The sequence below is a fragment of the Gilliamella sp. B3127 genome (genome assembly GCF_026536935.1).
Classification (GTDB): Bacteria; Pseudomonadota; Gammaproteobacteria; order Enterobacterales; family Orbaceae; genus Gilliamella; species Gilliamella apicola_E.
Map to the genome: position 1 here is coordinate 1 of NZ_JAFNNI010000003.1, position 323,241 is coordinate 323,241.

295 protein-coding genes, 9 tRNA genes, 1 other RNA gene, 4 pseudogenes and 1 other annotated feature are annotated in these 323,241 nt (G+C 33.6%); of the genes and pseudogenes, 140 read left to right on the forward strand and 169 right to left on the reverse strand.

Going from position 1 to position 323,241, the window contains the following annotated elements; genetic code table 11:
- Together J3U00_RS05805 and J3U00_RS05810 are read right to left on the reverse strand one after the other, a co-directional pair.
- Positions 1–619: site-specific integrase (locus tag J3U00_RS05805; protein WP_324169895.1), on the reverse strand; the 619-nt coding region annotated here is incomplete at its 3' end.
- Positions 620–1,694: 1,075 nt separating this feature from the next.
- Complete coding sequence (locus tag J3U00_RS05810; protein ID WP_065563035.1) at positions 1,695–2,309, reverse strand: type VI secretion system-associated protein TagO; 615 nt, start codon at positions 2,307–2,309, stop codon at positions 1,695–1,697.
- Between the two features lie 216 nt (positions 2,310–2,525).
- Between J3U00_RS05810 and J3U00_RS05815 the strand changes: the two genes are divergently transcribed.
- The gene (locus J3U00_RS05815; RefSeq protein WP_267331854.1) at positions 2,526–2,879 is read left to right on the forward strand and encodes a hypothetical protein; all 354 of its coding nucleotides are present in this window, start codon (positions 2,526–2,528) and stop codon (positions 2,877–2,879) included.
- Positions 2,880–2,975: 96 nt separating this feature from the next.
- Positions 2,976–3,140 carry a hypothetical protein gene (locus J3U00_RS05820; RefSeq protein ID WP_267331855.1) on the forward strand — a complete coding sequence of 55 codons (165 nt, stop codon included), beginning with the start codon at positions 2,976–2,978 and terminating at the stop codon, positions 3,138–3,140.
- A 628-nt stretch (positions 3,141–3,768) separates the two neighbouring features.
- Here the strand turns inward: J3U00_RS05820 and J3U00_RS05825 are convergent.
- Positions 3,769–3,845 (reverse strand) — tRNA-Val (locus tag J3U00_RS05825).
- Positions 3,846–4,145: 300 nt separating this feature from the next.
- Between J3U00_RS05825 and recQ the strand changes: the two genes are divergently transcribed.
- The 5 genes from recQ to ruvB all read left to right on the forward strand — a co-directional run bounded on the left by recQ (position 4,146) and on the right by ruvB (position 10,541).
- Positions 4,146–5,975 carry a DNA helicase RecQ gene (gene recQ / locus J3U00_RS05830; protein WP_065734028.1) on the forward strand — a complete coding sequence of 610 codons (1,830 nt, stop codon included), beginning with the start codon at positions 4,146–4,148 and terminating at the stop codon, positions 5,973–5,975.
- 249 nt (positions 5,976–6,224) lie between these two features.
- Entirely contained in the window at positions 6,225–8,291 is a 2,067-nt protein-coding gene (dnaX, locus tag J3U00_RS05835; protein ID WP_267331856.1) for a DNA polymerase III subunit gamma/tau, read from the forward strand.
- 33 nt (positions 8,292–8,324) lie between these two features.
- Positions 8,325–8,663, forward strand: coding sequence for a YbaB/EbfC family nucleoid-associated protein (locus J3U00_RS05840; protein WP_065563043.1), 339 nt, complete (start codon positions 8,325–8,327; stop codon positions 8,661–8,663).
- A gap of 246 nt (positions 8,664–8,909) precedes the next feature.
- Entirely contained in the window at positions 8,910–9,518 is a 609-nt protein-coding gene (ruvA, locus tag J3U00_RS05845) for a Holliday junction branch migration protein RuvA (RefSeq protein ID WP_220225976.1), read from the forward strand.
- An 18-nt stretch (positions 9,519–9,536) separates the two neighbouring features.
- A complete protein-coding gene (ruvB, locus tag J3U00_RS05850) occupies positions 9,537–10,541 on the forward strand; it encodes a Holliday junction branch migration DNA helicase RuvB (RefSeq protein WP_267331857.1) in 1,005 nt (334 codons plus the stop codon).
- A 78-nt stretch (positions 10,542–10,619) separates the two neighbouring features.
- On the opposite strand, the gene cysK is transcribed toward ruvB, so the two are convergent.
- The 3 genes from cysK to yfbV form a co-directional block, all read right to left on the reverse strand.
- On the reverse strand, positions 10,620–11,585 hold the full coding sequence (cysK, locus tag J3U00_RS05855; RefSeq protein ID WP_267331858.1) for a cysteine synthase A: 966 nt from the start codon (positions 11,583–11,585) through the stop codon (positions 10,620–10,622).
- Between the two features lie 306 nt (positions 11,586–11,891).
- A complete protein-coding gene (gene priC / locus J3U00_RS05860; protein ID WP_220225978.1) occupies positions 11,892–12,398 on the reverse strand; it encodes a primosomal replication protein PriC in 507 nt (168 codons plus the stop codon).
- 10 nt (positions 12,399–12,408) lie between these two features.
- Positions 12,409–12,858: a terminus macrodomain insulation protein YfbV gene (gene yfbV, locus J3U00_RS05865; protein WP_220225979.1), complete on the reverse strand. Its 450-nt coding sequence runs from the start codon at positions 12,856–12,858 to the stop codon at positions 12,409–12,411.
- 185 nt (positions 12,859–13,043) lie between these two features.
- Here yfbV and J3U00_RS05870 point away from each other — a divergent pair, with 185 nt between their 5' ends.
- The 4 genes from J3U00_RS05870 to J3U00_RS05885 all read left to right on the forward strand — a co-directional run bounded on the left by J3U00_RS05870 (position 13,044) and on the right by J3U00_RS05885 (position 20,512).
- Positions 13,044–14,249 carry an acetate kinase gene (locus J3U00_RS05870; RefSeq protein ID WP_065563049.1) on the forward strand — a complete coding sequence of 402 codons (1,206 nt, stop codon included), beginning with the start codon at positions 13,044–13,046 and terminating at the stop codon, positions 14,247–14,249.
- A gap of 67 nt (positions 14,250–14,316) precedes the next feature.
- Positions 14,317–16,461, forward strand: a complete 2,145-nt coding sequence (gene pta / locus J3U00_RS05875) for a phosphate acetyltransferase (RefSeq protein WP_267331859.1) — start codon at positions 14,317–14,319, stop codon at positions 16,459–16,461.
- A gap of 366 nt (positions 16,462–16,827) precedes the next feature.
- Positions 16,828–17,304, forward strand: coding sequence for a toxin-activating lysine-acyltransferase (locus tag J3U00_RS05880; protein WP_267331860.1), 477 nt, complete (start codon positions 16,828–16,830; stop codon positions 17,302–17,304).
- Between the two features lie 19 nt (positions 17,305–17,323).
- Positions 17,324–20,512 carry an autotransporter outer membrane beta-barrel domain-containing protein gene (locus J3U00_RS05885; protein ID WP_267331861.1) on the forward strand — a complete coding sequence of 1,063 codons (3,189 nt, stop codon included), beginning with the start codon at positions 17,324–17,326 and terminating at the stop codon, positions 20,510–20,512.
- A gap of 315 nt (positions 20,513–20,827) precedes the next feature.
- Here the strand turns inward: J3U00_RS05885 and J3U00_RS05890 are convergent, their stop codons facing one another.
- Together J3U00_RS05890 and J3U00_RS05895 are read right to left on the reverse strand one after the other, a co-directional pair.
- Positions 20,828–21,292, reverse strand: coding sequence for a MarR family winged helix-turn-helix transcriptional regulator (locus J3U00_RS05890; RefSeq protein ID WP_267331862.1), 465 nt, complete (start codon positions 21,290–21,292; stop codon positions 20,828–20,830).
- A gap of 3 nt (positions 21,293–21,295) precedes the next feature.
- The gene (locus tag J3U00_RS05895) at positions 21,296–21,727 is read right to left on the reverse strand and encodes a hypothetical protein (protein ID WP_065563054.1); all 432 of its coding nucleotides are present in this window, start codon (positions 21,725–21,727) and stop codon (positions 21,296–21,298) included.
- 327 nt (positions 21,728–22,054) lie between these two features.
- Here J3U00_RS05895 and guaA point away from each other — a divergent pair, with 327 nt between their 5' ends.
- Complete coding sequence (guaA, locus tag J3U00_RS05900) at positions 22,055–23,638, forward strand: glutamine-hydrolyzing GMP synthase (RefSeq protein ID WP_065563541.1); 1,584 nt, start codon at positions 22,055–22,057, stop codon at positions 23,636–23,638.
- Between the two features lie 236 nt (positions 23,639–23,874).
- Here the strand turns inward: guaA and J3U00_RS05905 are convergent, their stop codons facing one another.
- Positions 23,875–24,624, reverse strand: coding sequence for a glycosyltransferase family 25 protein (locus J3U00_RS05905; protein ID WP_267331863.1), 750 nt, complete (start codon positions 24,622–24,624; stop codon positions 23,875–23,877).
- A 202-nt stretch (positions 24,625–24,826) separates the two neighbouring features.
- Between J3U00_RS05905 and J3U00_RS05910 the strand changes: the two genes are divergently transcribed.
- Both J3U00_RS05910 and J3U00_RS05915 read left to right on the forward strand, forming a co-directional pair.
- Positions 24,827–25,297 carry a YhcH/YjgK/YiaL family protein gene (locus tag J3U00_RS05910; RefSeq protein ID WP_065734038.1) on the forward strand — a complete coding sequence of 157 codons (471 nt, stop codon included), beginning with the start codon at positions 24,827–24,829 and terminating at the stop codon, positions 25,295–25,297.
- A gap of 27 nt (positions 25,298–25,324) precedes the next feature.
- Complete coding sequence (locus J3U00_RS05915; protein WP_267331864.1) at positions 25,325–26,263, forward strand: sugar kinase; 939 nt, start codon at positions 25,325–25,327, stop codon at positions 26,261–26,263.
- An 87-nt stretch (positions 26,264–26,350) separates the two neighbouring features.
- On the opposite strand, the gene J3U00_RS05920 is transcribed toward J3U00_RS05915, so the two are convergent.
- On the reverse strand, positions 26,351–27,088 hold the full coding sequence (locus tag J3U00_RS05920) for a cyclase family protein (RefSeq protein ID WP_065563537.1): 738 nt from the start codon (positions 27,086–27,088) through the stop codon (positions 26,351–26,353).
- A gap of 315 nt (positions 27,089–27,403) precedes the next feature.
- Between J3U00_RS05920 and uvrA the strand changes: the two genes are divergently transcribed.
- From uvrA to truC, 5 genes are all read left to right on the forward strand, one after another.
- Positions 27,404–30,238, forward strand: coding sequence for an excinuclease ABC subunit UvrA (uvrA, locus tag J3U00_RS05925; RefSeq protein WP_141673968.1), 2,835 nt, complete (start codon positions 27,404–27,406; stop codon positions 30,236–30,238).
- A gap of 43 nt (positions 30,239–30,281) precedes the next feature.
- Positions 30,282–30,881, forward strand: coding sequence for a glycerol-3-phosphate 1-O-acyltransferase PlsY (gene plsY, locus J3U00_RS05930; protein WP_141673967.1), 600 nt, complete (start codon positions 30,282–30,284; stop codon positions 30,879–30,881).
- Between the two features lie 156 nt (positions 30,882–31,037).
- Entirely contained in the window at positions 31,038–31,643 is a 606-nt protein-coding gene (recR, locus tag J3U00_RS05935) for a recombination mediator RecR (protein ID WP_267331865.1), read from the forward strand.
- Positions 31,644–31,716: 73 nt separating this feature from the next.
- A complete protein-coding gene (locus J3U00_RS05940) occupies positions 31,717–32,538 on the forward strand; it encodes a pyridoxal phosphatase (protein WP_065563533.1) in 822 nt (273 codons plus the stop codon).
- A gap of 16 nt (positions 32,539–32,554) precedes the next feature.
- Positions 32,555–33,265, forward strand: coding sequence for a tRNA pseudouridine(65) synthase TruC (gene truC / locus J3U00_RS05945; RefSeq protein ID WP_220225989.1), 711 nt, complete (start codon positions 32,555–32,557; stop codon positions 33,263–33,265).
- Positions 33,266–33,743: 478 nt separating this feature from the next.
- Here truC and J3U00_RS05950 read toward each other — a convergent pair whose 3' ends face one another.
- From J3U00_RS05950 to J3U00_RS05980, 7 genes are all read right to left on the reverse strand, one after another.
- Positions 33,744–34,802, reverse strand: coding sequence for a tyrosine-protein phosphatase (locus tag J3U00_RS05950; RefSeq protein ID WP_267331866.1), 1,059 nt, complete (start codon positions 34,800–34,802; stop codon positions 33,744–33,746).
- A 14-nt stretch (positions 34,803–34,816) separates the two neighbouring features.
- Positions 34,817–35,632, reverse strand: a complete 816-nt coding sequence (locus J3U00_RS05955; RefSeq protein WP_065563530.1) for a PTS system mannose/fructose/sorbose family transporter subunit IID — start codon at positions 35,630–35,632, stop codon at positions 34,817–34,819.
- Positions 35,629–36,420, reverse strand: a complete 792-nt coding sequence (locus J3U00_RS05960) for a PTS mannose/fructose/sorbose/N-acetylgalactosamine transporter subunit IIC (RefSeq protein WP_065563529.1) — start codon at positions 36,418–36,420, stop codon at positions 35,629–35,631. The genes J3U00_RS05955 and J3U00_RS05960 overlap by 4 nt, the downstream gene beginning before the upstream one ends.
- Before the next feature lie 45 nt (positions 36,421–36,465).
- Entirely contained in the window at positions 36,466–36,939 is a 474-nt protein-coding gene (locus tag J3U00_RS05965) for a PTS system mannose/fructose/N-acetylgalactosamine-transporter subunit IIB (protein WP_065563528.1), read from the reverse strand.
- Positions 36,940–36,950: 11 nt separating this feature from the next.
- On the reverse strand, positions 36,951–37,382 hold the full coding sequence (locus tag J3U00_RS05970) for a PTS sugar transporter subunit IIA (protein WP_267331867.1): 432 nt from the start codon (positions 37,380–37,382) through the stop codon (positions 36,951–36,953).
- 197 nt (positions 37,383–37,579) lie between these two features.
- Positions 37,580–38,431, reverse strand: a complete 852-nt coding sequence (locus tag J3U00_RS05975) for a MurR/RpiR family transcriptional regulator (RefSeq protein ID WP_065734047.1) — start codon at positions 38,429–38,431, stop codon at positions 37,580–37,582.
- Positions 38,432–38,631: 200 nt separating this feature from the next.
- Positions 38,632–38,928: a DUF6694 family lipoprotein gene (locus J3U00_RS05980; RefSeq protein ID WP_220225993.1), complete on the reverse strand. Its 297-nt coding sequence runs from the start codon at positions 38,926–38,928 to the stop codon at positions 38,632–38,634.
- A 388-nt stretch (positions 38,929–39,316) separates the two neighbouring features.
- Between J3U00_RS05980 and J3U00_RS05985 the strand changes: the two genes are divergently transcribed.
- Positions 39,317–39,390, forward strand: a tRNA-Cys gene (locus tag J3U00_RS05985).
- Positions 39,391–40,041: 651 nt separating this feature from the next.
- On the forward strand, positions 40,042–40,491 hold the full coding sequence (locus J3U00_RS05990; RefSeq protein ID WP_267331868.1) for a hypothetical protein: 450 nt from the start codon (positions 40,042–40,044) through the stop codon (positions 40,489–40,491).
- 211 nt (positions 40,492–40,702) lie between these two features.
- Here J3U00_RS05990 and J3U00_RS05995 read toward each other — a convergent pair whose 3' ends face one another.
- Positions 40,703–40,849, reverse strand: a complete 147-nt coding sequence (locus tag J3U00_RS05995; protein ID WP_267331869.1) for a hypothetical protein — start codon at positions 40,847–40,849, stop codon at positions 40,703–40,705.
- Positions 40,850–41,181: 332 nt separating this feature from the next.
- On the opposite strand from J3U00_RS05995, the gene J3U00_RS06000 reads away from it, so the two are divergent.
- The 6 genes and pseudogenes from J3U00_RS06000 to J3U00_RS06020 all read left to right on the forward strand — a co-directional run bounded on the left by J3U00_RS06000 (position 41,182) and on the right by J3U00_RS06020 (position 44,134).
- Positions 41,182–42,009 carry a hypothetical protein gene (locus tag J3U00_RS06000; RefSeq protein ID WP_267331870.1) on the forward strand — a complete coding sequence of 276 codons (828 nt, stop codon included), beginning with the start codon at positions 41,182–41,184 and terminating at the stop codon, positions 42,007–42,009.
- Positions 42,010–42,070: 61 nt separating this feature from the next.
- A pseudogene (locus J3U00_RS11655) lies at positions 42,071–42,229 on the forward strand (endonuclease); the annotation flags it as partial.
- A gap of 204 nt (positions 42,230–42,433) precedes the next feature.
- Positions 42,434–42,742 (forward strand): phage holin family protein, encoded by a 309-nt coding sequence (locus tag J3U00_RS06005; RefSeq protein WP_065563004.1) that lies wholly within the window; start codon positions 42,434–42,436, stop codon positions 42,740–42,742.
- Positions 42,742–43,182, forward strand: coding sequence for a D-Ala-D-Ala carboxypeptidase family metallohydrolase (locus J3U00_RS06010; RefSeq protein WP_267331871.1), 441 nt, complete (start codon positions 42,742–42,744; stop codon positions 43,180–43,182). The genes J3U00_RS06005 and J3U00_RS06010 overlap by 1 nt, the downstream gene beginning before the upstream one ends.
- Positions 43,179–43,538 (forward strand): hypothetical protein, encoded by a 360-nt coding sequence (locus J3U00_RS06015; protein ID WP_267331872.1) that lies wholly within the window; start codon positions 43,179–43,181, stop codon positions 43,536–43,538. Before J3U00_RS06010 ends, J3U00_RS06015 begins: the two co-directional genes overlap by 4 nt.
- Before the next feature lie 320 nt (positions 43,539–43,858).
- Positions 43,859–44,134, forward strand: a complete 276-nt coding sequence (locus J3U00_RS06020) for a hypothetical protein (protein ID WP_267331873.1) — start codon at positions 43,859–43,861, stop codon at positions 44,132–44,134.
- Between the two features lie 48 nt (positions 44,135–44,182).
- Here J3U00_RS06020 and J3U00_RS06025 read toward each other — a convergent pair whose 3' ends face one another.
- Complete coding sequence (locus tag J3U00_RS06025) at positions 44,183–44,473, reverse strand: hypothetical protein (protein ID WP_267331874.1); 291 nt, start codon at positions 44,471–44,473, stop codon at positions 44,183–44,185.
- 15 nt (positions 44,474–44,488) lie between these two features.
- Positions 44,489–44,692 carry a hypothetical protein gene (locus tag J3U00_RS06030; RefSeq protein WP_267331875.1) on the reverse strand — a complete coding sequence of 68 codons (204 nt, stop codon included), beginning with the start codon at positions 44,690–44,692 and terminating at the stop codon, positions 44,489–44,491.
- Positions 44,693–45,003: 311 nt separating this feature from the next.
- Between J3U00_RS06030 and J3U00_RS06035 the strand changes: the two genes are divergently transcribed.
- The 3 genes from J3U00_RS06035 (at position 45,004) to J3U00_RS06045 (ending at position 46,004) form a co-directional block, all read left to right on the forward strand.
- Positions 45,004–45,588, forward strand: coding sequence for a phage antirepressor N-terminal domain-containing protein (locus tag J3U00_RS06035; RefSeq protein ID WP_267331876.1), 585 nt, complete (start codon positions 45,004–45,006; stop codon positions 45,586–45,588).
- A gap of 9 nt (positions 45,589–45,597) precedes the next feature.
- Positions 45,598–45,732: a hypothetical protein gene (locus tag J3U00_RS06040; protein WP_267331877.1), complete on the forward strand. Its 135-nt coding sequence runs from the start codon at positions 45,598–45,600 to the stop codon at positions 45,730–45,732.
- Between the two features lie 77 nt (positions 45,733–45,809).
- Positions 45,810–46,004: a hypothetical protein gene (locus J3U00_RS06045; protein WP_267331878.1), complete on the forward strand. Its 195-nt coding sequence runs from the start codon at positions 45,810–45,812 to the stop codon at positions 46,002–46,004.
- 24 nt (positions 46,005–46,028) lie between these two features.
- On the opposite strand, the gene J3U00_RS06050 is transcribed toward J3U00_RS06045, so the two are convergent.
- From J3U00_RS06050 to J3U00_RS06060, 3 genes are all read right to left on the reverse strand, one after another.
- On the reverse strand, positions 46,029–47,177 hold the full coding sequence (locus J3U00_RS06050; RefSeq protein WP_267331879.1) for a sugar diacid recognition domain-containing protein: 1,149 nt from the start codon (positions 47,175–47,177) through the stop codon (positions 46,029–46,031).
- A gap of 231 nt (positions 47,178–47,408) precedes the next feature.
- Entirely contained in the window at positions 47,409–48,548 is a 1,140-nt protein-coding gene (locus J3U00_RS06055) for a glycerate kinase (RefSeq protein ID WP_267331880.1), read from the reverse strand.
- A 17-nt stretch (positions 48,549–48,565) separates the two neighbouring features.
- Entirely contained in the window at positions 48,566–49,870 is a 1,305-nt protein-coding gene (locus J3U00_RS06060) for a GntP family permease (protein ID WP_220225997.1), read from the reverse strand.
- Between the two features lie 389 nt (positions 49,871–50,259).
- On the opposite strand from J3U00_RS06060, the gene yegQ reads away from it, so the two are divergent.
- Positions 50,260–51,603, forward strand: coding sequence for a tRNA 5-hydroxyuridine modification protein YegQ (gene yegQ / locus J3U00_RS06065; protein ID WP_267331881.1), 1,344 nt, complete (start codon positions 50,260–50,262; stop codon positions 51,601–51,603).
- 52 nt (positions 51,604–51,655) lie between these two features.
- Here the strand turns inward: yegQ and proA are convergent, their stop codons facing one another.
- The 4 genes from proA to gpt form a co-directional block, all read right to left on the reverse strand.
- The gene (gene proA, locus J3U00_RS06070) at positions 51,656–52,909 is read right to left on the reverse strand and encodes a glutamate-5-semialdehyde dehydrogenase (RefSeq protein WP_267331882.1); all 1,254 of its coding nucleotides are present in this window, start codon (positions 52,907–52,909) and stop codon (positions 51,656–51,658) included.
- Positions 52,910–53,262: 353 nt separating this feature from the next.
- Positions 53,263–54,372: a glutamate 5-kinase gene (gene proB / locus J3U00_RS06075; protein WP_065563543.1), complete on the reverse strand. Its 1,110-nt coding sequence runs from the start codon at positions 54,370–54,372 to the stop codon at positions 53,263–53,265.
- 26 nt (positions 54,373–54,398) lie between these two features.
- Complete coding sequence (gene frsA / locus J3U00_RS06080) at positions 54,399–55,652, reverse strand: esterase FrsA (RefSeq protein WP_267331883.1); 1,254 nt, start codon at positions 55,650–55,652, stop codon at positions 54,399–54,401.
- A gap of 22 nt (positions 55,653–55,674) precedes the next feature.
- Complete coding sequence (gene gpt, locus J3U00_RS06085; RefSeq protein WP_081299561.1) at positions 55,675–56,205, reverse strand: xanthine phosphoribosyltransferase; 531 nt, start codon at positions 56,203–56,205, stop codon at positions 55,675–55,677.
- Positions 56,206–56,355: 150 nt separating this feature from the next.
- Here gpt and J3U00_RS06090 point away from each other — a divergent pair, with 150 nt between their 5' ends.
- From J3U00_RS06090 to serC, 6 genes and pseudogenes are all read left to right on the forward strand, one after another.
- Positions 56,356–57,819, forward strand: coding sequence for an aminoacyl-histidine dipeptidase (locus tag J3U00_RS06090; RefSeq protein ID WP_267331884.1), 1,464 nt, complete (start codon positions 56,356–56,358; stop codon positions 57,817–57,819).
- 187 nt (positions 57,820–58,006) lie between these two features.
- A complete protein-coding gene (gene argC, locus J3U00_RS06095; protein ID WP_065563515.1) occupies positions 58,007–59,017 on the forward strand; it encodes an N-acetyl-gamma-glutamyl-phosphate reductase in 1,011 nt (336 codons plus the stop codon).
- 59 nt (positions 59,018–59,076) lie between these two features.
- Entirely contained in the window at positions 59,077–59,856 is a 780-nt protein-coding gene (argB, locus tag J3U00_RS06100; RefSeq protein WP_267331885.1) for an acetylglutamate kinase, read from the forward strand.
- A gap of 107 nt (positions 59,857–59,963) precedes the next feature.
- Positions 59,964–61,181, forward strand: a pseudogene (locus J3U00_RS06105) (argininosuccinate synthase); the annotation flags it as partial.
- A 300-nt stretch (positions 61,182–61,481) separates the two neighbouring features.
- Entirely contained in the window at positions 61,482–62,858 is a 1,377-nt protein-coding gene (gene argH, locus J3U00_RS06110) for an argininosuccinate lyase (protein ID WP_267331887.1), read from the forward strand.
- A gap of 151 nt (positions 62,859–63,009) precedes the next feature.
- Positions 63,010–64,089 (forward strand): 3-phosphoserine/phosphohydroxythreonine transaminase, encoded by a 1,080-nt coding sequence (gene serC / locus J3U00_RS06115; RefSeq protein ID WP_267331888.1) that lies wholly within the window; start codon positions 63,010–63,012, stop codon positions 64,087–64,089.
- Between the two features lie 58 nt (positions 64,090–64,147).
- Here the strand turns inward: serC and J3U00_RS06120 are convergent, their stop codons facing one another.
- Positions 64,148–64,507, reverse strand: a complete 360-nt coding sequence (locus J3U00_RS06120; RefSeq protein ID WP_065734066.1) for a DUF4156 domain-containing protein — start codon at positions 64,505–64,507, stop codon at positions 64,148–64,150.
- Between the two features lie 213 nt (positions 64,508–64,720).
- Here J3U00_RS06120 and J3U00_RS06125 point away from each other — a divergent pair.
- Positions 64,721–64,797 (forward strand) — tRNA-Ile (locus J3U00_RS06125).
- Between the two features lie 270 nt (positions 64,798–65,067).
- Here the strand turns inward: J3U00_RS06125 and J3U00_RS06130 are convergent.
- Entirely contained in the window at positions 65,068–65,391 is a 324-nt protein-coding gene (locus J3U00_RS06130) for a YnfA family protein (RefSeq protein ID WP_267331889.1), read from the reverse strand.
- A 221-nt stretch (positions 65,392–65,612) separates the two neighbouring features.
- Here J3U00_RS06130 and J3U00_RS06135 point away from each other — a divergent pair, with 221 nt between their 5' ends.
- Positions 65,613–65,975: a hypothetical protein gene (locus J3U00_RS06135; protein ID WP_065562095.1), complete on the forward strand. Its 363-nt coding sequence runs from the start codon at positions 65,613–65,615 to the stop codon at positions 65,973–65,975.
- A gap of 353 nt (positions 65,976–66,328) precedes the next feature.
- Positions 66,329–66,937: a hypothetical protein gene (locus J3U00_RS06140; protein WP_267331890.1), complete on the forward strand. Its 609-nt coding sequence runs from the start codon at positions 66,329–66,331 to the stop codon at positions 66,935–66,937.
- A gap of 465 nt (positions 66,938–67,402) precedes the next feature.
- Here the strand turns inward: J3U00_RS06140 and J3U00_RS06145 are convergent, their stop codons facing one another.
- Complete coding sequence (locus J3U00_RS06145; RefSeq protein WP_267331891.1) at positions 67,403–68,305, reverse strand: AraC family transcriptional regulator; 903 nt, start codon at positions 68,303–68,305, stop codon at positions 67,403–67,405.
- Positions 68,306–68,552: 247 nt separating this feature from the next.
- Here J3U00_RS06145 and J3U00_RS06150 point away from each other — a divergent pair, with 247 nt between their 5' ends.
- From J3U00_RS06150 to J3U00_RS06170, 5 genes are all read left to right on the forward strand, one after another.
- Positions 68,553–69,173, forward strand: coding sequence for a carboxymuconolactone decarboxylase family protein (locus tag J3U00_RS06150; RefSeq protein WP_267331892.1), 621 nt, complete (start codon positions 68,553–68,555; stop codon positions 69,171–69,173).
- Positions 69,174–69,274: 101 nt separating this feature from the next.
- Entirely contained in the window at positions 69,275–69,706 is a 432-nt protein-coding gene (locus J3U00_RS06155; protein ID WP_267331893.1) for a cupin domain-containing protein, read from the forward strand.
- Between the two features lie 42 nt (positions 69,707–69,748).
- Positions 69,749–70,768 carry an alpha/beta hydrolase gene (locus J3U00_RS06160; RefSeq protein WP_267331894.1) on the forward strand — a complete coding sequence of 340 codons (1,020 nt, stop codon included), beginning with the start codon at positions 69,749–69,751 and terminating at the stop codon, positions 70,766–70,768.
- Positions 70,769–71,038: 270 nt separating this feature from the next.
- Entirely contained in the window at positions 71,039–71,245 is a 207-nt protein-coding gene (locus J3U00_RS06165; protein WP_065562090.1) for a hypothetical protein, read from the forward strand.
- 195 nt (positions 71,246–71,440) lie between these two features.
- Complete coding sequence (locus J3U00_RS06170) at positions 71,441–71,863, forward strand: hypothetical protein (RefSeq protein ID WP_267331895.1); 423 nt, start codon at positions 71,441–71,443, stop codon at positions 71,861–71,863.
- A gap of 91 nt (positions 71,864–71,954) precedes the next feature.
- On the opposite strand, the gene J3U00_RS06175 is transcribed toward J3U00_RS06170, so the two are convergent.
- Genes J3U00_RS06175 through nikA form a run of 6 tightly spaced genes read right to left on the reverse strand, consistent with a single transcriptional unit; the run spans position 71,955 to position 78,244 of the window.
- Positions 71,955–73,268, reverse strand: coding sequence for an MATE family efflux transporter (locus J3U00_RS06175; protein ID WP_267331896.1), 1,314 nt, complete (start codon positions 73,266–73,268; stop codon positions 71,955–71,957).
- Positions 73,269–73,271: 3 nt separating this feature from the next.
- The gene (locus J3U00_RS06180) at positions 73,272–74,045 is read right to left on the reverse strand and encodes an ABC transporter ATP-binding protein (protein ID WP_267331897.1); all 774 of its coding nucleotides are present in this window, start codon (positions 74,043–74,045) and stop codon (positions 73,272–73,274) included.
- A complete protein-coding gene (locus tag J3U00_RS06185) occupies positions 74,045–74,887 on the reverse strand; it encodes an ABC transporter ATP-binding protein (RefSeq protein ID WP_267331898.1) in 843 nt (280 codons plus the stop codon). Before J3U00_RS06185 ends, J3U00_RS06180 begins: the two co-directional genes overlap by 1 nt.
- Complete coding sequence (gene opp1C / locus J3U00_RS06190; protein ID WP_267331899.1) at positions 74,884–75,714, reverse strand: nickel/cobalt ABC transporter permease; 831 nt, start codon at positions 75,712–75,714, stop codon at positions 74,884–74,886. The genes J3U00_RS06185 and opp1C overlap by 4 nt, the downstream gene beginning before the upstream one ends.
- On the reverse strand, positions 75,711–76,655 hold the full coding sequence (gene opp1B / locus J3U00_RS06195; RefSeq protein WP_267331900.1) for a nickel/cobalt ABC transporter permease: 945 nt from the start codon (positions 76,653–76,655) through the stop codon (positions 75,711–75,713). Before opp1B ends, opp1C begins: the two co-directional genes overlap by 4 nt.
- Positions 76,656–76,678: 23 nt before the next feature.
- The gene (gene nikA / locus J3U00_RS06200) at positions 76,679–78,244 is read right to left on the reverse strand and encodes a nickel ABC transporter substrate-binding protein (protein WP_267331901.1); all 1,566 of its coding nucleotides are present in this window, start codon (positions 78,242–78,244) and stop codon (positions 76,679–76,681) included.
- A gap of 452 nt (positions 78,245–78,696) precedes the next feature.
- Here nikA and rhlE point away from each other — a divergent pair, with 452 nt between their 5' ends.
- Together rhlE and J3U00_RS06210 are read left to right on the forward strand one after the other, a co-directional pair.
- Complete coding sequence (rhlE, locus tag J3U00_RS06205) at positions 78,697–79,983, forward strand: ATP-dependent RNA helicase RhlE (protein WP_267331902.1); 1,287 nt, start codon at positions 78,697–78,699, stop codon at positions 79,981–79,983.
- A 26-nt stretch (positions 79,984–80,009) separates the two neighbouring features.
- Positions 80,010–80,351 carry a YggL family protein gene (locus J3U00_RS06210; RefSeq protein ID WP_065562082.1) on the forward strand — a complete coding sequence of 114 codons (342 nt, stop codon included), beginning with the start codon at positions 80,010–80,012 and terminating at the stop codon, positions 80,349–80,351.
- A gap of 61 nt (positions 80,352–80,412) precedes the next feature.
- On the opposite strand, the gene J3U00_RS06215 is transcribed toward J3U00_RS06210, so the two are convergent.
- Complete coding sequence (locus J3U00_RS06215) at positions 80,413–82,005, reverse strand: ABC-F family ATPase (protein ID WP_220226014.1); 1,593 nt, start codon at positions 82,003–82,005, stop codon at positions 80,413–80,415.
- Between the two features lie 261 nt (positions 82,006–82,266).
- Here J3U00_RS06215 and J3U00_RS06220 point away from each other — a divergent pair, with 261 nt between their 5' ends.
- Positions 82,267–83,124: a carboxylate/amino acid/amine transporter gene (locus tag J3U00_RS06220; protein WP_267331903.1), complete on the forward strand. Its 858-nt coding sequence runs from the start codon at positions 82,267–82,269 to the stop codon at positions 83,122–83,124.
- Positions 83,125–83,129: 5 nt separating this feature from the next.
- On the opposite strand, the gene J3U00_RS06225 is transcribed toward J3U00_RS06220, so the two are convergent.
- Both J3U00_RS06225 and yaaA read right to left on the reverse strand, forming a co-directional pair.
- Positions 83,130–84,083, reverse strand: a complete 954-nt coding sequence (locus tag J3U00_RS06225; protein WP_065562079.1) for an AEC family transporter — start codon at positions 84,081–84,083, stop codon at positions 83,130–83,132.
- Positions 84,084–84,090: 7 nt separating this feature from the next.
- Complete coding sequence (gene yaaA, locus J3U00_RS06230; RefSeq protein ID WP_220226016.1) at positions 84,091–84,858, reverse strand: peroxide stress protein YaaA; 768 nt, start codon at positions 84,856–84,858, stop codon at positions 84,091–84,093.
- 76 nt (positions 84,859–84,934) lie between these two features.
- Between yaaA and J3U00_RS06235 the strand changes: the two genes are divergently transcribed.
- Together J3U00_RS06235 and rnz are read left to right on the forward strand one after the other, a co-directional pair.
- Positions 84,935–85,162 carry a YccJ family protein gene (locus J3U00_RS06235; protein ID WP_065562077.1) on the forward strand — a complete coding sequence of 76 codons (228 nt, stop codon included), beginning with the start codon at positions 84,935–84,937 and terminating at the stop codon, positions 85,160–85,162.
- 6 nt (positions 85,163–85,168) lie between these two features.
- The gene (rnz, locus tag J3U00_RS06240) at positions 85,169–86,086 is read left to right on the forward strand and encodes a ribonuclease Z (protein WP_267331904.1); all 918 of its coding nucleotides are present in this window, start codon (positions 85,169–85,171) and stop codon (positions 86,084–86,086) included.
- A gap of 360 nt (positions 86,087–86,446) precedes the next feature.
- On the opposite strand, the gene argE is transcribed toward rnz, so the two are convergent.
- Positions 86,447–87,604 (reverse strand): acetylornithine deacetylase, encoded by a 1,158-nt coding sequence (gene argE / locus J3U00_RS06245; protein WP_267331905.1) that lies wholly within the window; start codon positions 87,602–87,604, stop codon positions 86,447–86,449.
- Between the two features lie 523 nt (positions 87,605–88,127).
- On the opposite strand from argE, the gene J3U00_RS06250 reads away from it, so the two are divergent.
- From J3U00_RS06250 to J3U00_RS06260, 3 genes are read left to right on the forward strand one after another with little or no spacing between them, the layout of a single operon-like run.
- Positions 88,128–89,201 carry an HlyD family secretion protein gene (locus J3U00_RS06250; RefSeq protein ID WP_267331058.1) on the forward strand — a complete coding sequence of 358 codons (1,074 nt, stop codon included), beginning with the start codon at positions 88,128–88,130 and terminating at the stop codon, positions 89,199–89,201.
- Positions 89,202–89,214: 13 nt separating this feature from the next.
- Positions 89,215–92,013, forward strand: a complete 2,799-nt coding sequence (rbbA, locus tag J3U00_RS06255) for a ribosome-associated ATPase/putative transporter RbbA (protein WP_267331906.1) — start codon at positions 89,215–89,217, stop codon at positions 92,011–92,013.
- 5 nt (positions 92,014–92,018) lie between these two features.
- Complete coding sequence (locus J3U00_RS06260) at positions 92,019–93,149, forward strand: ABC transporter permease (protein ID WP_065734089.1); 1,131 nt, start codon at positions 92,019–92,021, stop codon at positions 93,147–93,149.
- Between the two features lie 111 nt (positions 93,150–93,260).
- Here the strand turns inward: J3U00_RS06260 and J3U00_RS06265 are convergent, their stop codons facing one another.
- On the reverse strand, positions 93,261–94,520 hold the full coding sequence (locus J3U00_RS06265) for a Y-family DNA polymerase (protein ID WP_267331907.1): 1,260 nt from the start codon (positions 94,518–94,520) through the stop codon (positions 93,261–93,263).
- Positions 94,517–94,963 carry a LexA family protein gene (locus tag J3U00_RS06270; RefSeq protein ID WP_267331908.1) on the reverse strand — a complete coding sequence of 149 codons (447 nt, stop codon included), beginning with the start codon at positions 94,961–94,963 and terminating at the stop codon, positions 94,517–94,519. Before J3U00_RS06270 ends, J3U00_RS06265 begins: the two co-directional genes overlap by 4 nt.
- 365 nt (positions 94,964–95,328) lie before the next feature.
- On the opposite strand from J3U00_RS06270, the gene J3U00_RS06275 reads away from it, so the two are divergent.
- Together J3U00_RS06275 and J3U00_RS06280 are read left to right on the forward strand one after the other, a co-directional pair.
- Positions 95,329–97,659 carry a TonB-dependent hemoglobin/transferrin/lactoferrin family receptor gene (locus J3U00_RS06275; RefSeq protein ID WP_267331909.1) on the forward strand — a complete coding sequence of 777 codons (2,331 nt, stop codon included), beginning with the start codon at positions 95,329–95,331 and terminating at the stop codon, positions 97,657–97,659.
- Between the two features lie 460 nt (positions 97,660–98,119).
- Complete coding sequence (locus J3U00_RS06280) at positions 98,120–98,974, forward strand: aldo/keto reductase (RefSeq protein ID WP_267331910.1); 855 nt, start codon at positions 98,120–98,122, stop codon at positions 98,972–98,974.
- A gap of 17 nt (positions 98,975–98,991) precedes the next feature.
- On the opposite strand, the gene J3U00_RS06285 is transcribed toward J3U00_RS06280, so the two are convergent.
- The gene (locus J3U00_RS06285) at positions 98,992–99,951 is read right to left on the reverse strand and encodes a helix-turn-helix transcriptional regulator (protein ID WP_267331911.1); all 960 of its coding nucleotides are present in this window, start codon (positions 99,949–99,951) and stop codon (positions 98,992–98,994) included.
- A gap of 126 nt (positions 99,952–100,077) precedes the next feature.
- On the opposite strand from J3U00_RS06285, the gene J3U00_RS06290 reads away from it, so the two are divergent.
- The 7 genes from J3U00_RS06290 to J3U00_RS06320 all read left to right on the forward strand — a co-directional run bounded on the left by J3U00_RS06290 (position 100,078) and on the right by J3U00_RS06320 (position 105,539).
- A complete protein-coding gene (locus tag J3U00_RS06290) occupies positions 100,078–100,458 on the forward strand; it encodes a VOC family protein (RefSeq protein WP_267331912.1) in 381 nt (126 codons plus the stop codon).
- A 403-nt stretch (positions 100,459–100,861) separates the two neighbouring features.
- Entirely contained in the window at positions 100,862–101,728 is an 867-nt protein-coding gene (locus J3U00_RS06295) for a hypothetical protein (RefSeq protein WP_267331913.1), read from the forward strand.
- 575 nt (positions 101,729–102,303) lie between these two features.
- On the forward strand, positions 102,304–102,954 hold the full coding sequence (locus J3U00_RS06300; protein WP_267331914.1) for a hypothetical protein: 651 nt from the start codon (positions 102,304–102,306) through the stop codon (positions 102,952–102,954).
- 157 nt (positions 102,955–103,111) lie between these two features.
- Positions 103,112–103,774 (forward strand): DKNYY domain-containing protein, encoded by a 663-nt coding sequence (locus J3U00_RS06305; RefSeq protein WP_267331915.1) that lies wholly within the window; start codon positions 103,112–103,114, stop codon positions 103,772–103,774.
- Positions 103,775–104,028: 254 nt separating this feature from the next.
- On the forward strand, positions 104,029–104,250 hold the full coding sequence (locus J3U00_RS06310; protein ID WP_267331916.1) for a hypothetical protein: 222 nt from the start codon (positions 104,029–104,031) through the stop codon (positions 104,248–104,250).
- Between the two features lie 58 nt (positions 104,251–104,308).
- Positions 104,309–104,836 carry a hypothetical protein gene (locus J3U00_RS06315; protein ID WP_141673902.1) on the forward strand — a complete coding sequence of 176 codons (528 nt, stop codon included), beginning with the start codon at positions 104,309–104,311 and terminating at the stop codon, positions 104,834–104,836.
- A 241-nt stretch (positions 104,837–105,077) separates the two neighbouring features.
- Positions 105,078–105,539, forward strand: a complete 462-nt coding sequence (locus J3U00_RS06320) for a hypothetical protein (RefSeq protein ID WP_267331067.1) — start codon at positions 105,078–105,080, stop codon at positions 105,537–105,539.
- A 222-nt stretch (positions 105,540–105,761) separates the two neighbouring features.
- Here the strand turns inward: J3U00_RS06320 and J3U00_RS06325 are convergent.
- The 15 genes from J3U00_RS06325 to J3U00_RS06395 form a co-directional block, all read right to left on the reverse strand.
- Positions 105,762–105,837: transfer RNA gene (locus J3U00_RS06325), tRNA-Gly, on the reverse strand.
- 19 nt (positions 105,838–105,856) lie between these two features.
- A tRNA-Leu gene (locus tag J3U00_RS06330) sits at positions 105,857–105,944 on the reverse strand.
- Positions 105,945–106,165: 221 nt separating this feature from the next.
- Entirely contained in the window at positions 106,166–106,720 is a 555-nt protein-coding gene (pgsA, locus tag J3U00_RS06335) for a CDP-diacylglycerol--glycerol-3-phosphate 3-phosphatidyltransferase (protein ID WP_065562116.1), read from the reverse strand.
- A gap of 107 nt (positions 106,721–106,827) precedes the next feature.
- Positions 106,828–108,663: an excinuclease ABC subunit UvrC gene (gene uvrC / locus J3U00_RS06340; RefSeq protein ID WP_267331917.1), complete on the reverse strand. Its 1,836-nt coding sequence runs from the start codon at positions 108,661–108,663 to the stop codon at positions 106,828–106,830.
- Position 108,664: 1 nt separating this feature from the next.
- A complete protein-coding gene (artM, locus tag J3U00_RS06345; protein ID WP_065562114.1) occupies positions 108,665–109,342 on the reverse strand; it encodes an arginine ABC transporter permease ArtM in 678 nt (225 codons plus the stop codon).
- Positions 109,343–109,351: 9 nt separating this feature from the next.
- The gene (gene artQ / locus J3U00_RS06350; RefSeq protein WP_218059990.1) at positions 109,352–110,122 is read right to left on the reverse strand and encodes an arginine ABC transporter permease ArtQ; all 771 of its coding nucleotides are present in this window, start codon (positions 110,120–110,122) and stop codon (positions 109,352–109,354) included.
- A gap of 84 nt (positions 110,123–110,206) precedes the next feature.
- Complete coding sequence (locus J3U00_RS06355; protein ID WP_267331918.1) at positions 110,207–110,941, reverse strand: transporter substrate-binding domain-containing protein; 735 nt, start codon at positions 110,939–110,941, stop codon at positions 110,207–110,209.
- A 29-nt stretch (positions 110,942–110,970) separates the two neighbouring features.
- Entirely contained in the window at positions 110,971–111,699 is a 729-nt protein-coding gene (gene artP / locus J3U00_RS06360; RefSeq protein WP_065562112.1) for an arginine ABC transporter ATP-binding protein ArtP, read from the reverse strand.
- 292 nt (positions 111,700–111,991) lie between these two features.
- Positions 111,992–112,639, reverse strand: coding sequence for an ElyC/SanA/YdcF family protein (locus J3U00_RS06365; RefSeq protein ID WP_267331919.1), 648 nt, complete (start codon positions 112,637–112,639; stop codon positions 111,992–111,994).
- Position 112,640: 1 nt separating this feature from the next.
- Positions 112,641–113,330 carry a CidB/LrgB family autolysis modulator gene (locus J3U00_RS06370; protein WP_267331068.1) on the reverse strand — a complete coding sequence of 230 codons (690 nt, stop codon included), beginning with the start codon at positions 113,328–113,330 and terminating at the stop codon, positions 112,641–112,643.
- A complete protein-coding gene (locus tag J3U00_RS06375; protein ID WP_267331920.1) occupies positions 113,327–113,770 on the reverse strand; it encodes a CidA/LrgA family protein in 444 nt (147 codons plus the stop codon). The genes J3U00_RS06370 and J3U00_RS06375 overlap by 4 nt, the downstream gene beginning before the upstream one ends.
- A 106-nt stretch (positions 113,771–113,876) precedes the next feature.
- Complete coding sequence (sbcB, locus tag J3U00_RS06380) at positions 113,877–115,313, reverse strand: exodeoxyribonuclease I (RefSeq protein ID WP_267331921.1); 1,437 nt, start codon at positions 115,311–115,313, stop codon at positions 113,877–113,879.
- 232 nt (positions 115,314–115,545) lie between these two features.
- Complete coding sequence (locus tag J3U00_RS06385; RefSeq protein WP_267331922.1) at positions 115,546–116,607, reverse strand: alpha/beta fold hydrolase; 1,062 nt, start codon at positions 116,605–116,607, stop codon at positions 115,546–115,548.
- 260 nt (positions 116,608–116,867) lie between these two features.
- Positions 116,868–117,374 carry a ubiquinone anaerobic biosynthesis accessory factor UbiT gene (gene ubiT, locus J3U00_RS06390; RefSeq protein ID WP_267331923.1) on the reverse strand — a complete coding sequence of 169 codons (507 nt, stop codon included), beginning with the start codon at positions 117,372–117,374 and terminating at the stop codon, positions 116,868–116,870.
- Complete coding sequence (locus J3U00_RS06395; protein WP_065562106.1) at positions 117,375–119,003, reverse strand: Na+/H+ antiporter; 1,629 nt, start codon at positions 119,001–119,003, stop codon at positions 117,375–117,377.
- Positions 119,004–119,153: 150 nt separating this feature from the next.
- On the opposite strand from J3U00_RS06395, the gene recO reads away from it, so the two are divergent.
- Positions 119,154–119,846, forward strand: a complete 693-nt coding sequence (gene recO, locus J3U00_RS06400) for a DNA repair protein RecO (RefSeq protein WP_267331924.1) — start codon at positions 119,154–119,156, stop codon at positions 119,844–119,846.
- 93 nt (positions 119,847–119,939) lie between these two features.
- On the opposite strand, the gene J3U00_RS06405 is transcribed toward recO, so the two are convergent.
- Entirely contained in the window at positions 119,940–120,671 is a 732-nt protein-coding gene (locus tag J3U00_RS06405) for a hypothetical protein (protein WP_267331925.1), read from the reverse strand.
- Between the two features lie 274 nt (positions 120,672–120,945).
- Here J3U00_RS06405 and thrS point away from each other — a divergent pair, with 274 nt between their 5' ends.
- The 10 genes from thrS to J3U00_RS06455 all read left to right on the forward strand — a co-directional run bounded on the left by thrS (position 120,946) and on the right by J3U00_RS06455 (position 131,346).
- Positions 120,946–122,871, forward strand: a complete 1,926-nt coding sequence (gene thrS, locus J3U00_RS06410) for a threonine--tRNA ligase (RefSeq protein ID WP_065562103.1) — start codon at positions 120,946–120,948, stop codon at positions 122,869–122,871.
- Between the two features lie 27 nt (positions 122,872–122,898).
- Complete coding sequence (gene infC, locus J3U00_RS06415; protein WP_065562102.1) at positions 122,899–123,438, forward strand: translation initiation factor IF-3; 540 nt, start codon at positions 122,899–122,901, stop codon at positions 123,436–123,438.
- A gap of 83 nt (positions 123,439–123,521) precedes the next feature.
- Positions 123,522–123,719, forward strand: a complete 198-nt coding sequence (rpmI, locus tag J3U00_RS06420) for a 50S ribosomal protein L35 (protein WP_034882133.1) — start codon at positions 123,522–123,524, stop codon at positions 123,717–123,719.
- 31 nt (positions 123,720–123,750) lie between these two features.
- Positions 123,751–124,104 (forward strand): 50S ribosomal protein L20, encoded by a 354-nt coding sequence (gene rplT, locus J3U00_RS06425; protein ID WP_024496189.1) that lies wholly within the window; start codon positions 123,751–123,753, stop codon positions 124,102–124,104.
- A gap of 204 nt (positions 124,105–124,308) precedes the next feature.
- Positions 124,309–125,292 (forward strand): phenylalanine--tRNA ligase subunit alpha, encoded by a 984-nt coding sequence (gene pheS / locus J3U00_RS06430; RefSeq protein ID WP_065734108.1) that lies wholly within the window; start codon positions 124,309–124,311, stop codon positions 125,290–125,292.
- Between the two features lie 16 nt (positions 125,293–125,308).
- Entirely contained in the window at positions 125,309–127,696 is a 2,388-nt protein-coding gene (gene pheT / locus J3U00_RS06435) for a phenylalanine--tRNA ligase subunit beta (protein WP_267331926.1), read from the forward strand.
- A 5-nt stretch (positions 127,697–127,701) separates the two neighbouring features.
- Positions 127,702–127,995: an integration host factor subunit alpha gene (locus J3U00_RS06440; RefSeq protein ID WP_034882129.1), complete on the forward strand. Its 294-nt coding sequence runs from the start codon at positions 127,702–127,704 to the stop codon at positions 127,993–127,995.
- Between the two features lie 139 nt (positions 127,996–128,134).
- Positions 128,135–128,230: signal recognition particle sRNA small type (gene ffs, locus J3U00_RS06445), an RNA gene on the forward strand.
- Between the two features lie 205 nt (positions 128,231–128,435).
- Positions 128,436–129,305 (forward strand): protease HtpX, encoded by an 870-nt coding sequence (gene htpX / locus J3U00_RS06450; protein WP_065734110.1) that lies wholly within the window; start codon positions 128,436–128,438, stop codon positions 129,303–129,305.
- Positions 129,306–129,405: 100 nt separating this feature from the next.
- On the forward strand, positions 129,406–131,346 hold the full coding sequence (locus J3U00_RS06455) for a peptidase U32 family protein (protein ID WP_267331927.1): 1,941 nt from the start codon (positions 129,406–129,408) through the stop codon (positions 131,344–131,346).
- 152 nt (positions 131,347–131,498) lie between these two features.
- Here J3U00_RS06455 and J3U00_RS06460 read toward each other — a convergent pair whose 3' ends face one another.
- Positions 131,499–132,614, reverse strand: a complete 1,116-nt coding sequence (locus J3U00_RS06460) for a phage/plasmid replication domain-containing protein (RefSeq protein WP_267331928.1) — start codon at positions 132,612–132,614, stop codon at positions 131,499–131,501.
- Between the two features lie 133 nt (positions 132,615–132,747).
- Between J3U00_RS06460 and J3U00_RS06465 the strand changes: the two genes are divergently transcribed.
- Positions 132,748–132,927 carry a hypothetical protein gene (locus J3U00_RS06465; protein ID WP_065606978.1) on the forward strand — a complete coding sequence of 60 codons (180 nt, stop codon included), beginning with the start codon at positions 132,748–132,750 and terminating at the stop codon, positions 132,925–132,927.
- A 705-nt stretch (positions 132,928–133,632) separates the two neighbouring features.
- Positions 133,633–134,145 (forward strand): hypothetical protein, encoded by a 513-nt coding sequence (locus tag J3U00_RS06470; RefSeq protein ID WP_267331929.1) that lies wholly within the window; start codon positions 133,633–133,635, stop codon positions 134,143–134,145.
- 629 nt (positions 134,146–134,774) lie between these two features.
- Here J3U00_RS06470 and J3U00_RS06475 read toward each other — a convergent pair.
- The 8 genes from J3U00_RS06475 to J3U00_RS06510 form a co-directional block, all read right to left on the reverse strand.
- Complete coding sequence (locus J3U00_RS06475) at positions 134,775–135,998, reverse strand: type II secretion system protein GspD (RefSeq protein ID WP_267331930.1); 1,224 nt, start codon at positions 135,996–135,998, stop codon at positions 134,775–134,777.
- Position 135,999: 1 nt separating this feature from the next.
- Complete coding sequence (locus tag J3U00_RS06480) at positions 136,000–137,154, reverse strand: zonular occludens toxin domain-containing protein (protein WP_267331931.1); 1,155 nt, start codon at positions 137,152–137,154, stop codon at positions 136,000–136,002.
- A 13-nt stretch (positions 137,155–137,167) separates the two neighbouring features.
- Positions 137,168–137,530 carry a hypothetical protein gene (locus J3U00_RS06485; RefSeq protein ID WP_267331932.1) on the reverse strand — a complete coding sequence of 121 codons (363 nt, stop codon included), beginning with the start codon at positions 137,528–137,530 and terminating at the stop codon, positions 137,168–137,170.
- A 50-nt stretch (positions 137,531–137,580) separates the two neighbouring features.
- Positions 137,581–139,086: a hypothetical protein gene (locus J3U00_RS06490; RefSeq protein WP_267331933.1), complete on the reverse strand. Its 1,506-nt coding sequence runs from the start codon at positions 139,084–139,086 to the stop codon at positions 137,581–137,583.
- A 48-nt stretch (positions 139,087–139,134) separates the two neighbouring features.
- Positions 139,135–139,386 (reverse strand): hypothetical protein, encoded by a 252-nt coding sequence (locus J3U00_RS06495; protein WP_267331934.1) that lies wholly within the window; start codon positions 139,384–139,386, stop codon positions 139,135–139,137.
- Between the two features lie 24 nt (positions 139,387–139,410).
- Positions 139,411–139,575, reverse strand: coding sequence for a hypothetical protein (locus tag J3U00_RS06500; protein ID WP_267331935.1), 165 nt, complete (start codon positions 139,573–139,575; stop codon positions 139,411–139,413).
- A gap of 88 nt (positions 139,576–139,663) precedes the next feature.
- Entirely contained in the window at positions 139,664–139,939 is a 276-nt protein-coding gene (locus J3U00_RS06505; protein ID WP_267331936.1) for a single-stranded DNA-binding protein, read from the reverse strand.
- Positions 139,940–140,063: 124 nt separating this feature from the next.
- The gene (locus J3U00_RS06510; RefSeq protein WP_267331928.1) at positions 140,064–141,179 is read right to left on the reverse strand and encodes a phage/plasmid replication domain-containing protein; all 1,116 of its coding nucleotides are present in this window, start codon (positions 141,177–141,179) and stop codon (positions 140,064–140,066) included.
- A 133-nt stretch (positions 141,180–141,312) separates the two neighbouring features.
- On the opposite strand from J3U00_RS06510, the gene J3U00_RS06515 reads away from it, so the two are divergent.
- The 4 genes from J3U00_RS06515 to J3U00_RS06530 all read left to right on the forward strand — a co-directional run bounded on the left by J3U00_RS06515 (position 141,313) and on the right by J3U00_RS06530 (position 145,250).
- On the forward strand, positions 141,313–141,492 hold the full coding sequence (locus J3U00_RS06515; RefSeq protein WP_065606978.1) for a hypothetical protein: 180 nt from the start codon (positions 141,313–141,315) through the stop codon (positions 141,490–141,492).
- 866 nt (positions 141,493–142,358) lie between these two features.
- Positions 142,359–142,658, forward strand: a complete 300-nt coding sequence (locus tag J3U00_RS06520; protein ID WP_267331937.1) for a hypothetical protein — start codon at positions 142,359–142,361, stop codon at positions 142,656–142,658.
- Positions 142,659–143,445: 787 nt separating this feature from the next.
- Positions 143,446–144,159, forward strand: a complete 714-nt coding sequence (locus tag J3U00_RS06525) for a helix-turn-helix domain-containing protein (protein WP_065562825.1) — start codon at positions 143,446–143,448, stop codon at positions 144,157–144,159.
- Positions 144,160–144,206: 47 nt separating this feature from the next.
- Positions 144,207–145,250 (forward strand): YdgH/BhsA/McbA-like domain containing protein, encoded by a 1,044-nt coding sequence (locus tag J3U00_RS06530; protein ID WP_267330365.1) that lies wholly within the window; start codon positions 144,207–144,209, stop codon positions 145,248–145,250.
- A gap of 49 nt (positions 145,251–145,299) precedes the next feature.
- Here J3U00_RS06530 and hrpA read toward each other — a convergent pair whose 3' ends face one another.
- Positions 145,300–149,169 (reverse strand): ATP-dependent RNA helicase HrpA, encoded by a 3,870-nt coding sequence (gene hrpA / locus J3U00_RS06535; protein ID WP_267331938.1) that lies wholly within the window; start codon positions 149,167–149,169, stop codon positions 145,300–145,302.
- Positions 149,170–149,242: 73 nt separating this feature from the next.
- Here hrpA and J3U00_RS06540 point away from each other — a divergent pair, with 73 nt between their 5' ends.
- The 4 genes from J3U00_RS06540 (at position 149,243) to J3U00_RS06555 (ending at position 155,110) form a co-directional block, all read left to right on the forward strand.
- The gene (locus J3U00_RS06540; protein ID WP_220226044.1) at positions 149,243–149,662 is read left to right on the forward strand and encodes an META domain-containing protein; all 420 of its coding nucleotides are present in this window, start codon (positions 149,243–149,245) and stop codon (positions 149,660–149,662) included.
- Positions 149,663–149,993: 331 nt separating this feature from the next.
- Positions 149,994–151,406 (forward strand): pyruvate kinase PykF, encoded by a 1,413-nt coding sequence (gene pykF, locus J3U00_RS06545; protein WP_065562828.1) that lies wholly within the window; start codon positions 149,994–149,996, stop codon positions 151,404–151,406.
- A gap of 112 nt (positions 151,407–151,518) precedes the next feature.
- Positions 151,519–153,576 (forward strand): polyphosphate kinase 1, encoded by a 2,058-nt coding sequence (ppk1, locus tag J3U00_RS06550; RefSeq protein ID WP_065562829.1) that lies wholly within the window; start codon positions 151,519–151,521, stop codon positions 153,574–153,576.
- 10 nt (positions 153,577–153,586) lie between these two features.
- Positions 153,587–155,110: an exopolyphosphatase gene (locus J3U00_RS06555; protein WP_267331939.1), complete on the forward strand. Its 1,524-nt coding sequence runs from the start codon at positions 153,587–153,589 to the stop codon at positions 155,108–155,110.
- Between the two features lie 47 nt (positions 155,111–155,157).
- Here the strand turns inward: J3U00_RS06555 and J3U00_RS06560 are convergent, their stop codons facing one another.
- From J3U00_RS06560 to J3U00_RS06570, 3 genes are all read right to left on the reverse strand, one after another.
- Positions 155,158–156,624 carry a DASS family sodium-coupled anion symporter gene (locus J3U00_RS06560; RefSeq protein ID WP_267331940.1) on the reverse strand — a complete coding sequence of 489 codons (1,467 nt, stop codon included), beginning with the start codon at positions 156,622–156,624 and terminating at the stop codon, positions 155,158–155,160.
- A gap of 90 nt (positions 156,625–156,714) precedes the next feature.
- Complete coding sequence (locus tag J3U00_RS06565) at positions 156,715–157,674, reverse strand: FAD:protein FMN transferase (RefSeq protein WP_065562832.1); 960 nt, start codon at positions 157,672–157,674, stop codon at positions 156,715–156,717.
- Between the two features lie 29 nt (positions 157,675–157,703).
- Positions 157,704–160,475, reverse strand: a complete 2,772-nt coding sequence (locus J3U00_RS06570; protein ID WP_267331941.1) for a flavocytochrome c — start codon at positions 160,473–160,475, stop codon at positions 157,704–157,706.
- Positions 160,476–160,989: 514 nt separating this feature from the next.
- On the opposite strand from J3U00_RS06570, the gene J3U00_RS06575 reads away from it, so the two are divergent.
- Positions 160,990–162,042 carry a hypothetical protein gene (locus tag J3U00_RS06575; protein WP_220226048.1) on the forward strand — a complete coding sequence of 351 codons (1,053 nt, stop codon included), beginning with the start codon at positions 160,990–160,992 and terminating at the stop codon, positions 162,040–162,042.
- 95 nt (positions 162,043–162,137) lie between these two features.
- On the opposite strand, the gene J3U00_RS06580 is transcribed toward J3U00_RS06575, so the two are convergent.
- From J3U00_RS06580 to dnaQ, 3 genes are all read right to left on the reverse strand, one after another.
- Positions 162,138–162,500 (reverse strand): YbaN family protein, encoded by a 363-nt coding sequence (locus tag J3U00_RS06580; protein ID WP_065562835.1) that lies wholly within the window; start codon positions 162,498–162,500, stop codon positions 162,138–162,140.
- A gap of 86 nt (positions 162,501–162,586) precedes the next feature.
- A tRNA-Asp gene (locus J3U00_RS06585) sits at positions 162,587–162,663 on the reverse strand.
- A gap of 133 nt (positions 162,664–162,796) precedes the next feature.
- A complete protein-coding gene (dnaQ, locus tag J3U00_RS06590) occupies positions 162,797–163,528 on the reverse strand; it encodes a DNA polymerase III subunit epsilon (protein ID WP_267331942.1) in 732 nt (243 codons plus the stop codon).
- Between the two features lie 158 nt (positions 163,529–163,686).
- Here dnaQ and rnhA point away from each other — a divergent pair, with 158 nt between their 5' ends.
- From rnhA to J3U00_RS06605, 3 genes are all read left to right on the forward strand, one after another.
- The gene (rnhA, locus tag J3U00_RS06595; protein ID WP_267331943.1) at positions 163,687–164,160 is read left to right on the forward strand and encodes a ribonuclease HI; all 474 of its coding nucleotides are present in this window, start codon (positions 163,687–163,689) and stop codon (positions 164,158–164,160) included.
- 40 nt (positions 164,161–164,200) lie between these two features.
- Positions 164,201–164,929 carry a hydroxyacylglutathione hydrolase gene (gloB, locus tag J3U00_RS06600; RefSeq protein WP_267331944.1) on the forward strand — a complete coding sequence of 243 codons (729 nt, stop codon included), beginning with the start codon at positions 164,201–164,203 and terminating at the stop codon, positions 164,927–164,929.
- Positions 164,930–165,145: 216 nt separating this feature from the next.
- Positions 165,146–166,222 carry a transglycosylase SLT domain-containing protein gene (locus tag J3U00_RS06605; protein WP_267331945.1) on the forward strand — a complete coding sequence of 359 codons (1,077 nt, stop codon included), beginning with the start codon at positions 165,146–165,148 and terminating at the stop codon, positions 166,220–166,222.
- Here J3U00_RS06605 and J3U00_RS06610 read toward each other — a convergent pair.
- The 4 genes from J3U00_RS06610 to rlmC form a co-directional block, all read right to left on the reverse strand.
- Entirely contained in the window at positions 166,203–166,982 is a 780-nt protein-coding gene (locus J3U00_RS06610; protein WP_267330354.1) for an endonuclease/exonuclease/phosphatase family protein, read from the reverse strand. The two genes, J3U00_RS06605 and J3U00_RS06610, sit on opposite strands and share 20 nt — an antisense overlap.
- A gap of 1 nt (position 166,983) precedes the next feature.
- Positions 166,984–168,546 carry a glutamate--cysteine ligase gene (gene gshA / locus J3U00_RS06615; RefSeq protein WP_267331946.1) on the reverse strand — a complete coding sequence of 521 codons (1,563 nt, stop codon included), beginning with the start codon at positions 168,544–168,546 and terminating at the stop codon, positions 166,984–166,986.
- A 157-nt stretch (positions 168,547–168,703) separates the two neighbouring features.
- Positions 168,704–168,844 (reverse strand): hypothetical protein, encoded by a 141-nt coding sequence (locus J3U00_RS06620; protein WP_267331947.1) that lies wholly within the window; start codon positions 168,842–168,844, stop codon positions 168,704–168,706.
- Positions 168,845–168,938: 94 nt separating this feature from the next.
- Entirely contained in the window at positions 168,939–170,081 is a 1,143-nt protein-coding gene (rlmC, locus tag J3U00_RS06625; protein ID WP_416379891.1) for a 23S rRNA (uracil(747)-C(5))-methyltransferase RlmC, read from the reverse strand.
- Between the two features lie 208 nt (positions 170,082–170,289).
- Between rlmC and map the strand changes: the two genes are divergently transcribed.
- The gene (map, locus tag J3U00_RS06630) at positions 170,290–171,078 is read left to right on the forward strand and encodes a type I methionyl aminopeptidase (RefSeq protein ID WP_220226051.1); all 789 of its coding nucleotides are present in this window, start codon (positions 170,290–170,292) and stop codon (positions 171,076–171,078) included.
- A 169-nt stretch (positions 171,079–171,247) separates the two neighbouring features.
- On the opposite strand, the gene J3U00_RS06635 is transcribed toward map, so the two are convergent.
- Both J3U00_RS06635 and J3U00_RS06640 read right to left on the reverse strand, forming a co-directional pair.
- The gene (locus J3U00_RS06635; RefSeq protein ID WP_267331949.1) at positions 171,248–172,117 is read right to left on the reverse strand and encodes a co-chaperone YbbN; all 870 of its coding nucleotides are present in this window, start codon (positions 172,115–172,117) and stop codon (positions 171,248–171,250) included.
- 27 nt (positions 172,118–172,144) lie between these two features.
- Positions 172,145–172,915: an SDR family oxidoreductase gene (locus J3U00_RS06640; protein ID WP_267331950.1), complete on the reverse strand. Its 771-nt coding sequence runs from the start codon at positions 172,913–172,915 to the stop codon at positions 172,145–172,147.
- Positions 172,916–173,017: 102 nt separating this feature from the next.
- On the opposite strand from J3U00_RS06640, the gene J3U00_RS06645 reads away from it, so the two are divergent.
- The gene (locus J3U00_RS06645) at positions 173,018–173,710 is read left to right on the forward strand and encodes a 5'-methylthioadenosine/adenosylhomocysteine nucleosidase (protein ID WP_267331951.1); all 693 of its coding nucleotides are present in this window, start codon (positions 173,018–173,020) and stop codon (positions 173,708–173,710) included.
- A 40-nt stretch (positions 173,711–173,750) separates the two neighbouring features.
- Here J3U00_RS06645 and rnd read toward each other — a convergent pair whose 3' ends face one another.
- Both rnd and J3U00_RS06655 read right to left on the reverse strand, forming a co-directional pair.
- A complete protein-coding gene (gene rnd / locus J3U00_RS06650) occupies positions 173,751–174,839 on the reverse strand; it encodes a ribonuclease D (RefSeq protein ID WP_267331952.1) in 1,089 nt (362 codons plus the stop codon).
- Between the two features lie 14 nt (positions 174,840–174,853).
- The gene (locus tag J3U00_RS06655; RefSeq protein WP_267331953.1) at positions 174,854–176,005 is read right to left on the reverse strand and encodes a metallophosphoesterase; all 1,152 of its coding nucleotides are present in this window, start codon (positions 176,003–176,005) and stop codon (positions 174,854–174,856) included.
- Positions 176,006–176,037: 32 nt separating this feature from the next.
- On the opposite strand from J3U00_RS06655, the gene cmoA reads away from it, so the two are divergent.
- A complete protein-coding gene (gene cmoA, locus J3U00_RS06660) occupies positions 176,038–176,808 on the forward strand; it encodes a carboxy-S-adenosyl-L-methionine synthase CmoA (RefSeq protein WP_267331954.1) in 771 nt (256 codons plus the stop codon).
- A 34-nt stretch (positions 176,809–176,842) separates the two neighbouring features.
- A complete protein-coding gene (gene cmoB / locus J3U00_RS06665; protein ID WP_220226056.1) occupies positions 176,843–177,811 on the forward strand; it encodes a tRNA 5-methoxyuridine(34)/uridine 5-oxyacetic acid(34) synthase CmoB in 969 nt (322 codons plus the stop codon).
- Positions 177,812–177,886: 75 nt separating this feature from the next.
- Here cmoB and J3U00_RS06670 read toward each other — a convergent pair whose 3' ends face one another.
- The 3 genes from J3U00_RS06670 to J3U00_RS06680 form a co-directional block, all read right to left on the reverse strand.
- A complete protein-coding gene (locus J3U00_RS06670; protein WP_081299517.1) occupies positions 177,887–178,786 on the reverse strand; it encodes an endonuclease/exonuclease/phosphatase family protein in 900 nt (299 codons plus the stop codon).
- 332 nt (positions 178,787–179,118) lie between these two features.
- On the reverse strand, positions 179,119–180,081 hold the full coding sequence (locus J3U00_RS06675; protein WP_267331955.1) for a hypothetical protein: 963 nt from the start codon (positions 180,079–180,081) through the stop codon (positions 179,119–179,121).
- 172 nt (positions 180,082–180,253) lie between these two features.
- Positions 180,254–181,078 (reverse strand): MetQ/NlpA family ABC transporter substrate-binding protein, encoded by an 825-nt coding sequence (locus J3U00_RS06680; protein WP_220226059.1) that lies wholly within the window; start codon positions 181,076–181,078, stop codon positions 180,254–180,256.
- A 284-nt stretch (positions 181,079–181,362) separates the two neighbouring features.
- Here J3U00_RS06680 and J3U00_RS06685 point away from each other — a divergent pair, with 284 nt between their 5' ends.
- Positions 181,363–182,127 (forward strand): hypothetical protein, encoded by a 765-nt coding sequence (locus J3U00_RS06685; protein ID WP_267331956.1) that lies wholly within the window; start codon positions 181,363–181,365, stop codon positions 182,125–182,127.
- Positions 182,128–182,156: 29 nt separating this feature from the next.
- Positions 182,157–182,909 carry a hypothetical protein gene (locus J3U00_RS06690; RefSeq protein ID WP_267331957.1) on the forward strand — a complete coding sequence of 251 codons (753 nt, stop codon included), beginning with the start codon at positions 182,157–182,159 and terminating at the stop codon, positions 182,907–182,909.
- Between the two features lie 126 nt (positions 182,910–183,035).
- Here the strand turns inward: J3U00_RS06690 and J3U00_RS06695 are convergent, their stop codons facing one another.
- A complete protein-coding gene (locus tag J3U00_RS06695) occupies positions 183,036–183,998 on the reverse strand; it encodes an aldo/keto reductase (protein WP_267331958.1) in 963 nt (320 codons plus the stop codon).
- Between the two features lie 154 nt (positions 183,999–184,152).
- Here J3U00_RS06695 and J3U00_RS06700 point away from each other — a divergent pair, with 154 nt between their 5' ends.
- Positions 184,153–185,034, forward strand: coding sequence for a LysR family transcriptional regulator (locus J3U00_RS06700; protein WP_065734148.1), 882 nt, complete (start codon positions 184,153–184,155; stop codon positions 185,032–185,034).
- A 65-nt stretch (positions 185,035–185,099) separates the two neighbouring features.
- Here J3U00_RS06700 and J3U00_RS06705 read toward each other — a convergent pair whose 3' ends face one another.
- From J3U00_RS06705 to hemA, 5 genes are all read right to left on the reverse strand, one after another.
- Complete coding sequence (locus J3U00_RS06705; protein WP_267331959.1) at positions 185,100–185,894, reverse strand: acid phosphatase; 795 nt, start codon at positions 185,892–185,894, stop codon at positions 185,100–185,102.
- Positions 185,895–186,029: 135 nt separating this feature from the next.
- A tRNA-Leu gene (locus J3U00_RS06710) sits at positions 186,030–186,116 on the reverse strand.
- A 99-nt stretch (positions 186,117–186,215) separates the two neighbouring features.
- Positions 186,216–186,458 carry a zinc ribbon domain-containing protein gene (locus tag J3U00_RS06715; protein ID WP_065563429.1) on the reverse strand — a complete coding sequence of 81 codons (243 nt, stop codon included), beginning with the start codon at positions 186,456–186,458 and terminating at the stop codon, positions 186,216–186,218.
- A 113-nt stretch (positions 186,459–186,571) separates the two neighbouring features.
- Positions 186,572–186,820, reverse strand: a complete 249-nt coding sequence (locus J3U00_RS11660) for a DUF1289 domain-containing protein (protein ID WP_065563430.1) — start codon at positions 186,818–186,820, stop codon at positions 186,572–186,574.
- Between the two features lie 30 nt (positions 186,821–186,850).
- Positions 186,851–188,122, reverse strand: coding sequence for a glutamyl-tRNA reductase (gene hemA / locus J3U00_RS06720; protein WP_267331960.1), 1,272 nt, complete (start codon positions 188,120–188,122; stop codon positions 186,851–186,853).
- A 156-nt stretch (positions 188,123–188,278) separates the two neighbouring features.
- Between hemA and lolB the strand changes: the two genes are divergently transcribed.
- Entirely contained in the window at positions 188,279–188,899 is a 621-nt protein-coding gene (lolB, locus tag J3U00_RS06725) for a lipoprotein insertase outer membrane protein LolB (RefSeq protein ID WP_267331961.1), read from the forward strand.
- Positions 188,900–188,910: 11 nt separating this feature from the next.
- Positions 188,911–189,750, forward strand: a complete 840-nt coding sequence (gene ispE / locus J3U00_RS06730; protein ID WP_267331962.1) for a 4-(cytidine 5'-diphospho)-2-C-methyl-D-erythritol kinase — start codon at positions 188,911–188,913, stop codon at positions 189,748–189,750.
- Between the two features lie 75 nt (positions 189,751–189,825).
- Here the strand turns inward: ispE and J3U00_RS06735 are convergent, their stop codons facing one another.
- From J3U00_RS06735 to J3U00_RS06765, 9 genes and pseudogenes are all read right to left on the reverse strand, one after another.
- Positions 189,826–190,476, reverse strand: coding sequence for a DUF421 domain-containing protein (locus J3U00_RS06735; RefSeq protein ID WP_081299555.1), 651 nt, complete (start codon positions 190,474–190,476; stop codon positions 189,826–189,828).
- A 439-nt stretch (positions 190,477–190,915) separates the two neighbouring features.
- A complete protein-coding gene (locus J3U00_RS06740; protein ID WP_267331963.1) occupies positions 190,916–191,476 on the reverse strand; it encodes an imm11 family protein in 561 nt (186 codons plus the stop codon).
- 179 nt (positions 191,477–191,655) lie between these two features.
- Positions 191,656–191,796, reverse strand: a complete 141-nt coding sequence (locus J3U00_RS06745) for an AHH domain-containing protein (RefSeq protein ID WP_267332038.1) — start codon at positions 191,794–191,796, stop codon at positions 191,656–191,658.
- A 116-nt stretch (positions 191,797–191,912) separates the two neighbouring features.
- Positions 191,913–192,089: pseudogene (locus J3U00_RS11665) on the reverse strand (RHS family protein); the annotation flags it as partial.
- A gap of 379 nt (positions 192,090–192,468) precedes the next feature.
- Positions 192,469–193,023, reverse strand: coding sequence for a hypothetical protein (locus tag J3U00_RS06750; RefSeq protein ID WP_267331964.1), 555 nt, complete (start codon positions 193,021–193,023; stop codon positions 192,469–192,471).
- Between the two features lie 233 nt (positions 193,024–193,256).
- On the reverse strand, positions 193,257–193,694 hold the full coding sequence (locus tag J3U00_RS11670; RefSeq protein WP_416379892.1) for an RHS repeat domain-containing protein: 438 nt from the start codon (positions 193,692–193,694) through the stop codon (positions 193,257–193,259).
- 149 nt (positions 193,695–193,843) lie between these two features.
- Complete coding sequence (locus J3U00_RS06755; RefSeq protein ID WP_267331965.1) at positions 193,844–194,527, reverse strand: response regulator transcription factor; 684 nt, start codon at positions 194,525–194,527, stop codon at positions 193,844–193,846.
- A complete protein-coding gene (locus tag J3U00_RS06760) occupies positions 194,508–195,974 on the reverse strand; it encodes a sensor histidine kinase (protein ID WP_267331966.1) in 1,467 nt (488 codons plus the stop codon). The genes J3U00_RS06755 and J3U00_RS06760 overlap by 20 nt, the downstream gene beginning before the upstream one ends.
- 2 nt (positions 195,975–195,976) lie before the next feature.
- On the reverse strand, positions 195,977–197,329 hold the full coding sequence (locus J3U00_RS06765) for a vWA domain-containing protein (RefSeq protein ID WP_267331967.1): 1,353 nt from the start codon (positions 197,327–197,329) through the stop codon (positions 195,977–195,979).
- A 250-nt stretch (positions 197,330–197,579) separates the two neighbouring features.
- On the opposite strand from J3U00_RS06765, the gene apt reads away from it, so the two are divergent.
- The 3 genes from apt to J3U00_RS06780 all read left to right on the forward strand — a co-directional run bounded on the left by apt (position 197,580) and on the right by J3U00_RS06780 (position 200,586).
- Complete coding sequence (apt, locus tag J3U00_RS06770) at positions 197,580–198,125, forward strand: adenine phosphoribosyltransferase (RefSeq protein WP_267331968.1); 546 nt, start codon at positions 197,580–197,582, stop codon at positions 198,123–198,125.
- Between the two features lie 243 nt (positions 198,126–198,368).
- Positions 198,369–199,139 (forward strand): dimethylargininase, encoded by a 771-nt coding sequence (gene ddaH / locus J3U00_RS06775; protein ID WP_220226083.1) that lies wholly within the window; start codon positions 198,369–198,371, stop codon positions 199,137–199,139.
- A gap of 37 nt (positions 199,140–199,176) precedes the next feature.
- On the forward strand, positions 199,177–200,586 hold the full coding sequence (locus tag J3U00_RS06780) for a basic amino acid/polyamine antiporter (RefSeq protein WP_267331969.1): 1,410 nt from the start codon (positions 199,177–199,179) through the stop codon (positions 200,584–200,586).
- Between the two features lie 11 nt (positions 200,587–200,597).
- Here J3U00_RS06780 and J3U00_RS06785 read toward each other — a convergent pair whose 3' ends face one another.
- Both J3U00_RS06785 and nfi read right to left on the reverse strand, forming a co-directional pair.
- Positions 200,598–201,344 carry a tRNA1(Val) (adenine(37)-N6)-methyltransferase gene (locus J3U00_RS06785; RefSeq protein ID WP_267331970.1) on the reverse strand — a complete coding sequence of 249 codons (747 nt, stop codon included), beginning with the start codon at positions 201,342–201,344 and terminating at the stop codon, positions 200,598–200,600.
- A complete protein-coding gene (nfi, locus tag J3U00_RS06790) occupies positions 201,334–201,999 on the reverse strand; it encodes a deoxyribonuclease V (RefSeq protein ID WP_416379895.1) in 666 nt (221 codons plus the stop codon). Before nfi ends, J3U00_RS06785 begins: the two co-directional genes overlap by 11 nt.
- A gap of 60 nt (positions 202,000–202,059) precedes the next feature.
- On the opposite strand from nfi, the gene J3U00_RS06795 reads away from it, so the two are divergent.
- Entirely contained in the window at positions 202,060–202,641 is a 582-nt protein-coding gene (locus J3U00_RS06795; RefSeq protein ID WP_065563442.1) for an IMPACT family protein, read from the forward strand.
- A gap of 274 nt (positions 202,642–202,915) precedes the next feature.
- Here J3U00_RS06795 and J3U00_RS06800 read toward each other — a convergent pair whose 3' ends face one another.
- Positions 202,916–203,641, reverse strand: coding sequence for a serine/threonine protein kinase (locus J3U00_RS06800; RefSeq protein WP_267331972.1), 726 nt, complete (start codon positions 203,639–203,641; stop codon positions 202,916–202,918).
- An 88-nt stretch (positions 203,642–203,729) separates the two neighbouring features.
- A complete protein-coding gene (locus J3U00_RS06805; RefSeq protein WP_267331973.1) occupies positions 203,730–204,923 on the reverse strand; it encodes an MFS transporter in 1,194 nt (397 codons plus the stop codon).
- 216 nt (positions 204,924–205,139) lie between these two features.
- On the opposite strand from J3U00_RS06805, the gene J3U00_RS06810 reads away from it, so the two are divergent.
- The 3 genes from J3U00_RS06810 (at position 205,140) to J3U00_RS06820 (ending at position 207,526) form a co-directional block, all read left to right on the forward strand.
- Complete coding sequence (locus J3U00_RS06810; RefSeq protein WP_267331974.1) at positions 205,140–206,048, forward strand: LysR family transcriptional regulator; 909 nt, start codon at positions 205,140–205,142, stop codon at positions 206,046–206,048.
- Between the two features lie 203 nt (positions 206,049–206,251).
- Positions 206,252–206,746 carry a GNAT family N-acetyltransferase gene (locus J3U00_RS06815; protein ID WP_267331975.1) on the forward strand — a complete coding sequence of 165 codons (495 nt, stop codon included), beginning with the start codon at positions 206,252–206,254 and terminating at the stop codon, positions 206,744–206,746.
- Between the two features lie 54 nt (positions 206,747–206,800).
- A complete protein-coding gene (locus J3U00_RS06820) occupies positions 206,801–207,526 on the forward strand; it encodes a rhomboid family intramembrane serine protease (protein ID WP_267331976.1) in 726 nt (241 codons plus the stop codon).
- 50 nt (positions 207,527–207,576) lie between these two features.
- Here J3U00_RS06820 and lolE read toward each other — a convergent pair whose 3' ends face one another.
- The 3 genes from lolE to lolC are packed head-to-tail and all read right to left on the reverse strand — an operon-like array spanning position 207,577 to position 210,716.
- On the reverse strand, positions 207,577–208,815 hold the full coding sequence (gene lolE, locus J3U00_RS06825; RefSeq protein ID WP_065734855.1) for a lipoprotein-releasing ABC transporter permease subunit LolE: 1,239 nt from the start codon (positions 208,813–208,815) through the stop codon (positions 207,577–207,579).
- A 13-nt stretch (positions 208,816–208,828) separates the two neighbouring features.
- Positions 208,829–209,521 (reverse strand): lipoprotein-releasing ABC transporter ATP-binding protein LolD, encoded by a 693-nt coding sequence (gene lolD, locus J3U00_RS06830; protein ID WP_065563449.1) that lies wholly within the window; start codon positions 209,519–209,521, stop codon positions 208,829–208,831.
- A complete protein-coding gene (gene lolC / locus J3U00_RS06835) occupies positions 209,514–210,716 on the reverse strand; it encodes a lipoprotein-releasing ABC transporter permease subunit LolC (protein ID WP_065734904.1) in 1,203 nt (400 codons plus the stop codon). Before lolC ends, lolD begins: the two co-directional genes overlap by 8 nt.
- Before the next feature lie 153 nt (positions 210,717–210,869).
- On the opposite strand from lolC, the gene mfd reads away from it, so the two are divergent.
- The 5 genes from mfd (at position 210,870) to mmuM (ending at position 219,898) form a co-directional block, all read left to right on the forward strand.
- On the forward strand, positions 210,870–214,319 hold the full coding sequence (gene mfd, locus J3U00_RS06840) for a transcription-repair coupling factor (protein WP_267331977.1): 3,450 nt from the start codon (positions 210,870–210,872) through the stop codon (positions 214,317–214,319).
- Positions 214,320–214,344: 25 nt separating this feature from the next.
- Positions 214,345–215,877 carry a DUF945 family protein gene (locus J3U00_RS06845; protein ID WP_267331978.1) on the forward strand — a complete coding sequence of 511 codons (1,533 nt, stop codon included), beginning with the start codon at positions 214,345–214,347 and terminating at the stop codon, positions 215,875–215,877.
- Positions 215,878–215,981: 104 nt separating this feature from the next.
- On the forward strand, positions 215,982–217,367 hold the full coding sequence (locus J3U00_RS06850) for a DUF945 family protein (RefSeq protein WP_267331979.1): 1,386 nt from the start codon (positions 215,982–215,984) through the stop codon (positions 217,365–217,367).
- A gap of 213 nt (positions 217,368–217,580) precedes the next feature.
- Positions 217,581–218,972, forward strand: a complete 1,392-nt coding sequence (mmuP, locus tag J3U00_RS06855; RefSeq protein ID WP_267331980.1) for an S-methylmethionine permease — start codon at positions 217,581–217,583, stop codon at positions 218,970–218,972.
- On the forward strand, positions 218,972–219,898 hold the full coding sequence (gene mmuM / locus J3U00_RS06860) for a homocysteine S-methyltransferase (RefSeq protein ID WP_267331981.1): 927 nt from the start codon (positions 218,972–218,974) through the stop codon (positions 219,896–219,898). The genes mmuP and mmuM overlap by 1 nt, the downstream gene beginning before the upstream one ends.
- A gap of 270 nt (positions 219,899–220,168) precedes the next feature.
- Here mmuM and hxlB read toward each other — a convergent pair whose 3' ends face one another.
- The 4 genes from hxlB to J3U00_RS06880 form a co-directional block, all read right to left on the reverse strand.
- Complete coding sequence (gene hxlB / locus J3U00_RS06865) at positions 220,169–220,705, reverse strand: 6-phospho-3-hexuloisomerase (RefSeq protein ID WP_267331982.1); 537 nt, start codon at positions 220,703–220,705, stop codon at positions 220,169–220,171.
- Positions 220,706–220,715: 10 nt separating this feature from the next.
- The gene (rpe, locus tag J3U00_RS06870; RefSeq protein WP_267331983.1) at positions 220,716–221,366 is read right to left on the reverse strand and encodes a ribulose-phosphate 3-epimerase; all 651 of its coding nucleotides are present in this window, start codon (positions 221,364–221,366) and stop codon (positions 220,716–220,718) included.
- Positions 221,367–221,381: 15 nt separating this feature from the next.
- The gene (locus J3U00_RS06875; RefSeq protein ID WP_267331984.1) at positions 221,382–221,876 is read right to left on the reverse strand and encodes a YjbQ family protein; all 495 of its coding nucleotides are present in this window, start codon (positions 221,874–221,876) and stop codon (positions 221,382–221,384) included.
- A gap of 504 nt (positions 221,877–222,380) precedes the next feature.
- Complete coding sequence (locus J3U00_RS06880) at positions 222,381–222,983, reverse strand: riboflavin synthase subunit alpha (RefSeq protein WP_267331985.1); 603 nt, start codon at positions 222,981–222,983, stop codon at positions 222,381–222,383.
- A gap of 186 nt (positions 222,984–223,169) precedes the next feature.
- On the opposite strand from J3U00_RS06880, the gene crcB reads away from it, so the two are divergent.
- Positions 223,170–223,547, forward strand: coding sequence for a fluoride efflux transporter CrcB (gene crcB / locus J3U00_RS06885; RefSeq protein ID WP_065563463.1), 378 nt, complete (start codon positions 223,170–223,172; stop codon positions 223,545–223,547).
- Between the two features lie 106 nt (positions 223,548–223,653).
- The gene (locus J3U00_RS06890; protein WP_267331986.1) at positions 223,654–224,052 is read left to right on the forward strand and encodes a cell division inhibitor SulA; all 399 of its coding nucleotides are present in this window, start codon (positions 223,654–223,656) and stop codon (positions 224,050–224,052) included.
- A 114-nt stretch (positions 224,053–224,166) separates the two neighbouring features.
- On the opposite strand, the gene J3U00_RS06895 is transcribed toward J3U00_RS06890, so the two are convergent.
- The gene (locus J3U00_RS06895) at positions 224,167–224,790 is read right to left on the reverse strand and encodes a TetR/AcrR family transcriptional regulator (RefSeq protein ID WP_065563465.1); all 624 of its coding nucleotides are present in this window, start codon (positions 224,788–224,790) and stop codon (positions 224,167–224,169) included.
- A gap of 415 nt (positions 224,791–225,205) precedes the next feature.
- Here J3U00_RS06895 and J3U00_RS06900 point away from each other — a divergent pair, with 415 nt between their 5' ends.
- Positions 225,206–225,622 (forward strand): DoxX family protein, encoded by a 417-nt coding sequence (locus J3U00_RS06900; RefSeq protein ID WP_065734870.1) that lies wholly within the window; start codon positions 225,206–225,208, stop codon positions 225,620–225,622.
- Between the two features lie 366 nt (positions 225,623–225,988).
- Here the strand turns inward: J3U00_RS06900 and J3U00_RS06905 are convergent, their stop codons facing one another.
- Both J3U00_RS06905 and J3U00_RS06910 read right to left on the reverse strand, forming a co-directional pair.
- On the reverse strand, positions 225,989–227,143 hold the full coding sequence (locus tag J3U00_RS06905) for a hypothetical protein (RefSeq protein WP_267331987.1): 1,155 nt from the start codon (positions 227,141–227,143) through the stop codon (positions 225,989–225,991).
- 141 nt (positions 227,144–227,284) lie between these two features.
- Complete coding sequence (locus tag J3U00_RS06910) at positions 227,285–227,836, reverse strand: cysteine hydrolase family protein (protein WP_267331988.1); 552 nt, start codon at positions 227,834–227,836, stop codon at positions 227,285–227,287.
- Between the two features lie 106 nt (positions 227,837–227,942).
- On the opposite strand from J3U00_RS06910, the gene J3U00_RS06915 reads away from it, so the two are divergent.
- From J3U00_RS06915 to hisIE, 9 genes are all read left to right on the forward strand, one after another.
- Entirely contained in the window at positions 227,943–228,335 is a 393-nt protein-coding gene (locus tag J3U00_RS06915) for an Lrp/AsnC family transcriptional regulator (RefSeq protein ID WP_065563469.1), read from the forward strand.
- 191 nt (positions 228,336–228,526) lie between these two features.
- Positions 228,527–228,652: a sequence feature (His leader region), on the forward strand.
- Between the two features lie 32 nt (positions 228,653–228,684).
- Positions 228,685–229,584, forward strand: a complete 900-nt coding sequence (gene hisG / locus J3U00_RS06920) for an ATP phosphoribosyltransferase (protein ID WP_065563470.1) — start codon at positions 228,685–228,687, stop codon at positions 229,582–229,584.
- Between the two features lie 4 nt (positions 229,585–229,588).
- Positions 229,589–230,887, forward strand: coding sequence for a histidinol dehydrogenase (gene hisD / locus J3U00_RS06925; RefSeq protein WP_267331989.1), 1,299 nt, complete (start codon positions 229,589–229,591; stop codon positions 230,885–230,887).
- Between the two features lie 12 nt (positions 230,888–230,899).
- Positions 230,900–231,958 carry a histidinol-phosphate transaminase gene (gene hisC / locus J3U00_RS06930; RefSeq protein ID WP_267331990.1) on the forward strand — a complete coding sequence of 353 codons (1,059 nt, stop codon included), beginning with the start codon at positions 230,900–230,902 and terminating at the stop codon, positions 231,956–231,958.
- A gap of 8 nt (positions 231,959–231,966) precedes the next feature.
- Entirely contained in the window at positions 231,967–233,034 is a 1,068-nt protein-coding gene (hisB, locus tag J3U00_RS06935) for a bifunctional histidinol-phosphatase/imidazoleglycerol-phosphate dehydratase HisB (protein ID WP_267331991.1), read from the forward strand.
- Complete coding sequence (gene hisH, locus J3U00_RS06940; RefSeq protein ID WP_065563474.1) at positions 233,035–233,622, forward strand: imidazole glycerol phosphate synthase subunit HisH; 588 nt, start codon at positions 233,035–233,037, stop codon at positions 233,620–233,622.
- A 17-nt stretch (positions 233,623–233,639) separates the two neighbouring features.
- Entirely contained in the window at positions 233,640–234,377 is a 738-nt protein-coding gene (gene hisA / locus J3U00_RS06945) for a 1-(5-phosphoribosyl)-5-[(5-phosphoribosylamino)methylideneamino]imidazole-4-carboxamide isomerase (RefSeq protein ID WP_416379896.1), read from the forward strand.
- Entirely contained in the window at positions 234,359–235,135 is a 777-nt protein-coding gene (hisF, locus tag J3U00_RS06950; RefSeq protein ID WP_065734876.1) for an imidazole glycerol phosphate synthase subunit HisF, read from the forward strand. The genes hisA and hisF overlap by 19 nt, the downstream gene beginning before the upstream one ends.
- Positions 235,129–235,755 (forward strand): bifunctional phosphoribosyl-AMP cyclohydrolase/phosphoribosyl-ATP diphosphatase HisIE, encoded by a 627-nt coding sequence (hisIE, locus tag J3U00_RS06955; protein ID WP_267331993.1) that lies wholly within the window; start codon positions 235,129–235,131, stop codon positions 235,753–235,755. Before hisF ends, hisIE begins: the two co-directional genes overlap by 7 nt.
- 75 nt (positions 235,756–235,830) lie before the next feature.
- On the opposite strand, the gene cysB is transcribed toward hisIE, so the two are convergent.
- The 3 genes from cysB to matP all read right to left on the reverse strand — a co-directional run bounded on the left by cysB (position 235,831) and on the right by matP (position 240,062).
- Entirely contained in the window at positions 235,831–236,802 is a 972-nt protein-coding gene (gene cysB / locus J3U00_RS06960) for an HTH-type transcriptional regulator CysB (protein WP_267331994.1), read from the reverse strand.
- A gap of 165 nt (positions 236,803–236,967) precedes the next feature.
- A complete protein-coding gene (gene topA / locus J3U00_RS06965) occupies positions 236,968–239,568 on the reverse strand; it encodes a type I DNA topoisomerase (protein ID WP_267331995.1) in 2,601 nt (866 codons plus the stop codon).
- 29 nt (positions 239,569–239,597) lie between these two features.
- Positions 239,598–240,062, reverse strand: coding sequence for a macrodomain Ter protein MatP (gene matP / locus J3U00_RS06970; RefSeq protein WP_065563479.1), 465 nt, complete (start codon positions 240,060–240,062; stop codon positions 239,598–239,600).
- 149 nt (positions 240,063–240,211) lie between these two features.
- On the opposite strand from matP, the gene J3U00_RS06975 reads away from it, so the two are divergent.
- Positions 240,212–241,894, forward strand: coding sequence for an amidohydrolase (locus J3U00_RS06975; RefSeq protein WP_267331996.1), 1,683 nt, complete (start codon positions 240,212–240,214; stop codon positions 241,892–241,894).
- 54 nt (positions 241,895–241,948) lie between these two features.
- Here J3U00_RS06975 and J3U00_RS06980 read toward each other — a convergent pair whose 3' ends face one another.
- From J3U00_RS06980 to J3U00_RS07020, 10 genes and pseudogenes are all read right to left on the reverse strand, one after another.
- On the reverse strand, positions 241,949–243,355 hold the full coding sequence (locus tag J3U00_RS06980; RefSeq protein WP_065563481.1) for a PTS fructose transporter subunit IIC: 1,407 nt from the start codon (positions 243,353–243,355) through the stop codon (positions 241,949–241,951).
- On the reverse strand, positions 243,348–243,782 hold the full coding sequence (locus J3U00_RS06985) for a PTS sugar transporter subunit IIA (RefSeq protein WP_267331997.1): 435 nt from the start codon (positions 243,780–243,782) through the stop codon (positions 243,348–243,350). The genes J3U00_RS06980 and J3U00_RS06985 overlap by 8 nt, the downstream gene beginning before the upstream one ends.
- Positions 243,783–244,597: 815 nt before the next feature.
- Complete coding sequence (locus J3U00_RS06990) at positions 244,598–244,789, reverse strand: tetratricopeptide repeat protein (RefSeq protein WP_416379897.1); 192 nt, start codon at positions 244,787–244,789, stop codon at positions 244,598–244,600.
- Positions 244,790–244,801: 12 nt separating this feature from the next.
- Positions 244,802–244,858: pseudogene (locus tag J3U00_RS11675) on the reverse strand (hypothetical protein); the annotation flags it as partial.
- A gap of 6 nt (positions 244,859–244,864) precedes the next feature.
- Positions 244,865–245,029, reverse strand: coding sequence for a hypothetical protein (locus tag J3U00_RS06995; RefSeq protein ID WP_176701545.1), 165 nt, complete (start codon positions 245,027–245,029; stop codon positions 244,865–244,867).
- Complete coding sequence (locus J3U00_RS07000) at positions 245,011–245,622, reverse strand: tetratricopeptide repeat protein (RefSeq protein WP_065563485.1); 612 nt, start codon at positions 245,620–245,622, stop codon at positions 245,011–245,013. The genes J3U00_RS06995 and J3U00_RS07000 overlap by 19 nt, the downstream gene beginning before the upstream one ends.
- Positions 245,623–245,948: 326 nt before the next feature.
- A complete protein-coding gene (locus J3U00_RS07005) occupies positions 245,949–247,148 on the reverse strand; it encodes a tetratricopeptide repeat protein (RefSeq protein WP_267331999.1) in 1,200 nt (399 codons plus the stop codon).
- A 324-nt stretch (positions 247,149–247,472) separates the two neighbouring features.
- Positions 247,473–248,666, reverse strand: coding sequence for a tetratricopeptide repeat protein (locus J3U00_RS07010; protein ID WP_267332000.1), 1,194 nt, complete (start codon positions 248,664–248,666; stop codon positions 247,473–247,475).
- Between the two features lie 324 nt (positions 248,667–248,990).
- On the reverse strand, positions 248,991–250,619 hold the full coding sequence (locus tag J3U00_RS07015; RefSeq protein WP_267332001.1) for a tetratricopeptide repeat protein: 1,629 nt from the start codon (positions 250,617–250,619) through the stop codon (positions 248,991–248,993).
- 311 nt (positions 250,620–250,930) lie between these two features.
- On the reverse strand, positions 250,931–252,424 hold the full coding sequence (locus tag J3U00_RS07020) for an SEL1-like repeat protein (protein ID WP_267332002.1): 1,494 nt from the start codon (positions 252,422–252,424) through the stop codon (positions 250,931–250,933).
- A 585-nt stretch (positions 252,425–253,009) separates the two neighbouring features.
- Here J3U00_RS07020 and J3U00_RS07025 point away from each other — a divergent pair.
- On the forward strand, positions 253,010–254,392 hold the full coding sequence (locus J3U00_RS07025; protein ID WP_267332003.1) for an APC family permease: 1,383 nt from the start codon (positions 253,010–253,012) through the stop codon (positions 254,390–254,392).
- Between the two features lie 120 nt (positions 254,393–254,512).
- On the opposite strand, the gene J3U00_RS07030 is transcribed toward J3U00_RS07025, so the two are convergent.
- The 8 genes from J3U00_RS07030 to J3U00_RS07065 all read right to left on the reverse strand — a co-directional run bounded on the left by J3U00_RS07030 (position 254,513) and on the right by J3U00_RS07065 (position 265,202).
- Complete coding sequence (locus tag J3U00_RS07030) at positions 254,513–254,776, reverse strand: HPr family phosphocarrier protein (RefSeq protein ID WP_065734887.1); 264 nt, start codon at positions 254,774–254,776, stop codon at positions 254,513–254,515.
- A gap of 147 nt (positions 254,777–254,923) precedes the next feature.
- Positions 254,924–255,859: a phosphatidate cytidylyltransferase gene (locus tag J3U00_RS07035; RefSeq protein WP_220226125.1), complete on the reverse strand. Its 936-nt coding sequence runs from the start codon at positions 255,857–255,859 to the stop codon at positions 254,924–254,926.
- A 38-nt stretch (positions 255,860–255,897) separates the two neighbouring features.
- Positions 255,898–256,356: a hypothetical protein gene (locus J3U00_RS07040; RefSeq protein ID WP_267332004.1), complete on the reverse strand. Its 459-nt coding sequence runs from the start codon at positions 256,354–256,356 to the stop codon at positions 255,898–255,900.
- Positions 256,350–257,654: a phosphatase PAP2/dual specificity phosphatase family protein gene (locus J3U00_RS07045; protein WP_267332005.1), complete on the reverse strand. Its 1,305-nt coding sequence runs from the start codon at positions 257,652–257,654 to the stop codon at positions 256,350–256,352. Before J3U00_RS07045 ends, J3U00_RS07040 begins: the two co-directional genes overlap by 7 nt.
- 2 nt (positions 257,655–257,656) lie before the next feature.
- Entirely contained in the window at positions 257,657–259,408 is a 1,752-nt protein-coding gene (locus tag J3U00_RS07050) for a bifunctional alpha/beta hydrolase/class I SAM-dependent methyltransferase (protein WP_267332006.1), read from the reverse strand.
- 3 nt (positions 259,409–259,411) lie between these two features.
- Complete coding sequence (locus J3U00_RS07055; protein ID WP_267332007.1) at positions 259,412–260,029, reverse strand: CDP-alcohol phosphatidyltransferase family protein; 618 nt, start codon at positions 260,027–260,029, stop codon at positions 259,412–259,414.
- Between the two features lie 20 nt (positions 260,030–260,049).
- Entirely contained in the window at positions 260,050–264,324 is a 4,275-nt protein-coding gene (locus J3U00_RS07060) for an acyl-CoA dehydratase activase-related protein (protein ID WP_267332008.1), read from the reverse strand.
- 161 nt (positions 264,325–264,485) lie between these two features.
- On the reverse strand, positions 264,486–265,202 hold the full coding sequence (locus J3U00_RS07065) for an epoxyqueuosine reductase QueH (RefSeq protein ID WP_065734181.1): 717 nt from the start codon (positions 265,200–265,202) through the stop codon (positions 264,486–264,488).
- A 633-nt stretch (positions 265,203–265,835) separates the two neighbouring features.
- Between J3U00_RS07065 and J3U00_RS07070 the strand changes: the two genes are divergently transcribed.
- Both J3U00_RS07070 and J3U00_RS07075 read left to right on the forward strand, forming a co-directional pair.
- Positions 265,836–267,242, forward strand: coding sequence for an EmmdR/YeeO family multidrug/toxin efflux MATE transporter (locus tag J3U00_RS07070; protein ID WP_065563498.1), 1,407 nt, complete (start codon positions 265,836–265,838; stop codon positions 267,240–267,242).
- Positions 267,243–267,466: 224 nt separating this feature from the next.
- Positions 267,467–268,138: an OmpW/AlkL family protein gene (locus tag J3U00_RS07075; RefSeq protein ID WP_220226131.1), complete on the forward strand. Its 672-nt coding sequence runs from the start codon at positions 267,467–267,469 to the stop codon at positions 268,136–268,138.
- A gap of 43 nt (positions 268,139–268,181) precedes the next feature.
- On the opposite strand, the gene J3U00_RS07080 is transcribed toward J3U00_RS07075, so the two are convergent.
- The 12 genes from J3U00_RS07080 to J3U00_RS07135 all read right to left on the reverse strand — a co-directional run bounded on the left by J3U00_RS07080 (position 268,182) and on the right by J3U00_RS07135 (position 280,179).
- A complete protein-coding gene (locus J3U00_RS07080) occupies positions 268,182–271,040 on the reverse strand; it encodes a valine--tRNA ligase (RefSeq protein WP_267332009.1) in 2,859 nt (952 codons plus the stop codon).
- A 182-nt stretch (positions 271,041–271,222) separates the two neighbouring features.
- Positions 271,223–272,068 carry a pantoate--beta-alanine ligase gene (panC, locus tag J3U00_RS07085; protein ID WP_267332010.1) on the reverse strand — a complete coding sequence of 282 codons (846 nt, stop codon included), beginning with the start codon at positions 272,066–272,068 and terminating at the stop codon, positions 271,223–271,225.
- Positions 272,069–272,086: 18 nt separating this feature from the next.
- Positions 272,087–272,929: a 3-methyl-2-oxobutanoate hydroxymethyltransferase gene (gene panB / locus J3U00_RS07090; RefSeq protein WP_267332011.1), complete on the reverse strand. Its 843-nt coding sequence runs from the start codon at positions 272,927–272,929 to the stop codon at positions 272,087–272,089.
- Positions 272,926–273,768 carry a Rossmann-like and DUF2520 domain-containing protein gene (locus J3U00_RS07095; RefSeq protein ID WP_267332012.1) on the reverse strand — a complete coding sequence of 281 codons (843 nt, stop codon included), beginning with the start codon at positions 273,766–273,768 and terminating at the stop codon, positions 272,926–272,928. The genes panB and J3U00_RS07095 overlap by 4 nt, the downstream gene beginning before the upstream one ends.
- A gap of 181 nt (positions 273,769–273,949) precedes the next feature.
- Positions 273,950–274,183 carry a hypothetical protein gene (locus tag J3U00_RS07100; RefSeq protein ID WP_267332013.1) on the reverse strand — a complete coding sequence of 78 codons (234 nt, stop codon included), beginning with the start codon at positions 274,181–274,183 and terminating at the stop codon, positions 273,950–273,952.
- A 238-nt stretch (positions 274,184–274,421) separates the two neighbouring features.
- On the reverse strand, positions 274,422–274,718 hold the full coding sequence (locus J3U00_RS07105; protein WP_267332014.1) for a hypothetical protein: 297 nt from the start codon (positions 274,716–274,718) through the stop codon (positions 274,422–274,424).
- A 302-nt stretch (positions 274,719–275,020) separates the two neighbouring features.
- On the reverse strand, positions 275,021–275,710 hold the full coding sequence (locus J3U00_RS07110) for a hypothetical protein (protein ID WP_267332015.1): 690 nt from the start codon (positions 275,708–275,710) through the stop codon (positions 275,021–275,023).
- A gap of 124 nt (positions 275,711–275,834) precedes the next feature.
- The gene (locus J3U00_RS07115) at positions 275,835–276,140 is read right to left on the reverse strand and encodes a hypothetical protein (RefSeq protein WP_267332016.1); all 306 of its coding nucleotides are present in this window, start codon (positions 276,138–276,140) and stop codon (positions 275,835–275,837) included.
- A gap of 385 nt (positions 276,141–276,525) precedes the next feature.
- Positions 276,526–277,272 (reverse strand): hypothetical protein, encoded by a 747-nt coding sequence (locus J3U00_RS07120; RefSeq protein ID WP_267332017.1) that lies wholly within the window; start codon positions 277,270–277,272, stop codon positions 276,526–276,528.
- A gap of 169 nt (positions 277,273–277,441) precedes the next feature.
- Positions 277,442–277,960: a hypothetical protein gene (locus J3U00_RS07125; protein WP_267332018.1), complete on the reverse strand. Its 519-nt coding sequence runs from the start codon at positions 277,958–277,960 to the stop codon at positions 277,442–277,444.
- A gap of 273 nt (positions 277,961–278,233) precedes the next feature.
- On the reverse strand, positions 278,234–278,692 hold the full coding sequence (locus tag J3U00_RS07130; protein ID WP_267332019.1) for a DNA polymerase III subunit chi: 459 nt from the start codon (positions 278,690–278,692) through the stop codon (positions 278,234–278,236).
- Between the two features lie 8 nt (positions 278,693–278,700).
- Entirely contained in the window at positions 278,701–280,179 is a 1,479-nt protein-coding gene (locus tag J3U00_RS07135; RefSeq protein WP_267332020.1) for a leucyl aminopeptidase, read from the reverse strand.
- 138 nt (positions 280,180–280,317) lie between these two features.
- Here J3U00_RS07135 and lptF point away from each other — a divergent pair, with 138 nt between their 5' ends.
- Both lptF and lptG read left to right on the forward strand, forming a co-directional pair.
- The gene (lptF, locus tag J3U00_RS07140; RefSeq protein WP_065734190.1) at positions 280,318–281,421 is read left to right on the forward strand and encodes an LPS export ABC transporter permease LptF; all 1,104 of its coding nucleotides are present in this window, start codon (positions 280,318–280,320) and stop codon (positions 281,419–281,421) included.
- Between the two features lie 10 nt (positions 281,422–281,431).
- Positions 281,432–282,496, forward strand: a complete 1,065-nt coding sequence (gene lptG / locus J3U00_RS07145) for an LPS export ABC transporter permease LptG (protein WP_267332021.1) — start codon at positions 281,432–281,434, stop codon at positions 282,494–282,496.
- Positions 282,497–282,687: 191 nt separating this feature from the next.
- Here the strand turns inward: lptG and msrB are convergent, their stop codons facing one another.
- From msrB to msrA, 3 genes are read right to left on the reverse strand one after another with little or no spacing between them, the layout of a single operon-like run.
- Complete coding sequence (gene msrB, locus J3U00_RS07150; RefSeq protein WP_065734192.1) at positions 282,688–283,125, reverse strand: peptide-methionine (R)-S-oxide reductase MsrB; 438 nt, start codon at positions 283,123–283,125, stop codon at positions 282,688–282,690.
- 53 nt (positions 283,126–283,178) lie between these two features.
- Entirely contained in the window at positions 283,179–283,703 is a 525-nt protein-coding gene (locus tag J3U00_RS07155) for a cytochrome b (RefSeq protein WP_267332022.1), read from the reverse strand.
- Positions 283,704–283,705: 2 nt separating this feature from the next.
- Positions 283,706–284,254, reverse strand: a complete 549-nt coding sequence (gene msrA, locus J3U00_RS07160; RefSeq protein WP_220226141.1) for a peptide-methionine (S)-S-oxide reductase MsrA — start codon at positions 284,252–284,254, stop codon at positions 283,706–283,708.
- Positions 284,255–284,406: 152 nt separating this feature from the next.
- Here msrA and J3U00_RS07165 point away from each other — a divergent pair, with 152 nt between their 5' ends.
- The gene (locus J3U00_RS07165) at positions 284,407–284,679 is read left to right on the forward strand and encodes a DksA/TraR family C4-type zinc finger protein (RefSeq protein ID WP_220226142.1); all 273 of its coding nucleotides are present in this window, start codon (positions 284,407–284,409) and stop codon (positions 284,677–284,679) included.
- Positions 284,680–284,740: 61 nt separating this feature from the next.
- On the opposite strand, the gene J3U00_RS07170 is transcribed toward J3U00_RS07165, so the two are convergent.
- A complete protein-coding gene (locus tag J3U00_RS07170; RefSeq protein ID WP_065562497.1) occupies positions 284,741–285,397 on the reverse strand; it encodes a DUF421 domain-containing protein in 657 nt (218 codons plus the stop codon).
- A 194-nt stretch (positions 285,398–285,591) separates the two neighbouring features.
- Here J3U00_RS07170 and J3U00_RS07175 point away from each other — a divergent pair, with 194 nt between their 5' ends.
- The gene (locus J3U00_RS07175; protein ID WP_267332023.1) at positions 285,592–286,107 is read left to right on the forward strand and encodes an endonuclease V; all 516 of its coding nucleotides are present in this window, start codon (positions 285,592–285,594) and stop codon (positions 286,105–286,107) included.
- 182 nt (positions 286,108–286,289) lie between these two features.
- Here the strand turns inward: J3U00_RS07175 and aroD are convergent, their stop codons facing one another.
- The 6 genes from aroD to erpA form a co-directional block, all read right to left on the reverse strand.
- The gene (gene aroD / locus J3U00_RS07180; protein WP_267330280.1) at positions 286,290–287,054 is read right to left on the reverse strand and encodes a type I 3-dehydroquinate dehydratase; all 765 of its coding nucleotides are present in this window, start codon (positions 287,052–287,054) and stop codon (positions 286,290–286,292) included.
- 89 nt (positions 287,055–287,143) lie between these two features.
- Entirely contained in the window at positions 287,144–288,016 is an 873-nt protein-coding gene (locus J3U00_RS07185) for a shikimate dehydrogenase (protein ID WP_220226146.1), read from the reverse strand.
- Positions 288,017–288,516: 500 nt separating this feature from the next.
- Positions 288,517–289,713 (reverse strand): MFS transporter, encoded by a 1,197-nt coding sequence (locus tag J3U00_RS07190; protein ID WP_267332024.1) that lies wholly within the window; start codon positions 289,711–289,713, stop codon positions 288,517–288,519.
- Positions 289,714–290,018: 305 nt separating this feature from the next.
- Positions 290,019–290,094: transfer RNA gene (locus J3U00_RS07195), tRNA-Gly, on the reverse strand.
- Between the two features lie 22 nt (positions 290,095–290,116).
- Positions 290,117–290,204: transfer RNA gene (locus tag J3U00_RS07200), tRNA-Leu, on the reverse strand.
- 194 nt (positions 290,205–290,398) lie between these two features.
- Positions 290,399–290,737, reverse strand: a complete 339-nt coding sequence (erpA, locus tag J3U00_RS07205; protein WP_065734199.1) for an iron-sulfur cluster insertion protein ErpA — start codon at positions 290,735–290,737, stop codon at positions 290,399–290,401.
- Positions 290,738–290,895: 158 nt separating this feature from the next.
- Between erpA and hemL the strand changes: the two genes are divergently transcribed.
- Together hemL and bcp are read left to right on the forward strand one after the other, a co-directional pair.
- A complete protein-coding gene (gene hemL / locus J3U00_RS07210; protein ID WP_267330279.1) occupies positions 290,896–292,188 on the forward strand; it encodes a glutamate-1-semialdehyde 2,1-aminomutase in 1,293 nt (430 codons plus the stop codon).
- 69 nt (positions 292,189–292,257) lie between these two features.
- Entirely contained in the window at positions 292,258–292,731 is a 474-nt protein-coding gene (bcp, locus tag J3U00_RS07215; protein WP_065562491.1) for a thioredoxin-dependent thiol peroxidase, read from the forward strand.
- A 30-nt stretch (positions 292,732–292,761) separates the two neighbouring features.
- Here the strand turns inward: bcp and J3U00_RS07220 are convergent, their stop codons facing one another.
- Together J3U00_RS07220 and J3U00_RS07225 are read right to left on the reverse strand one after the other, a co-directional pair.
- Entirely contained in the window at positions 292,762–293,847 is a 1,086-nt protein-coding gene (locus J3U00_RS07220) for an AI-2E family transporter (protein ID WP_267332025.1), read from the reverse strand.
- 39 nt (positions 293,848–293,886) lie between these two features.
- Positions 293,887–295,404, reverse strand: a complete 1,518-nt coding sequence (locus tag J3U00_RS07225; RefSeq protein WP_267332026.1) for a helicase HerA-like C-terminal domain-containing protein — start codon at positions 295,402–295,404, stop codon at positions 293,887–293,889.
- 102 nt (positions 295,405–295,506) lie between these two features.
- On the opposite strand from J3U00_RS07225, the gene J3U00_RS07230 reads away from it, so the two are divergent.
- The gene (locus J3U00_RS07230) at positions 295,507–295,722 is read left to right on the forward strand and encodes a YdcH family protein (protein WP_065562488.1); all 216 of its coding nucleotides are present in this window, start codon (positions 295,507–295,509) and stop codon (positions 295,720–295,722) included.
- A gap of 366 nt (positions 295,723–296,088) precedes the next feature.
- Here J3U00_RS07230 and mgtA read toward each other — a convergent pair whose 3' ends face one another.
- Positions 296,089–298,797, reverse strand: coding sequence for a magnesium-translocating P-type ATPase (gene mgtA, locus J3U00_RS07235; protein ID WP_065734202.1), 2,709 nt, complete (start codon positions 298,795–298,797; stop codon positions 296,089–296,091).
- Between the two features lie 685 nt (positions 298,798–299,482).
- Here mgtA and J3U00_RS07240 point away from each other — a divergent pair.
- Complete coding sequence (locus J3U00_RS07240; RefSeq protein ID WP_267332027.1) at positions 299,483–300,172, forward strand: hypothetical protein; 690 nt, start codon at positions 299,483–299,485, stop codon at positions 300,170–300,172.
- A 74-nt stretch (positions 300,173–300,246) separates the two neighbouring features.
- On the opposite strand, the gene J3U00_RS07245 is transcribed toward J3U00_RS07240, so the two are convergent.
- The 8 genes from J3U00_RS07245 to hutW form a co-directional block, all read right to left on the reverse strand.
- Positions 300,247–302,139: a DNA topoisomerase III gene (locus J3U00_RS07245; protein ID WP_267332028.1), complete on the reverse strand. Its 1,893-nt coding sequence runs from the start codon at positions 302,137–302,139 to the stop codon at positions 300,247–300,249.
- Positions 302,140–302,154: 15 nt separating this feature from the next.
- Positions 302,155–302,922, reverse strand: a complete 768-nt coding sequence (locus J3U00_RS07250; RefSeq protein ID WP_065562484.1) for a GNAT family N-acetyltransferase — start codon at positions 302,920–302,922, stop codon at positions 302,155–302,157.
- Positions 302,923–302,958: 36 nt separating this feature from the next.
- A complete protein-coding gene (zntB, locus tag J3U00_RS07255) occupies positions 302,959–303,960 on the reverse strand; it encodes a zinc transporter ZntB (RefSeq protein WP_267332029.1) in 1,002 nt (333 codons plus the stop codon).
- 80 nt (positions 303,961–304,040) lie between these two features.
- A complete protein-coding gene (locus tag J3U00_RS07260; protein WP_218058400.1) occupies positions 304,041–304,814 on the reverse strand; it encodes a heme ABC transporter ATP-binding protein in 774 nt (257 codons plus the stop codon).
- Between the two features lie 16 nt (positions 304,815–304,830).
- The gene (locus J3U00_RS07265) at positions 304,831–305,817 is read right to left on the reverse strand and encodes a FecCD family ABC transporter permease (RefSeq protein WP_141673919.1); all 987 of its coding nucleotides are present in this window, start codon (positions 305,815–305,817) and stop codon (positions 304,831–304,833) included.
- A 23-nt stretch (positions 305,818–305,840) separates the two neighbouring features.
- On the reverse strand, positions 305,841–306,479 hold the full coding sequence (locus tag J3U00_RS07270; protein WP_267332030.1) for an NAD(P)H-binding protein: 639 nt from the start codon (positions 306,477–306,479) through the stop codon (positions 305,841–305,843).
- A gap of 17 nt (positions 306,480–306,496) precedes the next feature.
- Entirely contained in the window at positions 306,497–306,997 is a 501-nt protein-coding gene (gene hutX, locus J3U00_RS07275; RefSeq protein WP_065562481.1) for a heme utilization cystosolic carrier protein HutX, read from the reverse strand.
- Between the two features lie 11 nt (positions 306,998–307,008).
- Positions 307,009–308,436, reverse strand: a complete 1,428-nt coding sequence (gene hutW, locus J3U00_RS07280; RefSeq protein ID WP_416379893.1) for a heme anaerobic degradation radical SAM methyltransferase ChuW/HutW — start codon at positions 308,434–308,436, stop codon at positions 307,009–307,011.
- Positions 308,437–309,189: 753 nt separating this feature from the next.
- Between hutW and J3U00_RS07285 the strand changes: the two genes are divergently transcribed.
- The 8 genes from J3U00_RS07285 to J3U00_RS07320 all read left to right on the forward strand — a co-directional run.
- Positions 309,190–310,041, forward strand: coding sequence for a heme/hemin ABC transporter substrate-binding protein (locus J3U00_RS07285; RefSeq protein ID WP_267332032.1), 852 nt, complete (start codon positions 309,190–309,192; stop codon positions 310,039–310,041).
- Positions 310,042–310,118: 77 nt separating this feature from the next.
- A complete protein-coding gene (locus J3U00_RS07290; protein WP_065734405.1) occupies positions 310,119–312,419 on the forward strand; it encodes a TonB-dependent receptor domain-containing protein in 2,301 nt (766 codons plus the stop codon).
- A 216-nt stretch (positions 312,420–312,635) separates the two neighbouring features.
- Entirely contained in the window at positions 312,636–313,277 is a 642-nt protein-coding gene (locus tag J3U00_RS07295; protein ID WP_267332033.1) for a YjfI family protein, read from the forward strand.
- Between the two features lie 31 nt (positions 313,278–313,308).
- On the forward strand, positions 313,309–314,001 hold the full coding sequence (locus tag J3U00_RS07300; RefSeq protein WP_267332034.1) for a PspA/IM30 family protein: 693 nt from the start codon (positions 313,309–313,311) through the stop codon (positions 313,999–314,001).
- Positions 314,002–314,097: 96 nt separating this feature from the next.
- Entirely contained in the window at positions 314,098–314,745 is a 648-nt protein-coding gene (locus J3U00_RS07305; protein WP_267332035.1) for a hypothetical protein, read from the forward strand.
- A gap of 28 nt (positions 314,746–314,773) precedes the next feature.
- Entirely contained in the window at positions 314,774–316,876 is a 2,103-nt protein-coding gene (locus J3U00_RS07310) for a hypothetical protein (protein ID WP_065563261.1), read from the forward strand.
- A 106-nt stretch (positions 316,877–316,982) separates the two neighbouring features.
- On the forward strand, positions 316,983–321,968 hold the full coding sequence (locus J3U00_RS07315) for a DNA repair ATPase (protein ID WP_267332036.1): 4,986 nt from the start codon (positions 316,983–316,985) through the stop codon (positions 321,966–321,968).
- A 951-nt stretch (positions 321,969–322,919) separates the two neighbouring features.
- Positions 322,920–323,241, forward strand: a 322-nt coding sequence (locus J3U00_RS07320) for a phage integrase central domain-containing protein (RefSeq protein WP_267332037.1), incomplete at its 3' end; no start/stop codon positions are given.

A 323,241-nucleotide genomic window follows, 5' to 3' on the forward strand; every position in this document is an offset into this window, starting at 1 on the left:
AATCATTATCAGCTGATTCAATAATGTCTCGTAAACTAGTGCCAATTTTTTTACATTCCAGTTTTATCGGTAGCGCGATTTTTGCGCCTGTTTTGTATTGATCAACTAATAAATAATTTCGTTTAACATTTGATTTTTTCATTTCAGCTATATCTGAACGACGTTGACCTGAAACTAACGCTAATGTCATAGCGTCATGCATTATTTTATTTCCTGTTTTTTCTGCCTCATTTAATATTTTTTTGAACTCGCCTAATGTCATGCGTGAACGTTTGACCACAACCTTTGGGCATTTGATTGGCTCGGCTGGGTTTCTGTCATTCCAACCTTGTGCGTAAGCTTCTCGAAAGATATCTTTGATCAAGTGGTACATGCATTTTGCTGACGGTGCTTTATCCTGGTCTGTGTAGATTTTAATAATTTTGGAAATATCAGGAGGGGTTATTTGGGAGAGAGGATTATCTCCAATTTGCTGACGAATAACTTTTATTAAATACGTTTTAATTTCAATTGTTTTTGGTTTTAAATTGCGTCCATCGAGAATTTTTATATATTCATCTAGCCAGTTATTTACTGTTTGAGGTTTTGTTGATTTGAATAGTCTAGATAGAAATAACATAGTGCATCCTAAAATTTATTATTTTGCACTAAAATTTGTATACTTCGCTATATTATTTACAATTTGCTGTAGTTAACTAACTAAATAAATTGTCGGTCTGCAACTTCACATACTCTACTGCATCTTGATACGATTTGAAAATTCCGATTTTGTTTAATCTATCGTTTTTATAAAAACACCACCAATCATTGTGTATATCGCATGACGGAAAAATCAAATACGAATCATTGTCGCAATCGTAAATAGAATCGTTATCAGGGTCGGTTAGTATGTAAATTGTTTTTGTGTAGTTTATTGTTATCATGTTATGAAAGTTTAGTTAGTTTCATTCATCATAAACTAATATTTTTTTTTGAGTGTGAATTGAAGTGAAAAGCTGGGAAGTGGATCGCAAAAAGTGTTAGAATAATTGAAACAAATAAATTCTATTTTCAAAATGCTTTAACGGTATAAGTAACGGTATAAAAATGCAGGATATTTAATAAATCGTTTGAAATCAAGATGTTAATTTGTGTTATTTATTCCTGCTGGGGTCGTATTTGTTAATCATGCCAAATTAATAACACGTCTTTATATAACCTTATCTGAACTGATTTTTTCATTGATAATGTATCTTAAAAACCTCTTCATTTACTCCAAATAGATAACTTTTCTGAACTGTTTGCAGTTATTTGACAATATCTTGAGATAATACATCAAAAATACCGTGATAGGACTAATTCATAGAAGGTATCAAATCAGCAAAGCTTAATGACAGATTGTATAATATGCTAAATGTCGAAAGCTAAATTTCATATATTTAATTTAAATGTACTATGAATTAATAACGTCATCAGTGTATAAAAGGTTATGATCGTTGTTTTATCTGAATGAGTTTTTAATAGAATAATAGATATCACTTTCAATTGTTGGTTAGGAAGGATCTTTTATAAGTTAAAATTTATGATCATAATGATGAAATTGATCTTTTTACTTGAAGCGAAACGGATCAATTTCATCTTTGTTTAACATTTAATGTTGAGATTTGTGTTAATGGTAATGTAAGGTATTTTGAGAAATTTAGTTTTCCAAACCATTACCAACCACATGTTTCCCTTAGTGGTTTTATTGCTTCATCAAGTCCAGTTAATGTAAATGTTGTATTTACTGTTGTTTCACCGTATGGTGTGACTTGAATAAATAATTTATTTTTTCCGATTAAATCCTTAATAAAATCCTTTGTCTTTTTTGATCGGGTGCTTGGATAGAATATTGCTTTATGATCATTTGAAATATCCCATCTTCTATTCGATACCGCTTTTTCAGAGTCAATACGTGTTACAGGCGTTAAACCATTAGAACTTAAAAATGTATCAAAATCGACATATAACTCAGTTTTATTCTCTTTACATCTGATATATAAATGAGGTGTTATTAAATCATATCGCGCATTTATTGGACGATCAGCATTTAGTCTTATGGTTACAGATTTACTATCATCAACTGGTGATACACCTTCTTGGACAAACCATTTGCCCATGGCATTTTTATCTATTGAGCTTTCAGTTTTTGTCTCGAATATCTTATCATAACAAGCGAGTCTTTGTGTTGAGTCTGTCAGCGATTTACAGCTGTCAATTTTTTTCTCAAGTTGATCATCAGCGAGGGTTAAAAAAGGTAAAGCAATTAAGGTAAATAAAATCTTTCTCATAATAAAAATCAATAAGTTAAATGCTCTTTAATAGTATTGTATTTTTTGGGGGAAATCAATGCTTAATTGTTGATTATCCATAGCTGATTTGGTGAATAATCGACATTTGATTACATCATGTTTATCTGCTTGGTTTCATTTTTTTATACTTAATTGCAAATTATCAATGGTACAATAATTGTGCAAATTTGGAAAATTTACTATTGAGGAATAGAGATGAAAAAATTTTTACCATTATTGTTAATTTGTACTGCTTTTATAATATCATCTTGCACCGCGTATAAAGATGAAAGTTATTCTGAGCCTCTTCCTAGTGATAAAGTCGCAAAAGTAACCTTTGCTTATTCCAAAAATTTTAATAATAGTACTGCAATGATTTTTGGTATTTTTTCAATGAGTAAAACAGAAGGTAATTATCTCAATAATACAGAAACTAAAATAAAATTTGATGAAAAAACCAAGGATCGTAACTTTGGCATACCAACTCCAAATAATAGTGAAATTGCATATAATGTCTATATCCCAGCAAATAAGACTTTTAGATTTAATACTAGAATTTGGCATTATTAGTATTCAAACCTCTCTGATACATCAGGAGAAGAAAACAGATCAAGTTTATGTAGCTACGATAATATAGTATTTACACCAGTTGAAGGTGGTGAATATTTGGTTTTTCTTGATAACCTTAATAATAACTATAAAGATGCGCCAAGATGCTCTTTAACAATAAAACAATTTGTTAAAAGCAAATCAGGTAATCAGTGGGTGGATATTCAATACACATTCAAAAATACTAATGGACGTGATGTTATGACTACCTATTCAAGATAAAATTTAATTCATCTATTATCACCGAATATGCTAATAAACCACCTTAGGGTGGTTTTTTATTGTGCAAATTTCATAAATTTCGTATTACTAAGCCAAATTATTTATAGAAAAATGTATGAAAAGGATATGTATCACCATTTTATTGTTTTTATCTCATCGAGTCTTTATACTAATGAAACTAATGACTAAGAGTGGATCGTTAACATAAATATTGCTCCCAGTCAAAGGAGTCTGCCGATTGAACTTTTCAAAAATCATTGGGAATCTTATTCTGTATACCAATCAATTTATAATATTAAAGGAATTGACATAAAGGATAAGAATGTTATCACTCTCGAAAGAAAAATAGATTCTATTTTAGAAAATGAGCTCAAAATAACAGGTGTTTTATCAGTAGTAAACGGTAAAGATACAGAGTTAGTACAAGAAAATGATAATTTTCATACCATTAACGAAAAATAATGGAGATGGTATGAAAAAGATTGTCTTGCTTGGATTGATAAGGTTTATTTTAACTGGTTATGATAAAGTTACTAATGAGTATTTAGTAGGTAACATGGGATCGTAATGGAGAAAAATAGCCGTTATGACAAATTCTCTCTAAACCTTTTCGGATAAGGCTTTGAATTGGTACGCCCGGGTGGACTCGAACCACTGACCCCCACCATGTCAAGGTGATGCTCTAACCAACTGAGCTACGGGCGTATATTTAGAAAACACGCAAATATTAGCGGGCAAATAGTTTTGTTTCAAGTAAAATAATTAAAAATAGCTGTTTTTTTAATCTTTTGAACTAGATTGGTGATAAAATAGGCAAAACCAATATTGAAAATTCAGATATTTGTCACATTTTTGTACTTTTTATTTTCACTAATTCATTTAACAGTTTGATATGGATTCTGTTTTTTATATTGTTTATAGGTAAATGCATGTTCTCGGTGGTTTGTTGGTGCTAAATTAGCTATACTCCACAGCGTCGTTAAGTTATTACTGGTTCAGGTTGTTATGTCGTTTAAAGATCAGATTGAAGATGTTCTACATAATATTTTTGGTTATAAGTCGTTTAGGAATCAACAAAAAGATATTATTGAATCAGTGATTGACGGGCGTGATGTTTTGGCCGTTATCCCTACCGGTGGTGGTAAGTCGCTTTGTTATCAAATTCCAGCGGTCGTATTACCAGGCACAGCTATAGTCATTTCGCCACTTATTTCATTAATGAAAGATCAGGTCGATCAATTGTTGGTGAATGGTATTCCCGCTGCATTTTTAAATGCAACTCAATCAGGCATCGAACAACAAAATGTTATCAACCAGTATTTAAACCATTCAATTAAATTGTTGTATATTTCCCCCGAGCGGTTGACAGTATCATCTTTTGGCGCGTTACTGGATCAGCATCCTCCTTCTTTAATTGCGATCGATGAGGCGCATTGTATTTCACAATGGGGACATGACTTTAGACCTGATTATCGCCAATTAAACCAGTTATCAAAACGTTTTCCTGATGTACCAATTATCGCGCTTACAGCCACTGCCGATGAGATGACACAGAGGGATATTCTTAATCAGCTCAATTTAGTTGATCCGTTGTTTGTGGTTCGTAGTTTTGATAGGCCGAATATTCGCTATACCGTGGTAGAAAAGTTTAATCTTACTGAACAAGTTGTGTCGTTTATTGAAACGCAAAAAGGGAATAGCGGGATTATTTATTGTTCTAGCCGTTCTAAAGTTGAGGACATGACAACAAGGCTTGTGGCAAGAGGGTTTTCGGCTATCGCTTATCATGCTGGATTGTCTACAAGCGAACGGCAAAGCGCTCAGGAGAGTTTTTTAAAGGATAATACACAAATTATTGTGGCAACAGTTGCTTTTGGAATGGGGATTAATAAGCCAAATGTTCGGTTTGTTGTTCATGCAGATTGTCCGCGTTCAATTGAGGCTTATTATCAAGAAACAGGTCGTGCTGGGCGCGATGGTGTTCCTGCAGAAGCGATGCTATTGTTTAAAAGTAATGATTTAAGTTGGTATAAGCAGCAAATCATTGAAAAGTATGATAACGATCAGAAGCAAGTGGAGCTTCATAAGATTCAGGCGATGGAGTCATTTGCGCAATGTATGACGTGTCGTCGTATTGTACTGTTAAATTATTTTGGTGAACATAGAACTGAGCCTTGCAATAACTGTGATATTTGCCTTTATCCACCTAAGCAATATGATGCGTTGATTGATGCGCAAAAAGTTTTGTCTTGTGTTTATCGGGTTGAACAGCGCTATGGTGCCCAATACATAGTGGATATTTTACGTGGTTCGGGGCGTTCACAAATTAAAGATAATCGACATGATAAGCTTTCAGTTTATGGAATTGGTAAAGAGCATAACGCTGATTATTGGCTTAGTGTAATAAGGCAGTTAATTTTTTTAGGTTATTTGCGGCAAAATATTTCCAATTTTAATACTTTGCAATTGACTGAAAACGCACGGGCAATATTGAAAGGTGAGGTGCAATTAAAGTTAGCAAAACCACGATTAGAAATTGTTAAGAAGAGTCGTTTAAATCGTTATGCTCGATCGATTAATTTGACGACTATTCTATCTTATGAAGAGCGAATTTTATTTAATAATCTTAGACGATTACGTAAAGAGATTGCCGATATGGAAGATATCGCTCCTTATATTGTATTTAGTGATGCTACCTTACTTGAAATGGTGCAAACGATGCCTGAAAGTAAGACACAACTTATTAATGTGTCAGGTGTTGGTAAAATTAAATTGGAGAAATACGGCAATCTGTTTTTGGATGAGATTAATGACTTTGTAATTAAAAATATATAACGCTGTAAGTTAAAATTTAAATCAATTTATTCGTTGAAAAAAAAGTTGAGGAACGGGGTTTTTGAGCAAAAAAATCCTGTAATATGACGCTAATTATTATATGTTTTACTTAAAATTGCATTTTTATAATCTAATTTGTTTATAAATTAATTAAGGTCTATTATTAATTCGAAAAGTGGCATCTTAAAGACTAATTTGGCTCTTTATGATATGATTAGCAAAATTTAATCGTAATAAGTAATGGTGATTATGAGTTATCAAGTTTTAGCACGTAAGTGGCGACCAAAGTCGTTTTCTGAGGTAGTAGGGCAACAACATGTGTTGAAAATTTTATCTAATGCCCTCTCTCTTGGTCGGGTGCATCATGCTTATCTGTTTTCTGGTACACGAGGTGTAGGAAAGACGTCGATTGCTCGTTTGTTAGCTAAAGGCTTGAATTGTGAAAGTGGTATCACTGCAACACCTTGTGGTGTTTGTGATAATTGTCGTGAGATTGAGCAAGGTCGTTTTGTTGATTTGTTAGAAATTGATGCTGCATCACGAACTAAAGTCGAAGATACGCGTGAAATTCTAGATAATATCCAATATTTGCCAACTAAAGGGCGTTTTAAAGTTTACTTGATCGATGAAGTGCATATGTTGTCTCGCAACAGTTTTAATGCATTATTAAAAACTTTGGAAGAACCACCTGAACATGTTAAATTTTTGTTAGCGACAACCGATCCTCAAAAATTACCTATTACTATTTTGTCTCGCTGTTTGCATTTACATTTAAATGTGCTTGATACATCTTTAATTGGTGATCAGTTAAATCACATTTTACAATTAGAGCATATTGAAAGTGAACCAAAAGCTATTCATTTATTAGCCAAAGCAGCCAATGGAAGTATGCGAGATGCGTTAAGTTTAACCGATCAGGCTATTGCGCTAGGTAATGGTAAAGTCGATGCCGTATCAGTTGCATCAATGCTTGGAACATTAGATAAGGCTATTCCTTTTGCGTTAGTTAATGCACTTTACCAAGGCGATGGTAATACGTTAATGCAACAAATTGAATTGGCGGCAATGCAAGGAGCTGATTGGGATAATTTATTAGCTGAAAGCATTTCTTTGTTGCATCAAATTGCTTTATTACAAGTAGTACCTACAGCCTTAGGTGATTATGCAGATAGTGAGGAGCAATTGCGTTTTTTAGCTCAATACATTTCGCCAAATGATGTGCAATTGTTTTATCAAATTTTATTGATGGGTCGAAAAGAACTCAGGCTTGTACCTGATAAGAAAATGGGCGTGGAGATGAGCTTTTTACGCGCGTTAGCCTTTATGCCAAAAGATGTTGATTCGATTTCTCAACCGGTTTCAACCACTAATCCTTCAGCTGTAGGACACGCACCTGTCCCAAAGTCTAATCCGCCAAAAGTTGAATCAGCAACATCAGCTTCTGTGCCACCGATTCCAGTAAAGAAGGATGCAGCTAAGTCATCAGTTCAATCAACGGCACAGTCACAATCATCATTAGCTGATAATAATGTTTCTCCTGTGCATCAAGCTAATAATTCGATGCCAGCCCATTCTATATCGCTTCCAGATGATGCTTCGTCTATCACTAAAAATATTTTAGAGATGCGAATGCAGTTAATGGAGGAACAAAGTTCAAAAAAGTCTGAACCGGTTGGTGCCAATCAACCATCAAGCGATTTAGTTAACTCGAGCCGTGTTAAACAGGCTACTAAGACAGAAGTTAATAGTGCCGTGGTGGATGAGGTTGTAGAGGACGACGAAGAGGAAATTACAGCAGAAAATTATCAATGGCAATCGACTGGACTGTTTGAGTCTAAGAATGAGCCGGTGATTGATGCGAAGTCAGTTAGGGAGTCACTTAAGGTTGATAAAACTCCAGAGATGACAAAAAAATTGATTGAAGAGATGGTCGAAAAAGATGCTTGGAGTGCGGAAATTGAAAAATTGGAGATTGCACCGCTAATTAAACAGATTGCGGTTAATTCGTATCCTGAAATAGTCGATGATAATAGTGTAATTTTGCATACGCGTTCGGCTGTTGAGCATTTAACTAAGTCGTCGGCAAATTGTATCAAGCTACGAACTGCGATGTCAGCTTATCGTCAAAAAACACTTAATTTAGAGGTTGTGATTGATGATAGTAAGGATATAAAAACGCCATTAGAATTACGTGAAGATTTATATCAGCAGAAGCTTGAACAAGCTAAACAAACGATACATCAAGATTCTAAAGTTGAGACGATTTGTCAATATTTTGATGCCAAGATTGATGAATCGAGTATTCGTCCTGTATAATTACAGACTAAATGTTTTTAATGAGGAATAATTATGTTTCCAGGTGGAAAAGGTGGTTTGGGCAATTTGATGAAACAAGCCCAACAAATGCAAGCAAAAATGCAGCAAGCTCAGGAAGAGATTGCTAAGTTAGAGGTTACTGGAGAGTCTGGCGCGGGTATCGTTAAAGTTACTGTAAATGGTGCACATAGTTGTAAACGCGTTGATATCGATCCGTCTTTATTAACCGAAGATGATAAGGAGATGTTAGAAGATCTTATCGCTGCAGCCTATAATGATGCTACTCGCCGTTTGGAAGAAGCTCAAAAAGAGCGTATGGCTCAAGTTACTGGTGGAATGCAATTACCACCTGGTTTTAAAATGCCATTCTAATTTGAATCTTTAACTCTATTTTTCTGATATTGCTGACTTTTGTCGGCAATATTTTTGTCTACTGACTGTTTATTTATACAGTTTGTCTTTATTAATTTTCTCCTATCAGGTAAACTAACTCACAATTGTTTTTTTAATTCACATTCAATTTTGATCATAATAATTAGGCTGATGTTGAACGAGAGTTTTTGTTTAATACTGATTGATCAACGTTGTTTAATTGACATTATTTATTAAGGATATATTGTGATAGGTCGTTTACGTGGAATCATTATTGAAAAGCAACCACCCAAAGTGCTAATTGAAGTTGGTGGTGTTGGCTATGAAGTGTTTATGCCAATGACCTGTTTTTATGAATTACCTGATAATGGTAAAGAAGTGATTGTGTTAACTCATTTTGCCGTTCGTGAAGATGCTCAAGTGCTGTATGGCTTTAATCATGAACAAGAGCGTGAATTGTTTCGTGAGTTGATTAAAGTGAATGGTGTTGGTCCCAAATTAGCGTTAGCAATTTTATCAGGAATGTCAGCAGGGCAATTTATTAGTGCAGTTGAGCAAGGTGAAATCAAGACGTTAGTTAAATTACCTGGCGTGGGCACAAAAACGGCAGAACGATTGATTGTCGAAATGAAGGATCGAGTTAAACGGTTTGGTGACGAGTTAGCTAATGTAAACGTAACTGTTGAGACTGGAAGTCTTAAAAAATCCTCAAGTCAGATTGAAGGTGAAGCCGTTTCGGCACTTATCGCTTTGGGTTATAAACCACAAGAAGCAAGTCGTATTATTAGTAAAGTCATTAAGCCAGACATGGATTGTGAAATGCTAATACGTGAAGCATTAAAGTCAGCATTATAAAGAAAATAGGGAACGATGATGATTGAAGCGGATCGTTTAATTGCGCCACAGGCTCAAAAAGAAGAAGAGTCGTTAGATCGGGCTATTCGTCCTAAATATTTGGATGAGTATATTGGTCAACCTCAAGTGCGTGAGCAGATGAAAATCTTTATTCAGGCTGCCAAGCAACGTAGTGATGCGCTTGATCATGTTTTAATTTTTGGTCCTCCTGGTCTTGGTAAAACCACTTTAGCTAATATTGTTGCTAATGAAATGAATGTTAATTTGCGCACTACCTCTGGCCCAGTGTTGGAAAAAGCAGGTGATCTGGCTGCAATGTTAACCAATCTCGAGCCTAATGATGTGCTGTTTATTGATGAAATCCATCGATTATCTCCTGTCGTTGAAGAAATATTATATCCTGCTATGGAAGATTATCAGCTCGATATTATGATTGGTGAAGGTCCAGCCGCACGTTCAATTAAAATCGATCTTCCGCCCTTTACACTTATTGGCGCCACTACTCGAGCGGGTTCGTTAACATCGCCATTACGCGATCGTTTTGGGATTGTGCAACGCCTTGAGTTTTACCGCGTGGAGGATTTGGAGTATATCGTTAGTCGTAGTGCTAAGTTTTTAGGTTTAGATCTTTCCAAAGAGGGTGCATTTTTAATAGCTAAACGTTCACGCGGAACGCCTCGTATTGCTAATCGTTTATTGCGACGTGTGAGAGATTATGCGGATGTTAAATCTAAAGGTGTTATTGACGAGCGTATTGCTACTCAAGCTTTAGATATGTTAGATGTGGATAATGAAGGCTTTGACTATATGGATCGTAAGTTACTTCTTGCCATCATCGAAAAATTTATGGGTGGTCCAGTAGGATTAGATAATATTGCTGCAGCAATTGGTGAGGAACGTGAAACGATTGAAGATGTGTTAGAGCCATTTTTAATTCAGCAAGGTTATATCCAAAGAACACCAAGAGGGCGAATTGCAACACCTCATGCTTATCGACATTTTGGTATTGTTCAAGATGATTAATTTGATTTATTCTAATTTGAATTATCCGATTTTTAATCCAACACCGCCAACAGGCGGTGTTTTGCGTTTATAGGATAATTAACCAAGTTCTTTTTCAGTGAAAATACCACTAAATAAATCAGTACTAAGGTAACGTTCACCTGAAGAGGGTAATATTACCACGATGGTTTTATTCGCATTTTCTGGTAATCGAGCCAAACGATCAGCTGCAAATACCGCAGCACCGGATGAAATTCCTGCTAAGATACCTTCTTTTTCCATTATAATGCGAGCTGTTTCGATTGCTTCTTCGTTAGATACTTTTTCGACCAAATCAATCAAACTCAAATCTAAGTTACCAGGAATAAATCCAGCTCCGATACCTTGTATTTTATGTGGGCCAGGTTTGATAGGCTCGCCGGCAAGTGCTTGCGTAATTACAGGTGAGGTAGTTGGCTCAACTGCGACAGCCGTAATGCTTTTTCCTTGAATTTTTTTGATATATTTTGTTACGCCAGTAAAGGTTCCACCTGTTCCCACACCTGCAACGAAAATGTCGATTTTCCCATCTGTATCAAGCCAAATTTCTGGTCCTGTAGTTTTTTCATGAATTTCTGGATTGGCGGGATTGCTAAATTGTTGGAGCATAATATTGTGTTTTGGATTACTAGCAACGATTTCTTCCGCTTTTTCAATCGCACCTTTCATTCCCTTGGCAGCTTCAGTTAATACAAGGTTTGCACCTAACGCTTTTAGAAGTTTGCGGCGTTCAATACTCATGCTTTCTGGCATGGTTAAGGTTAATTTATAACCACGAGCAGCGGCAACAGCAGCTAATGCGATACCAGTATTACCACTAGTTGGCTCTATAAGTTCGACGTCAGGGTTAAGTAAACCACGTTTTTCTGCATCCCAAATCATATTTGATGCAATTCGGCATTTGACGCTGAAACTTGGATTACGAGATTCGACTTTAGCTAATATATTACCATTCCCAAAATGTTTTAATCGAACTAGGGGAGTATGGCCGATGGTTTGTGAGTTATCATCAAATATCTTACTCATGGAAAAGTCCTTATTAGTTTATTCTTAGATTCAAAAGTGGTGGCAAGTAATTAATGTTGATGACTATATTATAGATTGAACTGAAAAGATGATACTAATTATTAATTATATTCATATGCATTTTTGATATAAGGGCCTTTATTTTGACTAGCTAGTATCCTTTTTAGTGCTAGGATCTTACTATAGTATTGAAATGTGAATTTACATATACGCTATATTCAAGGCGTGTTTTGTTAAGACATTATTTTAAGCTAGGTAATCGTTGCTCATCAAATATTCAGAAATTTATGATTATCTATGAAACTATTATTCAATGAAACTATTTTCCATGTCTAATTCAATCCTTTTAATAGCTTGTTCGCAGCGGTATATTCGATTATCAAGGGCAGCGATTTTGGTGTGTTCTATTGACTCTAAAGAGAGTTCGAGCTCATATTTCATCTCTTGTAATCGTCGTAAATAATCTAAATGTCTTGAATGTTTTTCAGCTAATGTTTCTGTAATAATATGGCCAGTAGTTTGTTTACGTAAATGTACTGTGGCAAGCTCACGTGTTAGGGCGGTAATTTGGTTTATAAGTCTTTCTGATAAAAATTCGATTTGTGTGCGTTTTTCCGAAAGTACTGCATCACAAAGTGCTAGATAGGTTTGCTTTACTTTATCTAAATAGAATTGATTGTCGGTTTCAATTTTACTGGTGTTAAACAGATGCTCATCAAAATAATGCTCTTGATAGCTTTGTTGTTCGGATAAGTTCAACTGCTGTTCAAGCTCGTTTATTTGATTTTTCAATTTTTCCAAAAATTTTTGCATGAATATATCTTTATGGTTGGTTATCGTCATTTTGCCCAAAATAATTCCCTAAATGAATTTTAGATAAGTTTATTAGTTTCATTAACGATTCAAAAGTTAATTTTTCATTTGGATTTTTATTCGGACTTAATATCTTTTTTTCAATTAATTGCAATTTGATTCGGTTATAGCTGTCAATTAAGTTGAGCGGTAATGGCGATTTAGACCGATATCCTAACCACAAGATCCCTTGAATAGGTAAACTTAAGGCAAATAGAATTGTGATTGCTGTTACCGCTAATTGCGCGGGTAAATAATATTGCCAAAGAATTAAGCCGATGATGATTGGCGGTAAAATTTTTTTTGCAACTTTGATGTAGTTAATAATTTTTAATTCAGGAAATGAATAGGATAGGGCTTTATCTTTTGGGCAAATATCCATATATATTTGACCTGCCTTAAAAATTTTAACTAAGTTCATCTGGTTTGGATTCCTCGACATTCACATTTTATTGTCTTAAAATAGTGCCATTCAAATTGGGGGCTCTCTTTATTTTATCTCAAATTTCAAGATATCAGAAGTCGCCTTATATAACACATTGATTAATGTGTAGAGTTGCCAATATTGATTGGTAAAAATCTTTTATTCAATTTATAGGAATTACTATGTCATCAAGTAATAACGCTCTCGTTCTGAATTGTGGAAGTTCATCTTTAAAATTTGCTATTATTAACCCTGAAAATGGTGATGAGTTTTTATCTGGTTTAGCTGAATGTTTTCACCTTCCTGATGCACGTATCAAATGGAAATTAGATGGTGAAAAACAAGAAGCTTCTTTAGGCGCTGGTGCAGCACATAGCGAAGCGATTAAATTCATTGTTAATAACATTTTTCCACAAAAACCAGAATTATTAGACAGCATAAAATCAATTGGGCACCGTATTGTTCATGGTGGTGAGAAGTATACCCAATCAGTTGTGATTGATGATTCCGTTTTAAAAGGTATTGAAGAAGCTTCTGCTTTTGCGCCTTTACATAATCCAGCACATTTAATTGGTATTCGCGAAGCTTTTATTGCATTTCCTCATTTAAAAAATAAAAATGTTGCAGTATTTGATACAGCTTTCCATACTACAATGCCTAAAGAAGCATATTTATATGCAATTCCTAATGAATTATATACTAAGTACGGTGTTCGCCGTTATGGTGCTCATGGTACTAGTCATTATTATGTCAGCCGAGAAGCTGCAAAATTATTAAATAAACCTGTTGATCAAACGAATGTGATTACATGCCACTTAGGTAATGGTGCTTCAATCACTGCTGTGAAAAACGGTAAAAGTATTGAAACTTCTATGGGCTTAACACCACTTGAAGGTTTAGTTATGGGGACACGAAGTGGTGATATCGATCCTGCTATCATGTTCTTTTTACATGACAATTTAAATATGTCAGTTGCTGATATTAATAATTTATTAAATAAAAAATCAGGATTATTAGGTTTAACTGGTGTAAGTAGCGACTGCCGTTATGTAACAGATAATGCAGATAAAGACGAAAATGCTAAAAATGCTTTAGAAGTATTTGTTCACCGTTTAGTCAAATACATTGGTGGTTATGCGATGTTGTTAGACGGCCGTTTAGATGCAATCGTGTTTACTGGTGGTATTGGTGAAAATGCTGAATGTATTCGTCGTAAAACTTTAGAAAAATTAAGTATACTTGGTTTTGAGATTGATAAAGAACGCAATTTAGCTGCACGTTTTGGTAACGGTGGTGTGATCACTAAAGATGGTTCTGCTATTGCAATGGTTATTCCTACCAATGAAGAACTTGTCATCGCACAAGATGCAGCACGCTTAACAGCTTAAGCACTTTAAAACCGCCGTTAAGGCGGTTTGTTTTTGGATTTAATAAAGAATTAAGAGGAAACTTATTATGTCTCGTACCATTATGCTGATTCCAACTGGTACCAATGTTGGATTAACGGGTGTAAGTCTTGGTGTTATTCGAGCAATGGAACGTCAAGGTATTAACTTAAATGTATTTAAACCAGTTGCCCAACCAAGAGCAGGTGGTGATGCGCCTGATAATACAACGACTTTAGTTAGTAATAATACATCGATTCCAACTTTGAAACCTTTAAAAATGAGTTATGTTGAAAACTTATTAGGTTTGAATCAACAAGATGTTTTGATGGAAGAAATCGTTGCACTATATGCAGAAAATACTAAAGGTGCTGATGTTGTTTTAGTTGAAGGTATTGTACCAACTATTGATTATCCATTTGCTAATGAGCTAAATAATAACATCGCGAAGACTTTAGGCGCTGAGATTATTTTTGTGGTTAATATGGGTAAAGATGATCCAGAGCAGTTAAAAGAACGCATTGAGATTGCTCGTTCTAATTTTGGTGGCATCAAAAATGATAAGATTATTGGTGTGATTGTTAACAAAGTCAATGCACCAGTAGAAGAACAAAATCTCGCTCGTCCAGATGTTGTTGAAATTTATCATACACCTAAATTTGATGGTAAGAAAATTACAATTAATGATTTAAGCGAGCATAGCCCATTACCTGTACTTGGCTGTATTCCTTGGAACATCGATTTAAGTTCTTGTCGTACATATGACATTGCTAATCATTTACAAGCTAAAATCATTAATGAAGGCGGTATTAAAAATCGTCGAATTAAACATGTTTCTTTCTGTTCTCGTAGCGTTCCAAATATCATTAATCACCTTCAACCGAACGCGTTATTAGTAACTTCAGCTGATCGTGCTGATGTTTTAGTAACAATCTGTTTAGCTGCAATGAATGGTGTTGCTATTGGTGGTGTATTATTGACTGGTGGCTATGATATTGATGAAAAAATCTATAAATTGTGTCAACCTGCTTTTGATACAGGATTACCAGTATTTACTGTTAAAACCAATACATTCCAAACTTCAATCAATTTACAACAATTCAATTTAGAAATCCCGGTCGATGATAAAGAACGTATGGATAATACTCAGAATTTTGTTGCCGATCACATTGATCCAAGTTGGATTAAATCATTGAATGAAGTGGTTAGTTCTGCTCGTCGATTATCTCCTCCAGCATTCCGTTATCAATTAACTGAGCTTGCACGTAATGCGAAAAAAGTGGTGGTGTTACCAGAAGGGGATGAGCCGAGAACAATTAAAGCAGCTGCAATTTGTGCAGAGCGTCATATTGCTAAGTGTGTGTTAATTGGTAATCCTGATGAAGTCCGTAAAGTGGCTGCGTCGCAAGGTGTTACTTTAGGTGCTGGTGTTGAAATTGTTGACCCAGAACTCATTCGTGATAAATACGTACCTCGTTTAGTTGAATTACGTAAAAACAAAGGTATGACTGAAGTTATTGCGCGTGAGCAATTAGCTGATAATGTTGTGCTTGGTACAATGATGCTTGAAGCAAATGAGGTTGATGGTTTAGTCTCTGGTGCTGTTCATACTACAGCCAATACTATTCGCCCTCCGCTACAATTAATCAAAACTGCTCCAGGTAGTTCGCTTGTTTCATCGGTGTTCTTTATGTTAATGCCTGATCAAGTTTATATCTATGGGGATTGCGCTATTAATCCAGATCCAAATGCGCAAGAACTTGCTGAAATTGCTATTCAATCTGCTGATACTGCTATTGCTTTTGGTATTGAACCTCGCGTGGCTATGATCTCTTACTCAACCGGTAGTTCTGGTCAAGGTGCTGATGTTGAAAAAGTGAAAGAAGCAACACGTATTGCTCAAGAAAAACGTCCAGATTTAATGATTGATGGCCCTTTACAGTATGATGCTGCGGTTATGCCTGATGTTGCGAAATCAAAAGCGCCAAATTCTAAAGTTGCAGGTAAAGCGACGGTGTTTATATTCCCTGATTTAAATACTGGTAATACAACTTACAAAGCTGTACAACGTTCAGCTGATCTTGTTTCAATTGGACCTATGTTACAAGGTATGCGCAAGCCTGTTAATGATTTGTCTCGTGGTGCGTTAGTTGATGATATTGTTTATACTATTGCTTTAACTGCTATTCAATCCGCGCAAGAAAAAAATAGCTAGTAAATTATTAATATTTATGTTTAAATTTATGAGAGGTTTTTCACAGACCTCTCTTTTTTTATCTATCCGATAAGTCCAATCACATAAAGTGACGAAATTAGTTAAGGATGATGTAAGTTATACATTATTTAGCGCTGTTTTTTGTTCCGATTCTATACATTATAAAGTTCTTTTTGATTAATTTATTTAAGCTATATGGCTATACATGGTCTATATCTCCCTAATTTAATCAATTTGTTAATTATTTGTCCATTTCATTACCCGTTTAAAGATTAAGCAAAGCTGTTTTTATATCCCTAAGTTTTAAGAAAGATAAGGTTTGTTTTCAATATTATTTTTAATTAAAAATACTAAAGGTATAACGGAATGAATTGTCTTAATCAGGACTCCATTAGAGTCATTGCACCCAGCATTTATCATGATACTTCATGGAATGAAGCCGAAGTATTAGGCGCTATGGTTTGGTTATGGAACAGGAATTCCAATTATAGAAATGTTGCCATAAGTTCAGCATTGGAAACTTTACTGCCTACTATTCAGTCTAGGAATTTCATTTTACTCATTAAAAATAATCGACCACTCGGTTATCTCAATTGGGCTTATTTAAATAAAGATGAGGAACGGGAATATCTAAACAAAACGAAAAGTTATGTGAGTTTTGTTCAATGTAATAAGAGAGATGAAAGTAAACAGTTATGGCTTTTATCTTTCTTTTGCCCATTTGGACGGAATGAATCTTTCTTATTGAAATCTATTTGTAAAAAAGTTCTAAAAAATAATCTCTGCTTTTATGGTTACCACAAATCAAAAACAAACACCGTTGTAAAAAAAGTTCAATGTTAAAGTCTATAAGGATAGAATTATGAATCAAATATACCAAACAAAATTTAATTTTCTAACTGGTACTAGCATAGTTTGTTCTGAATTGGCACGACGTGTTAGTAAAGTAGTGATAACTGTTTCAATTTTATCAGCTTCAACTTTTTCGTTTGCATTGGATTGTATAGCAAATTCTGATGGATCTTATTTAGTAGGCCAAAATGATCCTAGTTGTAATAATATTAATGCTGCTACTGCAACGCAAAGTGGCAATGCTAGTTTTTATATTTTAACTAGGAGTAAATTACATGAACAACTCAATGTGGGTGATACGACCCTTACTGCAAATGTCAGTGCCGATTATACTGGATTAGGTAACCAATATACTTATGGTGTTTCTGGTGGCTCAATTAAAGCGGGTAATTTAAATTTCACTATAAAGAATGATGGTAATGTGATGGGGCTTACGACTTATCACAATGTCGATATTACTGCTAAAGATGTTGTATTAAATATAACTGATAACTATACACGTGGTCGTAACTCTAGTGGTGGTGTGGCTGCTTATGGGATATTAACGGGTTCAGCTGCAAATGCCGGTGAGAGAAACGCCTATAATGGTAAATATAGCACAGTGACAGTTGATAAACTGACGATCAACCAAACAACGTCAGGTGGTAAAACCTCTCCAATATTAAATAATGGTATTCGTGCTATTCAAGGAGCATATGACAATAATGGTCAAGGTTCTGCAGGGCGAGTTATTGTTAATGATGATTTGGATATGACTTTGACTGGTAATCGCGCCATCGGTATTTATGTATCGGGTAATGCAACCAATCATGGTGGAGCGAATGATACTGGTGCTGATGGTCAATTAACACCAATAGTGATTTTAAAAGGCGCTAAAAATAGCATAGTGTTGAATAAAGGTAGCGATAGTTCATCATTGAACTGGGACAGTGTGGGTGTCAAATTAGGAAAGACGCGTAATACTGGTGAAGGTGCTGGTATTTTAGAATCTCATGGTGAACTTAATATTGATACTACAAATGCTTTAAATGGTTCTGGTATTAAGATGGTTCGCAATTCTTTATTAAAAGCAGATTATGACGATAGTTCGACAATCATCAAAACAAATGGTTATGCACTTGAAATCGGGACTCATGATGATGCTAATTCAAGTGGTGTATTTGAACAGGCTGCATCACATGGTGTAAGTGCAAGCTTTAAAAATGCGATATTTACTACGAATGGTACTAGTGCTGACCCGGTTATCAGTGGTTCTGTTGGTCGCAAAGATTTAATTTTTGTCGATCAAGGTCAAGTCGATACTGTATTATCTTTTACCGGTGATAAAACTGATCTAACAGCAAATGATGCGGGTTATATTCTTAACGTGAGTGGAAATTATACCGCATCTGGTTATCAGTTCTTTTCAAATACCTATGATCAAACTGGCACAGAACAAAGTCATGATGATTATCAAGCGTCATCAGTTACCTTTAATGCTTCTGACAATGGAAGTATGACTGGGCTGGTTTATAAAGGTTTGGTTAAAACTGAAGAGGGTGAAGTTTTAGATACCAATAAAACTCCTACACTCAACTTAAACTTAAATAATGGTTTTACTTGGAATTTGAAAGCAAATGATACCAGTAAAACTACTTTATTTGATAATTTAACTTTATCAAATGGTGCATTACTTAATGCTGCATTTGATGATGCGGGCGCAAATGAGTTTATTTTACAAGGTAATGTTATTAGTGATGGTGGTATTATCAGTTTAGATAATCATTCCCATGGAAAATATAATGATAGTTTAACTATTCAAGGTAATTACTCGGCATCAAATAATGCAATAGTTAAGATGAATACGTTATGGAATAATAATACTTCACAATCAGACTTACTAAAAATTACTGGAGCTGCAAGTGGTGTTACTAAAGTTATTCCTGTTAATGCAAATGGAACTGAAAATTTCATTGATGGTAACATAAAGCAAGTTGCTGCAATATTGAATAGTATTCCTGTTATTGATGTCGGAACTTCAAGCTCAGAAAGCAATTTTACTGGTGAGGCACAAACGACAGGTGCAACAGAAGTTCAGTTGGCAAAACGTCAAACAACTAATGGTGATGAATACTATTGGACTATGAAGGCAAGTAATCCTATTCACCCAATCGACCCATTCGAACCAGTCAAACCCGTTGAACCAGAAAAACCTAAAAAGGTGATCTATTCAAATGCAGTTTCTGGCTATGTATCAATGCCACGAGTAAACCAAGAACAAGGATTATTAAGTATTGGTACTTTGCATGAACGTAGAGGTGAGTATGCTAATTTTAACTTAGCTAATTGTAGTACTTGCGATGAACATTTAAGTGAAACTTGGGGAAGAATATTAGGCAAACATCTTAAATCAGACGGAAAAAAACGGTTGAATTTAGAAACTGACGTTTATGGATTACAACTTGGCCATGATCTGGTAAACAATTTATTCGAAGATGGAAGCCACAATTATACTGGTGCTTATCTTTCATATACTAAAGCTAATACTGATTTTTCCGATAAATATCGTGCTGTTAATGGTTTAATTTCTCATAACAAAAAAACCGGAAAAGGTACTTCGGAAGCATTTAGCCTTGGGTTAACTAATACCTATTTTTCAGCTAATAACAGTTATTTAGATTTAGTTGGACAGTTCTCTTCAATCCGCAATAAATATGATGCACGAAAAGAAGCCCGTTCTATCCATCAAAATGGGTTTGGTGTAGCTGTTTCAGCAGAAGCCGGACATGCCTTCAACTTTAGTCAACTTGATTCAAGCCAATGGCTAATCGAACCTCAAGCTCAACTTGTTTATCAATATCTTAATTTGGATAGTTTTAAAGATAAATATCGTCAAGTCGATCAGAATAATCAGGAGCAATTGCGTGGCAGAATAGGTGTACGAGTAGACCATAATAATCAAGCAGCAGATCGACAATTAATGTCGATTTATGCAATTGGTAATGTTTGGCATGACTTTATTAAGCCAACTCATGTCACAATAGGTAAAGATAGTTTACGTGAAAATTATGCAACTACTTGGGGAGAATTGGGGGTTGGTATAAAAACGGAATTAGGCAAAGATAATTTTCTTTATGGTGATGCTCGTTATGAACATGATTTTGGAAGTACCAAGCATCAAGGCTATAAAGGAAATATTGGAATAGAACATAAATGGTAATTTAGAATTATAAGTTTATTTCTTTGTTCTATACGTAATGGCTAGTCATGCATTACGTATAGACTTTTTTATAAAAAAGTAACTAATAATCAAGTTAAATAAAATAATATGGCTTAATGTTCATCGCGTAAAACTTATTGCAAATGGCAAAAGTGATATTTTTAAGATTGGAATAAATTTAACCCAACAAATCATTTTATAATGAAATTTTTGTTAAATAGAACTCATTTATTAATACTTAACAAATTGATTTTTAGATGAATTAAAGCCATTTGATGTTTTAAACTTGAATAAATATGATAAAGGATAATCACTTTACTCATCTTGACTTTCTAATAGTGTTAATAACATTGACATAAATAGTTTTTTATCATCCTTTAATGTTGAAAAAAACTCTTTATCAATTTGTTCAACTAAAGGTACAGTTTCATTTGCTTTATCAAACCCTTTTTGTGTCAGTTGAATGGATTTTGCTCGACTATCTTTGCTTGAACAGTGGCGCTCAATATAATCTTTTTTCTCTAAATTCTCTAAAATTTGTGAGATTGTCATCACATCGATATTTGTTCGATTGGATAGAGTGACTTGTGTTATTTCATCGTTGTATTGTGATAAATAAGCAAGTGTTGCAAGTACGATAAATTGAGGATGAGTGATAGACTGTTTTTTCAAACAACTTTTGATATTTGTATGCCAGGACGAATAAGTTTTCATAAAAATAAAACCAATGGATTGAGAATCATTTTGAAATTGTGTCAAAAACTTATCGCCCTTTGCCATAATTTATCCTTCAACTAAGCCATTTAATTTGTAAGTTTTATCAATAATATCATCAGAAATCTGTTTTATAAAATCATAGGATGCTTTAGTGTCCATTTTTGTATCTGGTTTTAATGAAATCTCTGATTTCAAAGCATATTGATTTTCTGAAATTTCAACAATTTGATGCGAGAAAAATAGTAAACCTATTTCAGGCATATCAAATTGTTCAGTAAATTCTTGCTCATCAATGATTTTTGATAAAGTCACTTCCATTTCTGGTATATTTTGTAATTTAAAAATACCTTTAGTGCCTGTTTTCAAGTCACCAAAAATACGAAAATCTTCAAGATCAGTTTCCCATAATTTTCTTAAATTAAGATCGGTATAGTATTGCCAAATTTTAGATGGTTTTGCCTTTGTTGGTAATACGAAAGAGATTGAAATTGTGTTCATTATTTTTCCTCTATTTAATAAGTAAACTTATTATAAGTATACTTATTAAATAAGTAAAGAAAATTTTTTGCATAGATTAAAATTGTGGGATTATTCAAAATTCCTCAACTAACGTAATGAATAAATAAGTATTATATAGTCAGGTATTTGATTCTTTAATATAATTAATTATCTAATAAAATTAACAAGATTAAATATTTAACCGATTTAAAATATATTAATGTAAAATATTTACAATTGTTTTTCATTTAATCCGTTCAATTTAATCGGTAAATGATACAATAGCGCCTTGATTTTGTATTAGTCCATAGTTTAGGAATAAATTTGATGAAAAATGACATCCACCAGCAACGTATTTTAATTCTTGATTTTGGTTCGCAAGTTACCCAATTAATTGCTCGACGGGTTCGTGAAATAGGTGTTTATTGTGAACTTTGGCCATGGGATGTTTCGGAAGAAAAAATCAAACAATTTAACCCTAAAGGTATCATTCTATCTGGTGGTCCTGAAAGTACTACTGACCAAAATAGCCCTCGTGCACCAGAATATGTGTTTAATGCTGGCGTGCCCGTGTTAGGTATCTGCTATGGTATGCAAACTATGGCAATTCAAGTAGGTAAGGGGGGACAAGTTACAGCTTCTAATCAACGAGAGTTTGGTTACGCTAAAGTTGATATTGTTGCAAAATCAAAATTAACAGACGGTATTTTAGATAGCACCAATGATGCTGGTATAGAGCAACTTGATGTATGGATGAGTCATGGTGATAAAGTTACTTCATTACCTGACACATTTACCTTAATTGGGCAAACAGAAACTTGTCCATTCGCCATTATGGCCAACGATGAAAAACAGTTTTATGGCGTACAGTTTCATCCAGAGGTCACGCATACGGTTAAAGGATTAGAGTTATTAACGCGTTTTGTTATTGATATTTGTCAGTGTGAAAAGCTATGGACACCGTCTTCTATTATTACTGATGCAATTGCTCGTATAAAAGAAAAAGTCGGTAAAGATAAAGTATTATTAGGTTTATCAGGTGGTGTTGATTCTTCGGTTACTGCATTATTATTACATCAAGCCATTGGTGACCAGTTAACTTGCGTATTTGTTGATCATGGCTTATTACGTTTAAATGAAGCAAAGCAAGTCATGGATATGTTTGGTGATAAATTTGGGTTAAATATTATCGCAATTAATGCCGAAGATCGCTTTATGGCTGCACTGAAGGGAGAGGCAGATCCTGAAGCTAAACGTAAAATTATTGGTCGTGAATTTGTCGCTGTTTTTGATGAAGAGGCGGCAAAATTAAAAGATGTCAAATGGCTTGCTCAAGGTACTATCTATCCAGATGTCATTGAATCTGCTGCTGCTGATACAGGTAAAGCCCACGTGATTAAATCACATCATAATGTTGGTGGTTTACCTGAAGATATGAAAATGGGGCTAGTAGAACCATTAAGAGAATTATTCAAAGATGAAGTACGTAAAGTTGGTTTAGAACTCGGTTTACCTTACGATATGCTTTACCGTCATCCATTCCCAGGTCCAGGTTTAGGAGTGCGTGTTCTCGGTGAAGTGAAAAAAGAGTATTGTGATTTACTGCGTCAAGCCGATGCTATTTTTATCGAAGAACTTTATAAAGCTGACCTATACCACAAAGTCAGTCAAGCATTTACCGTATTCTTACCAGTACGTTCAGTTGGAGTAATGGGAGACGGACGTAAGTATGATTGGGTTGTCTCATTACGTGCTGTTGAAACTATCGACTTCATGACCGCTCACTGGGCACATTTACCTTACGAATTCTTAGGGCGAGTATCAAATCGTATTATCAACGAAGTCAATGGAATATCACGAGTTGTATATGATATAAGTGGAAAACCGCCTGCCACTATTGAGTGGGAATAATTGCAACAAATACCATATAATCTTTTTATCTTAAGCCTTGTTTATCAAGGCTTTTTTATATCATTGGTATTTCATAATAATTGTTTTAAGGCTTATGATATAAACTTAAAAACTTGGTATTCATTGGTTGAGCGTATTCGATTAATAAAAATAAATACCTTAATTGTATTAATTAAGAAAAATATCTTTTCATGAATCTTATATAAATCAAAAATAACAGAAAAGTGATGCTTACTTTAATCGATATAATATTTGTTTTTTTCAAAACGATTGATAAAGTGCTTCCAAAACCATAGTGCGATCCGTCTTTGCTTTTTGTCTTTTTTAAATAATTTTTTTCTGTACTCTGAACGTTGTTTGATTTGGTGTATTCGCTCATTATGGATTGATGAGTTTAGTGAACATACATCATTACTTGTTATTAACGCCGGTAAAGTAGCATACAATTTAATATTGGCACATAATTTAAAAACTTTGAACATATCCGCTTCATAACGAATAGGAAATAAGAATTTTATTAGTTTTTTTGCAGCGTCATTAGTAATGATATAACCGTTGGCTCTCACGGCGCGAGTAATTTCAACAAGTTCGAAATTATCTAATTTATATTTTTTATTAATCAGATAATGGAAGTCGGCGGTTAATAAAAAAATGCCTTTTTTGGTATTTTTCGTTTCAAAGCTGTTTAAAAAATCAGGAAGATTGTTAGATAGGACTGAATCATCTTCAAGAATCAAAGCATAAGGTAGATTTTCATCAACAATTTTTTTATAGATATTAAAATGGCTAAGTGCACAGCCAATCTCACCTTTAGTTAAAAAATTATTTGGATAATCAAGAACATTATTTTTAATGAATGATTCTGTCAGTTTACTTCCATCGACTGCATTATAAATTTCAAAATCAAGCTTTAATTTTTGACACTCTTGTTGTATATATTGTTTTTTTTGGGGTTCTCTTTCTAAATTTATTACAAATGTTTTCATTTTTTCAGTTTTTTATGATTTTTTTGAAGTATAGCATGTCAATTACAACATAAAAACCTTTAAAAACTTATTGCTAAATGATCTACAAAAATGACTAACTTAAGTATATACTTCTTTTTATATAGGTTTCTTCGCTATTGATAAAAGCGGATAAAGCTAATTTAAGTTATTACCTCATTTGAGAAATTAAGGACCGTTAAGTATGATTTTAGGTAATGTTAATCATTTGGATTTAATTCCTTATTTGCCTACCAAGATTAAACAATCAATTGAATATGTAAAAGACAACGTTAATAGCAATACACCAGCTGGTCGTTATGATATTGACAGCGATAATATGTTTTTTATGGTTTCTGACAATTCATTAAGATATATTCATGAAGCAAACCCTGAGTACCATAAAAAGTATATTGATGTGCAGATTGTTTTAGATGGTCAAGAAGGAATGGCTGTTTCCACTCTACCTCCTCATACACAAGTATTAGAAGATAAAATAGCAGAAAATGATATCGCTTTTATCAAAACACCTAACGAAGAAACTATGTTAGTATTACAGAAAGACGATTTTATTGTATTTTTACCTAATGAAGTACATAAACCGCTTTGTGCTGTCGATAATAAGATTGCAACGGTTCGTAAAGTTGTGGTAAAAATCGCATTAGATTATTTATAAATAGAAGTAAGGATTTTAGGTAGCACTATGACAACAAAAATCGCTGTTATTGGCGAATGTATGATTGAACTTTCAATAAAACAAGATTCAACAACCCGTAGCTTTGGGGGAGATACTCTTAACACGTCGGTTTATTTATCTCGTTTATTAAAAAATAAAGATTTTTCGATTCATTATGTGACTGGTTTAGGAACTGATCCTTTCAGTCAAGAGATGCTTGATAGCTGGCAAAAAGAGCATATTTCAACTGATTTGGTACAAAGAATGTCTGATAAAATGCCAGGACTTTATTCTATTGTGACTGATGAACAGGGTGAGCGTTCTTTCTATTATTGGCGTAATGATGCAGCTGCTAAATTTTGGTTAAAAACAGCTGAAACAGCAAAAATTGCTGATCAAATTGCTAAATACGATTATGTCTATCTGAGTGGTATCAGTATTGCAATTTTAGATGCGGAAAGTATTATCAAATTATTAGATCTATTAAAACAAGTTAAAGCCAATGGTGGTAAAGTGATTTTTGATAATAACTTTAGACCACGTTTATGGAGTAGCTTGGATTTGGCTCGAAGTGTCTATTCTGATATTTTATCATTTACTGATATTGCGTTTTTGACTTTAGATGATGAAGACTTATTATGGGGCAAGTTACCGTACGAACAAGTAATTGAACGAACTAAAAAGTTTGGTGTTTCTGAAGTAGTCATTAAACGTGGTAGCGATAGTTGTATTATTGATTCTGTGGAAGGGCGTTTTGACGTTCCAGCAAATAAAATTGCTAAAGATGATGTTATTGATACCACGGCAGCTGGGGATTCATTTAGTGCGGGTTATTTAGCTGCACGTTTAAGTGGCAAAAATCCATCACAATCAGCAAGTCAAGGTCACCTAGTTGCCGGTACCGTGATTCAGTATCGAGGTGCTATTATTCCTTTGGATGCTACGCCAAAACTAATTGAAGATTAGTAAATAAAACGGTCAGTAATGACCGTTTTTTCTATCAGAATAATTTGGCTCTAAAAATATTCAATATCGATTTTTAGGCAAAATAGATTACGGTAGTATTGCAAAAGAGCGTACTGGAAAACCCGAAGCGTTATTTGGTTTGGCTACAATATTAAAGATAACCGCGCCTTTGGTTGGCAATTGATCTAAATTTGTCATTAATTCTACTTGATAAGTATCTTGCTCTAAAACATAGTATTCGCCTTTTAGTGCATTATTTTCTCGAAATGCTTTCGCTGAATCGGTATCAAAAGTTTCGTGGCCAATCGCTTTAATCTTTCGTTCTTCAAATAAAAATTTTAATGCATCAAGTCCCCAGCCAGGAATTTGATTGTTTCCATCCTCATCTTTATTTTCCATTGCAGATTGTGATGGCCATTTCTTACTCCAGTCTGTTCTCAGTGCAACAAAACTACCCGCTTCAATTTGCCCATGTTGCTTTTCAAAAGCTAATACGTCATCTTTAGAAAAAGAAAAATTGGGATCTTCTTTTGCTCGTATAGATTGGTCAATTACGATTAGAGGTAATGCTAATTCCTGTAATTCAAGTTCATGCAAATAACGAGTATTAGGAACAAAATGAATTGGCGCATCTAAATGAGTACCATATTGACCAGCAAAACTAAAGTTTTGCGCTAAAAAGCCATCACTGTGGTCAAATAGTGTTTTTATTTCAGCCGGTTTAAACATAAAAAAATGGGGCGAATTGTGATCAAATGCATGAGTCAAATCTATCCATTTTTTCGATTTTAATAAATTTAATGCTTGTAAAACGTCGTTATTCAAAATTATTCCTTATATCAAAAAAGTGTATCAATGATTTATTGTAAGATGATTAAATTCAAGAAACCAATAATTTAGAGTTATAGAAATATAACTTTTAGTTCTAATCTATTTTGAAAAAAAGTTGAGGAACGGGGTTTTTGAGGGGTAAAAATGCTTAATTTGTGCTATTTAATTGACAATTTTGGCTTATATTATTGAATTTCTGCTAATAGACCCTATTGAGCTATATAGTTGTATATTTAATCACTTGATACTGGTATAATATACAGTTAATTTTATTTATCTAAAAACACACATAAGAAGAGATCTATGTCAATTAAAGATATCGATATTCGTGGTGCAAGAACACACAATTTAAAAAATATAAATGTAGTTATACCAAGAGATAAATTGGTTGTTATCACCGGTCTTTCCGGCTCTGGTAAATCATCATTAGCATTTGATACCTTATATGCTGAAGGCCAAAGGCGATATGTTGAGTCATTATCAGCTTATGCTCGTCAATTTTTATCACTAATGGAAAAGCCTGACGTCGATCATATTGAAGGATTATCTCCTGCCATTTCGATTGAGCAAAAATCAACATCGCATAACCCTCGCTCAACAGTGGGAACAATCACTGAGATTTATGACTATTTGCGACTTTTATTTGCTCGAATCGGTGAGCCACGCTGTCCAAATCATAATTTACCCTTAGCTGCGCAAACTGTGTCGCAAATGGTTGATAGTATTATGGCTCTGCCATCTGAAAACCGCTATATGTTGCTTGCGCCGGTTGTTACTGAGCGTAAAGGTGAGTTCGTTAAATTATTTGAACAACTTGCAGCAAGTGGTTATATTCGAGTTCGAGTTGATGGTGATGTTTATGACCTTTCAGATCCACCAATACTTGAGCTTCAGAAAAAACACACAATTGAAGTCGTTGTTGACCGTTTCCGAATTCGGGATGATTTGAAATTACGTTTAGCCGAATCAATCGAAACAGTGCTTTCCATAACTAATGGTATTGTCAAAGTCGCGAATTTAGATGATCCGAAAGCAGAAGAGCATCTATTTTCTGCCAATTTTGCTTGCCCTATATGTGGTTATAGCATTCCAGAACTTGAGCCGCGATTATTCTCATTCAATAATCCTGCTGGTGCATGTCCGGAATGTGACGGTTTAGGTGTACAACAATATTTTGATCCAAAGCGTATTGTTCAGATGCCTGAAGTTTCTTTAGCTGCTGGAGCGATCAAAGGATGGGATAGACGTAATTTCTACTATTTTCAAATGTTAAAATCGTTAGCAAACCATTATAAATTTGATATCGATAAGCCATATGAAAAATTATCTGACAAAGTAAAAGATATTCTATTAAATGGTTCTGGTGATGAAGAAATACAGTTCGTTTATACCAATGATCGTGGTGATGTCGTTAAACGTAATCACCCTTTTGAAGGGATCATCAATAATCTTAGTCGTCGTTATAAAGAAACTGATTCACAAACTATCCGTGAAGAGTTAGCTAAATATATCAGTAATCGTCCTTGCCCATGTTGTGGCGGTTCACGATTATGTAGAACTGCGCGTCATGTGTTTATTAATGATACTAATTTACCAACAATTAGTGATTTAAGCACACAACAAGCCAAAGATTTTTTTGATAAGCTTAATTTAACTGGACAACGAGCGCAGATAGCCGAAAAGATTTTAAAAGAAATTAATGATCGCCTGCAATTTTTAATTAATGTTGGTTTGAATTATTTAACCCTGTCACGTTCGGCTGAAACCTTATCCGGTGGGGAAGCACAACGAATTCGACTTGCTAGTCAGATTGGTGCGGGGCTTGTTGGTGTTATGTATGTTCTCGATGAACCATCAATTGGTTTGCACCAGCGTGATAATAGTCGCTTGATTGATACATTAACTCACTTACGCGATTTAGGTAATACCGTCATTGTTGTTGAACATGATGAAGAAGCGATAATGGCTGCTGATTATGTGATTGATATTGGACCAGGCGCTGGTGTCCATGGTGGTGAAGTTGTTGCTCAAGGTACGCCAAAACAGATTATGGCAAGTAAGAACTCTTTGACTGGTAAATATCTTTCTGGAAAAGAGAAAATTGAGATCCCAGCTAAACGTCATAAAGTTGATAAGAAAAAGATGTTATCATTGATTGGCGCGACAGGAAATAATCTTAAAGATGTCACATTAAACATTCCTGTAGGGCTATTTACTTGTATTACTGGCGTCTCTGGATCAGGTAAATCAACATTAATTAATGACACCTTATATCCATTAGCTCAAAACGAATTAAATGGCGCTGAAAAAACCGAAATTGCACCATTCAAATCAATTAAAGGATTAAACTTTTTTGATAAAGTTATTGCGATAGATCAGAGCCCGATAGGACGGACGCCACGATCTAATCCAGCAACTTATACTGGCTTTTTTACATCAATTCGTGAGCTTTATGCAGGGGTACCAGAAGCCAGGGCAAGAGGCTATAATCCTGGACGTTTTAGCTTTAATGTTAAAGGTGGACGTTGTGAAGCTTGCCAAGGTGATGGTTTAATTAAAGTTGAAATGCATTTTTTACCTGATATCTATGTACCTTGTGATCAGTGTCATGGCGCACGATATAATCGAGAAACATTAGAAATCAAATACAAAGGTAAGTCGATTAATGAAATCCTCAACATGACTGTTGAAGAAGGTCGAGAATTTTTTGACGCGGTACCGATGATTTCACGCAAATTACAGACTTTAATTGATGTTGGTCTTGCTTATATTACCATTGGTCAATCAGCAACAACATTATCTGGAGGTGAAGCGCAACGAGTAAAACTTGCAAAAGAGTTATCTAAGCGAGATACTGGTAGCACACTTTATATCCTAGATGAACCAACTACGGGCTTACATTTTGCGGATGTAAAACAATTGCTTGCTCAACTACACTCATTGAGAGATAAAGGCAATACTATTGTAGTTATCGAACATAATTTAGATGTTGTCAAAACTGCCGATTGGATTGTCGATTTAGGTCCAGAAGGAGGTAGTGGCGGTGGAGAAATCATCGCCGAAGGAACACCAGAAGACGTTGCTAAATCGAAAAAATCTTATACTGGTAAATACTTAAAACCATTACTGGAAAAGCAAAAGTAGTAAGAATTGTTATATAAATAAAGTTAACCATAGGAGAAGGGTTTTGTCATTACAGATTATACTAATGATCATTATTGCTTATCTCTGTGGTTCACTTTCAGGTGCTATGATAATTTGCCATTTGATGAAGTTACATAATCCTTCTTTATATGGTTCTCATAACCCCGGTGCGACAAATGTATTAAGGATTAATGGGCGATTACCTGCTGTTTTTGTATTAATCTTTGATATGTTAAAAGGTGCTATTCCGGTCTATATTGCTTATCGACTAGGAATATCACCTTTCTTTTTAGGTATTATTGGTATTTCGGCTTGTCTTGGACACATTTTTCCATGCTTTTTTCATTTTCGTGGTGGAAAAGGTGTTGCAACTGCGTTAGGAATGATGGCGCCGATTGGACTTGATTTTACAGGTTGCTTTTTGTTGACTTGGTTTTTTACATTAATTACAACGGGTTATTCTTCTGTGGCGGCAATAGTCGGTTTTCTTTTTGCACCTTTATATGTTTGGTTATTTAAACCAGAATTAACATTACCTGTTACAATGCTTTCATGCTTAATCATTATTCGCCATAGTAGCAACATAATGCGCCTATTAAAAGGCGAAGAGCCCAAAAGCTTTTATCGTCGCAGTAAAAAATAATCTAAAACACAACTAAGCTTAATTTTCAGTTACTAATGGTTATTAGTGATATATGAAAGATTAATTATTTTTAAATTATAGTAATAGAATATTTTTTGTTTTACAGACAATTCAAACAAGGTATTATTATTCATCTTTTAATTATGTGGTTAATTCATGCAAATCAGTCCGTTACTAGAATCACTTATTAGCGCACTTCGCTGCTTACCTGGAGTTGGTCCAAAATCAGCACAACGAATGGCTTATCATCTATTACAACGTAATCGTCAAGCTGGTCTCCATTTAGCTCATGAGTTAAATGAGGCTATGAATAATATTGGTCATTGCAAACAATGTCGAACCTTTACTGAACAGGAGATCTGCAATATCTGTGCGAATGTCCGTCGGCAAAGTAGCGATCAACTCTGTGTGGTTGAATCACCAGCAGATATTTTTGCTATTGAACAAACAGGGCAGTATAGTGGTCGTTATTTCGTTTTACTGGGGCATCTGTCACCACTTGATGGTATTGGTCCGAGTGATATTGGTCTCGACCTTTTAAAAAGTAGGTTAAGTTCAGAATCAATTAGTGAAGTTATTTTAGCTACCAATCCCACGGTTGAAGGTGATGCTACCGCCAATTATATCGCCCAGATGTGTAATGAATTTAATATCGTTGCGACTCGCATTGCGCACGGTGTACCAGTGGGTGGAGAGCTTGAAATGGTTGATGGTACGACATTGTCACATTCCTTTGTTGGGCGACAAAAGATAGATTTTTAGCTTTTGATAATTTACCAACAATCAGATTATTAGCTATTAATGGGTATTAAGAAGAAAGAGGAAGAGAAATCTTATGAAATATAAAGCAGTCGCATTTGATATGGACGGTACGTTACTTGGTAGTAATCGTTTAATCCTTCCTGAAACAGTAGATATGATACAAAGAATTAGTGATAAAGGAATTAAAGTTATTTTGGTATCAGGTCGTCATCATACCGTGATTCACCCTTATTACTACCAACTAAAATTATCTACACCTGCGATTTGCTGTAATGGAACCTATTTATACGATTTCGAAAAGCAGCAAAACTTTGCTGCAAAACCAATGACTAAACAACAAGCAAAGACATTGTTAAATTTAGTTAACCAATATGGCATTCATACTATGATTTATACTGATCAGTTTATGAATTATGAAGTTCTTGATGATCATTTAGAAGGTTTCTTTCAATGGGTGAAGTCTTTACCTGAATTTCTACAACCAGAAGTTAAAAAAGTTGATGACTTCGAGAAACTGATTGATCAAGCAAATTTGATTTTCAAATTTGCGACTAGTAGTCATGATATTTCAGCATTAAAACAATTTTCAAATGCGGTTGATGCGCTTGGAGAGTTTTCTTGTGAATGGTCATGGTCAAATCGTGCTGATGTGGCGGTAAAAGGGAATACTAAAGGAAACGGATTAAAGCATTGGGCTGAACATGAAAATATCAAATTAAGTGAAATTGTAGCTTTTGGTGATAGTTACAATGATATCAGTATGTTATCCATAGCAGGATTAGGCATAGCAATGGGTAATGCGGATAAAGAAGTCAAAGAAAAAGCCAATTATTCAATTGGCGATAATAACAGCCCAAGTATTGCTGCTGAACTTGAAAAAATATTTTTAAATTAGAAATATTAATTTTAAGATGGTCTTTGAAATTCTTTATCAAGATAATGATTTAATCGCAATCAACAAGCCAGAAGGGTGGTTAGTACACCGAAGCTGGCTTGATAAAAATGAAACTGTCGTTGTCATGCAAACGTTGCGCGATCAAATCGGACAGCATGTTTATCCCATCCACCGTCTTGATCGACCAACATCAGGTGTATTAATTTTTGCTTTATCAAGTGAGATTGCAAGATTGTTATCTGAACAATTTGCATCCAAACAAATAGAAAAAGTTTACCATGCTATTGTACGTGGTTATGTTGATGATGAAGCAATCATTGATTATCCCTTAGTTGAAGAGTTGGATAAAATCGCTGATAAGTTTACTCGTAAAGATAAGCCGGCCCAAGATGCTATAACTTTTTATAAAGGTTTGAGTAAAATAGAGTTGCCTATTGAAGTGGGTAAATATAAAACAGCTAGATATAGCTTTGTTGAATTAAAACCACAAACAGGAAGAAAGCACCAATTACGTCGTCATCTTAAACATATTTTTCACCCTATCATAGGTGATAGTAAACATGGTGATCTTCATCAAAATCGAGCTTTTAGTCAATATTTTGATATTAAGCGCCTGATGTTACATGCTAGTACTGTTAAAATGATTCATCCCATTACATCTACCCCTATCACTATTCATGCAAAATTAAGTGATGATTGGTTAACGATATTACAAAATTTTAAATAAGTTTATTTGGGTTAAATGTCTTCTAACAATATTAGTTTTTGTCATTTAGCATGATAAACATTACAGCGTTATGCATTATTAATGATGGGTATATTCTTTGTCTCAATTAATGCTTCAAAAAATAATTAAAAGCATTAGATTAAGAATTTAATCAAATATAGTAATGGATTCATAGCTTTATAATCATCAGTTTTTTAAAATTTTTCTTCATTATTGAATATAAATTCAATTTCACTTCAGCATGGAAATACATCTGACATCTTTTGATAAGTGGTGATTATTGATTTTCTTGTACTTTCGAAAATTATACTTAGATTAATTAGATTTAGTTGAACAGTGGAAAAAGTAGAAAGCTCATTTTAAAGTTTTTCAGCACTTTTTATTTATGCTTCATGTTTTTACAATTAATTTCAATAATTTGTTTAAATTGAAAAAAGCGCAATTTTACAATTACGCTTTTAAATTATTAACTGAATGATTAAGCTTCGAGATAAATAGACGCCATTTTTTCGAAATCTTTATCGGTAAAACCAAGTTCTTGCTTAATGTAATTGCTAGGTGAGCCCGCAATTTTTCTCATAGTATCGAAAACCTCATTAATAAAGATTTCTCGGGTATCAATTAAACTTAGTAGATAACCCAAAACGTCTTCATTATCAGTGATTTCTCGATAAGCTGCCATTTTTATTTTATTGCGTTCCAATCGATTATCATGTGTTAGCATATAATCATATATAATATCTGATTCAGATACACCTAACATAACTTGAATTAACAATACACCATAACCCGTCCGATCTTTACCGCCTCGACAATGTTGAAGGCTAGGGCTGTTATTTGAATCTAAAATTACTCTTAACATTTCTCGATAGGCTTTTTTAGATTTTTCACTTAGTACAAAGTTACGATATTGCTCAAGTACTTGTATACCGTCACCATTAACCAACTCCTTTGGAATATCACGAAGAACACTTTCAATTAATGCCCGATCTTCATTGCTTGGATCAGCTGCAAATTGTGCAGCTAATTCTGCTGTTTGAGCAGAGGCATCCAAATTAAAAGTTTGTCTTTCACCAATTGAACAATTCGGGCTTGTTTTAACCTCATTTTCACAACGATAATCAATGATTGTTTTTATATTCAATGCTTTTATATATTGTTGTGCATCAGGTTTTAGGCCATGAAGATGATTAGAACGATACAACATTCCCCATTTTATACGTTTTCCTTTTGCACCGACATAACCTCCAAAATCACGGAAATTATTTAGTCCATTGATTGGTAATGTTCGTTCGCCAAATAAAAATGGTTTTTGGTCATTTATTTGTAATATGAGATAGATTCGGCTTTTAGCGTTTAATGGATCATCAAATATTACTGGGGATTTTAATGCTTTTCCAATTAGCGTTTTATTATTAGTATTTACATCAGCTTCGGTTGTCCAATATAAATCTGCAGGCTTATCACTATTAAAAGTAACTTCTAATTTTCCTTGCTTATTCCTAATTACTGATATTTCATTATTTTTTTCTAACATAACTTTCTTCCTACCTAGTGTAATATGCCGACTGATGAAAGAACGACTCCAATTACCATTACAGCAATAATGAGCGATACTGTATATTTACCTTGAAATTTCCTAACTAAGAAAAATACAGCTAAGGTAAAAAGAAGCGTTAATAAATTTGGCATTACCTTATCAAACATTTCTTGAACTTTTATTGATTGCTCACCAACTTCAATTAAATAAGGTGTTGATACTTTTACTGTTGAGGCTATTAACGATCCTAGCACCATTACGCCCACGACATTAGCAACGTTACTAATTCGCTGAATAATATTTGAATTTTTAGATTGTTCTATAAGATCAATTCCTTTGTTATATCCATAATGAACAAAGAAATATTTTGTAAAAATGTTGACTAAATTATAGATGAAAAACATTAATATGGGTCCAATGATATTACCTTGTAACGCAAAAGCTGCGCCAATACTTCCACATATCGGCATCCAAGTAAATTTCAGTAGACTATCACCCAAACCTGCAAACGGGCCCATTAATCCAGCTTTTAGCGAAATGACCGCATCTTTTTCTTCTTCCGTTGTTTTCTCCTCGACAGCAGCTGTAACGCCAAGAACTAATGCTCCGGCATTAACTTGCGTATTGAAAAACTCAAAATGGCGTTGCATTGCTCTAACGCGAGTTTCTTTATCGGCGTCCTTATAAAGACGGTCTAGAATTGGAATCATACAGTGAGCAAATCCAATCGTTTGTAATTTTTCATAGTTGAATGAAAAAGGGATTGTTTGTATTTTCCAAAAGACACTATTAAGATCTTTTTTAGTAATTTTCTTTTCATTGTTCATAGGTCATATTCCTCTTCAATACTGTCATTTTGCATAGGTTTTTCTTGATTATTTTGATTATTGTTTTTGCCCGCGGTGAATGCCATGTCATATAAGACAGCAAAGGCAAGTGCAACAAAGGTAACTGGTATGATTGGTAGTTTTAGGTAACTAGTTAAAACAAATCCGAGTAAAAAGAAGAACCACATTGAGCCTTTTAATAACATCAACAATAAAATACAAATACCTACTGCTGGGATTAATTTTGAAGCGACACCCATACCATCAATTATATTCTTTGGAATAGCGTCTAAAATTGTTTTAATCAGATCACTGCCAAAATAAATTGCTAAAAAGCATGGAACAGCTCTAATTAAAAACCATATAGGTGTTGAAAAATAATGTACTTTAACTAGTCCTTTATAATCTCCATTTTGTATGCTTTTTTCTGCCCATGGATTTAAGAAACAAGCAAATGATCGCCATAGAATAAGTAATTGTTGGCAAAGTATTGAAACGGGTAGGGCTAATGCAACTCCAGTGGCAACGCCACCGCCAGTTGAAATACCTAATGAAACGCCAATAATTGCACCAGCAACAATATCTGGCGCTGAGTAAGCTCCAACATTTCCAACGCCCATCCACATAAGTTCAAGTGTTGCACCAATGGCTAATCCTTGAACCATATCACCCATGATGATGCCTGCTACAGTACCGGTTAATAAAGGCCGACGTAACATTTGTGGCCCGACATCATCGAGTGAACAAATTCCCGCCCAAATGGCGACAAGAATAGCTTGTGTTAACATGAGTTAACCTCCAAATTATAGAAATAAATGTTTTAATAAATAGTGTTAGCTGAGTAGGGTTTTTAGATCGACAATGGGATCTTTAGGCACCATCTGAATTTCAACTTCAACATTTTTTGCAATGAGATTTCTAAACGCTTGTTCTTCTTCTGGTGTGACAGACACCGCTCTTGATAATTGATGACGACCATCTTGCATTCTCATTCCACCTACATTGAGTTTTTCCAGTGACAATCCACCGTCCACTAATGCATCAACGTCAATACTATTGGTGAACAGTAACATTGTTCTTTTTTTGATAGGTGTCTTTTTTAAGATTTCGATAAATTGCTGTACTCCAAAGATCAAAACCTTTAATCCTGGCGGTGCAGACATGGTTAATACTGATTGTTGAACTTTGTCATCAGCAACTTTATCGTTGATGACTAATACTTGCTCGATATCATAGTTTTTCACCCAAGTAGTAATAACTTGTCCATGAATTAATCGGTCATCGATTCGTGCTACATTAATTGGCATTGGTGTTCTCCTTACAATTCATTAACTTCTTCATTTTTAATATTTAGCAGTTGTCTAACGTCTTTACAGCTTTGAGGAAATGCTTCTTCAATAGCTTGTTTGGCATCGTTCAATGTTCCTTCTCGATTGTTTAAAACTTCAAGTAGTACGGGAATATTAAAACCACAAAATAGTAAAACATCATCATGGGATATCAGTAATTCGCTAGCAAGATTGCAGGGAGTTCCTCCCATAATATCAACCAAAATAATTACTCCATTGCCTTGATTAAGTTTTTTATAACTACTTTGCATTTCTTCTCGTAAATTATTGATATTGCTATCAACTAAAACTGAAATAATGTGGATACTTTCTTGCTCGCCCATAAGCATCTGTGCACATTCAAGTGCACCCTGAGCAAAAGGGCCATGACTTGCTAAAATGATAGGTAAAGGATTAGACATAAAAATTTCCTTATTTGTAACTTTATTACTAAATATATAAGCATGTTTAGTAATAAAGTTACATCTACATTTAAAAATAGTCATCCATTTTTTAAGAAATTTTTATAATTTTGTGAACAAGATCAAATTTATTAAAGGAAAAGTTTAAGTTAATGACTTTTCAACTTGATGAGATTATTTGATTGGTAAATTTGTTATTACTTCTGGGTATATCGAGGATATTTTCGTTTTTCACGATTTTGAGTTTGCTGTAGTAACCTTTCATCATATTTACGAATAAATAAGTTAGTTAACAACATATTAATGACTGATATTTGTGAAATTTTGGAACGAACAGGAATCAATCTAGAAGCGTGTTCCATAGATGTCGTATGTAAGACAAAAGAGGCTAATGATGAAATTTGACTTTGTCCCATTTTAGTAATAGCAATAGAAGGGACTGATGATTGTCCAGCAAGTTTAAGTAAATCTACACATTCAGGCGTTTCACCAGAATGCGAAATAATAATAACAAGATCATTCTTGTCTAACGTGCTGATCAAACTACGTGAAATATGAGCATCAAAATGACAATTTACATCTTTCTTGATTTTAATTAGTTGATATTCAAACTCTTTACCAACCAAGCCACTGCTTCCTACGCCAAATATCACAATTTTATTACTTTTGATTATTAATTCGATGGCACTGTTTAATGCATGTGTATTAACAATGGAATGCGTTTCGTCTATAGAGGATTTTTCCATAGCTTGAACTTTGCTATTTACTTCCTCAAGAGAGTCATTCAAATTAATATCATCTTGAAGAATTTCAGTACTAAGCTTTTGAGGAATTGAGCCGATAAGATCGACCTTAAAATCACTAAAACCTTTATAACCTAATTTGTTACAAAGTCGTAAAATAGTCGTTGTGCTAACATGATTGTGTTTTGCTAAGGTTTGTATACTCATATTTTTTAGCGCTTGAGTATTTGCAATAATATATTCGGATACTTTTAACTCCTTAGTTGATAAGTCTTTTTTTACTTCTCTGAGTTTTAGTTCAATCATTGCATACCTCAAAAAACTATTTTAGTGAAGCAAGTATATAAAATTCGTTTTAGAAATTAAAAATAATTTTATAATTTATTAATCAAATTTACTTCACATAATCCTATTAGTTGCTATCAATAATAAAAAAGATTCAATAATATTAGACTTTTCCATAAAAAAAACCCGCAAAAGCGGGTTTTTAGTGTAATAAAAGAAAATTATTTATCAAATTCACTGATAATTTCTTTTGCTGTTTTTCCATCAAGTTTATTTTTCATTTCAGTAAAGATTTTATTTTGATCGCCAGCATTAGCTGGGTTAAGTGCAGCAGTAGAAGCTACTTTAGTTACTGCTCGTCCAAAAGCAAGCTTATCAGAGTCACTTAATTTTTCAGTAGCTTTTTGAATAGAAGTTGCATAAGTTTCTTGAGTAGATAAATCAATTTTAGGTCCATCGTCACCACAACCAACTAGGACAAAACTTAATAATGATACAGCTAGTAATTTTTTGAACATTTCCTTTCCTTAAAAATATATTGTTAAATGCAGCGCTATTTTTATACTAAATACGGTCAATTATCAAGTGATAAATCAATTTCTATACAAAAATAAATATTATTTTAAAAAGTTGGAATCTATAACACGAATTATATTCTTTTTATTTCTAGGTATATAAAAAGGTATTTTTTTACGGATAAAGTCGATTTTTAAACTCAAAAACCCCGTTCCTCAACTTTTTTTGCAATAATTTATCTTGACGTAGGTGCTTTTAAATTTTTTATTAATGTCCTAAATATAGGACAATTGAAATAATCGCTACGACTGCTGTATTTATAACCTATTTAACCTTGACGATAGAGTAAGCCAATGCTAATATTTGCCACCTATTCAGATAGACCTCTACGGCGCGTTGGCAGAGTGGCCATGCTGCGGATTGCAAATCCGTCTACCTCGGTTCGACTCCGGGACGCGCCTCCATTAAAATCCCAAGAATTTTATTTTGCTTATAAAACAATATAGGCTAAATTTTTTATTAATAGTATTGGGTTAATGTATCCAATCCACAAGAAGTTTTTTAAAATTCTCTTTTCTTCATGTTTAAAATTATCAAAGATAAAAGTAACGCGACATTAGATGTTCGTGAGCTTACTATAGGCTATGAACTATTAACCAACAAAATATTGCTTGGTACCAACAAAAACCACAAAAACGGGTAGTATACAAAACTCTTTATTAATTTCATTTAACACATTGATAAAATTATAGATTTAACCGGTTGAGGTTTAAGTGTCATCTGATTAAAAAAACATCAAAAAAATTGGTAGAATTTTATGCCTTGCTATTTTAATTAATAAACAATAAGTTATAATAAGGGTTTATCCCTATATACATAGGGATAAACCGAACAATATCAGCCGGCATAGAATTCCGTTGAAGTGTTCCCTATATACATAGGGATAAACCGCAGCGTTTAAATTAGTTACAGAATCTAATCATGTGTTCCCTGTATGCACAGGGATTAACGTTTAACAATGTAAACAATTAAAAATTAACAACCCGCTTCGGCGGGTTTTTTATTGCCCCAACCCTTTAAATAACATACCATTACCTAAAAATTAAGGAGATGGTATGAAAAAAATTGCATTGCTTGGGTTGATAGGATTCATTTTAACCGGCTGTGGTGATGATAAAGTTACTAAAGAGTATTTGGTTGGTAAGTGGGATTGTAGCTTAAAAAAATATGATAGTAATTACGACCCAAAATTTAAAGAATATGATGACTATTCTTTAGAGAGTAGTGAACAATTTAAACACATCTACAAAATTGTTGATGGTGTTTTAATGGTAAAAACGAATAATGAAGAAGCAACTGAGGTTGACTTAGATAAAATTTATAAAAATTTAACCATTCAAGGAAAACAAGGAGATTGTGAATACACTATAAATCGAAACCTGATTAAAAATTCAGGCAATAAATTTACTTGGGAAATGGAGATGTTTTTTGCTTGCCCAGATACGAGTGGAGAGGTAACTAAATCTAAAACAAAAAGAGAAAGAATCTGCACTAGAATAAAATAATTGACTGCCAAAAAAAGTTTACCGCCTAGTAGGTAGTTTAGAAAACAAAGCACTTGACTGTTTAAACATTTAAACGGATAATATGCCTAGATACAGTTCAGAACGAATAAAATATAAGCTCAATAAATAGTTGGGCTTTTTTGTTATTAATAATTAAATTTAAAAGCCTCAATTAAGAGGCTTTTTTGTTATCTCGGTAAAATTTTATTGCCTAAACAAGTTTTGCTTCAGATAAACCTAAGTCTATAGCTGTTTGCTTAATCATTGCAATATCATCTATATTTAACTTAAAAGCATTGTTTTTGATACCACGCTTTTCATTACTGCGTTCGTTTATTTCAGCTCTTGTTAATGCCATGCAATCACCTTGATTTTAAATCGCTAAATTGTTATATTTAAGGTCGTCGGTGGGGGTGCAACCCCACCTTCGATTGATGTTAATAAACTGGTAAAGACACCAGCAGTATTACTAACACCAAGAGAAATAAGATATATCGCATCTTATTCTCTCCTTATTTGCCCTCGTCTTAGGTCGGGGGTTACCTTATCAAGTCCCTTACTTGATGATTATCATTGCAGGGTACCCTACAATAAAAGTCAACATTATTTATTAAAAAAGTTAAATATTTCACATAGTTTTCTACATTATTTTTGTTATCATTAGGTATAATTGTCCTAAAGGTAATGGATATGAAAAAAATATTATTAATCCTCTTAATTATTCCTTGTATTGTTTTTGCTGCGGATAAACAGAAATTACCAGACCAAGAATTAAAAGAAAAAATTATTGGTAAATGGAATATGTATGAAATTGGTTATGAAGCTAATATTGTCACATTTTACGATAATGGCACAGTTACTTTAAAGTCGTATATTTGTGATAACGATGCAAAAAAAGCATTATATAATGGCGAAACTATTAAACAATATAAAATAGAAGATGGAATCATATACATAGGGCAATTATCAATTAAAGATGGATTCGTTAGTAAGCTAAAAGTTGAGAACATAGAAAATTCCGCATTAAAGCTTATCTATGACATGCCAGGTTATTCTTACAATAAAATAGAAATTAATTACCTTAATACTACCAATAAAGATACTTTGCCTTTTTGTAAATATTACAAAGAAAATCCTTTTAGTAATCAGATTGATGTGCAAAAACTTCAAGCCGATTTGAATTTATTACAGGATAATATAATAGAAACCTTTAAAAAAATAATTCCTAAGGATCTAGATGAATATTCTATATTGCAAGATGTTTATAAAAAAAATAATGAATTATTCTTTAAAATAAGCGTGAAAAAATATACAAAAGATAACTTTAGTGATGAAATACTTAAAGCTTTATTAAAAGTATCAGCAGTTGATAAATACTGTAATATAGATGAATCAAAACCTAAAATACTCCAACAATTAAAAATGATATTTCCTAATGGAGTGTCTTATATATATTCTATTGAAGATGAAAAGCCGTTTGTAATTCATATGGATAAGAGCGGTTGCCCAAAACAATAAAATATATTAGTCTGAGTTAAGAAATTAGAATTTTTTACATAAATGGACTTATAAAAAAGATAGAAAATTTCAGCCTCGTAACGAAATCCGTGGCGTTATAGCTCGTACTTATTTCTATATGTCAGATAAATACAATGTGAATTTATCTGATTCTGAACACAAACTAATAGAACAAATTCAGGGTAATGATAACAAATTCGTTACTCAACAATGTAATTAAGCCGACTCTCGTCGGTTTTTTTATGCATGTTTTACAATCAGCATTAACACACATTAAAACACTATATTTACGCTGATTGTATTTTTTATTATCAATATTGAGTATTAACTCATCACTCATCACATAATCGGTAGCAATGCTAGACACACACATAACTAAACATTAGCTAGTACGCTACCTCTCATTTAATAAGAAGATTTAAACATGCCGATAAAAGACCCTAACAACGTCAATTGGACAGTTGTAGTTTATTTATTTTTCGTCACTTTGCTTGGTTCTCTATCAAGTTATTGCTATCAGTTTCTAAATGGCAATAAATTCAATATCTGGGTGTTATTTGCGCAAATATTTATATCGATATTTGCTGGAACGCTTGTTGTATTAGCCGCAAGTTATTTCAACTGGGATTTTGAATTAGCAGGCGGTATTGCTGGTTTAGCTGGCTGGTCTGGAGCAGCTCTAATAAAAGCATTAGAAGAACGGCTAATAAGAAAAGCTAAAGGAGACGATTAATGAAATTAACTGAACATTTCACTCTAGAAGAATTTACACGTTCATCAACTGCTAGTCGTTTAAAAATTGATAATTCAGTACCCCAAAATTTAATGCCAAATGTACAACTGACCGCTATCAAATTAGAGATGGTTAGAAAAGCACCGGGTAAGCCGATAATTATTACCTCTGGTTATCGTTGTACCGCATTAAATGCAAGAGTAGGCGGAGTGTCAACCAGTGCGCATACACAGGGGTTAGCTGTCGATTTTCATTCACCGTATGGTACACCTAAAGAAATATGTCAAAGATTGATTGATGCTGGTGTTCAATTCGACAAACTTATCCAGGAGCACAACCAGTGGGTACATATTGGATTTAGCCAAAATAGTAACCGTCAGATAGTTTTGACTGCTGTTAAGCAAGGCGGTAAGACGATTTATAAGAACGGTTTGTTATGAGTAAAGAAAAGTTATTAAGCATAGCATTGCTTATTGTTGGTTTTGTTTTCTCTATTTATTTTGGCTACAACAATTATCAGGAGAAAAAGAGGTTAAAAGAAGCCAATGCCGAGCTAACTAATCAAATTAACCAGCTAGAGCAAACCATATCTAGAAACAACCAAATCATCGCAGATAACGAATTATTAAAACGTGAACTAGAAAAACAATCACTAGAACGGCAGGAGCAAATTAATGAGCAACTCAAAGATAATGATTGTGCTAAGCAGTTTGTGCCTATGCCTGTTTCTGCAAGCTTGTACAGCCGAGCGAAAGGCATACGTGAATCGACCGATACCAGCCAATCTATTAAGTGACTGTTTGCCAAATTTACCACCTAATCCCATGACTTTTGGTGATAGCTTACGATATAACGAGCATTTATTAAATGTCATTGAGAAGTGTAATGCAGATAAAAAGGCAATAAGGGAAATTAACAATGGAAAATAAATATGGTTGGAATGGTTTATAAATAACTATTCATTTTTACCGCATAAAGTATAAAAATTTACGAGTAGTCATAAATAATAACTGTATATTTAATCATTCTGATGCATTGATATAAAATAGTTTTTTATTCATTAGACGGTAAATTGTGTATAATTACCTTTCATCAACTATTAAAGGGAAATTATAAATGTTTAAACGGTTACTAGCTATATCAATTGTTAGCTTTGTGTTAATTGGTTGTGGTGATAATAAAACAAGCCTAACAGGTAAAGCTTGCTTAGGAGATAATAATGACACACTAATAGAAACTTTAGGTAGTGGTCAATGTAGTGCTGGTGACACTATAGGAACAAAGTATCCAGCATATTATTGCGATTTTTCTTATGCCATTGCTTATAATAATTATAATTCTGCAATATGTGTATATACAGGGAAAATGGCTCAAGAAAGAATTGCTAAGTAAATAATTATAAAATTAGTATAAATGATCAAACCGCTTAATTGCGGTTTTTTAATTAACACCCGGAAAACTAGATACATATTGAATAGTAAAGTCAGGGAAAGATTCGACAATCTGTATTTTGTAATCCGGAAAGCTATCAACAATTTGCCATCTACCCGCACTATTTGCAAAAGCATCGACTTTCTGAACTTTTAAATCAGAGAAAGAATTAACTATTTTGACCTTGTAATCAGGGAATGAGTCAACAATCTTAATTCGCCCATAAACTTTAGACACATCAACTTTAGCAAACGATGCGAATGAAACACAAATCATAACAACAGGAATTATTTTTTTCATAGAGTCACTTTAAATTTAAAACCACTTGAAAGACATTTTCCACAAGCCTCTTTCTTTTATTAGTATAAGGGCTGTTTTTATTTCAGATTTAATTGTATTAAGTAAACTTCCAGCCTCTGATTTTCTATTATTTTTGTCAATATTACTTTGTGCTAGATAAGTTGCATAACCACCAACAATAACAGATATTAGTGTTAAAATTACGCTTGCAATATCCATAATATAATGCTCCACTTAAATTGCCTATATACCATTCGGAAATTTTATAAAGTATAGAAAATGCCGAGCGTTATATCAATAAGTTTAAATTAAGCCGCCTAGTGCGGTTTTTTTATGTTTAAAATTTATTAAAAAATCTTCAAACAGTGCAAAAACGCACCGCCACCTATTTTACAATCAACGTCATTCACACTGATAATTAAAAAAGAGTCTTTTAGGAATGAGTTTTAGAGGGCGCCAGATGGTTTCATGGTTACCTCTCTTGGACTGGTTCCCTGTGTGACTAAAACTCATTTCTAATGGAGAACACCATGAATATTATTAAAGCAGAAGTAAACTTCGATCAATCAAAATTAATTACCGTTAAACAAAATAACATTGAGTACGTAGCAATGCGATCCATTGTTGAAGGTATTGGTTTAGACTGGGCATGGCAACGTAAAAAGCTTAATTCACAAAAAGATAAATTCAGTTGTAGACATATCTCCTCAACTGCCTCGGATGGTAAAGAATACAAGATGTTATGTGTGCCACTTAAAAAGTTAAATGGCTGGTTATTTAGCATTAACCCAGAGAAGGTAAAAGAATCACTTCGAGGTAAATTAATCAAATATCAAGAAGAATGTTTTACCGCTTTATATGATTATTGGGTGTTAGGTCAGGCTACTAGAAATGTTATGCCGTTATCATTAGCCGAGTTAGAAGCCCATAAAATAGCTAAATTAGATTCAGTTACCTTTGTAGTAGCGAGCAAAGGATCTTCGGCAATGAATACTAGGAAAGCAGCTAAAAAGAATATCAAGTCACGAATTCAAGCTTGGAAAGATAAACATCAACTTAAATTTAATTACCAATTGATTAGCACAGGGCTACGAGTTAATCATTTAGCTGCATAAGGAATAAGTATGGTAAAGGGCGAAAAGAAAAAAATAGGTCGCCCAAGTGAAATAGCCGAATGTTTAGTCAAGGCTAAGGAGTATTTGCTTGGGGACTATGAAACATTTTGCGATGTAGTTCCAAGCGTTGCTATCTTCAATTAAGATTTGTCATTTAAAATTCAGAATTGATTAACTTCCATTTTTTTATAACTTTTTTAATAGTTAGGATAATATAAATTATGGGTTATTTTAATTATCATGCTAAAGCCAAAAAATTGATAAAAGAGGGTTTTCTTACTCGATATGAGTTTGTCGATAATTGGAATGGTATCAAACCAGCACTAGTTTTATATTTTGAGAATTCAAATCCAATGCCGATACGAGAATATCGCTGGCAAGAGTATTTGCCGCTTATTGAGGCTGGTGATGAATAATTTAATTATATTTAAAATATAAGGTTATTTATCGAGTTGTAGTGCAATATAAAGCAGTACACGATCATCAAATTTCGATAAATCTAATCCAGTCAGTTTGGCAATATTATTCAATCTATACTCAAGTGTATTGCGATGTATAAATAGATTTTTGGCAGTATTGCTATTGTGCAAGTTATTAAAAAACCAAGTTTCAAGCGTGTTTTGCAATAAACCATTTGTATCAGATGCTTTTAATTTATTTAAAGGGGAAAGTAATTCTTCAGCTTGCCAATCTTGATTTAAACCATCTAATAAAACCGGTAAGATAAGATCTTGATAATAGTAGTTACGGCATTCTGGTAATCTTTTTTTACCGATTTCTAAAGCTGTTTTAGCTGTTTGATAAGATCTTGCTATTGTGTCGTTTCCCTGATGAAAATATTTCCCTAAAGATATTTTTATTGTAAATTGACTAAGCAATTTTGTATGGCTAACTAGCTTTTCTAGTTTTGTTTTATGTTCTGATAAATCCCATCGGTTAAACTTATTTAAAGCAGGAAGTAATATAACAATTTCGGTTAGTGACTTTATGGCCACGAGTTTGGTTAGTGTTTCGAGTTCATTTCGGATTTGCTGTAACTCCTCCATTGCTGTTTGAATTCCCAGCTGACCACTCTCGATTTCAATAATAACAGCAACATAAGCTAACGATAAGTCAATATTTAATTTTCGACTCCATTCATTTATATTTGAAAGCGTTTTATCAGATTGAATTACTGATAATATAAACTCTTCTTTTAATCGATTCTCTTGAGATTGTTGATTGAATGATAATGCTTGTTCCATTATCATCTCTGCTGTCATACTAACAAGTTCAGCAAATTGGATTATTTGTGCTGGTTCACCTGTTACGCCAATAACGCCAACAATTTCTTTTTTTATTTTTAATGGAAAATTAACACCAGGTTTAACACCTTTAAGTTTTTTTGCAGTTGGATTGTCAATGGTAACAACCCTGCCTTGTGATATTGCTAACACTGCACCTTCATGTAATTCGCCAATACGTTGTGTATCACCACTACCTATAATTTCACCATGATTATTCATTATATTGACATTACAGTTGATGATTTTCATAGTTTTATCAACAATATATTGAGCCAGTATTGGTGAGATGCTTTGCGATTTCATAGCGATAAACCTTATATTATTAACAAGTTCTAATTTATAACTTATTGATTCTAATTTTATTACTATAATTCTTGTTGAGATCGTGTTAAAACTTTTTAATTATAGCAGACTTTAGGTCTGTTACTTTAAGATTAAGATTTATTTATGTTTAATTAGATAATAATTGGGGAATAAAGAATAGCCTCTTTATTTCCCCATGCTTTTGTTTGTTAGTGTCTAAAAATGTTAAAGTTAAGTAATACTAATTAAGCGACCAATATTTTCACTGGTTCGTTCAATATTTTTGAATCCATCGGCCAATAAATCTTCAATCTTAGATAGAGATGGGATAATTCCAAAAATGGCATTAATTCCTTCTGGATAAAGTTCTTCGATGTTTTCACCAATCATTCCTGCTAATGCAATAACTGGAATATTGTGTTTTTTGGCAGTTTGTGCAACACCATAAGGCGTTTTTCCAAATTTGGTTTGAAAATCAATTCCACCTTCTCCTGTAAAACAAAAATCGGCACCAATTAATTGGTTTTCTAAATTACTATATTTGATAACAATATCGATGCCTTTTTCCATTTTACTATTGGTAAATGCCATTAATCCTGCCCCTAATCCGCCAGCAGCACCAGCACCAGGAATAGTCGCAACATCTTTATTTAACTGAGATTTTATGATTGATGCATAATGTTGTAAGTTCGCATCCAATTGTTCAACCATCTCAGGGGTTGCTCCTTTTTGTGGTCCAAATACTCTTGAAGCACCTTTTTCACCACAGAGTGGGTTGGTAACATCACTTGCAACAATAAATTCTACTCTATCAAGTTGAGGATTTACTTCAGACATATCAATTCTAGCTAAATTGCCTAATGCTCCTCCACCTTTAGGGAGTAGTTGGTTGTTTTTATCGTAAAGCTTTACGCCTAAGGCTTGTGCCATTCCGGCTCCACCATCATTTGTCGCGCTACCGCCAATACCCAAAATAATTTTTTTAATACCCTGTTTTAAGCAGGCAAGAATCAATTCACCTGTACCAAAGGTTGTAGTAATTAATGGATTACGTTGTTCTTTGGTAACAAGATGGATACCACTTGCTGAGGCCATTTCAATGACTGCAGTGGTGTTATCTCCTAGGATTCCATAATAAGCCATCACTTTGTTACCAAGTGGACCAGTAACTTCACAAGCATGTAAGGTTCCATTAGTCGCATCGACTAGTGATTGTGTTGTACCTTCACCACCATCGGCCATTGGGACATGAATATATTTGGCATCTGGAAATACCTTTTTTAAACCTGACTCCATTGCTTGACACACTTCCTTTGCTGTTAAGCTTTCTTTAAATGAGTCAGGAGCAAGAACAAATGTTTTCTGTTTCATAAAAATTACTCTTAATATTACATAATAAATTGATAGAAAATAATGGCAATAATTGTCATTGTTCCACCAACCATCGCTTCATATGGAATCAATTTCATACGTTGTTTAATTGTCATATTCATACTACCGCCAGTTACATGAAAGTAATTCCCTTGCGGTAATGAATCAATAACTGTTGCACCTGTATGCATCATAACAGCTGCACTAATAGCTGGTATTCCTAAATCTGTGATGGTTGAACCAAATGTACCTGTTGCTAAAATTACACCTGTTGAAGTTGATGCTGTAGCTGCTGCCATTAAGACACCTGAAATTGGTGATAAGTAATAACCAGAAATTCCCATTGAATCAATGATATTGATAACTTGAGCTGCTAGGTTTGATGAACCAATCAAACCTGCAATAGCACCAGCACCGACAAGAATAAGTACTGTTGGTGTCATTTTTTCAATCCCAGATTTGGTATACATTGCAATGTTACGATGTTGTCCCATTGCTAACATGCCGATGATCCCTGCTACAGGAAGTACATATAATGCATCAATCTTTAAATTAGCTAGTGCTTCAATATGGAAAATATTGCCTATAGGGCTAATCATTAATAGAAGGATTGCTGTTACAGGAGCAACGATTGCTTTACCTAATGATGGATTTTTATTTTTCTGTTCAGCATCATTTTTTTGTAATGCAACGACTTCGTCGTTAGCAATTTTATCTCCTTTATTTTTTATCAATGAAGCGATAACGACAGTTGCAATTAAACCAAATAGAGCAGGAATAAAACCTGCTATCATCACATCACTTAAGCTTAAATTGAAACCATTAGCAACAGCGATGGTATTTGGGTTAGGTGATATAATATTCCCAGCTTTACCACCACCAGAAAGCGCTAATAATAAGGCTAATCGAGAAATTCCCATTTTATTACCAACTGATAAAGCAATAGGTGCAACGATTAATACAGCAACTGGAATAAATACGCCTGATGCAGTAATAATACCTGTTGCTAATGCTAAAGCGAGTAATGCTTTTTTCTCACCTAATTTTCTAACAACAGCTTGAGCAATAGTTTCCGCTGCGCCTGATTCCATCATTACCCCTGCTAGAATACCCGCAGCTAATACTCTAATCACCGTGCCCATAATACTTTGCGTGCCAGTAGTTAAAATCGTGACAGTTTGTATTAGATTTGCTCCACCAATGAAAGCACCAATTATCGCCCCAAAAAATAGCGAATAGACTGGGTTTATTCCACGTAATATAAGAAAAATTGCAAGAAAAAGTCCTATTATAGCTCCATACCAACTAATGAGTTCAGTCATTTAAATTTTCCTCATGTTTTTATGACTATTAAAAAATATTGCGCTAATTTTATTATCGAATTAGTTTGCTATCTATGTGGTTTTGCACAAATGTGAGCTATAAAAACAAAAAAATATTGGGCTTTATAATAGCGTTATGTGATCTTCATCACAAATTTAGTGCGTTTTACATATCTAATTTTATAAAAATCTTGGTCAACAGCTTAATTAAAATTAGGCGATAAAATTAGATTTGAGAAATTTTTGTTTCTTATTGTGATTTTTCTGTTTCTTATTGTAAATACAATTAATTTGCCAATCCTATAGCTAAAGCGTAAAATGCCCATCCTATTTTGCTTAACCTATTACCTTATAGGGTAATACTGACTTGAAATCAGAGGCATTTTTTTATGACAAATTTATATTCAAAACCAGAATTACTTTCTCCTGCTGGTTCGCTTAAAAATATGCGATACGCTTTTGCCTATGGGGCAGATGCAGTTTATGCTGGTCAACCACGCTATAGTTTGCGTGTTCGAAATAATGAATTCAATCATGAAAATTTAGCGATTGGAATTAATGAAGCACATGCACAAGGCAAAAAATTTTATGTAGTTGTAAATATAGCTCCCCATAATTCAAAGCTGAAAACCTTTATTCGAGATTTAGAGCCTATAGTAAATATGAAGCCTGATGCTTTTATCATGTCTGATCCTGGCTTAATTATGTTGGTACGTGAGCATTTTCCTGAAATGGAAATTCATTTGTCTGTACAATCAAACGCCGTTAACTGGGCAACGGTAAAGTTTTGGCACAATATTGGATTAACCCGCGTTGTATTATCACGAGAGTTGTCTCTTGATGAAATAAAAGAAATTCGTGAAAAAGTACCCGAGATGGAACTTGAAGTTTTTATTCATGGTGCGCTTTGTATGGCTTATTCCGGACGATGCTTATTATCTGGTTATATTAACAAACGAGACTCTAACCAAGGAACTTGTACCAATGCTTGTCGTTGGGAATATAAAGTGTCCGAAGGTAAGGAGGACGAAGTAGGGCAGATAGTACACAAATATGAACCAATTCCTGTAAAGCAAATTGAACCCACTTTGGGCATTGGCACAACAACAGATCAAGTCTTTATGTTAAAAGAATCAGGTCGTCCTGGCGAATATATGCAAGCTTTTGAAGATGAACATGGAACTTATATCATGAATTCCAAAGATTTAAGAGCGGTTGAATTAGTTGAAGATTTGACGAAAATTGGCGTACATTCATTAAAAATTGAAGGGCGGACAAAATCCTTTTATTACTGCGCTAGAACCGCTCAGGTTTATCGTCAAGCTATTGATGCAGCGAGTGAAGGTAAGCCATTTGATCCTCGTTTATTAACTGAACTTGATTCACTCGCTCATCGAGGATACACCGAAGGCTTTTTGCGTCGTCATAAACATGAAGATATGCAGAACTATGTTCATAGCCATTCAGTGTCAGATAGACAACAGTTTGTTGGTGAGTTTAGTGGTCAACGTTTAAATGGATTAGCTGAAATTATTGTGAAAAATAAATTTTCAGTAGGTGATAGTGTTGAGATGATGACACCAAAAGGTAACACAACGTTCATTATTGAACGAATGGAAAATAAAAAAGGCCAACCTGTTCCTGCTGGACTCGGTGATGGCCATATTGTTTATATTCCGGTAGCTGAAGATATCGATTTAAATTATGCGCTTTTAATGCGTAATTTTGATTAGTCCATCTCTATTTAGCTAACTGTTTGAATTTATAAACAGTTAGCTAATATCATTATTGACGGATTAAATCTTCACCATAACCAATCCATTTATAAGTTGTTAATGCTTCTAGACCCATTGGCCCTCTGGCATGTAATTTTTGAGTACTGACAGCAACTTCGGCACCTAAACCAAATTGTGCGCCATCAGTAAATCGAGTTGATGCATTAACATAAACTGCAGCCGCATCAACTAGCTTAATGAATTGCTCTGCATTAAGTAGACTTCGAGTTAGAATGGCTTCTGAATGGCCACTTCCATATTCCCGAATATGTTCAACTGCTAATTCAAGTGAATCAACAATCACTATGTTCAGATCTTTGGAAAGCCACTCTTGTCTAAGTTCGTCATCTTCTACTGGAAATAGATTTGCTACGCCTGAATTTAAAATTTTATAAGCATCAGGATCAGCATGTAATATGACGTGATTATCAGCCATAATTTGACTAAGTTTAGGCAGAAAAGTATTTGCAATTTCAGTATGTATGAGTAATGTTTCTACAGAGTTACATGTACTTGGTCGTTGAGTTTTCGCATTTAGAATGATTGAAAAAGCTGCGTCAAAATCTGCACTTTCATCGACAAAGATATGGCAAACTCCAATACCGCCAGTTATGACCGGAATGGTTGAATGTTCACGGCAAAGTTTATGTAGAGCCTCACCGCCTCGAGGAATAATCATATCCACATATTTATCAAGTTTGAGTAACTCAGTGATATATTTACGATCAGGATTATCGATTGATTGAATAGCAGTTTCAGGTAAGCCGGCTTGATTTAATGCTTGTTGAATAATGGATATGATAGCCGCATTAGTATTAACCGTTTCTTTTCCACCACGAAGTATTGCTGCATTACCTGTTTTTAAACAAAGAGCAGCAATATCTATAGTAACATTAGGGCGGGCTTCATATATTACACCAATTACACCCAGCGGAACTCGGTGACGTTGTAACTTTAATCCGTTCTCTAAAACTGACCCATCGATAGTTTGCCCAATAGGATCGGTTAAGGAGACAACTTTGCGAACATCATTAGCAATAGAGGATAGTCGCTCTGGAGTTAATAATAAACGATCAAGCATTGCTTCACTCAATCCTTGATTTTTTGCTATAGCAATATCTTTTTGATTCGCCTCTAAAATGCTTTGAGAGCTTTGCTCCAATAAATCAGCAATACTAATTAAAGCCTGATTTTTGATTTTAGTTGGGCATTGTGCTAATTGATATGAGGCTTGTTTTGCTAACTTTCCAATTTGGTTTATCATTGCTTAACCTTAATAGATTTTACTCACAACTGTGTTTGACAGAATACAGATTCTCTAAAAAATAATTTATCTAATGATATTATACATCCCACTCTAATTCTTATTTATAAAACTTATAGAATAAATAATAGAGCTAAAGAGGTATGAGCTGTCACCTTAAACAAATTTTGCTAATAGGAATCAATTTATTCCAACAATAATGTATTTTTCAGGCGATTGTCAATTATGAAGCTTAAAAGCAAGCTGAGATATATTCGATAACTTGAGTTGTATAGTGAATTCTAGTAAACAATTAATACACCTAACCAGTTGACTATTACGCCACCTATAGCTAGTTCCATTTAACCTCCTTATTATTTGATAATCATATCATTCCGATGTACGGCTACAGATCCATATTCATAGCCAATAATTTGACTAATTTCTTGTGAGTGATGTCCTGCTATTTGTTTTAGCGCATCACTATTATAACGGCTTACACCTCGTGCGATTTGTTTTCCTGACTTATCACAGATATTTATTACTTCTCCCCGCGAAAAATCTTTTTCAACCGCTATAATTCCTTTTGGTAAGAGCGAACTACCATTATTCAAAATAGCATTTATAGCACCATCATCAACTAACACCTTTCCTGCATTAGGTGCACCATATAGCCAATGTTTACGATGCTCTAATGGGGTTTTCTGTGGTAAAAAACGCGTGCCTACCGATTGATTATTGACTGCATCAATAATTACATTTTCTTTATTCCCAGCTGCAATTATTACTTCTATTCCTGCACTACCTGCTACTTCAGCTGCTTGAATTTTTGTGCTCATACCACCGGTTCCCAGCCCTGAAACACTATCACCAGCTATGTTTCGTAAACTTTCATCAATATGAGAAACTTCTTTTATTAATTGAGCATTAGTATCAGATCTTGGGTCGGCAGTATATAATCCTTCAATATCTGTCAGTAATATGAGTTTATCTGCTTCTGCTAAAATTGCCGCTAGTGCTGATAGGTTATCATTATCACCCACTTTAATTTCGGCTGTAGCTACGGCGTCATTCTCATTGATGACCGGCACAATATGATTATCTAGCATCGCTTTTAGAACATCTTGTGCATTTAAAAAGCGTTCACGATCTTCTAAGTCAGCTCGTGTCAGTAACATTTGTCCAATAAAAATTTTATATATTGAAAACAGCTGTTCCCAAAGCTGGATAAGTTTACTTTGTCCAACAGAAGCAAGTAATTGTTTTGATGCAACAGTATTTGGAAGGTTAGGGAAGTTTAGATACTCTCGACCAGCAGCAATTGCTCCCGATGTAACTATAATAATTTTGTGACCAATTTGATGTAAATAAGAGCATTGCCGAATCAGTTCAACTATTCGAGCGCGATCTAACTGTTTAGTTCCACCAGTTAAAACACTGGTACCTAACTTAATAACGACAGTTTGCTTTTTTTTATTAGTCATAGCAATAATCTTATTTAAATCATCTCTTACAAAATAGATTCCATCCATTTAACTGATTGAGTTAAGGCATTTTGTAAGCCTTTTTGTAATGGTGTTTTAGGAATAGTCACAATTTTGCATTGCTTTGAAGATTGAATTAATTTTGCTTCAGTTAAATTACTTAACTTATCATCTTCAAAGATGACATTCATAATTGGCACAGGACAAGAATGAGTTAATAATCCCTGGTTTTTTAGAGAAAAGTAATTTAATTCAGCAGCTAACTGCTGATTTGAAACTGATGTTAAACCTAATCGACAAGCTAGCATATCCTTATAACAATTTGGTAGATTTTGTTGTAAGGTTTTATCAACAAATATTTGATGTACAAAAGGTGTAAAGTTGAAAAGTCCTTTTATTTTATTTGGCATTAAATAAGCAAGACGTGTAGCAATGTGTGAACCAAAACGGAATCCTGCCACAATTACACGATTGCTATCAACCCAAGGTACTGTCGCTAGCTGTTCAATTATAGCTTGATGAATTTGGCTACTATTTTGTGTTAATACAAAATTTCGACTAAAGCCCACTGTTGGCAAATCTACTGTTAGCATTGCAAAACCTTGTGGCGCTAGGTATTCACTAAAGTAGCGATAATAGTCGATTTGTAAATTACCTAATGCATTACAGACTAACACGACAGGGCATACGCCATCACAGTTCTTAGGTAAATGTAAAATTGCTTTAACACTGCGATTTTCAACTTTAAATTCTATCTGTTTTGTCGTGTAAGGCGAAAACTCAAGTGCTTTTATATAAGATTGATATGCACAAGTTTGTGCATACATGGCAAGCTCATCATTTTTAAAATGAGGATAGCTAGCAATACTAGCAAATTCACTCGCAATTAAATAATCTTGATGTAAGTTATTTTTTGCTTCTTCAGATAAGTCAGATTGATCTATTGAATCCGCTTTAGCTTGCCATTTTGCAGCTTGATTTAAAAACTCATAAATCCAATTGCCAGGTTGATAACCAATAACCGAATCTAACCACTTTTCATTGGTATGACGTTTAGTCGAAATTGCGATTTGCGATAAAACTTCTTCGATTTCCAATTTCGGTAAGCCACGCCAAAACCATAGGATAGGATTAATGATTCGGTACCATTTTGAATCTACTTCACCATCAAATGGACTAATACTGCTACCATCGCTACTATCTAACCGATTGATTAGCGATGATGTTTCAGGATAATCATATTGTGGTTTAAATATCTTTTCAGAAAGGTTTTCAGTCATAGCAACCTTATTAAATTAATTATTAATGATCACTAAGTGGCTTAACAAACATAACGCCAGTATCCCATGGCTGTTCGATCCAAGTATCTTGAGCGATATCGACAACATAATCATCAACTAATGGTTTGCCAGCAGGTTTAGCAAAAATAGTTACAAAGTGAGCCTTTGGATACATTTCACGAATAGTATGAGCTGTGCTTCCGGTATCAACTAAATCGTCAACAACAATAAAGCCTTCGCCATCACCTTTCGCTTCTTTTAAAATTAGTTTTTCACGTTGATGATCGTGGTCATAACTTGAAATACAAACGGTATCGACATAACGAATGCTAAGTTCACGAGCTAGAATAGCCGCAGGAACTAAGCCTCCACGACTAACGGCAATGATGCCTTTCCATTGTTTGGCGGGTAATAATCTTTCAGAAAGTTGACGACCATAAGCTTGAAGCATTTCCCAAGTAACGTTGAATTTTTTCTTTTCAGCGATGAGCTCTGCTTTATGCTGTTTTTTGGCTTTGATTTCTTCTTCTGTTAAAGTTTGTTCTATTGACATGTGTAACCTGCAATTTTAATCGAATAAACGAATTTAATAAATTAATATTAATGGACTTGAAATAGATGTAAAATTGCACCTTATTATAGAGTGATTAGATAAAAAAAACCACTGATTAATTTGTTACCTAGCTAATACTGAGGATAAATTATGCTATCAACCCTAAATCCAAAATTTGTTTGGCAGATTTTTAATGATATTTGTAACATTCCCCATCCTTCTCATCATGAACAAATGATAACCAAATATATTGTCGATTTTGCAGCAACTCATCACATTGATTGTCAGCTTGATAAAACTGGAAACATTTTATTGAGCAAAACCGCAACTAAAGGTATGGAAAATTGCCCATCTATTGCTTTACAAGCCCATATGGATATGGTTCCTCAAAAAAACGAAGGTACAGAGCATGATTTTCTAATTGATCCAATCCAAACTTATATAGACGATGAATGGGTTAAAGCAAAAGGTACAACATTAGGTGCTGACAATGGTGTAGGGCTTGCATCTGCTCTAGCTGTATTAATTGATCCATCTGTCGAACACGGTCCTCTTGAAGTTTTAGTTACGACTTCTGAAGAGACTGGTATGCATGGTGCTTTTGGTCTTCAACCTAATTGGTTAAAAAGCCGTTATCTCATCAATACTGATTCTGAAGATGAAGGTGAGATATTTACTGGTTGTGCAGGCGGTATAGACTTCTCAATGAATTTTACAATTACATACGCGGTTATGCCGGAGATTCACGATTGCTATGTACAACTTTCTCTAAAAGGTTTGAAAGGTGGACATTCAGGTTGTGATATTCATCTTGGACGAGGGAATGCCATAAAATTAATGGCAAGATTGTTAGCTCAATACGCACAAGATATCTCATTTAGATTAGCTGACATTCGAGGCGGTTCATTACGTAATGCAATCCCTCGTGAAGCTTTTGCTGAATTAACTTTAAGCAAGCAAGATTTGCCTAAGTTAGAAGCAATTGTTAAACAATATCAATCTGTATTACAAAATGAATTTAGACAGATTGAACCAGATATTGAATTAACTTTAAAAGAAGTGAAAACGGATAAAGTTAAAAGAGTTATCGCGATTGATCAACAAAACAAAATCATCAATATTTTAAACACTGCGCCTAATGGTGTTGTCAGCATGAGCAAAGAGATCCATGGTGTGGTCGAAACTTCTTTAAATCTAGGCATTGTCAATATTAGTGACAATCAGTTAAGTGTAAACTTTTTAATTCGTTCTCAAGTTGATAGCGCGAAGGATGCAGTTGTTTCAACCTTAATATCATTAAGCCAATTAGTAAATGCCAATTATGAAATCAGTGGTGGTTATTCAGGTTGGGAACCTAATTTGAATTCTAGACTACTACAATTAGCTAAAGATAAGTACCTAGAGATTTTTTCAAAGCAAGCAAAAATTATGGTGATCCATGCTGGTTTAGAATGTGGTTTATTTAAACAGTCTTATCCATATATGGATATGATTTCAATTGGACCAACTATAGTTTCACCTCATTCACCTGATGAAAAAGTTAATATTCATAGTGTATATCGTTATTGGGAATTATTAATTGCGATCTTAAAATCGGCTTGTTATTTGAAATAAAAATTGCGGTTCCTCCTCCTGATTGATTAGAGAGGAGGAATCATCCGACTTATTTGCTTTACTAAAGATCGACTAACTTGAAAATAAATTCACTAAAAGTGAATAAAAATGCATTTTATGCTTGCTTTGTTTTTTCAGAAAGCCTACTATACTACCAAAAAAAACTTAGTGATAGATAAGGAAAGGTATGTTAAAAGCAATAGTTGTCGGAGCAAGTGGTTATGCAGGCGCAAAACTTGCATATTATTTAACAAAGCATCCAAATATTGAGTTAGTCGCATTAACCGTATCTGAAAATAGTCGTGATGGTGGAAAGTTAATCTCGGACTATGATTTATATCCTCAATTGAAAGGTGTAGTTGATCTCCCCTTAATTGCAACCGCCGACTATTCATCTCTCATTCATGATGTTGATATTGTTTTTTTAGCAACAGAACATTCAGTTAGTCACGATATCGCACCTTATTTTTTAGACAAAGGATGCACAGTATTCGACTTATCTGGCGCATTTCGTGTCAATTCATCCTCTTTTTATACTCAATTTTATGGTTTTGAACATCAACATAAACAGTGGCTTGAGAAGGCCGTTTATGGATTAGCTGAATGGAATTATGAGGCTATAAAACAAGCTCAGTTGATTGCAGTTCCTGGTTGTTATCCAACAGCATCCCAACTGCCATTAAAACCGTTGATTGAAGAAGATTTGTTAGACAAAAGTCAATGGCCTATTATCAATGCTGTAAGTGGTGTAAGTGGCGCTGGACGAAAACCTTCGACTAACAATTTATTTTGTGAAGTGAGTTTACATGCTTATGGCTTATTTACACATCGTCATCAACCTGAAATTGCAACACACTTAGGCCAAGAAGTTATCTTTACGCCTCACCTAGGATGTTTCAAACAAGGCATTCATGCCACTATTACCTGTATGGTAAAGAAAGGCGTAACATCTGATGATATTCGTAACGCATTAAATAAATATTATCAAAATAAACCGTTAATTAGGGTTTACCAAAAACATTGGCCAGCATTAAAATCAGTAATAGATCTGCCATATTGCGATATTGGTTTTGTACTAAAAGGGCAACATTTGATTTTAATTTCAGTCGAAGATAATTTATTAAAAGGTGCAGCAGCACAAGCGGTACAGTGTATGAATATTCGATTTGGCTTTGATGAAACTACAGCCTTATTATAAATACTCATTTGTTAATAATATTAATCAAGTGACTTTGTTTAAATGGATAGGGAATAAAAATGAAACCATTAATTATTAAGTTTGGCGGTGTATTACTCGATAACAAAGATGCGTTAAGTAAATTATTCATTATTATTAGCGAATATAAAAAGAATTATAATAGGCCTTTAATTATTGTTCATGGTGGTGGTAGTGTTGTTGACGCCTTAATGGATCGTCTTTCATTACCGGTAGTACGACGCAATGGTTTACGCGTTACACCCGCAGACCAGATTGATGTGATTGTAGGCAGTCTTGCAGGTAGTGCCAATACTACAATATTGTCAGAGGCAAAAAAATTACAAATATCAAGTATCGGACTCTGCTTAGCAGATGGTGATAGTGTCAAGGTTAAACAAATTTCTGAAGAGTTAGGGTATGTAGGAGAAGCTGAAATAGGTGATCCAACCTTAATCAATTTACTGCTTAATAATGGTTATTTACCAATTGTTAGTTCAATTGGCATTACTGATCAAGGCAAGATGATGAATGTGAATGCCGATCATGCAGCCGTTGCACTCGCAAAAACAATAGATGCAGATTTAATTTTATTATCTGATGTTTCCGGTGTTTTAGATGCTAACAAACAACGAATTGAATCATTAACGCAAGCAGAAGCTGATCACTTGATCGCACAAGGCATTATTACTGATGGCATGATTGTCAAAGTCAATTCGGCATTCGAAGCAGCAAAAACGCTTGGGCGACCAATTGATATAGCTAGTTGGAAAGAATCCGACAAACTTATTGAATTATTTAATGGAAAATCAGGAATAACAGGTACAAGAATTATTGCTTAAATATAAATCAGTTAGTATATTATTTGAGTATATTTTTTATTAAATATACTTAATTTAATCTTTAAATCATTTATTTTTTCGTCAGTAAATTTAAGAAAGGGTATAACATGAAAAAAAGTGCAACAAAAAAGGTGGTTTTAGCCTATTCAGGTGGATTAGATACATCAGCTATTATTCCATGGCTAAAAGAAAATTATGGCGGTTGTGAAGTTTACGCTCTAGTCGCTAACGTTGGTCAAGATCCTAAAGAGCTAAAAGATGTTGAGAAAAAAGCGAAAGCATCTGGAGCAGTAGCTTGTAAAGTTGTCGATTTACGAGAAGAATTTGTTAAAGATTATGTTTACCCTGTTTTAAAAACTGGCGCTTTATATGAAGGAACTTATTATCTTGGAACTTCAATGGCTCGCCCAATTATTGCTAAAGCCCAAGTTGAATATGCATTAGAAGTTGGTGCCGATACCCTTTGTCATGGAGCAACAGGTAAAGGTAATGACCAAGTTCGCTTCGAAACAACTTATACAGCTCTAGCACCACAACTTAAAGTTATTGCACCTTGGCGTGAATGGGATTTACGTTCGCGTGAAGCTTTAATTGATTACTTAAAAGTACGAAAAATTCCAACAACTGCAACCGTTGAAAAAATCTATAGTCGTGATGAAAATGCTTGGCACATCTCTACCGAGGGTGGTGTACTTGAAAGCACTTGGAATCAAGCCAACGCGGATTGTTGGGCATGGACTGTCTCACCAGAAGATGCACCCAATAAACCAGAACTTGTTACCATTGGTATAGAAAAAGGTGAAGTTGTTTCTGTTAATGGTAAAAAACTCTCTCCATATAACTGCGTAGCAACACTCAATAAAATTGGTGCTAAACATGGTGTTGGTCGAGTTGATATCATTGAAAATCGTTTGGTGGGTATCAAATCTCGCGGTTGTTATGAAACCCCAGGTGGTACAATCATGATGACTGCATTACGTGGTTTAGAACAATTAATTTTAGATCGTGATAGCTTCAAATGGCGTGAACAACTTGGTTTAGAAATGGCATACGTTGTTTATGATGGTCGTTGGTTTGCACCATATCGTCGCTCAATTCAAGCCGCTGCTGATGTATTAGCAGAAGATATGACAGGTGAAGTTGTAGTTAAACTCTACAAAGGTAGTGCAACAGCAGTTCAGAAAAAATCACCAAATAGCTTATATAGTGAAGAATTTGCGACTTTTGGTGAGGATGAAGTCTATGACCACAGTCATGCAGGTGGATTTATTCGCTTATTCTCATTATCTTCACGCATTCGAGCTCTAAATGAAGGTAAGAAAAAACAACCAGCTAAAAAAGCTACAGTTAAAAAAGATACAGCTAAAAAAACTGAAAAAACAGTCAAAAAAGTAGCTAAAGCTGATGCTAAAGCGACAACCAAAGTTGCTCCAAAATCTAACGCAAAAGTGAAAGCGAAAGCGAAAGCCAAAGCTAAAAAGTAAGTTTTAATCACTTTTTACTTAGATATAAAACACAATATATACAGACTTTGGTCTGTATATATTTTTTATAGTATTATTGATTTATCATTATTAAAAAAGCGATCAAACTAAAATCGCTTAGGATTAAAAATTGAGGTAATTATGGCATTATGGGGTGGGCGTTTTAGCCAAGCAGCAGATCAACGATTTAAACATTTTAATGATTCTCTACGCTTTGACTATCGGCTTGCGGAGCAAGATATCATTGGATCAATTGCATGGTCTAAAGCTTTGGTCACTGTTGACGTTTTATCTTATGATGAACAAAAAAAATTAGAAAAAGCTTTAAATGAATTATTAGATTCAGTACGGCAAAACCCAGAACAGATTCTACAAAGTGATGCGGAAGATATTCACAGTTGGGTAGAGCAAAAACTTATCGGAAAAATCGGTGATTTAGGTAAAAAATTACATACTGGTCGTAGCCGTAACGATCAATCAACAACCGATCTAAAATTATGGTGTAAAGATGAAATCGCTCATCTTATCACAGCTATCAATGAACTCAGAAAACGCCTAGTGCTTACTGCTGAACAACATCAAGATGCCGTTATGCCTGGCTATACTCATCTACAACGCGCACAACCAGTCACTTTTGCTCATTGGTGTTTAGCGTATTATGAAATGCTAACACGTGATGAAAGCCGTTTACAAGATACACTTAAACGCTTGGATGTAAGCCCTTTAGGTTGTGGCGCTTTAGCTGGAACTGCTTATCCAATGGATCGCGATCAGCTAGCCGATTGGTTAGGTTTTGCAACAGCAACCAATAATAGTTTAGATTCGGTATCTGATAGAGATCATGTACTTGAATTACTCAATAATGCATCTATAGGAATGGTGCATTTATCTCGGTTTGCAGAAGATTTAATTATCTTCAATAGTGGTGAAGCAGATTTTGTTGAACTATCTGATCGTGTCACATCAGGATCATCATTAATGCCACAGAAAAAAAATCCTGATGCATTAGAACTTATTCGAGGAAAAATAGGGCGAGTTGTTGGTGCACTAACTGGCGCCATGATGACTTTTAAAGGTTTACCACTTGCTTACAATAAAGATCTACAGGAAGATAAAGAACATCTATTTGACGCACTTGATACTTGGCAAGAATGTTTAGACATGGCAACGTTAGTTCTTGAAGATATTAAAATCAATTACCAAAGTTGCCAAAATGCAGCTAAACAAGGCTACTCAAATGCAACAGAACTTGCTGATTATCTCGTTGCTAAAGGTATTCCATTTAGACAAGCTCATCACATTGTAGGTGAAGCCGTTGTTGGCGCGATAGCTAAGCAAAAAGCATTAGAAGAGTTAACGTTGGATGAATTAAAAGTCTATAGTGATGTTATTGAAGATGACGTTTATCCAATTTTATCACTCGAATCTTGCCTAGCTAAACGATCTGCTAAAGGAGGCGTATCGCCTAAACAAGTTAAATTGGCAATCGACAATGCTAAAAAACAGCTCTGTTTATAGTACTTTTTATTTTAAATACCGACTTTTGTCGGTATTTTTATGCTTCAAAAACCCCGTTCCTCAACTTTTTTTGATAAAAATCTGTTTGTATATCGCTCAATAGAGTGTAAAAATAGATTTTCAATTTTTAGATGGATGAAAGTGAATTGCAATGAATAAAAGTTATAACTTTAGTGCAGGCCCAGCAAAACTTCCTGCAGATGTTTTAAAACAAGTACAAGCTGAATTATTAAATTGGCACAACACCGGCGTATCAGTAATGGAGTTAAGCCATCGCGGTAAAGATTTTGATGCATGTGCGATTGAAGCAACTAACGATCTTCGTGATATTTTAAATGTCCCTGAAAATTATAAAATTCTATTTTGCCAAGGTGGGGCTAGGGCACAATTTGCTGCTGTGCCAATGAATATTTCGGCAAAAAATGCTGATTACATTAACAGTGGCTATTGGAGTCAATGTGCAGGCAAAGAGGCAACCAAATACTGTAATGTGATTGAACAAAATGTGACAATAGAAAATCAAGGTATAACCTCAATTAAACCCATGTCCGAATGGCAACTAAGTGATAACAGTGATTATATCCATTATTGCCCTAATGAAACCATTGACGGGGTAGAGATATTCGAACAACCTAATTTTGGGGATAAAACCGTAGTTGCTGATTTATCATCTTGCATTTTATCGCAACCGATTGACGTAAGTCGCTATGGCATTATTTACGCAGGTGCGCAGAAAAATATTGGTCCTTCAGGAATCACAATTGTCATCGTTCGTGAAGATCTAATTGGACATGCTCAAAAAGCATTACCTTCCGTGTTAGATTATAAAATCTTAATGGATCATGACTCAATGTTTAACACACCACCTACATTTGCTTGGTACATGTCAGGTTTAGTCTTTAAATGGATTAAAAGCCTGGGTGGATTAAATGCAATGCAGCAACGAAATCAAGCTAAAGCAAAATTACTTTACCAATTTATCGATCAATCCGATTTTTATCGTAATACTGTGGCTATTGCTAATCGATCAATCATGAATGTCACCTTCTTATCACCAAATGAAGATCTCGATAAAAAGTTTGTTAGTGAAGCAACACAAGCAAATATCATTGGAATTAAAGGTCACCGAATTGCAGGTGGAATGAGGGCTTCGATTTATAATGCAATGGATATTGATGGAGTCAACTACTTAATAGACTTCATGAAACAATTTGAAAAACAAAATGGTTAGTTATATCGGCAAATAAAAAAAGGGATACAGTAGTATCCCTTTTCTATTTTACACATTCTTATTTACAACTAAAGACTTCACCAGTCATCACAGCATCTGTCGGAGCAATATCTGAAACATATTGTAACGATGCATCTTGTGCGTTATAAATCACATTACCGCCCATCGCAGCAGCTTTATTCATCAAATCATTAGCTGCATCACGAATCAACTCACTATGAGTTTTTAGACCAGAAAAGAAAGTACTACGGCGACCTTCAGCTTTACCGATAAACTGGCAATTTGCTGCTGGTTTAGTATCAATAAATTGAACTTGTCGACCAGCTGAAGTGGCTTGATAATCTGAGCTACTACAACCATTTAAAAACAATGCAGAAGATAACGCAGCACTAATAAAAAGAATTTTCTTGATAGACATAATATTTCCCCAACCAATATAACGAGTAATAATAATTTAGATCATTGTAGCAGGTTAATTAACTAAAAAATATCGCTTATTACAAATGATGAAATGATAATAGGTTTCAGTTTAATAATTAACCAAATCAACCTATTTAGTTAATTAAATGTAGCAAATTAATTTTAACTCTATTATAATCGCAACCCTACTAAGTCAGTAGCACATCCAAATGGCCCCTTAGCTCAGTTGGTCAGAGCAGTCGACTCATAATCGATTGGTCACTGGTTCAAGTCCAGTAGGGGCCACCAATTCAAAAACTATATAGTTAACAAGTTGTCTATAATCATCTTCTTAAAATAATCTAATTATATAAATTCAACGTAATTTGATTTTTTCAATTTTATATGTTTACTAAAATTTGAATAATAGACTTTGTAATCTTTGTGGATCTTACAATCAAGTATATATATAAAATCTTACAACAATACAAAATTATTACTTATAAAATACGGTATATAATGGACTTAACTTATTTTTTTAAAAGAATAGGGTATATCAATTTAATTAAATAATTAATTTTATGTTTTCCAACCCAAAATAATAACTAGGGTTCCGAGTAGGATAATCATGGAACCGATTAAATCAAAAGTTGATAGTTTGACATGATCGACTAACTTAAGCCAAATAATGGAAGCTACTACATAAATACCACCATATGTTGCATAAATTCGACCACTAGCTTCAGGGTGTAAAGTAAGTAACCAAGCAAATAACATAAGGCATAATGCCGCTGGTATTAGAAACCAGGCAGAAACCACTTTTTTAGCCCAAATATAAACAAAATAACAGCCTGAAATTTCAGCTAAAGCGGTAAATATAAATAACACGATAATTTTTATCATAATTAAAATAAGCTATCATTAATAAGTTTCAGATTAGTATAAACAATACTAGATTGGTTTGAACATTATTTCTGTTTTGTTTTTTATAGATTTTTAAAGTTTAACATGGGCGTTATTTATTAATCTATGTTAATATCGAATTAGTAAATCAAATGTAAGATTGATTTATGGTAGCAAAGAAAATTTTTAATTAAAATTAATTGTCAAAAAAGGAGATTTTTATGTTGAAAAAGACAATATTACTTTCGATATTATTTTCGACAGCTGCGCAAGCTAAATTTATTCATCCAATGGACTTTGATGGTTCAGATGCACAAAAGCAAGAAGTTATCGAATATATTAAGGATAACGTAAAAAAAGATTATTGTGAACAAATTGACATGTGCCAACCTTCCAATTTGAGAATGATGGAGCAAGAGAATTTAGATGCATTTAAAAAAGCGACTAAGGCCACAAATAGAAAAATAATGGATCAAGTAATTAAAGATTATTGTAATAGTGGTATAGATATGTGTAGTTATAGCACCATACTAATGATGTATGAAGAAAACAATAAAGCTGATAAAGAGGAATTAACTTGGTAGATGTTTCATAATAGTACTCACAATAAAAAACATTACATTGATGGTTATATTTGTAACCAATTGACTTTAAGATAGAATACTGTCATTAAATTTCATTTATTGTTATATATAAAAGTGAATCAGAAATTCATGTATGAAAATCAATTTTTAAAAAAGCGGGGCGATTGATTGGATTATCAAGGTTTATGGTTTCAGCATGAAATTAGAACTAAGTGCCGTTTAGACCTTAATGAATCTATTTTCTGATGGAATGTTGAGAAAGTTGGAAGAGGGTTCAACTTGGAAAAAGAATAAAATAGTCGATCAAGCGTTTTATGAATTTAAAGCTAGATTGATTTGATAGGAAATAAATAATGCGAGCATATAAGATCACCGTAAAGAAGGTTTTAATTTTTAGTTTAATAATTTTTGCCATCTATATCATTACTTTTCCTAATGATGATTCGCCTCCAAATCCAACAATGGTTGCTTTAGCCGGTATTTCCGTTATTTCATTTATTGTTTGTTGTTTGATTTTGTTAGTTCGAGGAATATGTGGAATAGGCAAGAAATTTTTAAATTATAAGGCGCACAAAAATTTAAATTTAGAAAAAGCATCGTCTCAAGACACTTCATTCAATTATTCAACCAATTCTGAAGATTCTGTTGATTACGAACAGCAAGAATTAGATACTGATAATTTTAGAAATAACTTGACCACAATATGGAATTCAGACTTGTTTACGATTTCATTTAAACATTCCAACGTCAATAAAGAATTATTATTAGATAGAGTCCAAATAAATTCATCTAACGAGCTTTTTTTCACTGGTTACTGTTTTGAAAGCAAAGATGAACGTACATTTAAAATTGAAAACTTCAAATCTTATATTCAATACGCCGGAAGAGAATACAGCCTACACCAATTTTTTACTAAAGTCCTTGAATTGGATTCAGAGTATGTTGAAAGACTGGGAGTTTAAATTGAAAAGGGGCTCAATTAAAATGGTTGGCTAATGGTTAAGGAGAATTCCTACCTGAATACCAGCAATAACCCCAGCCGATTTTTTGCAGTTTTCGAGCTTCTTGGCATTCAATAAACTAATATTAGTTGACCTTATTTATTATTTTAATATGTATTTTTAAAAAGTACTCAAACCACATTCGAATAGTGGTAACTGCGCCCGATATAATTTACGGGTTTTTATATCCATATCTATGATCGAGAGTCAGCCTAATAAAACATCCTCAGGAAATAAGTTCGCTGTTTCTTGGCAGTTTATAGCCTCTATTTTTCTTATTTAAAATTGGGGGAATATTAGGAAACTAATTAACAATAATTGCCACTGAAGTTACTAAAAGCAAATGAAACAAAATCGATAACAGCTAATATTTCCGCCGTATTTTCAACTAATCCCAAATCAAAAACACCACTCCTCAACTTTAATTTATCTTCGTTGAGAACCTTTGCGTATTTTTAGCACATCTTGCAAGGGTGTTTGGTTGAATAAGTTTTTATATTCTCGATTAAATTGTGTTGCACTTTCGTAACCGACTTTTAAGCTGGCTTGAATCGCAGTCATATTCTCGCTGACCATTAAACGCCGGCCTTCATGTAATCTTAGTTGTTTTTGAAACTGCAATGGGCTTAAACTTGTTACTTTTTTAAAATGACGATAAAAGCTAGAGAGTGACATATTCGCTTGATTGGCTAATTGTTCCATTTTTATCGGCTCTCCAAAATGTTCTTTTAGCCAATCTATCGTATTCGCAATACGATAACTTCTTGTTTCTGGCATACAAATTGATATTAGCGCTTCACCAAATGGACCGATTAAGAGTAGATAATGAATTTCTTTTATGATTAGTGGTGCTAAAACCGAAATTTGTTCAGGTTTATCCAGCAACTTAAGCAATCGATAAAAAGCATTGATTAAATCATCTTCCGCCTTTGAGATAATAATACCATTAAAACTTTGTTGCGAAGGTTTATTTAATTCTGGGTATTCTATTAATAACTCTTTAATTAAATTATTATCAATCAAAAGTGACAATGAAAGGAATGGGGCTTTCGTCGTCGCTTTTTTAATTGTATTTATCGTTGGAATATCAATCGAGGTTATAAGATAATCACCTTCTTTATAATGATAAAGTTTGGTGCCGAGCAGAGAGCTTTTTTCACCTTGTATTATCATTGTAATCATAGGATGATAAAAACAATTTTCTAAACATATATCTTTATTTTTGCCAACTTCACGCCTATAAATGCCAAAGTTTTTAATTTGTGTTGGATAATCCCCCACAGTTGGCATTCTTTTTAGCATTATTTTTTTAATTTCTTTTTTTAACATAGAGATTTCTCTATTTATTTAAATTTCTCTATTAGCATATGATTTCTGATAGGATTAGGCAACTTTTTGGCAGGATCAGCTCTATTGGATATTATTAGCAGATCTTATAATAATAAAAAACGAAGTGAAATACATTCGCATCAGCATCTAATAAATTATCTATCATTTTTAGTCGCACTTAATAGTCAAAATCTAGGGTGGTTAGCAAAAGTTTGCAGTATTAACTAATTGTTTAAGGGCAAAGGCTATGAATATTTTAACACCAAAAAAAGGATCGATTGTTACTATTTCCGCTTTTATGTCTAAAGGCGATATGATTGGCTTAAAGCAAGCTTTCATTGATGGATTGAATCAAGGATTAACCATCAATGAAATTAAAGAAATTTTAGTTCAACTTTATGCCTATGTAGGTTTTCCAAGAAGTTTAAATGGTTTGAGTGCCTTTAAAGCGCTACTAGAAGAACGTCAAAAAGAAGGCATTACTGACACAGTTGGTTCTACTTCGGCACCATTACCGACTAATTTAAGCGCTTTAGAATTGGGTACAAAAATTCAAACAAAAGTTGTAGGCAAACCGGTTACGGGTGGCATTATGGATTTTTCACCTACTATTGATCAATTTTTAAAAGCTCATCTTTTTGGCGATATTTTTGGTCGAGATATTTTAAGTTATGAAGATAGAGAGATAGCGACATTAGCCGCACTATCAACCTTGCAAGGTGCCGATAGTCAGATTAAATCTCATGTTCAAATTGCGCAAAATGTCGGGGTATCTCCCACTCAATTAGATGGCATTGCGAATATTTTAAAATCAAAAATTGGTGAAATCGAATTTGAACGATTCAACCGTGCAGTAAAAGGCCAATAAAAAATTACAACCAAATGGATATAGTAAATATAGCCATGTTTCACAAAATAAGTTTTATTATACAGATAGCTTTAAATTATTTCCTGACGAGGATAGTTATTATGAAAATAATCAGTCAATCTGAATTTGAAAAACATAATTTATTTGGACAGGGGGAGCCGAATGTAAATTATGCTAAATATTTTATTGGTCAATCCTATCTAAATTTATTAACAGCAAAGTCTCCCTTATTAGTTGCAAATGTCACATTTGAACCTGGCTGTCGAAATAATTGGCATATTCATCATGCATCACAAGGTGGGGGGCAAATTTTATTATGTATAGCTGGTAGCGGTTGGTATCAAAAATATGGGGATAAGCCAATAAGTTTAGAACCCGGTATGGTTATCACCATTCCTGCGAATGTAAAACATTGGCATGGCGCTAAGATTGACTCATGGTTTAGCCATATTGCTATCGAAGTGCCGGGTGAGGATACCTATAATGAATGGTGTGAAGCGGTATTTGAAGAAGATTTCCAAAAATTATGCTAATTAACTAGATTTACAACATTAATTTCAATGTGAGAGATTGACATGAATGATATACATTCTCAAATTACAGTTCCACCTCAGACAATTCAGTTAGAACAACGTTGGGATAAGATTTTTCTGCAAAGTGATAAAGTTGAGCATTTTAAAGTCACGTTTAAAAATCGTTATGGCATTACGCTTGCCGCAGATCTATATCGCCCAAAAAACAGCCTAGAAAAATTATCTGCTATTGTTGTCGCAGGACCATTTGGCGCCGTAAAAGAGCAGGTATCAGGTTTTTATGCGCAAACTCTAGCAGAGCGTGGATTTATTGCTTTGGCATTTGATCCTTCTTTTACTGGTGAAAGTAGTGGATTACCGCGTAATCAAGCATCAGTTGAAATCAATACCGAAGATTTTAGTGCCGCTATCGATTATCTTGGATCTTTAGATTGCGTTGAGCGGGAGCACATTGGCATTTTTGGCATTTGTGGTTGGGGTGGTATGGCTTTAAATGCTTCATCAATTGATACGCGAATTAAAGCGGTAGCAACCGTTGTCATGTACGATATGAGTCGAGTTATTTCTAAAGGTTATAATGATAGCATGACAGAAGCGCAACGATTAGCAATGAAACAGTCATTGAATAATAGCCGCTGGGACGATTCACAAAATAGTTATGCCACGTTGAATCCAAGAAACAATATTACCGTTGATCAAATTACAGATGAAACACCACAATTTATTGCGGATTATTCTCGTTTTTATACCACTAAACGTGGTTTTCATATTCGTTCTGTCAATTCAAATCCGAATGGTTCATGGGTGTTAAGTATGCCACTTTCATTTATTAATCAGTCGTTATTGAATCATGCCCATGAAATTGAGTGCCCAACATTAATTATCGCCGGTGAAAAAGCGCATTCTCGTTACTTTTCAGAAGATGCGTTTAAAATGGTTGGTAGTAAAAATAAAGAATTAATGATTATTCCTAATGCAGTGCATACTGATTTATATGATAATACCACCAATAAAATTCCCTTTGATAAATTAGAACATTTTTTTAAAGATAGTTTGATATGAGTTTTTTAACTCTATAGTCAAACACCAAAAACTTTTGGAAGGGAAAAAATCATTGATTATTGAGCATGAGCAAACTTTTTCTTTATCATCAAATATATTAAGTTTTCATATCTATTCCAATTAAAATCAAACAACCAACCATTAAATTACTTAATTAAAAACGATAGTATCGACTATGATTAAAAAACATACTTGCTTTTTTTTTAATCAGAGCTTATAAATATCACTGATAAGCATTCGCTTATCTTAAATATACTGGAGGAGCTTATAATGGTACAAAAATTTGCTGCATACGGTAGTGATGTTTCAGCTGGCACTTATAAATGTGCTGACTGTGGATATATTTATTCCAACCAAAGTAAGAAATCGTTACCCCCTTGTCCGGATCATAATAAAAAACCACATAGTAAAAATGGTTGGTATATAGTTAGTGGGCAAGGAGATTCAGTTAAAGATCCTCATCCAAATAAAAAATAATTTTTGACTTTAAAAGGTAACACAATGTGTTACCTTTTTTGGTTTTAAGGTAAGATTAAAATAGTTGAAAATATACACATTATTAACTTTCAACTTAATAAAAAGTTATATAAAACTATGTTAGAATTTAAATGTGTTATCATTTCTAAAACTATAATAATGGAAATATAGATTTTTTAGATTAAGGTATTGATGATGAAGCAAGTGATTAAATTGGCAATTTTATTTTTGTGTTTTGCAATATTTTCAAATGTACATGCGTCTGAAACAGATAATGCTGCTGAGATTTCCAAAGCATTAGCTGATAGTGCAAAGAAATCTTTATTAGGCGATGAAGGAAAGTTTCCTTTAAAATTCAAATCAGATTATGAAATAACAAATATTTCAGCTAATCACAATAATGTTGTTTTTGAATATAAAATGCCAACTGATAGCAAAAATACCGCACTAAATGAGTTTATAGAAAATGTTAGATTAGGAATAAAAGGTCAGTTTTGTGATAAACCAGACGTATTTAATGTATTAAATACATATGATATCGGCTTTATTTTTCAGTTTGAATTTAGTGATAAACGAAAAATTCCTGTCACATTATCAATAAAAGAAATTTGTCTATGATTGAATCATGAATGCAAATTCCCTCCCTTATTGAAGAGTCTGAAAATATGGCTTAATAGCAGTACGTTTTCTATTTGGTTTTCATTTTTAATTAAATATAGGCTCGTGATTTTTTAATCCAAATAATTAAAAATATCGACCTACCAAAACTAAATAGATTATAAGCTAACCATAAACCCTGGTTTCCCCAGATTGGTACAGCAATGTATTGTGCTACAAACCAAACCAATAACGCCAATAGCATTGAGTCGCGTATTGATGTTGTATAACTGATTCCAGAAAAAACACCATAATAGATTAATCCACCCGATGCAACAATTGGAAAAATGATTAACCAATATTGATATTGAAGTGATAGCGTTATGATATTAGTTTGATTGGTTAATAACTTTATGATGGTTGTATCGAAGGTTAGCCAAATTGCAATTAAGATAATTGGGCAAATAATGCAGGCTTGTAGTGACCACCGTAAAGTTTGATTGTAAAGGTGGATATTTTTATTTCCTTTAGCTCGTCCACTGAAAACGCTGGAAGCATTAGCAAAACCGTCAAATAGATAAGCCATCATATAGTGAACTTGAAATAAAATGGCATTGGCGGCTAAAACTTCAGTATTGAACGTTGAACCAATAGAAATAAAGTGGTTAGTTACAATTAATAAGCAGATAGTCCGAATCATTAAATTAGTGTTTACTAGAATTACACCTTTTAATGATTGCCATGACAAAATAGATCTTAAATCCACTTTTTGTTCACTTTTAGGCAAATAACGGCAGGTAAACCAAATACCGACTAAAGTGCAACATATTTGTGCAACTAATGTTGCTAATGCCACGCCTTTAATGTCCCAATGAAACCACCAAACAAAAATTACTGCCATCAAAATGTTGAGTAAATTAATAAACACTTGTAAAAACAGAACGGCTTTTATTTTGGATATCCCCATTAACCAGCCAACTAGGACATAATTAATCAGAACAAAAGGTGCCCCCCAAATTAATATAGAAAAATAGATATCAGCATAATGTTGAACATCTTGATTCGGTTTGATGATGTGCATTGAAGCAACAAAAATCAATTTTTGAAAAATTATAAATGCCAAACCTAAAAAGATTGCGATAAAAAGCGGCCGTATAAGAGACGATCTTAATAACAAACAATTATCCAACGCTTGCGCGGCAAAACCGGTGGTACTTACTCTTAAAAATCCAAATAACCAATAAATAGTATTAAATATTACTGTTCCTATCGCAATTCCAGCAATAAAAGCTGGATTGGGTAAATGACCGACTAAAGCCGTATCGACCACGCCAAGAAGAGGGGTAGTAATGGTTGATAAAATAAATGGAATAACTAATTTAATATAATCTTTAAACTGATATTGCAAATTTGATGTTGATGACATTGTTTAAAAACCTAAAATTGATTCAAGTAACAGTTTAGAATAAGGATTTTTAACTTGACTGAGTTGTTCTATTTTATCAACGTATTCCACGATTTCACCTTGATAAAAAAATGCAACTTTATCACAAAGATAAGTAATTGTAGTTAAATCATGCGTGATAAAGATACTGGTCAAATTTAGCTGTTTTTGTAGTTCGGCAAGTAATGTTAAAATTTGGCTTTGAACTGAAATATCCAACGAGCTTACCGCTTCATCAAATAAAATAAATTGAGGCGAGCAAGCTATTGCTCTGGCAATGCAGACACGTTGTAATTGACCACCACTCATTTCGTGAGGAAACCGTTCATAAAAAGAATGGTCTAATCCAACTTGTTCTAATAACGCATTGATACGATGCTGACGTTCCTTTTTTGATAGCTTTTCGTAAATATCAAGTGGCTCAGCAATAATTTGGCCGACATTAAAGTATGGATTAACCGAAGAGTTATAATCTTGAAATACCGCACTGATATTTTTGCGTACAGCTGCTTTTTTCCATGTACGTTTGTTAATATCTTGCCCGCTAAAATAGATTTTGCCACTGTCAGGTTTCTCAAGGCCTAAAATCAGCTTTCCTAATGTACTTTTTCCGCTACCACTTTCACCAATAATACCAAGACACTCACCTTGTTTTAAATCGAATGATACATTTTTGATAATTGTATTTTTTTTATGGCTAAATATACCAGGTTTCAAAAACGATTTTTTTACATTTACAACTTGCAATAACGGTGGCATCAAATTGTCTCCGAGATTAAATTTGGATTATTAGCGTAAATAACCGTATTAAATTTATTCAATAATTGCTTGCGAGTATCAATCAGGTAACGAGTATATTCATGTTTGGGATGATAAAATATCTGCTCACGGCTGCCAGATTCAACAATTTTACCTTTATTCATTACGATAATATCATCGGCAATATGATGAATTACACCTAAATCGTGAGAAATAAAAATCATAGTCGTTTTAGATTTTATCTCTTCAAGCATTTTTAAAATATAAAACTGACTAATTGAATCTAATGCGGTTGTTGGTTCATCGGCAATAATAAGCTCAGGTTCAAGTACTAATGCCATACCAATCATTATGCGTTGTAACATACCACCACTTAACTGATGCGGGTATTTTTTATAAATCTCTTTGGCATTATCGAGCCCTATATTTTCAATCATCAATAAGGTTTTAGCAATAGCATCATTTTTATTGATAGTGAGATGAGCTTGAAGGGTTTCAACTACTTGTTTGCCAATACAATAAAGCGGATCAAAAGCAATCATAGGTTGTTGTAATATTATCGAAATAGCACTACCGCGAATTGGTCTTAATGTCTTTTCATTCTGTTTTAGCAGATCTAAAGTTGAATTAGCCTGTTTGAACAGGATTTGCCCTGTCACGCTAAAATAGGATTCTAATAAGCCGATGATTGCTTTGCAGGTTAAACTTTTACCGCTGCCACTTTCTCCAACAATACCTAAACATTTATGATGATTGACGGTAAAAGATATATCATCAAGTAACTTGTTACCATTATTAAGCGTAACGGTCAGTTGCTTTACTGCTAACAATGGGCTACTCATGCTGTTTTTTCCTTAGGATCTAAGATATCTCGTAAACAATCACCTAACATATTAAATGCCGCTACAACAATTAAAATAGCTATACCAGGATAAACCATCTGCATAGGGTGCTGAGTCATTACGTTTTTTGCTTCACTTAACATTAGTCCCCATTCGGCAGTAGGCGCTTGGACGCCTAATCCTATAAAGGATAACGCTGAAATATTCAATATCACCCAGCCAGTGTCTAAGGTAGCCAATATAACTACTTCGGACATGACATTAGGCAATAAATGACGATAAATGATAAAAGAATGTGGTGCACCAATTGCTCGTGAAAAAAGGATATAGTTTTTTCTGCTATATTTAATTACTGAACTTCGGATCATTCGACTATACCAAGCCCATTTGACTACAATATTAGCAATAATAATGTTTTCAATACCCACACCTAAAACACCAACTATAGCTAAAATCATCACTTGGCTCGGAAATGACAACATGATGTCACAAAGACGCATAATACATTCGTCAAGTTTACCTCGTTGATAACCAGAAATAAGACCAATGATACTACCAACAATTATTGTGATAATCATGGTTAACAGAGATAAGAATAGGGTAGAACGGATACCATAAAGTAACCGAGAAAAAATATCACGTCCAAGGTGGTCACAACCAAGCCAATGCTCGCTCGATATAGCGGCATATTTTCGCACTATGCGAACTTTATTTGGATCAAAAGGTGCAATATAAGGGGCTAATATACCTAAAACAATTATTGTAATGATGATTAACAAACAAACTAAAGCGGTTTTATTGCTAATTACTTGCTTAATTAAATTCATACAGAGCCACCATTACTTCGTAATCGTGGATCTAACCATTGATGAATAACATCAACAATAAAGTTACATACTACAAATAAAATGGCCATAATTAATATGTAAGCCTGAATTACTGGATAGTCGCGATTCATAATAGCGGCTATACATAATCTTCCTAAGCCAGGCCAAGAAAATATATATTCGACAACAAAAGACCCTGCAATTAATTGTGGAATGGTCATACCTAATGCGGTAATTGTGGTATGTAGTGAATTGACTAATACATGCTTAAGAATGATGGTTCTCTCTTTCAAACCTCGACTACGGGCATAAAAGATCGAATAATTATGCATATTTTCCAGCATATTATTACGGATAAAACGAATATACGTTGAGATGTAAACAAACGATAAAGTTAAAGTCGGTAAAATAAGGTTCTGCCAAGTTCCATACCCGTTGGTTGGCAATAGATCTAAATAAGTAGCAAACAGCCAAATAAATAGCAAACCTAACCAATAACTAGGCATTGCGGTACCTAAAAAAATAATAATTCGAACAATATGATCGAATGCTGAATTAGCAAAGATTGCACATAACACACCTAAAACTAAACTGACAATAAGTGTAAATAGAAATGACGACATTGCTAAAACTAATGTAGGAATTAAGCTACGGATAACTTCATCCCAAACTAATCTGTCACGATGAATAAACGAACGCCCAAATTCAAGATGTAAAACGTCATATAGCCAAGTAAAATATCGTTCAAAAAAAGGTTTATTTAATCCTAATTCCTGACGCATACTTTCAATAGCATCTGGGGTTGGCATTATCTCATTTAAGCGTAAGGCAACTTCAGCAGGATCGGAAGGGGCTAGATTGATAAGCAAAAAAGCGATAAAAGAGATACCGAATAATATCGGTATCATCATCGTTAAACGTTTAACAATATAATTTAACATTATTGATCAAAAATATTTATGTACTAAAAATGCATTTTCTCAAATGGAATATCAAATTGAGAAGGCGCAAATTCAATTCCTTTTAAAGATTTAACAGCAATAGCCCGATTTCGTTCATAAGTTAATGGTATGTAAACCGCTTCATTATGTAATGTTTCAAGCACGTAACGGAAAAGATCTTGTCGCTCTTTTTCATCTGTTGAAATTAATGCTTTACTAATACTTGCATCGATTTGCGGTTTCTCTTTTAAGCCCTGTTGAGCCATATAGTCACCATAAACAGGTAGTTTCATACCAGATAAAAATGATTGTGGATCATATGGTGTACCCCATGAGATATCAAATACCATATCAAAATCCCCCGCTTTTTGGCGATCACGATAACCTTGCTCTTCTTCACCGTGAATATTAAGCTTTAATCCAACCTGCTCAAACTCATCTTGCATATATTGAGCAATTGTTTTTTGTGAAGCGGTGTTACTATCATAATAAAGTGTGATTTCAAAAGGTTTGCCATCTTTCTGACGATAATTTTGGCCTTTAACTTTTACCCAACCCGCTTTATCAAGTAGCGTTTCGGCTAATTTAGTGTCATATACATAAGGTTTTAACCCAATATTAGCATAAGGAATATTGGTTGCCATTAAAGTATCAGCAGGTGCTTCACTATTATTGAAAATACCTTCTGAAATATCTTTTTTACTAATGATATGTTCAATCGCTTGGCGGACATTAACATCACTTAGTTGGTCACGAGTCGTGTTCATTAATACAATTCGACTAGATACAGGTTTAGACATTAAAGTCTGAAACTTATCCATTGTTGAAAAACGTTCAAATGAATCTGCATCAACCATATTTTTACCATAGATGAGATCGATTTCACCTTTTTCGAGTGCCATTAATCGGCTTTGGTTATCAGCAATAACTTTCATGGTCACTTTATTGAGTAATGGTTTAGTTCCCCAATAAGTTGGATTAGCGTTAAACACTGCATATTGATCTTTCTTATGATCACCTAATACATAAGGGCCGGTACCAATGTAAGATTTAACGCCATTTTTAGTTTCACCATCAATCATAGAATTAGGTGAAATAAAGCGCATCGGTCGGGTTACGGCAATTTCAATCATAAAAGGGTAATAGGGTTCGGAAAGGTTAACTTGTAGGGTATAATCATCTACTGCTTTGATTTCAGTAATTAAGCGAACCATTTCAAGCCAAGTGTGACGAACTTTGTTTGATAACACGGCATCCCAATTCAGTTTTGCACTGTGCGCATCAAATTTTGCGCCATCACTAAATGTCACGTCTTTTCTTAGTTTGAACGTATAAGTTTTACCTTCGTTAGTAATAGTCCAGCTTTCTGCAAGCCAAGGTGAAAAAGTGCCATCCTCGTTATAATGAACCAATGATTCATACAACATATTTTGCGCCCACATTTCACCGGAATAGAGATGAGGGTTTAAGTCACGAATATCACGAAAATTAGCAAAAGTAATATCATCTTTAGCAAAACAGTTAATACTAACGCTAGCTAAAACTAATGCTAAAAGTAGATTTTTTATACGAGTGAAATTAAAAAACATATTTAGTCCATTAATTTATTGGGATTAGGAGCGAGATAGTAACATAAATGAGAATGATAATAAATATCACCTGTATGTTTTTTATAAAAAACATTTTAAAAATCATGGCATTCATTTTATCAAATTCTATTAATTGATTTAAATCTAATTAAGTTTAAATCTAAATAAAGTTAACTTGATTAGTTAAAAATATAGCCTAAGACTTTTTAAAAGTCTTTATGAATAAACAAAAAATATAATTAAGCATTTAATTAGCATTGTTTGGCAGCCCCAAAATTGAGTTTAGATTGATCTATCGAATTTTAATAGAGAAGAAAAAGAGAAAATCATTGCCAATATAAATCGCTAAATTGTGTCTGTTCTATGCCTCGTTAAATATTCAAACATTTATTATTGAATTGCTTTATAATAGCTTTGAATAATTTATTTCACGTTTATTTAGGAATCATTGCATGTCATTTGACTCTCTTGGCTTAGATGCCAAGATTTTAAAAGCTATTGAAGAACAAAACTATACCGATCCAACCCCCATTCAACAACAAGCTATTCCAGTAATTTTGTCAGGTAAAGATTTAATGGCGAGTGCTCAGACTGGTACAGGAAAAACAGCGGGTTTTGGTTTACCTATTTTACAAAAATTGCATGAAAAGCAACTTAATACAGAACCTAAAAGAGGAAAGCGTCCTTTATATGCGCTAATTTTGGCGCCCACTCGTGAATTAGCTGCGCAAATAGTTGAAAATATTCGGGATTATAGCCGATATCTATCTATTCGTTCTTTGGTGGTGTTTGGTGGAGTAAGTATCAATCCTCAAATGATGAAACTTCGAGGTGGGGTGGATATCTTAATTGCAACACCGGGTCGGCTATTAGATTTGGTTCATCAAAATGCGGTGGATCTCTCTACAGTAAAAATATTAGTACTTGATGAAGCGGATCGCATGTTAGACATGGGCTTTATTCATGATATTCGTCGAGTGATCGCTAAATTACCTAAAAAGCGACAAAACTTACTTTTTTCAGCGACATTCTCTGATGAAATAAAGTCATTAGCTAATACAATTTTAAATTCACCCGAATCGATCGCTGTAGCCAAAACCAATAGTGCATCTGAGCAAATTACTCAATATATCCACCGAGTTGATAAACGCCGTAAACGTGAACTTCTTTCTTATTTAATTGGTAAAAACCAATGGCAACAGGTATTAGTTTTTACGCGAACGAAATACGGCGCTAATCATCTTGCCGAACAGCTTACTAAAGATGGCATTAAAGCCTCGGCAATTCATGGTAACAAAAGCCAAGGAGCAAGAACTAAAGCTTTGGCTGATTTTAAGTCAGGACAAATACGCGCCCTCGTTGCTACCGATATCGCTGCCAGAGGCTTAGATATTGAGTTATTGCCTTATGTTATTAATTATGAATTACCTCAAATTGCAGAAGATTATGTTCATCGTATCGGTCGAACAGGACGGGCACAAAATCAAGGGCAGGCAATATCATTAGTTTGTATTGATGAGCTTGCTCAATTAAAATCAATTGAGAAATTGATTAAAAAAACGATTCCAGAAATTTTTACTCAAGGATTTGAAGTCGATCCTCGAATTAAAGCGGAGCCAGCAAAAAAAGCCAAGCCTGCTCCAGCAAAAAGAAGACGTGTTGATAAAACTCGAACTTCTAAAAATAACCAGAATAGTATGAAGCAATCTAGCCATCATACATATTCTAAAACTAACTAAATTTTCTAAAGTAGAAGGATATTATTATGGCTAAGGTTAATCGCAGTCGTCGTTTAAGAAAAAAATTACATATTGAAGAGTTTAAAGAGTTAGGTTTTACCGTAAGTTGGTCATTTGACGAAGGGACGAGTGAAGACACTATTGATAACGTTGTTGATCAATTCATCATTGAAGCAATACAAGCAAACGGTTTGGCTTACGAAGGTAGCGGATATTTAAACTGGAAAGGTATCATTTGTACGCAAAAATTGGGTAATTGTACTGAAGAAAATCGTGACGTTGTCACTAAATGGCTTGAAAGCCATGGCTTAAAAAATGTCAAAACCAGCAATTTAATTGATATTTGGTGGGATGAATTAGAATTTTAATTTCTAAATTGAATAAATACTAAAATAGCCACTAATGTGGCTATTTTTATGGATTTTAACGTTACTCAATTCCTTGGCTACGCAAATAATCCTCATAATTACCGGTATAATCAATGACTTTTTCCGGCGTGATTTCAACAATTCTTGTTGCAAGTGAGCTAACAAATTCACGATCGTGCGACACAAAAAATAGCGTTCCTTGATAAAGCTCTAATGCCATATTTAACGATTCAATTGATTCCATATCCAAATGGTTGGTTGGTTCATCCATGACAATAATGTTTGGACGTTGCATCATTAATTTACCAAATAACATACGTCCTTTTTCACCACCAGATAGGACTTTAACTTGCTTTTTAATGTCATCTTGTGAAAATAATAAGCGACCTAAAATGCTGCGCACTGCTTGTTCATCATCGGTTGGTTGTTTCCATTGACTCATCCAATCAAATACGGTTAGATCCTCGTCAAATTCGTATTCATGATCCTGTGCGTAATAGCCAATATTGGCATTTTCTGACCATTTAATATCACCTTGTTCTGGCACTAGTTCACCCATAAGGGTTTTAAGTAGGGTAGTTTTACCAATACCATTAGTCCCCAAAATAGCCACTTTTTCGCCAACTTCAACCATTAAATTGAGATTTTTAAATAGTGGTCCGTTATCAAATCCTTTGGTGAGATTTTCAACGACCAGAGCATTACGAAACAGTTTTTTATCCTGTTCAAAACGAATAAAGGGATTTTGTCGGCTTGATGCTTTCACTTCTTCTAATTTGATTTTCTCGATTTGTCGTGCACGGGAAGTCGCTTGTTTGGATTTTGCCGCATTAGCACTAAAACGACTAACAAACGATTGTAGTTCACTAATTTGTGCTTTCTTTTTCGCATTATCCGCTAATAGCCGTTCTCTCGCTTGAGTAGAGGCGGTCATATAATCATCATAATTACCTGGATAGATACGTAATTCCCCATAATCCATATCAGCCATATGAGTACAGACCATATTAAGAAAATGGCGATCGTGCGATATGATAATCATCGTGCTTTCACGTTCATTTAAGGTATCTTCTAACCAGCGAATAGTATCGATGTCTAAGTTATTGGTCGGTTCATCGAGTAATAAAATATCTGGATTAGAAAATAGGGCTTGGGCTAGCAATACTCGCAATTTCCAACCCGGAGCGATTTCACTCATTAATCCATAATGTTGCTCAATTGGTATACCCACTCCGAGGAGTAATTCACCCGCGCGTGATTCAGCGCTGTAACCGTCCATTTCAGCATATTGGGTTTCTAAATCTGCAACCTTAAAACCGTCTTCCTCACTCATTTCAGGTAATGAATAGATACGGTCTCGCTCTTGTTTAATTTGCCATAATTCGGTGTGCCCCATAATTACGGTATCAAGTACGCTATATTCTTCAAAAGCAAATTGATCTTGGCGAAGTTTACCTAAGCGTTCATGTGGATCAAGTGAAACATTACCTGAGGTTGGCACAAGATCACCACCAATAATTTTCATAAACGTGGACTTACCACTACCATTTGCGCCGATTAATCCATAACGATTACCATTACCAAATTTTACTGAAATGTTTTCAAATAGTGGCTTACTGCCAAATTGCATTGTGATATTACTTGTTGTTAACACGGATAATTACTCTCGAATTGATTTGTGCAACTCGTACTTGAAGCATTTTTCATAAGCTTAAAGTGAAGTGGCTAAACTGTGATTTGGCGCACATTATGCCATAATAAAGCGATTTTTAGCACTTTTGTTACTAAATTTATGTTTCAAAAACCCCGCTCCTCAACTTTTTTTGATTAGTAAACATATCATCCTTATTACTGTTTACATTAATAAGCCGAATTGATACTATGCCAAACTTTCTTTTATCAATAAGAATTTAATATGTATTATCTTATTTTTGTGACGATAGTTTGGTCGTTTTCATTTAGTTTTATTGCTGTTCATTTAAGTGGGCAAGTTGATACGTGGTTTGCAGTTGTAATGCGCGTCTTGCTGGCTTTTATAACCTTTATTCCTTTTTTACGCTTCAAAGGTATTTCTGTAAAACAGATGGTGTTGTTGATGGGCGTTGGTGCTTGTCAATTAGGTATTATGTACTTTTTTTATTACAACTCTTTCCAATATATTTCAGTACCTGAAGTGTTATTATTTACTATTTCAACGCCAATTTATGTCACGCTAATTTATGATTTCTTGCAAGGACATCGACTCAGACTTGTTTACCTATTAACCGCTGTTATAGCTGTTATTGGCGCAGCCGTTATTCGTTACGATCATATTAGTCGAGATTTTATTATCGGTTTTCTCCTGATTCAGGGCGCTAATATGGTTTTTGCCTTGGGACAGGTTGGATATAAACGTATTATGGAGCTTTATCCATTACCGCAACATCAAGCTTTTGCATGGGTCTATTTAGGCGCAATACTGGTGGCTAGTATTGGCTGGTTTTTATTTGGCAATCCCGAAAAACTACCCACTACCCAATTACAATGGGGGATAATTATTTGGCTTGGGGTTGTGGCATCTGGATTATGCTATTTTTTATGGAATTATGGCGCAACCAAAGTCGATTCGGGTACGCTTGCCATTATGAATAATTTGGTTATTCCAACTGGTATTTTAGTTAATGTTATTATTTGGCACCAATCGATTGATTGGGGCCGATTTGCGCTAGGTAGTGCAATTATTGTTTCTGCTTTGATCTTGCATCATAAATTCAAAAAGCTAGAGGCAAATTAATTTTTCTAAGCAAACTGTAACATTATTGATAGAATTAGCGGTGTTGTCACGGATGATAATGCCGTTGATATCAATAAACTTGAAGCAATAGGACCTTGTAATACCTCAAACTGTCTTGCCATCATATAACAATTTATCGCAATTGATACCGAACTTAGTAATACAATAACTTGCAGTTCTAAAAGTGGTAATCCGACTATTATCGCTAAAATATAGGTCACAATCGGTAAGATAAATAGTTTTAAAACACAAATGGCTATGGTGATCGGTAAATCATCGCGGATCTTATATTCAGCAAGCCCCATTCCTAAAACGATTAATGAGAGAGGCGCTGTCATATCGCTTACCATCTTCGTCGCTTGATTGATGAAGAAAGGTAGTGGAATGTGTACATAATTGACAACTATTCCTGCAAAAATACCAATAATAATCGGATTTTTTGCTACATTTTTAAATGCTTTTATAAATCCTTTAGTCGATAATTTTCCCATCTGGACAAATTCGATGGATACCGTGGCTAATGTCCATAAAATTAACGCATTAAAAATCACAATAATAGCAACAATCGGAATGGCTTTTTCGCCTAATAACATTTTGATAATTGGTATGCCCACAAACACAGTATTGGTATAAATTCCACCCATTGCAAACATGGTACTTTGCGAGCCATTGAGTTTGAAAAATTTAACCGCAATAAAACAGCCCAATGCAAACACAATAAATGAGCCACCAAAAAAGACCAACAAAAGATTGGCATCAATTTCAGAATGCTCTGAAAAATGGCTCATAATCTGAAATAACATAATTGGGAAGGCAATATAAAATGTAAATTTGGTAACACTATCGGTCACCGTTTTTTGCCAACGACCCGCTCTAACTGCTATGTAGCCTAATAAAATCAAAACGAACAGAGGCAATGTAGTTAAAAACTGTTGCCATAATGTGATTAGAAATTCCATGTTACTTTTATGCGTGATTTCGGGTGAAGTACCATTCTAATTCAGTTGAGCGTTTTGAATCAAATTGGTAGCCTTCTAAATTAAAACTTTTAATATCGTCACTGTTATTAATGCTATTTTTTATAATAAATCGACTCATTAAACCTCGTGCTTTTTTAGCATAAAAGCTGATCACTTTATAATCATTTTTACTTTTATCTAAAAAGATGGGTTGAATAACCTTCGCTTTGAGTTGTTTAATTGCTTTGAAATATTCATTAGAAGCTAAATTAATTAACGTTGGATTGGTTGATTTTGCCAACTCGTGATTTAAACACTCTGTTAACTTATCCCCCCAAAATTGATATAGATTAGTATTATTACCATTCTTAAGGCGAATACCCATTTCTAGACGGTATGGTTGAATTAAATCAAGTGGTCGTAACAAGCCATATAATCCTGATAGAATGCGTAAATGAGATTGCGCAAATTTTAGATCGGCATCATTAAAATCTTCAACATGCAACCCCTCATAAACATCACCTTTAAAAGCCAAAATAGCTTGCCTTGCATTATCAAAATTAAAGTCAGTATGCCAGTTCTGAAAACGTTCATAATTGGTAGTGGCAAGTTTTGGGCTGATCGACATTAGTTTAGCCAAGTCATCACTGCTAAGTTTTTTACAAATATCAATAAGTTGTTTAGTCGATTCTAAAAATTCGGGTAAGCTATGTTGTTTGGTAATTAAAGGCGTTTGATAATCAAGCGTTTTGGATGGAGAAATAATTGTTAGCATAAAAAATACCACCTATTGTGTTTTGTACCAATTGGGTTTATTTTACATCTAATCTTAGCAAATAAGGAGAACAAATATGAATAGTACCAAAAAAGAAATACATGAAATTCGATCTTGGGCCAGCATTCGTGAAACTTCTATTGAGATAGCTGAAGCTATTTTTGAATTAGCTAAAAATGATGAAAAACTCGCTGAGCAAATTTGGGAAGAAGGTAGCGATGAAGTCTTAAAACTCGCTTTTTCTAAAACTAAAGCAGACAAACTCTTCTGGGGTGAACAAACCATTGAGCGCAAAAACGTTTAATCTTTTATGAAATTAACTTTTTTAGGAACGAGTGCTGGGTCACCAACAGCTGAACGCAATGTTAGCAGTATTATGCTTGATCTCCGGCAGGAAAGAGGGCGTTTATGGCTTTTTGATTGCGGTGAAGCGACTCAAATGCAAATGCAAAAGGCCAAATTTAGTCTGGCTAAATTAGAGATGATTTTTTTGACACATTTACATGGTGATCATCTGTTTGGTTTACCTGGCGTGTTAACAACTCGTTCTTTGATGCAAAACCAATCGCCATTGACCTTAGTTGGTCCAAAAGGCATTAAGCAATTTATTCAAACTGTTATTGATATTAGTTATTCTTGGCTGACTTATCCTTTAAATATTATTGAACTTGAGCAAGATGGTTTGGTTTTTGAGGATAATAAGTTTCGCGTTGAAGCCAAATTATTAGCGCATCGTGTTCCGTGTTTTGGGTATCGGATTATAGAAAAAGATCTGCCAGCGTCATTGGACATTGATAAGTTAAAAAAGGATAACATTCACATTGGTTCTTTTTATCGTGATTTAAAAGAAGGTCGAACCGTTACGTTAGAAGATGGTAGGATTATTCATGGTAAGGACTATCTAGAAACCATTAGAAAAGGTAAAAAAATTGCCATTTTAGGCGATACCATTCCTTGTCAGGCTTCAATTGATTTAGCTCAGGATGTCGATTTGTTAATCCATGAAGCAACCCAAGAGCAAGCTCTTGAAGAAAAGGCGCTTGAACGAGGACATTCCACAACTGTACACGCGGCAACTATTGCCAAACAAGCTGATGCTAGGCGCCTTATTATTACGCATATTAGTCCTCGCTATAGCTTGAATGACAAAACAAAATTAGTCAATGAGGCTAGGAATATTTTTGCGCCCACTGAAATCGCAACTGACTTTGCTACTTTTGAAGTATAGTAAAATGAGCCGATCTTGTCGGCTAGTTGATTTTGTATAAGTTAGCTTCCTTCGTAAAAAAATAATTCATCTTAAAAAGCCTCAATTTTGTAAAAAATATTGAGGAGTCTATACCGTCTTATTTTTATATACAGAATAAATTAATAAATCCCATTTGGAGATCTTGGATGAAATGGTATATAGGTGTTATGAAAGAATATCCATAAATTCTAATTCTCCCTAAAGTGGAAATTAGACCGAGGTAAATCTTTGGTACCGATTTTAGATATGCTTTGCCAATGGGGAAATAACCATAAAGATGACAAATTATCCTAATTTAAAGCAATTTTATTCGCCGACGATGTCGGCGTTTTTATATGATTAAAGACAGAAATCTTTAATCAAATTTTCTATCATTAATTTTGTTGGTTTTATAAAGTCCATTGAAATAAACTCGTCTGGTTGATGAGCTTGTTCAATAGAGCCAGGACCTAAAACTATGGTTGGCGCAATTTGATTTAAATAAGGCGCTTCAGTACTGTAATTGACAGTTTGTGCTTGATGACCCACTAAATTTTCAATGTGTTGCAATGCGGGGTGATCTTTTTTACATTCGTATCCTGGAATGGGTGATACTTCATATTCTAATGAAATACGATTAGGGTATTTATCCATAACGGGTTTTAATGTTTCACATAATGCGTTATAGATCGAGTCAACATCATTATCAGGCAATACTCTTATATCAATAATTAATTCACAACATCCGCATATTCGGTTTGCAGCATCACCGCCATGAATCACACCTAAATTCAGAGTTGGATAGGGGACACTGAAGCCTTCATTATGATATTGTTCTTTGAATTTTTGTTTAAGGATTAATAGACGTTCAATGACTAAATGCATAATTTCTATAGCATTAATACCTTTGTCTGGATCGCTTGAGTGACCTGATTTTCCTATCACCTTTATTGAATTAGAAATAAATCCTTTATGTGCTCGTATAGGAATTAGTGAAGTAGGCTCACCAATTATGGTGCAATCAGGTTTTAATTGAGTTTGTTTGGCAAAAAATGATGCACCAGCCATTGAGGTTTCTTCATCTGCGGTAGCTAGTACATAAATTGGTTTGGTGAGTTTTTTTAGATCAATATCTCGCAAAGCATCTAGAATAAAAGCAAAAAATCCTTTCATATCAGCCGTGCCTAATCCGTAAAGCTTGTTATTATCTTCTGTTAACTTAAATGGATCTTTGCTCCATTGCCCATCATCAAAAGGAACCGTATCGGTATGGCCACTTAGTAATAGGCCTCCTTGGCTTTTGTTTTCACTATTTGAATAAGTTGCCAGCATATTGAATTTATGACGTGTGTTAGGGACGGCTTGAACATCAACAATAAATCCTAAATCCGCAAACCATGTCGCTAATTTGTCTATTAAAGGTTTATTGGAATAATCCAATTTTTCGTTGGTGACATTACTAATAGTTGGAGTGGATATCAATTCATTATAAATTGTCAAAAAAGAGGGGATTGCCATAAATTCACCTTATTAAATAATAACGTTTAGTTTTCATCATTCTTTGTTCAATGCGCTTTGCGTTAATACTAGAATGTAAAATACTAAGATTCAAAATACGATAATTCAAAATGGTTTACATGATAGCTTATTTTATATCAGCATGAATTAAAAAATTAATTATTAATCACTTATAAAATAATAGGAAGTGAAGATTAAATTATTTTAGGTTGCCATATTAGTGAATGTACATCACTTTCCATTTAAAGTAGAGACCGATATTGATGCGTTATAAAAGAATTTATTAGTTGTGATAACACTTATTTAGATCGAATTAGAGAGATTTATGGTGATGATTTTCTAATGCTAACTTTTCCCAATAGTAATTTACTGATTTTTAGCATTTACTGCGTTTACATTTAGAGTCGATTCTATTTGTAAAAAACATTTGCTATTATGCGTAAATTGAAAATAAATAGATTATAACGTTTAAGTTTTTCGTTAATATTTATTATAAATTGTTACTTTAGAATAGGTGTTATTCATGAAACAAATAAATAAAAAATGGATTATTATCGCAGTTGTAGTTGTTGCTATTGGATTTATCTTATGGCAACAATTTAAGCCTGATGGATATGGTTCAGATTTTACTAGCGGTAATGGACGTATCGAAGCAACTGAAATCAATATCTCAGCCAAGTTAGCCGGTAGAATTGAAAAAATTAATGTTGATGAGGGTGATTTTGTTAAAGCAGGCCAACCTTTAGTTGTTATGCAAACAGATACATTACAAGCTCAGTTAAATGAAGCTCAAGCGCAATATCGACAAGCCTTGAGTAATGAAGCGACATCTAGAGCTCAAGTTGCCTTAAAAATGAGTGATAAAGTGGCTGCTTTAGCTGGCGTTACTCAAAGAGAAAGTGATTTAGATATTGCCAATAAGCATTTAGAACGAACAAAAGCCCTTTATCAAAAAGGGGCAATTTCAGTTCAACAATTTGATGATGATACCGCTAAAGTAAATAGTGCAAAAGCAGCATTAGACTCTGCTAAATCACAAGTTACTGCTGCTGATGCAGCTATTGAAGCTGCACAAGCCGGAGTAGAAAGTGCTAAATCAGCTATAAACGTAGCGCAAGCAAATATTAATCAAATCCAAGCGGATATTGATGACAGTACATTAACTGCGCCTGTTGATGGACGTATTCAATATCGCATTGCTCAACCAGGTGAAGTTTTACCTTCAGGCGGTAAAGTGTTAAATCTGGTTAATCTTTCAGATGTTTATTTAACTTTCTTTTTACCAGAAACAATTGCAGGTAAAGTCGGAATTGGTGACGAAGTAAGATTGGTTCTTGATGCTTTACCCAATAAAGCAATTTCAGCCAAAATTTCATTTGTCTCAAGCGTTGCGCAATTTACGCCTAAAACTGTTGAAACTAAAGATGAACGTCAAAAACTCATGTTTAGAGTAAAAGCACAATTAAGCCCAGAATTGTTAAAATGCTATATAACTCATGTTAAAACCGGCCTTCCTGGTGTGGCTTGGGTAAGACTAGATCCTAATACGGAGTGGCCTTCAGGTTTATCTGATGTTGCAAAATGCCAAACTAAATAATTGGAGATAGCATATGTCAGAGTCAAATAAAAAGGATTTGACGTTACTTGCTGAAGGTAAGGCCATTGATGATGCTGTTGTAAATGTAAGTAATGTATCGTTACATTATAAAAAAACGTGTGCGCTTAATGATGTTAGTATTGCTATCCCGCCTAGATGTATGGTGGGACTAATTGGTCCTGATGGTGTTGGTAAATCTAGCTTATTATCATTAATAGCGGGCGCACATGTCATTCAAGAGGGATTAGTTTACGTTTTAGATGGTGACATGAAAGATAAATCCCATCGTAAAAACGTCTGTACCCGTATTGCTTATATGCCACAAGGGTTAGGGAAAAACCTTTATCCTACACTTTCAGTGGAAGAAAATTTGCAATTTTTTGCTCGTTTATTTGGTAACGATGCTGCTGAAAGGCGACGTCGTATTGATGAGTTAACTAAAAGCACTGGGTTGTATCCTTTTTTATCTAGACCCGCTGGTCGCCTTTCTGGAGGGATGAAACAAAAAGTCAGCTTATGTTCTGCCTTGATTCATGATCCTGATTTACTTATTCTTGATGAACCAACAACAGGGGTCGATCCTCTTTCTCGTGCGCAATTCTGGCAATTAATCAATAAAATTCGTGAACAACGACCACAAATGAGCGTGATTGTTGCAACAGCTTATATGGATGAAGCGCAAAACTTTGATTGGCTGGTTGCAATGTATGGCGGTAAGATTCTTGAAACAGGCACACCTCAAGCATTATTAGCCAAAACAGGTAAAGATAATTTAGATGATGCCTTTATCCAATTAATGCCAGAAGATGCTAGAGAAGGTTATGAATCGGTTGAAATTCCCCCATTAGATTTAAATAAAGATTTACAAGTGGCGATTGAGGCAAAAGGTTTAACCAAGCAATTTGGTGATTTTGTTGCGGTTGACCATGTTAACTTTTCAATTAAACAAGGCGAAATATTTGGTTTTTTAGGATCTAATGGTTGCGGTAAATCCACAACGATGAAGATGTTAACAGGGTTATTACCAATATCCTCAGGTGAAGCTTGGTTATTTGGTAAACCGGTTGATGCAAGTGATATTAATGTTAGACGTCATTTAGGTTATATGTCTCAGGCTTTTTCGCTTTACAGTGAATTAACGGTTGAACAAAACTTAGTTTTACATGCCCGTCTATTTGGTATTGAAGAAAGCAAAATTCCAGCAAGAGTTGAGGAGTTAGTTAAGCGTTTTGGCTTGGAAAATGAATTAAAAAGTTTACCAGATAGTCTACCGTTAGGGGTTAAGCAAAGACTTTCTTTATCTGTTGCGGTGGTTCATAATCCTGAGATTCTTATCCTAGATGAACCGACTTCCGGGGTTGATCCCATTGCTCGGGATGACTTTTGGCGTTTAATTATCGAACTTTCCCGAAAAGATAAAGTTACGGTATTTATTACTACCCATTTTATGAATGAGGCGGCACGCTGTGATAGGATTTCACTCATGCATGCTGGTAAAGTATTAGCCAGTGATACTCCTGATAATATCATCCATTCCAAAAATGCTAAAACACTGGAAGAAGCTTTTATTCGTTATTTAGTTGATGCTGGTGCAGATGATACCAATAGTGATGAAAAGGCAAGTGAAGAGCCTAAAACTTTAACCAATAAACAAGCTAATACAACGCAAGATGCTCACCTACAGGGATTTAGCTTAACTCGGATGATTGGGTGTATGTGGCGTGAAACTTTAGAGCTATCGCGCGATCCATTGCGAGCTTTGTTAGCACTTTTAGGTTCAGCTATCTTAATGTTGGTAATGGGCTATGGTATCACCATGGATGTAGAAGATTTAAATTTTGCGGTGTTAGATCGTGATCAAACTATTACCAGTCAAAATTATATTACCAATCTTTCTGGATCTAAGCGCTATTTTATCGAGAAACCGCCAATCCTTGATTATGATGATATGGATCATAGGATGAGAAGTAATGAGATAGCATTAGCTATTGAGATTCCACCAAATTTTGGTCGAGATATTCAACGTGGTGATCCGGTTAGTATTGGAATATGGATTGATGGTGCAATGCCTTTGCGTGCCGATACGATTAAAGGATATGTACAAGGAATGCATCTTGCTTGGTTAAGTGACAAAATTAAAATGACTACCGGAACAACATCAAGTTCATTGGCAAATATCGAAACTCGATATCGTTATAATCCCGATATCAAAAGTTTACAAGCTATGGTACCCGCGGTTATTCCTATTTTATTATTAATGATTCCATCGATGTTAGCTGCACTATCCGTAGTACGTGAAAAAGAGATGGGGTCGATAATTAACTTATATGTTACGCCTGTTACCAAAACTGAATTTTTATTAGGTAAGCAGGTTCCATATATTGTGATTTCGATGCTTAGCTTTTTATTATTGCTGCTTATGGCGGTGACAATATTTGGCGTACCAATTAAAGGCAGCTTGTTAACTTTGTGTTTGGCTGGATTAGCTTATTGTATTATTGCAACAGGCTTTGGATTACTTGCTTCGACAGTAACACGCAGTCAAATTGCGGTTATCTTTTTAACCTGTGTTGGTACCATGTTACCAGCGATACAATTTTCTGGTTTGCTTAATCCGGTTGCATCTTTAGAAGGTAGTGGACGATATATTGGTGAAGTTTATCCAACAACTCATATGCTTATTATTGCTCGAGGAGTCTTTAATAAGGCATTAGGATTTTTTGATTTACATAACTCAATATTTGCCTTGCTGATCACCATACCGATTATACTTGGTGCAAGTATATTCCTCCTCAAGAAACAAGAAGGATAGATATTATGCAAAGTTTTATTAATATTTATCGCTTAGGCATTAAAGAGTTATGGGGATTGATTCGTGATCCAATTATGTTGCTGTTAATTGCCTACTGTTTTACGCTTGATATCTATACTGCAGCAACAGCAACTTCAGACTCGCTTCATCATGCGTCGATTGCGGTAGTTGATGAAGATGATTCGCCATTATCCAGACAAATTATTGCGGCGTTTTATCCACCCATGTTTAACCAACCGGTAAAACTAAACTCTATGGATGAAGTTGATCGAGGTATGGATACCGATAGTTATACTTTTGCATTGAATATTCCACCTAACTTTCAACGCGATGTGTTAAATAATCAAAGTCCAGAAATTCAACTTAATATTGATGCAACACGAATGGGGCAGGCTTTTGTTGGGAATGGTTATATTACCCAAATTGTGACCAACGAAATAACAAAATATTTCAATCAAATCGATAAACCCACCAGTTTGCCGGTGAATATTGAAGTTCATGCTGCATTTAATCCAAACTTGACCCGTTCTTGGTTTGGTTCCGTTATGGAAATCATCAATATTGTGACTACGTTGTCGATTATTTTAACTGGTGCAGCTTTAATGAAGGAGCGTGAACATGGTACTATCGATCACTTGCTTTCAATGCCAGTTACACCACTTCAAATCATGATATCAAAAGTTTGGTCGATGGGGCTTGTCGTGCTTGTTTCAACATGGGGGGCACTCTTAGTTGTTGTTCATGGTTGGTTAAATGTTCCAATTGAAGGTTCAATTACCTTGTTTTTAATTGGGGCGGCTCTGCATTTATTCGTGACAACGTCACTTGGTATTTTTATGGCTACTGTCGCTAAATCAACAGCACAATTTGCTATGCTATTTATTTTAATTCTTCTACCTTTACAGATGCTTTCTGGTGGTAGTACACCACGTGAAAGTATGCCTGAAGTGGTCCAAAATATCATGTTGTTTGCACCAACAACGCATTTTGTTGAATTAGGGCAAGCAATTTTATATCGTGGAGCGGGTTTAAGTGTTGTTTGGACATCTTATGCTTGGTTATTAGCTATTGGTAGTGTGTTCTTTCTTATTGCGCTTAAACGTTTTCGTAGTTCAATTGTTAATATGGGTTCTTAGAATAAACGTGCTGAACATAAGATTCAATCGGTTTTGTTCAGCACTTAAAAATATGGATATACTTGTTTGAAATGATCAAATATATCCATTGTTTAAATTATTATTAATTATCTATTTAGCAAAAGGTAACTCTTCCCAACGCGTTGTATACCGCTGGCTAAGCATATCTCGCTTGATTTGCCAAGCTGCGGTTTGTCTTATACCGCCTAAGTGAATAGTATTTTTTCCCATCTTTTGATTAATGTAATCCATTGTTTTCATTAGCTGTTCACTTTTTTGCGTTTCTAATATGTCAGGAATAAATAAATCGGATTGGCAATAATCATCTTTAGCTTTTAGATCAAGTAGCATCACACCTGATTTCATAAATAAAAAGCCTTTTTTATAAATGGATTGTAATCCTTTTTGAGCGGCATGAATGATTAATCTCGAATCATCAGTTGTTGACAATAATGGAACAACAATTGATGGATTATATTGAGGTAATTCTGGCCGAAATCGATTAGTCTTTAAAAAGACCAGTACTGCACTAGCAACTGATTTTTGCTTTCTTAGTTTTTCTGCACCACGGCTTGCATGTACTCGAATTGCTTCTTGTATATCAAATAGATCACTCGTTAAATGACCAAAGCTACGCGATGTCATAATATTTTTTTTAGGTGTAGATAAATCATCTAATTCAATGCAGTTAATACCACGTAGTTCAAGTACTGTACGTTCAAGGACAACAGAAAATAACTGTCTAATTTGTTTCAAATTAGCTTGATGTAAGTCCCAAGCGGTATGAATATCTAATACTTTTAACCGTTGAGCAATTCGCCAACCAACGCCCCATATATCTTCAATTGAGAATTGCTTTAATATCGTCTTTATCGCTTCTCGATTAGTCGGTAAACAATAAACACCTTGATGAATAGGCTGTTTTTTGGCGATATGATTAGCTAATTTTGCTAACGTTCGAGTTGGTGCAATACCAATACTCACCGGGATACCTGTATCACGCTTTACTATTGTTTTTAAATTTTGACAATGAGTTAACACATTGTTAAATCCATTTAAATGGATGAATGCTTCATCGATAGAGTAAGGTTCAATATCTGCAGTATAATGACGAACGGTATCAAATACCCGCTGACTCATATCGCCATAAAGCTCATAATTAGAACTCAATAATTTAATTTTTTTTCTAATTTTGGGTTCAATTTTGTAGGCGGGCATTCCCATTGGTACTAAGGGTTTTAATTCATTAGAACGGGCGATTACGCAACCATCATTATTAGATAAGATACCAATAGGTTTTCCTTCTAATTTGGGATTAAAGACTCGTTCACATGATGCATAAAAATTATTACAATCAATTAGCCCAATCATGAATGTCCTCGCTTTCGTAGGGCGTGAATCGTATGTATTACGACGCCCCAAATATGGACTTCTTTCCCTGCTAGTGAAATAGGTGGATAAAGTCTATTGCCTGATACTAAATGATGTTCGCCATTAATAAAACTTAAACACTTACAAGTTAGTTCACCGTCAACAGCTGCGACAACAATATCATCTATTTTCGGCTCTAAAGATCGGTCAACAACAAGCAGATCACCACTGTAAATACCGTAATCAATCATTGAGTCACCAATCGCTTTAATATAATAAGTCGCACTAGGGTGCTTAACTAAATGGCTAGTTAAATCTAGTTTTGTTTCTAAATAATCATCAGCAGGTGAGGGAAATCCGGCTCTTACTGGCGTATTAACTAAAGGCAAATAAGTCGCAAGAGAGCTATTAGCTTGCCCAAGAACAACACAATATTTATTCAAGAATACACTCCTAAAAAACAATAAAAAACGAATAGCGGAGATCTATTCGCATAAAAAAAAGATATATGTATAAATATACAGTATAAAATACTTAATTCAATAAAAACGAGTGTAAAAAATTAAAAATAGATTACTAAAAAAAGATAATCTGTTGTTTTACAAGTAAAGTTGCTAGCTAAACGACTTAGGTGCTTACTTTTCAATTTATCGAGAGATAAATTAAATTTAAATTTTGCTATTTATTTATACCTAAAAAAACTATACTCCCTAACCCTGCATGATAATGATTATCATTACTATTTATGTGGGTAATATTAATTTAGTCGTGTTTATTTAATAACTATGCTTTTTAAAAGGAACTAGGTATGGGATATAAAAAAATAAGTATATTATTGCTCTGTATGAGTTTTTCTCTTCAAGCAGAACCTTCAAGTGGCCAAAATACTTCATCAGAAGATGAACAAGAATCACAAATAAAAAGAAATAAAAATAACGTAAGTAGTGAAGATATTGATGATGTGATTACCGTTATAGCAAGATCACAAGATCAATTGAAAAAAATTAATAGCGTTATTGCCGGACGATCAACACTTACATCTGGTTTGATAGAACAAAAGCAAGCAGATAATGTAGCCGAATTACTCAACACATTACCGGGCGTGAGCGCCGCCGGTTCGGTTAGACCGGGTGGACAGACATTAAATATTTGGGGATTTGGTAAAGTAGAAGATGTAAAAATCATTGTTGATGGTGCGCAAAAAGGTTTCCAAAAATACCAACAAGGTTCGGTTTTTGTTGAGCCGGAATTACTTAAACGGGTTGAAGTGAATAAAGGCCCGCATGATGTCAAATTTGGTAATGGTGGCTTTGGTGGGGTAGTAACAATGGAAACTAAAGATGCGATTGATTTACTCGATCCTGATAAATATGTTGGCGCTTTGGTTAAATATAGTTTCCATTCAAATAATCATCAAAATATGGTAACAAGTGCTGTTTATGGTAGAACAAAAGATGATATGTTTGATGGGCTGTTTTACTACACTAACCGCGATAGTGGCAATTTTAAAAGACCGGATGGTTCTCGATTTGAATTCTCAGAAGATGATATGGACACTTATATGGGGAAATTGAATTTTAGACCCAATGAAGAGCATACCTTCACGATATCCGGTATCCGTTCAAAACGAGACTCATGGCAGCCGTGGGCAGCAAAATATGTTGAAAAGATGACGCCACCAACTGCTGCCCAAATTAAAAAATATGGATATAGAGCAGCTTGGTTACGAAAATTAGTCAAACGTGATCAAACAGATGAATCAGCGCAATTTAAATGGAACTATCAACCAACTTATAATCCATTAGTCGATTTTACCTTACGCACCACGTATTCAAAAACAAAGCAACATGATATGAGACCGGCCAAATATAACCCGGTTGCTTCTTTAGGTACCATGGGCAATGAGAGTTGGGTCAGTTACACTGATAAAACTGTTGAGCTTGAAAATAACAGTATTTTTACTACAGGACCAATTGATAATCTTCTAAAAATTGGTGCGCAAGTGCATTTGCATGATCGTGATACCTTGATGTATTACAAAAATTACGAGAAAAAACCAAATTATAATCATGGTTATTTCCAACCTGCTTATATGCCTTCGGGAAAACAACAAACTTATAGTTTTTATCTACAAGATGAATTATCGATTAGCAATTTTGTCTTAACGCCAAGCCTTCGATACGATTATGTTCGTAATCATGGTAAGAAAAATTATGCATCAGCTTATAATGATCCCGATCCTCGTTATGGACACAATTATGCGCCTGTTACCTATACCGGTTGGACGCCAAGACTCGGTTCATATTGGCAAGCGACAGAAAATATCGGATTTTTCGGTGATATCAGTTATGCATGGCAAGCGCCGACTGTTGATGAAACTTATGAGGTTCAATTCACCCCTAAAAATGGCGGTAGTGGTAAAATCTCTGCAACCAGTCGCAATTTGAAAAAAGAGCGTGATTTATCAATCCGATTGGGAAATATCCTCGATTTCAATAATCTAATGTTAAATGATGATAAATTACAAGTTCGAAGCACATTATTTAGACAGCGTGTTACTAACGAAATTTTTGTTACTCGTGGTTTTAATGGCTCTATTTGTGGACCGGGTAAATTGTGTCCGGTAGGTCAATCTAATTATCGGAATCTGCCCGGTAAGTTAGTGGTAAAAGGATTTGAACTAGAAACCTTTTATGATAGTAAATATTGGTTTGCTAGTGCAACTTATTCCATTCAAAAAGGAGAGCGAGACACCGCGCCACAAGCTCCATGGATGCATAACAAAACTTATGTTGCGACAATTTCACCTCGTACAGCAACTTTAACTACCGGTTTTAAAATTCCTCAATGGAATTTAAGAGCAGGTTGGAATGCTCAATTTGTCAGAAAACAAGATCGCACAGGATCCGAAGATAGAAATCATGATGGGCTTGCTGATCTTGGGGCGTATGGTTTAGGTCGTTCATCAGGTTATTCATTACATAATTTATTTGCAACCTGGCAGCCAACATTTTTACCAAAAGCTGAAGTTAAACTGGCCGTTGATAATATCTTTAACAAAGATTATCGACTATATTTAGGTGAAAATACTTATGGTTTAGCACGCAACTTTAAAGCAAGTTTTTCATATAAATTTTAATACTTATCTAGCGTTAAGTTGATAAATTTAAACAGTTAAAAAGTATTGCAGGTTAAACTATTAAAAAAATAGTATTGATGCCTTATATAAATAAGGCATCAATAAAAATCACTGAGTAGTTAAACACATAATAAGCATTTCAAAAAGATCTAATATGATCCGCCACATGCGATTGAATCTGCATTAAACGATTAAAAGAGGGGTGTGAGTGCTGATTGATATATGAATTATATTAGCTTCATACATATCTCAAATTAAATAATTTTCGATATTGAAATTACTTGTCACTTTTTTTAATGACCTTATCGGGCTTTTCATCAAGCTTGAATATCGTGATATTTTAATAAAAAACCTAAGCTAATTAATGAAAATTTTTCATTAGTGCATGTTGTTTTACCTACTTTATCATTGTAGTAAGCTGTTTAATAATAGGCTAACTACAATAACTGAGGTATGGGCTATGAAAAAAACAATAACATTAAATAATGGTATCGAAATGCCTATCTTAGGGTTTGGTGTTTTTCAAATGACCGATAAGAAAGAGTGTGAAACAGCCGTACATGATGCAATTGATTCTGGCTATCGGTTGATTGATACAGCTGCAAGTTACCAAAATGAAACTGAAGTTGGTAATGCTATTCGTGCACATGGGATTGATCGAGCAGAATTATTTATTACGACTAAGTTATGGTTGCAAGATGCCAATTACAATGGTGCTAAGGCTCAATTTGAACGTTCATTAAATCGTTTGCAATTAGACTATGTTGACTTATATTTAATTCATCAACCTTATGGTGATGTTCATGGTGCTTGGCAAGCAATGCAAGAGCTTTATTCAGCAGGTAAAACTCGTGCTATTGGCGTAAGTAATTTTCAACCTGATAGATTAGCTGATTTAACTGCATTTCATTCCATTATTCCTGCCGTAAATCAGATTGAAGTTAACCCATTCCAACAACAACTTGAAGCCGTGCCTTATATGCAAAAAGAGAGCATAACTCCTCAAGCCTGGGCACCGTTTGCTGAAGGGAAAAATGGTTTATTTACCCATCCGGTGTTAGGTCAAATTGCCGTTAAATATGGTAAAACAATAGGGCAAGTGGTATTACGTTGGTTAGCACAACGAGGTATTGCAAGCTTGGCTAAATCTGTGCGTAAAGAGCGTATAATTGAAAATCAAGATATCTGGGATTTTGAGCTTTCAGATAAAGATATGCAACAAATAGCAGCGCTTGATACAAATACAAGTCAATTTTTTGATCATCGAGACCCGGAAAAAGTAAAATGGTTAACCAGCCGGAGATTAGATGTTTAAATTTTTAGTTATTGAGGCTAATTTGACATAAATGGATTGACAGTTTCTTTGTAAGATTTAACTAATTTTTCCGCTCGTTCAACGAGTTTTTGACGTATATGCTCAGGCTCTAAACAAATACATTTATGACCTAAGCTTAGTAAAATGCCATAACTGTAGTCATCATCAATAAAGTTAAAATCTACAAGATACTGTTGTCCATTTAATTTCTTAATATCTTTTTCATCACAAAAATCTAAAATACGTTCCAAAAGCGATTCATCTATTAGCAATTTTATTTTAAAAATCTTTTTTTTCATCTCCGTTTGGAATAAAGAAAATGCTTCAGGCGTTGTTTGCTTAATAAATTTAGTGTTTGTTTTTCTAATGTTTGACATTTTTGACAATTTAAATACACGAAAGTCATTTTTAGTTAGACAAAAAGCTTGTAAATACCATTCTTTTTCCTTAAAAATAAGTTTATATGGCTCAATTAAACGTGAGGCTTGTTTATTCCTAACACTTAAATAATCAAACGATAAAAGCATTTGCTCTTTCAGTGCCAGTCTTATAATAGATATTTTGTTATCAATATTTTGTTTAGAAAACCAAGGCGATAAATCAACAATAAGTTGATTTAAGTTATTTGTCACTTCATCAAGTTCTTGTTCTGATAAAAAACTCTTTATTTTCTCGAGTGTTCTTAAATTTTCACTTTCTTTTAAAACCGGTGAGGATAATAAGTTGAGGCCTTTTAATAAAACAATGACATCTTCTTTAGTGAATAGACCTTTACTAATTTTATAATTTTTTAAAATACTTATTCCACCGGCACTTCCTTGATAGGTAATAATGGGTATTCCCGCTCCCTCTATAACTTGTATATCTCGGTAAATAGTACGCAATGATACATTTAATTTTTCTGCTAATTCTTTACCAGTTATTTTTTCTCTTTGTAGCAATACCATGATGGTAGTAATTATACGATTAATTTTCATGCTTTATGTTTGCAAAATAATTTAGATTGAATTTTAAATATGACATACAGTTGTCATCAATGCTACATCAAAATAGAGATAACTAAAATTAATTGAACTAATTTTTATCACTAAAAGGAAAGAAAAATGTTTAAACCTAATAGCGTTATTGTTTATGTCAAAGATGTCGATGCTAGCACAGAGTTTTACACAAAAATACTAGGGCGTCCACCAGCTAAAACTTATCCTGGCTTTGCTGTATTTTTATTGAATGATGGTTTTATTTTGGGACTTCAAGAGGCCGATAAAATAACACCAAAGGCACCTAATCATTATGGGGGATTTGAGCTGTCATTTAGTGATGTAACAAAAAATGAAGTAGATGAGATTTATGCGACATGGAAAGAACTAAACGTCAAAACTGAACTTGAACCTCAAATGCTCGATTTCGGATACACATTTGTAGGAAATGATCCTGATGGTCATCGACTCCGTGTTTGTGCTACCGACACTTCAAAATTTGAATAAAAAATTATCTTAAGAAATTAAAACAATTGGTGCTTTAAAAAATTTATTTAAGTCATCTTAAAATGAAGCTACAATTCTAAAAAACTGACTGGCTCCACCACCAAACCTAATGGCGAGACAAGCAGCGAAAAGATTAAATTGATCCTTGAAAGTTGTGGTAATGCCAGTTTTTTAGAATGGATTATTGCGCCTGATCAAAACTGGATTAAAGTGCAGTTTCACTCGCAAAAACTTACCAACAAATTATCCTGTGGATAAGTCTGATACAAGAATATGGTGGCGCGTGATGAAGTCTTAGATATAAAATCAATAGGCCTGAGTGTACCTAAGTGACAGGAGTAAGTATTTATAAATCCATTGACTAATTAAGTACTGATATATCAAAACTAATAAAGGACGCACAATGAAAAAATTAAAAATAATATTTTTACTCTTATTACCTCTATTTGTATTTTCTTGTGATTTAGAATCTAAAGAAAATGATAGTCCTGTTAATACAATTACTTTTAAAGAATCTAATTTTGATGATACTGATATTATTTATAATATTTTATCTGAAAAACAAGGCTCTATAGAAAAGGTACAACTTATTGTAAAAATTGATAGTAGATTAAAAAATCTTAGTAAAATAGCAGATATTAAGCATATAGATCTAACTATAGGTAATACGGCAAAATTAACTCATCTACAGTCTGATGCGGATGAAATAAAAACATTTACCAATATTCGAATGGATAAAGAGCATGAATTATTAATTATTGATATAAATTTACAAACTCCAATTTCAAAAGACATTGATATTATTACCATATTTTTTCTACTAGATAATAGAGAAAAACACGTTTTAGAAAATACTGATCCTTTCTATTATAAAAATAGCGTTAGATTACTGGGAGTAGAAAATACATTTCTAGATCAAACTAGTTTCAAAAACGCAAATGTACTTGTAAAAAAAATAATAAAAAATAAAAATATAAAGGAAGTTGAGTTAACTATCAAAGTTACTGATCAATCTATTGATGATATTAAAGATATCAATGTTAACCTCATATCAAATGGTGAATTATATAATTTAGATTTTATTCATAGTATTTATATAAATAGTGTGGTTGAAAAAAATAAAAGTCATGGTTGTAAGTTACTTGGTTTTAACAGACCTGGCGAGTCATATATTGTCTACTTTATTGATATTTCTAAATTAAAAATACAGAAGATTGACTCGATTGCAATAAAACTTAATGATCACCATTATTATTCAAATAAGTTATAAGTCATAGCCAGTATTGCGTATCATTAGGTCATTAAATCAAATTATTGAATGCGCGATACGCTGTGATAATGGGTCTGAATATTTTAGCCATCAATTAGAGAGCAGGGCTAAAAAGCACAAAATAATATTATGCTTTATCCAAACGGATAATCCTTAGCAAAATGCTTGTATTTAACGTTTTACTCGTACTGTTTGTTATGATTTTCTAAACCAATATATTTACAACAAGATTAGTAAATTACAAGATAAAGCGACTCGTTGATTATGGACATATAATTATGAATGACTTAACATAAAATTGTGGGATCAAACCTATGCAAAAATTTAAATTAATAAAATAGTAAAATTCTACGTCGAACTTCCATTAAAAATGGAGGAATTACCGGAATAATGTGGTGATTTGAAACATATATAACGGCTAAAAAAGGGTAAGCTAATATACAAATAACTGTAGACGGAGAAAAATTAAATACTATTTAACTGACAATTAAACATGTGAGATGGGCTTTTCCTAATGATTTCAATTCTATAGGGGGGGCAGATATTAATAAATACGGACCAATATATATAAAACTATGGAAAATGCAAAAAAAATAATTTTTATATTAATGTTATTAACTATTTCATGTAACAGCCGTTCAAATGATATAAAAACACAAAAAATACATTTAGAACAAGTAAATTCTGAATATATTCATATAAAAGATATCTTATATAAAGATAAACAAGGTAATTACTACTTACAATATAAATATCCTGGATATCCCAGAGGAACAATTGCTTATGGTTATCAAAATAGAGTTTACGATTTACACTTTCCTGAATTGAAAATAAAATTACTTAATGATGTTTTGAATGAAAATAGTTTTCATCGTATAGATTTAACTGAATATTTTTCTGATAATAAAAATATATATGCTATTGCTGATTTTGCTACAGATATTAACGTTTATATCTTACCTCTGCAATTTTCAAACTATAAAGTTGTAGGGCAATATATTAAAGATAGCCAGTCCGTTTTTTGGAATACCAGGCAGTTATTAGATGTTGAAGCTAAATATTTTAATGTTATACCAGCAAATGCGAATCATCCAGAATTAGGTTATGATGAAAAATATCTTTATATAAGGAATGAACGATTATCCTATTCTGAATTTAATTCTTTAGATATTGAAAGTACTATTAAAATTAAGTTAAAACAACAATATTTTCCAGAAGAGAACTAATCTATTAGGAGCCAATCCAAATGATCTTTCATTATCATATTGAAAAGGGAGTTTGGTTTGGTAAAAGTGGAACGAATTACTATTATTAAGGAGAGATATTTAATATCAACCAATTATGAAAAATAAAAAAATAATCATCTATCTACTATCCATTTTTTTGGTAACAGCCTGCGATAATGCGGTTACAAAAACTCGTTCTACATTTCTTGTTAAGAATGGTTACGAATGGAATATTCAAATTCCTAATTCATGGTGTGCAAAAAATTCATTGAGTGCAAACGAAACAACAGATACTCTCGATTATTCAACAATTTATAATCCAAAAACGAAAATGTATCAACCAGTAAGCAAAACAATTGATATAGAAACGTTTGATTTGCTGTTTAATGACATAGAGGATAGAAAAAAGATTAATAATGATTACTGGTTAAGATATAACGAAGGTATGCAAAGTAAGTATTATTTCAAAGATAAACACCATATCTATATTTATACCTGCCATTCTCGAGTCAATAGTGAACTTTTTATAGCTGGCTCATCTTCAGATTATGCGGTGTTAGGAGGAGATTACTTACGTGTTGAAAATGCAATCTACTACGGTGGAAAAAAAATAGACGGTGCCGATGTTAATACGTTTAGAACGAAAAATGAGATCCGACATGATTCAGAATGGGACGAAACGATTGGTTTAGATAAAAATTATATTTATATTAATGATAAGCCTATAAAAAGTCGTGAAGAGTTTGATAAAAAATTTGACGATAATTGTATTTATACAGATCCAATACTGAGAGAACAATATTTTGGTGATGGAAAATAACATTTCTTACATTAATAAAAATATGGATGATAGTGTTTAAAGATAGTTTTTATCCCTCAGGAAAAATTAAGCTTATACCTGTCGGTCTGGAATGTTACCTGAAGGATAATATTCAGATTGGAAAATAACCTTTAGTTACCATACGGTGATTCCCTTAAATATCATCCACATCTTTGATGGAATTTAAGAGTAATTAATGATGAAAAAAATTGTATTAAACTATTTTATGAAGCAAGAAAAATAAAGCGACTTCAGTGAATAATAAACTATGTAATGATAAATACAAATACTTACTGAATCAAAAATGTACTCCTACAGAAAAAAAGAGATGGAAAGAATGGAAAAAAATAGAATTTAATAAAATAAAAATAGATAGTGCCTGGTTTGCTCCCGACGGAGTAAGGCATCCGGTAACAGGTGCTTCAACTCCTGTGGGTGTACATAATGATATGAAAACTTTTAAGCCTCAAATATAACACAATGAAAAATATTTTATTAATATTATTACTAATCACATTAGTAAACAGTTGCAATATGAAAAATATATGGTGCAAAACAGAAGATGGAAGATATGAAATATGGGGAACAACTCCTTATGATATGACTGAAAGAATAGAAAAAGAAGGCTGTGAATGTTTAAGCGAATCGCTTTTATGGAATCCTAAACCCAAAGCTTTTGATCCGCAACAATTACAAGAAATCAGGCAGGAATTACCCAATTGGGCTATGAACAATATCCCTAATTTTACAACCAAAGATAAGCAAGATTTACAACGGGAATTGACAGTTATGTCAGACACAGATTTATTAAAAAAATTAAAATATAGATATTCTTTTTTTAGATATAGTCGTTACCAAGAAATTTATGTTTATACTTTAAAAATAAAGGGTAAAAATGCTTATTGTATAAATTATAAAGAAGTCTATGATCATTATGAAAATAAAGAAGCCTATCCACCTAATGATGAATTTTATGAAAAATTAAAAAAATATTATCCAATAATCGAAAATGAGGGCTGGGCGAGGAATGAATTTGGAAATAGTGGTGTTGTATATTTTTGATCAAAGACACATCATAAAACGATACCATATATAAGACCTATAAAGGCAACAATTACCCACTTGAAGAGTGGGGGAGTTATGAAAAAACAATGGGTTGGCTATTTGTCAAAAGCAAATATAAATGGTGATAGGAAAACATCTATTCAACAACAAGAATGACATGAAAAAAGAGCTATTGGCAGAATGTTTTGGCTTATACAACTCAAAAATGCTGGCTAAATATTGAGGAAATTATAAAAAAATGAAAAAAATATTGTATATCTTATTATTTACTTTATTTGGATGTAAAGATAATTATCCACAGGGAAAAGTTGGTTTATATGCTGTTGATATGCTTTATGCCTGTGAATGCCCACCATATAAAATCTTTAAAATAGATAATTTGTCGATAAAAAGTAATCATTTAAAAGATAGAGAACCTTTAGATTTGGATGGTAAAGATAGCGATCTTTCACAAGAACTATCTTATGCTATTGATAAGCCAGAAGATGATAATTTAATTGGAAGAGACGTAGATCTAATATTTGCAAATAAAACAGATGAGGAAAAATTTAAAAAACAACAGGGTCTAAACTCAATATGTTATATCTATTATTTTGAAGGATATTTCAAATCAAAACAGTTATTTTTAGTTGAAAATTATCATTTATCATTAAAGAGTTCCGACTGCATCAGCCACGAACTTGATGATATGATTCAATAATGAAATAATTATTACTTTAAAATAAATAACATAAACAACCGAGTAATAGATAGAGATTTATTACTGGGTAATAAAGGAACAAAATAGATACTCATACAAGTAACAATTCATTTTATGTTAAATGTATCGATAATAATAAAAATCTCTATAGACAGATAAAACATAAAACATTCGATTTCTTAATGAATTAATTAGGTATAGAGGAGTGTTTAAACGCGATATTGGAGCGGGAAACGAGGTTCGAACTCGCGACCTCAACCTTGGCAAGGTTGCGCTCTACCAACTGAGCTATTCCCGCATAAGAGAAGTGTTTTAAATGGTGCCCGGGGCGAGACTTGAACTCGCACGGCCAAAAAGGCCGAGGGATTTTAAATCCCTTGTGTCTACCGATTTCACCACCCGGGCTCAAAACTTATTACGTAAGGTAATCCGCTTTGAATGCAGTGCATTTTACCTATCTTGAGATTTCAGTCAACATAAATTTTGGATTAATTGTTTAATTGCTCAATGTTTAGCTTATTGTTGGTTTAATATTGAGTTTTTGGGGATTGAGAAGTGTAATTTTGTGAACTTACAGAAGATAACAAAATTACACTAGAAGTAACGATTATCGACTTTTTGATAAATTATTCTTCATCTAATAAGTCACTTTGCGCTATCCATAAATATTGGAACATGGATAATAACGTTAAAATTGTGGCTAAAAAAAGTGCAGCTAGCCCCGCATATATAACAAGATCGCAAGGACGCCAAAGTAACCAAGTTAATGCTGTCATTTGAGCAATTGTTTTAATTTTGCCAATTGAAGATACTGCAACATTACCTCGTTTGCCAATTTCAGCCATCCATTCACGTAATGCAGAGATAATAAGTTCACGAGAGACGATTATTATTGCAGGAATAGAAATCCACCACGCTTGATAATATTGCGTTATAAGTACCAATGCGATTGTTACCATTATTTTGTCGGCAACAGGATCTAAAAAAGCACCAAATTTAGTCGTTTGACCTAATCGGCGGGCAAGGTAACCGTCAAAAACATCTGTAACTGCGGCTATTAGGAAGATTAATGCCGAAAAAAAGCCTGACCATTCATGAGGGATTAAATAAAATGCCAACACAAAAAATGGGATCAGTATTACTCGAAATAATGTTAAGAATGTAGGTAAGTTAATTTTCATGTGACATTAGCTCATATTGTTTTATTAATCAAATGGTTAGCGACAATTAAAAAAACAGGGTTTTCTCATTGATTATGTTGCCTGAAAAATGTTAATTTTTCAATGTGTTATTGCTGTAAATTTAGATAAATTTTTTCAGCTAATGATTTTGAAATACCTTGAACTTGTGCAATTTCGTCTATACTGGCATTTTTCAACTCTCTAAGCCCACCAAAATGCTTGAGTAATGCTTGCCGTCTTTTTCCACCAACGCCTTCAATATGCTCTAAAGCGCTGTCAGTTAACTGCTTAACGCCTTTTTTACGTTGACCAACAATTGCATGATCGTGCGATGCATTTCGAATTTGTTGAATAAGCAGTAAAGCAGGGGAATGATAATCCAGATAATATCCTTTTCCATGAGCTTCAAAGAATAGTGTTTCTAATCCTTCTTTACGTTTAGCACCTTTGGCCACACCAATTAAAATAGGGTGGTTTTTATCCCAGTTTACATCTAAATTATCAAAAACCCTTAACGCTTGGTTAAGTTGACCTTTTCCTCCATCTATAAAGATGATGTCTGGGATCTTATCTTCAGGAAGATCTTTCTTACTATAACGACGGGTTAAGACTTGCTCCATTGCCGCATAATCGTCTCCAGGCGTGATACCATTTATATTGTAGCGACGAAACTCAGATTTAACAGGGCCTTTATCATCAAAAACGACACAAGATGCAATTGTGTTTTTACCCATAAAATGGCTTATATCAAAACATTCCATTCGATTGATTTTATCAATGCCCAAAAACTCTTTTAGTGCATCATATCGTTGTTTAATGGTTGAGTTTTCGAGTAGTTTATTTTTTACTTCAGTTTGAGCATTAACTGTTGCAATATTTAATAGTTTAAGATTATCACCTTTTGGTTCATCAACTATTTTTACTTGATGTTCAGCGACAATAGATAAAGTATCTTCCATTGCTTGCTTATCAGATAATGAAAAATTGAGAAGAATTTTCTTCGGAATATTTCTATTTTGATTTCCTTGTAAATAAAATTGTCCTAAAAATGTCTCGATCACTTCTTCTAGTTCAGTATTAGATGGCACTTTTGGAAAATAAGAACGATGCCCAAATGTTTGACCATTTCGAATAAAGAGTACATAGATACAAGCTAAGCCGAGTTCGTAATGGAAACCAATCACATCTAAATTATCATTATTGTTATAGATAGCTTGTTTTTCATTTATGTGTTTGATCGCTTGTAGCTGATCTCGTAATGCGGCTGCTTTTTCAAAATTAAGTTCACTACTGGCTTTTTGCATATCCGCAGTAATTTTTTGCAATATTTGGTCTGATTGTCCGGAGAGAAATAACCTTACATAATTAACTTGTTCATTATAATCTTCGTCGCTAACTAAGCCTGGTACACAAGGCCCTAAACAGCGTTTGATTTGGTACTGTAAACAAGGACGAGTTCGATTACGATAAGTGCTATTTAAACATTGTCTTATTGGAAATGTTTTTTGTAATAAGGCAAGAATTTGTTTTACCGCATATCCACTCGGATAAGGGCCAAAAAACTCATCTTTTTTTCGATTAATTGCACCACGATACAAAGACAATTGAGGATGTCTTTCTTTACTTAATTTGATAAACGGGTAGCTTTTATCATCTTTAAGCAAAACATTGTATTTGGGTTGATATTTTTTGATATAAGTTTGTTCAAGTAATAATGCTTCAGTCTCTGTATTGGTGATGGTAAATTCAACTCGATGAATATGACTTACCAATCGATCGGTTTTGATCGTTTTTTTACTGCTATTGAAATAGCTTTTTAAGCGATTATTGAGATCTTTCGCTTTTCCCACATAAATAATGGTATCTTTATCATTAAACATTTGATAGATACCTGGTTTATGTGGGACTGTTTTTAGAAAAGATGCTGTATCAAATTGGCTCATATTAGTTTTCAAAGGTGAGGGCTTTTTTCTCTATTATCCTCATAATGGTGCTTAAAATACCATTTATCAAGAGGTAAATGAGCCCTGCAACCATAAAAATTGAGAAGTCATAGTATTCACCATTTAATGCATTACTATATCCCATTAAATCCATAACAGGAATCATTGAAGCTAAGGCTGTACCTTTTACCACAAAAACGACTTCGTTAGAATAAGTAGAAAGAGCACGTTTTAATGCATATGGCATGACAATTTTAAGAGTTTGTCTTTTGTTCATACCTAAAGCGCTACATGCTTGCCACTGTCCTTGTGGAACAGATTTTAATGCACCATAAAATATTTGTGTAGTATAAGCGGCACTATTAAGCGTTAAAGCTAAATAAGCACAAAACCAAGGTGAAGAAATAAAATCATAAAAAGCAGGAAATTTACTTAAATATTCACCAAATTGTGATGGTCCATAATAGATTAAAAACAGCTGTACTAATAATGGTGAACCAGTAAAAATAATGATATAAGCGCGAATTGTTTTCGTTAATAGCTTAGAATTTAACGATAAAAGACATGAAAAAACAATAGCCAAAATACCAGCCGTTAATATACCGAATATACTTAGACTTAATGTATCAGGTAGACCTTGAAGAATGATTTTTAGATAAAAAATAAAATTATCAGACATAAAATAACCTTACTGACTATTGGCTGATGGTTCAAAATGGGTTGCACGTTTTTCAATACGTGAAATAATTTTTTGACTTAAAATTGATATCACTAAATAAATAATCATAGCAACAAAGTACCATAAAAAAGGCTGATTGGTTCGGGCAACTATTGTTTTGGTTTGCATCATCAAGTCATCTATTGCTATTGCCGAAACAAGGGCCGTATCTTTTAATAAGATTAACCATTGGTTGCTTAAACCGGGTAGTGCGTGTCGCCACATTTGTGGCATGATGATACGAAAGAAAGTTCGAGATTTGCTTAATCCTAAAACTTGAGCTGCTTGTTTTTGTCCGCTTGAAATCGCTTTAAATGCACCGCGTAACGTTTGTGAGGCATAAACAGCGTAGAGTAATGATAAAGCAAAAACACCGCATAAAAATGGGTCTGGTTGGGTATTATGAATACTCATTTTTACGGTAAACGATGTAAAGCCGAGAGGAACGGTAAAGCCATCATCTAATGCCATCAATAGCAGTGGTAAACCAGTATAAATCGCAACCACAATTAATAATTCGGGTAAAGCTCGAATGGTTAAATTGAATAGCGACATTAGCCATGCAACGGGTTTGAATGGTACTGATTCTAAAATAGTAAAAATGAACGCAAAAAACATTCCAACGACTAACGATACAAATGCTAATGATAACGTAATCGCGGTAGCTTTCGTAAGCGGCAAAATATACCCATCCATAGAAGAGAGTAACAAGTCTATACCGTGTGCAAAAAATTCTGACATAAAAGAACCGTAGTTAAATTTAAAAAATAAACTCGCCGCAGAATATGCGGCGAGATAAATAAGAACTGATTTTGTTATTAATAATTATTTACTAAACCATTTTTTATAAATAGCATCTAATTCGCCATTTGCTTTTAGTTTATCGATTGCTTGATTGAATTGTTCAAGTAATTGGTCATTGCCTTGACGTACAGCAATACCTAAACCTTCACCAAAAAATTCATGATCGGTAATTTTATCGCCTAAAGCAACGATATCAGCATCTTTACCTAACCATTCACCAGCAACAAAAGAGCTTGAAACAATAGCATCAACACGTTTCGCTTTTAAATCTAAGAAAGCAAATTGATAGCTATCATAGCTTACTGCTTTAACATCAGGATATTTTTCATTTAAATATTTTAAATAAGTTGTACCTTTTTGAATACCAACTTTCTTACCTTTTAGCTGATCAAGACTTGTTAAGGAATCTTTTAAAGTAACAAATTGGATTGAGCTATCATCATAATAGATTTTAGTAAATGCAACTTGCTTTTGACGTTCAGGTGTAACATCTATACCCGCAATAGCCGCATCGATTCGACGAGTTTTTAAACTAGGAATTAATCCATCAAATGATTGATTTACAATGTTACATGTTACTTTCATTTCATCACAAAGTTTATTCATAACGTCAATATCAAAACCGATGATTTCGTTTTTATCATTAGTAAATTCGAAAGGTGCATAAGTCGCTTCGGTACCAATGGTTAACGTTTCAGTTGCTTGAGCTGCAAATGCAGAGCCTGCAAGTATAATAGCTAGTAATGTTTTTTTCATATATCCACCCAATCAGATTTTTATTAATATTAATGCGATAGGTAAGCTTTGAACTCTTCAGTTTTTGGATGAGCAAAACACTCAATTTGACCTTGTTCAACAATCTTACCCTGTTCCATGTAAATCACTTGTGAAGCAACTTTACGAGCAAAATCGACTTCATGCGTAACAATAATCTGTGTAATTCCTGTCTGTGACAGTTCATTAATGATTTCTGCAATTTGAGATGTGATTGCAGGATCTAAAGCTGCTGTTGGCTCATCAAATAGCAAAATTTTAGGCTCCATCATTAAGGCTCTCGCAATAGCCACTCGTTGCTGTTGACCACCTGAAAGGTGAAGAGGGTAACGATGGGCCATTTCATCAATTTGTAAGCGAGCCAATATTGACATGGCTTTTTCACTTGCTTCTTTTTTCGATAGTTTCAAAACTTGGCAAGGGGCTTCAATTAAGTTCTCTAACACAGTTAGATGTGGCCATAAGTTGTAATTTTGAAAAACCATGCCAACATTTTTGCGTAAAGTTCGAATAGTTGATTCACTTATTTTTTTGGAAAAATCAAAATGTGAATCCGCAATTGTCATTTCACCAGACGTTGGTATTTCAAGTAAGTTAAACACTTTCAGTAAAGAACTTTTACCTGCACCGCTCTGACCAAGTAAAACAATTGTTTCACCTAAAGGGTAACATAAAGAGACATCATTTAATGCCTGATGTTTACCATAAAAACAGTTAATATGGTTTAATTCGATATTCATTAGTATTAGATAAACTATTTAAATTTTAATTGACTAAATATTAATTTTTTTTGCATAAAAATGCAATCTAAATTATTAGACAACGATATTTTAGCTTGATTTTTAAGCTAAAAACCCGGCTCCTCAACTTTTTTTACTGTCGTTATTTTAGTGTTGTATCAAGTTGTTTGTATAATTATCAGTACTTAGAATTATAAAAAACATGAAGATTAAATAATAATGTGAGATATATGACCATATACTTAGTTCAAAAACCCCGTTCCTCAACTTTTTTTAGATTTATATAATGTTATTAATTTTGATTATTAATGATTGGAATGGTAGGACCAAGAAATTTAGGTTCTTTGTTTAGGATGTAAAGATCAATAAAAGCACTTACTCGTGCAAACATCTCTCTAATTCGAACTAATTTCATACTTTTAGGCGCAGGGACAGCAAAACATTGAGCTTGAATACCTTGCGCTAAGGCAATAAATATTGCTCGTTCACAATGGAATTCTTGTGTAATAATCGTAAATTCATCTGCATCAAAGACTTTATTTGCACGAACAATTGAATCGAAGGTTCGAAAACCCGCATAATCTAATACAATGGCTTCTTTAGGTATGCCAGCTTTTATAAGATCTTTCTGCATCATAATTGGCTCGTTATAATTTAATTGCGCATTGTCGCCACTTAGCAATAAATAATCAACTTTACCTTGCCAATACAGATCAATCGCACCATCTATTCGGCTGCGATAAAAACCATTGATTCCGCCATTTTTTACATATTTAGATGTTCCTAATACAACACCAATTGTTCGGTAGGGAAGTTTGTTTTCATCGTGATAAATGTAAGGTGCTGTCTTATAGCTTATCCAAAAGTCGAGTCCAATTACTAAGGCAAGTAGTAATGAAAAAAAAGCAATAAAATAAGCAATAAGTTTTTTTAACTTCATACTAAAACCAATCAAAAATAAATACCATTATTGGGAATAAAAATGGTGCTGTTAATGAGGTCATAATACCACATAAAACTAGAGATAGGGAGCTATAAGCCCCTTCGTTATAATTGACTTCAATACAACGAGCTGTACCTACAGCATGAGATACTGCACCAATTGATAATCCTCTTGCTGAAGGAGTTTTTATTCTAGCAACGTTCAATAATTGATGACCAAAAATACCGCCTAGTGTTCCAACAAGTATTACGCATAATGCAGCGATTGATTGAACGCCACCCTCATTACCAGCGATGGTTACCGCGATGGCTGTTGTCACTGATTTAGGTAATACTGATGCAGCAATTTCTTTACTACCACCTAACCATAATGCAATAAACACACCGGTTACCATAGACGCTATGGAGGCAGTGAAGGTGATAATCATGATTGACTTCCAACGGGCTTTTATTTGTGGAATTAGTTCATATAAAGGATAAGCCAAAGCAATGACAGAGTAAGGAAGTAGATCGTTAATAATTTTTACGTTTTTAACATATTCAACATACTCGGTATTTGTTATTAATAAAATAGGGATTAATACAATAACCGAAATGACTAATGGGTTAAATAACGGATTTTTAATTTTAAATGAGATTCTTCTAATAATTAAAAAAACCAAAACGGTTAATGGTAGCATCCATATCATGATTGGTTCTCCCTATTATCGGAGGTTTTAACGACTTTTTTATGCAGATGTTCAGTTAAAAAAGCGGTTAAATATAAGACAATAACTGAACCACCAACACTAGCAAAAATTATCGGTATCCAATTATCTAAGAGTAATGAATAATTATCCATTATCCCCATCGCCGCAGGAATAAAGAGCACCGTCATGTATCGCATGAAAAGATTACAGCTATTTTTTATCCAACACGTTGGTATTAATTGAAAAGTTAATAAAATGAACAAAATCAATAAACCAATAATACTTCCAGGGATCATGATTGGTAAGATTGCAGATATGACATTTCCTGCCCATAAGCAAATGGTCAGGATAATCAAGCCTCGACCGTAGCTAAATAGTGTGTAGTATAAAGAATAAAGTCGATGCTTAATGGTTGCATGTTTGGCTAAAAAGTGTTTCATAAATTAAATGCTAATTGTTTAAAACTTAAATTATGATTACCAATTCTATAGTAAGAGATGGCATTGTACTTTGAACAGGCGTATATGATACGCCCGTAACATTTAATTATCCAACTAAATAATGACAATATTGATATAGTTGTTTTAGTAATGCCAGCTTTTCAGGTTTTTGTATATAAATCTCAGCAAGTTGTTCAAGGGTTTGCATATAATCTTGAACTTTAGTTGCATCTAGTTTATCACGACAATGATCTTGCCAGATTCGTAACTCTTGTTCAGTTAACGTTTCTGGATAGTTTCTAGCTTTATAACGAAACAGTAATTTTGCTAATCTTGGATCATCAAAAGTTAACGATAAACTATCTAATAATTGGTGGGGAGTAGTTCGAATCGTTTCACAATTTAATAAATCATTTCCATTTAAAAAGCCTGCATATATTTGCGCATCGACATCACTATTGTTATTTGAGTATTCATTATCCATACCAAATAGTTCACGCATTTTAGTTTGTAATAAACTTTGATTTTCCAGTAGTTTTTGTTGATTTTCTAAGCATTTTTGTTTATCAAGATCAAAACGCTTTGCATTATCGGGTAATAGTGTACTCAATGGCGCAATGATTGGGCATTTGTTAATATGAATTAGTTTTAATGGGATACGTTGTTCATCAACATCAAGATCTTCAGTTTTAGTGTAGAGTTTCTCTCGAATAGTTTCGACTGGTAAATTAATCAGTGAATCGATATCTCCAGTAAGATCACAAACAATCACTGCATTTTTTTGATTTGCGTGCCATGCAATAGGGCTAACTAATGACATGTTACCGCGATAACTACCTAACATGCCAGAAACGTGAATTATTGGCGTCATGTTGGCAATATCGATAAGCTCGACAACTTTATTTTTATTACGTAGTGTGAAGAAGTAATTGAATAACTTTGGTTGTACTTGCTTAATTAATTTTGCCATCGCAATGGTGGCGTAGACATCAGACATAGCATCATGCGCATGTTCATGTTTAATATTATTAGCTTTAGTGAGATCTTCTAATCGAAAACTAGGGAAACCAGATTCATTTATTGGCCAATTAATCCCTTCCGGTCTTAATGCATAACAAGCTCGGACGACATCTAGTAGGTCCCATCTTGAATTACCGTTTCGCCAACTATAAGCATAAGGGTCATAAAAGTTACGGTATAAGATGTTGCGAGTCACTTCATCATCAAAACGAATATTATTATAGCCTAAGATACACGTGTTAGGTTGGCTAAATGCTTCATGTATTTGTTTGGTGAATTCGGCTTCACATATACCTTGTTGATTTGCTTTTTGTGGTGTTATTCCAGTTATTAGCACAGCTTCAGGATTGGGAAGATAATCTTGGGCTATTTGACAATAGATGACTAAAGGTTCTTCAATAATATTAAAATCACTGTCAGTTCGAACACCAGCAAACTGAGCAGGGCGATCTAAAGCTGGATTTATGCCAAAAGTTTCATAATCGTGAAAATAAAAGGTTATCTGCTGTGAATTATTTTTCATTATTTTATAATTTTTTGTATTTTAATTTATTAAATCAAGCTGTTTTGTTTATCGGTTTTAGGATGATATTTAAGTCTGATATTGAAAAATATTAACTAAATATCGATAGTTATATATTTTATATTATATCAGATTTAATGAGAGTAATGTGGGATAAAATAAAATTATTGGAAGATAAGCTCAAATAAAAAAGTGAATATAATAATATATTCACTTTTCTAATCCTCCTAAATTAGTAATAATTATCGAGTTCTTTTAGAAATATTTTTAACTCTTCTATCCATAATTCAGCATTCATGGTTGTACCATGGCCTCGGGTCTTATCACTTGCTGGAATTAGATAATATTTAGCAGCAACAACATCCTTAAGCGCTTTTTCCATTAAACCTGTGTTTGGTGGGTTTCTTTCATCATCTTCTGAATTGATAACTAACATAAATGCTTTAATTTTTGTTAGCTCTTTTGTTGGATCAAAGTTTCTGGCTGCATCCCATTGATATAAAAAATCATTCGCGTCCATTGTTGTTCGTTCTTTTAACTTATTTGCTAATATTTCTTCTGTTTTCTGGGTGTTATAAGCGTTATTTTGCCAGGCAATATCACCTCCGTTAGTCGCGATATCGTAGTAATTATAAACAGTTTGGAATTTTTCAGGTTGTTTGCTATAAAAGCCATTACTCCAATCAGGATCGTCTTTAATTGAATTAATGATCATCTTTCTCATTATCCAATTTCGACTAGACATTGGCGCAGGGGTTGCTGCCATTGCAATTGCTGCTTTCATGTAATTAGGATACATAGTTACCCATTGCCATGTATTCATTCCACCCATCGAGTTACCAATAATAAGTTCAAGATGATCTATATTTAAACCTTTTTTCAAAAGTATGTATTGAGCATTAACCATGTCGGTATAATCATAATGAGGAAAGTTTCCTTTCAAACCGTCAGAGGGTTTCGAAGATTGACCTGTACCAATAGCGTCAGGCAATATTATGAAATATTTTTCAGCATCCAACGGCATTCCTTTATCGAATAAGGCATGACCAAAACTGTCATTAAGCATTGAATCTCCATTGCCAGTTGTGCCATGTAAAACTAATACTGGCTTTCCTTTAGGGTCGCCGATAGTGACATAATGAATTTTCAAATTTTGAATTGTGTTACCATCATTAAATTTAAATTTTTCAATAATATAATCACCTTCTTTTCGGTTATAGAACTCGGAACAATATCCTTGCGATGCGAAAACAAGAAAAATAAAAAATAGTAGCGCTTTTTTTATATTATTCATATGTGGCTCTCTCCTTCATAATTACGTTATGAATCATATGTGTAAGAGATAGGGTAGGAAGGTAATATTTACGTTGAATGAATTTTTTCCAACGTTAGTTTCTATAATAATTTATTAAATGATAGTCATCCAATAAAAATACGTTTATTTACATTAAATAATTAAATTTGAATATGAATTTTAAGTATAAACGGAAAGTTCTTTAAGTTAGTAAAAAGGGAATTATCAATTCCCTTTCTTGAAGTTATTTAATAGAATTTTTAGTCTTTGGGTGCGCTTTCGATGATATCAGCTAGCTTTTTGAGAGTTAATCTTAAGAACCTTGGCATAGCTTCGATTTCAATCGAGTCCATTAAGTTTTTTACATAGAGACCTAATTCAGTATCGCCTTCAACAATGAGTCGGCGTTGAAAGAATAATGTATCAGGATCTTGCCGTCTAGTTGCTATCATTATTAAGTCATTGGCATTGCCGATGAAGCTTACATCAGGTATTTCTTCACGGCTAACCACAAGTTTGTTATCAATTAAGCTGACAAACCAGACTAATTGAAGATCGATAACTTGGATTTTGAGCCAACGATTTTCTAAAAAATCTAGCTCGCCATCTTCAAGTGAATGTTTGAATTGCAATTGTAATAATTGTTCAATAGCTCTTTTTTTTACGCTAAAGGGTATACATTGTAATGTCATACCCAACATTTGTGGCGCTTTATCGACAAATTGTGAATGAATTCTTCCTAGAAATTGGTGTTTATTGCCAATCATTTACGCATCTCCAGAGATCATCTTCTCATAAATATCTAAATCGGTATTTAGATGCTCGAAAACTTCTTCACTAACTTCATCACGAACTTTCATTTGAAGTAATGCGGTGCGCTCCGCCCCAATTGCGACTAAACGCATACGTCTTTCTAGATTTTCAGCTTCAAGAGCTTTTTGTTCTAAATCTTTTAAGCCAGTTCGACGTCTTAATGAACCTATAACACGTGAACCAACTTCGTGGATAATTTCTTGATCTAGGCCTTCTTCAGACGTTTCTTGTAAAAGGCTAGTTTGCATTTTTTCAAGACTAACGATAGCTTCTTCAGCCATTTGTCCTTTTACGGTTAATATTTCGTTGTCTTGTTCGGAGTTATCCAAGATCACACTACCTCGTAATAAAATTGGTAACATGATAATAGCGGATATTAATGATACTAATATAATACCAGCAGCAATAAATACTAGTTGATATCTGCCCGCAATGGTTATTGGAATAGATAATACACCGGCTAGTGTTATCGCTCCGCGGACACCAGCAAAAGTAGATATCCATAAATCACGTGTGGTATATGAATTAAATGCTAATGGACGCTTTGTGCCAAATGGCATTGTTGGCATTTTTTTCATAGCCCAAAGCCAAGCAAATCGAGTGCCCATTAATACTATAAAAACGAACAATACAATTAAGCATAGTTGCCATAATTCAATTGATGCATCGGTTTGGTTTTCAGCAAATGTATTTTTTAAAATACTTGGAAGCTGAATACCTAATAGAACAAAAACAAATCCATTGAATACGAACGTTAACATTGACCATGCACTATCAGATTGTAAGCGAGTTGTTAAAGGTGCATTACGCATCATTCCTGAGTGGTTAACTGTCATACCAGCACTTACTGCAGCTAAAATACCGGAACAGTGACATTCTTCAGCAATGATATAAGCGGCAAATGGTAGTAAGAATAATAGTACGATTTGGATTGCGGGATCATTGTTTGTTAGTTGGTTTATTTTACGCAAAATACGAGCATATAACCAAGTGAATATCACCCCAACAGCTAATCCACCTAAAGCAACCACGAAGAAGGATATACTGATTTGTAATAAGTTGAATTCAAATGCACCAGCTGCAATTGCAAGTGCAAATTTTAAGGAAACAAGGCCAGAAGCGTCATTCATTAAGGCTTCGCCTTCAATGATTTCCATCTTCTCTTTTTCAATTCGCCCTTTACCGACAATACCACTAAGTGCGACGGCATCGGTAGGTGATAATACTGCTGCTAATGCAAATACGGCTGGCATTGAAATATCTGGTAGCATCCAATGCAGTAAGTATCCCAACGCAACAATTGATATAACCACTAGAACCAACGCTAGCCCAACAATTTCTCGTACATTATGAACAAAATCTTTTACAGAAGTTTTACGTCCATCAGCAAATAGTAAAGGAGGAATGAACAGTACAAGAAATAGGTCTGAGTTAAACTCTAAATAAATACCTAATGCGGCAAGAATACTACCTAGTAGTATTTGCATTAGAGGCAATGGGATCTGTATTGGTAACATTTTTATAATGACACCAGAAAGTGATACAATTAATACTATTAGTAATATTGTTGAAAATAGTTCCATAGCTACTCTTTTAGTTATCCCATATATAGTTATCTATTATATAGGATTTTTAAGAATATTTCAGGTTAAAATTGTATAAAATCACTCAAATTTTAAGCAATCTCTATTATTGATCAAAAAAAGTAATAATTTAATTAATGGGCAGGTTAGATGGAAAATTGGCGAAGAGCATTTGTATTACATACCAGAACATACAGTGAAAGCAGTTTGCTAGTCGATTTATTCGTTGAAAATGTTGGGAAAGTAACCATTTTAGCAAAAGGTGCTAGGCGTAAACGCTCTGCATTAAAAGGTGTTTTACAACCTTTTACTCCACTAATTGTTCAATATTCAGGTCATGGAGAAATAAAAACTTTACGTCAAGTTGAGGCTGTTTCCCTTACTTTACCTCTTGTTTCTGTTTATTTATATAGCGCCTTTTATTTAAATGAACTATTACACCGTGTTTTAGTCGCCGAAACCGAAATAACTACGTTGTTTGATGATTATCTAGCAAGTATACAACAATTAGCCCAACAAGTTCCTGCTGAAAACGTGTTACGAGCATTTGAATTGTCCTTACTTGAAAATTTGGGTTATCACGTTGATTTTTTTCATTGCAGTGCAACAGGTGACGATATTGTTGAATCTATGCATTATCAATATATTTCAGAAAAAGGTTTTATTTGTAGTTTGTTACAAAATAGTACCGCTTTCACTGGTGAAGAAGTCTTAGCTTTAGGGAAAAGGCAATTTCACAATATCGATACACTTAAAGCGGCAAAACGTTTTACAAGGATGGCGTTAAAACCTTATGTTGGTGCAAAACCATTTAAAAGTAGAGAATTATTTTTAAAAATATAATTTGTCTTTTAACTTAATTTAAACGGTACTTTATGTAAAATGTATCAGATCTATTCCGTCAACAATGTTGACGGAAAGATGATTAATCATAAATTAATAAACCGGAGGTTTGGCATAATTACCATTATCAGCAGGAAAAGCATTTGGACTTAATTTTTGATAGTTTCTACTATTATCCTCTAACTGGAATATTGCCGTGCCTATTACACCTATATTTGTTGCTGAACCTTCACTATTATGATTAGCATAAGCACTAGAGCTGTCAGAAAAAGTAAAAGCAGCTACTTCATTATTACTTTTACGGAAGCCTTCAATCACAAGTGTGTCATGTGGTCTTAAAATATAGCCATTGTTTGATAATGAACCAGCTTTACCATTAATAACGTCTAATCCATCAATAGTTGCTACAATTTCATAGGTATTAGAAGAGTAATTACGATAGAATAATCGGTAACTTTGTCCTACTTTACCTTGTAACTTAACGTTGTTATTTTGTTTAGTTAATGGCCATTTTTTGCCACGATCATCAAGGAAAGCCATACCAATTCTGCCATTATTCAACATAACTTCTGAAATTGCTTTTCCATTATATTGATGTGCTGAATAATTGATAGTAATAATATCAATAGGGTAAAAACGGGTACGTTTCATACTTACTTGCTGAACATGCGATTCAATGCCATCTCCCCATTGAGTCCCTAAGCTTTTATTAGCACTTTCTGTAACAGTATTAGATGATGCAATACCACTATTACGATAAGATTGGCATCCAGTTACAATTAAAGTTAATAAAGATAAAATAGCGATAAAATATTTTGTATGCATTACTTTCATATTCCTTTATATATTATGTAGTTAAACATATTTATCTTAATACATTATATTATTATATATAATATTTTTTTGCTGGCTATGTTTCATTTCAGCTATTTATAATTAATTATGACTAATTAAGTGTTATTAAATTATTATAATAAAATCTGTGATAAACCCTCGGTATTCTATTTAAAATCCTTAAGATAAGTGGTAGTATACACAACTATTTTTTATGTACGCATGTGCGCTTTCGTGTGGCGCACCACTGTTATAAGGATTTATTATGCCAATTATTACTCTTCCTGACGGAAGTCAACGTCAATTTGATAAGCCTGTTACTGTTTTAGAAGTTGCTCAAAGTATTGGAGCTGGTCTTGCCAAAGCATGTATTGCTGGGCGAGTAAATGGTGAACGTAAAGATGCTTGTGATTTAATTGAGCAAGATTCAACTTTATCTATTATTACATCAAAAGATGAAGATGGGCTTGAAATAATTCGTCACTCTTGCGCTCATTTGTTGGGGCATGCAATTAAACAACTTTGGCCAAATACGCAAATGGCAATTGGTCCAACGATTGATAACGGCTTTTATTACGATGTCGATTTAGATCACTCTCTAACTCAGGAAGATCTTGATGCTCTAGAAAAGCGTATGCATGAATTGGCTAAGAAAGATTATGAAGTTATAAAAGAAGTAGTAAGTTGGGAACGTGCTAGAGAAGTATTCTGGGAGCGTCATGAACCATATAAAATTGCTATTTTAGATGAAAATATTCCAAAAGATTCTACTCCTGCACTTTATCACCATGAAGAATATATTGACATGTGCCGCGGGCCACATGTGCCGAATATGCGTTTTTGCCATCATTTTAAATTACAAAAAATTGCTGGAGCATATTGGCGGGGTAATAGTGATAATAAAATGTTACAACGTATTTATGGCACAGCATGGGCTGATAAAAAACAACTTGATAGTTACTTACAATTTTTAGAAGAAGCAGCTAAGCGAGACCATCGTAAAATTGGTAAACAGCTAGATTTGTATCATATGCAGGAAGAAGCACCTGGTATGGTGTTTTGGCATAACGATGGTTGGATTATTTTCCGTGAACTTGAGGTTTTTGTTCGCACTAAACTAAAAGAATACGATTATCAAGAAGTGAAAGGTCCATTTATGATGGATCGGGTTTTATGGGAAAAAACAGGTCACTGGGGTAACTATAAAGAGTTGATGTTTGTTACTTCATCTGAAAATCGTGAATACTGTATTAAACCGATGAACTGCCCAGGGCACGTTCAAATTTTCAATCAAGGTTTAAAATCTTATCGCGATTTACCCCTAAGAATGGCTGAGTTTGGTAGTTGTCACCGAAACGAACCGTCAGGCTCATTACACGGTTTAATGCGTGTTCGCGGTTTTACTCAAGATGATGCACATATCTTTTGTACTGAAAACCAAATCCGCAGTGAAGTTAATAACTGTATCAAAATGGTTTATGACATGTATAGCACATTTGGTTTCAAAGACATCACTGTTAAATTATCAACTCGTCCTGAAAAACGTATTGGTAAAGATGAAACTTGGGACTTAGCCGAGAAAGATTTAGCAGAATGTTTAACTGAAAATGGTATTGAATTTGAGTATTTACCTGGCGAAGGTGCATTTTATGGGCCAAAAATTGAATTTACGCTTCATGATTGCTTAGGCCGTGCATGGCAATGTGGTACTGTCCAACTCGACTTTATGTTACCAGAAAGATTAGATGCAACTTATGTAGGTGAAGATAATGAACGTCATGTTCCAGTTATGATTCACCGAGCGATTTTAGGTTCGATGGAACGTTTTATGGGAATTTTGACTGAAGATTGTGCAGGATTCTTCCCAACTTGGTTAGCACCATTACAAGTGGCCGTTATCAATATTACCGATAATCAAGCTGATTATGCGAAACAATTAACCAGCCAATTACAAAAAGTTGGTATTAGAGCAAAAGCAGACTTGAGAAATGAGAAAATAGGGTTTAAAATTCGTGAGCATACTCTAAAACGTGTTCCTTATATGTTTGTTTGTGGAGACAAAGAAATGGAATCAGGAACAATTTCAGTTAGAACACGCCAAGGTAAAGATCTTGGTAGCTTTGAAGTGAAACATGTTATAGAATTATTGCTTAATGAAATTCATAGTCGTTCATTAGAACAGATGAATTAATGATAAATTACTTTGGAGGAATGAGATATTAAAGTCAGTAAGCGAATTCAGTCAACACGCGCGCACAAAATTAACGATGAGATTACAGCTCGCGAGGTGAGGTTAACCGGCGTCGATGGTGAACAGCTCGGTATTGTTAGCTTAGATGAAGCTTTAAAACAAGCTGAAGAAGCAACGTTGGATTTAGTTGAAATAAGTCCTAATGCAGAGCCACCTGTTTGTCGAATTATGGATTATGGCAAATTCCTCTATGAAAAGAGTAAAGCAACAAAAGAACAGAAGAAGAAGCAAAAGGTTGTTCAGGTTAAGGAAATTAAATTCCGACCTGGTACAGACGAAGGCGACTATCAGGTAAAACTCCGCAGCCTGATACGCTTTCTTGAAGATGGCGATAAAGCCAAAGTTACGTTGCGTTTTCGTGGACGTGAAATGGCTCACCAACAGTTAGGTATTGAAATGCTTGACCGCATTAAAGAAGACTTAGCTGATTTGGCGGTTATTGAATCTTATCCAACTAAGATTGAAGGTCGTCAAATGATTATGGTGTTAGCGCCGAAGAAAAAGTAATGGTTTTCCAAGTTAATTTTTAGTTTCTGAAAATTACACCATTATTTTATTTTTATTAACAATGCGAAGTGGAAATTTATAAAATGCCTAAAATTAAAACTGTAAGAGGCGCAGCAAAGCGCTTTAAAAAAACAGCTTCTGGTGGCTTTAAGCATAAACAAGCTAACAAGAGCCATATCCTAACTAAAAAATCAACTAAGCGTAAACGTCATTTACGTGGTTTGACTACTGTGTCAAAAGGCGATTTAGGTTTAGTAGTGGCGTGTGTTCCATACGCTTAATTATTGATTAATTTTTTAGAGGATATAGTTTATGGCTCGTGTTAAACGTGGTGTTATTGCTCGTGCACGTCACAAGAAAATTTTAAAACAAGCAAAAGGGTATTATGGTGCTCGTTCACGTGTATATCGTGTTGCTTTCCAAGCAGTAATTAAAGCAGGACAATATGCTTATCGTGACCGTCGTCAACGTAAACGTCAATTCCGTCAATTATGGATTGTACGTATCAATGCTGCTGCTCGTCAATGTGGTCTTTCTTATAGTCGTTTCATCAACGGTTTAAAGAAAGCTTCAATTGAAATCGATCGTAAGATCCTTGCAGATATTGCAGTATTTGATAAAAATGCATTCGCTGCATTAGTTGAAAAGGCAAAAGCTGCACTTTAATAGCTTTATAAGAGCCGAGTTATCTCGGCTTTTATGTTTTATAAAAAGATTATTTAAGAGTTAATTATGAATTTAGTTATTTTTCGTTTCTTTTTTAGCTTCAATAATGCTATTCGTTCGTGAGGCAAATAAAAAACGAAAAATAATTATAAAAGCCTCAGAAGAGGCTTTTTTTATGTAATAAACAATAAGCAGGAGAACTGTATGTCTCAATTAGTTGAACTGGTAAGCAATGCCAAATCCGCTATTGAAAATGCTAATGATATTAATACCATAGAACAAATTCGAGTGGAATATTTTGGTAAAAAAGGCTATTTTACAATGCAGATGGCTTCTTTACGTGATGTTCCCGCTGATGAACGCCCCGCTGTAGGTCAGAAAATTAATGATGCTAAGCAACAAGTTGTTGAGTTATTAAATCAGAAGCGTAACTTTTTAGAGCGTCAGGCTCTTAATGCAAAATTAGCAAATGAAACAATTGACATTACATTACCAGGTAAGTCGCTAGAATTAGGTGGTTTACATCCAGTTACTAAGACAATTAATCGTTTAGTTGAATTTTTTGGAGAACTGGGCTTTGTTGTTGAGACTGGACCAGAAATCGAGGACGATTATCATAACTTTGATGCATTAAATATTCCTGCTCATCATCCTGCACGTGCTGATCACGATACATTTTGGTTTGATGCAAAACGTTTATTACGCACTCAAACTTCTACAGTTCAAATAAGAACAATGGAAAATCAAAAACCGCCAATCCGAATCATTGCTCCAGGTAGAACTTATCGTAATGATTATGATCAAACGCATACGCCAATGTTTCACCAAATGGAAGGGTTATTGATAGATAAAAATGTAAGTTTTACCCATTTGAAGGGGTTATTGCATGATTTTCTTCATTGTTTTTTTGAGGATAATATGGAAATTAGATTTAGACCTGCATATTTTCCATTTACAGAACCTTCAGCAGAAGTGGATATCAAGGCTAAGAATGGCAAATGGTTAGAAGTTTTAGGATGCGGTATGGTTCATCCTAATGTATTACGTAATGTTGGAATAGATCCTGAAATATATAATGGTTTTGCCTTTGGTATGGGAATTGAAAGGTTAACTATGTTGCGTTACGGCGTCACTGATTTGCGTTCTTTCTTTGAAAATGATTTACGTTTTTTAAAACAATTTAATTAATTCTGGAGATCAAAACATGAAATTTAGTGAAAGTTGGCTACGTGAATGGATCAATCCAGAAATTAGTAGCGAAATGTTAGCCGATCAATTAACCATGGCTGGACTAGAAGTCGATGATGTTGAAAAAGTTGCTGGTGATTTTTCAGGTGTCGTTGTTGGAAGGGTAGTTGAGTGTAAACAACATCCTAATGCTGATAAGCTCCGTGTAACTAAAGTCGATATTGGCAAGCCTGAATTACTGGATATTGTTTGTGGTGCACCAAATTGTCGTCAGGGTTTAACTGTTGCTTGTGCAACAATTGGGGCTGTCCTACCAGGTGATTTTAAAATTAAAGCCGCCAAATTACGTGGCGAACCTTCAGAAGGTATGCTTTGTTCTTACTCTGAATTAGGAATATCTGAAGATCATAGTGGCATTATTGAATTGCCTAATGATGCACCATTAGGGAAAGATATCCGAAAATATCTAAATCTTAATGATGTTATGATTGAGATTAGTGTTACGCCTAATCGGGCTGATTGTTTTGGTATCATTGGTGTTGCCCGAGATATCTCTGCAGTTAACAATATTTCAATGAAACAACTTAATATTGAAAGTGTTCCAGCAACTATTGCTGATACTGTGTCGATTGAAATAAATGAACCTAAAGCTGCGCCACGTTATCTTGGTCGAGTAATAAAAAATATTGATGTTAATGCAACAACACCACTTTGGATGAAAGAGAAATTACGCCGTGGTGGTATTCGCTCAATTGATGCCATTGTCGATATTACTAATTATGTGTTATTAGAATTAGGTCATCCGATGCACGCATTTGATTTGGCGCAAATCGATTCAGGAATCATTGTTCGTTATGCTCATCAAGATGAAAAACTTGTTTTATTAAACGGGAATGAAGTAAAACTAAACGATAAAACACTCGTTATTGCCGATCATCAAAAAGTATTAGCAATGGCTGGTATTATGGGGGGAGAAAAATCTGGCGTAACAACTTCCACAAAAGATATCTTCCTTGAATCAGCTTTTTTTGCACCATTAGCAATAGCTGGTAAAGCTCGTGAATATGGTTTACACACTGATGCTTCTCACCGTTATGAACGTGGTGTTGATCCTTATTTACAATTATCTGCTATGCAAAGAGCAACTCAATTAATTGTTGATATTTGTGGTGGTGATGTAGGTCCTATCTCTGAAATTACAAACGAAAAAGAGCTTCCTTCTCAAGCTACAATTCAACTACGTAGACATAAAGTGGATCAAATTATAGGTTATGTAATTGAAACTCAGAAAATTACAGACATTTTAGTTAGATTGGGCTGTGAAGTTTCTTATAATGAAAATGTTTGGACTGTTAAATCACCAAGTTGGCGATTTGATTTGCAAATCGAAGAGGATTTAATTGAGGAAGTTGCTCGAATTTATGGCTATAACAATATTCCTAATGTGAATCTGAAAATAGAATCTGTAATGAAGCCAAAACCTGAAAATATAGTCCCTTTGTCTAGAGTGAAAAATTTATTAGTAGATAAAGGTTATCAAGAGGCTGTGACTTATAGTTTTGTTGATCCTAAAATTCAACAACTTCTTCACCCAGAGCAGCATCATATTACATTACCTAATCCTATTTCGAGTGAAATGTCAGTTATGCGTTTATCATTATGGTCAGGGTTATTAGATGCTGTAATATATAATCAAAATCGCCAACAATCTCGGATGAGATTATTTGAAACTGGCTTACGTTTTATTCCAGATGATTCATGTGAATTTGGTGTTCGCCAGGAATTGATGCTTGCTGGTGTTCTTACTGGCACTCTTTATGAAGAGCATTGGTCATTACCTAAACAAAATATTGATTTTTATGATTTGAAAGGGGACTTAGAGTTACTATTTTCTCTTTTAGGTTGTAATGAAAAAATTGTATACCAGAAATCAGAGCTTGATGCATTACATCCTGGACAAAGTGCTGCTATTTACTTGAATGGCGAGCTTATTGGTAATTTTGGTGTTTTACATCCAGAAATTGAAAAAAAATTATCTTTAAATAGTAAAACGCTTGTTTTTGAAATAAATTTAGATAAAATTAATGATAAAAGAGTACCAGTTGCTCATGAGTTATCTAAATATCCGTCTAATAAGCGAGATATTGCTGTAGTTGTATCTAACACAATACCAGCAGCAGATATTATTTCTGAGTGTAAACATGCTGGTGGTGAACAACTTGTAAGAGTTAATTTATTTGATGTATATCAAGGTGAAAACATAGATAAAGATCAGAAAAGCCTTGCTATCAGTTTGATTTTACAAGACAAATCACGTACACTAGAAGAAGAAGATATAACAAACATTGTAAGCAAGTGTGTTATTGCTTTACAAAACCGTTTCAATGCCCTATTAAGAGAATAATAATTATGACATTAACTAAAGCTGATATTGCAGATCGTCTTGCCGATAAATTTGATATTGATCGTCAAGAAGCTAAAGTCCTAGTTGAACTTTTTTTCGAAGAAATTCGAGTTGCTTTAGAAAAAGGTGAACCTGTTAAACTGTCTGGATTTGGTAATTTCGCTGTTCGTGATAAAAATTCACGACCAGGTCGCAATCCAAAAACAGGCGAAAGTGTTGATATCTCAGCTCGTCGAGTTGTCACATTTAGACCAGGTATTAAATTTAGAGAACGAATTGAGAAAAATTTAACTCTATAGTTAACACTTTTAAATTTCGTTTGATATGTAATAGCCTTTCTGTTGTTATTACAAGACAGGAAGGTTAGTTCTTTTTTCGTTATAAATATTGTAATAATTTGCTAATTAAAGCATAATAACGCCTCTCCAATGGAGGCTCTATGGGTCCTCTTGCAACATTTTTTTGCTCATCAGGTCAGGTCCGGAAGGAAGCAGCCAAAGTAAAAAATATGTGTGTGGGATGTGGCTGATAGGGTCTCCTCCAAAATTCTCTAAATTAATATTGCTATTAACTTACCATTGTTTTTAATGGCTATTAAATAGTCACTTAATTTATCCTTTCAAAATTTCATATTAAAGAGGTTGTAGAGATGCAACATTTTTGCGATCATATATCAAATTTTATTTATCTTCTTAAGTAAAATTATTCATATTAGAAAAACAGTAATGAGGAATTATTTATGATGCGAGTTGGATTATTTATCCTAACTAACTTAGCTGTTATGTTTGTATTTGGTATTATTTTAAGTATTTGTGGCGTTGATGCTCATAGTACATTAGGATTACTTATATTTGCAGCTATATTTGGTTTTGGTGGGTCTTTTATTTCACTTCTTTTATCTAAAAGAATGGCTTTAAGTTCTGTTGGTGGGAAAATAATTACTAATCCTCGCAACGCTCAAGAGCAATGGCTTTTAGATGTAGTTAATCGTCAAGCAAATGAATTGAAATTAAAAACACCACAAGTTGCGATTTATCAAGCAGAAGATATAAATGCTTTTGCAACCGGAGCAACTAAAAATAATTCTCTCGTAGCTGTTAGCTCGGGTCTTTTAGCCGCTATGACTCAAGATGAAGCTGAAGCTGTAATTGGACATGAAATGAGTCACGTTGCAAATGGTGATATGGTGACAATGGCGCTTTTACAAGGTGTACTTAATACTTTTGTTATTTTCATTTCACGAATTTTTGCTTCAATCGTAACAAAAGCTTTGGAAGATAGAAGTGAAGGATTATCTACTTTTGCTTATTATTTCATCGTAATGATTTTTGAAACTGTATTTGGTATTTTAGCAAGCATCATTGCTATGTGGTTTTCACGTTATCGAGAGTTCCATGCTGATGCAGGCTCAGCGAAATTAGTAGGGTCTACTAAAATGATTGCTGCTTTAGAAAAATTAAAATTGAGTCATGAGCCAAGTGAAGAAGCATCAATTTTGGCATTCTGTATTAATGGTGAGAAGAAAGCTAGATTTTCTCAACTATTCTTATCTCATCCACCTTTAGATAAACGTATTGAAGCATTGCGTAATCAATCTAATATTCTTTAATAAATAATATTTAAAAACTTCAATGGCAAATATTAATCATATTTGCCATTTTTTAATTAAAATTTAATATACCATTCTAATATTTTTCAGAGAATCTCTCATGTATAGGCAACACACTACTAAATTAGAATTACTTAGCCCCGCAAAAAATATAGAAATTGCAAAAGAAGCTATCTTACATGGAGCTGATGCTATTTATATTGGCGGTCCTCAATTTGGTGCTCGTCATAATGCTGGTAATTCAGTAAGTGATATTGCTAAACTAATAGAATTTGCTCATCATTTTTACGCTAAGGTTTTTGTAACTTTAAACACAATTCTTCATGACAATGAGCTTGAAGCTGCAAGACAACTAATTTGGCAATTATATAATGCTGGTGTGGATGCTTTGATAGTTCAAGATATGGGAATATTAGCTATGGATATCCCACCAATCGATTTACATGCTAGTACCCAAATGGATATTAGAATGCCAGAAAAAGCTAAATTTCTTTCCGATGTAGGTTTTTCTCAAATAGTTTTAGCGAGAGAATTAAATTTAACCGAAATAGCAAACATACATCAACAAATTGATGCAAATATTGAATTTTTTATTCATGGCGCATTATGTGTTGCATTTTCTGGTCAATGTTATATTTCTCATGCACAAACGGGTCGAAGCGCTAATCGAGGCGACTGTTCTCAAGCTTGTCGATTGCCATTTACATTAAAAGACGAACAAGGTCGCATCGTCGCTTATGAAAAACATCTTTTATCAATGAAGGATAATAATCAGTCTGATAATTTGATAGAGTTAATACAAGCCGGAGTGAGATCTTTCAAGATTGAAGGCAGATACAAAGATTTGAGTTATGTTAAAAATATAACCGCATTTTATCGTAAAAAATTAGATAATATTTTAGAAAAAAATACAAATTTTGTTGCCGCATCGAGTGGTAAAACTGAACACTTTTTTACCCCAGATCCAAATAGAACATTCCACAGAGGATCTACCGATTATTTTGTTCGAGGTAGACAAGCCAATATTGGTGCATTTGATTCACCCAAATTTATTGGCTTAACAATTGGTGAAATTATAAAAATTACTAAACAATCTATCGTAATAAAATCAGAACAAGCGTTAACTAATGGTGATGGATTAAATGTTTTAATCAAAAGGGAAATTATAGGTTTTAGAGCTGATAAAGTAGAAAAAATTGATAATAATCATTATCAAGTATTTCCTAATGAAATACCTAAAGCATTATATTCTATAAAATTACCTTATCAAATTAATCGCAATTTAGATCATAATTGGCAACAAATTTTATTAAAAGAATCTTGTTGCCGTCGTATCGGTGTAACATTTAGGCTTAAAAATATAGCAAACGGTTTGGAGTTAATTGCATCAAGTGAAGAGGGTAGTAGCGTTAAAATTGAATTGAAAGGCCCATTTGAGCTAGCTAAGCAACAGGATAAAGCTCTCAATAATATAAGAGATAGTTTATCTAAGTTAGGCCAGACAACCTATTATTTAGCGGAGTTAATTATAGATTTAAACCAAGCTTATTTTGTTCCCAACAGTCAATTAAATCAGTTAAGACGAGATATTATTGATAAATTAACTCTAGAGCGATTAAATAATTATCGAAGAAATATTCGTAAACCTCAAGTACATCCAACACCGATATATCCTGAACAACAATTAAGTTTTTTAGCTAATGTTTATAATCACAAAGCTCGTGAATTTTATGCTCAACATGGTGTAAAACTAATCGAGAGTGCATTTGAAGCTCACGAAGTTAAAGATGACGTTCCTTTAATGACTACAAAGCATTGTCTAAGATTTGCATTTAATTTATGTCCAAAACAAGCTAAAGGGATTCAAGGAGTTAAAACTAAAGTAACACCAATGAAATTAATTCAAAATAATAATGAAGAATTAATTTTAAAATTCAACTGTAAAGCTTGTGAAATGCAGGTTTGGGGAAAAATCAAAAAACATATTTTAAAAATCCCAGTACTTGGTAGTGAAGTTATTTTACTGACAAATAATAATTAACATGTTGATTATTGAAAATTTATATCTAATTAATAAAAAATATTAGCGATAAATAGTAATGCAAAAGGTGTTATTTTAGTTCGTAATAATGTTATTGTTTAACATAATATACATTATGCGCACCAATATAGATTCATAAGAAAAGGGCTAAATCATGCCACTAATTTAAAAATTTGTGGCATTTGATACCAATCTGGAATCGGACAATCAGAAACTTCAACTTTTCTAATTTCACGTACAGCAACTGGACTAAATTTAGCTAAGTTGTAACGCTGAGCTATATCAATACCGATTTTTCGTAATCGTGCTCTATGTGTTTGAACTGATTTTTTACTAAAATCAAACGATCCACCACACATCCACTGAATTGCATACATTGCTGTCGTATTTGCTGATCGCATTGTTTCTACAACACCATGCCTTATTAATTGTTCACTGATCGTCTCAAAATCCATCGCATTAACCGCCAGTTTTTTATCTAAATTTAAAAATTCATCATGTAACTTATTTAATCGTGTATAGTCTGATAATCCCCAGTAATGCAAATTTTCTCGTTTTAAAAATCGGGATTTTAGTTTTTGTTCAAATCGTACTACGCCATTCTGTTGACAATATTCTATTACACTACTTAAGTATCTGAATTCACTTGAGTTTTCACCAAATTTATTTTTTATTTTTGTTAAACTATGTAGTTCAAGTTCGTGAGATTTGTTATAAACGGTTGGATAAATCAGGTGAGCATTACCTTGTTTTGATAGCCAATCAACAGATTGTCCATTGCTATGCAAACGAGGAACACTATATCGATAATTTAACGTAGACAAACCAGCTAAATAATCGTTAACATTACCAAACCCTACAATTTTATTTGATGTGATATGAAGTTCTTTTATTATTGCGCCATTTGAAAAATTTTCTATTTTTGAATCAGTTAGCTGTCTAAAAAATAATTTAGAACATTTCGTAAAATGAGGAAGATTAAGATTAGTCAGTATTCTATTGTAGACATCTACACAACTGTCAATAGTACTTAATCCGAATAAATTTTCTATACGCCCCCACCGTGACGGGTTTCCCGACATTTTTAACACAGAGCCACTAATTTTTATCAACACAGAATCACAAAATGAACCAATATGTCTATAAGCAGGTTGCGATAATGCACTAGCTTCGCCAGTTTCAATAAAGATACGTTGATATGCAACATCACCAATAATTGGTAGTTGATATCCGAAATCTTGCTCTATTGATAACCAGTCATAAAACATTTTGAACTCATTAGTTAATTAGTTACTTAAAAATATATTAACACCAATTAACACAATAACACAATAGTTAATGCAATAATGAACTCATTAGTTAATATAATGGTTTTGTGTAAAACAAAATGAGAACGCATAAATGAAAAGAATGACATACAACATAACAGAAAATAGAAAAATTGAATTGGAGAAATTAGCTATAAATATATCTGTTAAAACAGGAAAATTAATAAAATGGTCAGAGCTACTTACGTATATAATAGATGAATATGCAAGAGAAGCAGCAGATGATTTTATAGATAGAGCAACAAAAAAATAATTATTTCACCGTAGGAAAGTACGGTAAAGTTCGGGTGTCACTGAACATCCGAACTCTAACCCTAAAATTAATAAGGTATATATATGAATTATTATAAGGAGGCTTTCTTCTAACTATTTAATAAATTAGGAGAAAGTATGTTAAAACTAAAAAAACAATTTTCAAGACGTAGTATACGTAAAACGCGTGTAGGTGAAATTGAATATTATACTTATGTTCATAGTGAGTCACATAAACATTTCAGCACTAAACAAGAAAAAAGTGCCTATTGCATTCACATGATTGAATATAAACAGTATAAACTAAAAATTAGGCCGTCAAGGGGAAGTAATATAGCCAACCCTTGGGATGATTACCCATCCTACGTATATAAGATGTCAAAAAGCTGGAAATATAATTCAAAAAGGAAGAAACAATATCATAATTAGTATTAGTACGCATAATGGCGTTATGCTAAATTCTTGATTGTTAGCCGACTTTGTCGGCCAACATTTTACAATCTGCGACTTCAACATAACGCATTTTACATTATGCGAACTATTTTTTTATAGAAATTATCTGGTTCTATTAATTTTCTTAAATTATTAAATAGAATCATTCTCCACGTCTATTTTTCTTTAAATAATAATTATACTATGATATAAAACTTCGATCTTTTATAAACGTTCTAAAATTATAAAGTTATATAATAAAAGGAAATTAGGAATGAAAAAAATATTAATCATAATTACTTTAATGTTCAGCTCAATACTTTATGCCAACCCTGCTCCATTTGGACTTGAAATTCATAAAACTACATTAAAAGAAGCACAGGAAAAATATACTTTAATTGACAATGGAATTAATTATTATTCCAAAGGACCAATGTATACGATAAAAAACAGCGAACTACCACTTGATGCCTCAAAAGTAACGCTTATTTTTTCAAAAGATGAAAATATACTACTATATGTTTCAGCAACATTTAAAAAATCTAAATTTGAATCATTGTATGAAAATTTATCAAAAAAATACAAATTAATAGTGGAAGAAAGACCATTCGTAGGCAATCAATATGCTGAATACACAGATGATCAAACTATTATTCATCTATATGCTCCCCATATGTCTTTTGATTCAACTGTTGAATATATTTTTAATGAATTTGATAAATTTATAGAAGAAACAGATAAAAAAGATAATTCCAAAAAAAATGAAAATGAATTGGAATCTTTATAATTTCAAATTGTTGAACAAGTGGAAAGCATCACTTTGTGATCTTTCCACCTTTCCTAGTTTACATTCATTAATGTTGTCAATGGTTCACTTCGTCAAATGCTCACACGGTCGCATTTCATGCGCTGCGTCTTCCGCTTTGCCATTGACAAATTAAACTACTCATTTAGTCTAATCTTATGTCAAGAAGTAAATCATGAATAATTTCAGAGTTATGTACAATATGACTAAATGATTTATCTCTCTTTAATCGATTATAATAATACTTAGATATCTTTCTTATAGGAAGTGTATAGTAATAACCAAACTGCGGATAACATTGAATTAAAAAACCTTTCTCGGATATTTTTTTTAATAGTTCAATAATTTTAATGGGATGTGTTTGGCATTTAAAGGCTAAAAAATTAACAGAAGAACTTTTGAAGAGTAGATTGGGTGAACAATAATTCTCATCGAGAATTGAAATTAAATTAAACATAAATTGTATTTGAAAATAAGTAAGATTTGATAAACTCTTTTTATTATCAACCAAATATTTAAAATAAATATATAAATGCCTTTTTTCCATTTTATAAATTTGTTCGTCTATAACCGACTATAGATTATACTAAATTTCACAGTATAAGCATTAACTAGTATTTTATTCTTGATACTGATAATGCAACTAGAATATCGGTTTTATTTTTTTCATTTGATTTACTATTAAAAATTGGTAAAAAACTTAATCCAGTTTTTGCATTTGAATCTTTACTATCAGTTAAACCACCAAGCACAACAATATCACCGTCATTTAAATTAATATTAGTATTAACTTCTCTTTTTATCAAAGTCGGAGAATTATTTACACCTGTTTCAGTTTTAACAAAATTAGATAACTGTTGATTAATATCTAAAGTGATAATATTTTCTGTAATCAATGGTTTAACAGTAAATATTACACCTGATGAGCGATATTCTATCGATTGAACTGACTTGTTGTTATCTGTATGAGTTACAGAAGCCAAAACAGGAACATCAGAACCAACACTAAATCGAGCTTGATTACCACTAGTCACTCTTAAATGTGGGGAACTAATAACATTAAATCTTGAATCGTTATCAAATAATTCAGCTAAAAATGAAAATGAACTATTTGAAAATTTAATATAATCCCCTGCATTTAAAACATTACCCGCATTTATACCAATATTTAATTTTTCTGAAAACAATTTAGACAAAAACGAAAGACTAGAACCATGCTTTTCAGATGTTTGTAACTCAAAAACATAAGCCATAATTTGCACTTGTTCAGCTTGTTTATCTATATCAACGAGCAAACTTTTTAATTGTTTAATTTCTGATTGAGTACCTCTAAAAAGCAAAGAATCACCTTGATTTGTCAAAATTCTTTGCTGTTGTGATATTGCGACATAAGACTGTGTACCCTGTGAACTAAATTGTGATGTATTTTGAGAAATAGGCATTGTCATTATTTGATTTAACGAACGATACAAATAATCAACTGTTCTAAATTTAGGTTTATAAACAAAATTTTGTAGTTTTTCAACGGGCGGAGCAGGAACAAAAGAATAAATATAATCAACACCATTTTTTTTACTGATTTTAATATTCATATTTAGCAAATAACGCTCTATAAATTCTCGTTCATCAACAGTCGGCAGAATATGCATTGTTAACATGCGTTTATCTGTAGTCAATTCGGGAGCCAACATAAAAGGTGTTTTAAAAACATCACGATATATAAGAGAAATAGCATCTGGTAACGGCATTTTATCAATATCTAATTGAATATTTTTAGCATAGCTTAATCGAATTGATAATAATGAAATAAAAAAAACAAATAAATAGTGTTTCATTCTAGTTTCCTTTTAATAAAAAATTTTCAGATAAATTAGTATTATCAACACCTGAAAAATATGTAACTAATTCCGACTGATAAATAATCGATGTATTTAGCCCGTTATATGCATAATCTGACATTAAATAAATTATTTGATTAGTTTGCATATCTCTAATAACAAAACGTGCAAAAGCTTGTCCTGTGCTCAAATAGCCAACAATTCTATATCTTGTTGAAAGTTGCGGTTGTGCTTCTTTCTGTTGTAACTGAGGAGTTAGCTCAGCTGATCCAGAATGATTTTGTTGCTGAAAAGTTAGTTCTGATGATGTTTTTTTTTCTTTTTTATCTAAAAAAATGAAATGAGACCAACAAAAATAAATGACATAAAAAAGCAATATGCAAAGAAATAATTTAATGAATGCAAGCAATTTTTTAAAACGCGGTTTTTGACTTTCTTTATCTTTATCAATTTGTGATTGACTAACAAAATCAAGATGATGCATTTCTCTAATGTGATCATTAGTTTCATCATTTTCAAAAATAAAATTAGTGTCATGTATACCAAAAAAATCTTTAGCTCTAAAAGAGCCTTTTTCAATCGGTTTGCCTCCAGAATTATGAAAAATTTGATATTTAACAATATGCGGTAAAATGCTCTTACGTTTAGCTGTTCGTCCAAAATTCTGTGGAGAAATTAATTCTAAAAATGATGATAAAAATGGAACTCGCAAACTATCTAAACGTGACAGTTTAACTGTAAACTCTGTCATAGCATCAACGACTTGCTTATCAATCATAAACGCATCTTGAGCTTGCATATAAATATCCCAACCATATTTGCGTGATTGTATAAAATATTCTAAAAGCTTTTGACGTCCGTTATCTTTAAAATTGCGACTATTTAATGATATAGCTAGCTCGTCAAGAATTAACACACCCAATTGCGATAAATCATTTTCATCACAACCACGACCAAGTGCTATTAAATCATCATATGTAAATTTTGGTGGAATAACTGTAATTGATTTTTTTGAATTTTTATCCATTAAATATGTGTTAATTGGATAATTAGAGGCAACACGACGACCAGCTCGATAAGCTTGTGTTGCTATCATGTCACAAAATAGGCCCTTACCTGCACCAAGAGCACCTGTAACTATATAAATCGCCATTTACTATAGCCCCTTAAGTGTTTGTTGATTCATGAAGACGTTTTGACATTCTGTCTTTAAAAACAGCAATCCAATAAACAAGATATGCACTTGTGAGAATAGTTATATAAGTCGGTGAGCGTTCTGGCAACAGACTAACACCAGCTTTCCAAAATTCGGCAGAAAATGAATTATTTGAAACTAACAAAGATTCAATCCAATCATTGAATTTTGATAACATTGTTAAATAAATAGCAACCCAGAACCCAAAAAATAGCAAAAATTTACCGTAATTAACTACCAATTTTTTGAATAAATATGAAAATAATTGACCGATTAATGTACCAACTAAACCAATAATTGCAGGCATAATTAACTCCAAAATAATAACAATCATACTCTATCCAAACCATTCGCTTACGCTGTATGGTTTGGATAGAGTGTGATTTAATGTGATGAATTGTATCGATGATATAGCCGAAATATTGCAAGTGCTGTCATGAAAGCAAACATAAAATCGACAATACCTCTAAAATCTTTATCGTAATGTTGACAAAAATCACTAGTATCAAATTTCAATGTGAATTTCTTAGAATAAAACGGAAAATCAAAATCTAATTTAGATGAAAGTGGTTTACATACGCCTTTGTTACCTCCATAGAAAGATGAAGGTAATTTAAACATTAAAGTCAAATCTGGAATATTATTAGTAAGTTTTGATAACGTAGATTCAACATAAGAAATACTTTTATCTTCATAATCTCTTGCAGAATCATTAAATTTATTATTAAGCAAATTTTCATCAGTATCACTAAAATCACCTAAACCGCCATTATTACTATTATTTAAGCTACTTAATAATTCATTATGATTTTTATTAATATCGCTATGCATTTTTTTTGTTTCTGACAAAAGTGAGTTATTAGTTTTTGAGATATCCGATAATCTATTATTTAATAGTAACTGGCCCTCAACCAATTTATCAGATGATTTGCTAATATCTACTATGTTATTTTCAATATTATTTGTTGTTTGTTCTATATTTTTTATTGAAGATAAAACATCACTAGTATTATTTGAAATAATTATAAGACTTTTATTAATATTAGATAATTCGTTAGTAATTACACTGATATCAACGATATCGTCATCGTCATCGTCATCGCCATCATTATTACCGTTATTATTGTTATTATTCCCTCCATTGTTACCGTTATTATTGTTATTATTCCCTCCATTATTACCGTTATTGTTGTTATTATTCCCTCCATTATTACCGGTATTGTTGTTATTGTTACCTCCATTATTATCGTTATCATCATCTTCTCCGTCATTAGCACCATTATTATTCTTAATGCATACCGGATGATACGGACGTGATGAACATTCCTTTATTAGATTGTCTTCAATATAATATTGTTTATTCAGAAAACAATCTGAATCACCAACACCAGGATAATCAATATCTGTAATATAACATTCATAATAACTATGTATGTTATGTAATTGTTTAGTTTGGAGACGATAACGGGGCGTAAAAGCATTAAGTTCTGCACAAACTGTATTTTTTTGCTCACAAACATATTCACGAGACGATTTATAATAATTAAAAACTATGCTACCGTTGACCATCTCTTCAAGTTTTATCTCGGGAGGGACAGGATAAGGATCATAATCCTCATAAAAATCGATGGATTGCAAGGGTACCCACGTTGAAATCGCTACTAATACCCCCTTAAACTGTTGAAATTTAATATCTCCTGATGCCATGTGCCAACAGCCATTAGTATAAGAAAAAACACCACTACGAACACTGTTCAAATGAACAACTAAAGTACCGTTAACATCAGGTCTAGTTAAACAATTATTAGCCTCAGAAGTATAAATTTTTGCATGTGCTAAACTAGCAAAAATGAATAAAAAAAATGCTACTATAATTTTTCGAATAATCATAATGATATTAATTTTTTAATAAAAAAACAGGGCATTAAGCCCTGTTGATTAACTGGCAGCTTTGCTAAAGAAAGATTTTATAACACCGAAGCCAACACGAGCGGCAACTCCGAAGCCTAAAATCGTAAACGCCGAGGCAATAACTACACCGAGAACCGTTAAAATTGATGTAGCGATCGGTTCAAGAGTGTCTGCTGATATGTAATCATTGATGTTGGGTACGGTCCCAGCTGCAAATGCTGAACTAGACAAAAGTGCAGCAGACAAAGCAACAGCAGAAAATGTAATCTTTTTTAACATAGTATTATCTCCTATAATTGATTTTTAATTATTGCTGGATGCATCAAATAAACGTCTGACGAATCCAAAAATATACCCAATGCCAAAACCAAATAGCATGAGTATTACTAATAGTGAAATAAAAAAATAAGAAATAGCTAAATCATAATTATTAATGTCTGAAAAAATACGATATATAATTTCTTTCATTTTTCACCTCACGATAGTCCAGTAATTAACCCAAAAATCAGGGCTAACAAAAAAATGATAAAACTAAAACCAACTATTAAAATTGCTATCATTTTTTAGTATCAATCGGTAATAGCTGAATATCTCTATTTATCTCTAATTTAAAGAATTGACCAACACGAAGCGAATTTGATCCAAGTTCATAAAAACCCGCAGGGTATGCAGAATGCCCCTGAGGAATAGAGATAGCAAACTCAGTCGGATAATCACCCCCTAAATATATATATGCATGTTGTTCCTGCATTGTGTACTGGCGACCGTCACGAGTTGTTCCTGATCGTGTAATTAATCGTGTCTGGTTTTGAGTAATCTCAACTTTAATCATTTTTTTCTCCTAATTTTTTGTTTCTAATAAATTGCTATAAAATGAAATTTGTTTCTAATAAATTATTGAAAAAACGTAATATACATTATGCGCACCAATATAGATTCATAAGAAAAGGGCTAAATCATGCCACTAATTTAAAAATTTGTGGCATTTGATACCAATCTGGAATCGGACAATCAGAAACTTCAACTTTTCTAATTTCACGTACAGCAACTGGACTAAATTTAGCTAAGTTGTAACGCTGAGCTATATCAATACCGATTTTTCGTAATCGTGCTCTATGTGTTTGAACTGATTTTTTACTAAAATCAAACGATCCACCACACATCCACTGAATTGCATACATTGCTGTCGTATTTGCTGATCGCATTGTTTCTACAACACCATGCCTTATTAATTGTTCACTGATCGTCTCAAAATCCATCGCATTAACCGCCAGTTTTTTATCTAAATTTAAAAATTCATCATGTAACTTATTTAATCGTGTATAGTCTGATAATCCCCAGTAATGCAAATTTTCTCGTTTTAAAAATCGGGATTTTAGTTTTTGTTCAAATCGTACTACGCCATTCTGTTGACAATATTCTATTACACTACTTAAGTATCTGAATTCACTTGAGTTTTCACCAAATTTATTTTTTATTTTTGTTAAACTATGTAGTTCAAGTTCGTGAGATTTGTTATAAACGGTTGGATAAATCAGGTGAGCATTACCTTGTTTTGATAGCCAATCAACAGATTGTCCATTGCTATGCAAACGAGGAACACTATATCGATAATTTAACGTAGACAAACCAGCTAAATAATCGTTAACATTACCAAACCCTACAATTTTATTTGATGTGATATGAAGTTCTTTTATTATTGCGCCATTTGAAAAATTTTCTATTTTTGAATCAGTTAGCTGTCTAAAAAATAATTTAGAACATTTCGTAAAATGAGGAAGATTAAGATTAGTCAGTATTCTATTGTAGACATCTACACAACTGTCAATAGTACTTAATCCGAATAAATTTTCTATACGCCCCCACCGTGACGGGTTTCCCGACATTTTTAACACAGAGCCACTAATTTTTATCAACACAGAATCACAAAATGAACCAATATGTCTATAAGCAGGTTGCGATAATGCACTAGCTTCGCCAGTTTCAATAAAGATACGTTGATATGCAACATCACCAATAATTGGTAGTTGATATCCGAAATCTTGCTCTATTGATAACCAGTCATAAAACATTTTGAACTCATTAGTTAATTAGTTACTTAAAAATATATTAACACCAATTAACACAATAACACAATAGTTAATGCAATAATGAACTCATTAGTTAATATAATGGTTTTGTGTAAAACAAAATGAGAACGCATAAATGAAAAGAATGACATACAACATAACAGAAAATAGAAAAATTGAATTGGAGAAATTAGCTATAAATATATCTGTTAAAACAGGAAAATTAATAAAATGGTCAGAGCTACTTACGTATATAATAGATGAATATGCAAGAGAAGCAGCAGATGATTTTATAGATAGAGCAACAAAAAAATAATTATTTCACCGTAGGAAAGTACGGTAAAGTTCGGGTGTCACTGAACATCCGAACTCTAACCCTAAAATTAATAAGGTATATATATGAATTATTATAAGGAGGCTTTCTTCTAACTATTTAATAAATTAGGAGAAAGTATGTTAAAACTAAAAAAACAATTTTCAAGACGTAGTATACGTAAAACGCGTGTAGGTGAAATTGAATATTATACTTATGTTCATAGTGAGTCACATAAACATTTCAGCACTAAACAAGAAAAAAGTGCCTATTGCATTCACATGATTGAATATAAACAGTATAAACTAAAAATTAGGCCGTCAAGGGGAAGTAATATAGCCAACCCTTGGGATGATTACCCATCCTACGTATATAAGATGTCAAAAAGCTGGAAATATAATTCAAAAAGGAAGAAACAATATCATAATTAGTATTAGTACGCATAATGGCGTTATGCTAAATTCTTGATTGTTAGCCGACTTTGTCGGCCAACATTTTACAATCTGCGACTTCAACATAACGCATTTTACATTATGCGAACAAAAACTAATGATAAATTAAAAACTGATTTTTAACATTGTTTTAAGAAATTTAAATAAGCTAAAATGTTATTAAATTATTTCGATGATAATAAATTAAAAAATAAGAAAATTTTACAATGAAAAAACTGATTTTATTATTGGTATTCTTCTACAGTTCAATACTATATGCTAACCCAGCTCCATTCTGTCTCGAAATTAACAAAACTACTTTAGAAGAAGCCCCAAAAAATACTCTTTAATTGAAGATGGCATAAACGAATATTCACGCGGACCTATGTATACGCTAAAAAACAGCGAACTACCACTTGATGCCTTAAAATAATGCTTATGTTTTCAAAAGATGAAAACATACTACTATACGTTTCAGCTACATTTGATAAATCTAAATTTGACTCCTTGTATAAAAATTTATCAAAAAAATACAAATTAATAGCTAAAAAAAGACCGTTCGTCGGCTATCAATATGCTAAATATACAGATGATCAAAATATAATAGAACTATCTGCTCCTCATATGTCTTTTGAGTCAAGAATTGAATATATTTTTAAAGAATTTGATAAAAAAGCAAAAGAAATGATGAAAAAAGAAAAAGAACAGAAAAATAAAAATGAACTGGATTCTTTATGATTTTCTACTTAAAAAATGCGTACTCGTTTGACTTTGTGGATGGCGTCCTGAGCTTTGCTATTTAAAGTTAACATGAAAATTAGAGCATGTAGAATAAAAAAAGTATTGCAAACATTTGGGATAATTACTTTTCTTAGACATAAGATGTCGATAAGTTGGAAATATAACTCGAAAAAAGCGACAATATCATAAGTGGTATTAGTGTGTATATTAGGAGTTATACATAACACAATTTACGGAATAATTGAATAATGCTTTTTCCGGATATGTGAAGTTGATGCTTTTTATCAGAACGTAATAATTCATTTTAACTTTATTATTCTAAATTATGCTATATGATATACCGTTAACATTTTGAAGAAAAATAAATTAAATTTGGCAGTTGAATAGAAGTTATTTATCGTGTTTTCTTTTAATAAAACGCTAATCTATCCCCTATTTTCCATTATTACGCATTCAAATTATAAAATCTAATAAAATCAATTCATTAAAATTCAAATAATGTATATTATGTTAAATAATGTGCGTTAAATCAATTAAGTTCATTTATTCGCCACTCACCCTCTATTAACAATTCTAAATCTTTATAAGACTATTCTTTTATCAAGAATTCATTTATATTGTTTAGATTAATTACTTAGTGTAGTTATTTAAAAATTTAATAGTGATTTTCTATTTCTTTTCTTTTTATTAAATAGAAATACAAAAAAATTGGTCAATTTTTGTTTTATGACAAAATATGGTAACCTTATCACTTCAAATCAACAGCCCTTGTATTTAGGATATTATGCATAGTATTTATAAGACATTACGTTCCAATAGTTATTCTGTTCCGTGCGAATTATGCAGTCTCGGTGGGCTCTGTATTCCGATGTTACTCAATAATACATTAAGTAGTGTTTTAGAACGCAAAAGATCTTATTCAAAAGGCGAAATAATAGTTAAAGCAAAAACGCCATTTAAAAAATTCTTCATCGTTCATTCCGGTGCACTTAAAACATTTGTCACAACTTCTGAAAATAATGAACAAATTAATGGATTTTATCTACCTGGAGATATTGTTGGTTTAGACGCCATTTCAACCAAAGTTTATAACAACAACATTCAGGCATTAAGTAACACACTAATCTGTGAACTGCATTATGATGAATTAATGACATTAATTGATACTAATAAGAATGTTAGAGATTTAATCTTTAGATTATTAAGTGCTGACATTTATAATTATCAAAAATTGGTTCTTTGCTATTCTCAGAAAAAATCAGATGAGCGCCTGGCCACCTTTATTTATTCTCTTTACCTTCGATATCAGCAAAGAGGACATTCTTCTTTAAATATAAAACTAGCAATGAGCCGTGCTGAAATAGCTAATTATTTAGGATTAACGATTGAAACTGTAAGTCGTAATTTATCAAAATTACAAGAGCAAAATATTTTAATAGCTAAAGGTAAATATATTTATATCAATAATTTGGAAGCTTTAATAGATTTAGGAAATTAAATTTATTTATGCTAAAATAACTAAAAATTCATTGTAAGGTTTTTTATATGTTAAGTTTCAAGAAAACAATTATCGCTACAACTGTTGCGCTTATTCCATTTTGTTCTTTTGCTGCTCAGCAATTAACTGAAGAACAAGCAAACAGCATGCAATCTTTTAAAAGCATTACGATTCGAGGTGCTTTTTATACTGATAGCGATTATGTTATGGCTATGTCAAAAGCTGCAGACAATGAAGGAGCTGCTTCTTTTTACATAACAACAACAAATATCAGCCCTTCTAATGATACTTTGCGTATCGTTTATGCAAAATTATACAAAGCAGACGCACCTAAAGCTTTAGAACAACCAGAAACTTTACGTAAATTTGAAGGTGTTTACGAATATCCAAAATCTAAAGCAATTCGCTTAGAACCATTTAATATTGTGCGTATTCGTGGATACTTTCCGACAGATTATGATGTAAATCAAGCTATTGCTAAAGAAGCATCAGCGCAAGGTGCATATGGCTTTTACATAGATTCACGTTCAGAATTAGGCAGTAATATTCAAGTAGCTGCTTATTTATTTAAAAAAGATGCTCCTGAACGTAAATTACAACCTGAAAATGCTATTCCTTACGATTCTGAAGCGGGTCAATTAGCATTAGCTAAAGGTGGAGAAGCTGCAATGCAGGTTGAAAAACCTGGTTATTACTCCCCTTCTGCATTTAACGAGAAATATTATGCAGATAAATTTAATAATAAAGTAATTGATAAAACCACAACAAATTCTGCTGCAACTAATAAAGTTACAACAACATCAAATACAGAAACAATAAGTACCGTTGCCACTGAACCTCAAAGAGTAACTCGTTACACTGTCACTCTTCCTGATGGGCGAAAAATTCAGGAACTTAACGATGCAACTGCGGCTAAAATGGTTGCCTTTGATACACTGAAATTTAGAGGTTACTACGTCACTGATCAGGAAATTTCATATCAAGCAGGAAAAAGAGCAATAGAAGCTGGGGCTAAATATTATCATATTGCTCGAGTTGCTCATGATTCTAAAGGGCCAAACATCACTGTATTTGTAGATCTTTACAAATAATCAAAACGGGCGCATAAGCGCCCTTCTTTTTTATCCTTATAATTATATTCTATAATTCAGAAGATACAGTTTCTATTTGTTGTTTTATCCTTTTTGCAGAAATTGGATACGGTGTGCCGAGTTGTTGAGCGAATAAGTTAACTCTAAGTTCTTCTATCATCCATTTAATATTCGTAACATCATTCAATGATTTTTGATTTTCTGACAAACTATTAAACCAACTTTGATATTCGTTTTTCACTTCTTCTATTATATTCATCGACTGTCTATCTTTAGCCACATTAGTTCCTAACTTCTCTATCCGTTTTTCTATAGCAGTTAAATAGCGATAAATATCATGGAGTTTGTTATAACCAGTTTTTGCCACAAAACCCTTATAAACTAGCTCATTTAGCTGCGCTTTGATATCAGATAACGCAAATGCTAAAGACAAATCGATACGGCCTTTAAGTTTTTTATTAATATTAAAATGGAGAGTTAAAATTGATTCCACTTGTTTAGCTATATCCACTACAATTTCATTAATATGCTCTTTGGTATAACCTAACAGTTCTTGATATTGTTCTTGATTTTTAACTTTCTGATTGTACTTCTTAATCAAGTAGTCTATTCCACAGGCAATACAGTCATCAATAAGGTTAAGAACTGTACCGAATGAATTAAAATATAAGCCTAATTTAGATTTATTTGGTAACTTTTCGTGCAAATATTTAATTGGAGATGGAATATTTAAAATCAACAATCGTCTAATCCCGAGCTTGGTTAATCTTTTTTGTTCCTCAAGTGAATCAACCAGTTTAATACTGACCGAATTTTGATTATCAATGATGGCTGGATAGGCTTTAACTGTATAATTATTTTGTTTTTCTTCATAAATACTTGGTAAGTGACCAAAATTCCAATCAATAATATTATCTTTCTCTATTTTGACAGATTTTTTTTGAGTCAGCGATGATAATGCTTCTTGAACTTCTGTTTTAAGATGTTCTTTAATCATCATTAGATCTTTGCCAAAAGCTATTTCTCGTCCCTTATCAACGATACTAAAATTCATTTTTAAGTAATCTGGTACTTGTTCTAATTGCCAATCAGTTGGCTGAATTTTTATACCTGTCATTTTCCTAAATTCATTTTCTAATGTTTCAAGTAATGGATGTTCAATTGAATTAACTCTACTTAAAAAAGCCTCAGCATAGTTAGGCGCAGGAACTAAGCTTTTGCGTAAAGACTTTGGTAATGATTTTATTAAAGCAATAACTAAATCATAACGAAATCCAGGTACTTGCCAATCAAATCCTGTATCTTTTATTTGATTTAATATATTAAGCGGAATAGAAATTGTTACACCGTCACGTGCATTACCTAGATCAAATTGATAAGTTAAAGGTAATTTCAAGTTATTCTGATACCAAAAATCTGGATAATCGTTTATTTTTACAGGCTGAGCTGATTGCTTAATCAGCATATTTTTTTCAATATTTAAAAAATCAGGGTCTATTTTTTGTTTGTTTTTCCACCACGTATCAAAGTGTTTTGCGGAAATAACTGATTTGTCTATTCGTTCATCATAAAAATTATAAAGATCATCATCATCAATCAGAATATCCTGACGACGAGATTTATGTTCAAGATCCTCAACTTCATTGATTAATTTCTGATTTTGTTTATAAAACTGGTGATTAGTTTGCCAATCACCTTCAACCAAAGCATTCCGAATAAATAAGGAACGACTTAGTACTGGGTCAATTTTACTATAATTAACTATGCGGTTTGCAACAATTGGTAGACCGAATAAAGTTACTTTTTCATTGGCTAAAGTTGTCCCATTCTTTTTAGACCATCTAGGTTCACTATAACTATATTTAACTAGATGTTTTGCTAATGGTTCAATCCAATCTGCTTCAATTTTAGCAGCCGTTCTACCCCATAGACGGCTTGTCTCAACAAGTTCACTAGCTATACACCATTTTGGTTGATTTTTAAAGATGGCTGAATTAGGGAATATAGCAAATTTAATATTACGAGCACCGATATATTCATGTTTTTCAATTTCTTTCATACCAACATGTGACAATAAGCCGCTTAATAATGCAGTATGCAGTGAACGATAATCTGCTAATTGACTATTAATCGGAAAAGCAAGTTGTTTAATGGTTTGTCTAATTTGTGTATAAACGTCTTGCCATTCTCGAATTCTAAGATAGTTAAGATATTCTTTTTTACACAACCGTCTAAATTGATTACCCGACAGATCGGCTTGTTGATTTGTTACATAATTCCATAAATTGATAAGTGATATAAAATCAGATTCTTTATCAGCAAATCTACGGTGTTTCTCATCAGAAGCTTGCTGTTTATCAAATGGCCTTTCTCGAGGATCTTGTATTGATAGTGCTGCCACAATAATCATAACTTCTTTTATACAACCTAACCGTCTAGCTTCAACTAGCATTCTAGCTAATCTAGGATCAATAGGTAATTGAGATAAAATTCGTCCTATCTCAGTCAAATGATAATGATGATGTTTAGTATAAATTGCACCTAATTCTTCTAATAATCGTATACCATCACGGATATACCTAGAATCAGGTGCTTCAACAAATGGAAAAGCCGCTATATCACCTAAGCCTAATGAAGTCATTTGTAATATAACTGATGCTAAATTGGTTCGAAGAATTTCAGGCTCAGTAAATTCAGGTCTGGATAAAAAATCTTGTTCATCATATAAACGTATACAAATACCATCTGAAGTTCTACCACAACGCCCTTTTCTTTGATTCGCTGATGCTTGAGAAATGGGTTCAATTGGTAATCGTTGAACTTTCGTCCGATAACTATAACGACTAATTCTTGCTAAACCAGGATCGATAACATATTTAATACCAGGAACGGTCAAGGATGTTTCAGCCACATTTGTAGCTAAGATAATTCTGCGAGCACTGTGTGATTGAAAGATACGGTTTTGTTCAGATGCAGATAATCTAGCATATAAGGGCAAAATCTCAGTATGTTTCAGTTCAATTTTCCTTAGCGTATCAGCCAGATCACGTATTTCACGCTCCCCTGTAAGAAAAATCAAAATATCCCCATTACTTTCAAAAGATAATTCATCGATTGCATCTATAATAGGCTGAAAATCATTATTTTTCTCATTTCCATAATCATCATTAAGAATTGTTGGACGATATCTAACTTCGACAGGATAGGTTCGACCTGAAACTTCAATGATTGGGGCATGATTAAAATGATTTGAGAAACGTTCAACATCTATTGTAGCTGAAGTTATGATGACTTTTAAGTCAGGACGTTTAGGTAATAATTGTTTCAAATATCCCAAAATAAAATCGATATTTAAACTACGTTCATGAGCTTCATCTATAATAATAGTATCATATTGAAGTAATAATTTATCTTGCTGAATCTCTGCCAGTAAAATTCCATCAGTCATCAATTTAACCAAACTAGTTTCGCTGACATGATCAGAAAATCTGACTTTATAGCCCACTAAGTTGCCTATTTCTGTTTTTAATTCCTCAGCAATACGATTGGCAACTGAACGAGCTGCTAACCTTCTCGGTTGTGTATGGCCAATAAAACCTTTAACACCTAAGCTTAGTTCCAAACATATTTTAGGTATTTGTGTTGTTTTTCCTGAACCTGTTTCACCGGCAATAATTACAACTTGATTATTTTTAATTGCTTCAGCTATCGCCTCTTTTTTATCAACTACTGGTAGATTATCTGGAAAATCGATATGTCTAGGTAACGATTGTAATCGAACATTATAATGTGCAACAGCTTGAGCAATCGCTTCTTCGATGGTATCTAAATCTTGATTTTTGTTTGAAAGCTTTCTTATTTTGTGTTGATCTAAGAAAGTCATTGATTGAAAAAATTTAATTTGCTGTTGAATTAACATAAAGAGTAAAATGTAATTATTAAATTTTAATTAAACTGATTATATCAAATTTAGCCAACTATTAGGAGTTAAGATGAAAAAGACTTTACTATTAATAATGCTTTTTACTGGAACTTTCGTGATGACTGGTTGTGGAGAATCTAAGAGTGTTAAAGCTGAAGATTTAATGCATCATCGCTTTGTATTGATTAAAGCCAATGGACAAGATATTTCAACAGATAAAAACGCTGAGCTTGAATTTGGTGAAAACATGAATATTTATGGAAAAATGTGTAATCGCTTTGTTGCAAAAGTAGAATTGTCAAACGAAACGATTAAAGGCTCTGGTGTTAGTATGGCAAAAATGGCTTGTGATGATGAGCAATTGAGTAAGTTAGATGATACCATCGCTCAATTAATTCAAGATGGAGCATCAGTCAGTTTGGACAAAGATCAATTGACTTTAAAAAATAAAGATATTGAACTAATTTATCAACTTAAAGATTTAATGTAATTTAAAAAGAGATTTTTTATCACAAACTTGGTAAAAATTTAACCAAAAAAATGTTTTAGTTTTTTTCTATCTCAATTGATGTCTAGTTTTTTGATAAAAAACTTTATTTAAAATGTCGTTAAGACTATAATAAAAAAAGTTTTTAAGAATGGCTTATATTGATGAGATTACTAAATTCTTTAGATATTGTTTTTAATAAGAGTAACTTTTTAAAGTTACTCTTCCCTTTTTATACCAATGCGCTGGCATTGGTTTTTTTTGTTTAAATATTTATATTTAAAACCATTTATTTAAATTTGAACATTAACTTTAACAACTAGTAGATAATATTATGAAAAAGACAAAAATCGTTTGTACCATAGGACCAAAATCAGAATCAAAAGAGATGCTAACTAAATTATTAAATGCAGGCATGAATGTAATGCGTTTAAACTTCTCTCATGGTGATTATGAAGAGCATGGTAATCGAATCAAAAATTTACGTGAAGTAATGCAAGAAACAGGCTTAAAAGCTGCCATCATGTTAGATACTAAAGGCCCAGAAATTCGTACTATTAAGCTTGAAGGTGGTAACGATGTATCACTTGTAGCAGGCCAAACTTTCACTTTTACTACTGATGAAAATGTAGTTGGTAATTCAGAACGTGTAGCCGTTACATATAAAGGATTTGCTCAAGATCTTAAACCAGGTAACCGTGTATTAGTTGATGATGGTTTAATCGCTATGGACGTTCAAGAAATCAAAGGTAACGAAGTTATTTGTAAAGTTTTAAATAACGGTGACCTTGGTGAAAATAAAGGTATTAACTTACCTGGTGTTTCAATCAAATTACCTGCACTAGCTGAAAAAGATAAAAATGACTTAATTTTCGGTTGTGAACAAGGTGTAGATTTTATTGCAGCATCATTTATCCGTAAACGTTCTGATGTTGAAGATATTCGTGCTCATCTTAAAGCTCACGGCGGTGAAGAAATCAAAATCATTTCTAAAATCGAAAATCAAGAAGGTCTAGATAACTTTGATGAAATTTTAGAAGCATCTGATGGTATCATGGTTGCTCGTGGTGATTTAGGTGTGGAAATTGCGGTTGAAGAAGTTATTTTTGCTCAAAAAATGATGATTAAAAAATGTAATAAAGCTTCAAAACCAGTTATTACTGCAACTCAAATGTTAGATTCAATGATCAAAAACCCACGTCCTACTCGTGCTGAAGCTGGTGACGTTGCTAATGCAATTATTGATGGTACAGACGCTGTTATGCTATCTGGCGAAAGTGCTAAAGGTAAATATCCATTTGAAGCAGTTAATGTGATGGCTACTATTTGTAAGCGTACTGATGGTACTATCCCAGCTAAATTAGAGCTAACCACAAAAGAAGAAACATTACGTATTACTGCTGCTGTATGTTGTGGTGCTGTTGAAATAGCGGAACGATTAAATGTACCATTAATTGTTGTTGCTACTCGTAGCGGTAAATCAGCTCGTGAACTTCGTCATTACTTCCCGACAGCTCGTATTTTGGCTCTATCTTCAAGCCAAAAAACTGTCAATCAACTTGCCTTATCTAAAGGTGTTGAACCTATTTTAATTGATGCAATTAATTCAACAGATGATTTCTACCGTCTAGGTAAAGAAATGGCTGTTAAAATTTGTAATGTAAAACAAGGTGATACAATTGTTATGGTATCAGGTGCATTAGTTCCAAGCGGAACAACTAACACAACTTCTGTTCATCGCATCTAATCACCTTTAATTTTGTTTAAATGAATGATAAAAAGCTAGCTATATGCTAGCTTTTTTTTTATCTTACGTTATTCTGTAATAAATCAAATTAGTGGAATGGGCATTACAAAAAATGATAATAGAAAAAGTATATTTACCTAAAGAACTAAGTTGGTTATCATTTAACCAACGGGTGTTACAAGAGGCTGCTGATGAAAGTAATCCTCTCATAGAACGAATCCGTTTTTTAGGTATCTACTCAAGTAATCTTGATGAATTTTATAAAGTCCAATTTGCAAATTTAAAAAAATATGTCCTTATTGAGCAAGAACAAGCTCAAGCAACATCTAATGCTAAACATTTATTGCGTCAGGTTAATCAAAAAGTCATTCAACTTGAATTACAATTTGATCAGCTATATAACGAGCTATTATTAGAAATGGCAAGGAATCAGATTTTCCTAATAAATGAAAGGCAACTTACCACTTATCAAGAAACTTGGATAAAAAATTATTATAAGCAAAATTTAAGACAGTATATTACCCCTATTTTGTTAGATAGCCATACTGAGTTGATTCAATTTTTAAAAGATGATCATGCTTATTTAGCTGTTGAAATTATCTGTAAAGATAGTATTAGCTATGCATTACTTGAGCTTCCTACCGATAATGCGCCTCGGTTTGTTTTATTACCTTCAGAAGTTTCAACTAAAAATAAATCAATTATTTTTTTAGATAACATTTTACGTTACTGTTTAGCGGATATTTTTAAAGTCTTTTTTGATGCGGTAGAATTAAATGCTTATTCAATAAATATTAATCGTGATGCTGAATACGAATTAAATACCGAACTTGATAGTTTACTTGAGTTAATGTCTCAAGGTTTAAAACAGAGGTTAACTGCTCAGCCAGTTCGTTTTACATACCAAAAAGATATGCCAAAGGCATTATTTGAATTATTGATAAATAAACTAAGATTAACTGAACAAGATGCAATGCCTGGTGGACGTTATCCCAATTTCAAAGATTTAGCAAATTTTCCAGATCTTGGTGTCAAAAACTTACTTAATAAACGCTTACCAAGCCTTGCTTATAATCGATTCAAGAAATTCAGAAATGCTTTTGCAACAATAAAAGACCGAGATGTATTGCTCTATTATCCTTACTATTCATTTGGACATGTGCTTGAAATTATGCGACAAGCGTCATTTGATCCTGCTGTTACCCATATTCGAATGAATATTTATCGAGTAGCTAAAGATTCCAGATTTATTCATGCTGCTATAAATGCAGCAAACAACGGTAAAAAAGTCACAGTAGTGGTAGAACTGCAAGCTCGATTTGATGAAGAAGCAAACATAAAATGGGCTAAAAGGTTAATTCGTAGTGGTATAAAAGTTATCTATTCACAACCAAAACTTAAAATTCATGCCAAATTATTCTTAATCGATCGTAAAGAAGACGATCGAATTGTCCGTTATGCTCATATTGGTTCAGGTAATTTTAATGAAAAAACTGCACGTATTTATACAGATTTTTCATTATTAACGGCTGACCCTGCGATTACCGATGAAGTTATCAAAGTATTTAACTTTATTGAAAACCCATTTAAACCGGTAACTTTTCATCATTTATTAGTTTCGCCACAAAATACACGATTACGCTTTCATGAATTTATTGAAAGAGAAATCAATAATGCCAAAGCTGGGAAACCTTCAGGGATCTATCTTAAACTCAATGCAATAACTGATAAAGAGATGATAAATCAACTCTACAAAGCTTCTTGTGCTGGCGTAAAAATACGCATGATTGTGCGAGGCACCTGTATACTTGTTCCTCAAATTCCTAATTTAAGTGAAAATATCTATGTAACCAGTATTGTTGACCAATATCTCGAACATGCTCGAGTTTATATTTTCGAAAATGACGGTAATAAAGATACCTACATATCATCTGCCGATTGGATGCCTAGAAATCTTGATAACCGGATTGAGGTTGGCGTAAAAATATTTGATCTGACATTAAAATCCACTATTCATAATATTTTCAATATTCAGTGTAATGATAATGTCAAAGCTCGAATTATCGATAAAGATAATATGAACAATTACGTCCAAAGAGGTAATAAAAAGAAAGTAAGAGCACAACGTGCAATTTATGATTATCTAAAACAATTAGAATCAGCAAGTTAAGGATTTGAACGTGAATAAATTTGATGAATATGCTGTTATTGATCTAGGCTCGAATAGTTTTCATATGGTCATTGCACGTTGTATTGATGGTGCAACACAAATTATTTACAAAAATAAAAAAAATATTCATTTAGCTACCGGTTTAAATGAATTCTATGAGCTAAGTGAGTCAAGTATTAAACGAGGTATAGAATGCCTTGCACTCTTTGCTGAACGGTTGAATGGATTTCCCCCGGAAAATGTTCGAATTGTTGCAACCTATACGTTACGTATCGCCACCAATCGGCATAAATTTCTAGCCGAAGCGGCTAAGGTTCTACCCTACCCAATTGAAATTATTTCCGGACAAGAGGAAGCCCGTTTAATCTATTTAGGTACCATGACAGCTGAATCAACCGCCGAAGAAGATACCAAATTTGTTATTGATATTGGTGGTGGATCGACTGAAATTGCCATAGGTCGAGGAAACGATCTCAAACCATTTATTGTGGCAAGTCGACCAATGGGCTGTGTTACTTACACTAAGCAATTTTTTCCACAAAAGACCATTGACCGATATTCATTTTTAAGAGCTAAACTGGCAGCCGAACAACAAATTGAAAATCTTATTACCACAATAAAAAGACAAAATATTAGTGTCGCATTTGGTACTTCCGGCACAATCAAAAGTATTTACAAAATATTATTAGATTTAGGTGTCAGCGATGGAATCATTACGCCTAAACGTTTGGATGATTTAATCAGTTATATTTTAGAATTCAAGTCTTTTCATGATATTGACTATCCATCGCTTTCAGAAGAAAGAAAAAACGTTTTCGTCAGCGGGTTAGCCATTTTTAGTGGCGTTTTTAATGCATTAGGGATACAAGAGCTTCAATTTAGCCCATGCGCATTGCGTGAAGGAGTTTTGTATGAACTTATTGATGGTCCAAATTATCGAGATATAAGACAAACAACAGCCGAAACACTCTCTCAGCATTACAACATTGATGAACGCCATGCCAAACAAGTGGTGAAAACGGCAAAGTATCTTTTTTCACAATGGAAAACGCAAACTTCGACTAATATTCCGCAACATTTAGAATCTATCCTCTATTGGGCAGCGCAGCTTCACGAAGTGGGACTGAAAATAAATTTTTCATCAATACACAAACATTCGAGTTATATCCTGTTAAATAGTAACTTACCCGGATTCAATGAAGAACAACAACTTTTATTGTCTACCCTTGTTCGTTATCATCGAAAGTCAATTAACATTGATGAACTGCCCTATTTTAGTTTATTCGAATACAAACATATCATCTCGTTATTGCAGATTTTGCGGCTTGCCGTTTTATTTAATAACCAGCGTAATAACGATCTGGATCTCACTACATTTAGATTAAAATTAAACAGTGATAAATTAAGCAAACTGACGATAGAACTCAACGAAAAGTTTGTTGAAAATAATAAGTTAATCTTGCTTGATTTAGAGCAGGAGCAGAAATATTGGAAATCGGTTAATGATTGGAAATTATCGATTGAAATGTTTTAATCACTCAAAAAAAACCGCCAGTTAAACTGGCGGTGATAGCTAAACTTTTAGCCTAATCCAATGATTTTCCACCATAAAATACCAATAGTGAAAACAATAATTAAATTTACTACGCTACAAATGAAACCGACTTTCCACCATGTTTTAACCGGTACAAAGCCTTCAGCAAACAGTAACGGGTTACGAGCATTAGCAAATTGGGTAAGCGAACCAAAATAGTTAGTACAAATAACTAATGCAAAAATGGCAATCATTGTCGGTACACCGAGTGCTACAGCAACCGTTAAAAATACGGGAAATAAAGCAGCGATATGCGCATTACCACTCGCAAAGAAGTAATGCAGATAAACATAGGCTACACACAATATAACAATGACTAAAATCCAGCTACTGTCCCCTAAGTGACCTTTAACGGCATTACCAATTGTATCGCCCAACCATTTAGTTACGCCAAGTTTACTGACTTGCCCAGCCATCATTAATAATGCAGCAAACCAAATCAAGGTATCCCAAGCGGCTTTTTCACCTTTAATATCCTCCCAACTAAGAACGCCAGTTAAAATTAAAATTGTCAAGCCGATAAATGCAGTAGTGGTTGCATCAATACCAAAATTATTACCAAAAATCCAAAAACCTAACAGTAAAATAACAGTTGTACCCATAATAATTTCTTTACCGGTTAGTGATCCCATTTTTTTAAGTTCAACTTTGGCTAAATTAGGCGCTTCCGGAGTCTTCTTAAGTTCAGGATTAGTAAAAAAATAGATAACTAAAGGAATAACAATAAATGAGACTAAGCAAGGAACGATCGCAGCCAAAAACCATTCTCCCCAACCCAAAGTAATGTTAATTTTTTCAGCATTGGCAACTAATTTGGCTGCCAGCAAGTTGCCGGTAAAAGCGGTTAAAAACATTGCTGATGTAATATCATTTACATGACTAATGTTTAACATTAAGAAAGTGCCAATACGATTTCTTGATTCATCTTTTGGATTTGACTTAAAATTGATCGCTAATGCTTCAGCGATTGGATAAATCACACCGCCAGCACGAGCTGTCGTACTAGGAATAGCTGGAGCTAATGCCATATCCGTTACCGACAGGCCATAGGCTAAACCTAATGTATTTCTACCTAAAAGTTTAACTAGATAATAAGCTATACGCTTACTTAACCCTGTTTTGATAAAACCACGTGCTATCATAAAAGCAATAACGATAAGCCAAATAAGGCTACTGTTTAATTCGCTTAATGAAATTTTAATCGCCTCTGTCGCTGTTGCTGCCCCTGATGGTCTTAGAACCGCAAAAACCGTTATCGCTAATAATCCAATTGCACCAATTGGCATAATTTCAGCGACAATACAGGCAATAGTAGCAACAAAGATGATACTTGTGTGCCAACCTTCAATACTAATTCCTTCTGGCGGAGAAACAAATTGCCATAATATTGCTGAAATAACAGCAATAATTATGAGCGGTAACCATTTGACAGGTGGTTTTTTCACTGTGTTCATAGTATTTTCCTTTTTAATTAAAAATGACTTAATTTAATTCATAATAAAAACGATTCAGTTTGATATAATCTTTTCGTTTCCAATAAAATGTTAATGTAAAACATAATGTTGGCTAATTAGCTGAAAAGCAAAATTATCAGTATTAACTAGTTCGATTGTTTTATTTTTTAAAACAAATATGGCTGATAAACTCGGATGTTCAATCAAATATTTACTAGCTTTTTTAACCCCTAATCCATAGAGAATAGTTGAAAAAATATCTCCTTCAAGCGACGTATCTGAAATTACCGTTACACTTTCTAATTCATTATCTAACGGGTAACCGGTTGAAGGGTTGAATATGTGATGATAACGGTGATTATTTAAGGTAAAGTAACGCTCATAAATCCCTGATGTAACAACAGATTTATTATTAACTTGAATAATCCCGGCCAATTGATTGTTGAGTGAAAATGGCTCTTTCAAACCTATTTGCCAATTGCCATTCCTATCTAAGGGTGATTTGCCTAAAGTTAAGACGTTACCACCTAAATTGATAATAGCTTGATGTATGTTATTTTGCTGTAGGACTACTTTAACTACATCTGCTATGTAGCCTTTGGCTATAGCACCTAAATCAATTTCCATTCCCTTTTTTTTCAAAAAAACTGCACAAGTTTTAGGATCAAGCTCAATTTCGCTAGGATCGGTTAATAATAGTTGATCATAAATTTGCTGTGGGGAGGGAACTTGCTGGCCTTGAAAACCGATTTTCCATAATTTGACTAAAGGACCAATAGCAAAATTGAAACAACTATTGGGCATTAAACTGACTTTATAAGCTTGCTCAATAAGCGAAAACACAGCACGGCTAACGATAACCGGATGTTTACCCGCAGCAGCGTTAATCGACATAACTTCTGAATGACTGCGGTTAACGGTCAATTTATCTTCAAGTAATTTTATGGTGTGAAACACCCTATGAGCTACGGCTTCATTAGGCTCATAAAGCGTTAATGAAACCGTGGTACCCATTAATACTTGAGTATATTCATGGCTTGAATTAAGCATTTTAAACAAGCTTAAGTCATATTAGTCAATTAATGATTAATGTAATCAGTGGCTTTTCTACCTGCCTGCATACCAAATATAATGATATCAGCAACAGCGTTTCCACCGATACGATTGGCACCATGAACACCACCGACCACTTCGCCAGCAGCAAATACGCCTTGTATTACATGTTTATCCGTATCTAAAACTTGAGTATCGGTATTAATCGTTACCCCACCCATAGTATGATGCACACCCGGAGCAATCTTAATCGCATAAAATGGTCCTTTGTTAATAGGATGTCGCATACCAGTTGTTCGACCAAAGTCTTCGTCACGTTTTGTTTCAGCGAACTGATTATAACGCTCAACAGTTCGAGATAAAGTATTGCTGTCAATTGAGAGTTTATCAGCAAGATCTTTAATCGTATCAGCTTGAACGACTAAATCATGTGATACATATTCTTCAACAGCTTTGTTTTCATTACGTACTTGTTGATCAAATAGAATATACGCATAATGCTCAGGTAATTTAATAATTTCTGCTGAAACTTTATCACGAGTATCTAACTCATTGACAAAGCGTAGCCCTTTTTGGGAGACCAGTATCGCCCCTCCTCCACGAATTGATTCGGAAATCAAATACGAAGTTGTTTGCTCAACAGTTGGATGAATCTGAATTTCTTTCATATCCACTGTGCCTGCGCCCAGTTTTTCTAGAATCATAATTCCGGAACCAGTAGCACCTTTATGGTTAGTGGTAACAAATCCTTTCAGATCTGGTCGATATTTTTCAACCATTTCACGATTTGCACTAAATCCACCAGTAGCAATAATAACCGCTTTGGCTTTAATCGTTTGAACGGAGCCGTCTTCTTCATTGACTTTAACTCCGACAACTCTATGATTCTCAGTTAATATTTCAGTTACATTGGTATCAAGCATGACTTCAATACCACGTCGGTTGATATTTTTTTGCAATCCACTAATTAAAAATCCGCCAACAGCAGCGCCACTTGCCGGGCGATGCGTACGGTCAATGCTCATGCCCCCCGTTGTTGTGATACCACTAAGTTCGATACCATTATTATCTAACCAGTCAATGGCATCAGGTGCATTTTCAACAAAATAACGAAGTAACTCAGGATTATTTTTGTTTTTACCACCTGTTAACGTTTCTTTATAGAACAGATCTTTACTGTCCACAATGCCTTTAAGTTTTTGGAATTTGGTTTCGGCTGCATTCATACCGGCAGAAGCTTTATTTGTATTGCCGCCAATAACCGGCATTTTTTCAACCACAACTACACTTGCTCCTAAATCATGTGCTTGAATAGCGGCTGCTAGTCCAGCGCCACCACTACCAACAACCACCACATCATAAGCTTTATCATTAGGATCACCACCCTCAGCAAGGATAGCTTCTTTATTTGATTTCGCCATAGCTTTGGTTACGGCTTTTTTGAACGCCTCACATTGTGATGTCGCGCCAGAAATTGCATCGACGTGAGGGCTATTAGAGTCAATAATACGATGTTTGATCTCAGAAAAGTTGTTGACCACTTCACTATCAAAATCATTAGCATTGAGCAATTGCATGTCTTTAACAAAGTCATTACCTAATTCAACATTAATTAAGTATTCATAAGACTCATCATTAACCTTTTCTTGATAATTGCCCGGCTTGAATTTTTTTACATTAAGATTCACATCACGAATCAAGCTTTCAACCAATGAAAAGTGCCATAGTGGCTCAGGTATATTGAGTTCTTCACGTTTATCACTATTGATGAAGAGTTCAAGTTTCTCCCCTTTTTCGACTCGACTAAGCCAATCAGGATAAGCAATACATGCCCGACCAACTGCAACCAGATCAAAGCCGTTATCCATAGCTGCTTCGACATCACTTATATTAACCACATTACCGACACCAACAACCGGAATTTTAGCTAATGTCTGTGATCGCATTGCTACATATTTATTAATTAAAGGCGTTGGATCATTAGTTTCAACAATAGATGGTCTTAAGATCGCCCCCATAGAGAAGTGAACGTAATCAAGTCCCTTTTCAGCCAATTTTTCAAGTAAGTACATCGAATCATCAAAACGAATTCCAGGTACTTCTAATTCTTCCGGCGAAAAACGATAACCAACAATAAAATCAGGATTGGCATACTCTTTAACCATATTATGAGTAATATCTAGAACAGCCAATGGGAATCGAGCTCGATTATCACGGCTACCACCCCATTTATCAGTTCGTTGATTTGAGTTAGGTGAGTAAAATTGTTGAATTAAGTAGGTATTAGCGCCATGAATTTCGACCCCGTCAAATCCAGCTTGGATCGCTCGACGAACAGCTTGACCAAACTTATCAATCATTTCATCAACTTCATCTGCCGTCAATTCAATTGGGGTCGCCGCGCCCGGGCGTGGTGCAGCTATCGCACTTGGCCCAACTGGGGATTGTCCACCAATAAGTTTAGGCTCAACCATACGGCCACCATGATAAACTTGGATAACCGCTTTGGAGCCCTTCTCTTTAATGGCTTTAGCGATCTTCGTTAACCCTTCTATTTTATCATCATTATCTAAACCAATCGCACCGGGAAACGCTAACCCTTTATTGTCAACAAATCCACATTCAACAATAATAGTGCCAATTTCACCCGCTCTTGCTCGGTAATATTCAATTAAATCATGCGTAACAGAACCTTCGTAAAACCCTGAACAAGTAGTCATTGGTGCCATCATAATACGATTTTTTAGGGAAACACCATTGGGTAAGATTACTGGTTTAAAAATATCTTCGTTTTTCATATTTCATTACCTAATCATTAATATTTAAATGTTAACGTGGATCATAACATCCGAAATTTTTCTTCTCCACTTACATAAGTTTCATTAGTCGGAAAATATCATTTTTTCGACAAAAATTTATTCAAATTTATTAATAATTTATAAAACAATCTATGGATATAACAAAAAGAATTGTCTGTTTTTTATATTATTTTGAAAGTGTTTGCGTACAATACTGCATAAACCTGTCTAAAAAAAAACACTATAACTATTTCATTTACTTATATTTTTTTTAACTTCTATCACTTGTACTTTATTTTTATTCGACTAAAATGCTTACCAATTTTAGAAAAGAGAATTTGATTATGCTTGTGGTCCATACAAATAAACCAATAATAAAATTGAATTGTCTTTTTATTTTGAATATTCATCCTCCTTTATGGAGGATTTTTTATATCTATAAATTCAACCTTCCAATTTTATATCAAATTACTAAACAATACCACTTCCAGAACAGCCATAAACAGGAGATACCATGAAACCTTTGATCCCTTTTTATAACCCAAGTATTAGCTATGAAGATAATTATGCTAAAGGACCTTTTGGACTTTTTGCAGAATTAGATAAAGCAGAAAAAGTTTCAACTAAACCAACCAAATTCTTAAATGTTGATGTTAATTTACCATTTGGCCAACCCGCTGGGCCTTTATTAAATGCAAATTATATTAAAGCAGCATTTGCTTATGGATTCGATTTATGTGTATATAAAACAGTAAGAACAAAATTACACAAATGCCATCCGTTACCTAATGTTTTATCTGTTCATCCGAAAGGTAAACTTACGTGTAATTTAGACACAGTTTTAGCTGATACCAATTATAGCCAACCTCTTTCAATCACTAATTCATTTGGGGTTCCATCATTTGCTCCAGATATATGGCAACCAGATATGGCTGATGCTGTTAAAGCTGCTGGTCCAGGACAATGTGTTATTGGTAGCTTCCAAGGAACTCAAGGTAATGGAGTGATTGAACAAGATTATGCATTAGCCGCTAAATTAGTAAGAGAAACCAATGCACCAATTTTAGAAGCTAATTTAAGTTGCCCGAATGAAGGTGCAAGTAAATTACTTTGCTTTGATGTAGATAGAGTTGAAAGAATTGTTAAAGAAATTAAAAATGCTGTACCTGACCGTCCTCTTATCCTGAAATTAGCTTACTTCCCAGATGATGAAAGAATCGTTTCATTATTAACTCGTATTGGAAATATAGTTGATGGGTTAAGCGCGATTAATACGTTGTCAGCAAAACCTGTTGACGCAAATGGTCATCCAGCTTTAGGTGAAAATCGAAAAGAAGGCGGTATCTGTGGCGATGCAATTCGTTGGGCTGGGTTAGATATGGTTAGTCGACTCGATAAATATCGTAAACAAATGGATTTAAAATTTGCAATTATAGGTGTTGGTGGAGTTAGTAACAGTGAACATTATCATCAATTTATAAAAAATGGTGCTGATGCTGTAATGAGTGCAACAGGTGCGATGTGGAATCCGTTACTTGCTATTGAAATTAAAAAGAGTTTGAAATAATAGTAAAAAATAATACATCGCAATAAAGAGCCAATACTTTTGTTACAGGGTAACTTATTTACCCTGTTTTCTCTTAATTTCAACCTTTATATTGATCATTTTTTATTAAAATAATAGTAGACAAAAATGACATGAGCAAAAAACACAGTGGCTAAGATTATTCTAACATGTAAAGAATTAAAAATAATAAAAGGAATAAGTAGCACAACAAACACCATTGCCAACATCTTAAATAAACTTGACCTGGTTGCCTTCTTTTCAATTAGCAATTTTTGGATATAAGTTTGATAGTAAGTAGTTTGTGTAAAATAGTTATAGAGGCGCTCTGAACTATTTAACCATAGATATGCAGTAAGTAAATAAAAAGGTACTGTAGGTAACAAAGGAATAAAAATACCAATAGTTCCTAAAGCAAAAGAAACTCCACCTAGAACAACAAATATCGATTTTTTTAGCATGTCTAAATCAATTTAATTAATATTCATAGGATATCGAAGATAGCACAATTATAATAAACAAGGAAAGTATAAAGAAAAATAAGAATTGGCGGAACGGACGGGGCTCGAACCCGCGACCCCCTGCGTGACAGGCAGGTATTCTAACCAACTGAACTACCGCTCCGCTTTTTAGATACTTTAATGTGGAACATCAAAGTAGGCGTGATGTTAAAGATTATTTTTATTTTCGTCAATAAAATTTTTAAAAATAAAGTTCAATTGAATAGAAAACAATCATTAATGTACTTTAATGTACTTTAATGTGCTTTCCATAATGCCCCGCCACTTTTTTTATCAATCTTTTCTAAAATAGACTCGTGAGCAGAGAGTTCAGAATCATTTGCTTTAATTATCTTTAAAGGAGTTCCATTACGTTCAATTTTCTTGACGGTATTATTTGACATTGATAATGGATTATCTTCAGCGCTAAATGCTAACGTCGTTTGCCCCCCTGTCATTGCTAAATAAACTTCAGCTAGAATCTCAGCATCAAGTAAAGCGCCATGCAGTGTACGATGTGAATTATCAATCTGATAACGCTCACATAGTGCATCTAGATTATTTCTTTTACCAGGGAAAAGCCGCCGAGCCATAGCTAGTGTATCAGTAACAATACAATGTTCAGCTGTTTTAAAATTTAAACCACAAAGACAAAATTCATAATCCATAAATCCGACATCGAACGATGCGTTATGAATGACTAATTCAGCACCATCAATAAATTTTATAAAATCATGTGCTATATTTTTAAATATTGGTTTATCTTTAACAAATTCATCACTTATACCGTGAACTCTAAAGGCTTCTTCATCAATTAAACGTTCTGGATTGATATAAACATGGAAATGATTGCCAGTTAGTCGCCGATTTAATACCTCAACAGCACCAATTTCAATAATCTTATGCCCTTCATAGTGATTATTACCGTCTTGGTTCATACCTGTTGTTTCAGTATCTAATACAATTTGACGTGTTGAATGTGTTATCACGTTATACTCTTCTTCTAAAATTGGGAAATTTAATAATTAATGGTATAGTCTAACACCAAAATGCGCTAATGTTGATACCTACAGTGTTTTCGCCACTAATTACACAACATCACATTATTTAATTTTAAATTTTATTCAATAGGCAAAGTTTATTTAGTATGTTAAAAAAAATTCAAATTTTCACAGATGGTTCTTGTTTGGGTAACCCTGGTCCCGGTGGATATGCCGCAATTTTAAAATATAAACAAACAGAAAAAGTATTAGCTCTAGGTTATTTTAAAACTACCAATAATCGAATGGAATTATTAGCTGCAATTGTTGCTTTAGAGCTTCTTAAAGAACCGTGTCAAATTCAACTGTATTCTGACAGCCAATATCTACGTAATGGCATTATGAATTGGATTCATGGCTGGAAAAAAAATGGCTGGAAAACATCAAATAAACAACCTGTTAAAAATGTTGATTTGTGGCAACGTTTAGATGAAATAGCTAAATCACATACTATTGAATGGATTTGGGTTAAAGGTCATGCTGGTCATATCGAAAATGAGCGTTGTGATATTATTGCTAAAAATCAAGCCGAATCCCCAACTTTACACGATACTATTTTTGAAGCATCGTTAAAGGACTGAATACAAAAAACAGTTAGATAACTAAGAAGGTATAATAACTATGTATCGATTACATGTTATCCCGGCCCTAAAAGATAATTATATTTGGTTGTTGGAAAACAACGATAAACAAATTGTTATTATCGACCCAGGTGAAGCTGCCCCTGTAATTAGTTATCTAAAAAAACATCACTTGTCACCCCTTGCAATTTTACTAACTCACCACCATATCGATCACACTGGCGGGGTAACAGAGCTAAAAGCATTTTATCCCGATATTGAAGTTTATGGGCCTAGTGAAATTAATTTGCAGATTAACTATCTAGATAATATAGATAAAATATCAATTGCTGATTTTCAATTTGATATTATTTCAGTACCGGGACACACATTAGGACATTTAGCTTATTATTGCCGACCATATCTATTTTGTGGTGATACCTTAATGTCTGCTGGTTGTGGTAGAATTTTTGAGGGTGATTATAAGCAAATGCTAAGCTCGCTTAATAATTTAAAGCGACTACCTGATGATACGCTTATTTGTGCAGGACACGAATATACTAAAGCTAATTTGAACTTTGCACAAATGATGGTTCCACATGATAAAGTTATTCATGAATATTATAATTATATTTGCAAAAAGAAAATTACTTTGCCTTCTATTTTAACCAAAGAAAAACAGATTAACTTATTTTTACGGTGTAATGAAAAATCTTTACAAAGCAAATTCAATTGTAACAATGAGTTAGAACTGTTTGCTTTTTTTAGGAGCCAAAAGGACATTTTTTAGGTATAATAAGTCGTTTAAATTAATGTCCTAACTTATAATCTAATGAAAAAATTATTAATATTTACAGTGTTATGTGCTTTTTTAGTCGGGTGTCAAAACCAAGGGTCGCGATACACTTCTGGCTCAAAACCATACAATTCTAAATCAATAGTTAATTCTAGCTTTAAAAGTGGTGGTGTTAATTACGCTTCAGTCACGCAAAATCCTTGGCATTACATGCTAACTCAAATTAACGTAAATGTTCCGAACAACAGCCGAGTTGTCGCGGAAAGAGAACGTTTACTGCGTAATCCACAGGGATTTGAAAATATTGCATTACGATCTGAACCTTATGTATATTACATCATTAATCAGTTACGAAAAAATAAGCTACCGGTTGAACTTGCTTTAATTCCATTAATTGAGAGTGCTTATGACCCTTTAGCTACCTCGCCTGCTCAAGCGGCTGGTTTATGGCAATTTGTGCCAATTACAGCTAAAGAATATGGTTTAAAACGTAGCAGTAGTTTTGATGGACGTCGCGATCTAATTGCTTCAACCAGCTCAGCTATATCTCTTTTACAAAATCTTAATAACCGCTTTAATGGCGACTGGTTATTAACATTAGCAGCATATAATGCAGGTGAAGGTCGAATTCAACGGGCGATTGATAAAAATAAAGCTAAAGGATTACCTATTGACTATTGGTCTTTAGATTTGCCACAAGAAACAATGCATTATGTGCCAAAAATATTAGCTATTATCGACATTGTTAAAAACAATAAACGTTATGGAATTAAACTACCGGATTGTAATTATCAAAACTCTTTAGTTAGAATTGATATGTCTAAAAACATTTCATTGTCTAAAATAGCGCAATATACTGGATTATCACTAAATGATTTAATGACATACAATGCCGGTTATGTGCAACAAACTGTAAATGGCCCTTTTCATCTATTAGTTCCTTATTCTCATGCTAATAAACTATTCAAAAAGTTGAAAAATGAGAATTTAGTTACTAGTCAAGTAACTGAGCTTTTAGAAGATGTGCCACATAACAATATGCCGTTTGAAATTAAATCAACGACAATTCAATACAGTACAGTAAATGCTAAAGATGCTAAATCTATTTTAAGTAATGGCAAAAAACAGATTACTTACCAAGTTAAAGCTGGTGATAATCTTTATTCCATTGCGAGGAATTACCGAGTGAAAATCACCGATCTTTTACAATGGAATAAATTAAAAAATGGACGAGTAAAAGAAGGTGATGTATTAACAATTAATTTAGTCAATTCGAATTCATTTTAAAATTAACTAATAATGGATTATGATCTGATGCGGCTGTACTAATTATCTTAGCCGCATCAAGCTTTAAACCTCGATAAAAAATGAAATCCAATGGCCTGCCTAAAAACGTTTTCCGAATATCAATAGCAAAATTGACCGGTTTAAGATTTATTGATCGAGTCAAATGATAGAGTAAATTCAGTCGTTGCCGACTCCATGCATTAAAATCACCTGCCAATATAACAGGTCCATCATGCTGCTTAATATAATTTAATAACATATACATCTGTTGACGATATATCTTTACGCCAATACTAAAATTGATGGCATGAATATTGGCAACTAACAGCTGTTTAGTAGAATTTTTAATTGGATAAACAGTAATTAGAGCTGATTTAGGTACTCGAATAAATGGCTCTTTTTCTCTAAACGATAATATTTTAGTCGGTGCTGAATCAGTTATAGTCATAACTCCAGCAAAAATATCATTAAAGCAGTAAGCTGGTACGTGATCGGCAACTTTGTTATTCGCAGATATAAAATTTAATAATTGTGGTGTTGTTTGGGCTTCTTGTAATAGCATTAACTTGGATTGGCTAGCATATTGCTCAAGAATTTTAATACAATCAGCCCTTTTCTGTTTAAAAATATTCCAAACCAAAACCGAGAATGATGATTGATCAATTAGTGGGTCATCATTGACTATCTTATGGTTTGGTAATATCAGTTCAACACTACTATTTCCTTGATATCGTAGTGTATAGTCTCGATGTTTAAACATTTTAACCGTTCATTTTTTCTTTTAAATAATCATCAAATGACAAAGTATCATTCTGTTCTTTCTTTTGTTGCTTTTCAATTGACATAGTTCTTTGCTGAACAAAATCACCATCAGTCAATAATTGCAAAGGTTCTGAACTAAGCTGATTTTTATATTGAGTTGCTAAAACTAAGCCAAATTTAGCAGTACCTAAATCACTGATAGCCTCAAGCGTTCTTGCTGAAAGCGTTAATTCAGGCTGATCAAACATCAGATCTAGCCGTTCGCAAACTTTACGATAATGTTGTTTATCATCTTGATGATCCAATACATCAGCAACACGGAGCAAATCTTTAAATAATTCGTGGCCGACTTTCGATAATGGCTCTCGATAACTATCACAGCCGATACCAATTTCAAGACCAGGTTTACGCCCTTCCATAATAACCCGATTCCAATTTAATTTTGTACACTCAAGTTCAGCACTACTCATTTCAGGGGCTGGCGCTAACGCACACCATATCAAAAATAGATCAATAAAGCGGATCTGTTCCTCAGTAATACCTATTGGTGAAAATGGATTAACATCAAGCGCACGCACTTCAATATACTCTATTCCACCACGTAACAAGGCATCTGAAGGTAACTCCCCTGCTCTAGGAACTCGTTTAGGACGAATTGGTGCATAAAATTCATTTTCAATTTGTAAAACATTATCATTTAGTTGTCGATAATGACCATTAACTTTAATGCCTAATTTACTGAACTCATCTGATTTGACATGGGTGGCACGTTTTAATCCTTCAACATAAGTATCTAGATGATTAAAGGTAATACCTAATTGTTTCTGGGCATTGTTGGTGTAACCAATATCGCTTAATCTTAATGAAGTTGCATAAGGCAAAAAGCAGTTACCATTGGTTTGTTCTATAAATGCTTTAGCTTTTTGCTTATCTTGAATAAATGAAGAGCACATAGAAGGTGATGCGCCAAACAGGTAAGGAATCACCCAACCAAATCGATAATAATTACGTATTAAAGTAAAATAACCTTCAGAAATAACCGCTTTTCCTTCTTCGGCGTTTTTCACCCCAAATCGGGCTTGCCAAAATGCCATAGGCAAAGAGAAGTTATAATGCACGCCGGATATGATTTGCATCATTGCGCCATAACGATTCTTCAATCCTTCTCGATAAACCGTTTTAAAACGCCCTTCATTTGAGGAGCCATATTGTGCCAAAATAATATCGTCTTCATTTGCCACAAAACAAGGCATACTTAATGGCCACATCATCTCATCGCCGATACTGACACTAGCATAACGATGTAAATCACGCAAAAACGTGAGCATATAATCAATATTCGTATTAACTGGCGTGATAAATTCAAGCATCGACTCAGCAAAATCGGTTGTTATCCAAGGATGAGTTAATGCTGAACCAATTTTATTAGGAAAAGGTGTTTTTGCTAAAGAGCCGTCTGGTAAAATTCTGAGCGTTTCACGTTCAACACCCCGTTGAATGCCTTGTAAAATTGTATAGTGTTTTTCCAACCAATTGAGTGCTTTAGAAACATCAGGAATCATAATTTTATATTTCCTAAATTCAGTTTAAATTGGCTTAATTTTAGCATAGTTTAATGGTTTATATAGGCTGTTTTGTGACTATTAAAAAGAAAATAGAAATCTATCAATATACAAAATAATATAAACTAATAGAATGTCACTTTGCTAATGAATCAGCTTATTTATTGGCTTGTTCAATTTTTTGATTAGCGACATAATCCTCATCGACCGGTGTGATAAGATTATTCTGATGATCAACAATATAGGTTTTTCCAAAACCTAAAACTAATCTCCCCAATGTTGGTGTGATTTTAAACAAATTGAAATCTTTCATTTCCGCTAATAAATCTAGACCAATAGTTATTAATAACTAATATAAATATTAGTCATTAATAGCCTAAATCAGTAAATAACTATTTGTATTTTTCTAACAAAACCAAAACTTCCATGTGTGAAGTGTGCGGAAACATGTCGAACAATTGGGCTTTAGTCATTTGATAATCGCTTAAAAGCTGCAAATCTTCTACCATAGATGCTAAGTTACAACTTGAATATAATATATATTTTGGTTTTATATTATCTAAGTATTGAATGAGTGATTTACCAGCCCCGCGCCTTGGAGGATTAAGTAAGACTAAATCAGGGATACCTTTTTCATTGTTTACATATTTAGTGGCATCTAACGATTTAAAATCGAGTTTATCATAACCAAGTTTTTCAGCGGATTTTGTTGCGCACTCAATGGCATCAGAACTAATTTCAATGCCAGTCAATTGGATCTTTTCATTATTAGAATGACCGATACAATGCAAACCAAAACCACCTACTCCACAAAATAGATCCCATATTGAGTTAGCATTTAAGTTTGCAACCCAATCACTAGCCGTTTGATAGAGTTTTTCTGCAATGTGACTATTTGTTTGAAAGAAACTTTTAGATTTAATATATAAAGGTATCTGATTAAATTGGAACGCTAAAAAAGGGTTATCGGTTAAAATCAGTTCTTCTTCCCCCTCTAATATCGCTGCATGGTTAGGTTGGATGTTGATAGTAACAACTTCTAAGTTATTTATTTGCAAGTTGTGGTAACTATTTTTAATTTTTTCTACAAATTTATGTGATTTCAATACAAATCGCAGCATAAAATGGCTGTTATTATCAATAATGCTTTCTGTGATGATAACGAATTTTAACTCCCCTTTTCGCTTGTTGATATTATAGGGAACTAATCCTTGCTTACGAATATAAGTACGAACCAATTTTAGAATATTTTGCATGTTCGAGCTATAAAGCGGGCAATCGCACAAATCAATCGCATCATTACCGTTTTGGATGCCTAAAATTGGTTTTTCAACCGTACCCAGCACTGCCATTTTAGCTTTATTACGAAACCCTGATTCAGGACTCGCATACGGATCGTTAACTTGTTTAGGATTAAAATCAGCTAATTTCTCCAACAAATGACTTTGTTTCTCGGTTAATTGAGAATGATATGGTTGATTAATTTTATGACAAGACAAACATTTTTTTTCTTGATAATAGCTACATTGCATCACATTGAAACCTTTTTTTATAATGTTTTATTATATAATTAAACGGTTTCAAGCTGTATTAGTTTTCATTTTTTATACACAAAAACCCCGTTCCTCAACTTTTTTTTCGTAAAATTTAAACTTTTAATCAAGAGGAATTATCCACCGCTATGCTTTAAAGAAACAACGGTATATGATAGGATATTGCCATTAAAATTACAGGAACACGTTGATGTCTATTAAGTTAAAAACTCCCGCCGAAATTGAAAAAATGCGTATTGCAGGCAAATTAGCTGCTGAAGTTTTAGAGATGATCGAGCCGTATGTTAAACCAGGAATTACTACTGGTGAACTCGATAAAATTTGTTATGAACATATTGTAAATGTACAAAAAGCTATTCCTGCCAATATTGGTTATCATGGATTTAAACATACAAGTTGTATATCTATTAACGACGTAGTGTGTCATGGTATTCCAAGTTTTGATAAAAAATTAAAAGATGGTGATATTCTTAATATAGATGTAACTGTGATCAAAGATGGTTATCACGGGGATACTTCAAAAATGTACATTGCAGGTAAACCCACTGTTGCTGGCGAAAAACTTTGCCAAGTTACTCAAGAGAGCTTATACGAAGCGATTAAAATCATAAAACCAGGAATTCGATTGAGAGAAATCGGTAAAGCTATTCAAAAATATGTTGATAAATTTGGATTCTCTTCAGTTCGTGAATATTGTGGTCATGGTATTGGTGAGGTATATCATGATGAACCTCAAGTATTACATTATGATGCTGATGATGGTGGCGTAATTTTAAAACCTGGTATGACTTTTACGATTGAACCGATGGTGAATACTGGCGATTGGCGTACACGCACAATGAAAGATGGTTGGACCGTTAAAACTAAAGACCATGGACTTTCAGCTCAATATGAGCACACTATTTTAGTAACCGATAACGGGGTTGAGGTTTTAACCCTTCGTAGTAACGAAAACTTTCCTCGTATTATCGAACATTAAATAAAAAAAGAGATTCAACAAAACTGTTGAATCTCTTCATTTCATCCTTCTAATCTATCAACTTTCTTTTGATATCTTTTAACTTTCCAAAGTTTCGATAGAAGTTCATAAAATTTTTTATGAATTAATGCCAAGCTATTACCATCGCCAGAAATCAATTAAGTATTTCTTAATATAACAGCGTATAAAGCTTACGACGATAACTACTAGCTAAAGCGTTATTAGTACCCAATGCAGCTAACAGATCAAGTAATGTCTTCTTAACTTGACCATCTCCCGCATTTAGATCTTTTGTTAACGGTTTGAATAGAAGCTCTAAAGCCTCTTCGTGTCGCCCTACTTGCATCAATTGTGATGAAAGTTGGATCATTAATTCAATATTGTCAGGTTGTTTGGCCAATTCAGCTTGCAACTGCTGTAATTCTGGTGAATTAGCTGCTTGTTCAAGTAACTCAATCTCAGCTTGTAATCCATGAAAAGCGGAATCTTGGTCTTGTAGCGGAATTGTTGCTAAAACTTCTTTAGCATCGTTAAGTTGCTTTTGTTCAATTTGCGCTTTAGCTAACATTAATGCGATATCTGATCTTGGTTTGCCTAAGTGATCAGTTAGCGTCGTCCATGCTTGTTTTAATAAAGGTAAAGCTTGGTCATATAACCCTTCATTAAATAATTTTTGAGCTTCAACAAGTTTTAATTCATCTTCATTAGGTAAGATTTTGGCTAAAAATGCTTTAATTTGATCTTCACTTTGTAGACCTTGAAAACCATCAACTGGCTGCCCATTTTGGAACATATAAACTGTTGGAATTGCTCTTAAACCAAATTGTGCTGCAAGCATTTGTTGCTCATCACAATTTACGCTGGCTAAAATAAATTGTCCTTGATGCTCTGTCGCTAATTTTGTTAGCGTGTTTGTCATCTCTTGATGATTTGGACTTCTTGGTGACCAAAAGTAGAATAACACGGGAGTATTTGTCGATTTTTCGACAATTTCTTGAATATTCTGTTCGTTAACATCAAAAATAAATTGATTTGACATAATTTATCCTATGAATAATTTAATTTATTACTTATTTTCTAAAATTTTATCCATTAATCTGTCGGGAAGCAAACGTTTAGCTATCGCTGCTAACTTCGTTACTTTAGTTACCCTGTAACGTATTTTTGGCTTATCGTGCTCCAATGCATGATAAAGATAGGGTAAAACAGCTTCGGGAGCTAAGGTAAAACGTCTAGCAATTGGTGGATTTTTTACAATATTCCCTTTTTCGGTTTGATTCACATTATTTGAAAAATAGGTTTTTAATGGACCAGGTTCGATTAAACAAACCTTTATATTCGTTTTAGCTAATTCTAACCTTAATACATCAGACCATGCTTCTAAGGCGTATTTACTGGCTGAATAAGCTCCTCTCCCTGGGGTTGCAACAATTCCAACAATAGAGCTTGTTTGAATGATTCTTCCTTCATTTTGCTCAAGCATAGCCGGTAGTAATAATTGTGTTAATTGATGAACACCAAAAAAATTTGTTGAAAACTGTGACTCTAACTGCGCTCGACTGATGGTGTTTAATCGACCATATACCCCAAATCCGGCATTATTAAATAAAGCATATAATTTACCTTCACTTAAAGTTAAAACTTCCTGTGCAGCTTGAGTAACAGAGTCTGGATCATCCAAATCTAAAAGAACGGTTTCAAAACCTTGCTCGACTAATTTTTTTTGGTCTTCAACTTTACGGCAAGAAGCAATAACACGATAACCTCGCTTTTTTAATGCGATTGCTGAAATCAAGCCAATACCGCTTGAGCAACCTGTTATAAAAATTGTATGCAAATTTTATCTCCGTTATGATTCATTTATTGTCAAGTTCACTTATGGCAATTATGATAGCACATTTAAAACAAATATACGGCTAATAAACACCTAGAGGTCCTTATGAAAATTGCTATTATCGCAGCAATGGAAGAAGAAGTTGCAATACTAAAAAGTCAAATTACTGATTATCAATTAGAACATCATTTAGGGTGTGATTTTCACATTGGCAAAATTGCTAATTGCGACATCGTATTATTACAATCAGGTATCGGTAAAGTAGCTGCGGCATCAGGAACTACCCTGCTTTTAAATAATTACCAAGTTGATGCGGTAATTAACACTGGCTCAGCTGGTGGACTTTCAACTAAACTCAGTATTGGTGATATTATTGTATCAAAAGATGTTTTTTATCATGATGTGGATCTAACTGCTTTTGGATATAAGCCGGGCCAAATGTCTGGTTGCCCTGTCTCGTTTCCTGCTGATGAAAAATATCGATCATTAGCCGAAGCTTGTATCAAAAAACATGGTGTCAATGCCGTGGCTGGTTCAATCGGTAGTGGAGACGCTTTTATTAATGGAAAAAGTAATCTAGAACGAATTAAGCAAACTTATCCTGACGCAATTGCCGTTGAAATGGAAGCCGCTGCGATCGGCCATGTTTGTTGGTTATTTAAAGTTCCTTTTGTAGTGGTTAGAGCGATTTCAGACAATGGAGATAATGAATCAGCAATTGATTTTCAATCCTTTTTAAAGTTAGCCGCAGCTCAATCATCTAAAATTGTTGAATCGATGCTAAGTGAACTTGCTTAAATAACGTGGTGTCAATTTCATTTGACACCCTAGATATTGATCAATTTAATAAGCCATATTGTTCAAATAGTGGTTTTCTCCACCCAGATAATATTTCAGGCATACTTTCGTTTTTATCTATTTTCCATTTTATATATTGATTGATTAACCGTTTTGATATAATTAATTCACGGCTAAGTCCAGTATTTGATGAAATATTTTCAGTGATTTGCTTTAATAAATCGGAAGTTTCTTTGTAATTTGGATAACTATTAATTCGTTTAATTAGTGGAATATTCGGTATAGGTTCCTGCAATATTTCCAAAATGGTTGGACCATATAGCCGAACTTCTTTCCCTTTCATTCCTAATTTATCAAGTTCAGCTAACGACGAAGGTTGGAAACGGGCAATCTTAAATAAAACAGCTTCATGTACAACAAAATTTAATGCAATATTTTCAGATTTGGCTAATTGGTATCGCCATAATGCTAACTTAGCCAATTGTCCTAAGCTGTTACCTTTTAATTGCCAGCTATTTCCGATATTTAGGTAAGCATCTTTAGGATCAAACGGCTTGCATTTACGGGCAATCGCACTTTGACATTCTTGATAGGCTGCATCTAAATAATGATTAGTTGTGAGTTTAGCTTTTAGAATTTCCATTAATTGGAAGAGATATAACACATCATTAATCGCATATTCACATTGTTTTTCAGTCAAAGGACGTTTTAACCAATCTGTTCGAGTTTCGCTTTTATCTAATTCAATGCCTAGGTATTTATTAACTAAACTAGCATAGCCACTGCTAACAGGATTATCTAGGAATGATGCCAAAATTTGGCTATCTATAATTGGAGTGGGTACACAGTTAAATGTAGAAAGAAACACATCAATATCCTCACTACAAGAGTGAAAATATTTTTCAATTGTGGGATTGGCTAAAATAGCTAAAAAATCCTGCCAATTGTTGATATTAACTGGATCAATTAATGCTGCATGTTTACCATCAAAAACCTGAATAAGTCCTAATTGAGGATAAAATGTTCGCGTGCGAACAAATTCCGTATCTAATGCGATTGCATTGCTGTTCGCAATTTTTAAACAATAACTAGATAATTCTTCATCAGTAGTAATATATTGATAAATCAAAATATGAATCCTATTTAAGAGGTCGATTTTTTTGCAAATGATACATCTATTACAACAATTTCAGAACGGGTCATTAATCGTATTGGCGGCCCGCCAAACCCATAACCACTACTCACGATACTGGTAAAATGATGATTAGTATCTTGATAAATTCCCTTAGAATTTTTATACATCATGGCGACTAAAATATTAACCGGGAAAATTTGCCCACCATGTGTATGTCCAGATAGCATCAAATCTACATTTTGTTCAGCGGCTTCATCAAGATTTCTTGGTTGATGATCTAACAATATTATAGGTTTCTCGGTATCAGTAAACAGGATTAAATCAGATAATGAAGCACGCTTAATATCATACCGAGATGAAGAAAAATCATCCCGCCCTATCAATGTTATACCAACTTCATCAAGATAGACTATGTCATCTTTTAAGACTTTAAAATTTGCTTGTTTGAAGGCATTAATAATATCATCTTCACGATTATTAGCGTCATTAATTCCTAAATATTCATGATTACCAAAAATAATATAGCTACCATATTTTGGTTTTAATTGTTGAAACTGCTTATCAAAGCCATATTCTAAAAAAGGCTTTAAACTTTTATCCAGTGTATCCCCCGTTATCACAATAAAATCAGGTTCCAAAGCGTTTACCTTTTCGACCATTTCTTGAATCATTTTGGTATACGTATGTTCATTGATATGAATATCTGAAAGTTGAACAATTCTTAAATGCTCAACATGAGCAGGTTTATTAATTTCAACTTTATAATGGACAATTTGAGGATTTATCGCCATTTTATGCCCAAAACTAAACAGCGCTACAACAGCAATAATAAAGCTAACTTTAAGCCATAGATTGGGTTTTAATCTTTTTTTACTAAACCAATAAGTGATATCAAAAATAGTCACTATAAAAACACTACAAATCATCAATGCAGAAATGGTGATTAAAGAAAAATGTATACATGAAGGTATAAAACCATCTAATAATCTGGCAAAAATTAATGATAATCCGGCAAAATAGACAGTGACCCAATAAATAATTCGAAAGTAACCTGTTAAATTCAAATTAAGCCAAAACTGCCAACGTTTACCAAAATAGAATGTAATAAACACACTAATAACAATCGTTGCAAAAATGGCTATAAAATCAACAAATGTCATAATTTCCCGAACAATCGAAAGCAAAAAATGGTATGATAACAGAATTAAATCCTATAGCACCAATAACTTTTATGAATAGCAAAAAAGATCAGTTATTTTCAACACCAATTGATAAATTAGGCGATTGGACTTTTGATGAAAAAGTTGCCGAAGTCTTTCCCGATATGGTGCAACGCTCTGTTCCTGGTTATTCGAATATAATCTCAATGATAGGCATGTTGGCTGAAAGATTTGTTCAACCCAATTCAATGATATATGATTTGGGATGCTCGCTAGGCGCTGCATCACTTGCAATTCGTCGGAATATCAAACAAGAAAATTGCCATATCATTGCCGTTGATAATTCATTACCAATGGTAGAACGATGTAAAAAACACCTTGATGCCTATAAATCAACTACACCTGTTGATGTTATATGTGAAGATATTTGCAATATTAATATGCAAAATGCTTCAATGGTTGTCCTAAATTTTACCTTGCAATTTCTAACGCCAGACAATCGTCAACGTGTTTTAAATAATATCTACCAAGCATTAATCCCTAATGGCATATTAGTGCTATCTGAAAAATTTAGTTTTAATGATAAGAGTGTTGATGAATTATTATTTAACATGCACCATGACTTCAAACGAGCGAATGGTTACAGTGAACTAGAGATTAGCCAAAAACGGAATATGCTTGAAAACGTTATGCTTACCGATACTATTGAAACCCATAAACAGCGTCTTGCTAAAGCAGGATTTAAACATGTCGATACCTGGTTTCAATGTTTTAATTTCGGTTCCATCATTGCTATAAAATAACATCAGATTTAACCCAATTACAAAGGAATAACGAATGATTGATTTTGGTGATTTTTACCAAATTATCGCAAAAAATAAGCTTAAAAATTGGCTTGAAGTATTACCAGCACAACTAGCTAATTGGCAAAAGCAAAATTTAGATAACCGTTTTAGCCAATGGTTAAATAGCATTAAACACTTGCCAGCAATTACCCCTTTTCAAATCGACTTCTTACACAGCGTAACAGCTAAAACTGAGCAACCGTTATCTTCAGGGGAACAGCAAAGAATCACCCAATTATTGAAAACTATGATGCCGTGGCGTAAAGGCCCTTTTCATCTTTATGGTGTGGATATTGATACAGAATGGCGTTCTGATTGGAAATGGGAGCGACTAATTAATCACATTGAAAATTTAGAGGGTAAAACAGTTCTCGATGTTGGTTGTAATAGTGGTTATCACTTATGGCGAATGGTTGGCGCAGGAGCTAAACTTGCCGTTGGTATTGATCCAATGGCGCTTTATTTATGCCAATTTGAAGCAGTAAGAAAACTATTAGGTAATGATCAACGAGCTCACTTACTACCCTTAGGAATTGAGGAACTGCCAAAATTAAATGCATTTGATACGGTTTTTTCAATGGGCGTATTATATCATCGCCGTTCGCCACTTGATCATCTTTACCAATTGAAAGATCAATTAGTTGATGGTGGACAATTAGTGCTTGAAACCCTGGTTATTGAGGGAGTCGAACACCAAGCATTAATGCCAGGTGAACGTTATGCTCAAATGCGAAATGTCTATTTCATCCCATCTGTCCCCACCATGATAAATTGGCTACATAAATGTGGTTTTAAAGAGATAAAAATGGTTGATATATCGAAAACCAGTTTAGATGAACAGCGCAAAACAGACTGGATGGAATCTGACTCATTAGCTGAGTTTCTTGATCCGAACGATTTGAGCAAAACGATTGAAGGTTACCCTGCTCCAATACGAGCGGTATTTGTTGCCCGAAAATAGTGTATTGATCTTATCGAATCAATTAACATAAAAAACGGGCTTATGCCCGTTTTGTTCTTAATTCTATAGATGATATTAATTATTCTTTATAATCATTTGAACTGGGTAGTGATCTGAATACTTATCAGTAAAATCATCTTTGAGTACCTTAACATCAATCACGTTTTCTTTAAGTGGTGGTGAGACATAGATATAATCATAACGTAATGGTACTGATGCTTGATCATAAAAGACTTTAGTTGGTGCGGTTGAGATAAATTCTTTGTGTTTTATCTTTAATGCATCAATATAACCCGCATCAAGTAGATTTTGTTGAACGGTATAGCTTAATTGGCCATTTACCAGATTATCAAGAATTGGTCTTTTCTTCTGTTTTTCTTTTATATCTTCTAAAAGCGTGCTTTTATCATAATCAGGTTTATCTGCTGGAGAGAATGAATTCAAATCCCCCGCGATTATCCATTTTCCATTAGGATCACGACTGTATTTAATTGAATCTATAATCAAATTAATTTCATCGATACGCTTAGCCGTCCAAAACGGGTTCATATGGGTTATCACAAAATGATAATTACCAACATCTGCAAACAGCGCTCCATGCCATAAATTATCAACCACTTTATTCACATTTACGATAGGATATTTTGAGGTAATGGCAACAGGGAAAAATGCAGGATCATCTGGTGACTCTTTTAACAGAACAGCATATTTGTGACCATAACTGGCTGCAAATTTTTCAAGTTTTTCTCGAGTAAAGAAATTCATCTCTTGCCAGGCAATGATATCGGCATCTTGCGCTTTTGCCCAATCAATATATTTCTGCTTGCCTTCGCTCTCATCTAACTTCATCCCGTTATAAACATTATAACTGATGATTTTAAGTTGCTTAACATCATCAATTGATGCGTAAGCACTTGAAGCACTAAAAATAATACCACCAATTAATGCTGCAATTTTCAATCTAGTTTTACTCATAAGATATTCCTTTATTTTATTAACTCACTATAAATATTATATTGATTCGATTTTAATCAAAATTCTTTTTATGATTTATGTGATTTAGGTCAATATTATTATCTACAATTCGTGCGATTCGAATTTTATTCAAGGAAGGAGCATGATCTGTGAATATAAAGATTGGATAATTGCGATTTTGAAACTTCAAAAACCCCGCTCCTCAACTTTTTTTATAATATAAATACAATTCAATAAATTCAGAATAACGGTTATTGATAAAATAAAAGGCATAATAAAAATATTATGCCTTTTATAATTATTGTAGTGATAAATTACACAATGACTAAAATTTATTTGATAATATAGATATTAGTATCTTGGGTAAAATTTAAAAATTTTTCAAATGGGCCATATGCTTGGTAATAAGTCATATTTGGATCTATTTCTTTAGGACAAAGTTCATCAGATTTTCTTAAAGAATTTATGCCTTCCTCTCCACCTAATTTTTTATACTTACTAGCAAAGTCATCACCATTTAAAGTGAAAAGTTGTTTCCAATTATCTAATGTGTCTGCTAAATATTTTTTACCAGCATCACATTCAATTCCCCCCAAATTAATTTTAGGGAATACGTATTGCTCAATCTCAGCAAATTTTACTGGTTTATTAGGAAAACTTACTTCAAATCCTGTCTCTGGATCTTCATTGGATTCAAAAAATTCATTTTTTAATAAGGTGATATAATCTTTTTCACGATAGACTTTAATTCTAGGAAGTTGGATATCTTTTTTGGTTTTAAATTTTTTAGGAAGTTCATTAGGGGCTTCCTGGTTGATTGAATAGTCCCAAGTATTATCTTCCCTTTCGATAAAAACATCGTTTATCACTTTAACTGGTAGTTCAACTTCATCTTCTACACCATTTATAATAATGGAAACTTTACGTAAAGATTTTTCATATAACTTATCATACTCTTCGTCACTGGTATTTTCAGTTGCGTAGATATAGGTATGAAACATATAGTTGCTTTGTGTAGGATTAATAAAACCATCATCAGGAAACCTAGCGGGTTTAACGATAAAGTCGAGTGACTCATTGTTATAAGCTAAATTATGCTTACCATATTCAAAAGTATAGGTAGTGTTAGAGTTAGCCGGAATAGCGAGTTCTTTACCATCAATGGCTACTACAATTTCATTATCAGTGGGATTATCAATCATACGAACAACTGACTTAGGTTCATCGGAACAGCTACAAAGCATAACGCCACAGACAATTAAAATGGGTAATTGAATTTTTTTCATCACATTCATTTATATTCATAATTGGGGAGATAACAATTTTATCATGGTGAAAAATCAAAATAAATGAATTATTTATCTTTAAATTGCTTTACAAAATAGTTTTTGATCTAATCAAAGTTTGAAAGCAGTTATATAAAATATGAAAAATATCCTAATAGTAATTAGGATATCTTGGAAAGATTTACTGCTGTGGCCAAATAAAGCGACCTTTAGCGTCAGGATCTTCATTAATAAATTTTCTAAGCTGATCTGATTGATAAAGTTTTTTTACATCTTGCGCCCACTTGGTATTTAAGTTTTCTTTCTTAACTACGACCATTAATTCAAGATTCGGAGTTAACTTTTCTTGAACTAAAACATTATCTGCCGGAATATGACTTAACCATGCTATTCCCCCAGGCATTATGGCATAATCAACTTCATTAAGCGTTCTAGGAATAATTTCAGATAATATTGCTTTAAATTTTAAATTATACTTATTTTCTGCAATATCATTTAAATCTAACGTTCCTGCTTCACTTTCAGGTTTTAAGGTGATCCAATTCAAACTTTGTAATAATTGTAATGAACGAGCTTTATTTGATGGGTCATTTGGAATAAGAATTGTCTGTCCATCAGCAATTTCATTTATTGAATGATGTTTCTGTGAAAAAAGCGCCGCGGATATTGAAGGAATATGAACTAAAGAAACAAGATCACTCTTAGTTTCTTTATTATATACATCTAAATAAGATTGATGTTGAGCGGCATTGAGATCGATACTTCCTTCAACTAAAGCGGTATTTGAATCCCTTAATGAACTGAAATTTACCATCTTAACTTTGTAACCTTCTTGTTCTAAAGCAGGTTTTACGACTTTTTCCATCATTATATTATGCATACTTGGTGGCAAACCAACTACGATTTCTTTCTTCTCTTGTTGGTTGTTTTTAGCTGAATCTGACTTGTTGTCACACCCAATTAATGTAAATCCTAATAATATAAACAGGTAAATATATTTTTTCATTATCACTCCCTATTAAGATAAATTAGTCGAACATATTCTGATACGACTATTGAGTCATTATAGTCGGTGAATAACTATTGGGATAATACGAAAAAATTATATCTATATTCAAATTGGAAATATGTGAAATAAGATTAAAATATTGCTAAGAAAATAGGATATCAATAAATTAGTTAAACTAGTATCCTTAATATTATTAAGCTTTTAAGTTCAATGTCCTTATTATATTAAAAAAATAATGGTATCCTTAGGATTAGGGCCAGATTTTAAACATAAGGATCATAATGAAAAAAACTATCATTTGCTTTTTATCATTTTTGATAATTGGCTGTAACCCAAAGAGTGATAATGAGCAAGCTATTAATAATAATTACTTATTTTTTCAATCTCCTGAACTTAAACCATTTTCCAAACCAATAAAAAAACAAATATTATCTGGTAGCATAAACCAAGAGTTTACTATAAATCAGCAAGGTTTTATTACCTCTGTTGTTTCACCCGAAATTCAACCTACTTTTAATCAATCATCCGATAAAGCATTTCCAGTCAAAATAGATATTGATTACCAAAAATCCACAATGATTTTCTCGCAACAAGATCAATTTCTTTTAGAATTTTATATAAAATTTGATAATGACAAGAATATGACCGAAATTCATGAAGCAAAACTACCTATTGCTTGGTATGCTAATTATGATGAGCAAAAAAGATTGATTAAGCTTACAAAAAAAACTGATCCTAATCTTATTACCTTCGTATCAACATTTCTTTATGACCAAAATAATTTGAAAAAAATCATTACAGAAACCACACTTAAAGAAAATGATGAAACAAAACTAATGTCAAAAAATGAAGTTGAATATTTTTATAATAATCATCATAAAATTGATAAAAAAATAATTTATTTAGATGATTATATAACAAAAAATAACCAAAAATTAGAATGCCAATTTTATGATTTTAATCAATTTGGTGATTGGACGAAATATTATTGCTTAAAGCCTAATGAAAATTTCAGTTTCTTTGTTTTACGTGAAATTGAATATTAACCTTTAAGTAAATAAATAGGAGTATAATAATGAAAATCAAAATAATTATGCTTATAAGTTTAGCGCTATTTGGGTGTAAAGATAATCATACTCCCAATATAGCCGTTGAAAATAGCTATTTAATCCATGCCGGTATAGATTTAGCTCCCCATTCCATTCCAATTAAAGAACAGTCATTAAAAGGGGGTAATCCTGTAACTTTAACTGCAAATACCGATGGACTTATTGAATCAATGACTTTAGATTTTTATAAATTTATTATTGATTATAAAAATGGGAAATATACTTATGAATCTGAAAATAAGAACCTGAATCTTGATATCAAGTTTGATCAAGAAAAAAATATTCTTTCTTATCAGGATGCTAAAAAAAATAATAAATTATTGGTAGGTTATGATTCTAATGGGCGAGTAATAAAAATTGAAGATTCAATCGATGACTTTGATTTCATTAGTCAAGTTGATTATGAAAACGATTTAGTCTCTAAAAGGGTTGTAGAAATTTTTCAAAAATACGATGAAACTGACAGTTTCATCGTTGTTTTAAGAGAATATAAATATTTTTATAATGATAAAAAACAATTGAGTAAAAGAATTCAATACGACTACAAAATTGAATTAGGCAAAATTGTACTCGATGAAAACAATCAAAGAATAGCTGAGATGAAGGAAGAGTGTTCTTATGGTGATTATAATCAACACGGAGATTGGACTAAAGAATATTGTTTAGGTCCAAATAAAGTGACGACGCATTTTTATTTACGAACTTTGGAATACTTTTGATTAAATTGATAAAAAAGTCATTTAAATATTATTTAAAATCAATTTATTATTTAACCCTCGATATGATATTTCAAATATAATATCGAGGATTAGCGAGCTGTAAAAAACAGTTAAAAAATAATATTTTTAGATTGCTCCCATAATAACATGGGGGATATAAAGTTCCTCAAGATAAGCAATATCATCTTTAGTTAATGAAACTTTTAACGCGCCGACTGCATCATCCAAATATTGCGTTTTGGTTGCACCAATGATAGGTGATGCAACGCCTTTAGCAAATTGCCATGCTAGCGCAACTTGCGTCATGGTTACACCATATTTTTGTGCGATATCATTTACTCTTACAACAATTTCTCTATCTATTTGTTGCGTACTATCATATTTGGCAATAGCGACTTTATCTGTTTTACTTCGCAACGTATCGGTTTTCCATTCTAATCGGGAAAGTCTACCAGCCGCTAATGGGCTATAAGGAGTTAATGAAACATGGAATTGCTTACAGATCGGAATTAACTCTCTTTCATCTTCGCGATACAATAAATTATAGTGATTTTGCATTGAAACAAATTGAGTCCAACCATTTTGCTTAGCTGCCAGCTGCATATTATAAAATTGATAACCATACATTGCCGAAGCACCTAGGGCTCGTACCTTACCCATCTCGACCAAATGATGTAATGCCGCCATGGTCTCTTCAATCGGTGTACTGTAATCAAAACGATGAATTATGTATAAATCGACGTAATCGGTACCCAATCGTTTAAGCGATCCATCAATTTCTTTTTCAATAGCTGTTTTAGACAGGTGTCCTTCGTTAAAATAGACTTTAGTGGCCAAAACGACTTTATCTCTAGCGATATTTCGTTTCAATGCTCTTCCAACATATTCCTCGCTAGTTCCACTTGAATAAGTATTAGCTGTATCAATAAAATTAATACCTAGATCCAAAGCATGTTTAATGATGGCTTCACTTTGGTCGGGATTAAGTGTCCAGTCATGCATTTTACTGGCAGGATCACCAAAACTCATACATCCTAAGCAAAACCTGGAGACCTCAATATCAGAAGTACCTAATTTTATATAATCCATACAATAACTCCTCAGTATGTCAGAATCGTTTAAATAATTTAATAAATTGATAAAAAGTCAATTTTGATAATATTATTTTAGAGATAACTTTTATTGAGATAAACAGGGTATTCATTTATAGTATCATGAATTAAATTCATTAATTTTATATATTATGCATAACTATAATGAACTCAATTACTTTATTACTATCGCTGAAGCAAAAAGCTTTATTGGAGCAGCTAAATCTTTGGGAGTTTCCTCTTCCGCATTAAGCCATAGTATGAGGAATTTAGAAACTCGATTAAATCTCAGGCTATTTAATCGTACAACACGAAGTCTTTCACTAACTGAAGCTGGTGAACAACTTTATAAACAACTAGCGCCTCTATTTAAACAGATAAATGAAGAAGTTAACGCACTTGGCGATTATTTAGATACGCCATCAGGTACAATTAGGATCAACGCATCAAATATTGCGATTGAAAACTTTATATATCCTAAATTAAGTCAATTTTCCTTACGCTATCCACAAATTAAGATTGAAATTGAATGTGACAATAATCTAGTCGATATCGTTAAAGATGGTTTTGATATGGGTTGTAGAATTGGGAATGACCTTGCTAAAGAAATGGTTGCTGTAAAAATATCAGATCCTTTGCGAATGGTCCTAGTTGCTAGTCCTGATTATCTAAAGCAGAGAAAAGAGCCTAAACAGATAAGTGATTTAGATCAACATCTTTTAATTGGCAAAAAAGTTTCAAGCCAACATGGAATGGAAACAATTTGGGAATTTACTAATAGTGGTAATATTATTCAATATCACCCCTCTACTCACTTCTCCATCAATAATCATTTAAGAAAACAGGCGATACTTGATGGCTTAGGTATTTGTTGGATTGGTTATCCTGATGTAAAAAATGAATTAGCAACTGGAAGACTTATAGAATTATTAAGCGACTATTCAATTACCTATGAGCCATTTTATATCTATTATCCAAGCCGTAAAGGCCACTCAAATGTTTTTAAACTTGTTTTAGATGCATTGAAATCTTAATTAGATTAATCTTTATATTTTAAAAAGGCAGTAATACTGCCTTTTTAATTTTCCAAAATGGCCTATCAATTTTTTAATAAACTATATTGATGATTAACTTCGTCAATTGCTTTGCGAAGATCTTCTTGAAACTGTGGGATAGTTTGTAATTTTGAGTATTCCACTGCCCCAACCATTCTACCGGCATTTACGTCAGTCTGCCAATGGGCCCCACAAATCATTCTACTTTGACCAAATTCATAGCCTCGTTTGATTAACGCTTCAGCATGTGAAGGTGAAATTTGAGCTAGAACTAAAGCTAATGTCCAACCATAAGCGGTATGACCTGATGGAAATGAACCATTTTGACGTAATCGTTCTTCTTCATCAACAGGCTGGCAAGAGTGATTACCAAAATAGACAAAAGGACGTTTTCGCATATAAAACTCTTTAGCCGTTTTAGTGGCATTATCAGCAGAATCAACCAATAAATCACCAAACATTTTATATAAAGTGGGTGTTGTTTCGGGTGATATTGTAATACCTAAAGGTTCAGAAAAAATTTCAGCTACATTTGCCGTATTCAAATCAGCATCCTTTGTTGCTTGTTTCCAACGATCAGTATCTTTGAGATTATAACCATGTAAATAGGCAATCTTATCTGCTTCAAATTCAGGCGTACCTTCTTGAGGATAAATAGGCAAGTATTCTTTACTACTAACGGCTTGATCGGCAGTATGATATGTAACCCCAACTTCATGACCAAGAAAGTCTTCTGTTGATCCTTTTTGAAAAGCAAATAATGATGAAGAAAATATTAAAGAACAGTAGAGTGTTGAAATGAAAATTGTCAATTTTCTAACATTTATTTTTTCTGCCATATTTTACTCCTATTACCAGATTAATGATTAAACAGGCTTACTTCGGAGAACTTGGAAAAATTTGATGATAATAATAACTTTATTTAGTATTAATTTTTTAGGATTTGGGTGAGCAGTTGAAATATGATCTATTATTGGTGCCAGTGGTCGGACTCGAACCGACACGCTTTTAAGGGCGGCGGATTTTGAATCCGCTGCGTCTACCAATTTCGCCACACTGGCATCTGAAGTGTAAATAAGTAAACGTTGGCAATTATACTAAGCTTTGTGATATCTGCAACAGATATTATTATAAACGCAGTTAGTTGCCTAAAATTTCTACTACCATTTACGTTTCCAAGCAGGTAATTTTTTTAAAATAGTATAAGCGGTCTCTTTTGCCACTAAATAATCAACATTATGGTTATTTGAATATTTAAGAGTAACTTCTTGCCATTTTTCATCAAAGGTTTTCATTGAACCATCTGAATGAGCGCAATGTTTACAGTAGTTTTTCGACAAATCATGTAAAGGATAATCAGCAATAGCTGTCATTGGCATACCACAAGCAATACACATTTTCATATTTTAAATTCCAATTAATTTGCAGGTAATTAAAATCAATCGACTTAACCTGAATAAAAATGCTACTCCGAGTTTAGATTGAATACAAGATATATAAGAATGGATATTTTTTATTAAAAAGTGAAATCGATTTGTGCAGTATTTATTTGATTATTATTTTGTTGTTGTAATAATTGATAGCGGCGTCTTAATGCCCTTTGCTTACATAATCGCAAAATTTCTTGTTTTTGAACATCTGAAAATTTTAACCAATTGAATCTTTCCTCCCTGGAACGAAAGCATTTGATGCAATAACCTTGCTTATCTGTCTCACATACTCGTCTACATGGGCTTTGTATGTCAAAAAATTCAATTTGATCCAATCTATCTCTTCCTATGAAGATCAACAACTATTAAAGCTCTTTTAAGCCTAATCCTTTACTTAATATTTTAAAACAATCATCACACTCATGTGTTGCCGCTTCAAGCAAAGTTTGTGTTGGTGCATGAATCAATTTATTAGTCAATTTATGTGAAAACTCAAAAAATACATCATCAATATTGGCACCTTGTTTAATTGCTTTTAACGCTTTTAATTCTAATTCACGCTTAATAACTTGTGCATTCTGGCGATATTGCTTTACATATTCAACAGCATGTCTGGTTTTTAGCCAATCGATATACAACTCAGCTTGCTCATGAATAATATATTCAGCTTCATTGGCAGCAATAATCCGTTGTTCTAGATTGTTCTGAACGGTTTGTTGCAGATCATCAACAGTATAAAGATAAACATTTTCGAGTTGACTAATTTCTGACTCAATATCACGAGGAACGGCTAAATCGATAAATAACATTGGATTATTATTTCGTTCATGTAGTGTCCGTTCAACCATCCCTTTGCCAATAATAGGTAAAGGACTAGCAGTTGAACTAATGACAATATCAACCTCTTTGAGTCGATTAGCAATATCGGGTAAAGAGATGATCTCAGCATCAATAATAGATGCTAATTTTAGCGCTTTATCTCTTGTACGATTAGCAACAATAACATGTTTAAATCCATGATGCTTTAAGTAGCGAGAAATAAGTTCAATTGTCTCACCTGCTCCAACTAACATTACACTTAACTCAGACGCATCAGAGAAAAGATCACGCGCAACTAAGCACGCCGCATAAGCTACCGAAGCAGTATTTGCTCCAATATTAGTTTCTGTTCGAACAATTTTGGCTACATGAAAGATAGATTGAAAGAGTTTTTCGAGTTGAACTGACAAACAATTATTTTGCTGAGCAAAATTATAAGCTTGTTTTACTTGACCAAGAATTTGAGGCTCACCAATAATTAACGAATCAATACCACAAGCAACAGACATAAGATGTTCGACAGCTTTCTGGCCTTCATAGCAATATAGTGACTTATTAAAAACATCCAAATCAACGTGATGAAATTGTCCTAACCAATTTTCAACAGATTGCTTTACTCGAAAAAAATCTGCCTCATCCTCATAACTTAAGTAAATTTCTGTGCGATTACAAGTTGATAAAATGACGCACCCAGTAATTAAAGGATGCTGATATAGACTATATAATGCCTTATCAATAATCTCATTAGAAAAAGCAATTTTTTCTCTTAAAGCGACTGACGCACTTTTATGGTTTACACCCAATACTGTAATAGACATTGCATTGATTCTTTTATAATAGTTTATAAAGCGTCTAAATTTAAATATTATAGCTAAAAAAATAATAAAGGTTAATTACAGTTACTTTTTCTTATTCGCAAAATTATCAGCTATAATATGCCCTACTTTTGACTAAAACTACTTAAGAGTTATTTTATGACAAAAATTAAATTTGCGTTACTTTTTATATTGCCATTAATGATTACTGCATGTCAAACAACAAAATACCAATCTAATGCATCAATCGAGCAACAATGGCAAAGCCATAAACAGATACTTGAACAAATTAATTCTTTTAAGGTTAATGGTAGTATTGCTCATACTGGAACAAAAACGAAAAACTATGGTCGTTTCCTTATTATTCAACAATCACAAGATCATTATGAGGTTAAATTAACGACACCTGTAGGAACCAATATTTTAACACTAAAGTCTGAACCAAACTATGCCGAATTAGTGGATAAAAATGGTGGACATTATAATGATGTTAATATTGAAAGATTAATGAAAAAAGTTTCTAACATCAACATTCCTCTTAACTCTTTACATAATTGGTTAAAAGGATTTTCTGATGATAACCAAACCGATAAATTAGATAACTCAGGTAGGCTTGCATCAACATCTTTTATGCAAAATAACAATAAATGGACATTAAAGATTTTGAGCTATGCAACTTATACTTTCAAAAATAAAAAAGTTGATTTACCAGCCATCATTGAACTTTCACATGATGATGAACTTATTCGCTTAAAAATTAGCAACTGGACGTTAAACTAACGGAACAGAATATGAAACATTGGTTATCGCCAGCTAAATTAAATTTATTTTTATACATTACTGGACGTCGTCCAGACAATTATCACAATTTACAGACATTATTCCAGTTTATTGATGTTTGCGATAAACTGACATTTAATGTTCGCAATGATGGTAAAATAAGATTATTAACTCAATTTGAACAAGTCCCTGAAGATAAAAATCTAATCACTATTGCAGCTCAGCGGTTAAAATCCTATGCAAATAATAGTGAACTTGGTGTGGATATTGCTATAGAGAAAATGATCCCAATGGGAGGAGGACTTGGCGGTGCGTCTTCCAATGCTGCAACAGTTCTTGTTGCTTTAAACCAATTATGGAATTTAAATATTGAGCAACAAACTTTAATAACAATAGGCCGTTCAATTGGAGCCGATGTGCCTATTTTCATTTATGGTCACTCAGCATTTGCTGAAGGTATCGGCGATCAGTTTCAACAAGTTGATATTCCTCAATATTGGTATTTAGTTAGTTGTCCTAATATTGAAATTTCAACAGTTAAAGTATTTAACGATCCTAAATTACAGCGTGACACACCTAAACGAACTATTGAACAATTAATGTCAATTCCTTTTGATAAATTTACTAACGATTGTGAACCTATTGTGCGTGAACGTTATCCTCAAGTCGATCAGCTTATATCGTATTTGTCCCAATTTGCTCCAACAAGGCTAACTGGGACAGGAGCATGTGTTTTCACTCGTTGTGATTCTAAAGAACAAGCATTGTCGATACAAAATGAACTGAAATCCCTCTCAGTGAAAAGCTTTATAACTAAATCACTAAACTTATCACCACTGTATGCAGATTAATTAATTTTGCTTAACATGATTAACCATATAACTAATTTGTATGGTTAATCATCTAAAATCGACAAAGTCGCAACCTTAATGTATAGCATCATTTGGTATAACAAAAAGATGATGATCATAATACTCAACGCAATAAAGCCCTTCAAAACTTTTATAACCTTGATCAGCTAACGCGGATTTTAACCATTTTTCATCCTTACCTAGTTGCTCTAAAACATTATCAACGGGTTGTTCGTTTTCTAATACAATGACGGATATGTCCTTATCCCCTTTTTTAACTATTGATAATTGGCCATTAGGCTCCAAAATAGCTTTTTCAACACAATGAATGTTGAAAACATTCTTCATTCTGAGTAATACTGCAAAACTAGCCAAATCTAAATTAATCGAGGTGAAAGCATCTAATTTTAATTTTCCATGATCCATTAATATAATTGGATTACCAACAATAAAGGCTTTAGCATTTTGACTTCGTTTTTTTAAATAATTAGAGGTATACATGATTGCTGTCCACATCAACAAGACAACAATAAAATCATATATGGTCAATTTAGGATTATAGATAATTCCACCTGCAATCCCACCTAATATCATATTCCCTATAAAATCAATGCTCGACATTTGTGATAGTGATGTTTTACCTGTTATTTTTAAGAATAAAACGATACATATAAAAACAACCAATAACTTTAAAGCAATAATAATAAAATCCAGATAGTTAAGCATAGTACTCTCCAAATGTTAAAGACCTAAGCTAGTAAAACAATAAATATTAAAGTTAATACTGAAAACCTATAAAATTTTAGAAGAGATTTTAATAAATTAGAAAATTTGATTATATAAATCGTGAGTAATTGAGTGACGCTTTAATATTAGGTTGCCCTGCCATTGGTATTCCCAGCCACCTTGCTGCCATTGTGGAGGGGCAGAATTTTAAAATATTCAAAATAAATTTTTAATCCAAAAGACCCAATAATCCTCAAGAATTATTTAACTACTTAATCATATCTTAAATTGGTTCCTGATGATAAGAATTTAGGCTCTTCTGTTACACCTCTGTATTTTATTGCACAAACCACTTTACTTGCAGATCTATCGTATCCCAGTTATACCAGTTGACGAGTTGAAACAAAAATATAAAAGCTAACTTATAAGTTTCTTAATACTAAATATCTGTATAAATACTATATCCTTCCGGAATAAAATCAAAACCTTTTAATTTTGCATCTTCACATTGCTTTTTAAATTCTTTTGTTACGATAATATAGGATTTATGTTCTTCCATTCGGATTATAGAAAATTTTTCTAATGAGCCAGTTTTAATATATGCATTTTTAATTTCGTAATAATTATCTTCGTCGATTGTAAACACTGATCTTCTTTTATCTAAACACGGAAATACATTTAAAATATTAATAGAATAAAAATCCTCATTTTTTTGACCTTTCTCATCAATAATTACAGATTCAAAAAATTGAATTTCTCGATTATTTAGTAAATTTTCAAATTCTGTTTTAAACTTTTTACTCACCAAAGGTAATGGATCTGATGGTAGAATATCATAATTATTAATATAATTATCTAACCTATCCACATTATAAATTATCGGTGAAATAAAGTTTAATTCCCTACCATTTCTTAAATCTATCCAATTAATAGGATTCTTATCTTCACTATACCAAAAATAAGTATCTCTTTTATAAAATGCGTCTAATCTATAATACATAATATTTAATACTACCTTTCCTCAAACTTCGACGAGTATTGTTTCGTAATTTATCAATTTCACTAGCATAACGAGCTTGGCCACAAACTTTAACTCTCATTTCCATATTTATAACCATAATAAACCTTATTCTAACCATTATGAATACTTATCGTTGGATGTATATCCACTTCTTTGGGTTAATAAATTAAATTTTTAGGTGCATCTATATTAAAACCTGCTGCTTTCAGTGTTGGATGATTTGCCATAGAACGAGGGATAACATGATGATTCTGATATCGATTAATTTTAGGCATATTAGCACAGTTCCAATTTTCCAGCCCAAACGAATCAACCTATGTATTACTATCATGCACAAAAGCATAAAATTCGAGCTGTTTACTTCAAGATTTATAGGGTCTTGGCTAATGTATGAACCAGTTTCAGAATTATAATATCGGAACCAATTGTAATAAAGCCCGTCTAGTTCCTTATCTTCGTACTGCCCCAGTTGCCTGAACGGAATAAACGGCTTATTGTTAAATAAATTTTCCCGTATTCTGCCATAGATGTCAAATTCTACCTGCCAAACCAGCTTACCTTTATCATCATAGGCCTGAGCGGGTCTGCCCAAATAATCCGATACAATCGAGTAGGACTTGCCCTCACATAGCTTTGCAGTAGAAAGATAGCTTTACACATCCTAATTATTAAAATTGCGAATTAAAAACAGCTCGAAAGATTCTGAAAAAACAAAAAAACGCTAAACCGCCCAAATACAAATTGATAGTGTGTAAAAAGCTCGTACCCAAGAACAGTAATGAGGTTTAGTATAATTGTGAATAACTTTTTATTTTGGGCTGTTTCGACAGCCAAAAACGGACAAGAAACCAAATTTTGCTGAGCAATTTTTATAAATGCGTGGCTTTGCCACACCTTTTTTGCCCCCTTTTTCTTCCGCTTTTGGAGCGGAAAGAGATAAAAAAACCGCTTTGAAGAAAGCGGTTAAAGTCTTAAACTTCTTTTAGTTTGATATTGAAATTATGTTCTATTAGTACCTCTTTCATTTTATCTGTAATTGCATATAGATTTTTTTCTTCACTATCACGAGCTATATAAAAATCGGTATTGACGGAACTACTAAAAACAGGAATATCCATAATTTTTTCGCCCTCTGATAACTCATAATATTCTGATTTTTCTTTGTCTATTAGTTGTATGAAATTTAAAATCCTACCTACATAAAAATCATACGAAATATTATCACAGATAACTTTACAGGGAATAAACTCCATATCCTGCCTTAACTTGTCCTGCAATATTTCAACAAATTGTTGAGAAAAAATAGGAACAGGCGAAGAACATTTTAAATAATCAATCTTCTCTATATTATTAGTGTTATATCCTTGTTGAGCTGTAAAAACAAGTTTTTTATGTTCAAGGAACTTTCTATCATTAAGCCCCTCAATGAAATAATTATAATATTCCTCATAATCTTTTTCTTTGATGCTCGACAAATCAACAATAGCTAACTCATTTAAAATACTTGTTCTTAATTCATATAACATAATCTAATGACATTTTAATTTACCTGAATCTAACTCGGCTCTTGTCCGGTGTTGTAAATTGTGAATCTCCGTTTGTATTCTCGTTGGAATCCATTTTTCTTTTGTTGCAACCCTTTCAAGAGCATCAAGTCTTTTGCCCATTATATCATTATAATCTGCGTGTACGGAATTGAATCCTTTGTGTAAAGATTTGTTTGGATTAGGGTCTATTCCTTCGGCTACTGGGAAATACTTCATATTTGTAGCATTTTAATATCCAATCCCGATTTTTGGAATAGAGTATAATTCCGTAAACTGTACGGTATTATGTGATGTCTTTGATACCCTTGCTTTGTCGGCATCCAAGACGGAAATCTATCAATAGGAATAGTACTTAAACCGAAAGGGTCTATCAAAGTGTTTGTATCGTGTACATAGGCATAAAAATTCGGGTTATTTCCTTGCAGACCGATGGGGTCTTGGCTTATATAAGTTCCCGTATTACTGTCGTAATACCTAAACCGATTGTAATAAAGCCCGTCTAGTTCCTTATCTTCATACTGCCCCAGTTGCCTGAATGGAATAAACGACTTATTGTTAAAGATATCTTCCCGTGTTCTGCCATAGATGTCAAATTCTACCTGCCAAACCAGCTCACCTTTATCATCATAGGCCTGAGCCGGTCTGCCCAAATAATCCGATACAATTGAGTAGGACTTGTCCTAGCATAGCTGACAGACACCTATAAAAAATGGGTAACTGTCAGCTCGGGTTTGAGCTAATACATCTAAGATGTTACTTGCATAAAATAAAATTGAACTTCATCAAATTCATATTAAATTTAATGTTTATAACCAATCCCATGAACAGTTTTAATTAAAGTTGGTGTGGATGGATTAATTTCTATTTGTTTTCTCAATTTTGAAATATGTTGATCGAGCGTTCTGCTATTAGGTAAAAAATCATATCCCCAAACGTAATCAAAAAGCATATCTCGAGTAACAACCTGATTTTTAAATTGATATAAACACTCTAAAATCTTAATTTCTCTTAAGGTTAATTCGATAACCTGATCGTTTCTTTTTGCATACAATTCGGAAGAATACACATTTAAATCACCAAATTGAAAATAGTCTTCTTTAGAGCAATTTGAATATTTTGATTTTAAGTAACGTTTGGCAATTGCCTTGATTCTTGCCCTAAGTTCATGAATACCAAATGGCTTATTCATATAATCATCAGCACCGAGCTCTAATCCAATTACTCGGTCGATCTCTTCATCTTTAGCAGATAAAAATAGAATTGGCACATCCTCATTTAATTTACGAATTTCACAACAAACAGAATAACCGTCAAGTTCAGGCATCATAATATCTAAAATAATAAAATCGGGTTGATGTTGATTAAACATTTCAAGTGCAACTTTACCATCATTTGCTTTGATAATCGTATAACCTTCTTTTTCTAGAAGATCTGACATACCATTAAGAATATGCTTATCGTCTTCAGCAATTAAAATCTTCATTTTCTAACTCCATTAAAATAAGTGAAAACGCAATTCCTGGATTCTGATTCATAACTTTAATTTCACCATTGATCTGATTAGCTAACTGATTGGCAATCGTCAACCCTATTCCAGTACCTGAAACCCCTTCGGTTATGGATGAGCTAACCCGATAAAAAGGATCAAAAATCTGTTTTAATAAATGATTCGCAATGCCCTCACCATAATCTCGAACCGTAATTATCACCTGTTTTCCCGATTTAGTTAAAGATAAATCAACTTGCTTGCCCTTAGAAGCATATTTCTCAGCATTACTTAGAAAATTATTGAGAATTTGCATTACACTGTCTTCATCTGTATTAACAATACAATCACTTGCAATATTAGTGATATTAAGATGTAACGATTTTGCCTCTAAAATAGGACTAAAGGTATGATATATCTGGTTGATTAGCTCGGTTAAATTAACTGGTTTTATATTGATACTAAGTGGTTTATTAAAACTTAAAACATTTTGAACTAGCCTAGTTAATCGCTTACTTTCAGCACTGATTACATGCAAATAATCAGAAATGGGCGCAGGCTCATCTTCTAGATACTCTGATAACATTTCAGAATATAGTGTGATATTGGTTAGGGGGGTTTTAAATTCATGGGAAACTTGTCCAACAAAACTAACCTGCTGCTTTGCTAAGCGCAATGTTCGAGTATATTCTCGATAGCTATAGAAAATCAATCCAAGTATTACGGTAATGAAAAGACCAATAACAACAGAACCTAATAAATACAAATTAACAACATTTGGGGAGGAATAATAATAGGTTAAATGCCAATTTTGTAAAGGATAGTCAAGCGATATCAAAATTTCATTATCAGATATTTCACCATTGGTATAAATCTGCTTATCGCCATCGGATAATTTAAAATTATCATCAAAAGCTTGCTTATCTAATAAATTAATCATATCAAAAGAAAGCTTAATGTTAGAAAGCTCAAAACCAATAATATTATCCGATTGAATTGACCAGTAAATTAAGTGGTTATACATTTGATACCAACCAGAACTTGGTTGAAACTGTTCATTATGATCCTGTTGATTGAATAAAACAGAATTATCTAAAGCGATGGATTCTACTATCTTATGCCATTGCGAATCATACACATCACTTACAAATAAAATTTTATTTTTATTGATGATAAAAATATTTTTAATATCAGTTTCTGATCCTAATAAATCTTCCGCTTTATCGTTGTCGTCATTAATTTGAAGTGACAAACTACTCAAATAAGATAGACGCTGATTTAGCAACGATTCAATCGATAACTTGATATTATTTATACGGCTTTTGGCGAGTAAGATTTGGTTGCTTTCTCGTAATAACACTTCGTGTTCTACACTTCGCCAACCTAAATAGCTTATAAACGCTATTAACATCATTAAAGATAAAATCGTTGCTAATCTTTTCATAATTATTTCTTAATTACATTGCTTTTTGACTCAAACTGCTTTTCAGCTGAAATTTTGTTGAAAACGTCTTTATCAGCTTTAGCAGCATCAGCCATAATATTATTTTTTTCAATTTGGCCTCTTAATCTTTCTTTTGCCTCTTCTGAGGATACTGAATTTGAAATTGAGCTAAGTTTTTTACTATTTTCCATAAGAATATCTTCTGCTTCTTGGAACCTACCTAGATTGTGATACTCTAAGGCTTTTTCATTCTCAATGGTTACCTTCTGGATCTCTGATTCAGCTAAAACTTCTTGAATCATTGAATCCTTGACCAACTTTTTATCATCGGTATACGCTACGCTTACAAATTGAGTTTCGTGTTCAGCTTTATTTCTCAATAAATTGTCATATGATAAATCAATTTGAGCTAACGTTTTACTTTGGCCAACTTTTCCTTCCTCAGGGATGACTTCTAACAGTACATATTTTTCTTGATTTGAAAACAATTGATTCATTTTAATCGTGACTTGATTACCTTTGATTACACCATCTCGACCAAGTAAACGCACCGGTTTAACGCCATCTTTCAATTGGATAGTAATCACAACATTTTGAGCAACCGTGGACATCACGTCAGTAAACTCGTGAACAAACATTTTTTCAAGATCAAAAGTATTATTAACAAATACATGATTACCATCACTATAACTTGCGATAGATGACATTAATATTTCATTATAATCAGAACCGATCCCCATTGTGGTAATAGCAATATTCTTTTTAGCCGCAATAATAGCTAATTGAGAAAGTTCAGCTACTGAACTAGGACCTATATTGGCTTGACCATCAGATAACAAAATAATACGATTAACTTTATCTTTCGTAAGTTGGCTTTCAACTTGTTTTATTCCCTTACTCAATCCTGCAAATAAGGCTGTTCCTCCACCTGCAACTAAATTTTTATTGATTAGTTTAATAATTTGTTCTTTATTCTTTACTTTAGTTGCTGGAACAATAACTTTCGCATCATAATCATAAGTAACAATAGATAAGGTATCTTCTTCATTTAGCATATTAACCGCAAAAATAGCAGCTTCTCTCGCTTTTACTATGCGATCGCCTTGCATTGAACCTGATTTATCAATAACAAGCGCTAAATTGATCGGCACATGTTTATTAGAGTTCGCTTTTTCACCAGTTAATGAAACTTTTAAATAATTGGTTTCTTCACTTCCTGCCATAATAATAGGTGAAGACAATTCTGAACGGACGTTAATTTGTGAAACTTGTGAACTTGGTAGAATTGTCGTGGCATAGCTAAATAAACTAGACAAGACAAAACCTAACATGACAAATATTTTAATAAATTTCATAGTATTTTCCTTCCTATATAAAGTTTATTCAATTATTCATCAATCGCCAAATAAATTGTCTAAATAATGTATTTAATTGTAAAAAGTTGTAAAAAGTAAAACCATGATAAAAAACACCTATTAGTACTTAAACTAACCAATCTCTCTATTTTACGGTGCGTTAACTGTTTGTTTATTGCCAGTCTAAAGTGCAAAGGTATATAATAAAAAATTAGTCGCTCTTGAAGAGAATAGTTAGAGAACATTTAAAATGACTCAATCAAAACTTGAACTTATTAAAAATAGCATTATCACAATACCAAATTATCCTAAACAAGGTATCTTATTTCGTGATATCACCAGTCTACTTGAAAACCCTATTGCATTTAAAACATCTGTCGATCTTTTAATTGAGCATTATAAAGATAAAAAAATCGACAAAGTGGTTGGCACCGAAGCTAGAGGTTTTATCTTTGCAGCGCCACTTGCGTTAGCATTAGGCGTTGGTTTTGTACCGGTAAGAAAACCAAATAAACTACCGCGTAAGGTATTTAAAGAAGAGTATCAACTTGAATACGGTACAGATACCTTAGAAATGCATTGCGATGCGATCAAACCTAACGAACGAGTGTTAATTATTGACGATCTACTTGCAACTGGAGGCACAGTTGCAGCTACCGCAAAATTAATTCAAAAAGCAGGTGGTATTGCTCAAGATGCGGCATTTGTAATTAATTTACCTGATTTACACGGGAAAACAAAATTAACTGATATGGGAATTAACTGTTACACATTAGTCGATTTTGCCGGTGAATAACGCATATTTTTAGGGCGAAATGTCGCCCTATTCGTCTGCAACATCCTCATTTATTAATATCCTCATTTTTGCCATCAAATTCAGGCTTATCTTATCCGCTACTCTAATTTCATTTTAACTAGCCCAAACCACAACAAATATCGCCATACTCAATTTGCATAAAATATCAACTTAATGCTTGAAATAGTTATTATTATGAATTATTATTCAAAAATAATGAATATTTATAACAGGAATTAAACAGTGAAAAAATTTAATCATATTATTGCCAGAACCCCAGCTAAGTCACTTATCAACGGATTAACCTCTGCCAATTTAGGAAAACCAGACTATCAAAAAGCGCTTGATCAACATAACAACTACATTCGAGCATTACAGCAATGCGATGTCGATATCACAATATTACCTGCCGATGAACGATTTCCAGATTCTGTTTTTGTCGAAGATGCCGTGTTATGTACGCCCTGTTGCGCCATTATTACTCGCCCTGGCGCGGTAAGCCGTCGTGCAGAAACAGAAATCATCGTTGATACTATTGAACGATTTTATCCTAATAATGTTGAACACATTACCGCCCCTGGCACTATTGAAGCGGGCGATATTATGATGGTTGAGAATCACTATTACATTGGTTTATCCGCTCGTACCAATCAAGAAGGTGCCAATCAAATGATTGCTATCTTAGAAAAATACGGACTATCCGGTTCAGTGGTGACTTTAGAGAAAGTATTACATCTAAAAACCGGACTTGCTTATTTGGAACACAATAATTTATTAGCTGCGGGTGAATTTATCACTAAGCCAGAATTTCAACATCTCAATATTATTGAAATACCAGAAGAAGAGAGTTATGCCGCTAACTGTATCTGGGTTAATGAGCGAGTCATCATGCCGGCTGGTTATCCAATTACTAAAGCTAAAATTGAAGCGCTTGGCTATCAAGTCATCGAAGTTGATACCTCAGAATATCGCAAAATTGATGGCGGAGTTAGTTGTATGTCATTGCGATTTTAATTAAAACTTAACTGAACAATTAAAATAAGAAAACGATATGAATATGCCAGTAAGAAAAAAGCTTGGCATACTCCCACTTACATTAATGGTAGTGGGCAGTATTGTCGGTAGTGGTATTTTTAGCCTTCCTCAAAACATGGCCGAAGGGGCTGGAGCAGGTGCAATTTTAATTGCATGGGTAATAACCTTATTTGGCATGTTTATGCTTACGCGAATTTTTCAGTATCTTTCAATTCGTTTTTACAAAATCAATGAAGGATTATATGGCTATGTTCGTGAAGGATTTGGTGATTATATTGGTTTTAATGCCGCTTGGGGCTATTGGATATCGGCATGGATGTCATGTGGCAGCTATTTAGTTATCCTATTTAGCGCATTAGGTTCATTTGAGTGCTTCAATTATTTTGGTAATGGCACAACTATTCCCGCTGTGATTGCTGGACTTATATTCTTATGGATTATCCATTTTTTTGTCATAAAAGGCATCTATCAAGCATTCTTACTTAATTGTTTAGTCACATTAGCTAAAATTGTGCCTATTTGTTTATTTATTGTTTGTGTCGTTTTAGCGTTTAAAGTTGATACTTTCAATATGGACTTTTGGGGGACACCTCAATTAGGAACCATCCTCAGTCAAGTAAAACATACCATGCTTTATACCGTATGGGTTTATTTAGGGATTGAAAGTGCAACAGTTTATGCCGCTCGAGCTAAAAATATAATTAGTATAAGTCGAGCTACCTTTTTTGGCTTTGCTATTACCAGTCTATTATTAGTCTGTGTTTCGGTATTATCTTTAGGGATCGTACCACAACACGAACTAGCACAAATGAAAAATCCATCCATGGCCTTAGTGATTGAGCATGTTGTAGGTAGTTGGGGAGCTAAATGTATCAACATTGGTTTGATTGTATCGGTCAGTGGTGGATTATTGTCTTGGTTAATGTTAGCGGCTGAAATGTTGTTTCTAACAGGTCAAGGAAATCAACATACCGTACCTAGTTGCTTCGGTAAACTCAATAAAAATAGCACACCCGCTAATGCATTGTGGTTAACAACGAGTTTAATTAGTGTACTTATGATTTTGGCACATTTTTATCAATCGGGTTACAACACTTTAATTCAGCTATCAACTTCAATGGTACTCATCCCCTATCTACTATCAGCACTATTCGTGTTTAAACTATCTATAAGGCAACGAAAAAAACATCTATTATTCATCGGTACACTAGGTTCAATTTATGGATTCTGGTTAATCTATGCTGGTGGAGTGTCTTATTTATTACTATCCATGATCTTATATAGTGTTGGATTATTATTCTACCTTTATGCAAGAAAACAAAGGCATCTATCATCTTTCAGTTATATGCATGACAAAATTTATGCCATAACCATAGTTATACTAGCTATTATAGCGATAATATACTTCTACATTATTCCGCAATAACCAAAAAGGCATTATTTACGAAACAGATAAAAATCAGCCAATAATTCTCTAAATGGTTGAGAATACCTCCCATGGTCATCACGCATACACAATGATTGACTAAGGAAATTATCATTTTGATGAAATGAAAAGGCCATCAGTGCCAACGAAAAATCCTTATCAGCTGAATATTTTACTTGCATTTCACTGCATAAAAATAACCTATTTAACTCGCATAACTGTTTAAATTTATCTGCAACATGATAAGGTAAGACTAAACAAAATAATCCATTTGGTTTTAATAAACGAATTACCGCATCAATAAGTTGCTGATAGTTTAAACTCTCGGTATAACGAGCCAACTGACGTTCTGTATTTCGACATTCGACTGCTGATTGGAAATAAGGTGGATTAGTTATAATCAAATCATAACAAGCATTATCATCTATTCTAAATTGATTAACATTGATATTTAATGCTTGGATCGTTTGAAAATTAGCATTTAAGCTATTTTGCTGACATTGCATAATCGCTTGCGGATCAATGTCGATCGCATCAATTTGACATGAATGGTTTTCTAAACGCTGGGCAAGCATCAATGCAATAACGCCACACCCAGTACCAATATCTAAAACATTTTTTACATCAGGTTTAATTGGTGCCCATGCACCTAACAAGCAACTATCCGTTGTCACTTTCATGGGACTTTTATCATGAGCAACAAAAAAACGCTTAAAGGTAAATCCACCTTTTTTTAATGGTAGCTGATTATTTGGCATGACTAAACTTTCTAAATAATGGCTTATTGGACGCAATTGCATCAGCCCAACGAGTTGGCTCTGGCAAACGGTAACCGCGTAAACATTGTTTGACCCAATGTAATGCGCTGTCCTGACTGATTCTATGCCCTGCGGAAACAAATAACGGATTACAATTATTTTTACTTTGTAAAACCCAGCCTATCTGTTCTTGCTTATCAAACAGAGGCGTTACATTTCCCACTTTTTTCGATTGAGGCTCGAATTGTCCACATAATTTTCTTTTTGCTACACCAATCGTAGGTATATTGAGCAATAAACCTAAATGACTTGCAATTCCTAATCGTCTGGGATGAGCAACACCCTGCCCATCAACCAACAACAAATCAGGTTTGTGCTTAAGCTGTTGCCATGCTTTAAGCAATGCTGGATACTCCCGAAAAGACAAATATCCTGGAATATAAGGAAAATTTGTTTCCAATCGAGCAATATTATATTCAACCACTTCAAAATCAGGAAATGTCAATATCACAATCGCAGCACAAGTTATCATGCCACCTTGTTCAAAACCGACATCCGTCCCACCAATCAATTTTATTGCTGGGTTAAAATCATCCACCAAGCTAACCTGATTGGCTAATTGCTGTTGTGAAAGTTTTAATTGTGCTAAATTAATAGACATTTCAACTCTGCTGAGTATTATTAGTTACAATAAAATGATTTTACCAGAATAAGTATGCCTTATACATTAGCAAATCCAACCGAATTAACCGAAGAAATAAAAAAAAGTCGCTTTATTGTCAATGCGGCACCCATTATAAATGCGGAGCAGGCTACGCAATTTATTGATAGCATTAGTGATCCAAATGCAACTCACAACTGTTGGGCATGGAAAATAGGACAACAATATCGTTTCAATGATGATGGAGAACCTACCAGTACTGCTGGGCGCCCTATTCTATCGGCTATTGAAGGACAAGATTGCGATCAGGTCGTCGTTGTTGTGACTCGCTACTTTGGCGGAATTAAATTAGGCACAGGTGGATTAATTCGTGCTTATGGTGGTTCAGCAAGCCATTGCTTACAACAAGCTGAATTAATAGAACTTATTGCCAGAACAACCTTAGAATTTCACTGTTACTATAACGAGTGGCCTATCATAGAAAACCGACTGAAGGAACTCGATGCAATTATTGAACAACAAAATTTTGATGCAGAAGGTGTCACAGTCGGCATCGCTATCACACAAGACAATTTACTCACACTTAAAAAGAATATTAGTGATATTACTCGCGGAAGAGTGATTATTGAAGTATAAGAAATCTTTTGAGTATCTTCAATATCGATAAATTTTATCAATAAGCTTAATTAAACTGATGATGAAATAGATAAATGAATAATTCATAAAAGTATAAAGTAAAATACAGCTTCAATCAGAATAGAAAGTTTATTTAACATATTTAGTCGAGGCGGCGTAATAATATAAAGAATTAATGTAAATGATTTTAATCATTTAAATAAAACCTCAAAAACAACGCTCCTCAACTTTTTTTCTTTCCCCTCAAGGATAAATAATTGCTAGTGATAAATAGTTAATTATTAAACTCATATACACTACCGTCACCCCATGTGCCAATGTAATAACGGCTATTATGATAAGCTAATGCAACAGCTTGAGATAAGTTCGAAACTAATGTCGTCACTTTTTTGCTTTGTACATCAATTTTTCGCACCATACCTGCACCATTATCAACCACTGCCACTACATTTGGGGCAATTAGTACAATACCTACACCTGGGCGATTAAATTCGGCGCCGAGTTCCGTTTGAGTACCATTTGGACTGATCATAGTTAGACGTCCACTGTATTGAGAAACAACTAAACTATTATCCGCTAATTGAGTCACGCCAACTGGTGTAGTTAATCCACGAGCAACAATATTTTTTTGTTTTGTTTGAAGATCAAGAGAAACAATTTCACCTGTTGAACGATTAGTGATGAGTAATTGCCCCTGATTAGAAAAAGCGATTCCGGTAGGCGTATGATAACCATCAGAAATTTTTTCTGATTTACCATCACGATTAATTTTTAAAATATAATCATCGCCATAAGATGAAACATACATATTATCTTTTGCATCAAAAACTATTCCAGCTGGTGATGATATACCCGAATAAAAAGTCTCTTTTTTACCATTAGCATTTATTTTCAAAATTGAATTATTTGACCAATCTGTCACATACATCTCACCTTTACTATCAAATGCGATTCCTGTTGGAGCATTGAAGTCTGAGGAAATCTTTGTTAAACCTGCCATAGATGACCCTCCATAAAAACAGCAAAATATAAACATCGATATACGCAGTAAAAATTTTTTCATTATTAATTTCCTTATTTATAACACATTAATTTTTAATACTATTTTTAATTAATCGAATCGCAATTAACGCTAGGATTAAATTAACGATAGACAAAAAGACACAAAGTATTATGGCTCCATTCCAAGCTTTATTTTGATAAACAATACCGAGTAAATAAGTACCAATACTACCGCCAGCCAAACAAGCAAGAAGATATAAAGATGAAATAGCTCCTCTAGAACTAATTGGTACAATTTTATTTAGCATTGCAATCACTAGTGGTTGAATACCAAATACGAATAGAAATAAACAAAAAATGCCTAATCCAATAACATATAATGATGAGCTAAATCCTATAGTGGCAATCGATACACATACCGCTAACAGACAGATGATGAATAAGTATTTTTCATTGATGACTTGAGTTAACTTACCAGTGATCATGCTACCGACTACCGCACTTAGACCTGCAAAATTCAACCAACCTAAAACGGTTGAAGATAAGTAAAAAGGTGCGCCTTTCAAATAAAAAGTGAGTAAAGAAGATATTCCAAGATAAACAAAAAATAGTAAAAAACCGATTACTAAAAAAATAACGACAGTTTTATCTAGAAATAATTTAAGTGCAGAGAAATACGTACCTATCAAACTGGTTGTTGGAGATTGATTTGTTGTTTGCTTTATACCAAAAGGAACAAAAAGACATGCTACAATGATGAATCCCGCATAAATGATAAAAGCAATCTGCCAAGACCAAAAATCAGTTAGCATCGCAATCACACTACGACTAAAAATGATCCCAACAATGGAAGCTGAAATCATAATTCCCATTGCTTGAGATAACTTATGATTTGGCGTGTTTTTAGCGGTATAAGCAAACAAAGCAGCAGGAACAGCAGCTGCAAAAAAGCCTATTAATGACATAACAACCAGATATATATCAAAACAATCAACGATCACCGATAAAATAAGACAGCAAATAGTACCAATACTGCCGATCAGAACTAATAACTTTGTTGAAACGTTATCCGAGAGTGGACCATAAATAAAAAAAGATATGGCATAAAAAAAACAAGATAAACTAAACACATTTCTTGCTTCTAAAATATCAATATGATAACTTTTTGATATTTCTTGAAAGATAAGTTGACTTATATAAACTGAGCCAACTAATAGCACAATTAAAATTGCTGATAAAATTAGACTGGATTTTTTCTGTATTGTTTCTTCTTTTAACATAGATTTCATAATAAAGATTGATTAGTTTTCAAGAAGACTATCTGACAAATAATTAATTTAAAAATACATATTTTGTTATACGAAAATCGTATAGCCAAAAATGATGATTAGCAAAAGATGTAAAACTCATTCATAATAACTAAATGATTATCGTGCTAAAAAACTATACGACGATTTGGACAGCAAACTAATTGATGTATTAAGAACTGTGTAATTATGGACATTTACAGCAAAAGATTACCGACTATTAAGCAATTACAATATTTCATTGCGGTCTGTGAAGAACTTAGTTTTACTGACGCAGCCAAAAAACTTGGTATCAGCCAACCTCCTCTTTCAACTCAAATTAAAAATTTGGAAGAAACCCTACAAAGCACACTATTTTTAAGGAACTCTCACAATATTGTATTAACCAATGAAGGTGAAATACTAAAATCTAAAGTAACACAATTATTAAGTGATCTTTGTTCAATGGTTAAATCAACAAAGCATCTAGAAAAAGTTATTATAGGAACAACTAAAACCTTAAGTTTTGACTATATTCCTTATTTCAAATCGTTTTTATCCAAATTTAGTGATGAAACAGAAATATATAAACATAACTATACCTCTAAAGAGCTAATACTTGAGTTACAAAAAGGCAATATTGATTTTGCCTTTGTTTCCGACTATCCAACTAGAGATTTTAATGAAAACTCAATACTAATCTATCAAGAACCCATGACCTTAGTATTGCCAGCTCATCACCCATGTAGTAAACAAGATAAAGTTAATCTTAATGATGTGATTGATTTACCCCTGTTTTGGTTTAAACAACATTTAAACCCATTTTTTTACGACCAGTGTGAAAAGGTTTTCAATAGCTTAAACCACCCACTACATCGTCGTGCCGAACTCGCTGATAATTTATCTATGCTACTGGAAGTTGCATTGGGTAAAGCAATAATGCTTTTACCACAATCGATGACACAAATGAAAGTCGATGGTGTTATCTATAAAAAGTTGATCAACAGCCAAGATAAAAAATTAAAAATAAATATTTATCTGATATGGCGTAAAAACATTAAAACTTCAACAGTCAATCAAGCAATAATTGATTATTTTAATCAGCATAAAATCAGCTAAATTAAACCTCAAAAACCCCGCTCCTCAACTTTTTTTGCTAATTTATTTATTATTGAAATGGTGTCAAAAATGTTGAGGAAAGGGGTTTTTGGTAAATTCTTTTAAACTATTTTTCTTTTTTTAGTTATTAAATCGCCTTTGGTTGCTTGTACATAACAAAGCCATTACAATTATGCAAAACTAATCACTTTTCTTTTAAACTTATGATTACTTATACAGATGCAACTTTAGATGATTTGCCTTTTATCGTGAATGTATATAATTCAACAATTGCTAGTCGCCAAGTAACAGCTGATTTACAGCCGGTGTCTGTTGAAAGTCGTTTAGCGTGGTTTGAGCAGCATAATCCACAAAAACGCCCACTTTGGTTAATCAAATATCAAAATCAACCTTGTGGTTGGGTGAGCTTATCATCATTTTATGGTCGCCCGGCTTACGATAAAACGGTTGAAATTAGTTTATACATTCATCAAGATTTTAGAGGGAAGAAAATCGGTCAAACCATAGTGACTCAAATTGAATTATTTGCTAAGCAAATTGGTATCGAAGCCATACTTAGCTATGTTTTTGGACACAATACGCCTAGCATAAAACTATTTGAAAAACTTCATTATCAACATTGGGCCCTACTCCCCAAAATTGCCGAACTTGATGGCGTCAAGCGTGATTTAGTTATTTTAGGTAAGCATCTGGATTAACACATCTATCTAACTTAGTTATGATTTATTTTTTTCAAAAGGGATACTCCACACATGGGCAATCTAAGAAATCTTCAATATTTATTTCAACAAGCAAAAATTACGAGTATTTTAGTTCTGCTTAATGTTGCATGGTTTGTTATTTCTCATCTACTTGATTCTCGTGGTTTTTCAACATATATGGAAAACGCCTTCTTGATTGACTGGGGTGCGGATGTTGCTCAGTTAACTTTTTCTGGTGAATATTGGCGTTTATTTACCAATATCTTTGTACATGCAGGATTAGCTCATCTTGCTATGAATATGTTAGCATTATGGAGTGTTGGGATTGTTTTAGAACGATTGATCCCACCATTTTCTTTTATTGGTATCTACTTATTGTCCGGCTTATTTGGTAGCTTAGCGAGTGACGTTTCAACCATTCGTCATAGTGTTATTAGTTGTGGTGCTTCAGGGGCTATCTTAGGTATTATCACTGCACTGCTTGCCTATTCGCTCATCAATCGTACCGATCTGCAAGAGATGCCTATCAAGTCTATTGTAATCAGTTTATTTCTGACTCTGGGATTAGGTTTGTTACCTTCTATTGACAATATGGCGCACATTGGTGGTGCGATTACAGGGTTTATTCTAGGTGGGATAGTTACGGTCTGTTTGAAAAAATTTCGCTATCAAAGCAATATTTACACTCTATTAATCTTAATCCTCTTTACGGCATCGTGTTTGCTGTTATATTCAATTTATCAATATTTTAAAACAACATATGGTTTTAATTATTAAAAATAAAGGCGCAAATTGAACTTTGCGCCTTTATTATTTTATCTGATTTATTAATAACTACTTAGCACTCGAGCCGGATCAATTTTATACGCTCTTCGAGCTGGGTAATAGCTGGCAATCAAACTTAATAACATTGCTGTAATAAATACAATGACAACATCAAATAAATGAATTTCAGATGGTAAAAAATCAACAAAATAGATGTTGCTATTTAAGATTTTATGTCCCATCATCGACTCAAAAACACCCATTATGTTTGAAAGTTGCCATGAAACGATAACGCCAAGCACCACACCAATCACACTACCAATCAAACCTGAAATTACACCATACCAAATAAAAATACGTTTTATAAGATTATTGGTTGCGCCAAGTGTTTTAAGAATAGCGATATCTCGTTGCTTATCTTTAACTGCAATAACTAGCGTCGATACTATATTAAAACAAGCAACGCCAATTACAACAATCATCGCTAAATACATAATTTGTCGAATCATTTGAATATCACGATACATAAATCCAAATGTACGTTCCCAACTATTAAAATCGAGATTTTCTTCAAGATTCAACGTTGCCTGGCCAATAATATCACTAGCTTGATAAACATTATCTACATTGATCATCAATCCTGTGACACTGTCACCAATATTGAGTAACTTTTGTGAATCAGTTAAAGGTAATAAAGCCACATTGTTACTCAATGAACCACTAAGATCTAAAATACCATGTACTTGTAAACGAACTCGACGAGGTGGTTTAAGTTGTTCTGGATTGTTTGAAACAGGAATAAGCAAAGAAACCCACTGCCCTTCTTGAACTGCAAGTGATTTAGCTAAACCGGCACCTAAAATGATTTGTTGATTATCGGCTTTAAAATCTTGCCATTTATTATTAAGTACATAATTAGGTAATGCACTTATCTTCTTTTCTTGTTCTGGGTCAAGCCCTTGTACTTCAACCGCACCAAGCTTGCTACCATTTTCAATCAATCCCGTAAAACTAACAAACGGCATGGCAGATACAATACGTTTATTTTCTTGCAGTTCAGTTTGAATATGCTCCCAATTTTCCAAATTGCCCATATGAGAATAAACTTGTCCATGAGGCACGACCGATAAAACTCGATCATTTAATTCACGCTCAAAACCATTCATGGCACTTAAGCCAATGATCAGCGCAGCAATACCTATAGCAATGCTCAGAGTTGAAATAATTGATATCAACGAAACCATACCGCTTTTACGGCGTCCTTTACGGAATTTTATGGCTGTGATTAATGATAAATTCATAATCCATTTACCTTTATTTCACCGAATGAGACAACTGCCCATCACTCATAATCAATTGATGATCGAGTTGATTTGCTAAAGCGAGATCATGCGTAACCACTAAAAAAGCCGTACCATGTTCACGATTAAGTTTTATCAGTAACTCAAAAATTGAATCAGCTGTTGATTTATCTAAGTTACCCGTTGGTTCATCAGCCATTACGAGTGCCGGATTATTAATCAACGCTCGTCCTATCGCAACGCGTTGACGTTCACCACCTGATAGTTCAGATGGACGATGATTAGCACGTTTAACTAGATTTACCGACTCTAACATCGCCATAGCGCGTTTTTTAGCTTCGCTAGGCGAAGTGCCTCCAATCAACAAAGGCATTGCTACATTTTCAAGCGCAGTAAAATCAGGCAATAGATGGTGGAACTGATATACAAATCCAATTTCTTGGTTACGCAAATGTGCTTTTTCTTGTTCTGATAAGCGATTCAGTTGTTGAGATTTAAATGTGATTTCACCTGAAGTTGGTTTGTCTAATCCACCAAGCAAATGCAACAAAGTACTTTTACCTGAGCCAGAGCTACCAATAATTGCAAGCAATGATTTAGGATAGATATCAAACGAGACATCTTTTAATACCTCAGTTACCATTTTGCCTTCTTTATAGGTTTTATAGAGATTTTTAGCTGAAAGAAGTGGCTGTGAATTATTCATAACGTAAAGCCTCGGCTGGTTGGATATTGGCTGCACGATATGCAGGATAAATAGTTGAAATTAGCGATAACATAAGTAATCCGAAAATAATAAATATAATTTGTGCAGGTTCAACTAGCGTTGGTAATTCAATACCAGCAAAGGATAAACCAAGCACCGACATCAACTCATTTAAATATGAGGCAAGTAACAAACCAATGGCGCTACCTAATAAAGTTCCAATGACACCTGAACTAGCACCTTGAATAATAAAAATCAGCATAATCTTAAAGCGTGATAAACCCTGCGTTTTTAATATGGCCACCTCGCCTTGTTTTTCCATAACTAATAAGCTAAGCGAAGTAATAATGTTAAATGCCGCGACAATTACAATTAAACTAATCAACAGTCCCATCACATTTTTTTCCATCTTAATAGCTTGGAACAGCTCACCACGTTTTGCTCGCCAATCGGTAAACACCAAGTCTTCAGGTAATGGATTTTTTGTTACTGATGAAATTTCAAGTGGATGAGCTAAAAAAAGACGCCAGCCACTAATATTATTAGCAGGATAACGTAATAAATTTCTAGCATCAGTTTGATTGATATAAATTAACGCTTGATTGATATCATGATTAACGGAAAACAACCCGCTCACGGTAAATAAACGTTGGGAAGGAATACGGCCTACAGGTGTAATCTGACTGGCATCGGTGACCATCAAGCGAATCTTATCACCAACTATCACACCTAATTGATCGGCTAACGTCTGCCCTAATATTACATTATAGCTACCCGCCTGTAAGGTATCGATTGAACCAGCATAAACATAATCTTCAATCGGATCGTGGTCGTCAACAGTAATCCCCATTAAGGTGCTAACCGTGATACTTTGTTGGCTTTGTAAAACCACATCACCGGTAATAATCGGCGTTATCCGCTCAACACCTTGGATATTTTCAAATTGCGATGAAGTGATAATACTAGAATCAATTTTACCTGTTTTAGAGGTAATTTGTGCTTGAGGAAAAAACTTTAAGATACTATTTTGCATCTGCTCTTCCAGCCCATTCATTACCGACAATACCACAATTAAACCGATAGAACCAAGCATAATTCCAATCATAGATAGCCAGGAAACAAAGCGGCCAAAACCATCGTTTTTTTGCCCATATACATAGCGTAAACCAATATAAAATACTAATGGACGAAATATCTTTGACATAATAGTTATTAAGTACCTGAAGTTTTCAATCAACTTTTTAAATTTTAGTTGCTTATCATACAGGATTAAACAGTTATAGAAAACAACCATATAATTACGTTATAATATCACGATAACTTTGTCGCAATTATCTATTATTCCAACATGCCTAATAATATTTCTAGCATCATTCCTAAAAAATCAGGTGAAGTTAAACAAGTTGGTCAACTTGTCGGTTCTTCATTATCTCAATTTTGTGCGCAGATCATTGACGCACATGATGGTTTAGTGGTGATTGTTACAGATGATATGCAACAAACAACTCGTCTTCATGAAGAGCTAAAACAATTTTCACACTATCCGTCGATCTTCTTCCCCGATTGGGAAACGCTTCCTTATGATAGCTTTTCCCCGCACCAAGATATCGTGTCAGAACGATTATCTTGCCTCTATAATCTAGGGCATTTGACCAAAGGTGCATTAATCTTACCAATTAATACGCTTATGCAAAAAGTCTGCCCGCAGAACTATTTAGGTGGGCATGTCTTTATGATGAAAAAAGGCTTAGCCATAAGTCGGGAAAATCTACGCTTGCAACTTGAAAATGCCGGTTATCGTTCAGTTAGTCAAGTCATGGAACATGGTGAGTATGCTACTCGCGGAGCATTATTTGATATCTATCCGATGGGCAGTGAAAGCCCTTACCGTATTGATTTCTTTGATGATGAAATAGACAGCATTCGGACCTTTGATGTCGAAACTCAACGGACTCTCGATGAAATTACCGAAATTCAACTACTACCTGCTCATGAGTTTCCTTTTGATAAAACATCAATAGAATTGTTTAGAAGCCAATGGCGAGAGAGATTTGAAGTAAGGTTAGACCCTGAAAGTATCTACCAACAAGTCAGTAAAAATATTTTACCAACCGGTATTGAGTATTGGCAGGCATTATTCTTTAATGAACCACTCACGCCACTATTCAGCTATTTTTTATCTAATACACTGATCATTAACACTGCTAACATCGAACAGTTTGCTAATAAATATTGGCAAGATATTACTCAGCGTTATGAGAGCCGAAAAGTCGATCCCATGCGACCGCTTTTAGAACCAACAATTATTTGGTCAAAAACTGATGAAATCTTTGCACATTTCAAACACTATCCACGAATTACGGTTTCACGCGCTCAAATCACTGAATCGAACAAAAGTATTAATTTACCATTTAGTTTACTGCCTGAAATTGCTATACAGATTCAGCAGAAAAATCCCTATTCACATTTTGAACAATTTACTGAAAATTTTAATGGCAAGATTATTTTTTCAGTCGAATCGGAAGGTCGAAAAGATGCATTGCTAGAAATATTAGGCCGTATAAGAATACATCCAACCACCATCACTCAACTTAGCCAACAATCGGATAACCGTTATTGTTTAATGATTGGTGCTAGCGAACAAGGTTTTATCGATCATCAACAAAATTTGGCCTTTATTACTGAAAACGAATTATTTGGCCGTCGAGTTATTCGCCGTAAGAAAGAGAACAAGCAGGCAATTAATACTGACAGTTTAATCCGTAGTTTAGCAGAATTAACACCAGGTAAGCCTGTTGTGCATCTTGAGCATGGTGTTGGTCGCTACGCTGGTTTAACCACATTAGAAACAGGTGGTATTACTGCTGAATACCTTATTTTACTTTATGCCAATGATACTAAACTCTATGTACCCGTTTCATCACTAAACTTAATTAGCCGTTATTCTGGTGGTGATGAAGAAAATGCTCCACTCAATAAATTAGGAACTGATGCATGGAGTAAAGCTAGACAAAAAGCTGCCGAAAAAGTACGAGATGTTGCAGCTGAATTGTTAGATATTTATGCTGAACGTGAAAGTAAGCCAGGCTTCGAATTCAAACAAGATCGTGAACAATACGAGCTGTTTTGCCAAGCTTTTCCTTACCAAGAAACAGAAGATCAGCAAAATGCCATTGGTGCTGTTATTGGTGACATGTGCTCACCTTATGCTATGGACCGATTAGTTTGTGGTGATGTTGGTTTTGGTAAAACCGAAGTGGCAATTCGTGCTGCATTTTTAGCGGTGATAAATCATAAACAAACCGCAGTCTTAGTCCCGACTACCTTGCTTGCTCAGCAACATTATGAAAGTTTTTGTGATAGATTTGCCAATTGGCCAATTCGCATTGAAAGTTTGTCACGATTTAAAACCGCTAAACAGCAACAAGCTATAATTCAAGAACTCGCTGAAGGTAAAATCGATATTGTTATTGGCACCCATAAACTTTTACAAGAAGATGTAAAATGGAAAGATTTAGGGCTTTTAATTGTTGATGAAGAGCATCGCTTTGGTGTTCGCCAAAAAGAGCGAATTAAAGCGATGCGAGCCAATATCGATATTTTAACCTTAACGGCAACCCCAATTCCTCGAACGCTAAATATGGCAATGAGTGGTATGCGTGATCTCTCAATTATCGCTACACCACCTGCTCGCCGATTAGCGGTAAAAACCTTTGTTCGAGAATATGATAACTTAGTTATTCGTGAAGCCATCTTGCGTGAAATTTTGCGTGGCGGTCAAATTTATTACTTACACAATGACGTATCAGATATTGAAAATGTGGCTGAAAAGTTAGCTGAATTGGTTCCTGAAGCACGAATTGCAGTTGGTCATGGGCAGATGCATGAACGCGATTTAGAGCGCGTAATGAATGACTTTCATCATCAACGATTCAACTTATTGGTGTGTACTACCATTGTCGAAACCGGAATCGACATCCCTAATGCCAACACCATTATTATTGAAAGAGCCGATAAATTTGGTTTAGCACAATTACATCAATTGCGTGGTCGAGTTGGACGCTCATATCACCAAGCTTACGCTTATTTATTAACACCACACCCTAAATTACTAAGTAAAGATGCTAAAAAACGTCTTGATGCTATCGCTACATTAGAGGACTTAGGTGCTGGTTTTGCTTTAGCTACACATGATCTTGAAATCCGTGGTGCAGGCGAATTATTAGGCAGTGATCAAAGTGGGCAGATTGAAACAATTGGTTTTAACCTTTATATCGAATTACTTGATGATGCCGTTAAATCTCTTAAGGAAGGCAAAGAACCGACTCTTGAATCATTACTTAATAATCAACAGACCGAAGTTGAGTTACGATTACCAACGTTGATTCCTGATGATTTCATCCCCGATGTCAATACTCGATTGTCACTATATAAGCGAATTGCAAGCATCGAAAGTTTAGATGAATTAACCGATATTCAAGTCGAAATGCGCGATCGCTTTGGTCAGCTACCTGATCCGGTACTTTTTTTATTAGAAATAACAAAAATCCGTTATCAAGCACAAAAATTAGGTATTACAAAAATTGAATTTGGTGAAAAAGGTGGTTTTATTGAGTTTGGATCTAACAACAAAATTTCAGTTGATTATTTAATTGAAACAATTCAAAAATCACCAAAAAATTATCGCTTGGAAGGAACAAATCGATTAAAATTACTCAAAGCTGATTTAGAGCGCATTGAACGCATTGATTATATTAAAAATTTATTAGCTGATTTTGCTGAACATCAAGAAAAATAGCTCGAAATATACAGGAACATAAGAATTGAAAAAAACAATATTAACTATTATTACTATTGCTATATTAACCATTATTACTATTGCTATATTAGGCTATATTTGTATAGCATGGCATACAGGTATCGTAATAGAAAAGGAACTATACAATACGTTACCCGAAACCGTTGCAAAATTTAACAATGCGCAAAATATCTTTAAGTTAAACATTTCCCATTCTAATCATGAAAGACATCTGTTTTCAACCAAAACACACATCTATATGACGTTAACACCCAAAGATGGAAGTTCAGAGGATGTATTAACGTTAGCTGATAAAGATTTTACTATTCATCATGGACCATTCCCAATTGCAGCTTTAAAACAAGGTATATTTTCACCACAAAAGGCTTGGATTGATTATGAAATCAGCCAAGAAGCTAAACCTGCGTTATGGGAAGCTATGGGAAATCAACCATTTATTACTGGCTACATTAGTTTGGATTATAGTAATAATCTGATCATGAAACTTTTTAGTCGAAAATTTAGTGAAAAAAGGGAGTTCGAAACTAATATTAATCTTGAATACGAATTAGGTAATGGTAGTTTTACATTTATTAGTAATAAGGATTCCCCTATACCTTCGATAACGCTGGATTTAGATAGATTTCACACCAAAAAAGCTAATGTATATTTCACTTTAGATAAGCTTCACATTGAGTTTGCTGGCGAAAAACAATCAACAAATACTCATTATTTATTGAGTTTAGATTCTTTAAATACAAATCTAAGAGATGCTTTTTTCAATCCTGATTATGACTTTACTAAGTCCGATAATGACACTTTCTTAATAAACAATCTAAAAGTAGATAGCACTATTGATTCCAATAATCAAAATATAACCTTACAAGCTAACCTCGATAAGTTTACCTTAATTCCTGAGTCAGACGATAAACGACCTGCTATAAAAGTAAATAAAATTTCAGTCAATCAGAAAGTTAATTTTGGTGATAGCCGTACTCTAAATGGCTTTTTTAGCGGTAGTATTGACTCGATCTTATATGGACAACAAGAGTTAGGAAAAGCAGAAATAAATATTGATTATCAAGGGTTAGATAAGGCGGAATTTGGTGCAGCGTTTATCGATGAAGATACTCAATATAATCAACCTATCAATAGTCGATTTGAGTTAAAAAAATTAAATTTACATAATGATAATGGTGACATCAATATCAAAGGTTTACTTGATGTTACTAATCTTAGTAAAATTTATATAATTAACGATCCGTTTGATAACATCAATAACTTTACATTACACGTGAACGCCCCGCTTAACGTACTAGCGCGTACATTTGCTCAATATCATTCGCCTAATAATAGTGGTATAACAGAGGATCAATTTAATAAATCTAAAAAAATAGTCCAAGACATATTGGCACATATGTCTAATGATTCGCCATTATTTACCTTTAGTAAAGACGGAGAGCAAGGTTTATTTATTGATATACTTCAAGATAGCAATGATGTTAATATTAATGGAAAAATTTATAATAAAAGTGATGTATTGGAACTATTAAAATAATAATGAATTAAAACCCAATTAGTCTTAAACCCGAAGTAAAAAGCAGTAAAAATTATTAATTTTAGAAAAGTAACTAACAAGTAATAGAAATTAAGAGAGTAAAAATGAAGAAAACAAAATTAGCAGTTGGTGTTATTGCAATATTAGGTTTGGGGTATGTTGGTACTGCATGGTATACCGGAAATGTAATTGAAAATGGTCTTGATGGCACATTAAAAAATTTAACCCAAAAAGTTAATAGTTTACAAGATAATTTTAATGTACAAATCACGCATACAAATGACGAAAAAAGCCTTTTCTCAACTAAAACACACATAAAAATAGCTGTAACAAACATTGAAAACTCAAAAACAGTTGTATTATACGATGATGATGTGATTATTCATCATGGGCCTTTTCCGATTGAAGCTTTAAAAAATGGTGTATTCACACCACAACAAGCTTGGGTTGAATTTCAAAATAGTGAACAATTTAATCCTGATTTATGGAAAAAAGCGGGCAATCAGCCATTTATGAAAGGTCATATAAGCCTGTCTTACTCTGACTTCATAGACTATAACATATCAACTCAACCAATTGTACTTGATTTGAAAGATATCGGAGTTGAAGATGCTGATGGTAAACTTGATCTTGGTGAGATAAATTGGCGTGCTTCAGGAAACATTAATTTTGTTGCCCCATCAATTTCGATTGAAGCAAGTAAAATTAATTATCAACATGATGCAGATAATCAATTAAAAATAACCAATTTAAAAGTTGTTAATGATGCAGATTTTCAAAACAAATATACTTTAAATGCTAGCGTTGATGATTTCTATTTTAATTTTGAATCTGTTAACAATACACCTGAAATTTCTCTGAAAAATTTAGCTTGGAATTATGTGTTAGAAGCTAAAGAGAGTGGTTTAAATGGTGATTTTGCATTCAAGATTGATTCATTTAAATATGGTAAACAAGACATTGGTAATGGTTCGTTTGAATTTGATTTTGAAGGATTAGATAAATCTTTTTTAGAAATTTACCCGGAAGCAGCGCCGTTTTTAGCTAAAATTAAACATAGTTCACCTAATACCAAAATAAACATCAAAAAAGTCAATTGGCACAATGCAGCCGGTGATTTTAACTACAGCGCATTTTTTGATGTTTCTGATTTCACTATAATGTCAAGTTTCAGATTGGCTCAAAATATCGATCAACTTAACCAATTTAAAGTAAATCTTGATGCACCATACAAAGTTATAGCACGTATTAAGACTCAATTTGATAATCCAGAAAATGAAAATATTTCTGAACAACAATTTGAGTCTGATGCTAAACAAATGCAATTCATCGTTGAAAGATCTTTTAATAGATCTCCATATCCAGCAATTTTATTTAAAAAAGGAGATGTGGAAGGTATATTCACTGAAATTGAATACACTAAACAAAGTGGTCAATTCAACCTTAATGGCAAAAAAATGAGTTTTCAAGAGCTTCAAAACCATTTTTAAAAGTTAAACTCTTTATCACTAATTTATCCCGCCACCTTTTGGCGGGATAGCTTCAATAAACAATTTATTTGTAAATCCGATACATATTATTTGATTAGTTATATCAAATCACAAAATGAAGTATTTGTTTAAACAATGATAGATGAATATTTAAATCATAATTCAACTTACTTAGAATTATGAATTCTTTTACTTTAACTGAAAATAAATTTTATGAATAAACATTCTTCTGTTAGTAATGAAAATCAATTTAAACGCACCATGAAAACTCGGCATTTAATTATGCTATCTTTAGGTGGTGTAATTGGGACCGGTCTATTTTTTAATACCGGTTATATTATTGCCACTGCTGGCGCAATTGGTGCAATCATTGCCTATTTAATTGGCGCATTAGTCGTTTATCTTGTCATGTTATGTTTAGGTGAACTTGCTGTGGCTATGCCTGAAACGGGTGCCTTTCATACCTATGCATCTCGATTTATCAGCCCGGCTACAGGCTATACGGTAGCCTGGCTTTATTGGTTAACTTGGACTGTCGCATTAGGATCAAGCTTTACCGCTGCCGGATTGTGTATGCAATACTGGTTCCCGCAAGTTTCAGTATGGCAGTGGTGTTTAGTTTTTTGCATAGTCATTTTTATGTTGAATATGATTACCGCTCAATTTTTTGCCGAAAGTGAGTTTTGGTTTTCGATAATAAAAGTCATCACTATCGTAGTATTTATCATTGCCGGAAGCGCAGCTATTTTTGGCATAATTCCGATGAAAAATGATATGCCAGCTCCATTTTTACATAATATTACCGAGCATGGCTGGTTTCCAAATGGTATTACGCCAATAATTATGACCATGGTATCAGTTAATTTTGCTTTTTCTGGAACCGAACTTATTGGTATAGCTGCTGGTGAAACCCATCAGCCTGAAAAATCGATTCCATTAGCGATTAAAACCACTATTTTCAGATTAATCATCTTTTTCGTCGGTACAATTTTTGTATTAGCAGCGCTACTACCAATGGAGCAAGCTGGTGTAATCAAAAGTCCATTTGTTGAAGTGTTCGAAAGTATTGGTATCCCCTATTCGGCTGATATTATGAATTTTGTTATTTTAACCGCTATTCTATCAGCCGCTAATTCTGGTCTATATGCTTCTGGTCGGATGTTATGGTCACTATCCAATCAAGGTACATTACCTAAATATTTTAGTAAACTAAATAAAAAAGGTATTCCAACCACTGCTATTTCCGTTAGTATGATTGGTGGTTTATTAGCGCTGTTTTCTAGTGTCATCGCCCCAGATACGGTATTTGTCGGCCTGACCGCGATTTCTGGCTTCGCTGTGGTGGCAGTTTGGTTAAGTATTTGTGCTTCTCATTACTTTTTTAGAAAACAACTTTCATCTTCTGACATTGAAGGTCTCAAATATAAAGCACCTTTATACCCATTAGTACCAATTTTAGGCTTTATTCTATGCTTAGTTGCTTGTGTCGGTTTGGCATTCGATCCAGAACAGCGCATCGCGCTTTATTGTGGTATTCCATTTGTGGTGTTTTGCTATATCGCCTATCATGTTACCCGAGCTTATCAACAACGAGTAAACCGATAATGTTTAATCCAATATCATTCAACCAAAATATCATAATTGACGGTGCTTTAGCTAGTGAGTTACAGCGCCGTGGCTGTGATCTTAATGATAGTTTATGGTCAGCCAAAGTATTAATAGAACAACCCGATCTGATTAGGCAAGTTCATTATGACTACTTTAAAGCTGGTGCAGATTGTGCAACCACTGCCAGCTATCAGGCATCACCTTTAGGGTTCGCTAAAAAAGGGATATCTTTAGATGAATCTATAAAGCTTATCAAAAAAAGTGTCGAGCTGGCTCAACAAGCAAAAGAGCAATATTTAACTCAGATTGGTAAAAATAAACCACTATTTATAGCTGGTTCAGTTGGTCCTTATGGTGCTTATTTAGCTGATGGTTCAGAATACACAGGCAACTACCAATTAAGTGAAGATAAATTTATCGAATTTCATCAGATCCGAATACAAGCATTAATCGATGGCAAAGCCGATATTCTAGCTTGCGAAACCTTACCCAATTTTGCTGAAATTAAAGCGCTTGTCAAAGTACTGAAACAATATCCATCAATGACAGCATGGTTCTCATTTACCTTAAAAGATGCTAATCACCTTAGCGATGGTACCCCACTAAAAGAAGTGATCGATTATCTAAATAACGTTGATCAAGTGGTTAGCGTTGGTATTAATTGCATTGCCTTAGAAGAAGTAACTGCCGCATTAACCGTATTACAAACCTTAACTAGAAAACCTTTGATTGTTTATCCAAACTCAGGTGAACAGTATGATCCAACCACCAAACAATGGCATAAAAATCACCAACACAACTGTACTTTCAAAAACCAATTACCAACTTGGTTAAAATTAGGTGCTAAATTGATTGGCGGATGCTGCCAAACTACACCTAAAGATATTGCAGAAATTGCTGACTATTTAAAAAGCATTAAATAGTGATTCAATCTGTAAGGAATAAAATCGCTGTTAATTGAATAGATAAATTAATGGCGGTTTAACTTTTTAAGAGCTATTTGCATTCTCATCCCCTCAAAAACCCCGTTCCTCAACTTTTTTTGAATTAAAAAACCCCGTTCCTCAAAATTTTATAAAAATATTAAATGCTATAATGTTAATTATCCCATATAGTGTAGATGCAATGGACTTGCCTCCAAAAGCATCCATCACTAATTTAGGCTTGAGACTTGGAGCTTTTTAGACTCAATGCTATTCAATATTGGCATGTCGGTTTTTCATTGATTCTGGCGTTTGATTCAAATCTTCCATTAGGCTATAAATAATACTGTCATAAGTCAGCAGAGATAGTTGTTCAAAGGTACTGCCCATAGGTTGATTTAATTGAACAACATTGATTGGAATTGCAACAATGTTATCAGCTAGTTTTGCTAAACTTGAGTTGTTGTTGGTGGTAAATAGGATTATTTTAACACCGATTGCTTTTGCTTGATTAGCATAAGCGATGAGGCTTTTAGTTTCCCCAGAATTAGATCCTAAAATCAATAAATCGCCAACATTTGCTTTAGGTTTGCTGATTTCAGTTATTAAACTCACATTTAAACCTAAATGCATTAATCGATTAGCAAATGCACTAATCATTAATCCTGATCGGCCGGTTCCAGCTAAAAAGATGTGTTTTGCGTTAATAATAGCGTTTTTAAATTCCTGAAGTTGATCTTCATTTATATTACTTTCTTGTGCCGATATTTCAGTTAATATTTTGCTAAGTACATTTTTGATAGTCACTTTTTCATTCCTATTTTATTTCCACTTTTAACTTTTCTATATTGTTTTCGATGGCATTATTTTTAAAGATGAATCCACCCGATACAATGCTATTTGCTCCAGCGGCAATGCATGGTGATATAGTTTGGTCGGTAATATTGCCATCAACTTGGATGTCGTAATGATAATTACCTTTTTGCTTTTCACGGGTTAATTGTTCAATTTTTTGTAAGGTAAAAGGTAAAAAGCTTTCATTTTTTTGACCCGGATTAACAGTCATAACTAATACTAAATCGATAAAAGGTAATAATAATTTTAGGTTTTCAACCGGTGTGCTTGGATTTATAGCTATTCCAGCTTTGATATTATTACTTTTTATTTTGTTGATAATGAATGAGTGATGGGCCGTTGCTTCGTAATGAAAGGTGATAATATCAGCTTTAGCATCAATAAAATCTGCTATGGCTAACTCAGGCTTCTCGACCATAAGATGACAATCTAAAATGAAATCAGTATGTGTTTTTAAATTTTTGACAAAGCTTGCATTAAAACCAAGATTTGGTACATAGTGATTATCCATCACGTCAATATGTAATTGACGAATACCCAATGATTTCAATTTTTCCAAGTTTTCTTTAATCTGATAAAGATCAGAATTAAATAGTGATGGGGACAGTATCATAATTATTCCCTCTTATTAACAGCCCATCAACATAAAATTGACATTACGTTTTCGTTCACGTAGCGCATCCCAGTCAACAAAATAGATTTTTCCTAATTGCCCTAATAGTGGCAAACCATCTTTAATGATCAACACCAATGAGAAATGACCAAAAAGTGATGATTTGATATGAGCATCAGTATTTAGCATAACCCATTTTTCTGCTGGATAATTGGGATCACTAAGTCCTAAACCAAATTCAACATGCTTTGGACCTGGGCTGTTGTACTGATTTTCACTGGTCATGCGTGGTACAATTTTTTCTAAGGTATTGTTGATATCGACATGAAGAAACTCATCCCCAAAAAAATTAGTGTCATGCATACACTCTTCAAAAAATAGTGAGCAAGTTGTATGTGTGGTAGCTATGGTTAACTGACCATTTTGGATATTGGATTGCTTAACAAATTGATTTAATTCTTCAGTAATATCATGGTAAAGTAGTTTAAGTAATTTGATCTGTCCTTCCATTACTCAACTCCTTTTTCTATATGTAATACCTTCATGATGATTTAAAGTATAGTTAGATAAATAAATAAGACGATTACATTTTTTTCCAGATTAATCTGGAATCAAATGTGATAATAACCAATGTTGAAAAGTCTGATTGCGTAAATAGCAATCTTAAAATGGAGTATTTTTCTTAATCTAGATGATTATAAAGGTCTTAATAATGAGGTAATACATTTAGTCATTTGACATGAAATTACTATTTTATATCTCTTTTTAATGAATAAATTAAGAATGATGATTATTTGGATGATTCATTTCAGATAGTAAAGCATACCTTTAATATTTTCATCCTATTAAATAGCTGAGTTTATTTTATATAAAGAGATAAATGTTTGTAATAACTTATGTTATAAGTTAATTCAATAATAATGGTTTGATGCTTTTAATAGTTTGCTTTTATTTCAATAAAAAGTCTATTTTTTGCAATAAACCATTATTAAATAATCTTTTGTGCTCAATCATTTATTTTGCTAATACGCGTTCAACCGTATCGACAATAGCTTGAGTTTGTGAATCAATTTCGATATTAACACTATCCCCTACTTTTTTGGTATCAAGAGTAGTAATCGATAAGGTTTCTGGGATCAGGTGAATGTTAAAATGGTTATCTTTAACCTCACCAACGGTTAAACTTGCGCCGTCTATACCAATAAAGCCTTTATATAGCACATATTTCATAAATTTTTCTGGCATAGCTAAGGTCATTTGACAGTTGGTAGCTGTTTTTTGAATATCGCTAATGGTTGCAGTACAAGAGACATGTCCAGACATTACATGCCCACCTATTTCATCACCATATTTAGCACTTCGTTCAATATTAACAAAGTCGTTTTGCTTCTTATTGCCGAGAGTAGTTAAAGCAAGGGTTTCTTGCATAATGTCAAAGGTTACGCAGTCATTTTCAATTCCGGTTACAGTTAAGCAACAGCCATCATTTGCTATTGATGCCCCGATTTCAATATTATTTGTTAAGTTGTGTGGAAGTTTGACTTTATAGGTTCTTAATTTGTCCTGATCTGTGATACAAATAATCTGACCAACACCTTGTACGATTCCTGTAAACATTATCATAACCTTTATATTTAATCATTTAGCTAAATATTTTAGCGCAAACCAGTAAAAAATAATAACGATTGAAATCGAATATTTAATATATTTAATAAATGAATGATTTTATCTTCAAAAAGATATCCAATTGGATGCTCTACTGATATGATCAGGTTTAATTTATGATTTAAAGGTTGCCCATTTATGTTGAAACTTATTTTAGCTATTTCAATCGGTTCAGTTTTCGGAGGATTGCTTCGCTGGTTCTTATCGTTAAAATTAAATGTCATTGCTTTTGCTATTCCTTTAGGTACATTATTTTCTAATTTGATCGCTGGTTATATTATTGGTTTTGCAATTGCTTTTTTTAATCATGCAAATCTTTCTGCTGAGTGGCGATTGCTGATAATTACAGGTTTTTGTGGTGGGTTATCTACTTTTTCAACGTTTTCGGCTGAAATTGTTAACTTTCTTCAAGAAGGTCGTATTGGTTGGGGATTAGCGACCATTGCTGTTCATGTTACTGGCTCAGTTTTAATGACATTTTTAGGCTTTTTTACCTATCAATTTTTTCGTTCATGAAGGTATATTAACCCAAAACAATATAAAAAATGATCACAAATAGTATTTACAACCTCAAATTACTGTATTAATATACACTGTATATATAAACAGCATCGAGGTTTTTATGCTTATTGAACATTCTTCACCACAACTTATGGCTATCAATTTTGAAACACCCTTTCAACAGGTGTTACAACAACAGCGACCTTTATTACGTTCATTTAATAAAGAGAAAAAATGGCAATTATGGCTATCAGATCGTCCGATGTTAAAACGTTCATGGGTGAATACTGCTGGATTAGATAAAGAAAAAGTTGTTCATTTAGCTAATTTGAATAATGAAAATTTAGTATCTACTATTGAGAAAGCATTACAAAGTAAAACCTGTAGTTATGTAGTTGCATGTGTTAATGATCTTAATGAGAAAGATAAACTGCGTTTACAACAAGCCGTTTTAACCAGCAATACCTGTTTGTTTTTAGTTCACGATGAACAAAACCAACAACCAATTCAATACCATTAAAAAAATATCTGTTTCAAAAATTTATAGTTATAAAAGAAAGACACTGTCTAATATGGCAGTGTTTTGAATGATTTTTCATTTTAAAAACTTAGAAAGGAATAGGAAAAAAATACGTTAAGTGTTAGCATCATTTTTCGCTTGATTAATGATAGCGTTAGCTATCCATTGAGAAAGCGATATAATATATGAATCATCTAAATTCCAAACATCTTTTAAAACCGTTATTTGCGAACCACAGATGATTGATATGGTATAAATGACTTTATTATATTGCTCTTCACTAAGCTGTGATTGTAACGGTTGTAATAATTTCGAAATTACCTCTTTACGATTTTCCCGTACTCGTTTTGTTGTATTAGGTGCTGATTTAGAACGCTCATTCGCCCATTGTTGCAAAGATAATCGCATCGTCGCTCTTATAGCACCTTCATGTTTTATCATTTCAGTATAAGCAAACGATATGAATTCATTAACTCTTTGGCTTATATTTTGTTCGTCTGTATGCCATTGTAAAATAGGATCAAGTGAACGATTAACCACTGCCGATATCAGATCATTTTGTGTTGGAAAATAGCGATAAGCAGTCGATCTTGAGATTCCTGATTTATCAGCTAACTCAGTAATCGTAGGTTCAATTCCATTTTCTAATGAGTCCAAAGCAATCTCTAATAGTCGCTCATAATTCTTTTTTTTAAGACTTGTAAAGTTGTTCAAAGAACTAGTTTCAAATTTGTTCATAACAGTGTTTTTTGACTTATATTAATTTTACGCCATTTCTTTCATTTTAAATAATAAATTATTAATTGTGAAATATTTTAAAAAAATGAGACTAAAGTCTCATTTTTGATATATAATGTTACCCAATAAAATTTGAATGTTTAGAAACATAATTTAGGCAAACAAATTCAAATACCAATTCTATTCGACACCAACAATAAGTAAGTAATACCGGTGCGACATTAGTCGCACCGCTATTTTATCGCAATTAATAGTACTAATTCATATTGATAGGAAGAACTTTAATTTTTTTAATGTTCCTTTACTATTGATTGTTAACTGTGAGAAAATCTCACATGCAGTATCCTATGTTTCAAATAAGTAATAGATATATAAGATTTTTATTATTTTGTTAACTTAATATAGGAAACACACAATGAAAGAATATCAAACTGATGTAGCTGCTTTCGTATTACGAATTGCTTTAGGTATGATGTTTTTAGCCCATGGTTTTACTAAATTACTTGTTCTAACACCAGAAGGTACCGCAGAGTATTTTCACACTCTTGGTTTTCCTGGGTTCTTTTCTTATATTGTAATCGTTTTTGAAATTGGTGGCGGTGCATTGTTGCTATTAGGTATTCTAACTCGCGCTGTTGCATTAATTGCCTTTTTTCAACTAGCAATAATAACTATTGTGCATTGGGCTAATGGTTGGTCATTTACTAATCCAGGTGGTGGTTGGGAATATCCAGCATTTATGTCTTTAACTGCTTTTAGTCTTTCATTGCTTGGAACCGGCAGATTTAGTGTTCTATCTGGTAAAAAATATCCACAAATTATCGAGTCATAATATGTTAAATTTCTAGGAAAGGTAAAAATGATTACCTTTCCTCTAATTTTGATTTATCGCTTAAATAAATAGTTCAATCTAGTTTTAATAATGGCTTATTTTTCCTATCGATATTGTTTATTACTCTTCCCTATCTTAATATTCAAATAATTATATTTTATTTAAACCAGTTATGTTTATATGATCTATTTTATTAAACATATTACGCTACAATTTTTTGATTGTTTATTTATTGATAATAAGAAAACTATAATATGTATATTCTGGGTAAATTTATCTAAGCATTGAAAGCTTTATCTGAAATCAATCCTTAAAATATAAACTAACATCAATCGGCAAGTAATTTGAAACTATTTAACTAAAGTCTCAATCCACCATATCTTGCTTGTCACTTAGACTCTCAATAAAATCTTCAACGACTAAAGCGGCTTTTTGAGCACCTTCTAAATATTTATCAATGAACTCTTGGTTGTAAATGGGTTCCTCTCCATAATTGGCTTTATTATCATGACTTATAAATTCATAGTGAAGTGATACTTTAAAATCCCCTTTATATTCATAAATATAATGACATCCTAAATCCTTATCAATTGAACATTGAATTACTAATGGTTCAGATTGAATAGGTAACCAATTTGGTTGGGGAACAATTAGAATATTATTATTTTTAAATCTATACAGAACTATATTATTGTCAAATTGATTACTCTCTATAAATTTATTATAACAATAATCACAGTTTTCTTTACTTTTTGCATACTCTAAGTTTTCTTGAAATATTTTAAATGAACTGTCATCAGAGCTATTCTTATTAGTTCTAAAAAAATCAATATCTAAATTGTTAAATTGTAAATTTTCATTTTTTATATTATTGCAATAAGCAGTTAATGCTTTGGATGTTGGATGAAGGCAAATATCACTCGAGTCAATTCTAATATCACTAATTTTATCAATTTTATGAGCTACATCATTAGAAAACTTCTCGCAAAATTTTCTTTCTGAAACATTAGCACTATTATATCCTTCAATAACCCAAAATGGTGAATATTTAGAATTAGGATAAATACGTAAGATTGTATCTTTTGACAGTTCAACTAAACGGCCATTTTTTTTACACTCGCTACTTGGTCTATTTTCTAAATACTCTGTCACGCTAGGTACTATGATTAAGTAAGCCGGCCAAAAGAAAGTACAAAATAATGGTAATAATATATAACTGAATAAAGAAGCTAATTTATTTCTTGAACCAAAATATTTTTTTGTTTCTGATTGGCAAAAACGAATTATTAGCGGAAAAACAATAGCTGAAAGAAAAAATATAAAAAACTCCAAATTAGCATTGATTGAAATATAAACAGTTAAAGCCAAAATTATAGTTGCTAGAATTGCTCTAATAATTCGATTCATTCTTACAAAGATAGTTATGAATGAAAAAACATAAAAGAAATAAAAGATTGGCAACAAGAATAATAATATAATAACCTCTCTTGCTACATGATGCACATCAATGGATTGAAACATGTAAAACACCTATAAAATACTAATTAATATTAAATTATTTTTAATTAGCCAGTATTATCACAGATAAATATTAATGTCAAAAATAAGAATATTTACTTCAATTATTAAAGTTTAAAATAGTGTTTTATTTATTTCACTTCATTAAATTTTTTGTATAAATGATTCACACTTCTTTACTGTTGCAAATCGCATTAATGCAGACATAAAACTATCATGAACTATTTGTGAAGCAATTATATTGTCATTAAAGTTAAGATCACGAGTAGTACAAGCATCATGAATCAAAATTGGTTGATAATTTAGTTCAAATGCGCAGCGTGTAGTGGAATCAACACACATGTGACTCATCATTCCACAAATCACTAATTGTGATATACCTAATTGCTCTAACTTCTGTTGTAAATGAGTTTGGTAAAAGCTATTTGGATATGCTTTTTGAACAATAAATTCATTATGCTCTTCAAGAGGAAGTAATTTAGAATGTAACTGACTTCCGTAGCTATTTTTTACAAAAAAAGCGGCATTAACATCTTGATTAACGTGCTGTATATAAATAATCGGCAATTGCTTTTGACGGAAATAATTTTGTAACTTTAAAATATATTTCAACGTCTGTTCGGTATTATTTAATGGGTATTTTCCCTCAGGGAAATAATCATTTTGCACATCAATAATTATTAATGCTTGCGTCATTTTGCTCTCCTTTATAATGTTTTATGTTATTATTCTGCAGGTATTAACTTTTAAATAACATAGTAAATTGAAGGAATTAACAGCAGTTCGCTTTCAAAATGAAAATATGGATAAAAAAGATCGCGCTATATTAAATGAGTTAAAAGAGAATAGTCGTCAATCTTGGCGAGAGATTGGAGAGAAGGTATTCTTGTCAAGCCAAGCAGTTGGTCAACGTGTGCAAGAGTTATTAAATAATCATATTATCGAAAAATTCACCATTAAAGAGCAAAAATCTCAATTACAATTTATTACTATTTATATGAATTCAAATCAATTTGAATCGTTTGAAAAGTTAGTAAAATCTTTTGATGAGGTTTCCGAATTTTACAAAATTACTGGTGATGGTTGTTATATGATTGTCTGCCACTTTGAAAATAATAGTCTAGAGAACTTCTTAAATAAAATTGCTGATTATAGTCGTTATAAAGTCAGCCATAAGTTAAAACAAATCTTATAATTAATCGTAAAAATAAATGATTAAATATTTATATTTGATAAGTCATTATGGTTAATAATAATCGCTTGCTTACAATTTATTTCAATAAATTAACAAAAAGCTATTGCTCATTAATCGTTTCTGTTATATTTTGTACAACAGTTAAATTTAAAGGTTTTAATTTTTATGAATTGTTTTTGTATGACTAAACACCATCATCACCATCATTCCTGAATAGTCTTCGGGCGATTGGTGCTGGAAGACAAATGGTCTTCCGGTGATTTCGCAAAAGCAAATAGAGAACCCTCGGAAGATCAAACTTCCGAGGGTTTTTTGTTTGTGGTTAATAATTTTATTTAGGGAGAATAACATGTTGGATAATTCACGTTTACGTATAGCAATGCAAAAATCAGGACGTTTAAGTGATGAGTCAAAAAAATTACTAGCTCAGTGTGGTATCAAAATTAATCTACAAGAGCAACGTCTAATTGCTTTCGCTGAAAATATGCCAATTGATATTTTACGCGTTCGTGATGACGATATACCAGGCCTTGTGATTGATGGCGTAGTTGATATTGGTATTGTAGGCGAAAATGTTTTAGAAGAAGAAGTTCTAGATAGGCAAGCTGAAGGTTATAATCCACAATATAAAAAATTACGTAGACTTGATTTTGGAGGATGTCGTTTATCTATTGCCGCCCCTCGTGACTTTAACTATACAGGTCCCGAGTGCTTAAATAATTTGCGTGTAGCAACAACTTATCCTCACCTACTCCGCCGTTATCTCTCTCAATATAATGTAAGTTTTAAAACTTGTTTGCTTAATGGTTCTGTTGAAGTGGCTCCTCGAGCTGGTTTAGCTGATGTAATTTGTGATTTGGTATCAAGTGGTGCAACTCTTGAGGCCAATGGTTTACAAGAAATAGAAGTCATTTATAAATCTAAAGCATGCTTAATTCAACGTGAAGGTGAAATGTCCTGCACTAAACAAGCCCTAATCGATAAAGTGATGACTCGAATTCAAGGTGTAATTCAAGCTCGTGAATCTAAATATATTATGCTTCACGCTCCAACAGCAGTTTTAGATCAAGTTGTTTCGCTATTACCTGGTGCAGAAAATCCAACTATTTTACCATTAACCGGTGAACAAAATCGGGTAGCATTACACATGGTTAGTACTGAGTCATTATTCTGGGAAACCATGGAAAAACTAAAAGCATTAGGTGCTAGTTCAATCCTTGTATTACCAATTGAAAAAATGATGGAGTAATCAAATGAAGCTTTCTTATTGGCAAAATTGTTCTAAAGAACAGCAAGCAGAATTATTAACTCGCCCGGCAATTGCTGCCTCAGATTCTATTAGCCAAGTGGTTAAAGATATTTTGACACAGGTTAAACAAAATGGTGACCAAGCCCTCAAAGCATTGAGTAGTAAATATGATAAAACTCAAACCAATCAAATTAAATTAACTGAAGATGAGATAAAAACAGCAATTAGTCGTGTCACAACGGATTTAAAACAGGCAATGCAATTAGCTGTGAGCAATATTAAAAAATTCCATCAAGCGCAAGTAAGACCGACCATAACAGTTGAAACTATGCCAGGTATTCAATGCCAATCAGTGACCAGACCTATTGATTCAGTTGGTCTTTATATACCTGGTGGTTCTGCTCCTTTATTATCGACTGTTTTAATGCTCGCTATTCCAGCCAAAATTGCTGGTTGTCGTAAAGTGATTTTATGCTCACCTCCCCCAATTGCAGACGAAATTTTATATGCTGCCGATCTTTGTGGTGTAACAGAAATCTATCAATTAGGGGGAGCACAAGCGATTGCTGCAATGGCATTAGGTACCGAGTCAGTTCCAAAAGTCGATAAAATATTTGGCCCGGGTAATGCTTATGTTACTGAAGCCAAACGTCAAGTAAGCCAACGTCTTGATGGTGCAGCTATTGATATGCCAGCAGGCCCTTCTGAAGTATTGGTCATCGCCGATAGTTCTGCTAATCCATCTTTTATAGCTGCTGATTTACTTTCACAAGCTGAACATGGACCGGATTCACAAGTGGTACTACTTACTCCTGATGAGAAGATTGCACAGGAAGTTTCGATTGAGGTTGATAAACAACTTATGCAACTATCGCGCCAAGATATTGCTGAAAAAGCGTTGAAAGAAAGCCGACTTATAGTAACCAGCGATTTAGAAGAATGTGTAGATATCAGCAATCGTTATGGGCCTGAGCATTTAATTATTCAAACTAAAAATGCGGATCAACTGGTTGATAAAATTAATAGTGCCGGTTCAATATTTATCGGTGATTGGTCACCAGAATCGGCTGGCGATTATGCATCAGGTACAAATCATGTATTACCTACTTATGGTTATACCTCAACTTATTCAAGCCTCGGGTTACCAGATTTTCAAAAACGGATGACTGTACAAAAATTAACGCCTGATGGATTGAAAGCGATAGGTACAGCAGTTGAGCTAATGGCACAAGCTGAGCAACTGACTGCACACAAAAATGCGGTAACGATTCGCTTAGCTAAACTTAATGCTGATAATAAATAATAGGTGGATAAAATGGATATTAATCAATTAGTCAGAAAAAACGTACAAAAGTTGACACCTTATCAATCAGCCAGACGTATTGGTGGTAAAGGTGACGTGTGGTTAAATGCCAATGAATACCCTGTTGCCCCCAATTATCAGTTAACAGAACAAACATTAAACCGTTATCCAGAAGCACAGCCTGAACATGTTATAAATGGTTATGCGCAGTATGCAGGAGTTCGACCTGATCAAGTGATAGTTAGCCGCGGTGCTGATGAAGCGATAGAGCTATTAATGCGTGCTTTTTGTGAGCCTGATACAGATACAATACTTTACTGTCCACCAACTTATGGTATGTATCAAGTCAGTGCTGAAACTTTAGGAATAAAAACTAAAACTGTACCGACCAAATCAGATTGGCAACTTGATCTTGAAGGAATTAAGCAAAATATTGATAGTGTTAAATTAATCTATGTTTGTTCACCAAATAATCCCACTGGTAATTTAATCAATCAAGATGATATTAAAACATTACTTAATATAGCCGAAGATCGAGCGCTAGTTGTGATTGATGAGGCTTATATTGAGTTTTCGCCTAATTCAACGGTAGTCAGTTGGCTTAAAGACTTTCCTCACTTAGTGATTTTACGCACCTTATCAAAAGCATTTGCACTTGCCGGTTTACGTTGTGGATTTACTTTAGCTAATAAGCCAGTAATCGACGCGTTACAAAAAGTGATCGCTCCATATCCATTAGCTACACCTGTAGCTGACATTGCCACTCAGGCATTGAGTAAAGACGGTATTAATACGATGAGATTGCATGTCATCAATCTGAATAATCAAAAAGAAAAGCTGGCTAAGCATCTTTCAGCACTGCCTATAGTCGAAAAAGTTTATCCTAGTGAATCAAATTATTTATGTGTTAAATTTCAGAGTAATAAGGATGTATTTCATAAACTTTGGAATGAAGGCATTATATTGCGTGACCAAAGTAAATCAATTGGTCAAGATGGTTTTGTTCGAATTTCGATTGGTACTCAAGCTGAATGTGAAGCAGTAATAACAGCACTTAAAGCCATATTATAGGAGCAAGTATGTTACAAAAATATTTATTTATCGATCGTGATGGAACATTAATTGTTGAACCTCCTATCGATTTTCAAGTTGATAGTTTCGAAAAGCTTGAATTTGAACCTAATGTGATACCCGCATTACTTAAATTACAAGCTGCTGGTTATAAATTAGTTATGGTGACCAATCAAGATGGTTTAGGCACCAGCAGCTATCCACAAGCCAAATTTGATGGTCCTCATAACTTGATGATGCAAATATTTGAATCACAAGGCGTCAGATTTGAAGAAGTTTTAATTTGTCCTCATTTTCCTGAGGACAATTGTGAGTGCCGCAAACCTAAACTAAAACTGGTTCTTCCTTATTTAATGAATGGCAACTTAGACAAACAAAATAGCTATGTAATTGGTGACAGGGTCACTGATATCCAGCTTGCAGAAAATATGCAAATAAAAGGGTTACGTTATGATCCAGTAAATCTTAATTGGAACGAAATAGCTCAACGTTTAACCACAGCAGATCGTTATGCAAAAGTCGAAAGAAACACCAAAGAGACTAAGATTTTAGTTGAGGTTTGGTTAGATAGACAAGGTGGTAGCCAAATTAATACAGGTATTGGTTTTTTTGATCATATGCTCGATCAAATTGCTACTCATGGTGGCATTAAACTCAATATTCAAGTTGAAGGTGATCTTCATGTTGATGATCATCACACCATTGAAGATACTGGCCTTGCTTTAGGTGAAGCGCTAAAACAAGCTCTTGGAGATAAACGTGGAATCACACGCTATGCATCAGTTATTCCAATGGATGAATGTTTAGCAAAATGTGCAATAGATATTTCTGGTCGGCCTTACCTTGTATTTTCGGCACAATTTAGTGATCTTAAAGTTGGAGATATGAGTACACAAATGGTAGAACATTTCTTCTACTCTTTAACTTATGCTATGGGGATCACCTTACATATTGAAACATCAGGAAATAATGATCATCATAGAATCGAAAGCTTATTTAAAGCGTTTGCTCGAACACTTAAACAAGCAATTAAAATTGAAAGTGATAGATTACCTAGTTCGAAAGGAGTGCTATAGATGAAAATTGTCATTCTCGATACAGGCTGTGCAAATCTTTCATCAGTAAAATACGCAATACAACGACTAGGCTATAATCCAATTATTAGTCTTGAGCCTGATATTGTGCTTGAGTCGGATAAACTCTTTTTACCGGGTGTGGGTTCCGCATCTGCAGCAATGAAAAAGTTAAAAGAACGGAATTTAATCGAGCTGATAAAAGTTTGCACCCAACCTGTATTAGGCATCTGCCTTGGTATGCAACTTTTGGCCGATTATAGTAATGAAGGGCATGTCCATACGTTAGGTATCATTCACGAAAAAGTCTCTGAAATTCCTGATTGTGGACTACCACTACCGCATATGGGGTGGAATCAAGTTAACCCTAAAGCTGGCCACCATTTATTCCGAGATATTCCAAATGGTGCTTATTTTTACTTTGTACATGGATACGCCTTACCATTATGCTCATCAACTATCGCAGAAACCAATTACGGCGAAAGCTTTACAGCTGCCGTACAAAAAGACAACTTTTACGGTGTGCAATTTCATCCAGAGCGTTCTGGCTCAGCCGGTGCAAAATTACTAAAGAACTTTTTGGAGATGTAAAAATGGCAGTTTACCCTATTATTATTCCTGCTCTGGATTTAATTGATGGCACTGTGGTTCGATTACACCAGGGTGATTATGAACAAAAACGTGATTATGGTAATGATCCTTTAGCTCGATTACAAGACTATCAGAGGCAAGGAGCTAAATTACTACATTTAGTTGATTTAACAGGTGCTAAAGATCCAAAAGCTCGGCAAATCACATTAATTAAAACACTGATTAATGGTGTCCAAGTTCCAGTACAAGTTGGAGGAGGAATTCGCAGTGAAGATGATGTTAAAGCCCTTCTCTCTGCTGGTGCAACACGAGTTGTTATCGGTTCAACTGCAATTAAAGATCCCAAATTAGTAAAAAAATGGTTTGAAAATTATGGACCTGAATCTTTGGTATTAGCATTGGATGTTCGTATTGACAAATATGGCAATAAAAATGTCGCTATTCATGGCTGGCAAGAAGATTCTAAGCAAACTTTAGAACAAGTAATTGAGGATTACTTACCTTATGGCTTAAAACATGTCCTTTGTACTGACATTTCAAAAGATGGTACATTAACTGGTTCTAACATAAGCTTATATCAAGAAATTAGCAAAAAATACCCAACTATTGATTTTCAAGCTTCTGGTGGAATCGGACAGTTGAACGATGTAAAGGACTTAAAAGACAGTGGTGTTGCTGGTGTCATTGTGGGTCGGGCATTACTAGAAGGTAAATTTACAGTTCAGGAGGCAATTTCATGTTGGCAAAAAGGATAATACCTTGCTTGGACGTTCGTAATGGTCAAGTTGTTAAAGGCGTGCAATTCCGTAATCACGAAATCATTGGTGATATTGTACCATTAGCTAAACGCTATGCGGAAGAAGGTGCAGATGAACTGGTTTTCTATGATATCACTGCTTCATCTGATGGGCGTGTGGTTGATAAAAGTTGGGTGGCTAAAGTTGCTCAAGTTATTGACATACCCTTTTGTGTTGCTGGTGGTATAAAAACGGTTGAAGATGCTGGGCAGATTTTAACTTATGGGGCAGATAAAATTTCAATCAACTCACCTGCTTTAGCTAACCCAAACTTGATTACTCAATTAGCTGATTGCTTTGGTGTGCAATGTATCGTGGTAGGGATTGATACTTGGTATGATAAAGATTCAGATAGTTATCACGTTTATCAATTTACCGGTGATGAAAAGCGAACTGTAGCCACCAAATGGAATACAATTGATTGGGTTCAAGAGGTCCAAAAGCGAGGTGCCGGTGAAATTGTATTGAATATGATGAACCAAGATGGTGTTCGTAATGGTTATGATCTTAAGCAACTTAAAACGATTAGAGAAGTTTGCCAAGTACCACTGATTGCTTCTGGCGGTGCGGGTACTATGGAGCATTTTTTACAAGCTTTTAAAGAAACTAATGTTGATGGTGCTTTAGCGGCTTCAGTCTTTCATAAACAAATTATTAATATTGGCGAACTTAAACAATATTTAGCTCAACATGGAGTAGAAATACGATTATGTTAACTCAACATTCCCAAATACAGATAGATACAAAATCACTTGATTGGCAAAAAGTCGATAATTTAATGCCAGTTATTATTCAGCATTATATTTCTGGTGAAGTGCTCATGCTGGGTTATATGAATCAGGAAGCTTTAGCTCAAACCCTAAATAGCGGAAAAGTAACGTTTTATTCTCGAACTAAACAACGTTTATGGACCAAAGGCGAAACCTCAGGCAACTTTTTAAACGTGGTTAATATCTCAACCGATTGTGATAACGATACGCTGTTAATTTTAGTCAATCCGATTGGACCAACTTGTCATACTGGAACAAACAGCTGCTTTAAGAATTCTAAAACTGAATGGGGCTTTCTATACGATTTAGAACAATTACTTGGCTCTCGTAAGCAAGCTGATCCTAACACCTCTTATACTGCAAAACTCTATCATGATGGTACTAAGCGTATTGCTCAGAAAGTCGGAGAAGAAGGTGTAGAAACCGCCCTTGCTGCCACTGTACGAGATAAAGAAGAATTGAAAAATGAATCGGCAGATTTGATTTACCATCTATTAGTCTTACTACAGGATCAAAATCTATCACTCCAAGATGTGATTGGCATTTTAAAAGCTAGACATAAATAATATTAAAAAGAAACCAAGCGAGGCACAATCTTTGAGCTTGGTTTCTTAAAATACATTTCAAAATGACCTATCGGTTTATCTAACAGGTAATTTAACTCCATTAAACATAGCTTGCACTGCTACATTGTTTTCACAAAGACTAATTTTATCTATAGTTTGTCTATTTAAATGTGGAGAAAATTGACTAATAAAATCATACATATAATTACGCAAGAACAGAGATCGTGCGAAGACGATATAAGTTGTACTGTAAGGGAATATATGGCCGGCATTTAGCACCACAAATTCACAATCTGAACTTTCATCAACCGCCATTTTAGCCACAATGCCAACACCAACACCTAATTTGACATAGGTTTTAATCAAATCAGCATCAGTAGTGCTAAATACAATATTTGGGACTTGATTAGCTTTAATAAATGCCTGATTAAGATCGGAACCATCATTAGAAAAATCATAACTAACTAATGGATATTTAGATAGCTCATCAATTGTAATTAAACTGCTTTTAGCTAAAGGGTGATCTTTCATGACAATGACAGCTTGGTTCCAATGATAACAAGGTAATGCAATCATATCATCACTAAGATCTGATAAATCGGTCACGATAGCAAAATCAGCTTGTCCAGTTTGTACTTGCATCAGGCATTGAGGAGATGACCCTTGTTCCATATGGAGAGTGATACTCGGGTACTGTTGCATAAATTGTTGGATAACAATAGGTAAAGTATAACGAGCTTGAGTATAAGTGGTTGTTATCGTTAATGAGCCTTGATTTGGTTGACTAAACTCTTTAGCTAAAATTTTAATATCTTGTGCTTTATTTAAAATTTCACGGGCTAAAGCTATAATCTGCTCGCCAACTGGTGTAACTTCTGAAAGATGTTTACCTACACGGGTAAAGATTTGTACATTTAGCTCATCTTCCAATAATTTAATCTGCTTACTTATTCCAGGTTGAGAGGTATAAAGTTTTTCAGAAGTAAGCGATACATTGAGATCATTATTAACAACCTCAACAATATAACGCAGCTGTTGCAACTTCATGACAAAGGCTCCTTTAACTATATACCTTTCCCTTTTCTCAAAAAAAACTTGAGGAAAGGGGTTTTTTAAGGTAATTCCCTTCACACCTTACCACATAAACGGCTTTTTATATTAAACAGCTACTGAACCTGAGCTATTCTTTATAAAATGATTAAGTGTTATTACCTATTTTTTACTATTAACCCATTTACCATGAACATATTGCATGACCCAACCAGTAGATTTGCCGTTAACTTCAGAAGTAACATACTGTTCTTTATTCTTTCGGCTATAACGAACAATACTTGGATTACCATTTGGATCATGGCTTGGTGCTTCAGTTAAATAAATAAATTTTTCTGGTAAACGATATTTAAAGCGTTGTAACTCTTCAACTAATGGTGCACGAGTTTCCCGTGATTTTGGGAAATTATGCGCTGCTAAAAATATACCTGATGCACCATCTCTAAGGACAAAATGTGCATCTGATTTAGTACATTGTAATTCAGGCAAATCAACTGGATCTTCTTTAGGAGGAGCCACATCACCATTTTTCAAGATTTTACGTGTATTTTTACAATCTTGATTAGTACAGCCCATATAGAGTCCAAAACGACCTGATTTAAGGTGCATTTCTGATCCACATTTTTCACATTCGATAATGGGCCCATCATAACTTTTTACTTTAAATGTACCCTTTTCAACCAAAGAACCATCACAAATAGGATTATTACCACAAATATGCAGCTTACGCTCATTATCAAGCAGATAGCTATCCATAGCGGTATGACATTTAGGGCAACGTTTAAGTGCTCTTAAAGCGTTGGTTTCAGCTGTTTCAGCTTCTTCCAAAATGTTTAAGGTTTCATGTTCTGGAATTAAGTTAATTGTCTGCTTACAACGCTCTTTTGGCGGTAATGCATAACCAGAACAAGCTAAAAACACGCCGGTTCCTGCAGTTTTAATCCCCATTTCACGACCACAATTAGGACATTTAATTTCTGGTGTTAAAACTAAAGGATTTAATTGCATTCCACCATGATCTGGATCTTGTTCAGCGATTTCAAGATGCTGGCTAAAATCTTCAAAAAATTGATCTAAAACTTCGCGCCATTCTTGTTTTTTATTAGCGATCTCATCAAGTGCATGTTCCATACGAGCGGTAAAATCATAACTCATAAGATCATTAAAATTTTCACTTAATCTATCGGTAACAATTTCACCAATTTTTTCTGCGTAAAAACGACGATTATCTAATCGTACATATCCACGATCTTGAATAGTTGAAATGATCGTTGCATAAGTAGAAGGACGACCAATTTCTCGTTTTTCCAACTCTTTTACTAAAGAAGCTTCATTGTAACGAGCAGGTGGTTTAGTAAAGTGTTGATCGGGATTTAAGCTAAGTAACTCTAAAATATCTTTGACAGATACAGCAGGTAACATTTTATCTTCATTGTTTTTACTCAACTGAGATTGTACTTTTGTCCAACCATCAAAACGTAAAGTACGACCTTTTGCTTTTAAAGTAAAATCCCCAGCTTTAACAGTAACAGTAATTGAGTTATATTCAGCTGATGTCATTTGACAAGCAACAAATTGACGCCATATTAGTTGATACAACTTAACAGCATCAACTTCAACATCACTCAGACTTGTAGCTTGTATATTAACATCAGAAGGACGAATAGCTTCGTGCGCTTCTTGTGAGTTTTTCTTACTGGTATAAACATTCGGTGATTTTGGTAGATATTTATCACCATAATTTTCACCAATATAATCTCGGACCATCGTTAATGCGTCTTGACTCAAATTTGTAGAGTCGGTACGCATATAAGTAATATAACCCGCTTCGTATAAACGCTGCGCTAACATCATTGTCTTTTTCACCCCGAAGCCAAGGCGAGTACTTGCAGCTTGTTGTAAAGTCGACGTAATAAATGGCGCAGTTGGATTGCTTTTAGTTGGCTTTTCTTCAATATTGGTTACTTGATATTGTTTATTATTTAGCTCTGCTAAAGCAATATCAATAGCAACCCGATCTTTCGGTTCAAACGCATCATCTTTATAATGCGTAACTTGCATAGTTAGTTTTTCTTGATTAGCTGTTTTTAAGTCAGCATAGAGCTCCCAATACTCTTCAGGAATAAAGGCATGGATTTCACGTTCACGTTCAACAACTAATCGTACCGCAACGGATTGGACTCGACCAGCTGACAAACCTCTTGCTACTTTTTTCCAAAGTAATGGCGACACCATAAAACCAACTACGCGGTCCATAAATCGGCGTGCCTGCTGAGCATTAACACGATCCATATCAAGCATAGCAGGATGCTTAAACGCATTTTGAATCGCAGTTTTAGTGATTTCATTAAATACAACACGTCGATATTTACCATCATCACCACCAATAACATCTTTTAGATGCCACGCGATGGCTTCCCCTTCTCTATCCAAGTCGGTTGCGAGATAAATCATATCAGCATCTTTGGCTAATTTTTTAAGCTCATCAACTACCCGCTCTTTACCGGGTAAAATTTCATAATGAGCCTTCCAACCATTATAAGGATCGACACTCATACGATCGACTAAGATCTGCTTTTCAGATCGTTTTACTTTCTTCTCGGCTTTATCTTTACTGGTTTTTTCATTGCGGTGGCTACTACCACTAACTGGAAGATCTCGAATATGCCCTACGCTTGATTTAACCACGAAATCTTTGCCAAGATATTTATTAATTGTTTTTGCTTTTGCTGGTGATTCCACAATAACAAGGGATTTTCCCATAATTAAACCTATTTATCCTGTAGTTTAAGTTATTTACTGTCTAAATTAACATCAAGTAATGACAGTAAATCATCTTTAATTGTCGACACTTTACTTGCATACTGCTCTTTTTGCTCTGCATCTTCAATTAATTGTGTAATTGTTTGTGACAACGTACATCCCCGGCGTTTAGCTAAATTAGCTAATCTTTGCCAGACTAGAAATTCTAAATCAATAGACTTTTTACGTGTATTTTGCTGCTCGGCATTAAAATGTCGTTTTCGTCGCGCCCGAATGGTTTGCTTCATGCGGTTATCTAAATCGGGATTTAAATGCTGCTTAATCCAATCAACGACGGCTGTCGGTTTATGTTCTAATAACAATAGTTCATTTACGGCTTGTTGAGCTGCACTCTTTTCAACATAACGAGTGATAGGCTCCCCTTCTAAATGTCTTTTTACTAAATAGTGCCACTTCCAACCGCATTCAAGGTTTTCTAATTGTTGATATTTCATGAGCTCACCTTGTGACGCTGTAACTAAATATGTTAGTTGTAGCATAATCTTGACACACAATAAAGAAAATTATTGCATTTGACAAATTTTTTATAAATCTGCTATCGTTCGCCTATCATTTTGAACTTCTACTTAAGGAATTACAAATAATGGCAAAAGCCGATGTTATTTATATTAATGGTTACATTTACACTGCTGACGAGCATGATACCGTTTGTGAAGCGCTTGCAATTAAAAATGGCTATATTGTTGCAACTGGTACCACACAAGAGATAAATAACTCCCAATATGTTGATAATTGTACAATAATTCATGATCTACTAGGTAAAACAATGATGCCTGGCATAATTGATGCTCATCTACATACTTTTTGGGGCGGTATGCAATTATCATCATGTAATTTAAATTATCAAAGTTTAACTGTTGATACTACCTTAGCCATTATTCAAGAATATTTAGATAATGATTCCGCAGACAATAGTGAAAATTGGTTACAAGTTCGTGGCTGGTTACGCCAAGAAGTGTTACCAATCGGAACCGACATTACCCGCTTTGATCTTGATAAACTTAATACCTCGCGCCCTGTAATTCTGTTTTCAAATGATTGTCATACGCTTGTTGCAAATAGCATTGCTTTAGAAAAATTTGGACTTGACCGTAATACGCCAGAGCCTTCTGATGGAAAAATTGGACGCACTGAAGATGGCGAATTAAACGGTATATTAGAAGATGCCCCTGCTATGCGCGCATTTGACAGCATCTCTAAAATTACCGATGAACAAGCAGTAAACATAGCTAAATTATCACAAACTGAATTAAATAAGCAAGGTGTAACGTCAGTTATGGATGCACGCATCACTGAAACACAAGCCGATGCATTTCTAAAATTACAACAACAAGATCAGCTCTCAATACGTTTATTTGGTGCACGTGAATTACCACCGGATGATGTCGGTTCTATTGAAGATATTCCTGCTGTTATTGATCGCGTTAAACAATTTGCTAAGCGTTATGATGATAAAAACTGGCAACCTAAACCAGGTATAAAAGTATCGCATACCAAATTATTTGTTGATGGAGTGATGCAAGCACCATTAATGACAGCTCGCTTACTAAAACCTTATCAATTAGAAAATGAAAAAGATCGCCTCGGTGATCTATATTACTCAACAGAGATGTTAGATGCATTGATACTGGAATCATCTAAAGCTGGATTTCATCCTCACATGCATACTGTTGGCGAAGGAGCAATTGAAGTTGTTCTTAACTCGATTGAAAAAATGCGAAAAGCACTACCAGATGCGGATATTCGTCCTAGTACTGCTCATAATGAACTCAGTGCAATGCATCAATTTGCTCGTTATAAACAATTGAAAACCAGTGTAGTATTTTCATTCCAATGGGCTGGCTGTAGCTTAGCAATGGTAGAACAATACGAAACCTTATTTGGTGCCGAACGCTATAATGGTTTAGAAGCCCACGGTCAGTATATAGATGCTGGAGTCACCTGTGCGTTTGGTAGCGATTGGCCAATTGATCCACTTAATGAATGGTATGATTTCCAAATCGCTATGACCAGACAAATTGACGCACAGCACCCTCGTTTAAATAGTGACCGCAATTTAACAGCAACCGAAGTCCTACGCTGTGCAACAATTGGCGCCGCTTATGTGTTAAAACAAGATGATTATATAGGCTCTATCGAAAAAGGAAAATTTGCAGATTTAATTATTTTAGATCGTAATCCATTTACCATTCCAGCAACGGATATTCAAAATGTCAAAGTATTAACGACGATGGTTGGAGGGAAAACAGTTTATCAACACTCCTAATAATCGTTAAAAAATTTATTACCCCGCCTATTAGTCGGGGTAATTTTTCAATGATTAATCAGCATCAACAATAACATCGCCTTCCACTGCTGGTTTTCGAGAAAAATGTAAAATCGCAGCAATAATAAATGCTCCGATAAACATATCAATGACATACCATAATGCACCTTTGGTTACACCACCTAACGCAACTAAACCACCAAATGCAACTAATGAATCAATACCATTAATCATGCCTAGCATTCCCGCAACCGCTGTACCAACAACGATCGCAATAATAACGCGTTTTGGATCTTTAGCCGCAAATGGAATCGCCCCTTCTGTAATACCAGCTAGGGATAAAAAGAACGCAGTAATACCAAACTCTTTTTCTTCCTTAGTATATTTAGAGCGAGACACAATCAAAGAAGAAATAGCCAATCCTAAAGGAGGAATTGCACAGCACATACGAAATACACCATTAGGACCGTAAACACCTTCTGCCATAGCTGCTAATGTAAAGGCTGTAGCTGCTTTACTACATGGTCCGCCCATATCTAGCGCTGCAAGAACACCAATACCTATACCTAAAAATGCTGCGTTAACTTCAGACATGCCTTTTAAAGTTTCGACCATCGCTTTTACAAACCAATCTAGCGGATATGACAAGCCATAAATATAAATAGGAGCCATAACTAATAAGGTCACAGTTGGAATAATCATAACAGGCATAACAGAGGCAATAACTGGATGGACTTTAACTGTTTTAAACCATTTTACAAAATAACCAATTAAAACACCGAAAATCATAGCACCAATAAAGCCTGTACTTACATGATTAGCACCAATTGGATTATTTACTACATATCCCATAATAAATGCTGGAGCTAAGGCGGCATTACCACCAATCGAATAAGCCATATATGCCGCAAGCACAGGTACCATCATTGCAAAGCCATAAAACGCAACTTGCTGTAAATCGGCAAAGAATTGATTACTTGGTAAAATAGTGTCACCAGTTACATGACCCGTCATTAACACTATTGAAAAAAGAATACCTGAAGCAATAATAACTGGTAAAAATTTACTGATACCGGTGTTTAATGACCTAAATATTTCTTTTCCAATACTCTCCTTAACTTCTTTTTTTGATGATAGTGCTTCAGCATTGTTAAAAATATTAACCGTGTTTTTAACCGCTTCACCGGTGCTGACCTTAATCACATTTTTGAAAGGTTCTAACCTTTCAGCATTATCAATAGAAATATCTGTTGCTAACAAAATTACATCAGCACTTTTTAAATCTTGTTCTGTTAATACATTATCAATCCCTGCTGCGCCTTGTGTTTCGACCTTACAATCCCATCCTCGTTTTTTAGCTTCATTTTCAATTTTTTGTTTAGCAATATAAGTATGAGCCATACCCGCTGTACAGGCACATATGGCCACAATTTTTTTATTTTTTAGCGATTCTTTACTCATATAAACCTCGAATTAATTTTGCTACAGTTTGAATATCACTATTTAACAGTTCTTCAATAAAATCATCATCAGCCAAATTAGATGCCAATTTAGCAATTATTGTCAAATGCTCTTTATCCGCATTTTCTGGAGCGCCAATCATTACTACTAACTTAACTTTATTTTCATTATTCCAAATTATTCCTGGATTATACTTACCTACCACAATAAATGGTGTTTTCACTGCGCCACTTTTAGCATGAGGCAAAGCAATATCTGTTAGTACATCTGTATCCATTTCTTCTTCATGATTCATAACATCTTGGAAAAATTTTGTGACATTGTTTAAATACTCGTTACTGTTTTCTGCCATTAATTTGATCACTAATGATTTATCTTGAGCAAGATTATCAGTTAGTTCGACGGGAATAACCGGAATTAAAGCCATAAATAAGTCCTCTTGATAATTATTCAGTATAAAAAGTTTATTAAAATAAAAATATACAAAACAAATATATAACGTTCATTTTTTATTGACACTTAATTTTTTGATTAAATAATTTGATCTTGCTCACAAATATGAAATATTTAAAATTTATTGATGATTAAAGTAATCATTACTTTCAAAAATACATACTTATTAAGATACGGCCTTAATAATGATTTTACTTAATAATAAAATGATCTTTTTCATTGTTTAGCATGAAAATTATGTGGCTGTTTTGTCATACAGGTATTATTAGAAATTAAAATAGAAGATTTAAGAAGAAACAAAAAAAGGATAAAAGTATATTTGCAATATTATATTTTGACTATTTACCTTTATATAAATATTTTGATAAGTTTATAGATCCTTCTATAGATAAATACAATTTTATTTTAATATTTTTTTGATTGAGGATACTCATAACGTAAATGAAACTATGAGTATCCTTAATTTGGCTCTTTGATTCTGAGCCTAGCCAAAAAGTTGATATTTGGTTTCTAAATTGATGGCTAGCGCAAAAAAGACCGATTTATTGATGATACTTTTTATCTTATTTCACTTTGACCACTAAGCAGTCCAAATAAACAATTGAATAAAAATTATCAAGTAGAGAATTCTGCCACTCTATCACATGCTCTTTTACTCATTCCGTCAGTTTAAAAATCATCACTGGCGAGATATCAACACCATATATCTCCTTATATAGAAATAATGTTTATTTCATTCCTTTATGAAGGATATAGCAACTTTCTTTAAATTTTAGCTCACAAGCTTGTTCAAAATACTTTTTTAGCTAAATCACTATTTTTTTCAATTCTATCACTTTTGTAATACATAACACCTAAATTATGCATTGCTTGAGTGTCACCATTATCTGCTGCTTTTGTGTACCAATATAATGCTTTTTTTTTATCAACTTTGACGCCCTCACCTTCGTCATACATGCGTGATAAACCATATTGCGCAATAGAACCCCCTTGTTCCGCTGCCTGAGTAAGCCAATATAGCGTTTTTTCAGTATTTTCTTCGACGCCGTCGCCGTTCTAATACATAAATGCTAAATTAAACTGAGCATCTTTATCTCCCTGCTCAGCCTCAGTGTTACAAGCAATAAAAGCTTTATCAAAAGCTTTTTGTTCGAAATAGGTAGCGCAATTATTAGCGTAAGCCGTGGTCGATAATAATGCTGTTAATACAACATATACCAATATAGCGCTTTTTCTTTATTTCCTTCATGATCAAGCATCCAGGTTAAACCACTGTGCTCCGCATAAACAAACCCTTGTTTAGTAGCTTTAGTGTACCAATAGAGCACTTTTTTTCTATTTTTATCGAAATCGAACGACCGCCCTAATTCATATTGAGCAACAATAAATCCTTGCTCTGCTGCTTTAGTGAGCCATTTTTCACGTTCAAACCTTCTGGATAAATCATATTGTGCTTGAACAGATCCGGCTTCCGCTGCTTGAGTGAGCCAATAGAGTGCTTTTTCTTTGTTTTCCTCGACTCCCTCACCTTCTTCATACATGCGTGATAAACCATATTGCGCAATAGAAACCCCTTGTTCCGCTGCCTGAGTAAGCCAATATAGTGCTTTTTCAGTATTTTCTTCGACACCGTAACCGTTGTAATACATAAATGCTAAATTAAACTGAGCATCTTTATCTCCCTGCTCAGCCTCAGTGTTACAAGCAATAAAAGCTTTATCAAAAGCTTTTTGTTCAAAATAGGTAACGCAATTATTAGCGTAAGCTGTCGTCGATAATAATGCTGTTAATACAACAAATAGTACTTTTTTCATTAGTTTTCCTTAAATTCCTAAAATATAATAATTTTTTTTATTTTGCCTGCTGGCAAGAAAAGAACAAAAATACGCTTACTATCTATTACTTGTTAACAATGTACTTTTAAATCGCTTATCGGTATATGCAGTTGATAAAATGACTAACACGCCAACCCAATATCTTGAGCCGTATTAAAATGTCACTGTTAAGCTAATTTATATCAAAAAAGTGATTGTGTTAACAGAATAAATAACATTTTGAGTCTATATAAAAAAAGAACTGCCTTAATATATGAGGCAGTTCTTTTAACATGTTTCTAATTTGCATGACTTATGAATAATGTTTATTTGATTCCTTTGTGAAGGATATCGCAACTTTCTTTAAATTTTAACTCACAAGCTTGTTCAAAATACTTTTTAGCTAACTCGCTATTTTTTTCAATACCATCACCTTTATAATACATAACGCCCAAATCATGCATTGCTTCAGTGTTACCATTATCTACAGATTTTTTATACCAAAATAGTGCTTTTTCTTTATCGACTTCGATCTCGTATCCTTTGTCATACATATGTGCTAAACGATATTGTGTTTGACTAAGCTCTTTTTTCATTGCGTTACTGAGCCAATATACCGTTTTATCTTTATTAACTTCGAGACCGTCACCTTTGTCATACATTTCTGCTAAATGATATTGCGCTTGAGCAATTCCATATTCTGGTACATCGCTTTTTCTAGGTAACCTCTTACGTAGTTCTGCTATAACATCGTCACTTTCATTATTCAAAACTGCTAAATAATACTGCGCCTCAACAAATCCTTTTTTTACTGCTTTCGTGTACCAATATACTGCTTTCTCTTTATTGACCTCAACACTGTCTCCTTTATCATATCTCTTTGCTAACTCGAATTGCGCCCAACCATCCCCTTGTTCCGCAGCTTTTGTATACCAATACACCGCTTTTTCTTGATTGACTTCGACACCGAGCCCATAGTTATAAATGTTTGCTAATCCAATTTGTGCAGAAATAAGCCCCTGTTGCTCAGCTTTAGTATACCAATATAGCGATTTTTCTTTATTACCATGTTGCCCTAAATCATATTGCGCAACAACAAATCCTTGCTCTGCTGCTTTAGTGAGCCATTTTTCACGTTCAAACCTATTGGATAAATCATATTGCGCTTGAACAGATCCGGCTTCCGCTGCTTGAGTGAGCCAATAGAGTGCTTTTTCTTTGTTTTCCTCGACTCCCTCACCTTCTTCATACATGCGTGATAAACCATATTGCGCAACAGAAACCCCTTGTTTCGCTGCCTGAGTAAGCCAATTTAGTGCTTTTTCTGTATTTTCTTCGACGCCGTCGCCGTTGTAATACATAAATGCTAAATTAAACTGAGCATCTTTATCTCCCTGCTCAGCCTCAGTGTTACAAGCAATTAACGCTTGAGCAAAGTCTTTTTGTTCAAAATAGGTCGCACAATTATTAGCGTAAGCCGTCGTCGATAATAATGCTGTTAATACAACAAATTGTACTTTCTTCATTAGTTTTCCTTAATTTCCTTAAATATAATAATTTTTTTATTTTGTCTGCTGGCAAAAATAGAACAAAAATACGCTTACTATCTATTACTCGTTAACAATGTACTTTTAAATGACTTATGGGATATGGAGTTGATAAAATGGTTAACACGCCAACCAAATATCTTTAGCCGTTTTAAAAAGTCACTGTTAAGCTAATTTATATCAAAAAAGTGATTGTGTTAACAGAAGAAATAACATTTTGAGTCTATATAAAAAAAGAACTGCCTTAATATGTGAGGCAGTTCTTTTAACATGTTTCTAATTTGCATGACTTATGAATAATGTTTATTTGATTCCTTTGTGAAGGATATCGCAACTTTCTTTAAATTTTAGCTCACAAGCTTGTTCAAAATACTTTTTAGCTAACTCGCTATTTTTTTCAATACCATCACCTTTATAATACATAACGCCTAAATTATGCATTGCTTTAGTGTTACCATTATCTACAGATTTTTTATACCAAAATAGTGCTTTTTCTTTATCGACTTCGATCTCTTCACCTTTGTCATACATATGTGCTAAACGATATTGTGTTTGACTTAGCTTTTTTTTCATTGCGTTACTGAGCCAATATACCGTTTTATCTTTATTAACTTCGAGACCGTCACCTTTGTCATACAGTTCTGCTAAATGATATTGCGCTTGAGCAATTCCATATTCTGGTACATCGTTTTTTCTAGGTAACCTCTTACGTAGTTCTGCTATAACATCGTCACTTTCATTATTCAAAACTGCTAAATAATACTGCGCCTCAACAAATCCTTTTTTTACTGCTTTCGTGTACCAATATATTGCTTTTTCTTTATTGACTTCAACACCCTCACCTTTGTCATATCTCTTTGCTAACTCGAATTGCGCCCAACCATCCCCTTGTTCCGCAGCTTTTGTATACCAATATACCGCTTTTTCTCTATTTCCTTCACGATCATACATATAAGCTAAACCATAATACGCTTTAACAAGCCCTTGTTCAGCCGCTTTAGTATACCAATATAGCGCTTTTTCTCTATTTATATCGAAATTGAACCGCCCTAATTCATATTGCGCAAGAACAAATCCTTGCTCTGCTGCTTTAGTGAGCCATTTTTCACGTTCAAACCTTCTGGATAAATCATATTGCGCTTGAACAGATCCAGCTTCCGCTGCTTGAGTGAGCCAATAGAGTGCTTCTTTATCGACTTCGACTCCCTCACCTTCTTCATACATGCGTGATAAACCATATTGCGCAACAGAAACCCCTTGTTCCGCTGCCTGAGTAAGCCAATTTAGTGCTTTTTCTGTATTTTTTTCGACGCCGTCGCCGTTGTAATACATAAATGCTAAATTAAACTGAGCATCTTTATCTCCCTGCTCAGCCTCAGTGTTACAAGCAATAAAAGCTTTATCAAAAGCTTTTTGTTCGAAATAGGTAGCGCAATTATTAGCGTAAGCCGTCGTCGATAATAATGCTGTTAATACAACAAATTGTACTTTTTTCATTAGTTTTCCTTAATTTCCTTAAATATAATAATTTTTTTATTTTGTCTGCTGGCAAAAATAGAACAAAAATACGCTTACTATCTATTACTCGTTAATAGTGTACTTTTAAATGACTTATGGGATATGGAGTTGATAAAATGGTTAACACGCCAACCCAATATCTTTAGCCGTTTTAAAAAGTCACTGTTAAGCTAATTTATATCAAAAAAGTGATTGTGTTAACAGAATAAATGATATTTTGAGGCTGTATAAAAAAAGAACTGCCTTAATATGTGAGGCAGTTCTTTTAACATGTTTCTAATTTGCATGACTTATGAATAATGTTTATTTGATTCCTTTGTGAAGGATATCGCAACTTTCTTTAAATTTTAGCTCACAAGCTTGTTCAAAATACTTTTTAGCTAACTCGCTATTTTTTTCAATACCATCACCTTTATAATACATAACGCCTAACTGATGTATTGCTTGAGTGTTACCATTATCTGCTGCTTTTTTATACCAATATAGTGCTTTTTCTTTATCGGATTCGATACCGTCACCTTGGTCATACATACGTGCTAACTCATATTGCGCAGCAGTATGCTCTTCTTGCGCATCACCATCCCATAGTTCAGCGACTTTTGTGTACCAATATAATGCTTTCCTTTTATCAACTTTGACCCCATCACCTTCAGCATATATACTTGCCAAAGAATATTGCGCCCCAACAAACCCTTCTTCCTCTCCTTGAGCTTGAGAAAACCAATATGACGCTTTTTCCTGATTGACTTCGACACCATCTCCTTGGTCATACATATATGCTAACTCTAATTGCGCAGAAATATCCCCTTCTTCAGCTGCTTTTGTGTACCAATATAATGCTTTACTTTTATTAGGTTTGACCCTATTGCCTTCGGCATACATATGTGCCAAATCAGATTGCGCTTCAACAACCCCATATTCTTGTCTTTCTCCTTGAGCTTTAGCTCGAGAGTACCAATATCGTGCTTTTTCTTTATTGACTTCGATACCCTCACCTTGGTCATACCTATATGCTAACTCTAATTGCGCAGAAATATACTTTCCTTCCGCTAATTTGGTATACCAATATAGCGCTTTTTCTTTATTGATTACGCCATCTATACCTTGGTCATACATAAGAGCTAACTCATATTCTCCATCTGCAAGTCCTTCTTCCACTTCTTCAACTTTAGAGTACCAATATGCTGCTTTTTCTTTATTGATTTCGACACCCTTACCTTGGTCATACATATATGCTAACTCAAATTGCGCAAATTCATACCCCAGTTCCGCTGCTTGAGTGTACAAATAGAGGGCTTTTTCTTTATCGACTTCGACACCATCTCCTATTTCATACATACGTGCTAAATGATATTGCGCCTCACTAAGCCCATGTTCCATTGCTTTAGTAAACCAATAGAGGGCTTTTTCTTTATTTTTTTCGACACCGTCACCTCTATAATAAAGAAGCGCTAAATCATTTTCCGCCTTATCAAACCCATGTTCTGCTGCTTGAGTGAGCCAATATAGCGATTTTTCTTTATTGACTTCAATACCGTTATCGTCAACATACATAAGTGCTAACTGATATTGCGCCTCAAGAAATCCTTGTTCCGCTGCTTTTGTGAACCAATAGAGTGCTTTATCTTTATCAATGCCGACACCATACCCATTGTTATACGTCTGTGCTAAATCATATTGCGCCTTAACATGGCCTTGTTCCCCTGCTTCTGCGTACCAATAGAGTGCTTTTTCTTTATTGTCGGCACCTATACGTTCGTCATATATAAGTGCTAAATTATACTGAGCTTCCCTATCTCCTTGATCAGCCTCAGTGTTACAAGCAATAAAAGCTTTATCAAAAGCTTTTTGTTCGAAATAGGTAGCGCAATTATTAGCGTAAGCCGTCGTCGATAATAATGTTGTTAATACAACAAATTGTACTTTTTTCATTAGTTTTCCTTAATTTCCTTAAATATAATAATTTTTTTATTTTGTCTGCTGGCAAAAATAGAACAAAATACGCTTACTATCTATTACTCGTTAACAATGTACTTTTAAATCGTTTATCGGTATATGGAGTTAATAAAATGTTATCATATCAACCAAATATCTTGGGCCTAATTAAAAAGTCACTGTTAAATCAATGTATATCAAAAAAGATTGGGATAACAGAATCAATGACATTTTGAGTCTGTATAAAAAATTGTCTTAATATATAAGACATTTTTAGCATATATATTTTCAATATGAATTAATCGTGTTTATTTCAGGGAATTATAATCATCACATCCTTTATCAAAACCAAGCGAACAAGCTTGCTTAAAATACCTTTTTGCTAACGCTATATCTTTTTTTACTCCGTCTCCGTAGTGATACATAAGTCCTAAATTATATTGCGCTTCACTATACCCTTGTTCCGCTGCTTTTGTGTACCAATATAATGCTTTCTTTTTATCAACTTTGACCCCATCACCTTCAGCATAAATACTTGCCAAATAATATTGATCTACCATAAACTCATCTTCCTCTTCTTGAGCTAGAGATAGAACTTGAGCTTGAGAATACCAATATAGTACTTTTTCTTTATTAACTTCGACACCAACTCCTTGGTCATACAAATAGGCTAACTCTAATTGCGCAGAGATATCCCCTTGTTCCGCCGCTTTGGTGTACCAATATAGTGCTTTTTCTTTATTGATTTGGACACGATCTCCTTGGTCATACATACGTGCTAAATTATATTGCTCATCACCATTTCCTTGTTTGGTAGCTTTAGTATACCAATCTAGCGATTTTTCTTTATTGACTTCAACACCATCTCCTTGGTCATAGATATATGCTAACTCTAACTGCGCAAAAATATGACCTTGTTCCGCTGCTTGGGTGTACCAACTCCGTACTTTTTCTTTATTGACCTCGACACCATCTCCGACTTCATACATACGTGCTAAATTGTATTGCGCGTCACCATCCCCTTGTTTGGCGGCTTTGGTATACCAATATAGCGCTTTTTCTTTATTGACCTCGACACCATCTCCGACTTCATACAAACGTGCTAAATTAAATTGCGCATAACTAGCGCCTTGCTCAGCGGCTTTAGTATACCAATATAATGTTTTTTCGATATTTCTTTCGAGACCTTCCCCTTTGTAATACATAAGGCCTAAATTATATTGCGCGTCACCATACCCTTGTTTGGCGGCTTTAGTAAACCAATATAGGGCTTTTTCTTTATTGACTTCGACACCGAATCCTCTGTTATACATAGCCCCTAAATTAAATTGTGCATTACTTAGACCTTGTTCAGCGGCTTTAGTATACCAATATAATTCTTTTTCAATATTTTGTACGACGCCTTCCCCATTACCATACATAACCCCTAAATTATATTGCGCTTCACTATGCCCTTGTTCAGCGGCTTTAGTATACCAATAGAGTGCTTTCTCTTTATTGACTTCGATATCCCATCCTATGTAATAATTATATGCTAAATCAAATTGCGCTTGAGCAAATCCAGCTTCCGCTGCTTTTGTTTCCCAATATAGTCCTTTTTCAATATTTTCTTCAACGCCATCGCCGTTGTAAAACATTAGTGCTAAATTATACTGAGCTTCCCTATCTCCCTGCTTAGCCTCAGTATTACAAGCAATAAAAGCTTTATCAAAATCTTTTTGTTCATAATAGGTAGCGCAATGATTAGCGTAAACCGTCGTCGAGAATAATGCAGTTAATGCAACAAGGGGGATGTTTTTCATAAGTTCCCTAAATTTCCTTAAATATAATAATTTTTTTATTTTGCCTACTGACAAGAAAAGAATAGGCTTACTCTCTATTACTCGTTAACAATGTACTTTTAACTGGCTTATGCGTATGTGGAGTTGAAAAAATTGTTAACACGCCAATTATTGGATCACATAAAAATGTCACTATTATTAGAAAAGTATTTAACCATAATATTCCTATAAATATATTTTCTCATTACTTTATATCAAATCCTTAATATTTCCCTTTCTTCAGAAATTAAAAATGCGATTTATTTTTATAGGCAAATAACCTTGGTTTAATCTATTTTTATTCTTATTCATAATAGAGAGCTTAACCTAAATATAAATCACTTTCTTTGAGTCTAAAAAATCTATTTTTATTAAGAATTGTTCAGAAATAATTCATATTAAATGGTTAAATCCAGAATTTACTAAATTAAATGTCAATATAATAAAAATTAGCTTGCATAATTATGATAATGTGGCAGAATTCCCTGCCGCTTCAAGCGGGTAAAAGGCAAAACTATACTTAGTAGTTTTTTATTGTTTTTTGGGACAGAGGAGCAAAAATAAATCATGTCCGCAATAAAAATGAAACGAGTTTTAACCACACCTGCATTAATTGCATTTGGTTTAGCTTATATGGTTCCTTTAGGGATCTTTACCACTTATGGGGAAGTTACCGTTGTCAGTAATGGACACTTACCTATAGCCTACATCATCACCCTTGCCATGATCTTTTTCACAGCATTGAGTTACTGCCGAATGGCAAATAAACTCCCTATTGCTGGTTCGGCGTATACCTATGTACAACGAACTTTTGGTGGAAAAGTTGGTTTCTTAGTTGGTTGGGCACAAATTCTTGATTACCTATTTTTACCAATATTAAATTATTTGGTTTTAGGAATATATCTACATGAGCACTTTGAGAATATTCCAGCCTATGTATTTGTATTAGTATCGATTATGGGTGTCAGTATATTAAATTATCTTGGTATCAAGTTAATCAATTGGGCCAATATCACTTTAAATTTATTTCAAGCGTTATTTATCGTATTGTTTATTATTATAACGTTAATAAATGTTGATTTAACACCCGAAGCGATGCTAAAACCAATATCAGTTACACCAGATGACTTTAGTGGTTTATTTTCCGGAGCCGCCATATTATGCCTTGCATTTTTAGGTTTTGATGCAATAGCGACACTGGCTGAAGAATCAAATGAAGCGAAAAAAACCTTACCAAGAGCTATTATTGGCACCGTACTTATTGCTGGTTGTATATTCCTAGTTGTTTCCTATTGTGCGCATTTAGCGTATCCGCAATGGACTGATTTTGTTGATAATAGAGATACAGCGAGTTTGGATGTAATGCATAGAGTTGACAGCATAAGTCATTTAACCAATATTCTTGGCAATTTTGGTAATGATTTTATATATAATTTCTTCCAAACAGCATATTTAACTGGTGTATTTGCCTCAACAATGACAGCACAAACTAGTGTATCTCGAATTTTTTATGCTATGGGACGTGAAGGTGTATTACCTAAACGAATCTTCTATAGAATTCATCCACGTTTTAGAACACCTTACTTATCAATAATTTTTGTTTCTATTTTTTCATTATTCTCTTTGGTTCTTGATTTAACCTTAGTGATATCGATGATAAGTTTTGGTGCATTAGTCGCTTTTACCTTTGTCAACCTATGCGTTATCAAAAGCTACTTAGGTGGTGAAAGCAAGAAAACAGTGTTGATGCTATTAAAATATGGACTAATGCCTGCAATTGGTTTACTACTTTCGTTGTGGCTATGGACTAGCCTTGAATCGACAGCAATGATGGTTGGATTGATTTGGTTGGCTTTTGGATTCTGTTATTTACTTTATTTAACTCGATTTTTTACAACAACATTACCATCAATTGATCATTCGGAATTGGATTCAATTATCAAAGATTAGATAATTCTATTAGGTCTACTTAAAAGTATTTAGTTCATGCCCTTTAAAAATAATCCCGTCGACCAAGGTCGACGGGATTTTTATTTTTAAGTAATAAAACTTGATTAAAATCGCTTAAAATTATTCACCAAAACCTGTAGCAAATAATTCACGGATTTCATCCATAGCTGCTTTTTCATCTTCACCATCACAGATGATTTCAACAGTTGAACCGCCTTTAACGCCAGCACCAAGTAAACCCATCATACTTTTTAATTTAATAGCTTTATCGTTATAAACAAGTTCAATTGATGATTTATAACGACCAGCTAATTTAACAAGTGTCGTTACTGGGCGGGCATGTAAACCAGTTGAATTTTTTACTACCATTTGCTCTTTTAGCATATTATATGTCCTTACTTATATCTAACGTTAATACGATACCTGTATTTATATCATAAATTCATTTTTTTTGCTCTTTTTTAGCGTTAATTTTTGAAATTTATTCATAACATTCTGATTATTAATAGCTGTTTATTAATAATACTAAAATTACTCTACCCAGAAATATCTCACCACATGGAAAAAAATTGGAGCAGCAAAACAGATTGAATCGAAGCGATCAAGTATTCCTCCATGACCACCTATAAGCCTTCCCCAGTCTTTTACACCCCGATCACGTTTGATAGCAGACATCACTAATCCCCCAAAAAAGCCCAAGAGTGTAATCATTAGCGAAATTAAACCCGATTGCAGAAAAGTAAAAGGCGTGATCCAAAACATACATGCCCCAATAAAACTGGCTGATAAAATACCGCCAACAAACCCTTCTATCGTTTTCGCTGGTGAGACATTTGGGCTAATTTTATGTTTTCCAAATAATTTTCCAAAAACGTATTGCAATACATCTGATAGCTGAACGACGAGTACTAGATAAGCGATTAACAACAGGTTACGACCTTGATAATTTTCGATGTCTAACACTAATAATGCTGGCACACATGAAATACAATAAACCGTAATCATCAATCCCCATTGTACATCCGCTATTCTTTCTAAAAAATTTCGGGTCGATCCTGTAATCGTAGCAAATATTGCCAGAAACAAAAACGCATAAACTGGAATAAAGATACTGAATAGACCATACCAAGCATAAGCGACCAAAATATATTGCACAGGTAAAGCGATACCAAATGCAAAAATTAATGCAAAATAGTCGTAGCGATTAATCGGCGTTAAAATAAGAAATTCACGTAAAGCTAAGCCCGAAACAATAAAAAACAAAAATATCACTGCCAATTGACCTAACCAAAAAGCTCCACCAATAATGGCTACCATCACCCACCATGCATTAATTCGAGCATTTAAATTATCAATACTGGGGGATTTGAAGCGGTATTTTAGAAGCTGACCAATTATCGATGCCACTAACAAAAACAAACCGATGCCCAAAAACAATAAAAATGTATCATATTGATAATGGGACATCTTAATTCTCCTTGTGTGTAATGTTACAAAAAAATCCGTTAATTATTGATAATACCATTAATGACAGCAAAAACGATTAAACAATTTTGTAATAAAAATAAAATTATTTGGAATCTTAACAGCGATAAAACTCCCTTTTGGCGATCATCCACTGTCCTTAATGTTGGAGCATTGATGAGTTTTAAACTGATTAACGCCTTATCCATCGCCAACAACTCATTTTGCAAATGGTCTGAATGATTGGCTAAATATTCAAATAACTTTTTATCAAAAGAGACTCTTATAGCGTAATATTTACTTACTAAACCAAGGAGAAAAATAATCAAACAAAAAATGGTTAAAGCCCCTTCCCCAAAACTTATCAAAGCAACAAAAGCACCCAATACTGATAAAAGCATAGAATAAATATCAATCTGTCTGCTAATTGATAAATAATGACAAAATATCTCCAAATCGGTTTTGCTAATACTATTTTGCAATGGGTCCGAACTTAACATCTCCCTATCCCTTCTTTAATCGTTGAAAACCAATTGGATAAAATCAATTGTTGTTGGTTAGATATAACAATCGAATTCCGACAGGCTTTTACTTTGTTTATTGCTTCTTGTAAATTATTGGCTTTTTTCGTCCATAATAACCACGCAATCACAGCGGTTGCACTTCTAGAATAACCTAAAGCACAACAAACTAATAATTTACCTTGTTGATGATAAAGTTCAATAGTTTTCGCGGCTTGTTGACACTCTTCCTGCGAAAGTGGGGTCATATCTAAAACGGGAATAAGAGTATATTCACCTTTAAAATACCCAATTGGTAACTCGGCGCACAAATCTACCACGGAATTATAATGATTTTGCTTTAAGTTTTGACTGGATGGAATGCGGCCTAAATAAACTTCATCAACGATCAAATCATCAGTTTGATGTCTGATTGTCCATATCCTTGAATTTAGCCACATAATGATAAAATATGGGAAAAAAAGCAAAATAACGGGAAGCTTAAAATGGCCATTTTGTTGTTTTTGAAAGCCTGATGAGAACAAATAATTAGCAGCAACCAATAACAAAGCACCAGCCAACCATATTAGAGCCCATACAGAATAATAGACAACAACGGCCAGTGATAACAAGCTCAAGCCAAAATAAATCAAAGCCCAGCAATAGCTTGACGGTCGATGTTTTATCTGTTTTTCTCTCTTATCCGGCCATAACCAAATACAAAAACACCCAACCCATAATCCAGTTGGAATATCAAAAAAATGATGCTGCCAAGTGGTTAAAACTGAAAGTCCAATTAACAAGCACCAAATATGTAAAAGATAACGACTCAATCCACGAAAATAGTTAGTGTAAAACTGCCATAAAATAACTAATAACGTAATATGTAATGAAGGAGCTTGATTAAATGGCTTATCAAATCCCATCAAAATATCAAACATCAATCCAAAAAATCCGTCCAAAGCCGGACGATCAAAATAGAATTTCAGTGGAAAAAGCAAAAAACAAATAATACAAATGACTTGCGCCGTTAACAGCCGTAAACCAAGAGTCTTAAGAGATTGCCATGAAGATGTTAGTAAAATGGCAAAACCATACATGAGATCGATAGACCAATAAGGAACAATCGTCCATGGCCAAAGTGGAATATTACGCTCCCAACTAAAAAACAGACTCGGTACCCCCTCACGTTGAGACGTAAACCAGTTAGCAAAATTGTAACTAGTAAAAAAGAACACCGATAAACCGACTAACCATATACACTTATAAAAGTTAAGCCGATTAAATACTTTTAGCATAATTAATTCGAATTTCGTTGTGCAAGCGAAACGGTAAAAATACCCCACTGATCTACCAACATGGTAACTTTAGTAAATCCAGCTTCCTCAACTAACTGATCCATCTCAAGCTGAGTCCGTCGTCGCATAATCCATGCTTTCCCTTCTCGATGAGAGGTTAAAGCTCTAGCAATAAATTCAAGTTGAGGATGCCAAGGTTGATTGGTATAAATTAAATATCCCCCTGCTGGAATCACATCGGACAACCCTAACAAAGATTCACGTAATAACTGATTATCATCAAACAATTCATATAAACCTGAAACCACCGCTAAATTAGGTTTTGGAGATAGTTGTGACAGTTCATTACGACTAAATGCATCACCTTTTTCAAAACGGACAATATCACTTAAACCTTGTTGTTCTATGAGTATACGCCCATCACGAATATTGATATCACTATAATCACGTAATAAAACCGAATTTGGTTTATGGGCTATTTGATTAATCGTTTCTAGAATGTAGCGACCATGTCCTGCAGCTATATCAACAATGTTAACTTCATCAGATTGTAGCTTTTCAATAGTTTGCTTTAACAATTGCTCTAAATGGTTTTTGCGTTGTCGAATACCCCTCCAGCCAATAGATTGCAAATAGAGATAATCAAAAAATTGACCTAGTTTAGAGGAACCAGAAGGTTCATTTCGATAAACATAATCTAGTGTACTACCCGAATCAAATCCTGTTTCTAAGCCTAACTTGATACCATCCGACATTTTACCAGCATGTTTTAAGGTCGCTCGAACACACTTCCAATACCATGACTTAATCCATCCAGAAGGCGGTAATGCTAATTTATCGGTTTCCATGCGAGTATAACCAACTCGATCAGCATTTGTTAATACCGGAACATTGGGTTGATTTGCAAAACAGCCTTGTATAAACCGCCTCGCCCTATCGATAGCCATATAACGATCTTTCTCGCCAAACGTATCGTGGTAAAATTTTGGTAAGATATGGAACTCTTTTTGGTTTGTTCCCAAATTATCATAAAAAATTTTCTGCGGTTTACGACGCACCACAAAATCAGAGCCAGAAACGAGTAATTGAGTGGGAACAGTAATGGCGTTGGCATCTTTAACAATTCGATCTGATACCGCATAAAGATCAAGCAATAATCTAACTGAAATAGGTCGAGTAATTAATGAATCTTTATTAAAAGATTCAGCCCGACTAACATCATGCGTTAATAAATTCGGTTTGACATAACTATTTACGAAAAAATTTCCTTTTAGATTATACAGTAATTTAAGTCCTGGCACAGCTAATGGTACATATAACTTAACGCTAAATGCGGGTGATCCTAAAACCAAGGCGCGAATATTTGGCACATAATCATGCACCCAAGCGCTTGCAATTACCGCCCCCACACTTTGGGCGATAACGGCAATATCTTGCATAGTCAAAGAATATTCCTCAATGATATGCTTAATAAAACAATCAGCATCTTTAATTAGCGTGGCAAAATTGGGAGCATCACCACGCTCACCTTCTGATTGACCGTTTCCTCTCGCATCCCAAGCAAAAATATGAAAGTCAGGTAAATCAAGTTCATCAGCCAAATGGGCTACTCGTCCAGAGTGTTCATGACCACGATGAAAAAGTACAATTGCTTTTGAAGCCATTTGATCATTAGTCTCGACAGCTGGCCAATAACGATAGAATAATTGACAACCATCATGACTAATAAATGTTTTTTGCTGCTGTTCACGCATAAGCTAATCCTTGATACTTGTTGATTCTTGCAATCCCTTTCTAACTCTATTAACTACCGTAATTAATAACAAAAAGATAATTAGCCACAATACAGTATTAAGCCAATCAAGTGGTAACAAATAGGTAGAAATGCCTAAACTTATTAGGCTAAAAACAAAAGCCCGATCACTTTTACCCATGGGGCCATCATAGCGTCGTGAGCTACCAATCATCACACCGAGTACTCCAACAAACTCAGTTAAAAAAGATAACAAAACGACTAAAATAACTAAACTGTTATTGACCTGATTCAATTGAGTAAAGATTAATAGTAATACAGAATCAGAAACCACATCACAAATCTCGTTTAAATACGAACCAAGATTTGATTTTTGGTTATATTCTCTTGCTAGCATACCATCAATCGCATTGAGTGCCATCCTAATAAACATCCATAATGGTATTAACGAAAATAACCATAGATGATCTGCAAAATAACCAACAAACATAGCAACTAATATCGACCCAACACAAGCACCTAATGTCACCTGATTGGCAGTTATTTGTGAATCATAGAGCAACTTCACATAAGGACGAAGCAATGCTTGAAAGCGCGATTTTAATTGATAAATAGAAAACATTTTCGTCCCTTTATCCATAATTAAACAATACGTTGTAATTGAGTATACTTTAATGAACTCACCATAAAATGCAAACGGTTAAGCACATTAACTTCACCTGCGCCATCATCAAAATCCAAATAAAGCAAATTAAGTTTTGGATTAAGGTCACGCATACGTTTCTCTACTCCTTTTGAAACAACATGATTAGCTATACAGCCGAACGGTTGTAGACTAATCACATTATTAATACCGTGTTGAGCAAAAGTCATAATACCAGCTGGAATTAACCAACCTTCACCATATTGATTAGCTAAACTAAGAATTTCTTCCGCTTTTGTCGCCATATCGCGAATATTGTGGAATGGTTGATAATATTTAAAGCCCGATAAAATCTGATTAGTTTGATCAATGTACTTCTGCGCTACTTTTTCAAAAAAGTGAACAAAATAAGCAACAAAACTCTTGTTAATAATATAATTATCAACATTACTATCATAGTTAACAAAAGACTGAGCAAAAAACTCGATCATTGGCGGAATAACCGGTTCTATTCCCTGTTCGACTAGCCAATCTATGCTATTTTGATTTCCGAAACCGTTATATTTAACGTAAATCTCCCCAACAATGCCAATTTGAGGGCAATCTTTATTTAAGGTTTCGATTTGATTGAAATGATCGACAGCTTCTTTTAACAGCAAAAAGATCGCCTTTTTGCCTTTATGTTGATTAATAATTTGTTGTAACTTTCTAATATAAAGTTCTTTCAACTGATTAGCTTGTTGTTTATATTTTGCTCTAGGCGCAATCGAATAAAACATCTTTGAAATCGAGTCGGCAAACAGCATAGCAAAAAAAGTTGTTGGTAATGTTTTCAGCCAGTTAAGTTTAAAGCCTGGTTGTTCGATTTCATTAATATTACCGGTACTTAGCGACACAATCGGAATATCTTCATAACCATTACTAATCATTGCTTTCTTAATTAAAGAGAGATAACTACTCGCCCTGCACTGGCCTCCTGTTTGGGTAATACCGATAGCCACTTCATCACGCTGATATTTACCTGAATTTAGCGCTTTAATAATATCTCCAACAATAATAGTTGCTGGATAACAAATCTCATTATTACAATATTTAAGTCCCCACTCGACCGAACTTTTGTCTGGTTTTGGAAGGATTTCAAGCTTATAGCCAGACAAAGCAAAAATTGGAGGTAACAATGGAGAATAAAAATCTGAAATAAATGGCGCCAATATAGTACGGCGCTGTTTGTCTTGCTTAGCAAAAATAGTCGTATTTTTACGCTTAACTATTTTTAATGGTTGTTGATGATTCATACGGATTGATTCAATAATCGAACGCAAACGCAAACGTACTGAGCCAGTTGCAGTGATCTCATCGACACGAATAATCGTACATGTCTTACCTTTGGATTCTAAAATCGCCTTACACTCATCGGTAACAATTGCATCAGGACCACACCCAAAAGAATTAAGTTGCACAAACTGAATATTTTTGGGTTGCTCAGCAACAAAACTTGCTGCTGCATACAATCGATTTGGATAACTCCATTGTGAACAGATTTGTAACTCTGGCGATAATCGACTGATCTCACCCAATACGGAATCCTCGGTTATGACATCACAACCTAACGCATTTAAAATCTCAGGTGTTTTATGATTAATTAAACTATCGCTATGGTAAGGTCTACCCGCTAAAATAAACACATAACGACCAGTCTCTTTAGCATTATTCAACACCTCAACAGCTTTTTTATTCAGTGACTGTTTATATTCAGCTTGAGCAACTAGTGCATCTGCAAAAGCCTGACTCGCCACTTTTTTAGGAATACCGAGCGACATTAAATAATTGATACATCCTTTTTTCAGTAACTTCTGATCACTAAAATTAATTACTGGATAATCCAACGGCACATTATATTTCGTCTTTGGATTGATCGCGCTATTTACCACCTCAGCATAACTACTCACAATCGGACAGTTATAACTATTAATTGCATTATCAAAATGGTCAGACTCAAATACCACCATCGGCATAAAAATGCGATCAACCTTCTGCTCGATCAACTCCAAAATATGGCCATGAACAAGTTTTGCAGGAAAACAGATGCTATCTGACATCACGGTACCTGCCCCTTTCTCATAAAGATCATATGTCGAATAGGGTGAAAGCGTCACATTTATTCCACTTCTAGTTAACAACGTATGCCAGAATGGAAAATTTTCATATTGCCCTAAAACACGAGGGATTCCAATATGGAGTTTAGCGTCAACATTATGCGTATTAGCTCTATCGAATAACAATGCATTCTTATAATCAAACATATTAAATGCATTTTTATTTTGATGCTGATTATTGCTTAAAAAACGCTCGCACTTATTACCGGAATAATAACGTTGACCATTAGCAAAGCGATAAATCATAATATCGCAATTATTCTCACACCCCTTACAACGTGAAGGTTTAGCTTTATTATCTTCAGCTTTTTGTAGATTATCTAAGCCAATAAACTGCGAAGGGGTTTGATTATTTATATAATGATTTTTCGCAACTAGCGCTGCACCATAAGCCCCCATCAATTCAGGAATATTGGACGTAGCGATTTGAGCACCAGTTAACTGCTCTAAAGCACGAAACACAGCAGGATTCTTAAAAGTACCACCTTGAACCACAATATGATCGCCAAGCTTACGCATATCATGAAGCTTAAGCACTTTATGAATCGCATTTTTAATCACCGAAAAAGCAAGTCCAGCTGAAATATCGCCAACAGTCGCATTTTCACGTAGTGCTTGTTTCACTTTAGAGTTCATAAATACCGTACAACGCGTTCCTAAATCACAAGGATTATTGGATTTACACGCTGCATCAGCAAAATCGATAGTATTGGAATTAAGGGATTTAGCAAAAGTCTCAATAAATGAACCACAACCTGACGAACAAGCTTCGTTAAGCTCAATATGATTTACCACGCCATTGGCTATAAAAATGGCCTTCATATCCTGACCGCCAATATCCATGATGAAACTCACCTTAGGATCGATATGTTTAGCCGCGGCAAAATGAGCCATTGTCTCAACCAAACCATCATCGATGGCAAAAGCTGCTTTCAACAACTCCTCACCATAACCAGTAACACCAGTACGAACAATTACAATCTCTTTACCAGATGCCTCAATCTCATCCTTAAGTACCGTTAACCCTTTAATTAATGCCTTAATTGAATGACCATTATTGGGGGCATAATAGGTAAAAAGTAGCTCATCATTCTCACTAATTAGCGTAATCTTAGTCGTTGTTGAACCACTATCGATACCTAAATAAGCGTTTTGCTTTTGATAAGAGGTTAAAGCTAGGCGAGGAATTTCGATATATTTGCGTTTTTGTTGCCAATCATTAAATGATAGCGATTGGTTAAATAACGGTTTTAAGCGAAAAGATTGATTGACTTGAATCTTATTTGACGCACTTAGCCTATCAATGAAATCATTGATAGTAAGTTCACTACGTTCAATAGCATGGATTGCCGCTCCCCAAGCCGACAATAACGTAGGATGCTCTGTAGTAACAATTTGTTCCTCATTTAACTTTAACGTTTCTAATGCGGCTTTGCCTAAAGTTGGAATAAATGAAAACGGCCCGCCAATCAGCATCACTTTTGGCACAATATCATAACCACGCGCTAGCGTATTCACTAACTGAATACAAACTGCATGTAGAACAGAGTATGCAATATTTTCTTTGGAAACATTACGGCTAATTAAATTTTGCACATCGGTTTTCGCAAACACACCGCAACGAGAAGCGATTGGGTAGACTTTATCGTGTTTGGTTGCAAGCAGGTCAAATTCCTGCACAGGGGTATTAAGTAAAGTTGCCATCTGATCGATAAAGGCACCGGTTCCTCCAGCACAGCTCCCATTCATACGAATATCGGGCGGACGATCAGGAAAAAAGAAGATCATCTTACTATCTTCCCCACCGATATCAATTAGAGTTCGCACCTCAGGATATTTTCGTTGTACCACTTCCGATGCTGCTACAACTTCCTGAATAAAAGCGATACCGGCCTTCTCAGAAATCCCCATCCCAGCAGAGCCTGTCACCTTAACCGACACTATAGCATCATCACCAATCTGCTGTTTAATTTCATCTAAAAGGGATAAAGCGGTATTAACAATATGGGTGTTATGACGAACATAATTGGTATAAATAAAATTATCCTGTTCATCGAGTACAACACACTTAGCTGTTGTAGAACCAACATCCAATCCAAGCCTATATATTTTTGGCATAAACAAACTCACATTTTGCAAAATTAGACTTAACCAATAATAGGATTACAAATAATTATTATTCTTCTTTTATAAAATTATTATAGCGAAATCTTTCAGATTTTTAATCATTTTGTTAGGGAAATGACATTTTGGATGTTTTGAAGAGGATCAATATCGAGTTATACTTTCTCTAGCCCTTGCTTAGCGATAGCAATTACATTCTTCAGATCGACACCTTGTGCTTTTGCAGCAAAAATACAACCGCAATAACATTGACGATAAACATCGTACTCCTTACAAAGTTCGATAGAACGCTTATAACCATTATTCTTTTTGAAATCGGAAGGTAAATAATTAACTGAAAAAATTTCCTGAATTTCGAAACCAAGTTGGTTGATTTTTTGACTATTCTTTTTAGGACTCAGCGTTAACGCACTAGCAAAATAATCAAAGCCCAACTCTTGCGCCTTAATCGCCGCCAAATCTAACCGCATCTTATAACAAAGATGACACCGCTCACCACCTTCTGGCGCATCACGCAAATGCTCTACCTGTTTAATAAACTCAGCCGGTTGATAAGGTGCTTCTAAAAACTGCACCTGGTTGCCAGTCTTTTGATTAAAGTCAGCAATAAACTTCTGTTGAACGACACTGCGATACTCATATTCCACGCGGGGATGAATATTTGAATTGGCAAAATAGATCGTGATATCAGCATACTGTGCTAAATATTCCAGCACATAAGTGCTACATGGTGCACAGCAACTATGGATTAACAACTTAGGTCGAGCCGATGCCAACTGCCAATCAGCAATCACTTCTTTTAAAATTGAATCATAATTCACTTTATTATGAGGATTTAATTTTTCGAGAATATCTTTGGCGTTGATTAACATTCGAACTCTTTAACGTTTGCTTACATGATTAATGGAAATTAAGGCAGCTATAATATAGCGAACTGAAAAAGCGTTCAAGTTTAAGGCGAAAAGATCGCTTTTTGGAGAAAATTAAAGCTTCAAAAACCCCGCTCCTCAACTTTTTTTTGTGATTATCTCTTCTTATCTCAACATTACTTTTTAAACACTTAAAAAAGATTTATGCCCTTTACTTAATTATGTATTGAAATTTTACTATAGCTAAATCATATTTTATATGGATCAAGTTTGATCTTCACGCAGTGAAATCATATAAAGATAAGCTATCTTTTTACATAATCACTATAAGTATGTAGTGAAAATTTTATCCTTTTATAATATGGTGAGTAAGATTTAGTTACTTAGAAAAAAGCATCTTCTTCAAGCACCACTTATAACAAGTTCTCTAGAGAAACGGCAATAAGCAGCACTAAAATTACCTAATCATTTAATTTTTAATCTTAAATATCATAGATTAAAGAGACAATGCACTGACAATGTTGAGTATTATATCAATTAAAATTGATAGCCATTTTTTTAAAACATAATTTCATATTTATCACATAAAGGCGTTATAATAGCCACAAATTATCGAATAAAATTTTAGGCCTTAAATTGGATGTTCTAAGTCGATTGAAGAATCTTCAACTTTATAAAAAACGACGTTCAAACAATGTGCTATTCTGGCGCGAAATATATCCTTTAGCAATGCCAATTCTTATTGAGAATTTGTCCGTCATTTTAATGGGTATATTCAGTACATTTTTAGTAAGTTGGATTGGTAAGGCCGAGATGGCTGCCGTCGGTTTGGCCGAAAGTTTTAATATGATTGTGATGTCCTTTTTTATGGCGGTTGCACTCGGAACTTCCGTCGTAGTAGCGTTTAGTTTAGGACGACATAATCGTAAAAAAGCGGTAGTAGCAGCAAGACAATCTATTACGCTATTAGTAATAATCTCAATTTTACTATTTTTGTTTGTTGAGTTTTCAGGGTATTGGATTGTTGAGATTATTGCCGGTAAGGCTGATCCTGAAGTTAAGGAATTAACACTAACCTTTCTAAGATTAACCGTTTTAGGTTACCCCGCCCTTGCCTTTATTTTAGTTGGTTGTGGCGCTTTGCGTGGCGCTGGCAATACTAAAATTCCAATGTATTTAAATATCCTTATGAACATTCTGAATCTATCGATTAGTTATGTACTAATTTATGGTGCTTTCGGTTGGCAAGGACTTGGGTTTATCGGTGCAGGTATTGGTTTAACTACATCTCGTTATTGTGGGATGTTTTTTATTTTGTTGGTGTTGACCATCAAACCAAGCCGAGCATTATTTATCCCACTTCGCAGTTATTTTCATTCATTTAATGGTAAGATACTGATTGATATTTTAGGGATTGGTATTCCGGCTAGTGTTGAGTCGGTGATGTTTAATATTGGAAAATTACTCACGCAGACCTTTGTTGCTGGCATGGGCACATCGACTATTGCGGCAAACTTTATCGCGTTTTCAATTGCTGGATTGCTTAATTTGCCAGGTGGAACACTTGGCGCAACCTCAACCATAATTGTTGGTAAACGCATTGGTATGGGGCAAATCTATCAACCAACACGGCAACTTAAGTATATCTTTCATTTAACCAGTTTATTACTCTGCTTTTTAGCGTTTTTATCCATTCCGTTTGCTGGATTATTAAGTTCGCTCTATACCGATGATCAGGAAGTTATCGAAATTTCCAAACATTTACTTTGGTTTAATGCCTTATTTACCCCATTCTGGGCGTCATCCTTTGTTTTGCCATATGGTTTTAAAGGGGCGAAAGATGCTAGCTATACCATGTGGGTCGCTATCGGCAGTATGTGGATGTGCCGTATTGTAGTAGGCTATATTTTTGGTGTTTATTTCGGCTTTGGTGTGATTGGTGTTTGGTTTGGTATGTTCTTAGATTGGATCATTCGAAGCATCTTCTTTTATCATCGACTTATCAGTGGCAAGTGGCTTTGGCGTCATCAAAAGCGAATTTAAATCAAATTGACCTATTGACTCTGAATCAATTGAACAAAAAGCACTATTAATTAATTCATCTAAAAAATCTACCATATCATTACTCATGTTATGGTGCTAAGATATTCATCAATACCTTTAGGTAATTGTAAATCCTTTAAAGCTTTATATTAAAAAACGGTCTGTTAATGAAGCATATATCACGCTCAGTTAGCAGTTTATATAAATATAATAAGGAGATAAAAATGAGAGTATCGTCAATTGCTATGCTAGTTACTTTCGGATTAGCAAGCTCAGCCGCTCTGGCGCATAGTGCCGACCAAATTATCATCCGTGGTGGTCCTGTCTATGTTCATCCTCAAGATAAAAGTGATCATGTTAAAGTGGGTGGTACAAAGAGTGATCTTAAGGCTAAAGCCGATAATGACACGCAACTAGGCCTGAATTTTCAATATATGATTACTGATAATTTTGCTGTTGAATTATTAGGTGCAACACCTTTTAGTCATCAAGTTAAACTTGGCGGTGGTAATTCTACTGGTTTATCCGGTGCTCATTTAGGAAAAATTAAACATTTACCACCAACATTGAGCGCACTGTGGTATCCGCTTGATAGTAGCTACGAGTTCCAACCTTATGTTGGCCTTGGTGTTAACTATACTTTCTTTTTTGATGAAAAACTTAGTGGTGAAGCTAAGAAAGCAGGCTTTCATGGCTTAGACTTGGATAATTCCTGGGGCTGGGCTGCACAAGTAGGTGCTGATTATTCTTTAGATGATAATTGGCTGATTAACGCGCAAGTCCGTTATATCGATATTGAAACTAAAGCTAAAACTCATTTAGGTAATACTAAAGTCACGGCAAAATACGAACTCGATCCTTGGGTTGTAATGCTCGGTGTCGGTTACAAGTTTTAATCATAAAAAAACCTCTCATATGAGAGGTTTTTTATTGATGTCCTTAAAGACTTTTTATTGCTTCATACTGCTCTTGTAATTTAGCTTTGTCAGCAACATAGCCTTGTTGTTTCTCTTTCTCTTTAGCCACTACAGCTGCTGGTGCTTTATCAACAAAGCTAGCATTGGAAAGCTTGTTATCAATACGTGCAATTTCGCCTTCAATGCGAGCTATTTCTTTTTGAAGTCGAGCTAGCTCATCATCTTTATTGATCAAACCAGCCATTGGAATAAGTAGTTCTGCACCATCAACTAATTTGGTTACCGATAATGGCCCTGCTTCACCTTCATCTAACAAGACAATTTCTGATAATCTTGCTAAAGACTCTATAAAGGTGACGTTGTCACCAATAATGCGATGCACCGTCGGTGATGCTTTTCTGATCAATAATTGTAACGGTTTGCTTGGCGCAATATTCATTTCAGCACGAATATTACGAACAGCGATAACGGCATCTTTAATCCAATTGATATCAGCAACTGCTTCATTATCAACTAATTTGCTATCAAAGGCTGGCATTGGTTGTAACATAATAGTATCTGCTTTGATGGCCATTAATGGTTTAACACTTTGCCAAATAGCTTCAGTTATAAATGGAATGATTGGATGAGCCAAACGCAAGAGTGCTTCAAGGACTGTTACTAACGTATGACGAGCTGCTCGTTGTTGATTTTGCTCGCCATTAGCTAATACTGATTTGGTTAACTCCAAATACCAGTCACAGAACTGATTCCAAGTAAATTCATATAAGATATTAGCCGCTAAATCGAAACGATAAGTATCAAATGCTTCGCGGTATGTTTTCACCGTTTGATTAAACTCCGCTAAGATCCATTTATCCGCTATTGAATACTCTAAATCACCACCTTTAAATCCACAATCGTGATCTTGAGTGTTCATTAATACATAACGGCTAGCATTCCATAGTTTATTACAGAAATTACGATAACCTTCTAAACGTTTTAGATCCCAATTAATATCACGACCAGTGGACGCCAGTGCCGCTAAAGTAAAACGTAATGCATCGGTACCATGGGCTTCAATGCCATTAGGAAACTGTTTTTCAGTACGTTTGGCAATTTTTTCAGCAAGCTGTGGTTGCATCATGTTACCAGTACGTTTTTCTAATAAATCGGCAAGTGATATCCCATCAATCATATCTAAAGGATCAATAACATTCCCTTTAGATTTTGACATTTTTTGCCCTTCTTCATCACGAATCAAGCCAGTTACATAAACTGTTTTGAAAGGTACTTGAGGTTTGCCATGTTCATCTTTGATGAAATGCATCGTCATCATAATCATTCTTGCGACCCAGAAGAAGATGATATCAAAACCAGTTACAAGAACATTAGTTGGATGGAAAGTCGCTAAATCATCGGTCTTTTCTGGCCAACCTAAGGTTGAGAATGTCCACAGCGCTGATGAGAACCAAGTATCAAGTACATCATCATCTTGTGATAACTCGATATCAGCAGATAGCCCGTTTTCACCGCGAACTTCAGCTTCGTCACGACCAACATAGACATTACCTTGATTATCATACCAAGCCGGAATTCGGTGTCCCCACCATAATTGGCGCGAAATACACCAATCTTGGATATCATTCATCCATGAAAAATACATGTTTTCATACTGTTTAGGTACAAATTGAATATCGCCATTTTTTACGGCAGCTATTGCTGGTTCAGCTAAGACTTTAGCGCGAACATACCACTGATCGGTTAACATTGGTTCAATAACCACGCCACCACGATCGCCATAAGGAATGGTGAGATCATGTGGTTCAATTTTTTCTAAAATACCTTGAGCTTCACACTCTGCAACAACTAATTTACGTGCAGCAAAGCGTTCTAAATTTTGGAATTGTGCCGGAATCTCAGTTGAGTAAGCGGTGCTTGGCTCGCCATTAGTATCAAATACTTCTGCTTGCGTACGAATCTCACCATCAAAGGTAAAGATATTAATCATCGGTAATTGATGACGACGCCCTACTTCATAGTCATTAAAGTCATGAGCAGGTGTGATTTTTACGCAACCCGTGCCTTTTGTCATATCCGCATGTTCATCGCCAACAATAGGAATACGACGATTGACGAAAGGTAATATAACAAATTTACCAATGAGATCTTTATAACGAGGATCTTCAGGATTAACCGCCACACCAGTATCACCAAATAGCGTTTCAGGACGAGTCGTTGCGACAACAAGATAATCTTTACCATCTGCCGTTTTTGCACCATCCGCTAATGGGTAGCGCAAATGCCACATTGAACCTTTAACTTCGCGATTTTCCACTTCAAGATCTGAAATTGCCGTGCGTAATTTGGGGTCCCAATTCACTAAGCGTTTACCGCGATAAATCAAATCTTCTTGATAAAGTCTGACAAATACTTCTTTAACTGCATTAGAAAGGCCTTCATCCATCGTAAAACGTTCACGATCCCAATCAACAGAATCCCCTAAACGTCGCATCTGCTTCGTAATACTTCCACCTGATTCAGCTTTCCATTGCCAAATTTTTTCGATAAAGGCTTCTCGACCATAATCATGGCGAGTTTTATTTTCTTCAGCGGCAATTTTACGTTCTACCACCATTTGGGTAGCAATACCTGCATGGTCAGTACCTGATTGCCAAAGCGTGTTATTACCTTGCATACGGTGATAGCGAATTAATGCATCCATAATAGTTTGTTGAAATGCATGTCCCATATGCAAACTACCCGTTACGTTTGGTGGTGGAATAGCAATGCAATAGCTAGGCTGAGATTTGTCACCATTAGGCTTAAAGTAACCACTTTCTTCCCAATGTTGATAGATAGGTTGTTCGATTTCTTGTGGATTATAAGTCGTATTTTTCATAATAAAGGCATCAATCCTAATTCAAGGCATAAAAATGGCTATTATTCTACAGTAAAAAGACATAACAATAAATTGCTAGACGAATAAAGTCGTTGATTAAATCGATTTTCCTAGACGGTAGGAATATGGTAAACAAAAGATCGCTTGTCGATAAGCGATCTTTTATCTCAATAAATGGATTGTTAATGATGATAAATAAAATTATCGATCAATCTAGTTTTACCAATATAAACCGCTAAAGCGCATAGACTATCTTGCTTTAATACATCAACATTGGTTAACGTTGCAAAATCAACAAATTCAATATAGTCAATTTTAGCTAATGGTTCATTATTTATAACGTTTTGCATGGCCTTTAAGATGGTTGCAACTGATTTTTCACCCGCTTTGATCATTTGCTTAGCCTGTTCAATTGAACGATATAAACAAATAGCGGCTAGGCGTTCTTGTTCAGACAAATAGCTATTGCGCGAACTCTTAGCCAATCCATCACTTTCACGCACAATCGGGCAACCAATAATTTCGATGGGAATATTGAGATCTTGTACCATTCGTTGAATGACGGCTAATTGTTGCGCATCTTTTTGTCCAAAATAGGCACGATCAGGTTGAGTAATATTAAATAGTTTGGTGACAACTGTACAAACACCTTTAAAATGTCCTGGTCGCTTTTTTCCACAAAGCGCATCAGTTAAACCATTAACATTGACATAGCTATTGAAATTCGCATCATACATTTCATCGGCGGACGGACAAAAAATCAAATCAACGTCCATTTGCTGACAGGCTTTTTTATCTCTTTCTAAATCACGTGGATAGCTAGCTAGGTCCTCTTTAGGACCAAACTGCATTGGATTAACAAATATTGTAACAATCACTCTTTGATTATCTTTTTTAGCACTAGCCATTAAGCTTTGATGACCTTCATGCAGATAACCCATGGTCGGCACTAAACCAATACTTTCACCATTGTTACGCCATGATTTAACCTGATCGCGAACTTCATCGATAGTGGTTATAACTTTCATGTTTATTATCCTTCCAAGCTAGTTTGAAAATTCAGATTTGAGTTTGGCCATGATCTCATCATCAATAGCAAACTCATGAATAGGTGCAGGGAATTGTTGCTGTTTAACTTCTTGGCAATAATCCGCAAATGCCTGTTTCATTTGATCCCCCATTGGGGCAAAAGATTTAACAAATTTGGACGATACACCATCATACATAGATAACATATCTTGATAGACTAAAACTTGCCCATCACAACCATGACCAGCGCCAATCCCAATAGTAGGCACGCTAACAAGTTCAGTTATAAATTTAGCTAAATCAGCAGGTACACATTCGAGTAAAATTGCCGCAGCGCCTGCCTGTTCAACAGCTAAAGCATCTAAAATAATCGCTTTTGCTGCTTTATAATTTTTACCTTGTACTTTGTAACCACCTAATGCTAATACTGATTGTGGCATTAAGCCAATATGGGCAATGACAGGAATTGAGGCTTGAGCGATCATCTTAATATGCTCACAAAATGCTTGTCCACCTTCAAGCTTCACCGCCTGAGCATTCCCTTCTTGTATCAATCGTCCAGCATTATGCACGGCATCATAAACAGATGCATGGTAAGACATAAACGGTAAATCGGTTACAACCAATGCTTTTTTAGCGCCTTTTGCCACGGCTTTAGAGTGATGAATCATATCGTCCATAGTGACTGATACTGTGCTTTCATAACCCAGCATAACCATACCTAAAGAATCACCTACTAATAGACAGTCGACACCGCTATCATCCATCAATTTTGCTGTCGTATAGTCATACGCGGTTAGCATGGTGATCTTTTCTTGATTTTGTTTGCGTTGTTGTAAAGTCAAAATTGTATTTTTCAAGGTAACAGTTCCATTTCTAATTGATGATAATCCCTATCCGGATGTTTTTGACGACTGATATTAAGCAAAATAGTCGATAATTGTTGATAAATTGGTTTGAGCTCATCTGGCATTGCCATCATATGTTGCTTAATGGTTTCAATATCGTTACGCTCCACAGGTCCAGTTAATGCATCTATGACTCCCGCTTTACAAATGTTGTTGGCATTACCAAGAAATAGCGGATGCCAAGCTTGTTCAATAAACTCTTTATCTAATCCACATTGATTAAGTAAATCTACACCTATTTGTACGAGAGCTAGCACTTGATTACTTAGCATGACACAAGCAGCATGATATAGTGGCTTTTTATTTGCTGAAAGAATTGCTAAGCGATTAGGTAATAGCGCTAAAAAACGTTGTAATTGGTCGATAATAGCTTTATTTGCTTCGAGCGTAAAAGAGACGTCCGACATAGTATTATAGCAATCGAACTTATCATAAATAGCGTATAAAGGGTGTAATGAAAAAGCGAATGGATGCACAACTTTATTTTGCTGAAATATGTGTGATGTCAATAAGCCACTACAATGACCAATCCACTTATTGGTAATAGGTAATTGACATAATTCATGCCAGACAGAAGCAATTTGACCATCAGCTACTGTCACCAATAAACAATCGCAATTATTCACTAAATCAGCTAAAGATGAATAAGCATAAGATTGAGTAAAATCACTAGCTTGTTTAGCGTGTTCATAAGTTCGGCTATAAAAACCTGCAACTTGTAAACCCGATAAACTAAAATATTTCGCTAGTGTGCATCCAACTTTACCAGCTCCAATAAAACCAATATTCATTATTAATAACAAAATTTAAACAAAGCGGCATTATAGCCTAATTTGATTGAGATTCAATTTTTAACCCAAAAACAAGCAAATATTCAAGAATTACCTGCTAATCAAACCTAAAAAACCCCGCTCCTCAACTTTTTCGATAATTTTAAAAAGCAATATAAGCAATTGAGAATGATGAAAATAATTATTTTTCAGGATTGTCAGTCAATTGAAGATTTTGGTATTGTTTAGTATTTTCATTCCATTCTTCCAAACTAAATCGACAAACATAGCCTTTTTCGTTTGATCTTGAATCAATTGCGCCGATAATTATTAAATAATCTTTCCCCTCTTTTGGTGTAAAAACGAATTTCTTTTTATTCCATTCACATGTAGATGGAGGCGTATGAGAAGAACCAATCCCGAGAAAACGAGGCACATAATGTCCATTTCGTTCGAAATCTATATCAAAAATAAAAGGCTTATTGGGAACGATATTAATTTGAGATAAAGATATAAAATATACTTTTAGTAAAAAATAAGATCTTCATTTCCATATTTGAATTTAATTATTTTTCACATTGGTATTTAAATAAAAATTTAACTTTTATTTTATCCATTTTATAAAATATTTTACTTTAATTCATTCGACTGATACGCTTTCTCTTAATAGAATATTATTTAATTTTTTTTCTGATGTTTTTGCTTTTTTTGTTTTTTTTGCTCTTTTTTTGCTCTTTTTTCTTTTTCCCAAAATCATTAGAATAATTACGATAACGAATTGATTCATATAAAGAAATAAAAAAATTTATTATTACCGCCATCACCAAGCAAAAAATAATAGTACCAATTGTGGATTTTAGTGATTCAGCTGAAAGTTTAGGGTCATTGTGTGGAGGTATGCCAATCCTAGTATAACCTAAAGCATATTGGTTTTGCAAAATAGTAACAATAAATACTAACAATAAAGTCATTTTGGTCTTCATTATTTATACATCCTTGTAATGACGAAATTACCTTTATTTTGAGTTAATATTAATTATATTATTATACAATATAATTATACTAACAGTAGACTATCTTTAAATTCCTTTTAATGAAAAAACACTGATTTTTTTACAAAAAATCGCTGAAATAGATTAGGGATTTTTGGCAATGATGGCGTTGGTAAAAATATTCAAGAATTATTTGCTAATTAAATCTCAAAAACCCCGTTCCTCAACTTTTTTTCATCAATTTAAAAAGCAATATATGCGATTGAGAATGATAAAAATAGTTATTTTTCAGGATAGTCATTCAATTGAACATTTTGGTATTGTTTAGTATTTTCATTCCATTCTTCCAAGCTAAATCGACAAACATAGCCTTTTTCGTTTGATCTTGAATCAATTGCGCCAATAATTATTAAATAATCTTTCCCCTCTTTTGGTGTAAAAACGAATTTCTTTTTATTCCATTCACATGTAGATGGGGGAGTATGAGAAGAACCAATCCCGAGAAAACCAGGCACATAATGTCCATTCCGTCCGAAATCTATATCAAAAATAAAAGGCTTATTGGGAACGATATTGATTTGAGATAAAGGTTTGAAATCGACCTTAGGAAGATTATTCTCCAAGATCAGAATTCGATTTAAAAAATCGAAATAATCATTGGGAAGCGGAAATCTAGAAAGTTTATAAGTGGGAGGTACAGTTAGAGCATTACCAAATCGGTAAGGAAGCAGATTTTCATTAGAATCGCTAGTGTCATATACTGACAAACCATAAAAAGAAAAACTAAAAATTCCGATTTGAATAACCGCGAGTCTAGCTTGTTTATCTGTAGGTTCAATTTCTGAATAGAAGTGGCTTTTAGCTAAAAGTTCAGCATACTCTTTGTTTATTTTTTCCCATTCTACAGAAGTTGATTTACACGAAATTATACTAAATGTAAAGATTAATAATAATCTTGAAAAGTTAAACATCGCCATCCCTGAATTATCATAATGCAATCTTATAAATAAAAAGATAACATATAATTTATTAGTTTATTCTTTTTTTCCAAAATTATTTGCACATCTATTTGATGAATTTGTATCTTCTTTTTTCTTAATCTTTTTTATCTTTCCTGCTTTCTGAATTAAGTTGTTTTTTACGTTTATCTTCTTCCAATTTTTTATTTTTCTTTGATTCTTCATAGTTTTTGTAAATATGATATAAAATAATACCAACAGCAATGGCGAATAGTAAAATGATAATTATAGAGGCATCATCTCCGTCGCTCCCCCTTGAATGATGACTAGGAGAATAATGCATATGAACTCGTGGGATATAAGTTCTGTGATATCCAATCCCATACGCATTTTGTATCAGAGTAATAAAAAAAACTAAAGCTACTATTATTTTTGTTTTCATTATTTGTACATCCCTGTAATAACGAAGTGATCTTATTTTAAGTAATCTTAATTATCTTATTATTATACAATAATATAATTATACTAACAGTTAACTATCTTAAAAGTCATTTTAATGAAAAATACACAGATTCTTTTACAAAGAAATCGCTGAAATAAAGGGTTTTAAGGTATGCGTTTATAAGTCGTTTCAATATTAAACTCCACAAACATTTTTTGAGTCTTATCCCCCTTCATTATTAATAAACAATCTTACTTCAATTTGCCTTCTAAAATAAATTTATGCGCCATTTCAGTTATAATGTTATTAAGTTGAACCTTCGATTCACATTCAATTGCATCTTTAAATTTTGAGTAATTATTCTCAGGTAAAATTGGAAAGATAATTATTTTTCAATATAGTAGGTTGATTGTATATTTTGAAATTGTTTTGTATTTTCATACCATTTTTCCAATCTCGATCGACAAACATAATCTTTTTCGTTTGATATTGATTCTATTTTGCCAATAGTTTTTAAATAATATTTATCTTCTTTAGGTATGAAAATGAATTTCTCTTTATTCCATTCACATGTATATGAGTTTATATGAGTAGCACCAATCCAAAGAAAACTAGGCACATAGTCATATTGTCCACCACACTTGGTATCTATATCAAAAATAAATTGTTTATTAAGCGCTGCATAAATTTGAATTAAAGCGCTGAAATCAACTTTTAAAAAATTATAATTTAAAATTGTAATTTGTTTTGTATAATCGGAATAATCATTTAGAAATGGAAATTTAGTGAGTTTATAAGTTGGCGGTATAACTGCATCATCGACAAATCGATAAAAATGTTGAATTCTATAAGAACCTCTATAGATTGCTTCATAACGTTTTTTTTTCTCTTCTTCTACTTTTTTATTTTTTTGATGTTTTAATTCAGAATAAGCATAGTAAATACTAAGTAACATACAAGCCGATACAAACGTTAAAAACATAATTATGATGGCATATGTTGTATCCATATCAACTTTTGTATGCCTTGAATGACCGTGTAAAGCAGGAGTATTATGCATCATAAACCTACCATACGCATTTTGTATTGTAGTCATAAAATAAACTAAAACTACTATTACTTTTGTTTTCACTACTTGTACTTCCCTGTTAAGAGCAAATAATCCTTAATTCGAATCAATCTTAATCTTCTAATTATTTAATATATTATTATTTTACTATCAGTAAACTATTCTAAAAATCCTTTTAATTCAAAATACGATGCATCTTCCTACAACAAAAAAACGCAAAAGGAAGTTAAATTCAAGGTACACGTTTACAAGTAGCTTCAATATTAAATTCCATAAAGGTTCTTCTTGGATCACAATGTTCGTATTTTGTAAATGAACTCTCTTTTAATTCATCTTTTGAAATAAACTTATACTCAATTTCAGTTATAATATTATTGATTTGATCTATCGATTCACATTCAATTGCACCATTGAGTTTTGCGTAGTTATTATCAGGAGAAATAGGCGCAATAAACGCATAATATTTTGTTTGTACTGCGAATCCTTTTTCCTGTTTCTTAACAAGCGCTACATAACCTGTATTATTGAGTGTATAAGATTGTATTCCTTTCAATTTTGAGTCGTAATAATGATAGCTTGTACCGCGACTATCGTCGACTTTACAATCCCAAGTTCCTTCTAGCATTTCAGCAGTAACTTTTTGTCGCTCTTGACAACCAACTAGAGTCAATAATGATATTGAGAGCACCAATAATTTTTTAAACATTTTACTTTCTGTATAGAATTGACTATTGTCTATTATAACAAACAATTTAATAAATTCTTCATTAATTTAATAGGTTACACATGGCGACAATATTATTCATAGGTGTAATTTACATACAATGAAGCTTTGCCAACCATCGACTAAGGTCTTTTTATAATTTGAGATGCTGATAGGATTTTGAAATTTTATTAAGCAGATTTTCCAGCTCGTGATGCTGTCTTTATACAGTATTACTGATGCTAGAACTACCTTGCCACATCAGATATAGCCATTACTTGTAATAATAAATTTATTGATAAAAACCTTATTTTTATAAATTTAAGAGCATAAAACAGGGATGGTTTTTAGGTTAAATCCAGCTTCTTTATAGGTTTTATACCTTCCTCGTGCTAGCGATTTTTGTTGTTCTTCAACAGGAACAAAGTCAATAATATCGCGGTATACGCCAGCAAATTCAGGGTATTGCTCTTGTAGATTGATAAGTAAATGACGTGAACCATTGCTACTGCGCTTTTGTGGCCAACAGATTTCGACAGGTGATCCGCTTTTCAGGCCTTCTCCAGCTAGATTATGGGGAACAAAATTTTCAGTATCGAGTTGCCATAAATATTCATCAATACGTTCAGCTTGAGCTTGATCTTGACAGGCCACTAACACACGTTGCCGGTTTTGCCATGCTTCAACAATTTTTTCACACGCAAGCTTTTCTTTGAATAAAACCCCAGCATCATTGGCTGGGGTTGGGTTTTCAAGTAGATAAAATATCACTTTTTTCATGTATTTACTCATTTTTGGTTAAGTAAGTATTGAATTAACATCGCGACTGGTCTGCCTGTAGCGCCTTTGTTTGCACCCGATTTCCAAGCTGTACCTGCAATATCAAGATGTGCCCATTGGTATTTTTCAGTAAAGCGAGATAGGAAACAAGCGGCTGTAATCGTTCCGCCATCTCGACCACCAGCATTGACAATGTCAGCACAGGTTGATTTGATTTGTTCTTGGAAATCACTATCAATCGGTAATGACCACGCTTTGTCTCCCGCTTGATTTGAGGAATTTACCAATTGTTCAGTAAGCTCTGCGTTATTACCCATCACGCCAGTATAATGATGACCGAGTGCAATGATACAAGCACCAGTAAGTGTAGCAATGTCAATCACAGTCTTGGGTTGGAAACGTTCAACATAAGTTAAAGCATCGCATAATACTAAACGACCTTCTGCATCAGTATTGATAATTTCAACGGTGGTGCCCGACATGGTGGTTAAGATATCACCAGGACGGTATGAATTACCATCTGGCATGTTTTCACAACCAGCCATCACGCCAACTACGTTGATAGGTAGTTTTAATTCAGCCACAGCCTGCATTACACCAAACACAGTGGCAGCACCACACATATCATATTTCATTTCATCCATACCGGCTGAGGGTTTGATGGATATGCCACCTGAATCGAAGGTTAATCCTTTACCAACTAATACATATGGTTTGGCTTTTTTGTCTTTGGCACCATGATATTCTATGACCGTCATAATTGATTCGTTGGCTGAGCCTCGTCCAACCGCTAAATAAGCGTTCATATTGAGTTTAGCAAGCTCTTTTTCACCTAAGCATGTCACTTTCAAGCTTGAATGCTGTTTACCTAAACTTTTGCCCTGCTCTGCTAAGTATTTAGCATTGCCGATGTTAGATGGCATGTTGGCAATGTTTTTGGTACTGACAATAGCATTTGCAATAATTTGTCCTTGCAATAATTGACTTTCTACATGCTTGATTGTTTTTTTATCGCTATAAAGTAGCGTTACTTTTTGTAAGCTTGGTTTTTCTGATTTTGTTGATTTGAATTGGTCAAAACTATAGGTTAATTCGCTAGTAATTTGTGGTAGTTGTTTAGCAATTTCACCACTTATTGCAGGATTTAGAGTCAGAATGTCCCAACTTATATTTTTAACTTGTTTAGTTATTAACTCTTTTGTAGCTGCTTGTATCATTTTTTTTGCAGCGTTAATATCAAAATTTTTTTCTTGGCCACACCCTACAACTAATATTTTCGGAGAATTCGGGCTAGCGTATAAAAAGGTGGTTTTACCTAATTCGCAGTTAATGTCACCTGACTTGATCAGCTGACTAATCATACCCTTGGTTAATTCATCTATATCCTTGATTAAACTAGTTTGTTTCTTGCCTAATTGGACAGTTACCACTAAACATTCTTCTTTTTGTAATGTGATTAATGAGCTGTTTTTGATTGAGTATTTCATAGCGTTCTCTTGTAAGATTTTTATGGTGAATAGTAACATTTTATCGGTTCATTAAACGATAGCAACAAAAAGATAACGAAACAACGCAAATCAGATTATAATAGTGCGATTTGATAAAACGGATAGATAGGTAAAAAAGTGATAATTCGCCGATATTTAATTAAAGAGACGATGAAAACACAAGGTGCAATACTGTTTATTTTATTGCTAATTTTCTTTTCTCAAAAATTAATCAGAATTTTATCCAGCGCTATTGATGGCAGTATTCCACGTGATTTGATTATGCCACTTTTAGTGTTAGGTGTGTCGAATATGGCTGATCTTATTTTGCCACTAAGTCTGTTTTTAGGTGTGCTTGTTACCTTTGGTCGGCTTTATTCGGACAGCGAGATGGTCGCAATGCATGCATGTGGGATTAAGAGAAGACTTAACTATCAGGTTGTGCTATTTCTGTGTGTGATCACCTGTATATTCACAGCACTCAATAGCCTTTGGTTTGGGCCTTGGTCTAGCGTGAGACAAGATCAGCTAGTCGAAAATGCCAAGATTAATCCAAGTTTAGCAGGTTTATTAGCTGGCCAATTTCAACAAACACCTGATGGCAACTCGGTAATTTATATTGGTAATGTTGATCATAATAAGCTAGATAACGTATTTATAGCCCAAATTAATCCGAAAAATGCTCAACGCCCTTCTATTATTATTGCTAATAAAGGGAAAACTGAAGAAGATAAAGATGGTAATCAAATCATCACACTTGAAAATGCAAATCGTTATGAAGGCACGGCACAATTAAAAGATTTTAGAATTTCGAATTTTCATAACTATTTAGGTATTATTAAACCTAAGGAGCTAGAAAGCAATGTTGATGATGATAAAGTGGATGTTCAGCAATTAGGATTGCTTGAGCTTCATGAAAATCCAACACCGAAGGCTAATGCTGAATTTTATTGGCGATTGACGTTGATAATTTCGGTTCCTTTGATGGCTTTTTTAGTGATTCCATTGAGTGTGTCAAATCCAAGACAAGGAAGGCTTGCACAAATTTTACCAGCGTTACTGCTTTATTTAGTCTATTTTTTACTTTCTAGTTCGGTTAAAGCTAATGCTGGTAAAGGTCGCTTAGATCCCGCTTTGTGGTTTTATCTGATTAATCTAGGGTATTTTGTTCTGGCTTTGATTTTAAATTGTTGGGATAACTTATTTATGCGTAAACTTCGTTTAAAATTTATTGCGTCTTAAGGGGAGAACGATGTTTTCGATTTTAGATCGCTATATTGGTAAAACTATTTTAAATACCATTGGCATTTGCTTATTTTTATTAATTAGTTTGTCAGGAATTATTCGTTTTATTGACCAACTTAGAAAAATCAAAGTTGATTATGATGCCTTGTCAGTTGGTTTTTATTCTTTGCTAATGGTACCTAAAGATATAGAAATATTTTTCCCTATGGCAGCACTTTTAGGCGGGTTAATCGGTTTAGGGATTTTAGCTTCAAGAAGCGAGCTTATTGTGATGGAAACTTCAGGCTTTAGCCGTTTTAAAATTGCATTAGCTGTGATGAAAACTGCTCTTCCTTTAGTGCTTATAACAATGGCAATTGGTGAATGGGTTGCACCTATCAGTGAACAAACAGCTCGTAATATGCGCTCAGAAAAACTTTATGGTAATTCTTTATTAGCTCAACAAGGCAGTTTATGGGCGAAAGATGGTAATGATTATATCTATATCGACCATGTCAATAATGATAGTTCTATCTCAAATATTGATATTTATAAAGTTGATAAAAATAAATTACTATCGATTACTCATGCTGATAGCGGAGTGTTTGAAAATGGAAGTTGGACGTTATCACAAATCGAGATGAATGATTTAACCAATCCACAACAAATAACGGGTACGAACTCACTTACTATGCAGTGGAAAACTAATATCACACCTGATAAGTTGAGTATTGTAGCTTTTGACCCTGATTCATTGTCAGCATCAGGACTCTATCAATATTCGCAATATTTGAGAAATTCGGGCCAAGATACAAAATATTATGATTTGTTATTTTGGAAAAAGCTGATTAAACCCGTTTCAGTTGCAGTGATGTTGTTGTTGGCCTTATCTTTTATTTTTGGACCATTACGAAGTGTATCTATGGGTATTAGGGTGATTATAGGTATTACTTTTGGCTTTATCTTTTATATCGCCGATAATCTTTTTGCTCAAGCCAGTATTGTGATGGGCATTTACCCTATCGTTGGATCTATGCTAACTAGCTTTGTGTTTTTGTTAATCAGTTATATTTTATTTAAAAGAAAAAATTAAATTATAGCTTTGATCTCCTACGATATTGGCATATAAACTTGATAAGTTATATGCCAATTTCATCCGCAATATTCTTCAAAATTTCCTTTACGTATACCAATTAAGTTAAACAATGATTTTGTAGGCTTCAGGCTAAGGTTGATTGGTTTAGTTCGCACCCTTTATTTAAATAAAGGATGCGTAAGATTAATTTATTTAAACAATTTTAAGTAGTCACCATAGCCTTGAGCTTCTAATTCTTCTTTTGGTATGAACTTTAGCGCTGCAGAGTTGATACAGTAGCGCAATCCCCCTAAAGCTGCAGGCCCATCATTAAATACATGACCAAGATGTGAATCAGCTTCTAATGAGCGGACTTCTATCCTACGCATTCCATGGCTGTTATCTTCTTTTTCAACAATTTGTTGCTGTTTAATCGGTTTAGAGAAACTTGGCCAACCACAGCCTGAATCAAACTTATCTAGTGAGGTAAACAGTGGTTCACCAGAGACGATATCAACGTAGATCCCATCGCGGTGGTTAGCGTTATATTGATTATCAAATGGAGGTTCTGTACCATTTTGCTGTGTGACGTGATATTGCATTGGTGTTAGTGCTGATATAGCTTTATCTTTCATTGATTTGTTCATGTTGTATCTGCCTCACGTTATAAATGTGATATAAATAAACGTTTAAATTTGTGTTAATCATTGCTACTTAACATTGATTGCAATACTTTATCTTTAACCCAAAAATAGTGGTACAACGCACCTAATACATGAAATATAACTAAAATAGCTAGTACATAAGAACTAATCAAATGTAATGAATGAAACATTTGGTGATATGGCATATCAATAGCAGGGATCGATATTAAACCAAATATATTAAGGTCCCTTCCACTCATTAAATACCCCGATAATGGCGTAATTAGCAGTAAAAGGTAGATCACTCCTTGAGTGGATTTTGACAAAATTCGTTGCAGTTTTTTGTCTTTCGGTAAGACATCAGGCACACCTTGACTGCGGATCACCATAATTCGCCATATTGTTAATAGCAAAACAAGCACTCCAAAGGATTTATGTAATAAATAGACTATTGCCATTCCACCCAATATATGTGACATTGTCACTTTAATTAAAAGGAGCATTGTTACCATTATGACAAGTAAAGCCGATGTCCAATGAATCCATTTTTGTTTACTGCTATATTGCGGGTACTTTTGCATATTTACTCACTTTTGGTTGTTGACTTATCTTGCCAGTTATCTGCAATAAAATTAGCTCGTCCAGATAATTGATAATAACGGTTATAATGTTCTGGCTGTTTTTTATAGTAATCTTGATGATACTCTTCGGCGGGATAAAATATTGTTGCCGGTTCTATAGCGACATCAATCGGATGATTAAATCGTTTGCTTTCTTCAAGCGCTTGTTTAGATGCGATCGCTTGCTGTTGTTGTAATTTGTTATGATAAAATATTACTGGACGATAAGAATCGCCACGATCGGCAAATTGTCCTTGCGAATCTGTCGGGTCAATTTGCTGCCAAAAAATATCAAGTAATTTTTTATAGCTGATCATCGTTGGATCAAAGGTAATTTGCACCGCTTCTGTATGGCCTGTGTTGCCTTGGCAAACTTGTTGATAAGTTGGATTTTCCGTATGACCACCAGTGTAACCTGAGATCACATTAATAACGCCTTCATATTTGTCGAAAGGTTTTACCATACACCAGAAACATCCACCTGCAAATGTTGCTTGTTCATATTGTTGCATAAAAACCTCCAATTAACTTACATTAACAGAAACGATCTTTATAAAAAATACAACACTTACTTTGCTTTTTAAATGATGTGTTCATATTACTTGAAACTGGTCAAATAAGCACCATATTATTCATCTAATATAAATTTTTAGGAGGTGTAATTATGGCTAGTGGCTGGGCATCTGACGATGCCGTTAACCAACAGATCGAAAGTACAATCACAGATGCTATCGAAATCGCCAGACGCCAACTAAAACACGATAAACCCAGTGCCGAGTTTTGTGTTGAATGTGGCGATGCTATTGCAAAAGCCAGACAAATTGCTTTACCAGGTGTGCAATACTGTTTAGCTTGCCAACAAGAAATAGATAAGCAATTGGCAAAATCTGCAATATTATATAATCGACGTGGTAGTAAAGATAGCCAACTAAGATAACAAGCTCTTAATAAGGGGATTGAGTAAAACTCCTTCCCCTTTTATATTTTGCTTTCCTCAATTATTCTTTATTTTTTGAATTACGAACTTCATCATAAGGGTAAACTAATAATTTACCATCAAACCATTCTGCACAAAAAACTTCATCAATATCTTTATAACCTTGTTTTTTGATTTCATTCTTAAGCCATGTTTCACTTTTGTGGAGTTGTTCAAGGTTGTCTTGACTAATAGCGCCATTTTCAATCACCAGTACTGCTATATCTTTATCTCCTTTCTTGATAATGGTTAAAGATCCATTTAATTCGTACCACACTTGTTTTAATTCACTAAATGCGCAAATTCCTTGAATATTGATTAGCGTTTCAAAATCTCTAACAGGTAAATTCGCTTTTTTGAAATTTTCAGAGATTAGATTGCCATTTTTGATTAATTGTATAGGTTCACCATCAATAGCATCTCGGAGTTTTGAATTTTTAGATTTGATAAATCGTACTAAGATAAGAAGACCTGCCCAAATCGCCACAGCTCCAGCGGCTTCCCACGCAGAAACATTAGCATTAAGTAATGTTCCACCTACCAATGCACCAATAACCATGCTACCAACCTGATCCAACTGTGACATCGGTGCGATTTGGCTTTTTCCTGATAATTTGACATAAATAAGTAAAATGATAAGTGCAATTAAAAATTTTGGTGCCATTTCAAGTAAATACATTCCTGCCTCCAAGTGTAGATCCAATCTAAACGACCATTGCTTAGCTATCTGGTCTAATCGGATAAATAAAAGATGTATTACGAATTAACTAAATTTTTATTTATTTGAAATCAATGACTACTTGTTTTTTAATAGAGATTAGAAAGTTTAATACGAGAGCATTGTTATTCTACTCCAAAAAGGATTTTAAAAAAATGATACTTGCAATAGATGTTTACTATTTAAATGATAAGGCAAAAACTGTTGGCATTTTATTTGAGCAATTTACTGATGGTATCAATGAGATAAAATCTGTTATCAATGATTATCAATCGAATGTTCTGCCTTATCAATCAGGCCAATTTTATAAACGTGAATTACCTTGTATATTAGCATTATTGTCTCAGGTTGATCTCAATTCGATTGATGTGATTATAGTCGATGGTTATGTTCATTTGAATGATGGTAATCTTGGTTTAGGTGGTTATCTTTATGAAGCACTGGATAAAAAGATACCTATTATCGGCGTTGCAAAAAAATCTTTTACCGATAATAAACAATATGCCATTGAAGTAATGCGTGGTAAAAGTAATAATCCAATCTATATAACATCATTAGGAATGTTACTTAAAGAGGCGGCAGATCATATTCAATCAATGGCCGGCAAATATCGCATACCAGATTTACTGACCTATTTGGATCAACAAACTAAGTTGTTTAAATTCGAATAATACAATAAAAATGGTTAAACAGGTTTATGTTATTAATTCACCAAAATACTATTGATATAGATTTTAATATAGTCTTCATATTAGTCATTTAATATTAATAATTTGAACCAAAGAGTTTATATATTGACTATCTTTCGTTTATCTTTTTTTAACTTAAGTTGTTTATTAAAACGCTAGAATTTTTAAGCCAAACTTTTATGTAATATATTTAAGATGTTTCTTAGATCTTTTACATCTAGCTGCCCTGGTGCAGATGCATTTTTTGCTGCACCAAAAGTGAGGTCTGACCCAAAAGTTTCACCTGCAATTCGGCTAATCGCACCTGTTCCAGCCATTGCCATAGTAATTAGTGGTTTACGTGCATATTTGTCTTTCATTTCAGCTGTTGCAGCAAGTAAGTTAATTACATCTTCACGCGAACGTGGCATTACGGCAATTTTAGGAATATCTACACCAAGATCCTGCATTTTGCGTAATCTTGCTACAATTTCATCTTTTGGCGGAGTCTTATCAAAGTCATGATTGGAGGCTATCACTAAAACGTTATGCTGATGAGCTAACTGGACAATTTCTTCAACATATTTGTCACCAGTGAAAACTTCGATATCGACAAGATCAATTAAACCACTTTTTATCATCTGTTTATTAAGGTTGATATAAAATTCAATCGTAGCAGGATAAACTCCGCCTTCATTAGCGGTGCGGAATGTAAATAAAATGGGTTTGTAGCCAATGATTGTTTGTAATTTATTTGCTGTTTGTTTTACTTTTTCAACATCATCAACTTTTTGAAAATGGTCTACTCTCCATTCAACCATATCAAAGTCAATTTTTGTCAAAAATTCAGCTTCATTAACTAATTCTTCTTCTGTTTTTCCTACAATTGGAACAATAATTTTAGGCGCTCCAACACCAATATCTAAACCTTTAACTGTAATTTTTGACATCTATCCACCAATTTATCTTTTCTACTCTCTTAATTTACTGAGAGAATAGTCTGTAGTTATAAATAATTTTAATAAGTTAACTAAAATTTTTAATCATTAAAGCCCATTTTTTCTTTAACATAATCAATTGGAGCTTCTTTTCCTGTCCAAATTTTAATTTGTGCATGACCTTGCCATAACATCATACCGATACCGTTTAACGTTTTACAACCTTGCGATTCGGCTATTTCTAATAATTTTGTTTTACGTGGACTGTAAATACAATCGGTTACGACGAGATCTTTTCTTAGCATAGTTGGATCGGTAATTAAGCTTTTTCCTTCTGACGGCTTCATACCAATACCAGTAGCATTGCATAATACTGCACTTTCAGCAATTTCCTGACGTAATTTTGAGTGATCAGCTAAATCATAAACTACTGCTTCACAGTCAGTTTTAGCATTTATTCGGTTGACTATTTCTACAATTTTGTCAAAGCATTCATCTTTTTGATTAAAAATTGAAATCTTTTTAACGCCATCTAATGCGGCTTGTACGGCAATAGCACTTGCAGCACCGCCTCCACCAAGTAATGTCAACTTTTTACCTATAACATCAACACCCGCCTCTTTTAATGAGCGCATATATCCTATTCCATCAGTATTATATCCGGTTAATACTCCATCATCATTTGAAATGGTATTACAGGCTCCAATAAGCTCTACTGCTGGTGTTAATTTATCTAAATATTGGCACACGAGTTGTTTATTCGGCATTGAAACAGCACTACCGCGTAAACCTAATGCACGTAAGCCTTTTATAGCATCAGGCAATTTTTCTTGCGTCACTTCAAAAGCTAAATAGACATAGGGAATATCTAATTTAGAGTAAATTATATTTTGCATTTTTGGTGATAAGCTGTGCCGAATTGGATATGCCATTAATCCAATTAATAAAAAGTGTCCATCAATATTAGCTCTCATGCTTCTCTCCAATTATTAATGATTAAAATTCAGCGAGTTTTTTTAAGTAATCTTTTCGTATTTTATAGATACATTTTTGCTCGTTCAATTGGAGAATGACTCAATGTAAATTCATCATCACTACGCTAAATTGAAATTGGCATTTCATGTAAAGATTTTAGTAATGTTATTACCTCAATACCACCTCGCTCGGTGATAATTGATAATTCTTGCTTAATAAAGTAACTCCTAACTGTTATTAAGCTTTTCTCAAATTATATAATCGCATTTGATAATTCTTAGATGTTTTTTAAACCTAGGATTAATACTAAAAACACCAACATTAAGCCATAAAAAACACGAAAATCAGCGATAAATACTTTCCAGTATTATTTTGATGTTTAAGATAACTTTCTAAAAATTCTAGGTTTACTAATTTACCATTTTTTTTACTTTAAATTACTTATCATCGTAAAGCACCTTATCGTGATAAGGTGCTTTTTTAGTATTGCTGAAAGTCATTAAATTTTATTCATATCAATAACTTTTTTGAAACGTGAATAAACAATTAATCCTAATATTACACTTGATAATGCAACAACTAGATCGACTAAGATAGCATAGCTAACATTGATTAATGCTAACTTAGGGACTATTAGGGGAATGACAATAAATGATAAACCACTGAAAGTATACATTGTTCCAACTGCAAACCCTTTACGATCAGGAAATAGCTGCTGCATAACAACTAAGGTGAGTTGTAATATACCTCCTGCTGCTGTTAATCCCATTCCTATTGCCACAATTAAACTCATTGTAGGATTAAGATTAAATAAAAACATTAATAAAGTTAATGCAGAAAGTAACGGCAATATAATAATGCAATAAATTGGTTTTATGAATTTTTTAACAATATAGGCTGTTGTAAACACAGAAACTATTGATGCAGTACTATAATAACTGATCAATTGTTTGGAAGCGATTGGTTCCATTCCTATACCTTTCTCTGCAATCGCAGGTAGCCATTGTAAAATGATGACAAAGGTTGCAGTGGTGGTGAAGCCCATAATTATTAATAAAATACCTTCAAAGAAAATATTCGGTTTACCAATGAAATAGTCACTATGGCCTTCATTGCCACAAATAACTGTATTTTTGGAAGGAAATGTTCTTGGCGCTAAAAGTAAAAAATTAATAATGATAAAAGTAACAAAACCGATGAAAGCATAGCCATACCATAAATCATAAGCATGAAAGAATGTAACAATGAATGGTAAGACTAACGTTCCTATTGAAATAAATGCTTTAATTAAAACACTTGCAGTACCTGCCGAACGAGGAAAGCATTCGGTTAAAGCAGGCATGGAGCCGGTATCTAAAAATGAGTTTCCAGCACCAATAAACATAGCCAAACAAAATGCAACATGTATATTGTGACAAAAGAGAGTCCCAACGAAAAAGATAATATAACAAGACATGCCCATAAGGATAAATGGTTTGCGTCCAAATTTATCAGATAGTATTCCTCCAATAAACATTAATAATATTTTTCCATATCCTATTCCTGATGCAACGTAACCAATACCTATAACATCATCAGTTTTTAATTGTGCAGAAATTTCGACAGAAAATTGCATAATTACTATTAAAGCAATACTTTGAATAATGTAATTAGCATAGATAGAGCCAGCTATCGAATATGAGCTGTGATTACTCATTAGTTAATACTCCAATACAAATTTAAAAATCTTATAAAATTAACTGGCTCAATATTAGCGGTAAAAGTATCTGAATAAAAGGAAAAATAATCTTTGAAATAGTTTTATTAATTAATTATTGTTAATTTAGATAAATTTTTTAAATAATCATCTCAGAATTGGAAAGTGGAGAAGCATTTTTTAAAAGATTATAAAAAATTGAATATTTCTAGCTATGAAAAAAATCTAGATAGTTTATTTGTAATACGAATTGAGTAATGAATTTCAATGATAAATTTGATTGAGGATAATGATTGAAAAAAAATTGGAGCGGGAAACGAGGTTCGAACTCGCGACCTCAACCTTGGCAAGGTTGCGCTCTACCAACTGAGCTATTCCCGCTTACAAAAAAAAGTGTTTTTAATGGTGCCCGGGGCGAGACTTGAACTCGCACGGCCAAAAAGGCCGAGGGATTTTAAATCCCTTGTGTCTACCGATTTCACCACCCGGGCTCAAAACTTATTACCGAAAGGTAACTGCGTTTTGGATGCTGTGCATTTTACCTATCTTAAAATTTACGTCAATAAAAAAATTAAAATAATTGTCTAACTGCTCAATGTTTGTCACATTTAAGGAAATTTTAATCAATTCCCTTAAAATTTGGATTTAATATAAATAAAAATTTTGGCTAATGTTTTGTTACTAATTAGACGCTGAAAGATGATCCACAACCACAGGTTGTAGTTGCGTTTGGGTTATCAACAACAAAACGAGAACCCTGTAATCCTTCAATATAGTCTATGGTGCCTCCAACAAGATATTGTAAACTCATAGGATCAATAATAAGTGAAACACCATTTTTTTCGATCGCCAGATCATCTTCATTTACTTTTTCATCAAATGTGAAACCATACTGGAATCCACTACAACCACCACCAGTGATATAGACTCTTAATTTAAGATTTGGATTTTCTTCCTCCGTTACTAAAGTTTTTACCTTGTTTGCAGCAGCATCAGTAAAATTAATGGGTAACGCATCGCTCATTTTATTCTCCTACTTTAAGTACTGATATATTATATACTCTTGAAAAAATAAAATACAAAATGAAAACATCAATTAGTTAAATTTGTAATAGCTTGCTTGAATTTAAGTTAATTTTATGAATAAATACGACAACAATTACTATAAAGAAGACCATAATTATGCTTAAAACATTTAAATCTGAAATACTTTACCGCGAAGCAATGGCTTTTATGCCAGGTGGTGTTAATTCACCTGTACGTGCTTTTAATGGAGTTGGTGGTACGCCATTATTTATAGAGAAAGCTAATGGTGCTTATATTTATGATGTTGATGAAAAAGCTTATATTGATTATGTCGGATCATGGGGGCCTATGATTTTAGGTCATAATGACCCTGATGTTGCCAATGCAGTTATTAACGCTGTTCGTAATGGTTTGAGTTATGGTGCGCCAACCGAAATAGAAACAAAAATGGCTAACCTAGTTACACAATTGATTCCATCAATAGAAATGTTACGTATGGTGAATTCAGGCACTGAGGCAACTATGAGTGCAATTCGCCTTGCACGAGGCTATACAGGACGTGACAAAATAATCAAATTTGAAGGTTGTTACCATGGACATGCTGACTATTTGCTTGTTAAAGCCGGTTCTGGTGCGCTCACTTTTGGACACCCTACTTCACCGGGTGTGCCTGAGGATTTTGTTAAGCATACATTAGTTTGTGATTATAACGATTTAGAATCAGTAAAAAAACAATTTGAGCAATATCCTAATGAAATTGCTGCAATTATTATTGAACCTGTGGCAGGCAATATGAATTGTGTCCCAGCTAAAAAATCGTTCTTACAAGGATTAAGAAGCTTGTGTGATACTTACGGGGCTTTATTAATTATTGATGAGGTAATGACTGGGTTTAGAGTTGCACTTGGCGGAGCTCAAGAATATTATGATTTAGTTCCTGATTTGACTTGCTTAGGTAAGATTATAGGTGGCGGTATGCCTGTAGGTGCTTTTGGCGGGCGTGCTGAAATTATGCAACAATTAGCACCAACTGGACCAATTTATCAAGCAGGAACACTTTCAGGGAATCCTGTTGCTATGGCAGCGGGTTATGCCACGTTGACAAAGTTAATGGATGTTGGTATTTATTCAGAGTTAGAAGAAAAAACTGCATCACTAGTTAATGGCCTATATGCAGAAGCAAAACGATATAATATTCCGTTTGTGGTTAATCATGCAGGAGGAATGTTTGGATTTTTCTTTACAAATGCTCTAGAAGTGAGCAGTTATAAGGATGTAATGAATTGTGATGTTGAATTATTCAAAAAATTCTATCATCATATGCTCGCCGAAGGGGTTTACTTTGCGCCTTCAGCTTTCGAAGCAGGTTTCATGTCACTTATGCACACAGATAAAGAAATCGATCATACGATTGATGCAGCAAGTCGTTTTTTTAAAAACATAAGTTAATTTGATAAAATATAGTAAATTATACCCATAGCGATTAAAATTTTAACTATTAACATAGGTAATAAATTTATGGTTAATCCTTTAAAAGAAGGTGAAAAAGCACCTCAATTTTCTCTGCCTGATCAGGATGGTGAGCTAATTAGTTCAAAAGATTTCAAAGGTCAGCGTATTTTGCTCTATTTCTATCCGAAAGCGATGACTCCTGGTTGTACAGTACAAGCTTGCAATTTACGAGACAGTGCTGACGATTTTAAGAAATATAATGTAGTTGTTATTGGTATTAGTACGGATAAACCTGAAAAGCTATCGCGCTTTGTTGATAAAGAATTGTTGAATTTTACGCTACTTTCAGATGAGGATCATAAAACCTCTGAAGCGTTTGGTGTTTGGGGCGAAAAAGAGTTTATGGGAAAAACTTATGACGGTATCCATCGTATAAGCTTTTTGATTGGTAAAGATGGTAAGATCGAGAAAGTCTTTGATGACTTCAAAACGACCAACCATCACACTGTGGTTTTAGATTATCTTAAGAACCATAGTTAACACTTCTAATTAAAGCAGATTATATTTTCATTAATCTGCTTTTTTTTCATTTTTAATATTATTAATTTCTTCAAGATTTGGCCAAGCATTTATAATCGCTTTAACTAAAGTTGCTAACGGTATAGCAAAAAATACGCCCCAAAATCCCCATAACCCGCCAAAAATGATAACAGCTACAATAATCACTAAAGGATGCAAGTTAAGTTTTTCAGAGAAAAGATAAGGAACCAATAAATTGCCATCAAGAGCCTGAATAAGGATATAAAAGAACATTAAATATCCAAATTGTGCAGTAACCCCCCATTGGAAAAGTGCAATTAGGACAATAGGGATACTTGAAATAATAATACCAATGTAAGGAATAAGTACTGAAACACCAACTAACACTGCTAACAATAATCCATAATCTAAACCAAAATACCAAAATGGAATATAGACACAGGCAGTTAAAATAATGATGTGTAAAACATTACCGACTATGTAATTAGATATTTGTTGATCCATCTCTGTAGCTACTTTGTTTAATATTGTTCGATTTTTTGGTAATATTTTCGAACAATATCCCCATATCTTAGATTTATCTTTCAATAAGAAAAACATAATAATCGGAACTAATACCGCATTTATAGCAACAGAGACTAAGCTAAACAGTGAGCTAATTGAAAACTGGAGCAATGAGTTACCTGTTTGCATAACTTTATTAGTTATACCTTGGAGTATTGAGTCAAATAGACCAACATCGATAAGCTCCGGATAATGTTCGGGCAATGATGTGATGAATTTATTTACAAAATTCAACATATTTGGGATATTTGTTATTAAACTAACACCTTGTTGCCAAATCAATGGTAACAAAATCATAATTCCGGTTAAGCCGACAAACATAAATACAAATAGTACAATAACAACAGCTAATGTGTGAGGAACTCTCTTTTGTTGTAAATACTTAACCGGTCTATCTAGTAGATAAGATAAAACAATAGCAATCAAAATAGGCAGTAAAATCTTATTGAAAAAATAGATGATAAAAAATAAAACAATGATAACAATCATTAACGAAACCACATGAGGATCGCTAAAGCGTTTTTTGTACCATTCAATAAACAATTTTAACATCTATAACTCCTTTTTATAGTTTATTGGTTTTAATCTAACCTATTTTTTGAAACCACCCAAGATTCCTCGAGTAATTTGTCTTCCAATTTGATTTACCATCTGTCTGGTCGCACTTTTAGCAACACTTTGAACGATACCGTCATGCTGTCCACCTTTTGGGCCGGTTCTACCAAAAATAAGTGAACTTAAAAAGTCCATTATACCACCATGTTCCTCTTTATCAGATGAATTCTGATTGGAATCAGTTTCTATTGAATTTTGACTATTTTCAGTATCTATACTAAAACCCTGTTTAAGTTTTTCGTAGGCTGATTCGCGATCGATGGTTTTTGAATATTTATCATAAAAGCGAGATTTTTGAATAATCGTCAACTGTTTTTCTATATCCATAGGCCCCATTTTTGATTCTGGCGCTATTATCATTCCGCGTTGAACAATATTAGGGCGCCCCTTTTCATCTAGAAATGAAATTAAAGCCTCTCCTACCCCAAGCTCCATAATAGCTTTTTCAGTGTTAAAATTTGGGTTAGCTCGCATGGTTTGAGCTGCCACTTTGACTGCTTTTTGATCTTTAGGTGTAAATGCTCGTAAAGCGTGCTGCACTCGATTCCCCAATTGACCAAGGATAGTTTCTGGAATATCGGTTGGGCTTTGTGTAGCAAAATAAATCCCCACTCCTTTAGAACGAATAAGGCGAACAACTTGTTCGATTTTTTCTAATAATGCGGGAGAAATATCATTAAAAAGTAAATGTGCTTCGTCAAAGAAAAATACAAGTTTTGGTTTATCAAGGTCACCTACTTCTGGTAAATGCTCGAATAGTTCTGATAATAACCAAAGTAAAAATACTGAATATAATTTTGGTGAATTATATAATTTACTGGCAGATAAAATATTAATAACACCACGACCATCAACATTAGTTTGCATTAAATCATGTATATCAAACATCGGCTCACCGAGAAAGAATTCAGCACCTTGCTGTTCTAAAGTAAGCAATCCACGTTGAATAGCACCAATAGTTGATAAACTTATATTGCCATATTGGGTAGTAAATTTTTTAGCGTTATCACCAATAAATTGGATGAATGTTCTTAAATCCTTAAAGTCTAGTAATAATAATCCATTATCATCGGCAATTTTAAAAACTAATTGTAGAACGCCAGATTGAATGTCATTGAGATTTAATAATCGCCCTAATAATATAGGACCTATATCGGAAACTGTACTGCGAACGGGAATACCATTTTCACCAAATACATCCCATATTTCTAAAGGAGAAGAATTAGGAAGCCAATCTTTTACACCAATACTTTCTAGCCGTGCTTTTAATTTTTCAGATAATAGGCCATTTTCCCCTAAACCGGTCAAATCACCTTTTACATCAGCAAGAAACACGGGTACACCAATCTGCGAGAATTTTTCCGCCATCTTTTGTAGGGTTACGGTTTTACCTGTACCTGTTGCACCAGTAATTAAACCATGGCGATTAGCCAACGATGCAAGGATGTATAAATCATTACCTTCACTTTTTGCAATAACGATCTTTTCATTCATAGACATCTCCCATTCAAAAATTGCTATTAAAACAATTGAGAATATTGTAAGCTGAATTATTGTTAACTGCTATTATTTTAATTAATCTTATAAGGAGGCTGTATGTTTCCAGAATACCGTGATTTAATCTCTAAACTAAAAAACTCAGATTTACATTTCCAAAAATTATTTGATGAGCACAATGAGCTCGATCAAAAAATTAAAAATATCGAGTCTGGTATTGCAATTGATACTTCGGAAACGATTGAAAGTCTAAAAAAACTGAAGCTAAAATTAAAAGATGAACTTTACGAAATTTTGAAAAAAGCTTCTAAATAACTCATCAAATATAAGCTTATAAAGCTTTATTGTGTTATAAAACCCCAAGCTATGGGGTTTAATTTTATAGCAATTTTTTGCAAATCATTTATAGAAAGTTATTTATTAACTTTCTCTTGTTCTTTTTTCAGTTTGCGATGTTTGATTAGTGTAATTAAATTTTTGTGTGGGGTTTTCATTTTTTACTCCTCTTATTGTTATTTATAGGCTCCTTAAAAACATTTCTAAAAAGCTCGATTATTTATACAAATATTATTATCAATTATATTTATCAATATGTGTATTCATCACTACTATAACACATAGTTCAATATTTATACTTCTTTAGTTAATGATGTAAGCATCACTTACATCAATTTTGTTATTTTAGAACCATTGTCCAAAGCGTTTTATGTAAATCCTTTTCATTATTTGAGCAACCACACAGTAACTTAATAATGTTGCAACTAACCATGGAAAATAGGACCATGGTAATGGTTGAAGACCAATTAGGCTACCTATTGGTGAAAAAGGAATATAAATACCCACCGCCATAATTAGCATAGTCATTACTATAACTGGGAATGCCGCGGTACTTTGTATAAATGGTATTTTCTGAGTCCTTAGCATATGTACAACTAAAGTTTGTGATAACAATCCTTCGATAAACCAACCTGAGTGAAACAATGATTCAGCTGCAACACTATTAGCACCAAAAACAAACCACATCAATGCATATGTTGTTATGTCAAAAATAGAGGATGTTGGTCCAATCCAGATCATAAAACGTCCAATATTTTGTGCATCCCATTTACGAGGTTTTTGTAAAAACTCTTCATCCATCTTATCCCAAGGTAATGATAATTGTGAGATATCATATAATAAGTTTTGGATAAGCAAATGAATCGCAAGCATTGGTAAAAATGGTAGAAATGCACTAGCCACTAATACAGAGAAGATGTTACCAAAGTTAGAACTTGCGGTCATATTTAGGTATTTCATAATATTACCGAAAGTTTCGCGTCCGCAAATTACACCTTCTTCTAATACAAGTAAGCTTTTTTCAAGCAAAATGATATCAGCTGATTCTTTAGCGATATCAGTAGCGGTGTCCACTGAAATACCAACATCTGCATCTCTCAACGCTGGCGCATCATTAATACCATCACCTAAAAATCCAACAGTATGACCATTACTTTGTAACAATCTAATGATTCGAGATTTTTGTAATGGAGTCAACTTAGCAAAAATAGTGCGTTGCTCAATTTGCTCTTTTAACTCAGCGTCACTCATTTTTTCAATGTCGTTACCAAGTAAAGGTATACCCGGTTCTAAGCCAACTTCTCGGCATACTTTAATCGTGATGATTTCATTGTCACCAGTTAGAACTTTAACGCCAACACCATGTTCATTCAATGCAGAAATAGCTTCATAAGCACTCTCTTTAGGTGGATCTAAGAAAGTCAAAAAACCACGAATGGCTAATGATTTTTCATCTTGGACACTATATTGAGCTTTAGTTTGTGATGCTGAAATATCTTTTACACCTACTGCTAACACTCTAAATCCATCTTTATTATAATTGTGTGCAAGTTCAATCAATGCTTGTTTACGATTTTCGTCTAACGGTAAATACTCGCCGTTTTCATAAACAAAATCTGAAATAGATAGCATTTCTTCAACTGCGCCTTTACAGATCATTAAATGATTTTCATCATTGCCTTGTACAACAACCGATAAACGACGGCGAACAAAATCAAATGGTAATTCATCAATTTTTTTATAAAGACCTACACCCACTTTTTTAACACTGGTTTTTTCTTCAGCAAAACGGATGATCGCTTTATCCATCAAGTTTTTCATTCCACTTTGATAGTAACTATTGAGCCAGGCCAGTTGTAAAACAGATGGATCAATCTGCCCATTAATGTCTAAGTGATGTTCTAAAATGATTTTATCTTGTGTTAAAGTACCTGTTTTATCAGTACATAAAATGTCCATCGCGCCAAAGTTTTGAATAGCATTCAAACGTTTTACCACAACTTTTCGTTTTGCCATGCCAACAGCACCTTTAGCTAGATTTGCACTAACAATCATCGGTAACATTTCAGGCGTCAAACCAACAGCAACAGCTAATGCAAATAATGTTGCTTCCCCCCAATCGCCTTTGGTAAATCCATTTATTAGTAATACAATCGGAACCATCACTAACATAAAGCGAATTAGTAACCAACTTACGCTATTTACACCGCGATCAAATGAGGTTTCGGCTCTTGAACCCACTATTGATTTTGCTAATGAACCAAAATGTGTATCAGCACCTGTTGCAACAACAATAGCTTTAGCTGTTCCACTCACTACATTGGTGCCCATAAAACAAATATTGTTTACATCAAGTACATTGTCCTTATCAATTTTTGAAGAATCTATCTCTTCTGTCGTTTTTTGCGATACCGCGCCTAAGGTGTCATATTTTTCAACTGGAATTGATTCACCGGTTAACACCGCTTGACTCACAAATAAATCTCGAGATTCGATTAAACGAATATCGGCAGGAATCATGTCCCCAGCTGATAAAAACACAATATCTCCAGGAACGATATCGCTTAAAGGAACTTCAATATGCTCAGTTGGCATATTTTTATTACGACGACGTAGAACTGTGGCTGTAGTTCGGATCATTGACTTTAATGCTTCAGCAGCTTTATTTGAACGAAACTCCTGCCAAAAACGCAATAATCCACTAAGTGTTACCATGGTTAAAATGATAATAATTCCAGTTAGATCTGTCTCTTCACCGTTTTGTAATGGCAACCAGTAATCAGTAAAAAAACTTACCAGTGCTAATATTAATAGTACAAATATAAATGGGTTCTTAAAAGCTAAAAGTAACTGGACAAAAGCTGATGGCACTTTTTCTCGAGCCACTTCATTTTTACCATACTGTTCCAATCGAGATTTTACATTTTCTTGAGTTAACCCCGAAAGACTTGATTGAAATTTAGACAAAATGCTATCTAAGCTATTCTGAGCTTCTTCAAGTGCTTTTATGTTTAAAGTATTATCTGTCTTTACTTGAGATGTTTTTTTAATCATAGTTTGTACCTATCTATTTTTCAGGCAAAAGGAACCCGCTCTTAGTTAACGTTAAACTAGGAGTTATTAAGTTCTTATCGACTAAAATTTAAACGTAAAGCAATAACTAACCATTGCAGTTAAGGCTTAACATGAAATAAAAATATTAAAAATAATATTAATTAAAAGTTAGATACAACTAGGTGGCTCTAAATGCTTATCTGTCAGATATAACACTCGCAAAAGTGCTTTATGAGCACAAAGGTATTTTGAATTTGTGTGATAGCGTGTAGAAAACTGCATATCGTTCACCGTTACCGTTTTTATCAATTTCGGCTTGTGAACTGAAAAAATAACTATTTAGACAGGTTCATTAACCGATAATGATGTGTTTGAATTTATCTCCCCATAGTTTGGGGTGACCCGATTGACTGTCCATATTTCTCCTGTAAATTGAACTCATCACTTTGTATTTCAACTTTTCTTAAACCTCATTTTTAACCATCTCTTATCGTTAAAAAAGTAAGAAAAGCTCAAAGGCGAGCACTTTATACGCTTTTACATTCAAGAAGTCAACCGATTACTTGTAATAAAGTTGCAATTGATTAAAAACACCACTACTAGGATGATGAAATGTAGAATTAATACCCGTTTTACATAATATCAGTTACAATTAACCAATTGTTAACAACACTGGTTAAATTGGATGGATATTACTCAATTGTTGCAAGATAATTGGTTTAATTTATTTATTATCTTCGCTCTATCAATTATTGGCTTTATTTATAAAAGAAACACACCTAATAATTACTTTGACAATATTATTAGATATACAGATATATTAGAAAAAGTACCTCAACCTAGTTATCAAAAAGATTATTTAAACAATATCAAGAAAAAACTGATTTGGGAAAAAGTTTGTTTTTATAAACCAGGCAATATTAACAAAGAAAGAATTGCTATTTCTGTTGTTAATGCAGATATTCATAATGTTATTGAATTGAGTCAATTAAATCAATTAACTCAATATTTCGGTATTGAAAAAAACCGTATTACATTTCTTAGACCTTTTTTAATTAAAGACGTGATTTTAACTGCTGCTGTTAGTCTATTTACCTTTTTTATGGTTATATATAATCTCAATACTATTTTCAAATCAGAATGGATTATTAATGTCATTATTTCTGTATTGACGATTTTTGTTCTAATAATCATTATTGCGCAATTTGCTAAAGGACCATTAAAAAGATTAAATAGTTACCGCATCCTTTTAAAGGATAGACAATTTTTAATTAGAGCAAATAAAGTATTTGCTAAAATCCTCGATGAAAATAGACCAATTGATACACTCTCTAAAGAAATTGACAAAAAAGAGTCTACGGATTTAGAAGAATAATCATTATTTAGATTTTATTATTAGACAGGACAATAAATAATAAAACTATTTAATGTCCTTTTGCTAATAGAAATTTATGATTGAATTTTCAATCTTGAATTTTTTAACTGTTCAACTAATGTAAGCAAAGACGAATTTAATTGATACATAAATTGTTGATAACTGAATTCTTTTTTACTAATTTCCTCTAGCTGTAACTCCCAATGTGCAGTCATATCTGGCATTGAAACACTTTCCGGTAATGATAAAATCAAATTTTGGCCTACTTTCGTTGAACGAATTGATTTACCTTGACGCGTTAAAAATTGACGTTTAAATAAAAGCTCAATAATACCAGCTCTTGTTGCCTCAGTACCTAATCCATCAGTTTCGCGTAATATTTTTTTTATCTCAGGATCTTTAACAAATCTAGCTATACCTGTCATTGCAGAAAGTAAAGTCGCATCCGTAAATGGTCTTGGAGGTTGAGTTTCTTTACTGAGTAATTCGGTATCAATACATAGGACTGATTCGCCTTTTTTAACTAATTTAGTTAATAAACCATTATTCTCACTATTATCGGTATCGTTCTCTGCTTGATAATTTTTACTTCTAAACAGTACTTTCCAGCCTTCGTCCAACATTTGATTGGCTTTAGAGATAAATTTACCACCATTGATATCAACATCAATCTGTAACTCAGCATATTTATAAGCTGGATAAAATTGTGCTAAGTATTGTGTAGCAATCACTTGATAGACGGCTAATTCATTACTAGATAAACTTTCGGCTCTCACTTTACGCAATGTTGGAATAATAGCGTGGTGAGCCTCAACTTTTTTATCATTCCAAGCTTTGGAACGTAAAGTGAAATCAGCATTATTAATTGCAAATTGTAACGCAGAACAATTGTTTTCAATCGCAGATTTTACACCATTAATTTGTGTTAAGTGCTCTTCCGGCAAAAAACGGCAATCTGAACGAGGATAGGTAATTAATTTATGTTTTTCATATAATGATTGGCAAATATCAAGCACATCTTGTGCACTTAGACCATTTCGTTTTGCCATTTCAATTTGTAAAGCAGATAAATTAAATGGCATAGGTGGTGCAAGTTCTTTCTTTTTATTACTTACTTTATCAATAGTACCTGTCTGATCTTTAATTCGTTGACAAACGTTTTCTGCTAAACCTTTAACTAAAACTCTGCCCTCTTCATCTTGATAAGGTTCACATGCCTCGCTTGGTTGCCATTTGGCCTTGAAGGTTTCGTTATCCTTGGTTTGTAATATGGCATAAACTTCATAAAATGGTTTAGGAACAAATTGCGCTATCTCTAAATCTCGTCTAACTACTAATCCTAAAATCGGTGTTTGTACGCGCCCAATAGAAAGTACACCACGATAACCGCTTCGTTGCCCCACAAGAGTACAAACACGACTCATATTCATCCCATATAACCAATCAGCTCTTGCTCTTGCTAAAGCAGAAGTCGATAATGGGATAAAATCTTGATTACTACGTAATTGCTCAAGTGATTTTTCAACAGCACTAGCATTCAAATCGCTGATTAAACAACGTTGAATAGTTTTCCGCTTTTCTGGTGGTAACTGGCAATAGTTAAGTACTTCATCAACTAATAATTGCCCTTCTCTATCTGGGTCACCCGCATGTACAATTTGTTCAGCTGATTTAATCAATTCAACTAAGGTGTTAAATTGTTTTTCGGTACTATTTTTGGGTATCAATATCCATTTTGCAGGAACAATGGGTAGATCGTCTAAAACCCACTTTTTATAGCGTTCATCATATATTTCAGGTGTTGCTTGTTCTAATAAGTGCCCAATACACCAGCTAACAATATCACCATTACTGGCTTTGATAAATCCATTTCCCTTTTGGTGGGGTTTAGGCAAAACATCAGCAATAGCTCTAGCTAAGCTCGGTTTTTCGGCAATAAATAGACGATAAGGTTCTTTAGATTGCATAATAATTAGTGTTAATCATAAATTCCAAACGACATAAGCATTATAGGGTTGATTTAAAATATAACCCAACTCAGTAGCAAGCTTTAAAGAGGGCTTGTTGTGAGCATCCCAGTTAGGTGTTATTTGACGATCTAGGCAAGCTAAAATTAACTTTGCCGAACTAATCAATGCAAGTCCTTTTCGTCTTTCCTCAACTATTGTATCGACTTCAATGTCGATACTATTATTATATGCTAAATAAGATGATGCACCAGAAACAATAACATTATCTTTTAAAATAATAAATCCCAATCCTGATTTTTCAAAATCCAAGTATGAGTTAAAGTTTTTACACAAGTCTTTAGCCCATTCAAGATTGAGAATTTGCTGATAATACTTTTCATCAATAGCTTTTAATTGATAGTTTTCAGGTAATTTTGAGATAATTAATTGTAGTTTCTGAATATCAAATTCTGTAGGAGTATAAAAACTATAACGTGTAATTTTTTCATAATTGTTGCGATATACATTTTCAATTAAATTTTGCCAAGTTTTATCAATAGGGATAAGAATTGCATAATCATCACTATATACTTTTGGAATATAGTGAAGCATTTGCTGGTTTGGTTGACCTGCTAAAAAAAAGAAGCAACCAAGATTAATTGCTACTGATGTAGGCCGCAATAAATCATCAGCATATGCAAAACCGATATTTCCTTCCCAATAAGCTTGAATAATTGTTTGAGTTGTACTTTGAAATAATGATTCAATATCTTTTTTATTAATAATTTTATCAAAATACATCAATATATTTCCTTTTTCATATTTAAGCTTAATTTTTTACCACCATTTTTTTAGCTTAAGCCATACCACTGAAAGTATACTGATCAGAATTAATAGTAATATTAACCCAATAAATGACCACTCTTTTTCATTGAACGGAATGCCGGCCAAATTAACACCAAGCAAACTAGTGATAAAAGTAATTGGTGTAAAAATGATGGTAAACAAGGACATTAAATAAATACGTTTATTGGTCGATTCGGCCAAAATGCTATTAATTTGTTCCATAACGGAACCAATTCTAATCAAACAACTATCAATTTCAGAGACATAGTGATTTTGTTGGCTAGAAATGTCATGCAATCGCTGGCGATCATTGTCATCAATCCAAGATATTCTTTCAGTCGAAATTTTGACAAATATATCGCGCTGTGGGGAAAGTAAACGACGTAATATAAAAAGTTGTTTACGAACTCTTCCAATTTCCTTGTGAGAAAAAATCCGTTGATTTAATAATAGATCTTCCAATTTGATGATTTTATTGTGAACCCCATCAAAAGATAAATTAACTTGATCACAAATTAATTCAGAAAGTTGAATTAGCCAATCAGCAACATCTACAGGGCCAATACCTTTTTCTAAATTTTCTTTTAATTTGATGATGGCATCAATTTTTTGGTGCCTAGTTGATATTATAAAATTATCAGTTATATAAAATCGGAAAGTGACAATAGGATCAGGTAGCTCATTAGGTGTAAAATTAACACCTTTAAGTACGACTAAAATGCCTGTATCAAAGCGAATTTCTTTAGGAAACTGATTGGGTTTAATCAATTCATTTTTGACAAGATCTGGAATTAAATTTGTTTGGTTAATCCAATTGATTGTTTCGCTTTTAGCAAAATCAAGATGTATCCAATAAGGTTGTGAAGTTGAAGCTTCACTTTTATCATTTAAAGGATTGGCTTTTCCCTTCCCATCCAATTGACAACTAAAGACAGGGTGTGCTGCAAGTAGATCTGAAACCAGAATAGAATTATTACTATTTTCGTTAATCATCATCAGCCCCAATTGTTAAGTTTGCTTAATTATATACTCATTTTGAATGAAAATGGAGCGGATGATATTAGATTTATCCTTTAAGGATTTAAATAGATTTGAGGTATTGATGAATGTTTAGGGTGATTATAAACACCTAATTCAACACCATACCATCGATTGATATTTTCAACAGTTAATACTTCGGATGGTACGCCTTGTTCTACAATTTTTCCTTGGTTAACAAGAATAATTTTATCAGCATACAAAGCAGCTAAATTGAGATCATGTAAGATGCAACATACAGCCAATTTCTGTTTAATAGCTAACTGCTTTAATAATCTTAAAGTATGTTGTTGATGATAAAGATCAAGTGCAGAGGTAGGTTCATCTAAAAATAATAATTTTTCATTAGATTGCGGTTGCCACAATTGAGCTAAGACTCTAGCTAATTGAACTCTTTGCTGTTCTCCTCCGGATAAACCTCTATAATCTCGGTCAGCAAATTGTAAACAATCAGTTTGTACCATCACTTCGTGAATTGATTCATCAAAATGTATTTTGCCATAAGGAGCTCGTCCCATTGCTATTACTTCTTTTACTTTAAAAGGAAAAGTAAGTTGGCTTTGTTGAAGCATAACTGTTCTTATTTTTGCTAATTGTTTTTGTGGCCACTGTGATAATGGTTTATCTAATAGATAACATTCACCAGATAATGGTTTTTGATAACCTGTTAGTAAACGCAATAAAGTGGACTTACCTGCGCCATTAGGACCAATGATAATTACAATTTCGCCTGAATTTATTGATAAAGATACATCATTAATTATCATTCGACGACCATAACCAAATGTTAAATTTTTAGCGGTTAACACAATAAATCTCCATCAGTTATTTATGTCTCAGAATAAGCCAAAGAAAATACGGACCACCAATTAGGCTGGTTAAAAGACCGACAGGAATTTCAGTTGGAGCAACTAATGTTCTAGCTAAAGTATCAGCTAATAAAAGTAAACAAGCACCACCTAATGCAGAGCCAGGTATTAGCCATTTATGGTTTGCACCGACTTGTAAACGAATCATGTGAGGTACAACTAATCCAACAAAAGCAATAATGCCACTCACTGCAACAGAAGTACCAATCAGTACAGCACTAAGTAATAATAGATAGCGTTTAGTGCGTTCAACATTGATACCTAAATAATGAGCATCTTCATCCCCCAGCTGTAATATGTTGAGATGATGAGCAAGTTTAATAACACATAATAACGTAGGTAAAATTAAAGAAATGGATACAATGACCAAGTCCCAAGAGCCTTTTCCTAAATGTCCCATTGACCATAACGAAAGTTGACGTAATTGTGATTCATCACTAATGTAACTGAGTCCTCCCAATATTGAGCCAATGATGGCATTAATTGCGACCCCTAACAAAATCATTTTAGCTAAATTACATTGTTCATTAAGACTATAGAGGTATATAAGAATACAGATAGATAAACTACCAGCAAATGCAGCAATCATTTTTCCGTAAAGCATCATAATCGGAGGAAAAACGGCAGGAAATAATATCGTTATACCTACCATTAGGCTTGCACCACTACTAATACCTAATAAACCAGGATCAGCTAAAGGGTTTCTGAATAATCCTTGCATAACAGCGCCAGCACTAGCTAATGCCATACCAACTACTACTGCGAGTATAATTCTAGGTAATCGAATGTTGAACCAAATATTCCATAAAGGATCATTGAATGACATACTCATTAGTTGATTAAAAGAAAGTTTTAATGCTCCAGAGTTTGCCGAATAGACAATTAAAATTAAAAGTAAAGCAAATAATCCCACTAACAATATTTGTTGACTAGATTTTCGCACCGACTACCCTCATATATTTAATACTAATAACTAACCGTTAAGCTTGGGTCAACCACACTATATGCACGATTATCAAATTGTTGATTAGCTATTTTATCGATGATGATTTTGGCTAATTCTTTGCGATATACAAAACCATGAACTTCTTTAGCGAAATAACATTCACCATTATTTGTTATTTCTCCATCTCGTAAACCACCTGGTCTTAAGATCACATAATTTAATGAACTGGTTTGTAACCAAACTTCAGCTAGTGATTTTTCTCGAACTGCATTACCAAATGCTTGCTTAGCTCGTAAGGATAATGTTGACCATGAATCACCACAACCAAGCGAGGTCACTAATATCATTTGTTTAATTCCAACCTGTTCTGCGCAATCAATGATAATGCGCTGAGCAATGTAATTACCCGTTTCTCCACCTAAAGTTGAAATTACTGTCGCGTCACTACCGTTTTGTTGACATATCTGTTTCACTAATTCAACGTCAGTTGCATCGCCAACATGAGTTTCAATACCTTGTTCAGATAATTGTTTTGCAAAATCGGCATCACGAACTAATACAATACAACGCCACTCAGGGTGGCATTGTTTGATTAATTGAGATACTTGATAACCAGTTCCTAGCTTTGAACTTACACCAAAAATAATTACTGTTTTCATTTTATTGTTTCTTAAAATTAATTGATTTTTTTTGCTAAAGCTCTAAATTTTTCAAGTTGTTCTGCTTTTAATTGATGTTTTTCATCACGCCCAACAAAAATTTTAAACATTGATTGACCTAAATGATTAAGGAATATAATAGAAGCAGTCGACATTTTCATAAATTTTCTTTCAATAAATGCAATATATTGGCAATGTTCTGCTTTTATGTGACCACTTAACCCTTTTTGATGGCGTAAGTTAAAGTATTTTTGGCTATGAGTTCCAGGAGGCAATTCACCTGAAATTTCAGCAATAATGTCACCAGTATGAACCAAAAACAATACGTCACCCCAAGTTGTTACTTCTTCCCAAATTGTATCAAAGTTACTTCCATCTACGATTTTTGCATCAGGTATTGCTTGGATCACTTGCGTCATAGTGACTTTATGATCTTGGGCAATTTTCTCTAGTAATTCTTCAGGGTTAGATTGCATATAAGTTGCAAGACTATTTAAAAGGGTTTGTTTATCTGCCATAATAATTTCCTTTAATTTTCTGTTTTTACTTGGATGTTTTGCATATGTGGGTGAGATTTAGGCATACCATTACCTTGTTGCATGGCTTGTCTAGCTTGTGCCATCTTGTTTTGTAATTCGATATGCTCAGGATTATTAAGCTGTAGTAAAAGCTGTTGCAAAGCTTGTACAATATTACTTGACCAAAAACGTCCCGATAAAGTCAATCGTAAACAACGATCTTCATTTTGTAGTAATCCTACTTCATGCCATTGCTTGATTAATGGATCAAATAATTCAGCTTGATTGGTAAGTTGCGTTAGATCAACACGCCCTTTTTCTATACCTGCTTGTAATTTATGCAGCCAGTCACCGAGTAATGGTTTACCGGTTAACATCATTAGGGGCTTTTTACCTTGATCTAATAAGGCATAATATTGATTTAAATCACGATGGATCATATATGATTGCCCGTCTAGCTTTCCACCAGCACAAGAACCAAATCCAAAAAAGTGTGAGCCTTGTTTGATTAAAAAATTGTATAAATTCCGTTCGCGACTCGTTTTTGCCCAATGAGCATTGGTTAAATGAGTCCAACCCTGTCTATCTAAATATTTAGCTCCTTGATGATAAAAATCGCACTTATCAGTTACTGTTGGAATCTCTATTCTTTTATTTTCAACACCTTTAGCTAATGGAGTTGTTGGTAAAAGATTTAAGGAGTAAAGATCAACCCCATCGAGAGGCAATTGATCAGCAATTTCTAAATCTCTTTGCCAAGTAACTGGAGTTTGATTAGGTAATCCAAACATAAGGTCACAAACTAAAGCAACACTATCTCGTGCAGCAATACGTTCAAAACTTTTAATAATTTCTTTTTCAGAAGACTGGCGTCCTAATCGCTGTCTAATTTCAGTATTAAAGGTCTGAATACCTATCGAAAAACGGTTTGCCCCAGCCTCAATGTAACTATCAATTTTATCCTCATCGAAATCAGAAATTCGCCCTTCTACAGTAATTTCGCAGTCAGGTGCTAGAGGAGCATGTTTTTTTAGATAATTTATTACACGAGCTAATTGTCCTGCAGCTAAAGCTGAAGGTGTTCCACCGCCAAAATAAATAGCATGAATTGGCGCAGACTGCATCGCTTTATTGTTAATTTCTAGGGATATTTCTTGTAATAAGTAATCAATATAAGTTTTGGTATCAAACTTACGCAATGGATTTTGATAAAATCCGCAAAATTGACAATGAATATCACAAAAAGGAATATGTATATAAATTAGACGTTTTCGTCCAGATAGATCTGAATTTTGAACAATACTCCATTGTTGTTCCAATTCTTGAGGTGATACTGGTAAACTTGCTTGTAAAGGCATTACTGCCCAACGATCTTTAAAAGGTAAAACTGAGTTTGAAGCGTAAAACGCACTTACATCAAATGATTTCATAACATCCATTCATAAAAATAATCTCGGTGAATTAAATAATAATTATTATCATTTATCAATATTTTTTTAATTATTTTCTTATTTATCTATTTAAATCTGATTATTTTTTAAAATTTATGCTCAGTTTTCATACTAAACGCTAGTATTTTCATAAAAAATTAGCAAATAAAAACTTTTTTTTAATGCTGATCGATTTATTGTATTGATTAGTAACTGGTGGAACCTTTATACAAATTGTATTTACATATTTTGCTAAAGATGAAATTACTATGGATAACATTATTGTTTCCCAAATAAACGCTTATCTTGTATTGATATTTCGGTAATTTTAAGTCAATTTTATTTCTTAATTCCTTATAATATTTAGCATAATCGATAATTTTCTTAAGTTATTTAATCAATCAAAACTTGATGATTAAGTGCAAAATGTGAAGCTGGTAAAATAGAATTACTCTATGAAAATATGAGTAAAATTATATTTAAGTTAAATAAACTAAAACAGAAATAAAAAGTACCAAAATTTCCCTACAAGATATCATTCTAATTTTCATATCCCCCAAAATATCAATATATTATTTTTGTAATAATTTGTTATAACATCATTATTTATTTAAATAAATTTTAATTTATCATTTATGCTTGATCAGTTTCTAATGCTTTACTATTAAATCCCCCAATATTTTATGTTGATAATGGTTATCATTTTCACTATATTATTCTTCCAAAAATAAAAATTGAAAACCATGGTAGGTAAATTAAATCATGAAGAAAAATTTTATAAAAAGGATTAGCCTATTTTTACTAATATTTAGTATCAACAGCCTTCTCAATTATAGTTCAGCAAATGAAAGAATTGTTATTGCTGGAGGATCTCTTACTGAAATTGTATTCGCACTAGGTGCTGGAGATGATGTCGTAGGTGTTGATAAAACAAGCAGTTATCCTGAGAAAGTTAAACAATTGCCACAAATCGGTTATTGGAAATTATTAAATATTGAAGGTGTTTTATCGCTTAGACCAACCTTGTTTATAACATTAAATGATGTAGAACCTGATAATGTTATCGAAAAAGTGTCTGAGTCAAAAGTAGATGTATTAGCATTAAGGCGTGTACCTGGTACAATTGAACTGTTATACGAAAATATCAATAAAATTGCATCTAAATTAAATAAACAAGAAGAAGGCGAAAAATTAATCAATAGAATTAAAACCAATCTTGCCGACATTCAAGCCAAAATCGCAACTCACCCACAAAAAATAAAAGTTTTATCCCTAATGAGTATGAGTGGTTCCAATTCTGTAGCAGGTAAAAATACTACAATTGATGCATTAATTACTATCGCTGGTGGTGAAAATTTGGCAACGCATAATAGCTTCAAAAGTTACACTGCAGAATCAATTATAGCTATCAATCCTGAAGTTATCATTTTAAATAAATATTCGATTGATCAATTAGGTGGTTTAGACAAAGTCAATACTATTCCAGGTATTACTGAAACAAGTGCATTTAAAAATAATCGTATTACGGTTATAGATGATAGTTACTTATTTGGAATCGGGCCAAGAGTTGATGAAGCAGCAAAATTGCTATTCCAAAGCTTTTACCCTGAATAAACTATTTTAATAATATTTTTATTAATTGAAGCAATAAATGCGCGCATTAAACATATTAAGTTTGAAAGGATAAAAATGTGAATTTTAAATATTTAAAAAAGACAAGTTCATTAGCAATAGGTTTAACATTAGCACTACCTACTTTCGCTACTGATAAACATAATGATGAAAAAGACATTGATACTATTACTGTAACAGCTCATGAAGCAACAAAAAATCCGGGAATGAATACTGAAATTTCTGAGCAAGATATTCGCCGTGATGGAGGTACTAATTTTGGTACTATAATGCGTTATCAACCTCTAATTTCTGCCCCAGGAAGTATTTCAGGTTCAGGTAGTGGTAAAAGTAGTTGGGACCGTGGTGGGTTTACTGGATACAATATCCGCGGTTTAGATGCTAACCGCGTGTCAATCGATATTGATGGTATGCCTTTACCAATAGCTCAAGGTCGGGTTAACTCTGTTGGACGAGCTGGGTTTGGATCTTACGGTATTGGCCGAGATTATATTGATACCTATATGTACAATAAAGTTGATATTCAATCAGGAGCGACATCGGTTAGTAATGCAAATAATGCCCTCGGTGGCTCAGTTTCATTCCAAACTAAATCGGCAAGTTATTATCTCTATCCAGGTAAAACGACCTACTTTGGTTATCAAAATAACTATGATAGTTCAGATAGAAGTTTCCACCAGGGCTTAACTATGGCTGGTGGTGATGATTATCTAAATGGTATTTTGGTTTTAAGTCGACGCGATGGCCAGCAAACACGTAATAATGGAGACTCAATAAGTAGTTATCCAGAAAACTGGCACTCCAACTCGATTTTAGCTGGTTTTGGCTGGCAAATGACAGAAGAACATTTAATTAATACAACAGTTGATTACAATAATAAAACCAAAAATTCTCATTATGATACTTGGGATAAATACGGTAAAAAAGTTGAGTCACTTGATCATCAAAGAAGCAAAAACAATCGCTTTAATCTTGCGATTAAAGATCAATGGAAACCAACTGCTATAAGCTGGATTGATAGTTTAACTACTCAATTAAATTATCAACGAACCAATGTCTATGATAGTACCGATATTAGACATACAACTAAAGGTAATTTTAATACTCAAACAAATTACAATACAAAAACTTATAATTTTATTACTACTTTAGTTAAAAACTATGAAAATCAGAAAATTAGCGCTGGTTTAAATGGTAAATGGAGTGAAGATGAATCACCATTCTTTACTTCAGCCCAATCTCAAAATGGTAGAATATTTCCAGACGGAGATTACACTAAACCCCAAGCAGATAGTCGAAGTTATCAATTAGGGGGATTCCTCGAAGACAGAATTAGTTTTAATATTAAAGATAGTAATAATTTCTATCTAGTACCTGGTGTTAGAGTTATTTACCAAAATACTAAACCTCGTAATTTAGAAAATATGGCTGTAACAAACATCAATGGTAGCCAGTTAGGTAAACAATATAGTAGCAATAGTGATTTCCAAGTTTTACCTTCTATGTCATTTATGTATGATATTAATCCTGACTTCACTGCTTATTTACAATACAAACGTTCCGCACAAATGCCAAATCAGAACCAATTATATGGATCTTATTTAGCGCATAGCAATATGTATGTACTTGTTGGTGATTCAAATCTTAACACTGAAACCAGTGACAATTTTGAATTAGGTTTGAAAGGACATCCTGTTTCAGGTGTAACTTTAACATCTTCAGCTTTTTATAATAAATATAAAAATTTCATCGCTTATACACGTTATAGAAAGAACTTTGTCGGAACAGGTAACCGAATTGTTTATCAAGCAGAAAATCGTGATAAGGCATACATCTATGGTGCTGAATTGAGCAGTGAATTCAATATCGGCAAATGGGTAGAATCTGCTAATGGTTTAAGCGCTAAATTTGCAATTGGTTATAACCAAGGCAAATCAAAATCAAGCTATTTAGGTGATAAATATATTGAAATGGATTCAATAGCACCAATGAAAAGTGTTGTCGGTTTAGCGTGGGATGATCCGAATAAATTTTATGGTGTGGCTGTTACAGCAACATTCCAAAAAGGTAAAAAAGCCGAAGCGACATCTAGAGAATCTTATGGTAATGATGGTAGACCACTTCCTAATTCTAAAGATGACTATTTTAGAATCGCCGGTCATGGCATTATTGATTTAACTGGTTATATTAATATTACTAAGAATGTTAAATTGAATGGTGGAGTTTATAATCTTACCGATCAAAAATATTGGGATTATCTAAGTAATAATAAATTATACAGCACATCAGATCATAAATATCTAAACATGTTTACTGCTCCAGGCAGAACATTCCAATTAGGTTTAGATGTTGATTTCTAGAATGATATATCATTTTTTCAAATAAATAACCCGCATCATGCGGGTTATTTATTCTATAGCCTTCTATAAAACCTCCCTAAAGGTGTTTAGTTTTTTATTAAAATTAAAGTAAATTTAGCATCAATAAATTGATAAAAAATATCACATGTAACATTTACATGTGATAAAATTATGCTAATATAAGTTGTATAAAAAATTAAAGAATAACCAAAATTTATGAAAAAAACCAAAGAAGCTAAAAGCTCAGCATTTTATCAACAACAATACCGACAACGTTTAAGAGAACAGGGGTTGATAAAAAAAGAAGTTTGGATTTTGCCTGAAAATACTGCTGAGTTACTTGAAATCGAAAAAAAATTTCGTCAACCAGCTGTAGAAAATAAATCTTTTTTGTACCATGTGAAGGAAAACAATGAAATGAAAAATAAAGAAATCTGGAAAATTAATGACCTTTTCCAAGAATTAAATCAAACTGATTTAATCAAACAAGGTTCTGCTAGTATTGAAATAATTGATGGTGTCGATGCTTGTTTACATATCATTATGCATGACTATGGTGATTTACCACTTTTTTTAAGCGTTTCAAATCAGCAAATTATTGTTGAAGCTCTACTTTGGCCACTTTCACTAATCAAAAATCCTTCATCATTTAATGAAGAAATTCTATCTGCTAGAAAACTATTTGCTTTATCAACTATTGCAATTGAAAAAACAGGGGATGGAGAAATCAATTACATTATGTATGGTGCACTTAGTTCATCCTCAACCTTAAACGATATTATTTATGAACTCGAAATGTTATCAGACAATGTGATCAAAGCGACTGAAGCTTATGAGCATTTCTTTAATATTGAATAGTTAAAGCGAAAAGTTATATAAGGAGTTAAATATGGTTATCTTCAAAAAATTAGTAACAGCATTACGTGGTGGAATAAATGAAGTTGGTGAGTCAATAATTGATTCTCAAGCGTTACGTATATTAGACCAAGAAATTAGAGATGCTGATGAAGAATTAAGACAAGCTAAAGAATCATTAGCTAATATTCTAGCAGAACAAAAATTAGCAGAGAAACAAGTTGAATCAACAAAAGCTCAAATAAATGAATATGAAGCATATGCTATTAAAGCACTTGAAAATAACAATGAAGAGTTAGCTTTGGAAGTAGCAGAAAAACTTTCGGTACTCGAAAATCAATATGAAAATAACAAAAAGCAAGCTAACTATTTTGCTGAAAGTGTTAAAAATTTACGACAAACTATTTCACAATCTGAAATCAATATTCGTAATTTAAAACAACAAGTTGATATAGTTAAAGCTACTGAAAGTGTCCAAAAAGCACAATCTGCAGTAGCACAGCGTTACGGTGGTTCAACAGCTAAATTGCATACTGCACTCGATTCATTAGATAGAATCAAAAAACGGCAAGAAAAAGCTGCTGCCACTTTTGAAGCAAAAAAAGAATTAGCAGCAACTGAAAATCCTGATTCGCTTGATAGTAAATTAGAAGCGGCTGGTATTAAAGCTGGCAATAATAATGCAGCTTCAATTTTAGCTAGATTAAAAGAAAAACAATCGAATTAAAGTTTTCGCGTTTTGATGTTTTTAAGTTAGAATAGCAAAAACAATTATAAAATAATTAATTAGTTAAAACTAGTTTGGATAGATGAAGGGAATATAATGGAACTGTTTTGGGGAATATTTTTTTCTTTTCCCGTAATTATCTTTAGTGCATTGTTAACAATCTGTATCTTATATTGGTTTGTTGCAGCATTAGGACTATTAAGTATTGACTGTTTAGATTTTGATATCAGTGTCAATGATGTTTATAGTGATGTTCCATCTACTGGATTAGGTGGTTTATTAATGAAATTTGGCTTCAATGAAGTACCAATGACTCTCATCATCACTTTGATCTCTTTAATTGGATGGTCAATTTGTTATTTTGCCTTTCGTCTATTAATCCTACCTTTGTATAATTTTGTATTTCTTTATTATTTAGCAGGGATAGCTCTTTTAATTATCTCATTTATTTTATCAGTCTATTTAACTGCTTTTTTTATTAAACCACTTCGTCCTTTATTCAGAAAGTTGATAATTAACCACAATCATAAATCATTATTAGGGCAAGTTATCGAAATACGCTCAAGTACCGTAACCAGAACTAAAGGACAAGCTACCTATGAAGATGGAGGAGCGGGCCTTATTTTAGAGGTAAGATGTGATGAATCTTATCAATTCAAGCGCGGTGATAAAGCCGTAATCCTTCAGTATGATGAAACAACAAATTGTTATGAAATAATTAGCCTAAAAGATTTTAATGGCTAATAGAAGTTAATTTGGAGAATAGAAAAATATGTCTTTAAGCAGTGATACTATAATGTTTTTTTTGGTAATAGTTGGAAGTATATTCCTTGTAATTGTCGGATTCTTCCTATTATTTAAGGCATTTTACATAAAGGTTCCTCAAGGTACGGCGCTTATTGTTAATGACATGACGTCAAAACCTAAAGTTCATTTTACTGGTGCATTGGTATATCCAATCATCTACAAAAAAGAGTTCATGAAAATTTCCTTGATCACTTTTGACGTAGAACGAAGAGGTAAAGATGGTTTAATTTGCCAAGACAACCTTAGGGCTGACATCTGCGTAGCCTTCTATTTACGCGTTAATGAAACAACAGAAGATGTTCTTAAAGTTGCCAAATCAATCGGTGTAGATCGTGCATCAGACCAACAAGCGGTAAGCACACTATTTAGTGCTAAATTTTCAGAAGCATTGAAAACCGTAGGTAAACAATTTGAACTTGCAAAGCTATTTGAAGATCGAATGAATTTCCGTGAACGTATCATTGATGTAATAGGTAAAGACCTTAACGGTTATGCCCTTGAAGATGTTGCTATCGATTATTTAGAACAAACTCCAATTAAATCACTCGACCCAGATAATATTTTTGATGCTGAAGGTATTAATAAAATTACAGCTATAACTGCTGTACATAAAGATGAAACCAATAAGCGAGAACGCGATCTAGAGTTAGCTCTTAAGAAAAAAGATACTGAAACTATCGAAGCTAAACTTGAATTAGAACGTCAACAAGCTGACGCTGAGGCTCGACAAAAACGTGAAATTGAAACTATTCGAGCTAGAGAAGCCGCTGAAACATTAAAAGTTCAAGAAGAAGAACGTTTGAAAGCTGAACAAGCTAGAATTCAAACCCAACAAGAAATTGAAGTAAGAGAAGAGAATCGTTTACGTGAAGTAGAAGTTGCACAGAATAACCGTCTAAGAGCTATTGCGATTGAAGAAGAACGTGTAATCCGAGCTCGTTCACTTGAAATTGTTGCTCGTGAACGTGAAGTTGAACTACAACGAATAGAGAAAGACAAAGTTGTAGAAGAGGAAAAGAAACAGATTGCTAATGTTATTCGTGAACGTGTAGCAGTTGAAAAAACAGTTGCAGTTGAAGAGGAAAACATTAAAGAAGTTCGTGAAGTTTCAAGAGCAGATCGTGAAAAACAAACAACAATTATTGAAGCTGAAGCTAGAGCTGAACAAGAGCTAGTTAAACAAGTAAAACAAGCTGAGGCAGATGAACAATCATCTAAACATCGCGCAATTGAAATCAGCACGATGGCTCAAGCTGAATTAGAAGCTGCAGCTAAACAAGCTGAAGCTAAAAAACAATTAGCTCAGGGTATAGAAGCCGAAGAAGCGGCAATAGGCCTTGCTGAAGCTAAAGTACGTAAAGCAAGAGCAGAAGCAGAAGAAAAAGAAGGTTTAGTCAAAGCAAATATTACAGCTGAGACATTATTAGCTGAAGCGAAAGGTAATCAAGAAAAAGGCTTAGCAGAAGCTAAAGTTATTGAAGCCAAAGCAATTGCAGTAGAAAAACAAGGTTTAACTGAAGCTAAAGTACTTGAGGAAAAACTTTCTGCTCAAGCTCGTGGTGATGAACGTATTGGATTCGCAAAAGCATCAGCAACAAAAGAACAAGGTCTTGCAGAAGCGTTAGTAATTCGCGAAAAATTAACTGCTGAGGCAAATGGTTTAGTAGATAAGTTCCAAGCAATGGGTACGATGAATGAACAATCGAAAAATCATGAGGAATTCCGTTTAGCGCTTGAAAAAGGTTTCGAACAAGCCATGGCTGCTATTGCTGCTAACAAAGAAATTGCTAGAGAACAAGCTGACGTGCTTGCTGCGGCATTCAGTAAAGCCAATATTGAAATTGTAGGCGGTAATGATAACTTCTTTAATAGCTTCTCTAAAGCAATTAGTGTAGGTAAAGCAATAGAAGGAACTGTTAATCAGAGCCCTGTACTACAATCTGCATTACAGTCAGTACTATCTCGCTTATCGGGAGACAAAAACATAAACATAAAAGAGACTTTGCAAAACACTGATTTAAAAGCGTTAGCAAAACAATTTTTGTCATCCAATAATGAGAATGAATAGGTTACTATCAGAATAGCCATTTATCTATAATGTAATCAGTTTTAGGTAGGATTCATTTCCTACCTAAAACATTAGGTATTTCAGTATTATCTTCAACGAGTAAAACATGTCAGAAACCCAAGATCAGCAACAAACATCAATTGATAAAGCAGTCGCGGAAGGCGGAGCTTATGAAATTCTTCGTAAACGTTTAACCTCTTTAGGACAAGAACTTAATCAAAAGACAGAAGCTCTAAATCAGGAAAGGCTATCTGAGTTTGGTAAAAGTGACATGTCCATTATTAGCCGTATTCGTATTAGAACGGAAAATAACTGTGTAGCACGAGATATTGTTCGCTTTGGTGATTGGTTGTTGTTTGGTTATAACGTCTATTTAGGATTAAAAAAAGAAACCAAGATAGAAGATGTATTTTCACTTTATCAATTAGTAGAACGTGATAACAATTATGAAGCTGATCCGGTTGATCTCTCAAATACATTCTTAAATATAGATCGATTTATACAAGACTTTAATGAGCTTTATACTTATTATAAAAATGCCCAGTTACTTCAGCTTGTTGAACGTGATGGAAAACTTCTTGCTAGTTTTCAAATTGGAGAACGAATTAGTGATATTCGTGTATTTCGATGGTCTATATCTAGCGATAAAAAAACAATCGAGTATATAGATAATCGAGGTGAGCGAGATATCGCACTACCACCTGCCTACGATTTTGAATGGATCGAAACAACACGTGAAGATATTGTTAATGGGCGATTTCCTCATATCAATGTTCTTGATACAGTATTTGTTGAAACCATTGGTGGTGACTTAACAATAAAGTGTGAAAATAATACTAATGATGGTTTAGGAATTTATCGAGAAGAGGTTGTTGATAAAAATCAATCAATTAATGATGCTAAAATAGAATATGCAAAAGTTGGTTCATTAATCCTATTGAAAATTCTCCCTTACCGCGAAGACAATTGGCGCTATTTAGTTTATAACTCGCTAACCCAGCAAGTCCATCGTATAGATTTTATTGGTCAATCATGTATTCAACTTCCAGAAGATCATGGAATTATATTTCCTGGGGGATACTACTTACAAAATGGAGATTATAAAACTTTTGACCAATCAATATCAGGTATGCGTTTCAGACGAATTCGCCGTTCACCAAATGGTGAAGATGTTTTATATATTTTCTATGACCCAAGCAATGGGCGACTAGCACTGTTCAATTATAATATGATTGAACGCAAACTAGATAACCCAATTTTAGGTCATGGCTACGCCGTTTTTGAAGATGGTCGAATGGTCGTTTTTGAAGGAGAAAGTGATGAGCCAACTAGAGTTCATCCAATGCAAATTTGGCAAACTCCTTTTTATAGTGATGAATATGCAGCACAACAACCGACAAATAATAGCTTCCTCGGAAAAATAGGTAATGCTGAACTTGTTCGCGGAATTTCAGATCTGTATTTTATCTCGCGCGAAATCAATAACCAGGCAGTCTCTTCACAACTTTATAGCAAACTAAGTGAAGATACAAAACGGCTCTTTGATAATTACTTTTGGCTCAATGACGAGAAACACCTATCATTCTCCCCTATTCTTCGTAATATTTCACAAACGAGTGAATTAGTTATAGATGAGTATGAAAAAGTCGAAAGCATTCGACGTCAATCCGAAAGCGCTATGCGTGAGGCAATTTCTAATCAACAAGATTTATTAACCAAGCTTTACCCTGATAGCTGGCAAGAAACACAAGAATTTGTTGATGCATTAAATGCAATAAAATTACAACTAGGCAGTTTAGTCACATTAAGAACTTACCGATACATTGATTTAGACCAAATCGATGAAATGGAAAATAAACTAAAAGCTAGACAAGCTGAGGTTTCATTAGCTACTGCTGAGTTTTTAGGAAGTGATAAAGCATTAGAGCCATTCAATGTAAAAATTGACGATATTGAACAGCAAATTACCAAAGCAGATACTGTTGCAAAATTACTTGAATCTGTTGAAATAACAGAAACTATGTCAACTGATTTAGATATGCTTTCACAATTGATAGCAACCCTAAAATTTGATGATGTCACATTACAAACTAAAATCATAGAATCAATAGCTGAAGTCTATGCAAAACTTAACCAAACAAAAGCTAAAATCCAACAAAAACGAAAAAATTTAGCTAATGTTGAAATGGTCGCTCAATTTGGTGCTCAATTTAAATTATTTGGCCAAAGTATCGCCAATGCCTTGAGTATGGCAACAACACCTGAAAAATGTGATGATGAGCTATCTCGTCTTCTAGTACAACTCGAAGAGCTTGAAAATCAATTCAGTGAAAGTGAAGAGTTCCTTAATGATATTCTGGCTAAACGGGAAGAAATATTAGAATCATTTGAAACCCATAAACAATCACTACTTGAAGATAGAACAAGACGAACAGAAGCGTTACTTACGGCTGCCAATCGAATTTTAGATAGTATACCAAGAAGAACGGCTAAATTTTCTGATCAAAATGAGTTAAATGCTTTTTTTGTTGCCGACGCTTTAGCTTTAAAAATTCGTGAAATAGTCGAAAAATTAAGAGCACTTTTTGATAATGTCAAAGCAGATGATATTGAATCTCGTTTCCAAAGTGCCAGAGATCAATCAATACGTGCCTTACGAGATAAATCAGAAATATTTGAATCTGGCGGAAATGTAATCAAACTGGGGCCAAGACATAAGTTTAGTGTCAACACTCAAGAACTTGATTTAACCATTGTACCAAAAGAAGATCATCTTTATTTGCAATTAACGGGTACTGATTATCAGGAAAGAATTAATCACCCTAAATTAGAAAGTTATAAACCTTTCTGGTCAATTTCATTAGAATCCGAATCGCCTAGTGTTTACCGTGGTGAATATTTAGCATATTCAATAATTAATTCAGCGCTTAAAAAAGAGCATGATTTAAGTTATGACGATTTAAAAAATCAATTAAACCAACCTGAAGTATTAGCTAAAACAGTAAGAGATTATGCGTCAATGCGATATCGTGAGGGCTATGAAAAAGGGATTCACGATCACGATGCATTAAAAATATTAGCCAAACTGATCCCGCTAGGTGAAGCGGCCGGTCTATTACGCTATAACCCTTTAGCCCGAAGCTTAGCTATTCTTTTTTGGCATCATAATCAAAAGAGTGATATTGCCAAATTATGGCCAGAGCGAGCCAAAACTTGTAAAGATATACTGGCGTTATTTGGTCATGATGAAGGTATAAGAAATCTTCAAACAGAGATGTCTTTTGAATTAACCCAATTTTTAGAAAAGTATCCTATTCAACATAAACAGTATCATGTAAAACAAGCAACTGAATATTTAAGCTATATATTAGCCGAAACACCGCAACAATTTACGTTAAGTAAATATGGCCACTATCTATTTGAAGGTTTAAAAGCCCGCCTCGAGGAATCTCATATGTGGGGTGATTTTAACCAATCACAAAGCAATCTTCAAAAACGACTTGCCGATCGCTGGATTCTAATCGAAAGTTGGTTTAAAGGTCTTTGTACCCTACCCCAATATCAAAAACTATCAGACTATATTGCTGAAGCTTTAGTATTGTGTATGTTAGATAAAGAAAGTAGCATTACGCTGGGAATTAGCGAGCTTGAGCTTGATATTTCCGTCAACGATTTACTTGGCGATCATCCAAATATAATTCAGGGAGTGTTGAATATTAATCTTGATGATTTCTTTAGTCGCATGCGTAAACAGTCCAGAATTATTATTCCGGAGTTTCAGCATTATCAAAGTCTTCGTCAGGAAGTACTCGATGAACAACGTGATCTTCTACATCTGGAGGAATTTAAGGCTAAACCATTAAGTTCGTTTGTGCGAAACAAACTCATTAATCAAGTTTACTTACCTATCATTGGTGATAACTTAGCTAAACAAATGGGAACGGTTGGTGAAACTAGACGTACCGATTTAATGGGGTTATTACTGCTTATATCTCCACCGGGTTATGGTAAAACGACATTAATGGAATATGTTGCTAATCGTCTTGGATTAATCTTTATGAAGATTAACGGACCGGCTTTAGGCCATAGTGTGTTATCTTTCGATCCAAATCAAGCACCGAATGCAACTGCCAAACAAGAGCTAGTAAAACTTAATCTAGCGCTTGAAATGGGAAATAACGTCATGCTTTATATTGATGATATACAGCACACCAATCCGGAATTCTTACAAAAATTCATCTCCCTTTGTGATGGTTCACGCCGAATAGAAGGTGTTTGGAAAGAAAAAACTAAGACCTATGATCTCCGAGGTAAAAAATTCTGCGTTATTATGTCAGGTAACCCGTATACTGAATCAGGAGAAGTATTCAAAATACCAGATATGTTGGCTAACCGTGCAGATATTTATAATTTAGGTGAAGTTCTTGGTGGTATGGATGAAGTTTTTGCTTCAAGTTATATTGAAAACTGCTTAACTTCAAATCCAATTCTAGCACCACTTGCTTTACGTGACTTAAATGATCTTTATCAACTCATTGACCATGCACAAGGCAAGCCACTTAACAGCAATGAATTAAGTTATGCTTACAGCCAAGCAGAAATCAGTGAAATTGTTGCAGTACTTAGTCACCTATTGAAAATTAGAGAAGTGGTATTCAAAGTTAACAAACAATACATCGTTAGTGCAGCTCAATCAGATAAATATCGTACAGAACCACCTTTCAAACTTCAAGGTAGTTATCGAAACATGAATAAACTTGCTGAGAAGGTTTCTTCTGTTATGAATGATGATGAACTTAATCAAATCATCAACGATCACTATTTGGGTGAAGCTCAACTATTAACTAATGGTGCTGAAGAAAATCTTCTTAAACTCGCTGAAATTCGTGGCGTATTAACTGATACACAAACTAAACGTTGGCAAAAAATCAAAGCTGATTTTATACGCAATAAAACACTAGGTGGTGATGAAAGTGATACCGGAAACCAAATTGTTACGCAATTGGCTGACTTAGTGCAAAGTGTACAGGCTTTGCAGTTATCATCAAATAAAAAACCGAAAAAAGAGAAAAGAAATACAAAAGGTAAATAGCGAATTTTAATTATATTTTATTGTTAATAAAAAAGGCGGAAATAGACTTCCGCTTTTTTATTATTTAGTTAACAAGGTAATTGAAATAGGTCAAATCCACATTAATGATAAAAATCCGTATAATAAATAGGCAAAAATATAACAACCTATTGGTGTGATTATCAATAAAATACCTAATCTTCGCATAATTTTGGTTTTAGCTAAGCATAAAATTATTAGACCAATTACGAAAACTAATAAATAAACCCACCAAAAGATAAATAGTGACAATATAAAAAAACCTATTCCATTTAAATAAATCATTTAATTAACTCCATTAATTATTGTTTTTTCAAAATTATATCACTAATTAATTTTTATAAACCATACACACAAATCCTGATTCAATTATATCATAATTATCATAATAGAAATCAATACGGCTGGCTGCTAAAGAATGAAGGCAGAAATTATGAAATTAGATTTACTCTTTTATTGAAACCTTATCAATTACAACAATTGTTTTATTAATTTCCTCATTTCGTTTATTTAAATTGGTGAAAAAACATACTCCCTCAAATGCTATCCATTTGTTCAAATTTTAGATGTGGTCACAATCTGCTTGCAAAATGTGAATAAAGATAATCCAGCATTAAACATTTAACATTAAACTTTTGATTATATTTACCTTTTACGGCACCCCTACAGGATTAAAAGTAATTAGTTAACATTTTTAATATTATAAATATATTTTAAATGTAAAAATAAAATACCGAGAAAAATACCGAGATTATACTTCTATGATAAAGCACTCATTGCAATATAACCAAGGATTACATTGAAACTAAGACAGATATAAATATTCTATTGATTAGTTAAATTTCAATCTATCCACAACAAATTATAGTAAATTGTAAATAATATAGCTCATTTTATAAATTTTAGTGCAAAATAATAAATTTAGGATGAACTATGTTTTTTCTATCTAAACTATTTAAATCAACAAAACCTCAAACAGTAAATCAGTGGTTAGACGAGTATATAAAGATTCTCGATGGACGCAATTTAAAACCGAAAACAATCGAAATAAAAACATATTTAATAAAAGTTATTCGTCAGCAAATTGGAGATAATCCTCTCCCCCAAATAACCCCTCCTGATATTTCCAAAATCATTAAAATCTACACAGACCAGGATAAAGCACCTTCAGCAAAATGCATGTATCATCTGCTAAAAGACGTGTTTCGTGAGGCGTACGCTCACGGTTGGAATGACAGAAACCCAGCTGAACCAA

Bases quoted from the DNA above. Each gene is read 5' to 3' on its own strand.
- rhlE (WP_267331902.1), top strand. From the start codon at position 78,697: ATGTCATTTGACTCTCTTGGCTTAGATGCCAAGATTTTAAAAGCTATT.
- J3U00_RS07175 (WP_267332023.1), top strand. From the start codon at position 285,592: ATGATACTTGCAATAGATGTTTACTATTTAAATGATAAGGCAAAAACT.
- hemA (WP_267331960.1), bottom strand. From the start codon at position 188,122: ATGTCTATTACAGTATTGGGTGTAAACCATAAAAGTGCGTCAGTCGCT.
- cmoA (WP_267331954.1), top strand. From the start codon at position 176,038: ATGATAACAGAATTAAATCCTATAGCACCAATAACTTTTATGAATAGC.
- J3U00_RS06560 (WP_267331940.1), bottom strand. From the start codon at position 156,624: ATGAACACAGTGAAAAAACCACCTGTCAAATGGTTACCGCTCATAATT.
- J3U00_RS06010 (WP_267331871.1), top strand. From the start codon at position 42,742: ATGAAATTAACTGAACATTTCACTCTAGAAGAATTTACACGTTCATCA.
- J3U00_RS07050 (WP_267332006.1), bottom strand. From the start codon at position 259,408: ATGCGTGAACAGCAGCAAAAAACATTTATTAGTCATGATGGTTGTCAA.
- pta (WP_267331859.1), top strand. From the start codon at position 14,317: ATGTCTCGTACCATTATGCTGATTCCAACTGGTACCAATGTTGGATTA.
- J3U00_RS06565 (WP_065562832.1), bottom strand. From the start codon at position 157,674: ATGCTTAATTCAAGCCATGAATATACTCAAGTATTAATGGGTACCACG.
- argB (WP_267331885.1), top strand. From the start codon at position 59,077: ATGAAACCATTAATTATTAAGTTTGGCGGTGTATTACTCGATAACAAA.
- opp1B (WP_267331900.1), bottom strand. From the start codon at position 76,655: ATGTTAAATTATATTGTTAAACGTTTAACGATGATGATACCGATATTA.
- J3U00_RS06025 (WP_267331874.1), bottom strand. From the start codon at position 44,473: ATGAAAAAAATAATTCCTGTTGTTATGATTTGTGTTTCATTCGCATCG.
- dnaX (WP_267331856.1), top strand. From the start codon at position 6,225: ATGAGTTATCAAGTTTTAGCACGTAAGTGGCGACCAAAGTCGTTTTCT.
- hutX (WP_065562481.1), bottom strand. From the start codon at position 306,997: ATGGCAGATAAACAAACCCTTTTAAATAGTCTTGCAACTTATATGCAA.
- J3U00_RS06035 (WP_267331876.1), top strand. From the start codon at position 45,004: ATGAATATTATTAAAGCAGAAGTAAACTTCGATCAATCAAAATTAATT.
- rplT (WP_024496189.1), top strand. From the start codon at position 123,751: ATGGCTCGTGTTAAACGTGGTGTTATTGCTCGTGCACGTCACAAGAAA.
- J3U00_RS06490 (WP_267331933.1), bottom strand. From the start codon at position 139,086: ATGATTATTCGAAAAATTATAGTAGCATTTTTTTTATTCATTTTTGCT.
- htpX (WP_065734110.1), top strand. From the start codon at position 128,436: ATGATGCGAGTTGGATTATTTATCCTAACTAACTTAGCTGTTATGTTT.
- lolD (WP_065563449.1), bottom strand. From the start codon at position 209,521: ATGAATAATTCACAGCCACTTCTTTCAGCTAAAAATCTCTATAAAACC.
- J3U00_RS06290 (WP_267331912.1), top strand. From the start codon at position 100,078: ATGTTTAAACCTAATAGCGTTATTGTTTATGTCAAAGATGTCGATGCT.
- aroD (WP_267330280.1), bottom strand. From the start codon at position 287,054: ATGTCAAAAATTACAGTTAAAGGTTTAGATATTGGTGTTGGAGCGCCT.
- J3U00_RS06260 (WP_065734089.1), top strand. From the start codon at position 92,019: ATGCAAAGTTTTATTAATATTTATCGCTTAGGCATTAAAGAGTTATGG.
- J3U00_RS06740 (WP_267331963.1), bottom strand. From the start codon at position 191,476: ATGTATTATAGATTAGACGCATTTTATAAAAGAGATACTTATTTTTGG.
- argC (WP_065563515.1), top strand. From the start codon at position 58,007: ATGTTAAAAGCAATAGTTGTCGGAGCAAGTGGTTATGCAGGCGCAAAA.
- artM (WP_065562114.1), bottom strand. From the start codon at position 109,342: ATGTCTGATAATTTTATTTTTTATCTAAAAATCATTCTTCAAGGTCTA.
- J3U00_RS06315 (WP_141673902.1), top strand. From the start codon at position 104,309: ATGAAAAATATATGGTGCAAAACAGAAGATGGAAGATATGAAATATGG.
- J3U00_RS06750 (WP_267331964.1), bottom strand. From the start codon at position 193,023: ATGTTATATGAATTAAGAACAAGTATTTTAAATGAGTTAGCTATTGTT.
- J3U00_RS06365 (WP_267331919.1), bottom strand. From the start codon at position 112,639: ATGAAGTTAAAAAAACTTATTGCTTATTTTATTGCTTTTTTTTCATTA.
- J3U00_RS07295 (WP_267332033.1), top strand. From the start codon at position 312,636: ATGAAAAAAACCAAAGAAGCTAAAAGCTCAGCATTTTATCAACAACAA.
- J3U00_RS06145 (WP_267331891.1), bottom strand. From the start codon at position 68,305: ATGTTAAAAAAAGAAATTAAAAAAATAATGCTAAAAAGAATGCCAACT.
- J3U00_RS06300 (WP_267331914.1), top strand. From the start codon at position 102,304: ATGGAAAATGCAAAAAAAATAATTTTTATATTAATGTTATTAACTATT.
- mmuM (WP_267331981.1), top strand. From the start codon at position 218,972: ATGTTTAATCCAATATCATTCAACCAAAATATCATAATTGACGGTGCT.
- J3U00_RS06020 (WP_267331873.1), top strand. From the start codon at position 43,859: ATGTTTAAACGGTTACTAGCTATATCAATTGTTAGCTTTGTGTTAATT.
- J3U00_RS06375 (WP_267331920.1), bottom strand. From the start codon at position 113,770: ATGAAACACTTTTTAGCCAAACATGCAACCATTAAGCATCGACTTTAT.
- J3U00_RS05870 (WP_065563049.1), top strand. From the start codon at position 13,044: ATGTCATCAAGTAATAACGCTCTCGTTCTGAATTGTGGAAGTTCATCT.
- J3U00_RS07080 (WP_267332009.1), bottom strand. From the start codon at position 271,040: ATGAAAAATACGACTTATAATCCACAAGAAATCGAACAACCTATCTAT.
- J3U00_RS05815 (WP_267331854.1), top strand. From the start codon at position 2,526: ATGAAAAAATTTTTACCATTATTGTTAATTTGTACTGCTTTTATAATA.
- hisB (WP_267331991.1), top strand. From the start codon at position 231,967: ATGTTACAAAAATATTTATTTATCGATCGTGATGGAACATTAATTGTT.
- nikA (WP_267331901.1), bottom strand. From the start codon at position 78,244: ATGTTTTTTAATTTCACTCGTATAAAAAATCTACTTTTAGCATTAGTT.
- artQ (WP_218059990.1), bottom strand. From the start codon at position 110,122: ATGTCAGAATTTTTTGCACACGGTATAGACTTGTTACTCTCTTCTATG.
- J3U00_RS07270 (WP_267332030.1), bottom strand. From the start codon at position 306,479: ATGAAAACAGTAATTATTTTTGGTGTAAGTTCAAAGCTAGGAACTGGT.
- J3U00_RS06780 (WP_267331969.1), top strand. From the start codon at position 199,177: ATGAATATGCCAGTAAGAAAAAAGCTTGGCATACTCCCACTTACATTA.
- J3U00_RS06820 (WP_267331976.1), top strand. From the start codon at position 206,801: ATGGGCAATCTAAGAAATCTTCAATATTTATTTCAACAAGCAAAAATT.
- J3U00_RS06220 (WP_267331903.1), top strand. From the start codon at position 82,267: ATGTATTATCTTATTTTTGTGACGATAGTTTGGTCGTTTTCATTTAGT.
- J3U00_RS06000 (WP_267331870.1), top strand. From the start codon at position 41,182: ATGAAAAAAATATTATTAATCCTCTTAATTATTCCTTGTATTGTTTTT.
- J3U00_RS05975 (WP_065734047.1), bottom strand. From the start codon at position 38,431: ATGATTGAACTAAAACTCAGAGAAGTAAAAAAAGACTTATCAACTAAG.
- J3U00_RS06160 (WP_267331894.1), top strand. From the start codon at position 69,749: ATGAATGATATACATTCTCAAATTACAGTTCCACCTCAGACAATTCAG.
- J3U00_RS06485 (WP_267331932.1), bottom strand. From the start codon at position 137,530: ATGATTGTTATTATTTTGGAGTTAATTATGCCTGCAATTATTGGTTTA.
- J3U00_RS05905 (WP_267331863.1), bottom strand. From the start codon at position 24,624: ATGAAAACATTTGTAATAAATTTAGAAAGAGAACCCCAAAAAAAACAA.
- J3U00_RS06120 (WP_065734066.1), bottom strand. From the start codon at position 64,507: ATGTCTATCAAGAAAATTCTTTTTATTAGTGCTGCGTTATCTTCTGCA.
- J3U00_RS06040 (WP_267331877.1), top strand. From the start codon at position 45,598: ATGGTAAAGGGCGAAAAGAAAAAAATAGGTCGCCCAAGTGAAATAGCC.
- J3U00_RS06910 (WP_267331988.1), bottom strand. From the start codon at position 227,836: ATGACGCAAGCATTAATAATTATTGATGTGCAAAATGATTATTTCCCT.
- erpA (WP_065734199.1), bottom strand. From the start codon at position 290,737: ATGAGCGATGCGTTACCCATTAATTTTACTGATGCTGCTGCAAACAAG.
- J3U00_RS06580 (WP_065562835.1), bottom strand. From the start codon at position 162,500: ATGCTAAAAAAATCGATATTTGTTGTTCTAGGTGGAGTTTCTTTTGCT.
- sbcB (WP_267331921.1), bottom strand. From the start codon at position 115,313: ATGAAAAATAATTCACAGCAGATAACCTTTTATTTTCACGATTATGAA.
- J3U00_RS05955 (WP_065563530.1), bottom strand. From the start codon at position 35,632: ATGAACAATGAAAAGAAAATTACTAAAAAAGATCTTAATAGTGTCTTT.
- rnz (WP_267331904.1), top strand. From the start codon at position 85,169: ATGAAATTAACTTTTTTAGGAACGAGTGCTGGGTCACCAACAGCTGAA.
- J3U00_RS06440 (WP_034882129.1), top strand. From the start codon at position 127,702: ATGACATTAACTAAAGCTGATATTGCAGATCGTCTTGCCGATAAATTT.
- J3U00_RS06460 (WP_267331928.1), bottom strand. From the start codon at position 132,614: ATGTTTTATGACTGGTTATCAATAGAGCAAGATTTCGGATATCAACTA.
- mfd (WP_267331977.1), top strand. From the start codon at position 210,870: ATGCCTAATAATATTTCTAGCATCATTCCTAAAAAATCAGGTGAAGTT.
- J3U00_RS05885 (WP_267331861.1), top strand. From the start codon at position 17,324: ATGAATCAAATATACCAAACAAAATTTAATTTTCTAACTGGTACTAGC.
- J3U00_RS06605 (WP_267331945.1), top strand. From the start codon at position 165,146: ATGCTAACTCAAATTAACGTAAATGTTCCGAACAACAGCCGAGTTGTC.
- J3U00_RS07110 (WP_267332015.1), bottom strand. From the start codon at position 275,710: ATGTTTAACTTTTCAAGATTATTATTAATCTTTACATTTAGTATAATT.
- hrpA (WP_267331938.1), bottom strand. From the start codon at position 149,169: ATGTTAATTCAACAGCAAATTAAATTTTTTCAATCAATGACTTTCTTA.
- J3U00_RS06140 (WP_267331890.1), top strand. From the start codon at position 66,329: ATGCGAGCATATAAGATCACCGTAAAGAAGGTTTTAATTTTTAGTTTA.
- hutW (WP_416379893.1), bottom strand. From the start codon at position 308,436: ATGGATGTTATGAAATCATTTGATGTAAGTGCGTTTTACGCTTCAAAC.
- hisH (WP_065563474.1), top strand. From the start codon at position 233,035: ATGAAAATTGTCATTCTCGATACAGGCTGTGCAAATCTTTCATCAGTA.
- recR (WP_267331865.1), top strand. From the start codon at position 31,038: ATGCAAATCAGTCCGTTACTAGAATCACTTATTAGCGCACTTCGCTGC.
- J3U00_RS06530 (WP_267330365.1), top strand. From the start codon at position 144,207: ATGTTAAGTTTCAAGAAAACAATTATCGCTACAACTGTTGCGCTTATT.
- rnhA (WP_267331943.1), top strand. From the start codon at position 163,687: ATGTTAAAAAAAATTCAAATTTTCACAGATGGTTCTTGTTTGGGTAAC.
- J3U00_RS06760 (WP_267331966.1), bottom strand. From the start codon at position 195,974: ATGAAAAGATTAGCAACGATTTTATCTTTAATGATGTTAATAGCGTTT.
- uvrC (WP_267331917.1), bottom strand. From the start codon at position 108,663: ATGAGCCAATTTGATACAGCATCTTTTCTAAAAACAGTCCCACATAAA.
- J3U00_RS06735 (WP_081299555.1), bottom strand. From the start codon at position 190,476: ATGCTTAACTATCTGGATTTTATTATTATTGCTTTAAAGTTATTGGTT.
- yegQ (WP_267331881.1), top strand. From the start codon at position 50,260: ATGACAAATTTATATTCAAAACCAGAATTACTTTCTCCTGCTGGTTCG.
- J3U00_RS06470 (WP_267331929.1), top strand. From the start codon at position 133,633: ATGAAAAAAATATTAATCATAATTACTTTAATGTTCAGCTCAATACTT.
- J3U00_RS06655 (WP_267331953.1), bottom strand. From the start codon at position 176,005: ATGACATTTGTTGATTTTATAGCCATTTTTGCAACGATTGTTATTAGT.
- J3U00_RS06130 (WP_267331889.1), bottom strand. From the start codon at position 65,391: ATGATAAAAATTATCGTGTTATTTATATTTACCGCTTTAGCTGAAATT.
- J3U00_RS06985 (WP_267331997.1), bottom strand. From the start codon at position 243,782: ATGGCTTTAATTCCGGTTATTCCCGTCGAACTAACTGATAATCTTGCT.
- J3U00_RS06895 (WP_065563465.1), bottom strand. From the start codon at position 224,790: ATGAACAAATTTGAAACTAGTTCTTTGAACAACTTTACAAGTCTTAAA.
- matP (WP_065563479.1), bottom strand. From the start codon at position 240,062: ATGAAATATCAACAATTAGAAAACCTTGAATGCGGTTGGAAGTGGCAC.
- J3U00_RS07245 (WP_267332028.1), bottom strand. From the start codon at position 302,139: ATGCAATCTAAAGAACCTTATCGTCTATTTATTGCCGAAAAACCGAGC.
- J3U00_RS06795 (WP_065563442.1), top strand. From the start codon at position 202,060: ATGCCTTATACATTAGCAAATCCAACCGAATTAACCGAAGAAATAAAA.
- J3U00_RS06060 (WP_220225997.1), bottom strand. From the start codon at position 49,870: ATGACTGAACTCATTAGTTGGTATGGAGCTATAATAGGACTTTTTCTT.
- artP (WP_065562112.1), bottom strand. From the start codon at position 111,699: ATGAATATCGAATTAAACCATATTAACTGTTTTTATGGTAAACATCAG.
- J3U00_RS06225 (WP_065562079.1), bottom strand. From the start codon at position 84,083: ATGGAATTTCTAATCACATTATGGCAACAGTTTTTAACTACATTGCCT.
- J3U00_RS06570 (WP_267331941.1), bottom strand. From the start codon at position 160,475: ATGAAAAACGAAGATATTTTTAAACCAGTAATCTTACCCAATGGTGTT.
- J3U00_RS05810 (WP_065563035.1), bottom strand. From the start codon at position 2,309: ATGAGAAAGATTTTATTTACCTTAATTGCTTTACCTTTTTTAACCCTC.
- J3U00_RS06755 (WP_267331965.1), bottom strand. From the start codon at position 194,527: ATGAAGATTTTAATTGCTGAAGACGATAAGCATATTCTTAATGGTATG.
- J3U00_RS06295 (WP_267331913.1), top strand. From the start codon at position 100,862: ATGAAAAAATTAAAAATAATATTTTTACTCTTATTACCTCTATTTGTA.
- rpe (WP_267331983.1), bottom strand. From the start codon at position 221,366: ATGATACTGTCCCCATCACTATTTAATTCTGATCTTTATCAGATTAAA.
- J3U00_RS07190 (WP_267332024.1), bottom strand. From the start codon at position 289,713: ATGAGTAATCACAGCTCATATTCGATAGCTGGCTCTATCTATGCTAAT.
- J3U00_RS06810 (WP_267331974.1), top strand. From the start codon at position 205,140: ATGGACATTTACAGCAAAAGATTACCGACTATTAAGCAATTACAATAT.
- hisG (WP_065563470.1), top strand. From the start codon at position 228,685: ATGTTGGATAATTCACGTTTACGTATAGCAATGCAAAAATCAGGACGT.
- J3U00_RS06210 (WP_065562082.1), top strand. From the start codon at position 80,010: ATGGCTAAGGTTAATCGCAGTCGTCGTTTAAGAAAAAAATTACATATT.
- J3U00_RS06525 (WP_065562825.1), top strand. From the start codon at position 143,446: ATGCATAGTATTTATAAGACATTACGTTCCAATAGTTATTCTGTTCCG.
- J3U00_RS06005 (WP_065563004.1), top strand. From the start codon at position 42,434: ATGCCGATAAAAGACCCTAACAACGTCAATTGGACAGTTGTAGTTTAT.
- priC (WP_220225978.1), bottom strand. From the start codon at position 12,398: ATGCAAAAATTTTTGGAAAAATTGAAAAATCAAATAAACGAGCTTGAA.
- J3U00_RS06515 (WP_065606978.1), top strand. From the start codon at position 141,313: ATGAAAAGAATGACATACAACATAACAGAAAATAGAAAAATTGAATTG.
- lolB (WP_267331961.1), top strand. From the start codon at position 188,279: ATGACAAAAATTAAATTTGCGTTACTTTTTATATTGCCATTAATGATT.
- recO (WP_267331924.1), top strand. From the start codon at position 119,154: ATGGAAAATTGGCGAAGAGCATTTGTATTACATACCAGAACATACAGT.
- J3U00_RS06645 (WP_267331951.1), top strand. From the start codon at position 173,018: ATGAAAATTGCTATTATCGCAGCAATGGAAGAAGAAGTTGCAATACTA.
- J3U00_RS06495 (WP_267331934.1), bottom strand. From the start codon at position 139,386: ATGTTAAAAAAGATTACATTTTCTGCTGTTGCTTTGTCTGCTGCACTT.
- J3U00_RS05910 (WP_065734038.1), top strand. From the start codon at position 24,827: ATGATTTTAGGTAATGTTAATCATTTGGATTTAATTCCTTATTTGCCT.
- J3U00_RS06905 (WP_267331987.1), bottom strand. From the start codon at position 227,143: ATGTTTCAATCCATTGATGTGCATCATGTAGCAAGAGAGGTTATTATA.
- proA (WP_267331882.1), bottom strand. From the start codon at position 52,909: ATGATAAACCAAATTGGAAAGTTAGCAAAACAAGCCTCATATCAATTA.
- J3U00_RS06880 (WP_267331985.1), bottom strand. From the start codon at position 222,983: ATGTTTACAGGAATCGTACAAGGTGTTGGTCAGATTATTTGTATCACA.
- msrA (WP_220226141.1), bottom strand. From the start codon at position 284,254: ATGCAACAATATGAACAAGCAACATTTGCAGGTGGATGTTTCTGGTGT.
- pheS (WP_065734108.1), top strand. From the start codon at position 124,309: ATGTCTCAATTAGTTGAACTGGTAAGCAATGCCAAATCCGCTATTGAA.
- J3U00_RS06355 (WP_267331918.1), bottom strand. From the start codon at position 110,941: ATGAAAAAAACATTACTAGCTATTATACTTGCAGGCTCTGCATTTGCA.
- J3U00_RS06135 (WP_065562095.1), top strand. From the start codon at position 65,613: ATGTTGAAAAAGACAATATTACTTTCGATATTATTTTCGACAGCTGCG.
- ruvB (WP_267331857.1), top strand. From the start codon at position 9,537: ATGATTGAAGCGGATCGTTTAATTGCGCCACAGGCTCAAAAAGAAGAA.
- J3U00_RS06475 (WP_267331930.1), bottom strand. From the start codon at position 135,998: ATGAAACACTATTTATTTGTTTTTTTTATTTCATTATTATCAATTCGA.
- J3U00_RS06480 (WP_267331931.1), bottom strand. From the start codon at position 137,154: ATGGCGATTTATATAGTTACAGGTGCTCTTGGTGCAGGTAAGGGCCTA.
- J3U00_RS06695 (WP_267331958.1), bottom strand. From the start codon at position 183,998: ATGGATTATATAAAATTAGGTACTTCTGATATTGAGGTCTCCAGGTTT.
- argH (WP_267331887.1), top strand. From the start codon at position 61,482: ATGGCATTATGGGGTGGGCGTTTTAGCCAAGCAGCAGATCAACGATTT.
- pheT (WP_267331926.1), top strand. From the start codon at position 125,309: ATGAAATTTAGTGAAAGTTGGCTACGTGAATGGATCAATCCAGAAATT.
- J3U00_RS07115 (WP_267332016.1), bottom strand. From the start codon at position 276,140: ATGAAAACAAAAATAATAGTAGCTTTAGTTTTTTTTATTACTCTGATA.
- truC (WP_220225989.1), top strand. From the start codon at position 32,555: ATGGTCTTTGAAATTCTTTATCAAGATAATGATTTAATCGCAATCAAC.
- mgtA (WP_065734202.1), bottom strand. From the start codon at position 298,797: ATGATTAAAAAAACATCTCAAGTAAAGACAGATAATACTTTAAACATA.
- J3U00_RS07155 (WP_267332022.1), bottom strand. From the start codon at position 283,703: ATGCAAAAGTACCCGCAATATAGCAGTAAACAAAAATGGATTCATTGG.
- J3U00_RS07020 (WP_267332002.1), bottom strand. From the start codon at position 252,424: ATGAAAAACATCCCCCTTGTTGCATTAACTGCATTATTCTCGACGACG.
- J3U00_RS06875 (WP_267331984.1), bottom strand. From the start codon at position 221,876: ATGGAAGGACAGATCAAATTACTTAAACTACTTTACCATGATATTACT.
- ubiT (WP_267331923.1), bottom strand. From the start codon at position 117,374: ATGATTGGCAATAAACACCAATTTCTAGGAAGAATTCATTCACAATTT.
- J3U00_RS06405 (WP_267331925.1), bottom strand. From the start codon at position 120,671: ATGCATACAAAATATTTTATCGCTATTTTATCTTTATTAACTTTAATT.
- J3U00_RS06635 (WP_267331949.1), bottom strand. From the start codon at position 172,117: ATGTCAAATCAATTTATTTTTGATGTTAACGAACAGAATATTCAAGAA.
- J3U00_RS05995 (WP_267331869.1), bottom strand. From the start codon at position 40,849: ATGGCATTAACAAGAGCTGAAATAAACGAACGCAGTAATGAAAAGCGT.
- J3U00_RS06700 (WP_065734148.1), top strand. From the start codon at position 184,153: ATGCATAACTATAATGAACTCAATTACTTTATTACTATCGCTGAAGCA.
- serC (WP_267331888.1), top strand. From the start codon at position 63,010: ATGAATAAAAGTTATAACTTTAGTGCAGGCCCAGCAAAACTTCCTGCA.
- J3U00_RS07315 (WP_267332036.1), top strand. From the start codon at position 316,983: ATGTCAGAAACCCAAGATCAGCAACAAACATCAATTGATAAAGCAGTC.
- J3U00_RS06785 (WP_267331970.1), bottom strand. From the start codon at position 201,344: ATGCCAAATAATCAGCTACCATTAAAAAAAGGTGGATTTACCTTTAAG.
- J3U00_RS05950 (WP_267331866.1), bottom strand. From the start codon at position 34,802: ATGTTAGAAAAAAATAATGAAATATCAGTAATTAGGAATAAGCAAGGA.
- lolE (WP_065734855.1), bottom strand. From the start codon at position 208,815: ATGAATTTATCATTAATCACAGCCATAAAATTCCGTAAAGGACGCCGT.
- J3U00_RS06815 (WP_267331975.1), top strand. From the start codon at position 206,252: ATGATTACTTATACAGATGCAACTTTAGATGATTTGCCTTTTATCGTG.
- J3U00_RS06090 (WP_267331884.1), top strand. From the start codon at position 56,356: ATGCTATCAACCCTAAATCCAAAATTTGTTTGGCAGATTTTTAATGAT.
- J3U00_RS05980 (WP_220225993.1), bottom strand. From the start codon at position 38,928: ATGTTCAAAAAATTACTAGCTGTATCATTATTAAGTTTTGTCCTAGTT.
- J3U00_RS07230 (WP_065562488.1), top strand. From the start codon at position 295,507: ATGTTTCCAGAATACCGTGATTTAATCTCTAAACTAAAAAACTCAGAT.
- J3U00_RS07010 (WP_267332000.1), bottom strand. From the start codon at position 248,666: ATGAAAAAAGTACAATTTGTTGTATTAACAGCATTATTATCGACGACG.
- J3U00_RS06520 (WP_267331937.1), top strand. From the start codon at position 142,359: ATGTTTTCAAAAGATGAAAACATACTACTATACGTTTCAGCTACATTT.
- J3U00_RS07305 (WP_267332035.1), top strand. From the start codon at position 314,098: ATGGAACTGTTTTGGGGAATATTTTTTTCTTTTCCCGTAATTATCTTT.
- opp1C (WP_267331899.1), bottom strand. From the start codon at position 75,714: ATGAATTTAATTAAGCAAGTAATTAGCAATAAAACCGCTTTAGTTTGT.
- J3U00_RS06800 (WP_267331972.1), bottom strand. From the start codon at position 203,641: ATGGCAGGTTTAACAAAGATTTCCTCAGACTTCAATGCTCCAACAGGA.
- J3U00_RS06055 (WP_267331880.1), bottom strand. From the start codon at position 48,548: ATGAAACAGAAAACATTTGTTCTTGCTCCTGACTCATTTAAAGAAAGC.
- J3U00_RS06680 (WP_220226059.1), bottom strand. From the start codon at position 181,078: ATGAAAAAATATATTTACCTGTTTATATTATTAGGATTTACATTAATT.
- ppk1 (WP_065562829.1), top strand. From the start codon at position 151,519: ATGATAATAGAAAAAGTATATTTACCTAAAGAACTAAGTTGGTTATCA.
- J3U00_RS06275 (WP_267331909.1), top strand. From the start codon at position 95,329: ATGGGATATAAAAAAATAAGTATATTATTGCTCTGTATGAGTTTTTCT.
- J3U00_RS07165 (WP_220226142.1), top strand. From the start codon at position 284,407: ATGGCTAGTGGCTGGGCATCTGACGATGCCGTTAACCAACAGATCGAA.
- J3U00_RS06250 (WP_267331058.1), top strand. From the start codon at position 88,128: ATGAAACAAATAAATAAAAAATGGATTATTATCGCAGTTGTAGTTGTT.
- pykF (WP_065562828.1), top strand. From the start codon at position 149,994: ATGAAAAAGACAAAAATCGTTTGTACCATAGGACCAAAATCAGAATCA.
- J3U00_RS06765 (WP_267331967.1), bottom strand. From the start codon at position 197,329: ATGAAATTTATTAAAATATTTGTCATGTTAGGTTTTGTCTTGTCTAGT.
- J3U00_RS06045 (WP_267331878.1), top strand. From the start codon at position 45,810: ATGGGTTATTTTAATTATCATGCTAAAGCCAAAAAATTGATAAAAGAG.
- thrS (WP_065562103.1), top strand. From the start codon at position 120,946: ATGCCAATTATTACTCTTCCTGACGGAAGTCAACGTCAATTTGATAAG.
- zntB (WP_267332029.1), bottom strand. From the start codon at position 303,960: ATGATTAACGAAAATAGTAATAATTCTATTCTGGTTTCAGATCTACTT.
- J3U00_RS05940 (WP_065563533.1), top strand. From the start codon at position 31,717: ATGAAATATAAAGCAGTCGCATTTGATATGGACGGTACGTTACTTGGT.
- rbbA (WP_267331906.1), top strand. From the start codon at position 89,215: ATGTCAGAGTCAAATAAAAAGGATTTGACGTTACTTGCTGAAGGTAAG.
- J3U00_RS06185 (WP_267331898.1), bottom strand. From the start codon at position 74,887: ATGAGTAGCCCATTGTTAGCAGTAAAGCAACTGACCGTTACGCTTAAT.
- J3U00_RS07300 (WP_267332034.1), top strand. From the start codon at position 313,309: ATGGTTATCTTCAAAAAATTAGTAACAGCATTACGTGGTGGAATAAAT.
- J3U00_RS05960 (WP_065563529.1), bottom strand. From the start codon at position 36,420: ATGTTAACACAAGCTATTCTTGTCGCCATTTGGGCGGGAATTTGTTCA.
- J3U00_RS06670 (WP_081299517.1), bottom strand. From the start codon at position 178,786: ATGAGTAAAACTAGATTGAAAATTGCAGCATTAATTGGTGGTATTATT.
- cysK (WP_267331858.1), bottom strand. From the start codon at position 11,585: ATGAGTAAGATATTTGATGATAACTCACAAACCATCGGCCATACTCCC.
- J3U00_RS07250 (WP_065562484.1), bottom strand. From the start codon at position 302,922: ATGTATTTTGATAAAATTATTAATAAAAAAGATATTGAATCATTATTT.
- J3U00_RS06685 (WP_267331956.1), top strand. From the start codon at position 181,363: ATGAAAAAAACTATCATTTGCTTTTTATCATTTTTGATAATTGGCTGT.
- J3U00_RS07095 (WP_267332012.1), bottom strand. From the start codon at position 273,768: ATGAATATTGGTTTTATTGGAGCTGGTAAAGTTGGATGCACACTAGCG.
- msrB (WP_065734192.1), bottom strand. From the start codon at position 283,125: ATGAACAAATCAATGAAAGATAAAGCTATATCAGCACTAACACCAATG.
- J3U00_RS05970 (WP_267331867.1), bottom strand. From the start codon at position 37,382: ATGTCTAATCCTTTACCTATCATTTTAGCAAGTCATGGCCCTTTTGCT.
- J3U00_RS06975 (WP_267331996.1), top strand. From the start codon at position 240,212: ATGGCAAAAGCCGATGTTATTTATATTAATGGTTACATTTACACTGCT.
- J3U00_RS06155 (WP_267331893.1), top strand. From the start codon at position 69,275: ATGAAAATAATCAGTCAATCTGAATTTGAAAAACATAATTTATTTGGA.
- J3U00_RS06540 (WP_220226044.1), top strand. From the start codon at position 149,243: ATGAAAAAGACTTTACTATTAATAATGCTTTTTACTGGAACTTTCGTG.
- cmoB (WP_220226056.1), top strand. From the start codon at position 176,843: ATGATTGATTTTGGTGATTTTTACCAAATTATCGCAAAAAATAAGCTT.
- J3U00_RS07065 (WP_065734181.1), bottom strand. From the start codon at position 265,202: ATGTTAATCAACGCCAAAGATATTCTCGAAAAATTAAATCCTCATAAT.
- J3U00_RS06170 (WP_267331895.1), top strand. From the start codon at position 71,441: ATGAAGCAAGTGATTAAATTGGCAATTTTATTTTTGTGTTTTGCAATA.
- frsA (WP_267331883.1), bottom strand. From the start codon at position 55,652: ATGACTGAAAACCTTTCTGAAAAGATATTTAAACCACAATATGATTAT.
- recQ (WP_065734028.1), top strand. From the start codon at position 4,146: ATGTCGTTTAAAGATCAGATTGAAGATGTTCTACATAATATTTTTGGT.
- J3U00_RS05965 (WP_065563528.1), bottom strand. From the start codon at position 36,939: ATGCCAATTAATGTAGCACGAATCGATGACCGATTAATTCATGGACAA.
- pgsA (WP_065562116.1), bottom strand. From the start codon at position 106,720: ATGAAAATTAACTTACCTACATTCTTAACATTATTTCGAGTAATACTG.
- J3U00_RS07225 (WP_267332026.1), bottom strand. From the start codon at position 295,404: ATGAATGAAAAGATCGTTATTGCAAAAAGTGAAGGTAATGATTTATAC.
- hisD (WP_267331989.1), top strand. From the start codon at position 229,589: ATGAAGCTTTCTTATTGGCAAAATTGTTCTAAAGAACAGCAAGCAGAA.
- J3U00_RS07240 (WP_267332027.1), top strand. From the start codon at position 299,483: ATGGATATTACTCAATTGTTGCAAGATAATTGGTTTAATTTATTTATT.
- ispE (WP_267331962.1), top strand. From the start codon at position 188,911: ATGAAACATTGGTTATCGCCAGCTAAATTAAATTTATTTTTATACATT.
- lptG (WP_267332021.1), top strand. From the start codon at position 281,432: ATGTTTTCGATTTTAGATCGCTATATTGGTAAAACTATTTTAAATACC.
- J3U00_RS06320 (WP_267331067.1), top strand. From the start codon at position 105,078: ATGAAAAAAATATTGTATATCTTATTATTTACTTTATTTGGATGTAAA.
- apt (WP_267331968.1), top strand. From the start codon at position 197,580: ATGACTCAATCAAAACTTGAACTTATTAAAAATAGCATTATCACAATA.
- J3U00_RS07185 (WP_220226146.1), bottom strand. From the start codon at position 288,016: ATGAGAGCTAATATTGATGGACACTTTTTATTAATTGGATTAATGGCA.
- J3U00_RS06980 (WP_065563481.1), bottom strand. From the start codon at position 243,355: ATGAGTAAAGAATCGCTAAAAAATAAAAAAATTGTGGCCATATGTGCC.
- guaA (WP_065563541.1), top strand. From the start codon at position 22,055: ATGAAAAATGACATCCACCAGCAACGTATTTTAATTCTTGATTTTGGT.
- J3U00_RS06395 (WP_065562106.1), bottom strand. From the start codon at position 119,003: ATGGAACTATTTTCAACAATATTACTAATAGTATTAATTGTATCACTT.
- J3U00_RS06385 (WP_267331922.1), bottom strand. From the start codon at position 116,607: ATGAATAATATAAAAAAAGCGCTACTATTTTTTATTTTTCTTGTTTTC.
- J3U00_RS06175 (WP_267331896.1), bottom strand. From the start codon at position 73,268: ATGTCATCAACATCAAATTTGCAATATCAGTTTAAAGATTATATTAAA.
- J3U00_RS05840 (WP_065563043.1), top strand. From the start codon at position 8,325: ATGTTTCCAGGTGGAAAAGGTGGTTTGGGCAATTTGATGAAACAAGCC.
- J3U00_RS07135 (WP_267332020.1), bottom strand. From the start codon at position 280,179: ATGAAATACTCAATCAAAAACAGCTCATTAATCACATTACAAAAAGAA.
- J3U00_RS06500 (WP_267331935.1), bottom strand. From the start codon at position 139,575: ATGAAAGAAATTATATATCGTATTTTTTCAGACATTAATAATTATGAT.
- bcp (WP_065562491.1), top strand. From the start codon at position 292,258: ATGGTTAATCCTTTAAAAGAAGGTGAAAAAGCACCTCAATTTTCTCTG.
- J3U00_RS07310 (WP_065563261.1), top strand. From the start codon at position 314,774: ATGTCTTTAAGCAGTGATACTATAATGTTTTTTTTGGTAATAGTTGGA.
- map (WP_220226051.1), top strand. From the start codon at position 170,290: ATGTCTATTAAGTTAAAAACTCCCGCCGAAATTGAAAAAATGCGTATT.
- J3U00_RS06280 (WP_267331910.1), top strand. From the start codon at position 98,120: ATGAAAAAAACAATAACATTAAATAATGGTATCGAAATGCCTATCTTA.
- J3U00_RS07170 (WP_065562497.1), bottom strand. From the start codon at position 285,397: ATGTATTTACTTGAAATGGCACCAAAATTTTTAATTGCACTTATCATT.
- J3U00_RS06165 (WP_065562090.1), top strand. From the start codon at position 71,039: ATGGTACAAAAATTTGCTGCATACGGTAGTGATGTTTCAGCTGGCACT.
- J3U00_RS06890 (WP_267331986.1), top strand. From the start codon at position 223,654: ATGCTTATTGAACATTCTTCACCACAACTTATGGCTATCAATTTTGAA.
- J3U00_RS07130 (WP_267332019.1), bottom strand. From the start codon at position 278,692: ATGAAAAAAGTGATATTTTATCTACTTGAAAACCCAACCCCAGCCAAT.
- J3U00_RS07285 (WP_267332032.1), top strand. From the start codon at position 309,190: ATGAAGAAAAATTTTATAAAAAGGATTAGCCTATTTTTACTAATATTT.
- argE (WP_267331905.1), bottom strand. From the start codon at position 87,604: ATGGCAATCCCCTCTTTTTTGACAATTTATAATGAATTGATATCCACT.
- J3U00_RS07105 (WP_267332014.1), bottom strand. From the start codon at position 274,718: ATGACTTTATTGTTAGTATTTATTGTTACTATTTTGCAAAACCAATAT.
- J3U00_RS06465 (WP_065606978.1), top strand. From the start codon at position 132,748: ATGAAAAGAATGACATACAACATAACAGAAAATAGAAAAATTGAATTG.
- panC (WP_267332010.1), bottom strand. From the start codon at position 272,068: ATGAAAGTTATAACCACTATCGATGAAGTTCGCGATCAGGTTAAATCA.
- J3U00_RS07045 (WP_267332005.1), bottom strand. From the start codon at position 257,654: ATGCTAAAAGTATTTAATCGGCTTAACTTTTATAAGTGTATATGGTTA.
- crcB (WP_065563463.1), top strand. From the start codon at position 223,170: ATGTTGAAACTTATTTTAGCTATTTCAATCGGTTCAGTTTTCGGAGGA.
- J3U00_RS06915 (WP_065563469.1), top strand. From the start codon at position 227,943: ATGGATAAAAAAGATCGCGCTATATTAAATGAGTTAAAAGAGAATAGT.
- J3U00_RS06180 (WP_267331897.1), bottom strand. From the start codon at position 74,045: ATGCCACCGTTATTGCAAGTTGTAAATGTAAAAAAATCGTTTTTGAAA.
- J3U00_RS07030 (WP_065734887.1), bottom strand. From the start codon at position 254,776: ATGCTAAAAGAGCAAATGGTAGTAAAAAATTCAACTGGTTTACATGCC.
- yaaA (WP_220226016.1), bottom strand. From the start codon at position 84,858: ATGCTAACAATTATTTCTCCATCCAAAACGCTTGATTATCAAACGCCT.
- rpmI (WP_034882133.1), top strand. From the start codon at position 123,522: ATGCCTAAAATTAAAACTGTAAGAGGCGCAGCAAAGCGCTTTAAAAAA.
- mmuP (WP_267331980.1), top strand. From the start codon at position 217,581: ATGAATAAACATTCTTCTGTTAGTAATGAAAATCAATTTAAACGCACC.
- J3U00_RS06050 (WP_267331879.1), bottom strand. From the start codon at position 47,177: ATGAAATCGCAAAGCATCTCACCAATACTGGCTCAATATATTGTTGAT.
- J3U00_RS06510 (WP_267331928.1), bottom strand. From the start codon at position 141,179: ATGTTTTATGACTGGTTATCAATAGAGCAAGATTTCGGATATCAACTA.
- gshA (WP_267331946.1), bottom strand. From the start codon at position 168,546: ATGATTCCTGATGTTTCTAAAGCACTCAATTGGTTGGAAAAACACTAT.
- J3U00_RS06850 (WP_267331979.1), top strand. From the start codon at position 215,982: ATGAAGAAAACAAAATTAGCAGTTGGTGTTATTGCAATATTAGGTTTG.
- J3U00_RS06705 (WP_267331959.1), bottom strand. From the start codon at position 185,894: ATGGCAGAAAAAATAAATGTTAGAAAATTGACAATTTTCATTTCAACA.
- J3U00_RS05880 (WP_267331860.1), top strand. From the start codon at position 16,828: ATGAATTGTCTTAATCAGGACTCCATTAGAGTCATTGCACCCAGCATT.
- J3U00_RS05915 (WP_267331864.1), top strand. From the start codon at position 25,325: ATGACAACAAAAATCGCTGTTATTGGCGAATGTATGATTGAACTTTCA.
- gpt (WP_081299561.1), bottom strand. From the start codon at position 56,205: ATGTCAATAGAACAAACTTTAACAGAAGAAGAAATCAAAGCCAAAAAA.
- J3U00_RS06265 (WP_267331907.1), bottom strand. From the start codon at position 94,520: ATGATTGGGCTAATTGATTGTAATAATTTTTATGCATCATGTGAACGA.
- J3U00_RS06455 (WP_267331927.1), top strand. From the start codon at position 129,406: ATGTATAGGCAACACACTACTAAATTAGAATTACTTAGCCCCGCAAAA.
- cysB (WP_267331994.1), bottom strand. From the start codon at position 236,802: ATGAAGTTGCAACAGCTGCGTTATATTGTTGAGGTTGTTAATAATGAT.
- yfbV (WP_220225979.1), bottom strand. From the start codon at position 12,858: ATGAACTTAGTTAAAATTTTTAAGGCAGGTCAAATATATATGGATATT.
- J3U00_RS07000 (WP_065563485.1), bottom strand. From the start codon at position 245,622: ATGAAAAAAGTACTATTTGTTGTATTAACAGCATTATTATCGACGACA.
- J3U00_RS05890 (WP_267331862.1), bottom strand. From the start codon at position 21,292: ATGGCAAAGGGCGATAAGTTTTTGACACAATTTCAAAATGATTCTCAA.
- hemL (WP_267330279.1), top strand. From the start codon at position 290,896: ATGCTTAAAACATTTAAATCTGAAATACTTTACCGCGAAGCAATGGCT.
- J3U00_RS05990 (WP_267331868.1), top strand. From the start codon at position 40,042: ATGAAAAAAATTGCATTGCTTGGGTTGATAGGATTCATTTTAACCGGC.
- J3U00_RS07060 (WP_267332008.1), bottom strand. From the start codon at position 264,324: ATGCCAAAAATATATAGGCTTGGATTGGATGTTGGTTCTACAACAGCT.
- J3U00_RS06030 (WP_267331875.1), bottom strand. From the start codon at position 44,692: ATGGATATTGCAAGCGTAATTTTAACACTAATATCTGTTATTGTTGGT.
- J3U00_RS06575 (WP_220226048.1), top strand. From the start codon at position 160,990: ATGAAACCTTTGATCCCTTTTTATAACCCAAGTATTAGCTATGAAGAT.
- J3U00_RS07075 (WP_220226131.1), top strand. From the start codon at position 267,467: ATGAGAGTATCGTCAATTGCTATGCTAGTTACTTTCGGATTAGCAAGC.
- J3U00_RS06370 (WP_267331068.1), bottom strand. From the start codon at position 113,330: ATGATATGGATGCTACCATTAACCGTTTTGGTTTTTTTAATTATTAGA.
- J3U00_RS06805 (WP_267331973.1), bottom strand. From the start codon at position 204,923: ATGTTAAAAGAAGAAACAATACAGAAAAAATCCAGTCTAATTTTATCA.
- J3U00_RS06285 (WP_267331911.1), bottom strand. From the start codon at position 99,951: ATGAAAATTAATCGTATAATTACTACCATCATGGTATTGCTACAAAGA.
- J3U00_RS06150 (WP_267331892.1), top strand. From the start codon at position 68,553: ATGAATATTTTAACACCAAAAAAAGGATCGATTGTTACTATTTCCGCT.
- J3U00_RS06675 (WP_267331955.1), bottom strand. From the start codon at position 180,081: ATGAATGTGATGAAAAAAATTCAATTACCCATTTTAATTGTCTGTGGC.
- hisIE (WP_267331993.1), top strand. From the start codon at position 235,129: ATGTTAACTCAACATTCCCAAATACAGATAGATACAAAATCACTTGAT.
- J3U00_RS07055 (WP_267332007.1), bottom strand. From the start codon at position 260,029: ATGTTTTCTATTTATCAATTAAAATCGCGCTTTCAAGCATTGCTTCGT.
- J3U00_RS06900 (WP_065734870.1), top strand. From the start codon at position 225,206: ATGAAAGAATATCAAACTGATGTAGCTGCTTTCGTATTACGAATTGCT.
- J3U00_RS06715 (WP_065563429.1), bottom strand. From the start codon at position 186,458: ATGAAAATGTGTATTGCTTGTGGTATGCCAATGACAGCTATTGCTGAT.
- J3U00_RS06610 (WP_267330354.1), bottom strand. From the start codon at position 166,982: ATGTTTAAACATCGAGACTATACACTACGATATCAAGGAAATAGTAGT.
- hisC (WP_267331990.1), top strand. From the start codon at position 230,900: ATGGATATTAATCAATTAGTCAGAAAAAACGTACAAAAGTTGACACCT.
- J3U00_RS07040 (WP_267332004.1), bottom strand. From the start codon at position 256,356: ATGTTAAGTTCGGACCCATTGCAAAATAGTATTAGCAAAACCGATTTG.
- gloB (WP_267331944.1), top strand. From the start codon at position 164,201: ATGTATCGATTACATGTTATCCCGGCCCTAAAAGATAATTATATTTGG.
- J3U00_RS07005 (WP_267331999.1), bottom strand. From the start codon at position 247,148: ATGAAGAAAGTACAATTTGTTGTATTAACAGCATTATTATCGACGACG.
- J3U00_RS07025 (WP_267332003.1), top strand. From the start codon at position 253,010: ATGTCCGCAATAAAAATGAAACGAGTTTTAACCACACCTGCATTAATT.
- J3U00_RS07220 (WP_267332025.1), bottom strand. From the start codon at position 293,847: ATGTTAAAATTGTTTATTGAATGGTACAAAAAACGCTTTAGCGATCCT.
- J3U00_RS06690 (WP_267331957.1), top strand. From the start codon at position 182,157: ATGAAAATCAAAATAATTATGCTTATAAGTTTAGCGCTATTTGGGTGT.
- hisF (WP_065734876.1), top strand. From the start codon at position 234,359: ATGTTGGCAAAAAGGATAATACCTTGCTTGGACGTTCGTAATGGTCAA.
- J3U00_RS07035 (WP_220226125.1), bottom strand. From the start codon at position 255,859: ATGTCCCATTATCAATATGATACATTTTTATTGTTTTTGGGCATCGGT.
- J3U00_RS05895 (WP_065563054.1), bottom strand. From the start codon at position 21,727: ATGAACACAATTTCAATCTCTTTCGTATTACCAACAAAGGCAAAACCA.
- J3U00_RS06015 (WP_267331872.1), top strand. From the start codon at position 43,179: ATGAGTAAAGAAAAGTTATTAAGCATAGCATTGCTTATTGTTGGTTTT.
- topA (WP_267331995.1), bottom strand. From the start codon at position 239,568: ATGGGAAAATCCCTTGTTATTGTGGAATCACCAGCAAAAGCAAAAACA.
- proB (WP_065563543.1), bottom strand. From the start codon at position 54,372: ATGACTAATAAAAAAAAGCAAACTGTCGTTATTAAGTTAGGTACCAGT.
- J3U00_RS06505 (WP_267331936.1), bottom strand. From the start codon at position 139,939: ATGATTAAAGTTGAGATTACTCAAAACCAGACACGATTAATTACACGA.
- J3U00_RS07015 (WP_267332001.1), bottom strand. From the start codon at position 250,619: ATGAAAAAAGTACAATTTGTTGTATTAACAACATTATTATCGACGACG.
- J3U00_RS06235 (WP_065562077.1), top strand. From the start codon at position 84,935: ATGAATAGTACCAAAAAAGAAATACATGAAATTCGATCTTGGGCCAGC.